We start from the raw sequence: 456537 nt of genomic DNA, 5'->3' as shown, positions 1-456537 counted from the left end.
ATTGCCGAAACCGGTGGTTTCCGGGTGCCGGTGCGCCGGTGACCCGAGGTAGTGGAACGCCGTGCAGAGTGAGGAAAACACCGTGGCACAAGGCACCGTGAAGTGGTTCAACGCCGAGAAGGGCTACGGCTTCATCGCCGTCGACGGCGGGCAGGACGTCTTCGTCCACTTCTCCGCGATCGAGATGGACGGCTACAAGGCGCTGGACGACGGTCAGCGAGTGGAGTTCGAGATCGCCCAGGGCCAGAAGGGCCCGCAGGCCGAGCGGGTACGCCTCATCGCCTGAGCGCGGACGACCCACCCCAGGCGACCGATCGTCGTCGAAGGTGGCGTGACCATCGCCGGAGGGGGCTGCGGTGCCGGTGCCCCACAAGGAAAGATCATGGGCCGAACCAGCCGTCGCTGAGGAGGTTCCATGTCCGACCAGCCGCCCCCGACAGGTCCCACCTCCTCGCCCGCGGACCAACCGCCGCCGCCCGGGCCGCTCGATCCGCCGCCCGGGTTCGGCCCGCCGCCGTACGGCGCGCAACCGGGTCATCCCGCGCAGCCGCCGCACGTCGGCATGACGCCGTATCCCGGTCAACCGCTGTACCCGGGACAGCCGCCCTATGGCTGGTACCACCCCGCAGGCTACGGTCTCGATCCCACTGACGCCCTGGTCACCCCGCCCGGGGCCGGGCTGGGCGGCTGGTTCGCGCGCTGCGTGGGCGCCGCCCGCCGGGGCTGGCGACAACTGCTACCGATTCTCGTCCTCACCCAGGTGCTGCCGGCCGCGGTGCTGTCGGTGCTCACGCTGGCCGTGGACCCCTCGGCGCGCTGGGACAGTCAACTCGCCAGCGACTCCGCCGCACTGCCGGCGAACTTCTGGACGGATCTCGGCACGCTCCTGCTCGTGCTGCTCGGTGGCAGCCTGCTCCTCGGTCTGGTGCAGTCGGTCGGCTGGGCCGCCGGCACCTGGTTGATCACCCGCCAGGCGGTCGGCGAGCAGGTCGGCGCCGCCGCCGCGCTGCGCTACGGGATGCGCCGCGCGCTCGGTCTGTGGGGCTGGACGCTGCTCGTCACCCTGATCGTCGTCTTCGGGTTCTGCCTGTGCTTCCTGCCCGGCGTGTACGCGGTGTTCGCGTTGGCCCTGGCCGGCCCGGTCTACCTGTTCGAGCGGCACGACCCGCTCAGCAGGTCGCATCGCATGCTGCGTGACCGGCCGGGCCTGCTGCTCGGCCGGGTGGCCCTGGTGGGCGCCGCGGTGATCGGTCTCTCACTGGTGGTGAGCCTGATCGAGTCGCTGGCGATCCTGCCGTTCGGTGCCACTCCGCTGGACTCGCCGGGTACGACGGTGGGTGTGGTGCTGACCATCGCGGTGGTCGCGGTGCTGACGCTGCCGGCGTACCTCGCGCAGCAGGTCGGGCTGGTGGTCACCTACGCCGAGCAGCGGGCGCACGAGGGCCCGGTGAACGCCGGTCAACTGGCGGGCGAACTCGGCTGACCCGGGCCATCGTGCTTGCACTCGGCAGGGCAGAGTGCTAAACAAGTCATTGGCACTCGCATGGCGTGAGTGCCAGCTGGTCGGGACGGTGGGGCTGCGGTCGCGCCCGTGACATAACCACGGGTGGGGCACGTGGCCGGTCGTCGCGGGCTATCCGGCCCGGCCGAGGAGACGTCGCCGTCGCCAGGTGGCGACGTCCCAAGGTGCGTACACCAGACGGCCCATCCGGGGCACACACTCGGGTGGCCCGTGAGTGTCCAGGAGGACAACGCCGTATGGCCAAGATGATCGCGTTCGACGAAGAGGCGCGCCGCGGCCTCGAGCGGGGCATGAACCAGCTCGCCGACGCCGTGAAGGTGACCCTCGGCCCCAAGGGCCGCAACGTCGTGCTCGAGAAGAAGTGGGGTGCCCCCACCATCACCAACGATGGTGTGAGCATCGCCAAGGAGATCGAGCTCGAGGACCCGTACGAGAAGATCGGCGCCGAGCTGGTCAAGGAGGTCGCCAAGAAGACCGACGACGTCGCCGGTGACGGCACGACGACGGCGACCGTCCTGGCCCAGGCACTCGTTCGCGAGGGCCTGCGCAACGTGGCCGCCGGTGCCAACCCGATGGCCCTGAAGCGGGGCATCGAGGCTGCGGTCGCCAACGTCTCGGAGGAGCTGCTGAAGCTCGCCAAGGACGTGGAGACCAAGGAGCAGATCGCCTCCACCGCCTCCATCTCCGCCGGTGACACCAGCGTCGGCGAGATCATCGCCGAGGCGATGGACAAGGTCGGCAAGGAAGGCGTCATCACCGTCGAGGAGAGCAACACCTTCGGGCTGGAGCTGGAGCTCACCGAGGGCATGCGCTTCGACAAGGGCTACATCTCGGCCTACTTCATGACCGACCCGGAGCGTATGGAGGCCGTCTTCGACGACCCGTACATCCTGATCGCGAACAGCAAGATCTCGTCGGTCAAGGACCTGCTGCCGATCCTGGAGAAGGTCATGCAGGGCGGCAAGCCGCTGCTGATCATCGCCGAGGACCTGGAGGGCGAGGCCCTGGCCACGCTGGTGGTCAACAAGGTCCGTGGCACCTTCAAGTCGGTCGCCGTCAAGGCGCCGGGCTTCGGTGACCGCCGCAAGGCCATGCTGACCGACATCGCCATCCTCACCGGTGGCCAGGTCATCAGCGAGGAGGTCGGCCTCAAGCTGGACGCCGTCAGCCTCGACATGCTGGGCCGCGCCCGCAAGGTCGTGGTGACCAAGGACGAGACCACCATCGTCGACGGTGCCGGCGACGCCGAGCAGATCCAGGGCCGGGTCAACCAGATCCGGGCCGAGATCGACAAGAGCGACTCCGACTACGACCGGGAGAAGCTGCAGGAGCGGCTGGCCAAGCTGGCCGGTGGCGTCGCGGTGATCAAGGTCGGCGCGGCCACCGAGGTCGAGCTCAAGGAGCGCAAGCACCGCATCGAGGACGCGGTCCGCAACGCCAAGGCCGCCGTCGAGGAGGGCATCGTCCCGGGTGGTGGTGTCGCGCTGGTGCAGGCCGGCAAGACCGCCTTCGACAAGCTCGACCTGGCCGGCGACGAGGCGACCGGCGCGCAGATCGTGAAGATCGCGCTGGACGCCCCGCTGCGGCAGATCGCCGTGAACGCCGGCCTGGAGGGTGGCGTCGTGGTGGAGCGGGTTCGCAACCTCGACTCGGGTCACGGCCTCAACGCCGCGACCGGCGAGTACGTCGACCTGCTGGCCGCGGGCATCATCGACCCGGCCAAGGTGACCCGTTCCGCGCTGCAGAACGCCTCGTCGATCGCCGCGCTGTTCCTGACCACCGAGGCCGTCGTGGCGGACAAGCCGGAGAAGACCCCGGCCGCCCCGGCTGGCCCGGGTGGCGGGGACATGGACTTCTGAGTCCAGCTCCAACGCCGGAAGGGGCGGACCGCGTCAGCGGTCCGCCCCTTCCGCTGTGTCGGTGGCCACTCGTCGGCTACGTCGGCAGCGGTCGCTGGTTTCGGCGCTTCCGCGCCCGGTCGTACGGCGGGCGGTGCTGAACCGGCTCGTCCACCAGGATGAGGGGCTCCTCGGGTGGCTCGTCCACCCCGGTCATCTCGGCCAGTTGCTCGGCGTCGCCGTGGTCGAGCCGGTCGATCGGCAGTTGGCCGGGGAGTCCGTGGACCGTGGCCCGGGTGGTCGGTGGGGCTTCCCGGGCCTGATCGTCGTCCATGCTCATGGCTGCCTCCTCTACCGAAACGGTAGGGCGCGCCGAGCGGCGGGAAGGGTGAATGGCGTTATCGGGATCTATTTGCCGTTACGCCCTTTTCGGCCGGTTCGGCTCGGGAAGCACCAACGACCCGCTCCGCCGTGGATGCGGCCCGGATCAGGGCGGTCCGGTGACGCCACCGCGTTGGCCGAACGGGTCGTCGGTGGCGGACCTGGTGACCACATGGACCACCCCGCAGCAGAGCGCCACGACGAGCGCCGGTACCCCCAGCAGGATCAGCAGGGCCATGCCCCGCCACCGGGCTGTCGACGATGCCCGGAGCGGAGCTGCCGACCCGGACGAATGACCATGCATGAACCCGCAAGATAGCAGGTCCGCAGGGGTCAGATAACCCTCGGGCGAGTACTGCTCACGTCGGTTCCAATCGAACGTGGGCGATCAACCACGAGCCGCCGAGACGGCCGCGTACGCGTCGACCAGGCCGGCGCCGGCGACGTTCGCCGGGCCGCCGCACTCGTCGGACCGGTCCCGGGCCGAGTCGCTGGTCTCGATCGGTTCGGCCGTCTCGCGCAGGATCCGCCGCGTCCGATCCAGGTCGCCGACGAGTTCCGGATTGGCCGACCACATCAACGCGGCCACCCCCGCCACCTGCGGGGTGGCCATCGAGGTGCCGTCGAGCACGGCGTACCCGCCGCCGGGCATCGCGGAGATGACCTCCGCCCCCGGCGCCATCAGATCCGGTTTCGCCGTCCCGGTGGCCGTCGGGCCACGGGAGGAGAAGGCGGTGACCCGCCGCCGATCGTCCACCGCGCCGACGGTCAGCACGTCCGGGTACGGTGCCGGCGGATCCTGCACGGAGCCGCAGAACGGGCCGGTGTTGCCGGCCGCCGCGACGACGAGAATCCCGGCGGCCTCCAGCGCCGCGGTGGCCGGCTGTAGCGCCCGAGGATCGCACCCCTCGATCGGTGGGCAGCCCCACGAGTTGGTCAGGATCTCCGGTGCCCGGGCGGGCCGGCCCTGCCGGAACGGGTCACCGCCGGGCGGGAAGGGCGCCAACATGAACTGGAGGCAGTCGAGGTAGGCGGCGGGGTTCCCCAGATTGCGGTCGAGGTTGACGCAGCCGACCCACTGGGCGCCGGGAGCCACGCCGATGCCGTCCCGCCCGACGGCGCTGCCCATCGTGTGGGTGCCGTGTCCGCTGCGGTCGGTCGGTGCGCCAGTGCCGTTCCACGGGTCGAACCATGAGTCGTCGCCGCCCCGGAAACCCTGGGCCAGAGTCGGGTGCCGTCCGTCCACCCCCGAGTCGGAACTGCCCACGGTCACCCCGGCCCCGGTGACGCCGAGTTCGGACCAGACCCGGTCCGCGCCGATCATGGTGAGGTGCCACGGTGGGCCGGACGGGGCCGGCGCGCTGCCGGTGGCGCTGTCGGCGGGTGCCGGCAACGGGCGCAGGCGTTGGCTGACCAGTACCCGGGCCACCTCGGGCCGGCTGGACAGCCAGGCCCGTACCGCCGGCCCGCCGGCCACCTCGATCGCGTTCACCAGGTAGTAGGGGGTGTGCGGCAGCCGGGCCAGCCGCAGGTCCCGCCGCAGGTCGGCCTGGGCCCGGTCGGCGGTGTCGACCAGCCGCCGGTAGACCTCCCCGGCCCGCGCGTCCCGGCCGGCCCGACCTGGCCCGCCGCTCACCCCGCTCAGGTCCGCCTGTTCCCGCAGCAGCACGAACAGCCGCTCCCCGTGCAGCCCCGGCTGGCCGGCGACCGAGCCGACCAGGCCGACCGTGACCAGCAGCGCCAGCGCGCTCGCCGCGGCCAGCGCGCGGCTCGGCGTACGGGCCGAGCGTCGCGCCAGCAGCAGGCCGTATCCGACCGCCAGCACCAGTCCGACGGCGAGTCCGGCACCGGTCGCGGCGGCGACCCAGAAGGGCACGTCGCGGGTGCCGACCAGCAGCAGGCTGACCTCCTCCGGATCGGTGAACGCCAGCGGGCCGAACACACCGAGCCCGACCAGCCAGGCAGTCGGTGCCCGGCCACCCGCCCCGGCCGGATGGCGGGCCACGACGGCTCCGGTTGCCGGCTGGTCCGGCACACCGGGCCAGGTGCCCGGCTGGGTGACGCCGCGGCCGGCCGCCGCCCGGCGGCTCATGGCCCGCAGCGCGGCCAGCGCGAACCCGGCCGGCGGCAGCGTCACCAGCAGCGGCAACTGCGCGCCGGAGTGGCCGGTGCCGGCACCCACCAGCAGCAGCACCACCCCGGCCACGAGCCCGCCCAGCAGCACCAGCCGGGCCGGTCGAGGCGGATCGTCCGCGTCGAAACGACCCCAGAACCGAGCGTCGAGCAGCGTCGCGGCCAGCGCGCCGACGGCCGCCGCGGCCAGCCCGGCGAGAATGGTCTCCGACAGCCCGCCGAGCGCGCCCCACCAGACCCAGGGCAGCAGCAGGGCGAGCCCGGCGGCCATCGCGAGCAGGGCCGCCACCGACGGACGTGCGTCCAGTCGTGCCGTTCGCCCGACCGGCATCGCCTCCGGCCCGGTCCGGTGCCCCGGACCGCCGGGCGGCATCCGGTCCGGCTGGTCCGGGCGGTCGGCCTGCTGCCCGACCCCGCCGACGGATTCCGCCCGCCGTAGTTCGTCGGCCCGGCGGCCGGGGCCGAGGACGTGGGACGGCAGCCGGGCCGTCACCACCGCCAGCAGCATCGCCACCAGCGCCAGCCCGGCGAGGTACGCCTCGTGGTGCACCGGGGGGATCGTCCGCAGTAGCCCGAGCAGGCCGAGCACGAGCGCGCCGGCAAACCACACCCGACCGGTGACGCGGACCGCCGACGAGCGGGGTATGAGGGCCAACGGCAGCGCGGCGGCGGCGATCAGCAGCACGGTGAGCAGGCAGACCACCGGCCAGAGCGGCACCAGCCGGTCCAGGCCGCCGATCAGGACCACCTGGTCGACGGTCCAGCCGCCGGTCTGCGCCAGGACCGTGACCGTGACCGTCCAGCAGCCGGCGAACACCGCCGCGACGATCGCCCAGGGGCTGCCGGCCGCGCCGGGTGTGGTGGGTTCCGCCCGCATCCGCACACAGTACGTCGCAGCCGCCCGGTCGTCGGGACGGATCTGCCGGGCGACTGATCGGGGTGCCCGGGTCGGCACCTGCCGGTGGCGGGTGGGGGCGGTTAACGTGGACGGGTGCGTGATCCGAACGTTCTGCGGTCCGTTGCCGGGCAGCTCTCGCCCGCTCGCCGCGCCGCCGACCTGCGTCGGCTGCGTGCCGAGCGGTTCGACGTGCTGGTGATCGGGGGCGGGGTGACCGGCGCCGGAGCGGCTGTCGACGCCGCGTCCCGGGGCCTCAAGGTGGCCCTGGTGGAGGCCCGCGACTTCGCCGCCGGCACCTCCAGCCGGTCCAGCAAGCTGATCCACGGTGGCCTGCGCTACCTGGAGCAGTTGGAGTTCGGCCTGGTGCACGAGGCGCTGACCGAGCGCGGACTGCTGGCCACCCGGCTGGCGCCGCACCTGGTGCGGCCGGTGCCGTTCCTGGTGCCGCTCCCCGCTGGTCAGGGCGTCCGCGACCTGCCCGCCCGACTGCTGCGGCGGGCCTACTACGGCGCCGGGGTGGCCGCGTACGACGCCTTCGCCGGCCTATTCGGCGGCGGCCGGGGCATGCCGTTGCACCGGCACCTGAGCCGGGAGGGTGCCCGCCGCGTCTTCCCGAGCCTGCGCTCCGACGGCCTGGCCGGCGCGATCCGCTACCACGACGGGCAGGTCGACGACGCCCGCCTGGTGATCACCCTGGCCCGCACCGCGGCCAGCCTGGGCGTGACCGTGGTCAGCAGCGCGCGGGCGGTCGGACTGATCCGACAGGCTCGGGAGGTGACCGGGGTCCGGGTCCGCGACCTGGAGGCACCCCCCGGTGCGCCCGAGGCCGAGTTCGAGGTGCGCGCCCGCACGGTCATCGCCGCCACCGGTGTCTGGACCGACGACATGTCCCGGATGCTCAACGACGTCGGCCTGCGGCCCGGTGTCCGGGTGCGGGCGTCCAAGGGGGTGCACCTGGTGGTGCCCCGCTCGGCGATCACCGGCGAGACCGGACTGATCCTGCGTACGGCCACGAGTGTCCTGTTCGTCATCCCGTGGGGTGGGCACTGGATCATCGGCACCACGGACACCGACTGGCGGCTGGACCGCTCCCACCCGGCGGCCTCGGCCAGCGACATCGACTACCTGCTCCGGCAGGTCAACACGGTGCTCGACCGCCCGCTGACCACGGCCGACATTGAAGGTGTCTACGCCGGACTGCGTCCGCTGCTGGCCGGGGAGGCGGACTCCACCTCGAAGCTCTCCCGGGAGCACGCCGTGATCGAGCCGATGCTCGGGCTGCTGCTGGTGGCCGGTGGCAAGTACACGACGTACCGGGTGATGGCCGCCGACGTGGTCGACCGGGCGGTACGCCGGCTCGGTGGCCAGCGGGTGTCGCGTACGGCCGACCTGCCGCTGCTCGGCGCGGACGGGTACGCGGCCATGTGGCGGGACCGGGCGGATCTGGCTCGCCGCCACGGGTTGCCGGTGGGCGTGGTGGAGCACCTGCTGGAACGCTACGGCAGCCTCACCCTCGACCTGCTCGCCCTGATCGACGCCGATCCGCTGCTGTCCTCCCCGCTGGCCGGTGCGCCGGAGTACCTCGCCGCCGAGGTGACGTACGCGGCCCGCGCCGAGGGGGCGTTGCACCTGGAGGACGTGCTGACCCGGCGTACCCGGATCTCGATCGAGACCACTCACCGGGGCCTGGAGTCGGCCGAACACGCGGCCGAGCTGATGGGCGCGGTGCTGGGCTGGGACGCGGCGCGCCGGGCCCGGGAGGTGACCCACTACCGGGCCCGGGTGGAGGCCGAGCGGCAGTCCCAGCTGATGCCGGACGACGCCACCGCGGACGCCGCTCGGCTCGGCGCTCCGGACGTGCGCGGCTACCCGGCGGATCGGGGTGCCGACGACGGCGCGGCCGGCCTGGCCCGCTGACGGTTCCACTCTGGAGATCGCCCGGCATGTATATCCATCCGATGGGGTTACGCTCGCTACCTACGGTGGGGTAAGTTCCGCGAGTGATGGCGCTTTCCCGATCACGACTGGTCTTCCTGCCCGGCATCGTCCTGCTGGCGGTCGCTCTCGGCGGCTGTGCGCCGTTCGGCGACAACTCCGAACCGCCCGTGGCGCCGAGCGCGCCGGCCGCCGGGCAACCCGGCGGGGCGGGGGCCACCACCGCCGGAAAGGGCCGGGTCAGCCTGCTGCAGAACGACGGGGCCGACGGTCCGCTACGCACCCTGAACGTGGAGCCGGACGGGCGCTGGGAGTGCGTCGACTGTGCCGGTGACGGGGTCACCTCGACCGGTGAGTTGAGTGCGGAGCATCGGGAGCGTCTCCAGCAACTGCTGGCCGAGCCGGACCTGGCCCTGGAGACCGACGAGGCCCGGGGCTATCGGGTCAGTTGCGTCGGCGCGCTCACCTCCACCCTGCTGACCGCGGCCGGCCTGATCACCTCGCAGGACTGCCCGGGGGAGGAACGGCCGCCGGTGGCCGAGGAGATCCTGCTGCTGCTCACCCAGAACACGCCCGCCGAGATGGTGGGCTAGCGGCAGCGCCGACGCGGCGTCGTCAGAGCACCTTTCCGGGGTTGAGCAGGCCGGTCGGGTCGAGCGCCGTCTTGATCGCCTGGTGCACCCGGACGCCCACCGGACCGATCTCCCGGGCCAACCAGTCCCGCTTGAGCAGGCCGACGCCGTGCTCACCGGTGCAGGTGCCACCCAGGTCCAGCCCCAACCGCATGATCTCGTCGAAGGCTCGCCGGCCGCGCTCCAGGCTCGTCGGATCGGCCCGGTCGACGACGATGTTGGGGTGCATGTTGCCGTCGCCGGCGTGACCGACCACCCCGATCGGCACCTGACACTCCGCCGCGATCCGGGCCACCCCGTCGAGCAGTGCGGCGAGCGCACCCCGGGGCACCGCCAGGTCGTCGATGATCAGGCCACCGTTGCCGCCCGGGTACGTGTCCACGGCGTACTTCTCCATCGCCGGGTGGGCCAGCCGGCGGGCCTGCAACAGCGCGGCGGCCTCGACGGCGTCACTTGCCGCGTACACCTCCTCGGCGCCGGCCGCGTCGCAGACGGCGGCCAACTCGGCGAGGTCCGCCGCCGCCCGGGGACCGGTGTCGGCCGCGGCCAGCAGCAGCGCCTCCGCATCGGTGCGCAACCCCATCGGCCGGTACGCCTCGATCGCCGTCAGGTGGGTGCGGTCGAGCAGTTCCAGCAGGCTGGGGGAGAGCCCCTGGGCGGCGATCCGGGCCACCGCCGCGCCGGCGTTCGCGGTGGAGCCGAACACGGCCACCAGGGTCAGCGACTCCGCCGGCGCGGGCCGCAGCGCCACTGTCACCTCGGTGATCACGCCGAGGGTGCCCTCCGAGCCGACGAAGAGCCGGGTCAGGTCGTAGCCGGCCACCCCCTTGGCGGTCCGGCGTCCGGTGCGCAGCACCTCGCCGGAGGCGAGCACCACCTCCAGGCCGAGCACGTACTCGGTGGTCACGCCGTACTTGACGCAGCACATCCCGCCCGCGTTGGTGGCGACGTTGCCGCCGATGGTGGACGACTCCCAGGAGCCCGGGTCGGGCGGGTACCACAGGCCACGCTCACCCACGGCCGCGGTGAGCGCGGCGTTGACCACTCCGGGCTGCACGACCGCGATCCGGCTCACGGGATCGATCTCCAGGATGGCGTTCAGCGCGGTGGTGCTGATCACCACCGCGCCGTCGACGGCGTTCGCCGCGCCCGCCAACCCGGTACGCGCACCCTGCGGCACCACCGGTACGCCGTGTCGCCCGGCCGCCCGGACCACCGCGACGACCTCCTCGGTGCTGCGCGGCCGGGTCACCACCAGCGGTGTCGCCGACGCACACAGGTCGGCCTCGTCCCGCTCGTGCCCACGCAGCAGGTCGGGATCGGTGAGCACCGCGTCCGGCCCGAGAGCGGCGCGGAGGTCGTCGAGGAGCGGGGAGGTGGCCATGCGGCCGAGGCTACGACCGGCCAATGGTGATCATCAACCCGCGCCGACGCCCCGGTACCGTGGCCGCGTGATCTACGTGGACCGGCCGTCCTGGCCGGGGCGCGGCCGGCTCTGGTCGCACCTGATCAGCGACGTCTCCCTCGCCGAACTGCACGCCTTCGCGGAGATGCTGGGTGCTCCCCGGCGGGGCTTCGACCGGGACCACTACGACGTGCCCGCCGAGCGCTTCGCGATGGCCGTCTGGCTCGGCGCGCAGGTAGTACCCAGCCGCGACATCGTCCGTCTCCTCCGCGACGCCAACCTCCGCCGCCCCAAACACCTCTCCCGCCCCCGCCCCGCCTCCCGCGATCTTGCACTTTCGGTCCCCGATCCGCGGCTTTGACGCCGTCATGTCCCGACCGAAAGTGCAAGATCGACGGGGGTTACCGGGTCAGGTGGGTCAGTTCGCGGGTGAGGTTGGCGTGGGCGGGTTGCGTCCAGCGGGTCGCCAGCGCGGGGACGCGGTAGAGGGTGGGTAGGGAGAGCAGGGCGGCGAGCACCCTTGCCCGGCCCGCCCGGTAGTCCGGCTCGGGGACGTGGGCGTACTCCTGACGGATCGCGGTGGCGTACCGGTCGTACTCCGGTGGTGGGGCGGCGAGCACGGCCAGGTCGGCGTCGCAGAGCAGCGCACCGTCGGCGTCCGCCGGATCGACCACGTGGCCGGCGGTGAGCAGGACCAGCCGACGCACCTCGGCCACCCCGTCCGACGGCAGCCCTGACCGGGTGAGCAGGGCGTCGGCGAGCGCCGCGCTGGCGCGCTCGTTCCGATCGCCGGGCGCGCGGGGGTCGTACACCGCGTCGTGGCACCAGGCGGCGAGCCGAACCAGATCGGGTCGCGACGCGGTCGAGGCGTAGCGGTCGATCACGTCGAGCACGGCGGTCAGGTGCGTGACCGTGTGGTAGCGCCGGTGCGGCTCCCGCCACCGTTCGAGCAGTTCCGCCCCGGCGGCGTCGACCGACGCGGGGTCGGCCGCTCCGGCCGCCCGGGCGGCGGTACGCCACCGTGCCAGCAACTCCGTCACCGGCCCGAGTCTGCCCGATGCGGCGACCGGCCGCCGGTCCGGAGCGCGATGTGCCGCTTCGGCGGGAATGTCCGGGCGTCCGGCGGGTAGTCCCGGCCATGGCGGTGGCCCGGAGCGGACTTTCCCGGCTGCTGCGCCGGGACCGAGCAAACGACGGCCGTTCCGACGTGGACACGGCCCGGATCGCCGGGACCATGGCGCAGCTGCACCACCGTGGCAAGGCCACCCTGCGCGACCGTCTGCACCGGGTGCGCCTGTCGCTCGGCCTGGCCGCCCAGGCGGGTCTGGCGGCCGGGCTGTCCTGGGTGGCCGCGCACGAGCTGCTGGGCAACCCGCAGCCGGTCTTCGCCCCGATCTCCGCCGTCGGCACCCTGGCCGTCTCGGTGGGGCAGCGGTTCCGCCGGACCGTCGAGCTGATCCTCGGGGTGGGCGTCGGGGTGTTCGTCGGCGACCTGCTGATCTACTTCCTCGGCACCGGGCCGTGGCAACTCGGCCTGGTGGTCACCTCCGCCATCGTGCTCACCGTCTTCGCCGGGGGCAGCGTCGCGATCGTCATCCAGGCCGCGGCAACCGCGGTGCTGATCGTGACGCTCAGCCCGTCGGTGGAGGATCTGGAGTTGCCCCGGTTCATCGACGCGATCGTCGGCGGCAGCATCGCGCTGCTGGTCACCGCGATTCTGCTGCCGCTCAACCCGCTGCGGGTGCTCAACCGGGCGGCCCGGCCGGCGCTTGATCTGCTCGCCGAGCAGCTCGACGCCGCCGCCGACGGGTTGCGGGAGCGCGATCGGGAGAAGATCCAGAACGCGCTGGACCGGCTGCGCGACAACAAGGAGGAACTGGCCACCTTCACCGAGGCGATCGAGGGAGCCAAGGAGACCGCGCTGCTCTCCCCGGCGCGGTGGCACCGGCGCAGCGAACTCACCCACTACGCGGAGGCGGCCGACCCGATCGACCGGGCGATGCGCAACAGCGGCACCCTGATCCGGCGCGCGGTGACCCTGGTGGAGGACGACGAGCCGGTCCCGGAGTCGATGCCGGACGCGCTTCGCCACCTGGCCGAGTCGGTCCGCCTGCTGCAGAAGGAGTTCGCTCAGGGCGAGGAGCCCGAGCAGGCCCGGGAGCGGTCGCTGCGCGCGGTCAGCGAGGCCGGTCGGGCGTACGGCGACGGGGTGGGTTTCTCCGGCAGCGTGGTGGTGGCGCAGGTGCGTACCACCGCCAGTGACCTGCTGGTGGCCTCCGGCATCAGCCAGGAGGAGGCGAACCGGTTGGTTCGCCGCTCCTTCGGTGAGCTGGACCGGCCGGGGGCGCCGGCCGGGCCGGAGCCCGCCGTGCGGCGGCCCACCGCGCCCCCGGTCGGCTGAGCCTCCAGGCGGCCATGCGCCCGGCCGGACGGGCCGGGCATGACTACGCTGACCGCATGGTCGTCACCCCGTCCGGCGGATCGCTGCCGCCGTCGCCGTCCGTGCCCGTCGCGCCAGGCGCGGGTGGCGGCGTACCCGGAATGCCACGGCGTCGCCTCAGTTGGCGGCGGGCGCTGGTACTGATCGGGGTGATCATCCTGATCGCGGCCTGTGCGATCTTCATGCTCTTCACGCTCGGCACCAGTCTCGGCCCGGAGGCGCTGCTGGTCGGTACCGCCGCGGCGGTCCTTCCGGTACCGGTGCTGGTGGCCTGCTTCCTCTGGCTCGACCGCTACGAACCCGAGCCGTTGAAGTACCTGGTCTTCTGCTTCGCCTGGGGTGCCTTCGTCTCCACCGCGGCGTCGTTGACGGTCAACGAGACGGCGGCCGGTTGGTTCGAGGACCAGGGCCTGCCCGTCGCCCTCACCGCCGTCCTGGTGGCGCCCTTCATCGAGGAGCTGACCAAGACCCTCGGCCCGATCCTGCTGCTGATCTTCCGGCGACGGGAATGGTCGGGCATCACCGACGGGCTCGTCTACTGCGGGCTGTCCGCGATCGGCTTCGCGATGGTGGAGAACATCCTCTACCTGGGTGGGTACGGATACGCCACGGGAGTCGAGCAGTACGGGCCGGCGACCGGGGCGCAACAGGTGATCGCCATCTTCATCGTCCGGATCCTGCTGTTCGGGTTCGCCCATCCGTTGTTCACCTCGATGGCCGGTATCGGGCTCGGTATCGCCGCCCGGTCGGCGGACCGTCGGGTGCGGTTCTTCGCTCCGCTCGCGGGGCTGTTGCTGGCCATGATGCTGCACGGCACGTGGAACCTGCTGCCGACGCTCACCCAGGCCACCGGACAGGTGCTGATCTCGCTATTCGGTTTCGTCGGCGTGATGGTGCCGATCTTCTTCGGCATGGTCGGCCTGGCCGTGTGGCTGCGGGCCTGGGAGGGGCGGCTGACCGAGCGGGTACTGCCGGACTATGTCCGGGCCGGTTGGCTCACCCCACCGGAGGTGGCCGCGTTGAGCAGCCTCGGCCGACGACACGCGGCCCGGGTGTGGGCCCGGCGGGTGGCCGGTGACGCCGGTCTACGGGCGATGCGCGGCTACCAGTTCGCGGCCACCCGGCTGGCCCTGCTGCGGGACGGTGCCACCCGGGGGCTGGACCGCCGGCCCGTCGACCGGGACCGGACGGCCCGGGAGGAACAGGAACTGCTGCACTCCATCGCCGCGTACCGGTCGTACTTCGTGGGCCGGGATCCCCAGTCACCGGTCGGTGTCTGGGACGGACACCGTTACCACCTGCGTTTTCCGGACGGCTCGCAGCGGGCGGTGGAGGCCCCCGAGGAGCCGGTGGTGCCGATCCCGGTGGTGCTCATCCCGCCGCCGCCCCCGCCACCCGCGTTCCCCGCCGGCTACGGCGGGCCCGGCTGGTACGGTCCACGTCCGGCCGCCCCCTGGCCACCGGGGCACCGCTGACCGCCGACGCCGGCCGGTCGCGACTGACCGGCCGGCGGGTGGTGCTCAGGTCATCAGGCTGGTGAGGAAGTCTCCGAGCCCCTGGGCCATCATCATCAGGGCCGCACCGATGGCCTTGAACATCTGTGCCGCGCCCTCCGGCCGGAACGCCATGAAGTAGATCAGAAACGCGAGGCTTCCCCAGGCCAGCACCTTCTTCACGAATACCGGCATCGTCCCTCCCCAGGCCGGTGGTGCGGCTGGCTTCCCGCCGGGGAGCGCGGCAAACGACGCGAGGACGGTCGAGGGGCCGAGGCCGGTCAGAGGTACAGGCCGGTCGCGTTCTCCTCGACCCGTTCGGCGGCCACCGCGTGCACGTCGCGTTCCCGCAGCAGCACGTAGCCCCGGCCGTGCAACTCGACCTCCGAGCGGTCGTCGGGGTCGAAGAGCACCCGGTCGCCGGAGACGATGGAGCGTACGTTGGGGCCGACCCCGACCGCGGTGGCCCACGCCAGGCGTTTGCCGACCGCCGCGGTGGCCGGGATGACGATGCCGGCGCTGGAGCGCCGCTCGCCGTCGCTGCCCTCCATCCGCACCAGCACGCGGTCGTGCAGCAGCCGGATGGGCAGGCCGGAGTCGAGGTTGTCGGCGGTCACGCCGCAGACGCTACCGTGTCGTCCCGCGCCGGCCGCTGGTGGTCGCCGGGTTAGCGGACCGGTCGGACGGGGCACTGTGGGTGGCGAATCCGTCCTACCGTTGCCGGGTCGGGCGTATCCTGTCCGACCTGACGCAGTGCGCAGGCGAAGATCTGCCAGGAGGTGCGCTTGAGCCGCTTCGAGCGGATACGCGGACGGCTGCGTCGCGCGTACGAGTCGGGCCGGGAATCGGTCCGCGCGGGTCGCCAGACGCCGTCCGACGTCCCGGAGCCGGCCGCCGTGGCCTCGCCCTCCAGTCCCGGGCCGGCGGCACCGGCCGCGGCGACCGTGGTCGGTGCCGAACCGACCGCGCCGGTGCACAACTCCACCTCCAGTCGCGACGACGCCGACGTGCCGCACGCGCTGCGGATCGCCGCCGCCTGGTGCTGGCGGCTGATCGTCATCGGCATCGTCTTCTGGGCGCTGCTGAAGCTCGTGGGCACGATCAGCATCGTGATCATTCCCCTGGCGGTGGCGCTGCTGCTGTCGGCGTTGCTGGCACCCGCGGTCGGTTGGCTGCTGCGGGCCCGCCTGCCGCGATCACTGGCGACGGCGGTGGTCCTGGTCACCGGGCTGGCCGCGGTGATCGGCACGCTCACGTTGGTGGTCAACGAGTTCATCAAGGGCGTTCCGGAGCTGACCGCGAAGTCGACCCAGGGTCTGCAACAGATCCAGGACTGGCTCAAGACCGGGCCGCTGCACCTGTCGGACAACGACCTCGACCGGTACATCGAGGAGACCCAGCGGTGGGTCGACAACAACACCGAGCGGTTCACCAGCGGCGCCCTCTCCACCGCGGCCACCCTGGCCGAGGTGTTGACCGGCACGGTGCTCGTCCTCTTCGCCACCTTCTTCTTCCTGCGCGACGGCAACATCATCTGGCGGTTCCTGGTCCGGCTGCTGCCCGTCGCCGCCCGCTGGAAGGTCGACGACGCCGGTCGGGCCGCCTGGGCGACGCTTGTCGCCTACGTGCGGGCGACCGTGCTCGTCGCCTTCATCGACGCCGTCGGTATCGGCATCTTCCTGGTCATCTTCGACATCCCGTTCGCCTTCCCCCTGGCCGCCCTGGTCTTCCTCGGCGCGTTCATCCCGATCGTCGGTGCGACTCTGTCCGGAGGCGTCGCGGTACTGGTGGCGCTGGTCGACAGCGGCCCGGTGACCGCATTGATCATCCTGGGTGTGGTGATCGGGGTGCAGCAGGTGGAAGGCCACATCCTCCAGCCGCTGATCATGGGAAGGGCGGTCGCCATCCACCCGCTCGCAGTGATCATCGGTCTGGCGGCCGGCGTGGTGCTCGCCGGGATCACCGGCGCGCTGGTCGCGGTGCCCATCATCGCGGTGCTCAACACGGCGGTACGCCGCCTCGCCGCGCGGCGCGTCCCCGACACCCCACCCGACGCGGTCGTCGTCGCCTCCCGGGCGCCCTGACCGCCGTCCCACGCCTCGGCTGGGGGTGGCTCGGCGCGACGGACGCGGCGGCCGGCAGGCGGGTGGACGCCCTGCCCGCCCACCGGTAACGCCGCCCGGCTCAGCTCGCGGCGAGGCGGGCCAGGGCGCCCCGGGCCACCTCGGGACGGGTCGTGTACCAGAACGGGGGCAGGGAGCGGCGCAGGAACGAGCCGTAGCCGCGGGCCGTCTCCAGTCGGGAGTCCAGCACCGCCACCACGCCCCGGTCGCCGTTGGCCCGGATCAGCCGGCCCACGCCCTGGGCGAGCCGGACCGCCGCGATCGGGACGCTCACCGCGGCGAAGCCGGAGCCGCCCTGGGCGTCGACCGCCGCCGCCCGGGCCGCGGCGAGCGGTTCGTCGGGGCGCGGGAAGGGCAGCCGGTCGATCACCACGAGTTGGCACGAATCACCCGGAACGTCGACCCCCTGCCACAGCGACATCACCCCGAACAGGCAACTCGCCCGCTCCTCGCGGAAGCGCCGGACCAGCAGCGGCAACGCCTCCTCGCCCTGGAGCAGCACCGGCAGGTCGGTCTTGGCGCGCAGCAGCTCCGCCGCCTGCTGCGCGGCCCGCCGCGAGGAGAAGAGGCCGAGCGTACGCCCGCCGAGCGCGGTGACCAGCGCGAGCAGTTCCTCCCCGGCGGCCTCGGGCAACCCGGACGCCCCCGGTCGGGGCAGGTGGGCGGCCACGTAGAGGATGCCCTGCCGGGGATAGTCGAACGGCGAGCCGACGTCGAGCGAACGCCACCCGAGCCCGGAGTCGGTCGCCGCGTCCGGGTCCTCCGCCCGGGCTGGCGCGGTACCGCCCGCCGCCTCGCCCGACCCGGCCGGTCGCCGCGTGTCCTCGCCCGGCCCGGCCGGTCGCCGAGCGGCCTCGGCCAGGGCGGCGGCGGCCGCTGACGGTGGGCCGGGCGGGGGAGAGTCGAGGCCCAGCGCCCGGGCGACCGTGTCGAACCGCCCGCCCAGCGCGAGCGTGGCCGAGGTGGCCACCACGGTCCGCTCGTCGTAGAGGTGGGTGGCGAGGGTGCCGGCGACCGAGAGCGGCGCCACCACAAGTGCCCGGCGTCCGGTCACGTCGTTGCGTTCCACCCAGGCCACGTCGTGGTCGGCCTCCTCCAGCAGCCGCTGGGCCGTGGTGGACAACTCGTCGAGGACGGCCTTCGCCTGTTGCTTGCGTACCGGGTCGGGGTCGTCGGCCTTGACGTCGCCGATGCTGTCGAGCGCGGATCGGGTGGCGGCGTCCAGCAGCGTGCAGGCCTCCCGCAGCGGGCCGGGCAGCCCGCTGGTGATGCGTCCGACCGGTGCCTCGGCCAGCCCGACGGCGAGGGCGTCACCCGACGCGGTCAACGCCTCGGCCGTCTCCGGGCGCAGTAGCGGACGGGCCCGCCGGGCGGACCGGTCGATCAGCTCCGGGGTCAGCTCCGCCTGGGCCGCCGAGGAGACCCGGTCGGCCAGCTCGTGGGCCTCGTCGACGACCAACAGGCGGTGGGGCGGGACGATGTGCCGACCGGCGAGCATGTCGACCGCGAGCAGGCTGTGGTTGGTCACCACGATGTCCGCCTCCCGGGCTCGGGCCCGGGACGCCTCGGCGAAGCACTCCGCGCCGTACGGGCAGCGGGAGGCGCCCACACACTCGCGGGCGGGCATCGAGACCAGCCGCCACGTCTGGTCGTCGACTCCCGGATCCAGCTCGTCGCGGTCACCGGTGTCGGTCTCCAGGGCCCAGTCCCGCAGGCGTTGGATCTGCTTGCCCAGCCGGCCGGCCTCACCGAGCCAGCGCGTGCCGCCGGGACGCTCGGCCGGAGCGTCGAAGAGGGTGTCCTCCGGTTCGTCCGCCGTGGAGTTCTCCAGCCGGGCCAGACAGAGGTAGTGGTGGCGGCCCTTCAGCACGGCGAACGTGGGTCGGCGCCGGAGCAACGGCTCGACGGCGTCGGCCAACCGGGGCAGGTCGTGCTCCACCAGTTGGGACTGCAACGCCAGGGTGGCGGTGGAGACCACCACGGGTCCGTCCACCGTCAGGGCTGGCGCGAGGTACGCCAGGGACTTGCCGGTACCCGTGCCGGCCTGCACCAGCAGATGGTCACCGCTGGCGACGCACTCCTCGATCGCCGCGGCCATCCGTTGCTGGCCCGGACGGGCCGTGCCGCCGGGCACCGCCCCGACCGCGGCGGACAACAGCTCGGCCCCGCCCGGGCGGTCGCCCCGGCGGCGGGCCTTGTCGCGGGTGGTGTTGGTGCCGGTGGCGGTGCGGGGCGGAGTCACCGTGGCACGGTACCCGCCGGGTCGGACGTGGTCGGTACCGAACAGCCGTGTGTTGCGGGCGCAGATAACGGAAAACACCGCCCGGTCGTCCGGTAACTTCCCGACGGCGACGCGTGGGCGGAATCGGTTAGGGTGCGACTCATGCCGAGCGACGTGATCCGGGTGATCTACCGCAAGTTCGACGGCAGCGCCCACCGCGACTACCCGGCCCGTCGGTTGGCCGAGGACGACCTCGGCATCTGGCTCGGCGTGTCGGCCGGCACCAGCTCGGTCTACCACGGCCGGCCGTCGGTCGAGCAGATTCCCTTCGTGCTGCTGGTGCCCCACCACGCTTGGTGGACCGGCATGTTCAACCCGCCGCCCCGCACCAGCGAGGTCTACTGCGACATCGCCAGTCCGGCCCGCTGGGAGGGCGAGGACACCGTTCACCTGATCGACCTCGACCTGGACGTGGTCCGGCGCCGGGAGACCGGCCTGGTCGAGTTGCGCGACGAGGACGAGTTCGCCGAGCACCGGGTCCGCTTCGGGTACCCCGACGACCTTGTGGTGGCGGCCGAGGCGGCGGCGCGTTGGCTGTTCGGCGCGCTCGGCGACGGCACGGAGCCCTTCGCCACCTCGTACCGCAAGTGGTTGGCCCTGGTCGTCTGATCGCCGCGGCCACCTCCGTCGCGCGGACCGGCGGCGGACGGGTGATGATGCTCCGATGGTGGACGACGGTGACTTCGACGTGGTGGCGCCGACCGGCGGCGCGGTACGCGACCTGCTCCGGGTGCGGCCCGGTGGCCCGGTGGATCTCGCGGAGATCGACCCCCGCTCGACCCCGGGGCTGCCCGGCCCCGAGGTGACCTGGCCGGACCGCAAGTCCTGGGCCCGCCGGCAGGTCGCCCGGCTGGGTGCGGAACTGGCCGACCAGCAGGAGATGCTGTTCGCCGGTGCGAAGGCCGACCCGGGCGCCGGGCGGCGGGTGCTGCTGGTCCTGCAGGCGATGGACTGTGGTGGCAAGGACGGCACGGTCAAGCGGGTGGTCGGGGCGATGAACCCGCTCGGCGTGCACATCCGGGCGTTCGGCCCACCGACCGCGGAGGAACTGCGGCACCACTTCCTGTGGCGGATCCGCCGGGCCCTGCCGCCCCCGGGCAGCCTGGGGGTCTTCAACCGTTCGCACTACGAGGACGTGCTGGTCCCCCGGGTCCAGGAGCGGGCTCCGGAGGACGTCTGGCGGCCCCGGTACGCGGAGATCGACGAGTTCGAGCGGGAGTTGACCGACGCCGGAGTGGTCGTGGTCAAGGTCTTCCTGCACATCTCCAACGCCGAACAGGCGAAGCGGCTGTTGGCCCGGCTCGACGATCCGACGAAGCACTGGAAGTACCACCCGTCCGACGTTGACGCCCGGTCCCGGTGGGACGACTACCAGGCCGCGTACGCCGAGGTGCTCGCTCGGTGCGGCACCGACGTCGCGCCGTGGTACGTGGTGCCGGCGGACCGCAAGTGGTACCGGGACTGGGCGGTGGCGCACCTACTGCGTGAGACGTTCAACACTCTTGATCTGGGGTATCCGCCAGCCGACTTCGACATCGCGCGGGAACGGGAGCGACTGCTGGGAACCGCGGGGCCGGTGAAGGTGAACGGAAGTTGAACGAGCGGTGAATGCGATCTGGCCAGGGGTGGGCCGAATAATCGCCGATCTGACGGTTCCCTAGCATTCCCTCAGCAGGGCGCCGGAGCGACGGCCGCCACCCCTTCCACCCGACACGACGAGGTCCGTGCTGTGAGGTTTTCCTTCCGCCCAAACGAGGGCGCTTTCTACGAGCTCTTCACCAGGGCCGCGCAGAATCTGGTCCGGGGTACCGAGCTGCTCAACGAGCTGGCCCTGCCCGATGTCGAGGTGCAGTCGGTGAGCGAGCGGCTCACCGAGGTGGAGCACGACAGCGACCAGATCACCCACGATCTGTACAAGAAGATCAACTCCACCTTCGTCACCCCCTTCGACCGGGAGGACATCTACCGGCTCGGCTCGCTGCTGGACGACGTGATGGACCACCTGGAGGCGGTGGGCAACCTGCTCTACCTCTACGGGCTGACCAAGCTGCCGTCGTTGCCCCGGGAGATGCACGAGCTGGTGCACGTGCTCGACCAGCAGGCGAAGCTGACCGCCGACGCGATGCCCCGGCTCAAGTCGATGAAGGATCTCGAGGACTACTGGATCGAGATCAACCGACTGGAGAACGACGGCGACCAGGCCTACCGGATGCTGCTGGTGCGGCTGTTCTCCGGGGAGTACGACGCGTTGACCGTGCTGAAGATGAAGGAGGTCGCCGACGAGCTGGAGGCCGCCTGCGACGCCTTCGAGCACGTCGCCAACACGGTCGAGACCATCGCGGTCAAGGAGTCCTGATCCTGTGAGTCCCGAGCTCATCGCCGTGCTGGCGGTGATCGGGGTGGCCCTGGTGTTCGACTACACCAACGGCTTCCACGACGCCGCCAACGCGATCGCGACAAGCATCTCCACCCGGGCGCTGACCCCCCGGGTCGCCCTGGCCATGGCGGCGGTCGGCAACTTCATCGGCGCCCATTTCGGCGCCGAGGTCGCCAAGACCGTCGGCAGCGGCCTGGTCGAGCTGCCCACCGGTGTCTCCAGCCTCGGCATCGTCTTCGCCGGTGTGATCGGCGCGATCACCTGGAACATCATCACCTGGTACTTCGGCCTGCCCTCGTCGTCCTCGCACGCCCTGATCGGTGGCCTGGTCGGCTCGACCGTCGCCGCCTCCGGCACCGTGCTCTGGACCGGCATCGGCGAGAGCGTGATCATTCCGATGATCCTGTCGCCGATGGTCGGCTTCATCCTCGGCTACATCGTGATGATCGCGGTGCAGTGGGTCTTCCGGAACGGGCACCCGGGCAAGCTCAACCGCGGTTTCCGCTGGGCACAGACCGCCTCGGCGGCGGCCATGTCGGTCGGCCACGGCATGCAGGACGCCGCCAAGACCATCGGCATCGTGGTGCTCGCCCTCTTCGTCGGCGGCTACCAGGAGGACGCCACCTACATCCCGGAGTGGGCGTTCTGGACCTCGGCGGCAGTGCTGGCGGCGGGCACCTACGCCGGTGGCTGGCGGATCATCCGGACCCTGGGTCGGAAGATCATCGACCTGCGCCCGCCGGAGGGTTTCGCGGCCGAGACCGTGGCCAGCAGCGTGCTCTACTTCAACGCGCTGGTGCTCGGTGCCCCGATCTCGACCACGCACACGATCACCTCGGCGATCATGGGCGTCGGTGCCACCAAGCGGCTCTCCGCCGTGCGCTGGGGCGTGGCCGGCAACATCATCGGTGCCTGGATCCTGACCTTCCCGGCGGCCGGCTCGATCGGTGCCCTGATGTACTTCCTGGTCCGTCCGATCTTCAGCTGACCTGTGTCGAAGGGCCCCCGTCGTCCCCGGGGGCCCTTCGACACATCAGAGGTAGGAGACGCCGATCTGGGCGCGGATCTCGTCCAGCAGGCCTATGATCTCCAGCGTGGCCGAGTGCGGTACCAACGGGCTCTCGGTCAGACCCTCGGCCAGGCACCGCTGCACCTCCATGGCCTCGTACTGGTAGCCCGAGCCGACCAGCTCCTCGGTGATCGTCTCCGGTGCCGCGTCGGCCCGGTGCAGGGTGAACCCTCCGGGCCGGAAGAACGGCTCGGGTAGGTCGATCCGTCCGGTGCTGCCGGTGATCGAGGCGGTGAGTCCGGTGGCGCCCACCATGCCGCAGCTCAACGTGGCCACCGCACCGGTGTCATAGCCGAGGACCAGGCCGGTGTTCTCGTCCGTGCCCTCCGGACCCAGCTTCGCCCAGGACCGTACGTGCTGCGGTCGGCCCAGCAGCAGATGGGCCAGGCTGATCGGGTAGACACCGAGATCCAGCAGCGCGCCGCCGCCCAGCGCCCGGGCGCGCATCCGGTGTTCGGGTGGGAACGGCCCGGCCACGCCGAAGTCGGCCCGGACCCCGGTCAACGTGCCGATCGCGCCGTCGGCGATCAGCTGGCAGACCCGCCGGATCAGCGGGTTGCACCGCATCCACATCGCCTCCATGAGGAAGACCCCGGCGGCGCGGGCGGTGTCGACGAGTTCGGTGCTGGTGGCCAGGTCGAGGGTGATCGGCTTCTCGACAAGCACCGGCCGGCCGGCGGTGAGGCAGGTCAGGGCCGCCTCGTGGTGGGCGGCGTGCGGGGTGGCGACGTAGATCACGTCGACGTCGGCGTCCGCGGCCAGTTCCGCCCAGGAGGCGTACGCCCGTGGTGCGCCGTGCCGTTCCGCGAAACGTTCCGCGGTCTCGGCGGTGCGTGAACCGACCGCGACGAGTTCGGCCCCCGGCACCAGCCGGAGATCCTCGGCGAAGCGGGCGGCGATGTGGCCGGTGGCCAGGATGCCCCAACGAGTCATGGCGCGACGCTACCGAAGATCAGCAGAGCGCTGTACTGGGCATCCACGGGTCGGGACTAGTCTCGGCGCATGACGATCGACCGTGGCTTCCCGGCGCCGCCCGCGCTCGTGGAACACGCCCGCCGGTTCCGGGCCTCCGGTGCGGTGCCGACGGTGCCCCGGGTGGCCGCCACCGTGCTGCTGCTCCGCCCGGCCGACGCCGGCTTCGAGGTCTACCTGATCCGTCGGGTCGCGGCGATGGCGTTCGGCGGCATGTACGCCTTCCCGGGCGGTGGGGTGGACCCGTCGGACTCCACGACCCACCTGGACTGGGCCGGCCCGACACCGGCGGACTGGGGCGGGCGCCTCGGGCTGGCCCCGAGCGCGGCCCAGGCGGTGGTCTGCGCGGCGGCCCGCGAGGTCTTCGAGGAGGCGGGGGTGCTGCTCGCCGGCCCGGACGCGACCCGGGTCGTCGGCGACGTCAGCGACGACGGCTGGGAGGCCGTCCGGGCCGACCTGGAGCAGCGGCGGACCGGCTTCGCCGACCTGCTCGCCGGGCGCGGGCTCACCATCCGGTCGGACCTGCTGCTGCCGTGGAGCCGGTGGGTGACCCCGGAGTTCGAGCCGCGTCGCTTCGACACCTACTTCTTCGTGGCGCTACTGCCCGAGGGGCAGCGCACCCGCGACGTCTCCGGTGAGGCCGACCACACGCTGTGGATCCGGCCCGGAGAGGCGGGGCGGCGGGTCGCCGCCGGCGAGCTGACCATGCTCCCGCCGACCCTGGTCACCCTCCGGGAGGTGGCGGCCTGCACCGACCTCGCCGCGGTGGCAGCGGCGGCGGCGGACCGCGACGCGGTCACCCCGATCACGCCCCGGCTGGATCTGTCCGATCCCGACCGGCCCCGGTTCCACCTGCCATGACCCGGACGGATCAGCCGAGCTGGTAGTTGACGTGGGCGGACCAACGGGCGAAGCCGAGCCGCTCGTAGAGCGCCACCGCGCCGGTGTTCGACTCGTCGACGTAGAGCATCACCCGGTCCAGCCCGCGTCGATCACGCAGGTACGCCAGCCCGGCGGTGGTCAGGGCCCGGCCCAGCCCGCCACCGTGCGCGGAGGGCTCCACCCCGAGCACGTACACCTCACCGATACGCGCGGAGCCGGTGCGCTCGTGCACCTTCGTCCAGTGGAAGCCGAGCAGCCGGCCGGTCGCCGACTCGACGGCGAGCAGGAAGCCGGCCGGGTCGAACCACGGCTCGGCGAGCCGTACTTGCAGGTCCTGCGCGGTCCACCGGCCCTGCTCGGGATGGTCGGCGAAGGCACGCGCGTTGAGCGTCAACCAGGCCTCGTCGTCGCTGCCGGGGCGGAACGTGCGCAGCGTCACCCCGTCGGGCAGGCGCGGTTCGGACAGCGGGGCGGCGAGCGGTCGACGCAGCTGCCAGAGGACCCGGGCGCGGTGGAAGCCGAGGTCGACGGCGAGGGCGGCGGCCGAGGGGTGGTCGCCGTGCGCCCACGCCCGCAGCGGCCCGGTGGCGGCGGCCAGCACCGCCCGGGCCAGCGCCCGTCCGGTGCCCCGCCGCCGGTGCGCCGGGTGCACCACCAGGTCCACGCCGACGCCGCGGTCCGGATCGGTCGTATCGAGGTGTGCGTACCCGGTCAGCGTGCCGTCGGCGGAGCGGGCGACCAGGTGGGTGGCCGCGGCGTGTGCGTCGCGGAGGCGGAGCAGCACGTGTTCGTCCATCGGGTCGGCGCCGTCGGCGTCGCCGGCCGCGCCGGCCAGCGCCAGCACGTCGGTGACCTCCGCGGGGCCGAGCCGGTCGAGGCGGCTGACCTGGTCGACGTCCGACTGGGTGCTGCTCATCGCATCACCGTAGCCGCACCGTGGACCGGCCGCCCGACCGACGGTGGGTACCCGCCTCACAGTCCGCGTGGTGGCAACGCCTGAACCTCGAACCTGCCGGCCAGTTCGGGCAGGATCCGGTACAGCGCGTTCACGGTGCCCTGGCGGTCGCCGCCCGCGTCGTGCAGCAGGACGATCGAGCCGGGTCGTGCCTGGTTGATCACGGAGGCGGCGATCCGGCTCGCGCCGGGCGCCCGCCAGTCGGACGGGTCCAGCGTCCAGTGCAGCGGCGCCATGCCGAGGTCCCGGGAGACGGAGATGACCGAGTAGGTCCAGGCCCCGCCGGGCTGTCGGTACCAGGCGATCGGCGCGTCGGGCACCGCGGCGCGGATCGCCTCGCTGGTCCGCATGAGGTCGGCGCGGATCCAGTCGGCGGACCGGGCGCCCAGGGCGACGTCGTGGTCCCAGCTGTGGTTGCAGAGCGTGTGTCCCTCGGCGACGATCTGTTCGACGAGCCACGGGTACGCCTGGGCGTTCTTGCCCACCACGCAGAAGGTGGCCGTGACGTGGTAGTCCCGCAGGATCGCGAGCACCTGAGGGGTGTAGTCGGGGTGCGGTCCGTCGTCGAAGGTGAGCGCGACACCGGCGGTGCCGGTGCTCACCCGGGTACCCATCGGGCCGATGTTCGGGTCCTGCTCCTGCGGGTCGGCGGGCCCCGACCGGTCCGGCTCGGCGTCCGGCGCACGGGTGTGCTCGGGCTCGGCGTCGATGGCGGACTGGTCCGCGTACTCGGGGTGCTCGGCGCCGGTCGCGGTGACGGCGGCGTCGGTCCGGGACGCGTCGGGCACCAGACCCCGTCCGAGCAGGTACGCCGAGCCGAGCACCGCTGTCACCACGAGCGTGATGATTCCGACGGCCCGCGCCGCCCCCACCTGGTTAGCGCCCACCAATGCCCCCCGCTGGTCAACTGGCAGTCACGATATGACTCGCGGGTCGACCAAAAGGGGCATATAGGAATTTTTACCCTTCGACGGTGAGGGCTCGCATCGGCAGCGGAGTGTGCTCGGTGGTCTCCGGCAGGTTCCGCGACGACGGGACGACGAACTTGTAGCCCACCTGCCGGACGGTGCCGATCATCGACTCGTACTCGGAGCCGAGCTTGGCGCGCAGGCGACGCACGTGCACGTCGACCGTCCGGGTGCCGCCGAAGTAGTCGTAGCCCCACACCTCGCGCAGCAGTTGGTCGCGGGTGAACACCCGACCCGGGTGCTGGGCGAGGAACTTCAGCAGCTCGAACTCCTTGTAGGTGAGGTCGAGCGGGCGACCCTTGAGCTTCGCCGCGTAGGTGTCCGGATCGATCATCAGCTCGCCGGCCCGGATGGAGCCGCCCGCCCCGGCGGTCGCGTTGCTCAGCCTGCCGACCGCGAGCCGCAGCCGGGCCTCCACCTCGGCCGGGCCGGCGGAGGCGAGGATGACGTCGTCGACGCCCCAGTCGGCGTTCAGCGCGATCAGGCCAGCCTCGGTGACCACCGCGACCAGCGGCACGCCGAGCCCGGTGGCGTGCAGCATCCGGCAGGTGGCCCGGGCCTCGCTCAGTTCGGAGCGGGCGTCGACCAGCACGGCGTCCGGGCTCGGGCCGGCGACCAGGGTGCGGACGTCGCGAGGCGCGGTGCGCACCGAGTGCGGCAGCAGGTCCAGTGCCGGTAGCACTGCGGATGGTTCGCCTGCCCGTGCGGTCACCAACAGCAGGATCTCCACGATCACCTCCGTCCCGGCGGCCGTTGCGGCCGCGCGCGACCAGCGGCACTCCTGCGGGGTGTGGCGCTGGGAACTTCCGTGGGTCCCGGCGTCGCTGACGGGCGGGTTTCGCCGTTGAGCGTAACCGATTCCTCGCGGACGACCTTGACGCGGTTTTCTCTTTGCCCTATCTGCCCCTGATCGCGGCGCAGGTTTTAACGTGGTGGAAACGCTGGCACCCGCGATGTGAGGTTGGTCTGGCACGATCGGTGGGTGTTTCCCGCCAACTCGCCCGAGCCCGGCCGTGACCCGTGGGCCGAGGACCCCTCCGCCCCGGGAGGCTCGGCGCCGCGTACCGGTCCGGCTGTGGAGGTCGACGAGCGGCGCTCGCGCGGCCCGCGCCGCCTGCGCCGCGGCGGTTCGGCTCGCCGCCCCGACGACGAGACCGACGCCGACGACGAGGAGGAGGCGGAACCGCCGGTCGAGGTACGCCGACAGATCTCGCTCGCCATCGGTGGTTTCGCCGCGCTGCTCGGCCTCGGGCTGGTGGTCGCGGCGCAGACCTCCAGTCCCGGGCACCGGCTGCCGTTCACCCTCGTGGTGCTCGCCGTGCAGGTGATGTTCCTGCTCGCCTGGACCATGGTCACCCGGCCACCGGCACTGGCGGTCGTGCTCGGCGTCGGCACCGTCACGGCGGTGGCGGGCGACGTGGTGGCCGTACGGTCGGCCGAGGCCCGGTTGGTGCCACTGCTCTACGTCGCGGTGGGCGGGGTGCTCGCGGCGGTGCTCGGGCAACTGGTCCGACGGGTGGACCGGGTCCGGGTGACCGACTCGCTGCGGAGCACCGCCACCAGCGTGTTCGGAGTGGTCGCCTTCGCCACGCTCATCGTGCTCAGCCGGATCCCGGCCGGCACCCAGGCGATCACCGTCTGCCTGACCGCGGCCGGGGTGGCGCTCGTCGTCGCCCGGGTGACCGACGCCCTCGCCGCCTGGCCACGACTGGCGCCCCAGGTGCCCAGGGGAGCGGCGGGAGTGGTCGGCGGCGCGATGGTCGGCACGCTCATCAGCGCGCTGCTCGGTGGCTACCTGGTCACGCCGTTCACCCCCACCCGGGCCGCGATCATCGGCCTGGCGGCGGCCGTTGTCGCCGTGCTGGCCGATCTCGCCGTCAGCTACGCCGAGGCGGGGCGGCTGATGGCCGGCGAGATGCCGCCGGCCTGGGCCGCGCGGCACGTGCAGGGCCCACTCGGCGGTTTCGCGATGGCGGCGCCGGCCGCGTACCTGATGTGCCGGTTGCTGCTCTGACAGCCCGGGGCGGGCCGGCGCGATCCGGGCCGGCGCGATTGAGAAATCCGGACCACGGGTAACACCGGTCCACCGCTGGCGGCATCGAGGTACGACGAAACAGGAGGCGGCGTGGAGCAGGCGTACGAACGGCGACCGCGGCGACGTGGGCGCAAGGTGTTGATCGGGTTCGTCGTCCTGTTGATCGTGCTCGCCGGACTGATCGCCATCGCCGACCGGGTGGCGGCGTCCGTGGCCGAGCGCACCATCGCCGACGAGGTGCGCCAGCAGGTCGCCCAGCAGAACGCCCAGTCCTCGCCACCCGAGGTCGAGGTGGGTGGTTTCCCGTTCCTCACCCAGGTGCTCGACGGCCGCTACGAACGCATCTCGATCAAGCTGCGGGACGTGCGGGCCTCGGTGCAGGGCGACGCGGTCGCGCTGCCCAGTCTGGACGTGGACGCGCGAAACGTACGGGCCTCGCTGGACACCCTGCGCACCGGGCAGGGTGAGGTCGTGGCGGAGACGGTGAACGGCACCGGCACCATCAGCTACCAGAGCCTGTCCGCCCTGCTCGACCGGGAAGGGCTGACCCTCGGTGAACGGGACGGGCAACTCGCCGTCACCGCCCCGGTGGACGTCCTCGGCCAACGACTGACCGTCACCGGCACCGCCGACATCATCGTCGGTGAGCAGGGGCAGGTGTCCCTGAAGTTCGACGACCTGGACGCCGAAGGGCTGCCGGACGTGCCGTTGGCCCGCGCCCTGGTGAGCAACTTCGCCCGCAGCATCTCGGTCGACGTACCCCTGCCGGAGTTGCCGTTCCAGCTCACCGTGCGCGAGGTCCGACCGCAGCCGCAGGGGCTGACGGTGACCGCCGACGCACGGGACGTGCCGATCAACTCGGCCGGCTGACCAGCGGCCCGGCGTCCCGGATGCTGGTCGGTCCGATAGAGAATTCTGGGATCGCTGGTAGGCTCCCTGCTCATGGGGACGCTCCTCACCAAACGGCGCGCGGTCGACCTGTGCCGCGTGGCCACCTGCCTGTGTCGCCCCGTCATCTGACGGCGGGGCTGTCTCGGGCCGCCTAGCGGCCAAGGCACTCGGGGCATGCGTACCTAGTTCCCGGTGCACCCCACCGGACGCCCGGCAGCGGCGCCGTCGCACGAACCCGTGATCCGTTCCGAGCTATGGGTCCCGCGCGTGGTGCGACACCATCACATCCGACAACCTCCGCGCGCTGGCTCACCATCCATCCTCACCAGGGAGTGATCTGATGAGTCGCGACACCGCACTCGTCTCGGCCGAGTGGGCCGAGAAGAACCTCGACGCCCCGGGCGTCGTCTTCGTCGAGGTCGACGAGGACACCTCGGCCTACGACTCCGGCCACATCGCCGGCGCCATCAAGCTGGACTGGAAGACCGACCTCCAGGACCCGGTCCGCCGGGACTTCGTCAACAAGACCCAGTTCGAGGCGCTGCTGTCCGAGCGGGGCATCAGCAACGACGACGTGGTCGTGCTCTACGGCGGCAACAACAATTGGTTCGCCGCGTACGCCTACTGGTACTTCAAGCTCTACGGCCACCGCGACGTCAAGCTGCTCGACGGTGGTCGCAAGAAGTGGGAGCTGGACGCCCGCCCGCTGGTCACCGACACCGTGTCCCGCCCGGCGACGCAGTACGTCGCCGGCGAGCCGGACACCGGCATCCGGGCCTTCCGGGACGAGGTCGTCGACGCGATCGGCACCAAGAACCTGGTCGACGTACGCAGCCCCGACGAGTACGCCGGCCGCCTGCTCGCCCCCGCTCACCTGCCGCAGGAGCAGGCGCAGCGCGGCGGCCACATCCCGACCGCGATCAGCGTGCCGTGGTCGAAGGCGGCCAACGAGGACGGCACCTTCAAGTCCGACGACGAGCTGCGCCGGATCTACGGCGAGGCCGGGCTGGACGACAGCAAGGAGACCATCGCCTACTGCCGCATCGGCGAGCGCTCCTCGCACACCTGGTTCGTGCTCCAGGAGCTGCTGGGCCACCGCAACGTGAAGAACTACGACGGATCGTGGACCGAGTACGGCTCGCTGGTCGGGGTGCCGGTGGCGCTCGGCGACGAGCCGGGGGAGGCCTGAGATGACCGCACCCACCGCAGCAAGCACCGCCGCCGGTTGCGCGGCCCCCGACCAGGCGGCCCCGCTGCCCGCCGGCCTCGACCTGGAGCGGGAGACCGTCATCACCGGTGTCGTCCGCTCCGGGGAGGGCGAGGCGGTGGCCGGCGCGTACGTCCGGCTGCTCGACTCGACCGGTGAGTTCACCGCCGAGGTGGTGACCTCGCCGGCCGGTCAGTTCCGGTTCTTCGCCGCGCCGGGCGCCTGGACCTTGCGCGCGCTGTCCCGCCAGGGCAACGGAGACACCACCGTGACCGCCGGTCGCGGCATCAACGAGGTGACGGTGACGGTCACCGTCTGACCCCACAGCAAACGGCCGGGTGGCCCGCATCCCTCCCCGAGAGGAATGCGGGCCGCCCGCCGTACTGCGTACCGCCGGTCAGATGCCGGTGGCTCTGGTGCAGGTGGAGGCGGGTTCCAGGGCGAAGTCGAGGGTGCCGACGATGCCCGCCTCGATGCGGTGGCGCTGCACCTGCGGCACCCAGCCGTCCTTGGCCACGATCACCTCGTAGCGGCCCTTCGGCAGCCACCAGGCGTAGCGGCCGTCGGCGCCGGCCGTGAGGGTCGTCCCGGTACCGGCCGAGATCAGATTCACCCGTACCGTCGCCGGGATACCGACCGTGACTCCGCCGCAGGTGGTGCCGGTGACGGTGCCTCGGATCTTGCCCCAACTGGCGGGCGGTGACACGTTCATCTCCACCGCCACCGGAGTCACCGGGTAGGGGCTGTCCGAGGCGATGGCGATCTCGCCCGCGTACCGGCCGGGTTGGGCGACGCCCGCCGCCTCGGTGGCGGTGAGGGTGACGGTCACCGTCCTCGACTGGCCCGGCGCGAGGGTGAAGGTGGTCGGGGACGTGTCCAGCCAGGGCAGGTCCGCCTCGGCCGCGCAGAGTTCCAGACCACCGAGCCGCTCACTGTCCGCGCTGCCCACGAAGGAGGTGGGCGAACCACCGATCTTGTACGCGCCGCAGGTGGCGGCCCCTCGGTACCGGCTGAACCGGACGTTGGGCAGGTCCCGCCAGGCCCCGGCGACCGGGTCGAAGCCGACGGTACGGTTGGTGACCGCCGTCGAGCCGTCGGTCACCCCGCCGGCCAGCACCAGCAGCCCGCCGGCGGCCGCGTACTGCGAACCCCACAGCTCGAGCGGCAGCTCCGGCAGCGGACTCCAGCTGTCGGCAGCGGGGTCGTACCGGTAGGCGTCGGTGTACTCGGTGCTGCCCGTGCCACCGGCGCAGTAGACCGAGGCGCCGATGCCACCGCAGGCCAGCCACGACACCGGGTGCGGGTAGGCGGCACCGGTGCTGAACGAGCCCGCCGCCGGGTCGAACACCACGAGTCCGTCACTGTCGGTGCAGGTGGCGTCGGCGCAGCCGCCCACCAGGTACACCTTCCCGCCGACCACGGCCGAGCCGGCCGCCGCGACCGGTGCCGGGTTGGTCACTCCCGGCAGGGTGCTCCACGTCCCGGCGGCCGGGTCGAAGACGTCGACCGTGGCCACGGTGGCGTCGTCCGCACCCCAACCGCCGATCACGTAGAGCTTGCCGCCGACCGCCACCGCGGCGGGCTTGGAGCGCACCGTCGGCAGGTCGGGCAGCGCGGTCCAGGCGCCGGCGCCTGGGTCGTACACCCATGCCTTGCGCTCGGTGCCGGTGCCACCGCCACCACCGACCGAGTAGATCTTCCCCTCCAGCCAGGCGGCGGCATTGTCGAAGATCGCCGCCGGCAGCTTGGCGATCTCGGTCCACGCCTCGTCCTCGGCGACCGCGGCCTGCGGTGCCGCCCCGCCGTACGCGGTGCCGGTGCGCGCCTTGCTGATCCCCTTCACCTTCTGTTCCCGCAGTGGCGCGCCGTCGCGCCGGAGCAGGTCGAACTGGCCGGCGCGTTCCAGCAGGTCGACGCTTGCCGGCGCGGTACCGGTGTTGCTGACCGTCACCCGGGTGGTGCGGGTGCTGCCGTACGGCTGGTGTGACTCGATCGATGTGGGGCTGACCGTCAGCCGGCCGGCGGCGAGGGCGAAGTTGGCCCGCTTCACCCGGTCGGCGGTGACCGCCACCTGCTTGGTGACCGGTGCGTACGGGGTGCGCTCGGCGGTGAACGGATGGGTGCCGGTGAGCCCGGAGAACAGCCAGTAGAAGCCGTCCGGCTCGGCCGGATCCTGCGGCGTGGCCGCCGAGACCGCCCGGTCCTCGGGACGGTGGTCGCTGGTCACCGTCACGCCGTTGAGCGGGTCACCGGTGTTGCGGTCGGTGGTGGTGCCGACCACCAGCCCACCAGGCACGGGCGAGCACTCCCGGTTGACCACCGCCACGTCGTCGACCTGCCACCACCAGGCGAAGGTGCCCTTGAAACGGAAGCGGACAAGTGCGGACGCGGCGTTCGCGGCCGGGTCGAGCGGTACCTCCTCGACCCGGGGGCCACGGCGGCTGGCGGTCTGGTGCCAGACGTTGGTCCAGGTCTCGCCGCCGTCGGTGGAGACGTCGATGTCGGCGGTGTCGCTGATGCCGACGGCGCGCCAGTCGCTGCGGAACCGCAGCACCGGTGCGGCGGTCGTGGACAGGTCGATCGGCGGGGCGATCAGGTCGGTGTCCTGGGTGTTGCCGGAACCGAGGGCGTCGCTGTCGATGATGGCGAAGCCGCCGGTGCCGCCGGTGAGGTTGCCCCGGGAGCGGGGATCGTCGAAGACCCAGCCACCGGAGGCGGTGCGGTTCTCCACGCGCCAGCCGGGCGGTGCGCTCGTCGAGTCGAAGCTCTCGGTGAGCAGCGGCGTGCCGAACTGCGCCGTGTAGCCGGCGGCGGTGCAGGCGGCGTCCACGGGCACCGCCACGTTGACCGTGGCGGCGTCGCCGCCCACGGCCACCTCGCGGGTGACGACGCGGTAGCCCGGATACTGGGCGGTCACGGTCAGCCGGTACCCGGTGTTGCCGGGCAGGGTGACGGAGTAGCGGCCGGTCACCGGGTCGGTGAAGACCGGATCGCCGGGCCGGCCCGCCACCTCGATCTTGGCGTACAACGGCCAGCCGTGCCCGGAACCGTCGGTGACCTTTCCGCTCACCGTGACCGCCGGGGTGGCCAGCAGGGCGAAGTCCCGGTCGACGGTGCCGCCGTCGGGCACCGTGACGGTCGCCGACTGGCTGGCGTAACCGAAGGCGCTCACCGAGAGGGTGATCTCGCCGGCCGGGACGGTGAGGGTGTACCGGCCGTCGGAGCCGGTGGTGGTGCTGCGGGTGCCGTCGGTCACCGTCGCGCCGGACACCGGGTCGTCGTCGCCCGAGTCGGTGACCACCCCGGTGACCCGGCCCACCGCGCCACGGGGTGCGTCCCGCACCGCCGCGTACGCGTCGAGCCGCCCCTCACCGAAGACGTTGTTGTCCGCCGGCGTGCCTCCGCAGGTGGTGGCGTCGACATCGCGGGCCGTACGGTCCAGCAGCTCCTCGGTCGCGGCGAGGTCCCCGCGCAGACCGGGTGCCGCCGCCCAGAGCAGTGCCACCGTGCCGGACACGTGTGGCGCGGCCATCGACGTGCCGTTGAACGAGGCGTATCCGCCGTTGCGGACGCTGGACCGGACGTTGCTGCCGGGCGCGGCGATGTTCGGCTTCAGCGGGTCGGTGCCGGAGCCGCGCCCGGAGAACCCGGCGATGACGTTGTTCACGTCGTACGCGCCGACGGCGTACGCGTCGGTGTAGTCGCCGGGTGAGCCGGCGCTGCCACAGGCCGGTCCGTCGTTGCCGGAGGAGAAGACCGGGAACATGCCGGCGGCCCGCCAGGCGGCCACGGTCTGCTGGTACCAGGGGTCGCCCCCGTCGCCGCCCCAGGAGTTGTTCACGATGTCGGGCCGCAGGTCTGGCCGGGGGTTCTGGCCGTTGGCGTCGGTGGGGGCGAGCACCCACTGGCCGGCGGCCAGCAGCGAGGCGTCGGAGCAGTTGTTCGACTCACAGCCCTTGGCGGCGATCCACTTCGCACCGGGGGCGACGCCGATCTGGTTGCCCGCACCGTCGTCGCCGACCATGGTGCCCATGGTGTGCGTGCCGTGGTCGTTGTTGTCGCAGGGCGCGGTGCCGGGGCACACGCCGGCCGGGTCGAACCAGTTGTACGCGTGCTCGAAGCTGCCGCCGCCGAGGTTGCCCCGGTAGGAGGCGACGAGCGCGGCGTGGTCGTAGCGCACGCCACTGTCGATGTTCGCCACCACGACGCCCTCGCCGCGGGTACCGAATTCGTCCCACACCCGAGGTGCGCCGATGTTGGTGAGGCCCCATTCGACCGCGGCGGTGCGCGCCCGAGCGGTCTCGGTCTCGGTGGGCAGGATCAGGGGGTAGCTGCGGCTCGGCTCGATCCGGGCCACCTCGGGTCGGCGGGCGATCTCGTCGAGCAGCGCCTTGTCGCCCTCCACCCGCACCGCGTTGGCGATCCAGTACGCGGTGTGCGGCACCTTGCGCTCGTCGAGCAGCGTCCGCAGGTCGCGTTGGGTGCGGCTGGCCGTGGTGGTGAGCAGGCGGTGCACCTCGCCGGCCCGGGCGTCGGGGTCAGGCAACCGGGCGGCCTGCGCCAACGGCGCGGTGTCGGCCAGATAGACCAGGAACGGTGCGGTTGACGTGGTGCCGAGCTGGTCGAGCAGCGCCGGGTCGACGGCGGCTCGGTGCGGTGCCGTCGGTTGGGCCGGCGCGGCGAGCGCCGGCTGACCGGTGACGCCCAGCACGGCGGCGGTCAGCACCGCCACCGCCCGCCAGCGTGGCGACCGGGTGGATGGTCGTGTGAACAATGGTCCTCCCCACGTCGTCGGTCCCGATCCGTTCGGGCCCGCACACCCGCACGCCGCGACGCGGCGGCGCGGAGCGGCCGGGGCGATGTGGGTGGCCGGTGGTGGTGCCTCCGCCCGCTGAGAGTCATGCTCTTGCCCCGACCGTCGGTGATCAATGGAACGCGTCGGTCAGTACTCGGTCAGTGACGAGGCGCGATCCTGACCGTTAGGCTGAAACCGGGTGCCATCGGTGACCGTCACTGGCGATCGGTGGGAGTCGCAGGTCCCGGGGTGCCCTGGGGGAGGCGTCGTGTCCGGTACAGAATTTCCGATCCTGGTCTGCGTCAGCTCCGACGCCACCGTCCGGCAGCGGGTGGTGCAGCGGCTGGAGGGTGTCGGGCCGGTGGTGATCTGTGCGGACCTCGCCCAACTGCGGGCGGTGTTCCCCGCTCCACCGACGGAGCCGGGCGGGTCGGCCGACGAGCCTGCCGAGCGCCCCCCGGAACGTGCGGCGACCTGGGGAGACCTGGTGGTCGATCGGGCCGGGCACCTGGTCACCTGGCGCGGCGCACCGCTGGGGCTGACCCGCACCGAGCGGGAACTGCTGGCCCGGCTGGTGAGCCCGCCGATCACCTTGTGGAGCTACGAACGGCTCTTCGCCTCTGTCTGGGGCGGCGCCTACCTCGGCGACACCGCGATTCTGCACTCGGCGGTGAAGCGGCTGCGCCGCAAACTGCGGACGCTGTCCGACGGCCCACAGGTGCAGACCGTACGCGGCGTCGGCTACCGGTTGAGCATGCCGCCGGAGGCCGGCGACGGGCGTCCCAACGGACGGTCGCACCAGGCGTGACACGATGACCGGGTGAGCAGCGCCGTCCATGCCGAGTACCCGTCGCCGACCGGCCCCCGACCACCGGCCGCCGGCTCCCGGTTGCCGCGTTGGCTGATCGCGGCGACCGCGCTCTGGGCGGTGCTGCTGGCCGGCCTCACCTGGAGGTCCGCGGCCGAGGATCCGCCGACCGTCCGTGAGCAGCGCACCCTCTCGCAGGCCGGGCCGGTGGTCGACGGCGCGATAGGTGAACTGGTCGCGGCGGCCGGCGGCGGGGTGCCGGCGCTGAGCCCACCCGAGGTCGACCGGGGCTGCCGGGTCAGCCCGTTCGCGGACGGTGCCACGCTGACCCGCGCGGTCGATCTGGCCGCGCCGGTGGGCGAGGAGCGGGCCCTGCTGGAGCAGATCGCCGAGCGGCTGCCCGAGCGGTGGCGGGCCGGTGTCCGGCTCACCCCGGAGGGTCCCCGCCTGCGCGGCGACGCGGGCGAGTTCGTCACCGTGACGGGACGGCCGGCGACCGACGGCCGGATCCGGTTCACCGTCGACACCGGGTGCCGGCCGGTGGGCGACGACTACGACAGCGCCGGGTCCGCCGCGGCCGGCCCGGAGGCCGCCGCACTGGCCGAGGCGGTGCGGGCGCTGAACGGCCGGCCCGACGGCCCCGGGTCGGTGACGAGCGCTCCCTGTCCCGGCGGCGCGACGGCCCGTACCGTCCGCACCGTCGTCGACCCGGTGGCCGCGGCGCCGCAGGCCGCGCTCGCGCCGCTGGCCGGCGGCACACCGGTGGTGGATACCCCCGAGGTGTACGCCTACCGGCGCGACGGTGTGGCGGTGCTCGCCGATCTCCAGCCGGACCGGGTCGTGGTCTCCGCGACGACGGGCTGCGCCGGCTGAGCCGCGACGCTCGCCGCCGGTCATCCAGGTCGGGCCGGCCCTTCGTCGCGACTGCGGCCCAGCGCGTCGACCCGGCCCCACCGGCCGGGGATGTCCAGCAGTTCCACCCGGCCCATCCCGGCCGGCACGTACGGGTCGATGATCAGGTGCTCGCCCTGCGGTTCGAGGCCGAGCATCACCCGCAGCAGCAACAGTGGCGTGCCCGCCGACCAGGCCTGCGGGCTGCACGCGGTCGGGTACTCCACCGGGTAGTCGGTCAGGTCACGTTCGTAGCCGGCGAAGGCCTCCGGCAGCCGGCCGAAGAAGTAGCGGGACGCCGCGAACATCGACTCGCAGATCCGTCCCGCCTCCTCCCGGAGACCGTACTTCCACAGACCCCAGGCGATGATCGAGTTGTCGAACGGCCAGACGGTGCCGACGTGGTAGCCGATCGGGTTGTACCGGCCCTGGTCGTCGGCGAGGGTACGGACGCCCCAACCGGAGAAGAGCCGGGGACCGAGCAGGTGTTCGGCGACCCGTCGGGCCCGGGACTCGTCGACGATGCCGCTCCAGAGCAGGTGCCCGATGTTGGAGGTGAGCGCGTCGACCTGGCTGCCGTCGGAGTCCAGGGCCAGCGCGTAGTACTCCTTGTCCGGCAGCCAGAAGTCCCGGTTGAAGCGTTCCTTCAACTCCGCGGCCTCACGTTCCAGCCGGTCGGCGTAGACCGGGTCGTTCCAGCACAGTCGGGCCAGCCGGGCACCGCGCAGCTTGGCGTCGTAGGCGTAACCCTGCAACTCGCAGGTCGCCCGGGGAAAGCTCGGCAGCCGACCGTCGGAGTAGCAGATCGCGTCCCAGGAGTCCTTCCAGCACTGGTTCTCCAGGCCGACCTGAGGGCTGCGGGTCTGGTACCAGACGTACCCGGTGCCGAGCAGGTCGCCGTAGGTGTCGATCCAGGTCAGCGCGGCCCGCGCCGAGAACTCCAACCGTTTGACCAGCTGCACGTCGCCGGTCCACCGCTCGTACTCGTCGAGCAGGATCACGAACAGGGCGGTCGAGTCGGCCGAACCGTAGTACGGCGAGTGCGGCTGCTCCTCGAAACCGGCGGACTCGCCGTAGCGCAACTCGTGCAGGATCTTGCCCGGCTCCTCGTCGCGGAAGTCGTCGACCCGTTGGCCCTGCAGCCCGGCCAGCATGGTCAACGTCGGCGGGATCAGCTCCGGCACGAACGGCAGCACCTGGAGTGAGGTGAAGATGCTGTCCCGGCCGAACAGTGTCATGAACCACGGCAGGCCGGCGGCCATCAGCCGGACGCCGAGCGCGATCGACTCGTACCGCAGCGCGGCCAGGTCGGTCAGGCTGCGCCGGTACGCCCCGGCCATCGGTTCGCAGTCGCAACCCAGCTTGGGTGCCCGAGCGACGAACTCGGCGTGTTCCGCCTCGATCGCCGACGTCGTCCGGCTGCCCGCGAAGGGCAGCAGGGAGCGGACGTCCTGGCCGCGGGCGCCGTAGATGACGACGTTGACCGTCAACCGGGTGGTCCACTCGCCGTGCGGCCCGATCCGGATCGGGAAGGTCATGCCCCGGCGGTCGACCTGGGCGGCGGCGCTGCTCTCGATCATCGTCTCGCGGTGGAACGCGTCCCGCCGGTAGGTCAGCCGTAGCGAGTTCTCCCCGGGTGCGGCGGTGTTGTGTCCCTTCTTGCGCTGGGTGTCCTTGATCTCGAAGATGTCCGCGAAGTCGGAGGCCATCTCCATCCGGACGGTGAAGTTCATCTCCTGCCCGGAGTGGTTGAGCACGGTCAGCTCCTCGGACAGGTCACCGCTGATCGCCCGACTCCTGATCACCGAGACCTTCGCGTCCAGGAAGTGGGTCGGCTCGCCGGGCACCAGGAAGTAGCGGGTCCGGTGCGACTCGGCGTCGTCGATGGAGAGCGCGTGCAGCCGCTCGCCGTCGATCAGCAGCAGCCAGGTGGACAGGAACCGGGTGTCGAAGGCGAACAGCCCGGTGGGAAAGTCCAGTGAGGGCTCGACATCCCCCCGGCGGTCGCTGACCAGGAACGTGTTGCCGTCGAGGATGCTGACCAGTTCCTTCACCGGGTCCACCTGGCGTGCTCGCGGGCTACCTCGCGCGGATCGCGGGTGCCGGGTGCGGTCGGGAAGAACAGGCGGAAGGCGAGAAACAGCACCACGTCGCCGCGAAAGGTGCTCTCGTTTCTGAGCACCGCGGAGATCGCATGCGCGCGTCCGGTGACCAGCCGGTCGAAGAGATCGACCCCGCAGTACCAGGTCGCGTCGCCCGGCTCCGACCCCTGGTCGACCTCCGCCGCGCCGGGCCGCATCCGGACCAGCCAGTGTTCGGTGCGGTGTCCCTCGGAGAGGTCGATGCGCAGCGTCCCCGCGACCGGAGTGCGGAGGACTTCCGGGGCGCGGGCCGGCAGGGTCGCGAAGAACTGCTGGGTGGCCTCGGTCACACCCGAATCGTAGGCATTCGCCCGCCTTGTCGGGCGGGTTCCGTCGCCTTCCCAGGCAGCGCCCGGTGAGCCCTCCCGAACACTGACCGGTGAGTCAGTAGACGAGCGCCTGCGCGCCCTCGGCCATGGTCTCCTCGACGAAGACAGCCGCCCCGGCGATCCGTACCCCGGGGATCACGTCCCCGGAGTCGATGTCCCGGCGTGCGGCGCACTGGGTGCAGGCCGTCACCGTGCCGGTGGCGAGGATCACATGCAGCAGCTCGGCCAGCGGGGCCGAGTGCGGCAGCTCGAAGCTCTGCGCCCGACCGGGCAGCGCGAACCAGGTCGACTCCCCGGTCAGCCAGAGGGAGACGGCCACCCCGGCTGCGGCCGCGGTGGCCGCCACGGTGAACGCCTGGGCACACCGTTCCGGTGCGTCGGCACCGGCGGTGGCCTTGACGACGAGAGTGCGGGCCATGCCCGCCAGCATAGGATGACTCGGATGGTCACCGAGATCGGGTTCGTCAGCCTGCTGGTCGCCGGCCTGGGCGCGCTCGCCGGTGGCCTGGTCTACCTGGCGGTACGGATATCGAGAGGCAAGTGGTGACCCGGTGAGTGCGAGGAGTGAGCCGGTTTTGCGAGCCCCGCAGTCGCGAACGAAGGTGATCCGGTGAGTGCGAGGAGTGAGCCGGTTTTGCGAGCCCCGCAGTCGCGAACGAAGGTGATCCGGTGAGTGCGAGGAGTGAGCCGGTTTTGCGAGCCCCGCAGTCGCGAACGAAGGTGATCCGGTGAGTGCGGTGGGTGCGAGCAGTGACGACAATCCGTTGGCGCCGCCGCCCTGGCTGAACGCGCCACCGGTGGAGGCGTACCCCTTCGAGGAGAGTCACGATCTGCGGGTCGGCCCGAAGCTGCACCCCGCGCTCGACGGCCTGCTGCCGTACATCGGGGTGTGGCGGGGTCGGGGGCGGGGCGGCTTCCCCACCATCGAGGACTTCGACTTCGCCCAGGAGATCCGGATCAGCCACGACGGGCGACCGTTCCTGCACTACGAGTCGCGGGCGTGGCTCCTCGACGAGCAGAGCCGGCCGGTGCGGCCGGCCGGCCGGGAGGTCGGCTGGTGGCGTCCGGTGCTGGACGGTGACCGGGCCACCGACGAGTTGGAGGCCCTGTTGACCACCCCGACCGGGGTGATGGAACTGCACCTCGGCCGGCGCAAGGGCACCCAGGTGGAGTTCGTCACCGACGCGGTGGTGCGCACCTCCACCGCCAAGGAGGTGACCGCCGGGCACCGCCTGTTCGGCATCGTCGAGGGGGCCCTGCTCTACGCGCAGGACATGGCCGCTGTCGGTCAGCCGCTGTCTCCGCACCTGTCCGCCCGCCTCATCCGGGTGGCCGGCTGACCCGCCCCGCAGCGGGCCTGCCCGGCCGCCCTAGGGGAGGCGGCGGGTGAGGCCGTGGCCTACGGCAGCGGGAAGCCGAGCAGTTCCTGCAACGGGCGGGTCAGCGGGCTGAGTGGCAGTGGTTCGGCGTCGAGGGCGCGCACCGCGACCAGGCCGCGTACCGACGAGGTGAGCCATACCCCGTCGGAGCCCCGCAGGTCCGTCGGGGTGACCATGCGTTCGTCGGCTCCGCAGCCGACGTCGGCGCAGTGGGCGAGCAGCCAGGCGACCGTGGTGCCGGGCAGGATGCCGGTGCGTCGGGCGGGAACCGTGCACAGCGTCTCCCCGGCCAGCCAGACGAGGTTGGCGGTCGGGCCTTCCAGGGCGTACCCGTCGGAGGAGATCCAGAGCACGTCGTCCACGCCGGCCCGGGCGGCCCAGCGCCGGGCGGCGCTGCTGGCCCCGTACGACGTGGACTTGATGCCCGCCGGCAGCCAGGCCAGTTCCGGACGGGCCTCGGCGGGCACGCCCAGCGAGAGGGTGGCCACCCGCACGCCGTCGTGTCGGGCCTGCCGGACCGTGGCGGGCACCTCGGAGAGCGTGGCGTAGACCGTCGGTGGGCCGCCGCTCTCCGGTCCCCGGGTGCAGACCAGCCGAAGCGCGCCCTCCACCTCCGCAGGCCAACCGGCGGTTACCTGGTCCAGCAGCTCGACCAGGGCGTCGTCCGCCGGGATGGTCAGGTCCACGGCCGCCGCGCCGGCCCGCAGCCGGGTCAGGTGCTCCTGGCGCAGCCAGGGTCGCCCGTCGCGCAGGTGCATGGTCTCGAACAGTCCGTCACCGCGCAGCACGCCGAGATCGTCGCCGCGCAGCATCGGCTCGCCGGCCGGCAGCCGCCCGCGACCCAGCACGCCGATCCGCGAGGTCACCACGGGGGCCGAGCATAGTGCGGCGCCGGTCACGTCGGGAGGTGCGCGCCGGCCCGAACTATGATCGGGGGGTGTCCGAATCCTCCCTCGCGGAACTGCTCCGCGCCCGTGGGCTGCGGCTGACGGCGCAGCGACAGCTGATCCTCCAGGCGGTGCTGGACCTGGGGCACGCCACCCCAGAGCAGGTGCACACCGCCGTACGCGAGGTCGCCGCCGGGGTCAACATCACCACCATCTACCGCACGCTGGAGCTGCTGGAGCGGCTCGGCCTGGTCACCCACACCCACCTCTCGCACGGGTCGCCGACCTACCACGCCGCCGGTGAGGACCAGCACGTGCACCTGGTCTGCCGCGAGTGCGGCGCGATCGACGAGATGGATCCGGAACTGATGCGCCCGCTCTCCGACCAGCTGGCCGGGGAGCGGGGCTTCCGGGTGGACATCGGGCACGTCTCCTTCTTCGGCCTGTGCGCGCGGTGCGGAAACGGGGAGCAGTCATGATCGACATCGCGGGCGCGGTGGCCGTGGAGAGCATCGACGAGGCCAGCCGGGACCAGCCGGAGCCGGTGCACGCCGCGGCCGGGGTACGGGGCGTGGCGGCGCACTACGGCGACCCGATGCGTGAGCAGCGCCAACTGGACACCGCGGTCGGCCTGGTGGACCGGTCGCACCGGGGAGTCGTCGCGGTGCCGGGTGCGGAGCGCATCTCCTGGCTGCACACCCTCACCACCCAGCACCTCGCCGAGCTGGGGCCGTGGCAGGGCACCGAACTGCTCGTACTCTCACCGCACGGCCATGTCGAGCAGCACGCCATGGTGGCCGAGGACGGCGACACCACCTGGCTCGACACCGAGCCGGGGGCGACCGGCGCGCTGCTGACGTACCTGGAGAAGATGCGTTTCTTCAGCCAGGTCGACCCCCGTGACGCCACTGCCGAGCACGCACTGCTGTCGTTGGTCGGGCCGAAGGCCGTCGAGGCGCTGGCGTTGCTGGACGTGCCGCCGCTCGCCGAGCCGGACGTGGTGGCGCTGCCCGGCCCGAAGTTCCGGTCGGGCGAACTGCCGTCCCGCCCGACCGCCCGCTACCACGTGGGGCCGCTGCCGCAGGGTGGCTGGGCCCGACGCGGCCCGATCGGCGTGGACCTGCTGGTTCCCCGGCCCGCGATGGACCGGGTGGTCGCGCGGCTGCGCGACAACGGGGTGCCCCCGGTCGGGCTGTGGGCGTACGAGGCGGTGCGGGTGGCCGCCCGGCGGGCCCGGGTCGGGGTCGACACCGACCACCGGACGATTCCCGCCGAGGTGGACCTGATCGCCCCGGCCGTGCACCTGGACAAGGGCTGCTACCGGGGGCAGGAGACGGTCGCCCGGGTGCACAACATGGGCCGCCCGCCGCGCCGACTGGTGCTGCTGCACCTCGACGGGGTGGCCTCCGACCACCTGCCGGTCGCCGGCACCCCGGTGACCCTGGACGGCCGCCCGGTCGGCTTCGTCGGCACCGCGGTGCTTCATCACGAGCTGGGGCAGGTCGCGCTCGCGGTGGTCAAGCGCTCGGTGCCCGACGACGCCGCGCTCCGCGTCGCCGACAGCGCCGCCGCCATCGACCGGATGTGAGGGCGGGCACCCTCACCACACCTGCACCGGCGTGGGGTACCGCTCGACGCCGGTGGCCGCACCAGGCGCTCTAGGATCGCCGGCATGACGACAGGGACGTTGATCACGGTTGCCCCCACCGGCGCGGAGTCGGCGAAGACGGAGGTGCCGGCGCTGCCGGTGACCCTCGACGAGTTGCTGCTCACCGCCAAGGAGTGCGAGGCGCTGGGTGCCTCCGTGATCCACGTGCACATCCGGGACGACGAGGCCCGGCCGACCCTGGACCCGGGCCGGCTCCGCGCGACCGTCGCGGCGCTGCGGGAGAGCACCGATCTCATCGTGCAGCTGTCCACCGGAGGCGCGGTCACCGATCCCGAGGCCGACCGGCTCGCCGTGCTGGACGCCGCACCGGACATGGCCTCCTGCACCATGGGTACGGTCAACTTCGGCGACGAGGTCTTCCTCAACCGGTGGGAGTTCGTCGTCGAGCTGCACACCCGGATGCAGGAGCGCGGCATCGTGCCGGAGTACGAGATCTTCGACCTCGGTCACCTCGGCGCCCTGCAGCGCCTGTTGGGCAAGTACGGCCTGCCGCACGGCGGCCACGTCCACGTCGACTTCGTGATGGGGGTGCCGGGCGGCATGCCGGGCACCACCGCGACGCTCGTGGCGGCCCAGCAGATGCTCCGGGACCTGCCGGAGGGCACCACGTTCTCGGCGACCGGCATCGGCCGTACCACTCTTCCCGTGCTGCTCGCCGCGCTCTCGGCCGGCGGTCACCTGCGGGTCGGGATGGAGGACACGGTCACGTACGCGAAGGGCCGTCCGGTGGAGTCGAACATGCAACTGGTCGCGCGGGCGGTCGGCTTCGCCCAGCTCGCGCAGCGTCCACCGCTGAACACCGCCGAGGCCCGGGAACTGCTCGGTCTGTAAGGCACGGGTCGCCCGGCGTTCTTTACCCCCGGAGGTGGAGTACCAGTTCACCCCGGGGTGAGCGCGGCCGGACACCTCGGTACCGTCCACGTCGTGGGAAAGACGTACGAGGGCGGCGTGCCGCTCGCCGAGGTGGTCCGGTCCGGGTTCGTGGAGGGCGTGCACCGCGGTTCGGTGGTGGTGCTCGACAGCACCGGCGCGCCGCTGGCCGCCGCAGGTGACGTCACCTCACCGATCTTCCCGCGCTCGTCGAACAAGCCGATGCAGGCGGTCGGCATGCTCCGCGCCGGGCTGTCGCTCGCCGAACCCGCCGACCTGGCCATCGTCGCGGCCAGCCACGCCGGCGAGGAGTTCCACCTGGCCCGGGTCGCCGGGCTGCTCGCGGGTGCCGGGCTCGACGCGGACGCGCTGCACTGCCCGCCGGAGTTGCCGGTCGGTGATCTCGCGCGAACGGTCGTGCTGCGCGCCGGCGGCGGCCCGAGCCGGATCCAGATGAACTGCTCCGGCAAGCACGCCGGGATGCTGTTGACCTGCCGGTCCGCCGGTTGGCCGATGGAGGGCTACTGGCGTGCCGACCACCCGCTGCAGCGCCGGCTGCGCGACACGGTGGAGGAGTTCACCGGCGAGGAGGCGGTGGCCGTCGGCGTCGACGGCTGTGGCGCTCCGGTGCTGTCCGCGTCGTTGACCGGACTGGCCACGGCGTACCTGCGGATGGTCACCGCCGAGGGCGACAGCGGAGCGGGTCTGGTGGCCCACGCGATGCGGGCCCACCCGGAGGTGGTCGGCGGTACGCAGGCGGACGACACCCGGCTGATGCGTGGCGTACCCGGACTGCTGGCGAAGATCGGCGCGGAGGGTGTCATCACCGCGGCGCTGCCCGACGTCGGTGCCGTGGCGCTGAAGATCGACGACGGCGCCGCCCGCGCCCGGATGCCGGTCCTGGTCTCGGCCCTGCGCCGACTCGGCGTCGACGCCCCGGTCCTCACGGAGTTCGCCGAAGTACCGATCTTCGGCGGCACCCTCCCCGTAGGCGCCACCCGCCCCCTCTGGTAACCACCCCACCCCACCCCACGACGCGTTGATCAAGAAGTTTCGGTCGGGAGCGGCACGAATCCTGACCAAAACTTCTTGATCGACCGAGCAGGGCCGAGGGGGTGGGGTGGTGGGTGGCTGTTAGGGGAGGAAGGGGAGGAGCTGCTGGTTGATCTGGGTGGGGCGTTCGAGGGGGAGCAGGTGGGCGGCGTCGGGTATGTCGGGTAGGCGCACCGCCTGCGGTGCCTCGGCGGCGATGCGGTCGGCCAGGTGCCGGATGTCGGGCACGTCCGCCGCGCCGGCCGCGACCAGCACGGGCATGGTCAGCTCGGCGAGTCGCCCGATGGCCGGTGGGTCGAGTTCGGCCACGTCCACGGCGCTGAGTGCCAGCTCGGCGGCGAGCGCCCGTTCGTCCATCGTGGTGGCGAAGGCGATCAGCTCGGGGTCGACGTCCGCGGGTTCGCGGTCCGGACCGACCACCCAGAAGCGCACCTCGCCTGCGGCCGTCGCGGCGAAGTCCTCCGGATCGATGTCACCGACCAGGTCTTCCCACAGTTCGTTCGTCTGCTCCGACCAGTCATGGCCGGACACCGCGGTACCGAGCAGGGCGAGGGCGCTCACCCGGTGCGGGTGGGCGAGTGCCGTGTCGATCGCCACCGCCCCGCCGAAGGAGCAGCCGACCAGCGCCGCAGAGGCGAGTCCGAGGGCGTCGAGCAACCCGACCACGTCGTCGTGGTGGGCGAAGGCGGTCGGCGGCAGTTCGGACTCGCCGTACCCGCGCAGGTCGAGGTTGATCACCCGGTGTCGGGTCGCGAGTGGGCCGAGCTGGTCCCGCCACATCCGGCGGTCGGCGATGCCGGCGTGCAGCAGGACGACCGGCGATCCGGTGCCGGCCTCGTCGTACGCCAGCCGGGCCCCGTTTACTTCGATCTTGGTCACACCGCAGGACGGTACGACCGGGTGTGGCGGCTCCGCAAGCCGGCGATGAGACATCGCTAACTCCGGCTAGCACTTTGCTTGCAGCTGTTAGCGGGGCGGGCTAGCGTTGAGTCATGGCCACTCCCAAGGACCTTCCCGACGTCGGCGGGTTCATTCGTGACCTGCGGCGGAACGCGAAGATTTCGCTTCGGCAACTGGCCGAGCAGGCGGGGGTCAGCAACCCCTACCTCAGCCAGATCGAGCGCGGCCTGCGCCGGCCCAGTGCCGAGGTGCTCCAGCAGCTCGCCAGCGCGTTGCGGGTCTCCACTCCGGCGATGTACCTGCGGGCCGGTCTGCTCGACGACAAGGAGGGCCAGGGTGTGCTGGCCGCCATCGCCGTCGACCCGGATCTGACGATGGCCCAGAAACAGTCCCTTACCCAGATATACGAGACATTCCGCCGGGAGAACTCGCGGCTGGCCGAGGCGACCGCGACGATGACCGGCGAGGGCGACGCTCCCACGACGGGCGAGCGGGCCGGCAGCTCCACCGCGAGCGGCGAGGCCGGCGTCTCCGACGCGGCTGACGTCACCGCCCCCGACGTGGCGAATCTGGCCGCGACCGGGCCCACCACCGCGGCGGGCACCCCGACCGAGGCGGTGCTCGAATCGGTCGCCGTGACCGAGGCGGGTACCGCGCCCGCTCCGAACAGCACCCCAGCCAGGAAGGCCGCCCGCAAGGTGGTCCGCAAGACCGCGACCGCGGTCCAGGAGGAGAAGTAGTCATGACCCAGCCGAAGACCAACCGCATCCCTGCCCCGATCTACGCCGCGGCCGGCGCCGGTGAACTGGCCCTGCAGCAGCTGCGCAGGCTGCCCACCGTGGTCGGTGAGCTGCGTGACCGGGCCGTCGCCGACGGTGGCCGGGTCGTCAGCGAACTCGGCGGCAAGGCGGTCGTCACCGGCTTCGAGCTGCGCCAGAAGGCCAACGAGACGCTGCGCAACGCCAACCGGACGGCCGAGTCACTGCGGCAGAAGGCCGCGCCGGCGGCCGACCTGAACCGGCTGCGTGAGCACGCCGACCTGGCCAAGCTCCGCGAGGCGGCGGATCTGAACAAGCTGCGGGAGACGGCCGATCTGAACAAGCTGCGTGGGGCGGCCGATCTGGACCGGCTCCGCGAGCTGGCCACCCGTAACGCCGCGGTCGTCGTCGCCGGCGCCCAGGCCGCCCAGGAGCGGGCGCTGGCCGCGTACGGGGCGCTGGTGGCGCGGGGTGAGCGGGTCGTCGGCACCGGTGTGCTGGAGGTCGCCGAAACGGTGAACACCGACATCGAGGCGACCGAGGCCAGCGTTGCCGCCGCGCCTGCCGCGCCCGCCGAGGAAACCGCACCGGCCGCTGTCGAGCAGCCCGACGCCGCACCGGCCGCCGTCAAGCAGGCCGACGCCGCACCGGCCGAGGCGCCGAGCCCGGCCGAGGTGGCCGAGATCGTGGAGGCCAAGCCGGCAGCCGCGAAGAAGACCACCCGGGCGAAGTCGACCACCCGGCAGACCGCCACCAAGCGGACCGACAGCCCGTCGGCGAAGCTTCCCCGGGGCACCAAGCGGAGCCAGTGAGTCGGCAGCCGGTGACCCCGGGACCGTCCTGTCGCCACGGACCCGGGGTCGCCGGCATAAGCTTGCCGTCATGGCCAACGCCGCGCCGATCTTCGTCTTCGACGTCCGCTACGTGATCGAGCTGATCCTGTTCGTCTTCGCGCTTGTCGTGCAGGGGGTGGCTCTCGTGCACGCCGTGACGCAACGTTCCGATGCGTTCCCGGCCATCGGGACCCTGCCGAAGGGCGGCTGGATCGCGATCCTGGCGGTCACTCTCCTGCTCACCCTGCTCACCCGCTCCACCCTCAGCATCTTCGGGCTGATCGGGGTGGCGGCGGCGCTGATCTACCTGCTCGACGTCCGGGTCGGGCTACGCGACCTGGGCGACAACAGAGGGTCCTGGTGAGAGCTTTCCGCTGGCCACCACCACCGGACGGTGGACCGCGCACCTGGGGGCCCGGACCGGGTGCCCCGCGCAGCGGCCGGCCGCCGTTGCCCGATCCGGAGACCGAACTGGTCGCCACCCCGCACGGCGTACGACTGGAGCGGCTGGTCACCGGCGTCGGTGACCCGGTCACCGTCTTCGCGCACGGGCTGGCCAACGGCATCGCCACCACCCGACCCTTCGGCAGCGGTGTCACCGGTCGCCGGGTCTTCTTCCAGTTCCGTGGCCATGGCCGTTCCGACGCGCCCGACGGGCCGTGGAGCTATCTGGACCTGGCCCGCGATCTGCGGGCGATCGCCGACCTCAGCGGCGCCACCCGCGCCTTCGGGGCCAGCCTGGGGGCCGGTGCGCTGTGCCGGCTGCTCGCCGAGAGCCCGGAACGGTTCGAGCGGCTGGTCTTCTTCCTGCCCGCCGCGCTGGACCGGCCACGCGGACCGCTCGCCCGTGCGCGGCTGAGCGAGCTGTTGGCGGCGGTGGAGAGCGGGGACGCCTCGGCGGCGGCGGAAGTTGTCGCCACCGAGCTGCCGCCGGCCGTACGCAACACTCCGGCCGGCTGGGCCTACCTGCGGCAACGGTTGGACCATCTGCTGCGCGACGGCCTCGCCGCCGGGCTTGTCGAACTGCCGGAGCAGGCTCCGCTGCCCGACGCCGGCGTGCTCGCCCGGGTGTCCGCGCCGGCACTTGTCATCGCCGCCGAGGGCGATGAGCTGCACCCGGTGGAGGTGGCCGAACAACTCGCCGCCGTGCTGCCCCGGGCCACCCTGCACCGCTACGACCGTCCCGGGGTGCTCTGGACGGAACGCGCCGACCTGCGCCGCCGCATCGGCGACTTCCTCAACGGCTGACCGCCGCCGGTCGCCCCGCCGTGCGCGCCCGCGAGATGCGGCATGTCGCGGCATCCGGCGCGCGGGAGGCGCGCCATGCGGCAGGTCCTGACGTCCGGCGCGCGGAAGGCCCGACATACCGCGTCTCGTGGGTCACAATCGTCGGCGCGAATACCTGCCACCAGGTGGCAGGTATTGCTGGCAGCGTGGGACGCATGACGAAACCGCTGATCGGAAAGGTGGCGCTGGTCGCCGGGGCCACCCGCGGTGCCGGCCGGCAGATCGCCGTGCAACTCGGCGCCGCCGGGGCCACCGTGTACGCGACCGGCCGCAGCAGCCGCGCAGGCCGCTCCGAACTGGACCGCCCGGAAACCATCGAGGAGACCGCCGAACTGGTCACCGCGGCCGGGGGCACCGGCATCCCGGTGCGGGTCGACCACCTGGTGCCTGACGAGGTGCGGGACCTGGTCGCCCGGATCGACGCCGAACAGGGCCGGCTCGACGTGCTGGTCAACGACGTGTGGGGGGCCGATCCGCTGATCACCTGGGAGAAGCCGGTGTGGGAGCAGCCACTCGACGCCGGCTTCCGGACCCTGCGGCTGGCCGTCGACACGCACGTGATCACCAGTCACTTCGCGTTGCCGCTGCTGATCCGCCACCCCGGCGGACTGGTGGTCGAGATCGGTGACGGCACGAAGGCGTACAACGACGAGAACTACCGGCTCTCGGTCTTCTACGACCTGGCCAAGACCTCGGTCAACCGGCTCGCCTTCGACTGGGCCCACGAACTCAGGCCGTACGGAGCCACGGCGGTCGCGCTCACCCCGGGCTGGATCCGCTCCGAGGCGATGCTCGAGCACTTCGGCGTCACCGAGGCCAACTGGCGCGACGGCGCGGCCAAGGACCCGCACTTCCTCATCTCGGAGACCCCGGCGTTCGTCGGCCGGGCGGTCGCCGCGCTCGCCGCCGACCCGGACCGGGCGCGCTGGAGCGGCCGGTCCGTCTCCGCCGGGGAACTGGCCCAGGTGTACGGCTTCACCGACGTCGACGGCTCCCAGCCGGACGCCTTCCGCTACATCAGCGAGGTGGTCGACGCCGGCAGACCCGCCGACGTCACGGGCTATCGCTGATCCTCCCGCCCCGGCGTCCGCCCGGCTGAGCGGCCCGGTCGCCATTCACCCGGCCGGCGCCGCCCGGTCGGGAGACCGGTCGTCGCCGGGGTGGTACAGCGCGGCGGCTCGCCTCGCCGCCTCGGCCAGCCGCGACCGTAGCTCCGGCGGCTCGATCACCTCCACCTCCGGACCGAGCGCCAGGAGTTGGGTGTAGGCCACGTCGACGGACTCGACGGGCAGCCGGGTCCGTACCCAGCCCTGCCCGTCGGGTTCGTCCGCGGCGGCGACCGCCGCCTCGTACCCGAACGGGATCTCGGCGAGCTGACGGAGTCGGCGCAGGCCGGCGGGGCTCAGCCGGATCGTCACCTCGGCCCGCAGCATGCCGCGCAGGAACGCCTCGGCCTGCGCCCGCCAGTGGCTGGCCAGGTCGAACCCGGGCTCCCGGTCGAAGCCCTCCTCGTGCGGCTCCACCGCGGTGACCCGGTCCACCCGGTACGTGCGCACCTCGTCGCCGACCCGACCGACGAGATACCAGGTACCGCTCTTGAGAACCAGGCCGTAGGGACAGACCCGGCGGGTGACCTCGTGCTCCCCGCGCCGGTAGCGCAGGGTCACCACCCGGTCCCGCCAGACCGCGCCGGCCAGCTCGGCCAACCACCGTGGCGGTGCGGTCTCGCGGTACCAGCCCGGCACATCCAGGTGGAACCGCTGGCCGGTGCGTGCGGGGGCGTCGCGCAGGCTTGGCGGTAGCGCCGCGAGGAGCTTCAGTTCCGCCGCCGCCACCGCGTCGGCCAACCCCATGTCACCGGCCGGACCGGGCAGTCCGGCCAGGAACAGGGCCTCGGCCTCGTCCCGGGTCATGCCGGTCAGCCGGGTCCGGTAGCCGCCGAGCAGCCGGTAACCGCCGGTCCGCCCCCGGTCGGCGTAGATCGGCACGCCGGCGGCGGAGAGCGCCAGCACGTCCCGGTAGACCGTCCGCTCGGACACCTCCAGCTCGCGGGCCAGCTCGGCCGCCGTCAGCACCTCACGGGCCTGCAGCAACAGCAGCAGGGAGAGCAACCGGGACGCCCGCACCGACGCTCACCGTCCGCCGGGGGTCAACAACCCCCGGTCGTACGCGACCGCGACGGCGGCGGCCCGGTCGTTGACCCCGAGCTTGGCGTAGACGTGCAGCAGGTGGGTCTTCACCGTGGCCTCGCTGATGAACAGGCGCGCGGCGGCCTCGCGGTTCGACGAGCCCCGGGCCACCAGGGTGAGCACCTCCAACTCGCGCTGGCTCAGCGGTTCCCCGGCCGGCTGGCGTGGCGTGCGCAGGCGACCCATCAGCCGGCCGGCCACGCTCGGCGAGAGCACCGACTCCCCTCGGGCGGCGGCGCGTACCGCCCGGACCAGTTCGTCGCGGGGCGCGTCCTTGAGCAGGTAACCGGTGGCGCCCGCCTCGATTGCCGGCAGCACGTCCGCGTCGGTGTCGTAGGTGGTGAGTACCAGCACCTTCACCGGGCTGTCCGTCGCGACGAGGCGGCCGATCGCGGTCACCCCGTCCATCCCCGGCATCCGCAGGTCCATCAGCACCACGTCGGGGCGGCTGCGGGCGGCCACCGTCAGCGCCTCGGCGCCGTCCGCCGCCTCGCCGACCACCTCGAACCCGGGGTCGCCGGCGAACATGCCGCGCAGCCCGTCACGCACCACCGGGTGATCGTCGACGATGAGCAGGCGTACCGGTTCGGTCATGCGGCCGCTCCCGGCAGGGCCGGTACCGAGGCCGAGACGGCGGTGCCGCCACCCGGCTCGGACTCGACCGCCAGTTGGCCACCGACCCGGGTCACCCGCTGCCGCATCGCGGTCAGACCGTAGCTTCCGTCCTGGTCCGGCGTCGCCGGCCCGTCGGCCACGTCGAATCCCGATCCGTCGTCCCGGACGTCCAGGGTCACGACGTCCGACATGTACGACAGGGTCAGCCCGACCCGGGACGCGGCGGCGTGCCGGGCCACGTTGCTCAACGCCTCCTGCGCCGCCCGCAGCAATGTCACCTCGATCTCCGGGTGCAGCGGCCGGGGTGTCCCTGTCGTGTTGACGTCGGCCGCCACCCCGTGCAGGGCCGACCAGCGCTCACCCAGCTCGGAGAGCGCGTCGGGAAGGCGGGCCGTCTCCAGTGGCTCGGGGCGCAACGCCCGGACCGACCGGCGGGCTTCGGTGAGGCTGTCCCGGGCCAGTGCCAGGGCATTGTCGATGTGCCGACGCCAGTCAGCCGAGTGGTCGCGGGTCTGCTCGGCCGCCTCCAGTTGGGTGATGATGCCGGTCAGCCCCTGCGCCAGCGTGTCGTGGATCTCCTGTGCCATCCGCTGCCGCTCGTCCAGCACACCCGCCTCGCGGGCCTGGGTGATGAGCTGGGCGTGCAGCCCCTCGTTCTCCCGTACCGTCTCGGCGAGTTGCCGGTTGGCCGCGGCGAGCTCCGCCACCAGCCGCTTGCGCTTCGCCTCCTCCCGTTCGCCGACGAGGTTGAACCAGCTCACCGCGCCGGCCAGACCCAGGTTGACAAGCACCAACACCAGCCACAGCGACCAGTGTGACCGGGAGGACGGCAGGCCGCCGCCCTGCGCGGTGGCGACCAGCACGGCGGTCGCGGCCATGCCGACGAATCGCCACCGCCCGTGCAGCACGAGGAAGGCGTGCAGAAATCCGACCCAGGCGAAGAAGCCGTACCACGGGCTCGCGACCACCAGGACGGCGGCGAAGGCGAGCAGCCCGACATAGTAGAAGTACATTGACACCCGTCGTTCCGGCAACTGCGGAGACAGGATGACGAACCAGGTGACCCAGCAGGTGGTCAACCCGGCGACGACCAGGGTGGGCAGCATCGGCAGCCCGCGCGGTGCCGGTGCGAAGGCGGCGAGCAGCGAACCGACGAGCAGCCCGCCGTAGGGCAGGAGGCGGTGCAGCCGCGCCTCGCGTGCCCGCCAGCTGGTCAGTCGGTCGTCGTGGGCGGGCAGGGCGTCGTCGCGGCTGGCCGTCAGGTCCCCGCCGCCGCAGCTCGTCCCGTCCCCACTCACCATGCGTTCACTCCCAGCGGAACAGCTTCGCCGCGGCGGCGCCGGCCGCCACGGCGATGACCGCCATTATCCCCAGGTGCAGCGGGTGCGGTGCGGTGCCGGTCCAGGCGTCGAGCAGCGCCTGGACCCCGGGTGGCGTGTAGGCACCGACGTCCGCGAGGAAGCCGGGCAGCAGGAACCGGGGCAGGTACACGCCGCCGAAGAACATGATCAGCATGAACACCGGTACCGCCAGGGCCTGGGCCGACTTGGCGGTGGGCGCGACCGCCGCCACCAGCAGCCCCACCGCGAGCAGTGCGCCCGTACCCAGGACGAGCGCCGCCGCGAACCCGAGCGGATGCTGCGGCAGCGGGATGCCGAACGCGACTCGGGCGACCACTGCCAGGAGCACCGCGCTGGCCAGGATGCCCACCAGGGCCAGCACGAGCTGAGCGGCCAGCAGCGCCAGCGGACTCGCCGGTGTGGTGGCCAGCCGGCGGAGGATGCCGCGCTCCCGGTAGGTGGCCAGCACTGCGGGCAACGCGTTCACCGCGACCATCGCCAGCGTGACCACGAGCAGCGACGGAGTGAAGTACGCGATGAAGGACTTGTTGTCGAGGTCTGGACTGGGTTCGCGCAGCGTGGGTATCAGCCCGAGCACCACCAGGATCAGAGTGGGCAGGGCGACGGTCAGCACCAGCGTCGGGATGTCCCGCAGGTGCAGCTTCGCCTCAGTCTTGAGGATCTGGCCGAAGGCGTGCATCGAGTTCTCCTCAGTCGTCGAGCCGGCGCCCGGTCAGCTCGACGAACGCGTCGTCGAGCGTGGCCTGCTCCAGCCGTAGGTCGGCGGCGATGATCTGGTGGCGGGCGAGCACCGAGGTGACCGCGTGCAGCATGCCGTCGGTACCCGTCACCACTGTCTGACTGCCGGTGCGGGTCACCGCGGAGACCTCCGGCAGGTCGGTCAGCAGCCGGTCGTCGAGTGGTGCGGACGGCCGGAACCGGATGCGTTGCTCGGGTACCGCTGCCGAGACCAGACCGGCCGGGGTGTCCAGGGCCACCACCCGCCCCTTGTCGATCACGGCCAGGCGGTCGCAGAGCCGCTCGGCCTCCTCCATGAAATGGGTGACCAGCAGGATGGTCACGCCGCGGTCCCGGACCCGCTCGATCAGATCCCAGGTGTCCCGGCGGGCCTGCGGATCCAGCCCGGTGGTCAGCTCGTCCAGGATCGCGATCCGCGGGTTGCCGACGAGCGCCAGCGCGATGGACAGCCGCTGCTTCTGGCCGCCGGAGAGCTTGTCGTACGGGGTGTTCCGCTTACTGTCGAGGCCCAGCTCGTCGATGAGCTGCGCCGGGTCTGCGGGGTCGCGGTAGAACGAGGCGTAGAGCGCCAACGCCTCAGCGACCCGGAGCCGGTCGGGCAGTTGGCTCTCCTGAAGCTGCACCCCTACCTGCTGGCGCAGCCGGGTCGCGTCCCGGCGGGGGTCGAGCCCGAGGACCGACACCCCGCCCCCGTCTGGGACGCGTAACCCGGCGACGCACTCCACAGTGGTGGTCTTGCCGGCGCCGTTCGGTCCGAGTACGCCGAAGATCTCGCCGGCCTCGACGTCGAAGGACACGCCCGCCACCGCCACCGTCTCGCCGTACCGCTTGTGCAGGTCCGTCACCTCGATGACCGGCATGGTCACCGCCTCTCGCCGTCGGGTTCTCGGGTACGACTCAAGGGTCGCGAGAGCAGGCCGGCGACGAATCGACCGGCTGGAGGTGATCTTGATCGGCTCCGGTTGATACCGGCGGTCCGTCAACCGGTGGATGCGCCGACGAGTGACTACGCTCCTGGGCGTGCACGCATCCGAGCTTCCCTCCACCGCCGTTGGCGCCGGTCGCCGCTTCCTCGGCGGGGCCACGCTGCTGCTGCGAGGCGTCGGCCTGTACGTACGCAGCCCAGGTCTGATGCTGCTCGGCGTCGTCCCGGCGCTGATCTCCGGGGCGGTCTTCCTGTCCGCGTACGCTCTCCTGGTCTTCCTCGTCGACGACCTGGCCGCCGCGGCCACTCCGTTCGCCGACGACTGGGCGACGACGCCGCGTAGCGCGGTCCGGGTGGTCGCCGGGCTGGCCTTCCTCGGTCTCGGTGGCCTGCTCACCGTCCTCACCTTCACGGCGGTCACCCTGGTCATCGGCGATCCGTTCTACGAGAAGATCTCGGAGCGGGTGGAGCGACGCTACGGCGGCACGCCGGACGCGGTCGAGGTGCCGTTCTGGCCGTCGCTGCGGCGTAGCGCCGTCGACTCGCTCCGCCTGGTCGCCCTGGCGGCGCTGTTCGGGGTGCCGTTGTTCGCCGCCGGCTTCATTCCGCTTGTCGGCCAGACCGTGGTGCCGGTCATCGGCGCGGCGGTGGGCGGCTGGCTGCTCGCCGTGGAACTGACCGGCGCGCCCTTCTCCCGGCGCGGCAAGCGACTGCCGCACCGGCGCGCCGCGCTGAAGGCGGACCGCCCCACCGCACTCGGCTTCGGGGTCGCGGTCTTCGTCTGTTTCCTGATCCCGCTCGGCGCGGTACTGCTGATGCCGGCCGCGGTGGCCGGTGCCACCCTGCTGGCCCGCCGCTCGCTCGGCCAACCCATCACGGAGGGCTGACATGGACATCGCACTGGTCGAGGGGGACATCACCGCCGAGCGGGTGTACGCGGAGGGTTAGCCGCCGGGGCGCAGCTCGCGTACGCAGGACCACTGGCTGGCCACCCGTCGGTAGCCGAGCCGGTCGTTGACCGCCAGCATCGGCGCGTTCGCCGCGTCGTTCCCGGTGTACGCGACGGTGACGCCGCGCGCCGCCGCCCGGTGCAGCGCGGCCAGCTTCACCAGCCCGGCCAACCCGCGGCCCCGGTGCTGCGGCACGGTGCCGGTGTAGTCCGACCACATCCGCGCGCCGTCCCGCTTTACCAGGCTGATCGCCACCAACTCGCCGTCGACCTCGGCACCCGTGCTGGCCTCCCGGTCCAGCCCGACGTTGTCCCAGGTGGTGGCGAGCCAGTCGGCATAGCCGATCGCGCCGGACACGACGTCGCCCGGCTCGTCGGCACTGGCCAGCACGTCCACCCGGTGCACACGACGAGGGTCGACGTCGGTCAGTGGGACCAGTCGGACGCCGTCGGATCCGGTCGGCAGCGGCGGCAGCATGTGCAGGTCCAGGGCTGAAAAGTGCTCCTGGCGACTCGGGGTGAAGCCGTGCCGGCGGACGAACGGCAGCGCCTCGGGCAGCGCGCGCCCGTGCAGCCGGGTCAGGCCGAGCGGGGCGAGGTGCGTCACCGCCTCGGCCAGCAGCGCGCCGCCGATCCCGCGGCGCCGGTGGTCGGGGTGTACGTGCAGCAGCGACACCTCCCCGACAGCCTCGGCGGTGTGCTCGTTGCGGGACGCGCACACCCAGCCCACGATGTGCCTGTCGACCTCGGCGACGAAGCCGGTCCAGTGCAGACCCGGAGGCGGGGCGGCGATCAACTGCCGGGTGGACGCGACGCCCCGCACCAGAAAGGGAAACACGAGCCTCCGCAGCGCCACCACTGCTGGAGCGTCGTCGGGCTGTGCGGCACGGATCAGCACGGACGGTTCAGGCATGCGCGGCAGGCTAGCCAAGCCCGACCGACCCCGCGCCCGCTTTTCCGCCCCCCGGCACCGGACGGTGGGTACGTTTCTTGTCGCTGGGGCGACAAGAAACGTACCCACGTGCCGCGCACCACCGTCGGCGGAATCAGGCGGAGTCGCGGATGATCAGCTCGGTGGGCAGGATGAGTGCCGGTTCGACCTGTTCGCCGGCGGCGAGGCGGAGCAGCAGTCGGGTGCCCTGCCGGCCCAGCTCGACTATCGGCTGCCGAACGGTGGTCAACGGCGGATCGGTGTACGCGGCGGTCTCGATGTCGTCGAAGCCGATCACCGCGACGTCCTCGGGCACCCGCCGTCCCGCCTCGCGCAGCGTACGCAGGGCGGCGTGTGCCATCAGGTCCGACGCGGCGAAGACGGCGTCCAGGTCGGGGTGGGTGGCGAGCAGTTCGCGCATCGCCGCCGCTCCGGACTCACGGGTGAAGTCGCCGACCGCCACCATCTCGGGCAGCCCGGCGGCGGCGACGGTGTCCCGGTACCCGGTCAGCCGCTCGATGCCGGCGACCATGTCCTGCGGGCCGGCGATGGTGGCGATGCGCCGTCGGCCGCTGTCGATCAGGTGCCGTACCGCGCGGGTGACCCCGCCGACCTGGTCGACGTCGATGTACGGCACCTCCGCCCCGTCGAGCGGTCGGCCGCTGCACACCACCGGGATGCCCAGTGCGGCCAGCCGGGCGGGCAGCGGATCGGCCCCGTGCAGCGAGGCGAACAGCACCCCGTCGACGTGCCGACCGGTGGTGTACCGGGCGACCCGCTCGTGCCCGGCCGGCGACCCGGCCAGCATCAGCACCAGCTGCTTGTCGGCGGCCTCCAACTCCTGGGCGGCGCCGCGGATGATCCCCGGGAACACCTGGTCGTCGGAGAAGACCCGGGTGGCCTCCTCCGGCATCACCAGGGCGATCGAGTCGGTCCGCTGGGTGACCAGCGTGCGTGCGGCCAGGTTCGGCACGTACCCCAGCTCGGCGACCGCCAGACGGACCGCCTCCTGGATCGGTTCGGCGACCGTGGTCGAGCCGTTGACCACCCGGGAGACGGTGGCCCGGGACACACCGGCCCGTCGTGCCACCGCTTCCAGAGTGGGCCGCTGCGCCCCCGTCATCGGAGAAATCACCACCTCGTCACAGCCCGTTCCGGGAGATCACCTCCTGGTACCACCGGGCGCTGGACTTCGGTGTACGCCGCTGAGTGAGGTAGTCGACGTGCACGATGCCGAATCGCTTACGGTACCCCTCGGCCCACTCGAAGTTGTCAAGCAATGACCATACGAGATAGCCGCGCAGGTCGACGCCCCGGGCGATGGCCTCGTGCGCGGCCCGCAGGTGGCCGTCGAGGTAGGCAACCCGGTCCGCGTCCTGGAGCGGGGTCGTCGGGTCGGCGGTCTTGTCCGGGAACGCCGCCCCGTTCTCGGTGATCAGCAGCGGCACCGCCGGGTAGTCGGTGGCGATGCGTTCCAGCAGCCGGGTCAGTCCGGCCGGCTCGATCATCCAACCCATGTCGGTGAGCGGTCCGACCGGTGCCAGGAACTGCACCTGGCCCTCGGTTCCGGGGTACGCCCCGCCACCGCCGGCACCGTCCGGCCGGCCGGCGACGTAGGTCGGCGCGTAGTAGTTGATCCCGAGCAGGTCGATCGGCGCCGCGATGATCTTTTCGTCCTCGTCCCGGACGAAGGTGGGTTCGACGAACCGTGCGACGTGCTCGCGGACGTCGTCCGGGTATCCGCCGACCAGCAGCGGATCGAGGAAGATCCGGTTGTGCAGACCGTCGACCAGGCGTGCGGCGGCGGCGTCGGCGGCACTGTTGGGATCGGCCGGACACACGTCGGCGGGATTGAGCGTGACGCCGATCCGGCCGGCACCGCCCGCGCGCAACGCCTGGGTCGCCAGGCCGTGCGCCAGCAGCAGGTGGTGTACGGCGCTGAAGGCCGCGCCCGGGTCCTGCACGCCGGGGGCGTGCACGCCGTTGCCGTAGCCGAGGTACGCCGAGCACCACGGCTCGTTGAGCGTGGTCCAGGTGCCGACCCGGTCACCCAGGCGGGCGTACACGGCGCTGGCGTAGGTGGCGAAGTGCTCGGCGGTCTCCCGGCTGGTCCAACCGCCCCGGTCCTGCAACGTCTGCGGCAGGTCCCAGTGGTAGAGCGTGACGATCGGGTCGATGCCCCGGCCCAGCAGCGCGTCCGTCAGCCGGTCGTAGAAGTCCAGGCCACGTGGGTTGACCGGGCCGCTGCCGTCGGGCTGGAGGCGGGGCCAGGACACCGAGAACCGGTACGCCTGCAACCCCAGCTCCGCCATCAGCGCGACGTCGTCGGCGTACCGGTGGTAGTGGTCGCAGGCGACGTCACCGGTGTGGCCGGCGTGCACCTTGCCCGGCGTACGGCTGAAGGTGTCCCAGATCGACGCGCCGCGCCCGTCGTCGCGGACCGCCCCCTCGATCTGGTACGCCGCGGTGGCCGCACCCCAGAGAAAGTTGTCCGGGAATCTCAACTCAGTCACGCCTTGACCGCACCTTCCATGATCCCGCCGATGATCTGGCGGCCGAACAGGACGAATACCAGCAGCAGGGGCAGCGTGGCGATGGCCGTGCCGGTGAAGACCTGGGACATGTCCTGGTAGTAGCCGTCAGACAGGGCTCGCAACGATAGCTGCACGGTGGGATTCTCCGGGTCGTTGAGCACCGCGTACGGCCAGAGGAAGTCGTTCCAGGTGGTCATGAAGGTGAGCAGGCCGAGGACGGCGGCAGCCGGCCGCAGTGCCGGCACCACCACGTTCCAGTAGATGCGGGCGGTGCCGCAACCGTCCACCCGGGCAGCCTCGATCAGCTCACTGCTGACCGCCTGCCCGGCGTACTGCCGCATCATGAACACCCCGAACCCGGTGACCAGGGCGGGCATGATCACGGCCGGTAGTCGGTCGTTCAGGTTCAGCTTCGTCATCAGGATGTACAACGGAATGACGCCCAGTTGGGTGGGCACCATCATGGTGGCAATGATGATCATCAGCAGTGCGCTGCTGCCCCGGAACCGCAACTTGGCGAAGGCGAACCCGGCGAGGGTCGAGAAGAACACCACCGAGACGGTGACGGTGACCGCGACGATCGCCGAATTGATCAGGCCGGTCAGGAAGTAGGCGTCGGTGTTGGCGAACAGCCGGGAGATGTTCGCGCCCAGGTTGCCGCCGGGTGTCACCGGCGGTGGCAGTTGGCCCATCGCGTCGCTGGACCGGCTGGCCACCACGAACATCCAGTAGATCGGGAAGACCGACAGGACGCCGGCGGCGACGAGTGCGCAGTACGTCAGCGGGCTCGCCCGCCACAACCTGCTCATCGCGCCACCTCGCTGCGCTCGGCGTCACGATGAGCCACCACGGCACCGCGCTGAATGACTCGCTCGCTGCGCTCGCTCATCGCGCCACCTCGCTGCGCTCGGCGTCACGATGAGCCACCACGGCACCGCGCTGAATGACTCGCTCGCTGCGCTCGCTCATCGCGCCACCTCGCTGCGCTCGGCGTCACGATGAGGCACCACGGCACTGCGCTGAATGACTCGCTCGCTGCGCTCGCTCACCGCGAAACTCCCTTCCGCTTGCCGGTGTCCGGCCGGGCGCCGGCACCGAGCCGGCGGATGATCAGTACGTTGATCGCCGCGACGATGGCGATCAGGGCGAAGAGCAGCCAGGCGACCGCGGACCCGTAGCCGAAGTTGTAGTAGGGCGCGAAGGCGTTCTCGAACATGTACATGGTCATCGTCTGCGACTCGCGCATCGGCCCACCCCGGATCGCGTTGGTGCCGGAGTGGAACAGCCGGGGCTCGGTGAACAGTTGCAGCCCGCCGATCGTGGAGATGATCACGCAGAAGATGATCGTGGGCTTGAGCAGCGGCACGGTGATGGTCCAGAACTGCCGGGCCCGGTTCGCGCCGTCGATCGCCGCCGCCTCGTACAGATCACGGGGAATGGCCTGCATGGCGGCCAGGAAGATCAGCGCGTTGTAACCGGTCCAGCGCCAGTCGACCATCGTCGAGATGGCCACCCAGGAGGCGAACCGGTTGGACTTCCACTCGATGCCGTCGACGCCGACCAGATCGAGCAGCCAGTTGACCATGCCGAACTCGCGGCCGAACAGCACCCCGAACACGATCGCCACGGCGGCCGTGGACGTGACGTTGGGCACCAGCACCGCCATCCGCCAACCCGTACGCATCCGCAGCTGGCGGTTGAGCAGGTTCGCCAGCCAGAGCGCGGCGAGCAGTTGCGGGAGGGTGCTGAGGACGAAGATGCCGAGGGTGTTGACCACCGAGTGCCAGAAGTCGCTGTCCGCCAGCAGCCGGGTGTAGTTGTCCGCGCCCACGAAGGTGGGATTGCTGCCCAGCAGGTCCCAGTCGTGCAGGGAGACCCAGAAGGTGTACGCCAGCGGCCAGGCCCCGAAGATCGCGAAGATCACGAAGAACGGGGCGATGTAGAGGTAGGGCGAGTACTTCGCGTCGATCCGGCTGAGCCGGCCGGCCCGGGACGGGCGGGTGCCACGCGGCGCCGGTGTGGCCGGCGGTCGTGCGTCGAGCTGCAACGCCATGACCCGTTGACTCCTTTCCACACCCCCGCCCCGCGCCGGTCCAGGGGGAGCCGCGGATGTCTGCGCATCGCGGCGGAGCCTGGACCGGCGGCGGGGATGGGGTCTCGGGCCGGTTACTTGGCGGCGGCCTTCTTGGCGTTGTCGACCGCGTCCTGCCAGCCCTGCTCGGGGGTGCGCTGGCCCAGCTCGACGGTGCGGACCGCGTTCTCCACCTCGGTGCGGACGGCCTGGTTCTTCGGCCCCATGTAGACCGGCTTCAGCGTCTTCGCGCCCTCGCCGAAGATCTTGCCGACCGGCGCGTCGGAGAAGTACGCGTTGGTGGCCTCGGTGATGGCCGGGTCGTCAAGCGCCTGCGGCGAGGACGGCAGCGGACCCTTGGCCTTGAAGGCGCCGATGTGCCCCTCGGCGCTGGTCAGGAACTTGACCAGCTTGACCGCCTCGTCCTTGTGCTTGCTCTGCTGCGGTACGGCCAGGTGCGAGCCGCCCCAGTTGCCGCCGTTGCCCGGCACCCGGGCGATGTCCCACTTGCCCTTGGCCTCCGGCCCGGCGTTGCCCTCGATGACACCGGTCATCCAGGCGGGGCAGGCGATGGTGGCGAACTTGGCCTGCTTGAAGGCGGAGACCCACTCCTCCGACCAGGAGCCGTACTTGCCGGACAGGCCCGCGTTGACGATGTTCATCGTGATGTCCCAGGCCTGCTTCACCGCCGGGTTGGTGTCCACCACCAGGTTGTCGCTGGTGTCGTAGTAGTGGTAGCCCTGCGCGTTGCCGGCGGTCTGGAGCACGATCGTGTTGAAGGTGTTGGTGGCCGCGTCCAGGAACGAGGCGCCGGTGTCGGCGGCCTTGAACTTCTCGCCGGTGGCGATGTAGTCCTCCCAGGTCGGCCAGAGCGCGGAGACCTGCTCCCGGTCGGTCGGCAGGCCAGCCTTCTCGAAGAGGTCGGTGCGGTAGCACATCGCCATGCCGCCGACGTCGGTGCCGAGTCCGATCAGCTTCTGGCCGTCGGCGGTGAGCCCCTGGTTCCACTTCCACTCCAGGAAGTTGCCCTTGAGGTCGGCGGTGCCGTGGTCGAGCAGGTTCACGAAGTTGTCCGGGTTGGCCTTGTACTCGACCATCAGGCCCTCTTCGATGGCCACGACGTCGCCGGCGCCCTTGCCCGCGGCGAGCCACTGGGTCAGCTTCGGCGAGTACTCGTCGAGGTTGCCGCCGGTGCCCCGCTCGACGATCTTGATGTTCGGGTTGGCGTCCATGTACTGCTGGTAGAGCTGCTCGTAGCCGAACTGTCCGAAGACGTCGACGGTGAGCGTTATGGTGCCGTCGCCGGCGGCCTCGTCGCCGCCGCCGCAGCCGCCGGCGACGAGCAGGACGCCGGTGGCGGCCAGAGCGACCGCCGCGAGGCGGTGACGCGGGAATGTGCCCATTTCTGGTGACCCCTCTCAGGTCGGGTGGTGGTGGAAGGGCTCTGAGAGCGCTCTCACGTAGCCTGCGGTCCGCCCGGGACCGGTGTCAAGAGAGCGCTCTCTCGCGAGGGGTCACAGAATGGCCACGAGCGACCCTCGTCGCACCGGAGGGTCGCTCGTCAGGGCGGAGGTACTGATCAGCCGGTGCGGACCCCGTCGAGCAGGGTGCGGTCGCCCGCGACGGTCAGGGTGTCGAAGCTGACCCGTCCCCAGAGCGCCAGCAGCAAATCGCTGGCGGTGCCGGTGACCTGTACCCGGGCGTGGTGGTCGTCGTGGTCGAGGATGGTGCCGGTGTCGAGCAGGGCGACCCCCTCGCCGCGCAGCCGCAGATACCACTCGTGGTCGGCGTCGGTGGCGGTCAACCGGACCACGCCCGCCCACGGGCCGCCCTGCCGGCGCCGGCCCGCCGGCAACCAGGTGTCCAGCACCTCGCTCACCCCGTCGGCCGCGAGCTTGGCCTCGATCGGCTCACCCGCGGCGATGGCGAGTTGGGCGTCCCAGCGGTGCACCGCCGTCTCGTGGGCCATCCGGCGCGGCCAGAAGCCGGCCTTCTTCGGCTGGGGGGCCCAGTTCCACGCCGGTGCCTCCGGATCGAGGGTCTCGAAGAGCGCCATCAGCTCGTCGTACGCCTGCTGCCACTGCTGCACGGCGGTGACGCCCGCCGCCGGCTCGACCGGCTGCGCCCGGCTGTGCTGCGGTGTCGTCGAATCGCCCGAACCGGCCACGCCGTGCACCCACCGGTAGATGCCGGCGAGATGACGGGTCAGGTCGGTCACGGTCCAACCGGGGCAGGACAGCACGGGTGTCTCGGGCGGCGCCTCGGCCACCGCGGCGGCGAACGCCGGGCCCTCCGCCCGCAGTGCGCCGATCCAGAAATCCTTGCTGCCGTGCAATCTGCTCATCGCCATCCTCCCGGGGGTGACCGGGCCACCAGTGGGTGCCACGGCTACCCCTCAGCCTAGGGTGAGAGGCGTGTCTGACGTCTACGCCCAGCCGACAGCCGCCGCGCAACCCGCCAGCACGGACGATCTGGCGCAATACACGACATTGTGCGTGGGTGGGCCGGCGGGCCAGGTGGTCGCCGCCACCAACGCCGACGAGATCGTCAGCCGGGTACGCGAGGCGGGCGCCGAGATCCTCCTGATCGCCGGCGGTAGCAACGTGGTGATCGGTGACGGCGGCTTTCCCGGCACGGTGGTTCTCGTCCGCTCCCGGGGACTGCGGGTGCTCGCCGAGGACGAGCAGACCGTGACGGTCCGGGTCGAGGCCGGTGAGCCGTGGGACGACCTGGTCGCCGCGACGGTACGCAACGGCTGGTCCGGGCTGGAGTGCCTGTCCGGCATCCCCGGCTCGACCGGTGCCACCCCGATCCAGAACGTCGGGGCGTACGGGCAGGAGGTCGCCGAGACCATCACCGCCGTGCAGGTCTACGACCGGACGGCCGGAGCCGTCGGGCAGGTCGCGGCGGCGGACTGCGGTTTCGCCTACCGGTCCAGCATCTTCAAGTACAACGACCGCTGGGTGGTGCTCTCGGTGGACTTCCGGCTGGCCCGCTCGCCGCTGTCCGGCCCGGTGCGCTACGCGGAACTGGCCCGGGCGCTCGGCGTCGAGGTCGGTGACCGGGTGCCACTGGCCCAGGCCCGAGCCACGGTGCTGCGACTGCGCGCCGGCAAGGGCATGGTGCTCGACGCGGACGACCCGGACACCCGCTCCGTCGGCTCGTTCTTCACCAACCCGGTCCTCGACGCCGCGACGTACGAGCAGCTGCGGCAGCGGGCCGCCGGGCTGGGCGAGCCGCCGGCCTGGCCCGGTGCGGACGACCTGGTCAAGGTCAGCGCCGCCTGGTTGATCGACAAGGCCGGCTTCGGCAAGGGACATCCCGGTCCCGAGGGCACCGCCATCTCCACCAAGCACACCCTGGCCCTGACCAACCCCACCGGCACCGCCAGCACCGGGGCCCTGCTCGCCCTGGCCCGCGAGATCCGCGACGGCGTCCAGTCCCGCTTCGGCGTAACCCTCCACCCCGAACCCGTCCTCATCAACTGCACCCTCTGACCGGGTTGATCAAGAAGTTTTCGTCAGCTCCCGCGCGTGAACCGGACGAAAACTTCTTGATCAACCCGTGCCTGCCGGGCTCGTTCAGGTGGGGGCGACGGTGGGCCAGGGGAGGGTGAGGTGGCCGTGGCGCCAGTGGCGGGGGCGGTCGAGGACGGGCCAGCCCTGAGCGCGGACGGCCGACACGGTGTGCAGCCAGCGTTGGCGGGGGCCGAAGGGGACATAGCCGGCGGCGGCGTGCCAGGCGTCGTCCAGGGACCGGATCAGGTCGTGGATCCGCTCACCCGGCACGTTGCGGTGGATCAGCGCCTTCGGCAGCCGCTCGGCCAGCTCGGCCGGACTCTCCAGAGTCGCCAGCCGGGCGGCCAGGGTCAGCGAGCGTGGGCCGTCGGCATCGAGCAGCACCCAGCCGGCGAGGCGTCCCAACTCGTCACAGGTCCCCTCCACCAGCAGGCCGCCCGGGGCCAGGCCGGCGCACATCGTGGCCCACGCGGCGGCCACCTCGCTCTCGTCGTACTGGCGTAGCACGTTCAGCGCGCGGACCAGGGTGGGCCGCAGGCCGGCCAGTTCGAAGCCGCCTCGGGCGAAGGTGAGCCCGGGCGGGTCGGCGGCCGGCTGCGCGTCCGCGACGCGCACCGGATCGATCTCCAGCCCGACCACCCGCACGTCGGCGCGGACGCGTGCGGCGAGCCGGGCCCGCAGCTCCACCGCCGTCACCGGCGCCGCACCGTAGCCGAGGTCCACCACGAGTGGGTCCGGTGCGGCGCGCAGCGGATCGGCGCAGGCATCCACGATCCAGTTGTCCACCCGCCGCAGCCGGTTGGGCCCGGTGGTACCCCTGGTGACCACCCCGAGCGGCCGGGACGCCGGCACGACCATCAGCCCGTCCGGTGCACCTTGTGCTGGGCGGCCTGGGCCAGCGGCCGGACCACGAGACGGTCCACGTTGACGTGTTGCGGGCGGGTGGCGCACCAGGCGATGCAGTCGGCGACATCGTCGGCGACCAGCGGCTCGGCGACACCGGCGTAGACCGCCTCCGCCCGCTCGACGTCCCCGCCGAAGCGGGTCAACGAGAACTCGTCGGTCTTCACCATGCCCGGGTCGATCTCGATCACCCGCACCGGGCGTCCGCACAGCTCCAGCCGCAACGTGCCGGCGATCGCCGTCTGCGCGTGCTTCGCCGCGGTGTAGCCGCCGCCGCCCTCGTACACGGTGAAGCCGGCGGTCGACGAGACGACGACGATCGTGCCCGCCCCCGATGCCTCCAGCATCGGCAGCAGCGCCTGGGTGACCCGCAGCGTGCCGAGCACGTTGACGTCGTACATCCACTGCCAGTCACCGACCGCGCCGGACTCGACCGGGTCCAGCCCAACCGCGCCACCGGCGTTGTTCACCAGGACCGTCACCGGCCCGCCGGCCTGCCGCGCGGCCCGGGCGAGGCCGGCCACCGACTCGTCGGAGGTCACGTCACAGCTCACCGCGGTGGCGGAGCCGCCGGTGGCGGTGATCTCCGCGACCAGTTCGACGAGCCGGTCGGTACGCCGCGCCGCGGCGAGCACGTGGAAACCCTCGCCCGCGAGCCGCCGCGCGGTGGCGGCGCCGATCCCGCTGGACGCTCCGGTGACGATCGCGACACGACTCATCCGGCCATTCTCGCTCCCCGCCGGGCGACCGCTGGCGGCACGGTCGCCATGAGGTCGGTCACGCCCGAGACCCTGCCCGACGTATTTCCCGCCGCCGATCGGGAAGATGACATCCGGCGTGGCGTGTTTAGGCAGGAGCGCCGGTCGTGCGGGGACGGCATCAACCGTGGCAAAGGGAGCGGACGTGGCGGAAGAGCACACCGGTGTCGGACGTCAGCGGGGTTCCCTGCCGTGGCCGCGACCCCGGCGGATCGCGACCCTGTCGGTACACACCTCGCCGCTGCACCAGCCGGGCACCGGGGACGCGGGCGGCATGAACGTCTACATCCTTGAGGTCTCGCGGCGGTTGGCCGAGGCGAACGTCGAGGTCGAGATCTTCACCCGGGCCACCTCGGGCGACCTGCCGCCGGTGGTGGAGGTGGCCCCCGGTGTGCACGTCCGGCACGTGATGGCCGGCCCGCTGGAGGGCCTGACCAAGGAGGAGCTGCCCGGCCAGCTGTGCGCGTTCACCGCGGGCGTGCTGCGCGCCGAGGCGGCCCGTCCGCCGGGCCACTACGACCTGATCCACTCCCACTACTGGCTCTCCGGCCAGGTGGGTTGGCTGGCCAAGGACCGTTGGGGGGTGCCGCTGGTGCACACCGCGCACACCCTGGCCAAGGTGAAGAACGCGCAGCTGGCCGCCGGTGACCGGCCGGAGCCCAAGGCGCGCGTGATCGGTGAGGAACAGGTGGTCGCGGAGGCCGACCGGCTGGTCGCGAACACCCGGGTCGAGGCGCGGGACCTGATCGGTCGGTACGACGCGGACCCGACGCGGGTCACCGTGGTCGAGCCCGGTGTGGACCTGGACCGGTTCCGTCCCCCGGTCGGCGACCGGGAGGCCGCCAGGACCGCCGCCCGGATCCGGCTCGGCCTGCCGGCCGGTGGCCACCTGATCGCGTTCGTCGGCCGGATCCAGCCGCTGAAGGCACCCGACGTGCTCATCCAGGCGATCGCCGCCCTGCGGGCCCGGGATCCCGAACTGGCCCGTGAGGTCGCGGTGGTGATCTGCGGCGGTCCCAGCGGCACCGGGCTGGACCGGCCCACCGCGCTGATCGAGCTGGCCGCCTCGCTCGGCGTGACCGACCGGGTGCACTTCCTGCCCCCGCGTACCGGCGCGGAACTGCCCCTGCTCTACCAGGCGGCCGACCTGGTCGCGGTGCCGTCGTACAACGAGTCCTTCGGCCTGGTCGCGCTGGAGGCCCAGGCCTGCGGTACGCCGGTGGTGGCCGCGGCCGTCGGCGGACTGGTCACCACGGTGCGCGACCAGGTCAGTGGGGTGCTGGTGCGCGGACACGACCCGGTGGACTGGGCGGGTACGCTGGCCCGCCTGCTGCCCGACCGGGCCCGACGGGCCGAGTTGTCCGTCGGCGCCGCCCGGCACGCCCGGGACTTCTCCTGGCACCGCACCGCCGCCGGCCTGCTCGCCGTCTACGGTGAGGCGGTCGCCGACCACCGGGCCGGCCTCACCGCCGAACTCACCGCGTCCCGCTGCTGACGCCGCGCCACGTGCCACCGGACAGCGCCGGACCACGAGCCGGACCGCAACGGTGCCCGGGCGGCGCGGTGCCGACCGCCGTAGAGTTGGCCGGATGAGCGACCTCGGTGCACTTATCGAGTCCGTCTGCGCGGAGCGGGAACTCGCCTGCGAGTCCACCGGCCCCGGGTCGTACGCGGTGACCCTGCCCGGTACGCACAAGCTCAAGACGATCTGCAACCTGATCGTCGGCGAGCACGCGCTGCGGATCGAGGCGTTCGTGATGCGCCAGCCGGACGAGCGGCGCGAGGAGCTGTGGGCCTGGTTGTTGCAGCGCAACGCGAAGATGTACGCCGTGTCGTTCTCCATCGACGCGGTCGGCGACGTCTACCTCACCGGTCGGGTGAATCCGGACGCCGTCGACGCCGACGAGCTGGACCGGCTGTTCGGCGCGGTACTGACCTACGCCGACGAGTCCTTCGACACGATGCTGGAGATCGGGTTCGGCAGCTCGATCCGCCGCGAGTGGGAGTGGCGGGTGAAGCGGGGCGAGTCGACCGCCAACCTGGCCGCCTTCGCGCACCTGTTCGAGCCCTCGGCGGGGGCCCGGTCGACTCCACCGACCGCCGGAGGTTCGGACCGCTCCTGAGGGGTAAGCCGCAGCGCGCGGTGCGGCGTTGGGACCCGCCGCGCCGAGACGGCGAGTGGCGAGGAGCGTGAGCGTCCATGGCTCAGCGAAGCAGCTCGGGTCGCGGCGGGACCGCGACCAGGACCAAACGGCAGGGTGGCAACCAGACCCCGAACACGCCGAGGATCTCCGAGTCGGAGATCGCCCGGATGCGGGTCGACGACATTCGGGGGCAGCTGCGGCGGCACGGGGTCTCCGGCATCTCCGCGCTTCGGAAGCCGGAACTGGTGAAGACACTGACGAAGACGCTGCGGTCCAGCGGCGCCGGGCGCCGCAGCAGTGGTCCGGCCGGCCGGGCCGGCGCCACGAAGACCTCCGGTGCGAAAGCCACGAAGACCTCCGGTGCGAAACAGGCGGCGTCCGGCCGTACCGCGCCGGGGCGGGCCAAGGCGGCCCCGACCAAACGAGCCACTCCGGCGCGTAAGGCGGCCGGCGCGGCGGGCCGGCCGGCCGCCGGCAGTGCCCGCAAGACGACAAGCGCGGCGCGCAGGTCCACGGCCGGCACGGCGCGGAAGAGCACGGCGGGTGCGCAGAAGTCGACTCCGCGCGGGTCGGCCCCGAGCGGCACGACTGCCGGTGGGGCCACCCGCGCCCGCACGGCGGCACCGACCCGCCGTCCGGCCGAGGCCCGGCCGGCCCGTGGTGGCGCGGTGCGTACCGGACGCTCGACGTCCCGGTCGGTCCGGTCGTCGCAGGTGATCTCCTCCCTCCAGGACCGGCCGGAACGTCCCGGCCGCAGCCTGGTCACCACCAACCACGACGTCATCCGGCGCTGGGCACGGGAGCGGGGAGCCAGGCCGGCGACGATCAGCGGTACCGAGCGGCCCGGCCGGGCCGGCGTGCTGACGTTCAACATTCCGGGTTACCGGGAGAGCAGCCGGATTCGCGAGATCACCTGGGACGAGTGGTTCGACACGTTCGACAAGCGTCGGTTGAATCTGATCTACCAGGAGCAGCTGCGCGACGGCCGGCAGAGCAATTTCTTCCGAACCGAATCACCCGATCGGGAGGACGGGTGAGAGGTTTACGGGAATAGCACCCGGGTACCCGCCGTTGGCCTTGACCGAGGGCTCGTACGCGTCCCGAAGGGGACCGGTGGCTGTGACGGGCGAGACAGTCGCTCAGGTTGAATCGCGAGGTCGGGCCGCACTAACTTTATTGCACCGTGTCACGTCTGGAACCGTTCGGGGGAGCGGCGGATCGATCAGATCTGGACAACCGGGCGAGGCGCGGGGGACGGGTGGACCAACACCGTTGGGGGACGGTGGCCCACCTGTTTGGACCGGCGGCGCGAGCGGGCGCCGCTTACGGGGGTGAGTGTCGCCCGCCGCCGCCGGTCGTACGACGTGACATGCCCGGCACGACTCCGTGCCGGGCATGACGCGTCTTCACACCTGCCCGGCCAGCGACGCCCCGGCCGGTTCCCCCTGGTGCCGCAGGTTGGCCACGCGGCGTTCCCGCGACGGCCCGGCGAGCAGGTGCACACCGGCGGCCAGCAGACCCAACGCGCCGACCAGCAACCAGTGCCCGTCGCCCCACCGTTGCAGGCTGAAGCCGCCGAGCGTCGGCGCGAGGAACGACGCCGCCGGGAAGGCCAGGTAGAACACCGACTGGTAGCGGGCCCGCAGCGCCGGTGGTGCCAGGTCCGCGTTGATCTGTGCGTTGGGAGGCGCCGCCAGCATCGAGCCGACCGTCCAGACCACGCAGGCGCCCAGGTAGGACGCGAGGTGGTCGGCGATGGCGAGCGCGCCGAAGCCGACGGCGAGCAACGCCGTCGACAGGGCCAGCACGTGAGCCTTCCGGTGGCGGTCGATGAGCCGGGGTACGAACAGCTGCCCCAGCACGATCAGGACGCCGCCGAGGGCCACCACCGCCCCGTACGACGACGGGCCCAACCCGTCGGTACGCATTGCCAGCGGCATGATCGTCGATGCCTGCATGGTCAGTACGGCCAGCACGAAGGTCAGCCCGACGAAGACCAGGAAGTGCCGGTCGGTCAACGCGGTGTGCAGGCCGGGGCGACGCGGACCTCGGGTGCCGGCGGCCGGGTCCGCCCGCGGTTGCCGACGGGCCAGGGTCTCCGGGACCTTCCAGGCGATGAGCGCGGCGGTGGCCACCGTGGCGACGGCGTCGACCAGGAAGAGGGCCACGTAGCTGGCCTCCGCCAGCAGACCGGCCAGCAACGAGGCGACGGCCATGCCGAGGTTGAACGCCCAGAACTGCAGGTTGAAGGCGCGGGACCGGCGCTGCTCGGGCACCACGTCGACGATCGCGGCGACGAAGGCCGGGCTTGGCATGGAGTGCGTCACCCCGACCAGCAGGGCGAGCGCCGCGATCACGCCGAGGTGCTGGCTGAGGGCCAGGGCGACCATCAGGGCGGCGGTGACCAGGTGCGCCGCCACCAGGGTCGAGCGCCGGCCCCACCGGTCGGCCAGGACCCCACCGAGCAGCACCCCGGCCGCACCACCCGCGCCGTACGCGCCGACCACCACGCCGGCCAGCGACTCGCTGGCGCCCCGAGCGGCGGTCAGGTAGAGCGACAGGAAGAGCATCGCGAACGCGCCAGCCCGGTTGATCAGCAGACCGGCCCAGAGGTACCAGAAGGTGGCGGGCAACCCACCCGCGGTGTCGGTCAGCCAGCGCCGAAGCGCCCCGACCGGCGGCGGGTCGTGCCGCTCGACCTTGCCAATCTGTTCGGACACCTAACAGATCTTGCCCGGATCGACGGACAGGAGCGGCGCCGGGTGGCGCGGCTCACCCCCGCGAGGTGGCCACCGGCTCCGCGGCCTGCGGGGCGGCGGGCTGCGGTGCCGTCGACTGCACCGTCACCACCGGTGCCGCACCGGTGGTACGGAGGGCGACGGCACGCCGCTCCCGCGCCGGTCCGGACAGCAGGTGGCCCACCGCCATCACCAGACCGACCACGGCGCAGCCCGCCCAGAGAGTCGCGTTGCCGGCCTGCTCCCGGACCAGTCCGCCGAGGATCGGCGCCGCCGCTCCGGCCAGTTGCCAGGAGAGTGAGAAGACGCCCTGGTAGCGACCGCGTAGTGCGGCGGGGGAGAGTTCGGCGATGAGCGTGGCGTTGGACGGCGAGTTGAGCATCTCGCCGAGGGTCCAGATCAGCACCGTGAGGGCGTAGAACCAGGCGACCTCGGCGAACGCGGTCAGCCCGAAGCCCAGGCCCATCACCACCGCGGCCAGGGCGAGCACGTGTGACCGGCTGCGTCCCTTGATCAGCCGAGGCACGAAGAGTTGACCGGCCACGATCAGCACGCCGTTGAGTGCGATCACCGAGCCGTACGTGGCCGGGCTCAGGCCGGAGTCGGCCATCGCGATCGGCAGCATCGAGATGTGCTGGAGGAAGACCAACGCCCCGAGCAGGTTGAGCGCGACGAAGCCGAGGTACACCCGGTCGGTCAGGATGGTGCGCAGCGCTCCCGCCGGTGCGCCGCCGCGCGGCATGCCGACGGTGACCGTCCGGGTCTCACTGACCTTCACGAAGATGATCAGCGCGGTGACCACCGTGGTGGCCGCGTTGACCACGAAGAGCAGCAGGTAGCCGGCCTGCGCGGCGAAGCCGGCGAGCACGGCGGCGCAGGCGAAGCCGAGGTTGATCGCCCAGTAGTTGAGCGAGAAGGCCCGCAGCCGGTCCCGCTCCGGCACCACGTCGATCATCATGGCACCGAATGCCGGGCGGGCCGCCTCGGCGAAGAGGCCGAGCAGCAGCGCACCCGCCGCGACCGTCCACAGGTCACGCGCGAAGCCCAGGGCGAGCATCATCGTCGCGGCGCCGAGATGGGCGGTGAGCAGGGTCGGCCGGCGACCCCACCGGTCGGTCAGGGTGCCGCCGGCGGTGGTGCCGACCGCGCCGCCGACGCCCCAGGCACCGAGCACCAGGCCGGCCTGCGAGGCGGAGAACCCGCGCTCCTGGGTCAGGTAGATGGCGAGGAAGACCAGGACGAACGAGCCGAGCCGATTGATCAGGGTGCCCGTCCAGAGGTACCAGAAGGTCCTCGGTAACCCACCCGTCGTATCCCGGAACCAACCCCGTATCGCGCGCACGCCGGCGCCCCCGTTTCCGTAATGCCTGGTGATCTAAAGGATCCTTACCAACCTAGTGCTGTGCCGGAATCAAGGTCACCCGCATTTCCACGTGGTGGTCGTCACCACCCTTCGCGCGCGTGCCACAGCGGGTTGCGGCAGGATGATCGGCATGACAGCTAGCGAGGGACCCACCGTCGGGACGCTGGTCCTGCTGCGCCACGGCGAGAGCGACTGGAACGCCAAGAACCTCTTCACCGGCTGGGTCGACGTCGACCTGACCGCGAAGGGGGAGGACGAGGCGCGTCGCGGCGGCGAGCTGCTGCGCGAGCACGGCCTGCTGCCGGACGTGGTGCACACCAGCGTGATGCGCCGCGCCATCCGGACCGCCGAGTTGGCGCTGAACGCCGCCGACCGGCACTGGATCGCGGTGCGCCGGTCGTGGCGGCTCAACGAGCGCCACTACGGCGCGTTGCAGGGCAAGAACAAGAAGCAGACCCTGGATGAGTACGGCGAGGAGCAGTTCATGCTCTGGCGCCGCTCGTACGACACCCCGCCGCCGCCGATCGCCGACGACGACGAGTGGTCGCAGGTCGGCGACCCGCGGTACGCGTTGCTGCCGACCGAGCTGATGCCGCGTACCGAGTGCCTGAAGGACGTCGTCGAACGGATGCTGCCGTACTGGTACGACTCGGTGGTGCCGGACATCCTGGCCGGCCGTACGGTGCTGGTGGCCGCGCACGGCAACTCGCTGCGGGCGCTGGTCAAGCACCTGGACCAGATCAGTGACGAGGCGATCGCGAAGCTCAACATCCCCACCGGGATCCCGCTTCGCTACGACCTGGACCCGCTGCTGCGTCCCCAGACGCTGGGCGGGACCTACCTCGACCCGGAGGCCGCCAAGGAGGCCGCCGCCGCCGTGGCCAACCAGGGCCGCTGAGCCGGCCCGAGTCCGATCGTCGGAAGGGCCCCCGCCACGCCAGGCGTCGGTAGGGGCCCTTCCGCGCCCCTCAGGGGGCGGTGACGGGTTCGCCGGTGATCAGATAGACCACGTGTTCGGCGCTGTTCACGGCGTGGTCGGCGAAGCGCTCGTAGAAGCGACCCAGCAGGGTGGCGTCGATGGCGGTCTCCACGCCGTACGGCCAGTCCGCGCCGAGCAGCACCCCGAACAACCCCTTGTGAAGCTCGTCCATGGCGTCGTCGTCGCTGTCCAGCTCGGCGGCGAGATCGGCGTCGGGGTGCGCCAGCACCGAGGCGATCTTCTCGGCCATCCGGTCGGCGATCCCGGCCATGTCCGTGAAGACCGGGCGCAGCTCGGCCGGCACGGCCGGGGACGGGTGCCGGCGCAACGCGGTCTTGGCGACGTGATCGGCCAGGTCACCCATCCGTTCCAGATCGGCGGCCACGTGCAGCGCGGTGATCATGGCGCGCAGGTCGGAGGCGACCGGTGCCTGACGGGCCAGCAGGTCGCACACCCGCTCCTCCACCTGGCGGTACAGCCCGTCGATCTCGGCGTCCCGCTCGATGACGGACTCGGCCGCGCGGCGATCGGCGGTGAGCAGGGCCCGGGTCGCCTGTCGCAGCGCCGCCCGAACTCCCTCGGCCATCTCGACAAGCAGTTGGCTGACGGCCTGAAGTTCGGCCCGGAACTCGTCGCGCATTCTCACGTCCTGTCCGTCGGGGCCGGCGATCCCGCCGGCGGGTGTTTGCGCAGGTACGCCCGCCAAGCTATGACTCCCGGGCGGACCGGAGGTGAACGCTGATGAACTGCGCCGGACGCGCGGGTGAACTTTCCTGGAAGTGAGAGTGCTTCGTCCTGTTCTGGGCGATAGCCGGGTTAACAATGACCCTACGATCGCCGAGTGACGTGGGCGGTGACGGTGGGTGTGGCGACGGCCCTGGTGGTCGGGGTGGTCGCCGGCCTGTGGTTGTCCCGCATGATCCCGTTCGGCAAGGGGAGGCTCGCGATCGTCGACGAAGTGCAGGTCGGGCTCGGCCGCCGCGCGATCGATTCGCTGCGCGCGGGAGTCGTGGTGCTCGACGCGGACGATGTGCCCGTACTTGTCAATCCGGCCGCGCGGGCGATGGGGCTGCTGCGGACCGGCGGCCGACCAGGTTCGATCATGGCCCATCCGCTGGTCCGTACCCTCGCGGGGCAGGTACGGCGCACCGGTGTGCGGCGCGAGATCGAGCTCGACCTGCCCCGGGGCCGCGACAACGCCGGAGAGAACCCGCTCGGCGTGCACCTGCGGGCGATGGGACTGGGCAACGGCTACATCGCGGTGGAAGCGGCCGACGTGACCGAGTCACACCGGTTGGCCCGGGTGCGCCGCGACTTCGTGGCCAACGTCAGCCACGAACTGAAGACCCCGATCGGTGCGTTGCAGTTGCTCGCCGAGGCGCTGCTGGACGCCACCGAGCCGGCCGGTGAGGGTCGGCCGGATCTCTCCGAGGACCTGGTCGCCGCCCGACGGTTCGCCGAGCGCATCCAGCACGAGTCGACCCGGTTGGGGCGGCTGGTGCAGGAGCTGCTGGAACTGACCCGGCTCCAGGGCGCCGAACCGCAGCCGGCCCCTGAGCCGGTCGCGGTGGACTGGGTGATCTCCGAGGTGATCGACCGCACCCGGACCGCCGCCGCGGCCCGCCGGATCGAGGTGACCGTCGAGGCGGAGCGGGGCCTGACCGTGTACGGCAGCGACAACCAGCTCGCCACGGCGGTGGCGAATCTGGTGGAGAACGCCCTGAACTACTCCGGCGAGGACACCATGGTTCGGATCGCCGCCCGCACCGCCGGGGAGCAGGTGGAGATCGCCGTCACCGACCAGGGCATCGGCATCGCCCCCACCGACGTCGACCGCATCTTCGAACGGTTCTACCGGGCCGATCAGGCGCGGTCGCGGGCGACCGGCGGCACCGGCCTCGGGCTGGCGATCGTCAAGCACATCGCGAGCAACCATGGCGGTCGGGTGGAGGTGGCGAGCACTCTTGGTGGTGGGTCGACGTTCACCCTCCGGCTGCCCGCCCGTCCGCCGGACGACCTGCTGGCGACACTGCCACCTGCTGGGATCGAGGCCGGTCCGGCCGAGCTCCGGCAGGTCTGAACCACACCTGGATCAGGCTGGGCGCCGCCCGGTCCGACCGATGAAAGGAAACGCCGTTGAGTCGCGTTCTGGTGGTCGAGGACGAGGAATCGTTCTCGGACGCACTGTCGTACATGCTCCGCAAGGAGGGGTTCGAGGTCTCCGTGGCCGCCACGGGGACGTCGGCCCTCACCGAGTTCGACCGGACCGGCGCCGACATCGTCCTGCTCGACCTGATGCTGCCGGAGATGTCCGGTACCGAGGTCTGCCGGCAGCTGCGCCAGCGCTCGCACGTGCCGATCATCATGGTCACCGCCCGGGACAGCGAGATCGACAAGGTGGTCGGCCTGGAGATCGGTGCCGACGACTACGTGACCAAGCCGTACTCCCCCCGGGAGCTGGTCGCCCGGATCCGCGCGGTGCTGCGCCGGCAGAGCCCGGAGGCGCCCGAGTCGGGCGCGCCGACGCTGGCCGCCGGCCCGGTCCGGATGGACATCGAGCGGCACGTGGTGACCGTCGACGGGGGTGCGGTGCAGTTGCCGCTCAAGGAGTTCGAGCTGCTCGAACTGCTGCTGCGCAACGCGGGTCGGGTGCTCACCCGGGGCCAGTTGATCGACCGCGTCTGGGGTGCCGACTACGTCGGTGACACGAAGACGCTCGACGTGCACGTGAAGCGGCTGCGCTCGAAGATCGAGCCGGAGCCCTCCACCCCGCGTCACATCGTCACGGTGCGCGGTCTCGGCTACAAGTTCGAGCCCTGATCCGACAACGCGGCTCAGAAGAGCTTTCGCAGCGAGTTCGCGATCGGGTCGACCTCGGTCAGCCGGCTCTCCGCCACCGCGATGACCAGGTCGTACGCGACATCCTGGTCGACGTCATCAAGCTCGGCTACGGAGACGGCGCGATTCTGGAGCAGGAAAGCGACGGTCACGATCCAGCCGATGCGCTTGTTCCCGTCCACGAACGGATGATTGTTGAGCAACGAGTGCAGCAACGCCGCCGCCTTGGTCCAGAGATCCGGGTAGGCGTTCTCGCCAAAAACGCTGGTCCGGGGTCGGGCGACGGCTGATTCGATCAACCCTGCGTCCCGGACCGCGACGCCGATCTTGCGGGCGATGCGAACGACGTCTGTGAGCGTCGGGTAGTAGATCTCCGGCATCACTCGGCCAGGCGGGCGAGCAGCGTGGCATGGCGTTCGATGATCTCGTCGGCCAACTCGTCGAACTGCCGCGCGTTGCGCCGCATCAGGTAGTCGTCGATGGCGGTCACCACCACCGCGTGCATCGACCGCTCCTCCTCGTCAGCCACGAGGCGGAGTCGGCGTTCGCGATCGTCGTCGAGACGGAGCGTCATGGCCATGGGTGCATGGTAGCAACGGTGCTATCAAGATCACCTAGGTCTGCTTCAGAGTTGGTCCGCCGGGTGGGGGGCGACGAGGCCCTGCCGGGTCCGCGCCGCGCACAGTTCGGCCAGTTTCGCGTACGCGGCCTCGCCGACGAGCGCGGTCAGCTCCGGGGCGTACGACAGGTACATCGGGTCGGCGCCGACGTGCGCGTCGGTGGAGGAGGTGCACCACCAGTCGAGGTCGTGCCCGCCGGCACCCCAGCCGCGCCGGTCGAACTCGGCGAGCGTGGACACCAGCACCTTCGTGTTGTCCGGGCGCTTCACCCACTCCTGGTCCCGGCGGACCGGCAGCTGCCAGCACACATCCGGCTTGTACTCCAGCGGATGCGCCCCGTCGCGCAGCGCCTGGGCGTGCAGCGCGCAGCCGCCTCCGCCCGGGAAGTCCGCGTCGTTGAGGAAGACGCAGGGCCCGTCGGCATCCCGGGTAGCGGTACGCCGGGCCGGCGTCTTGCCGTCGACGGTGTCGTTCGCGGTCCAGTTCTTGAATCCACGCCGGTAGTGCTGCCAGGTCTGCGGGGTGAGCCGCTTCGCCGCGGCGCGTACCCGCGACTCGTCGTCCGAGTCGGTGAAGAACGCACCGTGCGAGCAGCAGCCGTCGGCCGCCCGACCGGCGATGATGCCGTGGCAGCCCTTGCCGAAGATGCAGGTCCACCGGGACAGCAACCAGGTGAGGTCGGCCCGGATCAGGTGCCGTTCGTCCGCCGGGTCGACGAACTCGATCCACTCCCGGGGGAAGTCCAGCGGCACCTCCCGGCTGCGCGGGTCGGCCGGGTCGTCCACCAGCACACGGAGTTCGATCTGCCCTGTCACCCGGCCAGCGTACGCGTGGTGCGGCGGGCAGGTCGCCGAGTGGCGCGAACCGGGTGGGCCTAGGGTTCTCCCATGCGACTGGGTGTCCTCGACGTCGGTTCCAACACGGTGCACCTGCTGGTGGTCGACGCCCACCGGGGCGCGCACCCGTGGCCGGCGCACTCGGAGAAGACGGTGTTGCGTCTCGCCGAGCAGATCGGACCGGACGGCGCGCTTCGCGAGGCCGGCGCCGACGCCCTGGTCACGGCGGTGGAGGCGGCGCGTACGTCGGCCGCCGATCTGGAGGTCGACGACCTGATCGCCTTCGCCACCTCCGCGGTGCGCGACGCCACGAACGCGGCGGAGGTGCTGACCCGGGTGCGGGACTCCACCGGCGTACGGCTGGAGGTGCTCTCCGGCGCCGACGAGGCGCGGATGACCTTCCTCGCGGTCCGGCGGTGGTTCGGTTGGTCCGCCGGGCGGCTGCTGGTGCTGGACATCGGTGGCGGCTCGCTGGAGATCGCGGCCGGTATCGACGAGGATCCGGACGTCGCGGTGTCGCTGCCGCTGGGTGCCGGTCGGCTGACCCGGGACCGGCTCGACGTGGATCCGGACAGCACCGCCCCGCCCGCGCCGGAGACGGTGGAGCAGTTGCGGGAGTACGTCGACGCCCACCTCGATCCGGTGGTCGAGCGGATGACCGAGGTGGGGTGGGAACGGTCGGTGGCGACCTCCAAGACGTTCCGTACGCTGGCCCGACTCGCCGGTGCGGCACCCAGCGGGGCCGGGCTCTGGGCCCGACGCCGGCTCACCCGGTCCGGGCTGCGACAGGTGCTCGGCTTCATCCGGCACATCCCGCCCGCGCAGCTTGTCGAACTGGAGGGGGTCAGCGCGGGGCGCGCCCACCAACTGCTGGCCGGTGCCGTCGTCGCCGAGTCGGTGATGCGTCGACTCGGGATCGACGCGCTGGACGTCTGTCCGTGGGCGCTGCGGGAGGGTGTGATCCTCAGCCGACTGGATCGACTGACTCCGGTGTGATGCTGAACGTCCCGGCTGTCTGCTTTGCCGGTTCTCGTCATGATGCCCGACCGCATCCCGGCTACCCTCGATGGCGTGACTTCCCGCGTCCCGGTGCTCCTGTCCAGTTCCTCGGTCTTCCCTGAGCGGACCGCGGCGGCGTTTCAGCTGGCCGCCACGCACGGTTACGACGGCCTCGAGGTGATGGTGTGGACCGACGCGGTCAGCCAGGACGCGGGCGCGCTGCGCGGGCTGTCAGATCACTACGGAGTGCCGGTACTCTCCGTGCACGCACCGTGTCTGCTGGTCACGCAGCGGGTGTGGAGCCCCGACCCGTGGGAGCGGCTGCGCCGGGCGGCGGTGCTGGCCGAGACGTTGGAGGCGCCGACCGTCGTGGTGCACCCGCCGTTCACCTGGCAGCGGGAGTACGCACGTGGCTTCGCCGAGGGGCTCGACCGGGTGGCCGGCGAGTTCGGCGGCCTCCGGTTCGCGGTGGAGAACATGTATCCGGTACGGATGGCCGGCCGCCAGTTCGTCCCGTACGTGCCTGGTTGGGATCCCACCGAAGCCGGTTACGCCTCGTACACCCTGGATCTGTCGCACTGCGCGGCCTCGCACAGCGACGCGCTGGCGATGGCCGACCGGATGGGCGACGGTCTGGCCCACGTGCATCTCGGCGACGGCACCGGCGAGGGACGCGACGAGCACCTGGTGCCGGGGCGCGGCAACCAGCCCTGCGCCGAGCTGCTGCGCTCGCTGGCCGGGCGGGGCTTCTCCGGTTCGGTGGCGGTGGAGGTGACCACCCGGGGCGCGAAGAGCCGGCAGGTCCGTGAGGCGGACCTGCGCGAGGCGCTGGCGTTCGCCCGGCAGCACCTCAGCACGCCGTCACCGGTCGACGCCTGAGGCTCCGGCCGGACGGCCGGACGGCCCGTGATCGCGGGTCAGGAGACCGGCGCCAGCGGGTCCGGTTGGCTGGGCACGGCGGCCCGCTTGCGGGCCCGGTGCGCGGCCACGTGCGAGCGGGTGGCGCAGCGCTCCGAGCAGAACCGCCGGCAGCAGTTCGACGAGGTGTCCAGGTAGACGTTGCCGCAGCGGTCGTCGGCGCAGACGCCGAATCGGGCGCTGCCGTACTCGCACAGCCACACCGACAGGCCCCACACCGCGCCGGCCAGATATTCCGAGCTGACCGAGGCACCCCGGCTGGTCACGTGCATGTGCCAGTCGCTGGAGTCGTGTCCCGAGATGCGCGGCTGCACCGGGAACGCCTCCAGCAGGGAGTTCAGCTCGTTCACCGCCTCGGCGTCGCGCCCCGAGGTGCCGTATTCGAAGACGTCACGCAGCCGCTTCTGCGCGCGCCGGAAGGTCGGCAGGTCCCGTTCCGCGACCTCGTCGCGCATCCACTTCTGGTCGTCGCAGAAGATGGCGCGTAGATCGTCGAGATCGTCCAGGCGCGCGTTGACGAGGTCAACCCCGGTCCGGGCGTACGCGTCGAAGTTCACGCCTCAACGGTAGACGACTCACTCCGGGCGTGGCGCGTCGATGTAGTGCGGCAGGAACCGCGCGTAGCCGTCGGTGATCAGGCTCGCGCTCTCCCGCAGCCCGGCACCCGCCGATTCTCCGTCGACTGTCCAACTGCCCAGCACCAGGCGGCTTCCGGCGAACTCGGGCAGCGCCCGGAACTCCTGGTAGCAGTAGCCCTCGTCGCCGTAGTCGCCCGGGTTGCTGATCTCGCCACCGGGGGTGACGATCCGCACCGCGGCGCCCTCCCGACCGAGCAGCGGCTTGGCGACGTACTCGGACATGCCGCGCGGCGAGTCGAGGTACGCCGGGAGCAGCAACTCGTGCCCCGGGTACAACTCCCACAGCACGGCCAGCAGCGCCTTGTTGGACAACAGCAGCTTCCAGGCCGGCTCGATCCAGGTGGTCGGGGTGCCCGGCCGCAGCGCCAGCGGGCCGTACGGCTCGGCGAGCATCCACTCCCACGGGTAGAGCTTGAAACAGGTGGTGACCGGGCGGTCGTCGGCGTCGATGAAACGCCGGCCGTTCCAGCCGAGATCCTGGATCGGCAGCAGTTCGACGTCCAGCCCCGCCTGGCGGGCGGTCTCGGCCAGGTAGCCGGCGGTCATGTGGTCCTCGCCGGTCTCCTCCTCGTTGGACCAGACCACGTGCACCCGCCGGTCGTACAGCTCGGCGCCGATCTTCGCCCAGCTGCCGACGAGCCGCTCGTGCAGGCTGTTCCACTGGTCCAGGTCCGGCCGGGTGTGTTCCAGCCAGTACCACTGGATGATGCTCGCCTCGACCAGGGCGGTGGGGGTGTCGGCGTTGTACTCCAGCAGCTTCGGCGGCCAACTGCCGTCGTACCAGAGGTCGAAGCGGCCGTAGAGGGTCGGCGGCGTCTCCCGCAGCGAGCGGGCGACCGCCTCGGCCGCCCACGCCGGGATGCCGAAATCGGCGTACCGGTTGCGCGCCACCACGTGTTCGGCGGCGGCCACCGACATCCGGTGCAGTTCCTCGGTGGCCTCCTCCAGCCGCAGCACCTCGTCCAGCTCGAAGGCGTACGTGGCGGTCTCGTCCCAGTACGACATCACCCCGCCGTCGGGCAGTTCCGTGTCGACGTAGACCAGGCCCTGCTCCCGGACGGTGGTGTCCCAGTCGGGGCGGGGAGCGGTCGTCTCGCGACGCACGCTCAGCCGCCGCAGGAGGCGAGGTGGGTGCCGAAGCCGCCGCGCTCGGGCACGGCCGCGCCGACCGGCTCGGGTGCGGCACGACCGGCGCCGGTCTCGGCGGCGGGGGCCGGCACCCGCAGGGCCAGGGCCACCGTCTCCCCGCCCCCGGCCGGGCCGAGGGCGCAGTCGTCATCGTCGTCGTCGGAGGTCATGTTGCAGCCGGAGAGGGCGAGCGCCAGCGCGGTGATGGCGCCAAGCTGCACGGAGGCCGATCGAAGTCGGCGGCGAGGGCGTTGTTCCACGACATGGTTGTAACCGATGAACGCCATCCCGTCCGCCCCGGGCCGGGGGCGACGGGGGAAGGTACCTGGCGGTCGGGTGAGCGTTACGCTCGGCTCATGCTCCGTACCGTCATCCTCGCCGCCTCCCGGTCATCCCGGGTCGAGCGGCTCGTCGCGACGGCCCCGTTCTCCCGGGACGTCGTCCGCCGGTTCGTCGCCGGCGCCAAGACCGACGACGCGTTGCGCGCGACCCGCGAACTCGTCGACGACGGTCTGGCGGTCACCCTCGACAATCTCGGCGAGGACACCGTCACCGGTGAACAGGCCAACGCCACCCGGGACGAGTACCTCACGTTGCTGCGGATGCTCGCCGAGGCGAAGCTGACGCCCGCCGCCGAGGTCAGTGTGAAGCTCTCCGCGCTCGGCCAGGCGTTCGACGAGCAGCTCGCGTACGACAACGCCCGGGCGATCTGCGCCGCCGCCGAGGCGGCGGGCACCACGGTCACCCTGGACATGGAGGACCACACCACCACCGACTCGACCCTGGACATCCTGACCAAGCTTCGCAAGGACCACCCGTCGACCGGCGCGGTGCTGCAGGCCTACCTGCGGCGCACCGAGTCCGACTGTCGCGACCTGGCGGCGGCCGGGTCGCGGGTGCGGCTGTGCAAGGGCGCGTACCGGGAGCCGGAGTCGGTGGCGTACCAGTCGGCCCGCGAGGTCGACAAGTCCTACGTCCGGTGCCTCAACATCCTGATGTCCGGCGACGGTTATCCGATGCTGGCCACCCACGACCCACGCCTGATCGCGATCGGTGAGGACCGGGCACGCTGGTTCGACCGTGACCCCGACCGCTTCGAGTTCCAGATGCTGTACGGCATCCGGCCGGAGGAGCAGACCCGCCTGGTCGGCGAGGGTTACACGGTGCGGACCTACGTGCCCTACGGCGACGACTGGTACGGCTACCTGATGCGCCGGCTCGCCGAGCGTCCCGCCAACCTGGCGTTCTTTGCCCGCGCGCTCAGCTCCCGGAAGTAGCCCTCCTCCGCCACGTGCCGCCGGCCGACAGGGTCGGCGGTGCGTGGTGCGGCCTTGACGGTGTTGGCTAATAGCATTAGCCTATTGGCTATGACAACTAGCTGGGTGGAGCGTGCCGACGGTCGCATCGCGTACGAGGTGCACGGGCAGGGGGCGCTGGTGGTGCTCGCGCACGGCATGGGGGAGAACCGCGGCTCCTACCGGCATCTGATTCCGCTGCTGGTGGCGGCGGGCTACCGGGTCGCCTCGGTCGACGTGCGCGGGCATGGCGACTCCAGCGCCGACTGGCCGTCGTACGCCCCGGTGGAGGTGGGCGGCGACCTGCTCGCGGTGGTTCGCGACCTCGGCGGCGGTCCGGCCGTTCTGGTGGGCAACTCGTCAAGCGCCGCGGCCGCGGTCTTCGCCGCCGCCGACGCGCCGGACCTGGTCAACGGGATCGTGCTGGTCGGTGCGTTCGTCAACCCGCCGGAGGGCAACTTCCTCATCCGGCTGGCCCAGAGCGTGGTGCTGCGCAGTCCACGGCTGTTCGGCCTGTTCCACCGCACGCTCTTTCCCGTGCACCGCCCGGCCGACGACGCGCAGTACCGCCGGCAGCTGGTGGCGGCGCTGCGCCGCCCGGGTCGGATGGCGCCCGTGCGCGGAGTGATCCATCCGGTGCGGCCGCACTGGACCGCCCGCGCCCCGCAGGTGCGTCAGCCGGTGCTGGTGCTGATGGGCACGAAGGACCCCGACTTCCGCGACCCGGGCGCCGAGGCGCGGGCCGCCCGGCGGCTGTTCCCGGTCGCCGAGGCGCGGATGATCACCGACGCCGGGCACTACCCGCACGCCGACCGTCCGGAGGCGATGGCGGCGGAACTGGTCGGCTTCCTGGCGGCGGCGAATCGTGCCTAGGGCCGGGCTCAACGCGCAGGTGGTGGTGCGCGAGGCGGCCCGGCTCGTCGACGAGGTCGGGTACCACCGGCTCACCCTCGCCGCGTTGGCGAACCGGCTCGGCGTGGCGCTGCCGAGCCTCTACAAGCACATCAAGGGCGTCGAGGCGCTCGCGCAGCAACTGTCGGCGCTGGCCACCGCCGAGATCGCCGACGAGATGACCACGGCCGCCGCCGGCCGTAGCGGTGCGGACGCGCTGCGGGCCGTCGCCGCCGCCTACCGCTCGTACGCCCGTCGGCACCCCGGGCGCTATCCGGCCACCCAGCGGGTACCGGATCCGGCCGACCCGGCGCACCTGGCCGCCGGGGAGCGGGCGGTCGGTGTGGTCTACGCCATCCTGCGGGGATACGGCATCCACGGCGACGCCGCAGTGGACGGAGTCCGGATGTTCCGCGCGGCCGTGCACGGCTTCGTCGCACTGGAGGCGGCCGGTGGCTTCGGGTTGCCCCGGGAACTCGACCGTTCCTTCGACCAGATGATCAGCGCGTTGGGCGTGGCGTTCTCGTCCTGGCCCGGATCGGGGACGCCCGGCCCTGCCTGAACGTACCGACCGGGACAGCGTCGGTCGATCGCCCTTCCGTCGGCGCCACCGCAGGCCGTACCCTTCGCCGGTGGATCACGGGGGCCCTGTGGGCAGCGATGAGCCGGCGCCGACCGGTGCGACACCGGATGGGGTGACGGCGGAGCCGGCATCTGCTCCGGCGGTGGAGGAGCCGCCGGCCGGTCCGGGGACCGAAGGCCGGCGGCGTCGACGGTGGCCACTGTGGACCGCGTTGGTCGCGGTGCTGCTGACCCTGAGTGTCGGCGTTCCGGTGGTGCTGCTGGCCGGCGGAGCGTCCGATGTCGAGGTCGGTGAGCCGGCGACCGCCGCCTCGCCGACGGAGAACCCGACCACGGTCGCCGCCCGACAGGTCGCCGAACGGATCACCGCGCAACTCGACAAGCAGGCCGCCGCCCTGCTCGGTGGTGACCGGTCAGCGTTCGCCGCGATCGCGGCCACGGGGGTACGCCCCGAGCTGCGTCGACGGTTCGACGCGCTCAAGGCCCTGCGGGTCATGCACTGGCAGGGGCGGCCGAGTGGCCTGCCCACCTCCGCGGGCCGGGCGGGGGAATGGCGGGTGTCGATCGAGTTCCAGTACTGCTTCGTCGTACGGAACTGTCAACCGAGCCCGGTGGTGGTCGAGACCCGGTGGCGCGACGGTGCGGAACCCCGGCTGCTCACCCTGCTCAAGTCGAAGTCCTCGGCAGTTGTCAACGGCCGCTACAACGGCCAGCCCGGTGTCCTGCCCTGGGAGGTCAGCAAGCTGGCCGTCCTGGTCGGAAAGCGGGTGATGGTGGCCAGCACCCCGGCCCACCGCGACCGGTTGCCGGGCCTGCTGAAGCGGGCCGAGGCGGCGGCGAAGGTGGCGGACGGCTACGTCGTGACCGGTGCGCCGCCCGACCTGTACCGCGTCTTCTACGCCGGGCCGAAGGAGTGGGAGCGGTGGTACGGCGGTGACCAACCGGAATGGGGCGCGGGGTACGCGGTGAACGTCGGCGGCGGTCACCACGAGGTGGTGCTGGCACCCGAGACGCTCGACTACGGTCCCGGGCTGGACGAGCTGCTCCGCCACGAGCTGGCCCACACCGCCTCGCTGCCCGACAAGGACTACTGGGACAACTCGGCCTGGTGGCTGATCGAGGGGTTGGCCGAGCACGCCGGTGCCGACGGCCGGTCGGTCGCCCGGTACGAGGGGCTGGTGCCCACCCGACGGCTGGTGCGGGGCGACTGGGACGGCAAGCTGGACAAGCTCATACCCGCCGACGACGCACCCCACGAGGAGGTGACGGGCAACTACGGGATCGCGTACCTCGCCTTCCGGCATCTGGTCGACCGCTTCGGCGAGGAGCGGGCCTTCGCCTTCTTCAAGGCGGTGGTGTACGACCTGCGGCTACCGGCGCAGACCACCGAGGAGATCTTCGGTCAGTCCTGGGCGAGCCTGCGCAAGGAGTGCGTCGCGTACGTCCGGAAGGCCGTGCGCTGACCTGGGGCGGCCCTGGCAGGGCGGACATCGACAGCGACTCGTAGCATGTGTCGCGTGCGCCGCTCCGACTCGCCGCGGCTGCCAGCCATGCGGCTCCGCCTGCTCACCGTCCTGCTCGCCGTCACCGTGCTGACCGTCACCACCGCCGCCTCCTGCGGTGGTGACGAACCGTCGATCACCCTCGCCGCCGCGGCCCGGGCGGCGGTGGCGGAGGAGATCGACGCCCCCGCCACGGTCGTCGCGCGTGCGGCGGCGACCCTCACCGCCCCGGCGGACGGCACGCTCGCCCGACTGCGGGTCAAGCCGGGGCAGCAGGTCAAGCGGGGCCAGGTGCTCGCGGTGATCAGCTCACCGTCGGCCCGGGAACGGCTCCGCCAGGCGCGTGACGCGCTGAACGCAGCGAAGCGCGCCGGTGGCGGCGGTGACCTCGTCGGTTCCCTGCGCGGCACCGACCGGGCCGCCGAGCAGACCCACGCCGCCGCCCGCGCGGCCGCGGTGAGGATCGACGACCCGAAGCTTCGCAAGGCGTTGCTCACCCAGGTCGAGGCGGCCCAGCGGCGGTACGACGCGGCGGCTCGGGCCGCCGACCGGGCGGTACGGGAGGTGCAGCGCGGCGTTCGCAAACTGAACTCCGCCGTCAGCGCGCTCGCCACCGCCCAGCGACTCCAGGCCCAGCAGGCGTACGACCTGGCCAAGGCGAACGTCGACGCGTTGACCCTGCGCGCCCCGATCGCCGGGGTGGTGCAACCGGGCGGCGTCAGCAGCGGCGGTGGCTCGGCGGGGGCGCTCGCCGGGTTGCTGGAGTCCGGTGGGATACCGGCGGGCATCGGTGCGGAGGCCCTCGGCGCGCCGGCCGGCCCGCCGCCCGGGGTGGACACCGCGATACCGGTGGGTGGTCGGGTCACCGCCGGCACCGCGGTGCTGACCGTGGTGGACACCCGCGACCTGGGCCTGCTCGCCGAGGTCGACGAGACGGACGTGCTGCTGGTCCGGCCCGGGCTGACCGGGACCGTCGAACTGGACGCCGTCCCCGGTGCCAGCTACCCGGCGACGGTCCGCTCGATCGACGTGCTGCCCAGTACCTCGGCCCGGGGCGGGGTGAGTTACCGGGTACGACTCGCGCTCGGCGACGGCCGCTTCGGTGAGGCCGAGCCGGCGCCCACCCCGCGCCCTGGAATGAACGCGGTGCTGCGACTGCGGGTCCGGGAGGAGGCGGACGCGGTGACCGTGCCCGCGTCGGCGCTCTTCTCGGTCGACGGTCGGGACACCGTCTGGCTGGTCCGCGACGGTCGTGCCGACCGGGCGGTGGTCACCGTCGGTGTCCAGGGCCAGGACCTGGTGCAGATCGTCGACGGGGTGCAGGCCGGGGACCGGATCGTCGTCCGGGGTACGGACCAGATCCGCGAGGGCCAGGAGATCGGGTGAGCCGGGGGCCGGCCATCGAGGCGTTCGACGTGTCCCGGACGTACGAGTTGGACGGGGTGTCGGTGCCCGCCCTGCGGGGCGTGTCGTTGACCGTCGGCGCCGGCGACTACGTGGCGCTGATCGGGCCCTCCGGGTCCGGCAAGTCCACGCTGATGCACCTGCTGGGCGGCCTGGACCGGCCCAGCGGCGGCCGGCTGGTCATCGGTGGCCGGGAGGTGGGCAGCCTGTCCGCACCGGAGCTGGCCCGGCTGCGCAACGAGACGATCGGATTCGTGTTCCAGGCGTTCCACCTGCTGCCGCGTACCTCGGCGGTGGACAACGTGGCGCTGCCGCTGGTGTACCGGGGGGTGGGCGCGCGCCAGCGGCGGGAGCGCGCCGCCGCGATGCTCGGCCGGGTCGGCCTGGGGCACCGGCTGCACCACCGGCCCAACCAGCTCTCCGGCGGCGAGCAGCAGCGGGTGGCGATCGCCCGGGCCCTGGTCACCGACCCGACCGTGCTGCTGGCCGACGAGCCGACCGGCAACCTGGACAGCACCACCGGCGCGGCCGTGCTGGAACTGCTGGAACGACTCAACGTCGAGTCCGGGGTGGCGCTGGTGATGGTCACCCACGACGCGGAGGTGGCGGCCCGGGCCCGGCGGCGCATCGCGATGCGGGACGGTGTGGTCGTCGCCGACAGCGCGGCCACCTCGGCCGACGAGCCGGCGCCGGCAGGCACGGAGGCCGGCGGGGCCGGTCTGCGCGGAGTAGCTGACGGCGGGGCCGGCACGTGAGGGTGGCCGAGGCGTGGCGGGTGGCCTGGGACGCGCTGCGGGCGAACCGGATGCGCAGCGCGCTGACCATGCTCGGGGTGGTCATCGGAGTGGCCTCCGTGGTGCTGCTGGTGGCCATCGGCACCGGCACCAAGCAGCGGGTGGAACAACAGGTGGAGGGGCTCGGCTCCAATCTGCTGCTGGTCGTGCCGGGGCGGCTGGACGTGGGCAGCGCACCGGCGCTGTCCCCGCTCACCCTGCAGGACGTCGACGCGGTAGGGCGGGTGGTCGGCGATCCCGACCGGGTGGCCGTGACGGTCGCCTCGGGTGCGACCGTGCGGGCCGGCAACCGGGAGGACTTCACGACCGTCCAGGGGGTGCTGGAGACGACCCCGACGGTCTTCGCCCGGGAACTGGGCCGGGGCCGGTACCTGACCCGGGCCGATGTGGACACCGGGCGGCGGGTGGCGGTGCTCGGCGACTCGGTGGCCCGGTCCCTCTTCCCGGACCGGGAGGCGGTCGGCCAGCAGATCAACGTCGCCGGGGTCCGCTTCCGGGTGATCGGCGTCTTCACCCCGCTCGGACAGAGCCTCGGGGTCGACCGGGACGACGAGGTGCACGTGCCGGTGACGGCGGCGCAGCGGCTCTACGGCACCCAGCGGGTCGACGCCATCGCGGTGAAGGCGCCCGACCGGGAACGGATCGACGAGCTGGGTGACCGGATCGTGGCCGAACTCAACGGCCGGCACCCCGGTACCGAGTTCAGCGCCGTCACCCAGGAGCAGATCCTCGGTGTGCTGGGTGACATCCTCGGCATCCTGACCGGCGTACTGGCCGCCATCGCGGGCATCTCGCTGCTGGTCGGTGGGGTCGGCGTCTCCAACATCATGCTCGTCTCGGTTCGTGAGCGGACCCGGGAGATCGGGCTGCGGAAGGCGGTCGGGGCCCGGCCCCGGGACATCGGCGTGCAGTTCCTGCTGGAGGCGGTGCTGCTGACCTCCGTCGGTGGGCTCACCGGAATGGCCCTCGGGGTGGGCGGCGCGCTGCTGGTGGCCGCGCTCTCACCCATCCCGGCGGCGGTGACCTGGTGGTCGCTGGCACTGGCCTTCGGCGTCTCGGCGGCGGTCGGCATCGTCTTCGGGGTGGTACCCGCGCAGCGGGCCGGTCGGCTCGATCCGGTGGTGGCGCTGCGCGCCGAGTGACCTCCCCGATACCCGCGGCCGAGGTTGATCGTCGCCGGAATTCGGAAGACCGTACCCGACCAGGGGTTTTTCGCCGCAGCATCGGCACGATCCATGATCAGTTGCAGGAAGGGATCGCGCCGGTCACAGCCGTCCCGCTACCGTACTGGTAACACGCGCGTCGCCGGCCGCGCGGGAGGACCCGTGTGGCGGCACGCGCCGGGCATGGGATGGGTCGGGTGAGCCATGGCCGGGTCGCAGTCCGACGGTCGGCTGTCGGAGGTCAAGTTCCTGACCGTCGCCGAGGTGGCAACGGTCATGCGGGTGTCGAAGATGACGGTCTACCGCCTGGTGCACAGCGGCGAGCTGACCGCGGTGCGGGTGGGCAGGTCGTTCCGGGTGCCGGAGCACGCGGTGCACGAATACCTGCGCGGCGCCTTCCAGGAGACCGCCTGACCCTGGTGCGGCCGGGTCACGCGGGCCCGGTGGAACGGCATCGAGCGGGGGCGCGTTGGTCCTGCTGACGCAGTTTCGCTACGCTGGACTCCGATCGTGACCGCTGGTGCGCTCCGCCGCCCATCCCGCCGGTCCGGTCCCTGTCCGCAAGCGGTCGCCGACGCCACGGGTTCGTGGTGTCCTCCCGGTCGCGCCGCACGTTGCATCGAAAGGCTGTCGTATGGGCTCGGTGGTCAAGAAGCGCCGCAAGCGCATGGCTAAGAAGAAGCACCGCAAGCTGCTGCGCAAGACCCGCGTCCAGCGTCGCCGTCTCGGCAAGTGACCGACGCCGGGCCTGGTCCCGGCGTCCGTCCCTCGCCAACTGTCGACCCTCGGAGGCTCAGGTGATCAGGCCGTGGCTGTCCCGGCTCGGTCCCACCTGCCGGGGTAGGTGCGAGACATGACCCCCGGTGGCTCCCAGAGCCCTCCGGGGGTCGTCGTCGTGACCGGGGTCAGTCGCTATCTCGGCGCGCACGTCGCCGCCCGGCTGGCCGCCGACCCGCGGATCGACCGGGTCATCGGCATCGACCAGCCGGAGCCCGGGCCCGAGGTCGACGCACTGCTCGACCAGGTGGAGCGGATCCGGGTCGACGCCGGCTCGGTCGGTGGTCTCCTCGCCGACCTCGACGTGGACACCGTGGTGCACCTGGCCCTGGTCAGCTCCCCTGATCCGCAACACGGTGGCCGAGCGGCGATGAAAGAGCAGAACGTCATCGGCACCATGCAGCTGCTCGCCGCGTGCCAGCGGGCACCACGGCTACGCAAGATCGTGGTCCGCTCTTCCACCGCGGCGTACGGCGCCTCGTTCCGTGATCCGGCCGTCTTCACCGAGGAGACCGAGCCGCGCGAGGTGCCGCGGGGTGGCTTCGGCCGCGACATCCTCGACATCGAGGGGTACGTCCGAGGCTTTCGCCGTCGACGCGGTGACGTCACCGCCACCGTGCTGCGCTTCGCACCGTTCATCGGCTCGACGGCGGACACCACGCTCACCCGCTACTTTGCGCAGCCGGTGGTGCCGACCATCTTCGGCCGGGACGCCCGGCTGCAGTTCCTGCACTTCGACGACGCGCTGGAGGTGCTGCACCGGTCGGTCGCCGGTGATCATCCCGGCACCTTCAACGTCGCCGGGCCCGGCGTGCTCGCGCTGTCGCAGGCGATCCGTCGAGCCGGTCGGGTCGCCGTGCCGGTGCTGGAGCCGGGCCTGTCCGGTGCGGTCGCGTTGGCCCGGGTCATGGGCTTCGGTCGCTACGGCCTCGACCAGGTCGACCTCTTCGTGCACGGCCGGGTGGTGGACATCTCCCGGCTGGAGCGGGAGTACGCCTTCACGCCCCGCTCGACCGCCGCCGCCTTCGACGACTTCATCAGGGCACACCACGGGCGTGCCGTGGTGACCCGGGAGCACCTGGCCGCCGCCGAGCAGTTGGTGCTGGACCAGATCCGGCAGGTTCGGGCCGCCGTCCGGGAGCGGTCGTGACCGGGCCCGAGGAACGACACGACGAGGCACGCCTCGACGACAGGTACGCCGTGCCGGCGCCGGTGGCCCCGGACCCGACGCGACGCAACGGCCACCGTCCGGCCGCTTCCGGCCAGGCGGGCGATGTCTGGGACCGCCGGGTCGCCGCCGGGCTGGCCTTCCTGCGCCGACGGCTGGCGGGCGACTACGAGGTGGACGAGTTCGGCTTCGACCGCGACCTGACCGGGGCGGTCTTCCATCCCCTGCTGCGCCGGCTGTACCGGGACTGGTTCCGTACCGAGGTCACCGGCCTGGAGAACGTACCCACGGACGGCGCGGGGCTGATCGTCGGCAACCATTCCGGCACCGTGGCACTGGACGCGTTGATCCTCTCCACCGCGCTGCACCACGAGCACCCGGACCACCGCTACCTGCGGCTGCTCGGTGCGGACCTGGTCTTCCGGATGCCGGTGGTCTCCGAGATCGCCCGCAAGACCGGCGGCACGATGGCCTGCAACCCGGACGCCGAGCGGCTCATGCGCCACGGCGAGCTGGTGGGCGTCTTCCCGGAGGGCTTCAAGGGCGTCGGCAAGCTGTACGCGCAACGCTACAAGCTGCAACGCTTCGGTCGAGGTGGCTTCGTCTCGGCGGCGCTGCGCACCGGCACTCCGATCATCCCGGTGGCCATCGTCGGCGGCGAGGAGATCTATCCGATGCTCGCCGACATCAAACCACTGGCCCGACTGCTCAAGCTGCCGTACTTCCCGGTGACCCCGACCTTCCCCTGGCTCGGGCCGCTGGGCATGGTGCCGTTGCCGAGCAAGTGGCTCATCGAGTTCTGCCCGCCGATCCCGACGGAGCACCTGATGGACTCCGCGGACGATCCGCTGGTCGTGTTCAACCTTGCCGACCAGGTACGGGAGACCATCCAGCAGACTCTGCACCAGTTGCTGGAGCGTCGGCCCGACCCGTTCGGCCCTTAGCCGCCAGGTGCACGGGGAAGCTTCCCCGCACGGCCGTCACCGTCATGTCGAACCGGGCGAGCGGTGACTCGCGACGAATTCCACGGCGCGACTGCCGGCGGGCCGGTCCGGGCGGGCTCGAAGCGCCGATCGGTCAGGAGCAGGTGGTGGGGATCGGGCCGAGTGTGTCGCTGGTGACGGTGAACTCCTGGCCGCAGGCGATGGCGGCCCGCACGGCGTCGGCCCGCTCGGCGACGGATTCGAGCAGCGCGAGCGATTCGCCGGTGCGCGCCCGGTCGATCCGGGAGCCCCGACCCTCCAGCGCGTTCAGCGAACGCCGCTGATCGGTGAGGAACGCGTCGACCGCGGCCAGCGCCGCGGGATCCGAGCGCTGCGCGGCCGCCCCGGTGAGCAGGCGTACGCCCTGCCGGGTGTCCGCGTCCATGTCGTCGAGCACCGCACGGTATCCACCGGGGCTGCCCCCCAACGTGGCCGCCTCGGCCAACCGGGTGCGGGCGAAGTCGAGAAAGAGCTGTCCCCGGCTGATGTCGGAGCTGGTGAGCGCGAGCTGCGCCCGTTCGGTGCCACGCTTCATGCCGTACAGCGCGTCACCGGGCACCGCGTCCTCGCTGGCGGCCGAGATACCGGAAACGGCCACGGCACCGGCGGCGATGCCGATGAGGATCGCACCGCGAGCGCGGGCCCGACGGGCGGTCACCGGGGGCAGTAGCGACCCACGACCGGAAGACACCTTCTCGGCCGGGCGGGCGGGGGCCGGCGCGCCGACACCCTCACGAACGGCGGTGGCCAGCAACATCGCCCGCAGGCCGGTGCGGAATTCCGGGTCGACCTCGGCGTCCGGCGCGTTGGCACCGAGCTGCCGGCCAAGCGTGACGAGTGGTGCGAGCCGATCGTCGTCCCTGGAACGCACGTGATGACGTCGGCCGCCGTTGGCTTCGTCGAGAAGCTGCGCGAAGCGCTCGGCGCGCCGACGGGAGAAGAGGGCGTTGTCCACCGTGGCACCTCCTCTCGCTGGTCACGGCCGGTCGGCCGCGTTCACCACCAGCGACCGATGACCTCGTGACACCACGGCGGAGGGCCGTCGTCGGCTCCGTCGCAGGTCATCCGGAGGCCCCCGAGGGCTCCCGGCCTGTCACCGGTCGCACCCGGAGAAACGCGCCGTGCCGGGGGCGGGTTACGGCCCGGCCGGCGCCGAAATTACGCAAAGTGATCGCTGTCAGGTCTGAGCGCCCGGCAGCCGACCAGGACGGGCCGCCACCGTGACGGTGCCGGAAGGTCACGGCTGGAAGCCGTCCGGAAGCAGCCGCGCCAGGGCCCGGACCGCCCGGTACTGCAGCGCCTTGATCGCACCCTCGTTCTTGCCCATCGCCCGGGCGGTCTCGGCCACCGAGAAGCCCTGGAGAAAGCGGAGCACGATGCACTCCTGCTGCTCGGGGTTGAGGCGTTTCACCGCGCTCAACAGGGCGACGTTCGTGATGTGCTCCACCACCGCCGCCTCCGGGCTGCCCTCCGGGCCTCGATCCTCCCGGTCGGCGTCGAGGACGTCGCCGGTGGTGACCTCCAGCCGGTACCGGCCGGACTTGAAGTGGTCGGCGACCAGGTTGCGGGCGATGGTGACCAGCCAGGCACCGAGGTCGCGCCCCTGCCAGGTGAAGCTGCCGATCCGCTTGAGGGCGCGCAGGAAGGTGTCCGAGGTGAGGTCCTCGGCGAGTTGCCGGTTGCCGACCCGGAAGTAGACGAAGCGGAACACCGTGTCCACGTAGCGGTCGTAGATCAGCCCGAACGCCTCGGCCTCGCCGGCCTGGGCGCGCTCGACGAGGGCCCAGACCTCGGTGGCCGGATCGGAGGGATCCGGGCGGCTCGGGAACCCGGTCGAGGTGCCGGTCGTCGCGGGCACCGCGGGAAGTACCGCGGTCTCGGTGGTGGACACCTCGGTGACCGGTGCGTCCCCACTGCGCCGAGCCTGAGCCGGCATCGTCGGGCGGTTCGGGGAGGCGACCCGCCCGCCGGCGGGCTTGGCGTTCCCACCGGGCACCGGTGGTCGATGTGGCGGCTCGTTCTGGTGGGGGCGACTGCCCACCCGGCGCGCGGCACCGTCACCCCGGACGGTGAGATTGGCCGACGCGTCCGGTGCGCCGTGGGCACCACCGCGTTCGTTGATCGGAGCGCGGGCGGCCGGTCCGGTCAGGCCGACCGGACGCTCGGCGAAGCCGAAGGTGGTCATCGCGCCGCCTCCGTTCCGCCGGTGGCCGCCGGGCCGGCGACGACCGGTCGACCGGTCGTCGCCGCGTCGGGCAGGGGGGCTCCGGGGCGTGCCGGCGGGCGGCAGATCCCCTTGAGGTGCTGGTCCAATGCGCTCAACGGCACGGGGGCCTCCTCGGGCTGAGGGGTGTCGACTCACGGCAAATGGGGTGAGCCGACCCGAGTGATGATAGGGCCAACGTCACCCGCGCGTGGCAAGTCCGTTACACAGGGCCGAAGTATTTCCTGACGTGTCGCCGACCCGGCGGACCGGTTGTCCGTCGGGTGTGGTTGACAACAGACGACTCACATGTTCCCCATTGGAACCGCTGTTCGTGCAGGTGGCGGGCGGGATCGACGGCGAATGTCGGGGTCCGGTGGAGACCGGCGACAGCACCGGGCCGGGCGTCCACGGTGCGTCGCCGTCGCACCTGCACCGCACCGTCGGTGACGCCATCCGGTTCCGTGGACGGGACTCGCGGACGTGGCCCTGCGGATCGGGCTGTGCCAGACTCAGCCACCGTGCAGGATCCTGACTCGGTCTCCGGTCCCAACCTCGCCGACCGTCTTCGCCGGGCGGCGGCCCGGCACCCGGGCAAGCCCGCCCTGCATTGGCAGGATCGGACGATCACCTGGTCCGAACTGGACGAGGCGGTGAGCGGTGCGGCCCGGGCGCTGGCCGACACGGTGCCGGGGGCCGACGCGACCCGGCCAGCGACGCGGGTCGCCGTGGCGTTGCCGAACGTGCCGGATTTCGTGATCAGCCTGCTCGGCGCGCTGCGCGCCGGACTGACCGCGGTACCGGTGAATCCCGGCCTGACCGGGCGCGAGCTGCGACACGTCCTGGCCGACTCGGGCGCGTCGGTGCTGATCGGTACCGAGCGGATCCGGGGCCTGGTGGCGGACTTGGACCTGCCCGCGCTGGTCGCGGTGCACACCAGCGCACCGACCGGCGGTGACGATCGGACCTTCCCGGTCCGGGGCGCCGACGACCTGGCGATGCTGCTGTACACCTCGGGCACCTCTGGCTGGCCCAAGGGAGCCATGCTCTCCCACGGGGCGTTGGCGGCCAACCACGAACAGATCGGCCGGATCGACCCGCCGGTGGTCGGCCCGGACGACACCGTGCTGCTGGCCCTGCCGCTGTTCCACGCCTACGGGCTGAACTCCGGGCTGGGTGCGGTGCTCCACCATGGTGCGACCGGAGTCCTGGTCGACGACGCGGGATCCGACGCGGCGCTCGCCGAGATCGCCCGGCACCGGGTGAGCGTCCTGGTGGGCGTACCGTCGATGGTGCAGGCCTGGACCCGGGCGGGTGCCGACAACCTCGCTGCGGCGATGGCCGCGGTGCGGACCGTGGTGTGCGGCGCGGCGCCGCTGGAGCCGGCCGACGCGGCGCGCTTCACCGAGGCCGCCGGGCGTCCGGTACACGTCGGGTACGGCCTGACCGAGACCGCCCCGGTGCTCACCTCGACCCTGGTCGGCGGCGAACCTCGGCCCGGCTCGATCGGCCGTCCGTTGCCCGGCGTGCAGGTGCGGCTGATCGGTGCGGACGGCACGGAGCTGTGGCGCGACGGAGTGGCCGCGTCCGACGACGATCCGGACGAGATGGACCTCACCGACCCGGCCTCGGGCACCGATCCGGGGCAGCTCGTGGTGCGTGGCCCGAACCTGTTCTCCGGATACTGGCCGGACGGCGCGGGCGGACCGGACGCCGACGGCTGGTGGCCCACCGGCGACGTGGCGTACGCCGATGCCGACGGCGACCTCTTCCTGGTCGACCGGATCGGCGAGCTGATCCTGGTCAACGGCTTCAACGTGTATCCGCACGAGGTGGAGCTGGTGCTGTCGGCCCATCCCGCGGTGGCGGAGTCGGCCGTAGTGGGTGTGCCGCACCCGAGGACCGGGGAGACTGTCCGGGCGTACGTGGTGCCTAGGCCGCAGGCCGCGGTGGCACGTGCCGAGCTGATCGACCACTGCACGCGTAACCTGGCCAGATTCAAGTGCCCGACCGAGGTCGAGTTCGTCGACGTGCTGCCGCGCTCGGTGATCGGAAAGGTACGCAAGACCCTGCTCGGTACGACGGAGGAGACCGATGCGTGAACCCCGCCTGACGCTGATCACCCGCCCCGGCTGTCACCTCTGTGCGGACGCCAAGGCGGCGCTCGACCGGGTGGTCGCGGTCACCGGCGACCGGTGGACCGAACGGGATGTCAGCGGCGACGAGGAGCTGGAGCGCGAGTACGGCGACCGGCTGCCGGTGGTGCTGCTCGACGGCAGGGAACACGGCTACTGGCGGGTCGAGGAGGAACGGCTGCTGCGCGACCTGACCACCCCGCAGCTCTGAGGCCGCCGCGCCGGGACATGGCCGGATAGGGTGCGGCGATGACCCCTGCGAGCGCTCATCTGGTGTGGGACTGGAACGGCACCCTGCTCAACGATCTGAGCCTCGTGGTGGCCTGTACCAACGCGGTGTTCGCCAGCGAGGGCGGGCCGAGCGTCACCCCCGACGAGCACCGGGTGAGGTTCCGCCGGCCGATCGCCGACTACTACGCGGAGATCCTCGGCCGCGCGGTGGACGACGACGCCTTCGGCCGGCTGGACAAGATCTTCCACGACGCGTACCGGATGGGTCTGACCACCTGTGAGCTGGCGCACGACGCCGTGGACGCGATGGCGGCCTGGTCGGGCAGCCAGTCCCTGTTGTCCATGTGGTTCCACGACGAGCTGGTGCCCGCCGTCGAGACGTACGGCCTGGCCGGTCGGTTCTCCCGGGTCGACGGGCTGCGGGCGCAGATCGGCGGCGACCGCAAGGCGGAGTCGCTGGCGCGGCACCTCGACGCGTTGGGCGTCGACGGCCGGTCGGTGGTGCTGATCGGCGACTCGCTTGACGACGCTGACGCGGCCCGGTCCGTCGGTGCCCGCGCCGTCCTCTACAGCGGTGGCTTCACCGACCGCGCCCGGTTGCTCGCCTCCGGCCACCCCGTCGCCGACTCGCTCACTGAGGCCGTGACCCTCGCCACCGGTTCCACCGACCCACTGCGGCGTTCATGAGGTTGTCGGGGGCGAAATTCGGCGTGTCGGGGCGATAACTTCACGATCGGCGAATGGGAATGGGGGGCGAGGGCCACGTGTGATTGGTCAGAGAAGTCGGGATTGAGCGATAATCGCGCGGGCACCGATGGTGAGGTGGTGATCGATCTTGTGGGATGGAGGGGCCGGTGGGGGCGCGGGCCGTGCCAGCAAGATCGCGATTTGTGCACGTCTTCACAAGCGCCTACTCTGTAATTCCGACGCGCCCCGCTAGCACAGCCGGCAACATCGGTCGCCAGCGGGAGTCCCGAAACGGCCGACCGGTGGAGTTGGTCGAGGATCGCACCGCACGGAGTCTCATGAGTCAGCACCGTCACCCTGGCGCGCCCGGTCGCGCAGGTGCCGTCCCGGCGCTCCCGGACCTGCCCGAGGCGACGGTGGCCCGGCTCCCCGAGTACCTCCGTGCCCTGCACAACCTCGCGGAAACCGGTCACGAGACGGTCTCCAGCGAAGGGCTGGCCAACGCCGCCGGAGTGAACTCGGCCAAGCTCCGTAAGGACCTGTCCCAGCTCGGCTCGTACGGCACCCGGGGCGTGGGCTACGACGTCGGGCTGCTGATCGACCAGATCGAGTACGTGCTCGGGTTGACCCAGCGCCGGGCGGTCGCCCTGGTGGGTGTGGGTAACCTCGGTCACGCCCTGGCCGGCTACGACGGCTTCGCCAGCCGTGGGTTCCGGATCGCCGCCCTCCTCGACGCCGACCAGGAGCGGGTCGGTGAGGAGATCAACGGCCTGGTCGTGCAGCACATCGACGAGCTGCCCCGGGTGGCCGCCGAGGAATCCATCGCGATCGGTGTCATCGCCACCCCGGCCGCCGCCGCGCAACGGGTGGCGGACCAGTTGGTCGCCGTCGGCGTGACGAGCATCCTGAACTTCGCGCCGTGCGTACTCTCGGTCCCCGAAGGGGTCGACGTGCGCAAGGTCGACCTGGCCATCGAGTTGCAGATCCTGTCGTTCCACGAGCACCGCAAGGCATCCCTGACCGCGCTGCCCGCCGCCGGTGGGTCCGCCCTGACCGCCCTGCCCGGTGGTCTCGCGGTCACCGAGAGCCAGGAGGCGATCGGCACGTGAAACTCCTCGTCGTGGGCGCGTCCTACCGCACCGCACCGGTCGCCACCCTGGAACGACTCGCGGTGTCACCCAGCGGGCTCGACCGCACGCTGGGTCGGCTGGTCGCGCAGCCGTACGTGAGCGAGGCCGTCCTCGTCTCCACCTGTAATCGGGTGGAGGTCTACGCGGTGGTCTCCGGCTTCCACGGCGGCCTCGGCGACATCTGTGCCGTACTCGCCGAGCAGGCGGGCTGCCAGCCCGCCGCGCTGGCCAACCACCTCTACGTGCACTTCGACTCGGCTGCGGTGGATCACGTCTTCCGGGTCGCCGCCGGCCTGGACTCGATGGTGATCGGCGAGGCGCAGATCCTCGGGCAGCTACGTGACGCCTACCACTGGGCCAGCGCCGCCGACACCGCCGGCCGGCTGCTGCACGAGCTGATGCAGCAGGCGCTGCGGGTGGGAAAGCGGGCCCACTCGGAGACCGGCATCGACCGCGCCGGTCAGAGCGTGGTGACCGCCGCGCTGGGACTCGCCGCCGGTCACCTCGACGACGACCTCACGGGTCGACCCGCACTGATCGTCGGTGCCGGAGCGATGGGCTCGCTGGGCGTGGCGACGCTGTCCCGGCTCGGCGCCGGACCGCTGACGGTGACGAACCGGAGCACCGACCGCGCCGTCCGGCTGGCCGAGTCCTACGGAGCCGGCGCGCGACCGATGGCCGAGTTGGCCGACACACTCGCCACGGTGGACGTCGTGGTGGCCGCCACCGCCTCGCCCGAGCCGGTCCTCACCCGCGAGGTGGTCGCCGCCGCGACCGCCGACCGCGCCCCCGGGCGTGGTCCACTGGTCCTGCTCGACCTCGCGGTGCCGCGAGACGTCGGCCCCGGCGTCGCCGACCTGCCCGGCGTCGAGGTGATCGACATCGACCGGATGGCGGCGCTGCTCGCCGACGGCCCGGTCGCCGCCGACGCCGCCGCCGTCGAGCGGATCGTGGCCGGCGAGGTCGAGTCCTTCCTCTGCTGGCTGCGCGGTGCCGACGTGGCGCCGACCGTCGCCGCCCTGCGTGGCCGGGCCGACGACGTGGTCACCGCCGAGCTGCGCCGGCTCGCGCAACGTCGTCCCGACCTCAGCGACGACCAGCGTGCCGAGGTGGCCCGTACGGTGCACCGGGTGGTCCAGCGGTTGCTGCACCAGCCGACCGTCCGGGTCCGTCAGCTCGCCGCCGAACCCGGCGGCGACCAGTACACGGCCCTGCTGCGGGAACTGTTCGACCTCCAGGTCCCGCAGACCTCGCCGGTGGACACCGTGCCCGACATCACCCCACCCACCGGAGGCGACCGATGAACGAGGCCCCGCTGCGCCTCGGTACCCGGGGCAGCAAGCTGGCGATGGCCCAGTCGGGGCAGGTCGCCGAGGCGTTGACGGCGCGTACCGGACGTCCCGTGGAACTGGTCGAGGTGGTGACCGCCGGCGACCGGTCCAGCGCGCCGGTGCACCGCCTCGGGGTGGGCGTGTTCGTCTCCGCACTACGTGACGCGCTGGTCGCCGGGACGATCGACTTCGCGGTCCACTCCTACAAGGACCTGCCCACCGCGACCGCGGCGGGGCTGCACATCGCCGCGGTGCCGCCGCGCCAGGATCCGCGTGACGCCCTCGTCGCCCGCGACGGCAGGACGCTCGCCGAACTTCCGCCCGGCGCGGTCGTCGGCACCGGCGCGCTGCGCCGGATCGCCCAGCTGCACGCGCTGGGCATGCCACTGTCGGTCACCCCGATCCGGGGCAACATCGACACCCGGCTGGCCCGGGTGCTCGGCCCGGAGGCCGACCTGGACGCCGTCGTCCTGGCCCGGGCGGGCCTGACCCGCATCGACCGCGCCGACGCCGTCACCGAGACGCTCGACCCGATGCTGATGCTGCCGGCCCCGGCTCAGGGAGCCCTGGCGGTGGAATGCCGGCTCGACGACACCGACCTGGTCGAGTTGCTCGCCCTGCTCGACCACGCACCGTCACGCGCCGCGGTCACCGCGGAGCGGGCGATGCTGGCCACCCTGGAGGCCGGATGCTCCGCTCCGGTCGCCGCCTACGCCGAACTCGCCGAGGGCGACAACGGCGATGAGATCTACCTGCGCGGGGCGGTGATCAGCCCGGACGGTACGCACGAGGTCCGGCTGTCCCGCACCGGTACGCCCGCCGACGCGGCGGAGATCGGTAAGGCACTCGCCGCCGAACTCCTCGACCTCGGCGCCGACTCGATCCTCGGCCCGCAAGGACACGACGGCCCGGGGACCCAGCAATTTGGGAGCACAGAATGACCCGCACCCGTAAGCCCGTAGGCCGTATCGCGTTCGTCGGGGCAGGACCCGGCGACCCGGGCCTGCTGACCCGCCGGGCGCACGACGCCCTGGTCGGCGCCGACCAGGTGGTGTACGACCGGGGAGTACCCGAGTCGCTGCTCGACGTCGTCCGGGCCGAGGCCAGCTCCGATGCCCAGTTCACGCCGGCCGAGGGCGCGCCGGGCGATGTGGCCAAGATCCTGATCTCGGCGGCCCGCTCCGGGCAGAACGCGGTGCACCTGGTGGCCGGCGATCCGTTCGGGCACGACTCGGTGGTCAAGGAGGTGCAGGCGGTGGCGCGTACCGCCGCGCACTTCGAGGTGGTTCCCGGGGTCGGCCAGGCCGAGGGGGTGGCCACCTACGCGGGCGTGCCGCTGCCGGGCGTACGCACCGCCGCCGACGTCGAGGACGTCAGCGTCCTGGACTTCGACGCGCTGGCGGCGGCCGTGCAGCGCGGTTCGCTGGCGCTGGCGGTCGACGCCGGTGACCTGGCCGCGATCCGTGACGGGCTGCTGGCCGCCGGCGTGAACGGCGCCACCGACGTCGGAGTGACCGGGGACGGCACCGGGGAGACGCAGTACACCACCACGTCGACCGTGGACTCCTTCGTCGCGGCGGCTCTCGGTTTCACCGGCCGGGTCGTGCTGACCGTCGGCGACGGTGTTGGTCAGCGGGACAAGCTCAGCTGGTGGGAGAACCGCCCGCTGTACGGCTGGAAGGTGCTGGTGCCCCGCACCAAGGAGCAGGCCGGCGCGATGAGCGCCCGGCTGCGGGCGTACGGGGCGATTCCCTGTGAGGTGCCGACCATCGCGGTGGAGCCGCCGCGTACCCCCGCCCAGATGGAGCGGGCGGTCAAGGGCCTGGTCGACGGCAGGTACGCCTGGGTGATCTTCACCTCGGTCAACGCGGTGCGGGCGGTCTGGGAGAAGTTCGCCGAGCACGGGCTGGATGCCCGGCACTTCGGCGGCGTCAAGATCGCCTGTATCGGCGACGCCACGGCCGACGCCGTCCGGGCCTTCGGCATCCAGCCGGAGCTGATTCCCTCCGGTGAGCAGTCCTCCGAGGGGCTGCTGGCCGAGTTCTCGCCGCACGACGAGGTGCTCGACCCGGTCGGCCGGGTGCTGCTGCCGCGTGCCGACATCGCCACCGAGACGCTCGCCGCCGGGCTCACCGAGCGCGGCTGGGAGGTCGACGACGTGACCGCGTACCGGACCGTCCGGGCCGCTCCGCCGCCCGCCGAGATCCGGGACGCGATCAAGTCGGGCGGGTTCGACGCGGTGCTGTTCACCTCGTCCTCCACGGTCCGGAACCTGGTCGGCATCGCCGGCAAGCCGCACACGCGTACCGTTGTCGCTGTCATCGGGCCCAAGACGGCGGAGACCGCGACGGAGTTCGGCCTGCGGGTCGACGTCCAACCGCCGCACGCGTCGGTGCCCGATCTGGTGGAGGCGCTCGCCGGCTACGCCGTCGAGCTGCGGGAGAAGCTCGCCGCGATGCCGGCGAAGCAGCGCCGTGGCTCGAAGGTCCAGGGGCCGACCGCGCTGAGGTTCCGGTAGCCGTTCCGGCTCCGGCTGGTCGTCAGGGAGGGTTCATGGCGTACCCGGAGATGCGGCCCCGTCGGCTGCGCCGCACCGCGGCGATGCGTCGGCTGGTCGCCGAGACCCGCGTCGACCCGGCCGAGCTGGTCGTGCCGATGTTCGTCAAGGAGGGGCTGACCGAGCCGCGGGCCATCGCCTCGCTGCCGGGGGTGCTCCAGCACTCCCGTGACTCGCTGCGCAAGGCGGCGGTGGAGGCGGTGCAGGCCGGCGTCGGCGGGATCATGCTGTTCGGCGTGCCCGCGTCGCGCGACGAACGTGGCTCCGGCGGCATCGACCCGAACGGCATCCTGAACGTCGCGATCCGGGACGTGGTCGCCGAGGTGGGCGACGCGACGGTGGTGATGAGTGACCTCTGCCTGGACGAGTTCACCTCGCACGGGCACTGCGGGCTGCTCACCCCGGCCGGCGAGGTGGACAACGACGCCACCCTCGCCGCGTACGCCGAGATGGCCGTGGCCCAGGCCGCCGCCGGGGTCGGGGTGGTCGGGCCGTCCGGCATGATGGACGGTCAGGTCGGGGCGGTACGGGCGGCACTCGACGCGGCCGGTCACACCGACGTGGCCGTCCTCGCCTACGCCGTGAAGTACGCCTCGGCCTTCTTCGGCCCCTTCCGGGACGCTGTTGAGTCGGCGCTGGAGGGGGACCGACGGGCCTACCAGCAGGATCCGGCGAACCTGCGCGAGTCGCTGCGCGAGGTCGCGCTGGACGTCGCCGAGGGTGCCGACATGGTGATGGTCAAGCCGGCGCTGCCGTACCTCGACGTGGTGTCGGCGGTCCGCGCCGCCGTGGACGTGCCCGTGGCGGCCTATCAGGTCTCCGGCGAGTACGCGATGGTCGAGGCGGCCGCCGCGAACGGCTGGATCGACCGGGAGCGGGTGATGCTGGAAACCCTCACCTCGATCCGCCGCGCCGGTGCCCAGATCATCCTCAGCTACTGGGCTGTCGAGGCCGCCCAACTGCTCCGCCAGCGTTACTGACCCTCCTCGACCCCGAGCAGGCGACAACGCTGACGGCTGACGGCTGACGGCTGACGGCTGCGCTGTCGCGGCGGCCTGTTCACTCGCCAACCCCGTCCGCACTGGTGCGACCATCGACCGAACCGGTGCCATCGCCCTGAGTAGTTTCTCTCCACCCCTGTGGTTGTTCTCCCCCCGTCCTTTGCTCTGCTTCAACCCACGCACAGCGTGCAGAGGGTAGTTGCCGGCGTGCGACAACCGCGATCTCAACTTCCCTTCGCCGCTGGTCAGAGCCTGTTGCGTGGGTTGAAGCAGAGCAAAGGGCGTGGAGGTGTTAGGGGAGGGCTCGGAGGGAGACGACACGTCCGCCACTCACCGTGATTGTTGCTGAGGGTAGCGGACCGCTAGCCGGGCCGGGGTCAAGGCGGAGGGCTCGGGATATCCACAGGTTTTTCCACAGGGGTTGCTGCCCTGGTTCGTGCAGCGGCACGCTCGGGCGCATGTCCAGTGTCTTGGAGCCGCCGGATCTCGGCCCCACGGTCGGTCCCTTTCCCATCGCCGGTCTGGTGCGACGTGCCCGCCGGATCGTCGGGCTCAGCCAGCTGCGGATGGCCCGGTTCGCCAAGGTCGCTCCGTCGACCGTTGCGCGGGTCGAGGCGGGCAGCTTGACGCCGAGCCTGGCCGTGCTGGAGCGGCTGCTGGGCGCGGCCGGTCTCTACCTCGTGGCCGTCGACCAGGAGGGGCGGGTAGTGCTGCCGATGGAGGTCTGGGACGACACCCGGGACGGCGCGGATCGTCGCTACCCGGCGCATCTCAACACGATTCTCGACCCGGAACCGGGCGAGTGGTGGGCGGACATCTACGGCCTGGCTCGACCGCCGGAGACCTACCACCGTTCCCGGGCCGACCGGGAGGCACGGCGGCGCCGTAGTCAGTGGGAGGTGCGGGTGGCCAAGTACCGTAACGTGCCACCTCCGCCTGACCCGCGTACCTGGTACCGGAACTGACGGCGGCGGAGGCGACCGGTCAGCGCGTCGCGTCGAGGCGGTGGACCAGCTCGGCGACGTCGATGCTGTATTCGCACCAGTCCCGGTCGGTGCGGTAGCCCAGCTCAGCGTTGACCTTGAGCATGGCCTCGTTGGCCTGCGCGTTCCAGGTCTGCACCTCAGTCAGTTGCGGCTCGGCCGAACGCAGTTCCAACAGCATCCGAGCCTTTATCGCCCGGTCGATGCCGTAGCCCCGGTGATCCTGCACCACGATCGTGTCGTACTGGTCGGCGCGGGTCGGATGCTGGGCCGGCACGACCACCTCGGTGAGGCCGGCCACCTCACCGGTCTGCTCGTGCAGGGCGAGCACGATGTACGGCTTCATGCCCCGTCGGTGCAGGCAGTCGAGGCTGTCCCGGAGCCGCTGCGGATCGTACGAGCTGGGTCGTAGCTCGCCGTCCTCGATGTCCCGGATCTCGGCCTTGGCCCGCGCGTACGCCTCGATCAGCTCGTCCGGCGGGCCACCGGGGTGGAACTGGACGCGGTAACCGGCGCCGAGCCCGGTCGACATCTGCGCCAACTCGGCCCAGTCGACGCCGGAGAGGTCGAGGACGCTGCGGGTCTCCACGTACTCCCGACCGAAGCCGAGCGATTCGTAGAAGGCGACGGCGGGAGTGTCGCCGACCACCTCCACCCCGATCGACTCGAAGCCTTCCTGGTAGACCCGGCGGGCCGCGCGCAAGACGAGATCACGGCCCAGACCACTGCGCCGCGCGGACGGGTGGACCAGGACCTCCAGCACACCGATGTTGCCGAGCAGCAGCACGTGCACCTGACCGAGGATGGCTCCCGGAGCGCCGTCGACGTCTGGATCCTCCTGCGCGATCCAGGAGATCCGCCGTTCGCCCGGCATCACCTCGGCGAGGTATTCCCGCAGAGAACTCTCCCGCCACGGCGGATCCTGCGGAAGATCGGCCGCCAGGACCGCGTTCAGCGTGTCCAGCAGCGACGCGATCTCGGCGGACGACGCGGTCCTGGGGTCCCACTCGCGCACCATCACCCGTCTAGCTTGCCGTCATCCGCAGCCGGGGGGAAGTGTCCAGTTCTCCAATGTATGCGGACGATCACTTCACGTGCGACTGGCCTGTCCGTACCGGTTGGCGGCGTCGAAGACGTCCTGGGCGTACCTTCGGACATCGTTGTACGACAGGATCGCGTTCCACCAGTCGCCCGGAATGGTGAGGTTCCGGCCGCCCTTGCAGAGGTACATCCCGGCCGCGAGCGCGGCGTCGTGGATGTTGTGCGGGTCCTTACGGCCGTCGTTGTCCGCGTCGGCGCCGATCTCCTCCCAGGTGGTCGGGATGAACTGCATCGGCCCGATCGCCCGGTCATAGGTGGTGTCGCGGTCCAACTCGCCCCGGTCGGTGTCGGCGATCCGCATCCGGTTGCCCTGACCGTCCAACGGCAGACCGATGATCTCCGGGACAGCCCTGCCGTCCGCGCCGAGCTGGGCGTTGTTGGCCTGTCCGTGGCGGGACTCGACCAGACCGATCGCGGCCAACGTGGTCCAGCTCAGGCCGCAGGCCCGGTCGGTCTCGGCGAGCACCAGCTCGGCGTAGCCGTACGCCTGCATGGCGATCGGGTCGATCCCGACCTTGGCGCCGGTGTCGCGGGCCCAGCCGGCCAGGGCGTCGGACGGGCGTCCATCGACCGGCCCGGCGGTGCCCGGTGGGGTCACGCCGGGCGGAAGGGTCGCGGTGGGGGGCGGGAACTGCCCCGGTGGCGGCACCTGACCGGACGGCGTCAGGTCGCTGGGCAGCGCGTCGGCGGTGGCGTCGACCGCCACCGGACGCGGAGCGCCAAGGGTGGCGGGCACCACCAGCGCGCCGGCCGTGGCGGTCGCGGCGACCAGGACGAGCAGGAACACGCCGGGCAGGGTCAGTCGGCCGCTTGGCCGGCGCGACCAGGCGCGGGTCGCCCGGGCCGCGGCGCGGGGCCCGGGCAGGCGTACGGCGGGCCCGAAGCGCACCCGGCGGCGCCGGGCTGCCGGTGCGCCGGACTCCGGAGTGGACTCCTCGACAGTGGTCTTCGGCGTCGATTCCGCGTCGGGGACAGCCTCCGGCGCGGTCGTGGCGCTGCCCTTCGGGCCGTCCGGCGCCGTGGTGCCGGCGGTCGGGGCGCGGTCCGCCGTGGTGCCGGCGGCGGGGGTGTCGGCGGCTGGCGTGGTGCTGGCCGCCGCGCCGCCATCCGTCCTGTCGGGAGCCGTAGCGTCGCCCGTGGTGCCGGCGGCGTTGTCGATGGCCGCCGCCGGAACCGGGTCGGTGGGGGCCGGTGCCGGGTCGTCGGCGGGCTTGCCGGAACTCAGCCAGGGGCGGCGGGGACGGGGCAGCCTGGTTGCCGGCCCGTCGGGGCCGGCGCCGGGGTCGGCGCGCGGCGTGGCCGGTCGCAGGGGCCGCAGGGTGATGCGCTCTTCGCCGTCTGCCACCCGTCGAGTATCACCCATGTCTTCGCCGACGTCAGGTCCGGTCGTAGGCTGACGGCATGCCCCGGTACGAGTTCCGTTGTCGCGCCTGCGGCGCCACCTTCGAGGTCAACCGTCCGATGGCGCGGGCCGGTGAGCCGGCGTCCTGTCCGGAGGGGCACGCCGACACGGTGAAACTGCTCTCCACGGTCGCGGTCACCGGCCGTGGTGGCGGGTCCGGCGCCTCGTCCGCACCCGCCGGTGGCGGCTGCTGCGGTGGCGGCTGCGGCTGCTGACCACGCCGGGACGGTTGGTCGACGGGTGGTACGGGTGGCTGCCGGCCTTGCCCGGACGCAGGGTCCGATGGCACCTTGGGTCGGAGTCTCGGCCGGCCGTTCTCACGATGCGTGATGATCCGGTCTCGGGAAGTATGGTGCCGAGACCAGGGGGGAGGTTCCACGCATGCCGCCACGGATCCACCTCCCGACCGGTTGGGTGACCTTCGTATTCACCGACATCGAGGGCTCCACCCGGTTGGCCCAGCTGCTCGGGTCCGGCTACCGACCGGTCCTCGCCGAGCACCGGCGGCTGCTGCGCCGGACGATCGCGGCGGCCGAGGGCGCGGAGCTGCTGACCGAGGGCGACTCGTTCTTCCTGGCCTTCGATGACGCGGGAGCGGCGTTGACCGCCTGTCTGACCGCGCAGCGGGCGCTCGGCGAGCACGAGTGGCCGACGCCCGAGGCGGCCCCCCGGGTCCGGATGGGACTGCACACCGGTTGGGCGGAGCCACGCGACGGCGAGTACGCCAGCCCCGAGGTGCACCGGGCCGCCCGGGTCGCCGCCGCCGCGCACGGCGGGCAGATCCTCTGCTCCGGTGCCACGGCGCGGCGGGCCCGGCCACTGCCGGCCGGCGCCTCCCTGCTCGACCTCGGGCTGCACCGGCTGCGTGGTTTCGACGACCGGGAACGGCTCTTCCAGCTCGTCGCACCCGGCCTGGAGCGGCAGTTCCCACGGCCGCGTACCGCCGACGTGGTGGCGCACAACCTACCGATCCAGGTCACCACCTTCGTCGGTCGGCAGACCGAACGCGCCGAGCTGGGGCGACTGGTGGGTCGGCACCGGCTGGTCACCGTGCTTGGCGCGGGTGGCAGCGGCAAGACGCGGCTGGCCGTGGAGTTCGCCACCGACCTGGTGGACGAGTACCCGGACGGGGTGTGGTTCGTCGACATCGCCGCGGTCACCGACCCCGGCCTTGTCGCCTTCGCCGTCGCCGCGGTGCTCGGTCTGCGGCCGGAGCCGGGCCGCCCGATGGTCGACACGCTTGTGGAGTACGCCGCTCCCCGCCGGATGCTGATCGTGCTCGACACCTGCGACGCCCAGCCGGCGTCCTGCGCCGACGCGGTCTCCCGACTGCTGGCCGGCGGCGGTGGCGTGCGGGTGCTGGCCACCACCCGGGAACCGCTGGGGTTGCCGGGCGAGGTGGTGTGGCGGATCCCGCCGTTGACCGTCGATCCGGCGCCCGACGGCACCGAGAGCGACGCGGTGGCGCTGCTGTTGGATCGGACGGCGGCGGCGCGGGGCGGGCGCCAGCCGGACCCGTCGGAGTCGGCCGACGTACGGCGGGTGGTGCGGCGACTTGACGGTTTGCCGCTCGCCATCGAGCTGGCCGCGGCCCGGCTACGGGTGCTCTCGGTGGGCCAGCTCGCCGAGCGGCTCGACGACGTCCTCGGCACGCTCGACGCCGGCCGCGAGGATCCGCTGCCGCTACCGACCGATCGGGGTAACACCGGTAACCAACGGGACACCGTCGACCTGGCCGCCGCGGCCACCGGCGTGAGTACCTCGACCCCGGCCAGTCGAGCGGCGGCCCGCTCGGCGGTCGAACGGCACCTGACCATGCAGGCGACGGTGACCTGGTCCTACCGGACACTCGGGCCGCGTGCCGCGCGACTGCTGCGTTGGCTGGCGGTCTTCGCCGGCCCGGTCGACCTGCCGACGGTGGAGTGGCTGCTCGACGACGACCCGCTCGATCCGCTGTCGGTGCTTGTCGACAAGTCGATGGTGCTGGCGGAACCGCACGCGACCGGCTGCACCTACCGGATGCTCGACCCCATCCGGGCGTACGCGGCGCGGCGGCTCGCCGACGCCGGGGAGGAGCAGGCGGCCCGTGACCGGCACGTGGCCTGGTCGGCGCACGCCCTTGAACGGGCTCACCTCGGCCCGGACGGGCAGCCGACGACGCTGTCGCTGTACGCGCTCGATCCACTCGCCGGTGAGCTGCGCGCCGCGCTGCGCTGGTGCGCCACGGGTGGCAGTGCCCGGGCCGGCCTGCGGCTGGCCGGCGGACTGGACCAGTGGTGGCGTGAGCGCGGGCTGGCCCGGGAAGGGCGGCTCTGGCTGTTCCGGCTGTACGGTCGACTGGCCGAGACCGGCGAGGTGGTCCCGGAGGACGAACTGGCGGCGGCCTACCACATGCATTCGCTGCACGCCGGTGGCGACGGCGAGTTCGGCGAGGAGCTGCGCTACTCGCAGCGGGCCGAGGCGGCGGCCCGTCAGGCCGGAGATGCCGGCCTGCTGGCCCGGGTGCTCGCCGGCCGTGCCGCGCCGCTCGTCGACATGGGACAGTTCGCCGAGGCGGAGCGGGTCTGTCGGGAGGTCATCGACTGGGCGCAGGACCAGGGGGTCGAGTCGGAGGCGCTGTTCGCCGTGCTCCGGTTGGCCGAGCTGCTGTGGCGGCGGGGCGCGCTGGACGAGGCGGCGGAGCTGCTCGGTGCGGCCCGGCCGGTGGAGGCGGCCCGACCGGCCGACCGGGGGCGTCGCTCGGTGGACATGCTGCTCGGCATGGTCGCGCTGGCTCGGGGTGACCTGGTGGCCGCGCACGAGCACCTGTTGGCGGCGCTCCGGTCCCGGATGAATCACGGTTTCCACGGGCGGGCCTGCGACACGTTGAACGCGGTCGCGGTGCGCTGCGCGCTCGGTGACCAGCCGCTGACCGCAGCCCGGCTCTTCGGTGCCGCCCAGGCGACCCGGGCGGGGCTGCGGTCGACACCGGGCATCTACGAGGCGTACTGGACGCAGCGGCAGGCCGCGCTGCGGCTGGCGCTCGGCGACGCCGCCTTCGACGAGGCGTACGGCGAGGGGGCCGAACTGGGGTTGGACGAGGCGGTCGCGCTGGCGCTCGGGGTCGAGCATCCCGACCTGGCGGCCGATTCAGGGCGGTTCGCCACCGGCACGGGTCGCTCCGCCCCACGTCAGCCCAGCACGGTCGACCGCCACACCGAGCACGCCTGAGCGACGGTCGCCGACCGGCAGGACGCCCGGCCGTAGGTGCGGCCGGGCGTCCGCCGCCGGTCGTCAGGCGCGAGCGCGTCGTTCCGCGTCGGCCTTCATCCGGGCGGCCCGGTCGATGTCGGACTGCTGCACGGCGGCTACCGAGCCGAAGATGGCGACCGCCTGGTAGTACGTCCACGCCAGGCTCAGGCAGGCCGGTCGGACGACGGAGTTGTACGTGGCGCAGGACCGCTTCAGGTCCTCGTAGAAGGCGCTGTCGAGGCGCGGCTTGTTGGCACTGAACTGGCCGACCGCCTTGTAGTTGCGGTAGCCGAAGTCGTGGCGGGCGCAGGACAGGCTGAACTTGAACCCGAGTGGGTTGTCCGGACTGGACGAGCAGTAGTCGGTGGACCAGTCGAAGTTGTACTCGGCCCAGGGTGCGCGATTCTGGCGGGCGGAGTACCAGGCGTTGTAGCTGCTGACGCTGGTCTGGGTCCAGCTGGATAGGACGGACAGCTTCTGCTGTGGGGTGACGGCCGCCGTGGCGGGGGAGGCCACGGCGAGGGCGGTGAGCAGGGCGAGCAGGCCCGAGGCGAGGGTGGTGGCGAGACGTCTGGGCATGGTCATACCTCCGCGGGGGTGTGCGGCAGAGCCGGTTGTTACCGGCGAGTTACCGGGGTTCGATAAGTCTCGATCAATGGCGCGGCCTGCCGGTGTTACCCGCGAGAAATATTGGTGACCGGTGCCGAAACAGACGAATGCCCTGGACACCGGTGGTGTCCAGGGCGCTGGCCGGACGGCCTAGTCGAAGAAGCGGGCCAGGTGGGTGGCGGAGGGACCGTCGTCGTCCGGTCCCAGCGGGGTGAGGTCGGCGAAGATGGAGGCGCCGTCGCTGCCGGCGTGCAGCGGGTACCAGCGCGGGGTGCCCGGCGGTCGCATCACGCAGATGCCCTTGACGGTCTGCACGTCCAGCAGCCGCACGTGGGTCGGGTCGGCCACCGCGTTCACATGCCCCCACCAGGGGCTCATCACGTGCAGTACGCCTCCGGGGCGGAGTACCCGGTGACACTCGTCCAGCAGCGGGAGAAAGTCGATCAGGTGTTCCAGGATGTGCACCGCGAACAGCACGTCCACCGAGTCGTCGGCCAGCGGCAGGGAGCCGGACAGGTCGGCGACCGCGTCCACGCCTGGGGCGGGGAAGATGTCGAGCCCGAGATTGCCCGGCCACTGCTTGGTGGCGCCGCAACCCAGGTCGACCACCACCGGGTCGCGCCCGCCGACCCGTACCCGGCACCAGACGCCGAAGACGCCGGCCAGCCGGCCGACCTGCTCGCGTACCAGTCGCAGCTGGGCCTGCTCGTCGACCTCGCCGGTCAGGTGGGCGACGCCCCGGTCGAAGCGGACCTCGACACCGAGCGGGCGCAGCCGCTCGTCGTGACGGACCTGGTCCGTCCATGCCTCGGTGAGGAACCCGTCCACCGCCCGCAGTCGCTCGGCGGAGGACGGAGAATGTGCCAACGCGACCATGCCGGGCCACCTCCGGCCGGCCCGTTACCCGGATAGTCGCCCGGTATGCGTTGGTTGTGGGGAAAACTCGCGCCGGGTCAGCGCGGGATGGGCCGCCGGGGACGTCCCGAACGCATCCGCTGCCGCGGCGCGGCCGCCGTCCGGGGTCGCTTCAGGTGATAGCGGTGCAACTCGTTGTTGCCCGGCAGGGACGGGTCCTCGCTCATCGCGACCAACTCCCAGCCCTGGTCGCCGGCCCGGTTGAGATGGGCCAGCGCGGTGTCGCCGTACGGCGTGACGTCGATCATGGAACCGTCCGGGCCGTACCAGGAAAAGACCACCTCGAACCCGAGGTCGTTGGTGGCGGCCTGGCGGCGCCGCACCAACAGGGCGTACTCCCACCTGAGCATGGAGTCATTGTCGCCCCGCCGTCCGGATTTCGCCGGATCAGAACTCGGTGATCCGCCCGGCGTCCACCCGCAGCCGCCGGTCCAGGCGTACCGCCTCCAGCATCCGCCGGTCGTGGGTCACCAGCAGCAGCGTGCCCGGGAAGCTGGCCAGGGCGGACTCCAACTGCTCGATGGCCGGCAGATCGAGGTGGTTGGTCGGCTCGTCCAGCACCAGCAGGTTGACGCCGCGCCCCTGCAACAGGGCCAACGCGGCCCGGGTCCGTTCGCCGGGGGAGAGCGTCGCGGCCGGGCGCAGCACGTGCTGCGCGCGCAGGCCGAACTTGGCCAGCAGCGTCCGCGCGTCCGCCGGCGACAGGTCCGGCACCGCGGCCCGGAACGCCTCCAGCAGCGGCGCGTCACCGAGGAACAGCCCACGGGCCTGGTCCACCTCGCCGACCACCACGCCCGGCCCGAGCGCGGCCTGACCGGCGTCCAGCGGCAACCGGCCGAGCAGGGCGGCCAGCAGGGTCGACTTGCCGGAACCGTTCGCCCCGGTCACCGCCACCCGGTCCGCCCAGTCGATCTGAAGGTTCACCGGGCCGAGGGTGAAATCTCCCCGGCGTACCACGGCGTCGCGGAGCGTGGCCACGACGGCGCCGGCGCGGGGCGCGGCGGCGATCTCCATCCGCAGCTCCCACTCCTTGCGTGGCTCCTCCACCACCTCCAGACGTTCGATCAGCCGCTCGGTCTGCCGGGCCTTCGCCGCCTGCTTCTCGGACGCCTCGGACCGGAACTTCCGGCCGATCTTGTCGTTGTCGGTGGCCTTGCGCCGGGCGTTGCGGACCCCCTTCTCCATCCAGGCCCGCTGGGTACGCGCCCGAGCCTGGAGCGCGGACCGGGTGTCGGCGTACTCCTCGTAGTCCGCGCGCGCCTGGCGGCGGGCCACCTCCCGCTCCTCCAGGTACGCCGTGTAGCCGCCCCCGAAGTGGTTCACCTGCTGCTGGTGCAGGTCCAGCTCCAGCACCGAGGTGACCGTGCGGGCCAGGAACTCCCGGTCGTGGCTGACCAGCACCGTGCCGGCGCGCAGGCCGGTGACGAAGTTCTCCAGTCGGTCCAGCCCGGCCAGGTCCAGATCGTTCGTCGGCTCGTCGAGCAGGAACACGTCGTACCGGCTGAGCAGCAGCGACGCCAGCCCGGCGCGGGCGGCCTGGCCACCGGAGAGGCTGGTCATCTGCTGGTCGAGATCGACGGCGAGGCCCAGTTCGGCGGCCACCTCCTCGGCCCGCTCGTCCAGATCGGCCCCGCCGAGTCCGAGCCAGCCCTCCAACGCGGCGGCGTACGCGTCGTCCGCGCCCGGCCGGCCGGCGGTCAGCGCCTCCGTCGCCGCGTCGAGAGCGGACTGCGCCCCGGTCACGCCGGTGCGGCGGGCCAGGAAGGCACGCACCGTCTCCCCGGGCCGGCGCTCCGGCTCCTGGGGCAGGTGCCCGACGCTCGCGCCGGGCGGGCTCACCGCGACACTGCCGGCCTCGACCGGCAACAGACCGGCGAGCGTACGCAGCAGCGTCGACTTGCCGGCTCCGTTGGCCCCGACCAGGCCGACCACGTCACCGGGGGCGACCACGAGATCCAGACCGGTGAAGAGGGTTCGTTCCCCGTGTCCGGCGGCGAGGTCCTTGGCGATCAGCGTGGCGCTCACAAGCAGCCGAGCCTACCCGTCGCCGCGCGGCCGACCCCCGGGACGAGGCAGACTCACGTGCGTGTTGACCACTCTGGCGATCGACTGCGGCGGCGGCGGGATCAAGGCGTCGGTCCTCGACGGCGCGGGCACCATGCGGGCCCAGCCGATGCGCGTGCCGACGCCGTACCCGCTGCCGCCGGACCTGTTCGTCCGGACGCTCGTGGAACTCGGCGGTCGGTTGCCGGCGGCCGGTCGGGTGACGGTGGGGATGCCGGGCATGATCCGGCACGGCGTGGTGGTGGCCACCCCGCACTACGTGACCCGTTCGGGTCCCCGCAGCCGGGTCGACCCGGCGCTGCTCGCCGAGTGGTCCGGGTTCGACGCCCGCAGCGCGCTCTCGACCGCGTTCGGCCTGCCGGCGCTGGTGCTCAACGACGCCGAGGTGCACGGTGCCGGGGTGGTCGCCGGCACCGGCTGCGAACTGGTGCTGACCCTCGGCACCGGGCTGGGCAGCGCCCTCTTCGACGGTGGGGTGCTCGCCCCGCACCTCGAACTGTCCCACGCTCCGGTGCGCTGGGGCACCACCTACGACACGTACGTCGGTGAGCCCGAACGCCGCCGGCTGGGCGACGCGTTCTGGTCCCGGCGGATCCGCCAGGTGGTGGAGGGGCTGCGTCCGGTGTTCCGCTGGGACCGGCTCTACCTGGGCGGCGGGAACTCGCGCCGGATCCGTCCCGAGCAGCTCACCCGGATGGGTGACGACGTGGTGGTGGTGCCCAACAGCGCCGGCATCGTCGGCGGCGTCCGCGCCTGGGACCTCGCCACCGTGTAGGACGGGAAAAGCGACCGGGAACAGTCGCGGTACGGCCGGTGTTGTGCCAGCGTCGGGACAGTGGTGCGACACGGAGGGGGTGGCGGCATGGATCTGCTGGCCGAGTACCGGCGGGCGACCCTGTTCTTCGAGGCGGGCGACCCCGGCGGCGCGGCCCGGCTGCTCGAACCGATCATCGAGGCGGAGCCGGACAACGCCTCCGTCCGACAGCTGCTGGCCCGGGCCTACTTCCAGTCGGCCCAGCTCAGCCGGGCCGAGGAGCAGCTGCGGGAGCTGGTCGACCGCAACCCCAGCGACCACTACGCCCACCACGTGCTGGGCCGGACGCTGGAGCGGCTCAACCGTTACACCGACGCGCTGCGTCACCTGCGCATCGCGGCGGCCATGCACTCGTCCAACGACGACTATGCCGCGGCCCTGCGCCGGGTGGAGACCCGGGTCGGCGGCGGCCGCTGACCCTAGGAGAGAAGCGTCGGGAGGGCAGCCCGGACGGGCTGCCCTCCCGACGTCTGCGCGGCCGGGCAGCCGGCGTGGCCTGGGCGGCGCCCGGCGTGCCTACGATGGCCGCATGAGAGCCGACCGGGCGGTGGACGTGGCATGAAGCTGAAGCTGGACCTGCACGACATCTTCAACAAGGGCCACGACATCGACCGGGCACTGCGCGGGATCATGGACGAGGCGGTGGCCAAGAAGGCCACCCTCGTCGAGATCATCCCGGGCAAGGGCTCCGGCCAGCTCAAGAAGCGCGTGCTGCGCTTCCTCGACCAGAAGGACGTCAAGCAGCTCTACCACCGGGTCGAGAAGGACTCCAAGAACTTCGGCCGCCTCTTCGTCCACTTCCGCTGGAAGTAGCCGCTCTACAGCGGGTAGGTGCGGGCCACGGCGAGCATCTCGGAGCTGTGTGAGCCGGCGACGCCGACGTCCGGTGGGCGGGGGCGGAAGCCGGGCAGCGTGTCGAGGCCGTCGCTGGCGTCCATCGCCCGCAGCGCGATCCGGTCCGCCTTCGGCGTGACGGTCAGCGTGACCTCGATCCCCTCGGGCGGCGGGGCGTGGAAGACCACCCCGAACCCCCAGCGGCCCTCGCGGCTCTCCACCGGGACCGACCGGCCCGCGACGACGGCGCGCCGGACCTCGGCGGTGTTCGTGTCGACGTGCAGGGTGGTCAGGCGTACCTGGCGCTGCGGGGTGAGCCGCAGGGTCAGGGTGCGTTCGCCGTTCGCGGTGGTGTCGGTCAGCACGTCCAGCCGGGGCGCGGGCAGGTCCGCCGGCTGTGCCGGGCCGCCGAGCAACTCGTCGCCGCCGATTCCGGGGAACTCGTCGGCGACCTGGACCGGGCCGTCCACGTACTCGTCGGTCCAGGGCTGCGGCTCGGTCTCGTGACTGAGCCATCGGGCCTGGCCGGTGCCGGCGTCCAGCGCGTACATCAGGTGGGTGGGCGCGGGGTGCGCGGCGTCGAACCGGTCGACGGCGAAGCCGACCCCGGCCAGGACCACGGTGGCCAGCGCGGCTGCCCCGGCCGGCAGGGCACCGAGCCGACGGGCCCGCAGCGCCGCCATGCCCCGCTGGCCGCCGGCCTGCGGGTGCAGCAGATCGATCACGGGCAGCGCGGCGAGACCGAGCAGCACCGCGAAGAGCGCCGCGACGCCGCCCATCGCCATGCCGAGCGCCGGGAAGAGCAGCACCACGGTGGGGAGCAGCAGGATCACCGCGACCGCCGCGGCGACGGTCACCGCGATCACCGGTACCGGTCCGTCGATCCGGCTGGCCAGCGCCACCAGCCCGCCGATCGCCCCGGCCAGGGCGGGCAGGGTCGCCAGGTACGCCCCACCGGGGGCCAGGAACGCCAGCAGCACGCCGAACAGCGCCAGCCAGCCGAGCCCGCCGACGGCCAGCGCGGCCGGGCCGACCCGGCGTCGGCTCAGCGCGTACCAGGCGAACACGACGGCGGCGGCCAGCGACAGCACGGCCAGCCGGTACCAGGTCGGCCGGTACGGGTCGAGCAGTTCGGCGTAGCCCGGTCGGAGGGCGGCGATCGCCGCCCAGAGGAGTTGGGCACCCACCGGTGCCACCACGATCGGTACCACGGCCAGCCCGAAGCCGGCGGCCAGTCGACCGGTGGTGACCCGGTTCCGGCGTCGGGCGAGCCAGCCGAGCGTGACCACGCCGGCCAGCGCCAGCAGCGCCAACGGCAGCACCAGCCAGCCGGGGTAGCGGGCGAGGCCGCCGGGGACGGGAAAGTAGGTGGCGTCGTGACCCGCGCGCAGGTCGGCGAGGTCGATCCGGCCGAACTCCCGGGCGAGGCCGAGGGTGTTGTCGCCGTGGTGCTGAAGGCTGGCCCGGTCCATCGCCGCCGGGGTGTCAAGCGGCGTGTGGTAGATCGCACCCCCGTCGAGGTACGCCGAGTTCAGCCCGAGGAACCCCTCGTCGAGGAAGGCGGTGAAGTCGGTGTCGTTGGGCAGCGCGCGGTACACCTCCACCGCGAACGAGGTGCCCACCGGGTGCGGTGCCGCCTCGCCGAAGACCTCGACCAGACGGGCGTTCTCCGGCGACGTCTCGAACATGATCACCGGACCGGTGCGGCCCCGTGCCTCCAGGTTGAGCACCACCCCCTGGCCGGCGGCCAGCGGATGCTCGGAGGCGAACGCCGAGGCTCCGCAGAGGCACGCCTCCTCGGCGTCGGTGAGGACGAGGACGATGTCGTTGCGGGGCGCCGGGCCGTCGGTAAGCGCGCGGGCCACCTCCAGGATGGTCGCGACCCCGGCGGCGTCGTCGTTGCCGCCCGGCCCGGTCTGCACCGCGTCGTAGTGCGCGACCAGGAACACGGTGCCGGTGGGGTCGGCGCCGGGCAGCCGGGCCACCACGTTGCGGACCCGGGCCAGGGTGGCGCCGCCCGCCGCGCCGCTGAGCTGCCCGGCCTCCTCGGCGACCGTGTCCTGCACCTGCGTCTGGAACCCGAGGCCACGCAGTACGCCTTCCAGGTGGGCGCGGACCTCGTCGTTGGCCGGGCTGCCCGCGACGTGGGGCCGCCCGGCGACCCGCGTCACGTGCGGGTACGCGCGCGCCGCGCTGAACTCGCCGGCCGGCGCGTCGGCCGGGCGGGGTGCCGGAGGACGCAGGTCGAGCAGGGCGCTCGCGCCGACGGCGACGAGCGCGACGAGTGCCGCGAGCGCGGCGAGACGACGTCGACGTGGCCGGGTGAAGGCACGGTCGGTGACGGGGCTGGGGGGTGCGCCCACAGGTGGCTCCTCGCAAGGGGGTGGTGCTGGGGTGGACCATCATCCTCCATGCCACCCGAGGGTGCTCCGTCATGTTGTGTGCGAACGTTGTCTAATACAGGATCAGCAGGGCGCTCGGAAGGAGCCCGACATCACCAGCGATCTTCCGCCAGTCGCGGCGGTGACCCGGCCGACCCGGGGGCCCGGGATGACCGGTCCCTCCGTGGTGTCGTGGCCGTACCCGCAGGGCGGGCTGGGTGGCAACCCGAACCTGCCCCCCGGGGAGCGGCTGCGGGTGCTGCTGGTCGAGGACGACGAGGGGGACGCCTTCCTGGTCGGCGAGCTGCTGGCCGAGACGAACTCCGGCATCGACCTGCTGGTGGCGACCAGCCTGAGCGAGGCCCGTCGGCGGATCGCGGGAGTCGACTGCGTCCTGCTGGACCTGGGTCTGCCCGACGCGCAGGGGTTGGACGGGCTGCGACAGGTGCTGGAGATGTCCGGCAGCGCGGCCGTCTGTGTGCTCACCGGTCGCACCGACGAGCACCTGGGCATCGTCGCGGTTGCCGAGGGGGCGCAGGACTACCTGGTCAAGGGCCAGGTGGACGGGATCCTGCTGACCCGGGCGCTGCGCTACGCGGTGGAGCGCAAGCGGGCCGACGAGAACGCCCGCCGGCTACGTGAGGTGGAGCTGCGCCAGGCCGAGTCGGCCCGGTTGGAGCGCGGCCTGCTGCCCCAGCCGCTGATGTCGACCGACCAGATCGCGGTGCACACCTTCTACCGGCCCGGAAGGCACGCCGCCCTGATCGGCGGCGACTTCTACGACGTGGTGCAGACCCGTCCGGACCGGGTCGATCTGATCATTGGTGACGTCTGCGGTCACGGCGTGGACGAGGCGGCACTCGGCGTCGAACTGCGGGTGGCCTGGCGTGCGTTGATCCTCGCCGGGGTGCCGGACGACGAGGTGCTTCCCGCGCTGGAACAGGTGCTGATGAGTGAGCGCCGGCTTCAGGAGATCTTCGCGACCGTGGCGACGGCCCGGCTCGACCTCAACGCCGGCCGGGCGACGGTGCGGCTGGCCGGCCATCCGCCACCGGTGCTGCTCGCCGAGGGCCGGGTGACTCCGGTGCCGGCACCGGGTGGTCTGCTGCTCGGCGTACGGCCGCGCCGGCCGGTCGCCTTCGACCTGAAGTTCGACACCGAGGACTGGTCTCTGCTGATGTACACCGATGGTCTGATCGAGGGCCGGGTCGGCGCGGGCGACGAACGCCTCGACGTGCCCGGCCTGACCCGCCTGCTGGCCGAGCCGGCCAGCCTGGCGGTTCCGCTGTCCGACCTGCCGGCCTGGCTGGTCGGTCGGGCGGAGCAGCTCAACGACGGTCCGTTCGCCGACGACGTGGCGATGCTGCTTGTCACGCGGGGTGGTGGCCGGTGACCACCAGGGGTGCCGGCTGGAGTCTGCGTGGCCGACTGGCCGTGCTCGTCGTGGTCGTCGGGCTGCTGTTGATCGGGGTGGCCGCCGCGGAGGCGGTGGTCGCCACCCGTAACCGGGCGCACATCGACGCGGTGCTCAACCAGACCGGTCCGCTGCGGGCCCAGTCCCAGGAGCTGCTCGCGGTCCTGGTCGACCAGGAGACCGCGATCCGGGGGTACGCGTTGACCGGCGACCGGGAGGACCTGGTTCCGTTCGACACCGGCCGGCAGCGCGAGCAGGAGCTGGCCACCTCGATGGACCGGCTGCTGGCCGGCTACCCGGAGCTGCACGACGAGTTCGGCACGGTGCGGCAGCGGGCGGAGCAGTGGCGCCAGGCGGTCGCCCTGCCGGTCATCGCCGCCATCGAGACCGGTGGCGCCGCCGCCGGCCAGCAACTGCTCACCGATCGGTCGCGGCAGCAGTTCGACCAGATCCGGATCGCCGTCGACGTGCTGCAGAACGGCATCCTGGAGGTCCGCGACGAGGCCGCCGCCGACGTACGCAGTACCAGCAACCTGCTGGTCCTGCTGCTGATCATCGCGGCACTCGTGGTGCTTGTCGCGGGCGTGGTGCTGCTCACCTCGCTGGAGCGGATGGTGATCCGGCCGCTGACCAGCCTGGCCGGGCAGGTCCGGGAGGTCGCGGTCGGTGACTACGGCCACGGCATCACGGGAACCGGTCCGCCGGAGTTCCGGCGTCTCGGCGCGGACGTGGACGCCATGCGGCAGAAGATCGCCGCGGACCTGGCCGAGGTGCGGGAGGCACGGGAGCGGATCGAGTGGGTCAACACCCAGTTGCAGAAGCAGGCCGAGGAGCTGACCCGGTCCAACCGTGACCTGGAACAGTTCGCCTACGTCGCCTCGCACGACCTGCAGGAGCCGCTGCGTAAGGTGGCGAGCTTCTGCCAGCTGCTCCAACGGCGCTACGCCGGGCGGCTCGACGAGCGGGCCGACCAGTACATCGCCTTCGCGGTGGACGGCGCGCAGCGGATGCAGCGTTTGATCAACGACCTGCTGGCGTTCTCCCGGATCGGCCGGCTCACCACCGGCTTCACCGATGTCGACCTGAACCGCCTGATGGCGGAGGTGGCGGCACAGACCGAGCCGGCCCGGCAGTACGCCGACGCCGAGCTGACCTGGGGCGAGCTGCCGGTGATCCGCGGTGAGGAGCCGCTGTTGACCAACCTGCTGGTCAACCTGGTGAGCAACTCGGTGAAGTTCCGTCGGGCGGATGTTCCGCCGAAGGTGCACGTCTCGGCCCGGTTGATCGGCGAGGATTGGGAGATCACCTGCCAGGACAACGGCATCGGGATCGAGCCGGAGTTCGCCGACAAGATCTTCGTCATCTTCCAGCGGCTGCACGCCAAGGACGCGTACCCGGGCACCGGGATCGGGTTGGCGATCGTCAAGAAGATCGTGGAGTACCACGGTGGTCGGGTCTGGGTGGACACCGACGTGCCCGAGGGGACGGCGATCCGTTTCACCCTGCCCGCGCTGCCCGCCGACGTCGAGGCGGCGAACAGCGCCACCGGCGCGGACGGGTCGGCGGCGGACGGGCCCGATCCGGCGGAGGTCGGAACGGACGTGGCGGCGGGCCGGGCCGATGACGAGGTCGTGGCGGGTGACGGTACCGTCGGCGCCGAGGCCGGCGGCGGATCGGAGCGCCCCTCGGCCGTCGCCGGCCTGGCTCAGGCCGGCGGTGGGACAGGTGGCATGAAGGAGGCGGTGGGATGACCGCGCCGGCGGACGGCAACAGCCCGATCGAGGTGCTCCTGGTCGAGGACGACCCGGGTGACGTGTTGATGACCCAGGAAGCGTTCGAGGAGCACAAGCTGCGCAACCGGCTCAACGTCGTCTCCGACGGTGCCGAGGCGCTGGCCTACCTGCGCCGCGAGGGCCAGTACGCGGACGTGGAGCTGCCGGATCTGATCCTGCTCGACCTGAACCTGCCCCGACGGGACGGCCGGGAGGTGCTGGAGGAGATCAAGAGGGACGAGCAGCTCCGCCGGATCCCGGTGGTGGTGTTGACCACCTCCCAGGCCGACGAGGACATCCTGCGCAGCTACCAGCTGCACGCGAACGCGTACGTGACGAAGCCGGTCGACTTCGAGCAGTTCATCTCGGTGGTCCGGCAGATCGACGAGTTCTTCGTCAGCGTGGTGAAGCTGCCGCCGCGTGGCTGACACCCTGCTCGACGACGTCGCCGGGCTGTTGCGGGAGACCGCCGACCGGGTGGTGCTGCCCCTGTTCCGCCATCTCGACGTCGCCGACGTGAGCGAGAAGGCCCCCGGCGAGCTGGTCACGGTCGCCGACCGGCGGGCCGAGGAGATGATCAGCGCCGGGTTGCTCCGATTGCGCCCCGGTTCGGTGGTGGTGGGCGAGGAGGCGGTGGCCGACGATCCCGACCTGCTGCGTCACCTACGCGCCTCGGGAGACGTGTGGCTCGTCGACCCGGTCGACGGCACCGCGAACTTCGCGGCGGGCCGCCGCCCGTTCGCGTTGATGGTCTCCCTGCTCACCGACGGTGAGCCGGTGGCCGCGTGGGTGTTCGACCCGCTCGCCGACGCGCTGGCGACCGCCCGCACCGGCGAGGGAACGTACCTGGACGGCCAGCCGTTGCACCTGCCCGACGGGGCGCCACCGGTGGGTGAGCTGCGCGGCGCGGCGATGACGAAGTTCCTGCCGGGGCCGTCCCGGCGCACGGTGGAGGCGGGTGGTGCGCGCCTCGGCGAGCTGCTGCCGGGGCAGCACTGCGCCGGCCGCGAGTATCTCGACGTGCTCACCGGCCAGCAGCAGTTCGTGCTGTTCTGGCGGACCCTGCCCTGGGACCACGGCCCGGGCACCCTGCTGGTGCGGGCCGCGGGCGGCGTGGCCCGCCGTCTCGACGGCACCGACTACCACCCCGCCGACACCGAACACGGCCTGCTGGTAGCCGTAAACGCCCAGGTCTGGACCGAAGTCCACACCGCCCTCCTCCCCACCTGACCCCCCTCCTTCGCGTTGATCATGAGGTTGGCGGCAGTTCAGGATCGAACTTGCCGCCAGCCTCATGATCAACGCAGGGTTGGGTGCGGAGGGTGAGGGGGTGGTTGCGGTGGGGTGAGGAGTGGTGGGGGTGGGGGGTTGGTGGGGTGGTTGGCGGGGCTGGTTCCGGTATCCTGACCGGCGGCCTTCCGCCAGCAGGCCGCCGACCGGCGCCGGCGGGGGTCGCCGCCGCGCAGTGCTGACCATGGGGGCCGGCGGCCGACGAAAGGATGCTTTCGTGCGCAGGTCCATGCCCGTCCGGCGGCGCGCCCACCGGCCGCTGATCGTCCTGCTCGCCGCCGTGGCGCTGCTGCTCGGCGTGGGTGCCGTGCCGGCGTACGCCGAGCCGAACGAGGGTGGCAGCAAGAAGCTGCGGGACGCCCTGGAGGCCACCGCGAAGGCGCACATCGACGCCAAGCGCAAGCTGGACGGTTCCAAGAAGCGGCAGAAGCAGATGGCCAAGGAGCTGTCCGCGATGGAGGACCGGCTGGACGAGCTGACCGTCATGGTCGGTGAGGTGGCCGCCCAGTCCTACCGGGTCGGCCGGCTCAGCCCGGCTGCCGTCCTGCTGGACAGCGCGACGCCGGAGGCGTTCGTGCAGCGGGCCGCCAATCTCGACATGATGGCCCAACGGGACGGTCGCCGGATCCGGGAGCTGACCGAGGCCCGGGAGCAGGCCCGGCAGGCCAAGTTGGCGATCAATGCCGAGGTGCGCGAGCAGACCAAGCAGTTGGCCGTGATGGCGAAGAAGAAGAAGGAGGCCGAGGCGGCCCTGGCGGCGGTCAGCTCGGGTAGCGGTGGCGGGTTCAGCGGTGGCAGTTCCACCTCGGCGAAGCCGGCGCCGCGCAACTCCGACGGCTCCTGGCCCGGCGAGTCGTGCTCGGTGAACGACCCGACCACCTCGGGCTGCATCACGCCCCGCACGCTGCACGCGCTGAAGCAGACCCAGGCCGCCGGATACAAGCGGCACGTCTCCTGCTACCGCAGCGGCGGCTCCGGCGAGCACCCCAAGGGTCGGGCCTGCGACTTCTCCGCCGCCACGAACGGCTTCGAGGACCGCACGGCGACCGGTGGCGACAAGTCGTACGGTGACAGCCTGGCCGCCTGGCACGTCCGCAACGCCGACCGGCTCGGCGTGCTCTACGTGATCTGGTACCGCCAGATCTGGCACCCGGGCACCGGCTGGCGGGCGTACAGCGGTAGCGGCAGCCCCGCCGCCGACCACACGAACCACGTTCATCTCTCGATGTACTGACCCGCCGGCCCGGGGCCGCTGCGTACCATCGCCACGATGAACTCTCCAACGCCTGACGTGGCGGCCCCGTCCGCGCCCTCCTTGGCGCCGGTGCCCCGAGCCCTGCCCAACAGGCTCGCCGCGTTCCTGGTCTTCTACTCCAGCGGTGCCGTCCTGGTGCTGGAGACCGCCGCGTTGCGCCTGGTCGGGCCGTACGTGGGGGTCACCCTCCAGGTGACCAGCTCGGTCATCGGCATCGCGCTGGCGGCGATCGCGTACGGGGCGTGGGCGGGCGGCTGGCTGGCCGACCGGCGCAACCCACGTACGCTGCTGGCCCCGGCGCTGGTGCTCTCCGGCATCGCCACCGCGATCACCCTGCCGGCGGTGCGCTACGCCGGTGAGGTGCTGCGCGGCGGTGCGGCCAGCGCCGTGCTGCTGCTGGTCGCGGTAGCCGTCTTCGCACCCGCGATGCTGCTCTCGGCGGTCAGCCCACTGGTGATCAAGCTCCAGCTCGCCGACCTACGCCGCACCGGCCAGGTCGTCGGCCGGCTCTCCGGCATCGGCACGCTCGGTGCCGTCACGGCCACCCTGGTCACCGGCTTCGTGCTGGTGGCCGCTCTGCCCAGCACGGTGATCCTGTTCGGGTTGGCCGCGTCCCTCGGCATCACCGGCGTCGCGCTCGGGGTGTACCTGCACCGACAGGACCGGGACGCCCTGCCCGGACCGGCCCGGGTAAAGGCCGCCCTGGCGGTGCTCGGCCTGGCCGGGGCCGGGCTGACCATGGTCGCCCCGAACCCCTGCGATGTCGAGACGGCCTACCACTGCGCCCGCGTACAGGCCGACCCGGGTCGGTCCAGCGGGCGGACGCTGCTGCTCAACTCGGCTCAGCACTCGTACGTGGACCTCGCCGACCCGACCCACCTGGAGTACGCGTACACCCGCTGGATCGGGGCGGTGGCCGACGTGCTCGCCCCGTCGGGTCAGCGGCTCGACGCGCTGCACCTGGGCGGCGGCGGGTTCACCGTGCCGCGATACCTGACCGCCACCCGCCCCGGCACCGACAACCTGGTGTTCGAGATCGACGGCGGGCTCGTCGAGCTGGGGGAGCGGCGGCTCGGCGTACGCCAGGGACCGGACCTGCGGGCGGTGGTGGGCGACGCCCGGATGCTGGTGGCCGACGAGGCGACCGACAGCCGCGACTTCGTGGTGGGCGACGCCTTCGGACACCTGGTGGTGCCCTGGCACCTGGCCACCCGGGAGATGGCCGCCGAGATCCGCCGGGTGACCCGCCCGGGTGGCGTCTACGTGCAGAACGTCATCGACTACCCGCCGCTGCGCTTCATCCGCAGCGAGGTGGCCACCGTCGCCGCCGAGTTCACCCATGTCGCGCTGATCGCCCCGCCGGAGGCGCTGGCCGGCGAGCGGGGCGCCAACTTCCTGATCGTCGCCTCCGACACGCCGCTGCCGCTGGCCGCGCTACGGGCCCGGCTCGACGACGCCAACGAGCCGGCGAGCCTGCTCAGCGGCGGTGACCTGACGGACTTCGTCGGCGACGCGCTGGTGCTCACCGACGACTACGCTCCGGTGGACCAACTGCTCGCCACCGCCTGATCGGGTGACATCCGTGACCGAATCAGACCAGAAAGGTGTAGGCGGCCTCACGTCGGGCAACAACGCCGACCATGGGTGATGCGGTGAGCAGGGGAGCGCAACTGCTCGGTGAGCGGTACCGGCTCATCGAGCAGCTCGGCGCGGGCGGCATGTCGGTGGTCTGGCGCGGCTACGACGAGGTGCTCGGTCGGCAGGTGGCGGTCAAGGTGCTCGCGTCCCGGCTGGCCAGCGACCGGGCGTTCCGGCACCGCATCCGGATCGAGGCACAGGCCGCCGCCCGGCTCTGCCACCCCAACATCACGAACGTGTACGACTACGGCGAGTCCGTGCAGGTCGGGTTGACCGTGCCGTACGTGGTGATGGAACTGATCGACGGCGGTCCGCTGACCGCGCGGCTGGCCCGCGACGGACGCCTGCCGTGGCGGGAGGCGGTGACGGTGGCGGCCGAGGTCGCCTCCGCACTGGCCACCGCGCACGCCCGCGGTGTGGTGCACCGCGACGTGACACCCGGCAACGTGATGCTCACCGCGACCGGCGTGAAGGTGGTCGACTTCGGCATCTCGGCACTCGTCGGTGAGAGCGAGAAGGGGCCCGACGGCACTCTGCTCGGCACCCCGGCGTATCTCGCTCCGGAACGGCTCGACAACGGCCAGGTCAGCCCGGCCACCGACGTGTACGCGGTCGGCCTGCTGCTGTACCGGATGCTCACCGGTCGGCTGCCCTGGCAGGCCGACACCACCACCCAGATGCTGCGCGCCCACATGTACCGCGAGCCGGAGCCGATGCCCGACGTGCCGGACCTGCCCGCCAGCGTCGCCGCCCTCGTCCACCGTTGCCTGGCGAAGCGACCGGCGGACCGGCCGGCCACCGCCGAGCTGGCCCGGGTGCTCGCCGAAGCGGCCGGCAAGGTGCCGACGGTGCCGGTGGGCGCCGACGCCGCCGACCCGTCGTCGCTGGCCGACGCCGGTACCACGATCCTGCCCTGGTCCGCGGCGACCGACGCGCTGCCCCTGGCCGGTCCGCGTACCCGGCGTCGGCTGAGCCGTCGGCGCCGGATCGAGGCGGTGACGGCCGCCGCCGGGCTGATGGCCGTCACGGCGGCGGTCTGGGGCGTCACGTCACACAGCCCCGCCAGCGGCGGCATCGATCAACCGACCCAGGCGCGCATCGGTGGCGAACAGGAGATCCCCTGCCAGGTCACGTACGCGCTGCGCAAGGATTCCGGCAAGGACTTCACCGCGGAGCTGAGCCTGACCAACACGGGAGACCGTGAGCTGCGCGACTGGACCATGAGCTTCGCGTTCCCCGGCGAGCAGCAGGTGACCACCGCGACCCCGGCGCCGGTCCGGCAGCAGGGCCGGTCGGTGGCGGTGCAGGCGGTCCCGCAACGGCCCGCCCTGGCACCGGGCGCCACCGAGAAGCTGAACCTGACCGGGCGATACACCGGGACGAACCCGTTGCCGGTGGAGTTCCGGGTCGGCACGGCGGTCTGCGGGGTCCAGGTCTCCGGAGTGGCGGGCACCGCACCCACCACCAAGCCGGCACCCACCAAGTCGGCTCCGGCCAAGACGGTGAAGGCGTCAGCCGGCAAGGCCGGCTCCGGCGACACCAAACCCAAGGGGAAGAAGCCCAAGGCCGAGAAGGCCAAGCCGGACGACGGCAAGGCGAAGGGCAAGGGCGGGGGGAAGCCGCAGCCGGCCAAGCCCGGCAAGGGCCCCGGCCGGTGAGCTGACCGGTCAGGACAGCGTGGCGAAACGCTGGATCTGTTCGATGGTCCCCTCGACGATGAGGATCGTGTCGTCGGCGAGTTGCATCTCGTCCGAGACGTACCGGTACCGCTGCTCGCCGGCCCGCTTTGCGCCGATCACCCGTACGCCGTAGCGTTTCAGCAGGTGACTCTCGCTGGTCGGGCGACCGGTGAGCGACCGCGGAACGCGGACCCGTGCCACCGCGAAGGCCTCGTCGAACTCCACGAAGTCGAGCGTCCGGCTGATGATCAGATGGGCGAGCCGCTCGCCGGTCTCCGCCTCGGGAAAGATCACGCGGTGCGCGCCGACCGAGGAGAGGATCTTCGCGTGCTGGCCCGAGGTCGCCCGGGCCCAGATCTGCGGTATGCCCAGCTCCACCAGGGCGAGCACGGTGAGCACGCTGGCCTCGACGGAGGCGCCGATGGCCACCATCACCCGGGGCACGTCGGTCAGGCCGAGCTGGCGTAGGGCGGCCTCGTCGGTGGCGTCGGCCTGGGCCACCTGATCGAGCATCGACGACCACTTCTGCACCCGCTGGGCGTTCCGGTCGATGGCCAGCACCTCGCGGCCGAGAGCGGCGAGCGACTCGGCCAGATGGCTGCCGAACCGGCCGAGGCCGATCACGGCCACGCCGCCCGAGTCCGATGTTCTATCCGACAATTGGTTGCTCCTCCGGGTAGCGGTAGAGCCGGCGACGGGTGTTCAGCGCGATCGCCGAACCGAAGGTGAGCGGCCCGACCCGGCCGACGTACATCAGCACGGTCAGCAGCAACTGGCCGCCGTCCGACAGGGACGGCAGGACACCCACCGAGAGTCCGGTGGTGCTGAACGCCGACGTGACCTCGAACAGCGCGGCGTAGAAGGGGAGCTTGTCGGTCATCGCGATCAGCGCGGCGGTCCCGGCGGCCACGATCGCGACGCTGAGCAGCGCGACGGTGAGGGCCTGTCGCTGGCTGGCGGTGGCGACCCGGCGGTGCCCGACCGTGACGTCCGGCTCGCCGCGGACCTCCGCCCAGATGACGAAGGCGAGCAGGAAGAAGGTGGAGACCTTGATCCCACCGGCTGTGCTGGCGCTGCCGCCACCGATGAACATCAACGCGGTCAGCAGGGTGTAGCTCTCCTCCCGCAGCACCTCGGTCGGCACCACCTCGAAACCGCCCGTGCGGGCCAGGGCGATCTGCGCGAACGCGGCGACCACCTTGCCGGGTACGTCGTACTGGCCGACGGTCCACGGGTTGGCCCACTCGGCGGCCAGGAACGCGACCGCACCGAAGGCGACAAGCGCCGCGCTGCCCCAGATGGTCAGCTTGGTGGCGACCGCCCAACGGGCCGGCTGCCGCCGTTCCCGGACGGCCTCGAACATGGCCGGGAACCCGAGACCGCCGATGATCGCGCCGAGAGCCAGCGGCAGGCTGACCCACGGGTCACGCGAGAAGGCCAGCAGACCGTCGCGGTAGAGCGAGAATCCGCAGTTGTTGAACGCCTGGATGGAGTGGAACCCGGCGGACCAGAGGGCATCCCAGAACGGTTGGTCGTAGGCCAGCCAGAGCCGCCCGGTGACGATGACGGTCATCGCCAGCTCGCAGGCGAACACCGTGGCGGCGATGCGCAGCAGCAGCCGGCGCACGTCGCCGAGCCCGTACTCCGCGGTCTCGGCCTGCAACAGCAGCCGGTTGTGCAGCCCCAGCCGCCGGGACACGGTGAGGATCACCAGTGCGGCACCGGTCAGGATGCCGAGCCCGCCCAGCTGGGTGAGCACGGTGATGAGCACCAGCCCGGAGCCGGACCAGTAGTTCGGGGTGTCGGTGACGGTCAGACCGGTGACCGAAATGGCTGACGTGGCGGTGAACAGCGCGGTCATGAAGGGGGCGTGCTGGTACTCGATGGTCATCGGGCGCTGCATCAGCAGTCCGGTGCCGATCAGGATCGCCACCAGGAAGACCAGCGGCACGAGCCGCACCGGGTGACGAAGAAACCGACGCACCAGACAATCTTCCGATTCCGTCCGACGCTCCGGGCCGGAACCGGCATCCCGAGCCCCGTGTCGTCGGCTCCGCCCTGCTCTGCTTCAACGGACGCAACGGCGGATTCACCGCGTGGTCAGGCGCGGACCAACTGCCGGTCAGCCCGGGCAGGTCTGCTGAGGCGGTTCCCCGACGAGTCAAGGAGACCGCGTTGCGACGTACCCTTTCCGCCCTCGGTGTGTCGGTGACCCTGCTCGCCGCCGCCGTGGCCATGCCCATGGTCGCCACGGCGAAGCCGGCCGCCGGCCCGGACCCGGCCCGCGTCGGTGACCAACCCATCGTCATCGGTCACCGGGGTGCCAGCGGCTACCGGCCGGAGCACACCCTGGAGGCGTACCGGCTGGCGATCCGGATGGGTGCCGACTACATCGAACCGGATCTCGTCGCGACGGCCGACGGTGTGCTCGTCGCGCGGCACGAGAACGAGATCAGCGGCACCACCGACGTGGCGGCGCGGCCGGAGTTCGCCGACCGCCGGACCACGAAGACCATCGACGGGGCGTCGGTGACCGGCTGGTTCACCGAGGACTTCACCCTTGCCGAACTGCGGACGCTGCGGGCCAAGGAGCGGCTGCCCCAGGTACGGGTGACGAACACCGCGTTCGACGGCCAGTTCCAGGTGCCCACCTTCCAGGAGGTGATCGACCTGGCCCGGGTAGAGGGCAGGGCGCGCGGCCGGGTGATCGGTGTCTACCCGGAGACCAAGCACCCGACGTACTTCGCCTCGATCGGCCTGCCCCTGGAGGAACCGCTTGTCGAGACGCTGCGCCGGAACAGGATGACCAAGCGGAACTCACCGGTGATCATCCAGTCCTTCGAGACGGCCAACCTGCGGCGGCTGGACCGCATGATCGACGTCAAGTTGGCCCAGCTGCTCAACGCCGCCGGCCAGCCCTACGACTTCACCCTGGCCGGGGACACCCGCACGTACCGTGACCTGGCAACCCCCGCCGGCCTGCGCTGGATCTCCCGCTACGCGGACGGCGTCGGCGTGCACAAGGACCTGATCGTGCCGCGGAACTCCGCCGGTGGCCTGCTCGCCCCGACCACCCTGGTCAGGGACGCACACCGGGAGAAGCTGATCGTGCACGCCTGGACCTTCCGGGCGGAGAACCAGTTCCTCCCGGCCGACTTCCGGATCGGCACCGACCCGAACGCCCGTGGCGACATCCAGTCCGAGTACGAGCTGTTCTACCGCCTCGGCCTCGACGGCGTCTTCACCGACCACCCCGACACCGCAGTCGCGGCCCGCGCCGCCCTACCCCGCCCCTGACCCCGACCGGCACACCACCCGCACCGATCGGCCCGCCGTCCCTCTCCCGGGCGGCGGGCCGCCCTCACCCCGCCCCGGTCTAGCCCGCAACTTCGGGGATTCTGCTGCCTCGGGCGCTGGCGACCCTGCACCTTCGGGGATACTGCTGTCTCCCGCCGCCACCACCGCGTCCGGAGTGATACGGGGCGCTGCCATTGCGGGTCGCGGGCGTAGAGTCGGCGGGGCGGGTGGACAGGCTGCGGAGGACCGTCGGGTTGGGGCGCTGATGTTCATGGATGCGACGTTGGTTCGCATCGGCCACGGGGTCGAGTTGCACCATCAACAAGGCCAGCGGGAGGCCGCCCGCGACGTGTTCGCGCAGGTGTGGGACGAGGTCGGCGGGGAGCGGGGAGATCCTCTGCACGTCTGCGTTCTCGCGCACGCGATGGCCGACGTGCAGGACGACGTCCACCAGGAACTGCTCTGGGACCTACGGGCGCTGGCTGCGGCCGAGCTGCTCACCGACGCCGACGTCGCGCGGGCCGGGGTGCCGATGTCGGTGGCGAGTCTGTATCCGTCGTTGCACCTCAACCTCGGTGAGTGCTACCGCAAGCTCGGAGATCTCGAACGGGCCCGCGAGCATCTTCATCATGCGCAGGCGGGAATCGGCGCGCTGGGCGATGATCCGTACGCGCAACTGATCAAGGGCGGCTTGGAACGGCTCGCGCGGCTGTTGTCATCCGAGTAGGCGAGCGCTGCCGCAGACCTGCCCGCCGGGGTCCGCCGTGCGCAGGATGCCGCACCTTGCGTCGTCAAGCGGGCGGGATACACCCCGACATGCCGCAACCGGTGTACGACGGTCCGGGCCGGGCGTTGTGCGGCCGACAACTCGGGTGACGTCGACCGGGTGGACCCGTTGCGGGTGCTCCCTGACCGTCGACTGGTGCTACTCGGCCGCCGGATCGGCGACGTAGGTCCCGCGCCCAGGCTGTCCGACGATCAGATCGCGATCGTGCAGAAGGGACATCGCTCGGTACGCGGTGTTGACGCTGACGTCGTACATGTCGGCGATCTGGCTGGTTGACGGCAGCTTGTCACCGGGCTTCAACTCGCCGCTCTTGATCTTTGCGGTGAAGTCGTTGGCGATGACCTTGTAGGGCGCGGGTGCTGTAGGCATGGCGAAGACTCCGGTTGGTTCGGCATCTTCGATCCTGCCCCACCTACACAAGTAACTGCAACAGGTTGTGCGCAACGCCGTTACTCACGGCTCGACTAGCTCTAGATACTGGTGTAGGTTTCCATCGTCTGGCTCCGGTTGGTTCGGCAAACCCTCGGAGGTGGACCGGAAGTGGGCTCCGGGGCCGTACCGCCGACATGGGCTGCGGTCGTGGGGTCGGCGGCCCGGCCGGCGTTCCCCTTTCCGGCGGCCGGGCCGCCTCCAGCCATGCGGCCGGCGTGAACCGGCGTTGAGGAGGTTCAGGTGCGCAACGTGTTCGCCCTGCTTCGCCCAGGAAAAGCTCGACGAACCCCGAACGACGGAAGGTCCACGGCAATTTTTCGATCACCGAACGGCGCAGCACCGTCGGGCGGTGGACCTCCACCGACAGGCAGGTTGGTGCCGCGTGGTGGGCCTCCGCCAAAGGGCGTGCCGCCATCGAGTGGCGGTTGGCCGCAGAGAGGCGGGCCGTCACCGAGTGGCGGTCGCTCGCCGAACGGCGGCTGGTATCGGTCGGCGTCGTGCCGGTCGTTGACCGTCGGGCAGATTCGGGACCGGCAGTTCCGGTCGGTACGACGGGGATGCGATCCGGCGGAGGTGCACGCCTTCCTGAGTCGGGTCGCCGGTGAGCTGGCCGCCGCCCGGCGGGAACTGGTGCTGGTCGCCGAGGAGAACGCGCGGATCAAGCGGGCGCTCCGCAGCTGGCAGGCGCGGTTCACGCCGGGGATGCGGCGGTGAGCGCCGACCGCTTCGTGGTGCATCTGCCGGTGCGGGTCCGGAACGTCGCTGCCGCGAAACGGTTCGCCCGGACGATCACCCGGGCGCTGAGCTTCTTCGAGAACATCGAGGCGGCCGGGACGACCGTCTCAGTGGAGGACAAACAGGGCGTACGCCACTGGGTCTTCTGCGACCAGCCGCTCGACGGCGGCCGGCGGTGTGCCCGCGACGCCGACCACGACGGACCCTGCCGCCCGCGCTGAGCGGGGCACGGCAATCGGTCCCGCCCTGGCCGACCCGAGCGTGGGGGTGGGCGACACATCGTCAGGGAGGGAGCCCCTGTCGTCTCATCAGGCCGCCGGCACGGGGTCACTGATCCTGTAATCCGAGCCCACCCCAACCCTGTTACTTGTGTGTTTCGACCACATGGCCCGTGGGTGACGTCACTTCTAGCGTGAGCCGACACATAAGGTTTCCTCCCTCTGAGTCCTCACGTGGAGTCGCAATGACGGTCCGGACGACACGGCGGGTGTTCCTCTCCGCCGCCACGATGATGGCCGCGGCGATCGCCGCCACGGCCTGTGGCAGCCCCCAGGACACCGCCAACGGTGGCGGCGACAGCGCCGCGCCGGTGAAGGTTGGTCTGGTCTACTCCCAGTCGGGAGCGCTGGCCAGTTACGGAAAGCAGTACATCGAGGGGTTCAGGGCCGGCCTGGACTTCGCCACCAACGGCACCAACAAGGTCGGTGACCGGGCGATCGAGATCACCGAGGTCGACGACGCGGGCGACCCGGCGAAGGCGGTGTCCGCGGCCAAGGACCTGATCGGCAAGGGCAACAAGATCATCGCCGGATCGACGGCCTCGGGCGTGGCGCTCCAGGTGGCCCCGATCGCCGCGCAGAACAAGGTGCTGTTCATCTCCGGCCCGGCCGCCACCGACGCGGTGACCGGCGCGAACAAGTACACGTTCCGCTCCGGCCGCCAGTCGTACCAGGACGTGGTGACCGCGAAGTCGTTCATCGGCGACCCGGCCGGCAAGAAGGTCGTGGTGTTCGCCCAGGACGGCGCCTTCGGCGACGCCAACGAGGCCGCGGTCAAGGCCGTCATCGGCGGAGCCGGCGCGAGCGTCAGCGCCGTCCGGGCGCCGGCCAGCGCGACCGAGTTCACCCCGTTCGCCAGCCAGATCAAGTCCGCCAAGCCGGACCTGCTCTTCGTCGCCTGGGCCGGCACCACCGCCCCGGCGATGTGGCAGACGCTGGACCAGCAGGGCGTGCTGACCTCGACCACGGTCGTCACCGGCCTCGACATCCGCGCCTCGTGGCCCACCTTCGGCGCCGCCGGCAGCAAGATCTCCTTCCTGTCGCACTACTTCGACGGCGCCAGCGACACCGAGGCGGCCAAGGCCGCCAAGGCGAAGGTCCCCGGCGGCACGCTCGACCTGTTCCACCCGGACGGCTTCGCCGCCGCCCAGATGGTGGTCCGCGCCGTGGCCGAGGGTGGCGACGACGTCGAGAAGATGGTCACCGCGCTGGAGGGCTGGAGCTTCGAGAGCGTGAAGGGCAGCATGACCATCCGCGCCGAGGACCACGCGCTGCTCCAGCCGATGTACCAGGCGAGCCTGACCGGCAGCGGCGACACCTTCACCGCGACCGCGCAGAAGGCGCTCACCGCCGACGAGACCGCACCGCCGGTCCAGGCGATGAAGGGCTGAGGCGCAGATGCTCACCACCCGCGGTCTGACCTGGCGGATCGGTGAGGTGTCCATCGTCGACTCCGTCTACCTGGACCTGGCACCCGGGGAGTTCCTCGGCGTGATCGGCCCGAACGGCGCCGGCAAGACCTCACTGTTCAACCTGATCACCGGCCTGCGTCGGGCCACCGAAGGCCGGGTGACGCTGGACGGCAAGGACATCTCCGACCTGCCGCCGTACCGGCGGGCCCGACTGGGCCTGGGCCGTACCTTCCAGGCGTCCTCGGTGTTCGGCTCGCTGAGCGTGCGGGAGAACGTCCGGCTCGCCGTGCAGGCACACCGCGGGGGTTCGCTCAAGTTGTGGCGGCGGGCGGCGGCCGACCGGGAGGTCGCCGCCGCCGCCGACGCGGCGCTCGACCGGGTCGGCCTGGCCCACCGGGGTACGGCGCTGGCCGGCACCCTCGCCCACGGCGAGAAGCGGAAGCTGGAGATCGCCCTGCTGCTGGCCGGTGAGCCACGGGTGATGCTGCTCGACGAGCCGATGGCCGGGGTCAGCGCCGAGGACGTGCCGGAACTGGTCCAGGTGATCCGTTCGTTGACCGGGGACAGCGGCCGGGCGGTGCTGATGGTGGAGCACCACATGGACGTGATCCTCGAACTGGCCGACCGGATCGCCGTGATGCACCACGGCGCGCTGCTGGCCTGCGACACGCCGGAGACGGTGATGGCCAACCCGACAGTACAAGAGGCCTACCTCGGGGAGTCGCTGTGAGCGAACCCGTACTGACCGTGGAGAACCTGTCGGTCCGGATCGCCGGGCTGCACATCCTCCAGGGCGTGTCGTTCACGGTCGCGCCGACCGGGGTCACCGTGCTGCTCGGCCGCAACGGGGTCGGCAAGACCACCACGCTGCGCGCCGTCGTGGGGCTGACCCCCCGCAACGGGGAGGTGCGCGGCACGGTCCGGATGGGCGCGCAGAGCCTGCTGTCGCAGCGGACGCATCGCCTGGTCCGCGGCGGGCTCGGCTACGTGCCGGAGGACCGCTGCGTCTTCGCCGGGCTCACCGTCGCGGAGAACCTGCGGCTCGCCGAGCGGCGCGGCACCCGCCCGGCGTACGACCGGGTGTTCGCCCTCTTCCCCGAGCTGGACCGGCGTTCCCGGCAGCGGGCCGGCTCGCTGTCCGGGGGGCAGCAGCAGATGCTCGCCATCGGCCGGGTGCTGCTCAACGACAACCGGCTGCTGCTCGTCGACGAGCCGACCAAGGGGTTGGCGCCGAAGGTGGTGACCGAGGTGGCCGAGGTGCTGGAACGGGTCGCGGAGTCCGTGCCGGTGCTGCTGGTCGAGCAGAACCTGGCGGTGGTCCGGCGGCTGGCCCGCGACGCGGTGGTGCTCGCCGCCGGACGGGTCGCCTGGGCCGGCGACGCCCAGGAGTTGTTGCTGGAGACCGCGCTGACCCGGTCCCTGCTCGGCGTCGGCTCGGCAGAGGGCCACCAGCACGCCGGGGCGGCGACCGCCGATCACCCGGCCGGTGCCGCGGCGGCCCCGGAGGACGGTAGCTGATGGACGCGATCATTCTGTTGACGCTCACCGGTCTCGGCCTGGCCGCCCTGTACTTCCTGGTCGCCTCCGGACTGTCGCTGGTCTTCGGCCTGGCCGACGTGCTCAACTTCGCCCACGGGCTCTTCCTCGGCGTCGGCGCGTACGCCACCTGGTGGGCGGCGGGGAATCTGCCCGGCGCCGGCCCCGACGGGCTCGGGTTCGTGGTCGCGGTCGCCTTCGGGGTGGCCGCCGGCACGCTGATGGCGGTGCTCGTCGAGCTGGTGCTGATCCGGCCGCTCTACTCGCGCACCATCGAGCAGGTGCTGGTCACCGTCGGCCTGTCGCTGGCCGGTGTGGCGCTGTTGCAGGCCACCTGGGGTGCGGACGCCCGACCGTTCCCGCGCCCCGCCTGGACCCGCGAGGTGACCTCGATCTTCGGCGCGCAGGTGCCCAACGGCGGGCTGCTGCTCATCGTGGCCGCGGCGTTGGTGCTCGGCGCGATCCTCGCCTTCCTCCGCTGGACCCGCTACGGCCTGATCATCCGGGCCGGGGTGGAGAACCGGGAGATGGTGACCGCGCTGGGCATCGACGTACGCAAGGCGTTCACCCTGGTCTTCGCCATCGGCGGGGCGGCAGCGGCGCTGGCCGGGGCGCTGGGCAGCGTCTACTTCGGCACCGTCTCGCCGCAGCAGGGCGGCTCGTTGCTGATCTTCGCGTTCATCGTGGTGGTCATCGGCGGCATGGGTTCGGTGGTCGGGTCCGCGTACGCGGCGGTCGCGGTCGGGCTGCTGCAACAGTTCGTCAACTACTACGGCACCTCCGGGCTGGGTGACATCTGCGTGGTGGCGCTGCTGGCCGTGGTGCTGCTGTTGCGCCCGCAGGGCATCGCCGGGAAGGCGGTTACGGCATGACCGAGGTCAAGAGTCCCGAGGTTCCCGCGCCGCCGGCGGCGGTGCCCGACGAGCTGACCGAGCGACCGGGCCGCTGGAGCCGACTCCGGCCGTTCCTGCCGCTGGTCGCGCTGGCGGTGGCGCTGATCCTGCCGTACTCGACGCTGCACCTGCCGGGCATCTTCGAGGGCGCGCTGAACTCGCCGGGCACCCTGCAACTGCTCGCCGTGTGTCTGGTCTTCGGCGGGCTGGCAGCCGGGTACGACCTGCTGTTCGGGCGTACCGGAATGCTCTCCTTCGGCCACGCCCTCTACTTCGCCGCCGGTGTCTACGGCACCGACATCCTGATCACCCGGGTCGGGCTGCCGCTGTGGCAGGCCGCACCGCTGGCCATCGTCGGCGGCACCATCCTCGCCGGCCTGCTCGGTGCGGTGGCGCTGCGTACGGTCGGTATCGCCTTCGCCATGGTGACGCTGGCCTTCGCGCAGGTCGGCGCGATCCTGGTGGCCCGGGACTTCGGTGGGCTCACCGGCGGTGAGGAGGGGCTGCCGCTGGACGTCAGCGGGCTGCCGGACGGGCTGGTCGGGGTCACCAACACGGTCAACCTGTACTGGTTGGCGCTGGCGTATCTCGTGGTGGTGGTCCTCGTGGTGCACCGGGTCAGTGGCTCGCCGACCGGGCGGGTGCTGGCCGGGCTGCGCGACGACGAGCGTCGCATCGGCGTGCTCGGGCTGGACCCGTACCGGTTCAAGCTGGTCGCCTTCACCCTGGCCGGTGGCCTCGCGGCGGCGGGCGGGGTGGTCTACTGCCTGATCGTCGGCGGTGCCTCGCCGCACATCACCAGCAGCGAACTGACCCTGTCGCTGCTGGTGATGGTGGTCCTCGGCGGACCGGGTACCCGGTGGGGCCCGGTGCTGGGCGGCATCCTCTACATGTACCTCGACCACCGACTGGTGTCGTTCGGCACCTCCGACGCGGTGAACGCGCTGCCGGCGTTCCTCAGCCGGCCGCTGTCCCAGCCGCTGTTCGTGCTCGGCACGGTCTTCATCCTGGCCGTCTACTTCTTCCCCGGCGGCCTGGCCAGCCTCGCTCCTCGGCTGGCCCTGCTCCGCGACTCCCTGCGCCCCGGCACCCGAAGCCGGGGTTGATCAGAGATTGGCGGGGCGGCACAACGGCGTGTCGTCCAGCTAACCTCATGATCGGTGGCCCGGACCAGCACTGTGGTCCGGGCCGGCCCGGCGTCCGGGCGGCCACCCTCGCGCTACGGCACAGCGGTGGCGGGTCCGGACGGTCGCGTACGGGGCAGGCGGTGACGGGGAGGACGGCATGAGCGAGCGGTTGGCCGTGGTCAGCGGCGGTGGTACGGGGATCGGGGCGGCCGTGGCGCGGGCGCTCGTCGTGGACGGGTGTTCGGTGCTCGTCGTGGGCCGGCGCGCGGAGGTGCTCAGCACAACGGTCGAGCGGATCGGCGCCGAGAGTGGCCGTCCCGAGGCGGTCCGGGCCGTCACGGCCGACCTCACCGACCCCGACCAGGTGGTCAGGGTGGTCGAGGCGGTCGACGGTCGGCCGGTCGACGTGCTGGTGAACAACGCCGGTGGCTACCACAGCGCGGACAACGCCACGCTCGCCGGGATCGCCGCGAACTGGCGGGCGACCCTGGACACCAACGTGCTCACCGCGGTGCTGCTCACCGAGGCGTTGCGACCGGCCCTGCGCCGGCCCGGCGGGCGGGTGATCCTGATCAGCTCCATCGCCGCGCAGCGCGGCGGTGGCGACGCGTACTCGGCGGCGAAGGCGGCACTGCACGGCTGGGCGTACAGCCTCGCGGCCCAGCTCGGGCCGGACCAGGTCACGGTCAACGTGGTCAGCCCGGGCTACGTGGCCGAGACCGAGTTCTTCGCCGGCCGGATGACCCCGGAGGGCCACGCGCAGCGGGTGGCCGCGACCCTGGTCGGCCGGGCCGGGGTGCCGGACGACGTCGCCGAGTCGGTGCGCTACCTGGCCAGTCCCGCCGCCGGCTACGTCACCGGCCAGGTGCTCGGGGTCAACGGGGGGTCGGTGCTCGGGCGCTGACCGGTCAGTCGTTGAGCATGTCGTACGCGGCGGAAGGGGCCGGCTGGGCCTGCTCCTCGGTGAACGCGACGACCGCTGGCGCCGTACCGAAGTCGAAGTACTCGACCACGTACTCGGACTTCTTCTTCTTGCCGGCGGCCGGAATCTCCAGCGTCAGCGAGGACAGGTTGCCGTCCGCGCCGACCACCGCGCTGAGCGGAAGCTGCCCGTCGGCGTCGTCGAGCGCGGCCAGGGCATCCGCCAGCTCCGGCACGGCGGACAGGTCCACCAAGCCGGTGTACGTCCCGGGCTCACCGGCCTGGACGTCGGTGGCCGCGCGGATGATCGCATCGGCGTTGCCCGGGTCGGTGCCCTCGTAGGTGGGCAGCGAGTCCGGCCCCTCGATCTTCGCCGGATCCAGCTCCATCCACTTGGTGGGCAGCTTCATCAGCTTCTGGATGTCCTTGGCGCCCTTGAAGTTGACCTTCATCCAGGTGCGTGACTCGACCATCCGGAAGGACATCTCCAGCGTGAAGTCCTTGTCCTTGGTGACGGTGTCGATGTCCATGCCCCGGTTCGCCGGATCGACCACCCCGGAGACGTCGCCCGAGGAGTCGCTGGTGGTGAAGCGGAAGGCCGGGTCCTGCTCACCGGGCACGGCCGCCAGCAACTCCTGCTTCGGGTCCGGCGGTGGGGGAGCCGCTGCCGGGGTGGCGTCGTCGTCGCAGCCGGCAACCAGGGTCGCGGCCATCAGGGCGGCGGCCACGGCCGCGAGACGGCGGGTCGTGGCGGTGGTGCCGGTTCGCTGAGTCATCTCGTCTCTTTCTCGGGGATCGAACGGGAATGGTAGAACACACTCCCGGCCGCGGTCCGGCTCCGTCGCGGCGGCGCTGGTAGAAACGTCGGATGGGCCAGGAACGGACGGCGGTGCGGCAGCGGGCCGAGGCGGTGTTGCGGCGGCTGGCCGGCGCGCAGGCCCGGCTCCGCGAGGACCAGTGGCGGGCGATCGAGGCGCTGGTGGTGGACCGGCGTCGGGTGCTCTGCGTGCAGCGCACCGGGTGGGGCAAGTCGGCCGTGTACTTCGTGGCGACCGCGCTGCTGCGCGACCGCGACGGTCAGGGCGGCGGGACCGAACCCACCGGCCCGACGGTCATCGTGTCGCCGTTGCTGGCCCTGATGCGTAACCAGGTCGACGCCGCGGCCCGGGCCGGGATCCGGGCCCGCACCATCAACTCGGCGAACCTGGACGAGTGGGACGCCATCACCGCCGAGATCCACGCCGGCACGGTGGACGTGCTGCTGATCAGCCCGGAACGGCTCAACAACCCGGACTTCCGGGACGGCGTGCTGCCGAAACTGGCCGCCACCACCGGTCTGCTGGTCGTCGACGAGGCACACTGCGTGTCGGACTGGGGGCACGACTTCCGGCCGGACTACCGCCGGCTGCGTACGTTCCTCGGCAACCTGCCCGACCGCACCCCGGTGCTGGCGACGACCGCCACCGCCAACGCCCGGGTGACCCGGGACGTGGCGGAGCAACTGGGCACCGAGCCGAGCACCGCGACCGGGCCGCGACCGGACGTCCTGGTGCTGCGCGGCAGCCTGGACCGGGAGTCGCTGCGGTTGGGCGTGCTCGATCTGCCGAGCCCAGCGCACCGGCTCGGTTGGCTCGCCGACCATCTGGACCGGCTCCCCGGTTCCGGCATCGTCTACACGTTGACGGTGGCCTCGGCGACCGAGACCGCCGAGTTCCTCCGCTCGCGCGGCTGGGCGGTGGCCGCGTACACCGGGCAGGCCGAGGACGCCGACCGCCGCGCCGCCGAGCAGGATCTGCTGGACAACAAGATCAAAGCCCTGGTGGCCACCAGCGCGCTCGGCATGGGCTTCGACAAACCGGATCTCGGGTTCGTCGTGCACCTCGGCGCGCCGCCGTCACCCATCGCGTACTACCAGCAGGTCGGCCGGGCCGGCCGGGCCGTCGAACACGCCGAGGTGCTGCTGCTACCCGGTGCCGAGGACGCGGCGATCTGGCGGTACTTCGCCTCGTTGGCCTTTCCACCCGAGGCGCAGGTCCGCGCGGTGCTGGCCGCGCTGCACACCGACCGGCCGCTGTCCACGCAGGCCCTGGAACCCCTGGTGGACCTGCGTCGGGCCCGGCTGGAGCTGATGCTCAAGGTGCTCGACGTGGATGGCGCGGTCCGCCGGGTACGCGGCGGCTGGCTCGCCACCGGCGAACCCTGGACCTACGACGACGCCCGGCTGCGCCGCGTCGCCGCCGCCCGTACCGCCGAACAACAGGCCATGGTCGAGTACGCGGCGACGACCGGCTGCCGGATGCGTTACCTCCGGGAATGCCTCGACGATGTGGACGCGGTGGACTGCGGCCGGTGCGACCGCTGTACCGGGCCCCTGCTCGCGTCCGAGGTGTCGGAGGCCGCGCTGACCGCCGCGCAGACCTTCCTCGGCCGCCCCGGCGTGCAGCTCGCACCGAAGAAGCTCTGGCCGACCGGGCTGGAGTCGGTGGGCGTACCGCTGAAGGGGCGCATCGCCCCGGCGGAGCAGGCGCTGCCGGGCCGGGCCGTCGGCCGGCTGTCGGACCTCGGCTGGGGTGGCCGGCTGCGCGGGCTGGTCGGGCCGGGCGCGCCGGACGGCCCGGTGCCCGACGACGTGGCCGCCGCCGTCGTCGAGGTGCTCAAGGCGTGGGCGCACGGTGACGACCCCTGGCCGCACCGGCCGGTCGGGGTGGTCGCGGTCGGCTCTCGGACCCGCCCGGCGCTCGTCGCTTCGCTGGCCGAGCGGATCGCCGCCGTCGGCCGGCTGCCGCTGCTGGGCCAGGTGGTACCCGCCGGGTCGGTGGCCGCCGACGGTCCCCGTGGCAACAGCGCGCAGCGGGTACGCGCCCTGCACGGCTCCCTCACCGTCCCCGCCGACCTCGCCGCCGCGGTCGCCGACCTGGACGGTCCGGTGCTGCTGGTGGACGATCTGGTCGACTCCGGCTGGACCATGACGTTGGCGGCCCGGGAACTCCGCCGAGCCGGCGCCGCCGGCGTACTGCCGCTGGCTCTCGCCCTCGCCGCCTGAGGGTGCGACCGGAACCACGATCGGGTCGGCTCGCCGGGTGCCCGATCGGCGCGGCGGTACGGTGGGCGCATGGCTGACCAGGCACCCGACGCGCCCGCGCTCGGGTCCGTGCGCACCGCCGAGCGACCCGCCGCCGACCAGGACCCCGGCGCGGCGCCGCCGGCAGCCGGCGAGGACCCCCGCGTGGCTCCGGCCGGCGAGGTGCCTGCCCCGACCTCGGCTGTGCCGGATCGCGCCACGCTGCGGTTGGCCCTGGTGGTCGGCGGGCTGGTGCTGGCGGTGCTGCTCGGATTCGGGCTCGGGCGGATCAACGGCGGCGGGGGTCCCACGGCGGCAGGCGGTACCGGCAGCGCGCTGGCCGAGCACACCCACGCTCCCGGCGCCGGCGCGCACTCGCACGGCGCCGACCAGGACGCGGCGGCCGAGGCCGGCGGTCTGGCGGTCAGCCGGGACGGATACACACTGACCCCACTGGCCGACGAGTTCACCGTCGGGCAGGCCGGTGAACTGCGGTTCCAGATCCGGGACGGGCAGCGCCGGACGGTCACCCGATTCGCTGTCGTGCACGACAAGCCGATGCACGTGATCGTGGTCCGTCGGGACCTGTCCGGATACCAGCACCTGCACCCGACGATGGCGGTGGACGGCACCTGGTCGGTGCCGCTGACGCTGCCGTCGGCCGGCGTCTGGCGGGCGTACGCCGACTTCACCGCCGTCGCCGACGACGGCCGGCAGACGGCGACGACGCTCGGGGTGGACCTGGTCGCGCCGGGCGACTACACGCCCCGTGACCTGCCCAGCCCGGCGACCACGACCAGGGTCGACGAGTTCACCGTCGAGTGCCGGGGCGCTCCGCGACCCGGGCTCACCGTGCCGGTCGACTTCCGGATCACCGGCGCGGACGGCGCGGGCCCGACGCTGGAGCGCTACCTCGGTGCGTACGGCCACCTCGTCGCCTTGCGCCAGGGTGACCTCGGCTACCTGCACGTGCACCCGGAGGCGGAACTCGTCGACGGCGCGATCCGGTTCTGGCTCACCACACCCGCGCCCGGGCGGTACCGGCTCTACCTGGACTTCGCGACCGGGGGAGAGGTGAGCACGGCGGAGTTCACCGTAGCGGTGTCGTAGGGCGGGTCAGCCCGCCGTCCGACGCATCGGCGCGGCGGTGGGATCGGAGGGCCGGCGGATCGGCCGGCGGGCGAGGTAGCGCAGCAGGTCGCGGATGTGGTGCTTCTCCTCCGCCGGCACCGCCGGATCCGCCAACCGTTGCAGGATCACCCGCACGTCGGCCTCGACCGGGCCGTCGTCGCCACGCCGCCACGGCCCGGATCCCGCGTCGGGCAGACCGAGGGCGCGGAAGGCCGCCGCTACCGGCAGATCGAGCGCCGCGCAGAAGCTGCGGACCTTGGCCAGCTCGGGGTAGTCCTGCCAGTCGCCGGCGAGCCAGCGGAAGACGGTCGAGCGACCGACACCGGTGTGGGCGGCCAGATCGGTGACGGTCCAACCGCGCTCCTCGCGAGCGTCGTCGATGGCACGGCGCACGAAACGCGCGAAGGCCATCTGCGGCGAAACCTCTGCCGAACCCATCCGGTGGGTCTTCCCTCCCGACCGGCACCCGACGGTGCGCTCTTCGAGAGTAGTACGGGAACGTTGCCGGGCAATTGACTGATCGACCAGACGATTCCGGTGGCGGGTGGCGAATCCGTCACACCGCCGGCGGCAGCTGCGCGAGCAGCGTCTCCAACCGGGGGGTGAGCTGCCACTGGGCGACGAGGTCCCGGTACTCGGCGCGCTGGGCGGCGGTCGGGTCGGCACCGGTCCGGCGGGCCCGGATGAGCAGGTTCCGCGGGGTGTGCGCGGAGTCGACGAACTCGACCACCTCGGCCCGGTAGCCGTGCAGGCGCAGCAGGCCGGCACGCAGCGCGTCGGTGAGGACGTCCGCGAAGCGCTCCCGCAGGATGCCCTGCCGGGTCAGCAGATCGTACGGCGACGGGGCCGGCCGGTTACGCAGCTGCGCCGCGACGTCGTGGTGGCAGCACGGCGCGGCGAGCACCCAGCGGGCGCGCCAGCCCACCGCCCGGGCCAGCGCCTCGTCGGTGGCGGTGTCGCAGGCGTGCAGCGCGAGCACCAGGTCGGGCGGCGGCTCGACGGTGGCGTCGGCGATCGTGCCGGCGACGAACCGCACCCGGCCGGCCCAGCCCAGCCGCTCCGCCAGCTCGGTGTTGCGGCGGCGCTGATCATCGCGCACGTCCACCCCCACCAGCTCGACGTCCACCCCCGCGCCGGACAGGTAGCGGTACGCGGCGAAGGTCAGGTACGCGTTGCCGCAGCCCAGGTCCACCACCCGAAGTGGTCGGTCCAACTGCCCGGCCAGTCCGTCCGGCAGGGTGGCGGTCAGCGCCCGGAGGAACGCGTCCACCTGCCGTCGCTTGGCCGCCGACCCGCCGATCTCGGCGAAGAGCGGATCGCCCGGGTCGAGCAGGTACTCCTTGCTCCGGTCGTGCCCGACGGCGGCCGGGACGGCCGAACGGCTCGCCGTGCTGCGGTGCACCTGGGCCTCGCCCGACTTGGTCACCCGCAGTTGCAGGGTGGCGTCGGTGGTCTCCACGTGCCAGTTGCCGAACGGCTCGGCCAGCAGCGCCTCCACCGCCGCCTCCGCCTCCGGCCCGAGGCTCAGGTTCCGGGTGTGCGGCCGGGCTCCGTCGGAGGTGGAGATCTGCAGCCGCTGACCGGCCTTGAGCGCGACGGGGCGCAGCTCGGCCCGGGCCATCGAGGGACGCTGGCCGCGCCGCCGTCCGGCCGCCACGGCCCGGGTGAGGGCCGGTCCGAGCAGCATCGAACGGACCTCGGTCAGGGCGGAGTCCAGTGGTTCGGGCATTGCTCCATCTTTCCGGACGATTCGGCGGCATCGTCAGCTGGCAGGCGGCCCACGACCCCCCACCACCGCCCACCCGCCAGCTCTGCTTCAACCGACGCACAGGTTCCGGCGGGTAACCGGTGCGTGGAGTGAAGCAGAGCAAAGGGAGCGGACAGCAAGTACCGCCCGGGCGGCGACGGGTCGGTCAGCGGTGCTGGCCGCTCTCCGCCGCCTCGGGCGGTACGTCGTCAGTCGGTGGTCACGTCGGCCGGTGTACCGCTGTCGGCGCCGCCACCGGCACCACGGCGTCGGCGGCGTCGGCGCGGGCGCGGGGTGGCCGCACCGGCGCCCTCCTCGTCGCGGCTGGTGGCCGCCTCGGCGGGGGCGTCGTCGACTGTCGTCGAGGCGGTTTCGGTGCCCGCCACCGCCTCGCCGGCCCGGCGACGCCGGCGACGTCGCGGGGTACGGGTGCCTTCCTCGGCGTCACCGGCGGTGGCGTCGGTCGGCGCGGCGTCGGCACCGTCCGCACGGCGACCACTGCCGCCGCGCCCACGACCGCTCTCACCACGGCCGCTCTCACCACGGCCGCCGTCGCCGCGACCGCGGCGGCGGGCGCCGCGTGGCTCGCCCCGCCGGGAACGGCCACCACCCAGGTCCTCCTCGACCTCGGCGGCCAACCCGGCGCGGGTGCGTTCCGCGGTGGGCAGGGTGCCGGTGATCTCGGTGGAGATGTGCAGGTCGGTGTAGAGGTGCGGCGAGGTGTGGTACGTCTCCGGCGGCTCGGGCATGTCCAGGCCGAGCGTCTTGTCGATGATCCGCCAGCGGGGCATGTCGTCCCAGTCGACGAAGGTCACCGCGACACCGCTCGCGCCGGCCCGACCGGTCCGGCCGATCCGGTGGGTGTAGGTGTCCTGGTCCTCCGGACAGTCGTAGTTGATCACGTGGGTGACCCCGCTGACGTCGATGCCCCGGGCCGCCACGTCGGTGGCGACCAGAGTGTCGATCTTCCCGGCCCGGAACGCCCGCAGGGCCCGTTCGCGGGCACCCTGCCCGAGGTCGCCGTGCACCGCCGCGACCGCGAAGCCCCGGAAGTCCAGGTCCTCGGCGACCCGGTCGGCGGCCCGCTTGGTGCGGGTGAAGATGATGGTCAGCCCACGGCTCTCCGCCTGGAGGATGCGGGCCACGATCTCGATCTTGTTCATCGAGTGGGTGCGGTAGACGAGTTGCTCCGTCTGCGGCGAGGGGCCGGTCTCGGCGGTGTGCCCGGCGTGGATCGTGATCGGGTGGCGCAGGAAGCGTCGGGACAGCGTCACGATCGGGTCCGGCATGGTCGCGGAGAAGAGCATGGTCTGCCGGTCCTCCGGCAGCATCGCCAGGATCCGCTCGACGTCGTCCAGGAAGCCGAGGTCGAGCATCCGGTCGGCCTCGTCCAGCACCAGCGCGCGTACTCCGTGCAGACGCAGATGCTTCTGCTTGGCGAGGTCCAGCAGACGCCCCGGCGTGCCGACGAGAATCTCGACACCCTTGCGCAACGCCTCGATCTGCGGCTCGTACGCGACGCCGCCGTAGATCGGCAGCACCCGTACGCCCCGGGTGCGGCTGGCGGCGGCGATGTCCTTGGCGACCTGGATGCCCAGCTCGCGGGTTGGTACGACGACCAGGGCCTGCGGCAGCCCGTCGCCGCCCTCGTCGGGTGCGAAGACCCGCTCCAGCAACGGCACGCCGAAGCCCAGCGTCTTGCCGGTGCCGGTAGGTGCCTGCCCGATCAGGTCGGCTCCGCGCAGCGCGATCGGCAGCGCGTACTCCTGGATGGCGAAGGCGCGGGTGATGCCGGCCGCAGCCAGCGCGTCGACGGTCTCGGCGCGGGCGCCGAGCTCGGCGAAGGTCGGTGCCTCCGGTCGGACCGGGGCGGTCGGGGCCAGTTCCTGGCCGTCGATGATGTCTTGAATCGGCTCACTCATGTGGATTTGGGGGTGCCCTCTCGTGGGTGCGCCCCGTCATGTCCTCAGGGCGCGTTCGGTATTGCGCGGGCCACACGGTCGGCGGCAGAAAGCCGAGCGGACCGGGCCGCACGCGCGCCATGGGTCGGACTTCGACCGGATCGGAGTTGACTCCGGCCGGATCGGCACCTACGGCAACTCCTCCATGCTACCTGAACGGGTTAAACAGCGTCCCGATTCCGCGGCGGCGGGCAACGGCGCAAAGGTTTGTAAGTGACCCGTATCACAAATCGTGGGGACGGTCGGCGATTCGGCGCGGGTCTGCCGCACTTCCGGCCGGACGGTAGCCTGCGCACGTGTCCGCCCCCACTCCGCCCGGCCACGGCGTTCCGGCCGCGCCCGGTGACGCCACGACGGTTCCGCCCGGCGACGCCGTCACCGACCTGCTCGGTCTGGTGGCCCTCGGCGAACTGCTCGCCTTCGACCGGATGGCCGCCGACGCCCGGCTCGCCCCCGACCTGCGCCGCCGGGCCGCCCTGAGTGAGATGGCCGCTGCCGAGATCGCCAACTACCGGCGGGTGGCCGACCGGCTCACCGCGCTCGGCGTGCCGCCGGACGACGCGATGGCGGCGTACGTCACACCGTTGCAGGCGTACCACGACTCGACCGAGCCGCGCGACTGGGCCGAAGCGGTCACCAAGGCGTACGTCGGTGACGCGATCACCGACGACTTCCTTCGGGAGATCGCCACAGCGCTCGCCGAACCCGAGCGCCAACTGGTCCTCGACGTGCTGCACGAGTCGCGGTACGCGGAGTTCGCGGCCGGCGAGATCCGGCTCGCCATCGAGGCCGATCCGACCGTGGCGGGCCGACTGTCGATGTGGGCCCGCCGCCTGGTGGGCGAGGCGCTGTCCCAGGCGGGACGGGTCGCCGCCGCCGATCACCGGGCCCTCACCGCGCTGCTGGTCGCGGGTGGTCAGGTCGACGTGGCGGAACTGTTCCGGCGGCTGACCGCCGCGCACACCGCACGGATGGTCGCCGTCGGGCTCAACAACTGAGACCGGCAACAGGAGTGCGGCGGTCGGACCCCCGTCCGCTGATCCTGTCGCCGGTCTGTCGGAACGTCAGCGGACGGTGAAACCGACCGCTCGGGGGGACGCCTCGGCGATCTCGACGTAGGCGACCTTGCCGACCGGCACGATGATCCGCCGCCCCTTCTCGTCGGTCAGGGAGAGGGTGCCCTCGCCCCTGGCGACGGCGTCGGTCACGATCCGCTCGATCTCGGCCGGCGACTGTGCGCTCTCCAGGACCAGCTCGCGCGGCGCGTACTGCACGCCGATCTTGACCTCCACTGTGCCTCCTCCATCGGGCGAAATGGCCGCCCTGCGAAGGCTATCCGATCACAAGGTCGACGGTCAGGCTGACTCACCTTGCAGCGGAAAGCTGGCGATGCCCCGCCAGGACAGCGCCGCCACCAACGCCTCGGCCTCGGCCTTGGGCACCTGGCGGCCGCCGGCCAGCCAGAACTGCGCGGCGGTCTCGGCCGCGCCCACCAGGCCCGAGGCGAGCAGCTCGGCGTGCGCCCGGCTGACTCCGGTGTCCGAGATGATGGTGTCGGTGATCGCCGCGATGCAGCCCTGCTCGACCCGCTCCACGCGCTGCCGTACGGCCGGCTCGTTGCGCAGGTCCGACTCGAAGACCAGGCGGAAGGCCTCGCTCTCGTGGTCGACGAAGTCGAAGTACGCCCGCACCGACGCGCTGACCCGCTCCTTGTTGTCGGCGGTGCTCGCCATGGCGTCGTGCACCTTGGCGACGATCGCGTCACAGTGCGTGTCGAGCAGCGCGAGATAGAGCTCCATCTTGCCCGGGAAGTGCTGGTACAGCACCGGCTTGGAGACCCCGGCCCGCTCGGCGATGTCGTCCATGGCCGCAGCGTGGTAGCCCTGCGCGACGAACACCTCCTGAGCAGCGGCGAGTAGCTGCTTGCGGCGCGCCGAACGGGGCAGGCGCGTGGGTCGGCCGGCGGTCTGGGCGCCGTTCCCCACAGCGGTCATGGGAACCTCCGAGGTTGTCGTACGGGCCGGCATTTCACCCGAACCGGTCGGGGCCACTCGGCCCCTCGCGGAATTGGCCCGCCGCTGTAACTTATCGCCACTGTCGCCACACGGTAGCCTCAGCGGGGGCGACCAAGGAGCGCGCGGTGAGTGAAACAGGGCAACCCGGTGCCGCCACCCCGGGAGAGCACGGCGACGGGACGGGTCAGCGCGATGACCTGGCCCGTTCCGGCGACGGGTGGTCGGCGTCCCCGGTCGACTGGTCGTGGGGCCCCGAGGTCGTGCCCGGCTCCGACGCGACCGGTTCGCGGTCGGAGTCTCCGTCCGGTTGGGCCACCGCCTCGTCACGCCATGCCGACCTGCCGGCTCCCGTCGGTGAGCAGACGGAGCCCGAACGGCCCGTCCGGGTCAACGGCAACCACGTCAACGGCCACCAGCCGAACGGCACGCCCGTCGCCGAGCAGTCCACCGCTGGCCGGCACGTCCCGGTGAGCGCGCCACCCGGCCCGCGCGGGCCGGCCCAGGACGCGGGCCAGGACCGCCTCGTCGTGCCGGCGCCTCGTCCGGTGCCCGCCGGCGAGCGGCCGGGCACCGCCGGCGTCGGTCGGCCGACCTCGTCGCCCCCGGCCGTGCAGGTGCCGCCGGTCGGCACCGCCCCCTCCGGCTTCGAGATGCCACCCGGCCTGCACGCGCCCTCCGCGAACGGCTGGCAGCACGGCTGGGACGACGGTCTTCGGCCGGAGCCGGCCGGTGAGCCCTGGCCGACCGCACCCGGCGCCGATCCGGCGGCCGGGCCGGCTGACAGCCCTTCGGTCGACGGCACCGACCAGCCCGGCCGTTGGCCGGCCGCGTCGGCGTCGGGCGGCACCGACCAGCCGTCCGGTTGGTCGCCTGCCGAACCGCCCGTCGGCGGCCCGGACCGGCCGACCTGGGCCCAGCCCGACCCGGCCCGCGACTGGGCGCCGCCGTGGGCGCGGGACGAGGACGCGCCCACCGACCGTCGGCCCCGGGAGGCGTCGGCCCGGAACTGGGCCAGCGAGCCCAGCCGCCCGTACGAGCCGCTCCGCGCCGAGCCGACGCGACCGTACGAGCCGGTTCGCGCGGAGCTGCCCCGGCCGTACGAAGCCCGTCGGGATGCCGAGCATGCCCCGGAGGGGCAGCCGCCAAGCGCGCCCGACCCGGCCGACCAGCCGGCGGCCGTCGATCCGACCAGTGCCCCTCCGACCAGTGCCCCTCCGGCCTCACCGCGTCCCACCTGGGCGCGTTCGGCCGAGCTGCCGCCGGCCGCGCAGCGTCCGTCCTGGGCGCTGCCCTCCGCCAGCGACGATCCGGCCAGCGCACCGTCGGCCCCGCAACGTCCCTCGTGGGCGCGGGCGCCCGAGGTGCCGCCGACGGCGGAGCGTCCGTCGTGGGCGTTGCCGCCGGTCAGCGGCGCGCCGGCGAACGAGGGCCCGCCCTGGGGTACGCGGAACGACGAGGCGCCGCCGTGGGGCAACCGGTCCGGCGGCCAGCCGGCCGACGAACGTCTGCCGTGGGCGCTGCGCCCGGCCAGTTCCCCGCCGGCCGGTACGCCGTCCGGCGCCGTCGATCCGACAAGCGCCCCACCAGCCGGGGCGCGACCGCCGGCCCCCACCTCCGGCGTACCGCAGCCGGCCGAGTCGAGCCGGCGGGAGACATCCGCGCCCGGCCCGGCGCAGCCGGTCGCCGAGGCCCGGTCGGCCGGCGATCCGCCGGGTTATCGACCGTTCCGGCTGCGGCCGGTTCCGGACGAGCCGACACCCGCGCCCGCCCCGGTCTCCGCGCCGCCGGATCCGACCACCGGGACGGCCCCGCCCGGCCAGGTCCCGGGTGCCTCCGATCGCCGCGAACGCACCCCCTCCGCACCCGTCCCGACGAGTGCAGCCCCCTATGCGGCACGCCGGTCCGCGCCCGATCCGGTCCCGCCGACCGAGCCGGCCGGCGACCGTTCGCAGGACCGCACCACGGCGGTGTTGCCGCAGCGCGTCCCCGCCGAACCGGACGTGCCCGTCGTGCCGGAGCCGCCAGCTGTGGAGCCACCCGCCGAAACCCCGGAACTCGCCCGGATCGCCACTCATCTTCGCCGTGACGACGAGCCCGCCCCGCTGCGGGACCGGCCGGAGGGCTTCGACGTCAAAGCGATCCTCGCCGCCGTTCGCGGCGTCGAGGGCGTACGCGACGCCGAGCTGCGGCGTACCCCCGCCGGAGCGCACAGCCTCCGCCTCGACCTCGCTGACGGTGCCGACCCGGCCGAGGTGAGCCGACATGTCGCCCGGTTGTTGCAGGAGCGGATGGGACTGGCTGCGGCGCCTCGCGGCCTACCCGGCGTGCCCGCCGTGCCGGTGCGTCGGCGCGCCACGGAGAGCCGGAGCGAGGCGGGTGAGACGCGCCCGTCCGCGGAGTCACGGCGCCCCTCCGCCAGACCCGGCGGCACCCGGACGGAGACTGCGCCGAGCCGGCCGGAGACCGTGCCGGAGACCACCCGGCGGCGCCGGCAGTCACCGGCCCCGAACCGGGGTCGGGCGGTCGTCGACGAGTCTGGTGCGCCCGGCAGCCCGGCGACCCTCGGTGCGTCCTACTCCGGCGGGCAACTCACCACGACCGAGTCCGCGCCGTCGCGGCCGCTGGACACCGGTGGGGTGCCGGGCCCCCGGGTGGTGCTCGACCACGTCCAGGTGAGCACGTTCGGGCTCGACGCCAACGTCGAGGTCCGGCTGGTCGCGGGCAACCGGAACGCCTCGGGGTACGCCACCGGGCCCGCCGTGGACGGCTTCGTGCTGCGGTTGTGCGGAGTCGCCGCGGCGGCAGCGATCGACGAGCTTCTCTACGCCGTCGGTCCCACGGCGGAACGTGGACGGTGTTTCGTGGAGCACGCCGCGGTGGTGCCGTTCGGCAACTGCGAGGTGGCCACCGTGGTGGTGCTGCTGGTCTGCGACGGGTGGGTCGAGCAGTTGGCCGGGTCCGCCCTGGTGGCCGGCGATCCCCGGCAGGCGGTGGTGCGGGCGACCCTGGCCGCGGTCAACCGTCGACTGGAGGCGCTGCTGGCGTGAGCCGTTCCAGGCAGACTGGAACGGTGAAGCCTGCCACCCTCTGGCCCGAACGGCTGTTGCCCGCTCACTCGGTTCCGCCGCCCTGGCCGGGGCGGGAGGTGCGACTGGACGGAGCTGTCACCTACGTCCGGGAGACACCGGCCACCGGCCCGAACGCCGAACCGGCGTTGTACGTGCACGGCCTTGGCGGCTCGTCGCAGAACTGGACCGACCTGGCCGGCCTGCTCGCCGATCGGCTCGACGGTCAGGCGATCGACCTGCCCGGCTTCGGTCGCAGCGAGCCGGGCCGGCGCTACACCGTGCCGGTCTTCGCGGACCGGGTGATCCGCTGGATCGAGTACTCCGACCGCGGGCCGGTGCACCTGTTCGGCAACTCGCTGGGCGGCGCGATCTCGGTGCGGGTGGCGGCCCTCCGGCCGGATCTGGTCCGGACGCTGACCCTGGTGTCGCCGGCCCTGCCGTTTCTCGACTTCCGTCGGTCGTTGCAGGGACGGATGCTGCCCCTGCTGGCGATCCCCCGGGGCGAACGGGTGGCCGCCTGGCGGCTGGCCCAACTCGCCCCGGAGGTGATGGCCCAGCAGGTGATGGAGGCGTGTGTGGCCGATCTCAGCCGGATCAGCGACCAGCGTCGGCGCGAGGCGCTGGAGGAGATCCGGGTCCGCTACGAGGCGGCGCACTACGCGGCGGCGTACGTACGTACCTTCCGTGGCCTGGTCTCCAGCTTCGTGCGGTCGTACCTGCCCGGTTCGGGCTCGCTGTGGCGGATGGCCGGTACGGTGCGCGCACCCTCGCTGGTCATCGGGGGACGGCAGGACCGGCTGGTCGACGTACGGGTGGCTCCGCAGGCCGCCCGGGTGATCCCGGACAGCCGGCTCCTCATGATCAACGGGGTCGGGCACGTGGCCCAACTGGAGGTGCCACGCCTGGTGGCCCGGGCGGTGCTGGGGCTGCTCGCCGAGACGGGGGAACCCGCCCGGCGGGCCGACCTGGCAGGATGACCGGGTGCCCCGCCCTGGTAGCCGTCGACGATCGGCTCGTTCCGCTGGCCGTCATGCCGTCCGGCGAAGGTTCTGGCACCGGGACCGAGCGGGGGTTCCGGTCGCTCCCGCCGAGCGTACGGGCCGACGCGGGCTCGGAGCGGGTGCGCTGGTCCGAGTGGCGGTGCTGGTGGCGGCCGTCGGTGCCGCGGTGGCGATGGTGGCCGGCGGCACCGGTGTGGGCTCCGGGGCAGCCGACGAGGTCGAACCGGTGGTCACCGGGCCGGCCGTGGCCCAGTCGTCTCCGGCGCCCGTGCGGACACCGTCGCCGGTGGCGGTGTCCCCGTCGCCCGCGCCACCGGTCCTGCGGGAGCCCGGTTCCATCCCGTCGACCGGTCCGGGGCGGTTCGGCTACGACGACCGGACCGGCCCGGTGCTGGGTACGGCCGGTGACCTCCGGCGCTACCGGGTGGCGGTGGAGTCCGGCTCCGGCGTGGACGAGGGCGAGTTCGCCCTGGCGGTGCGGACGGCGTTGGCCGGCCCGGGCAGTTGGGTGGACAGTGGTCGACTGCGGCTGCGGCAGGTCGAGCGCTCCGCTCGGCACGACTTCACCGTCTACCTGGCCACGGCCGGGACGGCGGGTCGGATGTGCGCCGCCGGAGGGGTGGACATCCGGGTCGGTGGCCGGCCGTACACCTCCTGCCGAGCGCCGGGGAAAGTGATCATCAACCTGGACCGGTGGCGGCAGTCGGTACCGCACTTCGTCGAGGCCGAGGTGCCGCTGTCGCTCTACCGGACGTACGTGGTCAATCACGAGGTCGGGCACGAGCTGGGCAACCGGCACGAGCGCTGCCCGGGGCGCGGCGAGCCGGCTCCGGTGATGATGCAGCAGACGCTCTTCCTCAAGGGGTGCGTCGCGAACCCGTGGCCGTACCTGGACGGCCGGCGGTACCAGGGCCCGCCACTCTGAGCGGCAGCCGGGCGATCAAAACGCGGTGATGTGCCGGAAAGGGATGCGACGATGGCGTCATGCCCTCTTCGCCCCTTTGGCGCGATTGCGACCGCTCGGCTCGACCGCCGGGAACGAACGATCGGCAGCGCCGACCGGTGGTGCCGCACCGGGTGGTCGTGACCCTGGGCACGGTGCTGGTGCTGGCCGCCACCGCGGCGGTGCTGCTGGTCCGGACCGGTCAGCGGATCGCCGCGCCGGACCAGGGCTTCGGCAACCGGGTCGCCTCCGGGGCGGGTGGCGACGAGCAGGCCCGGCCGAGCAGGTATCCGTGGGTGGGTGACGGCAGCTTCACGGTGGCCGGTGACCACTCGCCGGTGCACGGCGAGGGCGGTCCGGTGGCCCGCTACCGGGTCGCCGTGGAGCAGGGCGCCGGCCAGGATCCGGCCGCCTTCGCCGCAGTGGTCGACGGGGTGCTGGCCGACCGGCGTAGCTGGATCGGCACCGGGGCGCTGCGGGTGCAGCGGATCGCCGAGGCGGACGCGGCCGACTTCACCGTCTACCTGGCCACCCCGCGAACCTCCGAGGCGATGTGCGCCGAGGGGGGACTGAGTACCGAGGGCTACACCTCCTGCCGGCTGCCCGGGCAGGTCATCATCAATCTGGCCCGCTGGCTGGAGGCGGTGCCGGACTACGGCGCCCCGCTCGAGGTCTACCGGGCCTACGTGATCAACCACGAGGTCGGGCACGAATTCGGGGAGGGGCACGAGACGTGCCCGGCACCGGGAGAGCCGGCACCGGTCATGCAGCAGCAGACGTACGGGCTGGATGGCTGCCTGCCGAACGCCTGGCCGATTCTCGACGGGCGCCGGCACGCCGGTATTCCCGCTCCCGCATAGCGGGCGACGTGTCGCTGCTCATGGTCGATGGGCACGTCGGCGAGCGACAATGGCCCGGTTGTCCGCCACATCGATTCCGGGGAGTCCACCGTGTCGTTGCCCCCGCTCGTCGAACCCGCCGCCGAGCTGACCGTTGACGAGATCCGCCGCTACTCGCGTCACCTGATCATCCCCGACGTCGGGGTCACCGGGCAGAAGCGGCTGAAGAACGCCCGGGTGCTCTGTGTCGGCGCGGGTGGCCTCGGTTCGCCCGCCCTGATGTACCTGGCCGCCGCCGGTGTCGGCACGCTGGGCATCATCGACTTCGACACCGTCGACGAGTCCAACCTCCAGCGCCAGATCATCCACGGGGTCTCCGACGTCGGACGCTCGAAGGCCGAGTCGGCCGCGGCGAGCATCCGGGAGATCAACCCGCTGGTGAATGTCGAGATCCACAACACCGCGCTGGACCGGGACAACGTCCGCGACATCTTCGCCCAGTACGACCTGATCGTCGACGGCACGGACAACTTCGCCACCCGCTACATGGTCAACGACGCGGCGGTGCTGCTCGGCAAGCCGTACGTCTGGGGGTCGATCTACCGCTTCGACGGCCAGGCGTCGGTGTTCTGGGCCGAGCACGGTCCCTGCTACCGCTGCCTCTACCCGGAGCCCCCGCCGCCGGGCATGGTGCCCTCCTGCGCCGAGGGCGGCGTGCTGGGTGTGCTCTGCGCCTCGATCGGCTCGATCCAGGTCAACGAGGCGATCAAGCTGCTCGCCGGCATCGGCGAGCCGCTGGTCGGCCGGTTGATGGTCTACGACGCCCTGGAGATGAGCTACCGCAAGATCAAGGTCCGGAAGGATCCGAACTGCGTGCTCTGCGGGGAGAACCCGACGCTGACCGACCTGATGGAGGACTACGAGGACTTCTGCGGCGCGGTGTCGGTGGAGGCCCAGGAGGCGGTGGTCGACGCGACCATCACCGCGTCCGAGCTGAAGGAGTGGCAGGACGCCGGCAAGGACATCTTCCTCGTCGACGTCCGGGAGCCGGCCGAGTACGAGATCGTCCGTATCCCCGGGGCCACCCTGATCCCCAAGGGCGAGATCCTCTCCGGTGAGGCGCTGTCCAAGCTTCCGCAGGACCGGCAGATCGTGCTGCACTGCAAGTCCGGCGTCCGCTCCGCCGAAGCGTTGGCCGCGTTGAAGGCGGCCGGTTTCCGCGACGCGGTGCACGTGCAGGGCGGCGTGCTCTCCTGGATCAAGCAGATCGATCCCTCGCTGCCCGCGTACTGATCCACCGTCGAGGGGCCCCGTCGCCATCTCCATGGGGGGCGGGGCCCTTCGCCGCCACCCTGCCGTCGGTCGGATCTCACCTATCCGTCCTCCTGAGGCGAGATCACGTTTGCGCCGGTAGCGTGGCCGCCGTGGTCGACATCGACGCCGCGATCGGGTTCGTGGTGGCTCACGGGGACGCGGTGGAGCGTGCCCGCCTGTCCTGGTTGCGTACCGGCACGCAGCCGTCGCCGGAAGTGCTCGACAGTGCCGAGGTCGGGCAGACACTCGGCGGCGGCTGGCCGGCGTCCTGGGGGGACGAGGTCGCGTCGGTCGACGCGACCTGCTTCCGTCTCGCGGAACTTGACGACCTCGGCGCGCTCGGCCGGCCGAGCGCGCGTCGGGCACTGGACTGGCTCGCCGCCGGCCAGCAACCCGACGGTTGCTGGGAGGAGGACCGGGCCCTCGCGGACTCCGCGCCCGAGTGGGCCCGTCCGGGTGACCCGGAGGCGCGGCTGTACCTGACCGCCAACGCCGCGTTCTGGCTGACCGTGGCGGGCCTGGACGCGCGGGCCGCCGGCCCGTTGGACCACCGGGTCGGCGGGGCGTACGCCGGTGTGGTGCACGCGGCCGGCCAGGCGCTCGCCGCCCACCTACGCCCGGACGGCAGTTGGCCGTCCTTCCTGGCCGCCGGTTGGCTCAGCGCGGCCGTCCTGCACCGGCAGCAGATGTTCTACGAGTCGGCCCAGATCAAGGCGGTGCTGGCGGAGCGGTTGCCGCAGGCGTCGGCGGCCGACGCCGCCTGGCTCGCCGTCACGCTGCGCCGGGTGGGCGTCGACCACCAGGAGTGGACGCTTGTCGCCGCCCGACGCCGGCTCACCGAGACGCAACGCAGCGACGGCGGCTGGACCAGCGACGACGGCCACCAGTTCGACGTACACGCCACCCTCGCCGTCATCCGCGCCTTCCGCTGACCCCGGGGGTCAGGTGCGGAGGTGGCCGGTGCCGGTTACCACGTACTTGGTGCTGGTCAGTTCGGGGAGGCCCATGGGGCCGCGGGCGTGCAGCTTCTGGGTGGAGATGCCGATCTCCGCGCCGAAGCCGAACTCGCCGCCGTCGGTGAACCGGGTCGAGGCGTTCACCATCACCACCGCCGAGTCCACCCGGGCCACGAACTCGCGGGCGGTCGACTGCGAGTCGGTGACGATCGCCTCGGTGTGGCCGCTGCCGTAGCGCCGGATGTGCGCGACCGCCGCGTCCAGTGAGTCGACGACGGCGGCGGAGATGTCCGCGCTGAGGTATTCGGTGCCGAAGTCGTCGTCGGTGGCCGCCACCACCGCGTCGGAGTGGGCCGCGACCCGGGCGTCGCCGTGCACCGTCACCCCGGCCTCGGCGAACGCGGCGAGCATCGCGGGCAGGAAGGCGTCGGCGATGTCGGCGTGCACCAGCAGCGACTCGGCGGTGCAGCAGGTGGACAGCCGCTGCGTCTTGGCGTTCAGGGTGATCGCCACGGCCATCGGCAGGTCGGCGGCGGCGTCCACGTAGACGTGGCAGTTGCCCACCCCGGTCTCGATCACCGGCACCGTCGACTCCTCGACCACGGTACGGATCAGCGATGCTCCGCCACGAGGAATCAGCACGTCGACGAGCCCTCGGGCGCGCATCAACTCCTTGACCGAGTCGCGGGTGCTGGCGTCGACCAGTTGCACCAGGTCGGCGGGGAGGCCGGCCCGGTCGATCGCGGCACGCAGCACCGTGACCAGGGCCGCGTTGGAGTGCGCGGCCGAGGAGGAGCCGCGCAGCAGCGCGGCGTTGCCGGCCTTCAGGCAGATCCCGGCGGCGTCGACAGTCACGTTGGGCCGACCTTCGTAGATGATGCCGACCACCCCGAACGGCACCCGGACCTGCCGTAGCTCCAGCCCGTTGGGCAGAGTCGAGCCGCGGACCACCTCGCCCACCGGGTCGGGCAGCGCGGCCATCTGGCGCAGCGCGTCGGCGATGCCGGCAACCCGCCCCTCGTCGAGGGCGAGCCGGTCCAGCACGGCCGCGCTCAGCCCGGCGTCCCGCCCGGCCGCGAGGTCCGCGGCGTTCGCGGCGAGGATCTCCGGCGTACCCGCCACCAGCGCGTCGGCCATCGCGTGCAGCGCGGCGTCCTTGGCGGTACGCGTGGCCACGGCAAGCGTCTCCGCCGCCGCTCGCGCCCGGCGGGCCTGCTCGCTCACGCTCATCTTCCACTCCTCAGGTGTCGGCCCTGGTCGGGCGATTCACAGCAGCACCAGGTCGTCGCGGTGGACGACCTCCCGTTCGTACGCCGGGCCGAGCGCCGCGGCGAGGTCGGCGGTCGACCGCCCGAGCAGGCCGGGCAGCTCGATCGCGTCGTAGTTGACCAGCCCCCGGGCCACCGGTGCGCCGGAGGTGTCGACGAGGTCGACCGGGTCGCCGGCGGTGAACGCACCGTCCACGGCGGTGATCCCGGCCGGCAGCAGCGACTTGCGTCGGCCCACCACGGCGGCCACCGCGCCCGGGTCGAGGTGCAGTCGCCCCCGGGGTGCGGTGGCGTGGGCGAGCCAGAACAGCCGGGCGGCGGGTCGCCGGAGGCTGGGGTGGAAGAAGGTGCCGACCGGCTCGCCGGCCAGCGCGGCGACCGCCTGGGTGGCGGAGGTGAGCACCACCGGGATGCCGAAGCCGGTGGCGATCCGGGCCGCCTCGACCTTGGTCACCATGCCGCCGGTGCCGACCCCCGCCCGGCCGCTGCCGCCGATCTCGACACCGAGCAGATCCGCCTCGTCGCGTACCTCGGCGATGCGGCGGGAGCCGGGTCGGGTCGGGTCACCGGTCCAGAGCGCGTCGACGTCGGAGAGGAGTACCAGCAGGTCGGCGTCGACGAGCGCGGCCACCAGCGCGGCCAGCCGGTCGTTGTCGCCGAACCGGATCTCCTCGGTGGCGACCGTGTCGTTCTCGTTGACGATCGGCACCGCCCGCAGGTCGAGCAGCTTGCGCAGAGTGCGGTACGCGTTGCGGTAGTGGGCCCGCCGGGTCACGTCGTCGACGGTGAGCAGCACCTGGCCCACGGTGCGGCCGTGCCGGGCGAAGGCGGTCGCGTACCGCCCGATCAGCTGGCCCTGGCCGACGCTGGCGGCGGCCTGCTGGGTGGCCAGGTCACGCGGTCGCCGGGCCAGCCCGAGCGGGGCGAGGCCGGCGGCGATCGCGCCGGATGAGACCAGCACCACCTCGCGGCCGTCGGTGGCCCGTAGCCCGAGGGCGTCGACGAGCGCGTCCACCCGCCCGTCGTCCAGGCCGCCGGTGGCGCTGGTCAACGAGGAGGACCCGATCTTGACAACGACCCGCCGGGCCGTGGTGACTGCGTCGCGCACCCGCCCATTCTGCGCTGTCGTCGCGGCGTGCCCCGCCGCCGTTCCCATAGTCTGGCCGCTTGTGACACCTGACGAGTACGTCGAGGCGGTGCTGGAACTGGTCGACCGGATCCCGCCCGGCCGGGTGATGTCGTACGGGGCGGTGGCCGACGCGTTGGCTGAGCGCTCCGGGCGGGCGTCGGCCCGGCTGATCGGGGCGATCATGGCACGCCACGGTGGTGCGGCCCCGTGGCACCGGGTGGTGAACGCGTCCGGCGGACTGCCGCCCCGGCTGGCCCGCGAGGCGCGGGCGCGCTGGCTCGCCGAGGGGACGCCGCTGCGCGGTACCGGGGTGGACCTGCGGTCGGCCGGGTGGTGGCCCGGGCAGGGGATGTGACCCCCGCCATAACGTGAGTAATATTCGGCCCCATGACCGCGCTGCCGGGTGGCTCCGGCCCCACGCCCATCCCCGGACAGCCCGCGCCCGCTGCCGGTCCGGTGGCCCCCGGCACGGCACCCGCCGCCGTTCCGCCGTCGACCGCTTCCGGTGCCGCGCCCACGGCCCCCGGCACGGCATCCGCCGTCGTGCCCCCGTCGGCCGCCTCCGGTGCCGCGCCCACGGCGGGCGCTGCCGGCATGGCCCCGCAGGGGACCGGCGCGCTGCCCCGTGGGGTGCACGCCGGCTACGCGCTCGGCTCGCTGGCGACCGGGGCCTTCGGCACCGTGCCGGGTCTGCTGCTGCTGCCCTACCTCACCGACACGCTCGGAGTGGCCGCCGGGGTGGCCGCCCTGCTGGTGCTGCTGCCGAAGGCGTGGGACGTGCTGGTCAACCCGGTCGCCGGGCGAATCTCCGACCGCACCCGGTCGCGCTGGGGGGCCCGTCGTCCGTACCTGCTCTTCGGTGGGCTGGCACTTGCCGTCCTCTTCGGGGCCATCTTCGCCGCGCCGTTCGGAGCCGGTCCCGCGTCCGGGGCGTACGTCGCCGTCGCGTTCCTGGCCACGGCGACCGCGTTCGCCTTCTTCCAGGTGCCGTACGTGGCGATGCCGGCCGAGCTGACAAGTGACTACGCCGAACGTACCCGGATGATGACCTGGCGGATCGCGGTGCTGGCGCTGGCCATCCTGGTCGCCGGTGCGGTGGCGCCGCTGGTGCGCGACGCGGCCGGCGGTGGTGTTCCCGGGCACCGGTGGATGGGCGTCTTCGTGGCCGCCCTCATCGCGCTCGGCGCCGTCGGCGCCTTCCTCGGCACCAGGTCCGCCCCACAGGGCACGGTCGGCGAGAGCGAGCCGACCCTGCGCGCCCAACTCGCCGTCGCCGCCCGCAACCGGCCCTTCCGGGCGCTGCTGCTCTGCTTCGTGGTGCAGTCCGCCGGGGTGGCCACCATCCTCGCCGGGGTCCAGTACTTCGCCGACCACGTGCTGGAAGACCCGACGACCGGCCCGACGGTGCTCTTCGTCTGCTTCGTCGGCCCGGCGCTGGTGGTGATGCCGCTCTGGTCCCGGGTGGGTGCGCGGGTGGGCAAGCTCGCCGCCCTGGTGGCGGCGTCGCTGATCCTGGCGGCCGGCGGACTGGCGTTGGTCGCCGCACCGGTGCTGCCGGCCGCCCTGGTCTACCTGCTGGTCGCGCTCCTCGGCGTCGGGTACGCCGGACAGCAGGTGTTCGCGCTGGCCATGCTCCCGGACTGCATCGCGTACGACACCGCGCGCACCGGCCGCCGGCAGGCCGGGGTCTTCACCGGCGTGTGGACGGCCGGTGAGACCTTCGGGCTGGCCCTCGGCCCCGGCATCTACGGGCTGGTGCTCGCCCTCACCGGCTACGTCTCCTCCACCACCGGGACCTCCGCCGCCCAGTCCGACACCGCCCGCCTCGGCGTCCTGCTCGGCTTCACGGTCCTCCCCGCCCTCCTGATCGGCCTGGCCACCCTCCTGCTCCGCCCCTACGACCTCACCCCCGCCCGCCTCTCCACCCCCACTCCGCCCCCAGCCACCGCCGATCATGCAGTTGTGGTAGGTACAAAAGCCGCAGGAAACCACGGAAAGGGCGCCACAACTTCATGATCGACGAGAATCGGCCGGGCGGGATGCCGGCGGAGCAGGTGCTGGCGGAGATCCGGGAGCTGCGGGCGATGGATCGGCCGACGCACGGGGGACGGCTGTTCGCGTACGTGTACGACCCCGCGGTGCCCGGGCTGGACGCGCTCGCCGCCGCCGCTCACGCCGAGAGCGCCCACGTCAACGGGCTCGACCCGACCGCCTTCCCGTCCCTGCTGGCCATGGAGAACACGCTTGTCGCGGCGGCGGCGCGGCTACTCGGCGGCGGACCGGGCACCACCGCTGCGGACGTCGTCGGCAGCGTCACCAGCGGCGGCACCGAGTCGCTCATCCTGGCCGTGAAGACCGCCCGGGACGCCCGGCCGGACATCGCGGCACCCCGGATCGTGGTACCGGCCAGCGCCCATGCCGCCTTCGCCAAGGCGGCCCACTACCTGCGGGTGGAACTCGACACCGTGCCGGTCGACCCGAGCACCCTGCGGCCGGCCGTCGCCGACGTGGCCGCCGCCCTGCGGCCGGAGACGGTGCTGGTGGCCTGCTCCGCCCCCTCGTACGCGCACGGCGTCGTGGACCCGGTCGAACAGATCGCCGAGGTGGCCGCCACCGCCGGGATCCGTTGCCACGTGGACGCCTGCTTCGGCGGCTGGACGCTGCCGTACCTGCGGCGCCTCGGCCTGCCGGTGCCCCCGTTCGACCTGTCCGTGCCCGGCGTCACCTCGATCTCGGTGGACCTGCACAAGTACGCGTACGCGCCGAAGGGCGTGTCGGTGCTGCTGCACCGCGATCCGCACCTGCGTGCTCCGCAGTACTTCGCGTACGCCGACTGGCCCGGGTACACCATGATCAACCCAGTGATCTCCTCCACCCGATCCGGTGGGCCGATCGCCGCCGCGTACGCCACGGTGCGGCACCTCGGTGACGACGGCTACCTGGAGCTGACCCGCGCCACCTGGGCGGCGGTGTGCACCCTGGCCGAGGCGGTACGCGGAACCGACGGGTTGCGGCTGGTCGCCGAGCCGGAGTCGACGGTGGTCTGCTTCACCGCCACCGACACCGGGCCGGACCTGTTCGTGCTGGTCGACGAGTTGGCCGCGCGGGGCTGGCACACCCAGCCCCAGCTGTCGTACGCCGGCCTGCCGCCCAGCGTGCACCTCACCGTGACCGCCGCGGTGGCGCCCCGGGCGACGGAGTTCGGCCCCGACCTGGCCGCCGCGGTCGCCGCCGCCCGCGCGGCGGGCCCGGTCGGGTTGCCGCCGCACCTGCGGGCCCTGGCCGGCACGCTGGCGCCGGAGGAGCTCACCGGCGACCTGGTCGCCGGGCTCGCCGCCGGCCTCGGGCTGGGCCCGGGCGGTGGGCTGCCGGAGCGGATGGCCCCGGTCAACGCGCTGCTCGACGCCGCCCCACCGGCGTTGCGTGAACGGCTGCTCGTCGAGTTCGTCAGCCTGCTGCAACGTCCCGCGTGGTAGCGCCCACCGGTCCCTGGTCGCGCACCGTTCGGCAACCCCCGTCGCCGGGCAGCGGCCACCGCAGACGTCGGGTCGCTGTGGTTGACTGTCGGGGACGGGAGGGGGAGCGGTCGTGCAGCTGCCTGCGGTGCTCGGTGAGCCGATCCGGTTCGTGCTCAACTGGGGCCGGCGCTACTCGCTCTGGGTCTTCAACTTCGGCCTGGCCTGTTGCGCCATCGAGTTCATCGCGACGAGCATGTCCCGGCACGACTTCATGCGGCTGGGCGTGATCCCGTTCGCGCACGGCCCCCGGCAGGCCGACCTGATGGTGGTCTCCGGCACCGTCACCGACAAGATGGCTCCGGCGATCAAGCGGCTCTACGACCAGATGCCCGAGCCGAAGTACGTGATCTCGTTCGGTGCCTGCTCCAACTGCGGCGGCCCGTACTGGGACTCGTACTCGGTGACCAAGGGAGTCGACCAGCTCATCCCGGTCGACGTGTACGTGCCCGGCTGCCCGCCCCGGCCGGAGGCGCTGCTGCACGGCATCCTCCGGCTCCAGGAGAAGATCGCCGCCGAGCAGTCCGGCATCGGCGGGGTGCCCCGCACCGACCCGCTCGCCCCACCGGTCGACGCCGCGCCCCGCGACGGTGCCCCCGCCCGCTCGGTCGCCTCGCTGACCGCACCGCCGGTGCGTCCACCGAATTCCTGACCGGCGGAGCTGCCCGGCCGGGTGCGGGCCACGGTCCGGTCGGTCCGGCGAGACCGGTCGCTCGGCTGGCCGTCCGGGTGGTGTGGCTTCGCTAGCGTACGGATCATGACCGACGTCGCCGAGCAGCGTTCCGCCTTCATCGTCGAGGTGCTGACCGAGGAGTTCGGCACCCTGATGGCGCTCGACCCGGCCGCCTTCCGGCGCAAGTTCCGCAAGATGGCCGCCTCGCCGTTCGCCTTCTACCGGGGCAGTGCCAGCCTCTTCTACGCCGACCAGCGGGGCGACTTCGCCGACGACCGCTTCCTGGACGCGCGGACCAGCCGGGTGTGGATCCACGGCGACCTGCACGCGGAGAACTTCGGCACCTACATGAACGGCTCCGGCCAGCTCGTCTTCAACGTCAACGACTTCGACGAGGCGTACGTCGGGCCGTTCACCTGGGATCTGCGGCGGTTCGTCGCCAGCGTCGCGTTGATCGGCTACACCAAGGCGCTCTCCGACCGGGTCATCAGCGACCTGGTCACCTGCTTCGCGAACGCGTACCTGGTCGAACTGCGGGCCATCGCCGCCGGCGGGGACGACGCCATCGGGTCGATCACCCTGGACAACGCCGACGGTGTGCTGCGCCGGGTGCTCCAGCAGGCGCGGCTGAACACCCGGGTCGACCTGCTGCGGGGACAGACCACAATCGACAACTACGAGCGGCGCTTCTCCGTGGGCGACGGGGTGTACGAGATCGACGGTGACGTGCGGGCGCGGGTGTGCGCGGCGTTCGAGGCGTACCTGGAGACGCTGCCGCCGGCCGCGACGCAGGCCCGGCCGCTCGCCGCCCAGATCAAGGACGTGGTGCTGCGCAAGGGGGTGGGCATCGGCTCGGCCGGCCTGCCCTCGTACAACCTCCTGCTGGAGGGGCACACCCAGGCGTTGGAGAACGACGTCGTGATCTACATGAAGCAGGCTCAGGTGCCGGCGGTGGCCCGCTACGTCGACGACGAGCGGGTCCGTGGCTACTTCCGGCACCAGGGGCACCGCACCGCCGAGTCGCAGCGTGCCCTCCAGGCGCACGCCGACCCGTGGCTGGGCTTCACCGAACTCGATGGTGTCGGTCAACTCGTCGCTGAGGTGTCCCCGTACGCGGCCGACCTCGACTGGTCGGACGTCAACGAGTCGGAGGAACTGGCCGGGGTGCTGGCCGACCTGGGACGGGCGGTCGCCCGGATGCACTCGGTGGCCGACGACGAGTCCAGCCACGACCTGGTCGACTACTCGACCGAGGAGGCCATCGTCGCCGTCGTGGACGCGGACACCGCCGGTTTCGTCGGGCACCTGGTCGACTTCGCCCACACGTACGGGGTACGCGCCCGCCACGACCACCAGCTCTTCGTCGACCTGTTCCGCAACGGCCGGCTGCCCGGCGTCTGACCCGGGCCCGCGGGGCGTTCAGGCGGCGAAGTCGAGGACGACCTTGATGTCCTGCGGCCCCGGCGAGTAGGCGGTGGCGTACTGGGCCAGCGGCACCCGGCGGGTGATCAGTGAGGCGAGCCAGGCCGGGTCGGCCTTGGACAGGGCCTCGGCGGCACCCTCCCAGTGCCGCCGGTTGGCGTTCACCGAGCCGAAGACGACGTTGTTCTCCAGCACCAGGGTCCGGTTCAGCGCGCCGGCGTCGAAGTCGATCGTCCGGCCGCCGCTGGACACGCCGGCCAGGCAGACGATCCCGTTGGGACCGACCTTGCACATCGCCTCCAACACGACCACCGGCGCGCCGGTGCACTCGACGATGACGTCCGGCTCCAGGTCGAGTTGGTCGAGCGGTCCGGAGTGGTACGTGGCGCCGAGGGCGCCGGCGAGCGCCGGCTTCGGGCCCTCGGTGGCCAGGTCGAGCACGTGCACGGAGAGGCCCCGCTGACTGGCCAGCAGCGCGGCGAGCAGGCCGATCGGCCCGGCACCGGTGATCAGCGCGGTGCGGGGCTGCCACTCCGCCCGCAGGCCGATCCGGTCGACGTGGTCCCACGCCTTGACCATCACACTTGTCGGTTCGAGCAGCATCCCCACCTCGATCAGCGAGGGGTCGAGTCCCACCGCGAAGCGGGGCTGCAACCGCCACCGCTCGCGGGCGAAGCCCGGCAGCGCCTTGATGCCGTGCTCGGTGAACAGGCCGTTGCGGCACATGTCCCACTCACCGACCGCGCAGTTCGGGCAGGGCATCGGATCGGGATGCCGGACGATCCCGGCCACCAGGTCGCCCGGCTGGCGGGTGCCGGTCGGATCCTCCAGCACCCGACCGAGTGACTCGTGCCCGAGCACCAGATGATCGGTGCCGGGCGGCGCCTCGCCGTACTGCCCCTCGATGATCTCGATGTCGGTGCCGCAGACGCCCACCGAGAGGGCCTCCACCAGGATCGGCCCCTCCTCGGGTGCCGGTTCCGGGTAGTCGTCGAGCAGCCGCAGCGAGCCGGGTACTCCGGGAATGACGGTCACAGCGCGCACAGGTCCATCCTGGTGGTCACCGACGGGCGGCACCGGCGAAGCGCACCGGAGTCACCCGCCCGCGTGCACCGGGCCGGCCGCGCGTACCGGGCCGGCCGCGCGTACCGGGCCGGTTGCGTGCACCGGGCCGGCCGCCGTCCGGTGCCGCCTCCGCTCGACCGGGGACGCCGGCCGCAGGGCCTAGGATCAGCGGCATGACACCGGAAGAGGTCGGCCAACGGCTCGTCGCGCTGCTCGCGCCCGTCGAGGCCACCGCGACGGTCTCCGGCGGTCAGGTCCATGCCCGGGCCACCGTCGACGTACCCCCGCACGCCTGGCGGGCCGCGCTGCTGGCCGCCCGGGACGACACCGCGCTGGCCTGCGACTACTTCGACTGGTTGTCGGCGGTCGACGAGCTGGTCGACGGGTTCGACGTGGTGGCTCATCTCTGGTCCACCGCGCACCGGCACGGGGTGCTGGTGCGGACCCGGGTACCCCGCGACACACCGACCGTGGACTCCGTGGTGGCGGTCTACCCGGGTGCCGCCTGGCACGAGCGGGAGACCCACGAGATGTTCGGCATCGACTTCGCCGGGCACGCCGACCTGCGCCCGCTGCTGCTGCCGCCCGAGTTCGAGGGGCATCCGCTGCGCAAGGAGTTCGTGCTGGCGTCCCGGGTGGCGAAGCCCTGGCCGGGCGCGAAGGAGCCGGGTGAGTCGGAGGCCGGGGGTGGACGCCGCCCGATCCGACCTCCCGGCGTGCCCGCGCCGGGCGAGTGGGGAGTCGTGCCGACGCCCGCCGGTGCCGGCGGCGTGGGGGAGGGCCCGCGCGGCGGCACCCCGGCCCGCCCGGCCCGGGAGCGCCCGGCCCGCCCGGCACCGGGTGCCCGCGGGCCGCGTACCCCTCGGGATGCCGACTCCACCGGGGAGTCGCCGGCCCCCCGGACTGGCGCCGGTGGCCCGACGGCCGAGGATCGGCCGGCATCCGAGGGCGGACCGGCACCGGATGACGGAGGTGGGGCCTGATGCCGCTCTGGCTGGAACTGGTTGTCCGGATCGGTGGGGTGCTGGCCGCCTTCCTCGTCCTGCCGCTGCTGGTGGGCCAGGCGGAGCACAAGGTGATGGCGCACATGCAGGGCCGGCTCGGCCCGATGTACGCGGGCGGGTTCCACGGCTGGGCGCAGTTGATCGCCGACGGGGTGAAGTTCGTCCAGAAGGAGGACGTCACCCCGCGCGCGGCCGACCGACCGGTGTTCCGGTTGGCTCCGGCGGTGGCGCTGGTGCCGTACCTGCTGGCCCTGCTGGTGATCCCGCTCGGCCCGAACGACCTGGTCGGGCAGCCGCTCGACGTCGGGCTGTTCTTCGTGCTGGCGGTGGTCGGGGTGGGCGTGCTGGCCGTGCTGATGTCCGCCTGGGCCTCGGCCAACAAGTACAGCCTGCTCGGTGGACTGCGCGGTGCGGCACAACTGCTCGGCTACGAGCTGCCGCTGGTGCTGGCCGCCGCGTCGGTGGCGATGGCCGCCGGGACGCTCAGCCTCTCCGGCATCGTCGAGGCGTGGCAGCCGTGGTGGCTGCTCTGGCAGGCACCGGCGATGGTGATCTTCTTCGTGGCCGGGCTGGCCGAGATCCGCCGGCCGCCCTTCGACATGCCGGTCGCCGACTCGGAGCTGGTCTTCGGCTACCTGACCGAGTACACCGGCCTGCGTTTCGCGTTCCTGCTGCTGGCCGAGTACGTCGGCATCGTGGTGATCGCCGCGCTCACCACCGTGCTGTTCCTCGGCGGCTGGCAGGGCCCGTTCGCCGACGCCCAGCTCGGCTGGCTCTGGACCCTGCTCAAGGTCGCCGCCGTCAGCTTCGTGATCATCTGGCTCCGGGTCTCCTACCCCCGCCTCCGCGAGGACCAGCTCCAACGCCTCTGCTGGCTCGTCCTGGTCCCCGCCGCCCTCGCCCAACTGGTCCTGACCGCCGCCATCCGCATCGCCCTCTGACCGAACTCCCGACCACCACCCCATGACGATCCGTTGATCAAGAAGTTTGCGTCCGATTTCGAGCTGACAGAGACGCAAACTTCTTGATCAACGCGATGGTTGGGGGTGGTCAGCCCAGGGGGGTGTGGGTGGGGTTTACCCGTTCGGTGGGGGTGGGGGGTTCGGGTGGGGTGCCGGTGCCGAAGGGGTGGCCGCCGAGGGACTCGCGGTCGTGGGGCTCCAGCCAGTTCGACAGGTCGGGGCCGAGCGGCACCACGCCGGTCGGGTTGATGTCCCGGTGCACCTCGTAGTAGTGCCGCTTGATGTGATCGAAGTCGATCGTGTCACCGAAGCCGGGCGTGGTGAACAGGTCCCGCGCGTACGCCCACAGCACCGGCATCTCGCTGAGCTTCTGCCGGTTGCACTTGAAGTGGCCGTGGTAGACCGGGTCGAAGCGGACCAGCGTGGTGAACAGCCGTACGTCGGCCTCGGTGATCGTGTCGCCGACCAGGTAACGCTGCCCGGTCAGTCGCTCACTGAGCCAGTCCAGCCGGTCGAACAGCCGCCGGTACGCCCGCTCGTACGCCTCCTGGCTGCCGGCGAAGCCACACCGGTAGACGCCGTTGTTGACGTCGGCGAAGACCACCGCGTTGACCTCGTCGATCTCGGCGCGCAGGTGTTCCGGGTAGAGCTGCGGCGCACCGGGCCGGTGGTACGCGGTCCACTCGGTGGACAGGTCCAGGCTCATCTGGGCGTAGTCGTTGGTCACCACCTGACCGGTGGGCACGTCCACGAGGGCCGGCACGGTGATGCCCCGGGGATAGTCCGGGTAGCGGGCGAAGTACGCCTCCTGGATGCGCTCGATGCCGAGCACCGGGTCCCGCCCGTCCGGGTCGAGATCGAACGTCCAGCTCCGCGCGTCGTGCGTCGGACCGGCGACGCCCATCGAGATGGCGTCCTCCAGGCCCAGCAGTCGCCGCACGATGATCAGCCGGTTGGCCCACGGGCAGGCGCGGCTGACCACCAGCCGGTAGCGACCCGGCTCGACCGGATAGCCGTCCCGTCCGTCGGCGGTGATCCGGCTGGTGATGTAGTTCTGGTCCCGCTTGAACTCACCCGGCTCGACGTACTTGCCGCCGGTGCCCTTACCGTCCTCGCCCATGTCGCCCCCAGGGTGTGCCCGTCACGTCCGCACCCCATCATGGCGGATCTTCATCCGACCGGCCCGGTGACCGGGCGGCGGGCGGGAGCCGGGCCGGCGTGGCCCGCTCAGCGTGACCGAGGGGTGATCCGGTCGAGCGGGATGTCCATCTCCCACGGGTCGGCCAGCAGGATGCCGTCGCTCATCCGGGCGTGCTCGACGTAGACGCGCTTGACCGGGTCGAGCCGGTGGGCGTGCACCACGATCCCCGTCTCGGTCTCGATCCGCCAGAAGAAGGGAATGTCCGCCTCGGCGTAGAGCGCCGGCTTGAGCACCCGGTCGATGCTGCGGGTCCGCTCCGAGACGATCTCCACCACCAGCAGAACCTCGCTCGGCAGGTAGGAGGAGGGGTTGCGGGCAGCCGCATCCAGCTCGGTGACCAGCAGGTCGGGAATGAGGGATCGGCTGCGGGACATCCGCACCGACACCCCCTGGGTGACGTCGAACTCGGCGGGGCAGGTCTCCTGCAAGGCGGCGCCGAGCAGCATTGCGATGGATTGGTGCAGTCGCGTGAGGGAGGGCGACACGATCAGTTGGCCGTCCAGGAGTTCACGGCGGCGTCCGTCGTCGGGCAGGCGGTCGAGGGCGTCCGTCGTCCACTCGCCCGGCGCCAGGTGGTCGTCGTGCAGCGCGGCGGTCATCGACGGGTCCTTTCCGGTGCGTCGTTTTCCCCGCAGCCACCGTACTACCGGCTACCTCCGGGGGGTGGTCGCGCACGCCGTGCTCACAGGGCAGGATGTTCGGCATGAGCGAGCGCGAGCGAAGCGAGGCGACCGGCCTGCCCGGCAGCGGCCTGGTCAAGGGGCTCGCCGTCACGTTGAAGACGATGACGAAACGCGCCACCACGGCGCAGTACCCGGACGTCGCCCCCGAGCTGCCGCCTCGGTCCCGCGGGGTGATCGCGCTGCTGGAGGAGAACTGCACGGTCTGCATGCTCTGCGCCCGCGAGTGTCCGGACTGGTGCATCTACATCGACTCGCACAAGGAGGAGGTGGCGGTGCCGGGGGCGGCCCGGGCCCGGCAGCGCAACGTGCTCGACCGCTTCGACATCGACTTCTCGCTCTGCATGTACTGCGGCATCTGCATCGAGGTCTGCCCCTTCGACGCGCTCTACTGGTCGCCGGAGTTCGAGTACGCCGAGTACGACATCAAGGACCTGCTGCACGACAAGGACCACCTGGGCGAGTGGATGGCCACGGTGCCGCCGCCACCGGCCCACGACCCGAACGGCGAACCGGCCAAGGAGGAGACCGCCGCCGCGCGCAAGGCGGCCGTCCCGGCCGCGCCCGCCGCCCGCCCGACCACCCCGGCGGTACGCCCCGAGCGCCGGCCCGCGCCACCCCGCGCCGCCGACGACGAAGGCACGCCCGCGTGACCGGGGTGGACGTGCTGCTGCTCGCCCTCGGCGCGGTGGCGGTCGGCTCGGCGGCGCTGGTGGTGGCCACCCGGCACCTGGTCCGCGCCGGGCTCTACCTGGTGGTCTGCCTCGGCGCGGTGGCCGGCATGTACCTGGTGCTCGCCGCCGAACTGGTCGCCTGGGTGCAGGTGCTCATCTACGTCGGCGCGGTGGTGGTGCTGCTGTTGTTCGCCGTGATGCTGACCCGCGCGCCGATCGGCGCCTCCGACGATCTGGACCGTCCCGGCTGGCCGGCCGCGTTGATCGGCGGTGGGTCCGGGCTCGGGTTAGCGGCGCTGCTCGTCGACGCGTACCGCTGGACGGCGGTGGAGCTACCCGAGGCGGGCACCGCCGAGCGCCTCGGTGAACAGGTCTTCGGCAACTGGGTGCTGCCCTTCGAGGTGCTGTCGGTGCTGCTGCTCTCCGCGCTCGTCGGCGCCATCGTGCTGTCCCGCCCCGACATCGGCGCCACCGGGGACGCAACGCCGGGTGATCGGGGGCGGTCGCGGTGAGACCCGTCATCCCGTACGTCACCGCCGCGCTCCTGTTCGGCCTCGGCGTTTACGGCGTGCTGCGGCGGCGCAACGCGGTGCTGGTGCTGATGGCCGTCGAGTTGATGCTCAACGCGGTGAACCTGATCCTGGTCACCGCCGACACCACGGCGAAGGCGGTGCTGCCGCACGGCGGGCAGGTCTTCGCGCTCTTCGTGATCGTGCTGGCCGCCGCCGAGATCGGGGTCGGGTTGGCGATCGTCCTCCAGCTCTACCGGATGCGGGCCAGCGTCACCGTCGACGAGATCCCGTTGGCCGAGCGTCCGGCCGACGAGCCGGTGCCGGTCGCTGCCGGCCCGATCGCTCCCACCGGAGCCGGCCCGATCGCTGCCGGCCCGGACGGTCGACACGGTTGCGGTGACGAGCCGGAGGGCCAGCGGTGAACACCTCGACGCTGCTGGGCGCGCTGCTGCCGCTCGTACCGGTGACCGCCGGCCTGACCGGCCTGCTGCTGCCACCATCGCCGCGGGGTGGGGCCATCGGTGAGGCGACGGCCCGCCGCCTGGCCGCCGCCCTCGGCATCGCCGGCGCGAGCGGTGCCCTCGCCCTGGCGGTGGCCCTGCTGGTCACCCTGGACGGCCCGGCCGAGTCCTCGACCACCTGGATCGAGCTGGGTGGGCTCACCGTCACCCTAGGGGTACGCCTCGACGGCGCCGCCGCCCTGGTCGCCGTCGCGGTCACCGCGGTCGCCCTGGCCGTGCAGATCTATTCGACCGGCTACCTCCGGCAGGGGCCGCCCGAGGAGCCCGACCACCGTTACCCGCCGTACGCGGCACAGGTCAGCCTCTTCACCGCCGCCATGCTGCTGGTGGTGGTCTCCGGAGACCTGATCCTGCTGCTGGTCGGCTGGGAGGTGATGGGCCTCTGCTCGTACCTGCTCATCGCCCACGACCGGCGGCTGCCGGAGGCACCGGCCGCCGCGATGAAGGCGTTCCTGGTCACCCGGGTCGGCGACGTCGGGTTCCTGCTCGGCATCGCCCTGCTCGGCGTCTCGGCGGGCAGCTTCCGGATCGCCGACGTGCTCGCCCACGACCACGGCACCACCACCCTCACCGCCGCCTGCCTGCTGCTGCTCGCCGGGGTGGCCGGCAAGAGCGCCCAGTTCCCGCTGCACACCTGGCTGCCCGACGCGATGGCCGGCCCGACCCCGATCTCCGCGCTGATCCACGCCGCGACCATGGTCGCCGCCGGCGTGTACGCGGTAACCCGACTGTGGCCGCTGTTCGAGGCCACGCCCACCGCGCTCGTCGTGCTCGGCGTGCTGGCCTCGGTGACCCTGCTGCTCGGCGCGCTGGCCGCCACCGCGCAGGACGACATCAAGCGGGTGCTCGCCTGGTCGACGGTCTCGCAGATCGGCTACATGACCGGCGCGCTCGCCGTCGGTTCCCCACCGGCCGCCCTGTTCCACCTGCTCACCCACGCGGCGTTCAAGGCGCTGCTGTTCCTCGCCGCCGGTGCCGTGATCCACGCGGTCGGCACCACGCTGATGTCCCGGATGGGTGGGCTGCGGCGCGACATGCCGGTGACCTTCTGGTGCACGCTCGTCGGGCTCGGCGCGCTGGCCGGCGTACCGCCGCTGTCCGGCTTCTGGAGCAAGGAGGGCGTGCTCGCCGCCGCCGAGCAGGCCGCCCTGCACGGCGACGGACCGGCACCGGCCTGGCTGGGTTGGCTGGTCTGGCTCGCCGCGCTTGTCGGTGTCGCCGTCACCGCCTGGTACGCCACCCGGCTGCTGCTGCGTACCTTCTTCGGCACCGCCCGCACCCCGCTGCCCCAGCCGCATGACCCGCCGGCGGTACTCCGCTGGCCGGTGCTGGCGTTGACCGTACCGGCGGCCCTGCTCGGCCTGGCCGGCTTTCCGGGCTGGTTCTCCCGCCACCTGCAGTCCGCTCCGCCGATCGGGTCCGACGCCATGTCGGATCTGATGCCGGCGGACGGGCTGATCCACCTCACCCCGACCGTGCTGCTGCCGCTGGCACTGCTCGTGATCGGCGCCGGACTGGCGTGGGCCGGCTGGCGACGGGACCGCACCGCCGATCCGGCGGCGGCGCTGGGTCCGCTGCGGCCGGTCTTCGCCCGCGCGTTCCGGCTGGACGACGTCCAACACACCCTCGTCGTACGACCGACGACGTCGGTGGCGCGGATGGCGCGCGCCACCGACGAACGGGTGGTGGACGGTGTGGTCACCGGCACCGGACGCGCCGCCCGCGCTCTCGGCGGCGGCCTGGGCGTCCTGCACCGGGCGGCGTTGCCCCGGGCTGCCACCGCGGTGCTGGCCGGCGCGCTGCTGATCGGTCTGGCCGCGGCCCTGATCGGAGCGACGGCATGAGCGAGCGTCAGCGAGTGAATCATCGGTTCGGCGTTTCGGTGTCTCGTGCCGTCCCGCAGCGCAGCGGAGGGCCGGCATGAGCGAGCGTCAGCGAGTGAATCATCGGTTCGGCGTTTCGGTGCCTCGTGCCGTCCCGCAGCGCAGCGGAGGGCCGGCATGAGCGCCGGGGAGTTCCTACTGGTGGCGGTGCTCGCGGTGCCGGCGCTCGGCGCGCTGGCGGTGGCGGCCACCCCCCGCGATCGGGCGGCCCGGATCGTGGGCACCGTGGCCGCCGCGCTGACCCTCGTCGTGGCGGTGGCGCTGCTCGGCGGGCGGGCGGCCGGCTGGTCGGCGTACGCACCGCCGGATGCCGCAGGCGTGGTGCGTCCCTGGCACGCGGTCGACCTGCCCTGGGTGCCGGGACTGGACCTGCGCTTCCATCTGGGCGTGGACGGCATCTCCTGGCCGTTGGTGGTGCTCACCGCCCTGCTCACGCTGTTGTGCTGCGGATACAGCCTCTGGCGGGTGCCGGGTGGTGGCAGCGGTCGGGCTCTGGTGGCGCTGCTGCTGGTGGTCGAGGTCGGCATCCTGGGTACCTTCCTCGCCCTCGACCTGGTGTTGTTCTTCCTCTTCTTCGAGGTCGTCCTGCTGCCGATGTACGCGATCATCGTCGGCTGGGGCGGCGACGGCACGGACCCGGTGTCGCTGGACGCGCGGCGGCGGGCCGGGCGGAAGTTCGCCCTCTACACCCTGTTCGGCTCGGTGCTGCTGCTGGTCGGCGTGTACGTCGTGGTGGCCGCCGCCGGCACCGCCGACATCGTGGCGCTGACCGGCGGCACGGAGCTGTCCCGCGCCACGCAGCTCGCCGCCTTCACTCTGCTCGCGTTGGCCTTCGCGGTGAAGAGTCCGCTGTGGCCGCTGCACTCGTGGCTGCCCGACGCGCATACCCAGGCACCCACCGTCGGCAGCGTGCTGCTCGCCGGGGTGCTGCTCAAGATGGGCACGTACGGCCTGATCCGGGTCGCCGTCGGGGTGGCCCCCGAGGGCGCCCGGTGGGCCGCGCCGGTGCTCGGTGTGCTCGCCGTCGCCGCCATCCTGATCGGCTCGCTGGTCTGCCTGGCCCAGACGGAACTGAAACGGTTGATCGCGTACTCCAGCGTCGGGCACATGGGCTTCGTCCTGCTGGGCGTCGCCACCCTGACCGCCACCGGCATCCAGGCGGCGCTGATCGGCAACGTCGCCCACGGCATCATCACCGGTCTGCTGTTCTTCCTGGCCGGCGCGATCAAGGACCGTACCCACACCGGCGCGCTCACCGAGCTGTCCGGGCTGCGGGAGACCGCCCCGCGCCTGTCTGGGCTGCTCGCGTTCGCGGCGGTCGCCTCGCTGGGACTGCCCGGACTGGCCGGCTTCTGGGGCGAGGCGTTCGCCGTGGTCGCCGCCGTCGAGTCTGGTGGCGCGCTCTGGACCACACTGGCGGTGCTGGCCGCGATCGGCGGCGCACTGACGGCGGCGTACCTGCTGCGGATGCTGCGGCGGGTCACCCACGGCGAGCCCACTCCGGTGGTCGCCGCGCTCGGTCCCGGCCTGGCTCGTGCCGAACTGGTCGCCTGGGTGCCACTGGTGCTGCTCGCACTGGCCGTCGGGTTGGCCCCGACGCTGGTGCTGGGCGTCGCCGAAGCTCCGGTCGAGGCCCTGGTGGGGGTGGTGGCGCCATGAGCGAGTCGAGTCTGGTGCAGGCCGTCGACCACGTGGCGCTGCTGCCGGCGTACCTGGCCGCCGGGACGGCGGTGCTGGTGCTGCTGGTGGACCTGCTGGCGGCCCGGCCGCGGGCCACCGTGGTCACGGCGGTCACCGGGGCGGTCGCCACCGCGATCGGGGCGGCGGCGGTCGGCTCGGGGGCCGAGCGACGTACGTTCTGCGTCGGCGCCGACTGCTCGTACCTCTTCGGTGGCCGGGCGGCCCTGGTCGCGGCGTTGGTGGCGTTGCTGGTCCTCGGGGTGCTGGCGTTGTCCGGGCCGCTGTTGCGGGCCGGGAACACCCCGGTGGGGGAGTACTGCTTCCTGCTCGCCTGCTCGATGACCGGTGGCGTGGTGCTCGGCGCGGCCGGCGACCTGATCACCCTGATCGTGGCGGTGGAGGTGCTCACCCTGCCGCTGTACGTCCTGGTCGGTCTGCGCCGGGGCAGCCTGGCCAGCGCCGAGGCGGCGGTGACCTTCTTCGTGGTCAGCGTGGTGGCCACCACGCTGACCCTGCTCGGCGCCGCGCTGCTCTACGCGGTCACCGGCGGGCTGCACCTGGAACGGCTGGGCACCCTCCTCGCCGACGAGGCGCTGCTCGACCTGCCGCTGACCACGGTCGCGGTGACGCTCGTGGTGGCCGGACTGGCGTTCAAGGTGGCGGCGGTGCCGTTCCACGCCTGGGCGCCGGCCACCTACGACGGGGCACCACTGCCGGTGGCCGCGTACCTGTCGACCGCGTCGAAGCTCGGCGGGGTGATCGCGTTGCTGGCGGTGGTGCGCCACGCGCTGCCGCCGGAGGTGACCGGACCGGTGCTGGCCCTGGTGGCCGCACTGACGATGACCGTCGGCAACCTGGTGGCGCTGCGGCAGCGGCGCACGGTGCGACTGCTCGCCTGGTCCTCGGTGGCCCAGGCCGGCTACATCCTCGCCCCGCTCGGGGCGCTGGCCCTGACCGCCGAGGCGGACGCCCGCACCGCCGCGTACGCCGCCGCCCTGGCGTACGCCGTCTTCTTCGTGCTGCTGGAACTGGCCGCCTTCGCCGGAGTGGTGGCGCTGCGCCCGGCCGGTGCGGACGGCGGCAGCCTCGACGACCTGCGCGGCGCGGCCCGCCGGCACCCGTGGGTCGGTGCCGGCCTGGCGTTCGCGCTGATCGGCCTCGCCGGCCTGCCACCCGGCCTGGCCGGGCTGTTCGCCAAGGTGACGGTGGTCCGGTCGCTGCTCGGCGGTGACGCCGGCTGGCTCGCCCTGGTGGTGGCGGTCAACGCGGTCCTCGGCCTGGCCTACTACCTGCGGGCCGCCGCGCTGCTCTACGCCCCGGCCGGAGACGTCACGGCCCCTGTCGCCCGACCCGCCCGGGCGGTGGCTGCCGCGCTCGCGGTGGCCACCGTGGTGGCGCTGGTCGTCGGGTTCGCACCGCAGATCGTGCTCGATCTCGCCGGAGGCTGAGACCCGCCTTCCCTCGGTCACTCAGGTAACTCTCAGTCATGAGACGGATGGTTGACGAGTACCGGGGTGTTGTACCGGTCAGCGGATCCCGGCATCCGTGCACCGAAGGAGTGATCGTGCACCACAACCGTCTGAAGACCGCCGCGCTGCTCGGCCTGCTCACCTCGCTGATCCTGGCGGTGGGTTACTGGTTCGGCGGCAGTGGCGGTCTGGTCATCGCCGTACTCGTGTCGCTGGTGATGAACGGCGTCACGTACTTCTACTCCGACAAGCTGGCACTGCGCTCGATGCGGGCACAACCGGTCAGCGAGGCACAGTTCCCCGAGCTGTACCGCATGGTTCGGGAGTTGGCCGCCGAGGCACGGCAGCCGATGCCCCGGCTCTACGTGAGCCCGACCGCCCAGCCGAACGCGTTCGCCACCGGACGCAACCCGCAGAACGCGGCCGTCTGCGTCACGCAGGGGATCGTCGAACTGCTCGACTATCGCGAGCTGCGGGGCGTCATCGGTCACGAGCTGTCGCACGTCTACAACCGGGACATCCTCATTTCCAGCGTGGCCGCCGGCCTGGCCGGGATCATCACCATGCTGGCGAACCTCGCCCTGTTCATCCCGCTGGGCGGAAACAGCGACGAGGACGGCCCCAACCCGCTGGTTCTGCTGCTCACCATCATCCTGGGGCCGATCGCGGCCACCGTCATCCAACTGGCGATCAGCCGCAGTCGCGAGTTCCAGGCGGACGCCTCGGGTGCCGAACTCACCCGCGATCCGCTCGCCCTGGCCAGCGCCCTACGGAAGATCCACATGGGTGCCCAGCGGCGGCCGTTGCCGGCCGAGGGGCAGCTCACCAGCACCGCCCACCTCATGATTGCCAACCCGTTCCGGGGTGGCGGGGTGGCCGCGCTCTTCGCCACCCACCCGCCGATGGAGCAGCGGGTGGCCCGGCTGGAGCAGTTGGCGAGCCAACTGGGCCCCGTGCGTCACCAGCGCTGACCCACCCCGGCACCTGGTCCGCCGGCTCCTGGTCCGGCACGCGACCGCCGCCCGATCGAAACCGTCGCCGCCCGCGCCTGGCCCGCCTGGCGCGGGCGGCGCCGTCTCGCCCGGGGATGGGTGAGCGCCGCCACAGGGGCGGACCGGGTGGGCTGCCGCGGGCCGGGCGTTAGGGTCTAACCGAGTCTTGCTCATTACATCTCGGGGAGGTCCGCTGTGGCTGGGCTGCGTCGGTATCTGGCTGTCTGGCAGATTCCAGGCGCACCGACCCTGCTGGTCACCGGCATCATCGGACGACTCGGGATCGGCATGACGCCACTCGCGCTGCTGCTCGTCGTCGAAGGAGTCACCGGACGCTACTCGTTGGCCGCCGCGGCCGGCGGCTGCTACGCCCTCTCCGGGGCCGCGCTGAGCCCGGTGGCCGGTCGGATCGCCGACCGGATCGGTCCCACCCCGGTGCTGCTCGGCACCGCGATCGCCCATCCGCTCGCCCTGATCGGGCTGCTCTGGGCGGCCCGCGCCGACGCCGCCCCCTTCGCGCTGGTGCTGCTCGCCTCGGCGATGGCCGGTGGGACGTACCCGCCGATGACCGCCGCGATCCGGGGCGCGTGGAACGGCCTGACGAACGTCGACTCCGGCCGGTACCACCTGCGCAACACCGCGCTCGCCGCCGAGACCACCCTGTTCGAGATCGTCTTCGTGCTCGGTCCCCTGCTGGTGGCCGGGTTCGTGCTGGTCGCCGACGCCGGTGCGGCGCTGATCGGTGCCGCAGTGGTGACCCTGATCGGCACCCTCTCAGTGGCGCTCGGTCAGGCCATGCGCGGCTGGCGTCCGCACTCCCGGGAGCACCACGCCCGTGGCCTCGGTCCGCTCCGGGTCGCCGGCTTCCCGGCCCTGCTGCTCTGCGTGGCCAGCATCGGCATCGCCTTCGGGGCGGCGGGCGTGACCGTCCCGGCCTTCGCCACCCGCTACAACTCCGACGACCCGAACGGCCTCGCCGGCCTGCTGCTGGCCGTCTGGGGGATCGGCAGCGCGATCGGCGGATTCTGGTTCGGGGTCCGCCGGCCGGCCCGCAACATGACCCGCCTGTTCGCCTGGCTGCTCGCCGTACTCGCCGGCAGCTTCGCCGTTTTCGCCGTGATGCCCACGCCGGGTGCGCTGGGCGCCGCCCTGCTGTTCGGCGGAGCCGCCATCGCTCCCGCGCTGACCCTGGAGAACACCCTGGTCGGGCGAATATCGCCGACCGGCATGCTGAACGAGGCGTACACCTGGGTGGTGACCATGTCGGTCGGTGCGAGCGCGGTCGGCGGCGCTGTCTCCGGGCTGATCGTCGACCATGCCGGTGGGGTGCCGTGGGCCTTCCTGTTCGCCGGGGCGGCGGTCGCCGTCGGAGCGGCGGTCGCCGCGCTGCCGGCCGGCCCCATCGCCCGCGCGGAGGCCACCGCCCTCCGGGCCGAACGGCCCGTCTCGGCCTGACCCGCGCCATCACGGGTACGACGGCGGGATGTTCCTCTTCTTCTCCAACCGGATCGGCTGTCTCGGCTCGATCCTGGTCAGCGCGATCCTCACGGTCGTCCTGCTGTTGATCTTCACCCGTTGACCCCGGTCCGACGGCTGCCCTGCCCGATCGGTCGGGTCGCACCCGGCCGTCGACAAAACCCGTACCTCCGACCGCGGGCGGTAGCCTCGCGTGCCGAGGAGGCGAGTCATGGAGCTGACCGCGGTGGGCGCGACCCATCCGGCCGTCGTGGCGAGATGGGCGACCTCTGCCGAGGAGAGCCGCCGCTGGTGCTCCCGCGACCGAGTGACAGCGGACGACGTCGAGCGCTGGCGAACCGAGCCAGACGTGCTGGCGTACCTGGCGCTCGTGGACGGAGAGCCAGCCGGGTACGGCGAACTGTGGCTCGACGACGACGAGGCCGAGGTGGAGCTGGCCCGTCTCATCGTGGCCCCGGCGCTGCGTGGCCGGGGCCTGGGCCGTCGGATGGTCGCCCTGCTCACCAAGCTGGCCCGGGACCATCACCCGGCGGTGCTGATGCGGTTGCACCCCGACAACGCGCCGGCATTGCGGTGCTACACCGCCGCCGGCTTCGAACCCGTGCCGTCGGATCAGGCGGATGAGTGGAACCGGGACCAGCCCGTGCCGTACCTCTGGCTGCGGCACCGGCCCGGCGATTAACCCCGGTCGCGTACGGCTCTAGCGGTAGTTGGTGAACTGGAGGGCCACGCCGAAGTCCTCGGCCTTGAGCAGCGCGATGACCGCCTGAAGGTCGTCCCGCTTCTTGCCGGTGACCCGCAGCTGGTCGCCCTGGATCTGAGCCTGCACGCCCTTGGGGCCCTCGTCCCGGATCTTCTTGCTGATCGCCTTGGCCTTGTCCTGGTCGATGCCCTGGATCACCTTGGCGTCCAGCTTGAAAATCTTGCCGGAGGGGCGCGGGTCGCCCGCGTCCAGCGACTTCAGCGAGATGTTCCGCTTGACCAGCTTCTCCTTGAACACGTCCAACGCGGCCCGGACCCGCTCCTCGGTCTCCGCCTGGAGGCTGATCGCCTCCTCACCCGACCAGGAGATCTCGGCGCCCGTGCCCCGAAAGTCGAACCGCGTCCCGAGCTCCTTCTCCGCCTGCCGGAGAGCGTTGTCGACCTCCTGGCGGTCGACCTTGCTCACGATGTCGAACGACGGGTTCGCTGCCATACTCATGCTCCTGCTGTCCGGCTGGTTTGTGATCCTTTGGCCCTGGTTGCCCAGGGGTACGACCCCTGACGGTACCCGGTTGCGGCGGCAGCGGGTGGAGCCGCTATCCTTGCTTCCGCCGCCGCGCCACGGTGCGGGGGTACGCCCTGGCGGGTTGCCCGAGCGGCCAATGGGAGCGGACTGTAAATCCGTCGCGAAAGCTACAGAGGTTCGAATCCTCTACCCGCCACCAGGTGCGACAACGGCCCCTGAACAGCAGAGATGCTGATCGGGGGCCGTTGTCGTTGAGCTAACTCGGTCCGGCTGAGGCCAACACGTGTGACAGATGCCGGCGAACGAGCGATCAGTCGATGTCTCTCTTTGCTCGGTGGGTGATGTGACGGTCTTCTTCCCCTCCGAAGGGCGGGCGCGCTTCGCCCCCTGCGGTGACTCGTCGTCGCGCCGGATTGCGTCGAGCACTCGGCCACGAGTGCCGGTTGGTCGACATCCGTCTCTGTCGCCGTCGGTGTCGGGTGTACGCCAACTTCGTGACTGTTTGACCGTTGACCAGCGGCCGCGCAGCGGTAAGAGTGGGTAGGGGCGCGTACAGGCGGATTACCGGTTCGCGAATTAGCGACCGGTAATCCTTGATCGCGAGGCTTGTCGTTTTGCGCATCCACCGACGCCTTGCTGCGACGCGAGTGGCCCTGCGATCAGCCGACGACGGCGGATCGCACGTACGGGGGCTGGGGCATGCCCGATCGTCCGCTTTCCCGGCTGCCCAGGCTGTGGCACGATCGGCGTGCCCGTCGCTACACCCCCCGAAGGCAGGAGTCCTCCCGATGTCTCGTCGAAGGAGTGGTCGACTGTTCGCCGCGATCGCGGCGACCGCTGTACTTGCCGCCGTGAGCACCGCGCTGATCGGGTCAGCCGAGATGCGGTTGTCCGGCATCGAGTGGGGGCTCGGCATCGAGTGGGGTGTGGCCCCGGAGGCCGCGAACGGCATCGAGTGGGGGGCGCCTGCTCTTCACGAGGTTGCCGTCCCGAACGCAGACTGACTCGTACGTCACGCCGCGCCGGCCCTAGCGGTTAGGGGAACTTTGCGTGCCGGCTAGAGAGGCGCCTAGACGCCCGATAGCGAGTGCCTGGCTGATCACGGCTCCCCTGGCCGTGCTTGCTGTGCTGAGCACCGTCCTGTTGGCTTTCTCGGCGGAGATCGGCGAGCGCGATCTGCTCTTGGCGGCGTTGTTGCTCGTCGTGATGATCGTGGCCGGGATTCCCACCCTGAGCTTCGTGGTCCGGCGACAGGCTGTCGTCGTCACCCTCACCGAGATACCTCTGGTTCTGGCGTTCTTCAGTCTCACCCCGGTGCTCGTGGTGACGATCGCGACCGTGGCGGCCGTCATCACCCAGGCCTACCGGCGGTACTCACCGCCGAAGTTGTGGTTCAACGTGGCCCGCGACGCCGCCGCCGTGTCGGTGGCAGGGCTCGTCGTCGCTGGGGCCGCGCCGCTCGACGGTGTCGGTCCCGCGACCTGGGCGGTTCTTTTCGGCGCCATCACGGCGAACAGTCTGATCAGCCTGGCCGCGGTGGTTGGCGTGATCACCCTGCTGCAGGGTTGGCAGGGCTCCCGGGAGACGGCGGGTACGGCGGTCCAGGTGTTCCTTACCGCGGCCTTGAATCTCGCGGTCGGGCTACTGATCCTCATCGCCCTGGCCAGCACCATGTGGTCGATCCTTCTGCTGGGTGCGATCACCATCGCGGGTGCGCTGCTCTACGGCTCCTATTCGCGCTTTCTTCGGCAACACCGCACCCTCGGCGACATGTACGAACTGACCCGCGCGATGGCCAGCGCGGGTGCGGAGGGGAGCCTCGCCGACATCCTGCTGGGCCGGATCCGGGCGTTGATGCAGGCCGAGTACGCCACCCTGTGGCTGCCGGCTCAGGGCCGCCACCCGGAGGTGCTGCTCACTGCCCGGCTGGACGACCAGGGTCTGCTGGATGTGGCGCAGACCCCCGTGCTGATCCGTCAGCGCACGCTGGAATCCGGCCAGACGCTGACGTCTGGCCGGGTGCTCGGCGGTGACCTGGAACTACGCCGTGAATTGGCCCGTCGGCAGGTCAAGGACGTCATCGCCGTACCGCTGCGCTCCGGGCAGGTGGTCATCGGCACGATCGAGGTGGTGAACCGCCTCAGCGACGTGGGGAACTTCGCCCCGGCCGACGTTCCCGTCTTCGAGACGGTCGCCGCGCACGCCGCCGTCGCGCTGGAGAATTCCCGCCTGGTCGACCGGCTGCGGCACGACGCGTACCACGATGCGCTGACGAAGCTGCCCAACCGCCGCCGTGCTCTCGCCGCGCTGGCCGAGGCGGTCCGGATCCGGGCTCCCGGCGAGGTGGTCGCACTGCTGCTCTTCGACGTCGATCGGTTGCGCCAGGTCAACGAGTCCCTCGGTCACGCGGCGGGGGACAAGGTCCTCATCGAGGTGGCCGATCGGCTACGTGGCTGTGTGCCGTCGGCCGCGCTGGTCGGGCGGGCCGGTGGCGACGAGTTCCTGGTGACGCTGCGGCTGGAGAGTGCCGAGGCGGCGGTCGAGCTCGCCAGCCAGCTGCGGGAACAGATCCGCGACGAGATGGTCTTCGACTCGCTCACGCTGGACGTGGACACCGCGGTCGGGGTTGCCGTACACCCGGATCACGGCGACGCACCGGCGACCCTGCTGCAACGGGTGGACGTGGCCGCGACGGCGGCCAAGGCGGTTCCGGGCAGCGTGCAGCTGTACACGCCGGCGTTGGAGTCGCGGTCGCTGCACCGGCTCGGGCTCGCCGGGGATCTGCGCAACGCCCTCGACAACGGCGAGCTGGAGGTCTACTACCAGCCCAAGGTGACGCTGCGGGACCGCCGGCTCCTCGGGGTCGAGTGCCTGGCCCGGTGGGAGCATCCGACGCACGGCTCGGTCTCCCCGGCGGACTTCGTCGCCGTGGCCGAGCACACCGGTCAGCTCGGCCGGCTCACCGAGTTCGTGCTCCGGGAAGGGCTGCGGCACAGCCGGGACTGGGCGCACGGCGGCCAGTCGCTCGCCGTCGCGGTCAACCTCTCCGCGCGTACGCTTCTCGACCAGCACTTCCCGGAACAGGTCCGGGAACTGCTTGAGGAGTACGGGGTGCCGGCCCAGCTGCTGACCCTGGAGATCCCGGAAGCCGGCGTGCTGGACGGCACGGAGCGCCCGATCCCGACCCTGCGTCGCCTGCGTGATCTCGGGGTACGGCTCTCGGTGGACGACTTCGGCACCGGCAGCTCCTCGCTGGCCCACCTGCGTCGCCTGCCGGTGCACGAGGTGAAGGTGGACCACTCCTTCGTACAGGGCATGGCCACCGACCCGGGGGATCTGGCGATCGTCAACGCCGTGGTCACCCTCTCCCAGCAGTTCGGTCTCACCGTGGTGGCCGAGGGTGTGGAGAGCGAGCTGACCCTGGAGTTGCTCCAGGACATCGGCTGCGAGGTCGGCCAGGGGTTCCTGTTCAGCCGCCCGTTGCCGTTCGAACGCCTGGAGGCGTGGTTCGGTGCCCAGATCGACCCGGAGTCGATCTCCAGCAGCGAGCTTCCGAGACTGCGCGTGGTGCCCTGAGCTGGGCGTACCGCGTACCTGGGGATCCGATTTCACCAGTACGACCGGGCCGTGTACTCTTACCTCTGCGCGAGCACCGAGTGATCGCGCAGGCCCCCTTAGCTCAGTCGGCAGAGCGTCTCCATGGTAAGGAGAAGGTCTACGGTTCGATTCCGTAAGGGGGCTCAGAGGGTCCGGCTGGGCCCACCGCGGCGGTGTAGCTCAGATGGCAGAGCAAGCGGCTCATAATCGCTGTGTCGCCGGTTCAAGTCCGGCCACCGCTACTCTCGTCCGCCCCGGACATTTCCGGTGGTCGGTGGGACGGGCGCCACAGGCGCCCGCTTTGCGTGTCCGCCCAGGTGGCGCGTACGCTTTAGCGCCGTAGTTGTATCCGTTATCGAGGAAGGCACTCCGCCGTGGCGAAGGCGACCGATGTCCGGCCGAAGATCACTTTGGCGTGTGTGGAGTGCAAGGAGCGCAACTACATCACGCGCAAGAACCGCCGTAACGACCCGGACCGCATCGAGCTGAAGAAGTTCTGCCCCCGGGACGGGCGGCACACCCTGCACCGCGAGACGCGCTGAACCCGTCCGGGCCGATCGGCCCGGATCAGCATCCGTCATGATCGCCGGTTCGTACGGACGGCGCGGCTTGAGCCGACGTCGACCGCTCGGATCGGCGATCGTGCTCTGCGTGTAGGTTCGCGGCATGCCCCTGGACCAGTCCTTCGTCGGTCGGACCTATCCGCCGACCGCCCCCTATCAGGTGGGCCGAGAGAAGATCCGCGAGTTCGCGACGGCGATCGGCGCCACCGATCCCGCCCACCACGATCCGCAGGCCGCCCGCGCGCTGGGCCACCCGGACGTGGTCGCGCCGCCGACGTTCCCGGTGGTGATCACCATGGCCGCCAGCCGTCAGCTGATCGAGGACCCCGCGCTCGGCATCGACTACAGCCGGGTGGTCCACGGTGACCAGCGGTTCGCGTACACCCGGCCGGTGGTGGCCGGCGACGAGCTGGTCTGTGTCAACACTGTCGAGGACATCACCAGCCGTGGTGGCCACGAGTTCCTGACCACCCGGACCGACGTCAGCACGACCGCCGGGGAACCGGTGGTCGCGGTCTGGTCCAAGCTCGTCGTACGCGGGGAGGCCTGACATGGAGCTGCCTACCCAGACGTTCCGGGTGACCCGGGCGGACCTGGTCCAATACGCCGGTGCCTCGGGCGACTTCAACCCGATCCACTGGAGCGACCGGTTCGCCACAAAGGTGGGGCTGCCCGGTGTGATCGCCCACGGCATGTTCACCATGGCGCTCGTCGGCCGGGCGGTCACCGCCTGGGCCGGCTCGCCCGACGCGGTGGTCGACTTCGGCGTGCGGTTCACCCGCCCGGTGGTGGTCCCCGACGACGACGCCGGCACCGAGATCGTGGTGACCGCGGTCGTCCGTGAGGTGACCGACACGGGTCTGACCAGGCTGGATGTGACCGCCACCTGCCTCGGTGAGAAGGTGCTCTCGCAGGCGCGGGCCACCGTGCGCAGGGCCGGCTGACCGGCACCGGGCGGCGCGTCGGGTAGACCGGTTGGGAAAGTCGGGTCGGTACCCGTACACTGGTCCGCCGTGGGGCAAGTGACCCCTGCCTGGCCGTGTGGCCGGGTGGGGCGAGCGTTGCCGCACAGGGGTGTAGCTCAATTGGCAGAGCAGCGGTCTCCAAAACCGCAGGCTGCAGGTTCAAGTCCTGTCACCCCTGCGCCTCAGGCCTGACCGTTCCGTGGGTCGCGCCGCCTTCTGGTGGCGTCCGGCCCGTGGTGGTGGCATCGGCGGGGAGGTTCCGAGGCATCGGGCCCTTCCGGTTGATCCGCCGGCCGCGGCCCGTCCCGGGACGGTTGGTCCGGCCGGCGTGACCAAGCGCCGCGCACGCGCCCCGCGTGCGACACCGACATCCCGCGACGGAGGGCGAAGTGGCCGACAACAAGCGGCGCGGCGAGGACGCCGACGACGAGCGCCTGAACGACGAGGTCGTCAACGACAGCGCCGAGGATGACGCCGCCGACGCGGACGAGCCGGTTTCGCGAGGTGGCACCGCCACCCGTTCGCGGGCGCGGGCGGATTCCGCCGACGGCCGCAAGACGCGTACCGACGCCGACAAGGTGGGCCTGTTCGGTCGCATCGCGCGTTTCATCCGCGAGGTCGTGGCCGAACTGCGTAAGGTCATCTGGCCGACCCGCAAGGAACTGCTGACCTACACGGCAGTGGTGATCGCGTTCGTCACGGTGATGCTGACGATCGTGGCTGTCCTGGACTACGGCTTCGCCAAGGGCGTGTTGTGGGTCTTCGGCAACCCCAGCTGACCGGCTGAACGTGCGATAGTGACGGAAGTGAGCAAGCGTGCCTGAGTACGACGAGACCGCCGAGACCACGGACGAGCAGTCCGCGGTGGCGACGGCGGCTGGTGACGAGTCGGTCGAGGCCGCCAACGAGCCGGAGTTCGCCATGACCGAGCCCGCTCCCGAGGAGGACTTCGACCCGGTCGCGGAGCTGCGGCAGAAGCTGCGCTACGCACCGGGCGACTGGTACGTGGTGCACTCGTACGCCGGTTACGAGAACAAGGTCAAGACCAACCTCGAGACCCGGATCACGTCCCTCGACATGGAGGACTACATCTACCAGGTCGAGGTGCCGACCCGGGAAGAGGTCGAGGTCAAGAACGGCAAGCGCTCCCAGGTGCAGGCCAAGGTCTTCCCCGGCTACATCCTCGTCCGGATGGAGCTGACCGCGGAGTCCTACTCCTGCGTACGGAACACTCCCGGGGTCACCGGCTTCGTCGGCGCAACCGACCGGGCCGATCGTCCGGCACCGCTCAGCCTCGACGAGGTGCTCAAGTGGCTGGCGCCGGCCGTCGAGACCGAGCAGAAGAAGGCCAAGCCGGAGGTCAAGGTCCTCGACTTCGAGGTCGGCGACTCGGTCACGGTCACCGACGGCGCCTTCGCCTCCCTACCGGCCACGATCAGCGAGATCAACGCCGACCAGCAGAAGCTCAAGGTGCTGGTGTCGATCTTCGGCCGGGAGACGCCGGTGGAGCTGAACTTCAACCAGGTCGCCAAGATCTGATTTGTCGACTGCCGGCGGCGGGCAACCGCCGCCGGTCGTCGTTCGTCCGGTTCACCCGCCCGGCGCACCTCCGTGGCTGCCGGGATCCAGGTCTGCGCTACCCTAGAACGTCGCCGCCGTCGCATGCGCGCTGACCGTGCGCGCACCGACGGCGGTGTCGTGTGAACCTTTCCCAGTTCCAAGCCCCAGGAAGAGACATGCCTCCGAAGAAGAAGCTCGTCAAGACGTTCACGCTTCAGCTGCCGGCGGGCCAGGCCACTCCGGCGCCGCCGGTCGGTCCCGCGCTCGGCCAGCACGGCGTGAACATCATGGAGTTCTGCAAGTCGTACAACGCGCAGACCGAGTCGCAGCGGGGCGACATCGTCCCCGCCGAGATCAGCGTGTACGAGGACCGGTCCTTCACCTTCGTGCTGAAGACCCCGCCCGCCGCCCGGCTGCTGATCAAGGCCGCCGGTGTGCAGAAGGGCTCGGGCGTCCCGCACACGCAGAAGGTCGGTTCGGTGACCCGCGCCCAGCTGCGGGAGATCGCCGAGAAGAAGATGGCCGACCTCAACGCCAACGACCTCGACCAGGCTGAGAAGATCATCGCCGGCACCGCCCGGTCGATGGGCCTGAACGTCACCGACTGACGTCGGCCACCACCGACCCGTACGGATCGTGGGAGGGCGCGCGAGCACCGCGGCCCGCCAGAGACCACAGGAGTAGACAGAACATGCAGCGCAGCAAGAGTTACCGCAAGGCCGCCGAGGCCATCGACAAGTCGAAGCTCTACACCCCCGTCGAGGCCGTCAAGCTGGCCAAGGAGAGCACCGCCACCAAGTTCGACGCCACGGTCGAGGTCGCGATGCGCCTCGGCGTCGATCCCCGCAAGGCGGACCAGATGGTCCGCGGCACGGTCAACCTGCCGCACGGCACCGGTAAGACCGCCCGCGTGATCGTCTTCGCGGCCGGTGCGAAGGCCGAGGAGGCCGTCGCCGCCGGTGCCGACGAGGTGGGCACCGACGAGCTGGTCGCCCGGATCCAGGGTGGTTGGCTGGACTTCGACGCGGCGATTGCCACGCCCGACCAGATGGCCAAGATCGGTCGGATCGCGCGGATCCTGGGCCCGCGCGGTCTGATGCCGAACCCGAAGACCGGCACGGTGACCATGGACGTCACCAAGGCCGTGTCGGACATCAAGGGCGGGAAGATCACCTTCCGGGTGGACAAGCACTCGAACCTGCACCTGATCATCGGTAAGGCCTCGTTCTCCGAGGCCCAGCTGGTCGACAACTACGCGGCCGTCCTCGACGAGGTGCTGCGGGCCAAGCCGTCGGCCGCGAAGGGCAAGTACCTCAAGAAGGTCACCCTCACCACCACGATGGGACCGGGCGTACCGGTCGACCCGAACGTGGTGAAGAACCTGCAGGAAGGCTCGGCCGACAGCTGAGCACGACGCACCGACGCGGCCCCGCCACTCCTGGCGGGGCCGCGTTCGTCTGTCGGCTGTGGCAGGCTCGCGGCATGTGGCTGGAGGACGTCGGGCTGCGGTATCACCGGCGCGGTCCGTGGGTGCTGCGGCAGGTGACGGTGCGCGTGCCGGCGGGCGAGGCGGTGGTGGTACGGGGCCGCAACGGGGCCGGCAAGTCGACGCTGCTCCAACTCGCCGCCGGAGTCCTGCGGCCGTCCCGGGGGCGGGTGCTCGACCGCCCGGCGGTCGTGGGCTGGGTACCGGAGCGCTTCCCGGCCGAGCAGCCGTTCACGGTCGACGGCTATCTCACCGCGATGGCCCGGATCGCCGGCCTGTCCCCGGCCGCGACGGAGCGGACGGTGCGACGCTGGGTCGACCGACTCGGCCTCGGCCCGTTCCGCACGGTACGGCTGGCTCAGCTGTCGAAGGGCACCGCCCAGAAGGTCGGCCTGGCCCAGGCCGTGCTGCGTCCGCCCGGCCTGCTCGTCCTCGACGAGCCCTGGGAGGGCCTGGACGCCGCAGCGCGGGAACTGGTTCCGCAACTGGTCGACGAGGTGCTGGCTGACGGCGGGTCGGTGCTGGTCAGCGATCACCGAGGGGAGACGGTCCGGCTGCCCGGCGCTCGGGAGTGGTTGGTGGCCGACGGTGCGGTGGCCGAGCGGGCACCGTCGGGCGAGGCGGCGGTCGCGGTGGTCGAGCTGGAGGTTCCGGTGGGACAGCTGCCGGCCACCGTCGCCCGCCTGCGCGCCGAGGGCCACCACGTCCTGCGGGTACGCGGCCAGAGCGCACCGCCTGAGGCCACCGGACCGGGAGCGGGATCGTCGTCCGAGGTGGCCCGGTGACCGCGTTGGTGCGATTCCGGCTCGCCGGCTTCCTGCGTACCGGACGGGCGTTGGCGCCGGTCCTGGCCGGCCTGCTCACCCTCGGCATCCTCTACGGCGGCGGCCGGGCCCAGCCGGCGGAGGCGTACGGCGTGTCGGCCGTGGTGCTCTTCCCGGTGCTGGCCTGGCAGACCAAGATCCTGCTGGACGTGGAGCCGGACGTGCAGCGTCGCCTGGCTCTGGTCGCGGTCGGCCCGGCCCGGGAGCAGGTGGCCGGGCTGGTCGCCGCGGTGGTGGCTGGCCTTGGTCTGGTGGCGGTCGCCCTGGTCTTTCCCTGGTTGGTCGGCGGGGTCGCCGCTCCCAGCCTGCCCGGTGACCGGTCGGTTCCCGCAGGCGTGACGCTCGGTCTCTGGGCGCACCTGCTCGCGCTGCCGGCGGCTGTGGCGCTCGGCGCGCTGGCCAGCCGGGTGATCACCCGAAGCGCCGGCTACGGTGTGGCGGTGCTCACTATCGGTGCGGTCGGTGTACTGGTGCTCGGTCTCTCGGGGTCGGTCGCGCCGTGGCTGGCGCCACCGCTGCTACCCACCGCCAGGGCGTTGGTCGGCCCGTTGCCCGGGTCGACGGCGTTGCTGCTGACCATGTGGGCGCTGGCCTGGGCGGCGGTGGCGTTGACCGGCTACGCCCGGGCCCGCACCCGGCGCGCCTAGGGCATGGTCGTGCTCGTGGTCGCCGGTCGAGCCGGACGAGGGGGCGACCGCAGCCAGCCAGCGACCTGGACGCACGGGCAGATCGAACCGTCGGCCGGGTGACGGCCGTTGCCGCCGCCGGGCCGGTCCCGGGGGCGCGATTTGGTGGTCAGCGCGGGTGTCGCGTAGCCTTGGTCGCGAAGTTCCACCCAGAGACCGCTGGTCACCGTGCCCCGGGCACGGTCGAAGGTCCCGCGACGACGGGCGACCCGCGTAGGGCGGCAAGCGACATCGGCAGCGTCATGTGGTCCGCCGACCAGGTGATTCCCGCCGTCCTCGCCCCGTGCGCCCTGCGCCGGGGCTTTTCTGTTGCCGCGACACCTCCGCTCCGTCACAGGCGCTCGCCTGCGACGGTGACCAGCCTCGAGCAACGAGAGAGGAGGGACATGGCGGACAAGCCGATCCGGGCCGACAAGGCCACGGCCGTCGCAGAGCTGACCGAGAGCTTCCGCAGCGCGGGTGCCACCGTGCTGACCGAGTACCGCGGTCTGACGGTTTCCCAGCTCACCCAGCTGCGGCGCTCACTCGGCAAGGAGACCAGCTACACGGTCGCCAAGAACACGCTGGCGAAGCGTGCCGCGGCGGACGCGGGCATCTCCGGCCTTGACGAGCTGTTCACCGGTCCTACCGCGCTGACTTTCGTTTCGGGCGACGTCGTCGAGGCGGCGAAGGGCCTTCGCGACTTCGCGAAGGCCAACCCGAAGCTCGTCATCAAGGGCGGTGTCTTCGAGGGCAAGGCCATTTCCGCGGCCGAGGTCACGAAGCTCGCCGACCTGGAGTCCCGCGAGGTGCTGCTGGCCAAGCTGGCCGGCGCGATGAAGGGCAACCTGAGCAAGGCCGCGGCCCTGTTCCAGGCCCCGCTGTCGAAGACCGCCCGCCTGGCGGCCGCCCTGCAGGACAAGCGCGAGAAGGAAGGCGCCGAGGCGGCCTGAGGCCGCGCCGACGCACCACGTTCTTAGTTTGAACCATTAGGAAAGGACGCCAGACATGGCGAAGCTCAGCACCGACGAGCTGCTCGACGCGTTCAAGGAGATGACGCTGATCGAGCTCTCCGAGTTCGTGAAGCAGTTCGAGGAGACCTTCGAGGTCACCGCCGCCGCCCCGGCCGCGATGATGATGGCGGGTCCGGCCACCGGTGGCGCCGCTGCCGAGGCCGAGCCGGAGAAGGACGAGTTCGACGTCATCCTCGACGCTGACGGCGGCAAGAAGATCCAGGTCATCAAGGTCGTGCGTGAGCTGACCGGCCTGGGCCTCAAGGAGGCCAAGGACCTGGTCGAGGCCGCTCCGAAGCCGGTCCTGGAGAAGGTCAACAAGGAGACCGCGGACAAGGCCAAGGCCAAGCTCGAGGGTGAGGGCGCCAAGGTCACCCTCAAGTGACCTGAGTCCCAACCTGGCCGTCCCGGCTCGCATGAACCGGGCACCGCACGTCGCGGCGGGCGGCGATCCGACAGTGGATCGCCGCCCGCCGTGTTCGTGGGCCGGCGCACCCGGCATGAGCAGGGTGTCGAGCCAGGTTCGCGGCGCGTCGACCGGAGCCGGCGGGCTCGCCCGTGGGTGGGAAAGAGGGCCGATGCCGACCGGAGCCCTTGACGCGGCCCTGGACTGCCAGGCACGCTGACATCTGCAAGACCTTCCGCGCTTGCGACGGCCACCGCGCGGGTAATGCAGCGGCAGCTCCACTCGCCACGCAGACCCGAGCGGCCCGGCAGGGACGTTGCGTTCCGAGCGGCCCGGTTCGACCCGTTCGAGGGGTCCCGAGGCGCGTTCCGCGACAACCTGCGGGGTGGGCTGGACAGCGGTTAGCCTCTCGGCTACACTGCTAGTTTGCGCTGCCTTCCGACTTGACCCCTGCTCGGAAATGTCCGTTTGTGGATGTTTTCTGGTGGGGTCATTGGAGTGCACGCGTACCAGCCGTTCTGCAGCACCGGTCCTCGGAAGGACGCATCTTGGCAGCTTCCCGCCCTGCGAAGACCAGTCGTACGTCGAGCGCATTCGCTCCCCGCCGAGTTTCCTTCGGTCGGATCACCGAACACCTCGAGGTCCCCAACCTCCTCGCCATTCAGAACGAGTCCTTCGACTGGCTCGTCGGCAACGAGGCTTGGCAGGGCCGGTCGGCGGACGACCCGCACGCACGCTCGGGTCTCGCGGAGATCCTCGACGAGATCAGTCCCATTGAGGACTTTTCCGGCACCATGTCGCTTTCCTTCTCGGCGCCGCGCTTCGACGAGGTCAAGGCCTCGATCGAGGAGTGCAAGGAGAAGGACCTGACCTACTGCGCGCCACTGTTCGTGACCGCGGAGTTCACCAACAACACCACCGGCGAGATCAAGAGCCAGACGGTGTTCATGGGTGACTTCCCGATGATGACGCCGAAGGGCACCTTCATCATCAACGGCACCGAGCGCGTGGTGGTCAGCCAGCTCGTCCGCTCGCCGGGCGTGTACTTCGACAAGCAGCCGGACAAGACCTCCGACCGCGACCTCTCCAGCGTCAAGGTCATCCCGAGCCGGGGTGCCTGGCTGGAGTTCGACATCGACAAGCGCGACACGGTCGGCGTTCGCATCGACCGTAAGCGTCGGCAGGCCGTCACGGTGCTGCTCAAGGCCATCGGATGGTCGGCCGAGCAGATCCGTGAGAAGTTCGGCTGGTCCGAGCTGATGATGACCACGCTCGAGAAGGACCACATCGCCGGCCAGGACGAGGCGCTACTCGACATCTACCGCAAGCTGCGCCCTGGCGAGCCGCCGACCCGCGAGAACGCCCAGACCCTGCTCGACAACCTCTTCTTCAACCCGAAGCGGTACGACGTAGCCAAGGTCGGTCGGTACAAGTTCAACAAGAAGCTCGAGCTGGACGTGCCGATCACCACCGGCACGCTGACCGAGGACGACATCGTCGCCACCGTGGAGTACCTCTGCCGGCTGCACGCCGGTGAGGAGGGCTACGAGGCCGACGACATCGACCACTTCGGCAACCGGCGGCTGCGTACCGTGGGCGAGCTGATCCAGAACCAGGTTCGGGTCGGCCTGTCCCGGATGGAGCGGGTCGTCCGGGAGCGGATGACCACCCAGGACGTCGAGGCGATCACGCCGCAGACCCTGATCAACATCCGACCGGTCGTCGCCGCGATCCGGGAGTTCTTCGGCACCTCGCAGCTGTCCCAGTTCATGGACCAGACCAACCCGCTGGCGGGCCTGACCCACCGGCGGCGGCTGAGCGCGCTCGGCCCCGGTGGTCTGTCCCGGGAGCGGGCCGGCTTCGAGGTCCGCGACGTGCACCCGTCCCACTACGGCCGGATGTGCCCGATCGAGACGCCGGAAGGCCCGAACATCGGCCTGATCGGTGCGCTGTCCACCTTCGCCCGGGTCAACCCGTTCGGCTTCATCGAGACGCCGTACCGGAAGGTCATCGACGGTCGGGTCACCGACCAGATCGACTACCTGACCGCGGACGAGGAGGACCGGTTCGTCAAGGCGCAGGCCAACGCCCCGCTGCGGGCCGACGGCTCGTTCGCCGAGGACCGCGTCCTGGTCCGGCGTAAGGGCGGCGAGACCGAGGACGTCCCGCCGGCCGCCGTGGACTACATGGACGTGTCACCGCGGCAGATGACCTCGGTCGCGACCGCGATGATTCCGTTCCTGGAGCACGACGACGCGAACCGGGCCCTGATGGGCGCGAACATGCAGCGTCAGGCGGTGCCGCTGGTCAAGGCCGAGTCCCCGTTGGTCGGTACCGGCATGGAGTACCGTGCCGCCGTTGACGCCGGTGACGTGGTCGTGGCCGAGGTCGGTGGCGTGGTCGAGGACCTCTGCGCCGACTACATCACCGTCCACCAGGACGACGGTCACCGCCGGACGTACCTGCTGCACAAGTTCCGCCGCTCCAACGCCGGCTCCTGCGTCAACCAGAAGCCGGTCGTCTTCGAGGGCGACCGGGTCGAGGCCGGCCAGGTCATCGCCGACGGTCCGTGCACCGACGAGGGCGAGATGGCGCTCGGGCGAAACCTGCTCGTGGCGTTCATGACCTGGGAGGGGCACAACTACGAGGACGCGATCATCCTGTCGCAGCGCCTCGTCCAGCAGGACGTGCTCACCTCGATCCACATCGAGGAGCACGAGGTCGACGCGCGGGACACCAAGCTCGGCCCGGAGGAGATCACCCGCGACATTCCGAACGTCAGCGAGGAGATGCTCGCCGACCTGGACGAGCGCGGGATCATCCGGATCGGCGCCGAGGTCGTCCCCGGCGACATCCTGGTCGGCAAGGTCACGCCCAAGGGCGAGACCGAGCTGACCCCGGAGGAGCGACTGCTTCGGGCGATCTTCGGCGAGAAGGCGCGCGAGGTCCGGGACACCTCCCTGAAGGTGCCGCACGGCGAGACCGGCACGGTCATCGGCGTACGTACCTTCTCCCGGGAGGACGGCGACGAGTTGCCGCCGGGCGTCAACGAGCTGGTCCGGGTCTACGTCGCCCAGAAGCGGAAGATCCAGGACGGTGACAAGCTCGCCGGCCGGCACGGCAACAAGGGCGTCATCTCCAAGATCCTGCCGGTCGAGGACATGCCGTTCCTGGAGGATGGCACCCCGGTCGACATCGTGCTCAACCCGCTGGGTGTGCCGAGCCGGATGAACATCGGCCAGGTGCTGGAGACTCACCTGGGCTGGGTGGCCAAGACGGGCTGGCAGGTCGAGGGTGACGATGCCGAGTGGAAGCGGCAGCTCCAGGGCATCGGTGCCGACTCTTCGGAGCCGGACACCAACGTCGCCACCCCGGTCTTCGACGGTGCCCGCGAGGAGGAGATCTCCGGTCTGCTCGCCTCGACCCTGCCCAACCGGGACGGTCGGCAGCTGATCGGTTCCTCCGGCAAGGCGCAGTTGTTCGACGGTCGCTCCGGTGAGCCGCTGCCCGACCCGATCGCCGTCGGCTACATCTACATCCTGAAGCTCAACCACCTGGTCGACGACAAGATTCACGCTCGGTCGACCGGCCCGTACTCGATGATCACGCAGCAGCCGCTGGGTGGTAAGGCGCAGTTCGGTGGTCAGCGCTTCGGTGAGATGGAGTGCTGGGCGATGCAGGCATACGGTGCCGCGTACGCGCTGCAGGAGCTGTTGACGATCAAGTCCGACGATGTCCTCGGCCGGGTGAAGGTCTACGAGGCCATCGTCAAGGGCGAGAACATCCCGGAGCCGGGCATCCCGGAGTCGTTCAAGGTGCTGCTCAAGGAGCTGCAGTCGCTGTGCCTCAACGTCGAGGTGCTGTCCAGCGACGGTGTGGCCCTGGAGATGCGCGAGACCGACGACGAGGTGTTCCGGGCCGCGGAGGAACTGGGTATCGACCTGTCCCGGCGCGAGCCGAGCTCGGTCGAGGAAGTGTGACGTTGGGGTTTCGGGGCGGGGCGACCCACTCCGGGCGGTCAGGCTTGATCCCTTCGTGGGTCACCCCGCCCCGAAACCAAAACCCGGTGAGCTGCTGACGCACCAAGCGACGTGTGAGGGATTTGAACGTGCTCGACGTCAACTTTTTCGACGAGTTGCGAATTGGGCTGGCGACCGCGGACGACATTCGTCAGTGGTCGCACGGCGAGGTCAAGAAGCCCGAGACGATCAACTACCGCACCCTCAAGCCGGAGAAGGACGGGCTCTTCTGCGAGAAGATCTTCGGTCCGCAGCGGGACTGGGAGTGCTACTGCGGTAAGTACAAGCGGGTCCGGTTCAAGGGCATCATCTGCGAGCGCTGCGGCGTCGAGGTGACCCGCTCGAAGGTCCGCCGTGAGCGGATGGGCCACATCGAGCTGGCCGCCCCGGTGACCCACATCTGGTACTTCAAGGGCGTGCCGAGCCGGCTGGGCTACCTGCTGGACCTCGCCCCGAAGGACCTCGAAAAGATCATTTACTTCGCCTCGTACGTCGTGACGAGCGTTGACGCCGAAGCGCGTCACCGTGACCTCTCGACCATCGAGAACGAGATCCTGGCCGAGAAGCGGCAGTCGGAGAACAGCCGCGACTCGGAGATCGAGAAGCGGGCGGCCAAGCTCGAGGCCGACCTGGCCGAGTTGGAGGCCGAGGGCGCGAAGGCGGACGTCCGGCGCAAGGTCAAGGAGGGCGGAGAGCGCGAGATGCGCCAGATCCGCGACCGGGCCCAGCGCGAGATCGACCGCCTGGACGAGGTGCTGGACACGTTCCGCAAGCTGGATCCGAAGCAGCTGGTCACCGACGAGCTGCTCTACCGTGAGCTGCGCGACCGGTTCGGTGAGTACTTCACCGGTGGCATGGGTGCCGAGGCGATCAAGGCCCTGGTGCAGAACATGGACCTGGAGGCCGAGGCCGAGAACCTGCGGGAGACCATCCGCACCGGTAAGGGGCAGCGGAAGATCCGGGCGCTCAAGCGGCTCAAGGTCGTCGCGGCGTTCCAGAACACCCGTAACTCGCCGCTCGGCATGGTGCTGGACTGCGTACCGGTCATCCCGCCGGACCTGCGCCCGATGGTGCAGCTCGACGGTGGCCGTTTCGCCACCAGCGACCTGAACGACCTCTACCGTCGGGTCATCAACCGGAACAACCGGCTCAAGCGACTGATCGACCTCGGCGCGCCCGAGATCATCGTCAACAACGAGAAGCGGATGCTGCAGGAGGCCGTCGACGCGCTGTTCGACAACGGCCGTCGCGGCCGGCCGGTCACCGGCCCGGGTAACCGTCCACTCAAGTCGCTGTCCGACATGCTCAAGGGCAAGCAGGGCCGGTTCCGCCAGAACCTGCTCGGCAAGCGCGTCGACTACTCCGGCCGTTCGGTCATCGTGGTCGGCCCGAAGCTCAAGCTGCACCAGTGCGGCCTGCCCAAGCAGATGGCGCTGGAACTGTTCAAGCCGTTCGTGATGAAGCGGCTGGTCGACCTCAACCACGCGCAGAACATCAAGTCCGCCAAGCGGATGGTCGAGCGGCAGCGGCCGGTCGTGTGGGACGTGCTGGAAGAGGTCATCGGCGAGCACCCGGTGCTGCTCAACCGGGCACCGACCCTGCACCGACTCGGCATCCAGGCCTTCGAGCCGCAGCTGGTCGAGGGCAAGGCCATCCAGATCCACCCGCTGGTCTGCACCGCGTTCAACGCCGACTTCGACGGTGACCAGATGGCGGTGCACGTGCCGCTGTCCGCCGAGGCCCAGGCCGAGGCGCGGATCCTGATGCTGTCGTCGAACAACATCCTCAAGCCGGCCGACGGCAAGCCGGTCACCATGCCCACCCAGGACATGGTCATCGGGCTCTACCACCTGACCCACCTCACCGCCGGTGAGCGTGGCGAGGGCCGGGCGTTTAGCTCGGACGCCGAGGCGCGGATGGCGTACGACAACGGCGAGCTGCACCTGCAGGCGCCGGTGAAGATCCGGCTGCGGGACGTCGTCGAGGTGGACAACGGCGCCGGTGGTCAGCCGTGGACCGCGCCCGAGGGCTGGGTGCCGGGCGAGCCGCTGACGGTGGAGACCACCCTCGGTCGGGTGCTGTTCAACGAGACCCTGCCGCAGGGCTACCGGTTCGTGAACTACGAGATCCGCAAGGGTCAGCTCTCCGCGATCGTCAACGACCTCGCCGAGCGGTTCCCGAAGGTGGCCCTGGCGGCCACCCTCGACGGGCTCAAGGAGGCCGGTTTCCACTGGGCCACCTGGTCCGGCGTGACCATCGGCATGGAGGACGTCATCGCTCCGCCGCGCAAGCGGGAGATCCTGGAGCGGTACGAGAAGGAAGCCGACCGGATCGACAAGCAGTACCAGCGTGGTCTGATGACCGCCGAGGAGCGTCGCGGCGAGCTCATCGAGATCTGGACCAAGGCGACGAACGAGGTCGCCAAGGAGATGGACACCGCGCTGCCGCAGGAGAACCCGCTGTGGAAGATGATCAACTCGGGTGCTCGCGGTAACCTGCTCCAGCTCCGGCAGATCGCGGCGATCCGTGGTCTGGTGGCCAACCCGAAGGGCGAGATCATCCCCCGGCCGATCAAGGCCAGCTACCGGGAGGGTCTGTCCGTGCTGGAGTACTTCATCTCCACCCACGGTGCCCGTAAGGGTCTCGCGGACACCGCCCTGCGTACCGCCGACTCGGGTTACCTGACCCGGCGTCTGGTGGACGTCTCGCAGGACGTCATCATCCGCGAGGAGGACTGCGGCACCGACCGGGCCATCCCGATGCAGGTCGGTCAGCAGCTCGACGGCCGGCTCGTGGTGCACGAGCACGCGGAGACCAGCGTGCACGCCCGTACCCTGGCCGACGACATCAAGGGGCCGGACGGCACCGTCGTGGCCGAGCGGGGCGCGGACATCAACTCGATCCTGGTCGACCGGATCGTCGCCGCCGGGGTCGAGACGGTCCGGGTGCGCAGCGTCCTCACCTGCGAGTCGAAGCTGGGCGTCTGCGGTGCGTGCTACGGCCGTTCGCTGCCGACCGGCAAGATCGTCGACGTCGGCGAGGCGGTCGGCATCATCGCCGCCCAGTCCATCGGTGAGCCGGGTACGCAGCTGACGATGCGTACCTTCCACACCGGTGGTGTCGCGGGTGAGGACATCACCCAGGGTCTGCCCCGTGTCCAGGAGATCTTCGAGGCCCGGATCCCGAAGGGTAAGGCGCCCATCGCCGACACCCCCGGCCGGATCCGGATCGAGGACGGCGAGCGGTCGCGCAAGATCGTGGTCATCCCGGACGACGGCAGCGACGAGATCGTCTACGACAAGATCTCGAAGCGGGTCCGGCTGCGGGCGCACGACGGCGACCACGTCGAGGTCGGCGAGAAGCTCACCGAGGGCACCATCGACCCGCACGAGCTGCTGCGCATCCTCGGCCCGCGGGCGGTCCAGGTCCACCTGACCCAGGAGGTCCAGGAGGTCTACCGCTCGCAGGGTGTGCTCATCCACGACAAGCACATCGAGATCATCATCCGTCAGATGCTCAAGCGGGTGACGGTCATCGACTCCGGCTCGACCGAGTTCCTGCCGGGCGTGCTTGTCGACCGGGCGCTGTTCGAGTCGGAGAACCGCCGGCTCGTCGGCGAGGGTGGCGAGCCCGCGGCCGGTCGTCCGGTGCTGATGGGCATCACGAAGGCCTCGCTGGCCACCGACTCCTGGCTCTCGGCGGCCTCCTTCCAGGAGACCACCCGGGTGCTGACCGACGCGGCGATCCACGCCCGTAGCGACTCGCTCATCGGTCTCAAGGAGAACGTGATCATCGGTAAGCTCATCCCGGCCGGTACCGGCATCAGCAAGTACCGCAACGTCCGGGTCGAGCCGACCGAGGAGGCGAAGGCCAAGGTCTACTCGATGACCGGCTACCCGGAGACCGACTACGGCTTCGGACCGGCCAGTGGCCAGGCGGTCCCGCTGGACGACTTCGACTTCGGGTCGTACCGCTAGACCGCGCGGTGACATGGGAGGCCCCGGCGCAGGCGCGCCGGGGCCTCCTCGTGTCTTCGGCGTGTCCGTGGGCGCGGTGGGGGACCTTCCCGCGCCGCGGGTCCGGTTCGTGCTGCGGGTACGACGCGAACGCCCGTCGACGGGGGGCATCATGTGGTCATGACGATCGCACCCGGATCGGCGCCCCTCGCGTCGGCACCGCGTCACCCGCTGGATCCGGATCCGGTCCGGGCGACCAAGGCCCGGGCGGTCTTCGCCCTCGGTCTGATGGCGGCTCTGACGGGGCTGCTGATAGGTGGCGTGGTGCCGGCCACGGTGGCCCTGCACCTGGCTCGACAGGCGCGTCGCGAGGCGTACGCCTCGGCGGGTTTCCTGACCGGTGCGGCCTGGCTGCGTCGCGGCGAGCGGCTGGCCTGGACGGGCCTGGTGCTGGTCGCGGTCAGCCTGGTGGTGGCGTTGGTGATCGGGATCATCCGGCTCGCCGAGGCGCCGTACGGGCAGGACTTCGCGCCCAACGTCGACTGACCCGGCACGACCACGGGTCGCCGCGCCCCGCACCGACGGGCTGACTGCCGACGGTAGCCTGACCGGTGTCCGTCGCGCGGTGCGGGGACGCTGCCCGACAAGGAGGATCCCGTGACGGAACCGGCGCGTCCCGAGGGCGGCGAAGCCGCTCAGCCCGCCACCGGGCGCCCGGAGGCCGACCTGACCGGATGGGCCCGGCCCGAACCGGAGCAGACCGTTCCGCCGACCTCCCCATCAGCCATCGGCTCGCCTTTCGGGCCGCCGCCTGGTTCGCCGCCCTTCGGGCCGCCGCCTGGCTCGGCACCGCCCGCTCCCGCGTCCTTCGGGCCTCCGGCCGCCGGCCCGCCAGCCTTCGGACCGACGCCCGGACCGTCGGCGCCGGCATGGCCCGCCGGTGGCTCGGGCTGGGGGCAGCCGCCGCCACCACCGCCGCAGGAGCGTCCTCGACCGCCGAAGCGGGTCGAACCGGTGCCGGGGACCCCGTTCGCGGTGGTGCATCTCGACGTGCCCCCGGTCGCCTCGGGCCTGGCGGTCGGCTCGTTGGTGGCGGGCATCACCTCGATCCTGGTGTCGGTTCTGGTCATCTGCTTCGGCGCGATCGGGGGAGGGGCGAACGGGGCCTGGGCGGCGGGTGCCTTCGCCGCGCTGGGTGGCCTCACGGGCGCGGGCGCCGTGGTGGCGGGCCTGCTCGGCATGCGGCAGATCCGACGTCCGGCACCGCCGCCAGCGGTCCGCTTCACCGGCCGTGGTCTGGCCATCGCGGGGATCAGTTGCGGCGGGACCGGACTGCTGCTCTGCCTGGTGGGGTTGGGGCTGGCGCTGGTGTTGGCGCTGGCCTGAGCAGGGGCGGCGAGGGGCCGGCTCGGGGGCTCGCGGGCCGGTTTCCGGCGGAGCCGGTACACTTGTGTCCGTAGGTGCCCATCACGGGCGGGTGGTCGACAGGAGCCAGCCGGCAAGCGGTGTGACGTCCGGCAGGTCTTCCGTTTTGACCTGCGCGGCTGTGGTAGGTACTCTTTCCCCTTGTGCCCGGGCCAGCCCGGGCAACTCGTGCGTGCGCTGGAGCCGGCGTTCCGACATCCGGATCGCACCACGACTGAGCCAAAGATCCGGCCTGCGGCGATCCGTGTGCCGGTGACAAACCCCGGTCTGCGCGTGAGCGCCGGACGGGAACCGTGAGTTTGGCGACACGCCCGACCGCGGGTGCCGGGACCTCCGTGAGGTGGCCCTGGTCGGAATGTAGGAGAGTCGGTCACGAGATCGGCTACGGCAGACGGCGCGGCCGCGAGCAGCGGCCGAAGGGAGCGGAGAAACCCGGTGCCCACCATTCAGCAGTTGGTCCGAAAGGGCCGCCAGGCGAAGACCACCAAGACCAAGACCCCCGCGCTCAAGGGATCCCCTCAGCGTCGGGGCGTGTGCACCCGGGTGTACACCACCACCCCGAAGAAGCCGAACTCGGCGCTGCGCAAGGTCGCCCGGGTCAAGCTCAGCAGCCAGGTCGAGGTGACCGCCTACATCCCCGGTGTCGGGCACAACCTGCAGGAGCACTCGATCGTGCTCGTGCGTGGTGGCCGGGTGAAGGACCTCCCCGGTGTGCGTTACAAGATCGTTCGCGGCTCGCTGGACACCCAGGGTGTCCGTAACCGCAAGCAGGCGCGCAGCCGTTACGGCGCGAAGAAGGAGAAGAGCTGACATGCCGCGTAAGGGACCTGCTCCGCGGCGACCGCTGGTCGCTGACCCGGTGTACAACTCGCCGCTGGTCACGCAGCTGGTGAACAAGATCCTGCTGCGCGGCAAGCGTCAGCTCGCCGAGCGCGTCGTCTACGCCGCCCTGGAGGGCTGCCGGGAGAAGTCCGGTACCGACCCGGTCGTCACCCTCAAGCGCGCCATGGACAACGTCAAGCCGACCCTCGAGGTGCGCAGCCGCCGGGTCGGTGGCGCGACCTACCAGGTTCCGGTCGAGGTGCGGCCGGCTCGGGCCACCACGCTGGGCCTGCGCTGGCTGGTGACCTACGCCCGCGCCCGGCGGGAGAAGACGATGATCGAGCGGCTGATGAACGAGCTGCTGGACGCGAGCAACGGCCTCGGTGCCGCCGTCAAGCGGCGCGAGGACACGCACAAGATGGCCGAGTCCAACAAGGCCTTCGCGCACTACCGCTGGTAACACCCTGGTCCCGGCGCCATCCGGTGCCGGGACCGCCACCAGTTGTGTCGAGACGACGATAAGTAGGGATTGAAGTGGCCGCCGCAGACGCGCTCGCCAACGTACGCAACATCGGCATCATGGCGCACATCGATGCCGGTAAGACCACTACCACCGAGCGAATCCTGTTTTACACCGGTATCACGTACAAGATCGGTGAGGTCCACGAGGGCGCCGCCGTCATGGACTGGATGGAGCAGGAGCAGGAGCGCGGTATCACCATCACTTCCGCCGCCACGAAGTGCGAGTGGAAGGGCCACACGATCCAGATCATCGACACGCCCGGCCACGTCGACTTCACGGTCGAGGTGGAGCGGTCGTTGCGGGTGCTGGACGGTGCGGTCGCGGTCTACGACGGCGTGGCCGGCGTGGAGCCGCAGACGGAGAACGTCTGGCGTCAGGCGGACAAGTACAACGTCCCGCGGATGTGCTTCGTCAACAAGCTCGACCGGACCGGTGCCGACTTCTTCCGCTGCGTGCAGATGATGATCGACCGGCTGAACGCCACCCCGCTGGTGCTCCAGATTCCGATCGGGCTCGAGGGAGACCACATCGGCGTCGTCGACCTGGTCAACATGCGCGCCCTCACCTGGCGCGGGGAGACCCAGAAGGGTGAGGATTACGCGATCGAGGAGATCCCGGCCGACCTGGCCGACTCCGCGGCCGAGTGGCGCGAGAAGCTGATGGAGACCCTGGCCGACGTCGACGACTCGGTGATGGAGAAGTACCTGGAGGGCGAGGAGATCTCCGTCGCGGAGATCAAGGCCGCCATCCGGCGGGCCACCATCGCCAGCAAGGCGAACCCGGTGCTCTGCGGCTCGGCGTTCAAGAACAAGGGCGTGCAGCCCATGCTCGACGCCGTCATCGACTACCTGCCGTCGCCGCTGGACATCCCGGCGATCGAGGGTACGGCGACCGACGGTGAGACGCCGATGCAGCGTAAGCCGTCCACCTCGGAGCCCTTCTCCGGCCTGGCGTTCAAGATCCAGACCGACAAGCACCTCGGCAAGCTCACCTACGTCCGGGTCTACTCCGGCGTGGTCGAGTCCGGGTCCCAGGTGGTCAACTCCACCAAGGACCGCAAGGAGCGGGTCGGCAAGATCTACCAGATGCACGCCAACAAGCGGGAGGAGCGCAGCTCCGCCAAGGCCGGCGACATCATCGCGGTGCAGGGCCTGAAGCAGACCACCACCGGTGACACCCTGTGTGACCCGGCGAATCCGGTCATCCTGGAGTCGATGACCTTCCCGGAGCCGGTCATCGAGGTGGCCATCGAGCCGAAGACCAAGGCTGACCAGGAGAAGCTCAGCACCGCCATCCAGCGGCTGGCCGAGGAGGACCCGACCTTCCGCGTCAAGCTGGACGACCAGACCGGCCAGACGGTCATCTCCGGCATGGGCGAGCTGCACCTGGACATCCTGGTCGACCGGATGCGCCGCGAGTTCAACGTCGAGGCGAACATCGGTAAGCCGCAGGTGGCGTACCGTGAGACCATCCGCCGCGCGGTGGAGAAGGTCGAGTACACCCACAAGAAGCAGACGGGTGGTTCCGGCCAGTACGCCCGGGTGATCGTCAGCCTGGAGCCGCTGCCGCTGGGCAACGACTCGCCGACCTACGAGTTCGCCAACGCCGTCACCGGTGGCCGCATCCCCCGGGAGTTCATTCCTTCCGTGGACGCGGGCGCGCAGGACGCGATGCAGTACGGCGTTCTCGCCGGCTTCCCGCTGGTCGGTGTCAAGCTGACGCTGCTGGACGGCCAGTACCACGAGGTCGACTCGTCCGAGATGGCATTCAAGATCGCCGGCTCGATGGTGATGAAGGACGCGGCCCGCAAGGCCGATCCCGCGCTACTCGAGCCGATGATGGCTGTTGAGGTCACCACTCCCGAGGAGAACATGGGTGACGTCATCGGCGACCTCAACTCCCGACGCGGCATCATCCAGGCGATGGAGGAGCGCAGCGGCGCCCGTGTCGTCCGTGCGCTGGTGCCGTTGTCGGAGATGTTCGGCTACGTCGGCGACCTGCGGTCGAAGACCCAGGGCCGGGCTAGCTACAGCATGCAGTTCGACTCCTACGCCGAAGTGCCGCAGAGCGTGGCGAAGGAGATCATCGCCAAGGCGACTGGTGAGTGACGCTCACCTGACGTGATCGGATGATCCGACGGTGGTCGCGGGAGGAATTCCCCGACCGCGACCACCTCGGTCGGATTGTGTGAATTCCGGGCCTGTAGGCTTCATCGCCGCAGAACCCACAAAGCTCTCCGGCCGTCAGGCCGGAAAGGCTGTCGACAGAGTCCTAAGCGCCACTCCTGGCGCACCGGGGCGAACGAACCAAGAAGTCCACAGGAGGACACCAGTGGCGAAGGCGAAGTTCGAGCGGACTAAGCCGCACGTCAACATCGGCACCATTGGTCACATCGACCACGGTAAGACGACGCTGACGGCGGCCATCACCAAGGTCCTGCACGACCAGTACCCGGACCTGAACCCGTACACGCCGTTCGACGAGATCGACAAGGCGCCCGAGGAGAAGGCTCGCGGCATCACGATCTCGATCGCGCACGTCGAGTACCAGACCGAGGCGCGGCACTACGCGCACGTCGACTGCCCCGGTCACGCCGACTACATCAAGAACATGATCACCGGTGCCGCCCAGATGGACGGCGCGATCCTGGTGGTTGCGGCGACCGACGGCCCGATGCCGCAGACCCGCGAGCACGTGCTGCTGGCCCGCCAGGTCGGCGTGCCGTACATCGTCGTGGCGCTGAACAAGAGCGACATGGTCGACGACGAGGAGCTCCTGGAGCTCGTCGAGCTCGAGGTCCGCGAGCTGCTCTCGGCCCAGGAGTACCCGGGTGACGACCTGCCGGTCGTGCGCGTCTCGGCGCTCAAGGCCCTGGAGGGCGACCCGGAGTGGACCGGTCGCCTGCTGGAGCTGATGAACGCGGTCGACACCGCGATCCCGCAGCCGGAGCGCGAGACCGAGAAGCCGTTCCTGATGCCGATCGAGGACGTCTTCACGATCACCGGTCGTGGCACGGTCGTCACCGGCCGCGCGGAGCGCGGCGTGCTCAAGCCGAACGAGGAGGTGGAGATCGTCGGTATCCGCGAGAAGTCGCAGAAGACGGTCTGCACCGGCATCGAGATGTTCCGCAAGCTGCTCGACGAGGCCCGCGCGGGTGAGAACGTCGGTCTGCTGCTGCGCGGCATCAAGCGCGAGGACGTCGAGCGCGGCATGGTGGTCGTCAAGCCGGGCACCAGCACCCCGCACACGGAGTTCGAGGCGACGGTCTACATCCTCTCCAAGGAGGAGGGCGGCCGGCACACCCCGTTCTTCCAGAACTACCGTCCGCAGTTCTACTTCCGGACCACGGACGTCACCGGTGTCGTCACCCTCCCCGAGGGCACCGAGATGGTCATGCCGGGCGACAACACCACGATGACCGTGAAGCTGATCCAGCCCATCGCGATGGAGGACAACCTCAAGTTCGCGATCCGGGAGGGTGGCCGTACGGTCGGCGCTGGTCGCGTCACCAAGATCATCAAGTGAGCTGGGTAACCCCGATTAGACCCGCCGCCGGTCGTGCGGCATACTAGTCAGGTTGCGTAACGACAGTTCGCCGCCCGTGTTCGGCTTCCGCTGAACCTCCGGGTAGGCAGAGCAGTCGGGCGTGGGGTGGTTGGCGGCCCGTCCGCCAACCACCCTCGCGCGGCGTTCAGGTCGCCTCAGTGCGACCGGCGCCCGGACCCACCGCGGTCAGGATCGCTCCGGTATCCCGGGGCGGAGCCTGGCCCCAGGGCGCGACACGCCCGACCGCGGGGGTGGGCGAAGAGGGTCTGTGCCAGCCGGTACAGGCACCCGCAACACAGCGGCATCGAGAGAAGGAACAGAAGCCACCATGGCGGGACAGAAGATCCGCATCCGGCTCAAGGCCTATGACCACGAGGTCGTCGACTCCTCGGCTCGGAAGATCGTCGAGACGGTGACGCGTACCGGGGCGCAGGTCGCGGGCCCGGTGCCGCTGCCCACGGAGATCAACCGTTTCTGCGTCATCCGCTCGCCGCACAAGTACAAGGACTCGCGCGAGCACTTCGAGATGCGTACGCACAAGCGACTGATCGACATCATCGACCCGACCCCGAAGACGGTCGACTCGCTCATGCGCCTCGACCTGCCGGCTGGCGTCGACATCGAGATCAAGCTGTAGGGACCGGACACATGGACAGGCAAGTTAAGGGGATCCTGGGCGCGAAGCTCGGCATGACCCAGGTCTGGGACAACAACCGCGTTGTCCCGGTGACCGTGGTTCAGGCCGGCCCCTGCGTCATCACCCAGGTTCGTGACGCCGACAAGGACGGTTACTCCGCGGTCCAGCTGGCGTACGGGACGATCGACCCGCGCAAGGCCAAGAAGCCGCTGCGTGGTCACTACGCCAAGGCCGACGTGGCGCCGCGCCGGCACATCGTCGAGCTGCGTACCAGCGACGCCGCGGACTACTCGCTCGGCCAGGAGGTCACGGTCGAGGAGTTCCCGGCCGGTGTCTCGATCGACGTGACCGGCAAGACCAAGGGCAAGGGCTACGCCGGCCCGATGAAGCGGCACGGCTTCCACGGTCTGCGCGCCAGCCACGGTGTCGAGCGCAAGCACCGCTCGCCGGGCTCGATCGGCGCCTGCGCCACCCCGGGTCGCGTCTTCAAGGGCACCCGGATGGCCGGCCGCATGGGCGGCGTGCGCTACACCGTGCAGAACCTGACCGTCCAGGCGGTCGACACCGAGAACAATCTCCTGCTCGTCCGTGGCGCCATCCCCGGCCCCAAGGGCGCGCTGGTCCTGGTCCGTACCGCGGCCAAGGCCAAGGCGAAGAAGGGCGGTGCGGGCAAGTGACCACCGTTGACGTCCTCAACTCAGAGGGCACCAAGACCGGCTCGGTCGAGCTGCCCGCCGACATCTTCGACGCGCAGGCCAACATCGCGCTGATGCACCAGGTCGTCGTGGCGCAGTTGGCCGCCGCCCGGCAGGGCACCCACAAGACCAAGACCCGGGGCGAGGTCGCCGGCGGCGGCAAGAAGCCCTACAAGCAGAAGGGCACCGGTCGGGCCCGCCAGGGCTCGATCCGCGCGCCGCAGTTCGCCGGCGGTGGCGTGGTCCACGGCCCGGTGCCGCGCGACTACAGCCAGCGCACCCCGAAGAAGATGAAGGCCGCCGCGCTGCGTGGCGCCCTGTCGGACCGGGCGCGCGCCGGGCAGGTGCACGTCGTCGAGGCGTTCGTCTCGGGCGAGAAGCCGTCGACCAAGGCCGCGCTGACCGCGCTCGCCAAGCTGACCACCGCCCGGCGGGTGCTGGTCGTGCTGAGCAGCACCGACGAGCTGAACTGGGTGTCGCTGCGCAACGAGCCGCGGGTGCACCTGATCGAAGCCGGCCAGCTCAACACGTACGACGTGCTGGTGGCCGACGACGTGGTCTTCACCAAGGAGGCCCTGGACGAGTTCCTGGGCGTCCCGGCCGAGACCACCGAGGAGGGTGGCAAGTGAGCACGATCGCCGATCCGCGCGACATCATCGTCGCGCCGGTCGTCTCGGAGAAGAGCTATAGCGAGCTGAACCGCAACTGGTACACCTTCCTGGTGCACCCGGACGCGAACAAGACCGCGATCAAGATCGCTATCGAGCAGATCTTCAACGTCCGTGTCCTGACGGTCAACACGCTCAACCGCGAGGGCAAGCGCAAGCGGACCCGTACCGGGTTCGGCAAGCGCAAGGACACCAAGCGGGCGATGGTGAAGCTGGCTGAGGGCGACCGCATCGAGGCCTTCGGCGGCCCGGTCAGCTGAGGGGTGTAGACAATGGCTATCCGTAAGTACAAGCCGACGACGCCGGGCCGGCGTGGCTCCAGCGTCGCCGACTTCGCCGAGATCACCCGGTCGACTCCCGAGAAGTCGCTGCTGGTCCCGCTGCCCAAGAAGGGCGGCCGGAACGTGCACGGCCGGATCACCGCTCGTCACCAGGGTGGCGGCCACAAGCGGCAGTACCGGCTGATCGACTTCAAGCGGGTCGACAAGGACGGCGTGCCGGCCAAGGTCGCGCACATCGAGTACGACCCGAACCGCACCGCGCGGATCGCGCTGCTGCACTACGCCGACGGCGAGAAGCGTTACATCATCGCGCCGAAGGACCTGAAGCAGGGCGACACGGTCGAGTCGGGTCCGAGTGCCGACATCAAGCCGGGCAACAACCTGCCGCTGCGCAACATCCCGGTCGGTACCACGATCCACAACGTGGAACTGCGTCCGGGCGGTGGCGCCAAGCTGGCCCGCTCGGCCGGCGTCGGCATCCAGCTGCTCGGCCGGGAGGGCGCGTACGCCACCCTGCGTATGCCGTCCGGTGAGATCCGGCGGGTGGACGTGCGCTGCCGCGCCAGCGTCGGTGAGATCGGCAACGCCGACCAGTCGAACATCAACTGGGGTAAGGCCGGCCGGATGCGCTGGAAGGGCAAGCGCCCGACCGTCCGTGGTGTCGCCATGAACCCGGTCGACCACCCGCACGGTGGTGGTGAGGGCAAGACCTCCGGTGGTCGCCACCCGGTCAACCCGCAGGGTAAGCCCGAGGGCCGCACCCGTCGTAAGGGCCAGCCGAGTGACCGGCTGATCGTCCGCCGTCGCTACGCCACGCGTAAGCGCGGCTGAGGGAGATAAGACATGCCTCGCAGCCTGAAGAAGGGCCCGTTCATCGACGACCACCTGCTCAAGAAGGTGGAGACGCAGAACGAGAAGGGCTCGAAGAACGTCATCAAGACCTGGTCGCGCCGCTCGACGATCATCCCGGAGATGCTCGGGCACACGATCGCCGTGCACGACGGACGCAAGCACGTCCCGGTGTTCGTGACCGAGGCGATGGTCGGGCACAAGCTCGGCGAGTTCGCGCTGACCCGCACGTTCAAGGGTCACGAAAAGGACGACCGGAAGAGCCGCCGGCGCTGACGCCGCGGGCATACGGATAGAGGATCAAGGGGTTACAGCGATGCCAGGAAAGGGCGACGCTCCGGTGCTTCCGGGCGCGCGGGCGGTTGCGCGGTACGTGCGCATCTCGCCGATGAAGGCGCGCCGGGTGGTCAACCTCGTCCGCGGCCTGCCCGCGAAGGAGGCGCTCACGGTGCTGCAGTTCGCGCCGCAGGCTGCGAGCGAGCAGGTGTACAAGGTGCTCGCGAGCGCGATCGCCAACGCGGAGAACAACGAGCGGCTGGACCCCGACGCGCTGCTCGTCAGCGAGGCGTTCGTGGACGAGGGCCCGACGATGAAGCGGTTCCAGCCACGGGCGCAGGGCCGGGCGTACCGGATCCGCAAGCGCACCTGCCACATCACCGTGGCGGTCGAGGCGGTCGCGCCGGCCGCGCCGAGGAAGTCGGCGAACAAGGCGGCTCCGGCGAAGCAGACCGCGCCGGCCGAGACGCAGAGCAACACGGAGGGCGCCGAGTAATGGGTCAGAAGGTTCACCCGCACGGGTTCCGGCTCGGCATCTCGACCGACTGGAAGTCCCGCTGGTTCGCGGACAAGCTCTACAAGGACTACATCGGCGAGGATGTCAAGATCCGCCGGATGATGTCCAAGGGGCTGGAGCGCGCCGGCATTTCCAAGGTCGACATCGAGCGCACCCGCGACCGGGTCCGGGTCGACATCCACACCGCGCGGCCGGGCATCGTCATCGGCCGTAAGGGCGCCGAGGCCGACCGGATCCGCGGCGAGTTGGAGAAGCTCACCGGCAAGCAGGTGCAGCTGAACATCATCGAGGTGAAGAACCCCGAGTCGGACGCGCAGCTGGTCGCCCAGGGCGTCGCCGAGCAGCTCTCCAGCCGGGTCAGCTTCCGTCGCGCGATGCGTAAGGCGATGCAGTCGGCGATGAAGAACCCGATGTGCAAGGGCATCCGGGTGCAGGTCTCGGGTCGCCTCGGCGGCGCCGAGATGAGCCGGACGGAGTTCTACCGCGAGGGTCGGGTTCCGCTGCACACGCTGCGGGCCAACATCGAGTACGGCTTCTTCGAGGCCCGTACCACCTTCGGCCGCATCGGCGTGAAGGTCTGGATCTACAAGGGCGACGCGGTGCCGGGTCGGGAGGCTCCGGCCGAGGCTCCGTCGCGCCCGCGCCGGGAGCGCGGTGACCGGCCCGAGCGGCCGCGCCGTGGTCGGTCGGGTTCGTCCGGCACGACCTCCGGTGGCACCGAGGCCGGCCGGGCTGCCGCGACGACCGTCGCGCAGCAGGCTGAGACGCCGAGTGGCGAGCCGGTCGACAGCGCTGCTGTCGCGGCCGCGGCTTCGGCTCCGGCAGAAACGCAGCAGGAGGGCTGACAGATGCTGATGCCGCGCAAGCCCCCGAAGGGCTTCCGCAAGCCGCACCACCCGGACCGCAGCGGCGCGTCCAAGGGCGGCAACCGGGTGGTGTTCGGCGAGTTCGGGATCCAGGCTCTGGAGCCGGCGTACGTGACCAACCGGCAGATCGAGTCGGCGCGTATCGCGATGACCCGCCACATCAAGCGTGGCGGCAAGGTCTGGATCACCATCTTCCCGGACCAGGCCCTCACCAAGAAGCCGGCGGAAACCCGGATGGGTTCCGGTAAGGGCTCGCCCGAGTGGTGGGTCGCGAACGTCAAGCCCGGGCGGGTCCTCTTCGAGATGTCCTTCCCGAACGAGCAGATCGCGCGAGAGGCGATGCGTCGCGCGATCCACAAGCTCCCGATGAAGTGCCGCATTGTTACGCGCGAAGTGGGTGAATCCTGATGGCAGCGGGCGTTAAGGCCTCCGAGCTGCGTGAGCTCTCCGAGGAGGAGCTGGTCACGAAGCTGCGTGAGGCCAAGGCGGAGCTGTTCAACCTCCGCGTGCAGGCCGCAACCGGTCAGCTGGACAACAACCGGCGGCTGCAGGTCATCCGTCGGGAGATCGCCCGGATCTACACGATCATGCGTGAGCGTGAGCTGGGGCTCTCGGCCGCGCCGACTGAGGTGACTGCTTCATGAGCGAGAACACGACCCCCACCAAGCCGCGGGGCCGCCGTAAGGTCCGCGAGGGCCTCGTGGTCAGCGACAAGATGGAAAAGACCGTCGTGGTCGAGGTCGAGGACCGAGTCAAGCACGCGCTGTACGGCAAGATCATGCGCCGGACCAGCAAGCTCAAGGTCCACGACGAGCAGAACTCCGCCGGCATCGGCGACCGCGTCCTGATCATGGAGACCCGGCCGCTCTCCGCCACCAAGCGGTGGCGGCTCGTGGAGATCCTCGAGAAGGCCAAGTAGCGAAGGCTCGAGCTCGGCCGGGACGGTCGGGCGCAGGTTCCGCCAGGCTCCGGCCGCCCCGGCGGCCGGAGAACCGGCAGACATAGGAGATAGACGTGATTCAGCAGGAGTCGCGACTGCGCGTCGCCGACAACACGGGTGCCCGGGAGATCCTGTGCATCCGGGTTCTCGGTGGCTCCGGTCGGCGCTACGCGAGCATCGGCGACGTCATCGTGGCCACCGTCAAGGACGCGATCCCGGGTGCCGGTGTGAAGAAGGGCGACGTGGTCAAGGCTGTCGTCGTCCGCACCGCCAAGGAGAAGCGGCGGCCGGACGGTTCGTACATCCGCTTCGACGAGAACGCCGCCGTCATCATCAAGGACGGTGGGGACCCGCGCGGTACCCGCATCTTCGGCCCGGTCGGCCGCGAGCTGCGGGACAAGCGGTTCATGAAGATCATCTCTCTCGCGCCGGAGGTGTTGTGACCGTGAAGGTCAAGAAGGGCGACACGGTCGTCGTCATCGCCGGCAAGGACAAGGGTGCCAAGGGCAAGGTCATCGCGGCCTACCCGCGGCAGGACAAGGTCCTGGTCGAGGGCGTGAACCGGATCAAGAAGCACACTCGCATCAGCACCACCCAGCGTGGCGCCAAGACCGGTGGCATCGTCACCCAGGAGGCCCCGATCCACGTCTCGAACGTGATGGTCGTGGACTCCGACGGCAAGCCGACCCGCGTCGGCTACCGGATCGACGAGAACGGCCAGAAGGTCCGCATCGCGCGTAGCACCGGTAAGGACCTGTGATGACCACGGCTACCGAAACCAAGACCATGCCGCGCCTCAAGGAGCGGTACCGCAACGAGATCATTGCTCAGCTGCGCGAGCAGTACGAGTACGGCAACCCGATGCAGGTGCCGCGGCTGGTCAAGATCGTCGTGAACATGGGTGTGGGCGAGGCCGCCCGGGACGCCAAGCTCATCGACGGTGCGGTCCGTGACCTGGCCACCATCACCGGCCAGAAGCCGCAGGTCCGGCGGGCGACGAAGTCCATCGCGCAGTTCAAGCTGCGGGAGGGCATGCCGATCGGCGCGAAGGTGACCCTGCGCGGCGACCGGATGTGGGAGTTCCTGGACCGGCTGCTGTCCATCGCGCTGCCGCGTATCCGCGACTTCCGCGGCCTGGACGGGCGCAAGCTCGACGGGCACGGCAACTACACGTTCGGTCTGACCGAGCAGTCGGTGTTCCACGAGATCGACCAGGACAAGATCGATCGCCAGCGGGGCATGGACATCACGGTGGTCACGACCGCCACGACCGACGACGAGGGCCGGGCGCTGTTGAAGCTCCTGGGCTTCCCGTTCAAGGAGAACTGAGATGGCCAAGAAGGCGCTGATCCTCAAGGCGGCCGCGAAGCCGAAGTTCTCGGTTCGCGCGTACACCCGCTGCCAGCGGTGCGGGCGTCCCAAGGCGGTCTACCGCAAGTTCGGGCTCTGCCGGGTGTGCATCCGGGAGATGGCCCACCGCGGTGAGCTGCCCGGCGTGTCCAAGGCTTCCTGGTAATAGTCCGGCGCGCTGCGGCGCGTCAGCTGGACTGTCTCTTCGCCGTAGGCCTGCGACGTGTCGCGGGAACCCCGGCGAGAAAGGTTGACGAGTTTTCATGACGATGACCGACCCGATCGCAGACATGCTCACGCGTCTGCGTAACGCCAACCAGGCGTACCACGACCGGGTGACGATGCCGTACTCGAAGATCAAGGCGAACATCGCCGAGGTCCTCAAGTCCGAGGGTTACATCGCCACCTGGGCAGTCGAGGAGCCCGAGGAGGGTGCCGTCGGCAAGCGACTGGTCGTCGAGCTGAAGTACGGCCAGAACCGGGAGCGGAGCCTGGCCGGCATCAAGCGCGTCTCCAAGCCCGGTCTGCGGGTGTACGCCAAGTCGGACGGGCTCCCCCGGGTGCTCGGTGGGCTGGGCGTGGCGATCATTTCGACGTCCCAGGGACTGCTCACCGACCGGCAGGCCCGCAAGCGGAGCGTTGGCGGGGAAGTCCTCGCCTTCGTCTGGTAACGGGAGACAGGTAGAAATGTCGCGTATTGGACGTAAGTCGATCCCGGTGCCATCCGGAGTCGACGTGACGATCGACGGCCGGACCGTCAAGGTCAAGGGCCCCAAGGGCGAGCTGTCGCACACCCTGGCCGAGCCGATCACCATCGAGCGGGCCGAGGACGGGCAGTTGAGCGTCAACCGCCCGAACGACGAGCGCAAGGCCAAGGAACTGCACGGCCTGAGCCGTACCCTGGTCGCCAACATGATCGTCGGGGTCACCGAGGGCTACCGTAAGAGCCTGGAGATCGCCGGCACCGGTTACCGGGTCACCGCCAAGGGCAAGGACCTGGAGTTCGCGCTCGGGTTCTCGCACCCGGTGCAGGTGCAGGCGCCCGAGGGCATCACCTTCACGGTGGAGCGGCCGACACTGTTCCACGTGGCCGGCATCGACAAGCAGCTCGTCGGTGAGGTCGCCGCCAACATCCGGAAGATCCGCCCGCCGGAGCCCTACAAGGGCAAGGGCGTGAAGTACCAGGGCGAAGTCATCCGACGCAAGGCCGGAAAGGCAGGTAAGAAGTGAGCGCCACGCTGCTCAAGCGCCGCCGCGGCGTCGCCGCCAAGCGTGCCGTCGGGCGGGCGCGGCGGCACTTCCGAGTGCGCAAGAACGTCAGCGGCACCGCCGCGCGTCCCCGCCTGGTGGTCACCCGTTCGCTGCGGCACATCGTCGCCCAGATCGTGGACGACACCAAGGGTCACACCTTGGCGTCGGCCTCGACCCTGGACGCCTCGGTGCGCGGCACGGAGGGCGACAAGAGCGCCCTGGCTGGCAAGGTCGGCACGCTGCTGGCCGAGCGGGCCAAGGCCGCGGGCATCTCCAAGGTCGTCTTCGACCGCGGCGGCAACCGGTACGCGGGGCGGGTAGCCGCGCTCGCCGCCGCCGCCCGCGAAGCCGGGCTCGAGTTCTGACAATCCCCGTCACGAGAGAGAAGGAAGGCTGCTGATGCCAGGTCAACAGCGCCGTGGCGGCGGGTCCGGTGGCAACGAGGGTGGTCGCCGCGACAACCGCCGTGAGGGCGGCCGCGGAAACGCGCCCGCCGAGAAGACCCCGCACCTCGAGCGGGTCGTCGCGATCAACCGCGTCGCCAAGGTCGTGAAGGGTGGTCGTCGCTTCAGCTTCACCGCCCTGGTGATCGTGGGCGACGGCGACGGCACCGTCGGCGTGGGCTACGGAAAGGCCAAGGAGGTGCCCGCGGCGATCGCCAAGGGCGTCGAGGAGGCCAAGAAGCACTTCTTCAAGGTGCCGCGGATCGGTTCCTCGATCCCGCACCCGGTCACGGGTGAGGACGCCGCCGGGGTGGTGCTGCTCAAGCCGGCCTCCGCCGGTACGGGTGTCATCGCCGGTGGACCGGTCCGTGCCGTGCTGGAGTGCGCGGGCATCCACGACGTGCTCTCCAAGAGCCTGGGCTCGTCGAACCCGATCAACATCGTGCACGCCACCGTGGCCGCGCTGAAGGGGCTGGAGTCCCCGGAGGCCGTGGCCGCGCGGCGGGGCCTGCCGGTGGAGGACGTCGCGCCGGCGGCCATGCTGGCCTCGCGGGCGGAGGTGGCGTCCTGATGGCACGTCTCAAGGTCACCCAGGTCCGTTCCGAGATCGGGACCAAGCGCAACCAGCGGGAATCGCTGCGTTCGCTCGGTCTCAAGCGGATCAATGACGTGGTGGTCAAGGAGGACCGGCCCGAGATTCGCGGCATGATCTTCACGGTCAACCACCTCGTGAAGGTCGAGGAGGTCGAGTAATGACGATCAAGGTCCATCACCTGCGTCCGGCGCCGGGTGCCAAGACCGCGAAGACCCGTGTGGGTCGCGGTGAGGGCTCCAAGGGCAAGACCGCCGGTCGCGGTACCAAGGGTTCGAAGGCCCGGAAGAACATCTCGGCGGCGTTCGAGGGTGGGCAGATGCCCATTCACATGCGCCTGCCGAAGCTGAAGGGCTTCAAGAACAAGTTCAAGGTGGTCTTCCAGGTCGTCAACCTGGACCGCCTGGCCGAGCTGTTCCCCAACGGTGGCCAGGTCGGCCCGACCGAACTGGTCGAGGCCGGCGCGGTCCGCAAGGGACAGCCGGTGAAGGTTCTCGGCACCGGGGACCTCGGCGGGGTGGCGCTTCAGGTGTCGGCGCACGCGTTCAGCGCGTCGGCCAAGGAGAAGATCACCGCCGCCGGTGGTTCGGTCACCGAGCTGTAGGGCTGTTTCACCCATGGCGCCCGCCAGTTGATCCCAGCTGGCGGGCGCCATGGTCTACAACGGGCCTGTCCGCCCGGTAACATCGGATTCGTTTTATGTAGCCGGGCACATCTGCCCGGACCGGGATCGGGCTGTTAGAGTCCCTTCCCAGCCATGGATATCGGGCACTTGCCCGGAACCCACCCCGACCCGCCAGGGACGACCGGCGGCCCGCCTCGCGCAGGAGGAAGAAGTTGCTGTCCGCCTTTCTCAGTGCGTTCCGTACGCCTGACCTGCGCAAGAAGCTGCTGTTCACAGTCGGCATCATCGCGATCTACCGGCTCGGCGCCACGGTGCCCAGCCCGGGCGTCTCGTACGGCAACGTGCAGAAGTGCCTGGAGTCCATCGAGGGCTCAACTGGCGTTCTGAACCTGCTCGACCTCTTCTCCGGCGGCGCGCTGCTGCAGCTGTCGATCTTCGCGCTGGGCATCATGCCCTACATCACCGCGTCGATCATCCTGCAGCTGCTCACGGTGGTCATTCCCCGGCTGGAGCAGCTCCGCAAGGAGGGCCAGGCCGGCCAGGCGAAGATCACCCAGTACACCCGCTACCTGACGCTGGGGCTGGGTGTCCTCCAGGCCTCGGCGTTCGTGGCGCTGGCCCGCTCCGGGCAGCTGTTCAACAACCAGTGCAACGAGGAGATCATCCCGACCGGCACCGGCATCCCGGACTGGCTGACCCTGTCCATCCTGGTGATGACGATGACCGCCGGCACCGGCATGGTCATGTGGCTCGGTGAGCTGATCACCGACCGCGGCGTCGGCAACGGCATGTCCGTCCTGATCTTCACCTCGATCGCGGCCCGGCTGCCCAGCGAGGGCTGGCGGATCAAGGAGAGCCAGGGCTGGTGGAAGTTCATGCTCGTCATCGCCTTGGTGCTGGTGGTCATCACCGCGGTCACCTTCATCGAGCAGGCGCAGCGCCGCATCCCGGTGCAGTACGCCAAGCGCATGATCGGCCGGCGGATGTACGGCGGCACCTCGACCTACATCCCGCTGAAGGTCAACCAGGCGGGTGTGATCCCGGTCATCTTCGGTTCCTCGCTGCTCTACCTGCCGCAGCTGGCGTTGCAGTTCTTCGACCAGAACGACCCGGGCAAGACCCAGGCGTGGATCCAGAACAACCTGGTCGACCCGACCAGCCCGATCTACATCGCGGTCTACTTCCTGCTGATCATCTTCTTCACGTACTTCTACGTCTCGATCACGTTCAACCCGACCGAGGTCGCGGACAACATGAAGAAGTACGGCGGCTTCGTGCCGGGCATCCGCCCCGGTAAGCCGACCGCCGACTACCTGGACTTCATCCTCAGCCGCATCACCCTGCCGGGTGCGCTGTACCTCGCGATCATCTCGATCCTGCCGAACTTCTTCTTCATCTGGCTCGACCGGCAGCAGTACCTCAACTTCCCGTTCGGTGGTACCGCTGTGCTCATCATGGTCGGCGTGGCTCTGGAGACGAGCAAGCAGATCGAGAGTCAACTGATGCAGCGGAACTACGAAGGGTTCCTGCGGTAGATGAGACTGGTTCTGGTGGGCCCGCCGGGTGCGGGCAAGGGCACACAGGCGGAGTTCATCGCCGCGCACCTGTCCGTGCCGAAGATCTCGACCGGCGACATCTTCCGGGCCAACGTGTCCCAGGGCACCCCGCTCGGCGTCGAGGCCAAGCGGTACATGGACGCCGGCAAGCTGGTGCCGGACGAGGTCACCATCAACATGGTGCGCGACCGACTCGCTGAGCCCGACGCCGCCGAGGGTTTCCTGCTCGACGGGTTTCCCCGGACCACCCCGCAGGCCGCCGCACTGGACAAGCTCCTCGCCGATCTCGGCACCGCGCTGGACATCGTGCTCGAACTGGTCGTCGACGACGACGAGGTGATCCGGCGGCTCTCCGGCCGGCGCACCTGCCGGGGCTGCGGCAAGATCTGGCACGTCGAGTTCGATCCGACCAGTCGGGAGGGCATCTGCGACCGGTGCGGTGCGGAGCTGTTCCAGCGGGACGACGACAAGCCGGAGACCATCGCCGCGCGGCTGCGGGAGTACGCCGAGAAGACCGCGCCGCTCGTGGACTACTACGGCGCGCAGGGCAAGCTGGTCGGCATCGACGCCACCGGCCCGGTGGAGGACGTCACGGTCCGCGCCATCGACGCTCTTCGCTCGTACGGGGGCTGAGGTCGGCCGGCTGCCGGCCGGATAGAGTGCGGACAGCGGGGTACGCGGGTCGTACCCCGCTGCTTCGGCAACGAAAGGTAGCGCCTCCATGCGTCGTCCCCAGCTGGACATCCAGCTGAAGACCCCTGAGCAGATCGAGAAGATGCGTGCCGCCGGCCTCGTGGTCGCCGAGGCGCTGCGCCGGATGCGGGAGGCGGTCGCTCCCGGCGTGAGCACCGCCGACCTGGACGCGATCGCCGAGACGACGATCCGTGGGGCGGGAGCGGTTCCGTCGTTCAAGGGCTACCACGGCTTTCCGGCGTCGATCTGCTCCTCGGTGAACGAGCAGATCGTGCACGCGATCCCGTCGCCGGAGCAGGTCCTCGCCGACGGCGACCTGATCTCGATCGACTGCGGCGCGGTGCTCGACGGATGGCACGGCGATGCGGCGATCACGGTCGGCGTGGGCGAGGTCGACCCGGCGCTGCTGCGGATGGCCGAGGTCGCCGAGGACGCGATGTGGGCGGGCATCGCCGCGGCCGCGCGCGGTGCCGCCAGCGGCAAGGGCCGACTGACCGACATCTCGCACGCGGTGGAGCGCGCGGTACGCAAGGCGGGGCGTTACGGCATCGTCGACGGCTACGGCGGCCACGGCATCGGCACCGAGATGCACCAGGATCCGCACGTGCTCAACCACGGCCGGCCGGGCAAGGGGCCCCGGCTGGTGCCGGGGCTGGCGCTGGCCATCGAGCCGATGATCACGATGGGTTCGCCGCGTACCGCGGAGCTCGCCGACGGCTGGACCGTCGTCACCCGCGACGGCTCCCGGGCCGCGCACGTCGAGCACAGCATGGCCCTGCTGCCCGACGGGGTGTGGGTGCTCACCGCGTTCGACGGCGGTCGAGCCCGCCTCGGCGACCTGGTCACCGCTCGCCAGCCGAGCACCACGCCGACCGCCTGACCGGGGCAGCGACGGCTGCCGCGACGGCCGCCAGGGCGGGGCTGGCCGGGCGGTGGCATGCTTGCCGGCATGGACGAGCGGGACGCCATGCGGGCAGCGGACTCCGACCGGCAGGCCGTCGCCGACCGCCTGCGGGTCGCTCTCGACGAGGGCCGACTCGACCTGCACGAGTACGACGACCGGTTGCAGCGGGCCTATGCCGCCCGCACGTACGCCGAACTGGATGCCCTCGTCGGTGACCTGCCGGCGCCCCCCGGTGCGGAGCTGCCGGAGCCTCGGGGCGCGAGCGTCCCGGTGCCGGCTGAGGCCGGGCGCGGGCTGACCGCGCGCTGGCTGGCCGAGGTCTGGGAACCCTGGCTCAAGGTGGTCGGGATCGTGGTGGCCGTCTGGGCCGTCACGTCGCTGGCGGCCGGGGACGCGCTCTACTTCTGGCCGGGCTGGGTCGCGGGTCCGTGGGGCGCGGTCGTGCTGGTGCGTACCGTCACCGGGCTGGCCAGCGGTGAGCCCGCGCGGTGGGCGGCCGAGCGGGAACGCCGCCGGCGGCGGAAGGCGGACAAGCGGGCGCTCAAGCGTGAACGTAAGGGCCTGGGCCGGCAGCAGCCGGATGCCATCGGCCCGGCGACGAGCACCGAGCCCGACCCAGCCACCGGGGCCCCGGTGCGCGAGCCCGACCAGGGCCCTCACCGGGGCGATGTGGGCTGAACGTCCGGTTTCCTGGACCCGGTCGAGCCCAGGTGGCCGGTCGGTTTGGCGACGACGTGCAGGCGGGCGTACACTTTCTGATCGGCGCGCAGCGTCCACTCCGCCATGCCCACCAGCGCTTCGGTGGGCCGCGGAGCCGCGGCTGGCGCGGGAAGCCTGATCTTGGTCAAGCCCCCGTGTAAGACGTTGTGGGCCGTCCGGAGCAACCGACGTCAGGACAGCGGAGGACATGCCGAAAAAAGACGGAGCCATCGAGATCGAAGGTCGGGTCATCGAGCCCCTGCCGAACGCCATGTTCCGGGTGGAGCTCGCCAACGGCCACAAGGTGCTGGCTCACATCAGCGGCAAGATGCGGCAGCACTACATCCGCATCCTGCCGGAGGATCGGGTCGTCGTCGAGCTCTCGCCGTACGACCTGACCCGCGGGCGCATCGTCTACCGCTACAAGTAAGCCTGACGACGGCCGGGAAACGTCCCGTGTCCGTCTTCGACGTCCGGTCTCGCGCCTCGCGATGCCGGGCCAGATGGGAAGTAAGGCAACCGTGAAGGTCAAGCCGAGCGTCAAGAGGATCTGCAACAAGTGCCGGGTGATCCGCCGGCACGGCCGGGTCATGGTCATCTGCACCGACCCGCGCCACAAGCAGCGCCAGGGCTGAACCAGCCCACACATCACATGCTCGTCCCAGCCGCGAGCGGTGCGCAGCGCGTACTCAATCGTGGTTGACCCCCGGTCGAAGGCCGGGGCCCGCTCGGGCAGCGACCGATCCCGGTCGCCGGCGCCATTGGCGCCGGAGGGACAGGGACGGCCGGTAGCGGGGTGGGACGGGTCCACACCTTCGCCAGCACACCACGAGGAGTACGCCCGCACATGGCACGTCTAGTCGGCGTCGACCTTCCCCGCGAGAAGCGGATGGAGATCGCGCTCACCTACATCTTCGGCGTGGGCCGCACCCGCGCCCTGGAGACGCTCAGCGCCACCGGCATCTCGCCGGACAAGCGCGTTCGGGACCTCACGGACGAGGAGCTGGTCCAGCTCCGGAACCACATCGAGGCCAACTACAAGGTTGAAGGCGACCTGCGCCGCGAGGTCGCCGCTGACATCCGCCGCAAGGTCGAGATCGGCTGCTACGCCGGCATCCGGCACCGCCGGGGCCTGCCCGTGCGTGGCCAGCGGACCAAGACCAACGCCCGGACCCGCAAGGGCCCGAAGCGGACTGTCGCCGGCAAGAAGAAGCCCGGCAAGAAGTAATAGTTCTTAAACCGGAATGCTGGTCGTTCTCCGTCGAGGTAGGGCGGGCTCCAACTGGAACCGGTGTCTACCTGATCAACGGGGCTAACAGCCAGATCCGATCGAGAACCTTATTCAGGAGCGCACAGACTTATGCCACCGAAGGCTCGTGCCGGAGCCGCCGTCAAGAAGGTCCGGCGCAAGGAACGCAAGAACGTCGCCCACGGGCAGGCGCACATCAAGAGCACCTTCAACAACACCATCGTCTCGATCACCGATCCGACTGGTGCCGTCATCTCCTGGGCCTCGTCCGGCCAGGTGGGCTTCAAGGGCTCCCGCAAGTCGACTCCGTTCGCCGCGCAGCTGGCCGCCGAGGCCGCCGCGCGTCGGGCCATGGAGCACGGCATGCGCAAGGTCGACGTGTTCGTCAAGGGCCCCGGCTCCGGCCGGGAGACCGCGATCCGTTCGCTGCAGGCCGTGGGCCTCGAGGTCGGGCAGATCTCCGACGTCACCCCGCAGCCGCACAACGGGTGCCGTCCGCCGAAGCGTCGTCGGGTCTGAGAGGTAGAGAGAGATGGCTCGTTACACCGGTGCTGACTGCCGCCGTTGCCGGCGGGAGAAGATGAAGCTGTTCCTCAAGGGCAGCAAGTGCGATGGTCCGAAGTGCCCGTTCGAGTCCCGGCCGTTCCCGCCCGGGCAGCACGGCCGCGGCCGCACGAAGGAGACGGAGTACCTGCTCCAGCTCCGTGAGAAGCAGAAGGCCCGTCGCGTGTACGGCGTGCTGGAGAAGCAGTTCCGCGGCTACTACGAGGAAGCCGTGAGCAAGAAGGCCAAGACCGGCGAGGTGCTGCTGCAGATCCTCGAGTCGCGGCTGGACAACGTGGTCTACCGGGCCGGCTACGCCAAGTCCCGGGACATGGCCCGTCAGCTGGTCAAGCACGGTCACTTCACGGTGAACGGCAAGAAGGTCGACATCCCGTCGTACCGCGTCAAGGAGCACGACATCATCGAGGTCCGGGGCAAGAGCAAGGAGCTCACCCCGTTCATCGTGGCCCAGGCCGAGGCCGGCTCCAAGACCGTTCCGGCGTGGCTGGAGGCGATCCCCAGCCAGATGAAGGTCCTGGTGCACTCGCTCCCGGCCCGACAGGTGATCGACACCCAGGTCCAGGAGCAGCTGATCGTCGAGCTCTACTCCAAGTAGGAGCTCGTTGCGGTGGTCCGCCCGGCCGGGCGGACCACCGGAACAGTTTGTGTCGTGGGCGTCATATGGCGGGCGCCCCGGAAGAGAAGAGAAGACATGCTCATCAGCCAGCGACCGACCCTCTCCGAGGAGTCGATCAACGAGACCCGGTCCCGGTTCACCATCGAGCCGCTGGAGCCGGGCTTCGGCTACACCCTGGGCAACTCGCTGCGGCGTACGCTGCTGTCGTCGATCCCGGGTGCGGCCGTCACCTCGATCAAGATCGACGGTGTGCTGCACGAGTTCACCACGATCCCCGGGGTCAAGGAGGACGTGGTCGAGCTCGTCATGAACATCAAGGAGCTGTGCGTCAGCTCCGAGCACGACGAGCCGGTCAGCATGTACCTGCGCAAGCAGGGACCGGGCGACGTGACCGCGGGTGACATCCAGCCGCCGGCCGGCGTCTCGGTGCACAACCCGGACCTGAAGCTGGCCACCCTCAACGGCAAGGGCCGGCTCGACATGGAGCTGACCGTCGAGCGGGGGCGTGGCTACGTCACGGCGGCGCAGAACAAGCAGGCGGGCGCGGAGATCGGCCGGATCCCGGTCGACTCGATCTACTCGCCGGTGCTCAAGGTCACCTACCGGGTCGAGGCGACCCGGGTCGAGCAGCGGACGGACTTCGACCGGCTGATCATCGATGTCGAGACCAAGCCGTCCATGGGCCCCCGCACCGCACTGGCCTCGGCCGGTTCGACGCTGGTGGAGCTGTTCGGGTTGGCCCGTGAGCTGGACGAGACGGCCGAGGGCATCGACATCGGCCCGTCACCGCAGGACGCGCAGCTGGCGGCGGACCTGGCCCTGCCGATCGAGGAGCTGGACCTGACCGTCCGCTCCTACAACTGCCTCAAGCGCGAGGGCATCAACTCCGTTGGTGAGCTCATCGGGCGTACCGAGGCCGACCTCCTCGATATAAGGAACTTCGGTCAGAAGTCGATCGACGAGGTCAAGATGAAGCTCGCCGGGATGGGTCTCGGGCTGAAGGACTCGGCTCCGAACTTCGACCCGGCGCACGTCGTGGACGCCTTCGGCGAGGCCGATTACGACACCGACGACTACCGCGAGACCGAGCAGCTCTAGTCCGCGCTGCCGCCACACCTGAGGAGCACCAAGCATGCCCACGCCCACCAAGGGCCCCCGCCTCGGCGGCAGCCCCGCGCACGAGCGGCTGATGCTGGCCAACCTGGCCACCGCGCTGTTCCAGCACGGCAAGATCCAGACCACCGAGACCAAGGCCCGGCGGCTGCGTCCGCTCGCCGAGCAGCTGATCACCAAGGCCAAGCGGGGCGACCTCGCGTCGCGTCGGCGGGTGCTGACCGTGGTCAAGGACAAGGACGTGGTCTACGCCCTGTTCGACCAGATCGCGCCGCGGTACGCCAACCGCAGCGGCGGCTACACCCGGATCGTGAAGACCGGTCCGCGCAAGGGTGACGCCGCACCGATGGCGATCATCGAGCTGGTCGAGGAGCTTCAGGTCGCCGAGCCGAAGGCGAACAAGAAGACCGCCGGGCGCAAGGCCGCCCAGCAGGACAAGGTCGAGGCGCTGGCACCGGCCGACGAGGCCCCCGCGACCCGGTCGGCCGACCAGGACGCCGAGCCGCCGCAGTCGGCCTCCGGTGACACCGCCGCTGCCCGCGAGGACAGCGACCTGGCCACCGAGGAAGGCAAGGCCTGACCAAGGCCGGTTGAACAGGCCCTGAGGCCGTTGTCGGGCCCGGCATCCCCACGGGGGTGCCGGGCCCGATTCGTCGAGGAGGTACCACGTGGACGAGCGCACCCGGGTGCGACTGGACGTCGCGTACGACGGCACGGCCTTCTCCGGCTGGGCCGCCCAGCCGGGGCGGCGTACGGTCGCGGGAGTGCTCGTCGAGGCGCTGGATCTGGTGCTCGGGACCGGTGTCGCGGCCGGCCTGACCGTCGCCGGCCGCACCGACGCGGGGGTGCACGCCAGCGGGCAGGTCTGTCACCTGGACCTGCCCGTCGATGTCTGGCGGGCGCACGAGGGGCGGCTGCTGCGCCGGCTGGCCCGGCTGCTGCCGACCGATGTGCGGGTCCGGGCGATGGGTGCGGTGCCGGCCAGCTTCGACGCCCGATTCTCGGCGACCTTCCGCCGCTACGAGTACCGGGTGACCGACGCGCCCTGGGGTGCTGACCCGCTGCGCCGGCACGAGACCCTGGCCTGGCCCCGGGCGCTCGACCTCGACCGGCTCGCCGCCGCGGCGGCCGGGCTGGTGGGGGAGCACGACTTCGCCGCGTACTGCCGGCGCAAGGAGAACGCCACCACCTTGCGGGAGGTGACCAGGCTGGACTGGCGGCGGGACGCCGACGGGATCCTGGTCGCCACCGTGCAGGCCGACGCGTTCTGTCAGGCGATGGTCCGTAGCCTGGTCGGCGCCATGCTGGTCGCCGGCGACGGTCGTCGACCGGTCCGGTGGCCGGCCGACCTGCTGACCCGTCGGGAGCGGGCCAGCGAGGTGACCGTGGCGCCGGCGCACGGGCTGACCCTGGTGGCGGTCGGCTACCCGGACGATCCCGCCGAGTACGCGCGCCGGGCCGAGGCGACCCGACGGCTACGGGTACCCGCCGAGAGTTGAGCCACCGGCCGCGCCTCCCGTCGTCGGTGGCCGGTCAGTCCTCGGTGGACTCGTCCTGGCTGCCGGTGTCGTCGGTGGGGCCCTCGGTCGGTTGGCTGGCCGTGCCGCCTTCGGCCCGCCGCTCCAGCACGCCCTGGTTGAGGTGCTGCTCGAGCATGTCGAACAGGATCTCGCGGACGCCGGTGTCTCCGGAGCGGATGGTGGCGCCGTCGGTGCGGGCGACCACCGCGTAGGCGATGTAGTGACCGCGGACCTGCCAGCCGACCCGGGCCGGTGCGGTGGCGACGACCTCGGTGCCGTCCCCCGCCGCCATGCCGCGGAAGCGGCCCTGTCGCTCGTCGAGCAGTTGGCGGATCCGGTCCCGGGCCCGCTCGGCGCTGGACCGGTCGGTGAGGTTGAACAGTCCCGTGGTGACCAGGTGGTCGCCGTCGGGTGCGCGGAGGGTGGCCCGGACGACCTGGTTGCAGCCGAGCCGGACCAGCAGTTCCGAGACCTCGCCGGTGGCGGCCACCGCGCAACTGGCGCTGGACTGGGTGCGGAGCACCTCGTAGTCGTTCTCGCCGTCGCCGACGGTCAGCGTGCTGGCGGGGAAGACCTCGCGGGCGGTGAGTGGCGCCTGGTCGGTGTCCCGGGAGTCGAGGTCACTGGCCTCGGCGGGCACCGTGCCGCGGGTGGTGTCCGGTGCGGCGCTGGGCGCGGCCTGTTGACCGATCAGGGTCCGACCGTCCAACAGGGTCGCGGCGGTGAGCCCGCAGAGGGCGAGCAGCACCAACGCCGCGGCGCCGCCGACCAGCACCTGCCACGCGCGACCGCCACTTCGGCGGGGCGGCGGCGCGACGGCCGTCGTGCCCGGGTCCGGCGGTGCCTCCGCCACGCCGACCGGCGCCGGTTCGTCGAACCCGGGCGGCACCGGGTCGTACCGTGGTGCCGGCTCCTGCTGCATGGCGGGGAACGCCTCCCGTGGCGGCGCCGACGACGGCAGAATGAGCTGGTTCGGACGGGCCAGCGACGGAGTGGGGAAGCGCGACGGGGACGGCCCGGCCGGGGGCGGCGGGCCGGGCGAAGCGGCCTCGGGCTCGTCGTCCCGGTACGGGACGTGTGCGTCCTCATCGGAGTCGTACCGATACACCATGTCGTCCAGAGTAGGGATGTTTATCCCTTTAGTAGGTATTTTGCGGAAACGTGGTTGATGAACGTGTCGGAGCGACCGCCGCACCGTCGGCCCGATCCCCACTCGGTGCGAGAATGTCCCGCGTGACCGGGGACCACTACTTCACCGCCGAGCCGAACGCGCCCGCCCAGGCGCGCGAGGTGCAGTTCACCGTCGCGGGCCGCGACTACACCCTGGCCTCGGCGGCCGGAGTCTTCTCGGCCACCCGTCTCGACCCGGGCACCGCGGTGCTGCTGCGCAAGGCCGACCTGCCGGATGCCGCGGCAGCCGGCGATCTGCTCGATCTCGGCTGCGGGTTCGGCCCGATCACCTGCGTACTCGCCACCGTCGCGGTGACGGCGACGACCTGGGCGGTGGACGTGAACGAGCGGGCCCGGCAGCTGACGACCGAGAACGCCGCCCGGCTCGGGCTGTCCGACCGGGTACGGGTGAGCGCACCCGAGGAGGTGCCCGCCGACCTCCGTTTCGCGCAGATTTGGTCCAACCCGCCGATCCGGATCGGCAAGGACGAGCTGCACCAGCTGCTGTCGCGCTGGCTGCCCCGGCTCGCTCCGGACGGGGTGGCCTGGCTCGTGGTGGCCCGCCACCTCGGCGGTGACTCGTTGCAGCGTTGGCTGATCGAGCAGGGCTGGCAGGTGGCTCGACAGGCCAGTCAGAAGGGATTCCGGGTGTTGCGCGTCACCCGCTGACCGGGTAATCGGTTGGCTCGCCGGGCCGGCTCGGGCAGGATGCCCGCGTGGGATACGTGGACGTGGCGGCGGTCGGGCATGTGCTGCCCGACGGGCGGGAACTCTTCGCCGACGTGTCGTTCCGGGTCGGTGAGGGCGCCAAGGTGGCGCTGGTCGGGCCGAACGGTGCGGGCAAGACGACGTTGCTGCGGATGGTCGCCGGTGACCTGCCGGTACGGACCGGCGCGATCGCGCGCACCGGTGGACTGGGCGTCATGCGCCAGTTCATCGGCATGATCGGTGACGAGTCGACGCTTGCCGACCTGGCCCTGTCACTCGCGCCACCGCCGCTGCGCGACGCCGGTCGCCGGCTGGCCGAGACCGAGGCGGCCATGCGCGAGGCCGAGCTGCGCGGCAAGTACAGCACCGCCGCCGGCAAGGCCCAGCTGGCGTACGCCGACGCGTTGGCGGCCTGGGGCGAGACCGGCGGGTACGACGCCGAGGTGCTCTTCGACACCGTCGCCACCATCGTCCTCGACCTGCCCTGGGACGCCGCCCGGCAGCGCCCGGTCCGGACCCTCTCCGGCGGGCAGCAGAAGCGCTTCGCGCTGGAACTGCTGCTGCGCGGCCCCGACGAGGTGCTGCTCCTCGACGAGCCGGACAACTTCCTCGACGTGCCCGGCAAACGCTGGTTGGAGGCGCGGCTGCGGGAGTCGGCCAAGTCGGTGCTCTACGTCTCGCACGACCGGGAGTTGCTGGCGCACACCGCCGACCGGGTGGTCGCGGTGGAGGGCGGCAGCGCCTGGGTGCACCCGGGCGGCTTCGCCAGCTGGCACGCGGCACGGGTGGCCCGCCACGCCCGCCTCGACGAGCAACGCAAACGGTGGGACGAGGAGCACCAGAAGCTGCGCGAGCTGATGCTGATGTACAAGCAGAAGGCCGCGTACAACGACGGGATGGCCTCGCGTTACCAGGCGGCACAGACCCGGTTGCGCAAGTTCGAGGAGGCCGGGCCGCCGCCCGTACCGCCGAAGGAGCAGGACATCCGGATGCGGCTGGCCGGTGGACGGACCGGCAAGCGCGCGTTGGTGTGCGAGCAACTGGAGCTGGACGGCCTGACCTATCCGTTCGACCTGGAGCTGTGGTACGGCGACCGGCTCGCGGTGCTCGGCGCCAACGGCACCGGCAAGTCGCATTTCCTGCGGCTGCTGGCCCGGGGCGGCACGGACCCGGACCCGGCGAACGGCCCGGTCGACGGCGCGGCGGCGCTGGCCCCGGTGGCGCACGACGGGGTGGCCCGGCTCGGCGCGCGGGTCCGACCCGGCCACTTCTCCCAGACCCACGACCGGCCGGAACTGATGACGCGGACGCTCGTGGAGATTCTCTGGCGGGGCGACGAGCACCGGGCCGGCATGGATCGGCACGCGGCCATGGCGGCGCTGTCCCGGTACGAGCTGGCGGGGCAGGGTGACCAGCGCTTCGGCACCCTCTCCGGCGGGCAGCAGGCCCGCTTTCTGGTGCTGCTGCTGGAGCTGTCCGGCGCGACCATGCTGCTGCTGGACGAGCCCACCGACAACCTCGACCTGGCCTCGGCCGAGGCGCTGGAGGCCGGGCTCACCGCGTTCTCCGGCACGGTGGTGGCGGTCACCCACGACCGCTGGTTCACCCGTACCTTCGACCGGTTCCTGCTTTTCCGGGGCGACGGTGAGGTGGTCGAGACCGACGAGCCGGTCTGGGACGTGGCCTGACCCGTGGCGGCCGCGGTCGGCCCTGCGACCACCTGACCGGGCGACATATGGTGATCTGGTGAGTGAGATGACCTATCGCCGGTTGGGCGACTCCGGGCTCGTGGTGTCCGTCGTAGGGATCGGCTGCAACAACTTCGGCCGCAAACTCGACCCGGACGGCACGCGCGCGGTGGTCGACGCGGCCCTCGACGTCGGGATCAACTTCTTCGACACCGCCGACATCTACGGCGAGCCGCACGGCGCCTCGGAGGCGCAGCTCGGCGCGGCGCTCAAGGGCCGCCGCGACGAGGTGGTGCTGGCGACCAAGTTCGGTATGTCGATGGCCGGCAGCAACGGACGGGACTTCGGGGTACGCGGCTCGCGGCGGTACGTGGTCCGGGCGGTCGAGGCGTCGCTGCGTCGGCTGGACACCGACCACATCGACCTGTACCAGTTCCACGAGCCGGACCCGGGCACCCCGATCGACGAGACGCTGTCCGCGCTGGACGACCTGGTCCGCGCCGGCAAGGTGCGCTACCTCGGCAACTCGAACTTCGCCGGCTGGCAGATCGCCGACGCCGACTGGACGGCGAGGAGCCGGGGACTCACCCGCTTCGTCAGCGCCCAGAACCATTACAGCCTGCTCAACCGGGACGCCGAGATCGAGGTGCTGCCGGCCTGCGACCGGTTCGGGTTGGGCATGCTGCCGTTCTTCCCGCTGGCCAACGGGCTGCTCACCGGCAAGTACAAGCGGGATGAGGCGCCGCCCGCCGGCAGTCGCCTGGCCGGCGGCGGCCGGTACGCCCAACGGCTCGCCGCCGCCGACTGGGACACCATCGAGGGCATCGAGGCGTACGCCGCGCAGCGGGGTGTGCCGATGCTGCATGTGGCGATCGGTGGGCTGGCCGCCCAACCGGCGGTCACCTCGGTCATCGCCGGCGCGACCACACCGGAGCAGGTACGCGCCAACGCCGAAGCCGGCGCCTGGCACCCCACCGAGGACGACCTGAAGGCACTGCGCACGGTCCTCGACAGCTGACCGGAACGTGGCGGGGCCCCGCCCGGCGGCTGCCGGACGGGGCCCTGTGTGCACACCTGGAACTGTCGGTCAGAGGCGACGCCCCGGGGCCAGGCGGGTGGGGTCGTCGCCGAGGCGGCCGGCACCCTTGACGGACTCGCCGTCGTTGGCCCGTACGCCCATCTTGCTGGCCGCGCCACCGAGCCGGACGATCATGGCGTCGGCGTCCCGGATCAGCACGTCCCGGATCTCCGCCTCGCCAACCAGTTCGGCGTCGCCGGCCAACGTCCGGAACGCGGTGAGCTGGTTGATCGCCCGTCGGTCGTTGCCTTCCGCCTCCGCCGTACGGGCGTTGGAGAGCCGCTTCGACAACTGGTTGTACGCCTTGTTGGTGAGCCGGCCCGTCGCCTTGAACCGGTCCAGCAGGTTCTGCATGTCCCGGAACGAGGTGGTGACGAAGAAGCGGACCGACGTGGTGGTGGCGTTGCCCGCCTTGTCGGTCGCCGTGACGGTCAGCTCGTGCAGGCCCAGCGGCAGCTCGTACATCGCCTGGAGGGTGCCACTGACGTAGGGACGGTCGTCGAGCTGACCGACCACGGTCGCGATGCCCGAGGTCGGGTCGACCGCCTGCCAGGACACCCGGACGTCCTGGCTGTCGCCGTAGAGCTGGCCGTCGGCGATGCCGGAGACCAGCAGCGTCGGCTTGGTGCCGTCGATGCGTACCACCGCCGCCTTCAGCGACTCGGCGTTGCCGGCGGTGTCGGTGGCCCGGTAGAGCAGCTCGTGGTCCCCGTCGCCACTGATCTCGACCGGCTCGGTGTACGGCGTCCAGTCGCCACCGTCCAGCGACCACTCCAGCAGCGCCACGCCGGAACCGGCGTCGGTCGAGGTGAGCACCACCGGGACGGTCCCGTCGTGCCAGCCCTCGTCGTTCGCCGGGGCGAACGTCGCGGTGCTGACCGGCGCGGTGGCGTCGATGCGGACGGTGACCGCCTTCGTCTCCTCCACGTTGCCGGCCTCGTCGACGGAGCGGAACCGCAGCTCGTGCTCGCCGTCCCCGGTCACCGGCACCGGTGCGGTGTATGCGGTCCAGTCGGTGGCGTCGTCGAGCTGGTACTCGGTGCGCGCCACCCCGCTGCCACCGTCCTCGTCGACGGCGGTCAGGGTGACCGTCGCCGGACCGGTGAGCCAACCCTCGACCGGGGTGCCGGACACCTCGGCCGTGGTGATCGGCGCGGTGTCGTCGTCCGGTCCGGCCTCGGTGGAGAACCGGAAGTAGTCGAACGACGCCGGCTTCGAGGCGGTCTGGTTGCCGCTGAGGGTGAACACGCCCACCTTCGGGGTGGCCCCCACGGCCGCGTTGGTCAGCTCGGTCAGGGCTGTCCAGGTGGTGCCGTCGGCCGAGTACGAGCCGGTGAAGGTGTCACCGGCGCGGGCCAGCCGCAGATACCACTCGGCCGAGGTCAGGCCCTCCGCACCCGGCTGTGGATCCTGGATCGTCCCGTCGATCTCGCTGCGCAGCTCGATCCGCCGGGACACCGGCTGGCCGGCCTGGTTGTCCACCACGAAGTCGAACTTCAGGTAGTTGTCGTCGTCGCCGTACACGATCAGGCCGGCCTGCTGGTACTGCTCGTCCAGCAGACTGCCGTCGATCTTCGTCTCCATCGTCCAGTCGCCGCTCGGCGCGTTCTGGAGGATGAAGTTCGTCGGCCCGGTGTTGTTGGTGCCGTAGATGTCACCGTTGGGCACGTCGATGTGCAACGAGCCACCGCTGACCCGGTAGGCGCTCAGGTCCTCCCGGAGGATCGCGTTCCACCGGCACTTGTCCAGCGAGATGCCGGTGAACTCGTCGGACGGGTCGACCGGGCCGGCCGGCTCGTCCGGTATCACCTGGAACCAGTCGAACGCGGCGTCCACCACGGGCGCGTCGGTGCCGCCGTTGAGGGCGAACAGGCCGATCCGTGGGTTCTCGATGCCCTCCAACGCGGCGGAGCGACCGACCGGGGTGAAGGTCTGGCCGTCGGCCGAGAGCGCGGCGGTGAGGCTGGTGCCGTCGCTGCTCACCCGCAGGTAGACGGTGTCACCCGCCGGCGCGTCGGTGCTGTCGGCACCCTCGTTGCGCGGGGTGCCGGCGGTCTCCCGGATGAACTCCACCCGCCGGCTGCCGTTGTAGAGCAGGTCCACCTTGGCGTAGTTCTCGTCGTCGCCGTAGACCAGCAGGCCGGCCTGCTGGTAGTTCGCCGTCACCGGCAGGGTGACCTTGGTGGTCGCCTGCCAGGCGCCCGACGGTGCCGGCTGGAGCACCAGGTTGGTGGCGTCGTTACGGCTGCCGTACAGGTCACCGACCCCGGTGGGAAGTCGCAGCGCGCCGTCGGAGACGGACAGGAGCTGGTTCTCCCGCACCACGCTGGTCCACCGGTCGCGGTCGAGCGTGTCGCCGTCGAAGTCGTCCGAACGTGCCCCGAGGCACGACGTGTTCGGCGAGTCGACCCGGACCGGGACGGTCGCGTACGACCGGGCACCACGGCTGTCGGTCACCGTCAGGGTGGCGGTGAAGTTGCCGGGTGCGTTGTACGTGTGCTCGGCCTGGAGGGTGTCCGCCGTGCCGCCGTCACCGAAGTCCCACTCGTACGTCAGCGGGGTGTCACCCTCGGGGTCGGTGGCGGTGCCGCCGAACGCGACGGTGAGCGGTGCGGTGCCGGTGGCCGGCGTGGCGGTCGCGGTGACCGCCGGCGGCGCGTTGTCGGTGACGCCCCTACCGACGAAGTCCGCCCAGTTGACGTTGAACAGTGACCCCGCGCCGCCCGCCGGATCCTGGGCGACGAAGTACAGCGAACCGCTCGCCGCACCGGTCACCGGTGCGGTGACGTCGGTGTAGGTCTGCCAGTCACCGGTGCCCGGCACGGTCGCCGAGGCGACCACCGGACCGTCGACCGCGCCGGCACGGACCTCGATCACGCCGCCGCTGGTCGCCGACGCGACCCGGAACCGGATCTCGTCGATCCCGGTCAGGTCGGCGGGTACGACCGACCACCAGTCGCCGTCCTCGATGGCGCCGATGTTCTGGCCGCCGCCGGCGGAGTCGCCGCCGGTCTCGCGCACCACGCCGGGGTCGCCGCCGCCGGTGCCGTCCTCGGTCCGGCCGGTAGCGGTGAAGTACTCGGCCTGCTTGCGCTTGGGCTGGAGGATCTCGATGTCCCGGCCGGTCAGCGGGTCGGCGTCACCGGAGCCGCCCTGGTCGGTGTAGGTGGCCTCCAGGACGGTGAAGACGTTCGCCTCGGCACCGTGCCCGGCGGCGAGCTGGGTCTGCACCGTGCCGGTGCAGCCGGTGTGCTGCTCCAGCGGGTGGGCGTGCTCGTCGTGGCCGAGCAGGACCTGGAGCTGGACGTCGGCACAGTCGATCTCGCCGTCCTCCGGGTCGGTGACCGTGATCGTGTACTTGACCTGGTCGCCCCAGTCGAAGAAGCCACCGTCCGGCGGGAACTCGATCTCCACGGTCGGCGCGGTGTTGCCGACGGTGATCGGCACGTTCGCCACCGCCGTACGGCCCTTGGGGTTGGTGACGGTGAGCTGGGCGGTGTAGTTGCCCGGCTCGGCGTACGTGTGGGTGGGGTTGGCCTCGGTGGAGGTGCCACCGTCGCCGAACGTCCAGGCGTAGGTGAGCGCGCCCCCGTCGGGGTCGCGCGAGCCGGCGCTGGAGAAGGTGACCTCCAGCGGTGCCTGCCCGGAGGTGGGCTCGGCGTTGGCCACCGCGATCGGCGCCCGGTCACCGGCGATGTAGTCGATCCGGTAGACGCCGGAGTTGTCGTTGTTGCCGCCGAAGCCGCTGCCCCACTCGATCAGGTACATCGCGCCGTCCGGACCGAACTCGAAGTCCATCGGGCGGATGAAGGACATCCCGGTGAGCAACTGGTTGATGTCGATCAGCTCGGTGCCGTCGGCGGAGACCTGCATCGTGTACATCTTCGACTGGTTCCACTCGCCGAGCAGCGCCTTGCCGTCGTAGTACGCCGGCCACTTGCGGTCCGAGTCGAGGTCGGCGTCGTACCGGTAGACCGGGCCGCCCATCGGCGCGCCACCGCCACCGATCTCGGGGTAACGCGGGTCACCGCCGTAGCCGTAGTCGACGGTGGCCGGGATGGCCGGCGGCAGGTTGGTCAGGCCGGTGTTGTTCGGCGAGTTGTTCACCACGGCGGCGCAGTCGAACTTCGGACCGCTCGGGCCGGAGGGGAACTGGTAGTCGTTGTACGCCTCGTTGGTGCCCGTGCAGTACGGCCAGCCGTAGTTGCCCGGTTCGGCGACGATGTTCCACTCCACCAGGCCCTCGGGCCCACGGTTCGGGTTGTCCGACGAGGCGTCGGGGCCGTAGTCGGCGACGTAGAGGGTGTCGGTGGCCGGGTCGATGCCGATCCGGAACGGGTTGCGGAAGCCCATCGCGTAGATCTCGGGCCGGGTCTGCGCCGTACCCGGCGGGAAGAGGTTGCCCTCCGGGATGGTGTACGTCCCGTCGTCCTCCGGGTGGATCCGGATCACCTTGCCGCGCAGGTCGTTGGTGTTGCCGGAGGTGCGCTGCGCGTCGTAGTCGGCGCGTCCGGGCCGCTCGTCGATCGGGGTGTACGCGTCCGACGAGAACGGGTTCGTGTTGTCCCCGGTGGCCAGGTAGAGGTTGCCGTCGGAGTCGAACGTCATGGTGCCGCCGGCGTGGCAGCAGGTGTTGCGCTGGGTGTCGACCTGGAGCACGACCTCCTCGGTGGCCGCGTCGATCGAGTCACCGCTCACCGTGAACCGGGAGAGCAGGTTGCGTGCCACGCCGTCGTTCGGGGCGTAGTAGAGGTACACCCAGTTGTTGGTGGCGAAGTCCGGGTCGAGCCGGATGCCGATCAGGCCGTCCTCGTTGCCGGTGAAGACGTCGAGGTCGATCGCGGTGACCGTGTTGCCGGTGTCCGGCTTGACGATCTGCACCCGGCCGTCGCGTTCGATGTAGAAGACCCGGCCGTCGGGCGCGATGTCCAGCTCCATCGGGTTGCTGGTGTTGCTGTCCAGCGTCACCTTCTCGAAGCTGGCGGTCAGCGACGCCCCGCAGTCGGCGCCCTGGATCCCGGCGGCGGTGCGGATGCCGCCGAGCAGGTGGGTGCGGAACTCCGGTTCGGCGTACGACTCGTCGGTGTGGCCGCCGCCGGTGTACCAGGCCCGGCCGCCGTCGTAGTCCTGGCACCAGGCGATCGGGTGGTCGTGCCCCATCGCGCCGGAGCCGGGGTTGTAGCTGGTCTCGTCGAGGGTGGCCAGCACGTGCACCGAACCGCGCGGGTTGGTGCGGTAGTTGTACCACTCGTCGAATCTGGACCAGCGTCCCGGCAGGTGGGCGGTGGAGGGGTGAGCCGGGTCCTCCACCTTGACCGTCGCCTGCTGGTTGGCCGGGTGGCTGTTGAAGTACGCCCCCACCAGTTCGCCGTACCAGGCCCAGTTGTACTCGGTGTCGGCGGCGGCGTGGATGCCCGCGTAGCCGCCACCGGCCTGGATGTAGCGCTCGAACGCCGCCTGCTGGTCGGCGGTCAGCACGTCTCCGGTGGTGGAGAGCCAGATGACGGCCCGGTACTGAGCGAGGTTGGCGTCGGTGAACGCGGCACCGTCCTCGGTGGTGTCGACGGTGAAGCCGTGCTCGACGCCGAGCTCCTGGATGGCGGCGATGCCGGTGGGGATCGAGGCGTGGCGGAAGCCGGCGGTCTTGGAGAAGACCAGCACCGAGAACGTCTCGGCGGCGGCCTCCGGAGCCGCCTGGGCGACGGGGGCGGGCGCGGCCTGGGCGGCCGGAGCCGCGAAGAGCATGCTCGCGGCGAGGCCGAGGGAGAGAACGGCGGCGGTCAGGGGTGCGCGGGCACGAGGTGTTCGGGGCACTCCGGTCTCCTTTGTCCTTGCTGGACAGGGGTCACGGGGTCGGCCCGCCGAAGACCGTCCCTGATGGAGCCGGTCCGGACACCTTGCCGAAGGGGGCCGGGCCAGCATTTATGTCGAGTCGCTGAACAAATTAGTTCCGCTAGAACGATTAATGGCAAGACTTCAATGGATAACGTTTCGGTAAACGCAAGCGACATTCCCGTACAGCCTGCCCAAACCGCTACGAGCGCCGGCCCGCACCTCGGACAGAGGTGCGGGCCGGCGGATGTGGGTCGGCGAGCCGGGTGAACTACCCGGGCGTGAGCCGGAAGTAGTCGAACGCGGCCGTCTTCGAGGCGGTCTGGTTGGCGCCGAGAGTGAACAGGCCCACCCTCGGCGTCGTCCCGACCGCGGTGCTCGTCAACGTCTGCAGGGTCGTCCACGTCGTGCCGTCGGCCGAGTACGCGGCGGTGAAGGTGTTCCCGCTGCGCGCCAGCCGCAGGTGCCAGATGCCCTGGGTCAGGCCGGTCGCCTGGGGCTGCGTACTCTGCACCACCCCGCCGACCTCGCTGCGGAACTCGATCCGTCGAGAGACCGTCTGGCCGGCCGCGTTGTCCGTCACGTAGTCGAACTTCAGGTAGTTGTCGTCGTCGGCGTACACCAGCAGGCCCGCCTGCTGGTACTGCTCGTTGAACAGGCTGCCGTCGACCCGGGTCTGCATGGTCCAGTTCCCGGCCGGGCTGTTCTGGAGGATGAAGTTCGTCGGCCCGGTGTTGCCGGTGCCGTAGATGTCACCGTTCGACACGTCGATGCGCAGCGCGCCGTCGGTCACCCGGTACCGGGTCGTGTCCTCCCGTACGACGGCGTTCCACCGGCACTTCTCCAGGCTGGTGCCGGTGAACTCGTCGGACGGCGTGACGGCGCCCGTGGTGGCTTCCGGGGTGATCCGGATCCAGTCGAACTGGGCGTTCACCACCGGCGCGGTGGTGCCGCCGTTGAGGGCGAAGAGACCGATCCGGGGGTTGCTGATCCCGGCCAACGCGGCGGACCGGCCGACCGCGGTGAAGGTCTGCCCGTCGGTCGAGTAGGCGGCGGTCAGGTTCGTCCCGTCGCTGGTCAGTCGCAGATGGATAGTGTCACCGGTGGGCGCGGCCGTGGCGTCGGCCCCCTCGTTGCGCGGGGTGCCGGCGGTCTCCCGGATGAACTCGACCTTCCGGTTGCCACCGTAGACCAGGTCCAGCTTGGCGTAGTTGTCGTCGTTGCCGTAGACGAGCAGACCGGCCTGCTGATAGTCGGCCCGGACCGGCACGGTGACCCGGGTGGTCGCCTGCCAGGCACCGCTGGGTGCGGGCTGGAGCACCAGGTTGGTGGCGTCGTTGCGGGTGCCGTAAAGGTCACCCGCCGCGGTGGGCAGCCGTAGTGAACCGTCGGTGAGGGAGTACGACTCGGTCCCGCGCACCACGCCCGTCCACCGCTGACGATCCAGCGAACTGCCGGTGAACTCGTCGGACCGCTGTGGTCCCGGCTCGGCCTGGCAGGGGTTGCCCGCCCCGTCGACCCGGACCGGCACGCTGGCCTGCCCTCGCGCACCCCGGCTGTCGGTGACCGTCAGGGTGGCGGTGTAGCTGCCCGGCGTGGTGTAGGTGTGGCTGGCGTTGAGCGTGCTCGCGGTCGCCCCGTCGCCGAAGTCCCAGGCGTACGTCAGGGGGGTGTCCCCGTCCGGGTCGGTCGCCGTACCGGTGAAGGTCACCGCCAAGGGCCCGGTCCCGCTGGTCGGGGTGGCCGAGGCGGTGACCGTCGGCGGGGCGTTGCCGCTCACCCCGGGACCGACGAAGTCCATCCAGTTGACGTTGAACAGGGTGCCGGAGCCGCCGTTCGGATCCCGGGCGACGAAGTACAACGCGCCCTCCGCCGCGGCGCCGTTGGGTATCTGCGCGGTGACGTCGGTGTACGTCTGCCACCCTCCGGTGCCGGTCACGGCGGCGGAGGTGATCAGCGGTCCGTCCGCGGCTGCGGCGCGGACCTCGATCCGGCCACCGGAAGTGGCCGAGGCGACCCGGAACCGGATCGAGGTGAGGCCGGTCAGGCTGGCCGGACTGACCGACCACCAGTCGCCGTCCTCGATGAAGCCGATGTTCTGTCCACCGCCGGCGGTGTCACCGGTGGTCTCCCGCTCCACCCCGGCGGTGCCGCCCCCGGTGGCACCCGCCACCCGTCCGGTGGCGGAGTAGTACTCGGCCTCCTTGCGCTTGGGCTGGAGGACCACCAGCGCCCGGCCGGTCTGCGGCTCGGCTCCGTCGGCTCCACCCTGGTCCGTGTAGGTCGCCTCCAGGACGGTGAAGACGTTCGCCTCCGCCCCGTGGCCGTCGGCGAGCTGGGTCTGCACGGTGCCGGTGCAGCCGGTGTGCCGCTCCAGCGGGTGCGCGTGCTCGTCGTGGCCGAGCAGAACCTGGAGTTCGACCTCGTCGCAGTCGATCGTCCCGTCCTCCGGGTCGGTGACCTTGATGGTGTAGGCGACCTGGTCACCCCAGCCGAAGAAGCCACCGTCCGGCGGGAACTCGATGGTCACGGTCGGTGCCGTGTTGCCGACGGTGATCGGCACGTTCGCCACCGCGCTCCGCCCCGCCGGGTTGGTCACCCGCAGTTGCGCGGTGTAGCTGCCGGACTGTGCGTACGTGTGGGTCGGGTTGGCCTGGGTGGAGGTGCCGCCGTCGCCGAACGTCCAGGCGTAGGTCAGTGCTCCGCCGTCGGGGTCGCGTGAGCCGGCGCTGGAGAAGGTGACCGCCAGCGGTGGCGCTCCGGAGGTGGGGTTCGCCGAGGCGACCGCGATCGGGGCGCGGGCACCGGCGGTGTAGTCGATGCGGTAGACGCCGGAGTTGTCGTTGTTGCCGCCGAAGCCGCTGCCCCACTCGATCAGGTACAGCGCGCCGTCGGGGCCGAACTCGAAGTCCATCGGCCGGACGAAGGTCATCTGGTCGAGGATCCGGTTGATGTCGACGAGGGACTTGCCGTCCCGGGTGACCTGCATCGTGTACATCCGCGACTGGTTCCACTCGCCGAACATGGCCTTGCCGTCGAAGTACTCCGGCCACTGGCGGGACGACGAGATGGTCGGGTCGAACCGGTAGACCGGGCCGGCCATCGGCGCTCCGCCGCCGCCGATCTCCGGGAAACGGCTGTTGCCGCCGTAGCCGTAGTCGACCGTGGCCGGGATGGCCGCCGGCAGGTTGGTCAGACCGGTGTTGTTGGGGGAGTTGTTCACCGGCGCGGAGCAGTTGAACTTCGCCCCGCTCGGGCCGGACGGGAACTGGTAGTCGTTGTACGCCTGGTTGTTGCCGTGGCAGTACGGCCAGCCGAAGTTGCCGGGCCGGTCGACGATGTTCCACTCCACCAGGCCCTCCGGGCCCCGGTTCGCGTTCGTGGTGGTGGCGTCCGGGCCGTAGTCGGCGACGTAGAGCACGTTGGTGGCCGGGTCGATGCCGATCCGGAACGGGTTGCGCAGGCCCATCGCGTAGATCTCCGGCCTGGTCCGCGCGGTGCCCGGTGCGAAGAGGTTTCCGGCCGGAATGGTGTACGTGCCGTCGGCCTGCGGCCGGATCCGGAGCACCTTGCCGCGCAGGTCGTTGGTGTTACCGGCGGTGCGCTGCGAGTCGTAGTCCGCCCGGCCGGAGCGCTCGTCCAACGGGCTGTAGCCACCGGATTCGAAGGGGTTGGTGTTGTCCCCGGTGGCCAGGTACAGGTTGCCGGCCGAGTCGAAGGTCATCGTCCCGCCCATGTGGCAGCAGGTGTTGCGCTGCGTGGGCACCTCCAGCACGACCCGCTCGCTGGACGGGTTGATCGTGTCACCGGTGACGGTGAACCGGGACAGGTTGTTGCGGGAACCGCCCGCGCTGGGGGCGTAGTAGAGCCAGACCCACCCGTTGCTGGCGAAGTCGGGGTCGAGGCGGATGCCCAGCAGGCCGTCCTCGTTGCCGGCGAAGACGCTCAGCCGCAGCGCGGTGACGGTCTGGCCGGTGTCCGGCTTGATGATCTGCACCCGGCCGTCGCGTTCGATGTAGAAGACCCGGCCGTCGGGCGCGATGTCCAGCTCCATCGGGTTGCTGGTGTTGCTGTCCAGCGTCACCTTCTCGAAGCTGGCGGCTCGGCCGGCACCGCAGTCGGCGTGCACCACCCCGGCCGCGGTCTGGATACCACCGAGCAGGTGCTGCCGGAACTCGGCGTTGGTGAAGGACTCCTGGGTGTGCCCGCCCCCGGTGTACCAGGACCGTCCACCGTCGAAGTTCTGGCACCAGGCGATCGGGTGGTCCTGCCCCATCGCGCCGCTGCCCGGGCTGTAGCTGCGCTCGTCGAGCGAGGCCAGCACCTGCACCTGGCGGGCGCGGGGGTTGGTGCGGAAGTTGTACCACTCGTCGAACCGGGACCACCGCTCCGGCAGGTGCCGGGTCGACTCGTGGGTGGTGTCCTCGACCTTCACCGTGGCCGTCTGGTTGGCCGGGTGGCTGTTGAAGTAGGCACCGACCAGTTGGCCGTACCAGGCCCAGTCGTACTCGGTGTCGGACGCGGCGTGCACGCCGACGTACCCGCCACCGGCGCGGATGTAGCGCTCGAAGGCCGCCTGCTGGCTGGCGTTGAGCACGTCGCCGGTGGTGGACAACCAGATGACCGCCTTGAACCTGGCGAGGTTGGTGTCGGTGAAGGCGGCGCTGTCCTCGGTGGTGGTGACGGTGAACCCGTTCGCCGTGCCGAGTTGCTGGATCGCGTTGATGCCGGCCGGGATCGAGTCGTGCCGGAACCCGGCGGTCTTGGAGAAGACCAGGACGGCGTAGGGCTCCGCCGCCGCGGCGACGGCGGGACGGGCGGCCCGCGCGGCGGCGGGATCGGCGATCGGGGCCGGTGCGGCGGTCAGGATGAGTGTGAAGGCGAGTAGCGCCACGGTCACTGCGGCGAGCGGGGCTCGCCGCCGACTGGGTCGGGGCACGAGGATCTCCTCTGTCCGTGGGACGGTTCGGAGTGCACGACGGTGGTCACTCCCGTCGGTCCGACCGCCCATACCTGACGAGCGAGGTCTGGGTGCCGACTCAGCCGATCCGATCACTTCAATTTGCGTCAGTGAATCTAGTTTCGAGCAAGGTGGAGCCTTGTAACGTTTTGGTAACGGGGTCATTTTCTATTGGTGTGAGTCGCTGTATATCCGGCCTTTTTCCGGCCGCCGTGCTGCCGCGAGTCCGTTCGAGAGGCAGTTGCGGGTCGGCCTGACCGGGTGGCCCGCACCGCCGGTGGCGGCGCGGGACGGGCTTGGCGGAGCCGACGAAACGACGTACGGTGACACCCAACGAACCCACGGGAGCCCGGTGTACCGGGCTGAGAGGGGGGCTGAGAGCCCCCGACCGTCGAACCTGATCCGGGTAATGCCGGCGCAGGGAGGAGTGTTGCCGTGCCGTCCCTGGGACGACTGCATCTGATCACCGACACCCGACCCGGGCGGGATCCGCTCGCCGTGCTTCGTGCCGTGCTACCGGTGGCCCACACCGAACTGGTGGTGCAGGTCCGGGTCGAGGACACCGCGACCGACCGGCAGGCGTACGAGCTGACCCGGCAGGTGCTCGCCCGCTGCGCGCCGTACCAGGTGCCCTGCCTGGTCAACGACCGGCTGCACGTGGCCCTGGGGACCGACGCCGCCGGTGGTCACGTCGGCGCCGACGATCTGCCCGTGGCGGCGGCCCGGAAGGTGCTCGGCCCGACCGCGGTGCTGGGTGCCACCGCCCGGGAACCGGCGAGCGCGCTTGCGGCGGTCACCGCCGGAGCCAGCTATCTGGGCGTGGGCCCGTGCCGCGTCACCGCCACCAAGGAGGGGCTGCCGCCGCCGATCGGTGTGACCGGTGTCCGGGCGGTGGTCGAGGCGGTCGACGTGCCGGTGATCGCCATCGGCGGGGTGACGGCGGCGGACGTGCCCGAGTTACGGGCCGCCGGCGTGTACGGGGTGGCGGTGGTGGGTGCGCTCTCCGGAGCCAGCGATCCCGCCCGCGCCGCCGCCGAGCTGGTCCGGGCGCTGACGTGTTGACCGGGCGACCCGCCACCACCGGTCCGGTGCCGCCGCGCCGGCCCGATGTGGCCGTCGTGGGTGGCGGGCCGATCGGGTGGGCGGTCGCCTGGCGGTGCGCGGCGCGCGGGCTTCGGGTGGTCGTGCACGATCCGGCACCCGGGTCGGGTGCCTCGCACGTGGCCGCCGGCATGCTGGCACCGGTCGCCGAGGCGTACTTCGGTGAGCGGGAGCTGACCGCCCTGCTGACCGAGTCGGCCGGCCGCTGGCCCGGGTTCGCCGCCGAACTGACCGAGGCGACCGGCACCGACATCGGCTACCGGACCGAGGGCACCCTGATGGTCGGGCTGACCGCCGACGACCTCGCCGAGGCACGTCGGCTCTGGGCGTACCAACAGGGGCTGGGGTTGCCGGTGACGCCGCTGCGCCCGTCGCAGCTGCGCGAGCGCGAGCCGGCGCTGGCACCCCGGGTGCGCGGCGGCGCACTCGCCGCCACCGACCACCAGGTCGACCCGCGCCGGCTGGTGCCGGCGCTGCGGCTGGCGGCGGAACGGGCGGGCGCGGTGCTGGTAGCCGCGCCGGTGCGGCGGCTGTCCGACGTCACGGCCGGCGTGACGGTGGTCGCCGCCGGCTGCGGCGTCGCGGCCCTGACCGGCCTGCCGGTCCGTCCGGTGAAGGGACAGGTGCTGCGGTTGCGTGCGCCGGACGGCGGGCCGCCAGGCTTCCGGCACGTGATCCGGGGGTACGCCGACGGTGAGCATGTCTACCTGGTGCCCCGGGACAGCGGCGAGGTGGTCGTCGGCGCGACCGTCGAGGAGCGCTCCGACCTGGGCATCTGCGCCGGAGCGGTGCTGCGGCTGCTGCGGGCCGCCGTCGACCTGCTGCCCGAGATCGCCGAGTACGACCTGGTGGAGACGCTGGCGGGGCTGCGCCCCGGCACGCCGGACAACGCCCCGATCCTGGGGCCGATGCCGGGCCACCCGGACGTGCTGGTGGCCGGCGGTCACCACCGGCACGGAATCGTGCTCACCCCGGTCACCGCGGACCTGATCACCGACTTGATCACCGGCGACGGCAGCCCGCACACCCTGCTCGCGCCCTTCCGACCGGACCGGTTCGCCGACCCGTCGGGCGTCGTGGGCGCGGCGAGCACCTTTTCGCATCCGACGGAGGACGACTCGTGGAACTGACGGTGAACGGAGCCGGCCGCAGCCTGCCGGACGGGTTGACGGTGGCCGACCTGGTCCGCGACGTCACCGGCCAGCAGCGCGGGGTGGCGGTGGCGGTCAACGGCGAGGTGGTGCCGCGTACCGGCTGGCCGGCGACGGTGCTGTGCGGCGGTGACCGGGTCGAGGTGCTCAGCGCCGCCCAGGGCGGGTGAACCGGATGGACGACGAGTCGACCGGCTTCGAACTGGGCGGGGTGCGGTTCACCTCCCGGCTGATCCTCGGCACCGGCGGGGCGGCCAACCTGCACGTACTGGAACAGGCGATCCGGGCGTCCGGCACCGAGCTGGTCACCCTGGCGTTGCGTCGGGTGGAGACGGTGCCCGGCGGTTCCGGCGGTCTGCTGGACCTGCTCGACCGGTGTGGCGTACGGCTGCTGCCCAACACGGCCGGCTGCTACACGGCGGGCGAGGCGGTGAAGGTGGCCCGGCTGGCCCGGGACGCGTTCGAGACCGACTGGGTCAAGCTGGAGGTGATCGGCGACGAGCGGACGCTGCTGCCCGACGGGGTGGAGCTGCTGCGCGCCGCCGAGGAACTGGTCGACGACGGGTTCACCGTGCTGCCGTACACCTCCGACGATCCGGTGCTGGCGCGGCGGCTGGCCGACGTCGGCTGCGCGGCGGTGATGCCGGCCGGTGCGCCGATCGGATCCGGCCTGGGGATCAACAATCCGCACCACATCCGGCTCATCCGGCAGGACGTCGCCGTGCCGGTGATCCTGGACGCGGGCATCGGCACCGCCTCCGACGCGGCGCTGGCCATGGAGCTGGGCTGCGACGGGGTGCTGTTGGCCAGCGCGGTGACCCGGGCCGCCGACCCGGTGGCGATGGCCACCGCGATGCGGTACGCGATCGCCGCCGGCCACCTCGCCCGTGGCGCCGGCCGCATCCCCCGCCGCTTCCACGCCCTCGCCTCCACCCCCGACGAAGGCCGCCCCGACCTGTGACCGCGCTGACTGATCTCGTGGATCTTGGCCCGGGGGCGCCCCTCCGAGGGCCGGTTCGCACCAAGATCCAAATGCCGTCGGGGGTCGTGCTGCTCACGGATCGGCGGGTGGCGCGGAGGCCGCTGGTGGAGGTGGTGGCGGCGGCCGTGGCCGGGGGAGTGCGGTGGGTGGTGCTACGGGAGAAGGAGCTGCCGCGCGTCGAGCGCCTGGCCCTCGCCGCCGAGCTGCGGTCGATCCTGACCGAGGCGGGCGGAACCCTGATCGTCTCCGGCCCCGACCCGCTGACCGACCACGGCGATCCCGATCGCGATGCGCTCGGCGTCACCGCCGACACACCCGGTGCCGACAGCACCGATGCTTGTCCCGGCATCCGGGCCGGCGCCACCGGAGCCGGCCTGTCGCCGGTCGCGCTGCACCTGCCGGCGGCCGGCCCGTACCCACCGCCCCCCGCCGACCTGGTCGGCCGCTCCTGTCACGACGTCGCGGAACTGCGTCGGCTCACCACCGAGGACTACGTCACCCTCTCGCCGGTCTTTCCCACCCGGACCAAGCCGGGCTACGGCCCACCCCTGCGTTCCGAAGGGCTGGCCGAGCTGATCCGGCGGAGCCCCGTGCCCGCCCTGGCCCTCGGCGGCATCGAGACCCCCGCCCAGGTACACGCCTGCGTCCAGGCCGGCGCCTGCGGTGTGGCCGTCCTCGGCGCCATCATGCGCGCCCACGACCCACAACAGACCGCCGCCGCCCTTACCGCCGCCTGCCACGCCACGACCACCCCGCACGCTCCAGATCGGCGCGTCCGGGCGGGGTCGTCCACGACGGATCAGGAGCCCCCCGCTCACCAGGCCCAGACGACCCCGAGCCCCCCAACCCGGCACGTTCTGGCGGGGAATGACCACGACGGGGCTGCGGCCGACCGTGCCCACGCAGGGATCAAGCCTGACCGCCCGGAGTGGGCACGGTCGGCCGCAGCCCTCAACCGCAACCACCAGACAACCCCAGACCAAGAGGAACTGCCGTGACCCCAACCACCGTCCTCACCGTCGCCGGTTCCGACTCCGGTGGCGGCGCCGGCATCCAGGCCGACCTGAAGGTCTTCGCCGCGCTCGGCGCGTACGGCACGAGTGTGCTGACGGCGGTCACCGCGCAGAACACCCGGGGCGTGGACGCGGTGCTGCCGCTGCCCCCACACCTGGTCACCGACCAGCTCGACAGTGTGCTGTCGGACTTCGCGGTGCGGGCGGTCAAGACCGGGATGCTGGGCACCCCGGCCGTGGCGGCCGCGATCGCCGACGCGGCGGCGGCCGGTCGGCTACCGCAGCTGGTCGTCGACCCGGTCCTGGTGGCCACCAGCGGGCACCGGCTCGGCGTGGTGGAGGCGGTGGAGCGGTTGCTGCCGTACGCCCGGGTGGCCACACCGAACAGCGCGGAGGCCGCCGCGCTCACCGGGACGGCGGTGACCGACGTGGCGGAGATGACCGCGGCGGCGCGGGCCCTGGCTGCCGGTGGACCGGAATGGGTGATCGTCACCGGCGGCGACGTGGACGCCGGTGCGGAGGCGGTGGACGTGCTGCACGGCCCGGAGGGGACGACGGTGCTGCGTGCCCCGCGGGTGCCGACCCGGCACACCCACGGCACCGGTTGCTCGTTCTCGGCGGCCGTGACGGTGCGGCTCGCGCTGGGCGATCCGGTGCCGGCGGCGGTCGAGGCCGCCAAGGAGTACGTGACCCGGGCGCTGACCGGCGCGCGGGACTGGGAGCTGGGCGCGGGCCGTGGGCCGATGGACCACTTCGGCTGGTCCGCCTGAACAGGGAGGCTGTCATGCAGACACGTCGCAAGGTGTACGTCGAGGGATCACGGCCGGACATCCGGGTGCCGTTCGCGGAGGTGGAGCTGACCGGGGACAACCCACCGGTACGGCTCTACGACACCTCCGGTCCGGGCGCTGATCCGGAGGTCGGGCTGGCACCGTTGCGGGGACCGTGGATCGCCGAGCGGGCCGACGTGGCGCCGGTACGCGGTGGCGGAACCCCACTGGCCGGCGCGGACGGCAGGCGGCCGACGCAGCTCGCGTACGCCCGCGCCGGTGTGGTCACGCCGGAGATGGAGTTCGTGGCGATCCGGGAGGGGATGGCACCGGAGTTCGTCCGGGACGAGATCGCGGCCGGCCGGGCCGTGCTGCCGCTCAACATCAACCACCCGGAATGCGAGCCGGCGATCATCGGCAAGGCGTTCCTGGTCAAGGTCAACGCGAACATCGGCACCTCGGCGGTGACCTCGTCGGTGGCCGAGGAGGTGGAGAAGCTCACCTGGGCCACCCGGTGGGGCGCGGACACCGTGATGGACCTGTCCACCGGCAAGCGGATCCACGAGACCCGCGAGGCGATCGTGCGCAACTCCCCGGTGCCGATCGGCACCGTGCCGATCTACCAGGCGCTGGAGAAGGTCGGCGGTGATCCGGTGAAGCTGAGCTGGGAGGTGTTCCGGGACACCGTCATCGAGCAGGCCGAGCAGGGCGTGGACTACATGACGGTGCACGCCGGTGTGCTGCTGCCGTACGTGCCGTTGGCGGTGGACCGGGTGACCGGCATCGTGTCACGAGGCGGTTCGATCATGGCGGCCTGGTGCCTGGCGCATCACGAGGAGAACTTCCTCTACACCAACTTCCGGGAGCTGTGCGAGATCCTGGCCCGCTACGACGTGACCTTCTCTCTCGGTGACGGTCTGCGACCCGGCTCGATCGCGGACGCCAACGACGAGGCACAGTTCGCGGAGCTGCGTACCCTCGGCGAGCTGACGAGGGTCGCCTGGGAGTACGACGTGCAGGTGATGATCGAGGGGCCCGGTCACGTGCCGATGCACAAGATCAAGGAGAACGTCGACCTTCAGCAGGAGTGGTGCCACCAGGCGCCGTTCTACACGCTCGGTCCGCTGACCACCGACATCGCGCCCGCGTACGACCACATCACCTCGGCCATCGGAGCCGCGATGATCGGCATGTTCGGCACCGCGATGCTCTGTTACGTCACGCCCAAGGAGCACCTCGGACTGCCCGACCGGGACGACGTGAAGGCCGGGGTGATCGCGTACAAGATCGCGGCGCACGCGGCCGACCTGGCGAAGGGACATCCGGGGGCGCAGGCCTGGGACGACGCGCTGTCGAAGGCGCGGTTCGAGTTCCGCTGGGAGGACCAGTTCAACCTCTCGCTGGACCCGGAGACCGCGCGGTCGTACCACGACGCGACGCTGCCCGCCGAGCCGGCGAAGACGGCGCACTTCTGCTCGATGTGCGGGCCGAAGTTCTGCTCCATGAAGATCACACAGGACCTGAAGGAGTACGCCGCCCGCGGCATGCAGGACAAGTCCGACGAGTTCGTCGCCTCCGGCGGACGGGTCTACCTGCCGCTGGCCTGACCGGTCGGGACGGGTAAGCCCTGAGTGCCTCATGTCCGGTGTGACGTAACCATGTCACCCGGACATGAGGCGCCGCCCTTCAACCGCCCCTTGCGGTTACCGACGCTGAATCCGGACGCTGTGGACGGTGTGACCGGCGCGCTCTCAGCGTCGGTGGTGCCGACCCGTCGACCGCAGGGAGCGACGTGGGCCCTTCGGTGGGGTCGCCTCGTCGTCGTCGAGCGGTCGGCTGAGCCCGGCGACCCAGTCGACGTACTCCTCGTCCTGAGCCGGCAGCGGTTCGTCCTGCCCGGTCGCGGCATGCTCCGCGGACCGGGACCTGCCGCGTCGGAACAGTCCACGTCGGCCCTTTTCCGCTTCGCCGTCCGGCTGGACGTCCTCGGCCCGGACGGCGGGCGGCTTCGTGAAGGCGGCCGTGAGGTCACGGGCGGTGGCCGCCGGCTCGATGGAGACCTCCGGGGTGTCGGGGAGCGCCGGGCCGCCCGGAGTCGACGGCACCTCGGGCCCGACCGTGGCCCGGGTGAGGTCGGGCGAGCCGAACCGCTGCCGTGATCGCGTCGGCGCCTCGGGCGGCGCCTCCGCCGCCGATCGACCGCCGGCATCATCCGTTGGCGTTGGCGTTGGCGTTGGCGTTGGCGTTGGCGTTGGCTCGGCGATCGGCGCGGCCTGCGTCGTCGCGGGGGCCGGGGCCACCGACGGGGCCGGTGCCCGGGGCGTGGGGGTGCGGGGCGTCGGGGTCCTACCACGGGAAGCGACCGGTGCCTCCGCCTCGACGGTGCTGGGTGCCGCCTGGGGCAGGTCGCTGCCGTCGCCCACCGGCGCCGGCTCAGTCGACGCTCCGGGCTGTCCGTCGCTCTCCGCCACCGGCTGCCCGTCCAACACCGACCCGGCGGTCTCACCCACCGGCTCGCCGCGCTGTGCAGGCTCGTCGCTCTGTGCTGGCGCGTCGCTCTGTGCTGGCTTGCCGCTCTGTGTTGGCTTGCCGCTCTGTGTTGGCTCGCCGGCTGCGGTTCGCCGCGCGGCTCCGCCTGCTCGCTCGGCAGCGTCGGTTCGGCTTGCGGCGTCGCCTGCTCGCCCGGCGGCGTCGGCTCGGCCAGCGGCGTCACCGGCACGCGGGACACCGGCATCAGCCGGGCCGGTGCGGTCGGTGCGTGCGCTGTCGGCGGAGGGCCCGCCGTCGGGCGGCTGCCCGCTGTCGCCGGTCGTCGGCTCGGCTGTCGTCGGCTCGGCTGTCGTCGGTGCGGTGCCGGCGGCCGGGTGGCGTCCCACCGCACCGGCGGCGGTCGGCGTGGTCGTGACGGCGGACGGCTCGGTGTGCGCGATCGGCCAGTGCCAGTGCGGCGGTGAGCCGTCCGACGTGACGACGCCCCGGGGCGCGCCGTCGGAGTGGGGTGCACCGGTGGGCCGGTGGGCCTCGGTGCCGCCGTCGACCACCACGACCGGGCGTGCCGGGCCGGCCGCCGGGTCGTGGTGGTCGACGGCCGACCCGGGCAGCGCGGGGGTCGTCGGCAACGGTTGCAGGATGGCGGTCGGTTCGATGGCGGTCCCACCGGTGGGTGCGGCGGTCCGGTGGGCGAGCCCGCTGGTGGCCGGCCAGGGCAGCAGGGCTGCGGCGGCCGAGCCGAGCGCGCCGACCACCACCGCGATCAGCGCGGCGTAGTAAGGGGTCAACTGGTACCGGTCGCTCGTGTCGCCCGGACCGGCGGCCAGGTAGGCGAAGGCCACCAGCACCGGTCCGGCGACCCCACTGGGCCCGCTGACCAGTGGGGGATGGCCACGCCATCGGGCCACCGTCGCGGTCACCGCGCCGGCCAGCAGGGTCACCAGTGGAAGGATCAGCAGCGCCAGTTGCTGCGCGGTGCCGGCGGCGAGCCAGGCCGGCTCCAGCACGCCGAGGCGTACCGGGGTCAGCGGTCCGCTCGCCCCCAACGACGGAATCACGGACAGTAACGCGAGGAACCAGACCGTCGCGGCCACCGCTGCCATGTTCCAGGCGAGCGGCGGTCGGACCAGGACAGCCAGCGCGGCACCGGCGCCGACCACCGCGCCGAGGCCGGCGCAGATGGCCACGGCCCATACCGGGTCGACCGAGACGAGTTCCGCGTTGCGGGCCGGCTGCATGCACAGCGGCGCCACGACCGTGGCACCCAGGGCGGCGCTGCCCGCGACGGCCAGTTGTCGGGGGGTGCCGGTGAGCTGCCCACCATGGCGGGCCAGCCGCTCGGTGAGCACGGCGCCGATCACGGCGGCGTTCGTGGCGAACCAGCCGGCCCAGACGAGCTGGGCCGGCCACTGGTTGATGCTCGCGCCGGTGAAGCTTCCGGTGAGCCGGACGATGCCGAAGCCGAAGGCGAGGCCGAGCTGACCGGCGCCGGCAAGCAGGCTGACGCCGAACGCGGTGAACAGTAGTCGGCTCGATGTCCGATGGGCCATGACCGGCACGTTACGGTCCGTCGCCACCGATCGCCACCGGCACGCCGTGTACGGACGTACGACCTGCTCGCGGCGGGTCTACTTGAGCTCGACCAGCCGGGCCAGGTATGTCGTGTCGCCGACGTTGGTGAGCATGTGCACCGCACCCGGATCGCGATAGACCACCCCGCCGGTCGGCTCGTCAGCGTCGATCTTGACACCGTCGACCGTCTGCACGACGTTCTTCGCGCCCTGGACGGCCACCACCAGATAGGGAAGGTCGTGCCGGTGCAGCGGCTGGCGCTCACCGGGCTCCAGCCGGATGTGCCAGACCCTCACCCGGTCGTTGTCGAAGACGATCTCCTGGCCCACCGGGCCGAGCCCGGCTTCGGAGTCGGGCGTGGGAACGTCGGGTGGCAGCTCGGTCATCGGGTTCCGTCCAGGTGGGGGAGCACCTCGGCGGCGATCAGCTCCAGGTGGTCCAGGTCGGTGAGGTCGATCAGGCGTAGATGCACCCGGGTGGTGCCGATCGCGGCGAACTCGCCGATCCGGTCGACCAGCTGCCGCGGTGAGCCGACCACCGGATCCTCCGGCGGGAGGGCGCTCTTGACGTGCAGCGGCGCCGCTCGCCGTCGGGCCTCGCTGTCGGTACGCCCGATCGCCACCACGATGCCGGCGGAGAGCGTCAACGGCCGGCGCCCGCTGCCGGCGCGGTCGACCCGCAGACTGGCCTCCTGGACCCGCTCGTACGCCTCGCGGGCCTGTTCGACGCTGGTGAAGGGGACGTTGAACTCGTCGGCGTAGCGGGCGGCGAGCTCGGGGGTGCGCTTGGGACCGCGCCCCCCGACGATCACCGGAGGGCCCGGGCTCTGCACCGGCTTGGGCAGGGCCGGCGAATCGGTGAGCCGGTAGTGGTCCCCGACGTAGCTGAACGTTTCGCCGGACGGGGTGCGCCACAGCCCGGTGATCACTTCGAGCTGTTCCGCGAGCCGGTCGAATCGTTCACTGGTGCCGGGGAACGGGATGCCGTACGAGATGTGCTCCCGGGCGTACCAGCCGGCGCCGATGCCCAGCTCGACCCGACCGCCGCTCATCTGGTCGACCTGAGCCACCATCACCGCGAGTGGACCGGGCAGCCGGAACGTCGCCGAGGTGACCAGGGTGCCCAGCCGGATTCGGCTGGTTTCCCGGGCGAGCGCCGCCAGGGTCAGCCAGGCGTCGGTCGGACCGGGCAGGGCCGGTTCGTCGCCCATGGCCTGGTAGTGGTCGGCGCGGAGGAAGGCGTCGAAGCCACCCTCCTCGGCGAGGCGGGCGAAGCGGAGCTGGTCGTCGTAGGTGGCGCCCCGGTGCGGTTCCGTGAAGACAGCCACCCGCATGTTCATCGTCCCTCCGTACCGGCTCCCGCCGGCTGTTCGCGTTCCATCAGCAGTTCGTGCAGGTCGGCACTGACCCGGGCGACGTCGGCGAGATGGGCGTTGCGGCCCAGGGTGCGCGGGCGCGGAATGGTCACCTCGACGACCTTGCGGACCCGGCCGGGGCGTGGGCTCAGCACCACCACCCGGTCGGCGAGCAGCACCGCCTCGTCGATGGAGTGGGTGACGAAGACGACGGTCGCGCCGTTGCGCATGTGCACCCGCTGAAGTTCGCCGGCGAGTTCCTCACGGGTGAGCGCGTCGAGCGCGGAGAAGGGTTCGTCCATCAACATCACCCGGGGGTCGCCGATCAGCGACCGGCACAGCGCGACCCGTTGCTGCATGCCACCGGACAGCTCGTGCGGCAGCCGCTTCTCGAAGCCGGACAACCCGGCCACCTCGAGCAGGTCCCGCGCCCGGTCCCGGTGGGCGGCCCGCTTCCAGCCGAAGATCTCCACCGGCAGCAGGACGTTGTCCAACACGCTGCGCCACGGCAGCAGGGCCGGCCGCTGGAACAGCATGGCGATGTCCCGGCGCGGTCCGGTGACCGGCTTGCCGGCGACGGTGACCTCGCCGGAGGTGACCGGGATCAGGCCCGAGATCAGCCGCAGCAGCGTGGACTTGCCGCACCCGGAGCGGCCGAGTACCGCGACGAACTCACCCTCGGCGACGTCGAGGTCGATGCCGCGCAACGCCTCGACCCGGCCGGCGCGGCCGTCGAAGGTGCGCGACACCTCGGAGAGTCGGATCATCGCCGACGGGCCTCCCCTGAGTGGAAAGTCAGGAACGGGCAAAGGCTATCGGCCTGCGTTCCGTATCGCACCGTCCGGGGTGGACATCACTTTGTATCCGTTCCGCAACCCGGTACGCCTGGCGTCGCAAAGGTGGGGTTCTCGTACGCTGTGCCCGCGAGAGTCCCCCTCGATACGCGGTGTCGGCTTCCATCCGGCTGCCGGTGCCGCCCCGACAACTCCCTTCCGGCGGCCCCGAGGCCCCGGTTGGAAAGGACAAGGTGCACTGATGAGAAGGCTGACCCGTACGGTCGCCGCGGCCACGATGGCCACCGCGCTCGCCCTGGTCTCCGCGTGCAGCAGCGGCTCGGACGACGCGGACGGCAACGACGTCGGCTCGTCCCTGGAGCAGGTGACGTACCTCACCTCGTTCGGCAACTTCGGGCGCGACGCCTACGCCTGGGTGGCCAAGGAGAAGGGCTACTTCAAGGACGCCGGCTTCGAAGTCGAGATCAAGCCGGGGCAGGGCACCGGCTCCGTGATCCAGACGGTCGTCGGCGGTCAGGCGCACTTCGGCCCGATCGACCTGACCGGTGGACTCCTCCAGCTCGGCAACGGTGACGCCAAGGACTTCGTCGCGGTGGCCGCGATCCAGCAGCGCACCATGGCGGCCATCGCCACCGTGGACGGCACGGGCATCACCACCCCGAAGGACCTGGAGGGCAAGACTCTCGCCGACACCCCCGGTTCGGTGGTCCGCAACCTGTTCCCGACCTACGCCCGGATGGCCGGCATCGACTACACCAAGGTGAAGTGGGTCAACGGCGAGGCGCAGACCCTGATGGGCACGCTGGCCTCCGGTTCGGTCGACGGCATCGGGCAGTTCGTGGTCGGTCAGCCGACCATCGAGGCGGTGACCAAGAAGGAGGCCGTCATGCTGCCGTACAGCAACGTGATGCAGGACCTCTACGGCAACGTGCTGATCACCTCCAAGCAGTACGCCACCGAGAAGCCCGAGCAGGTCAAGAAGTTCACCGAGGCGCTGCTCAAGGGCCTGGAGTACGCCCTGGCGAACCCGCAGGAGGCGGCCGAGATCCTGGCCAAGAACGCCGAGGCGGTCGTGCCCGCCGCGGCGGCCGCCGAGCTGCAGTTGATGGCCGGCTACGTCCGTTCCAGCAACTCCGGCACCGCACTGGGCACGCTGGACAGCGGCCGGGTCGCCAAGAGCATCGCGATCCTGCGTGGCGCCGGCGCCCTCAAGTCGGACCTCACCCCCGACCAGATCATCGACTTCAACCTGGCACCGAAGGCCTGAGGCCGCTCGGTACCGCACGGAGTACGCCGCACCGCGTTCGTCGGTGCGGCGTACTCCGCTCCCCGCCCGTGACGATGCGCCGAACGCAGGAGGATCCGATGACCGACGTCCGTCCACGGCAGCCGGAGGCGACGCTCGCGGCTGAGCAGTCCCCGGCCGCACCGGGTGGCCGACGGTGGCGAGCGGGAGACCTGCGCTCGGGCACCATGGCCGCGCTGCTACCGGTCGCCGGGTTGCTGTTCGCACTCGGTGGCTGGTGGCTGGTGGCCCGGCTGGAGCTGATCCACCCGGCCGCCCTGCCGCCACCCGGTGACGTGCTCACGGCGTTCTCCGCTCGGCCGGCCCGACTGTTGGAGCACACCGTCGCCACCACCGGCGAGATCCTGCTCGGCTTCGCCCTCTCCGCGGTGGCCGGGGTGCTGATCGGCCTGGCGCTGGCGGCCTCCCGGACGGTCGAGCGGATGTTCACCCCGCTGCTGGTCGCGGTCAACGCCGTGCCCAAGATCACCCTGGGGCCGCTGCTGGTGGTGGCGCTCGGCTGGGGTCAGAAGCCGATCCTCACCATGGTCTTCCTGCTCTGCTTCTTCCCGATCGTGCTGTCCACCGCCACCGGGCTGACCACCACGCCGGCCGAACTCGCCGAACTGGTGCGGTCCTGGAACGCCTCCCGTTGGCAGGCGTTCCGCAAGGTCCGCTTTCCCGCCGCGCTCCCGCAGATCTTCGTGGGCCTCAAGGTCGCCATGCCGCTCGCCGCGATCGGTGCCGTGATCGGCGAGTTCCAGGCCGGCGAGGGTGGTCTCGGTTACGTCATCCAGCAGTACGCCGGCATCGGCGACACCGCTACCGCGTGGGCCGCGATCATCCTGGTCGCCCTGGTCAGCATCGTGCTCTACGCCGCGCTGGTGCTCATCGAGCGGCGCAGCCTGCCCTGGCTGCGGGAGACCACCTCCAGCCGCTGACCACACCAGCCACTCAGGAGATCAGCCGGCCAGCCGCCACCGCCCGTTGCGGGCGATCAGGGTGGTCAGCGCCTGCGGCATCAGCCCGGAGTGGTTGTCCGGCGTCATCCGGATCGGACCGGACAGGCCGTCCAGCTGGGACGTCTCCAGCACGTCGCGGAGGCGTTTCCGGTCGACCTCGCCGGCGGGGCCGCCGGCCCGCAGCTCCGCGTCGGCGATGAGCTGGATGGCGTCCGCGGCGAACGAGGCAGAGCCGTGGTAGCCGCCGTACCGGGCGGTGTAGTCCTGGAACCACTGACGGCGGGCGGCCTTCGCGGGGGTGGTGGCGATCACGTCGTCGATCACCATCGTCTGGGTGAAGACCAGGGTGGCCCGTTCGGCCGACCGGGCGGCCTCGCCGAGGAAGAGGTCGCCGGCGGCCGAGGCGTCGAGGAACAGGGCGCCGGTGTAGCCGGCCCGATCGACCGCGCTGGCGGCGAGCATCGCCTGCTCCGGTGGGGTCCAGATGACCAGGGCGTCGGGATCGGCGCCGGTCAGCCGGCCGGCCTGCCCGTCCAGTTCCGTGTCGGTGCCGCGGACGGACGCCTCGGCCAGCACCCGGATGTCGACCTTGTCGAACTCGCGGCGCAGTGCGGCGGCACCCTCCTGGCCGTAGGCGTCGTCGCTGCGCAGGAGGCCGACCGTGTCGATGTTGCGGCGGCGCAGTTCGACGGTGAGGGCCGCGGCGTTGTCGTCGGCGTTCGGGGCCAGTTTGAACATGTAGCGGCGGTCCGCGACCGGGTTCACCACGGCACCGGCCGCCGCGAGTGCCACGGTCGGGATCTGGTTCTCATTGACCGTGCGCACCGCACCGAGGGCGCATTCGTTGCAGCCGCCCATGATGATGGCGGTGACCCGTTTGTCGTTGCTGAAGTCGACGATGTTGCGCAGTGACTCACTGGCGTCGGAGCGGTTGTCCTTGAACAATAGTTCGACCGTACGGCCGTTGAGTGCGCCCGAGGCGTTCAACTGATCGCGCTTCAGTTCCAGGGCCTGCCGGTACGCCTCGCCGACACCGGCCGAGGCACCGGAGAGTTCCAGGTCGGCGGCGATCACGATCGGGCTCGTGTCCTGCTCCTCCCCGCCGAACTGGCAGCCGACGAGGGTGGTGGCGAGCAGGGTCGACACGAGCGCCGTGGCGGTCGCGGAGCGGATCGGGGTCAACTGGGTCCTCCTGATGCGGCACGGGCGGGGCCCGGTCACCGGCGGCTCATCCGTCCTCTGTGGATAATGAGACGGCTCTGCCGTACCGTGTGCGCGAAGCCTGCAAAACCTTGCCAATGCCGGGCGCTGCGGTCAAGCGGGTCAGCGAAGGCGTTTCGGGACACCGATCCCACATGCTGGTGTAACCAAATGTTTTCAAATGCTCACTGTGGCGACACGCGTGGCCACTCTGGAGTTACATGCCCTGTTCAGGGTGCTGTGGAAATGTAGGTATTAGTTGACCGGATCACGGGTTGCGTGCCGTCCGACCGTTTCCTGCCCTCCTGCGGCTTCCCAAACACGATCTCGTCTGATGAAATCGCGGCCGTGCCGCGCGTGGCGCCGGCTGTCGCTCGGCCCCCGGGTCGGCGGTTCTGGCGGGAAGAAAACGACGGAGGCGATGTCGTGAGCACCGGACCGACGACCCTGCCCGCCAGTGGTGACGCCGCGCAGCGCAGCGGCGGTCGGCTGCCCCGGCTGCGCGACGCCCGGATCCGGTCCAAGCTGGCGCTGATCCTGGTGGTTCCGGTGGCGGCGGTCATCGCACTGGCCACGGTCCGACTGGTCTCCGTCGGGGAAGGCGCCTACGACGCGAGCCAGTCCCGCGCCCTCACGGCGCTGTCCATCGACGTCTCCGCGCTGGCGAACGACCTGCACGCCGAACGGATGGCGGCGGCGGCCTACCTCGCCGCACCGCAACAGCGGGCCGACGCGTACAACCTGCGGGTCCGCGAGACCCAGCAGCGGATCGACGAGTACCGCGCGGAGCGGGCCCGGGTGGGCGACGCGCCGGCGGCGATCCGCGACCGGCTCGCGGCCATCGACGCGCACCTGGACACCCTCGACGGCACCCGGCAGGAGGTGCTCGCCCGCCAGCAGATGGAGGTCGCCGAGGCGGTGCTGCGCTACGGCGTGGTCCTCGACGACCTGGTCGCCTACGGCGACGGGCTGGCCCAGTTGCCCGGCGGCGAGGAGGTCGGTGACACCCGGCGGGCGGTCGCCGCCTTCGCCCGGGCCAAGGCGGCCGTCGCCGAGGAGGAGGCGGTCGCCTTCACGGCACTCAGTGCCGGCCGGCTGGACAACGAGCAGTTCTCCACCTTCGTGGCCACTCTCACCGGGCAGCAGGAGGCGCTGGTGGCCTTCTCGCTCGCCGCCGACCCGGTACAGCGTGCCCTGGTCGAGAGCACCGTCTCCGGTGACGCGGTGGTGCTGGCCGACCGGATCGCCACCGACCTCAGCCGGTCGGTCAACCAGCGTGCGCCGTTCACCGCCCAGGAGGCCACGGCGGCGATCGGCGCGGTGAACGAGCTGATGCGGTGGGCCGAGATCGAGCTGGAGAACCGCCTGCTGGCCCAGGCCGAGCAGGCCCGCTCGGACGTCATCCGGCAGGCTGTCGTCGAGACCACCCTGGTGCTGCTCACCCTGATCATCGCGGTGACCCTGGCCGTGGTGCTGGCCCGCTCGCTCAACCACTCCCTGCGCCGGCTGCGGGAGGGCGCGCTCTCGGTGGCCAACCACGACCTGCCGGAGGCGGTGCGGCGGCTGCAGGGAATGGGCAACGTCAGCGACGGCAGCGTCGACGAGATCGTTCGCGAGGTACGTGACCCGATACAGCTCAACAACCGCGACGAGGTGGGGCAGGTCGCCCTGGCCTTCAACGTCGTGCACCGGGAGGCGGTCCGGGTCGCGGCCGAACAGGCGGCCCTGCGGACCAGTGTCTCGGCGATGTTCCTCAACCTGGCCCGACGCAGTCAGACCCTGGTCGACCGTATGATCGGCGAGCTGGACGCGATCGAGCGCGGTGAGGAGGACCCGAAGCGGCTCGCGCAGCTGTTCGAACTCGACCACCTCGCCACCCGGATGCGCCGCAACGACGAGAACCTGCTCGTGCTGGCCGGGGCCGACTCGGCCGTGCCGCGCCGCGACGACGCCCTGCTCGTGGACGTGCTGCGGGCCGCGCAGTCCGAGGTGGAGCTCTACAACCGGATCGAGTTCGGCACCGTCGACACCGACGTGTCCGTGGCGGCCCACGCGGTGAACGACGTGGTGCGGCTGGTGGCCGAGCTGCTCGACAACGCCACCCGTTTCTCGCCGCCCAACACCACCGTGGTGGCCGACGGACGGCGCATTCGGGACTACGTGCTCATCCAGATCGAGGACCGTGGTCTCGGCCTCACCGACGAGCAGTTGGACTCGCTCAACCGCCGGCTCGCCGCGCCCTCCGCGGTCGACGTCGCGGCGTTCCGCCTGATGGGTCTGGCGGTGGTGAGCCGGCTCGCGGCCCGCTACGGCATCCGGGTCGAGCTGCGTCGCAACGTCGAGGGCGGCACCGTCGCACAGGTCACCCTGCCCGCCGCCACCGTGGTGCTGCCCAGCCTGCGCGGTCGCGACCAGGCGATCACCCGACCCCGGCAGCCGCTCGCGGTCGAGCAGAACCCGCTCGCCTCGGTCGGCCGCGGCGATCCGGCCGGCGTCACCGGCCGCGGCACCACCGCGACCCTGGTCGACCGGTGGCACAACGGTACGGGCACCGGCACGCCCTGGCCGGGAACGGAGTCGGCCCCCGCCGACCCGCCGCCGACCCGTACACCGCCGCCGGCCTTCAACGGGTTCAACGCGGGTTCACCGACGGTTGCGCAGCCCACCCTCGACCCGCTGTCGCACCGGGGCGCCGGCAACCACGGCCAGCACGCCGATCCCGGCCTACCGGTGGGACCGGTCGCGGGTGCGGGCGGCACCGCGTCGGCGGGATTCGCTCCGGCCGCCGGTCAGCACGCCGGTGGCGGCGATGCCGACGGCTCCGGGTTCCGTGGGCTCGGTGCCAGCCTGGCCGCGACCGCACCACCCCCGACGCGCCCGATCACCGTGCCACCCGAGCAGTCCTCCGATTCGCCGATCTTCCGCGAGATGGAGGCGGTCTGGTTCCGCTCGCACGGCAACGACGTCACCACGATCTTCAGCCGGCCGCAGTTCGACGAACCGGCCCCGCAGGCGGTCGCCAGCCCACCGGCGCCCGCTGTCGAGCCGACCAGGGGACGGAGTCCGTTGCCCACCCGCACGCCGGGTGCGGCCGCCGCCGCGACACCCGCGCCGCCACCGTCGTACACTTCCTCGTCCGCCAGCACGGCTGGTCCGGCGCCGAGCGCGCCGCCGACCTCGCCCGCGCCACCACCGCCGTCCGCGCCACCGCCGCCCGCCCGGCAGCCCGAAACCGGCCAGCCGGAGGACGACGCCTGGCGGACGGCGGCCGACGAGGGCTGGTCACGGGCCAGCCGGGCGGCCGAGCCCACCCCCGCCGGCACGACCCGGTCGGGGCTGCCCAAGCGGGTGCCCCAGGCACAACTCGTGCCCGGCGGCATCGAGCCGCGCGGGCGTGAGCACGGCCGCCGGACCCCCGACGAGGTACGCGGTCTGCTGTCGGCGTACCACCGTGGTGTCCAGCGTGGTCGGACGGCTGGAGCGAGTCAGAACAGCACCTCGATCAAGGAGACGAGCCGATGAACAGGCCAGCGGCCATACAGGACATGGGTTGGCTGCTCAGCAACTTCGCCGACAGCGTGGCCGGCATCGCCCACGTCGTGGCGGTGTCCGCGGACGGGCTGTTGCTCGCCTCCTCCCGGGACCTGCCGACGGATCGGGCGGATCAGCTCGCCGCGATCACCTCCGGCGTGGTGAGCCTGACCGAGGGTGCCGCCCGGATGTTCAGCGCCGGCGGGGTCCTGCAGACAGTTATCGAAATGGACAGTGGCTACCTGTTCCTGATGTCCATCAGTGACGGGTCGTCGATGGCGGTGCTCGCGGCGCGTAGCTGCGACGTCGGCCAGGTGGGCTACGAGATGGCACTGCTCGTGGAACGGGTCGGTGCGGCGCTGGTGCCGCTGCCCCGGGACGCGGTGCGGTCGTAACCGGTGCGCCGGACCGGCGGAAGGCGGAGGAGGTGATCGCGGATGGATCGGCAGCGTGACCCACGGGGTGCGCTGGTGCGGCCGTACGCGGTCACCCGGGGCAGGACCGAGCCGTTGCAGGACATCGCCCTGGAGGCGGTGCTGGTGGCCAGCCCCACGCAGATCGCCGAATCACGGTTCGCCGGGCACGACAAGCATCGCATCGCCACGGTCTGCGAGGGCCGGCCCGAGTCGCTGGCGGAGATCGCCGCGTACACCCGGCTACCGCTGGGTGTCGCCCGGGTGCTGGTCGCCGACATGGTGGCCGAGGGCCTGCTGACGCTACAGACGGCCGCTCCCGCCACAGGTTTCGAGGAGCGGATGGAAATGCTGGGAAGGGTGCTGAGTGGACTTCGCGAGCTATGACCCCGCCGGGGCCCGCCAGAGCCGGGGAATCATCTCCGCGAAGATCGTCGTCGCGGGTGGCTTCGGTGTCGGCAAGACCACGCTGGTCGGTGCGATCTCCGAGATCACACCGCTGACCACCGAGGCGGTGATGACCTCGGCCGGCGTCGGCATCGACGACCCGTCCAAGGTGCCGGGCAAGGAGACCACCACGGTCGCCATGGACTTCGGCCGGATCACCATGGCGCAGGATCTGATCCTGTACCTCTTCGGCACGCCTGGGCAGACCCGGTTCTGGTTCATGTGGGACGAGATCATCCGAGGTGCGGTGGGCGCCGCGGTGCTGGTGGACACCCGCCGGATCACCGACGCGTTCGCCCCGCTCGACTACTTCGAGAACCGCAACCTGCCGTACGTGGTCGCGCTCAACCGGTTCGACGGCGCACCCCAGTACGAGCTGGACGAGGTGCGCGAGGCGTTGGCCATCTCGCCGGACGTGCCGTTGGTGATGACCGACGCCCGGCAGCGCGAGTCGGTCAAACGGGTCCTGGTGACCGTCGTCGAGCACGCCATGGCGCGGCTGCAGGCCGAGCACGACCGCGGCTTCCCGACCCCGGTCGGATAGGCGGTGACCCGCCGGCCCGGTCGCGGCCGGGCCGGCGGGCTCAGTCGACGCGCAGGCGGTAGCCCCGCTTGACCACCGTCTGCACGACCCGCGGCGCCTTCAGGCCGGCCCGCAGCCGGGCCACCGCCATCTCCACCGCGTGCTCGTCGGCCCCGCGCGGCAGCGTCCGCAGCAGGGCGGTACGCGACAGCACCCGGCCCGGCGTCTGCGCCAGCGCCCGCAGCACCGCCATCGGCGCCGGGGCCAACGGTCGCAACTCGCCGTCGACCACCGCCGCGTGACCGCGCAGGGTGAGCAGATGCCCGGCGACCTTGATGGTCACCGTACGGCGGGGCAGTTCGTCGACGATGGTGCGGACCAGCGCGCCGAGCCGGGCCCGGCTCGGCGCGCTCACCGGCACCCCGCGCCGGACCAGCGGCTCGGCGGTGACCTGTCCGACGCAGCTGGCCAGCACGTCCGTACGCAGCGCGTCCAGCACCGCCTCGGTGCGATCGCCGGAGGCACGCAGCAGCGCCTCCACCGCCGGTGCCGAGGTGAAGGTGACCGCGTCGACCAGCCGCCCCGCCACCAGGTCGACCAGCCGGTGCAGCGGCGCCGGATCGGTCGGTGGGGCCCAGCGGTAGACCGGAATCTCGATCACCGTGGCGCCGGCCTCCTCCAGTGCGCGGGTGCACTCCGGTTGCCGCTCGCCGTGCAGCTGCATGGCGATCACCTGACCGGACACCCCCCGTCGACGTAGGTGATCGACCACCTCGTCGCAGCTCTCCGAGGCCGGTGACCACTGGTCGTACAGACCGGCCGCCCGGATCGCCCCGCGGGCCTTCGGGCCCCGGGCCACCACGTACGCGTCACCGAGGATCCCGCGCAGCGGCTCCGCGAGCCCCCAGCCCTCGGCGGCCTCCAGCCAGCCGCGCATCCCGATGCCGGTGTTGGCCATCAGAATGTCGGGCGGCCGTTCCAGGCAGGCACGGGTGGCCTCGCGCAGCTCGGTGTCGTCCGCGAGCGGCACGATCCGCAGGGCGGGGGCGAGCACCACCCGGGCGCCCCGCCGTTGGAGCAGCGCGGCGAGTTCGTCTCGCCGCCGGTCGGCGGTCACCCCGATGGTGAAGCCGGCCAGTTCCTCGCGCATCAGCCCTCCTGTCGCAGCCGCACCTCGACCATGCCGTTGTGGCAACGGATCTGGTGCCGAGCGACCGAAACGCCCGGCAGGTCGAGACAATCCCCCGTGCGCAGGTCGTACACCTGCTTGTGCAGCGGCGACGCGACCGTCGGTACCTCGCCCCGACTGCCCACGATGCCGCGGGAGAGCACGTACGCCCCGGAGACCGGGTCGAGGTTGTCGATCGCGTACAGCCCGTCCGCGGTCCGGAAGATCGCCACCTGCACCCCGGCGACCAGGGCGGCGACGCCCCGGTCCCGGTCCAGGCGATCCAGCGGGCAGACGGTGACCCAGCCCAGTGCCGTCGCGGCGGTCATCGGCGCACCTCCGGCAGGCCGAGCGCGACCGGTTGACGGCCCTGCGCGCCGGACGGATGCCCACCGACGGGTACCGGTTGTCCGCGTTCGGTGACGAAGGTGATCGACGGGTCGGGCACCTCCGGCGCGTTGACGAAGGAGGTGAACCGGCGCAGCCGGTCCGCGTCGGCCAGCACGTCGCGCCACTCGTCCGAGTAGGACCGCACGTGCCGGGCCATCGCGGCGTCGAGCTCGGCGCAGAGACCGAGCGAGTCGTCCACGATCACCGCCCGGAGGTGGTCCAGGCCGCCGTCCATCGCCTCGATCCAGGCGGCGGTGCGTTGCAGCCGGTCGGCGGTGCGGATGTAGTACATCAGGAACCTGTCGATCAGCGTGACGAGCGTTTCGGTGGACAGGTCGGTGGCGAACAGGTCGGCGTGCCGGGGCCGGAAGCCACCGTTGCCGCCGACGTAGAGGTTCCAACCGGTTTCCGTGGCGATCACACCGAAGTCCTTGCTGCGGGCCTCGGCGCATTCCCGCGCGCAGCCGGAGACCGCAGATTTGATCTTGTGCGGGGCGCGGAGGCCCCGGTAGCGCAGCTCCAGGGCGACGGCCAGGCCGACCGAGTCCTGCACGCCGTAGCGGCACCAGGTGGAGCCGACGCAGGACTTCACCGTGCGCAGCGCCTTGCCGTACGCGTGCCCGGACTCGAACCCGGCGTCCACCAGTCGGCGCCAGATCTGCGGTAGCTGGTCGACCCGGGCGCCGAACAGGTCGATCCGCTGCCCACCGGTGATCTTCGTGTAGAGGTTGAAGTCGCGGGCCACCTCGCCGATGACGATCAGCTTCTCCGGGGTGATCTCCCCGCCCGGTATCCGGGGCACCACCGAGTAGCTGCCGTCGCGTTGCAGGTTCGCCAGGAAGTGGTCGTTGGTGTCCTGCAACGAGGCCTGCTCGCCGTCGAGGATGTGGCCGGAGCCGAGCGAGGCCAGGATCGAAGCGACGACCGGTTTGCAGATGTCACAGCCGCGCCCCCGGCCGTGCTCGGCGATCAGCCGGGAGAACGTCCGGATGCCGCGTACCCGGACGATGTCGAACAGCTCCTGCCGGCTGACGTCGAAGTGCTCGCAGAGCGCCTTCGACTGGACCACGCCGGCCGCGTCGAGCAACTGCTTCAGCATCGGTACGCAGGAACCGCAGCTCGTCCCGGCCCGGGTGCAGGCCTTCAGGGCGGCCACGTCGGCGCAGCCGTCGGCGATGGCCGTGTCGATGTCGCCCCGGGTCACCGCGTTGCAGGAGCAGACCTGGGCGGTCGCGGGCAGCGTGCCCGCCGTGGCGCCCACCGCGTCGTCGCCGGCCAGCAGGGCCAGCGGTGCGGCCGGCAGCGGCCCGCCGACACTGGCGCGCAGCGTCGGATACGCGCTGGCGTCGCCGACCAACACCCCGCCGAGCAGCGTCGACGCGTCGTCGGAGAGGACGAGTTTGGCGTACACCCGAGCGGCCGGGTCGGTCCAGGTGACGTCCAGGCAGCCGGGCGTCGCACCGTGCGCGTCGCCGAACGAGGCGACGTCGACGCCGAGCAGCTTGAGCTTGGTGGCGGTGTCCGCACCGGGGAAGGTGGCGGCACCACCGACCAGCCGGTCGGCCACCACCTCGGCCATCGCGTAACCGGGGGCGACCAGGCCGTAGCAGGTGCCGTCGACCGCCGCGCACTCGCCGACCGCGTAGATCCGCTCGTCCGTGCTCCGGCAGGCGGCGTCGACCAGGACCCCGCCGCGTGGACCGATGTCGAGCCCGGCTGCCCGGGCCAGCTCGTCGCGGGGCCGGATGCCGGCGGCCACCACCACCAGGTCGGCGTCGAGCACCGCGCCGTCGGCGAGTTCCAGGGCGGCCACCGCTCCGTCCGCGTCCGGCCGCAGCGCGGTGGTCGCCACGCCCAGGTGGCAGGCCACGTCCAGGTCCTCGACGTAGCGCCGGAGCATCGCGCCACCGGCGGTGTCCACCTGCACCGGCATCAGCCGTGGGGCGAACTCCACCACGCTCGTGGTCAGCCCGAGCAGGCGCAGCGCGTTCGCCGCCTCCAGTCCGAGCAGCCCGCCGCCGATCACCGCGCCGGTGCGGCGGTCCTTGGCGTACCGGCGGATGGCCGCGAGATCGTCGAGCGTGCGATAGACGAAGACGCCGGCCAGGTCCGACCCCGGCACCGGCGGCACGAACGGGTACGACCCGGTGGCGAACACCAGCACGTCGTACGGGTGCTCGCCGGTGGTCGTGGTGACCACCCGCCGGTCCCGGTCCACGCCGGTGGCCGGCTCGCCGAGGCGCAACTGGACGCCGTCGTGCGCGGTGTGCAGGTTCAGGTCCTGCTCGTCGGCGCCGTCGAAGTACGCCGAGAGCCGCACCCGGTCGTACGCCGGGCGGCTCTCCTCGGCGAGCACCGTGACCCGCCACAGCCCCTGTGGGTCGCGGGCCCGCAGCGCGTCCACGAACCGCTGGCCGACCATGCCGTTGCCGATGACGACCACGTTGCCGCCGGTCATCGCCCCACCTCCACGGGATCCGTTCTGGACAACCAGTCGACGATGCCGGCGACCGCGTCGCGGCAGCTGCCGCAACCGGTGCCGGCCCGGGTCGCCGCGACCACGGCGTCGACCGTGCGGGCTCCGTCCCGCCAGCAGCGCACGAGGGCGCCCTTGCTCACCGTGTTGCACTGGCAGACCGTGGCCGCGTCCGGCATCAGCGCCGGTGACGCGGCGGGTGCCGCGACGGCCCCGCCGACGGCGCGGCCGAGCAGCAGCGCCCGCCGGTCGGTGGGCACCGGGTGACCACGGTCGAACAGTTGGATCACCGTGCCGACCGAGGGGTTGTCGCCGAGCAGGATCGCGGCGGCCAACCGTTCGTCGTGGATGCGCAGCCGGGCGTACGTGCCTCGGGCCGGGTCGGCGAAGGTCAGCTCCTCGCCGGGACCACCCGTCGGGTCACCCATCGCGGCGAGGTCGATGCCGGCCGCTTTGAGCCGGGTGACCACCGGTCGCGGCCGGTACCGGGCCTGCGGGTCCTGCCCGGTCACCAACTGGGCCACCACCCGCGCCTGTGCCCAGGCCGGTGCCACCAGGCCGGTGAGCGTGCCGTCGTGCTGCGCGCAGTCGCCGATCGCGGAGATCCGCCGGTCGCTGGTGCGCAGCCGGTCGTCGACCAGCACCCCCCGGTCCACGGCCAGGCCGGCCGCGGTGGCGAGGGCGGTGTCGGGGCGTACGCCGCAGGCGAGTACCAGCAGGTCGGCGTCGAGCGAGCGACCGTCGGACAACTCCAGCCGTACCCCTGCGGCGTCGGCTCGTACGGCGGTCGGCTCCACCGCCACGTGGGTGGTCACACCGAGACCGGCGAGGGTGCCGGCGAGCATGGCGCCGGCGGCCGGGTCGAGTTGACGGTCCATCAGGTACGGCACCCGGTGCACCACGCCCACGTCGAGCCCGCGCAGCGCCAGCCCACGGGCGGCCTCCAGGCCGAGCAGCCCGCCACCGAGCACCAGGGCGCGCCGGGCGGTGCCGGTGAGGGCGAGGATGCGTCGGCAGTCGTCCAGGGTGCGGAACGGGATCACCCGTTCCGGCAGGTGCTCCGGGTCGAGCCCGGGCAGCGCGGGCACCACCGCCCGGCTGCCGGTGGCGAGGACCAGGTGGTCGTAGGGGATCCGGTCGCCGTCGTCGGTGCGTACCTGGCCGGTGGCCCGGTCGATCGCGTTGACCGTCACCCCGGTGCGCAGGTCGACGCCGCGTCCGGCGACCTCTGCCAACTCCACGTCCGACTCGCCGATCTTGCCGGTGAGCAGGGTGGACAGCATGATCCGGTTGTACGCGGGGTGCGGTTCCGCGCCGAGCACGGTCACCTTCAGGTCCTCGCCCCGGGCGTGCAGTTCCGCCGCCACCCGGGCGCCGGCCATCCCGTTGCCGACCACCACGACCCGTTCGCTGTGCCCGGTCATGCCCGCTCCACCCGTACCGCGCAGATCTTGAACTCCGGCATCCCGGAGACCGGGTCGACGGCGTCGTTGGTGACGGAGTTCGCCCGGGCCGGCCCACCCCAGTGGAACGGCGCGAAGACGGTGTCCGCCCGGATGCCCGGGCTCAGCCGGGCCGGTGCCTGGAACTCGCCGCGTCGCGAGAGCACCCGTACCGGCTCGCCGTCGGTGACGCCCAGCCGCTCGGCGAGATCCGGATGCAGCTCCACGAACGCCTCGCGTGCGGCCCGCCGCAGCGCGGCTACCCGGCGCGTCTGAGTGCCGGACTGGTACTGCGCGAGCACCCGGCCGGTGGTGAAGTGCAGCGGATAGTCGGCGCAGACCTCCTCGGCCGCCGGCCGGTGCTCCACCGGGTGGAACCGGGCCAGCCCGTCGGGAGTGGCGAAGCGCTCGGTGAACAGTCGGGGGGAATCGGGCCCGTCGTCGTCGGGGCACGGCCAGAAGACGCCGTCCGAGGCGTCGATCCGGTCCCAGCTGATCCCGGCGTAGTCGGCGATGCCGCCGGCCGAGGCTCGGCGCAGCTCGGCGAAGACCACGCGCGGGTCCGCCGCCTCCGCCTCGCTCGGTCGGCCGCCCGCCGTCGAGTCGGTGGGCCGCTCGCGCACCGGGCGATCAGCCGGTGTCGACCCGCGCAGCCGGGCGGAGAGGGCGGCCAGGATCTCCAGGTCGGTGCGGACGCCCGCCGGAGGCGGACGGAGCGCCCGGCGGCGCAGCACCCGCCCTTCCAGGTTGGTCATCGTGCCGTCCTCCTCGGCCCACTGGGCGGTGGGCAGCACCACGTCAGCCAGCGCCGCCGTCTCGGAGAGCAGGAAGTCGGCGACGACCAGCAGATCCAGGTCGCGCAGACGACCCTCGACCCGGGCGGCCCGGGGTGCGGAGACCACCGGGTTCGAGCCGAACACCAGCAGCGCCCGGGGCCCCTGGTCGGTGCCGAGCGAGTCGAGCAGCTGGTACGCCGGCACGCCCGGCCCGGGCAGCTCGTCGGCGGGCACCCCCCAGACCCGCGCGACGTGGGCGCGGGCCTCCAGGTCGTCGATCTTGCGGTACCCGGGGAGCTGATCGGCCTTCTGCCCGTGCTCCCGGCCACCCTGGCCGTTGCCCTGCCCGGTCAGGCAGCCGTAGCCGGAGCCGGGGCGGCCGGGCAGACCGAGCGCGAGGGCGAGGTTGACGAAGCCGGTGACGGTGTCCACGCCCTTGGCGTGCTGCTCGGCGCCGCGGGCGGTGAGGATGATCGCCCGTTCGGCGGTGCCGAGGGCGCGTGCGGTCTCCTCCAGGTCGGCCACGGGTACCCCGGAGAGCGCTTCGGCGCGGGCCGGCCACCAGCCCGCCACGGTGCGGCGCACCTGGGTGAACCCGGTGGTGCGGGTGGCGACGTAGTCACCGTCGACGTACCCCTCGGTCAGGGCGATGTGCAGCAGCGCGTTGGCCACCGCCAGGTCGGTGCCGGGCAGCGGTTGCAGGTGCAGGTCGGCCTGCCGGGCGGTGGCGGTCACCCGTGGGTCGATCACGATCAGCTTGCCGCCGCGCTCCCGGTGCTCGGTCAGCCAGCGCACCAGCGGCGGCATGGTCTCCGCCGGGTTCGCCCCGACCAGCAGCAGGGTGTCGGCCCGCCCCAGGTCGGACAGCGGGAACGGCAGTCCCCGGTCCACGCCGAAGGCCCGCATGCCGGCGGCCGCGGCCGAGGACATGCAGAACCGTCCGTTGTAGTCGATGTGGCGGGTGCCCAGTGCCACCCGGGCGAACCGGCCCAACGCGTACGCCTTCTCGTTGGTGAGCCCGCCGCCGCCGAAGACGGCGACCGCGTCGCGGCCGTGCCGCTCCTGCACGTCGCGAAGGCCGGTGGTGATCCGGTCCAGCGCGGCTTCCCAGGTGGCCGGGCGCAGCTCGCCGGTGGCCGGGTCGCGCAGCAGGGGACTGGTCAACCGTTCCGGGTGGCTGAGCAGCTCCGGCGCGGTCCAGCCCTTCTGGCAGAGGCCGCCCCGGTTGGTGGGGAACTGGCGAGGTAGCACGCTTACCGCCTCGTCCTCCTCGCGCAGGACCATGCCGCACTGGAGGGCGCAGTACGGGCAGTGGGTCGCCACCTCCCGGGGCCCGCGCCCCGGTCGCGTCGCCGGCCGTGCACCGTCTGTCATGTCGGCAAAGCGTGCCGTTGGGCAGTTTCCGGTCCGCGTCCCGTTTGTTTCGGTCCTGTCAAGAGCCGCTCACACCGCACCGCGGCTGAGAGCCGGCTCGCGAGGTCTACAATGTGGAACGAGAATCCTGCTATATGGGAGGCTGTCATGAGCGTGGCCAAAACGTTCGACGCGGCGGCGGGCGGCTACGACGCCGCCCGCCGCAGGCTGGTGCCCTGCTACGACGCGTTCTACACCACGGCCGTCGAGGTGGCCGCGCCACCGTTGCGGGCCGCCCTGACCGCCGGGCGTACGCCCGAGGTGCTCGATCTCGGCGCCGGGACCGGTCTGCTGTCGTCGCTGCTCTCCGCCGCCGTGCCCGGCGTGCGGCTGACCCTGGTGGACGCCGCGCCACAGATGCTGGCCGGCGCCGCCGAGCGGTTGGCCGGCCGGGGCGTCGCGCACCGGGTGGTGGTCGCCGACCTGGTCGATCCGCTGCCCGCCGGGCGGTACGACGCGGTGGTCAGCGCGCTGGCCATTCACCACTTGGACGATCCCGCCAAGCGCGACCTCTACCGTCGGGCGGCTGCGGCGTTGGTGCCCGGCGGAGTCTTCGTCAACGCCGAGCAGGTGGCCGGCCCGACCCCGGAGTTGGACCGGCGGTACCACGACGTCTGGCTGGCGCAGGTCGCGGCGCTCGGTTCCGATTCCGCCGAGATCGCCGCTGCCGGGCAGCGGATGGCCTACGACCGCCCCGCACCTGTGGATCAGCAGTGCGGCTGGCTGACCGAGGCGGGCCTGGTGGACGTGGACTGCTTCTTCAAGGCGTGGCGCTTCGCCGTCATCGGCGGCCACGCGCCCGGCGGAACCGTCGACGATCCGTCAGCGCCATCAGCTCGACAGCGGGGACACGGGCATCTCCGGGCTGCCGCGGGCGGCACGCCGGAATGACTGAGAGTCATACCAGTGGGTAGTCTGTCGGTATGACAGCCAAGGTGACTCTGTCGTTCGCTGACGAGACGATCGCGGACGCCCGGCGGTTCGCCAAACGGGAAGGGCTCTCGCTCTCCGCCTGGATGGACCAGGCGGCCCGGGAGAAGGCGCTGCGCGAGGTCTTCGCCGCGCACGCCGCCGCGGTCGGGCGAGCCGGGCTGGATCTGGAATCCGCCTCGCTGGCCGATGCCCAGGAGGTCGGCATGGTCGACGATCTGCTCTTCGGTGGTCCACCGCGTGCTGCGTAGGGGCGAGGTCTGGCGGATCGAAGGGGCCCGGGAGCGCCTCGGTCTGGTGATCAGTTCCGATGTCTACAATTCCACGGCGGTGCCAATCGTGATCGTGACCGAGGTGGTGGAGACGGCGCTGCTGCGCGACTCGCCACTGGCGGTGTCGATGGGTGACCGGATGGTGATGCCGGACCGGATCTCCTCGCCGATGAAGAAATGGTTCACCGAGTGCGTGGACGTCGCCGACGCGGAGACGATGCGGCGGGTGGACCGGGCGTTGCGGATTCTCCAGCAGCTCTGAGTCGACCCGTTCCTCACCGCCGTCGTCGGCACGTGGTGCGATCCCCGTTGCCGGGCCGACCCGAACGGCGAACGCCGCGGTAACGGCGGCTCCCTAGCTTCTGCGGCATGACCACCACGAGCGAGCAGCCGACGGTAATCGAAGAGGAGAGCCTGGACCGCCGACCAGGTCGGTGGATCGGGCACTGGGCACCGGAGGATCCGGCCTTCTGGCGGCGGATCGGTCGCGGTGTCGCCCAGCGCAACCTGATCTGGTCGATCTTCGCGGAGCACATCGGCTTCTCCGTGTGGTTGCTCTGGAGCATCGTCGTCGTCCGGCTCGGCGACGCCGGATGGCAGCTGACCACCAGCCAGGCGCTCTGGTTGACCGCTGTGCCTAGCGGGGTCGGCGCGCTGCTGCGCCTGCCGTACACCTTCGCCGTGCCGGTCTTCGGCGGGCGCAACTGGACCGTCATCTCCGCGCTGCTGCTGATCGTGCCCTGTGCCGGGCTGGCCTGGGCGGTCGAGCATCCGGAGATCGGCTTCGTGCCGTTGCTGCTGATCGCCGCCACGGCCGGGTTCGGCGGTGGCAACTTCGCCTCCAGCATGGCCAACATCTCCTTCTTCTATCCGGAGCGGGAGAAGGGGTGGGCGTTGGGGCTCAACGCCGCCGGCGGCAACATCGGGGTGGCCGTCGTGCAGTTCGTGGTGCCTCAGGTGATCGTGCTGGGCGGCGGACTCGCGCTGGCCCGGGCCGGTCTGATGTACATCCCGCTGGCGGTGATCGCGGCCGTCTGCGCGTACCTGTTCATGGACAATCTGGTCGAGGCGAAGGCCGACGTGCGGCCGGTCTGGTCGTCGCTGCGGCACCGCGACACCTGGATCATGTCGCTGCTCTACATCGGCACCTTCGGCTCGTTCATCGGCTACTCGGCTGCCTTCCCCACCCTGCTCAACTCGGTGTTCGGCCGGCCGGACGTGGCACTGGCCTGGGCGTTCCTCGGTGCGGGAGTGGGCTCGCTCTGCCGGCCGTTCGGCGGCCGCCTCTCCGACGTCGTCGGTGGGGCCCGGGTCACGGTGGCCAGCTTCGTGTTGATGGCGGTCGGTGCCCTGGGCGCGCTCTGGTCGGTCGAGCAGCGCAACATGGGCCTGTTCTTCGTGGCGTTCCTGCTGCTCTTCGTGGCCACCGGCGTGGGCAACGGCTCGACCTACCGGATGATCAGCAGGATCTTCCAGGTCAAGGGCGAGGAGCGGGGCGGCACGCCGGAGATCATGCTGGCGATGCGCCGGCAGGCGGCCGGGGCCCTGGGCATCATCTCCGCGGTCGGTGCCTTCGGCGGTTTCCTGGTGCCGATCTGTTACGCCTGGGCCCGGTCGACCTACGGGGGCATCCAGCCGGCGTTGCGCTTCTACGTGGGATTCTTCCTGGTGCTGCTCGTGATCACCTGGGTCGCGTACCTACGTCCCGGCAGTCGGATGGCGCGCGCCGGGGTGTGACGACCGTCATGTCGGCCTCCGCGCGCCCCGCCGGTCGGACCCCGTTTTGACCGGCCGGCGGGGCTGCGGGTATCGTTGCCTGCTGTTGTACGACATCTGTGGGCGTGCCGCCTGAGGTACGCTTAGTCGTTCGTGCGCGCTGGTCCGGCTGGGATGTCCTGGTCACCTCGGCGCGCTACCCCAGACCGACGACGAGACAAGGTAGACCTGTGCGTACGTACAGCCCGAAGCCGGGTGAGATCGAGCGTCAGTGGCACGTCATCGACGCCTCTGATGTCGTGCTGGGCCGCCTGGCCACCCACGCCGCCACGCTGCTGCGGGGCAAGCACAAGCCGACTTTCGCGCCGCACGTCGACACGGGCGACTTCGTCGTCGTCGTGAACGCGGGCAAGGTCGCGCTGACCGGCAACAAGCGCCAGCAGAAGATCGCTTACCGGCACTCCGGTTACCCGGGTGGCCTGAAGCAGGTCGGCTACGAGGAGCTGCTGGCCAAGCGCCCCGAGCGGGCCATCGAGCTGGCGGTGAAGGGGATGCTCCCGCACAACAAGCTCGGCCGTCAGCTCATCAAGAAGCTGAAGGTCTACGCCGGTGCCGAGCACCCGCACGGCGCGCAGCAGCCGGTGCCGTTCGAGATCAAGCAGATCGCGCAGTGAGCGCGGGCGAAGGAAGCAGCATGACCGACATCACCGCCACCGAGGTCGCCCCTGAGGCCACCGAGGCGCCGGCGCCCGTCGCGCGCGCGCCTCGTGGTGACCGCCCGATCCAGACCGTGGGTCGGCGCAAGGAGGCCATCGTCCGGGTGCGCATCGTGCCGGGCACCGGCAAGATCACCTGCAACGGGCGTGACCTGGAGGCGTACTTCCCGAGCAAGGTGCACCAGCAGCTGATCAAGGATCCGCTGGTGACCGCCGAGAAGCCCGAGGCGTTCGACGTCATCGCCAACCTGCGCGGCGGCGGCACCACCGGCCAGGCCGGTGCGCTGCGGCTGGCCATCGCCCGGGCGCTGATCGTCAGCGAGCCCGACGACCGCCCGGCGCTGAAGAAGGCCGGTTTCCTGACCCGGGACGCCCGGGTCAAGGAGAGCAAGAAGTACGGCCTCAAGAAGGCCCGTAAGGCTCCCCAGTACTCGAAGCGCTGATCTCCAGCCGCACCTTGTACTTCTGACGGACGGCCGGTCCGCCTCCCCTCGACGGGGAGGTGGGCCGGCCGTTTCCGTTGCCGCACGACAAGGCGTTTCTCCTAGCATCGGCAGTTCATCGGAGGTTGTGGGTATGGGCCGGTTGTTCGGCACGGACGGCGTACGCGGGCGGGCGAACGCCGACCTCACCCCGGAGTTGGCGCTCTCGGTGGCCGTCGCGGCCGCCCACACCCTCGCCGAGTCGGATCGTGGCCGCGCCCCACTGGCCGTGGTGGGCCGGGACACCCGGGCCAGCGGCGAGATGCTCGAGGCTGCCGTGGTGGCCGGCCTGACCAGCGCGGGCGCGACGGTGATCAGGGTCGGCGTGCTGCCCACCCCGGCGGTGGCGTTCCTCACCGCGGAGGCCAAGGCGGACCTCGGCGTGATGCTGTCGGCCTCGCACAATCCGATGCCGGACAACGGGATCAAGCTGTTCGCCGCCGGCGGGCACAAGCTGCCCGACGAGATCGAGATGCGGATCGAGGCGGCCATCGAGGCCAACGCCACCACCGCCTGGCAGCGTCCGGTCGGCGCGGGAGTGGGCCGGGTGCACGACCTGCTCGACGGCGCGAGCCACTACGTGCAGCACGTCGCCGGAACGGCTCCCCACCGCCTCGACGGAATCAAGGTCGTGGTCGACTGCGCCAACGGCGCCGCCGCCGAGGTGGCCCCGGCGGTCTACCGGGAGGCCGGTGCCGAGGTCATCGCGATCAACGCCGAGCCGGACGGGCTCAACATCAACGACGAGTGCGGCTCCAACCACATCGAGGCGCTGCGCGAGGCGGTGGTGGAACACGGGGCGCATCTCGGCATCGCGCACGACGGTGACGCCGACCGGTGCGTGGCGGTGAGCGCCGACGGCGAGGAGGTCGACGGCGACCAGGTGATGGCGATCCTGGCGCTGGCCATGCGGGAGGCCGGCACGCTGACCGGGGACACCCTGGTCGCCACCGTGATGAGCAACCTCGGTCTGCGCCTGGCCATGTCCGCGGCGGGCATCCGACTGGTCGAGACCAAGGTCGGTGACCGGTACGTGCTGGAGGAACTGCGGGCCTCCGGGCTCGCCCTCGGCGGCGAGCAGAGCGGGCACATCGTCATGCCGGCGTACGCGACCACCGGCGACGGCGTGCTCACCGGGCTGCACCTGATGGCCCGGATCGCGGCCACCGGTCGTCCCCTGGCCGAGCTCGCCAGCGTGGTCACCAGGCTGCCGCAGGTGCTGATCAACGTGCCGGTCGGTGACCGCACCGTCGGCGCCGCCGCACCGGCGGTACGCGCCGAGGTCGAGCGGGCCGAGGCCGAGCTGGGCGAGACCGGCCGGGTACTGCTGCGCCCGTCGGGTACCGAACCGCTGGTCCGGGTGATGGTCGAGGCCGCCACCGAGCAGACCGCCCGCGAGGTCGCCGAGCGCATCGCCGCCCACGTCCGCACCGCCAGCCCGGCCTGATCCCACGGCGGCCAGTGAGGCCGTGGCCGGTGCACCCGTGCCGCAGGCCTGCACGTGGTCGAAGGCGTCCATTGGGGCGGGTGCCTCTCCCCATCAGGTCGCGTGCCGTGGAACGATAGCGTCCGGCCGCCGAAGGGCGGATGCGTGTTTTACGGGGGTGAGTGTGTCCTATCCGGATCCGCCTGGTGCTGTCGGCCGGCCCGGCCTCGTGCCGGCAGTGCCGCCGCCCGGCACACCGCAGAGCTGGCTCGGCGCCCGCTGGGGTCGCCTGATTTCGATCATGATCGCGCTGGGGCTGGCCGTCGGTTCCGTGGCGGCGCCGTGGTCCGAGATGACGCTCAGAGTGCTGGGCAGCACCAGAGGAAACTCGCTCGTCCAGCAGGAATCGACCACCGGGCTGGCCGTCACCGAAATCGACGGGTGGGGCTGGGCGTACCTGCTCGTGCTGGTGCCGCTGATGCTGCTGGCAATTGCCTCGGCGGTGTTACCCGGGTACGCGGGGCGGGCAGCCGCCGTCGCGGCGGGCGCTGCCCTGCTGGCCATGTCCACGGTTCTGGTCGGTGCCGCCTACCACCTGTCGTCGGGACCGGACGAGGGTGCCGCCCGCTGGGCCGAGGTCGTCCGCCGGCTGGTGCCCGTCCTGGAACCGGACTACGGGTCCATCTGGTTCGGCTACGGCACCCCGGGCCTGGCGTGCGCGGTGCTCGCCGTCGCGACCCTCGCCGCGGTCGTGCTGACCAGCTGGTGGCCGGGCTCCGGCCGGGTCGTCGTCGCGTCGGCCGGCACTATCGCGCTGCTCGCCGGCATCGCACTGCCCTGGGTCACCGTGTACGGCGCCACCGCGAGCGAGCTGGACCGGCGCAACGCCTGGTGGCCCACCTTCGGCGCCCCATCGGTGCTCGTCGTGGTCGGCACCGTGGCCCTGGCCGCCCTGACCTGGTGGATGGCGCTGCGCCGGTCGACCCGGGGGCGGCTACCACTGGTGCTGGTCGGGGTGCCGGCGGCCTTCGCGCTCTTCCTGGTCCACGACTACCTCGGGGTGGATCCGGAGGATTGGCAGGATGCCGCCGAACGCGCCCGCTACCTCGCGGTCATCCACGACGTCCGGTCCGCCGCCGAACTGGCGCAGATGGCGCCCGCGCTGTTCCTCGTCGCGATGGTGCTCGCCTGGTCGGCGGCGCGGCGGCGGGCCCGGGCCGCACGGTCACCGGCCGTCGCGGTGCCGGCCGAAACCCGCCCGGCCCACGGTCCGGGCTGACGGCGCGTCGGTCACCGGACCTCGGGCAGTCGGCGCAGCCGGGTGACCGCCTCGGCCAGCACCTCGGGGCGTTTGCAGAAGGCGAACCGGATCAGCCGCCGACCGGCCTCGGGGTCGTCGTAGAAGACCTGGGTGGGTACCGCCACCACACCGGACCGCTCGGGCAGCGTACGGCAGAAGTCGACGCCGTCGGTGCCGCCGAGAGCGGTGATGTCGGCGGTGACGAAGTACGTGCCCTCCGGGGTGAGCACGTCGAACCCGGCCGCGCTCAGCCCGTCGATCAGTTGGTCGCGGCGGACCTGCAGATCGGCTCGGAAGGCGGTGAAGTAGTCGTCGGGCAGGGCGAGTGCCACCGCCACCGCGGGTTGCAGGGGTGCGGCGTTGACGTAGGTGAGGAACTGCTTGACCCGCAGCAGCGCCGACACCAGCGCCGCCGGCCCGCTGGCCCAGCCCACCTTCCAGCCGGTGCAGGAGAAGGTCTTGCCGGCCGAGGAGATCCGCAGGGTGCGCTCACGCATCCCGGGCAGCGTGGCCAGCGGCAGGTGCCCGCTGGCGGCGTCGGTGAAGGCCAAGTGCTCGTACACCTCGTCGGTGACCGCGTACGCGCCGTGCTCCTGGCAGAGTTCGGCGACCAGGGTCAGCTCGTCCGGGGTGAACACCTTGCCGGTCGGGTTGTGCGGCGAGTTGAGCAGCACCAGCCGGGTCCGGGCGCTGAACGCGTTCCGCAGGTCGTCGGGGTCGAAGGCGTACCGCCCGTCGGTCTGGGGACGCAGGGTGACCGGCCGCCGGACCGCGCCGGCCAGGGCGATCGAGGCGGCGTACGAGTCGTAGTAGGGCTCGAAGCAGACCACCTCGTCGCCGGCTTCGCAGAGGGCGAGGATGGCCGCGGCGACGGCCTCGGTGGCGCCGGCGGTCACCACCACCTCGCCGTCCGGGTCGTACTCCAGACCCCAGAAGCGGCGCTGGTGCGCCGCCACGGCCGTCCGTAGCTCGGGGATGCCGGGGCCGGGCGGGTACTGGTTGCGGCCGGCGTTGAGGGCCTGCGCCGCGGCGGCGAGCATCTCGGGCGGGCCGTCGGTGTCCGGGAAACCCTGCCCGAGGTTCACCGCGCCGGTACGCAGCGCGAGAGCGGACATCTCGGCGAAGATCGTCGTCCCGAACGGGCGCATCCGGGCCACCAGCGGGTCGATATCGCGGCTCGTCACGCCCGTCAGGGTACGGGTGTGGCGAGCCGACCCGCCCGCCACTCGAGCGCGTGCTTTGTCGCTCCGATCGCCACGATCGCCGGATCGCTCAAATTAAGTGATTGTTTACCCCTGTTTCGAGCAGACATCGTGAGCGAAACTGGTTAGGCTGCGACCCATGTGTGGAATCGTGGGTTACACCGGTGCCCGACCGGCGCTCGGCATCGTGCTCGACGGCTTGCGGCGGTTGGAGTACCGCGGCTACGACTCGGCCGGCGTCGCCGTCGTCTGCGACGGGACGCTGTTGACCGAGAAGAAGGCCGGCAAGCTGGCGAACCTGGAGAAGGTGCTCTCCGAGCGGGCGGCCGAGGACCCGGCCGGCTGCGGAGCGAGCCCGATCGGCATCGGCGACGGCACCACCGGCATCGGACACACCCGGTGGGCCACCCACGGCGGCCCCACCGACCGCAACGCCCATCCGCACCTGTCACCCGACGGGCGGGTCGCGGTGATCCACAACGGCATCATCGAGAACTTCGCCAAGCTCCGTGCCGAGCTGGAGGACGAGGGTGTCAGCTTCACCAGCGACACCGACACCGAGTGCGCCGCGCACCTGCTCTCCGCCGCCCTGACCGACCTGCGTGCGGCGGGTCAGCCGGACGGGCCCCAGCTGTTGACCGCCGCGATGCGGGTGGTCTGCCAGCGGCTGGAGGGTGCCTTCACGCTGCTCGCCGTCGACTCGGCGATCCCCGGCGCGGTGGTCGGTGCCCGCCGCAACTCACCACTTGTCGTCGGGCGGGGCGACGGGGAGAACTACCTCGCCAGTGACGTCGCGGCGTTCATCGAGCACACCAGGGACGCGGTCGAGCTGGGCCAGGACCAGATCGTGCTGATCACGGCCGAGAGCATCGAGATCACCGACTTCGAGGGGCAGCCGGCCAGCGGCAAGGACTTCCACATCGACTGGGACTCCTCGGCCGCCGAGAAGGGCGGCTACGACTGGTTCATGCTCAAGGAGATCGAGGAGCAACCGCAGGCGGTCGCCGACACGCTGCTCGGACGGTTGACCGAGACCGGCGAGATCATGCTCGACGAGGTCCGGCTCAGCGACCAGGACCTGCGGGACGTCGACAAGATCTTCATCGTCGCCTGCGGCACCTCCTACCACGCCGGCATGGTGGCCAAGTACGCCATCGAGCACTGGACCCGGATTCCCTGCGAGGTGGAGCTGGCCAGCGAGTTCCGCTACCGCGACCCGGTGCTGGACCGGTCCACCCTGATCGTGGTGATCTCGCAGTCCGGCGAGACCATGGACACCCTGATGGCGCTGCGGCACGCCAAGGAGCAGAAGGCCCGGGTGCTGGCCATCTGCAACACCAACGGCTCCACCATCCCCCGGGAGTCCGACGCGGTGCTCTACACCCACGGCGGGCCGGAGATCGCCGTCGCCTCCACCAAGGCGTTCCTCACCCAGGTCATCGCCTGCTACCTGATCGGGCTGCACCTGGCCCAGGTGCGCGGGGTCAAGTACGCCGACGAGGTGGCGGCCGTGGTCGACCAGCTCCACCAGGTGCCGGACAAGCTGCGCGAGCTGCTCGGGCGGATCGAGCCGGTCCGCGAGCTGGCCCGCGAGCTGCGTGCCGAGTCGACGGTGCTGTTCATCGGCCGGCACGTCGGCTACCCGGTGGCGCTGGAGGGCGCGCTGAAGCTCAAGGAACTGGCGTACATGCACGCCGAGGGCTTCGCCGCCGGTGAGCTGAAGCACGGCCCGATCTCGCTCATCGACGAGGGCACCCCGGTGATCTGCATCGTTCCCTCTCCGGTGGGTCGGGGCATGCTGCACGACAAGGTCGTCTCCAACATCCAGGAGGTACGCGCGCGGGGCGCCCGCACCATCGTCATCGCCGAGGAGGGCGACGAGTCGGTGGTCCGCTACGCCGATCACCTGATCCACGTGCCGCGTACCCCGACGCTGCTCGCGCCGCTGGTGACCACCGTGCCGTTGCAGGTGTTCGCGGCCGAGATCGCCGCCGCCCGGGGACACGACGTCGACCAACCCCGCAACCTCGCCAAGTCCGTCACCGTGGAGTAGGCGGCGACCGGTCACCGGCGGCCCCCCGGCCGCCGGTACCGGTCTCAGCGCCCCAGCATGACCCGGGCCATGCCGTCCAGCGCCGGATTGTCCGGATGCCAGTAGCCGGTGTGGCCGTACCGGCCGCTGGGGAACGTCCGACCGCCGAAGCCCGGCTCGGCCGGATCGCGGCCGAACCACCGTTCGTCGCTCGGCCCGGCCAGCCAGCCGGCGATCATGCCGACCGGGGAGGAGCTGAGCGCGGCCCGCAGGGCGAGCTGGTCCGGCGGGCGGGTCAGCCGGATCACGTCGTCCGGTGCGGTGCTGGCCCACACCTGCCCGGTCGGCACGCCCAGCTCGGCCGCGTGCGTCACGCCGACCCCGGGTGAGCCGACGAAGACCAACGCGTCCGCGGCGAGGCCGTGGTCGCGGGCGGCGGTGCCCACCACCAACGAACCGTAGCTGTGCCCGAGCACGGTCTGCCGGGCCGGCGGGCCGTCGTGGGTGGCCCGCAGACCGTCCTGGAACCGGTGCAGTGCCTCCCCGGCCGCGCGGGCCTGCCCGTCCCAGGCCGCCTCGTGCAGGAAATCCGGGGCGTCGTAACCCAACCAGAGCACCGCCGAGGTCTGCGTCTCCGGGGCGAGTTCGGCGCCACGGGCCAGCACCCGCGCCGCCCGGCCCAACTCGCCGGTGGCGTCGTCGAGCCCGGCGGTCATCCCGGGTACATAGGTGAGCACGTCGGTGGCCCGGTCCGGGTTGCCCAGCGCCACCACCGCCCGTCCCTCGCCGCTGACGTCCAGACCCAGCAGGTACGCCCGCGGCTGCTGGGTCGACTCCAGCCGGGCGACGAGTGCGTCCAGCCCGGACAGCGCGGCCTCGACACCACGCAGCCCGGCCGCCTCCAACGGGCCCCGGGGCACCCGGGCCAGCAACTGCTCCCACCGTTCGACGAGGGTCGCGCGCCGGGCTGTGAGCAGCAGCCGGTTGGCCTGGTCACGGGCCTCGGCCGGCACCCCGTCGAGCCGCCCGGTCAGCTCCGGCTCGTGCACCACCAACCAGCGCCGCTCGGCCGGGGTGAGCCCGGCCCACCAGCGCCGCACCGCACCGGGCTCGGCGTCCGGGGGCGGCCGGTACGACGGTGGCCGGGCCGTCCAGCCGGCGCCGGCGGCCTCGGTCAGCCGGGCGAGGCGCGTCGTGGCCTCCCCGTCGGCCGTGGCGGCCAGGTCGAGGGCGTCCCGCAGGGCCGAGGCCACCTGCGCCACCGCCGGGCCGGTGCCGGCGGACGCCACCCGGGCGGGATCGGCGCGTACGCCGCCCCGCCGGTCGATGAGCACACCGGTGGTGGCGGCCAACGTGACGGCCGCCGTCAGCCGGGCCCGGGCAGCCACCAACCGCGCGGCGAACTCGGCCAGCACCTGATCGGTCTCGATCGCGGCCGGAACCAGTGCGACCAGCTCCTCGCGCAGCCCGGTCAGCCGAGCACCGGCCGACCCGGCGGCACTGCCGGACCAGCCGGTGCGCAGGGCGGTGCCGCTGTCGGTGAGTTCGCCGGCCCGCCGACCGGCCACGCCGGCCAGGCCGGCCCAGCTCGATCCGGTGGCCCGCCACGCGGCCGGATCGACCGTGGAGAGCTGGGCGTAGCCGACAACCGGCCCGGGTGCGCTCATCGGGGCAGGACGGAGAGCCGGGCGGCGGCCCTGGCGTCCACCGACTCGTACGCCCCGGCGGCGGCGCGCACCGCGTCGCCGGTCTCGGCGATCCGGGCGGCGAGCCGACCGGACCAGGTGTGCACGGCCGACTCCAGGCCGGCGAGCGCCCGCGCCGTCGACCATTCCCGGGCCGGCGCGCTCAGCCCTCGCCCACCGGACATCCCGTGCGCCAGCCGGTAGCTGGTGTCACCCAGCGACCGACCCACCCGGTGCAGCAGTTCCGGCCGGACGGCCAACGTCTCCTCGGCCATCGTTCCTCCCACCTGGCGTCGACACGACGCCGACGACGCTAGGCGGTGACGGTGTCGACGGTCGTGCCCTGTGGACAGCCGGCGGCCGGCGTACCCCTGGTTCGTCCACAGGCGTTGCCGCGGGCGCTGCCGACGGCTATCTTGCGGCCGCCGCGCCGGTAGGGTTGGCCGGGTGATCGGGAAACGGGGTGCGGAATGAGACCGGTCTGGCGGGTGGCGGACGTACGCGCGGCGGAGGCCGCCCTGATGGCCACCGTGCCGCCCGGCACGCTCATGCAACGCGCCGCCGCCGGGCTGGCCCGCCGCTGCGCGTTGCTGCTCGCCGGGCGGGGCGGGGTGTACGCCGCGCCGGTGCTGCTGCTCGTCGGCTCCGGTGACAACGGCGGCGACGCGCTGTACGCCGGTGCCCGGCTGGCCCGGCGCGGTGCCGCCGTGTCGGCGTTGCCGCTCAACCCGGATCGGGTGCACGCCGAAGGGCTGGCCGCGCTGCGTGCCGCCGGGGGACGGGTCGTGTCGCGACCGCCGGCCGTGGTGGACGTGGTGCTCGACGGGATCGTCGGCATCGGCGGTCGCGGTGGCCTGCGGGAGACCGCCGAGCAGTTGGCGGCGAGCCTGCTGCGGCACCGGGGGCGGGACGGCGAGCGGGCGACGGTGGTGGCGGTGGATGTGCCGAGCGGTGTCGCGGTGGACACCGGGGCGGTGCCGTTGACGCCGTCCGGCCGTCCGAACGCGGTGCGCGCCGACGTGACGGTGGCCTTCGGAGCCCTGAAGCCGGCCCTGGCGGTCGGACCCGCCGCCGCGCTGGCGGGCGAGGTGGACCTCGTCGACATCGGCTTGACGCCGTGGTTGCGTGGCAGCCCCGCGTGGCAGGTCCTGGAATGGTCGGACGTGGCCGACTGGTACCCGCGGCTCGGACCCGCCTCGGAGAAGTACACCCGGGGTGTGGTCGGGGTGGCCACCGGCTCGGCGACGTACCCGGGCGCGGCGGTGCTCTCCGTCGGCGGGGCACTCGCCGGTCCGACCGGCCTGGTCCGCTACGCCGGGGGTGCCCGGGAGGAGGTGGTCCGCGAGCATCCCTCGGTGATCGCCACCGGCCGGGTCGCCGACGCCGGCCGGGTGCAGGCCTGGGTGTGCGGGTCGGGACTCGGCACCGACGAGCGGGCGGCGACCGAGCTGCGGACCGTGCTCGCCGCCCCGGTGCCGGTGGTGCTGGACGCCGACGCGCTGACCCTGCTCGTCGACGGCTCCCTGGCGGAGCAGCTCCGGCGACGGGACGCGCCGATCGTGGTCACGCCGCACGACCGGGAGTTCACCCGGCTCTGCGGGGAGGAGCCGGGTGCCGACCGGGTCGCCGCCACGCTTCGACTGGCCGCCTGGATGAACGCGGTGGTGCTGCTCAAGGGGGACCGCACGGTGGTCGGTACGCCGGACGGGCGGGCGTACGTCAATCCGACCGGCACCCCCGCGCTGGCCACCGGAGGCACCGGCGACGTGTTGGCCGGACTGCTCGGCTCGTTGCTCGCGTCGGGGTTGCCGGCCGAGCGGGCCGCGGCGGCAGCGGCGTACCTGCACGGGCTGGCCGGCCGGGAAGCGGCCCGCGGTGGCCCGGTGACCGCGCCGGACGTCGCCGTCGCGCTGCGTCCGGTGGTGGCGCGGCTGCCCTGAGTCCCCGCCGTGGTGATCAGCGCGGAAAGTAGGGTGGGGGCATGTGGCAGGCCGAGGTACGTGTCGACCTTGATGCGATCCGGGAGAACGTGGACCGGCTCCGCGCCGGCACCAGCGCGGAACTGATGGCGGTGGTCAAGGGCGACGGCTACGGCCACGGCATGGTCCCGGCGGCCCGGGCCGCACTCGACGCGGGAGCGGACTGGCTCGGCGTCTGCACCCTGGACGAGGCGCTGACGCTGCGCGCCGCCGGCATCGACGCCCCGGTGCTGGCCTGGCTGCTCGCCCCCGGGCTGCCCCTGCACACCGGCGTGACCGCCGGCGTCGACCTGGGCGTGGCGAGCCTGTCGCAGCTCGACGAGATGCGGGAGGCGAGCCGGACGGTCGGGCGGCCCGCCCGACTGCACCTGAAGATCGACACTGGCCTGTCCCGGGGTGGTGCGACGGTCGCCGACTGGCCGGCCCTGCTCGACGCCGCCGCCAAGGCACAGGCCGACGGGCTGGTCGAGGTGGTCGGGGTGTGGAGCCACTTCGTCTACGCCGACCTGCCCGGTCACCCGACCACCGACCGGCAGTTGGCGGTCTTCCACGAGGGCCTGGCCATGGTCGAGCGGGCCGGGCTACGCCCGCGCTACCGGCACCTGGCCAACTCGGCGGCCACGCTGACCCGGCCGGACACCCACTTCGACCTGGTCCGTCCGGGGCTGTCCGTCTACGGCCTCTCCCCGGTGGCGGGCGAGACGTACGGGTTGCGGCCGGCGATGACCGCCCGTGCGCGGGTGATGCTGACCAAGCGGGTGCCGGCCGGTGCGGGCGTCTCCTACGGCCACACCTACACGACCGAACGCGAGGCGAACCTCGCCGTGGTGCCGCTCGGCTACGCCGACGGGGTGCCCCGGCACGCCTCGAACCGTGGCCCGGTGCAGCTCGCCGGCGCCCGGCGGACCATCTCCGGCCGGGTCTGCATGGACCAGTTCGTGCTCGACTGCGGCGACGATCCGGTGGCCGCCGGCGACGTGGCGATCCTGTTCGGTGACGGGGCCGAGGGAGCGCCCACGGCCGACGACTGGGCCGAGGCGGTCGGCACCATCAACTACGAGATCGTCACCCGGTTCGGCAGCACCCGGGTCCCGCGCGTCTACGACGGCGATCGGACATGACCGGTCTGCGCATCCCACGCCCCCGGACCACCGCCGGGAAGGCCGCCGGTCTGGTCGGTGCGGCGCTGGGGGTGGCCGCGGCCGGGCTGGCCGCCGGGGTCGCCACGGAACGCGCCCTGGTCCGTCGGTTGAAGGCGGACCCCACCGACGCGTACGCCGACGAGGTCTTCGGTGACCAGCGGTACGACGAGGCGTACCGGCTGGAGATGCCCGACGGCACCGACATCCACGTCGAGGTGGTCGAGCCGACCCGGCCGGTCGACGGCAACCCGACCGTGCTGCTGGTGCACGGCTTCTGCCTGGACATGGGCACCTTCCACTTCCAACGCAAGCTGCTCGCCGAGCGGGGCGAGCACCGGATCGTCGCGTACGACCAGCCGGGGCACGGCCGGTCGGGGCGACTGGAGAGCGGCGAGTACGACCTGACCGCGCTCGGCCGTACGCTGCGCCGGGTGATCGACGAGGCGACTCCGGAGGGGCCCCTGGTGCTCGTCGGCCACTCGATGGGTGGCATGACCATCATGGCCCTGGCCGAGCTGTATCCGGAGATGTTCGGCGACCGGGTGGTGGGTACCGTGCTGATGGCCACCTCGGGCGGGCTGCTGGCCGAAACGAAGCTGGTCGCGCCCGCCCTGCTGGGCCGGGTGGGTGCGCCGGTGCTCTACATGGCGGGCAACGTCACCCGGTACGGCGGGGCGGTCATCGACCGGGCCCGCCGCTCGACCACGAACGTGGCCTGGTTGCTGACCCGCAGGTACGGCTTCGGCACCCGGTCGCCCAGCCCGGCGCTGGTGTCGTACGTGGAGGAGATGAACTCCCGTACCTCCGCCGACACGGTGACCCGCTACCTGCGTACCCTGGCGACCCACTCCCGGTTCCCGGCGCTGGCCGCGCTGGCCGGCACGCCGGTGCTGGTGATCGTCGGAGACAAGGACATGATCACACCGCTGACCCACTCTGAGGAGATCGTCCGGCGGCTGCCGCACGCCGAGTTCGTCAGGATCCCCGACAGCGGTCACGTGGTGATGCTGGAGCACGCCGACGAGGTGAACGCCGCGTTGCTCCGTTTCCTCGACAGCTGCGGGCGGGACGGCCCGTGACCGGGTTCGTGCTGCCGACGGTCGCGGACACGTACGCCTTCGGGCAACGGCTGGCCGGGTTGCTGCGCCCCGGTGACCTGGTGCTGCTCACCGGCCCGTTGGGCGCCGGCAAGACCGCGCTGACCCGGGGAATCGGCGCCGGCCTCGGGGTGCTCGGTGACATCACCTCACCGACCTTCGTGATCGCCCGGGTGCACCGCCCGGACCCGGCGAGCGGGCGGGGTGTGGCGCTGGTGCACGCCGACGCGTACCGGTTGGGTGACGCGGGCGATCCCCGGGCCGAGATCGACGACCTCGACCTGGACGCCTCCGTCGACGAGTCGGTGACCGTGGTCGAGTGGGGCGAGGGCCTGGTCGAGCAACTGGCCGCCGCTCATCTGCGGATCCGCCTGCACCGGCACGACGACGACACCCGCACGGCGGAGCTGGAGCCGGTCGGCGGCGACTGGGCGGAGCGCCTGTCCGCCCTGGGCTGAGCGCTGTCGTACCCGGTGCCTACAGTGCCCGCAGACGTTCCGACCGGTGAGAGGTTGCCGATGCCCGACGACACCCCCGCTCTCGACCTGCTGGCGCTGCTGCCCGACGAGTGGCGGGCGGTGCTGACGCCTCATCTCGACCCGGCGCGGATGTCCGCGCTGAGTGAGTTCGTCGCCGCGGAGTACGCCGCCGGCCCGGTCTTCCCGCCGGTGGCGGATCTGTTCTCGGCCTATCGGCTCTGCCCGCCGTCGGCCTGCCGGGTGCTGATCCTCGGGCAGGACCCCTACCACCGCGCCGGCCAGGCCCACGGGCTCAGTTTCAGCGTGCGCGAGGGTGTGTCGGTGCCGCCGTCGCTGCGCAACGTCTTCAAGGAGCTGGGCGAGGATCTGGGTGTGCCGAAGCCGCGCAGCGGCACCCTCGACGGCTGGGCGGCGCAGGGTGTGCTGCTGCTCAACTCGGTGCTGACCGTGCGCCAGGGCACGCCCGGGTCACACGCCAACCGGGGCTGGGAGGAGTTCACCGACGCGACCATCCGGGCACTCGACACCCTGGAGTCGCGGGTGGTGTTCCTGCTCTGGGGCGGGTACGCCCGCAAGAAGGCGGCGCTGGTCGGCAACCCGCGGCACGTGGTCCTGGAGGCCGGGCACCCCAGCCCGATGAATCCCCGCGGTTTCCTCGGCAGCCGCCCGTTCAGCGCCGCCAACAAGGCGCTCGCCGACGCCGGCCTGCCCACCATCGACTGGGAGCGCTCGGCCGGCTGAGCCGTGTGCTCCTGCCGCCACGTCGCCCGTACGTACCAGATGGCGGCATCCGCCTGGTTGGTCGTGGAGCCGGTCGGACGACACTTCTTGACTGACGTCGGTCGTTGGATAACGATATCGGAAACATAGATGCTGGCTTACATCTTCAAGTCTGGGGGTCAGCGGCAACGTAAGGCAGCAGTGGAGCACCCACAACCGACAGTCCGGCAATTCGTACAACATGGCGCGGCCTCGACGCGTGGTGACCGTCCCTCTACCACACGCACCCCGCCGATTACGTCACGCCGCCTCTCGCAAGGAGAAGCCCACCACCATGAACGAAGTCCCCACACACCGTAAGAGTCACCGACGCGGCCGCGTCAGAATGCTGGCTGCCGCCGCCTTCGCCGCGGTGTTGGCCACCACCGGCACCGTCGCGATCTCGGCCAGCCCCGCCCAGGCCGAGGCCGACCGGCAGGTCTGCTCGAACACGGAAGGTACCCACAACGGGTTCTTCTTCTCGTTCTGGAAGGACAGCGGCGACGCCTGCATGGTGTTGCGCGAGAACGGCCGCTACTCCAGTTCGTGGAGCAGGAGCACCAACAACTGGGTCGGTGGCAAGGGTTGGAACCCGGGCACCCGCCGTACGATCAGCTACTCGGGCAGTTACAACCCGGGTAACAACAACAGCTACCTCGCGTTGTACGGCTGGACCCGCAGTCCGCTGGTCGAGTACTACATCGTCGAGAACTTCGGTAGCTACAACCCGAGCAGCGGCGCGACCCGGCTGGGCAGCGTCACCACCGACGGGGGCACCTACGACATCCTGCGCAGCCAGCGGGTCAACGCCCCGTCGATCGACGGCACCCAGACGTTCTACCAGTACTGGAGTGTCCGGCAGCAGAAGCGCAGCAGCGGGACCATCACCACCGCCAACCACTTCGACGCCTGGGCCCGCGTCGGCCTGAACCTGGGCAACCACTACTACCAGATCATGGCCACCGAGGGTTACCAGAGCCAGGGCAGTTCGGACATCACCCTCTCCGAAGGCGGGGGCTCGAACCCGCCGCCGAGCAACCCGCCGCCGAGCAACCCGCCGCCCGGTGGCGGGTCCGGCCAGATGATCGTCGGTCAGCAGTCCGGCCGGTGCCTGGACGTGCCGAACTCCAGCACGAGCAACGGCACCCAGATCCAGTTGTACGACTGCCACGGTGGCTCGAACCAGCGGTTCACCCACACCTCGGGCAGGCAGCTGACGGTGAACGGCAAGTGCCTGGACGTGCCGAACTCCAGCACGAGCAACGGCACCCGGATCCAGTTGTACGACTGCCACAGCGGCGCGAACCAGCAGTGGAACATCAACTCGAACGGCACGATCACCGGAGTGCAGTCCGGGTTGTGCCTCGACGCCGGTGGCACCGGTAACGGGGCGGCGATTCAGCTGTACAGCTGCTGGGGTGGAGCAAACCAGCAGTGGAGCCGACGCAACTGATCGGTCGCCGCGGGGCCAGGCGCTGACGCGCCTGGCCCCGTGCCTCCTTGAGAACCGCAGCAGTGCGCGCGAGCGCTACGATCCGGCGGCGATGGCGGGCGGGCGTCCAAGGGCCGGAGGCAATACGGCTAGGCTGGGTCATTGTGCTCGTACTGGTGGTGGACAGCTCGACCCCGGCGGTGACCGCGGCGCTCGTCGAGGTCGCCGCGAGTGGCGTCACGCCCCGGGCGCACCGGTGCACCGTCGACGCTCGGGCGCACGGCGAACTGCTCGCCCCGCAGGTCGACGCGGTGCTCGCCGACGTCGCCGCCCGGCCGGCCGACCTGCACGCGATCGTCGCCGGGGTCGGCCCGGGGCCGTTCACCGGGCTGCGGGTGGGGCTGGTCACCGCCGCCACCATGTCCCAGGTGCTCGACATCCCCGCGTACGGTGTCTGCTCGCTGGACGCGATCGGCCACCCGGCGGCGGCCGGTGAGCCGGTGCTGGCGGCGAGCGACGCGCGGCGCCGGGAAATCTACTGGGCGGTCTACGACGGCGCCGGCCAGCGCCTGGTCGGGCCGGAGGTCGGCGCGCCCGCGGTGGCCGCCGAGCGGGCCCGCGCGTTGGCCGTCACCGTCGTGGTCGGCGATGGCGCACACCGGTACGCCGATGCCCTCGGGTTGCCGCTGCGACCCGAGCCGCGCTACCCGGACGCGACCGCGCTGGCCACCCTGGCCGCCGAGCGGATCCGCACCGGCGCGCCCGGTGATCCGTTGACGCCGCTCTACCTGCGTCGCCCGGACGCGGTGGCGGCGACCGCGCGCAAACCGGTCCTGCCGTGAGCCGCGGGCAGAGCGGTCGTGTGGTGAGCGAGGTGCGCCTCGGCCGGTTCCGCTGGTGGCACATCGACGAGGTGTTGCCGATCGAGGCGGACCTCTTCGGCGCCGAGCAGTGGTCGGCGCCGATGTTCTGGAACGAGTTGGCCCACGGGCATTTCTACCGGGTCGCGACCGACGGCGAGGGCGCGGTGCTCGGTTACGCCGGGCTCGCGGTCGCCCCGCCCGACGAGGCATGGGTGCAGAACATCGCGGTCCGGCGGAACGTCCAGCGCCGGGGGATCGGCCGACTGCTGCTGGAGGCGCTGCTCGCCGAGACCACCCGGCTCCGGGTACGCGCCGTGCTGCTGGAGGTCGCCGCCGACAACGCGCCGGCCCAGCGGCTCTACGCGACGTACGGTTTCGAGCCGATCGGCGTGCGGCGCGGCTACTACCAACCGAGCAACACCGACGCGCTGGTGATGCAGCGCACCCAGGACTGAGACCTGCCATGGCTGACGAACCACTGATCCTCGGCATCGAGACCTCGTGCGACGAGACCGGCGTCGGTGTCGTGCGCGGGCACACCCTGCTCGCGGACGCGCTCGCGTCCAGCGTGGACCAGCACGCCCGGTTCGGTGGGGTCGTCCCGGAGGTGGCCAGCCGGGCGCACCTGGAGGCCATCGTGCCGACGATGCGGCGGGCGTTGACCGAGGCGGGCGTGACGCTCGCCGACGTGGACGCGATCGCGGTCACCGCCGGGCCGGGCCTGGCCGGCGCGCTGCTGGTCGGGGTGGCCGCCGCCAAGGGGTACGCGGTCGCCGCCGAGAAGCCGGTCTACGGGGTCAACCATCTCGCCGCGCACGTCGCGGTGGACACACTGGAGCACGGCCCGCTGCCCGAGCCGGCGATCGCGCTGCTGGTCTCCGGCGGCCACTCGTCGCTGCTGTTGGTCGACGACCTGGCCGGGGGCGTCACCCCGCTGGGCGCCACCATCGACGACGCGGCCGGCGAGGCGTTCGACAAGGTGGCCCGGCTGCTCGGCCTGCCCTTCCCCGGTGGACCATACATCGACCGGGAGGCCCGGACCGGCGACCCGGCGGCGATCGCCTTCCCGCGTGGCCTGACCGCCGCCAAGGATCTCGTCGCGCACCGCCACGACTTCTCCTTCTCCGGGTTGAAGACCGCGGTGGCCCGGTGGGTGGAGGCGCGCCAGCGGGCCGGCGAGCCGGTCCCGGTCCCGGACGTCGCCGCGTCCTTTCAGGAGGCGGTCTGCGACGTACTCGTCAACAAGGCGCTGGACGCCTGCCGTGGCCAGGGTGTGCGGACCCTGGTGATCGGCGGGGGAGTGGCGGCCAACTCGCGGTTGCGGGCGATGGCCGAGCAGCGGGCCGCCCGGCACGGCATCCGGGTCCGGGTGCCCCGGCCCGGCCTGTGCACCGACAACGGCGCGATGGTGGCGGCCCTCGGTTCGCACCTGGTCGCCTCGGGTGTCGCGCCGAGCCGGCTCGACCTGCCCGCGGATTCGGCCATGCCGCTGACCACGGTCAGCGTCTGAGGGGGACGGCGACGTGATCGTACGGATGTGGGAGGCGCGGGCGGAGCCGTACGCGCTCGCCGACCTGATCACCTGGGTCTGCGACAGCGCGCTGCCGGAGTTCGAACACGACCCGCTGCACGTGGCCAGCGAGGTCTTCTCCTCCACCGACCACCGGGTCGTGGTGATCTCCAAGTGGCGCAGCAGCCCTCGGCCGCTGCCCGACCCGCCGGTCATGCTGCTCGCCCGACAGCCGCATTCCTGGGACTTCACCCAGGTCGACCGCTGAGGCGTCACCCAGGTCGGGTCAGCGGATCGTCACGGTGGTGGTGGCGGTGGAACGGTCGATCTCACTGGTCCGGGCGCTGACCCGCAACGTCCAGTCACCGGCGACCGGGAAGTGGATCTCGGCGCTGCCGTGGTGCGGCTCCAGCGCGAAGACGTCGACGGTGATCGGCTCGATGCCGGCCTCCGGCAGGGCGGCGGTGACCGTCCACTCCGCCACCGGCAACTCCTTCGCCTGCGGGGTGTAGACGTAGGCGTGCAGGCTGTTCGTGGTGCCGGCGACCGCCGGGTAGATGTCGAACTGCAGGGTGAACAGGTCGGTGGTGAGCGACTGCGCGACGCCCTCCCGGCTCACCCCGTCGGCGGCGGTGCCGACGGACCGGCCGGGCGGGGTCTGCACCAGCACCGCCGTCAGGGCCAGCACCACCGCCGTCACGGCGAGTTCCACGCCGGCCGCCCGGGCGACCCACCGGGGCCGGTCCGCCGCGACCCGTCGCCTGACCAGTCGGCGTTGCCCGGCCGCCACCGCCAGCACCCCGGCCAGCAGCGCCGCCTTGGCCAGCAGCAGACGACCGTACGCGCTGCCCCACAGGGCGGCGGGCCGGCCGAGTTCGATCACGGCCTGACCGAGGCCGGCGGCGACCAGCCAGGCCACCGCGAGGGTGGCCAGCCGGGACCAGGCCGGCAGGATCCGGGCGAGCACCCGCCGGTGGGTGCCCCGGAGCAGGAACACGGTGAGCGCGAACAGTCCACCCAACCAGGCGCTCACCCCGGCGACGTGCAGGGTGCCCAGGGCGATGCTCACCGGCGGCAGCGGCGAGGCGACCGGATGCCCGGCCAGCGGCCAGGTGACGAACCCGGCCAGGCCGACGGCCGCCAGTGCCCAACCGCGTACCCGCCCGGCGACGCCGGGACCGGCCGGCGATCGGTCGACAGCGCCCCGCAGCACCGCCGGCAGCAGGATCGCGGCCAGCCCCACCAGCGCGAGCCGTACGGCCAGCACCACTCCGACGTCGCTGTCGGCGACGGCCCGCAGGTCGGCCGGGGAGAGCTGCCCGACCGGCGCACCCACCACCTGGGCGGCCTGCCCGACCCAGGTGCCGACGGTGCCGGCGGCGATCAGACCGAGCCCGACCAGCGCGGTGGCCGTGGCGCCTCGACGGGAGCGGCGGCGGGGCCACATGGTGGCCGCGAGCAGTGGCGGGCCGACCGCCAGGAGCAGCCCCAGGTATCCGAGGTACTTCGCGGCCGGGACCAGCACCCCGGCCGGCGACTCGGACTCCGCCAGGGCCGGCTCCGGCGGGGTCGCCGACGGTGCTCCGGCGGCGAAGGTGAAGCTGCCCGCCACCGGGTGACTGTCCGCCGAGATGACCCGGTAGCTGACCAGGTAGGTGCCGAGCGGACGGTCCGAGGGCCGCAGCGTGATCCGGACGGTCCGGTCCCGGACCTCGGGCTCGCCGACGTTGATCCGCTTGCCGTCGGGGGCGAGGACCTGCACCCGGCCGGGAACCACGGCGATGGTCTCGCTGAAGGTCACCAGCACCTCGCGCGGCGCGTACCCGAGCACCTCGTCGCGCTGCGGGGTGGTGGCGACCACCACGGCGTGCGCCGCCGCTGGCCCGGCGGGGCCCAGGGCGGCGCACAGCGCGGTGAGCACCAGCCCGAGCAGGGCAGCGGCTCGGGTGCGGGCGGTCATCGATCGGCGCGGTGGCGGTCAGCTACGACGGAACATGCGGTACGTGAGGAAGCCGCCGGTACCCAGGGCGCCGAGGAAGATCGCCCAGATGAGCGTGTTGCTGACGCCGATCTGCGGGCCGGTGTTGGCCTGCGCGGCGGCGAGCAGTCCGTCGTTGCCCGGTGCCGGCAGCGCGGCGGGCGGCAGCTCGGCGTAGCGGACCAGGCCGGTGCTCTCCAGCATCCGCATGTGGTCGCCGACGAACGTGTTGGCCGAGTTGGCCAGGTCCCGGATCACCTCGTTGCGGGTACTGGCCCGCACCGCGCCGATGACCGGGAAGATCTTGCCGTGGGCGACCCGGAGCCGGGTGACGAAGATCTGGTCGAAGCGGGCGCCCCGGGCGTCCTTCATCTCGGTGAGCCAGCCCTGCTGCTCGGCGGTCGGCGCGTTGGGGATGACCGCACCCAGCTTGTTGGCCGCCTCGACGGTGATCCGGTCAAGCTCCTCGTGCTGCCGGGCGATCTCGGCGCCGACCTCGCGGACCACCCGGGACTGACCCTTCTCGGCGGCCATCTGCCCGGCCGGCATCTCCCACAGACCGGCCAGCCGCACGCCGTCGAGCAGGGCCTGGTCGGCGGCGGCGAGTTGCTGGGCGGCGGGCGCGGCCAACGCCACGCCGGGCAGGACGACGAGAGCTGCGACGATCGTGGTGAGCAGCACCGCCAAGCGACGGGACCGGTTGCCCTGCCGGCGACGAGCGGAATCCAGCGGTGCCATGTCTGCGGCGCCTCCTCGGACGAGAACCGATCGTTGAGCGTCGGACGTCCGCACCCGTCGGCCGTCCGCAACCTGGTACGGATTGTGCGGCCGATCAGTTCAGCGGATGGCGAAACCGGTTCGCGAAATCTGGAACTGGAGGTCAGCTGACGTCGAGCGGATCGGCGAGCAGCCGGTCAAAGGCGAGTTCGGCCGCGCCGACCAGGGGAGCGTCCTCGCCGAGCTTCGGCGTACGCAGCCGGACGTGCTCCAGGCAGGCCGGCAGCCCGTTGGAGTTCAGCCGGCTGCGCACCTGGGCGGCGGCGGCCAGGTAGAGGTCGCGCATGGTGCCGCCGAAGATGACCATCTCCGGGTTGAAGATGTTCACCAGGTTGGCGACGCCGAAGCCGAGCCAGTCACCGGCCTGGCGTACCGCGATCTGGGCCTGGGCGTCCCCGCGGTCGGCGGCGTCGAAGACCGCGAGCATCGCCTCCCGGCCCCGGGCGTCGGAACGGCCGGCGGCCCGGAGCAGCCCGTGCTCGCCGATCTCGGTCTCCCAGCATCCACGGTTGCCGCACTCGCAGCGGGCCCCGTCGCGGACCACCACCATGTGCCCGACCTCGCCGCTGTAGCCGCCGTGCCCGGTCAGCCGCCGACCGGCGGCGATGATCCCGGCGCCGACGCCGACGTCGCCGTACAGGTAGATGACGTTGTCGCAGCCGGCCGCCGCGCCCCGGGCGTGCTCGGCGAAGGCGGCCACGTCGGCCACGTTCCCGACCGTGACCGGCACGTCGACCCCGAGTTCCGTACCGAGCGCGGTGCCGATCGGTTCGTCCACCCAACCGGTGGTGGGACCGAGCCGGACCAGCCCGTCGTCGCGGCGGACCATCCCGCAGACCGCCACGCCGGCACCGACGCAGACGGCGTCCTCCGGCAGCGCCTGCCGCATCTCCTTGACGGCACCGGCCAGCAGCGGTGCGGCCTCGGCGGCGGTGAGGCCGCGGGGGCGGTCCAGCTCCCGGCGGTCGATCACCGCGCCGCCGAGCCCGACCCGCGCGGCCCGCAGCCGGTCCACCTCGATGCTGTACGCGTACGCGAAGACCCGGTCCGACTCGGGCCGGACGACCAGCGACGGTCGTCCGGCCCGGCCGGTTTCCTTCGGCGCCCCCTCAGTCACCAGGCCGGCCGCGGCGAGGTCGGCGGTGAGCGCGCCGATGGTGCTCCGGTTCAACCCCAGTGCGGTGGTCAGTTCCGCCCGTGTGGTGGCACCGTGCACGTGCACGTAGCGCAGCAGGGCACCAAGATTCTGTCGACGAATCTCGTCCTGGCTCGGTCCCACGCGCATCGGTTGTGACTACCTTCGGTGCAGCGGATCAGCGACTACCGCTGGCGGCGGCCCGCCGGCGCGACAGCGCGTCGACGCTGGCCGCCAGGAGCAGGACCACGCCGGTGACCACGTACTTGACGCCCGAGCTGTAGCCCATCAGGCCCATGCCGTTGTCGATCACCGCGACCACCGCGCCGCCGAGCACCGCGTCCAGCACCCGGCCCTTGCCGCCGAAGAGGCTGGTACCACCGATCACCGCCGCGCCCACGGCGTAGAGCAGCACGTTGCTGCCGCCGGTGTTCGGGTCGACCGAGTTGGCCCGGCTGGCGGCCACGATGCCGCCGATCGCGGCCATGGTGGAGCAGATGACGAAGACCGAGATGCGGATCCGGTCCACGTTGATGCCGGCCCGGCGGGCGGCTTCCTTGTTGCCGCCGACCGCGTAGATGTGCCGGCCGTAGCTGGTGCGGTGCAGTACGAAGGTTCCGATGATGAGCAGCACGGCGATGATCGGCACCACGATCGGCACGCCCTTGAGCGAGCTGATCAGCACGTTGCGGCTGCGCTCCAGGTTGAGCATGTAGACCGCCAGACCGAGGATGACCGCCAGCCCGCCGATCCGGGCGAGCACCACCGTCATCGGGTCGGTGACCAGGCCCCGCGCGGCGCGGTTGCGGTAGCGCAGCAGCTGCACGGCGGCGTACCCGGCGACGGCCACGGCGGCGAGCGCCCAGCCGAGCAGCGGCGGCAGGTTGCGGTTGGCGATCGCCACCAGCACCGAGTCGCGCACCGAGATGTTGCGGCCTTCCTCCATGAGCAGCAGGACCACGCCCTGGAAGGCCAGGAAGCCGGCCAGGGTGACCACGAAGGACGGAATGCCGATCTTGGCGACCAGGAGGCCGAGGATCGTACCGATCACCATGCCGGTGAGCACGGCGGCGGCCACCGCGACGTACCAGGGATATCCGAGGACGGTCACCACGTTGGCCAGCACCGCCGCGCAGACGCCGCTGGCGAAGCCGGCCGACAGGTCGATCTCACCCAGCAGCAGGACGAAGACCAGGCCCATCGCGATCAGGGTGACCGCCGCGCCCTGGGTGAACAGGTTGGCGAAGTTCCCGGCGCTGAGGAACGAGGGCCGCAGGATCGAGAAGACCGTGCAGAGGACGAGCAGGCCGAGGACGGCGGGCAGGGCGCCGATGTCGCCGCCGCGTACCCGTCGCCAGTAGTCGCGGACGTGGCTGCCGACGGAGGGCGTCGACGCGACGGCGGCCGGCCCCTCCTGCTTGACGGCGGTGGTGCTCATGAGACGCCTCCCGTGGTGCTGCCGGCCGGCGCCGCGCCGTTGCCGTTGGTGGCCGGTTCGCCGGTGAGCCCGAGCCCGCCGGAGCGACCGGCGGTGATCAGCTCGACCACCTGCGCGTGAGTGATGTCGGTGGTCTTCACCTGGGCGACCATCTGGCCGAGGTAGAGCGCGGCGATCCGGTCGGAGACGGCGAAGACGTCGTTCATGTTGTGCGAGATGAGCACGACGGCCAGACCGTTGTCGGCCAGTCGCCGGACCAGTTCGAGCACCTGGGCGGTCTGCGCGACGCCGAGCGCGGCGGTCGGCTCGTCCAGGATCACCAGCTTGCTGTTCCAGAGCACCGCCTTGGCGATCGCCACCGTCTGACGCTGGCCGCCGGAGAGGCTGGAGACCTGCTGGCGTAGCGACTTGACGGTGCGTACGGACAGCCCGGCGAGGGTCTCGGCCGCCATCTGTTCCATGGTCGGCTCGTCGAGCACGATGCCGCTGCGCTTCTCGCGGCCGAGGAACATGTTCTGCACGATGTCGAGGTTGTCGCAGAGCGCGAGGTCCTGGTAGACGACCTCGATGCCGAGCGCCGCGGCGTCGCGTGGGCTGTGGATGTTCACCGGCCGGCCGTCGAAGACGAACTGCCCGGCGTCGGTCGGGTAGATGCCGCTGATGCACTTGACCAGGGTCGACTTGCCGGCGCCGTTGTCACCGACCAGCGCGGTGACCTCGCCCGGATAGGCGGCGAAGGCGACATCGCGTAGGACCTGGACGGGACCGAAACTCTTGTCGATCCCGCGTAGCTCCAGCAGAGGGGTCGCGGACACGGGGTTCTCCTTTGTCGCGGAGGGAGATCGGGGCCCGTCCAGCGGCGGCACGCCGCCCGGCACGGGGTTACCGTGCCGGGCGGCGGCGCCTAGGCGGGTGAGGTCAGCTGATGCCCGCTTCGGTGCAGAGCTCGGCGAAGTTGCCGCTGCAGACCTCTTCCTTGGTCACGAATCCGTCGGCGATGACGTCCTTGACGTTGTCCTTGTAGATCGCCTGCGGGGTGAGCAGGACGGCGGGGACGTCACGGTTGCCCTCCGGGTCCTTGACGGTCTGGCCGGTCTCCTTGCGCTCGCCCTTGGCCAGCGCGATGGCCAGCTCGGCGGCGGCGTCGGCCTCCTGCTTGACGGCCTTGTAGACGGTCATGCACTGGTCGCCGGCGAGGATGTTCTGCAGGCCCTGGGTGGTGGCGTCCTGGCCGGTCACCGGGACCTTGCCGTTGAGCCGGTTCTTCTTCAGCACCGAGATGGCGGCGTTGCCGAGGCCGTCGTTGGCGGCCAGCACACCGTCGATCTTGCCGCCGGTCTGGGTGAGCATCTGCTCGAAGATCGTGGCGGCTTGGGCGTTGTCCCAGTCCGGCACGGACTGGTCCGGGCCCTTGACGTACTCGTTCGCGTCGAACTTGGGCTTGAGGATCGAGTCGTAGCCGTTCTTGAACAGGGTGGCGTTGTTGTCGGTCGGCGAACCGTTCAGGTACGCCACGACCGGCTTCTCGGCCTTCTGGTCGGTCAGGCACTTGACCAGACCCTCGCCCTGGAGCTTGCCGACGGCCTCGTTGTCGAAGCTGACGTAGTACTCCGCCGAGCCGCCGAGGGTGAGGCGGTCGTAGTCGATGGTGGCGACGCCCTGCGACTTGGCCTTGTCGAGGACGGCCTTGCCGGTGCCGGAGTCCAGGTTCACGATCATCAGCGCGGTGACGCCGCTCGTGATCATCTGGTCGGCGATGGTCTGGAACTGGGTCTTGTCACCCTGGGCGTTCTGGATGTCGTACTCGACGCCGGCGGCCTCGAAGGCGGCCTGGAGGAACTTGCGGTCGGCGCCCTCCCAGCGGGCGGAGGACTTGCTGTCCGGCAGGATCACGCCGATCTTCGGGGTCACGTCGGAGCCGGCCTGGTCGCCGCCGGACTCGTCGCCACAGGCCGTCAGGCTGCCGAGGGCCAGCAGGCCCACGGTGCCGACTGCGAGGAAGCCCTTGCGCATGTGCAGGGTCCTTTCGAGGGTGGGGAAGGGTGTCGGTGTTTTGTTTTGTTGTGCCCGGCAACGTATTCCGCGCCACAACGGCAGCACAAGGGTGCGCCGGTCACGAGTTTGTTGTCGGCGGTAACAATTCAGCAACGCCAGCGACACCTCGTCGCCACCGTGCCGGCGACGACCCTGGTGTCCGGGTCCGCCGGTGGGGCGGCACCGCGGCGGTCAGGCGCTCGCGAGGGGAGCGAACCGGGCATCGGTGAGGGTGGCCAGGTCGGCCGGGGCCAGTTCCACCTGAAGCCCTCGGCGGCCGGCGGAGACGTACACCGTCGGATGCGCCAGGGCCGAGACGTCGACGACCGTGGGCAGGCGTCGCCGCTGGCCCAGGGGGCTGATGCCGCCGCGTACGTACCCGGTGGCCCGCTCGGCCGCCGTGCGCTCGGCAAGCGCGGCCCGCTTACCGCCCACGGCCGCCGCGAGCGCCTTGAGGTCGAGATCGCCGGTGACCGGCACCACCGCCACCGTCAGCGCCCCGTCGACCTCGGTGACCAGGGTCTTGAAGACCCGCTCCGGGGCCACCGCGAGCGCGGCGGCGACCAGCGCGCCATAGTCGGGCTCGTCGGGCGAGACGTCGTACGGATGGGTGCGATGGTCGACCTTCCGCTTCGCCAGCAGCACGGTCGCCGGGGTGCCACGTCCCGCCATGTCCGCCAAGGTAGCCCCGGTCCGACGCCCGAGCCAGCGCCTTCTCAGCCGGTGGTGCCGGCTCCGGTTCGTGCCACCGGGCGGCAGACCAGGACCGTCGGGGCGGTGGCGACCCGGGTGAGCACCAGGCTCGCCGGCTGGTCGCCGGCCAGCCGTAGGTCGCGCCGGAGCCGCTCGGGCTCCAGCGCGGAGCCGCGCTTGAGGATCTCCACCCGGCCCACCCGGCGATCCCGCAGCAGCGTCCGCAGCCGCTTGAGGGAGAACGGCAGCACGTCGGTCACCTCCAGGCAGCGGGCGTACGGCGTGCGCCGAGCCGCGTCGGCGTAGAGGTAGGCGATGCTCGGGTCGGCGAGGGTGGCGTCCAGGTCGACGGCCAGCTCGGCCACCAGGTGCGCGCGCACCACCGCCGGATCGGGGTCGTACAGGAAGCGCCGCACTGCCCCGACCGGTGCCTCGCGCGCCCCCGTTCCGGTCAGCTGGTGTTCCGCCAGGCCGTCGGGGCGGTACGTCCCGCCGCCGGCCGGGTGATGGGCCCCACCGCCGGCCTGGTGATCGGCGGGGGCCGCTACACCACCGGAGGCGTCCTCCTTCAGCACGGTCGCCCGGCGGGAGACCTCGGCCAGTTCGCCGCACCAGAGGGCCGCCTCGACCAGGTCGCCGTCGACGCTCACCCACTCCGCCTCCGCACCGGGCGGGATCAGCGTGTGGTCGATCCCCGGCGCGACCTTCACCACCGTGCGCGGCACCCGCTCGGCCAGCCCGGTCACGAAGTCCCACGGCGGCGAGTACGAGTTCGGGTCGAAGATCCGGCGGCCGGTGCCGGCCCGGCGGCGGGCCGGGTCGCAGAAGACCGCCTCGACCCGGCTCACGTCGAACGCGGTCGCGTCGCCACACTCGACGGTGACCAGGTCGGCCAGTCCGGCGGCCCGCGCGTTCGCCTCGGCCAGCGCGGCGGTGAGCGGGTCGGCCTCCACCGCGTACACCCGGATGCCGGCGCGGGCGGCGGCGAGCGCGTCGGCACCGAGCCCGCAGCCCAGGTCGGCCAGCGTGGTCACCCCGGCGGCGCGCAGCCGCCGCGCCCGCCGGTCGGCGACGACCCGCCGGGTCGCCTGCTCCAGCCCCGGCCGGGTGAAGAACATGCCGGCCGCCGCCGGCCCGAACTTGCCGGTCGCCCGGCGGCGCAGCTCCGCCTGGGTCAGCGCCGCCGCCGCGAGCCCGGCCGGCACCCCGGCCGAACGCAGCGCCGCCGCCGCGACCAGCGGATCGCCGCCGGCCACCCGGCCCGCCGCGTCGAGCGCGGCCGACCCCTCAGGCGTACGCAACGCGCCGAACTGCTCCAGATCCACCCGCCCATTCTCCCGAGCTCCACCAGCCTGACCCACGCGCCCTGAGGCCGGCGCCCGCCGGGGCGCGGCGTGATCGTCTGCACGTCAGTGAGTCGACACGCCGATGTCCGAGTCACCGAAGTGCAAAAGATCAATGTGCGGCCGACCGGGCTCGGCGGTGGGGTGGGGGCGAGCACCGGGCCGGCCGGTCGCGACTTGCGGTATGTCGGGTCTAGCGGGTGTGGGTGGTGATGAAGGCGCGCCAGGCGGCGGGGGTGAAGGCGAGCACCGGGCCGGCCGGGTCCTTGCTGTCGCGGACGGCGACCAGGCCGGGCAGGTTGTCGGCGACCTCGACGCAGGCGCCGCCATTGCTGTTGCTGCGGGAGGATTTGCGCCAGGCGGCGCGGGTCAGGTCCATGACTTCGCCACTTCCTCGATCAGGCGGGCGGTCTGCCGGCGCGGCAGCGCCTCACCGGCCACAGTCTCCCAACGTCGCCCCAGGCTGGCAAGGTCGTTCGGGCTGTCCACGGTGTGCCCCCGGAGCTGGCTGTCCAGGTGCGCCACCTCGGTGCCGTCGGCCAGCCGGGCCAGCACGAAGGGACCGTTGAGTCCGACGTACCACGGGGTCTCGGCCGGGACGACCCGCACCTGGACGTGCGGGCGGTCGGCGAGGGTGCGCAGGTGCTCCAGTTGCTCGCGCATGGTCGCGCGCTCGCCGACCTGCCGGCGCAGCACCTGCTCGTCGAGCACCGCGACGAGCTGTGGTGGCTCCTCACGGGCGAGCACCTCCTGCCGGGCCATCCGGGCCAGCACCCGCTTCTCAATCTGCTCATCGGTCAACGGTGGACCGGCCCGGAGCATCGCCCGGGCGTACGCCTCGGTCTGGAGCAGGCCGGGCACCACGGCCGGGTCGTACCAGCGCAGCGCGACGGCCTCCCGCTCGATCTCGCCCCACGGCCGGAACCAGTCCGGCTCGGCGTGCAGCCGGATCAGCTCCAGCATCGGTAAGGGGCGGGTGCTCGGCGGGGAAGTGACTGTCGGCGTGTTGCGGTGAACGCTGGCGAACGGCGTCTGAGGAGTGGGGGAAGAGTGGTGGCACGGGTGCCCGAACGCGGCGACACGAGGGTGGCGGATTGGCACTCTCCTTGACGGAGTGCTAGCCGAGGAATAACCTGCGATTAGCACTCTCACCCTGAGGGTGCCAACCTTCGGGCCCTGGTGTCCGGGGGTTGAACGCCAGGCGGACCGGCACCCGCGACGACGGCCCCGCCCGGTGGCATGTGGCAGATTGACGCCGGTCGGCATGCCGATCGGCAACGAAACCAAGTACCCCAGGAGGGTATGCCCGTGACTACCGCGACCAAGGTTGCGATCAAGCCGCTCGAGGACCGCATCGTGGTCCAGGCGAACGAGGCCGAGACCACCACCGCCTCGGGCATCGTGATCCCCGACACCGCCAAGGAGAAGCCGCAGGAGGGCACCGTCCTCGCTGTCGGCCCGGGCCGGATCGACGACAAGGGCAACCGCGTGCCGATCGACGTCTCCGTCGGCGACACCGTTCTCTACTCGAAGTACGGCGGCACCGAGGTCAAGTACGCCGGCGAGGAGTACCTGGTTCTCTCCGCCCGCGACGTCCTCGCGGTCATCGAGAAGTAAGACAGACCGATCAGTGTCGTTGCCCCGGTCCGGCTCGCCGGGCCGGGGCAACGTCGCTTCGAAGGGACATTCATGGCGAAGATCCTGAGCTTCTCGGACGACGCCCGGCACCTGCTGGAGCACGGTGTCAACGCGCTCGCTGACGCGGTCAAGGTCACCCTCGGGCCGCGCGGGCGCAACGTCGTCCTCGACAAGAAATTCGGTGCGCCGACGATCACCAACGATGGTGTGACCATCGCCAAGGAGATCGAGCTCACCAACCCGTACGAGAACCTCGGCGCGCAGCTGGTCAAGGAGGTGGCGACCAAGACCAACGACGTCGCCGGCGACGGGACCACCACTGCGACCGTGCTCGCCCAGGCCATGGTCCGCGAGGGCCTGCGCAACGTCACCGCGGGCGCCAACCCGGCCGGCCTCAAGCGCGGCATCGACGCCGCCGCCACCAAGGTCTCCGAGGCGCTGCTCGACAAGGCCGTCGAGGTCTCCGACAAGAAGTCGGTGGCGCACGTCGCCACCATCTCGGCGCAGGACGCCACCATCGGTGAGCTGATCGCCGAGGCGATGGAGAAGGTCGGCCGCGACGGTGTGATCACCGTCGAGGAGGGCTCGGCTCTGCACACCGAGCTGGACGTCACCGAGGGCCTCCAGTTCGACAAGGGCTTCATCTCGCCGAACTTCGTCACCGACGCGGAGTCGCAGGAGTCCGTCCTGGAGGACGCGTACATCCTGATCACCACGCAGAAGATCTCCGCGATCGAGGAGCTGCTGCCGCTGCTGGAGAAGGTCCTCCAGAACAACAAGCCGCTGCTCATCATCGCCGAGGACGTGGAGGGTCAGGCGCTGTCCACCCTGGTGGTCAACGCGATCCGCAAGACCATCAAGGTCTGCGCGGTCAAGGCGCCCGGTTTCGGCGACCGGCGCAAGGCGATGCTCCAGGACATGGCGATCCTCACCGGCGCCGAGCTGGTCGCCCCGGAGCTGGGTTACAAGCTCGACCAGGTCGGCCTGGAGGTGCTGGGCAGCGCCCGGCGCATCGTGGTCGACAAGGAGAACACCACGATCGTCGATGGTGGTGGCCAGGCCAGCGAGGTGACCGACCGGGTCGCGCAGATCCGCAAGGAGATCGAGGCCTCGGACTCCGAGTGGGACCGGGAGAAGCTCGCCGAGCGGCTGGCCAAGCTCTCCGGCGGGATCGCGGTGGTCAAGGTCGGCGCGGCCACCGAGGTCGAGATGAAGGAGCGCAAGCACCGCATCGAGGACGCCATCGCCGCGACCAAGGCCGCGGTCGAGGAGGGTACGGTGCCCGGCGGCGGTGCCGCCCTGGCGCAGATTCTGCCGGTGCTCGACGACGACCTCGGCTTCACCGGTGACGAGAAGGTCGGCGTGTCGATCGTGCGTAAGGCACTTGTCGAGCCGCTGCGCTGGATCGCCCAGAACGCCGGTCACGACGGCTACGTCGTCGTGCAGAAGGTCACCGGCAGCGACTGGGGTCACGGTCTCGACGCCGCCGTCGGCGAGTACGTCGACCTGACCAAGTCCGGCATCATCGACCCGGTGAAGGTGACCCGTAACGCGGTCACCAACGCCGCGTCGATCGCCGGTCTGCTGCTCACCACCGAAAGCCTCGTGGTGGAGAAGCCGGCTGAGCCGGAGCCCGCCGCGGGTGGCCACGGCCACTCGCACGGCCACGGTCACAGCCACCAGCACGGCCCGGGCTTCTGAGCCTGCCGTACGCCGGACGTGGGGCGCACCGTCGACGAGACGGTGCGCCCCACGCGCTTTGAGTCGGCGTACCGGTGACGAGAGGTTACGAACGCGGACGTCGACTACCGGACCGTTGGTCGGTGGGAAACACTGGGCGGGTGAGCAGCACGTCACCCCGGTTCGCCGCCCTGGCCGGCGTCGCCGCCGCCGCGGCGGCCATCGGCACCGCCGAACTGGTCGCCGCCCTGACCGGCCCCCGGTCGTCCCCGCTCGTGGCGGTCGGCGGTCTCGTGGTGGACACCGCACCCGAGCCGGTCAAGCGGTTCGGCATCGAGGTCTTCGGCACGTACGACAAGATCGCTCTGCTGGTCGGTACGGCGCTGCTGCTCGGCGGCTTCGCCGCCCTGATCGGCATGCTGGCCGCCCGGCGGCTGACGGTGGGCCTGGCCGGCATCGTCGTCTTCGGCGGGATCGGCGCGGCGGCGGCCCTGACCCGCGCCGGTGCGGACGCCGCCGACGTGCTGCCGTCGCTGCTCGGCGCGGCGGTTGGCGGGGTGGCGCTCTGGGCGTTCGTCGCCGGCCCACTGGAACTCGACCCCTGGCCCTGGTCCCCACCGACGTCGGCCGGCCCGCCGTCGGTGACCGGTCCGGCCGTGCCGGACCCGAATGCGGTCGGCACTGCCGGGGTCCCCGACGGGCCGGCGACCGACCCGACCGCGTCGGCCGGCACTCCGTCGGTCCCGGGAAGTCCGCCGGCCTCCGGCGGCCCATCGGGTCCGGCGAGTCCGGGGCGGCGGGTCGACCCGGACTCGCGGCGGCGGTTTCTCACCGGTGTCGGCACCGTCCTCGGGGTGGCCGCCGTCGGGGGAGTCGCCGGCCGCTGGCTCGCCGGCCGTCAGGGGGTGTCGGCGGCCCGCGAGGCGATCACGCTGCCTGCCCCGGTCTCCGCCGCGCCGCCGGTGCCGGCCGGCGCCGACCTGGCCCAGCCCGGCCTGGCCAGCTACGTCACCTCCAACCGGAGCTTCTACCGGATCGACACCGCGCTGGTGGTGCCGCAGGTCGACCCGGAGACCTGGCGCCTGCGCATTCACGGCCGGGTCCGCAACCCGGTCACGCTGAGCTATGCCGATCTGCTCGCCCGGCCGATGGTGGAGCGGTACGTGACGCTGGCCTGCGTCTCCAACGAGGTCGGCGGCGACCTGATCGGCAACGCGCGCTGGCTCGGCGTACCGATCCGGGAACTGCTCGACGAGGTGCGGCCGCTGGACGGTGCCGACCAGGTGGTCGGGCGCTCGGTCGACGGTTGGACCTGCGGCACCCCGACCGCGGTGCTGCGCGACGGGCGGGACGCGTTGCTCGCCGTCGGCATGAACGGGGAGCCGCTACCGGTCCAGCACGGCTTCCCGGTCCGGATGGTGGTGCCGGGTCTCTACGGCTACGTGTCGGCGTGCAAGTGGATCACCGAACTGGAGTTGACCAGCTTCGCCGATTTCGACGCGTACTGGGTGCCCCGGGGTTGGTCGGCGCAGGGGCCGGTGAAGACGCAGTCGCGGATCGACACGCCCCGCCCGCGTAACCGCCCGGCCGCCGGCCCGGTGACGGTCGCCGGCGTCGCCTGGGCGCAGCACCGGGGCATCGACCGCGTCGAGGTCCGCGTCGACGAGGGGCCCTGGCAGCAGGCCCAACTGGCACCGACCGTCTCGGTGGACACCTGGGTGCAGTGGTCGTGGCAGTGGCCGGCCACCCCGGGCGAGCACACCCTTCAGGTTCGGGCGACGGACAGCACCGGCGAGACCCAGACCGGTGAGCCACGCGATGTCGCGCCGGACGGCGCGACCGGCTGGCACTCCGTCACGCTCACCGTCACCTGACCCCCCTCTCCCGCCCGCCCCACTTCCCGCCCTGCGCCGGTTGATCATGAAGTTGTTGTCACCCCGTCGGCGTGTCGATGACAACAACCTCATGATCAACCGGCACGGGGTGGGGCAGTGGTGGGACAGGGCGACGCCGCGCCCGGGTCGGGACGCGGCGTCGGTGGTGCGGTCTGGTCAGGCGACGTTGCGCTGGACAGGCACCGTCGACCGGTGCGAGCTGCCCAGCCGGGCCTCCAGTCGGTTGATGTCGACGCGGGTCTGGTGTCGGTCGGCGAGGTCCTCCCAGCCGACCGCGAGCAGCCGTAGCCGCTCGGACTCACTGAAGCCACCCCACACGCCGTACGGCTCGCGTACCGCGAGGGCGTGCGCGGCGCACTCGGCGCGGACCGGGCAGGCACGGCACACGGCCTTGGCGGAGGATTCCCGGCGCAACCGGGACGAGCCCCGCTCACCGTCCGGGTGGAAGAACTGAGCGCTGTCGCGGCCTCGGCAGGCACCGAGCCGCTGCCAGTCCCAAAGGTCGATGATCGGTCCGGGCAGTCTACGTACGTTCGACATCAGCACCCCTCCTCTCGCGCGGCACCGCGAGACGCTTGTGGCCGGTTGTCCGGGCGGCGGGCCGCGCAGGCGCACCGTTCCCGGCCTCGCCCCTCCCTACCCTGGTGCCCCACGCCTCACACGTCTTTGATCCAAAACATCCAACGGATTGCGGCATATGCCCTATCTGTCGGAAAAGTTGGGAGGATTGCCCGGAACCTCCTCCCGACCAGGGCTGCTCATGGTCTGCTCGTCAGCGGAGAGGAGATGCCTGTGCGTACCGTTCTCGTGTGCGTTCGAACGCCGCTCGCGGCGCAGCACCTGACCTCCGCGGCAGCGCGGTTGGGATTGTCGGGTGCCGTCCGGACGGCGGTCTCCGACCCCGAGGTGATGTTGCGGCTGGCCGAGCGTCCGGCCGATGTGGTGCTCGCCGACACCGCGCTCACCCGCCCGGACAGCGTCGGCTTCGTCCGGCGGGTGCTGGCCCGCGCCCCGCAGGCCGCCGTCCTGCTGCTCGGTGCCGAGGAGTCCGAGGCGGCGGCGGCGACCATCGGCGCTGGGGCACGCGGGCTGATCCAGGGGGTCGACCAGGATCTGACCAGCGCCGTCGCCAAGGCGCTGCTGCTGCTGGCCGCGCCCGGTCGAGCCAACCGGCACCGGATCGCTGATCCCGCCCGCGACGCCGCGGCGGTCGGCAGCCCGGCCCGCCCGGCACCCGGCGGACGCACGGCCGGCGAGGCGCCGACCGCCTGGCCGGGTACGGACGCGGCGGGCGGCCCGGCGGTGGTGCCGGTGCAGCGGGGCGACGATCCCGCCGAGTCTGGTGCCGAGTCCGAGCCGGACAAGCCCGCGTCGCCCGCGCGGACCGACCGGTCCGTGATCGGCCTCACCGAACGGGAGCTGCAGGTGCTGCTCGGCATGGCCGAGGGCAAGAGCAACGCCGAGATCGGGCGGGAACTGTTCGTCTCCGAGGACACCGTGAAAACCCACGCCCGGCGGCTGTTCCGCAAGCTCGGTGCCCGCGACCGGGCGCACGCCGTGGCCGCCGGATTCCGGGCCGGACTGGTCGCGTAGCTGGTCGGCCGGATCGGTCCGGCCGTGCCGGCCGGTCAAGCCGGCAGGCCGAGTCCGCCGGGCGGGTCGGCCCGGCCGGGCTGAGCTGCGGTGGCCGGTCAGCGCTCCGCGCCGGGCTCGTCCTCGGTGCCTTCGCTGAGGGTGTCGTGCACGCCGTCGGCGTAGCCGCGGGCGTAGTCCCACGTGACGTAGTGGTCCGGGTCGGGATCGTAGGCCGGCTCGTGCACCCGTGGCCGCCCGGAGCTGAGCAGGTGCCGCAGGTTGCCCCGGAGCAGGTCCCAGTCGAAGTAGTGCGGTTCCCGGCAGTCCTCACACTCGATGACCAGCCCGCGTACGCCGATCGGCGCGAGCAGCGCCTGGTAGATCTCCAGGTCGGCGAGGTCCTCAAGCACGTCCTGGCGCTCGACGTCGGTCAGTGGGTCCAGCGGCGCGTCGTCGTCGGAGGCGTCCAGGTCGGCCGCCGGATCGGTCGGGTCGCCGGTGAACGGGTCGATGGGATCGTCGTGCACCCCCTCACCGTAGTCCCCTGCCACGGTCGACGCCTGTCCCCCGGTCGCGCGAGCCGTCACCGGTGCCGGCCCCGCGCGGTTCAAGGGACAAAGCTTCAGTGGGTACGATGAGGCTGACGCACCCTCGCCCGGCGTTCGCCGGTGCCCACCGTGCCACCTCGCTGAAGCCCGGTTCAAGCAGCTCAGGAGAGCAATCGTGGAGAATTCGCCCCGTACCGACCGTTCCGCCGGCGTCGAGGGCGGCGAGCTGGGCGGCCATCTGCCCGAGCTGCCCGCCGGTTCGGCCAGGGTGGTGCCGCTGGGGTTGACCTTCGACGACGTGTTGCTCCAGCCGGGCGAGTCCGACGTGGTACCGAGCCGGGTCAACACGATCACCCGGTTGACGCGCAACGTCTCGCTCGCCATCCCGCTGCTGTCCAGCGCGATGGACACGGTCACCGAGGCCCGGATGGCGATCGCGATGGCCCGCCAGGGTGGCATCGGGGTGCTGCACCGCAATCTCTCGGTGGAGGACCAGGCGCTCCAGGTCGACCTGGTGAAGCGGTCCGAGTCCGGCATGATCACCAATCCGGTGACCGCGAGCCCGGACGACACGCTGCGCGAGGTCGACCAGCTCTGCGGGCGCTACCGCATCTCGGGGGTGCCGGTGGTGGACGCCCAGGGGCAGCTGGTGGGCATCGTCACCAACCGGGACATGCGCTTCGTCTCCGACCCGGCCATGCCGGTCCGCGAGATCATGACCAGGGCGCCGCTGGTCACCGCCCCGGTCGGGGTGAGCAAGGACGAGGCGCTCGGCCTGCTGCGCCAGCACAAGGTCGAGAAGCTGCCGATCGTCGACGACTCCGGCAAGCTGCGCGGGTTGATCACCGTCAAGGACTTCACCAAGAGCGAGCAGTACCCGAGCGCCACCAAGGACGAGGCGGGACGGCTGCGGGTGGCGGCGGCCATCGGTGTCGGCGAGGACGCGTACAAGCGCGCCCGGGCGCTCGTCGACGCCGGTGTCGACGTCATCATCGTGGACACCGCCCACGGCCACCAGCGCGCGGTGCTGGAGATGGTCAGCCGGCTCAAGAAGGACGTCACGGTCGACATCGTCGGCGGCAACGTGGCGACCTACGCCGGCACCAGGGCGCTGGTCGAGGCCGGAGCCGACGGTGTGAAGGTGGGTGTCGGCCCGGGTGCCATCTGCACCACCCGGATCGTGGCGGGCGTCGGCGTCCCGCAGATCACGGCGATCATGGAAGCCGCCCGGGCGGCCCGCCCGGCCGGTGTACCGGTCATCGGCGACGGCGGCATCCAGTACTCCGGCGACATCGCCAAGGCTCTTGTCGCCGGCGCGGACACGGTGATGCTCGGCAGCCTGCTGGCCGGCTGCGAGGAGAGCCCCGGCGAGCTGATCTTCGTCAACGGCAAGCAGTTCAAGGCGTACCGCGGCATGGGATCGCTCGGCGCCATGCAGTCCCGGGGGCAGGCCAAGTCGTACTCCAAGGACCGCTACTTCCAGCAGGACGTCACGAGCGACGAGAAGCTGGTCCCGGAGGGCGTCGAGGGTCAGGTGCCGTACCGTGGGCCGCTGGCCCGGGTGGCCCATCAGCTGGTCGGTGGCCTGCGGCTGGCGATGGGGTACGCGGGCGCGGAGAGCATCCCCGAGCTGCACCAGCGGGGACAGCTCATCCGGATCACCGCGGCCGGGCTCAAGGAGAGCCACCCGCACGACATCCAGATGACCGTCGAAGCGCCCAACTACCACACCCGCTGACCCCTCCCACCACCCCCGAAGACATCTGGAGTGCCCCATGCGTGACGTGGTCGAGATCGGGCTGGGCAAGACCGCGCAGCGCGGCTACCACCTGGACGACATCGCCATCGTGCCGTCCCGCCGGACCCGCGACGTCGACGACGTCTCCACCGGGTGGCAGCTCGACGCGTACCAGTTCGGCATTCCGTGCGTCGGGCACCCCTCGGACGCGACGATGAGCCCGGCCTCCGCGGTGCGGCTCGGTCAGCTCGGCGGGCTCGGCGTACTCAACGTCGAAGGGCTGTGGACCCGCTACGAGAACCCGAGCAAGGTGCTCGAGGAACTCGGCGGTCTCGACGAGGACGCCCGCGCCACCAAGCGGCTCCAGGAGGTGTACGCCGAGCCGATCCGCCCGGATCTGATCACCGAGCGGGTCCGTGAGCTGCGTGACGGCGGGGGCACGGTGGCGGTGCGGGTGTCGCCGCAGCACACGCTGGCGCTGGCGCCGGTCATCCTCGACGCGGGCGTCGACATCCTGGTCATCCAGGGCACCATCGTCTCGGCCGAGCACGTGTCGACCACCGACGAGCCGCTCAACCTCAAGGAGTTCATCGCCGACCTCGACCTCCCGGTCGTCGTCGGCGGGTGCACCGACTACAAGACGGCTCTGCACCTGATGCGCACCGGCGCGGCCGGCGTGATCATCGGTATCGGCGGGGACGAGTGGTCCACCACCGAGTCGGTGCTCGGCATCCGGGTGCCGATGGCCACCGCGATCGCCGACGCCGCCGCGGCCCGACGCGACTACCTCGACGAGACCGGCGGGCGGTACGTGCACCTCATCGCCGACGGCGACATCCGGACCTCCGGTGACATCGCCAAGGCACTCGGCTGCGGCGCCGACGCGGTGATGCTCGGCGAGCCGCTCTCGCTGTGCGAGGAGGCGCCGGCCGGCGGGTCCTGGTGGCACTCGGCGGCCAGCCACCCGTCGCTGCCCCGCGGCGCCTTCGAGACCGCCGGTGAGCCCATCGGCTCCATGGAGCGCCTCCTCTTCGGCCCCGCCGACGAGCCGGACGGTCAGCTCAACCTCTTCGGCGGCCTCCGCCGCGCCATGGCCAAGTGCGGCTACCGCGACCTCAAGGAGTTCCAGAAGGTCGGTCTCGTTCTAGACCGCTAACTTGATCTTTAACCTGGGTCGTTTGTCTCGACCCTGGCTGATCATTGCCGCAGCCCTTGGTTGATCACTTTTCTTTGCAGAGGATTGGGACCAAGGGCTGCGGCCATGATTGGTGTGCATGACGCCGGGCGTGTGAACGCGGTGGGGGGACCTTGCGGGGGTCACCAAGGCGGTGCTGCCCGGCCTGCTGGTCTTCAGCAACTGCCATTTCGGCGTTCAGTTTTCGCGAATTGCAGCTCGGCTTCATGCCGCTCTTCGCGGATTTATAGGGACGTCGATGTTGAAGTAGGTGTTTACAATCAATGGATGGCTGACGAGTTGCATCTAGATCAGGCGGGTGGGGCTGGCCAACAACGCATCCGTAAGCGGTCGGCTCTATTTGTGTGGGCACCAATTGCTGCCCTTGTTGTTGTCCTGACTACTCTCGTCTGGGAGGTTGTGAGACTAAATGTTGACGATTCTTCAAGGTCGCAGTGGCCGTTACGGCTTACATTGCTTCCCATTGACACTGCCGCAACCCTCTCGGCTGCGATAGGTGGGCTCATCCTGGCTCGCGCTCAATTCGCTCAAACCCAACGTCCGACAATAAGCTTCGGCCTCGATTCCCGAGGTCAAGGAGATTGGGACGAGGCTGAACACTGGGATCTGTACCTGTTCAATGGAGGTCCGGGAAGTGCCACAGTTGTGTGGTGTGGATACTCGGCGATCTTCCGAAATCAGGTGGGAGGAGAGGAAGAAACGCCCTGGCTTACGCCTCCGCAGATGAGGAAGGCGCTGACGGATCGAGGATTCCGAGGGGGCCGAGATTATTTCCTGTTCTGGTTAGGAAAAGGATATTCTCTGGTGCCGGCTCAAGGCTATCGCGATGGCGTACTGATGGCCTGGTTCAGTCGACAGACGATTCGACATCTAGTGGAGTTCAGACTGAAGGTGCGAGTGGGCGACGCTGTTGGTGACGAGCACGAGCGAGTCATTGACTATGTTCACCATTTTCCGGTTGAAGTGAAGTCTCTCCGGCCGGAGTAGGCCATGGAACATGGTGACGGAAAGCCGTCCCATGGAGTTCAAGCGCGTTGTCCCGCCGTACGCACTGAGAGCGTTGTGAGAGGTCCATGCCCTACCGCGCCGGGCGCAGGCGACGACCGCACGCGTTTCTCGGCCGGATGCAACGCTTTACCCCCACCCCACCCTCCTCCGCGCCGATCATGCAGGTGTGGCACCCGGTTGAGTGGGTGATGCTCGTTTCGCCACGTGCCGCACCTCCATGATCGACGGTGCGGGCGGCAGTAGGCTCGGGCTGGTGAGCAGCAGGGTTGGCAGGTGGTGGGGGGCCGGCGCGGCGGCGGTGGCCGCTGCCGTGGTGGCGGCGGTGGTGCTGGTCAGCGGGATCGGCGACCGGGACGCGGCGGAGCCGGGCGGCTTCCGGGCGGGCAGCGTCGATCTCGGCGACCCGTACGTGCCGGGCAGCGGCAACGGCGGATACGACGTCGACCACTACCGGCTCGTGGTGCGCTACGACCCGGCTGACGACCGGCTCACCGGCAGCGCCGAGATCACCGCGACCGCGACCCACGGGCTGTCCCGGTTCAACCTGGACCTGTCCGGGTTGCAGGTCGGTTCGGTGACCGTGGACGGCGCGTCGGCCGAGCACCGGCGCGACGACGGCGAACTGGTGGTCACCCCGGCCCGAGGGCTCGACGCCGGCAGCCGGTTCACGGTGGACGTCGACTATGGCGGCGTACCCGAGGCGGACGCCGACGGCGTGCTCGGCAGTGGCGGCTTCCAGCACACCGACAACGGTGCGATCGCCCTCGGCCAACCGCACTCGGCGGCCACCTGGTTCCCGGTCAACGACCACCCGTCGGACAAGGCCACCTACGACCTCGAGGTGACCGTCCCGGACGGGCTCGCCGCGCTCAGCAACGGAGTGCCGGGGGAGCGGACCAGCGCCGACGGCTGGACCACCTGGCGCTGGGCCGAGCGCTCACCGATGGCGAGCTACCTGACCACGCTCGTGATCGGCGACTACCGGGTGCGCAGCGAGGAACACGCCGGCAAGCCCATGGTCACCGCCGTACCGGACAGGCTCCCGGTGACCGGGCCGGCCGCCACCTCGCTGGCCCGCACCGGCGAGATCGCCGACTTCCTGACCACCCGCTTCGGGCCGTACCCCTTCGAGTCGTACGGCGGCGTGGTGGTCTCCGACGGTCGGATCGGATACGCGCTGGAGACCCAGTCCCGGCCGGTCTACGGACCGGGGTTCTTCCGGGGCGGCGAGCCGAACTACAGCGTGGTCGCCCACGAACTGGCTCACCAGTGGTTCGGCAACAGCGTGGCGCTGGCCCGCTGGGGCGACATCTGGCTCAACGAGGGCTTCGCCAGTTACGCCGAGTGGCTGTGGGAGGAGCACGACGGCGGGCGCAGCGCCCAACGCAACTTCGAGATCCAGTACGCGGCCACCGACTGGTCCCGGCGCACCCTCGATCCCGGCCCCGGGCAGATGTTCAGCACCGCCGTCTACAAGCGCGGGGCGCTCACCGTGCACGCGCTGCGGCGTACCGTCGGCGACGACGCGTTCTTCGAGATCCTGCGGACGTGGACCAGCGAGCGCCGGAACGGCACCGCCACCACCGCCGACTTCGTCGCCCTGGCCGAACGGGTCTCCGGCCGCGAGCTGGGACAGTTCTTCGACGCCTGGCTGACCGGCACCGCCGCACCCGGCCAGCCCTGACCGGAACCCCGTCTGCCGGTCGTTCCGGTCAGCTCTTCACCTTGAGTTTCGGATTGTCGGCCAGGAAGGCGTCGGCCTTGCCGGCGCGCAGCTCGGTGAGGAAGCGGCGGCCGACGGAGGTCAGTTCCTCACCCCGGTAGGCGTTGCCCCGGCCCACCGACGCCCCGGGCAGCCCGACCAGCGTGACCGCCCGCGGCGACAACGAGCCGAGGGCGTACGCGAAGTCCACGATCCGCCGGCCGCCGACGTAGAGCAGCGCGTCGCCGAGCGCCGCGACCACCTGTTCGACCCGTTCGGGCTGCCGGGCCAGGTCCTGGTCGAGGATCTTCCCGAGCAGCGCCCGGATCAGCTGCTGGTGGTGGCGCTGCCGGGCGTAGTCGCCACCGGGCAGGTAGCGCTGGCGGGCGTAGTCGAGCGCCTGCCAGCCGTTGAGGTGCCGTTCGCCGGGTTCGTAGACCATCTGCGGCCCGACGTAGCCGCCCACTCCGGGGCCCGGCTCCCGGTGCTTGCCGTCGGGCTGCCGGTGCCGGGAGACGACCCGCTGGTCGACCCGGATGTCCACGCCACCCAGGCTGTCGACCAACTCGTCGAAGCCACCGAAGGTGAGCACCGCTCCCGCGTCGATACGCAGACCGGTGTACTCGCTGACCGTGCGGCGCAGCAGCTCGTACCCCTGCGCGGGGTCGGGTCGCTTGGGACGGTCCGGCACCCGGCTGCCGTAGCTCATCGCGTGCGTGAGCTTGGTCCGCCCGCCCGGGTAGCCGGCGGGTTTGTAGGCCGGGATCTCCACCACCAGGTCGCGGGGGAGAGAGAAGAGGTAGGCCTTGGACAGCCCGGCCGGCACGTGCAACACGAGTACCGCGTCGGCGTGCGGCTCCCAGCCGGGCACGCTCACCCGGGTGTCGACCCCGACCAGCAGCAGGTTGAGCGGGCCGGTGATGTCGGCACCCGGTGGCGGGCTTGGGCTCGGGCTGGCGCTGGGACTGGGCGAGGCGCTCGGGCCGCCGGTGGCGGCGGTCGGCGTCCGGGGGTCGTCGCTGACGGTACGCGCCACCACCACGCCGATCACCGCGACCACCGCGAGCGTGACCAGGCCGGCCAGCGCCAACGTCAACCGTCTCCGGTCTGCTCCGAGCATCATCCCCCGCCTCCTTGGGCCGTCCGTCGAAGTCCCTGCCCGACCGCTGAGGTCACCGACGGCGGACTTCGACGCTCGCCCTGGGTCGATACCGGTCCAACGCGCTGAACCGGGCTCATGGTTGCGTCCCCGGTCGGGCGAGAGTGACGCGGTGCGGAGCATGATCGCGCGGAACAGGGTCCTGGCGCGAGAGCTACTCGCAAGTAATGATGCGTCCATGCGGTACGACGTGGTGGTCATCGGGTCCGGTTTCGGCGGCAGCGTCGCCGCGTTGCGGCTGGCCGAGAAGGGCTACTCGGTCGGTGTCCTGGAGGCGGGCCGACGGTTCGCCGACGACGAGTTCCCGCGGACGTCGTGGCGGCTGCGGCGCTTCCTGTGGGCACCGAGGCTGGGTTGTTTCGGCCTCCAGCGGATCACCCTGCTCCGGGCGGCCGACCGGCGAGCCGGCGGCGGCGTGCTGGTGCTCTCCGGCGCGGGCGTCGGTGGTGGCTCACTCGTCTACGCCAACACGCTCTACGAACCGCTTGACGCCTTCTACGACGACCCGCAGTGGCGGCACCTCGCCGACTGGCGGGCCGAACTCGCCCCCCACTACGACCAGGCCAAGCGGATGCTCGGAGCGACCACGTACCCGATCACCACCGGAGCGGACCGGGCGATGCGGCGGGTCGCCGAGCGGATGGGAGTGGGGCACACCTTCCACGCCACCCCGGTCGGTGTGCACCTGGGCCGGCCGCGCGAGCGGGTCACCGACCCGTACTTCGGCGGGGCCGGCCCGGAGCGTACCGGCTGCACCCACTGCGGCGCCTGCATGACCGGCTGCCGGGTCGGAGCCAAGAACACGCTCGTCAAGAACTATCTGTGGCTGGCCGAGCGGCTCGGTGTCCGGGTACATCCGTTGACCACTGTCCGCGCGGTCCGGCCGGTCGACGGTGGTTACCAGGTGGAGACCGAACGTACCGGTGCCTGGCTGCGCCGACGGCGGCAGGTGGTGCACGCCGACCAGGTGGTCTTCGCGGCCGGTGCGCTGGGCAGCCAGCGGCTGCTGCACGAGATGCGGGACCGTGGCCATCTGCCCGGCCTCTCACCCCGCCTCGGCGAGCTGACCCGGACCAACTCGGAGGCGATCCTCGGCGCCTCGGTGCCGCACCGGCGGGCCCGCAAGCGTGGCGTGGACTTCACCCAGGGGGTCGCCATCACCAGCTCGTTCCACCCGGATCCGCAGACCCACGTCGAGCCGGTCCGCTACGGCCGGGGTTCGAACGCGATGGGGCTGCTCCAGTCGCTGCTGGTCGACGGCGGGCCGCGCCGGCTGCGCCGGTGGCTCGGGCAACTGCTCCGGCAGCCGCGGGTGGCCGCCCGGATGCTCTCCGTCCGCCGCTGGTCGGAGCGTACGGTGATCGCCCTGGTCATGCAGTCGACCGACAACTCGCTCGCCCTCCGGATGCGGCGCGGGCCGCTCGGCCGCCGGCTCGTCTCCGGTCCGGGTCACGGCCCGCCCAACCCGACCTGGATCCCGGCGGGCAACGAGGCGGTCCGGCTGCTCGCCGAGGAGATCGACGGTACGCCGGGCGGCGCGCTGACCGAGCCGTTCGACATCCCGGTGACCGCGCACATCCTGGGCGGAGCGGTGATCGGTGCCACCGCCGCCGACGGGGTGATCGACCCCTACCACCGGGTGCACGGCCACCCCGGCCTGCACGTCGTCGACGGCGCCGCCGTCTCCGCCAACCTGGGTGTCAACCCGTCGCTCACCATCACCGCCCAGGCCGAGCGCGCCCTGTCCCTCTGGCCCAACAAGGGTGACCCCGACCCCCGCCCAGCCCCCGGCACCCCGTACCGCCCCCTCCCTCCGGTCCCCCCACACCACCCCGCCGTCCCGCCACACGCCCCCGCCGCCCTCCGCCACCCCTGACCGCCCCGCGATCATGCAGTTGTGGCACCTGACAAAGAGCGCAGAACGTGGCGAATCACCTGCCGCGACTGCATGATCGGCGGGTTGCGCGGTGGGCAAGGGGCGGGCGGGGAGAGGGCGTCACGCTGGGTAGGATTGCCGGCTATGAGCCTGCCGCGTCCTGTCCTCGTGGTCGACTTCGGAGCCCAGTACGCCCAGCTGATCGCGCGTCGGGTGCGTGAGGCGAAGGTCTACTCCGAGATCGTTCCGCACACCATGCCCGTGGCCGAGATGCTGGCCCGCGATCCCGCCGCGATCATCCTCTCCGGCGGTCCGGCCAGCGTCTACGAGCCGGGCGCTCCGCAGGTCGACGACGGGCTGTTCACCGCGGGCGTGCCGGTCTTCGGCATCTGCTACGGCTTCCAGGCGATGGCCCGCTCCCTCGGCGGCACGGTGGCGCGCACCGGCAGCCGCGAGTACGGCGGCACCCCGCTGCGTCCCCGGCTGCTCGACCCCGGCGTACTCCTGCGGGATCTGCCGGCCGACCTGCCGGTGTGGATGAGTCACGGCGACTGCGTGACCGAGGCGCCGGCGGGCTTCACGGTGACCGCCGAGTCGGCCGGCGCGCCGGTTGCCGCTTTCGAGGACGTGGCCGGGCGGCGGGCCGGCGTGCAGTTCCACCCGGAGGTGGGGCACACCGCGCACGGGCAGGAGATGCTCACCCGCTTCCTCTACGAGATCGCCGGGATCGAGCCGACCTGGACGGCCGAGAACATCATCGACGAGCAGGTGGCTCGGATCCGCGAGCAGGTCGGTGAGAAGGAGGTCATCTGCGGTCTGAGTGGCGGAGTGGACTCGGCGGTCGCCGCCGCACTGGTCCACAAGGCCGTCGGCGACCAGCTCACCTGCGTCTTCGTCGATCACGGGCTGCTGCGGGCGGGCGAGGCCGAGCAGGTGGAGAAGGACTACGTCGCGGCGACCGGCATCAAGCTCAAGGTGGTCGACGCGGCCGACCGCTTCCTCGGTGCGCTGGCCGGGGTGACCGACCCGGAGCAGAAACGCAAGATCATCGGCCGCGAGTTCATCCGGGTCTTCGAGGCCGCCGCCCGGGAGATCGCCTCGCACGGCGATGTCGAGTTCCTGGTGCAGGGCACCCTCTACCCGGACGTGGTCGAGTCCGGCGGCGGCACCGGCACCGCGAACATCAAGAGCCACCACAACGTCGGCGGGCTGCCCGAGGATCTGAAGTTCGCCCTGGTGGAGCCGCTGCGCACGCTGTTCAAGGACGAGGTCCGTACGCTCGGCCTCCAGCTCGGGTTGCCGGAGGCGATGGTCTGGCGGCACCCGTTCCCCGGCCCCGGTCTGGCCATCCGGATCATCGGGGCGGTCGACCGCGAGCGGCTCGACGTGCTCCGCCGGGCCGACTTCATCGCCCGCCAGGAACTCAGCGCCGCCGGCCTCGACCGGGGTGTCTGGCAGTTCCCGGTGGTGCTCCTGGCCGACGTGCGCAGCGTCGGCGTGCAGGGTGACGGGCGCAGCTACGGGCATCCCGTGGTGCTGCGCCCGGTCTCCAGCGAGGACGCGATGACCGCCGACTGGTCGCGGTTGCCCTACGACGTGATCGCCCGGATCTCCACCCGGATCACCAACGAGGTGGCCGAGGTGAACCGGGTGGTGCTGGACGTCACCAGCAAGCCCCCGGGCACCATCGAATGGGAGTGACGCCGTACCCCGTCCTGGTGCGCTGACGGCGCCTCACGCCGGTGGCTGCGGCGCCGATCGCGGTGCCGGCTCCGGCGTCGTCCCGGTCTCCGGCCTGGTCTCCGGATGGGCCGCTTCGGCGTCGGTTGGCGCCGAGCCGGACGAGGCGTCGGGTTGCTGGACCGGTGCGGGCGGGCTGGCCGCCGGGGGCCAGGCGGTCGGTGCCGGCGGTCCGGCGTGCGGCACCGGGCCGGTCGGCCCGGGGAACGGCCAGGCGGGGTGCGGTGTGGCGGCCGGCTGGGGCGGCGAGCCGGCGGGTCCGTGTGGTGCGCCGGGCGTCGGGTGCGGCCAGGCGGGTGCGCCGGCCGGCTCCTCGGGCATCAGGAACCACATGATCGGGTACGCCAGGGCGGCGATCCCGCCGGTCACCAGCGTGACGACGGCGAAGGCCACCCGGACCAGGGTGGGGTCGACGGCGAAGTAGCGGCCGAGTCCGCTGGCCACACCGGCGATCATCCGGTCGGTGGTGGGGCGGCGCAGTTGCCGGTACGGAGCGTGAGGTGTGGAAGTCATGTCTCCACGGTCCTCGTCGCGCAGCGTATCGACCTCGGTGACCGCCCGGATCCCTACCCTGAACCGGCTCTCAGGGGCGAGCCATCAGTCAGGAATCCGACTCTTTTCCGCGTCGGTAACCGGTGGCGGGGAGAATTTGGCTCCGTGACCACCATGCTGGAGCCGCTGCGCAGGATCGCGGCATACGCAGTCTGTGTTGATTCCGTAGACCGAGTGTTGCTGGTCCGCGCATCGGAGCGCTCCGGCACCCCCGGCACGTGGTCCCTGCCCGGCGGGGCGGTCGACCACGGCGAGGACCCGCACCACACCGTCGTCCGCGAGACCGCCGCCGAGACCGGCCTGTCGGTGGCCGTCGCCGGCCTGCACGACGTGCTGGCCGACATGCGGGCACTGCCGGAGCGAGGCATCACCATCCACACCGACCGGTTGGTCTACCGGGTGTCGGTGCGGGGCGGCTCGCTCTCCGACCGGGTCGACCGGCCCACCGACCTGGCCCGCTGGTTCACCCGGGACGAGGCGGCGAGGTTGCCGCTGCGTTCGTTCACCGCCCGCGCTCTCGGGCTGCCGGCCTCCTCGGCGGACATCGTGCCGGACGAGCCGCCGGAGTTCCCCTCCTTCTACGCGGTACCCGGCCCGGACGGGCTGCACCGGGCGCAGCGCTTCGCCGCGTACGCCGTGGTGACCGACCCGGAGGGGCGGGTGCTGCTGACCCGGGTCTCCGACGGCTACCCGGGCGCCGGCTGCTGGCACCTGCCCGGCGGCGGTACCGACTACGGCGAGCAGCCGAGCGCGGCGCTGATCCGGGAACTGGTCGAGGAGACCGGGCAGACCGGGCGGCTCGTCGGTTTGCTCGGGGTGGCCAGTCATCGGGATGCCGCCTCGCTCGGTCCCGAGGGCTACCCCATCGACTGGCACGGGGTGCGGGCCTTCTACCGGGTGGTGGTGGACCAGCCGGCTCCGCCCACCGTCGGCGACGTCGGCGGCTCCACCTGCGAGGCCCGCTGGTTCGCCCGGGAGGAACTCGGCGCCCTGCCCACCGACCGCCTCACCGAGGTCACCGCCGAAGCCGTCCAAGCCGCCCACCTAACCTGACCCACCCCACCCTCACCCACCCCCCGGCCCACGCACGCACGCATGCACGCACGCACGCACGCACGCGCCGATCATGAAGTTATTGTTCCGACACGCCGCTTGGCGAGGGCGATAACTTCATGATCGGCGTGGTTGTGCGGGGCGCGGGCGGCGCGGGCGCGGGGTGGGACGGGGGCTTGGGGTTGTGGAGCGGATGGAGCGGGTGCGGCGGGTGGGGGCGTACGGGGTCCTGCGGGACACCGAGCGGCGGGTGTTGCTGGTGCGTGGCTCCGCGTCGGCGGACTTTCCCGGGGTCTGGTCGCTGCCCGGTGGTGGGCTGGAGCACGCCGAACATCCCGCGCACGCGGTGGTCCGCGAGGTCGCCGAGGAGACCGGGCTGACCGTCGAGGCGGCCGGGCTGCGGGCGGTCGTCGCGGACGTGGTGCCGTACCCGGAACTCGGGGTCGCCCTGCACACCGATCGGATGCTGTTCGACCTGACCGTGCTGGGTGGGCGGCTGCGTGCCGAGCGTGACGGCAGCACCGACCTGGCTCGTTGGCTGACCCTGGACGAGGCGGCCGAGCTGCCGCTGCTGCCGTTCACCGCCGAGGCCGTCGGTCTGCCGGTCGTCCCGCTGCCGGCCGGTGCCCTGCGCCGCCGGGAGCCGTTCCCCGGCCCCGCCGGCGACCGCCGGCAGCGCTTCGGGGCGTACGGAGTGGTCACCGATCCGGACGGACGGGTGTTGCTGACCATGATCGCCGAGGGCTATCCCGGTGCCGGGCGATGGCACCTGCCCGGCGGAGGTACCGATCACGGCGAACAACCCGTCACCGCGTTGTCACGGGAGCTGGTCGAGGAGTCCGGCCAACTGGGCCGGGTGACCGAGCTGATCGGGGTGGACAACCTGCACAACCCGGCGGCGCTGGGGCCGGAGGGGTACCCCCTCGACTGGCACGGCATCCGGGTCGTCTACCGGGTGGAGGTGGACGTGCCGACCGAACCGGCGGTGACCGAGACGGCCGGCGGCTCCACCGCCCGCGCCGCCTGGTTCACCCCCGCTGAGCTGCGCAACCTTCCGCTGACTGAGATCGCCGTCAGTGCCCTGGACTCGTCGAGGTGACCCGTTGTGGCCCGGCCGCTTCGATCTCACCACCGAGCCGGGACGGACGACCTCCGGTACAGTCGAGGCAGGGCAGGCGTAGAAAACGGGCGATCGTGTCCCGGATGGGAATAAGACGGCGGTTCGCGCGGTTAAAGGAGATATAAGTACCGCCGGCAGCTATCGCCATTCCCCCACCCCCTGTGCGATGGTGTACTCCGCAAAACGGCTGCCGGGCCAGGAAGGTCCGGCACGAGACAGCCGGACGCCCGCCACATGGCGGTAAGCCGATCCGGTGATGGAGGAAACGTGCCGAGAGCCCCATGGCGCCGGCGTCGTACGACTGACAGCCCGCGTCCCGCAGGGCGAAGCTGGACGGGCCCGCTGCGTCGCAGCGGCACCCTCGCCCGCCAGGTCCTGCTGGTTCGCGTCGGCCGCCGAGATGCAGAACTGCACGGCGCGACCGACGTGTTGCCCGAGCCCCGGTACCAGGACCGCCCGCGCCGCCGGTATGGCCTGAGGCGGTTCCACCGCACCGGGATGGAGACCATCGCCCCGGTCGCCCCGCTGGTCGGCCCGGTCACGGTCAACCCACCCGTCGCGCCGACTCCGGTGTCGGCCGCGTCGACAGCGACGCCGGCACCGCTGCTGCCGGGCGAGCGGACACCGGCCCGGCGGATGAAGTTCGCTCTGGTCAACGCGTGCACCCTGGCCAGCCTGCTGCTCGGCATCAACGCGATCTTCGTCGCCATGCAGGGCGAGGTGCGACTGGCCGCGTTCCTCCTGATCGCCTGCGTCGCGTTCGACGGCCTGGACGGCGCGCTGGCCCGCAAGCTCGGGGTGTCCAGCCCGTTCGGTGCCCAGATGGACTCGCTGGCCGACATGTGCTCCTTCGGCCTGGCCGCCCCCGTGGTGGTCTACGCCTCGTTGGCCGGTTCCGCGCCGACGGCCGCCGCCGCGGTGGCCGCCGCGCTCGTCGCCGCCTGCGCCGCCATCCGGCTGGCGCGGTTCAACGTCTCGCCCAACGACGGACGGTTCTTCTCCGGCGTACCCACCACGATGGCCGCCGCCGTGCTCGCCCTGATGGTGGTGATCGGCATGCCGGTGCCGGGGGCGGTGCAGATCGCCGGGGTGGCCCTGCTCGCCTTCACCATGGTCAGCAGCTTCCCGTACGCCAAGCTCGCCCGGCTGGTCAAGCTGCCGCCGTGGGTCTGGCTCGCGCCGGTGGTCGGCGCCCTGATCGACGTCCGGCTCACCTTCGGGCTCATCGTGGTCGGGTACCTGATCAGCGGTCCGGTGCTCTGGTTGCGCCAGCGCCGCACCGTCGTCTGACCCGTACCTGCGAAAGGGCGCCGCGGCCTGGCCGCGGCGCCCTTGACGTCTCCGGTGTCGAGATTCAGCGCCAGCGGGCGATCACGGTCGATCCACCGATCACCTTGTCGCCCGGCCCGACCAGCGGTTCCGCGGCCTCCGCCGGCAGGTAGACGTCGGTACGCGAGCCGAAGCGGATCAGCCCGAACCGCTCGCCACGGGCCAGCAGCGCGCCGATCGGAGCACGTTGCACGATCCGGCGGGCGATCAGGCCGGTCCGCTGCGCCACCACCACGGTGCCGTGGGTGGTGTCCAGCACCGTGTACGCGGCCACGTTGTGCTCCGCATCCGGCTTCATCGCGTTGACGAACCCACCGTCCGCCACGAAGTAGTCGACCACCTTGCCAGCCACCGGAGACCTGTTGACGTGCACGTCGAGCACCGACAGGAACACCGCGACGCGCAGGAACTCGCCGTCGCCGAAGCGTTCGTCGGTCAGCCGCTGCACCGACAGGACCTGCCCGTCGGCGGCGGCCACCACGGCCGACGCATCCTCCGGCACGTCCCGTTCCGGATCCCGGAAGAAGGCGGCCACCGGCGCGGCGGCCAGCGCGGGCAGCAGCCAGAGCTTCGACTTCGGTCGGGCCAGTCGGGTGAGCGCGGCCAGCCCGAGGGCGATGCCGGCGGCGGCGACCCCGTTGGAGTCGATGTGCATGTCCCGGCTGAGCGGCACGCTCGACGGCCGGTAGGCGGGCGCGAGCTGCTCCGCCGCGGCGGCCTCGGCCGGAGTGAAGCGGAGCCGGTACACGCGTACCGGTGGGTTGTTGCGCAGCACCAGGTCGTTGCCGACGCCGTACAGCACGCCCTGCCGGTCCAACTCGGCGGCGGCGCCGGCGGTCCGCCCGACGGCGGTGGCGACGCTGAGCACCGCGCCGTCGGCCAGGTACTTGGTGAGTGCCCCGATGGTGGTGCGGGCCTCCTCGGCGGTGCCGGTGAACGCCTCGGCGGCGATGACCACCGCGGCGGCCTCCGCCTCGGCGAGGCTGTCCACGACCCGGACCCGATCGGCGACCCAGCGGCCCTGGGCGGTGACGTGCTCCCGCAGCGTGGTGGCGCTGACCCGTTCGGCGGGTACCACGATGAGCGTGTCGCCGGGCAGCAGCGCTTCGATCGCCGCGGCCAGCACCGCGGACTCCGGAGCCGCGCCGACCAGCAGGGCGGTCTTCGGGTCGTTGATCCGGGCAAGCTCGGAGACGAGGGTACGGGCGGCGCGCTCGCCGAGGCGGACCGAACCGGAACGGTCGGGCGTACGCACGGCGGGGGACTGGGTCATCTCGAACGGGCTCCTGACGGGTAGAGGCGACTGACGCAAGGGTCACCGCCGGCGGCGCGGTCGGCCCGCGCACGCCGACGACCCGCGGGGGTCACCCTGCGGCGCGGGCCGGCCAGCGCTGGCGGGAGCACACCGGCCAGCATAGGCGGCGCGCGACAGCTGACGCACGGTCAGGCGTCGCGTCCCTGCCGTCCGGACGGTGGCGTCTCCTCCGCCGCGCCGAACAGATCGAGCGTGCGGTCCTCCGGCGGCTCCGGCTCGGCTGTCCGGGCGGCCGAGCTGACCGGGGTCGGCTCACCCGTCGAGGTGTCGACGTCCGCCCGGTCCGGAAGCGGATCGGCCGCATCGTCGCCGGTGTCGCGTGCCGAGTCGTCCTGGGCGGTGTCGGCAGGGGGATCGGTCGGTGCCGGCCGGCGGTTGTACCGGCTGGAGCGCAGGGCACCGATCAGGCCGAGCCCGCCGACCAGGATCAGTCCACCGGCCAGGAACCAGCCGACCGGTGGCAGCACGAGACCGAGCACCTGGGCGAGCAACCACCAGGCGGCCAGGGCGACGAAGAGCAGCCCGAAGGCGAACGAGACCAGGTCGGTGCGGTGACTCCTCACCTGCTCACCTCCATGTGTCCGGCGTTGACGTGCAGGTTGAGGCGCAGCTTGCCGCCCCCGGCGCCGTCCGGGCCGAGATCGACGGTGTCTACCGGGCGGTTGTCCATGCCCTGCGTCCGCTGGCCGAGGATGTTCGCGTCACCGGCGGTCACCCGGGTCACCGCGGTGACGTCCACGTTGGGTGGCAGCACCACGGTGGCCTCGCCGAAGTTGACGGCGACGGTGATCTCCGTCTCCTGCTGGCTGAAGTCGATCGCCCGCAGGTCGAGCACCGCGTCGCCGAAACTCTGTTCGTACCGGTTGGCGAGGTCGCGGTGACTCGTCGGTGCCCAGGTGACCGCGCCGTCCACGCCGCGGACCCGGTCGTAGGACTCGACGACCGTGACCACGGCCAGGGCGGCGGCGGTCACCAGGCCGAGCGCGATGAGCCAGCGGGCCCGGCCGAACCAGGTCCCCACGAGCAGGCCGAGCCCGATCACCGCGAGCGCCGCGGCGAAGTAGGCCGACGCGCCGATCCCGAAGACGTCCAACAGGTCGAGAACGCCGACCAGCCCCAACGCGACAAAGATCAACGAGAAGGTCACCGCGCCCAGGGCCGACCGCTCCCGGGGCTTGCGGGGGGGCTTCGACTTGGGCGGTGGTGGCGCAGCCACCTTCGGCGGACCGGCGTAGGGGCCGTGCGGCGCGAACGGGGGACGGTAGGTCGGCTGGGCGACCGGCGGGCCCGACGCGGCAGCGCTCGTCGGCCATGCCGGAGCCGACGGCAACCGCATGGTCGGCTCGTCAGGTCCGCCGGGCCCCGCCGGTGGCGAGGGAACGCCGGACGTCGAGCCGGGGGGGTGGAAGGCGGGCGGTGTGACGGTGGCCGTCCGGCCGAATTCCGGGTACGCCTGATAGCCGGTCGGAGCTGGATAGCCGACCGGAGGCACCGGACCAGGGGGCGGTGGCGGACTGGCGGGCGCGCCGGCACCGGGTGCGGCCGACTCGGGTCGGGCTTCGCGCTGTTGACGGTTCAGCAGCAGCGCCCCGCCGACCAGGATGGCCGCGCCGAGCAGTACCGCGCGGAAGGCGTCGGTGACGACGAAGCCGAAGCTCACCGCGACCACCACGCCGAGGATGATCACCGTGACCGGGGACATGCTGGAACGCCCGCGGCCCAGCATGGATTCGATGGGCGAGGCGGTGTCGCCCTCGCCCGGAATGATCAACCAGGCGGCGACGTAGACCAGGATGCCGACGCCGCCGAAGAAGCCCAGGACCGCCAGCAGCACCCGCCAGAGCACGGGGTCGGTGTTGGTGGCCCGGCCGACGGCGGCACAGACGCCGGCCAGGTAACGGCCCTCCCGAGGCCGGACCAGCCCGTACCGGGAGGTGAAGCCGGCGCCCCCGAAGGATCCGCCCGGCCCACCTCCCGAGGGCCCACCCGGCCAGCCGTGCCCGCCGTGCCCGCCGGGCGGCCAACCAGGTCCACCAGGTCCGCCCGGCCCCCCCGGCCCGGCGGACGGTGGTGCGGCGGCGTTCTCCCACGCCGTCGCTCCGCCGGGTGGCGGCGCGGCGGCGACGGGTGGACGTGCGTCGTCCCACGCCGTTCCGCCGGCGGGCGCTTGCCCGCCGGGCGGTACGGCCGGGCCGTCCGCCCCGGCACCGGGCGATTCGGGTACGGCCGACCGGGTGGCCGCCGGAGGCGTCGGCTCCGGTTCGGTCGGCCCCGGCCGGTACGGCTGGGCAGCGTCGTCGGTCATACCTCGATCCTGCTGCGCCCGACGCCCGAGCGTCCTCCGGCGGCGACCCTGACCCCACCCTGAGATCCGGCCCGCCCGAATGTCGGGGGCGTCCCCGTGGTCGGGCGGCCACGCCGCGTGTGACGATCGGATCGGCGCCGGGAACCTCGCCTCGCGTCCGGCCCGACCGTCCTGACCAGGGAGCTCGCGATCAGCAGCAGCAGTCAACCACCCCGCCTCTACCGCGCTCCGGCGCACCGGATGGGCGCCGGGGTGGCCGCCGGCATCGCCGAGCATCTCGGCGTCCCGGTGGTCCGGGTCCGGATCGCCTTCATGGTGCTGCTCGGGCTGAGCGGACTGGGTCTGCTGCTCTACGCGGCCTTCTGGGCGGTCGTGCCGCTGCGGCCCGGTGACACCGCCATACCGCCGCGCCGCGACGTCGGCCAGTTGCTGCCCTTCGTGGCCATCGGCCTCGGCGTGCTGCTGATCCAGGTGATGGTCTTCGACTCGGTCGGCGCGACCGGCACCGCCGGCTGGTTGGTCGCCATCATCGCGGTCGGTGCCGGCGTGATCTGGCATCAGTCGGCACCCGAGCGGCGACGGCAGTGGGGCGAGTCGATGCCCGTGCCCTGGCTCGGCGCGGTGATAGAGGAGAGCGACCGGCGGGCGTTCGTGCTGCGCTTCGTCGGGGGCGGGGTGCTGGTGGCGGTCGGCATCATCGGCGTGGCCGCGGTCTACTCCCCGGCCCAGAACCTCGACGCTGTGATCAACGGAGTGATCTTCGCGTCGGTCGGGCTGGCGGGTGTCGGGGTGGTGGCCGCGCCGGTGCTCTGGCGCACCTGGAACCAGCTTCGCTCGGAGCGCGAGGGCCGCATCCGCGAGCAGGAACGGGCCGAACTGGCGGCCATGGTGCACGACCAGGTGCTGCACACCCTCGCGTTGATCCAGCGCAACGCCAGCGACGTCAAGACCGTGCAGCGGCTCGCCCGGGGTCAGGAGCGCTCGCTGCGCAACTGGCTCTACAAGCCCACCGCCTCACCCACCGAACGCCTCGCCGCCGCGCTGGAACAGGCCGCGGCCGAGGTGGAGGACACCTTCGCGATGACGGTGGAGGCCGTCGTGGTGGGCGACCGGGAGACCGACGAGCGGATCGGCGCCCTGGTGGCGGCGGCGCGCGAGGCGCTGGTGAACGCCGCCCGGCACGCCGGGGTGCAGACCGTGTCGCTCTACGCCGAGGTGGAGCCCGAGCAGGTGAGCGTTTTCGTGCGGGACCGGGGGGTCGGGTTCGACCCGGATACGGTGGAGGACCATCGGCACGGTGTCCGAGGCTCGATCGTCGGGCGGATGAAGCGGCACGGTGGCCGGGCGGAGATCCGCTCCCGGCCTGGAGAGGGGACCGAGGTCCGGTTGATCCTGCCGATCTCCCGGGACCCGGCCACGGCGGAGAGGGACAGATGATGGCCGAGCAGTCGACACCACCGGTCGAGCCGGAGGGCAACGGGCCCGGACGGCTGCGGGTCTTCCTGGTCGACGACCATGCCATGTTCCGCGCGGGGGTACGCGCCGAACTCGGCGCGCACGTCGAGGTGGTGGGGGAGGCGAGCACGGTGGCCGACGCGGTCAGCCGGATCGCGGCCACCGGGCCGGACGTGGTGCTGCTCGACGTGCACATGCCCGACGGGGGTGGTCGGGCCGTGCTGGAGGCGATGCGCCGCAGCCATCCCGAGGTCCGCTTCCTGGCGCTCAGCGTCTCCGACGCGGCCGAGGACGTGATCGGGCTGATCCGGGCCGGTGCCCGCGGGTACGTCACCAAGACCATCTCGCCCGACGAGCTGGCCGCGGCGATCCGGCGGGTTGCCGACGGCGACGCGGTGTTCAGCCCCCGTCTGGCCGGGTTCGTGCTGGATGCCTTCGCGGCCCGGCCGGACGCCCCGGTCGCCGATCCGGAGCTGGACCAGCTGACCAACCGGGAACGCGAGGTGCTCCGGCTGCTCGCCCGGGGGTACGCGTACAAGGAGATCGCCCGGGAGTTGTACATCTCGATCAAGACCGTCGAGACGCACGTCTCCAACGTGCTGCGCAAACTCCAGATGTCGAACCGGTACGAACTGTCCCGCTGGGCGGCCGATCGGCGCCTGGTATAACCGACCTTTCCGGCATAAGCGGCTATTCAGGCCGCAGAGCGTGACATGTGATCAAGTCGCGGTCGATAATCCCCCTCGCCTTTGCCGCGTGCGGATGCCGCTCATCCCGCGGGAACGGCGACTCCGGCCGCCCGCGCGTACGCGGGTCACTCCCTGCCCGAGAGGTGCACGAAACTCATGATCGGACAACGAGGACGGCGCTGGGCGCGGATCGCGCTCGCCGCCGTCACCGGCGGCGCGCTGGCGCTCGGTGCCGCCGCCCCTGCCGCCGCCGAGGACCCGGCCACCGGTGTGGCGAAGACGGTGCCGAACAGCACCGTCAAGCTCCTGCTCGACGGCAAGGTCAAGCGGACCTCGGCGCTGGCTATCAAGATCGACGGCAAGCGGCTCCCGGCCTTCTGCATCGACTACCACACGAACGTCGCGATCGATGGCAAGTACCAGGAGGGCACCTGGGACGAGTCCCAGGTGAAGAACCTGGCGAAGGTGCAGTGGGTGCTGACCCACGGCTACCCGAACGCCGACTCCGCCGCGTTGCTGGCCGCCGCCGGTGCCACCCTGCCCGCCGGGACGAACGAGAATGTCCGCCGCAACCTGCTCTACTTCGGCACCCAGACCGCCGTCTGGCATTTCAGCGACGGCATCGAGCTCGGCGACTGGGTCGCCGGCCGTGGCCTGGTCGGCAAGCAGCGGTACGACGTGATCAAGAAGGTTCACGACTACCTGATCGCGAACGCCACCGACCAGCCCGAGCCGAAGGCCGAGCTGAGCATCGATCCGACCAGCGCCACCGCGCAGGTCGGTGCGAAGGCCGGCCCGTTCACCGTGAAGGGGCCGGCGGGTGAGATCACGCTGGCGGTGACCGGTGGGTCGGCGGTCGATGCCGAGGGCACGCCGGTGACCACGACCGTCAACGGCGGCCAGTTCTGGCTCACGACCGAGCAGGCCGGCGAGGTCGGCGTGACCGCGTCCGCCGCCGACTCGGTCTCCTTCGGCCGGGTGTTCCTGTACACCGGGGCGAAGGCGGCGCAGAAGCTGATCCTGGGCGGCAGCACCGGCGCCACGGTGACCGCCGAGGCGAAGGCCACCTTCACGGCGCCGCAGCCGAGCCCCGAGCCGACGACGCCGGAGCCGACGCCGTCCACCCCGACGGAGTCCCCGTCGCCGGAGCCGACGCCGAGCACTCCCGAGGAGTCGCCGGCCAGTCCCGCCCCGTCCACCTCGCCGGCCTCCAACGACGGTGGCCTGCCGCTGACCGGTGCGCCGATCGTCACCGCGATCGCCGCCGGGCTGGTGCTCCTGGTCGCCGGTGCGGTCACCGTGCTGGTGCTGCGCCGTCGCCGGATTCACTTCACGGCCTGATCGCCGACACCGCGACATCTCGTCCGACTCCGGATCCCACAGCGGCTCCGGAGTCGGACCGCGTCCGGGGCACGAGTCCTTCGCCCGACCATGTTGATCGGCTGTCGGTCTGGAATCAGACTCATACTTTCGGGTAGCATTCGGCGAATAGTGGCGGGGTTCACGTCGATGGTCCGGCGGGTTCGCGGAGGCGTCGACCCCACGTCATCCGACGGCCGGCCGAGCGTGGAAATGTGGTTGACGAGCAGCTCATACCATGCGTCGGGGGTGCCGGGAAGGCGCCCGCGGGTCGATGTCGGCCCCGTCCCGGGCGGGTATCGGGTTGATAACACGCCTTCCCGCCTGGGCGCATCGGGTGTCACAGTTGCAGGCACCTCACAACCCCCTCGTGAGCCGAGCGCCCTGAGGAGGCACTCCCATGCGCGGGAAATTCCTGAAGGTGGCGGTCGCGGCGACCGCCACCGCCATGTTGGCCACCGCCTGTAGCGGCGGTGGCGACGACAACAACGAGCCGGCCGGCGAGTCCGGCGGCACGCTGCGGGTCTACAACGCCGAGCCGGCGTTCCTGACCCCGTCCGGCGGCGACGACGAGCCGTCGTTGTATGTGATCCGCCAGCTGTACCGCGGTCTCGTCAAGTACAACGCCGAGACCTCCGCGGTCGAGATGGACCTGGCCGAGTCGGTCGACTCGACCGACCAGAAGCTCTGGACGATCAAGCTCAAGAGCGGCTACACCTTCGACAACGGTGAGCCGGTCAACGCCGACGCGTTCCTCCGCTCGTGGAACTACGCCGCTTACGGGCCGAACGCCCAGAACAACGGCTACTTCATGAAGCGGATCGCCGGTAAGGCGGACGTGGCGCCGGCCGACCCGGACGGCGAGGGCCCGAAGGAGGCTCCGAAGCCGACCGCCGAGACCATGTCGGGTCTCAAGAAGGTCGACGACCTGACCTTCACCGTCGAGCTGGACGCGCCGTTCTCCGGTTTCCCGACCACGATCGGTTACCCGGGCTTCTTCCCGATGGCTCAGGCCTGCGTCGACGACATCGCCGCCTGCAACGAGAAGCCGATCGGTAACGGCCCCTACAAGATCGATGGCAGCTGGCAGCACAACGTCGCCATCAACCTGGTGCGCAGCGACAGCTGGAAGGGCGAGCCGGGCAAGCCGGACCGCATCGAGTACCGGATCTTCGCCGACATCGACGCCGGCTACGCCGCCTTCCAGGCCGGCGAGCTGGACGTGCTCTACACCCTGCCCCCGGCCCGCTACAAGGAGGCCCAGGCGCAGTACGGCGACCGGATGTACGAGCAGCCGGGTGACAGCTTCACCTACGTCGGCATGCCGCTGTACCAGGACACCTTCAAGGACAAGCGGATCCGCCAGGCGCTGTCGCTGTCGATCGACCGGCAGTCGATCATCGACGCGGTCTTCGACGGCCGGTACACCCCGGCGTCCGGCTACGTGGCCCCGACCTTCGAGGGTGCCCGCGAGGGCGTCTGCAAGTACTGCACCAAGGACGTCGAGAAGGCCAAGCAGCTGCTCGCCGAGGCCGGCGGCTGGCCGGCCGGTGAGAAGCTGATCCTGTGGGCCAACGCCGGTGCCGGCCACGACCTGTGGCTGCAGGCGGTCGGTGACCAGATCAAGGAGGCCCTGGGCATCGACTACGAGCTCAAGGTCAACCTGCAGTTCGCCGAGTACCTCGAGACCGCGGACCAGAAGAAGTTCACCGGTGGGTTCCGCCTCGGCTGGGGTCCGGACTACCCGTTCATGGAGACCTTCCTCTACCCGCTGTACGGCACCGGTGCCGGCAGCAACAACTCGGGCTACTCGAACGAGGCCTTCGACAACCTGATGAAGCAGGGCGACTCGGCCGAGTCGATCCAGGCCGCCATCCCGTCGTACCAGCAGGCGGAGGACATCCTCGGCGAGGACCTGCCGGTCATCCCGATGTGGTGGAACAAGGTTGGCGCGGTCTACAGCGAGAACGTCGACCAGTTCGTCTGGAACGCCGTCTCGGACGCCGACTACGGTGCGATTTCGCTGAAGCAGAACTGAGCTTCAGACTCCTGATCCTGCCGTAATACGACGTGGCGGCAACGGTTACCCCACCAGGGTGATCGTTGCCGCCACGTCAGCGCCGAGAGGAGACCCCGTCATGGGGCGCTACGTCATTCGACGGTTGCTCCAGTTCATCCCCACCGTGCTGGGCACCATGTTCCTACTGCACTACATGACCTCGCTGGCGGTTCAGTTCAGCGGGAACCCGGTCCGGGCGCTGTTCGGGGACCGGACGCCGGATCCCGCGCTGCTCGCGGCGATCACCGAGCGGCTCGGCTACGCCGACCCCTGTCTGGACAAGCGGGGTGACCCCTGCCTCTGGCGTGAGGCGGAAAGCGGCAGCGGCTGGTTGGGCACCGGCTACGAGCCGGGACTGTTCTTCGACCGGCTGGGCAACATCTTCTTCCACTTCGACTTCGGCATCAACCTGCGCCAGCGGGAGGTCACCGACCTGGTCGCCGATGCCATTCCGTTCACCCTGAAGCTGCTGGTCATTGCGATCGTGTTCGAGGCGGTCGTCGGTATCGCGGCGGGTGTGCTGGCCGGTCTACGGGGCGGCAGCTTCACCGACTACGCGGTGAAGATCAGCACGGTGTTCGTCATCTCGGTGCCGATCTTCGTGCTGGGCGTGGTGGTCCGGGAGTTCGTCGGGGTCAAGTTCGGAAACGTGCTGCGCGGCCAGGACTGGATTCCCGACGTGATCTCCGTCGGTGTCTTCACGCCCGGTTTCAAGCCCGACTATCCGCTGGCCAGCCTGGTGATCCCGGGCATGGTGCTCGGTGCGCTCTCGCTGGCCACCACGGCTCGGCTCACCCGGACCAGCATCATGGAGAACATCCGTGCCGACTACGTCCGCACCGCGAAGGCCAAGGGCCTGACCAACAAGCGGGTCATCGGTGTGCACACGCTTCGCAACTCGCTGATCCCCGTGATCACCTTCCTCGGCGTCGACATCGGCGCCGCGATGGCCGGCGCGGTCGTCACCGAGACCATCTTCAACGTGCCGGGCATCGGCCGGCTGGTGACGATGGCGGCGCGCAGCGGTGAGTCCTCGGTGGTGGTGGGCGTGGTGACCATGCTGGTGTTGGTCGTCCTGGTCGCCAACCTGCTTGTCGACCTGCTCTACGCCGTGCTCGACCCGAGGATCCGCTATGAGTGACCGAATCACAGTGGCGGACGCAGGTCTTCCGACCGTTCCTGATGGCCGGGTGCAGCGAAACGAGGTGTGGACATGAGTGACCTGACGAGTGCGGGCTCCGCCGTCGGCGGTGCGCCGGTGGCCGGTGACGGCCCTACCCCAGACGCGCCGGGCGGCAAGGAGCGCAACGCGAGCCTGTGGGCGGACGCCCGACGACAGTTGCTGCGCGACCCGGTCTTCGTGATCGCCTCTCTCTACATCCTCGCGGTCGGGTCGATGGCGCTCTTCCCGAAGCTCTGGACCAGCCAGGACCCGCGGTCGTGCAGCACCGACCGGACCCGGGTCGCGCCGAGCTGGGACCATCCCTTCGGCTTCGACATCCTGGGCTGCGACTACTACTCGCACGCGATCTACGGTGCCCGCCCGTCGATGGTGATCGCGGTGATGGCGACCAGCGGCATCGTGGTGTTCGGTGGGGTGCTCGGCCTGCTCGCCGGCTACTACGGCGGCTGGGTCGACGCGGTCATCTCCCGGGTGATGGACATCTTCTTCTCGCTGCCGTTCCTACTCGGCGCGATCGTGTTCCTCACGGTGATCAAGCGGCAGAACATCTGGACCATCACGGCCGTGCTCTTCCTGCTGGCCTGGCCGACCATCGCCCGGATCATCCGGGGTAGCGTCATCTCGTCGAAGGACCTGGACTACGTGCACGCGGCGAAGGCGGTCGGTGCCCGCAACTCCCGGTTGATGTTCCGGCACATCCTGCCGAACGCGATCGCACCGATGCTGGTCTACGCCACCATCGTGCTGGGCTCGTTCGTCGCCGCCGAGGCCACCTTGACCTTCCTCGGTGTCGGACTCCAGCCGCCCACCCAGTCCTGGGGCATCATGATCAGCCAGCACCAGGTCTACTTCCTGGAAGACCCGTGGCTGCTGCTCTTCCCCTGTGGTCTGCTGGTCGGCACGGTGCTGTCCTTCATCCTCATGGGTGACGCGCTGCGTGACGCCCTCGACCCGAAGTTCCGGTGAGTCGGATGAGCGAGTCGCAGCGAGCGAATCATCAGCCAAGGGCGACGGGTGCCTCACGAGGGCACGGAGCGAGCGGAGTGCCGGCATGAGCACTGATGTGAACGTCAAGATGGAGGCGCTGGCGGGTGTCGACCCGGACGCGCTGCCACTACAGGTCAAGGACCTGCACGTGGAGTTCCGCACCCGCAACGGCATCGCGCACGCCGTGAACGGCGTGAGCTTCGACCTGCGGGCCGGCGAGACCCGGGCGATCCTCGGTGAGTCCGGCTGCGGCAAGAGCGTGACCGCTCAGGCGATCATGGGCATCCTGGACACTCCGCCCGGCTTCATCACCGGCGGCGAGATCCTCTACCGGGGGGTCGACCTACTCAAGCTGCCGGAGTCGGAGCGCCGCAAGGTGCGGGCGAACCGGGTCGCGATGATCTTCCAGGACGCGCTCTCCGCGTTGAACCCGGTCTTCACCGTCGGATTCCAGCTCGCCGAGCTGTTCCGCAAGCACCGGGGCATGTCCCGCCAGGACGCCAAGGCCCGGGCCGTCGAACTGCTGGACCTGGTGAAGATCCCGGCCGCCAAGCAGCGGGTGAACGACTACCCGCACCAGTTCTCGGGGGGTATGCGGCAGCGCGTCATGATCGCCATGGCGCTGGCACTCGACCCCGAGGTGCTGATCGCGGACGAGCCGACGACCGCGCTGGACGTGACCGTGCAGGCGCAGATCATGGCGCTGCTCGCCGAGTTGCAGCGGGAACGGAACATGGGCCTCGTGCTGATCACTCACGACATGGGGGTGGTGGCCGACGTGGCGGACCGGATCTCGGTGATGTACGCCGGTCGGGTCATCGAGGAAGCCGGCGTGAACGACATCTACGCCAGCCCCGCCCACCCGTACACCAAGGGTCTGCTGGAGTCGATCCCGCGCCTGGACCTCAAGGGTCACGAGCTCAGCGCGATCAAGGGCCTGCCGCCGATGCTGACCAACATCCCGCCGGGCTGCGCCTTCAACCCCCGGTGCGGGTACGCGCAGGAGGTCTGCCGGCAGGATCCGGCGCCGCCGCTGTACCAGGTGTCGCCGAGCCGGACGGCTGCCTGCCACTTCTGGAAGGAGGTCAAGGGTGATGAGTGACGTGGTGCTGGAAACCCGTGACCTGGTCAAGCACTTCCCGCTGACCCGGGGCATCGTCTTCAAGAAGCAGTACGGCGCGGTTCAGGCGGTCGACGGGGTCAACCTGCAGCTGCGGCGCGGCGAGACGCTCGGCATCGTGGGCGAGTCCGGCTGCGGCAAGTCGACGCTGGCCCGGCTGCTGGTCGGGCTGGAGACGCCGACCTCGGGCGACCTGTTCGTGCAGGGCAAGAACATGTCGAAGGTCAGCGCCGAGGAGCGACGTCGGGGCCGGCGCAACATCCAGCTGGTGATGCAGGACCCGTACACCTCGCTCAACCCGCGGATGACCGTCGGTGACATCGTCGGGGAGCCCTTCGAGGTGCACCCGGACGTGCTGCCGAAGGCCAGGCGACGGGCCAAGGTGCAGGAACTGCTCGATCTGGTCGGTCTCAACCCGGACCACATCACCCGGTACCCGCACCAGTTCTCCGGCGGCCAGCGGCAGCGGATCGGCATCGCCCGGGCGCTGGCGCTCAACCCGGAGATCATCCTGTGTGACGAGCCGGTCTCCGCGCTGGACGTCTCCATCCAGGCCCAGGTGATCAACCTGCTGGAGAAGCTCCAGAAGGAGCTCGGGCTGTCGTACATCTTCATCGCCCACGACCTGTCGGTGGTCCGGCACATCGCCGACCGGGTCGCGGTCATGTATCTCGGCAAGATCATCGAGATCGGCACCGAGGACGAGATCTACGACAATCCGACCCACCCGTACACGCAGGCGTTGCTGTCGGCGGTGCCGGTGCCGGATCCGAGGCTGCGCGGGCACCGGGATCAGATCGTGCTGACCGGTGACGTGCCGTCGCCGGCCAACCCGCCCTCGGGCTGCCGATTCCGCACCCGGTGCTGGAAGGCCCAGGACGTCTGCGCCGAGCAGCAGCCGCTGCTGGAGATCCGCGACAAGTCGGGTCACCCGAGCGCCTGCCACTTCGCCGAGGTACGCGACGTGGTGCACGCGTCGGAGTAGCCCCACAGACGCCGCCGCTCCCGTCCATCCGTACCGGAAGCAGCGGTGAAGGTAGTGCCTCCTCAGTGATTCGGGGCGTCGGCCGTCACCAGCAGCCGGCGCCCCGGTCCATACCCACCCCACCCCGGTTGATCAAGAAGTTTCCGTCTGAAACAGCGTGGATCCAGACGAAAACTTCTTGATCGACGGTATTGACCGCGGTGGGTGTGGGGGACGGGAGGTGGGTGGGGCGGGTCAGAGGGGGCCGCGGCCGGCGCGGAGCAGGAGCAGGGCCAGTTGGGTGCCGTCCGCGCCCAGGGCTGACCGGAAGCGTTCCAGGATCTCCTGTTCGCGGGAGAGGACGAGCCGGGTACCGCCCGAGGCCATCCGGGTCGCACCGACCTCCCGGGAAAGTGCGGCCCGCTCCTGCCACAACTCGATGAGCGCTCGGTCGATCTCGTCGATCCGTACCCGGATCTCGGCGATCCGGCTGGCGGCGTCCGGCTCGGCGGTGCCGGTGGCCGGGGCGCCAACCTCGGGCCCGGCGGGGCCTGCCCCGTTCGCGCCGCCGTTCTGCTCCATCACGTCTGTCATCTTCGGGTACCTCTCGCGGTGTGGTGCCCGTTGCCCGGATCCCGGGACGCGAAATGCCCCGGGCTCCGAGAGCCCGGGGCATTTCGTAGGTCTGATCGATCAGGCGCGACCTACGGCTGCCGGACTCCCGGAGCCGTAGTAAAAGTAGAAGCGCTCGTCGAACACGCTGTCGAGTATGCCGCCCTCCGGGGTGGCACGCAAGGAAAGTCGCCCCTTCCCCACATCTGGTCGGTGGGTGCCGTGGGCGGGGGATGTCCGGCCGGCGGCATAGACTCGCGGTGCGATGCATCCTCTCTTCGACATCCCCGCGTCCCCGCCCGAGCCCGAGCCTGCCCGGGCGTTGCCACCCCACCGGCCCGCGCCCGGCCGCCTCGATCCGGCGCAGTTGGTGGAGGGGCTCAACGGCCCGCAGCGGGACGCGGTGACCCACGCGGGCTCGCCGCTGCTGATCGTGGCCGGCGCCGGGTCCGGCAAGACCCGGGTGCTGACGCACCGGATCGCGTACCTGCTCGCCGCCCGGGACGTGCACCCCGGCGAGATCATCGCGATCACCTTCACAAACAAGGCCGCCGGCGAGATGAAGGACCGGGTCACCGCCCTGGTCGGTCCGCGGGCCCGGCTGATGTGGGTCTCCACGTTCCACTCCGCCTGCGTGCGGATCCTGCGTGCCGAGCACGAGCACGCCGGCCTGAAGTCCACCTTCTCGATCTACGACGCCGACGATTCCCGCCGGCTGATGCAGCTCGTCGCCCGGGAACTCGACCTCGATCCGAAGCGCTATCCGGCGCGCGGCCTCGCCGCCCAGGTCTCGAACCTGAAGAACGAGCTGGTCGACCCGGAGACGTTCGCCGCGCGGGCCAGCGGGCCCAACGAACGCGCGCTGGCCGAGGCGTACGCCCTCTACCAGCGGCGCCTGCGCGAGGCCCACGCGCTCGACTTCGACGACCTGATCATGACGACGGTGCACCTGCTCCAGTCGCATCCGCACGTCGCGGAGAGCTATCGCCGTCGGTTCCGGCACGTGCTCGTCGACGAGTACCAGGACACCAACCACGCGCAGTACATCCTGATCAAGGAGCTGGTCTCCGGCACCGATGGCCTCGACCCGGCGGAGCTGTGCGTGGTCGGCGACGCGGACCAGTCCATCTACGCCTTCCGGGGCGCGACGATCCGCAACATCCTGGAGTTCGAGCGCGACTTCACCGACGCCCGCACCATCCTGCTGGAGCAGAACTACCGCTCCACCCAGACCATCCTGAACGCGGCGAACGCGGTGATCGACCGCAACACGTCGCGCAAGCCCAAGCGGTTGTGGAGCGACGCCGGGGCGGGTGAACCGATCGTCGCGTACGTCGCCGACACCGAGCACGCCGAGGCGGACTGGGTGGCCCGGGAGATCGACAGACTGGTCGACGACGGGGAGACCCGGCCGGGCGACGTGGCGGTCTTCTACCGCACCAACGCGCAGTCCCGGGTCTTCGAGGAGGTGTTCATCCGTCTCGGTCTGCCCTACAAGGTCGTCGGCGGGGTGCGCTTCTACGAGCGCAAGGAGGTCCGGGACGCACTGGCCTACCTGCGTTCGGTGGTGAACGACGACGACACGGTGAGCCTGCGGCGGATCCTCAACACCCCGCGCCGGGGCATCGGCGACCGCGCCGAGGCCTGCGTGGAGGCGCTGGCCAGCCGGGACCGGATCTCCTTCGGTGCCGCGTTGCGGCGAGCCGGTGACGCGCCGGGCATCTCGACCCGGGCGGCCAACGGCATCGCCGACTTCGTGGCGCTGCTCGACTCCGCCCGTGAGCTGGCCGTCGACGGCACCCCGGAGGAGGTGCTGGAGGCGGTGCTGACCCGGTCGGGTTACCTGACCGAGCTGGAGGAGAGCCTCGACCCGCAGGACGCCGGCCGGGTCGACAACCTCCAGGAGCTGGTGAGCGTCGCCCGCGAGTACACCGAGCGGATCGAGGCGACCGGCGCGGAGGGCGAGCGGGCCACCCTGGCCGGCTTCCTGGAACAGGTCGCCCTGGTCGCCGACGCCGACCAGGTGCCCACCGACGACCCCGAGCACCAGGGCGTGGTCACCCTGATGACGCTGCACACCGCCAAGGGCCTGGAGTTCCCGGTGGTGTTCCTGACCGGTCTGGAGGACGGCGTCTTCCCGCACCTACGCTCGCTCGGCGACACCCGGGAGCTGGAGGAGGAGCGCCGGCTGGCGTACGTCGGCATCACCCGTGCCCGGCAGCGGCTCTACCTCTCCCGGGCGGTGACCCGCTCCGCGTGGGGCCAGCCGGCCTACAACCCGCCGTCCCGGTTCGTCGAGGAACTGCCGCCCGAACTCGTCCGCTGGGAGCGGACCGAGGGGTCGTACACCTCGTGGGGTGGCGGTGGTGGCGGCGTGGGCGGCCGTGCGGACCGGATGCCCGGCGGTCGCGGTGGTTTTGCCGGCGGGACGCCCCGGGCGGTCCAACTGGCCCGCAAGCTCGGGGTGGACGGCAGCCGGTTGGCCACCGCGAGCGAGCTGCCGCAGGGTCCGAAGGTCTCCGCCGGGGACCGGGTGAACCACCAGCGGTACGGTCTCGGCCGGGTGGTGACCGTGGAGGGGCACGGCCCGGGTGCCCGGGCGCAGATCGACTTCGGTGACCAGACGCTGTGGTTGGTGCTGCGCCACGCCCCGATCGAGAAGATCTGATCCGGCCCGCCGGAGCGGTCAGCAGGCCACGTCGATGCCCCGGGCGCGCAGGAAGGGCGCCGGGTCGATCTGGTTCCACAGCTGGCCCTGGTGCACCTCGAAGTGCAGGTGCGGGCCGGTGGAGTCGCCCGTGGAGCCCTCCAGACCGATGGTCTGCCCGGTGCTGACCTTCGCACCCACGCTCACCCTGGCCGTGCTCAGGTGGGCGTAGTGGGTGAGGTAGCCGTTGCCGTGGTCGATGACCACCGAGATGCCGTACCCGTCGCCGACGTCGCCGGCCTTGGTCACGGTGCCGCCGAAGGCGGCGCGCACCGGGGTGCCGGCGGGCATGGCGAAGTCGATGCCGGCGTGCAGGGTGCCCCACCGGGGCCCGTAGCAGGAGGTGACCGCGCCGCCGGACATCGGCAGGACCCAGGACGACTTCGGCTTCGTGCTCTTCTTCGGCTTCGGCTTGACGGTGGCCGTCCGGCTCGCCTTCGGCTTCGGCGTCGGGGTGGGCTTCGCGGTGGGGCTGGCGCTCGTCGACGGGCTCGGTGACGGGCTGCCCGAGGTGGCGGGCTGGCGAGCCGACCGGTCGGCTCGCTCGGCGGCCGCTGCCCGGGCCTGTGCGTCCAGGGCGACCGGGCTGCTGGTCGGCCGTTCGTCGCGGTCGGTCAGGACGACACCGCCGACGCCGAGCGCCGCCAGGGCGACCGCACCGGCAGCCAGCAGGCGGGAACGCCGGCTCAGCCGTCGACGGTGGCGCGCCGGGGCGTGGGGGATCTCGCGGGTAGGGGTGGGCTTGTCGTCCTGCACGGGTACGGACCTCACTGGCTTCGAGTGGTACGTGACCTCGAAATCCTGGTGTCGGTCCGGGCGGTACCGGGTACCGGGGGTGTGAGTGGCGCGGGCACTGGTCGGCGTCGCTGTCCGTCTTCGTGCCGGACTGGTCCCGACTGCCCGGTCCGCACCTGGTCGGTCCTTGTGCCGTCCGTCACAGTTGCCCGGGTGAGCTGGGACACTTGCCCGTCCCGGCCGCCACGCGAAACCGCCCGGATCGACAGATCCGGGCGGTCAACGGGCGTCACGGCCGGTCAGGACGCGGCTACCTCGCTGTAGATTGCCTCGACTTGCAGCTTGATGTCCACTCCGCGCTCCTGCAACCACGGCACCGGGTCGAGTGGCTCCCCCTTGACATGGATCTCCAGGTGCAGGTGGGAACCGTAGGAGTGACCGGTGTTGCCGACCAGACCGAGCTGGTCACCGGCCTTGACCTGCTGCCCCTCGCGCACGCTGAGCGCGGAGGAGTGGCCGTAGATGGCTTCGCTGCCGTCGGCGTGCTGGACGATCACGGCGTTCCCGTAGCCGCCGAACCAGCCGGCCTTGGTGACGGTGCCCTCGTGGATCGCGACGTACGGGGTGCCCTCCGGCGCCACCAGGTCGACGCCGGTGTGCAGCTTGCCCCAGCGCATGCCGTAGGGGGAGTTGAAGTCGTAGCCCTGCAGGGGCAGCAGCCAGACGCCGGTGTCCTCGGCGCTCTCCGGGGCATCGCGGCCGTCCCGGGAGGCCCGGTCGGCGGCGTCGGCCCGGTCGGCGACGCCCTGGTTGCTGATCGAGGCCTGCTTGAGCTCGTCGAGCACGGTAGGGCTGACGCTCTTGGCGTCCGGCATCGCGCTGGCCCCCAGCGCCACCACACCGGCGCCGACGAAGGCGGTGGTGACGACCGCGGCGTAGCGGCTGCGCGGGGGGGTGGGTACGCGGCGGCGGCCGCGATATCGATCGGGCTCAGACGACAGGCGCTGGCGCACGCATACCCTCCGTTGTCGGGGTTCCGATGCGGATCAGCCGTCGTCCGGATCGGGTGACCGTCCGTCGGCTGGTCGCGTCGTCACCCGTCCGTAGACCTGATGACAACCGTGGACACGGTAGCCAACCGTCAGTCCCGTCACAAGCCGGAGCGCCGAATTGCTTGCAACCTTCTGTCCACTTCCGTCCGAGATTGTCATGGCTCGCGGGTGTAGTGGAGTGTCCTCGTTATCCTCCGTTCGTCGCACACCGTGACCGATCGGCGGAGGCGTCCCGCTTGACGCCAACCACGCCTGTCGTGCCTCTGCGTGAGGTCACAGTGGTATCCACGTGACGTGGCAGGGGGTCGCGGCGAATCCGTACGGCGACCCCTGTTTACCGCCCGTCCTGCCGGCCCCGGTTCCCCGGCCGAGGTCGGGCGGGTTACCGTTCGTTCAGGTGAATGCCGCGGAGCCGGTGAAAGGGATGCCCAGATGAGCTCTCGTGTTCGGGTCGTCGTCGCCAAGCCGGGCCTGGACGGCCACGACCGTGGTGCCAAGGTGGTGGCGCGGGCCCTCCGCGACGCCGGCATGGAGGTCATCTACACCGGCCTGCACCAGACCCCGGAGCAGATCGTGGAGACCGCGATCCAGGAGGACGCCGACGCGGTCGGTCTCTCGGTGCTCTCCGGGGCGCACATGACGCTGTTCCGCCGGGTCCTCGAACTGCTCGACGAACGGCAGGCCCGGGACATCGTCGTCTTCGGCGGGGGCATCATCCCGGAGGCTGACCTGCCGGAGTTGGAGCGGCTCGGCGTGGCCAAGATCTTCACCCCGGGCGCCACCACCACGTCCATCGTGGAGTGGGTCCGGGACAACGTCGCCCAGCCGGTGGCCTGAGCACAGGGGGAGGGGCCGGACGCACCCCTCACACGTCCGGCCCCTCTATGCACGATGCCCCGCCGCCACCCCTCGACCGACAGGGCATCGGCCGTTTCCGTCTTCGCGCTCTCCAGCGCTCCGACACCTGACTCAACGACGCCCCTCCAGCGGGGTTACGCGGGACCGGCGAGAACCGCCGCCACCCGGGCAAGATCGCTCGAACGGGTGACGTGGCCCGGTCCGCGCCCTGACGGGTGCCCCCGGTGACCCGACGCCGACCTGGTTTGTGCATTACCGCACACCACGCACCCGCTCGGTTGCCGGCGGTGCCGGCATCGCTAGGCTGCGCCCAATGAACCCTTTCCGACCTCCCCTTGCGGGCCGCACCGTCAGGTCGGCGGCGGCGCGTGGTCGCGGTGGCGAGGGTTCGACCGCCTGCGTCAACTTCAACTGATGTCGGGCATCACACTGTTTTCTTTCCATACGCTGGTGGCGGCGCGACGGTGCGCCGCAGAGACGGGACGGGACGCGCAATCGTGGACCTGTACGAGTACCAGGGGCGGGACCTGTTCGAGCGGCACGGACTTCCCGTGCTCGCCGGCGGCGTCGCCACGACCCCGGAGGAGGCCCGCGCGATCGCCGAACGCCTCGGCGGCCGGGTGGTCGTCAAGGCACAGGTGAAGGTCGGCGGACGAGGCAAGGCGGGCGGCGTCAAGCTGGCCGAGGGCGCGGAGGAGACGGTGGCCCGCGCCACCGACATCCTTGGCATGGACATCAAGGGTCACACCGTCCACAAGGTCATGATCACGGTGACCGCGGACGTGGCCGAGGAGTACTACTTCTCGTACCTGCTCGATCGGGCGAACCGCACGTTCCTCTGCATCGCCAGCGTCGCCGGCGGCATGGACATCGAGCAGGTCGCCGCCGAGACCCCGGAGAAGGTCGTCAAGGCACCCATCGACGCCGTCAAGGGCGTGGACGAGGCGAAGGCGCGGGAGATCGTCGAGGCGGCCAACTTCCCGGCCGAGGTCGCCGACCAGGTCGTCGACGTCGCGGTCGGCCTGTGGCGGGCCTTCGTCGCCGAGGACGCCACCCTGGTGGAGGTGAACCCGCTGGCCAAGACCGCCGAGGGCAAGCTGCTGCTGCTGGACGCCAAGGTGTCGCTGGACGAGAACGCCGGCTTCCGGCACCCCGACCACGAGGCACTTGTCGACCAGGCGACGGTGGACCCCCTGGAGCAGGCGGCCAAGGAGAAGGACCTCAACTACGTCAAGCTCGACGGGGAGGTCGGCATCATCGGCAACGGCGCCGGCCTGGTCATGTCGACTCTCGACGTGGTCGCCTACGCCGGCGAGCGGCACGGCAACGTCAAGCCGGCCAACTTCCTCGACATCGGCGGCGGCGCGAGCGCCGCGGTCATGGCCAACGGTCTGGAGATCGTGCTCTCCGACCCGTCGGTCAAGAGCGTCTTCGTCAACGTCTTCGGCGGCATCACCGCCTGCGACGCGGTCGCCAACGGCATCGTGCAGGCGCTGGACCTGCTGGAGCAGCGGGGCGAGCAGGTCACCAAGCCGCTCGTCGTCCGCCTCGACGGCAACAACGCCGAAGCCGGTCGGGCGATCCTCGACGGCGCGAACAACCCGCTGATCGAGCGGGTCGACACCATGGACGGCGCGGCCGAGCGGGCCGCCGAGCTGGCGGCTGCGGGGGTCTGACACATGGCTATCTGGCTGACCAAGGACTCGAAGGTCATCGTCCAGGGGATGACCGGTTCCGAGGGTTCCAAGCACACCCGCCGGATGCTCGCCGCCGGCACGAACGTGGTGGGCGGCGTGAACCCGCGCAAGGCGGGCACCACCGTCGACTTCGACGGCACCGAACTGCCGGTCTTCGCCGGCGTCGCCGACGCGATGAAGGACACCGGCGCGGACGTCACGGTCATCTTCGTACCGCCGCAGTTCACCAAGGCCGCGGTCATCGAGGCGATCGACGCCGAGATCCCGCTGGCCGTGGTGATCACCGAGGGGGTGCCGGTGCACGACACCGCCGCCTTCTGGGCGTACAACGTCGCCAAGGGCGAGCGGACCCGGATCATCGGCCCGAACTGCCCCGGCATCGCCTCCCCGGGTGCCTCGAACGCCGGCATCATCCCGGCGGACATCACCGGCTCCGGCCGGATCGGTCTGGTCAGCAAGAGCGGCACGCTGACCTACCAGATGATGTACGAGCTGCGCGACATCGGCTTCTCGACCTGTGTCGGCATCGGTGGCGACCCGATCATCGGGACGACGCACATCGACGCGCTGGCCGCGTTCGAGGCCGACCCGGACACCGACGCCATCGTCATGATCGGTGAGATCGGCGGCGACGCCGAGGAACGGGCGGCCGAGTTCATCAAGGCCAATGTCAGCAAGCCGGTGGTCGGCTACATCGCCGGGTTCACCGCCCCGCCCGGCAAGACCATGGGGCATGCCGGCGCGATCATCTCCGGCTCGGCGGGCACCGCCGACGCCAAGAAGGCAGCGCTGGAGGCGGTGGGCGTGAAGGTCGGCAAGACGCCGACCGAGACGGCCAACCTGATGCGCGAGATCATGTCCGCGGGCTGAGCCGGGAGAAACGCGCTGAGGGGCCGACCGGAAGGTCGGCCCCTCAGCGGTTCCAGTACGGGTAGTTGCCGGTGGCCTGCAGGATCAGGCTGACGACGATGTTCAGCACGCCCAGCCCGATGGCCACGTAGCCGAGCACCGGCGACTGGCGGTACCGGCGCGCGTCGCGGATCGACAACCAGCCGAAGACGATGCCGAGGATGCCGCAGCAGAGCACACCGGTGACGATGCCGATTATGCCCCAGAGGGTCGTACGGTCCCGGCCTGCGGGTGGCGGCGGGGGCGGTGGATACGGAGCGTTCACGACTCCCCTTCCGGTCACATGCTGCCGCGACGTCGGTCACGGCCCCTGTGCCGAGGCTAGACGAGGCGGTGCCCGCCCACGCCGGATCAGACGAACTCGGGTGTTCGGCGCGCCGCTGCCCGACACGACGGGCGGTGTCGGGCAGCCGGGGCCGGCCCGGCATGCCAGAGTAGAGCCGATGTCGTTTGTCACCCCTGACCAGCCTCGCCGGGCCACCGACGCCCGTGGCGCCGGTGCCCGGCCACCCGGCCGGGCCGGCCCGCCGCGCCGGGTGCCGGCCCCGCGGGCGGCACCTGCCGGGCGCAGCCACGCGCCGCTCGCGGTCGCCGCACTGGTCGCCGCCACCGGAGCGGCCGTGACCACCTGGTTGCCCGTGGCGCTGGCGCTGTGGCTGTTCCAACTCAGCGAGGACGCCGGCAGCCTGCCCGACGCCGCCCGGGCGGGAGCGGCGGGTTGGCTCCTCGGGCACGGGGTGCCCCTGGTCACGGCCACCGGCCCGCTCGGCCTGGCGCCGCTCGCGGTGACGGCGTTGGCAATGTGGCGGCTGGTCCGGGCCGGGGTGCACGCCAGCCGCGCGATCGGTGCCCGCGGCGGCCGGTCGCCGGGCCGTACGCTCGCCGCCGCCGCTGCCGTCGGCGTCGCGTACGGGCTGCTGGGAGCGCTCGCCGCCGTGTTCGTCGGAGCCGGTGGGCCCGGCGTGTCGCCGGTGCGCGCCGGGCTGACGCTCGTGACGGTCGGCACCCTCGCCGCCGGTGCCGGTGCGGCCCGGACGACCGGCGTGGCGGGGATCTTCGCCGAGCAGACGCCGACGCCGCTGCGCGAGGGCGTACGTGCCGGTCTGGTCGCCGCCCTGGTGCTGCTCGGCGCGGGCGCTGCCGTGGCCGGGCTGGCCGTGGCGACCGGTGGTGGCGACGCGGCCGACCTGATCGGCGCCTATCGAACCGGGGTCGCCGGCCAGGTCGGCATCACCCTGGTCAGCCTCGCGTACGCGCCGAACGTCAGCGTGTGGTCGGCCAGTTACCTGCTCGGCCCCGGCTTCGCGGTCGGCACCGACACGGCGGTACGCACCAGCGAGGTGTCGGTCGGCGCGCTACCGGCACTGCCGTTGTTCGCCGGCCTGCCCAGCGGGCCGGTGGCCGGGCTCGGCGCGGTCACCGTCCTCGCGCTGCCCGTCCTCGTGGGAATGGCCACCGGTTGGTTGCTCGCGCGCCGCCTACTGCGTCTGGCCACCGCCGAACGGACACCGCTGTCGTGGCGGCGGCTGCTCGGGCCGGCGGCGCTCGCCGGACCGGTGGCCGGTCTGCTGCTCGGCGCGGCGGCGCAGGCGTCCGGCGGGCCGCTGGGCGCCGGCCGGCTGGCGCAGGTCGGGCCGGTCGGTTGGCAGGTGGGGCTCGCGGCACTGCTGGTCACCGGCGCCGGCGCAGTGCTCGGTGCCGCCGCCACCCGCTGGCTCACCCGACCCGCGACCTGACCCTCCCCACCGGACGGCGACGGTGTGCGGGTTCTGGCACGAGGTGGTGCGGTCGAGAATCGGCCCACTGACGCGTCAGGGGCGTCCCGGACGCGCCGGGACGCCCCTGACCGTGGGCCGGCTGCTGATCAGGGATACAGCGCCGACCCGCCGACATTCAGTGCCAGCACCACGATCTGCAGCAGACCGAGCAGCAGCCCGACCGCGCCACAGATCAGGCCGGCGAGGGCCTGACCGGAGTTGCCGGCCAGGCCCTGGTCGGCCTTCTGCTTACCGAGCCAGCCGGTCACGAGGGCGGCCAACCCGAGCGGGATGCCGAGGTAGCAGCAGCTCAACGGAATCGAGGCGATGCCGAGAATCATCGCGACCAGGCCGAGGGTGTTCTGCTGTCCCTGCGTGCCGGTGAAACCCGCGTTCGGGTACATCGGCGTGCCGCCGTACGGCTGCGGGCCGTACGGGTCGGCGTAGGGCTGCCCGTAGCCCGGTTGCCCGTACGCCGGTTGTCCGTAGCCCGGTTGTCCGTACGCCGGGGGCTGCCCGGCGGCCGGTGGGGGACCGGCCGGCGGCGCGTACGGACCGTAGGGTCCGGGGGAGGCCGGCGGCGGAGCCTCCGGTTGCTGACCGTACGGGTCGGCCGGGGGTTGCTGACCGTACGGGTCGGCCGGGGGTTGCTGACCGTACGGGTCGGTCGGCTGGGCGTACGGGTTCGCCGCCGGTGGCGCGTACGGGTTCGCCGGGGGTGGCGCGTACGGGTTGGCCGGCGGAGGCGTGGTCGGGTCCCCGTACGGCGGCTGTTGGCCGTACGGGTCCTGACCGGGTTGACCGGGCTGCATCCGGTGCTCAGAGACCGCTGGCGTTGCTGCCGCTCATCGAGCCCAGCAGGCCGCCGCCCAGGCAGCACACCAGGACGATCGCGATCCAGGCGATACCGACGATCAGGGCCCACTTGGACCACTTCTTCGACTCGGCCGCCGCAGCCTGTGCGCCGGCGTAGTCACCCTGCTGAAGCAGCGGGTTGACCTTCGAGGCGTTGATGATCGCCGGAATGGCCAGCGGCCAGAACAGGAAGATCGCGACGATCGACATTGTCATGTTGTTGTCGACCGACTGCGGTGGCTGGGACTGGTACTCGGGCTGCATGACGACGTGCTCCTCACGGTTGTTCGCTGACGGGTGTGGGACCGGACATGCGCCGGTCCCAAGCGACCGGCAGCGTACCCGGTTTCGGCCAGTTCGGTGGTCACGCGCGCCGCGCTGCCCAGCGGATGGGCACCGGCCAGCGGCCGGATAGGGTGTGCCGGTGAACCAGCCCGCCCGTATCGTCGTCCTCCTCTCCGGCTCCGGCAGCAATCTCCAGGCCCTGCTGGACGCCACCGCAGACCCGGCGTACGGGGCGCGGGTGGTGGCGGTCGGGGCGGACCGCGACGGGATCGCGGGCCTGGACCGGGCCGCCGCCGCGGGGGTGCCGACCTTCGTCGAGCGGGTGAAGGACCACCCGGACCGTGATCGGTGGGACGCCGCGCTCACCGCCCAGGTCGCCGAGCACCGACCCGACCTGGTCATCTCGGCCGGGTTCCTGAAGCTCGTCGGTCCGCGTTTCCTCGCCGCCTTCGGCGACCGTTACCTGAACACACACAACACCCTGTTGCCGGCGTTTCCCGGCATCCACGGCCCGCGCGACGCGCTCGCCTACGGGGTCAAGGTGACCGGGGCGACCCTCTTCTTCGTCGACGCCGGGATGGACACCGGCCCGATCGTCGCGCAGGTGGCGGTGCCGGTACGCGACGACGACGACGTCGACACGCTCACCGAACGCATCAAGGAAGCGGAGCGGAGCCAGCTCGTCGAGCAGGTGGGCCGGCTGGTCCGGGACGGTTGGACGATAACTGGAAGAAAGGTCATGGTCGGCGTGAACTCCATCCAGGACGGGCGTCGCCCGATCCGGCGGGCACTCGTCAGCGTCTACGACAAGACCGGCCTGGCCGACCTGGCCAAGGCGCTGCACGCGGCCGGTGTGGAGATCGTCTCCACCGGCAGCACCGCGTCGACGATCGCGGCCGCCGGGGTACCGGTGACGCCGGTGGAGCGGGTGACGGGCTTCCCGGAGATCCTCGACGGGCGGGTGAAGACCCTGCACCCGGCGATTCACGGTGGGCTCCTCGCCGACCTGCGCAAGGGCGCGCACACCGCCCAGCTCGACGAGCACGGCATCGCCGGGATCGACCTGCTGGTGTCCAACCTGTATCCGTTCCAGGACACCGTCGCCTCCGGCGCCGGCCAGGACGAGTGCGTCGAGCAGATCGACATCGGCGGGCCGGCGATGGTGCGGGCCGCCGCGAAGAACCACGCCTCGGTGGCCGTGGTGACCGACCCCGACGCGTACCCGATGCTGCTGGCCGCGCTCGACGGCGGCGGCTTCACCCTGGCGCAGCGCCGGGCGTTGGCCGCCCGCGCCTTCGCCGACATCGCCGAGTACGACGTGGCGGTCGCCGAGTGGTTCGCCTCGTCGGTGGCCCCGGCCGCCGACGGCATGCCGGAGTTCGCCGGTCTGGCGCTGCGCCGGCAGTCGGTGCTCCGCTACGGCGAGAACCCGCACCAGAGCGCCGCTCTCTACGCCGACCCGGCCGGCCCGGTCGGGCTGGCCCAGGCCGAGCAGTTGCACGGCAAGGAGATGTCCTACAACAACTACGTCGACGCGGACGCCGCCTGGCGGGCCGCGAACGACTTCGCCGATCAGCCCGCGGTGGCCATCATCAAACACGCCAACCCGTGCGGGATCGCCGTCGGCGCGGACGTGGCGCAGGCACACCGCAAGGCGCACGCCTGTGACCCGGTCTCCGCCTTCGGTGGGGTGATCGCCGTCAACCGTCCGGTCTCGGTCGAGCTGGCCGGGCAGATCGCCGAGATCTTCACCGAGGTCGTGGTGGCACCCGGCTACGAACCCGGTGCGGTGGAGACGCTGCGGGCCAAGAAGAACATCCGGCTGCTGCGTGCGCCCGCCTTCCAGTCACGTCCGACCGAGTGGCGGCAGGTCAGCGGTGGCGTGCTGGTGCAGCTACCGGACGCGGTCGACGCCGAGGGCGACGACCCGAGCACCTGGCGGCTGGCCACCGGCGAGCCGGCCGACGACGCCACCCTGGCCGACCTGGCCTTCGCCTGGCGGGCGGTACGCGCGGTGAAGAGCAACGCGATCCTGCTGGCCCATGACGGCGCCACGGTCGGGGTCGGCATGGGGCAGGTCAACCGGGTGGATTCGGCTCGTCTCGCGGTCAGCCGGGCCGGTGCCGAGCGGGCGCGCGGCGCGGTGGCCGCCTCGGACGCGTTCTTCCCGTTCGCCGACGGTCCGCAGATCCTCCTCGACGCGGGCGTCCGGGCGATCGTCCAGCCCGGCGGCTCCATCCGCGACGAGGAGGTGATCGCGGCCTGCAAGCAGGCCGACGTCACCATGTACCTCACCGCCACCCGCCACTTCTTCCACTGAGGCGCGCATCGCGGATGCGAGATCTTGGAAAATTCCCGTTAGCGCGGCACGGAAATTTTCCAAGATCTGGGCCGGATCAGGTGGGCGGTCGGATGGCCGTCACGGGCCGCTGGTGAGCCAGTAGGCCGGCGATGCCGTCCGCGGTCATCGGTCGGGCCAGGTGGTAGCCCTGGCCACGGGTGTAGCCGAGGGCACGGAGCACCGCGACCTGTTCGGCGCTCTCGACGCCCTCGGCGACGGTCTCCAGGCCGAGGGCGTGGGCGAGCTGGATCACCGCCCGGGCCACCGCCTGCCGGGCGGCGGCTGCCCCTGCCTGGCCGTCGTCGATCTCGATACCGTCGACGAAGGACTTGTCGAGCTTCACGATCGCGGCGGGAAAGGCGCGCAGCAGACTCAGCGACGATTCGCCGGTGCCGAAGTCGTCGAGCGAGAGGCGGATGCCCATCCGGTCGAGTTCGAAGAGGGTCCGGGAGACCTGTTGACCGCGCAGCACCGCCGACTCGGTCACCTCCAGCACCAGCCGTTCGCAGGGCAGCCCGCTGTCGGCCAGCGCGGCGGTCACGTCGGAGACGAAGTCGGGATCGTGCAGTTGCCGGGCGGAGACGTTCAGGCCCGCCTCCCGGAGTGCGTCCGGCCCGAACTCCCGGGACCACGCCGCCGCCTGGCGGCACGTCTCGCGCAGCACGAACCGGCCCAGCGGCACGATCAGACCGGTCCGTTCGGCGGCCGGGATGAACTCGGCCGGTCCGACGAGCCCGCGCGTCGGGTGGTGCCAGCGGACCAACGCCTCCACCCCGACCAGCCAGTTGTCGTCGAGCCGCAGGATCGGCTGGTAGACGACCCGCAGCTCGTTGTCGTCCAGGGCCCGCCGCAGTTCGCCGCCGAGCTGCATGTGCGCCAGTACCGGCTCACCCATGCCGTCCACGTACCGTACGTAGCTGGCCTTCCCGCGCTGCTTGGCCGTGTACATGGCCACGTCGGCGTCCCGCAGCACCGAGTCGACGGTGGCTCCGGGCCCGGCGTCGGCGATGCCGATGCTGGCCTGCACCAGCAGGCGGTGCTGGCTGATCGGCTGGTCGAGTGCGGCCAGCAGCCGGCCGGCCAACTCCTCGGGGTCGGCGTGCGGGCCGGTGAGCAGGACGGCGAACTCGTCACCGGCGACCCGTACCGGCAGGCCGTCGTCGCCGACCTCGGCCCGCAGCAGCTCGGCGACCGACACGAGCAGCCGGTCACCGACGCCGTGCCCGAGCAGGTCGTTGACGGTCTTGAAGTCGTCCAGGTCGACCAGGAGCACCGACGCGGGTGTCGTGGCGGTGAGTGCGGACGCGAGCCGGTCCCGGAACAGCGCCCGGTTGGCCAGCCCGGTGAGGCCGTCGTGGCTGACCTCGTACTGCAGGCGCTCCTCCTGGAGACGGGTGTTGCGCAGCAGCCGGGCGTTCTCCCGATAGGCGATGAACTGCCGGACGCTGACCAGCGCGGTCACCACCACGGCGGCGATCAGGACCACCCGGACCGGCCAGGTCAGCGGGGCGCCGAACGCGACGGCGAGCAGCGGCACGTCGACCGCCACCACCGCCAGGTACGGCAGCAGCACGCCGTTGGGGGTCCGATCGCGGCGGACACCGAGACGGGCCCGCCACTGCGCCCGGACACCGAGGGTGAAGAAGACCGGGGTCAGCGGCATCACGACCGCCTGGGCGGGAATGCCGGCGACGTACCCGTACCGGACTGCCAGCACGGCGACGATCGCGGCGGTGACGCCGCCGCTGGCCGCGACGAACCGCAGGGCGACCCGGTCGACCGGACCGCCGGCGACGAAGGACACCTTCGTCGCGGCGCCGACCGCGACCAGGAAGGCGAGCCCGACCAGCGCCATCGCCTGCCGGCTCCACGCCTCGTCAGCGGTCAGCATCGGGGCCAGCCCGATGTAGCAGAGCAGGGCCGCGCAGCCGAGGAACGCGATCGTGCGGTCGAGCAGGATGCGCCATCGCTCGACACCGCCGGTCTCGGCGACCGGCACCCGGGCCACCGCCCAGATGGCGACGACGAATCCGATCGCCACGCAGGCCGCCGCCGGCAAGGGCATGCTTCGGGTACGGGCCTCGGCTGCGTGCGTCAGCATGTCCAGCGCCAGCCAGCCGTACCCGATGGTGATGGTGACCGCCGCGACGAGGAGCGCACGCCAGAAGCGTCGGGTGACCGGGTCGAGGTCGGCGTGGCGGAGCAGGTGTACGACGGACCCGGCGGCGAACACCCCGCCGACCGGAACGAACAGGTACGCCAGCGCCTCGGTACCGGCACCGACCGTGAAGTTCGCGACGCACCAGGCGGTGCCGAGTGCGGCGACCACCACGGTGGCCTGCACGAACCGCACGGTGATCCGACTGTTCGTCGCGGCGGCCCCGACCGTGGGGCCCGTCGTCGGTCGTAGCGCCACCTGCGTCACGGCTGTAGACCCTAGTGAGTGAGCACCGGATCGCCATCCGTCATCGGGTGCCTCTTCGATGCCGCAGTATCCACTGGGGAGGGAGGTTCGTGCTCACCGTCCCGGGCGGAGTTCGGCGAAGTGGCAGGCCGAGGGGTGCGGGTCGGCGGCCCGCGGCACCGCCTGCGGGTCCTGGGTGGCGCAGATGTCCTGGGCCTTCCAGCACCTGGTACGGAAGTGGCAGCCGCTCGGCGGGTCCGCCGGGCTCGGCACGTCACCACGCAGCCGGATGATGCTGCGATGTCCCCGCGCATCCGGGTCCGGCACCGGTGCCGCGGAGAGCAGCGCCTGGGTGTACGGGTGGGTGGCCCGATCGTAGATCTCGTCCTCGGTGCCGATCTCCACGATCCGGCCCAGGTACATCACCGCGATCCGGTCGGAGATGTGCCGCACCACCGACAGGTCGTGCGCGATGAAGATGTAGGACAGGCCCAACTCGTCCTGAAGCTCCTCCAGCAGGTTGATCACCTGCGCCTGGATGGAGACGTCCAGCGCGGAGACCGGCTCGTCGCAGACGATCACCTCGGGCCGCAGCGCCAACGCGCGGGCGATGCCGATGCGCTGGCGTTGACCGCCGGAGAACTGGTGCGGATACCGGTTGATGTGTTCCGGGTTCAACCCGACGACGTCGAGCAGTTCCTGGACCCGTCGCTGGCGGCTGCCCTTCGGGGCCGCCTCCGGATGGATCTCGAACGGCTCGCCGATGATGTCGCCGACGGTCATCCGTGGGTTCAGCGAGGTGTACGGATCCTGCATCACCATCTGCATGTTGCGTCGGATCCGGCGCAGCTCACCGCCGGAGGCGGCGAACAGATCCCGACCGGCCAGGGTGGCGCGTCCGGCGGTCGGTTTCTCCAGCCGCATCAGCAGCCGGGCCAGCGTGGACTTGCCGCAGCCCGACTCGCCGACGATGCCCAGCGTCTCGCCCCGGCGCAGTTGGAAGCTCACCCCGTCGACGGCCTTGACCGCACCGGTCTTCTTCTTGAACACCACTCCCTGCGTGATCGGGAAATGCTTGACCACGTGGTTGACGTCGAGGAGGGTCTCGCCGCGAACCGTGGTGGGGCTAGCCGGCGCGGTCATCACGTACCTCCTGGGCGAAGTGGCACGCGCTGGTCCGGCCGTCGCCGAGGACCAGGTCGTGCGGCACCACGTCCACACAGACCTGCTGCACGTACGGGCACCGGGGGTGGAAGGGACAACCGCTGGGGATGCGCATCAGGTTGGGTGGCAGGCCACGGATGGTGGACAGCCTTCCGCCCCGTTGGTCCAGGCGCGGGATCGAGTCCAGCAGACCCTTGGTGTACGGGTGGGCGGGCGCCCGATACAGCGAGCGGACGTCGGCGTGCTCGACGATCCGGCCCGCGTACATGACCGCGATCCGGTCCGCGACGTCGGCGACCACACCGAGGTCGTGGGTGATCAGGATCATCGCCATGTCCAGGTTCCGCCGCAGGTCGGCGAGGAGGTCCATGATCTGGGCCTGCACGGTGACGTCCAGCGCGGTGGTGGGCTCGTCCGCGATGAGCACCTTCGGCTCCATCGCCAGGGCCATCGCGATCATCACCCGCTGCCGCATGCCGCCGGAGAACTGGTGCGGGTAGTCCCCGATCCGCCGTGCCGCCGCCGGGATCTGCACCAGGTCCATCAGCTCCACCGAACGGCGGCGGGCGTCCGCGCGGGACATCCCGAGTCGCTGGCGTAGCGTCTCGCCGATCTGCCAGCCGACGGGGAAGACCGGGTTCAGTGCGGAGAGCGCGTCCTGGAAGATCATCGCGATCTCCTTGCCCCGGATCTGCCGGCGCTGCTCCTCCGGCAGGCCGAGCAGGTCGCGGCCGGAGTAGCGGATCTCGCCCGAGCTGATGTGTGCCGGCGGGGTGTCCAGGATGCCCATGATGGCCTGGGCGGTGACGGACTTGCCGGAGCCGGACTCGCCCAGCACCGCGAGCGTCTCGCCCGGGTCCAGGTGGTAACTGACCCCGTTGATCACCTTGGCCACACCCTCGCCGGTGCGGAACTCGACGTGCAGGTCGCGCACCTCCAGCAGGTGCCCGCCGGGCGGAGTGGGCGAGGCCGGCGTCGGCCGTACGGCGTGCTGACTCATGAGGGGATCACCGGAGCTTCGGGTCGAAGGCGTCGCGGATCGCGTCGCCGAGCATGATGAAGGCCAGGACGGTCAGCGCCAGGAAGGTCGACGGGACCACCAGCGGGGTCGCCGACTCCCGCATGTGCACCCGACCGTTGTTGATCTCGATGCCCCAGGAGATGGTGGGCTCCCGCAGCCCGATGCCGAGGAAGGACAGCGTCGCCTCGGCGGCGATGAACGAGCCGAGCGCGATGGTCAGTACCACGATGGCCGGGGCGAGCGCGTTCGGCAGGATGTGCCGCCACATGATCCGCCCGTTGCCGGCCCCCAACATCCGGGCCGCGGCCACGTAGTCCTGCTCCCGGGCGGTGATCACCGAGGAACGGACCACCCGGGCGGCGGTGGTCCAGCCGAGCACGGCCAGCACGAAGATGACCGCGGCGACGCGTACCGTGGCGCTGTCGCTGCCGATGCGCTTGAGCAGGACGATCGCGGCCAGCAGCAGCGGGATGCCGAGCACGATGTCGATCACCCGGGAGAGCACCGCGTCGACCCAGCCGCCGAAGTATCCGGCGAGCATCCCCACGACCAGCGCGATCAGGCCGGTGAACAGCGCGCTCAGCGCACCGACCAGCAGCGACGCCCGAGCGCCGTAGACCGCCCGGGCGTACGTGTCGCAGCCCTGGAAGTCGTACCCGAAGATGGCTCCGCCGGAGGGCGCCGCGTGCTGCCGGGACAGCACGCAGTCGGCGGGGTCGTTGCTGGTGAACAGGCCGGGCACGGCGGCCATCGCGGTCACCAGCAGCACCAGGAGCAGGCTGATCCAGAAGATCGGCTTGCGGCGCAGGTCGCGCCAGGCGTCACCGGCCAGGCTGCGCGGCTTGCGGGGGCGCCCCACCTGGTTCGGCGTGCCCGGCTCCCCGGAGGGCCCACGCCGCGCGGCCTGGTTCTCCGACGCCGCCACCGTCTCGAAGTCGCTCACGCGGCTGCCACCTCGCTGTGCTCACTCATAGCGGATCCTCGGGTCCAGGACGGCGTACAGGATGTCGACCACCAGGTTGGCGACCAGGTAGACCACGACGAGCACGCTGACGATGCCGACCACCAGCGGGCCGTCCTCGGTGCGGATGCCGCGGAAGAGGTTGAAGCCGACGCCGGGAATGTTGAACACACCCTCGGTGATGATCGCGCCGCTCATCAGGTTGCCGACCTCGACGCCGAGGAAGGTGATCACCGGGATGAGCGAGTTGCGCAGCACGTGCACGCTGACCACCCGCCGGTTCGGCAGGCCCTTCGACCGGGCGGTGCGTACGTAGTCGGCGCGCAGGTTCTCGGCCACCGAGGTACGGGTCAGCCGCAGCGCGGTGGCCAGGGAGAGTGAGCCGAGCACGATGCCGGGCAGCAGCAGCGCGTAGAAGTCGGGGTCGGCGCCGGCGGTGGGCGGGAAGACCTGCCACTTGACGCCCAGGAAGTACTGCGCCAGCGGGGCGAGCACGATCGTCGGGATGCCGAGCACCAGCAGGGTCAGCAGCAGGGTGGCGTTGTCGAAGATGCTGGCCCGCCGGATGCCGGCGAGGACGCCGGCGGTGACGCCGAAGATGACCGCGACCGCGATGGCGATCAGGGCCAACCTGATGGTGACGGGCCAGGCGGCGGCGAGGATGTCGCCGATCGACCGTCCGGTGAGCGACTCGCCCAGGTCGCCGCGGAGCAGGTTGGAGATGTAGTCGAAGTACCGGTAGAAGAAGCCGCCGACGCCGGTGGCGTCCAGGTGGTACTTCTCCGTGAGGTACGCCCGCTGTGCGGCGGTGACCGGGCGCTCGCCGGCGAGCGCCTGGATCGGGTCACCCTGACCGGCGAACATCAGCGCGTAGACGATCAGCGTGGTCCCGAAGAAGGCCAGGACCATCTGGAGCAGACGCCGCACGATGAAGCGGAACATACTTGGCAGTCTCTCTGAAAAGGTGCGAACCGCGTGGCGGGTCGGGTCACCTCGCGATGACCCGACCCGCAAGCGTGGGTGTTACCTGATGGCTTCGATCTTGGTCAGGTTGACCCGGTCGAAGAGATCCATCTCGACGTTCTTGACCTTCGTCGAGTGACCGAAGTTGTTCTGGCCGAACCGCAGCGGTACGACCGGCAGGTCCTCGGCCAGCAGGTCCTCGGCCTCCTGGTACTTCTTGATCGCCTCCTCCTCGCTGGGGGCGCTGGCGCCCTCGGCGAGCAGCCGGTCGAAGTCCGGGTTGCTGTAGCCGTAGTAGTTCGACGAACCGTTGGTGCTGTACAGCGGGCCCAGGTAGTTCTCCATGGACGGGTAGTCCATGATCCAGCCCATCCGGAACAGGCCCACCGGCTGCTTGGCCTTGACCTTGGTCAGCAGGTCGGCGAACTTGGGCTCGGCGCTGCCGACGCAGTCCACGCCCAGGTTGGCCTTGAGCTGGTTGCAGGTGGCGTCGATCCAGTCCTTGTGACCACCGTCGCCGTTGTAGGACAGGGTGATCTTCGACGGTCCGCCGGCGGCCTGGTAGAGCGACTTGGCCTTGGCCGGGTCGAACTCACCCGCGGCGCCGACGGTGTTCTCCCGGTAGCCGGCGACGGCCGGGGAGACGAACGCGCGGGCCGGCTGCTGCGAGTCCTTGAAGATCGACCGGGTGATCTCCTCGCGGTCGATCGCCATCGAGATGGCCTTGCGCACGTCCGGGTTGCTGAACTCCTCCTGGAAGGTCGGGAACGCCAGGAAGTGCAGCGAGGACGCCGGGCTCTGCAGGAAGCGGTCGCCCAGGTCGGTGCCGGCGGTGGAGAGGTTCTCCGTCGGGATGGTCTTGATCACGTCGAGGTTGTCCGACAGCACGTCCGCGTACGCCGCGGTGAGCTGCTGGTAGATCCGGAACTCGACGCCGGCCACCTTCGGCTGCTCGCCGGGGAAGGCGTCGTACCGCTCGACCTCGACCTTGGCGTCGTGCTGCCAGGTGCCCTTCATCTTGAACGGACCCTGGCCGATCGGCGCCTGCTCGAAGCCCTCGGCCAGCTCGCCGGGAGCGCTGAACGCGGCCTCCGGCAACGGGTAGAAGGCGGTGTAGCCGAGCATCGACTTGAACTCGCTGTACGGCTGCGAGAGCGTGACGGTGAAGGTCAGGTCGTCGACCTGCTTCAGCCCGCTGAGCGTCTCGGCCTTCGGGTTCTCACCCTGCAGGTCGTCGTAGCCGGCGATCTTCTCGAAGAAGTAGCTGGAGTTCTGCCCGTTCGGCGCGTACGCGCCGTAGTTCCAGGCGTCGACGTAGTTGTCGGCGGTCACCTGCTCGCCGTTGTGGAAGGTGTAGCCGTCCTTGAGCTTGACCGTCCAGGTGGTGTTGTCCTCGGACGTGATCGACTCGGCGGCCACCTCGTACGGCTTGTGGGCCTCGTCGTAGTCGACAAGCGGGCTGAACAGGGCGGCGAGCACCTGAGAGCCACTCGTCTCGTTGGTGTTTGTCGGCACCAGGTGCTGCGGCTCGGCGATCTCGATCCGCACGGCCGCGTTGGGGTCGCTCTCGCCGGATCCGCCGTCGCCGCCCGAGCCGCAGGCCACCAGGCCCAGGGTCACCGCGAGCGGGAGGGCGGTCCAGGCGGCGAGCCTACGAACACGCATCTAGCCTCCTCATCTCCATTACGCTGCGCAGTCGGGCCCGGCATTGGGTGACGCTGCGCAACGACCGGCAACGGTAGGTCGAATGCCGCAGCTCGGCAACGCAGTGGTTGCGAAGGGGTAACGGAATGCCACCCCCGGTCTTGTCGGTCTGCTGGGCCCGTGCTACGCGAATCCGCGTCTACCTGCTCTGAGGTGCGGTGGTATGACGTGGCTCGGTGGCGTCGGAGGCAGGTTGGGGTGGCCTGGTGGTGACTCGACATGATCGTCGGATTGTGCGCCTTCGTGCCCCACAGTCCGGAATTGCTGTGCGGCGCCACACAAGCCGTCACGCTAGGTGATTAACACCACGTAACTAAAAGTAGTCGGGGGTCGGCTGGCGCCCCCGGCAGGCGCCACCCCCCATCACCACGCCGGGCCACCGAGCCGCTCGCCGGGTGCCGACCGTGGCCGACCGGTCGGGTCGCCGAGGTCGGGGGAGCCGGTGACGGTGGACGTGAGACGATCTGCTCGTGACGGCGACGCTTCTGGACGGCAAGGCGACCGCGGCCGAGATCAAGGACGAGCTGCGGGCGCGGGTGAAGGCGCTGGCGGAACGGGGGACCGTGCCAGGGCTCGGCACGGTGCTGGTCGGGTCCGACCCGGGCTCCCAGGCGTACGTCAACGGCAAGCACCGGGACTGCGCCGAGGTCGGGATCGCCTCCATCCGCCGCGAGTTGCCGGCCGACGCCACCCAGGCACAGGTCGACCAGGTCCTCGCCGAGCTGAACGCCGATCCCGCCTGCCACGGCTACATCGTCCAACTGCCGTTGCCGGCGCACCTGGACACGCAGCGGGTGCTGGAGCTGATCGACCCGGACAAGGACGCCGACGGCCTGCACCCGGTCAACCTGGGTCGGCTGGTGCTCGGCTACGACGCGCCGCTGCCCTGCACCCCGCGCGGCATCGTGGAACTGCTCCGCCGGCACGACGTTCCGCTGCGCGGCGCCAACGTGGCCGTGGTCGGCCGGGGCAACACCGTCGGGCGCCCGCTTGGGTTGCTGCTGACGCGGCGAAGTGAGAACGCCACCGTCACCCTCTGCCACACCGGCACGCTGGACCTGGCCGCGCACACCCGGGCCGCCGACGTCGTGATCGTCGCGGCGGGGGTGCCCGGCCTGCTCACCGTGGACATGGTCACCCCTGGTGCCGTCGTGGTCGACGTGGGCATCACCCGGGTGATCGGCGCGGACGGCAAGGGCCGCTACACCGGTGACGTGGACCCGGACGTCGCCGAGGTGGCCGGCAAGCTGGTGCCGATGCCCGGTGGTGTCGGCCCGATGACCCGCGCGATGCTGCTCACGAACGTCGTGGAGCGGGCCGAACGCCCATAACCGTCCGCCCCTGGCCCGATCGGTGCCAGGATGGCTGATACGGTCCGGAAAACCGACTGGTATCAGGGAGTGGGACGACCATGGGTAAGAAGGTCACTGTCGTCGGGGCCGGGTTCTACGGCTCCACCACCGCGCAGCGCCTGGCCGAGTACGACGTCTTCGACACCGTCGTGATCACCGACATCATCGAGGGCAAGCCCGCGGGCATCGCTCTCGACCTCAACCAGTCGCGTGCCGTGGAGGGCTTCGAGAGCAAGGTGGTCGGCGTCACCACCGGCCCGAACGGTGAGGGCTACGAGGGCATCGAGGGCTCGGACGTGGTCGTCATCACCGCCGGTCTGCCGCGTAAGCCCGGGATGAGCCGGATGGACCTGCTGGAGACCAACGCCAAGATCGTCCGCCAGGTCGCCGAGAACGTGGCCAAGTACGCGCCGAACGCCGTGGTCATCGTGGTCTCCAACCCGCTGGACGAGATGACCGCGTTGGCCCAGATCGCCACCCAGTTCCCGCGCAACCGGGTGCTCGGCCAGGCCGGCATGCTGGACACCGCCCGGTTCACCAACTTCGTCGCCGAGGCGTTGCAGGTACCGGTGAAGTCGGTGAAGACGCTCACCCTGGGTTCGCACGGCGACACCATGGTTCCGGTGCCGTCGCAGAGCAGTGTGAACGGCAAGCCGCTGCGTGAGGTGATGCCGGCCGAGCAGATCGAGGACCTGGTCGTGCGTACCCGCAACGGTGGCGCCGAGGTGGTGGCGCTGCTCAAGACCGGGTCGGCGTACTACGCGCCGTCGGCGGCGGCGGCCCGGATGGCGAAGGCCGTCGCCGAGGACTCGGGCGAGGTCATGCCGGTCTGTGCCTGGGTGGACGGCGAGTACGGCATCTCCGGTGTCTACCTCGGGGTGGAGGCCGAGATCGGTGCCCAGGGCGTCAAGCGCGTGGTGGAGACCGACCTCGACGCCGACGAACTGGCCGCTCTCAAGGAGGCCGCCGAGGCCGTCCGCGCCAAGCAGGCTGACGTCGCGTCCATGTGACCCCGACGAGCTGAGCTGACCCGGAGGTTCGCGTCTCGGACAGTTGATCCGAGAGGCGAACCTCCTGGTCATTGCGGCGGTTGGGCGGTGGCGATCAGGGTCGTCAGGCCGTCGAGGACGCGGGTCAGGCCGAACTCGTACGCCTGGTCGGGGTGGTATGCGGCGTTCTGCGCGGCACCGGCCGCGGCGCCGACCCGGACGGCGGTCGGAAAGCGCCGCTCGTCGAGCACCTGCGCCAACAGGGGCGCGTTCGCCGTCCACCACTGTTCGTCCGTCCAGGCGCTCGCCTGCTGGGCGGAGCGCGACTCGGCCGCCGAGCGGGCGGCAGCCCGCACGAAGTCGAGGACGAAGGTCAACGCGGCGTCGCGGGCCACGTCGTCCAGCCCGGTGCCGTCGAAGGCACGCAGCTCGTACTCGTACTTGGCCATCTGGCCCGGCCCGAGCGGCGGGCGACCGGTGGCGACCTCGGCCGCCCAGGGGTGGGCGGTGAAGAGGGCCCGGTTGTCCGCCGCCACCGCCGCCACCCGCGCCCGCCAGGGGTCGCCGGAGCGGTCCGGCCGGGGCATGCCGGTGTAGAGGGCGTCCAGCATCAGGTCGAGCAGCTCGGCCTTGCCCGGAACGTACGTGTAGAGGGTCATCGGCGCGACGCCGACGGCCTGGGCGAGCGCGCGCATGGTCACCGCGTCCAGCCCTTCGGTGTCCGCCAGCTCGATCGCGGCGGTCACGATGTCGTCGAGTGAGCGGCCCGGGCGGGGGCCGCGACGAGGGACGTCGCCGGTCTGGCGCCAGAGCAGGCGCAGGGTGTGAGCGGGGTCTCCGCCTCCGGTGCGGTGGTCGGGCACCCCACGATCTTCGCAGGTCGGCTCGCCGTACGCAGTACGTTGTACAATGTACGTAGTTATTGTCTCCGCACAGGGGGTGCGCGTGCAGATCACGGCATCGGCGATCTCGCTGAACGTCGAGGACGTGCCGGCCTCGGCCGCGTTCGTCAAGCAGTACTTCGGATTCCACGAGCAGATGTCCGCCGACGGCTTCGTCTCGCTGGCCCGGGACGACGTCGGGTTCAACCTGATCTTCCTGCGTACCGGGTTGGCCAGTCTCCAGCCGGAAAGCCTGCGGACGCAGCGGGCCGAGGGGGTGCTCGTCGCCTTCGTCGTCGACGACATCGACGCCGAGTACGCCCGGCTCACCGCCGCCGGGGTGCCGATCGCCACCCCGATCCAGACCGAGCCGTGGGGTGAGCGCTTCTTCCAGGTCACCGACCCCAACGGGGTGCTCCTGCAACTCGTGCAGTGGGTGCACGGGCCGGAGGTCGCTGACTGAGCCGGCCGGTCCGGGTGCTGGTGTGCACCGGGCCCGGCGGGGGTACTGCCTCCCCGGGCCCGGTGCCCGTCCGTGGCGCCGGCGCCGCCGGTGCGGATCGACCGGCGGGCGCGGCGTTCCTCGTCCGAGCCGATCCAGTACGCTCGTACTGCTTGAGCATGTCACCCGAGAGGAGCGCCGGCCGATGGCGAAGATCAAGGTAAACAACCCGGTCGTGGAGCTCGACGGCGACGAGATGACCCGGATCATCTGGAAGCAGATCCGGGAGCAGCTGATCCTGCCCTACCTCGACGTCGACCTGCACTACTACGACCTTTCGATCCAGCACCGCGACGCCACCGACGACCAGGTGACCGTCGACGCCGCCAACGCCATCGCCGAGCACGGCGTCGGCGTCAAGTGCGCCACCATCACCCCGGACGAGGCCCGGGTGGAGGAATTCGGGCTGAAGAAGATGTGGCGGTCGCCGAACGGCACCATCCGCAACATCCTCGGCGGCGTGGTCTTCCGCGAGCCGATCATCATGTCCAACGTGCCGCGGCTCGTGCCCGGCTGGACCAAGCCGATCATCATCGGCCGGCACGCCCACGGCGACCAGTACAAGGCCACCGACTTCGTGGTCCCCGGCCCGGGCACGGTGACCATCACCTACACCCCCGCCGACGGCTCGGAGCCGGTCGAGATGGAGGTCGCCAACTTCCCCGGCGGCGGCATCGCGATGGGCATGTACAACTACGACGACTCGATCCGGGACTTCGCCCGCGCCTCGTTCCGCTACGGCCTGGACCGCAACTACCCGGTCTACATGTCCACCAAGAACACCATCCTCAAGGCGTACGACGGGCGGTTCAAGGACATCTTCGCCGAGGTGTTCGAGAACGAGTTCAAGGCCGAGTTCGACGCCGCCGGGCTCACCTACGAGCACCGGCTGATCGACGACATGGTCGCCGCCGCGCTCAAGTGGGAGGGCGGCTACGTCTGGGCCTGCAAGAACTACGACGGTGACGTGCAGTCCGACACCGTCGCGCAGGGCTTCGGCTCGCTCGGCCTGATGACCTCCGTCCTGCTCTCGCCCGACGGTCGCACCGTCGAGGCCGAGGCCGCCCACGGCACCGTCACCCGGCACTACCGGCAGTGGCAGAAGGGCGAGAAGACCTCGACCAACCCGATCGCGTCGATCTACGCCTGGACCCGGGGCCTGGCCCACCGGGGCAAGCTGGACGACACCCCGGCGGTCACCGAGTTCGCCAACACCCTGGAGCAGGTCATCGTCGACACCGTCGAGGGCGGCCAGATGACCAAGGACCTCGCGCTGCTGATCTCCCGCGACGCTCCGTGGCAGACCACCGACGAGTTCATGAACACGCTCGACGAGAACCTGGCGCGCCGCCTGGCCGCCTGAGGCTCACCCGCGGTACGCCGAGCCCGCCGGCCCGAGCGCCGGCGGGCTCGGCGTATCCCGGAACGGCGGCGTGTCGCGACCGGACGCGCCAGCCGGCGTCACTTCGTCCGGCGCGCCTCGTTGACCTGGGTGGACGAGATGCCAGTCCCGTCCAGGAAGGTTGACCGTCGCCACCGCGCGACGCGCGTGCCCAGCAGCCAGCCTTCCCGGCTGTCGAGTACAGCCAGCCGTCCCTTCCCTGCGGGGGGCCCTGTCCCGGGCCCCCCGCGCCCTGCTGTCCTCAGCCCCGGCCGGCGCAGGACACCGGGCGCGGGCCGGCGCGGTGCCCTGCGCCGACCGTCCGTCACACCGCGCGCAGTAGCTCGGCGGCCCGTTCCGGGGCGATGTCGTTGATGAAGACCCCCATGGCCGACTCCGAGCCGGCCAGGTACTTCAGCTTGTCGACGGCCCGCCGGACGCTGAACAGTTGCAGGTGCAGATGCCCCAGCTCCCGCCCGACGCGTACCGGTGCCTGGTGCCAGGCGGCGATGTAGGGCATGGGCGTGTCGAACAGCCCGTCGAAGCGACGTAGCAGGTCCAGGTAGAGCGGCCCGAACGCGTCGCGTTCCGCGTCGCTGAGCGCCGGCAGGTCGGGCACCGCCCGGTGCGGCGCGAGGTGCACCTCGAACGGCCACCGGGCGGCTGCCGGGACGTACGCCGTCCAGTGCTGGTTCGCCGCCACCACCCGCTCGCCGGTGGCGCGTTCGGCGGCCAGCACGTCGGCGTAGAGATTGCCGCCACCGGTGCGCTCGGCGTGTCGGCGGGCCGCGTCCAGCAGCGACCGCGTCCGGGGGGTGACGAACGGGTACGCGTAGATCTGCCCGTGCGGGTGGTGCAGCGTCACCCCGATCTCCACGCCCCGGTTCTCGAAGCAGAAGACCTGCTCGACGCCGGGGAGCTTGCCGAGCACCGTGGTCCGGTCGGCCAGCGCGTCCAGCACGGTACGCACCCGGCCCGGCGGCAGCGCGGCGAAGGAGGCGTCGTGGTCGTCGGTGAAGCAGACCACCTCGCAGCGCCCCTGCCCCGGTCGGGCCGCGGTGAACGGGGTGATCGCCGCCGGCTCCGCCACCACCCGCTCGCTCAGCGCCGGGAACCGGTTCTCGAAGACCGCGACCGCGTACTCCGGGGCCGGGATCTCGCTGAGCCGGTCCGCCGTCGAGGGGCACAGCGGGCACTGGTCGGCCGGGGGGAGGAAGGTCCGCGTCTGCCGGTGCACCGCCAGCGCCACCCACTCGTCGGTGAGCGGGTCGTAGCGCAGTTGGGAGGCGGGCGGGGGAGGTGGCAACGGGCGCCGGTCCGGCTGGTCCCGGACGGCGTCGTCGCGCTCGTCGAAGTAGATCAGCTCGCGGCCGTCGGCCAGCCTGATCGCCGTACGTTTCATCGGGGTGTCCCGCCGTCGGGGACCGGCACGACGATCAGCTCGCCGACCCGGTCGCTGAGCAGTCGTCGGGCCTGCGGCGTCAACCGGTCGTCGGTGACCAGCACATCCGCCGTGCCCAGGTCGGCGATGGCGGAGATGCCCACCGTCTGCCACTTGGTGTGGTCGGCGAGCACCACCAACCGGTCCGCCGCCGCGACGAGCGCCCGGTTCGTCTCAACCTCGGTCAGGTTCGGGGTGGTGAAACCGGTCCGCTCGGTTATCCCGTGCACGCCGAGGAAGAGCAGGTCGAGGTGCAGGGTGCGGACGGCGCCGACGGCAAGCGGCCCGACCAGGGCGTCGGAGGGAGTGCGTACCCCACCGGTCAGCACCACCGTCTGGTCGGCGCGGCCCCGCTCGTGCAGGATGTCGGCCACCGGCAGCGAGTTGGTCACCACGGTCAGCGCCGGCACGTCGACCAGATGCCGGGCCAGCTCGGCGGTGGTGGTGCCGGCGGAGAGCGCGACCGCCGCTCCGGGGCGGACCAGCTGGGCGGCCCGCGCCGCGATCGCCGTCTTCTCGGCCTGCTGGCGTACCGACTTGGCCTGGAAGCCTGGCTCGTCGGTGGCGCCGGCGACGGTGGCGCCACCGTGCACCTTGGCGAGCAGCCCACGTTCGTGCAGCAGGTCCAGGTCGCGGCGGACGGTCATCTCGGAGACGCCGAACTCGGCGGCCAGCTCGCCGACGCGCACGCCGCCGGTCACCCGGACCCGGTCGAGGATCGCCGTATGGCGTTGCCGCGCGAGCATCGACCCTCCCCGTTGTCACATGATCGAACGCAGTCGAACAGAAACAAACACTAGCGCGCGGAGTCGATCACCGGAAGGGCGATCCCCGGCGTCAGAGCGCGGGCAGGCGCGGCTCCACCCAACCGGTCTCGGTCAGGTGGTGCAGGACCCGCTGCACCGCTTCGTCGACGGCCAGATCGGTGGTGTCCAGCACCAGATCCGCGTCGGTCGGCTCCTCGTACGGGTCGTCGATGCCGGTCATCCCGGTGAGCAGTCCCGCCCTGGCCCGGGCGTACAGGCCCTTGCGGTCGCGCTTCTCGCAGACCTCCAGTGGCGTGGCGACGTGCACCAGCACGAACCCGGCGCCCGCGGCCACCGCCATCTCCCGGGCGATCGCCCGGGCCTGGGCGTACGGGGCGATCGGGCAGCAGATGCCGATCCCGTGGTGCCGGGCGATCTCGGCGGCGACCCATCCGATCCGTCGCACGTTCGTGTCCCGGTCGGCCCGGCTGAAGCCCAGCCCGGCGGTCAGCTCGCGACGAACCACGTCGCCGTCGAGCAGCGTGACCGTACGCTCGCCCTCCTCGCGCAGCGCGTCGGCGAGCCCTCGGGCGACGGTCGACTTGCCGGAACCGGAGAGCCCGGTCAGGAACACCACCAGGCCACGGTGCCGCCGGGGCGGCCGGGCCCGACTCAACTCCTTGGCCACCGCCGGAGGGGTGTGCCACTCGGGCAGCGGGAAACCGCGGTCCAGCAGGTCTTCGATCTCCGCCTGGCTGAGCGCCAGTCGCCGGTTGCGCGGCGGAATGTCGTCGCGCCAGCGCCACTGGCCGTCCCGGTTGTCGTAGGCCAGCTCGCGGGGCACCAGCACCCGCAGGCCGGCCCCGGAGAGCATCTCGCCGGTGGAGAGCAGGTGGGTGACGCCGTACGCGGCGGAGACCCGGGCCAGCAGCAGGGCGTCACTGATCTCGTCGCGTCGCCGGGAGAACGGCACGGCGACCAGGGTCGCCGGAGGCATCCGGTCCCGGGCGGCGAACACGCTGCGGACCAGCGCCTCCGGCGGCAGTCCGCCGGTGCCGTCCTCGCCCACCGGAATCATGATCAACAAGTGGGCGCTCAGGGTACGTACCGCGTGCGCGATCTGGGCCAGTTGCGGCCGGTGCAGCGGGCGGTCGGCGACCACCCCGAGCACCCGACCCGGCGGCAGCAACGCGCGGATCTCCTCGGGCGTACGCCGCAACCGCTGGAACGGGCCGTGAGCGCCGTCGCCCAGCCGGCGTACGGTGCCGCCGACCCCGGCCACCGCGTCGCGGATCGGCCAGACGTCGGCCACCTCCAGGGCCGCCATCGGCGCGCCCTCGCTGTCGGTGAGCACCAGGGCCCGACGGGCCGGGTCGGTGAGGTCTAGCTGCTGTGCCAGCGTCGTGGGCACCTGCAGGGTGACGGCGACCGGCCACGGGGTGCCGTCGACCAGCCGGCCCCGGCGGCTGACCGAGACCAGGTCGGCCCGGGTCATGAAGCCGGTCAGCGGCGCGTACGCACCGATCAGCAGCAGCTCGAGATCCGCGAGCTCACCGGGACGCGGCGTGTACGTCGGTGCCTCCCGCAGCACCTCGTCGGGCAGCACCCACCCGTTGCTCATCAGACCCCCAACTCCGGCGACCGGCACACAGTTTCGCAGCCGGCCGCCGATCGGTCGAGAGCGCCACCACGTCCGCCGGGCCGCCGGCGCCGACGGGTGCCCGTCGTCCCGTCTATCGACTGCTCACCCCGGCCGGCAACCGAGCAGGCGGTGCCCGGTCGCCGGTCGCTCCGTGCGACGTCGTACCCGCGCGACCTCAGCCCAGGGTGGCCGCCCCGAACGAGACCGCGAAACGCTTGCACCAGATGGAGACGCTTGTCAGGTCGGTCAGCTTGACGTCGTCCGGGATCGCGTAGCCCTGGTCGCCGCGATTGCCCTTGAGCCGTCCCAACTCGACCCAGCGGCCGTCGTCGAACACGTGCCACCCGTCCCGGCCCTCGATCACCGGCTGGTCGGTCAACCAGACCCGCAGGTCCGGGCCGTTGGAGGTGTTCAGACCGACCAACTCCAGCCGGTGCCGCCCGTCGGCGGTGCGCACGATGCGCGCGCTGCCGGAGGTGTCGTGTTCGTGACTGACGAAATCGCCGGAGCTGACCAGCGTCGCCGCCGGGGCGTCGGGGGAGGCGGGCGCGGCGGAACCGGTCGGTACGGCGGAACCGGTCGGTACGGCGGAACCGGTCGGTGCGGTGGAACTCGCCGGGGTGGCTACCGTCGTCAGTCGTTCGGACACCTCGGCGTCGGTCAGCAGCTTCCAGGGCTGGAACCAGTACAGGCCGAAGGCCGAGCCGGCGGCCAGGACGGTGAGCGCGATCCACGTCAACGGGGTACGGAACAGGCGACTGAGCATGTTCCCAGTCTTTCGCGGCTGGTCGCGGCGTGTCAGCCGGCAAACCTTACGAACTGCGAACCGATCGCCCGGGACCGCGGGAGAGACCGCGGCGAACGGCCCGCTTCAGCCGCTGCCACGGGCCGGTCCTGACCGGCGGGGGAGCCGGGCGTGGCGGCGGCTGCCGCGTGTCGAGCACCACCGGTCGGGCACCGTCGGCGGCGCACGACACGGCCAGCGGCAGCGTCGCGTCGACCTCGCACCCGGAACCGGTGAGCCGCGCCTTGAGGATCCAGTCGCCCTGGGTACGGCCACCGTCGAGGGTACGGAAGTCGATGCTCGCCCGCCCCCGCCACATCAGGCGTAACCCGCCCCAGCGATGCGGTACGCGATCCACGTCGAAACTCACCGGCAGGTAGAACTCGTCGCCGTCGACGACCCGTCGGGCGACCACGTCGAGCCGGGGCCGGCGCAGCTCGTCGGTGGCCGCCAGCAGCTCGTCCGAGCAGTCGAGCAGGTCCGCGGGCACCTCCTCGACCGGCAGGTCCAGCAGCTCCCGACCGTCCGGGGTGCGGTCGTACGAGACGGGTCGGTCACCGCTGCGCAGCCGACCGGAGACGGTGACGTCGAGCGTGTGTCCCGTCAGCTCGTACGTCTTGAGTCGGACCTTGGCCACGACGCCGGTCTCCCACTCGGCGATGCGGAACAGATCCTCGACCCGGCCCCGTTCGACCAGGCCGGCGATGGTTCGCTCCAACGCCGGCAGCCCGGCGGCCACCCCCGGCGCGAAGCGTTCCCGGATGGTCCGCCGCGCCTCTGTCACCACCTGGTCGACCCAGTCACGAGGTGCGGTGCGCAGCCGGTCGCCACGCAGCCGGCGGAGCATCTCGATCCGCAACCAGCGCTGGTGCAGCCGGTCACGCAGCGGACCCGGCTCGGTGTGTGCCTCGACGATGTCGAGGACCTCGCGCAGGCTTCGGAAGTAGTCCTCCGGTTCCATCCGGGCGGCGGTGAGGTTGTCGCCGCCCGGCCGCCGGGAGTGGTGGTAGCAGGTGTAGTCGGCCAGCACGCAGGTGCGACGGGAGAGCAGGTAGGCCCGGGTGACCAGGTGATGATCCTCCAGCCGTTTCCGGCCCTCCTCCGGGAACCGCAGCTCGTGCTGGAGCAGGAACGCCCGGCGGAACATCTTGTGACAGGTCAGGCTCTCCATCAGCGGCGCGTCGGCAAGCCTGGCATCGGGCCGGTTGACCCGGAACAGTTCCCGCGGCACCGAACGACCGTGGCCGGCGATCCTGCCGATGGCGACGTCCGCCTCGTTCTCCGCCGCGTACCCGGACAACCGGGCCAGGGCCTCGTCGGCGAGCCAGTCGTCATCGTCGACGAACTGGACGTACTCACCCTTGGCGCGCGTCACACCCAGGTTGCGGGGGCGTGAGGGCCAGCCGGAATGCTGGGCGTGCAGTACGTGGAAGTGCGGGTGGGCCGCGGCCAGTGCGTCCAGTCGAGCCGGGGTGGCGTCGGTGGAACCGTCGTCGACGAAGATCACTTCGAAATCGCTCGTCGGCAGTGACTGACGCAGCAACGACGCGACGAGCCGGTCGAGACATTCGCCCGGGTTGTACGTCGGCACCACCACGCTCACCTTGAGCGCCCCAGCGGTCATGGTCCTCCCGTCACCCGGTGTGGCCGCCGCGCCGGGCGGACGGCGGGGGGTCCATTGTGTAACAGACCACCCGTCGCGGCGGGACAGGATGTCCGCCGATCATGTCGAGCCCGGCGCGTGACGTGGTCGATCTCCCTAGGGGGAGCGGTGGGCCGGTATCAGGGGAAACGGGGGTTGCTTCCGGAGCGCGGCGGATCGTCCGACACCTCTAGGCTGGCGACGTGACACTGATCGCAACCGAGTCGTTGACGAAGGTCTACGGCGGCGGGGTCACCGCACTGTCCGATCTGACGGTCGCGGTGGAACCAGGGATCGTCGGTCTGGTCGGCGCCAACGGCGCCGGCAAGTCGACCCTGATCAAGCTGCTGCTCGGCCTGCTCACTCCCACCCGCGGCCGGATCCAGGTGCTGGGCCTGGACCCGACCGCCGACACGGCGGCGGTGCGGGCCCGGGTCGGCTACATGCCCGAGCACGACTGCCTGCCGCCCGATCTCTCCGCCGCCGAACTGGTCACCCACCTGGGGCGGATCAGCGGCCTACCGCGCACCGTCGCCCGGGAACGGGCCTCCGAGGCGCTGCGCCACGTGGGTCTGCACGAGGAGCGCCACCGGCCGGTGGGCGGCTACTCCACCGGCATGAAGCAGCGGGTCAAGCTCGCTCAGGCGCTGGTGCACGATCCCGACCTGCTGCTGCTCGACGAGCCCACCAACGGCCTCGACCCGGCCGGACGGGACGCGATGCTCGCGCTGGTACAGCGGATCGGCACCGAGTTCGGCATCTCCGTACTCGTCTGCTCGCACCTGCTCGGCGAGGTCGAGCGGATCTGCGACACCCTGGTCGCCATCGAGGGCGGGCGGCTGCTGCGGGCCGACCACATCGCCGCCATGACCTCGGCCACCGACGTGCTCGCGGTCGAGGTCAGCGAGGGCACCGAGGCGCTGGCCACCCGGCTGGCCGCGCTCGACCTGCCGGTCGGCCGGGAAGGCAGGCTGCTGCTGGTGCCGCTGGCCGACCAGGGCACCTACGACCTGATCCTCGGTGCGGTGGCCGAGCTGGACCTGCCGTTGCACCGGCTGGACCAGCGCCGGCACCGGGTGGCCGAACTCTTCGCCCGGAGGGAGAACAGCCATGTCTGAGCCGACCGGGGTCATCCACGACATCGGCTACCAGCGCTACACCGGTCCCCGGCTCGGTCGCCGTCACGTCTTCGGGGCGCTGTACCTGCACGGGGTGCGGACCGCCTTCGGGCTGGGTCGCAGCGCCAAGGCGAAGATTTTTCCCTGGCTGGTGGTCGGCATCGTGCTGCTGGTGGCCGCCGCGGTGACCGCGATCCGCAGCCAGATCGGCGAAGTGATCATGACGTACGCCCAGTTCGCCGACGCGATGAGCTGGCTGGTCATCTTCTTCGTCGCGGTGGCCGCGCCCGAACTGGTCTCCCGGGACATGCGCAGCGGGGTGCTGCCGCTGTACTTCTCCCGGCCCCTGCCGCACGCCGACTACCCGCTGGCCAAGCTGCTCGCGCTCGCCACCGCACTCTTCCTGCTGCTCGGCGCGCCGCAGCTGCTGATGTTCCTCGGCGGTGCCTTCACCGCCGACGGCATGGGCGCGGTCTGGGACGAACTGCTGGACCTGCTGCCCGGGCTGCTCTACGCCGGGCTGTGGGCGGTGGTCTTCTCCTCGGTCGGTCTGCTGATCGCCTCGCTGACCGGCAAGCGGGCCTTCGCCGCCGGCGGGATCGTGGCCGTGTTCCTGATGACCACGCCGATCGTCGGCATCCTGACGGTCCTGCCCTCGCAGACGGCGAACCAGCTCGCCGGCATCGCCTCGCCGCCCACCCTGGTGCAGGGCGTCGGCCTCTGGACGATGCGCGACCTGCTGGTCACCGAGGCCAACACCGCCGACCTCGACCTCGGGCCGTTCGGCCCGGTGTACGCGCTGGCCGCCGTCGCGCTCGTGGCGGGCTGCGTCGCCCTGCTGCTGGCCCGCTACAAGAAGGTGGCCGCACGATGACCATGACGAACACCGCCGCACCGGCGGCCACCACCACCAGCACCCTCGACCTGGCCGGCGTCTCCCGCTGGTACGGCAACGTGGTGGCGGTCAACAACGTGAGCATGAGCCTCGGGCCGGGGGTGACCGGGCTGCTCGGCCCCAACGGGGCGGGCAAGACCACCCTGCTGCACATGATGGCCGGCTTCCTCACCCCGTCCCGGGGCGCGGTGACCCTGGACGGTCGACCCACCTGGCGCAACCCGGAGGTCTACCGGCGACTCGGTCTGGTCAGCGAGCGGGAGGCGGTGCACAGCTTCCTCACCGCGTACGAGTTCGTGCTGGCCACCGCGAAGCTGCACAAGCTGCCGGATCCGCAGGCCGCGGCCCGCCGCGCCATCGACCTGGTGGAGATGGCCGACGCCCAGGACCGCCGCATCGGCACCTACTCCAAGGGCATGCGGCAGCGCACCCGGGTGGCGGCGGCGCTGGTGCACGACCCGCAGGTGCTGCTGCTGGACGAGCCGTTCAACGGCATGGACCCGCGCCAGCGGTTGCACATGATGGAGCTGCTGCACTCCCTCGGCGACGCGGGTCGGACGATCCTGTTCAGCTCACACATCCTGGAGGAGGTCGAGCAGGTCTCCGGCACGGTCCAGGTGATGGTCGCCGGCCGGCTCGCCGCCTCCGGCGACTTCCGGACCATCCGGCGGCTGATGACCAACCGGCCGCACGTCTTCGCCATCCGTTCCACCGACGACCGGGCGCTGGCCGTCGCGTTGATGGCCGAGACGTCGGTGAGCGGGGTCGAGCTGGGGCGCGACGGCCTGACCGTACGCGCCGGTGACTACGGCGCCTTCACCCGGATGCTGCCGAAGGTCGCCCTGGCCCGGGGCATCCGGGTCCGGCAACTGGTACCCGAGGACGAGTCCCTGGAGAGCGTCTTCTCCTACCTGGTGGAGGCCTGATGTCCACTGTCTCCTGGATCACCGTGCGCGGCCTGTTCGGGCGTCGCCGGTTCCTGCTGCTGCTTCCGCTTCCGGTGCTCCTGGTGGGCTTGGCCGTGCTCTCCCGGGGGCTCGGGGTCGAACCCACGGACTGGGGTCCGCCGGTGCTGGTCGGCCTCGGGTTGGCCGTGGTGCTGCCGGTGGTCTCCCTGATCGTCGGCACCGGCGTGCTCGGCGCCGAGATCGACGACGGCACGGTGGTGCACGTGCTCACCACGCCACTGCCGCGCTCGCAGATCGTGCTGCCGAAGCTGGCCGTCGCGGCCGGGGTCACCGCGGTCACCGTCGCGGTCCCGCTGTTCGCGGCGGGCCTGCTGGCCGATTCGGTACGCCTCGGCGTGGCGCTCGCCGTCGCCGCGTCGGTCGGTGCGCTGGCCTACACGGCGCTGTTCGTGGCGGCCAGCCTGCTCACCCGGCGACCGGTGCTGCTCGGTCTGGTCTACGTGCTGATCTGGGAGGGGCTGCTCAGCAACGTGGTCACCGGCACCCGGGTGCTGTCGATCCAGCACTACGTGATCGCCCTGGCCGACCGGCTCGCCCCGACCGACCTGCTCGCCACCACGGTCTCCGTGCCGGTGGCGGCGGTGATGACCGCACTCATCATCGTCGCCGCCACCTTCCTCTCCATCGACCGCCTACGTTCCTTCTCGGTAGCCGGCGAAACCAGCTGACCCATCGGGTGCGGGCGTCGGGAGGCAGCACTTTCGGGGAAAGTGCTGCCTCCCAGGGCGCTGGGCAGCACTTTCCCCGATGTCGCGCGGCTCCCTCAGAAGGCGCAGGCGATGACCAGTTCGGGGGTGCGGTCGGGAAGCAGGTCGAGCTTGTTGATGCGGCCGGCGGCGCGCAGGTCGTCGATGACCAGTGTGAGCTGGTCGAGCAGGGCGGCCGGGCCGAGCGCCTCGGCCAACGGCACCTCCGCCCTCATCGACAGCTTCCGCTCGGACTTGGCCCGGCGGACCTGCCCCAGCGCGTCGGCGGCGAGCCGGAGCAGGCGCGGATCACCGTCACCCTGGATGGTCCGGCCCACCTCGTACGTGGTCGGCCACGGCGCGCGGTGCACCGAGCCGTACCGCCACCACGACCAGACCTCCTCGGTCGCGTACGGCAGCACCGGCGCGAACAGCCGCAACTGCACCGACAGCGCGGTGGCCAGCGCCGCCCGGGCCGAGTCCGCCCCGGCCCCGCTGCCGTAGGCGCGTTCCTTCACCAACTCGATGTAGTCGTCGCAGAACCGCCAGAAGAACGACTCGGTGGCCTGGAGCGCGGCCGTGTGGTCGTACCCCTCGAACGCCGTCGTCGCGGTGGCCACCACCTCGGACAGTTCGGCGAGCATGGCCCGGTCGAGTGGTTCGGTCGCCGGGGCGCGCAGCGCGTCGGCGGCGCCCAGGCCGAGCGCGAACTTCGACGCGTTGAGCAGCTTGGTGGCCAATCGCCGGCCGATCCGGATCTGAGCCGGGTCGTAAGCCAGGTCGGTGCCGGGCTTGCCACTGGCCGACCAGTACCGCACCGCGTCCGAGCCGTGCTGCTCCAGCAGCGCCATCGGGGTGACCACGTTCCCCTTGGACTTCGACATCTTCTTGCGGTCCGGGTCGAGGATCCAGCCGGACAGCTCCGTTGTGCGCCAGGGCAGCTCGCCGTGCTCCAGGTGCGACCGGACCACGGTGGCGAACAGCCAGGTACGGATGATGTCGTGCCCCTGCGGGCGCAGGTCCATCGGGAAGACCCGCCGGTACAGGTCCGGGTCCCGTTCCCACCCGCCGACGATCTGCGGGGTCAGCGACGAGGTGGCCCAGGTGTCCAGCACGTCCGGGTCGCCGACGAAGCCGCCCGGCACCCCGCGCTGCGACTCGTCGTACCCGGGCGGGGGGTCCTCGGACGGGTCGATCGGCAGCGCGGACTCCGCCGGCGTGAGAGGCTGGGCCCAGTCCGGTTCGCCAGCGTCGTCGAGCCGGTACCACACCGGCACCGGCACCCCGAAGTAGCGTTGCCGACTGACCAGCCAGTCTCCGGTCAGGCCGCCCACCCAGTGCTCGTAGCGGTGCCGCATGTGCTCCGGCACCCAGCGCAGTTCCCGGCCGCGGGCCAGCAGTTCCTCCCGCAGGTCGGTGTCGCGGCCACCGTTGCGCAGGTACCACTGCCGGGTCGAGACGATCTCCAGTGGCCGGTCGCCCCGCTCGTAGAACTTCACCGGGTGGCTGATCGGGCGCGGCTCGCCGACCAGGTCGTCCGCCTCGGTCAGCTGCTCGACGATCGTCCGTCGGGCACCGTTCACCGGCTGCCCGGCCAGCGCCGCGTACGGCCGCGCGGGCACCCCGGCCGGTGGCTCCGGCAGCAGCCGGCCGTCCCGGCCGATCACCACCCGGGTGTCCAGGTCCAGGTCCCGCCACCAGGTCACGTCGGTCAGGTCACCGAAGGTGCAGACCATCGCGATGCCGGTGCCCTTGGCCGGGTCCGCCAGCGGGTGCGCGCGCACCGGCACCTCCACCCCGAAGACGGGGGTGCGCACGGTCGTGCCGACCAGGTCCGCGTACCGCTCGTCGTCGGGGTGGCAGACCAGCGCGACGCAGGCCGGCAACAGCTCCGGCCGGGTGGTGTCGATCAGCACCTCCCGTCCGCCGGGCGCGTGGAAGCGCAACCGGTGGTACGCGCCGGGGCGTTCCCGGTCCTCCAGTTCGGCCTGCGCCACGGCGGTGGCGAAACCGACGTCCCACAGCGTCGGCGCCTCGGCCTGGTAGGCCTCGCCCCGGGACAGGTTGCGCAGGAACGCCCGCTGGGAGGTGGCCCGGGCCACCGGTCCGATCGTGGTGTACATCAACGACCAGTCCACCGACAGGCCGAGCCGCCGCCACAGCGCCTCGAAGACCTGCTCGTCGGCGACGGTCAGCCGCTCGCACAGCTCGATGAAGTTACGCCGGGAGATCGGGGTCGGGTTCCTCCGGGCGGCGTCGTCGACCGGCTCACCCGGCGGTGCCCAGTCCGGGTCGTACGGCAGCGACGGGTCACAGCGCACCCCGTACACGTTCTGCACCCGGCGTTCGGTGGGCAGCCCGTTGTCGTCCCAGCCGATCGGGTAGAAGACCGTCCGGCCGCGCATCCGCTGGAACCGGGCGATCAGGTCGGTGTGCGTGTACGAGAAGACGTGCCCCATGTGCAGCTCGCCCGATACGGTCGGCGGCGGGGTGTCGATCGCGTATACGTCCGACCGCTGCCTGCTGCGGTCGAACGCGTACGTGCCCTCCTCCTGCCAGCGGCGCGACCAGGTCTCCTCGAGCCCGTCCAGAGTCGGACGCTCGGGGACGCCGGTGCGGGCCGTCCTCGCCGTATCAGTCATTCGCCGATCCTAGGCACCGCGACCGCGGCGGGCACGCCATTACCTGATCACGAACGGGTCAGAGCAGCGAGTCGCGCCACTGGCGGTGCAGGTCGGCGTACCGGCCCCCACCCGCGATCAGCTCGGCCGGCGGCCCGTCCTCGACGATCCGGCCCCGGTCGAGGACCAGCACCCGGTCGGCGGTCTCCACCGTGGAGAGCCGGTGCGCGATCACCAGCGCGGTCCGGTCCCGCAGGATGCTGCCGAGCGCGCGCTGCACCAGACGTTCGGTCGGCACGTCGAGCGACGAGGTGGCCTCGTCGAGGATCAGCACCGCCGGGTCGGCCAGGAACGCCCGGGCGAAGGCGACCAACTGCCGCTGCCCGGCGGAGAGCCGGCCGCCGCGCCGGTGCACCTCGGTGGCGTACCCGTCGGGCAGCGCCGAGATGAAGTCGTGCGCGCCGATCGCCCGGGCGGCGGCCTCGACGGCGGCGTCTTCGGCGTCCGGACGGCCGAAGCGGATGTTGTCGGCGATGGTGCCGCCGTACAGGTGGGTCTCCTGGGTGACCAGCACCATCGCCCGGCGCAGGTCCGCGTCGGCCAGCTCACGAAGATCCACACCACCGAGCGTGACCGTGCCGGTGTCCGGGTCGTGGAACCGGGCGAGCAGCTTGGCCACCGTGGACTTGCCGGCGCCGGTCGGCCCGATCAGGGCCACGGTCTGCCCGGCGGGCACGGTGAGGTCCAGCCCGGTGAGGATCGGCGACTCCGGGCGGTACCCGAACGACACCGCGTGGAAGCGGACCGCGCCGCGGGCCGGGCCGTCGGGCAGCGGCACGGGTCGGGTCGGTTCGGCGACCGAGGGCCGCTCGTCGAGCACCCCGGCGAGCTTCTCCAGCGCCGCCGTCGCCGACTGCAGTGAGTTGTAGAACTGGCTCAGCTCCTGCATCGGCTCGAAGAACCGACGCAGGTAGAGCAGGAAGGCGGCGAGCACACCGACCCCGGTCTCGCCGCCCAGCACCCGGGCACCGCCATAGCAGAGCACCACCGCGACGGTGACGTTGCCGATCAGCTTGATGCCCGGCGAGTAGGTCGCGATCAGTTGGAAGGCGTGCCGGCTGGACCGCCGGTAGTCGTCGCTCACCGCGTCGAAGATGTGCTGGTTGCGGGCCTGGCGGCGGTACGCCTGCACCGCCCGGATACCGCGCATCGACTCGACGAAGTGGACGATGACGAGGGCCATCGCCTCCCGGGTACGCCGGTACGCGGAGGCCGAGGCCCGGGCGAACCAGCGGGACAGCCAGAACAGCAGCGGGAAGGCGAGCAGGGTCACCGACGCCAGTGGCAGGTCCAGCCAGAGCAGGATGCCGGCCACCGAGACGATCGTCAGAGCGGCCATCACCAGGCTCTCCACACCCCCGTCCACCAGCTCGGCAATCGAGTCGATGTCACTGGTCAGGCGCGAGATCATCCGCCCTGACGTGTACCGCTCGTGGAACGCCACCGGCAGGTGCAGGAAGTGCGCGTACACCCGGCGGCGCAGGTCGAGCAGGACGGCCTGGCCGATGCGGGCGGAGATGGAGAGGAAGCCGCGCCGGGCCGCGTACTCGATGCCGGTGGCGGCGGCGAACGAGACGGCCACGGTGATCAGCGGGCCGGGCTCGCCGGCCCGCAGCGGCTCGATCGCCCGGTCGATGCCGAGCATGACCAGGTACGGCCCGGACATGGCCGCCGCGTTCTGGGTCAACAGCAGCGCGACCGCCGTGCCCAGCCGGGCCCGGTGCGGGCGTAGCACGTCCGCCAGCAGCGCGCGGCTGCGGGCCCGCAGCCGCGCCACCGCCGCCGGGTCGGTGTCCTCGGCGAGGCTGCGGTCGGCGTGCGGATCCGGTGCCACCCCGCGCCAGTGGGCCGGGTCCGCCTCGGGCGGTGGCTCCGGCACGGCTGACGCGGCGGTCACGAGAGCACCAGGGGAGAGGTGCCGGGTGCCGGATCGGCCGAGGTGGGTGTCCCGGCGATCGACGTCGCGGCCGGCTCGGACGTCGCGGCCGGCTCGGCGGAGAGCAGCCCGCGGTAGGTCGGCACGCTGTCGAGCAGTTCGGTGTGGGTGCCGACGGCGGTGATCCGGCCGTGCTCCAGCAGTGCGACCCGGTCGGCCAGGGCGATGGTGGAGGGGCGGTGCACCACCAGCAGCGCGGTGGTGTCGCGCAGCACCCGCCTGAGCGCCGACTCGACCAGCGCCTCGGTGTGCACGTCGAGCGCGGAGAGCGGATCGTCGAGCACGAGCACGGCTGGTCGGATCAGCACCGCGCGGGCCAGGGCGAGTCGTTGCCGCTGGCCGCCGGAGAGCGACAGGCCCTGCTCGCCGAGCCGGGTACGCAGCCCCCACGGCAGGTCGTGGGCGAACTCGGCCTGGGCCAGTGCCAGGGCGGCCCGGACCTCTTCCTCGTCGGCGTCGGGTCGTCCCAGGGTGAGGTTCTCCCACACCGACATGGAGAACAGCGTCGGCTCCTCGAAGGCGACCCCGACCAGGCCGCGCAGCGAGTCCAGCCGCAGTTCGCGCAGGTCGTGCCCGTCCAGGGTGATGCGGCCGGCGCTCACCTCGTGCAGCCGGGGCACCAGGGACAACAGCGTGCTCTTGCCGCTGCCGGTGGCACCGACCACGGCCATGGTCTCGCCGGGCTCGACGGTCAGATCGAGGCCGCGCAGCACCGGGACGGCGCTGCCCGGATAGCGGAAGGTCACCGCCTCGAAGCGGAGCCGGCCGCGGACCGTCGAGCGGGCCAGGGCGACGGCGATCGGGGGGTCGACGATGGCCGGCCGGGTGTCCAGCACCTCCTGGATCCGGTCGGCGGCGGTGGCCGCCTCCTGCCCGTTGGCGATGATCCAGCCCAGCGACTGCACGGGCCAGATCAGCATGAGCTGGAGGCTGACGAAGGCGACGAGCTGACCGATGGTGAGCCGTCCGCCGGCGACCGCCGCGGCACCGGCCACCAGGACCGTGCCCAAGGTCAGGTTCGGCACCAGGTCGAGCAGCGCGGAGGTGCGGGCGAGCAGCCTGCCCTTGCCGACCCCGGTGTCGTGCAGCGCCTTGGTGCCGACGGCGAACCGATCGGCCAGCTGCGGCCCGCGCCCGTACGCCTTCATCGTGCGCAGGCCCTGCGCGGTCTCCTCGACGAGCGTCGCCACGTCGCCCTGCTGGTCCTGCATCCGACGGGAGGCGACGTGGTAGTGCCGGCCGAACCGGCGGGCGATCAGGAACAGCGGCACCGCGCTGGCGGCCACCAGCAGGCCCAGCGCGGGGTGCAACCGGATCAGCAGCACCACCACGACCAGGTAGGTGACCAGGTTGAGCACGAGGAAGAACAGGCCGAAGGAGAGGAACCGGCGCAGCACCGACAGGTCGCTGGTGATCCGGGAGAGCAACTGGCCGGACGGCCACCGGTCGTGGAAACCGGCCGACAGCCGTTGCAGGTGGGCGTAGACGTCGGTGCGGATGGCCGCCTCCATCGCCACCGAGGACGACGACTGCACCCACCGACGGATGAAGATCAGCAGGGCTTCCGCCAGGCCGAGCAGCAGTGCCAGCCCGGCCAGCAGGAACAGGCCGGTCAGGTCACGCCGGGCGACCGGTCCGTCGACCACCTTCTGCGCGACCAGGGGTACGGCGATCCCGGCGGCCGTGGCGGCCAGCCCGGCCAGCAGCAGCCAACCGAACTCGATCGCGTGCGGACGCAGGTAGCGGCGCAGCCGCCAGAGGTTGCGCAGGGGATGTCGACGGATCTCGCCCCGGTCGGCCGGGCCGCCGCCGCTCCCCGCAGCCACTACCCGACGGTAGCCGCATCTGGCAGCGACGCCCCTGTCGGCTTGTTGTCAGAGACACCCAGTTCGCCGGTGCGTCAGTTCCGTTGGCTCGTCACCCCGGTCGGGCCTGTCAGCTCGTCAGGGCCGTGACGATGCGTTGCTTGCCGCCCTCGTCCACCAAGTGCCATCGGGCTCCTTTGCTCTGCTTCAACCCACGCAACGGTTACTCTCCGCGCTGTGTCGTATGGCGGCGGTCGGACCGCCGCTCTGCTGCGGCGCTGGTCGTCGACTATTGCGTGGGTTGAAGCAGAGCAAAGCGTGTGGAGGGGACACGGTGACCTGGCGGCGATCTCGTGGTGGCTATCACTCAGCGCGACAATCACAGTGGGTGAGTGCTGGGCCTTCTGCGCGGTGGCAAGAGGCGTTGGCGGTGCCACGGCGAGGTCTGGGCGGCGTTCGAGTTCGGCGGACTCGGGCTGGACGCCGCATCAGCTGAGGCGTTCGTGGTCGAGGAGCCAGCGTTTCACCGGCAGCCCCCAGCGGTAGCCGCCGAGCGTGCCGTCGGTGCGCAGCACCCGGTGGCAGGGGACGAAGAGGGCGGCGGCGTTGCGGGCGCAGGCCGCGGCGGCGGCGCGTACCGCGGTGGGACGGCCGGCCAGGGCGGCGTACCCGGTGTAGGTGACCGGCGCGCCCGGTTTGACGTCGCGCAACACCTGCCAGGCGTGTGCCATGAACACCCCGCCGGTGTGCTGTCCGACCGGAACGTCGTCGATCGCGGCCAGATCGCCGTCGAGGTAGGCGGCGACGGCCGCGCTGACCGGGCCGAGGTCCGGCCGATGTCGCGGCTCACCGCGCAGACTCGGGTGTACCAGCGGCAGCAGGTTCGCCGGGTCCGCGGTGAAGCCCGACGCCCGCACCGCGCCGTCGGGACCGACGAGAATGGTGAACGGCCCGGCGGGGGTGTCGACGACCGTGCTGTCGATCATGTTGGTGGTACTGCTCATGTCGCTCTCCAGGGTTTCGTCGATGCTGCTCTGCCCGATCGGGGCCAGGCGCGGCCGGGCGGCCGGGCTCACGCCGATCGCCAGAGGCGGATGACGGCGTACGACCGCCAGGGACGCCAGCGGCCGGCGTACCCGTCGAGGGTTGCGGGATTGTCGGTGAGGCCGAGGGCGGCGGCCCCGCGACGTACCGCGAGGTCGGTGGGGAGGAACGTGTCGGGGTCGCCGAGCGCGCGCATGGCCAGGTAGCCGGCGGTCCACGCGCCGACGCCCGGAATCGCGGTCAGTCGACGCGCCGTCTCCTCCCGATCGCCCCCCGGCTCCAGGTCGAGCTCACCGGCCGCGACCGCCCGCGCCACCGCCCGGATCGTCTCGCGCCGCCCGCCCGGCATCCGGAACCCCGAATCCGGCACCCCCAGCACCTCCTCCGCGGTGGCGAAACCACGCAGCTGATCAACGGTGCCGGTGTGGTCGAGCAGGTGGGTGAGGGTGGTGCGGGCGGAGGCCAGGGAGACCTGCTGGGTGGCGATGGCGCGAACGGCCATCTCGAAGCCGTCCGCCGCGCGGGGAACGCGTACCCCTGGCTCGGCCGCCACCGGCGCGGCCAGCGCGGGGTCGGCGGCGAGCGTCTGGTCGACGGCGACCGGATCCGCGTCCAGGTCGAACAGGCGCCGGCACCGGGCCACGGCGGGGGCCAGATCGCGCAGATCGGCCAGGCGTAGCGTCGCCGCCACGTGGTCGGTCGCCGGAGTCAGGGTGGCCTCGCCGGGGCCGTGCGGCAACCGCAGCCCCCGCCGGTACGCCCCGTCGACCACCTCGTCGACCCCGGGCAGCGTGCGCCGGGCGAGGAAGTCCAGCAGCGCGGCGGCGTGCAGCGGCGGCCGGTACGCCAGCCGCAGCGTGACCGTGCCCGCACCGCCGACCGGCGTGCCGCCTCCGGCGCGCAGCTGCGACGGCGGTGCGCCGTACACCGTGCGTACGGTGTCGTTGAACTGCCGGACGCTGCCGAAGCCGGCGGCGAACGCGATCTCGGCCAGCCCCAGCCCGGTCGTCTCGATCAGGGTGCGGGCGGTCTGCGCGCGCTGCGCCCTGGCCAGTGCCAACGGCCCCGCACCGAGTTCCGCCCGCAGCATCCGGTGCAGGTGCCGTTCGGTGTAGCCGAGCCGGGCGGCCAGCCCGGGTACCCCGTCACGGTCGACCACGCCATCGGCGATCAGTCGCATCGCCCGACCCACCACGTCGGCCCGTACGTCCCACTGGGGTGAGCCGGGGGAGGCGTCCGGGCGGCAGCGACGGCACGCGCGCAGCCCGGCCCGCTGGGCCGCCGCCGACGACGGGAAGAATCGCACGTTACGCCGCTTCGGGGTCATCGCCGGACAGGACGGCCGGCAGTAGATCCCGGTCGAGGTCACGCCGGTGTAGAACCAGCCGTCGAACCGCTGGTCACGGCTGTCGACGGCCCGGTAGCACCGCTCGAAGTCAAGTTCCACGTCACCGATGATGCGCCTGCCAACACCCACCCGGCTCGCGGAATTCGGACCAGACCCTCCGCCTCGCGGCACGGGAGGGCGGGCAGGGGGAGGGGAACTGTCGGTTGTGGTGGGTAGCGTGCGGCCACCAACTCCAGAAGGGTGCGGCAATGGTGAGCGTGGCGGGTCGGGCGGCGTCGGGACACGAGCACCCAGCACCCGACCCGACAGTTGTCGAGCGCTTCTATCGGCGGATGCGCGCCGTGGCTCCGGCCGCGGTCGGTGCCATCGAGCGGGACCGCGCCGACGACCCCGGTCGCGCCTTCGGCGACACCGCCTGCGGCCGGCTGGTCGGCTCGCTCGAACCGGACGGGGTGCGCGCGCTCGGGATGTGGGTGCACCACTGGTGCATGCGCTTCTACGACGACGACACCCGTGCCGCACGGCGGCTGCTGCGGGAGATCGCGGCCCGGCCGACGCTGGGCTGGACGACCGACGAGATCCACTGGATGCTGCGTGAGTCGTACGCGGCCAGCCCGGTGGCCGCCGACCGGTTCTCGCTGCCGCTCGCCGCCGCGGGTGAACTCGCGCCGCGGGTGTCGCCTTGGCCGGGTAGCGGGCCACCGCGCCAGCCTGCACCGGCCGAGCGGGACTGACGCCGCCACCGGCTCCCGACGGGAACGGCGGCGCCGGCGATCTCGTGTGTCGCGGTTTCCGTCACAATCTTTATCTGAACTCCCGCCGGTCGCTTGTTTTGATGTCCAGCGGTCCCGGCGGTACGAATCAGGTAGTTGATCCGACAGGCTGGTTGTCCATTCCCGGTCAGTTGCATAAATGTCGAGGTGGAGCCCTCGGAGTCGAATTGGCGGTCGTTCATGTGACTCTGGCCGCCACTTCGGTGGCTCTTTCTTCTACAGTTCAGGCACCCACGATTGTCGGACTTCTTCGGAGTCGATTCATGACCACAGCCTGGACGGTCGACGCGGTCGTCGCACACCTCACTCTCGATCAGGCCGGGCACGGCGAGATCGTCTTCACGGTTTCCAATCCGAGTGTGACGCCGGACACCGCAGTGCTGCGCCTCGCCCCCGACGACGCCGTGCCACCGTCGTGGTTCACCGTCGACCGACCACAGCGCGCCGTCCCTGCCAACAGCACCGTCTCGTACCTGGTGACGGTGAACGTGCCGGCCGAGGTGCCGGCTGGCCGGTACGAGGTGCGTGCGCTGGTGTCCTCGGCCGGTTCGCCCCCGGAGGAGAGTTCCCGGTTCAGTGGCCGGGTGGTTGTCGAGGTGCGCCGGCCGGGCGAGCGGCCGCGCCGACGGCGGTGGCTTCTCGCCACGGTCGGAGCGGCGGTTCTCGCGGTCGCGTTGCTGGCCGTCGGAGTGTCCCTGTTTCGCCCGGGCCGCGTGCCCGCGGCCGCGCAGCCGGTCAGGCCGCCGGCCACCTCGCCGGCAACCCCGTCGGTCAGCCCGTCCACCAGCGTCGTGGTGACTCTCAACATGGAGGCGTTGGTCGATGAGCCTGCGACGACGGTGACAGTCGGCGGGGCGCCGGCCCGCCGAGCATGTGACGGGCGGGCCTGTGAGCTGTGGGTCACCAACGACTGCTGCCACTACGGCTATACCGAAGGGTACGCACTGGGTTTCTTCGCCCGACCGTACGATTCATTCACCGTCACGGTCACCGTTCCCGAGGGCGGCGACTACGAGCTGTTCGACGTTCGCCTGCTCGGACCGAATGCGGGGAGAACGACGTACCTCGTCGATGATCGGCCGGTTGGCGAGTTCGCCGAGTCGGCAGCCCGGTACCGGCTGACCGGCTGGACGTCGCACGGCATGGTCCGGCTCACCGCCGGCGCCCACCGACTGACGCTGCGGCACCTGCCCCTTTCCGCTGGCGACGGGAAGCTGGCCACCACGGTGATCGATCAACTCCGGCTGGTCAGGACCGGCTCCTGACCATGGCGCGCTCGGCGTCGGCCGCGCCGGGGCTGCCTGCCCAGGTTCGGCGACGGAGCGCGTAAGCTGGCTCGTCGTGAGTCTCACCATCGGCATCGTCGGCCTGCCCAACGTCGGCAAGAGCACCCTGTTCAACGCCTTGACCAAGAACGACGTGCTCGCCGCGAACTACCCGTTCGCGACCATCGAGCCCAACGTCGGCGTGGTCGGGCTGCCGGACGAGCGGCTGCACAAGCTCGCCGAGATCTTCAGCTCGCAGAAGGTGATCCCCGCCCCGGTGTCGTTCGTCGACATCGCCGGCCTGGTGCGCGGCGCCTCGAAGGGTCAGGGACGGGGCAACGCCTTCCTGGCCAACATCCGGGACGCCGCCGCGATCTGCCAGGTGGTACGGGCCTTCTCCGACCCGAACGTGGTGCACGTCGACGGCAAGGTCTCACCGGCCGACGACATCGAGACGATCAACACCGAGCTGATCCTCGCCGACCTGCAGACGCTGGAGAAGGCGCTGCCCAGGCTGGAGAAGGAGGCCAAGCTCCGCAAGGACCGGGCCGCCGCGGTGGCCGCCGCGAAGGCCGCGGTCGAGGTGCTGGACAACGGCACCACCCTCTACGCCGGTGCGGCGGCAGCCAACATCGAGCTGGAGCACCTGCGCGAGCTGCACCTGCTCACCACCAAGCCGTTCCTCTACGTCTTCAACGTCGACGAGGCCGAGCTGAACAACGCCCAGTTCCTCGACGAGCTCCAGGCGCTGGTGGCACCGGCCGAGGCGGTCTTCATGGATGCCAAGATCGAGTCCGAGTTGGTGGACCTGCCCGAGGAGGAGGCCCGGGAACTGCTGGAGTCGATCGGGCAGTCCGAACCCGGGCTGGACCAGCTGGTCCGGGTGGGATTCCGCACGCTCGGCCTCCAGACGTACCTCACCGCCGGCCCCAAGGAGGCGCGGGCCTGGACCGTGCCGGTCGGCGCGACCGCCCCGGAGGCCGCCGGGGTGATCCACTCCGACTTCCAGCGTGGCTTCATCAAGGCCGAGGTGGTCTCCTACGCCGACCTGGTCGAGGCCGGTTCGATGGCTGCGGCGAAGGCGGCGGGCAAGGTCCGCATCGAGGGCAAGGAGTACGTGATGCAGGACGGCGACGTGGTCGAGTTCCGCTTCAACGTCTGAGGCGGGCAGCGGGCGTCGCAGCGAGGCGGGACACTCGACCGGTGTCGATGTTCACGCCGCAGAAGCCCTGGAAGACCAACCCCGGCCTGGCCCTGCTGCACCTGATCGTGTGGTACGCGGCCGCGGTGGGCGCCTTCTTTCTGCTCGCGTACAGTCTGTCCGACGTGCAGGACCCGGACTGCCAGGAAACCTTCTGCGCGTCGCCGCGTACCGGAGTGCTCATGGCGGGAGTCTTCCTCGGGGCTCCTGCGCTCCTGCTGTCGCTCCTGGTCAGCCTGGTGATGCTCGGACTGATCAGTGCGCGACGACCGCAGCGCCCAGCCCGATGGGTCGGGCTGCTCGCCGCCACTCCGGTATTCGTGCTGCTCGCTGTCGTCGTCTGCGTGGTGGGCTCCGCAGTGGGACGGTAGCGCCGCGGCCCACCCGAATAGACGGCTGGCGTTCTGCGCGGCGTAACTCGGCTCGGGTAGCGTGACGCGGTCATCGACGGAAATCCACGGGGGTTCCCCTGACCACGGCTCGTTCTGCCCGGTGCGCTGTCGGCGCCGCACTCCTCGCGGCCGGCCCCCCACCGCCACGCCCACCGCGGTTGGTGGACTGCTGTTGCTCCTCGGAGGTGCCGCCTACCTGATCGCCCGTCGCCGCCGTACCCGCTTCGTGGCGTAGGCACGGCGGACCGCCCGGCACATGCCGTCCGGTGTGCCGGACCTGCCGTGGGGGCGGTGTCAGCCGGTGCTGAGGGCGTCGTCGACGCCGGTCTCCCGGTCGCCGAGATGCACCGGGTCGCGGCGGGAGAGCACGTCCAGTGCGGCCTTGAGACCGGCACCGTACTCCCGGGCGGAGCTGATCCGCCAGGTGCGGTGGCTCAGCTCCCGGGCGGTCTCGTCGCCGACGCCGTTGGCGTCGATGCCGAGGTGCCGGCAGACCGTGACGGCGCGGGCCAGGTGGAACTGCTGGGTCACCACCGTCGCCCGCTCCACCCCGAAGATCCGCTTCGCCCGGGCGCACGAGTCGTACGTGTCGAAGCCGGCGTGGTCGAGCACCACCTTGTCGGCCGGCACACCCTGCTCGACCAGCCAGCGCCGCATCGCCTCAGGCTCGTTGTACTCGTGGCGCATGTTGTCGCCGGAGACCAGGATCGCCTGCACCTTGCCGGTGACGTACAGCTCGCGAGCGATCTCCAGCCGGGCGGCGAGGAACGGTGCCGGCGTGCCGTCGGGCCGGACCCGGGTACCCAGCACCAGGGCGACCGGTGCCTCGGGCACCGTCGCGACCGGATAGGAGCGTCCCTGCGCGCCGGAGCGGATCCAGGTGGCGCTGGCCCAGACGCCGCCGGTCAGCAGCACCACACCGAGCACTCCGGCCAGCACGGCCCGCCGCAGCCAACGTCCCCGGCCTCGGTCCCGGATCTGTCGCAGTCTGGCCGTCAGTGACGCACGGATCGGCATGCAGGCCAGTATCCCAGCCCGGCGCGAGCCGATCAGTGAGCGCTGTGGCGCGGGTACGGCAGCAGGACCGCCGTACCCGCGCCGTGGATCACCCGAGCCGGTACACCGAGATGTGTGCGGTGCTGTCCGGGCCGAAGGGCGACCGGTCCCAGTCGGCGTACCGCTCGGCGAGCCGGAGACCGGCCTGCTCCGCCAGCTCGTCGATCTGCTCCGGCCAGAGGTAACGCATCGCGAACGGGTGCAGGTGCACCCCGGCGGAGTGGAACGTGATGGTCTGCCGGAGGAACGTCTGCGCTTCCCGGTCGTACCGGTGCAGGCGGATGGTGGCCGAGTCCTCGGTCACCTCCCGTATCTGGACCTGTTCGTCCCGGTCGAAGCCCGCCGGGTCGGGCACGAACGTCTCGATGACGAACGCGCCGCCAGGAGCGAGCACGCGGGCCACGTTACGGAAGCAGTCCGCCTGCCGCCGGGCGCGTACCAGATTGAACAGGGTGTTGAAGACCAGGTAGGCCATGGTGTACGGGCCGGTCACCGGCACGTCCGCCATGTCGCCGATGGCCACCGGGATGTCGCCACCACCGGGCTTGGCCCGCAGTTTCGCGACCATCTCCGGTGACGCCTCCACCCCCTCCACGGTGATCCCGCGTTCGGCCAGCGGAAGGGCGACCCGACCGGTGCCGATGGCCAGTTCCAGCGCCGGGCCGTCGCCGGCCAGCTCGGCGAGGAACTCCACCGCCGGTGCCGGGTCGGGTAGGCCGCCCGGCAGGTCATAGGTGTCGGCCCAGAGTCGGCCGAAGTGTCCCGGGTCGTCGAAGACCGACATCAGCGGCCTCCGTCGTTGCTACCGGCGCCGCACGGCGCCTTGTTCGATGATTCCCACGTACGCACGAAGCCTCGATTCGATGGGGTTGACGATGCCTACTCGCTGCCTGGGCGTCGTGATGTGCCTCATGTCGTCGCTCCCTTCGCTCGGTTTGGTTCGTGAGTCAATCGGCATCGATGGCCGGCGGCAACTGAAATTCACCGGAATGCTGTTCCGCTGCGCGGCCCGGAGCGTCGGTCAGCTGATGTAGTGCAGGATCACGTTGTGCACGTGGTGGCTCTTCTGGTCGCCCCGGAACTCCACCTCGTAGGTGTGCGTACCGACGTGGATGGCGATCGCGCCGGTGGAGAAGAACGAGCCGCCCCAGGATTTGTTGCTGACCACGCTCACGCTGGTGATCTTCGAGTACGGGATGCTGGTGATCGCGTACTTCTTACCGACGAACGAGCGGTCCTGGATGATGACGCGCCGGTCGGTCAGCCCGATGAACCCGGTGCCGGTGCCGACGGCGTCGTAGACGGCGATGATCTGTTCACCGTCGAGCAGGCCGCTCTGGATCTGCTGGAACTGTTCCTTGCGGTCATAGGTCGCGTTGGCCATGACGCCCACGGTAGGCAGCGCACGCCAGCGGACGCACCGTCAGCTCTCGGTGACCGCGCGGTAGGCGTCCTCGATGCGGGCGGCCAGCAGGACCTCGCCCTCGGAGAGGGGCTCGTTGCCGTGCCCGACCCGGATCTGGGTGTGGTCGGCGCGCCGGCTGATCTCCGGGCGCAGATGCAGTGCGTCGGCGACCACCTTCACCCGCTCGGTGAGCGCCGCGTGTTGCGTGTCGTCGATGACGAGAGTCCGGCGGATCTGCTCACCCTCACGTGTCCAACCGGACAGTAGGGTGAGGGCGTCGCTGAGGTAGTCGTGCTTCGTTCGACTGCCGAACAGCGCACGCATCACCGCTCCTCCCAGGCTTCGTTGCCGGCTTGTGGCCAAATCGTCGCCGCCCCGTGTCTTTGTCGGTGCTCCTAGTCTTACGTCGCACGGAGGGTGTGTCCACGCCCACACTTCCGGGTATTCTTGGCCTGACGGACGACCACGCTACCCAAACCGCCGATTGATCTGGCACTCTGGACGGCCGTGCGGACCGAACGGGCGAACGGCGGCGGAAACGCCGTACGGCGCGATCCGAAGGTGATCGTCGGCGCGGCCATCATCAGGGACGGACGGGTGCTGGCCTGTGCCAGATCCGCCCCGCCCGAGGTGGCGGGCATGTGGGAGTTCCCCGGCGGCAAGGTGGAGCCGGGTGAGACCGAGACGGCCGCGTTGGCCCGCGAGTGCGTCGAGGAACTGGCCGTACGCGTGGAGATCGGTGCGCGCATCGGCCGTGACGTCCGGATGGCGCACGGCCGGTCGGTGCTGAAGGTGTACGCCGCCCGCCTCCTGCACGACGACGAGCCTCAGGCCCTCGAACACTCCGCCCTGCGCTGGCTCTCCGCCACCGACCTGGACACCGTCACCTGGCTCCCCGCCGACGCCCCCATAGTCGCCGCCCTCCGCCCCCTCCTCTCCACCCCCCGCTGACCCCCCTCTCGCTGCTGATCATGAAGTTGTTGCCATCGGTAAGCGCTTTCCGCAGGCAATAACTTCATGATCGACACGCGGTGGGCTGGAAAGGGACGGGGGCCGCGGCGAATGCCGCGGCCCCCGTTGATGTTCGGGTGGTCAGTGGTTGGGCTTGTCTTGGTCGGGGTGGGCGAAGTTCAGGTGCTCGGGGGGGAGCGGGAAGGTGACGTCGTCGCCGAAGGGCGACGGAGCCGCGGCGCGGTCGAAGGTCAGCTCCGTGAGCGGGAGCTTGCCGCTGGCGTCGACCGCCGGGGCGGTCGGGTGGGGCACCTCGCGGTGCCAGTTGACGCCCTGCTGGGCCTGCATCTCGGCCTGGGCGTCGTGGGAGCCGCCGGCGTGTGAGTGCACACCGCCGCCCGCGGCGCTGGAGCGCACCGCGCCCGGGGAGTGTCCGCTGGTCACGCTGGTCTGAGGCACCTGACCCCTCCGGAAGATCTTGCTACCGAGCCACACAAGTGGATCGTACCTGCGGTCGACGACCCGTTCCTTCATGGGGATGATCCCGTTGTCGGTGATCTTGATGTGCTCGGGGCAGACCTCGGTGCAGCACTTGGTGATGTTGCAGAAACCCAGACCCTGCTCGGTCTGCGCGTAGTCCTTGCGGTCGGTCCTGGTGTCCAGCGGGTGCATGTCCAGTTCCGCGGCCCGGATGAAGTACCGGGGTCCGGAGAACGCCTGCTTGTTCTCGTCGTGGTCCCGGATCACGTGGCAGACGTTCTGGCACAGGAAGCACTCGATGCACTTGCGGAACTCCTGCGAGCGCTCCACGTCGACCTGCTGCATCCGGTAGTCGCCGGGAGCCAGATCGGCCGGGGGAGCGAAGGCGGGCGTCTCCCGCGCCTTCTCGTAGTTGAACGACACGTCGGTGACCAGGTCCCGGATGACCGGAAACGTCCGCAGCGGGGTCACCGTGATCGTCTCGTTCTCCTCGAACGTCGACATCCGGGTCATGCAGCCGAGCTTGGGCATCCCGTTGATCTCCATGGAGCAGGAGCCGCACTTACCGGCCTTGCAGTTCCACCGGCAGGCCAGGTCGGGCGCGTCGGTGGCCTGCAACCGGTGGATCACGTCGAGGACCACCTCGCCCTCGTTGACCTCGACCGTGTAGTCCTGCAGGTCGCCACCCTCGGCGTCACCCCGCCAGATCCGGAACTGGCGCTTCGTCCCCATCAGCGGTTCTCCTTCTCGACGTCAGCGGCGGCGGCATCGGCGGCGACGAGGGCGTCGAACTCGGTGAGCTCCTCGTCGGTGAGGTACTTGGCCAGCTCGGCGCGGTCGAACAGGCCGATCAGTTCGGAGCGCATCTTCGGCAGCGGCTTGCGCTCCAGCCGGACGGTGTCGCCCACCAGCGAGCAGACCAGATTGACCCGCCGCCACTGCGGATCCATGGTGGGGAAGTCCTCGCGGGTGTGCCCGCCGCGCGACTCGCGACGCTCCAGTGCCGCCTTCGCGGTGCACTCCGAGACGACGAGCATGTTGCGCAGGTCCAGCGCCAGATGCCAGCCCGGGTTGTACCGCCGACCGCCGGAGGCGCTGACCTTCGCCACCCGCTCGCGCAGCTCCGCCAGGCGGGCCAGCGCGTCCGCCAACTCGGCCTCCCGCCGGATGATGCCGACCAGATCCCCCATCACCGCCTGGAGGTCCTGCTGGAGGGTGTACGGGTTCTCGCCGGTGTCCCGCTGCAACGGCGCCAGGGCCGTCTCCACCGCGGTCTCCACCGCGGCCACCGCCACCCGGGGCCGGCCGGTGAGCTGGTCGACGTAGGTGGCCGCGTGGCCGCCCGCCCGCTTGCCGAAGACCAGCAGGTCGGACAGGGAGTTGCCGCCCAGCCGGTTGGAGCCGTGCATACCGCCGGAGACCTCACCGGCGGCGAACAGCCCCCGCACCGCGCCGTACGCGGCACCGCTGTCCGGGTCGACCTCCACGCCGCCCATCACGTAGTGGCAGGTCGGGCCGACCTCCATCGGCTCCTTGGTGATGTCGACGTCGGCCAGCCCCTTGAACTGGTGGTGCATCGACGGCAGGCGACGACGGATCTCCTCGGCCGGCAACCGGGAGGCGATGTCCAGGTAGACGCCGCCGGCCGGCGTACCCCGACCGGCCTTGACCTCGCTGTTGATCGCCCGGGCGACCTCGTCGCGGGGCAGCAGCTCCGGTGGGCGCCGGTTGTTGTCCGGGTCGTCGTACCAGCGGTCCGCCTCCTCGGGCGTCTCCGCGTACTGCTTGCGGAAGACGTCCGGGACGTAGTCGAACATGAACCGCTTGCCCTCGGAGTTCTTCAGGACGCCACCGTCACCGCGTACCGACTCGGTGACCAGGATGCCCTTCACCGACGGCGGCCAGACCATGCCGGTCGGGTGGAACTGGAGGAACTCCATGTTGATCAGAGTCGCCCCGGCCCGCAGCGCCAACGCGTGACCGTCCCCGGTGTACTCCCAGGAGTTGGAGGTGACCTTGTAGGACCGGCCGACGCCGCCGGTGGCGAGCACCACGGCGGGGGCCTCGAAGAGGACGAACTCGCCGGACTCGCGGTAGTAGCCGAAGGCGCCGGCGACGCGGTCGCCGTCCAGCAGCAGTTCGGTGATGGTGGTCTCGGAGAAGACCTTGATCCGAGCGTCGTACGAGCCGTGCTCGCGCTTGTCCTCCTGCTGCAACGAGACGATCTTCTGCTGAAGGGTGCGGATCAGCTCCAGACCGGTCCGGTCGCCGACGTGGGCCAGTCGGGGGTACTCGTGGCCACCGAAGTTGCGCTGCGAGATCTTCCCGTCCTTGGTGCGGTCGAAGAGCGCACCGTAGGTCTCCAGCTCCCATATCCGCTGCGGCGACTCCTTGGCGTGCAGTTCCGCCATCCGGAAGTTGTTGAGGAACTTGCCCCCGCGCATGGTGTCCCGGAAGTGCACCTGCCAGCTGTCCCGGCTGTTCACGTTCCCCATGGCCGCGGCGGCGCCGCCCTCGGCCATCACCGTGTGCGCCTTGCCGAACAGCGACTTGGAGATGATGGCGGTCTTCTTGCCGGCCAGCCGCGCCTCGATCGCCGCGCGCAGGCCGGCGCCGCCGGCCCCGATCACGACGACGTCGTAGTGGTGTCGTTCGATGCGAGTGGTAGTGGTCGTCATGTCAGGGGCCCTCAGTTGATGAACCGCAGGTCGGAGATCCACTCAGCGGAGACGGCCATGACGTAGAAGTCGGTCAGGGCCAGCGTGCCGAGCGTGATCCAGGCGAGCTGCATGTGCCGGACGTTCAGCCAGGAGACGTAGCCCCAGGCCCGGTAGCGGACGGGATGCTTGGAGAAGTTCTTCAGTCGCCCGCCGATGATGTGCCGGCAGGAGTGGCAGGAGATCGTGTACGCCCAGAGCATGACCACGTTGCCGAGCAGGATCAGGTTGCCCAGCCCGAAGCCGAAGCCCTTGGGGCTGTGGAAGGCCAGGATCGCGTCCCAGGTATTGATCAGCGAGATGATCGCGGCGAAGTAGAAGAAGTACCGGTGCGAGTTCTGCACGATCAGCGGGAACCGGGTCTCACCCCCGTAGGAGGCGTGACCGTCGGGTACCGCGCAGGCCGGCGGCGACAGCCAGAACGACCGGTAGTACGCCTTGCGGTAGTAGTAGCAGGTGAGCCGGAACAGCAGCAGGAACGGCAGGGTGAACGCGGCGTCCGGGATGATCCACCAGCCGGGCAGGTACTGCCCGAAGTGGGCGGCCTCCGGCAGGCACCGGTCCGTCACGCACGGCGAGTAGAACGGGGTCAGGTAGTGGTACTCCTCGACCCAGTAGAAGTCGTGCATGAAGACCCGGACCGTCGCGTACGCTACCCACGCGCTGAGCCCGATGACCGTGATCAGCGGGGCAAACCACCAACGGTCCGTCCGCAACGTCTTCGCCGCGATGGCGGCGCGTGCGCGCACACCCCGCGGTTTCGTTGCCGATGATGTCATTCGCGTCGTCTCCCTGACGGGGCCCTGTCACGGGCGGCGGAACACTTACGGGCGGCACGCGGACCCGGGCGAACCCGCACCCGCCTGTCGCGTCATGCGCACACCAACGACCGCGCCGGCGTACCGGAGCAGCTAAGTGACACACGTTACGCCGATCTAGGCGGGCCGTCCGCGCAAGGCAGTGTCCCGTGTGTCCCGCACTTTGGAAAGCCTCTCGTCAAGATCGATATACGAGCGTGCGGAAAAGATCGACAAACGGTCAGCCGGATGCCCCGCCGGTGAAATTCCACGAGGCCAGCCGCAACGACGGCGCCGCCCACCAGCCGCCGTCCGTCCGGTCCGGCAGGCGTACCGCGCGCCGGCCCAACTCCAGCACCGACCCGGGGGCGAGCGCCCGCGGGTACGACTCGGTGAAGCGCAGATCGCGGACCGCCCGGGTCACCCGACCGTCCTCGACCAGCCACAGCCCGTTGCGGGTCAGGCCGGTGACGACCAGACTCAACGGATCCAGGACCCGGGTGTACCAGAGGTCGCTGACCAGCAGGCCGCGCTCCATCCGGGAGACCAGGGCGGCGGTGTCCGGATCCCCGATCGCGCCGTCCGTCGCCGGGCCGCCGGTGACCAGGGCGGCGGCCGGCGGTTCCGGATCGACCACCCCGTGGCCCCCGGCCAGCAGGGCACCCGACGAGTCGGCTGCGCCCGCCGTGCCGGCCGGGGTGAGGCGTAGGTTGCGCGGAATCGGGCCGAAGGTGGCGCCGCCGGCCCAGGCGTGTCCGGTCGAGGCGACCCCCAGCTCGGCGGCGCTGCGCCGATCGTGGGCGACGGCCCTGGTGGTGCCCGCGTCCACCAGGGTCAGTGCCCGGGTCGGGGTGCCCTCCAGGTCGAACGGCAGCCCCGAGACCGCCAACGGATCGTCGACCAGGGTCACCGCGCGATCGAACTGGGCCGTACCGGGGACGGCGAACGACTGACGTTCGGCGTACCGTCGGCCGTTGAAGCCGTACCAGGCCAGATTCTGCAGCAGGTCCGCGACGGCAGCCGGCTCCAGCACCACCGGGTAGCGCCCGGGTGGCAGCTCGACCGGGTGGGCCGCCGCCCGGGCCTTCGCCGCGGCCCGCCGCCCCAGGCCGGCCCCGTCGAGATCGGCGACCCGGTCGACGTGCTGTCGGGCGGTGCCGTCCGCACCGCCGGCCCGGGCTATCCCGTCCATCGCCGCCTCGGCCGCCTGCCCCTGCGCCGAGTGACCGGCCGAGTTGGCGAAGGCCGTGACCCGGTGACCCGTGCGGCAGTAGCCCGCGGTCACCAACCCACCCGCCGCGTCCACGAACGCCCGGACCAGGGCGGCCCGCTGGTCCGGCCCGGCGTGGGCGGTCGCCGGATCCCATTCCGGCGCGGGCGCCACCGGTGCCGCGGGGGTGAGTCCCGGCCAGGCCGGGTCCGGCGGGGTGAACCGGGCCGCCGTCAGCACCCGCTCCACCAACGCGCGCAACGCGTCGGCGGTGACCGCGTTCCCGCTGCCGGCGGCGGTACGCCCGGCCAGGTGGACCCGCAGCCGGACGTCAACGGAGGAGGCGGCCACGTTCTGGTGGATCGCCGAGTTGGCGAACCGGGTCAACGCCGACTCGGCCCGGACCACCGTCACCTCCGCCTGGGCGGCCGTCCCGGCGAGCCGGGTGACCAGATCCACCACCCGGCCGGCGAGGTCCAACTCGGCGTCACCGGCCCGCACCGGCGCGCCACTCACGCCGCCTCCTCGCGGTTGGCGACACCGTCCGGCGGCACCGCCGCGCATCGCCGGGTCGTCCGTCGGCGACCGGTCATGCGCGTACCCCCACCCGGACGTTGCGGAAGCGGGCCGGGGCCGCCGGGTGCCCGGTGTGCCCGATCTGGCCGGGCTGACCCTTGCCACAGTTCGGGGTGCCCCACGGGATCGTCTCCGAGGAGAGCATGTCCATCGAGCGCCAGAACAGCGGGCCGATGCCGGTGTAGGTCGGGTTACGCACCATCCGCCCCCGCCGGCCGTTGCGGATCTCCCAGCCGATCTCGCAGCCGAACTGGAAGTTCAGCCGTTTGTCGTCGATGGACCAGGACCGGTTGACGTCCATCAGCACCCCGTTGTCGGTCGCGGCGACGATCTCCTCCAGGGTGTGCGGACCGGGCTCCAGGCCCACGTTCGTCATCCGCACCATCGGCAGCCGCGCCCAGCCGTCGGCGCGTACGCTGCCGCCGTGGTCCAGGCCCGCGACGGCCGCCGAGTCCCGGCCCGCCAGCACACCCACCCAACGACCGTCCCGCACCGCGTCGCGCTTGACCGCCGGTGAGCCCTCGTCGTCGTAGCCGAAGCTGCCCAGCGCGCCGGGAATGGTCGGGTCGATGGTGACGGTCATCAGCTCGGAGCCGTAGCGCAGCGAGCCGAGCTGCGCGAGATCCAACCACGAGGTGCCGGCGAAGGCCGCCTCCCAGCCGAGGATCCGGTCCAGCTCGATGGCGTGCCCGACCGACTCGTGGATCTGCAGGGCCAGCTGCTCGCCCCCGAGGATCAGGTCGGTCTCACCGGTGGGGCAGAGCGGTGCGGTCAGCAGCGCTCGGGACTCCTCGGCGATCCGCGCCGCGTGCGCGCCCAACTCCAGCGAGTCGACGAGCTCCCAGCCGGTGGTGCCGTACTGGCCGCGGTAGCTCGGCCAGGACCGGCGTTGGGTCTCACCGGCGCCGACGGAGGTGGCCGAGATGCCACCGCCGCACTCGCGGATGCGCTGGTCGATGCGGTGCCCCTCGCTGGAGACGAACCACTTCGCGGTGTCCCAGACCTGGTAGAGCCCCTCGGCGAGGTCGGCACCGTGCTCGGCCATGGTGCGGGTGGCCGCCACCAGCAGGTCACCCTTGACGGCGAGGGAGACGCCGAGCGGATCCACCTCGCAGGGCGCGGACCAGCTCGCCGTGACCGGGTCGACCGCGACCAGGTCGACGGGCGGGCCCGGGACCAGCGCACTGGCCGCCGCGGTCCGCGCGGCCCGGTGGCCGGCGTCGCGCGCGGCCCGGTCCGACAGCTCCGGTACGGCGTGGAAGCCCCAGCTCGAACCGACAAGCGCGCGGACACCCAGGCCGACGCTCTCGTCCTGGGTCAGTGACTCGATCTCGCCGTTGCGGGCGGACATCGATTCGTAGCGCCGATGCATCACCCGGACGTCGGCGTAGCGGGCGCCCGCGTCCAGCGCCGCCTGCACGGCCACCTCGGCCACCCCGAACTCGCTCATGGCCCGACCCTAGGCCAGCCGACTGACAACCGTCAGGGTACGAGATCCTCGGGGCGGACCTTCGCCTTGACGGGTGCGTTCAGCTCGAGCACTGCGCCCCGCCTGGCCGCCTGATGCTCGACGTAGTGACAACCACGCCGCTGATAGAGGCGGAGCCCGCCGGTCGACTGCTCGACCAGCAGATACCACTCGATGCCGGCGGAGGCGTAGTAGTGCATCTTGAGGACGTTGTCCGTTGCCGCATTGCCGGGCGAGATGATCTCGCAGACAAGTCGAACGTCGGCTGCCTCGATGTACGGGTCGTCCAGGTTGACCGGTCTAATGAGCACCAGATCCGGGATCGGAATGCGCCCTGGTCGCAGCCGAACGTTCACCGCTTCCAGCAGTTCCAAACCGACGGCTTCGGCCGCCGCTTCCAGGATGTTGCCCAGCTTTCGTGATATCCGCTGGTGGCGTGGGGTGGGGGCTGGGGTCACGTGCAGGCTCCCGTCGAAGAGTTCGACGCGCTGGGAGGTCTCGCCGAGGGCGAGGTACTCCTCCTCGGTCCACGGGCCCTCGTGGTCGAACACCGCCACGGTCATGGTCACCTCCGCTCGTCTCTGCGGGATCCTGCCTGCCAGGTCGTCTCCATCGTTCCACCCTTCGTGCGAGTGGCGCGGCGTCGAACGTAGCCGCGGCTCACGTGCCGAGGTGGGTGCGGAGGAAGTCGAGTTCGAGGCGGAGGAGGCGTTCGGCGAGGCCGCCGGTGGCCATGTGGGTGGCGCCGGTCAGCGGCAGCACCGAGTGCGGCCGGCCGGTGGCCAGCAACGCCGCCGACAGCCGCAGCGTGTGCGCCGCCACCACGTTGTCGTCGACCATGCCGTGCACCAGTAGCAGCGGGCGGGCGTGTGCCGGGTCGGTGACCGGCTCGGCGGCCAGTTCCACGAGTGAGTGGTGCGCGTAGACGTCCTCCCCGTCGGCGGGCAGACCCAGGTACCGCTCGGTGTACGCGGTGTCGTACAGCGCCCAGTCGGTGACCGGCGCGCCGGCGATGCCGCACCGGAACAGCTCCGGATGCCGCAGCACCGCCAGGCCGGCCAGCCAGCCGCCGAACGACCAGCCACGCACCGCGACCCGGTCCAGGTCCAGGTCCGGGTGCTTGTCGGCGAGCGCGGTGAGCGCCTCCACCTGGTCGAGCAGGACCACGTCGGCGACCCGTCGGTGGATGGCCTTCTCGTACGACGGGGCGATGCCCGGCGTGCCCCGGTTGTCGGTGACGACCACCGCGAAACCGGCGTCGGCCCACCACTGCCGCTCCAGCCAGGCCGAGCGGGCGGCCACCACCTCCTGGTGGCCCGGACCGCCGTAGACGTCCAGCAGAACCGGCAGCCGACGGCCGGTGACGTGGTTGTCCGGGTAGAGCACCGCCGCGGGCAGCCGCCGGTCGGTCACCCGCTCCAGCAGCGGCAGCGGGGAGTAGCTGGGCGTGGCGGCCAGCGACCGCAGCGTGCCCACCTCCCGATCCCCCTGGAGCACCGTCCACCGCACGCCCGCGTGATCCAGCGAGGCGCTGCCGATGACCAGCACGCCACCACCGACCGCGCCGACGTGCCAGCCGGCGTCGCTGGTCAGCCGGCGGGCGTCCACCCCGCCGCCGATGCTGGTCCGGACCCGGAACAGGTGCTGTTCGCTCGGTTCGCCGTCGCTCGCCTCGACCAGCAGGTCCGCCGGACCGCCGCCGCCGGCCAGCCGGCCGACCACCCGGCGCACGTACAGCGAGGGCGGAGTGAGCAGGGTGCCGTCGGCGAACAGGCAGCGCGCGTCGTACCCGTCGTGGGCCAGCTCGCCACCGACCAGCACCCGCCCGTCGGGCAGGTGCGCGGGGGTGCCCGGGATCGGTTCGACCCAGCGTGGGTCGGCCAGCTCGGCGTGCACCTGGGTCTCTCCGGTACGCGGGTCGACCGCGAGCACCAACCCGTGCTGCTGGGCGCGGCGCAGCACGGTGATCAGCGGGGCGCCCTCACCCCAGTGCACCGCGGTCAGGTACGGGTAGGTCTCCCGGTCCCAGTGCACGTCGACCCACCCGCCGTCGAGGTCGAGCAGGTGCAGGCTGACCTCGGCGTTCGGGCCACCCGCCACCGGGTACGCGACGCTTGTCGGCGGGCTGCCGGGCTGCGCCGGATCGTGCAGGTGCCAGCGGGGCAGCCGGGTCTCGTCGACCCGGGCGGCGAGCACCGACCGACCGTCGGGAGCCCACCAGTAGCCGCGGTGCCGCCCGAACTCCTCCGCCGCGATGTGCTCGGCCAGCCCCCAGAGCACGCCGGAGTCCTCGCCGGCCAGGATGGTGTCGGCGCCGTCGCTGTCGATCACCCGTAGCTCGCCGTGGCGGACTCCCTCGGCGGCGTCGGTCACGTAGGCCAGCCGCTGCCCGCTCGGGTCCGGTCGGGGGTCGAGCACCGGCCCGACGGTGGGCACCTCGATCACGTCGCCGTGCACCAGGTCGGCCCGGAAGAGCCGACCGGCCAGCGCGAACACCGCAACCCGGCCGGTGGCGTCGAGGGCGTACGAGCCGATGCCGGAGGCACTCAACCGCAGCCGCTCCCGCCGGGCCCGTTCCCCCGGGCTCAGCGCGTCGGGGCCGGCGTCGGTGCCGAGCAGCGCGCCCGGATCGGCGACCAGCCGTTCGGTGCCGGTCGCCACGTCCAGCAGCCACAGCGCGTCGGCCGGATCCTCCGGCCCGGCCGAGCGTAGGAAGACCACCCGGGCACCGTCCTCGGCCACGGCGACGGCACGCGGCGCCCCGTGGCTGAACCTGCGGGTGCGGGCGGCCAGCTCGGGAAAGTCCACAGGCCAGATCGTAGGCCGGTACCGGGCCCGATGTGAGCGACCTGCGCGGACGCGTCTGGGCCGGTGGGCGAGAACCGCCGGTTAGAGTGACCGTCGTGACGACGCTGCCTGACCGCCGCCTGCTGCTGGTCCACGCGCATCCCGACGACGAGTCCATCGGCACCGGCTCGACGATGGCCCACTACGCGGCCACGGGTGCCCACGTCACCCTGGTAACCTGCACGCTGGGCGAGGAGGGTGAGATCCACGTACCGGAGCTGGCCGGGCTCGCCGCCGCCGAGGCCGACCAGCTCGGCGGGTACCGGATCGCCGAGCTGGCCACCGCCTGCGCCGAACTCGGCGTCACCGACCACCGGTTCCTCGGCGGGGCCGGCCGCTACCGCGACTCCGGCATGATGGGTCTGCCGACCAACGAGCACCCCCGGGCCTTCTGGGGGGCCGATCTGGACGAGGCCGCCGGCCAGTTGTTGGAGATCATCCGGGAGATCCGCCCGCAGGTGGTGGTCACGTACGACGACAACGGCTTCTACGGCCACCCCGACCACATCCAGGCGCACCGGGTGACCATGCGGGCCGTGGAGCTGGCCGCCGCCGAGGGGCTCGCGCCGGCGAAGGTCTACTGGACGGCGATGCCGCAGAGCGTGCTGGAGGCCGGCATGACGCACTTCGCGGAGGCGTCGGACAATCCGTTCGCCGGCATCGGTGACGCCACCGAGCTGCCGTTCTGCACGCCGGACGCGCAGATCGCCGCCCGCATCGACGCCACCGAGCAGCACGCCGCCAAGGAGGCGGCGATGCGCGCCCACGCCACCCAGATCCCGGCCACCTCCTGGCTGTACTCGATCGCCGGCAATTTCGGTGCCGAGTTCATGGGGGTGGAGTACTTCACCCTGGCGGTGGGGGAGAAGGGGGCGGGCAGCGGTCCGTACGGCTGGGAGTCGGATCTGTTCGCCGGGGTGGACGTCGCAGCGCCGGACGTGGCCGGCGACCTGGGCGTCGTCGGCGGTCCCGGCCGTAGACCGGTCGCACCGGCCGGTCACCGGTGACGCTGCCCGCCGCGATGTCGGTCGCACCGCAGGAACAGCAGCCGCCCCGGCCGATTCGGCGGTGGCGACGTCCGCTGGACCTCGGCCTGCGGGTGGCCGGCGGCGGGTTCGCCGTGGTGGCGGCGGCGCTGAGCGCGGTGCTGGAGTTGCTGCTCGCCCCGCTGCGGATCGGCGGGCACCTGATCGGCATCACGGTGGTCGTGGCCGTGGCCGTGAACATCGCGTTGAGCTGGTTGGCCGTCGAGACCGTGGGCCGCCGCTGGGCGGTGGCGCTGCCGGCGCTGCCCTGGGTGGCGATCATGGTGATCGCCGCCGACCGGACCAGTGAGGGCGACGTCCTGCTCGTCGGCAACTGGGTCGGGCTCACGCTGGTGGTGGGCGGTGCGATGACCTTCACGGTGATGGCGTTCCGGTCGATCCTCGCGCCGGCTCCGGCTCCCGGACGGTACTGACGTCGCTCAGCGACGGGTGGTACATATTCCTGCCAGGAGACCCGCCATCCGGGCGGGCGGTACGGCGGGAGGCGTGTGATGGGACAGCGGTGGCGTGCGGTCGGGGTGCTCGCGATCGCACTGTTCGCGGTCAACGTGGTCGCCCGGCTGGTCATCCGGTTCGGCTTCGACGGTGACGACACCGTCGCCGACCGGGTGTCGCTCGGGATGTTCGTGGTGATCGGTCTGCTGCTGGCCGGCGTGGCATTCGTCTGGGGCGCGCGGCGTCCGTTGGCCCGCTGGGCCGGCGACGTGGCCGCCGCGATCGGCATCGCGGTCGGGTTGACCGTGCTGGTCGGGCCGCTGCTGGTGGGCGACAACCCGTTCGCCGGTGGCGGCGGTACGTTCTTCGCGCAGATCGGGCTCTACCTGGTGGCGACCACCGTCGGGGCGATGCTGGGCTACCTGCTGCTGGTCACCCTCGGCCGCGACCACCGTTCGCGCAGCCTGCAACGGTACGCCGAGACCACCGCGGCCAAGCCCCGCCGGGTGGTCCGTCGTTGACCGGCGGGGTCACCGCGGCGCGATCCGGGTCAGATAGGTGTGGTGGGTGGTGAAGCCCAGCTTGCGGTAGAGCGCGACCGCGCCGGCGTTGCTCTGCTCGACCTGGAGGAACGCATCCGTCGCACCGGCCTCGGCGGCCCAGTCGGCGAGTGCCCGGATCAGCCGGACGGCGAGTCCCTGCCGGCGTGCGGCGGGCAGCACCTCGACCAGGCACAACCCGAGCCAGCGCCCCTGGCCGGTCACGGTGCCACGGCCGACGGCGACGAGCCCGCCGTCGAGATACACGTGGGCGAAGCGGATGTGGTCCACGGCGGTGAGCACGTGCCGGGCGGCGTCCGGTAGCCCGCCCTTGCGGCCGGCCGCGACGGCGAGCCAGTCCGCTGACGGCGCGCCGGCCAACTCGACCACTGCGCCTCCCGCGTCGGCCGTGCCTCCCGGGCCGGCCGGGCGGCCGGTGGTGTCACCCGGGTCGCGGCTGAGGTCGGGGACGCCGGTCGCTGCGGGAATCGCCTCGTCGGACGTGGCCGCGAGGAGGGCGGCGAGTGGTGCGGTCTGCACCAGCACCGGTGGGCGGCTGCCCCAGCCGCGCCGGTCGAGTTCGGCACCGACCGGCGCGGCCAGCGGCAGCGGCGTGTTGACCATGGCCGGGCGGCCGTGTCCGGCGTACCAGCGCTGCACCGCGTCCAGTGCGGCCGGCAGCGGACGGTCCGGATCACCCACCGGCAGGGCCGAGTTGGCCCGCCCGGTCCAGCCGTCGGCGGCCCGCAGCAGCCAGTCGCCCAACCGGGCCCGGACGGGCGCCGGCCACGCCTCGTCGGCGGCGAGTTCCAGCTCGATCATGGCGGCGGCGGTCGGCCGCCGGGCGGCCGGAACCCGCTTGGCCCGGTGCACCTCGGCGATCGGCACCCGCAGTCGCCCCTGTCGGGTGGTGAGCGTGAGATGTGTCTCGCTCAGCTCGACCAGCTCACCGAGCGCGTCGGAGTAGACCGGACGACCACCGCGTACGCCGACGCGACGCCGCACCACGATCCGGTGTCCCACGTCTTGCTCTCGGAGCACGATCGACCTCCTCCCCGGCGAGATACTAGGCTCTTACCGTCGCGGGTGATCGCGGCGTGTCTTGCGGAGGAGAAGACCGGTGACCTACATCATCGCCGAGCCGTGCGTGGATGTGCTCGACAAGGCATGCATCGAGGAATGCCCGGTCGACTGCATTTACGAGGGCAACCGGATGCTCTACATCCACCCCGACGAGTGCGTCGACTGTGGTGCCTGTGAGCCTGTCTGCCCGGTGGAGGCGATCTTCTACGAGGACGACGTCCCGGAGCAGTGGAAGGACTACACCGGCGCCAACTACGAGTTCTTCGAGGATCTCGGTTCGCCCGGTGGGGCCTCCAAGGTCGGCAAGGTGGAGAAGGACGCCACCTTCGTCGCCGCCCAGCCGCCCCGCGGCGAGGGCCACTGAACCGGCCCGGCCCCGTCTCGTCGCGGCTGCCCGAGTTCACCTGGGACACCCTGGACGCCGCGGCCACGTTGGCCGCGGCGCACCCGGACGGCCTGATCAACCTCTCCATGGGTACGCCGGTCGATCCGGTGCCGCAGGTGATCCGGCAGGCCCTCGCGGACGCCTCGGACGCGCCCGGCTACCCGTTGACCGCCGGCACCCGGGCGCTGCGGGACGCGATCACGGTTTGGGTGTCGCGGGCATGTGGCGCGGGCGCGGACGGGTTCGGAGTCCTGCCGACGATCGGCTCGAAGGAGCTGGTGGCCTGGTTGCCCACCCTGCTCGGGGTGGGGCCGGGCGACGTCGTGGTGGTCCCGTCGATCGCCTACCCGACCTATGAGGACGGTGCCCGGCTGGCCGGGGCCACCACCGTACGCGCCGACTCGCTGACCGCCGTCGGTCCGACGTCCCGGGTGCGCCTGGTCTGGGTCAACTCACCGGGCAATCCGACCGGACGGGTGCTGCCCGTCACGCACCTGCGCAAGGTGGTGGACTGGGCGCGTGAGCGCGGTGCGGTGGTGGCCAGCGACGAGTGCTACCTGCCGTTGGGCTGGGACGCCGAGCCGGTGTCGGTGTTGGCACCCGAGGTGTGCGGCGGCTCGTACGACTCCGTGCTGGCGGTGCATTCGCTGTCCAAGCGTTCCAACCTGGCCGGCTACCGGGCCGGGTTCGTGGCCGGTGACCCGGCGCTGGTGGCCGAGTTGCTCAAGATCCGCAAGCATGCGGGGATGATCGTGCCGGCGCCGGTGCAGGCGGCCATGGTGGCGGCCCTGCGCGACGAGCGGCACGCCGACGAGCAGCGGGAGCGGTACCGTGCGCGGCGCGAGATGCTGCGGGCGGCGTTCGTCGGCGCGGGCTTCACCGTGGAGCACTCCGAGGCGGGGCTCTACCTGTGGCTGACCCGGGGCGAGGACTGCTGGGCCACCGTCGACTGGCTGGCCCGGCGGGGGATCCTGGTCGCCGCCGGTGTCTTCTACGGTCCCGGCGCGCGGCAGTACGTCCGGGCAGCGCTCACCGAGTCCGACGAGCGGATCGCGGCGGTCGCCGCCCGCCTGGCCTGACCATCGCCGAGGGCTGCCGAGGTCGTGCTCGACACCTGCCGGGCACGACCTCGGCTCGCCTCGCCGCGTCGGCTCAGTCCTCGTTGATCCGCTCGAACACCCGCAGCAGGTTGTCCCGGCTGTGCCGCTCCAGCAGCTCGCTGCCGTACAACTCCTGCAGGGCCACCGTCCGACCACCGTGCAGCGTCAGCTCGGCCTTCAGCGGAATCTCCCTGGTCACGTTCACCGACACCAGCTCCTCGTACGGCAGGAACTGGTGTCGAGTGGCCAGCGTGGCCACCGGCGTCGACTCGAGCAGGTTCTTGAGCCGCTTCTCGCCGTCGCCGGCCTTGCCCGGGCCACCGACCAGGATCAGACCACGGTCGAGGATCAGCAGGTCGTGCTGCACACCGTCGACCTTCATGTTGCCGATGGCGCCGATGACGCCGGCGTTGTCGGCGGTGGCGCGGCCCTGCACCACCGTCGCGGTGGCGGGGTCGACGCCCAGCTCGGCCAGCCGGACCAGGGCCTCGTCGAGGGTTTCCGCCGATACCGCCAGCTTGGCGATCTCGGCGAGGTCCAACGGCTCACCGTCAATGCCCACGAACTGGGCCGGACCACCCCAGGACAGCTGCCAGCGGGCCCGCTGGGCGCGGACGGCCGCGTTGTCGAGCAGCAGTTCCATCGGTCCGGCGAAGCGGGCCGCTGCCTCCCGCCGGGTGGCGTCGCTGAAGAACTGCTCGGCGAACTCGCCGAGACGGCCCGCCCGGACGAGGTCGAGCACGGTCGTCAGGCCCGGCTCCGCACTGCCGGTGAACCGGCCGGCCGCCCGGTAGATGTTGTCCGCCTGACGTTGCATACCGGCGGCGATCGCCGCGTGGGTGAATTCCGGCCAGGGCAGCACCTGACGGTTGCCGAGGTCCAGGACCAGGCTCTGCAGCCGGCGGCCGGCGGCCAGGACGTCGCTGACCAGCACGTGTGCGGGACGGTCGTCGGCGAAGGCGGCACCGGCGGGCAGCTGTGCCATCGCGTCGATCCGGATGCCGATCGGCGGGTGGGTGTCCCACCGGGACGGCTCGCGGTCCGGTACGTCCTGCTGGAGCTTGTCGATCTGCTCCCGGCGGGCGTTCAGCAGTTGCCCGAAGCCGCCGAACAGGTCGTCCGGGGCGAGGCCGGCCTGCCAGCCCGAGTCCACGTAGCGGTCGGTGAAGAAGTTCCAGGCCGCGTCGAGCGCCGGCAGGCTGCGCAGGGCGGACGTGGCCGCCTCGTGACCGGCGAGTTGGACGGAGGCCCGGTCGGCCTCCAACTCCTGCCGCCGCGACGCGGCGTTGTCGACCATCAGGTACAGCTTCGCGTACCCCTTGAAGACCAGGCCGATGGGGTTGCGGGGCTTGATCCGCTCGATGGTGCCCTCGATCGCCAGCCGTCCCCGGTAGGCGACGCCGCCGAGCCGGGTGTGCTTGCCGGAGTAGTGACCCAGTTCGTGTGCCAGCACCGAGCGGAGTTGGTCGACCCGCATCGCCTGCAGCAGCGGCAGACCCACGTAGAGGGTGCGTCGCCCGCCGATCAGCCCGAGCAGTCGACTCTGCTCGCCGACCGCCGCGTTCACCTCGGGCACCAGCCGGATCTCGTCCGGCGCGCGGGTACCGACCGCGTCGGCGAGCTCCCGGACGGTGGCCCACAGCTGCGGTGCCTCCCGCTCGTCGAGCACCAGGCCGGGTGCGGGTTCGTTCTTCGTCCGGATCGCCCGCCAGAGCCCGACCGCCACCGCACCGAGCGCGACAATGAGCGGCAGCAGCAGCTTCCCGGTGACCAGTCCGTTCGTGTGGCCGTACAGCCACACGCCGAGAGCGGCGACGGCCGCCAACTGAAGCAGCGCGACCACGTAGAACCCGATCAACATGACCACCGAGGCGAGTGCCCGGTACGTCGCGGCCATGGCCGTTCCTCCCCGTTCCGTGCCCGCCTGGCTGCGGGCGGCGCAGGGACCGTACGACGTGGATCTTTGCCGGACAACCCCCTTCCGGTCCGGTTCGGTCGGCTTTACGATCTTGCCGGTCGAGATCGGGGGAGGGAAGCCACATGTGGCCGTTCCGGCGCAGGGGCACGCAGCCAGAGACGCCGACGTTGGTGGTGGAAGATCGGATCCGGCCTGCGCGTTCAGCCGCTTCCGGGACAAGGCGTACGCCGCGCGTGCCTGACCGTCGGGCGGGCGTACCGGTCCGACCGCCGATCCAGCCGGCGATATCCTCGGCGCGGACGTAGGGCGTGTCTGCGGACGTAGTGGCGGTTCCGCGCCGATCCGGCAGGCACGCCGCGGGGCCGGCCGGCTCCGTGACGAAACGGAACGCCGAGGTACGCGGATGGTGCTCAGGGCTGACGCACGGCTGCGGGCGGCGGTGGTCGGCACCGGCCTGATCGGTGGCTCGGTGCTCCTCCGACTGCACGCCGTCGGCGTCGACGTGACCGGCTGGGATCCGGACGAGCAGACCCGCCGGCAGGCCCGGCTGGCCGGCGTACCGACCGCGGAGCGGCTGGTCGACGCGGTGGCCGGCCGGAACGTGGTGTTTCTCGGCGGACCGCTGCCCACGCTGCCCGCGACCCTGGTCGAGGTTGCCGCCGCCACCGCGGAGGACTGCCTGGTCACCGACGTGGGCAGCACCAAGGCCGAGTTGGCGGCGTTCGCCGCGGAACAGGGGTTGACCAGCCGGTTCGTACCCGGGCACCCGATGGCGGGCACCGGTCGGGCTGGTCTCACGGCGGCGCTGCCGGAGCTGTTCACCGGCGCCGCCTGGGTGCTCTGCCCCGCACCGGACGGGCTGGCCGCGTTCCGCCGCCTCGTCACCCTGGTCACCGACGTCTTCGCCGCCCGGGTGGTGCCGATGGCCGCGGACCGGCACGACGCCGTGGTGGCGCTCGCCTCGCACGTGCCACACCTGCTCGCCGGGGCGCTGGCCGGTGCGGCGCACCGGTCACCGTCGCGGGACGCGGTCCTGGCGCTGGCCGCCGGGAGCTTCCGGGACGGCACCCGGGTCGCCGGCACCCCGGCGCACCGCACCGGCAACATGCTGCGCGGCAACCGCGACCAGGTGCTGGCCGCGTTGACACAGGTCACCGGGTTCCTCGACGAGTTGGCCGCCGCTCTGCGCTCCGACGACGCCGACGCCCTCACCGCCCGGTACGCCGAGGCCGCCGCCGCCCGCGCCGAGTTGGCCGGTCGCCCGTACGACGAACAGGTCACGTCGTTCCCGGTGGGCGCGGCGTCGGCCGAGGTGGCCTGGCTGTACCAGGTGGGGGCGGCCGGCGGTCACCTGAGCGGTTGCCGGGCCGGGGCCGACACCGTCGCCTATGTCGCTCGACTTCCGCGGGTCTGAAGCCCGGCTCATCGGTGGGCGCGGCGCCGGGCCCGCCAGTAGGGTGAGGGCATGGTGGACGGACCAGTCGTGACCGTGCGCGGCGAGGCGTACCGTGAGGTCGCGCCGGAACTCGCCCGGTTCACCGTGACCGCGCTGGCCCGGGATCGGGAGCGGGAGCCGACGTTGACCCGGCTGGCCGAGCGGGCGGCGGCGATCCGGGTGCTGCTCGACTCGTACGGCCCGACCATCGACCGACGCGAGACCGGCGAGCTGCGGGTGCGCCCCGAGACCCGTCGCTCCGGGGAGCGGGTGGTGGCCTGGCACGGTTCGGTGGTGACCACGGTGACGGTGAGCGACTTCACCAGCCTCGGCGAGTTGATGCTGCGCCTGGCCGACCAGGACCAGGTCGAGGTGGCCGGTCCGTGGTGGTCGTTGCGCCCGGACAGTCCGGCTTACCGGCAGGCCCGGCACACCGCGATCAGCGACGCGTTGCAACGCGCCCGCGAGTACGCCGAGGCGCTCGGTGCCCAGGTCACCGACCTGGTCGAGCTGTCCGACGAGGGCGGCACCGCCCAGCCGATGATGGCCCGGATGGCGTTCGACGCCGGCGCGGTGGAGTCCGGTGGCCCACCGGAGCTGGAGCTCGACCCGCAGCCGCAGGGCGTGCACGCGGCCGTCCGGGCCCGGTTCACGATCAGCCGGCCGGTCCTGTCCTGATGACCGTCGCGGAGGTGCTGTCGGTCGAGGCGCTGCTGGAGCGGGCCCGGAGGCTGGCCGATGCCGGGCCGCGGCAGCTGCTCGGCGTCACCGGCGCACCCGGTGCCGGCAAGTCCACGCTGGCCGCACAGGTGGTCGAGGCGGTCGGTCCGGCCGCCCGGCTGGTGCCGATGGACGGCTTCCACCTCGCTCAGGACGAGTTGCGTCGGCTCGGCCGGGAACTGCGTAAGGGTTCGATCGACACCTTCGACGCCAACGGTTACGTCTCGCTGCTGCGTCGGCTGCGGCGCAAGGAGCCGACGTCGGTCTGGGCGCCGCAGTTTCGTCGGGAGCTGGAGGAGCCGATCGCCGGTGCGATCGAGGTGCCGCCGGAGGTGCGGCTGGTGGTCACCGAGGGCAACTATCTGTTGATTCCGAACTGGCCCTGGGACGAGGTACGCGCCCTGCTGCACGAGGCGTGGTTCCTGGACCTCGACGCCGACCTGCGGCGTCGGCGGCTGGTCGCCCGGCACATGGCCTACGGCCGGTCGGAGCAGGACGCGAGGGCCTGGGCGCTGGGCAGCGACGAGGCCAACGCGGTGCTGGTGGCCGGCACCGCCGACCGCGCCGACCTGGTGGTACGCCTAGCCGAGCCCCCGCCGGGGTGACGGGACCGCCCGCCGCAGCAGCCACGCCACCCGGGATCTCTCCCGTTGGAACTCGGCGGCCTCCGGATAGCCACTGTGGCTGCGGATCGGCGGGTCGGCGACCTCGCCGTCGCTCGGATGCAGGGCCTCCGGGTCGGTCACCGCGATGTCCCGTTCCCCGGCGGTGACCGGCCAGCCGAGCGGATCGGTGTCCCGCCAGAAGTTCGTCCACCGGGTGCCGCCGCCGGGGCGGGTCAGCGCCTCGGCCAGCACCGGTAGCCGGTCCGGGCCGAAGTAGGCGGGGAAGATCCGGCCGTAGAGGCGGGTCAGCTGGCAGCCGTAGGAGAAGAACCAGATCCGGTGCCGCCACCGGCTCGGCAGCTGGAGGATGACCGCGGTGCAGATCACCGTGCCCTGGCTGTGCCCCGAGAGGATGATGCCGTCCACCCGGCGCGGGTCGGGCTCGGCCAGCGCGATCAGACCGGCCGTGCGGGTGAGCAGTTCGGGCACCGCCCGTTCGGCGTAGCTCGGTGGTGCCAGGGGATGTGCGGCGCGTGGCCAGAAGGTTCCCACGTCCCAGATCACGCCGACGGAGCGGCGGATGGTGTTCTTGCGATAGACGAGCAGGCCGACGGCGGCCACCGCCACCGGTAGCCAGCCGAGCAGCGCGTCGCCGACGTCCGCCACCGCCTCGATCACCGGGGCCGCTCCGCCCGCCTCGTGGTCCGGGAGCGGACACGCGAGAACGGCCGCGCAGCCCACCACGGCGAGGACGGTCATCGCCCCCGCGTACCAGCCGATCAGCCGCAGCGCGTGCTCGCCGACCAGTCGGTGCAGCGCCTGGTGGGCACTGACGTCCCGAGCGCGACGCAGGTCGTGCGCGGACAGTCGGCCGCCCCGGGCGCGTAGCTGGGCGTACTCCTGGCGTCGCAGCCGGTGGAACAGCACCACCGCGCGGACGGCGACCAGGGCGAGCATCAGCAGCGCGGCGGCGAAGGCCAGGCCGGCCCAGGTCACCGGGGCCGGCGGAACCACCAGGGGTCGACCGACGGGCGCGTCTGCGCCGTTGAGCCGGTTGGTGACCCAGTAGAGCACGCCGGCGCTGTACGCCAGGCAGAGCAGCCAGCCGAAGCCGGCGATGACGGCGGGCGCTCGACCGCGCCAGGCCAGGTCGGAGTGCGGTTCGAGCGGCTGTTTGCGGCTTGTGGGACGGGTTCGGGGCAGTAACAGGCCGACCGCGGCGAGGGCGAGCAGCGGCAGGCCGAACTGCCAGAGCGCCACCGGGGCCGGTGGTGCGGCCGGCAGCCATCCGTGGCACCAGGCGGCGCCGAGGGCGATCAGCAGTGCGGCGGCGGCCGGCGTGGCACCGCCACGCCGGCCGGATCGGGCGGTCGCGCCGATCGCGATGAGTAGCAGCAGCTGACCCGTACCCAGCCAGGCGATGACCCGGTCGAAGCCCGGTAGCGACCGGTCGGCCAGGCAGCCGGGCTGAGTGGGGTCCTGGTCGCAGCCGACCGGCGGGCGCAGTCCGGCCAGCGGGCTGCTCGCCGCACCGTCCGGCAGCAGCAGCACCGCGAGGGTGCCGGCCAGGCCGAGTCCGGTGAGGACGATGACCGCGATGCTCCACCCGCCGAGCGGGGTGGCGCCCTCGCGTCGGGTCAGGAAGGGCCGGCCGATGGCGACCAGCGTGATCGCCAGGACGGCGGTGAACGCGACCACGGCGGACCAGGTGAGCGCCGCCCGTGCGCCGTGTGGCGGGTCGAGCACCGAGACCGTGCCGAGCGGGACCGCCGCCGCCACCACCGTGCCGGTGCACAGATGCAGTACGGCCGCCCGGCGTAGTTGCCCCTCGCCCCACCAGAACGTCGGGTCCTGAAGCGGATTGGTCGGTGGTCCGGGTGGTGGCTCGGGAGTGGGTGGCGGCTCCTGCACCGGCTGGCCGATCGGCACCTCGACGTCGACCGGCGGCGGGGTCCGACGTCCCGGCGGATTCGTGGTGGGGTCGGCTGGCATCACCGCCTCGTACTGGTAGGTCCGCCAGGTGACCAGGCCGAGGACTCCGATCATGGCGAGTGGCACGGTCAGACCGACGGCCAGGGCCCGGCCGCCCTGCTGCCACCAGGCACCGGCGAGGAACTCCCACGGGCCGGGAATCCGGCTCAGGCAGACCTCGTCCACGCACTGCCAGCCGATGAGATCGACGCCGACACCGGTCGTCGCGAGCACCGGGGTGGCGGTCAGGCTCAGGCAGAAGAGCCTGATCAGCCAGGCCGTCACGCCGGATCGGCTGGCCAACCGTTCGGTGGTGGGGTCCGCCGGTATCCCCGGCCGGGCGTGCAGCGCCACGTTGGCCAGGGTGAAGGGCAGCAGCAGCGTCCACAGGGCGCGCTCCACGTCGCGGGCGGTCCGCGCGCCGGAGGTCAGCTGCCCCCAGCTGTACGCCTCGACGACGATCGGGTCGAGCGGCGCGGCGGTCGGCAGGCGGTAGAAGCCGGTGACCGGGCCGCCGGCGACGAGTCGTGGTTGGGGCGGCTCGCCCCCGGGTTCGCCCGTCAGGCCCAGGGTCTCGGCGGGCGGGGTGTTGGACACTCCGTGTACGCGTAGTTCGAGGATCCGACCTCCCATGCGAGCCTCCCGGTGACGCACCTGTCACCTACAGTGCCCGATGTGGTGCGGCGGGTGCCACTCGTCCTGGGGATGTTTACGCAGCTAGAAGGCTGATTGCGGGTCAGTCGAGCTGGCGTACCGGTCGAGCCGGATTACCGACCGCGACGACGTTGGCAGGCAGGTCCCGGGTGACCACGGCGCCCGCGCCGACCACGGTGTTCTCACCGACGGTGACTCCGGCAAGGACTATCGCGCCACCGCCGAGCCAGGCATTGTCACCGATGGTGATGGGTCGGGCCGCCTCCCACTTCGCCCGGCGTGGCGCCGGCTCCACCGGGTGGGTGGGGGTGAGCAGTTGCACGTTCGGGCCGATCTGCACGTCGGCGCCGATGGTGATCGGTGCGACGTCGAGGAAGACCGCGTGGTAGTTGACGAAGCTGCGCGGCCCGATCCGGATGTGGTAGCCGTAGTCGCAGTAGAACGGTGGGCGGATTCCGGTCTCCTCGCCGATCTCGCCGAGCAGCTCGTGCAGGGCCGCTCGACGTGTCTCGTGGTCGTCGACGCCCCCGCCGTTGATCCGTTCCATCAGGCGCAGGGCGCGGAGGTGGTCGGCGATCAGCTCCGGGTCGTCGGCGAGGTACGGCTCGCCGGCGAGCATCCGTTCCTTCATGGACGTCACCCGTCCGATCATGCCCGGCGCCGCCGCGACGAGGACTCAACTTCGTCGAATTCCTGACTCCCTTTTGCATACTCGGTATGCAACCCTGATGAGAGTCGATGTGTCCTACATCGATGTAGACGCTCCAGAGGAGGATTCAGTTGCGACGAAGGAGCAAACTGTCCGCCACCGGACTCGTGCTGGGTCTGGTGCTCGGCGTACCGGCGGCGGCCACGGCCGCACCGGCGGCGCCGACAGCGGCCCCACCGACCCCCGTCCCGACCGGCCGGCCGGACAACGGCCGCACCTCAGCCACCGTCACCCTGGTCACCGGTGACCAGGTCACGGTCACCGCGACCGGGGCGAGCGTACGCCCGGCCGAGGGCCGCGACGGCATCCGTTTCCTCACCCAACGGCAGCGGGACCACCTCTGGGTGCTGCCGCAGGACGCGCTGCCGCTGATCCGCGACGGACGGGTCGACCGCCGGCTCTTCGACGTGGCCGGGTTGATCGCCGCCGGCTACGACGACGCGCACCGCGACTCGCTGCCCCTGCTCATGACCTACGGGGCGACCGCCCGACGGGCCGGCGCACCCGACGGGGTGACCGTCACCCGCGACCTGACGGCCATCGGGGGCGTCGCGGCCACCGCGGACAAGCAGCGGGTGGGCCAGCTCTGGGCCACGGTCGCCGGTGCCGGTAGCGCCCGGTTCGACGCGGCGGGGGGTGTCGAGCGGATCTGGCTCGACGGCCGACGGCAGCTGACGCTGGAACACAGCGTGCCGCAGATCGGTGCGCCCGCCGCCCACCAGGCCGGCTTCACCGGTCAGGGGGTACGCGTAGCGGTGCTGGACACCGGGGTCGACGCCGCGCATCCCGACCTCACCGGCCGGGTCGCCGAGTCGCGGAACTTCACCGAGGAGACGAACCCGGGCGACATCGTCGGGCACGGCACCCACGTCGCCTCGATCATCGCGGGCAGCGGTGCCGCCTCGGCGGGCCGAAACCGGGGTGTGGCACCCGATGCGACCCTGCTCTCCGGCAAGGTCTGCGAGGAGTACGGGTGCACCGAGTCGGCGATCCTGGCCGGCATGCAGTGGGCCGCCACCGAGGCCGGGGCCGACGTGGTCAACCTCAGCCTGGGCGGGACGGACACCCCGGAGGTGGATCCGCTGGAAGAGGCGGTGAACACGCTCACCGAGCAGACGGGCGCCCTCTTCGTGATCTCCGCCGGCAACGCCGGAGGGACCGGCACGGTCGGCTCGCCGGCCAGCGCCGACGCCGCGCTCGCCGTCGGCGCGGTCGACCGCGACGACCAGCTCGCCGACTTCTCCAGCCGGGGCCCCCGGGTCGGTGACGACGCCCTCAAGCCGGACATCACCGCGCCGGGAGTCGACATCGTGGCCGCCCGGGGGCAGGGCACGCAGCTCGGTGAACCGGTCGGCGACCAGTACGTCGCGCTCTCCGGCACCTCGATGTCCGCACCACACGTCGCGGGTGCGGCGGCGTTGCTGGCCCAGCAGCACACCGACGCGACGGCGGAACTGCTCAAGGCCACCCTGATGGCCTCGGCCCGGCCCAATCCGGAACTGACCGCGTACCAGCAGGGTGCCGGCCGGGTCGACGTGGCGCAAGCCATCACCCAGTCGGTGGTCAGCGAGCCGGCCAGCGTCTCGTTCGGCCGCACGCTGTGGCCGCACGACGACGACGAGCCGATCCAGCGCCAGGTGACCTGGCGCAACACGGGAGCGGCACCGCTCACCCTGGACCTCGGCATCGAGGCCACCGGCCCGGACGGGGAACCGGCGCCGGCCGGGGTGTTCACGCTCGGTGCCCGGCAGGTCCAGGTACCGGCCGGTGGCACCGCGTCCGCCACCGTCACGGTCGACACCAGCGTCGACAGCCCGGACGGCCACTACACCGGCCGGGTGGTCGCCCGCTCCGGCGACCAGGTGGCGGTCACCCCGTTGGCCGTCAACAAGGAGGTGGAGAGCTACCCGTTGACCGTGCGACACCTGAGCCGTGAGGGTGCCGTGCCGGACGACTACGCGACCTTCCTGCTCGGGTTGGACGACTTCACCGACATCTTCGTGGCCGACCCGGACGGCACCGCCGAGGTGCGGGTGCCCAAGGGACGGTACGGGCTGGCCAGCTTCCTGTTCGACGAGACCAGCGAGGAACTGGTGCTGATGGCCCAGCCGGAACTGGTGGTGGACTCGGACGCCGAGGTCGTGGTGGACGCGCGCACGGCGAAGCCGGTGCGGATGACCGTGCCGGACCGGTCGGCGACGCCGGCACTTGTCGCCGTCGACGCGAACTTCCTGCTCGACTACGGGTCGGCCGGGTTCGGCGCGCTCGCCGACGACTTCGACGGGCTGTTCACCGGACCGGTCGGCAGGCGGGCTGCGGCAGACCACTTCTTCGCCGTGTTCAGCAGCCAGTTCGCCGATCTGGAGGCGGCCAGCAGCCGGTATCTGTACGCCCTCGCCGAGGTGGTTCCGGGCCGGATGCCTGCCGGGTTGACCCGGAACTACCGCGGCAGTGACCTGGCCACCGTCAAGCAGACGTTCCGGGACGGTTATCCGGGCACGCTCGCCGAACGGATGTCCTTCGCCCTGTTCGAGCCCGACCTGGGCGGCTGGGCGGTCGGGCTGCCGACGGCGGTGCCGGGCCAGCGGGTCGAGTACTACAACACCGGGGCGGTGCGCTGGAGCACCGAGCTGTGGTTCGGCACTCGCAGCGATGACGTGCCCTGGCTCGAACCGGTGGCCGTGCTCTTCTCGGAACCGACGGCGTACCGGGCCGGGCGGACCTACCGGGAGGTCTGGAACGGTGCACCCCACGGACCGTCGTTCCCGGTGCCGCGCTGGCCGGAGGACGGCCTGACCCGGCAGGGTGATTTGATCACTCTGTCCGTGCCGCTGTACGGCGACGCGGCCGGACACCCGGGCAGTTCGCTCACGGACGCCGGACGTACCGCCCTCTACCGCAACGGCAAACTGGTGGGTGAGTCCGAGGAACCCGGCTGGGGCCAGTTCGAGGTGCCCGCCGGGCCCGCCAGGTACCGGCTGGAGATGTCGGCGAAGCGCAGCGTCTCCGACCTGAGCACCGAGGTCGCCACCGCCTGGACCTTCCGGTCCCGGCACGTGCGGGGCGACGACCCGGTCCGGCTGCCCGCCTCCGCGATCCGGTTCGCGCCGCGACTGGACGAGCGGAACGCGGCCCCGGCCGGCCGGGCCTTCGTGATCCCGGTGGCGGTGCAGCGCCAGCCCGGTGCGCCGGCGGCGAAGACGGCGTCGTTGACCGTCGAGGTCTCCTACGACGGCGGCAAGCGCTGGCAGCGCGCCAAACTGCGCAAGGTCGGTAGCGGCTGGCAGGCCACCGTGCAGCACCCGCGTGGTGCCGGCCACGTGTCGCTGCGGGCCACCGCCCGCGACACCGACGGCAACACCGTCACCCAGCGGATCATCCAGGCGTACCGCCTGCGGTGACCCGCACCGGCGGGGCGGGCCCGATCGGGCCCGCCCCGCCGGGGGCTCAGTCGTTGGCGTGCAGGGCGGCGTTCAGCTCGATGCCCCGACCGGTACGGGGACGGGCCTCGAGCGCGCCGGAGACCGAGTTGCGCCAGAACAGCAACCCGTCGACGCCGGACAACTCGCGGGCCTTGACGACCCGGCCGTCCGGAAGGCTGATCTTCGAGGCGGCGGTGATGTAGCAACCCGCCTCGACGACGCAGTCGTCGCCGAGCGAGATGCCGACACCGGCGTTGGCACCGACCAGGCTGCGCTCCCCGATGCGCACCTTGTCGGTACCGCCGCCGGAAAGGGTGCCCATGATGGAGGCGCCGCCGCCGATGTCCGAACCGTCGCCCACCACCACGCCCTGCACGATGCGCCCCTCGACCATCGAGGCGCCGAGCGTGCCGGCGTTGAAGTTGACGAAGCCCTCGTGCATGACGGTGGTACCGGACGCGAGGTGTGCGCCGAGGCGTACCCGGTCGGCGTCGGCGATCCGCACCCCGGCGGGCACCACGTAGTCGGTCATCCGCGGGAACTTGTCCACCCCGTACACCCCGAGGTGGCGGCCGGCGGCCCGCTCGATGACCCGCAGCTCGTCCACCCGCTCCGGCGGGCACGGCCCGGCGGAGGTCCAGGCCACGTTGGCCAGCTTGCCGAAGATGCCGTCGAGGTTGATCTCGTTGGGCCGCACCAGGCGGTGGGAGAGCAGGTGCAGCCGCAGGTACGCGTCCGCCGCGTCCTTGATCGGATCGTCGAGCGAGCCGATGACGGTGACCACCTGGACGGTACGCAGACCCGGCAGGGCCCGGTCGCCGATCGCGCCGGGTGGCAGGTCCAGCACGTCTGCCTTGTCCTCACCGGCGACCAGCGGCAGCTCGCCGAGGCCCAGTTTGCCGGTCGGGTACCAGGTGTCGAGCGCCTGGTCCTCGGCGGTGACGGTGGCCAGGCCGATGCCCCACGCGGATTGTGTGGACGTCACTTACTCACCTCTCGTTCCCCTGCGGGCCGGCTGCTGCTCGCGACCACGGGGCTCGCCGGCCCACTCCTCGCGCTTCGCCGAAGGGCTCGCGTCTCACGGTCGCCGATTGTGACGGTACCGTGCGGACCATGGAGAACCCGCTTACCCCCGAGGTCCTCGCCGATCCGGTGGCGTTGACCCGCGCGCTGGTCGACATCGAGTCCGTGTCCCTCAACGAGAAGGCCATCGCCGACTGCGTCGAGGAGGTGCTGCGGGTGGTTCCGCACCTGACCACCCACCGGCACGGCAATACGGTGATGGCCCGTACCGACCTGGGGCGGGCCTCGCGGGTGGTGCTCGCCGGCCACCTGGACACCGTGCCACTGAACAACAACTTCCCGTCGACGCTGCGCGGCGACCTGATGTACGGCTGCGGCACCTCGGACATGAAGTCCGGCGTCGCCTACGCGCTGCATCTCGCGACCACCCTGCCCGAGCCCCGCTACGACGTGACGTACTTCTTCTACGAGGCCGAGGAGATCGAGTCGAGGTACAACGGCCTGCACCTGGTCGCGCAGGCGCACCCGGACTGGCTGGAGGCCGACTTCGCGCTGCTGTTGGAGCCGACGTACGGCATCGTCGAGGCCGGCTGCCAGGGCACCATGCGAGCCGTGGTGGTGACCACCGGGGTCCGGGCCCACTCGGCCCGTTCCTGGCACGGGGTCAACGCCGTGCACGGCGCGGGGGAGGTGCTCCGTCGGCTGTCGACGTACCAGGCGCGGCGGGTGACCATCGACGGGTGCGAGTACCGGGAGGGCATGAACGCGACCCGCATCCAGGGCGGGGTCGCCGGCAACGTGGTGCCGGACCGGTGCGAGATCGAGGTGAACTACCGCTTCGCGCCGGACCGTACGCCGGCCGAGGCCGAGGCGCACCTGCGCGAGGTCTTCGCGGACTACGAGCTGACGGTGACCGACTGCGCGGCCGGCGCGCTGCCCGGCCTGGCGGCCCCGCCGGCGCGGGAGTTCCTGGCGGCGGTGGGTGCCGCACCCATCGGCAAGCTGGGCTGGACCGACGTGGCCCGGTTCGCGGCGATGGGGATCCCGGCGTTGAACTTCGGCCCGGGTGATCCGAACCTGGCCCACCACCCGGACGAGCACGTCGAGATCAGCAAGATCCGCGACGGTGCGGCGACGCTGCACCGCTGGCTCGCCCCGGCCTGACCGCCGACGGCGTGGCCGGCGGTTCGGTGCGGGGTCAGACGGTGGTCAGGTGGGACTCGGCACCGGGATCGGCCGGCGGCTCGGGTGGCTTGTCGAGCAGCCGGGCGCGGCGGCGCTCGGCCACCACGTCGCGGATGCGCCGCTGCATCTGGCGGCGGATCCGAACCCGTTCGTCGTTGCTGATCACGCTGTCTCCTCCCCCGAAGTCCGCGTGCCGGGGCATACCCGGTATGTGAATAGTAAGACGTACGGGAAAGCGATTTGGTTGCACAAGATCACGAAGTGTTTGCCGGGTTCTCCGGTCCGGCTCCACTACGGTTGCTTCCATGACCCAGAGCAACGGGCGGGAACGAGGACAGGAGCGGCATCGCGGCGCCGTCACACTCCGTCGCCAGTCGATCACCAGCAGTACCGCGGACCAGCGGTTGCTGGATTCCCGGGCGCGGGCCGACTGGAAGACGAAGGACGCCTGGCGGGCGCTGCGCATCCTCTCCGAGTTCGTGGAGGGCTTCGACACCCTCGCCGACCTCCCGCCCGCGGTCAGCGTCTTCGGTTCGGCGCGCAGCAAGCCGGACAGCCCCGAGTGCCAGCTCGCCGAGGCGCTGGGCGCGGCGCTGGCCTGCGCCGGCTACGCGGTGATCACCGGTGGTGGTCCGGGTGTGATGGAGGCGGCCAACCGGGGGGCCAGCGAGGCCGGCGGCCACTCCGTCGGCCTGGGCATCGAACTTCCCTTCGAGCAGGGCATCAACGAGTGGGTCGACCTGGCCATCGACTTCCGCTACTTCTTCGCCCGCAAGACCATGTTCGTCAAGTATGCCCAGGCGTTCGTGGTGCTGCCCGGCGGGTTCGGCACCATGGACGAACTCTTCGAGGCGCTCACCCTGGTACAGACCGGGAAGGTCACCCGGTTCCCGGTGGTGCTGATGGGCGTGGACTACTGGCAGGGCCTGCTCGACTGGCTGCGGGACACGATGGCGGCCGAAGGCAAGATCGGCCCGGTCGACCTGGAGCTGATCTGCGTCACCGACGACGTCGCCGCGGCGGTGCGGCACATCGTGGAGGCCGAGGCCGCCCTCAACGCCGAGCAGGAGGCCGTACGCGAGGAAGCGGTCGCCCGGGTCGCCGCCGACCAGCAGGCCGCCGCCGGGTCGACCACCGTCGGGCCCGTCGCCGGCGATGAACGGGCCGCCGCCGACGGACCGGCCGCCACCGACGACCCGGCGGGGCGCTGACCGGTGGCCGCGATCTGCGTGTTCTGCGCGTCCTCCCGCACACTCGACAAGCGTTGGCTCGACCTGGCGACCGAGACCGGCGCGGAGATCGCTCGGCGCGGGCACACGCTAGTCAGCGGGGGCGGCTGCGTCGGGATGATGGGCGCGTTGGTCAACGGCGCACGCGCTGCGGGAGGCCGCACGGTCGGGGTGATCCCGCAGGCGCTCGTCGACCTGGAGGTCGCCGACCTCGCCTCCGATGAACTGCTGGTCACCGAGTCGATGGCCAGCCGGAAGATCCTGATGATCGAGAAGTCGGACGCGTTCCTCACCCTGCCCGGCGGGCTCGGCACGCTCGACGAACTCTTCGAGGTGTGGACCACCGCCACGCTCGCCCTGCACCACAAGCCGATGGTGCTCGTCGACACCGACGGCTTCTACGACCCGCTGCTGGCCTGGCTGCGCGACCTGACCGACCAGACGTTTCTCAAGCCCGCCGGCTTCGATCTGCTCCGGTCGGTCGACACCGTCCCCGGTGCCCTCGACCTCATCGAGTCCCACCTCACCTGAACCGCCCGGCCCGGCCCTGGCACCCCGTCGACGCGGTCCGTGGGCGGATGATCGGCTCCGGATGCGGTGACCCGGGCCTTCCCGTCGAGCGGAAGCCCCGACTTGCCGCATGTCGGGCGCGGGTGCTGACCGGACCCGGGTGTGGCGGGTCGGACGGTGTCGCAGGGCCGTGATGGGATGGCGGGATGCAGGCGTACCGGTTGGTGCGTCGGCCCGCCGGGCCGACCGAGGGGAACGGCCCGTCCGCCGGGTCGCCCTCGGGCGCCGCCCATCCGAAGGCCGCACCGGAGCAGACACCTTCGGGCCATGACGGGCCGGGGCGGATCGATCCGCGACAGGCGGAGGTGGTCGCGCACACCGCCGGTCCGATGCTCGTCCTGGGCGGCCCGGGCACCGGGAAGACCTGGACCCTCGTCGAGGCGGTCGCTGCCCGGGTCACCGAGGGAGTCGACCCGGAGCGGATCCTGGTGCTCACCTTCAGCCGACGCGGCGCCGCCGACCTGCGGCACCGGATCGAGGCGCGGATCGCCGCGACCGGTCAGCGGGTGCTGCGCGAGCCGCTGGTGCGCACCTTTCCCGCGTACGCCTTCGGGTTGCTGCGGCGGGCCGCCGCCGAACGCGGCGAACCGTCACCCCGGCTGCTCACCGGCCCGGAGCAGGATCTGATCATCCGCGAGTTGCTGGACGTCGTCGGTGCGGAACCCGACGGAGAGCCCGACGACGACCCGGTCGGTTGGCCGGCGGATCTGCGGCCGGCGCTGGGCACCCGGGCCTTCGCCGCCCAGCTACGCGACCTGCTGATGCGTGCCGCCGAGCGGGGTGTGGGCCCGGTCGAGCTGGCCCGGCTCGGCGAGCGGCTCGGCCGCGCCGACTGGCCGGCCGCCGCCCGGTTCCTCCGGCAGTACGTCGCCGTGTTGGCCCTGCGCGACGTGGCCAACCGTGGCTCGGTCGCCTACGACCCGGCGGAGCTGGTCCGGGCCGCCACCGGGATGCTGCGCGACGATCCGGAGCTGCTGACCGCCGAGCGACGGCGGCTGGCGTACGTCTACGTCGACGAGCTGGCCGACACCGACCCCGCGCAGCTGGAGCTGCTGGACACGGTGGCCGGCGGCGGCCTGCCCCTGGTCGCCTTCGCCGACCCCGACTCCTCGACGTACGCCTTCCGGGGCGCCGATCCGGGCGGCGTGACGTCCTTTCCGCACCGGTTCCGCACCGCGTCCGGCGCGCCGGCCGCCCAGGTGCTGCTGAGCACCAGTTACCGCGCGGGCGAGCGGCTGCTGGCCGCCACCGCGCGGCTGGCCCGACGGCTGCGCGGGCCGGCCGCGCACCGGCGGCTGCGACCGCTGCCGGACACTCCGGCGGGGAGTGTGGAGGTGCGCACGTTCTCCTCGACCACGAGCGAGGCGGCGTGGCTGGCGCACGCGCTACGCGCGGCGCACCTGCTCGACGGCGTGCCGTGGTCGCGGATGGCGGTGCTGGTCCGCTCCACCGCCCGGCAACTGCCGGGGCTGCGTCGGGCGCTGCACGCGGCCGGCGTGCCGACCGTGGTGCATGGCGAGGATCTGCCGCTGCACCTGCAACCGGCGGTCGCGCCGCTGCTGCTCCTGCTGCGCTGCGCGCTGGAGCCGGAGCGGCTCGACGAGGAGGCCGCCGTGGCGCTGCTGCACTCACCGCTCGGTGGCGCCGACCCGCTGGCGGAGCGACGGCTGCGGCAGGGCCTGCGCGCCCTCGCCCTGGCCCGGGGTGACCGCCGGCCCTCCGGGGAGCTGATCATCGAGGCGCTCCGTGACCCGACCGAGCTTTCCGGAGTCGAGCGGCGTTGGGCGGAACCGGCACAGACGGTGGCCGGGCTGCTGGCCGTGGCCCGGGAGGCGGCCGACCGGCCGGCCGCCACCGCGGAGGAGGTCCTCTGGGCCGTGTGGCGGGCCAGCGGCCTGGCCGAGCTGTGGTCGGCCGCGCTGACCCGGGGCCCGGCGGTGGCCGGCGAGGGGGATCTCGCCCGGCGTCGCCGGGCCGAGGCGGCCGACCGTGACCTGGACGCCGTGCTGGTTCTCTTCGACGCCGCCGCCCGGTTCACCGACCGGTTGCCGGGCGCGCGTACCGAGGTGTTTCTCGACCACGTGCTCGGTCAGGAGCTGCCGGCCGACACGCTCGCGCCGACCGCCGACCGGGGCGACGCCGTGCGGCTGCTCACCGCGCACGCGGCCAAGGGACTCGAATGGGACCTGGTCGCGGTGGCCGGGGTCCAGGAAGGCGTCTGGCCGGATCTACGGCTGCGTGGCAGCCTGCTCGGCTCGGAGCGCCTGGTCGACGTGCTGGCCGGCCGGGGGGACGGCGCGGTCGCGATGGCCACCGTGGTGGGGCAGACCTCGGCGTTGCTCGACGAGGAGCGGCGGCTGTTCCACGTCGCGGTGACCCGCGCCCGGCGGCGGCTGCTGGTCAGCGCGGTCGCCTCCGCCTCCGTCGGCGGCGACGACCACGAGGAGCAACCCAGCCGCTTCCTCTACGAGCTGGGCCGTATCGACGACCCGGGTGACGCCGTCGAGGGGTCCGCCGGTCCGCCGCCGCCCCGGCCACCGGACACGCCATCGTCCGCGGGCGGGCCGTCGACCTCGCCGGAACCGTCGAGGGCCAGCAATGCTCCGCTGGGCCAGAACCCGGGCGACGCTGACCCGGCGGACACCACCGCGAGCGAGCCTCCCGCGTCGGGCCGGCTGCCGTTGAGTCGGCCGCCCCGGGCGCTCACGCTGCCCGCGTTGGTGGCGGAGCTGCGTACCGCGGTCGTCGACCCGGCGGCGCCGGTCGCCCGGCGGCGCGCGGCGGCGGCCGAACTGGCCCGGCTGGCCGCCGCCGGAGTGTCCGGTGCGCATCCCGACGACTGGTGGGGGCTGCGCCCGCTCTCCGACGACCGGCCGCTCGTCGACGACGGCGAGCCGGTGCGGGTAACCCCGTCGGGCATGGAGAGCGCGCTGCGGTGCAGCCTGCGGTGGCTGCTGGAACGGCACGGCGGCAGCGCACCGGCCAGCACCGCGCAGGGTGTCGGCAACCTGGTGCACGCGGCGGCGATGCTCGCCGAGGACGCCCAGGCCGACCGGGAGACGCTGCTGGAGTACGTGGCCGCGCGCTTCGACGCGATCGAACTGGCCGCGCGGTGGATGGTCGGTCCGGAGCAGGCCCGTGCCGAGGCGATGGTCGACAAGTTGCTGCGCTGGCTGGCCGCCAACCCGCGGCGGTTGCTCGCCATCGAACAGGAGTTCGCGGTACGCCTCGACGACCCGCACCGGCCGGTCGAGCTGACCGGCCGGGTCGACCGGTTGGAGGTCGACGCGGCCGGCCGGCTGGTGGTGGTCGACCTCAAGACCGGCAAGTCCACCGCGGTGACCGAGGGAGAGGTGGCCGAACACCCGCAACTGGGTGCGTACCAGGCGGCGGTGGAGGCCGGCGCGTTCGCCGAGTTCGGCGACGAGCCCGGCGGCGCGGCACTCGTGCAGCTCGGCACCGGCGCGAGGGACGCCCGCGAGCAGGCCCAGCCACCCGCCACCGACGGGCCCGAGGCCGGTTGGGCGACCGCGCTGGTGCGTCGCACCGCCGACACCATGGCGGCCGCGACCTTCGCGGCGGTCGCCAACTCGAAGTGTCGGGTCTGCCCGGTCCGCAGCAGCTGCCCGGTGTCCGGTCAGGGTCGGCAGGTGGTGGAGCCGTGACCCAGCCCACCCTGTTCGAGCCGGTCCCGCCGGCGCCCCGGGCCGCCGACGCGGGCCCCCGGTACACGCCGGTGGAGCTGGCGAAGCTGCTCCGGCTGCCGGCCCCCACCCGGGAACAGGCGGCGATCATCGCCGCGCCGGTCGAGCCGCTGCTGGTGGTCGCCGGTGCCGGCTCGGGCAAGACCGAGACGATGGCCGCCCGGGTGGTGTGGTTGGTGGCCAACTCGTACGTCCGGCCGGAGCAGGTGCTCGGCCTCACCTTCACCCGCAAGGCTGCCGGTGAGCTGGCGCACCGGGTACGCGTCCGACTCGACCAACTGGTCCGCCGGTTGGGCCGCCGGGAGCGCAACCCGCTCGACGACCCGCTCACCGGCGAACCGACCGTGGCCACCTACCACTCGTACGCCGGGCGGATCGTCACCGAGCACGGTCTGCGCGCCGGCTACGAGCCCTCCACCCGGCTGCTGACCGAGGCGTCCCGCTGGCAGTTGGTCGACCTGATCGTGCGCAACTACGACGGGGACATGTCCGAGGTGGACCGGATGCCGAGCACGGTCACCGACGCGGTGCTGGCGCTCGCCGGCGAGTTGGACGAGCACCTGGTCGAACCGGACGAGCTGGCCGCCTGGACCGGCCGGTTCTTCGCCGACGTGCAGTCGCGTCCGGGGCGGGTCTACGCCGGGGTACGCAAGGCTCTGGCCCTCCAGCAGACCCGGTTGAAGCTGCTGCCGCTGGTGCGCGGGTACGTCCGCCGCAAGGACGACTTCGAGGCGATGGACTTCGCCGACCAGCTCGCCCGGGCCGCCCGGGTGGCCCGGGACCATCCCGGCGTCGGCGAGATCGAGCGCGGTCGTTACCGGGTGGTGCTGCTCGACGAGTACCAGGACACCAGCCACGCCCAGGTGGTGCTGCTCAAGGCGTTGTTCGGCGGCGGACACCCGGTGACCGCGGTGGGTGATCCCTGTCAGTCGATCTACGGCTGGCGGGGAGCCAGCGCCGGCACCCTCGACCGTTTCCCGACCGAGTTCGCCCGCGCCGACGGTGCACCGGCCTCGGTGCTCGGGCTGACCACCAGCTGGCGCAACCGACCGGAGATCCTGGCGGTGGCCAACGCGCTGGCCACGCCGCTGCGCGCGGCCGGGGCCCAGGTGCCCGAGCTGCACGCCGCGTTCGGCGTCGACGACCCGATCCCGCATCGCAGCCCGCGCGGAGCCGCCGCCGGCACGGTGCACTGCGCGCTGCTGCCGACGTACGCCGACGAGGCGGAGTGGATCGCCGACAGTCTGCTGGGCGCCTGGCGGGGCGCGGCCGGCAGCCCGGGCGTACTGCCCGAGCAGATCCCGGTGACTCGACGGCCGACCACGGCGGTGCTGGTCCGGCTGCGCAGCCAGATCCCGGCGATCGCGGCGGCGCTGCGTGAACGCGGCCTGCCGGTCGAGGTGGTCGGGCTCGGTGGCCTGCTGGACACCCCCGAGGTACGCGACGTGGTCTGCACCCTGCGGGTGCTGGCCGACCCGACCGACGGTGCCGCGTTGCTGCGGTTGCTGACCGGTGCCCGGTGGCGGATCGGGCCAAGGGATCTGGTGGCCCTGCACCGCCGGGCCCGGGCCATCGCGGCGGCCCGCCGCCGGCTCGCCGACGACGGCGCTCCGGAGATCACTCCCGACCGCCTCGACGAGGCGACCCTGGTGGAGGCGCTTGCCGACCTGGGGCCGGCGCAGGCGTACTCGGCCGAGGGCTACGCGCGACTGCGCGCGTACGCGCGGGAACTGGGCCTGCTCCGCTACCGGTTGGACCAGTCCCTGCCGGAACTCATCGCGGACGTGGAGCGGACCACCGGGCTGGACGTGGAGGTGGCGGTGCGGGCCGGCCGCGACGGTGCGGGTGACGCCGGACTGGCCCGGGGCCACCTGGACGCGTTGGGTGACGTGGCCGCCCGGTTCAGCGGCGAGTCACCGGCCGCCACGCTCGCCGGGTTCCTGGCCTATCTCGCCGCCGCCGAGGACGAGGAGCGCGGTCTCGCGCCGGGCGAGGTGGAGGTGGTCGAGGGGGCGGTGCAGATCCTCACCGCCCACGCCGCCAAGGGGCTGGAATGGGACGTGGTGGCGGTGGCCGGGCTGAGTCGTGGCGTGTGGCCGGGACCGGTCCGCAACTCGGACCACTGGCTCGGCGGCCTGGGCGTGCTGCCGTTCCCACTGCGCGGCGACGCCGACGGGCTGCCCGAGCTGGCCCTGGCCGAGGTGGCCGACCAGCGCGGGGTGGCCCGGGCGGTGGAGGACTTCACCGACGCCTGGCGCGCCCACGACGAGCGGGAGGAACGACGGCTGGCGTACGTGGCGGTGACCCGGCCCCGGCGGCTGCTGCTCTGCTCCGGTCACTGGTGGGGTGAGGGCACCAAGCGGCCGCGCGGCCCGTCGCCGCTGCTGCGCGAGGTGCACGACGCCTGCCTGGCCGGCGGTCCCGGTCACCTGGTCGACGAGTGGACCCCGGAGCCCGCGCCGGACGCGGTCAACCCGACCACCGAGGTGGTACTGCGGGCCGAGTGGCCCGCCGACCCGCTCGGTCCCCGCCGTCCGGTGTTGGCCGAGGCCGCCGCGCTGGTGCGCCGCTTCCTGACCGACGGCGACGGTGACGGCGACGACGGGGACCGGCCGGACGACCCGGCCGGGGCGGATCCGGAGGTACTCCGGTGGCGGCGGGAGGCCGATCTGCTGCTGGCCGAGCGGGCGGAGTTGAGCCGGCTGGCCGGCCCCGTCGAGGTGTCGCTGCCCGAACAGCTGTCGGTGACGCAACTCGTCGCGTTGCGCCGGGATCCGGCCGGGCTGGCCCGGGCACTGCGCCGCCCGATGCCGACCGAGCCCAACCCGTACGCCCGCCGGGGCACCGCGTTCCACGCCTGGCTGGAGCAGCGGTTCGGCGCGGACCGGTTGCTCGACACCGACGAGCTGCCGGGGGCGGCGGACGCCGACGCGGCGCCGGACGAGGAACTGGCCGAGCTGCAACGGCGCTTCCTGGCCAGCGAGTGGGCGGACCGCACCCCGGTCGAGGTGGAGGTGCCCTTCGCCACGGTGATCGGCGGCGTGGTGGTACGCGGCCGGATGGACGCCGTGTTCCGCCGGCCCGGCGACCGCTTCGACGTGGTCGACTGGAAGACCGGCGCGCGGCCGGAGGGCACCGCCGCCGAGGTGGCGGCGGTGCAGCTGGCGGTCTACCGGTTGGCCTGGGCGGAACTGGCCGGTGTGCCCGTCGACCGGGTCGGGGCGGCGTTCCACTACGTGCGGGACGGGGCGACCGTTCGGCCGGCGGACCTGCTCGACGTCGAGGGACTGACCGCGTTGATCAGATCGGTTCCCGAGTCGACGTGAAACACTGGCGTGTCGCCGGATCCGTGGTAGGGTTCCCTCGTTGCAGTTTCGGTTACCAGCTCTGTTTGCGCCTGGCGGAATGTGGCCCCAGGCGCTCTTTGTTATGTCCGGACTTCTCCGGGCGGGGCGACCAGCAGCGACAGGCGTTCCGGGCAGGTTCGTCCGGGACATTCCTCTTTCAACTCCGCAACAGGTGCGGAGTTGACGTTCCGTCAAGGAGACGAAACAAGCATGGCTATTGGCACCGTCAAGTGGTTCAACGCTGACAAGGGCTTCGGCTTCATCACCCCGGACGGCGGCGGCGCGGACGTCTTCGCCCACTTCTCGGCGATCCAGTCCTCCGGCTACCGCAGCCTCGACGAGAACCAGCGGGTGGAGTTCGAGGTCGTGCAGGGCCAGAAGGGCCCGCAGGCGGAGAACATCCGTCCGCTCTGACCGTCGGTCACCCGGTGTCGGCCGGGTCGTCGCGGTGCTCTGCGCACCGGTGGCGGCCCGGCCGTCCGTGTTCTCCGCGCGGGTCGGTCCCGGCGCGCCCGGCGCTTCAGGTCCGCTCCGAGCCGTGCCGACCAGCGCCACAACCCTGAGTCGGTAATCAGCCTGTCGACCGTCGGGTGGGCGACTGTCTTCCTCGCCCGGCTCCGCGACCCTGGCTGCGGGGCAGGGCCGGGGGGCCCGTGATCGGCGCGGGGGAGGACGACCATGGTGGGCTCGGCGGCTCGTGAGCTGCTCCTGGTGATCGCGGTGGCGGCGGTCGGGCTGTTGCTGGCCACGGCGGTGACGTTCGCGCCCTGGCCGGCCACCCCGGGCGGGTCAGCTCCGTCCGGCCTGGTGGATCTGCACGTCCCGGCACCAACCGACCGCACCGGCAGCGCGTCCGGCTGACGGGCGGGCGCGCCAGGGGCCGCCGACCGACCTACCGCGCGTGCGCTTCCTCGCCCGCCGGCACCGGCGGGCGTGCCGAGACGTTAGGGTCGGATCCGTGCCGACCCGCAGAGCGAGAATCCCAGCGACGAGGTATCCGGTCGAACGGTTCACCCTCGACAACGGCCTACGGGTCGTCCTGACCCCCGATCGCAGCGCTCCGGTCATCGGTGTGGCGGTCGTCTACGACGTCGGCATCCGTTCCGAGCCGGAGGGACGCACCGGCTTCGCGCACCTCTTCGAGCACCTGATGTTCCAGGGCTCGGAGAACCTGGAGAAGCTGGCCCACTTCCGGTACGTGCAGGGCGCCGGCGGCACCTTCAACGGTTCCACCCACCTGGACTACACCGACTACTTCGAGACCCTGCCGAGCAACGCCCTGGAACGGGCGCTGTTCCTGGAGGCCGACCGGATGCGCGGTCCCCGGCTGACCGAGGAGAACCTGCGCAACCAGGTCGACGTGGTCAAGGAGGAGATCCGGGTCAACGTGCTCAACCGGCCGTACGGCGGGTTTCCCTGGCTGACCCTGCCGCCGGTGCTCTTCGACACCTTCCCCAACGCACACGACGGCTACGGCTCCTTCGACGATCTGGAGTCGGCCACCGTCGCCGACGCCGCCGACTTCTTCCGGCACTACTACGCCAGCGGCAACGCGGTGCTCGCGGTGAGCGGGGACATCGACACCGCCGAGGCGGTCACGCTCATCGAGCGACACTTCGGTGACGTACCGGCCCGCCCGGCACCCGACCGGCCGGACTTCGCCGAGCCGGACCTGACCGTCGAGCGGCGCACCGCGTACCCCGACAAGTTGGCCCCGCTGCCGGCGGTGGCGTCGGCGTGGCGGGTGCCCGACCCGATCGGCGACTTCGCCGCCTACCTGCCGTACGTGGTGCTGGCCGAGGTGCTCACCGACGGTGACGCGTCGCGGCTGGTGGAGCGGTTGGTGCGTCGGGAGCGCACGGTGACCAGCGTCGGCGGTTACCTGGGCTTCATGGGTGATCCGTTCGACGTACGCGACCCGACCGCGCTGCTGCTCCAGGCGCATCTGCCGCCCGGTGGCGACGTCGACAAGGTGTTGCGGACCGTGGACGAGGAACTGGACCGGCTCGCCCACGACGGGCTCGGCGACGGCGAACTGGCGCGTACCCAGGCGCGGATGGCCACCCACCTGCTCCGCGACACCGATGCGGTGCTCGGCCGGGCACTGCGGATGGCGGTGCTGGAACAGCAGCGCGGCGAGCCGGGGTTGCTCGGCGAGCTGCCCAGTCTGATCGGCGAGGTCACCGAGGAGCAGGTCCGGGCCGCCGCGGCCACCCTGCGCCCGGAGCGCCGCGCGTCCGTCGAGGTCCTCCCCGAAGGTGGTGGCCGGTGAGCGCGAGGAGTGAGCCGGGTTTGCGAGCCCCGCAGTCGCGAACGGAGGGTGGCCGGTGAGCGCGAGGAGTGAGCCGGGTTTGCGAGCCCCGCAGTCGCGAACGGAGGGTGGCCGGTGAGCGCGAGGTTGCGGCAGTTGCCGCCGTTGGGTCCGACCCGCCGGCTCAAGCTGCCCCGGCAGGCCGAGCGCACCCTCGGCAACGGACTCACCGTCATCGTGGTGCGCCGGCCGGCGGTCCCGTTGGTGGAGCTGCGGCTCTGGATGCCCTTCGGGCGGGCCCACCTGGCCCGGGGACACCTGCTCACGCAGACGCTGCTTTCCGGCACCGAGACGATGAGCAGCGTGCATATCGCCGCGGAGCTGCAGAAGATCGGCGGCGGCCTCTCCGCCGGGCTCGACCCGGATCGGCTGATGATCTCCGGCACCGGCCTGGCCACCGGGCTGGACCGGATGCTGGAGATCCTCGCCGAGGTGCTCACCGGGGCCAACTACCCGGCCGGGTGGGTGGGCGTCGAGCGGAACCGGCTCGTCGACGGCATCCAGGTCGCCCGGAGCCAGCCGGCGCACCTGGCCCGTACGGCACTGCTGCGGCGGATCTTCGACGGCCACCCGTACGCCGTGCAGACACCGGAGCCGGAGCAGGTCGCAGCCGTCCGCCCGGCGGCGTTGCGGTCGCTGCACGCCCAACGGGTGCATCCGGCGGGCGCGGTGCTCGTGCTGGTCGGCGACCTGCGCCCGGAGCGGGCGTTGGACGCGGCCGAGAAGGCCCTCGGTGGCTGGAACGGTGCCGGGCACCCGGCCGACGTGCCGCCCGCCCCGCCGCTGGAACCGGGCCCGCTGCTGCTTGTCGACCGGCCCGGATCGGTGCAGTCGTCGATGCGGGTGGCGTTGCCGGCGGTGCCGCGTACCCATCCCGACCACGCCGCCCTGCAACTGGCCAATCTGATCTTCGGCGGTTACTTCTCCTCGCGCTGGGTGGAGAACATCCGGGAGGACAAGGGCTACACCTACGGTCCGCATTCGTTGATCGAGCACGCGGTGGCCGGTTCGGTACTGGTGGCCGCCGCCGAGGTGGCCACCGAGGTGACGGCGCCGGCGTTGCTGGAGACGAGTTACGAGCTGGGTCGGCTCGCCACCGTGCCGCCCGCTCCGGACGAGCTGGAACAGGCCCGGCAGTACGCCCTCGGTACGCTCCAGCTCGGCATCTCCACCCAGGCCGGGCTGGCGTCGCTGGTCAGCGCCTACGCCGGCAACGGGCTGCGGCTGGACTTCCTGGCCGAACACGCGGCCCGGCTGGCGAAGGTGGGCGTCGACGACGTCACCGAGGCGGCCGCTCGCTATCTCGCGCCGTCCCGAGCGGTCACGGTCGTGCTCGGCGACGCCGAACGGGTCGCCGCCGCACTGGCCACGCTGGCCCAGGTCGAGACCGTCGCTGTTCCGTGACGGACGTGCGTCACGCGGTGGTCGTCGGGTGCCGGGGTCACGCGCCGTGGTGAGTGAACGCGGGGACGACAGCCCGCCGCTGGCCCGGTCCACGCTGGACCGGATGGCGCACCGGCGTACCGATCCGCAGTGGCTGGCCCGGGCCTGGGCCGGTGCGCGGGTGTTGGTGCTGGACGTGGCGGCGGGCGGGCAGGCGCTGGTCCGCACCGACACCGCCGTACCGGAGTTGGTGCTGGTGGGTGCCGACGGCCTGCCGCCGGCCCTCGCCGCCGGGGCGATGTTCCTCGGCGTCGAGCCGGACGGGACGGCGGTCTTCTGTGTCCACGGCACCCTGCCGTCGGTGCCGGAGAGCCGGCCGGCCCAGCTGCGGACCATCGGGCACCTGCTCAGCGACCGGGACGCCGGACTGTTCACCACCGCGCTGGCGTTGACCAACTGGCATCTGCGGCATCTCTACCACCCGGTGACCGGTGAGCCGACCCGGACCGACGAGGCGGGCTGGAGCCGGGTGGACCGCACCGGCGAGCGGGTTTGGCCGCGTACCGACCCGGCGATGATCGTGCTCGTGCACGACGGGGTCGGTGGCGGCGAGGGCCGGTGCCTGCTCGGCAACAACGCCACCTGGCCAAGTTCGACGGACGGACGGCGGTTCTCCTGCCTGGCGGGCTATGTGGAACCGGGGGAGTCGGCCGAGGCCGCGGTACTGCGCGAGGTCCGCGAGGAGGTCGGCGTCGAGGTCCGCGACATCGCGTACGCGGGCAGCCAGGCGTGGCCGTTCCCCGGCTCGCTGATGCTCGGCTTCCTGGCCACCGCCGACCCGGCGCACCCGCTGCGGCTCGATCCGGCCGAGATCGCCGAGGCGCGCTGGTTCTCCCGGCAGGAGATCGAGACGGCGCTCGCCGGCCGGCCGGTCGAGGTGGGCGACACCCGCCTGCTGCTGCCACCGCCCTCGTCGATCGCCCTGTTCCTGGTGCACCGCTGGCTCGACGAACGCTGATCAGCCCGGCGCGGCGCCGCTGAGGGTGGCGCCGCAGCGTTCGGCGGCGCGGGCGACGGGTGCGGCCCCGGCCCGTGACCGTCGTTGCCGCGGCGGTCACGGACCGGGGACACGGGCCGTCGTGGTCGGCTGGGTGAGGAACTCGGCGGGGGAGCCGGTCGACCACGACGGACGTGCGGTGGATCAGGTGCCGGGCCAGTCCGCGACGGCCCGGTGGTGGCGTGGGTCGTCCAGCGGCAGCACCTTGACCCGTTGCTTCCCGGAGCGGACGGCGCCCACGGTGGCGATCGCGCGGGCCAGCAGCAGTGCGGCGTCGCGGTCGTCGGCGTGGACGACCTGGCGGCGTGGCTCGGGCCTGGCGGTCTCGTCCCGCAGGCGCTGGCCGTCCGCCCAGGCGGCGGTGATGTCGGCGTCGGCGGCGGTGCGGATGTCGGTGCGAACGATCAGGAACCGCATGTGGGTCTCCGGATGTGTCGCGACGGGTGGAAGCGTGGAAGTTCCACGTCACTATGCCGCCATCGTACGCCCGGCGCTCGTCCCAGCAAGTGAAACGCGCCCATCGGTCGGCATCCCCGACCGATCATCCGATCCCTGCTCAGCGTCGGTGGGGGCAGACGACGACGGGGGCCGCCGGCTGTTCAGCCGGCGGCCCCGCGGGATGTCCGCGTGCTAGGGCTTGTCGAACTGCCCGTTACTCGCACCGGAGATGAAGCCCTGCCATCCCACCCGGCCGAACAGCAGCACCGGACCACCACGGTCCTTGCTGTCGCGTAGCGCCACTGCGGCGGGACCGATGGACAGCGGCGCGACCTCCACGCAGTTGGAGGTCTGGCTGCGGGTACTCGTGCGCCAGGGTGCGTCCGCGAGTTGGGCGAGGACGGACGGCGTGTTGCGGAACTCGTTCATCGTGCGCTCCTGAGGTGAACCGATGGACCGAGTGGCACCGCACGTCCCGACGGCGGGCCGGTGCTGGTCACCGTTCCGTCAGGCGCCCGGAGGATCTGCGGCGTTGGGTCGGCGCCGTTGCCGGACCACCCGCCACAGTGGGCGGGACCGCCGCGCTGGACAGCCGTCCCGACGTATCCATCAGCCAGGAGAGGGTGTCCGTTGCGGAAAGTGCCGCCGTGCATAGCCACTCGAACACCACTTTATAGCGATTTAGGGTGATTACCTCGGTCGACATGACGTCGGTGAAGCCACCTTCGATGGCGAGCGTCTCCGGATCGAGGGGATCGGCGAACCGATAGACCGAGAACGCGGTCGGCGGGAGGTACCACTGGCCGATCGGGGTGTCCCGGGGCAGCACGTGCAGCGTGACGTTCGGCAGCATGGCCAGCTCGCAGAGCTGCGTCAGCTGCTCCCGGAGCACCTCGGGCGGTCCGGCCCGGCGGCCGAGTGCGGACTCCTCCAGCACCGCCGTGTAGCGCGGCGGGTCGGTCTCCCGGGTGAGCGCCGACTGACGCGCCAACCGGGCCCTGATCTCGGTCTCGATCTCGTCCTCGGCCTCCGGCGCACCGGCGGCCTGGTCGACCTGCCAGGCCGAGGAGATTCGCATCCGCGCGTACCCGGTGGTCTGCAACAGCCCCGGCACCAACACCGGGTTGTACTCGGAGATCTCGGCGCAACCCGCCTCCAGCTCGGCGAAGCCGCGCTGTTGCTGGGTCATCGCCGGATACCGCTTCAGCCAACCACGCATGTCGCCGGCCTCGTGGGTGATGCCGAGCAGTTCCAGCCGGAGGGTGTCGTCGACGTGGTAGAGGTCGAGCAGATCCCGGACGTCACCCGGATCGGGTCGGCTGCGACCGTTCTCCAGTCGGGACAGTTTGGACGCGGAAGCCCAGCCGATACGTTCGATGACCTGGTCGCCGGTGAGCCCGGCGGCCTCCCGCAAGCGGCGCAGTTCGCCGCCGAGCCGGCGGCGGCGCAGGATCGGGCTGGGTACGGCAGGAGGCACAGTGTCCTCTTTTCCGTCGACCGCCGCGGAGGCGACGGTAACCGTATGAAATTCGCCCCCCACGGTCAGTATGGACGTCGCGACTGGCGCCGGCGGCACCGGCGGCGGGCGTGTCATCGGAAATACGCAGACCCGACAGCGACTCCGGTCGGCGCGACAGAGCGTCGCCGGCTCCGCCGAACCCGCCCCGCCGAACCCGCCCGCCGCACCCGAGTCGCGCCACCGGAGGATCAATGCGCACCGTCCTGAGTCGCCCGGACTTCCGTCTGCTCTTCGGTGGACTGTTGGCCAGCATGACCGCGGAGTCGATCCTGCTGCTCGCGCTCGCCGTCTGGGTGAAGGACCTGACCGGATCGGACGGCCTCGCCGGTGCCACGATCTTCGTCATCCTCGCGCCACGCATGCTGGCACCGCTGGTCGGGTGGTTCGTCGACAGGTATCCGCGGCGCCCCTGCTTCGTGGTCACGAACCTCGCGACGGCGCTGCTGCTCACCCCCCTGCTCGCGGTCCGCGGCGCGGCGGATCTGTGGCTCATCTACGCGGTGGCCGCGGCGTACGGGTTGTCGAACCTGACCGTCGGGGCGGTGCTCAGCCGCCTGGTACGGGAACTGGTGCCACCGGACCTGCTCGGCGAGGCGAACGGGGCGTTGCAGACAGCCCGGCAGGGGCTGCGGTTGATCGGCCCGCTCGCCGGCGCCGGCCTCTACGTGGCACTCGGTGGCTGGCCGTTGGCCGTGGTCGGCATGGCCGGGTTCCTCGTCGCCGCCGTGGTGGTCGGCGCGCCCGGGACGACCACCCGGCCGGGCACGTCACCCGCGCCGCACCCCGGGCCCGGGCTGTCACCCGTGCCGGGCACGTCGGCCGGTTCGGACACGCCGGCCGGCCTGCCGGCGGACGGCGTCGGGCACCGACCACGCTGGGCGGCGGAACTTCTCGCCGGGCTCCGCCACCTGGTGGACGAGCCGGCGTTGCGGCGTGCGCTGCTCGGATACGGGCTCGGCTCGCTGGTGATGGGCTTCACCGAGTCGCTGATCTTCGCGTACGTGGACCGGGGGCTCGGTCGGGAACCGGCGTTCGTCGGCGTGCTCTTCACCGTGCAGGGCATCGGTGGCCTGATAGGTGGGCTGCTCTCCGCCACCGTCCTGCGGCGGGTCGGTGAGCTGGGTGCGCTGGCCGTCGGTGTGGCGCTGTTCGGACCCGCCGCGCTGCTGCTGGCGTACCCGAACTTGTGGCTCGGTCTCGCCGCGGTGCTGATGGCGGGTCTGTCGCTGCCGCTGGCCCTGGTCGGGCTGCACACCCTGATCCAGCGGCGGACCCCACCGGAACTGCTCGGGCGGGTGGCCGCCGCCGCAGAGGCGGCGGTCAGGTGCCCGCAGGCGTTCTCGATCGGCCTGGGTGCGCTGGTCGTCGCCCTGCTCGACTACCGGCTGGTGTTCGCGTCGGTCGGCCTGGCGACCCTGCTCGCCGGCAACTACCTCTGGCGTGGTCGCCACCTGAGCCCACCACCGGGACCGCCGGCCGGACCGCGGGTGCCCGCTCAACGCCGAGCACCCGAGCAGCGGCAGGGCGAGGTCGATGCCCGCACCCGGACTCCGACCCGCTCCGGCGCAGTTGACCATGATGGTGTTGCCCGGGTCAGGGCAACACCATCATGATCGACGCGGCACGAGCGCGCTCGGCGCGGGCGTGGTCAGGCGGCGATGCTCGCCAGGTGCTGCTTGACCTGGTTGATCGACGGGTTGGTCAGCGCGCTGCCGTCGGCGAAACGTAGCGTGGGCACCGTCTGGTTGCCGCCGTTGACCTTCATCACGAACGTCGCAGCCGCCGGATCCTGCTCGATGTCGACCACCTGGTAGGCGATCCCCTCCCGGTCGAGCTGCGACTTCAGCCGGTGGCAGTAGCCGCACCAGGGAGTGGAATACATCGTCAGCATGGTCAGATCCTCCAACGTCGCGCCCGGTGGCTTGCCGATCAAGCACAGGCTATCCGCTGCAACGTTCGGGGAAGCTGCGACAATTCCCCGCTGTGGTGGTTAACTCCGCGTCCGTTCGCGTGCTCGCCGGGCTCGATCCGGAGCAGCGCGCGGCGGTGACCGCCCCGGCCGGCCCGGTCTGCGTGCTCGCCGGCGCGGGCACCGGCAAGACCCGGGCCGTCACGTCCCGGATCGCGTACCGGGCGCTGACCGGTGAGATCTCGGCTCGACACGTGCTCGCGGTCACCTTCACCGCCCGGGCCGCCGCGGAGCTGCGTCAGCGGCTCGCCGTGGCCGGCGTGGCCGGCGTACAGGCACGTACCTTCCACGCGGCGGCGCTGCGCCAGGTGCGCTACTTCGCGCCCCGACTGCTCGACGGTCGGGCCATGCCCGAGTTGCTGGACAGCAAGGTGCGGCTGGTCACCCTCGCCGCGGCGCGAGCCGGGCTACGGGCCGACCGCACGGCCGCCCGTGACCTCGCCGGTGAGATCGAGTGGGCCAAGTCCTCCCTCGTCGAGCCGGGCGACTACGTGGTGGCCGCGGCCAAGGCGTTGCGGGAGACCTCGTACGAACCGGCGAAGGTGGCGGAGGTGTTCGCCGCGTACGAGCGGCTCAAGCGGACCGGCGGAGTGATCGACTTCGAGGACGTGCTGCGCGCCGCGGTCTGGGGGATCGAGGAGCATCCGGACGTCGCCGAGCAGGTCCGCAACCAGTACCGACACCTGGTCGTCGACGAGTACCAGGACGTCAACCCGCTGCAGCAGCGGCTGCTGGACGCCTGGCTCGGCGGACGCGACGACCTGACCGTGGTCGGCGACGCCTCCCAGACCATCTACTCGTTCACCGGGGCGACCTCGGCGTACCTGGTCGACTTCCCGCGTCGGCACCGCACGGCCACCGTGATCCGGCTGGTCCGCGACTACCGGTCGACGCCGCAGGTGGTCGGGCTCGCCAACGCGGTCATCTCGCAGGCCCGGGGCACCGAGGCGCGGCTACGCCTGGAACTGGTCGGGCAGCGCCCGGCCGGTCCGGAGCCGGAGCGGCGGATCTTCACCGACGAACCGGCGGAGGCCGCCGCGGTCGCCGCCCGCTGTCGGGCGTTGATCGACTCCGGCACCCCGGCCCGCGAGGTCGCCGTGCTGTTCCGCACCAACGCGCAGTCCGAGGCGTACGAGAAGGCGCTGGCCGAGGCCGGCGTGCCGTACCAGGTCCAGGGGGCGGAGCGGTTCTTCGAACGCGCCGAGGTGTGCCAGGCGATGGTCGCGCTGCGTGCGGCGACCCGGTCCCTGCCGGGTGAGACCCCGCTGCGGGCGGCGGTGGTCGAGGCACTTGCCGGCGTCGGATGGGCACCCGACGCGCCGCCGCCGGGCGGCGCCGCGCGCGAGCGGTGGGAGGCGCTGGCCGCGCTGGTGCAACTGGCCGAGGACTACGCGGCCACGCCGGAGATCCTGCCGCTCGGCGTGGCCGCCACGGTGGAGCGTCCGGTCACCCTCACCGACTTCACCGAGGAGCTGGCCCGGCGCGCGGCCCAGCAGCACGTGCCGACGGTGGACGGGGTGACGCTGGCCTCCCTGCACGCCGCCAAGGGGCTGGAGTGGGACGCCGTCTTCCTGGTCGGCCTGGCCGAGGGCACGCTGCCCACCACGTACGCCCGCACCACCGAGCAGGTCGAGGAGGAACGCCGACTGCTGTACGTCGGTATCACCCGGGCCCGGCACTGGCTCTGGCTGTCGTACGCCTCGGCGCGCTCGCCGGGCGGCCGGCCCCGGCGGCCGTGCCGTTTCCTGCCACAACTGTCGCCCACCTCGCCGACCGAGCGGGCCGCCGGGGGACGGACGGCGCGCACCCCGCAGCGGCGGGCCGCGACCCGGATCGTGTCCTGCCGGATCTGCGGCACCACCCTGCTCGCCGGGCCGGACCGCAAGTTGGGCCGATGCGCCACCTGCCCCTCCGACATCGACGACGAACTGCACGAACGGCTGCGCGAGTGGCGGTCCCGGGTGGCCGGCACGCAGAAGGTGCCCGCGTACGTGGTCTTCACCGACGCGACGCTCGTGGCCCTGGCCGAGCGGCGGCCGGGACGGGCGGAGGAGCTGGTCGCGATAGCCGGGATAGGTCCGCGCAAGCTGGGCCTGTACGGGGAGGCGGTGCTGGCGTTGGTGGGTGGCGCAACTGTCGACGAGATCTGCCCACAGAAAACTTTCTGAATCTGGCCGTTAATTCGTTTGCCCTCGCCCCACCGGCCGGCATAGCCTCAGGGCACACCTCGGAAGGGGGCCCTGTTCGGGCTGCTCACGGGGTCTGTGTCCGGGTCGACCACGAGTGAACGTCAAGGAGGTGGCACCGATGGAGAGCTACATCTACCAGCGTCCGACGGCGCTGCCCGTTGCCGTCGCTCCGCTGTCGGCTGCCCCGACGACCGCCGCTGTGCTGGCGGGCGTCCGGGCCACCACCGTCGCCGCGCGACCGTGGGCTCCGCAGGTGCACCGGGCCGAGATTCAGGCCGAGCTGATCCTCGCACCGGTCACGCACGGGCTCCAGGGGAGCAGTGGCTTCACGGGCAAGGGCGTCGATGGCGTCAACAAGCGGATGGACGTCCGCGGTGTTCCACCTCGAGGTAGACCGGTCTGACCACAGACCACCGGCTCACCTCGAGGCCGCGGAACCCGCACACCGGGATCCGCGGCCTCAGTTTTTTTTTGCACCGCCGAAGTACGTCGGAACAGCGATCCACGAGATCGCAGTGAGAGAGAGGTGACCGGGCGATGAGTCTGGCGTTGGCCCCACTCGACGTGAGCGTCGAGGTGGAGGCGAACCTGCCCTGCCGGAAGTTCGACCCCGACCTGTGGTTCTCCGACTCGCCCACCGAGCTGGAACTGGCCAAGTCGCTCTGCGGGGACTGCCCGCTGCGCGTCGAGTGCCTGGCCGGCGCGGTCGAGCGGGCCGAGCCGTGGGGCGTCTGGGGCGGCGAGATCTTCGAGCGTGGCGCGGTCGTTCCGCGCAAGCGGCCCCGTGGCCGCCCGCGCAAGGAGGACCTCGCCCGTGACGCCGAGCTGCGGGTCGAGGCCGAGGCGCGACTGGCGGCCAATGGTCTCGCCGCGTCGCGCAGCGCTGTCCGGCTGGCTGCCTGACATGTTCCCGATCCGGACCAACCCCGCCGGTGTCGCACCGGCCGAGCGAAAGCTGACCACCATGCTGCACCTTCCGAACGGAGCCGAGATGTACCTACTCCACGAAGCGTTGTCGAGGGCTCGAATGCTCCGGCCTCAGGCCGGTCGCACCACCACGAGCACTGAGGCAACCCGATCCGCCCGTACCATCGCCATGACCGGCCGTGCCCGGTCGGCCCGCGAGCTGGGCGTTCTGTAGGACGAACACCGCAAACGGCGGGCGGGGACCGATGTGGTCCCCGCCCGCCGTCGTCGTGTCCGGGTCAGCCGACCGGGGCGAATCCCGGCAACCAGCGCTCCAGGATGCCCCGGTAGGGCGCCTTGGCCTCCAGTTGGCACAGCACCCCGATCGACCCGAGCGTCACCCGGTGGATGAGCAGGTAGGACGGCGGCAGGTTGAGCTGCCGGCTGAACTGGTACGCCGGGGAGCGCGGGCTGGCCAGCCGGGTGGCTTCGGCCCGCAGCCAGGCCCGGGTGAACCGGAACTCGTCGGCGGCGATCGGCTCCAGCATCGGCCGTAGGAACTCCAGCAGCGCGTGGGCGTCGATCGGCTCCGCGCCACTGACGAAGCCCTCGGCCCGCAATCCGGCCTCCACCTCGTCGGCGTCACCGCGCAGGGCCAGCCCGGCGATGCGCCCGATCGGTTCCGGCGTACCGTCCGGCATCCGCGCCACCGCCCCGAAGTCGATCACGCCGAGTCGGCCGTCGGGCAGCAGGCGGAAGTTTCCCGGATGTGGGTCGGCGTGCAGCAGCCCGGTCCGCGCCGGCGCGGAGAGGTGCAGGGTGGCCATCAACCGACCCGCTTCGTCGCGCTGCTCCTCGGTGCCGGACCGGATGATGTCGGCCAACGGGGTGCCCGTAATCCACTCGGTGACCAGGACCCGAGGCGAGGCGTGGAACACCTCCGGCACGTAGATCTCCGGATCGTCGGCGTATCCGGCGGCGAAGGCTCGCTGTGACTCCGCCTCCAACTCGTAGTCCAGCTCCTCGGTGATCCGCTCCCGCAGCTCGACCAGGAGGGGCTTGATGTCCAGCCCGGGCTGGATGGCCCGGAACATGCCCCCCAGCCGGGAGAGCTGCTTGAGGTCGGCGAGGAGGGCGTCGCCCGCGCCGGGATACTGGATCTTCACGGCGACGTTCCGGCCGGTGCCGTCCGGCAGCCGCCACACCGCCCGGTGCACCTGCCCGATGCTCGCCGCGGCGGCCGGGGAGTCGTCGAAGCTCACGAACCGGTCCCGCCACGCCGGTCCCAGCTGCTCGGCCAACACCTTGTGCACGCTGGCGGCAGGCAGCGGCGGCGCGGCCTCCTGAAGTTTGGTGAGCGCCTGCCGGTAGGGCGCGGCGATCTCCTCCGGAAGGGCGGCCTCGAACACCGACAGCGCCTGACCGAACTTCATCGCCCCACCCTTGAGCTGGCCGAGGACGCTGAACAACTGCTCGGCCGTGCGTTGCTGGATCTCGGCGGAGATCACGTCGGAGGCGAGCCCGGTGACGCGCTTTCCCATGCCGAGGACGGTCCGGCCGGCGAAGCCGAGCGGCAGAGCGGCGAGCTTGGCGGTGCGGGACACGGCCCGGCGCGGGATGTCGGTCACTTGCTCATTGTTACCGACCAGGCCGGCCCGCTGCTGCCGTCAGCCGTACCCGCGCCACCTGTGCACCCGCTCACCCGCCACACCGGCAGCGCGGGTGCGGCGGCCAGTAGCGTCGCCGGAGGGTGCCCGGGGCCACCACCTCGACCGACCCGCCGAGGGTTTCCGGGGTACCGCCGTCGAGCTGGCTCAGTGCCTCGCCGACGGCGTACCCGGTCGCGGCCAGCACGAGACTCACGGCGCAGGCCGCGGCGGGCGGGCTGCTGGCGAGTTGGGCCGCGAGCGCCGGCCAGCCGGGATCCCGGTCGGCCCGGTGCAGGTCGCGACAACGCAGGCAGGGACCGACCGGCGGACGGACCAGCGGGCCGACCGTCGGAACCCCCTCGTGGACGTCCACCAGCAGGTGCGGTTGTCGCCGTTGGGCATGGCCCGCGGCCAGCAGCGCGGCCGGCCGGTCGGAGCCGAGTTGCACCACCAGGTCAGGACGGGGTCGCCGCAGGGGGCCGGTGCCGGTGCCCGGGGCGGCCCGCTGGATCGCTGCCCGGGTCGCGGCGTCGAGCGGACGCCCGATCTCGGTGGCGACGATCCCGGTGCCGACGAGGTCGAGCGGGCGGACCGCTCCGGGCAGGTCGGGGTGGACGTGACCGACGCCCGCCTGGGCCAGCGCGACCGCGATGGCGGGACCGAGCGGACCGCCGCCGGTGATCGTCACTCGGGCCGCCAAGCGGCGTCGGAGCAGCTGAGCGGGGGTGCCCGGAAGTCGGGCGGTCGCCATCGCCAGCGCGCTGGCCTCGGCGGCGAGCCGGGTCCGTCGAGGTCCGGTGAGATCCCGGGGCAGGAGGGTGTGCGCCGGCACCACCAGACCGGCGGTGCGCAGGGCGTCGAGCAGGGCGCGGGCGTGGTCCGGTCGGACGTCCGTCCCGGCCAGCACCTGCCGCTCGCTGCGGGTGCCGTCGAGCAGGTCGAGTAGCCGGACCGCCCGGGGGTCGGCCACCTCGATCAGGACCGCCCGCTCTCGGCCGAGGCCGAGCTGGAGGGTGTGCCGGTCGCGCCAGAGACGGGCGAGTCCCGGTAGTAGACAGGGACGGGGCGACGGCGGACGTTCGGCGGTTCGCGTCATGGACACGAATAGTGACCGCTTCCGCGCGTTCCGTCGATCGTTGTCCACAGGTGGCTGGACCCAGATCCTGGGTTGTCCACAGGATTCGGCGAGTTATCCACAGCCAGCGAGTGGTGCTGTCGGTGGGCCGACAGTCACCGTGCATGCGGACGGGGGGTGGCCACCGGCCACCCCCCGTCCCGGTACGTGTTCGTCAGACCTTCGCCTTGCCCAGGATGCGGTTCACTGTTGTGCCACATACCGGACACTTGCCCTTGGCCATGTTCATGCCGGTCTTCGAGACCTCGACACGGCCCTCGAAGTCCCGCTTCTCCTTGCACTTGACGCAGTAACCGTTGTAGGTCTGGGCCTGGTCGGCCACGGTGTGCCCTCCTCGTGTCGTCCACCGGTCGATAACGACCCGGTGGGTCTCCGGTGGCGGTCGCTCAGGGCGTCCGGCGCCGGTCCTGTCCGGCGGCCACCTACGTGACCGCTGGTTGGCGGACCCTACCCAGGTGTGGGCGGTTCCATGTCAGCTGCGCATTGCCACTGTGAGCAAGGCGACGTCGAGAGTGTGCACGTCGAATTGGGTTAGATCGGTCAGTTTGCCGGGGACACGCCGACCGGTACCCCGCAATTGCGCTGGTGGTGCCGCCGAGCCGGGTGCGCGGCCCTGATTTGGGCTTCCCGACGATGATCACTTACCGTGTTGGTCGGTCCGGGTGTGACACCTCCCGGGCCACCACGAAGGGTGACCGTGACGGCCACCCCGGGTTTGGCAAGAAATTTTTCTGGACTCCTGGCGACCAATCCCCATTTTCCGGACGCGTGTCGGGGGGTTGACTCTTGCGGACCCCTGGTCACAACGCATTAGCTTGCCAACGTGACAGCAAACCGAGGCTGCGCGGTCCACTGATGGCTGGGCCGCGGAAGCCGGTCGTCGAGGTACGGCGCAGCCAGCGCCGGCGACGCACGGTGTCCGCCTACCGCGACGGGGAGCGGGTCGTGGTCCTCATTCCCGATCAGTTCTCCCGGGCCGAGGAAAGCGAATGGGTCGACCGGATGCTCGCCCGGCTGGCGGCCCGCGAGGGGCGCCTGGTCCGCTCCGACGCGGAACTGCTGGGCCGCGCCGGCCGGTTGATCAAGCTCTATCTCACCGAGTACGGCGACCAGGCGCTGCCGGCCAGCGTCCGGTGGGTGAGCAACCAGAACGGGCGGTGGGGCTCCTGCACCCCGGCGGACCGCTCGATCCGGTTGTCCCACCGCCTCCAGGAGATGCCGGACTGGGTGATCGACTACGTGCTGCTGCACGAGCTGGTGCACCTCATCGTGTCCAGTCACAACGCACAGTTCTGGGCGCTGGTCGGCAGGTACCCGAAGACCGAACGGGCGCGTGGCTACCTGGAGGGCGTGGCGGCCGTCGCCGGCACCCCCTGAGTACCGAGGTGCCGCAGCGGTAGGGTCGGTGAATGGCCCGACGTGTGGTGGTGGCGCTGCTCGCGCCGATCGCCTGGGCACCACCCGGTGTCGACCCGGTGCGGTGGCGCAGCGCGCTCGCCGAGGACGTGGTGGATCTGCTCGCCATGCTCAACGAGGTGGACACCGCGGTGGCGGTCACGCCAGCCGACCGCTGGCTGGCCGACGCGGTGATCTGGCCCGGCACGAGGGTGTACGAGGTGCCCGAGCCGAGCCCGAACGCGGTATTCGCCGCCCTGACCGGCGCCCACGGCCCAGACGGCACGGACCTGTCGCCCGGCGCCGGGCCGGCGGGCGAACCCACCCCGGCGACGGACGACCGCTACGAGCAGGTGGCGGTCGTCGCCGGGGACGCACCCGACCTGCCCGGACTCACCGTCGGCAAGCTGCTTCGACCGCTGACCAGCCGGCCGGTCGCCGTCGCCCCGGCCGAGGGCGGCCTCCCCGGGCTGCTCGGGGTGGCGGCCCGGCTACCGGTGCCGTCCTGGTTGCCGCCGCTGGACCTGGACGCCACGGTGCCGGCGGCGGTGCGGGCGGCGGCCCCCCGCCCGGGCGACCTCGCGGTGACCCCTTCCTGGCACCGGCTGCGCGGCCCGGCCGACCTGGCCCGGCTCGATCCGGCACTGAGCGGGTGGGAGCACACCCGGTCGCTGCTGTCCGGTGCCGGCCACAGCGGCTGACACCGGCGCACCGTTCCCGCGACCGCCGATCAGCTGCGGCCCTCGCCGCCCTCGGCGTCGTCGGGGCGCTCCGTCTCGCCCGGGGCCTTCTCCTCCGGACCACCCGGCGCGGAGAAGTCGAAGTTCTCCAACTCGGTCATCAGATCGGTGTCGGCCATGGCGAAGGCCACCGGGTCGGCGAAGTCGTCGTCGGAGGGAAGCAGGTCGGGGTGTCCCCACAGCGCGTCCCGGCCGGCGATTCCCCGGTGCTCGGTGAGCGCCGCCCAGAGCGCCGCGGCCTCGCGCAGCCGACGGGGCCGCAGCTCCAACCCGACCAGGGCCGCGAAGGTCTGCTCGGCCGGCCCGCCGGCCGCCCGGCGGCGGCGAAACGCCTCGCCCAGCGCCACGACGTTCGGCAGCCGCCCGGCGGCCGCGCCGTCGACCACGTGGCAGACCCAGCCCTCCACCAGGGCGAGGGCCGTCTCCAGCCGGGCCAGCGACGCCTTCTGGGTCGGGCTGTCCTCCGGTGTGAAGATGCCCTCCAGGGCGATCGCCTGCATCGACTCCGGATCGGTCGGGTCGACCCGACCCATCGCCTCCTCGATCGCCTCGCGATTCACCCGGATGCCGGCGGCGTACGTCTCGACGGCGTTGAGGACGTGCCCCCGCAGCCACGGGACGTGCTCGAAGAGCCGCTGGTGCGCCGCCTCCCGCAGGGCCACGTAGAGGCGGACCTCGTCCTCGGGCAGCTCCAGTCCCTCGCCGTACGCCTTGATGTTGGCGGGGATGAGCGCGGCCGTGCCGGCCGGGCCGAGCGGCAGGCCGATGTCGCCGGCGGAGAGCACCTCCGCGGCGAGCGACCCGAGGGCCTGACCGAGCTGACCGCCGAAGAGCGCGCCGCCGAGCGTGGCGACCATCGACTGCATCGGGCCGAGCTGGGCCCGGGCCTCCGGCGGAACCAGGTCACCCATCGCGCCGACCATCCGGCTGGCCACCGGGTCGCACAGCTTGCGCCAGACGTCGAGCGTTTTGAAGATCCACTCGTTGCGGTTCCAGGACACCGTGTTCCGGATGCCCGAGGGCAGCGCGGAGGCCGGCTCCAGCCAGAGGTCGGCGATGCGCAGCGCCTCCTCCACCGCGTGGCGCTCGTAGGGGGAGACCGCCGGGTCGCCCGCCGCGGCGAGCTGACTGGCCGCCACCTGACGGGCCAGGTCCCAGTTGACCGGCCCGCTGCCCGACGCGGAGAGCAGGTGCTGCAACTGCGACATGAACTGCTGCATCTGCGCAGGGTCGTTGGGGTCGGGCGGCTGCCCACCCGGTAGCGCGAAACCGAACGGAATATCAGGCACGACGTCTACGGTACGCGCGCCCGGCCCCGGGTCGCCGCCACCGCGGTTGCGCTGAGGGCGAAGTCGTGCCTCGTGCCGGCCGGACGCCGCGAGCGGGATCGGTACGCTCTGCCGCATGAGACGTCGCGGCCTGACCGTCCTGCTCGGTGCCCTGCTCACCGCACTGCTCAGCATCGGGGTGCTCGGCGCGCCCGTGCCGTACGTGGTGCTCGGTCCCGGCCCGACCGTCGACACACTGGGCCAGGCCGACGGCAAGGAGGTCATCCAGGTCACCGGCCGGGAGACCTCGACCTCCGCCGGCCAGCTGCGGCTGACGACGGTGGGGGTGCAGCCCGGCGTCAAGCTCCGCTCGGCCATCCAGGGCTGGCTCTCCGACGAACAGGCCGTGGTGCCGCGGGAACTGGTCTACCCGCCGGGGGAGACCCAGGAAGAGGTGGAACAGCGCAACGCCGAGGACTTCCAGGTCTCGCAGACCAGCGCGGAGACCGCCGCGCTGCGGGAACTCGGGTACGAGGTGCAGGTCGTGGTCAAGACGGTCGCCGCCGACGGGCCGTCGGCCGGGGTGCTGCGCCCCGGTGACGTGGTCACCTCGGTCGACGGTGAACCGGTGCCGTTCGCCTCCCGGCTGACCGACCTGATCCGGGCCAAGCCGGCGGGCACGGCGCTGCGGATCGGGTACACCCGGGACGGCGCCGCGCGGACCGACACCATCACCAGTCAGGAGCAGGACGGTCGGCCCCGGATCGGCGTCGAGATCGAGCAGCAGCAGCCGCACCCGTTCACCCTCTCCTTCGATCTGAAGGACATCGGTGGCCCGAGCGCGGGGTTGATGTTCGCCCTGGGCATCATCGACAAGCTGACCCCGGACGACCTGACCGGCGGTCGGATCATCGCCGGCACCGGCACCATCGACGACGCCGGGCAGGTCGGCCCGATCGGCGGGATCCCGCAGAAACTGGTCGGCGCGAAGCAGGCCGGCGCGACCACGTTCCTGGTGCCGGCGGCCAACTGCGCCGAGGCGGTGCGTAACCGGCAGCCGGACCTGCCGTTGGTCAAGGTGGGCTCGCTCGACGAGGCGTTGGACGCGCTGGAGACGCTGCGTTCCGGGGGCGAGCCGACGTACTGCTGATCCGCGCGGCATGACCTTGCGCTCACGCTTTCAGGAACACCCCGTACTCTGGGTGCCTGGTCGGAGCCGATCATAACGAGCGTGCGGAGCCAACAGTGGTCATGCGTAGCAGCAGCCCCCTGCCGAGGATGAGCCGACGCGGACGCGTCACGATCGGGGTCCTGATCGGGGTGTTCGTGCTGTTCACCCTGCTCGGCTGGGGAGTGCAGGCCTGGACGGACTGGCTCTGGTTCTCCGAGGTCGACTACACCGAGGTCTTCCGGGGTGTGCTGGTCACCCGGCTGCTGCTCTTCCTGGGCGCGGGTCTGGCGATGGCGGCGATCGTCGGCGGCAACCTCTGGCTCGCGCAACGGTTGCGTCCACGGATGCGGCCCCACTCGCCGGAGCAGGCCACCCTGGAGCGGTACCGGATGCTGCTCGGTCCCCGTCTGGGCCTGTGGATCACGGCGGTCGCCGCCGTCGTCGGCCTCTTCGCCGGCCTGTCGGCGCAGAGCCGCTGGAACCAGTGGCTGCTCTTCCTGCACGGCGGCGACTTCGGCGTGGACGATCCTGAGTTCGGCGTCGACGTCGGTTTCTACGTCTTCCAGTTGCCGTTCTGGCGGTTCCTGCTGGGGCTCGGCTTCACCGCGGTGGTCCTGGCGCTGCTCGGCGCGCTGGCCGTGCACTACCTGTTCGGCGGGGTACGCCTGCAGGGCGTCGGCGACCGGATGAGCAACGCCGCCCGGGCTCACCTGAGCACGCTGGTCGCGGTCTTCGTCCTGCTCAAGGCCGTCGCGTACGTGCTGGACCGGCGGGCGATGCTGTTGGAGTACAACGACGGCGTGAACGTCTACGGCGCCGGCTACGCCGACATCAACGCCCTGCTGCCGGCCAAGGAGATCCTCGCCTACATCTCCGTGGTGGTGGCGATCGCGATCATCATCTTCTCCAACGCCTGGATGCGGAACCTGGTCTGGCCGGGCATCTCGTTGGCCCTGCTCGGCGTCTCCGCGGTGGCGATCGGCGGCATCTACCCGTGGGCGGTGCAGACCTTCGAGGTCAAGCCCAGCGCCCGGGACAAGGAGGCGCCGTACATCCAGCGCAGCATCGACGCCACGCGCGCGTCGTTCGGGCTGGACATCACTCAGAGTTCGGCGTACTCGGCGAGCAACCTGAACCCACCGGAGAGCCTGGCCACCGACACGTCGGTGGTGCCGAACGTCCGACTGCTGGACCCGCAGCTGGTGAGCGAGACCTACACCCAGCTCCAGCAGGTCCGTGGCTTCTACGACTTCGGCCCCAAGCTCGACATCGACAGGTACACGCTCAACGGCGCGACCCAGGACTACGTGGTCGGCGTACGTGAGATCAACTACGGCGAGCTGACCGATCAGCAGAGCAACTGGATCAACCGGCACACCGTCTACACCCACGGCTACGGGGTGGTGGCCGCGCCCGCGAACCGGGTGGTCTGTGGTGGGCAGCCGTTCTTCGTCTCCGGTTCGCTCGGCGAGCGGTCGCAGGAGTCCTGCGCGGCGCCGACCGACCTGATCCCGGCGAGCCAGCCCCGGATCTACTACGGCGAGCGGATGGCGGCCGGTGACTACGCCATCGTCGGCAAGCCGAGCGAGGACGCCAACCCGGCCGAGTTCGACCGCCCGGCCGGCGAGGGCGGCGACGACGGTGCGGGGCCCGAGTCGTACTACACCTACACCGGGTCCGGCGGCGTCGAGATCGGCTCGTTCACCCGGCGCCTGCTCTACTCGATCAAGGAGCAGGAGGCGAACTTCCTGCTCTCCGAGGCGGTCAACGACAACTCCAAGCTGCTCTACGTGCGTAACCCCCGGGACCGGGTGGAGAAGGTCGCGCCGTTCCTCACCCTGGACGGTGACCCGTACCCCGCCCTGGTCGACGGCCGGGTGCAGTGGATCGTCGACGGTTACACCACCGCCGCGACCTACCCGTACGCGGAGCGGGTCAACCTCCAGCAGGAGACCACCGACGAGCTGACCGGGCGGGGCACCATCCAGCTGGCCCGGGAGAACGTCAACTACATCCGCAACTCGGTCAAGGCGACCGTCGACGCGTACGACGGCACCGTCGTCCTCTACGAGTTCGACGAGAACGACCCGGTGCTCAAGGCGTGGAACAAGGCGTTCGGCGGGGATCTCATCACGCCCCGCGCCGAGATCCCACCGACGCTGGCCGCCCACTTCCGGTACCCGGCCGACCTGTTCAAGGTGCAGCGGAACCTGCTCACCCGGTTCCACGTCACCAACCCCGGCGACTTCTACTCCGGCCAGGACTTCTGGCAGGTGCCGAACGTGCCGGACGCGCCGGACAGCGGGCAGAAGCAGCCGCCGTACTACCTCTACACGCAGTTCCCCGGTCAGGACGCGCCGCGGTTCCAGCTGACCAGCGCGGTCACCCCCAACGGACGGCAGAACCTGGCCGCGTTGATCTCCGGGTCGTACCAGGACGGCAGGCCCACGTTGCAGGTGCTGGAGCTGCCGGACCAGACGGCGATCTCCGGACCGGTGCAGGTGCACCAGCGGATGACCAACACCAACGCCACCATCCGGCAGCAACTGAACCTGCTCTCCTCCAACCAGGCCCAGGTGCAGTACGGCAACCTGCTGTCGCTGCCCTTCGGCAACGGGATGCTCTACGTCGAGCCGGTCTACGTCAAGAGCAACCAGCAGGACGCGTACCCGCTGCTGCAGAAGGTGCTGATGTCGTACGGCGACGGTGGTTCCTACGTCGTGCTGGCCGACAACGTCGCCGACGGCATCAAGCAGCTCGTCGAGCAGGGCAAGCAGGCCGCGGCCGGTAACCCGCCGCCGGCCGGAGGTGAGGAGCCGCCGCCCGAGGGCGAGGAGCCGTCGCCGTCGCCGTCGGCCACCCCGTCGCCGGGCGACGCTCCGCCGCTCACCGGCGAACTCGGTGCGGCCGCCGAGCGGGTACGGGCCGCGATCATCGAGGTGCGGGCCGCGCAGGCTTCCGGCGACTTCGAGCGGTACGGTCGTGCGCTGGCGGCGCTGGACGAGGCGCTCACCGCGTTCCAGCAGGCACAGCAGGCGTCGGGCGGCAACGGCACGCCGAGCCCGCCGGCCCCGTCCGGTAGTCCCTCGCCCACCGGCTGACCGACAGACGCGATGCGGCCCGCGACCCGGCGTTCCTAGCTTGGGGTCGCGGGCCGCACCGTGTCCCTGGGGCGACCCGCCCGAACGCCGACGGGAGATCGGCGCGGCGGTGCGGTGGCACGAGGCGTTCCGTGGGTCGTTTTGCGGGCAGCGGGGGTGGTGCGCTACGGTGGATCTACCGACGCGGGGTGGAGCAGCTCGGTAGCTCGCTGGGCTCATAACCCAGAGGTCGCAGGTTCAAATCCTGTCCCCGCTACTGCGCGAAAAGGCCCCGGAGTGTTCTCCGGGGCCTTTTCCTTTGTTCGCCGATCCTCGGCCCGCTGGGCCGTGGTCCGGGCTGCCCGCGCGTTCTACCGGGCCGTCCGCTCGGTACCGGCAACCGGCCGGGGCGAGACGGGTGGGGCTGCCGATGAGGGCGATCACCGATGGGGTAGGCTGGTCCTACCGACGCGGGGTGGAGCAGCTCGGTAGCTCGCTGGGCTCATAACCCAGAGGTCGCAGGTTCAAATCCTGTCCCCGCTACTGCTACGACAGCGGCCCCGGATTCGTCCGGGGCCGCTGTCGTCGTCCGGCGCCGTCCCCACACGCGCGGTCGTTCGGGCGGCCGGGGTTGCACCTCTCGGCAAGGATGAGCGCATGTCTTCCTTTGGTAGGTGGTGGGGGCGGCTCGGCACGCTCCTGGGCACGGTCGTGCTGACGGTCTTCGTTCCGGTCGCGGCGTGGGCGTCGACCGGCACCGGCGAACTGGTGGTGGAGGCGGCTCGACGGCGCGGGCGCGGCTTCGGCGTCTTCGGCTTCCTGAGCCTGCTCTGCTGCCTGGCGGTGGTGGCCGTGATCGTCCTCCTGGTGATCCGGATGACCCGCCGTCGGCGCTGACTGGCCCCGGGCAGCCGGTTCCGGCGGGACCGCTCGCGCGCTGGCGGTCCCGCTGCGTACCGCCAGCGGCGGTACGCTCCGCGCGTGGTCTACTTGTCCGCGTGGAACTTCTGCACTCGGGCAAGGTGAGGGACGTCTACGCCGAGGGCGATGACCTGATCCTGGTCGCCTCCGACCGCATCTCCGTCTACGACGTGGTCCTGCCGACCCCGATCCCGGACAAGGGCAAGCTGCTCACCGCGCTGTCGCTGTGGTGGTTCGAGCAGTTGGCCGACCTGGTGCCCAACCACGTGATCTCGGCGACCGACGTGCCGCCGGAGTTCGCCGGCCGGGCGATCCGGTGCCGCCGGCTGGAGATGGTCCCGGTCGAGTGCGTCGCCCGCGGCTTTCTCACCGGCGGCGGCCTGAAGGAGTACGAGAGCACCGGGAAGGTCTCCGGTGTCGACCTGCCGCGCGGGCTGGTGGAGGCGTCCATCCTGCCCGAGCCGATCTTCACGCCGTCCACCAAGGCGCCGGTGGGTGAGCACGACGAGCCGATGACCTTCGCCGAGGTGGCCGACAAGGTCGGCGCCCAGACCGCCGACCGGTTGCGGCAGGTGACCATCGACGTGTACTGCCGCGGCGCCGAACTGGCCGCCGATCGGGGCATCCTGGTCGCCGACACCAAGATCGAGCTTGGCTGGGCGCCGGACGGCACCCTGGTCCTCGGCGACGAGCTGCTCACCCCGGACTCGTCCCGGTTCTGGCCGGCCGAGTCCTACCAGCCCGGACGTGCCCAGTTCTCCTACGACAAGCAGTACGTGCGGGACTGGGCGGCGCGCAGCGGGTGGGACAAACGGCACCCGGCACCGGAGGTGCCCGCCGACGTGGTCGACGCCACCCGGGCCCGTTACGTGGATGTCTACGAGAAGCTGACCGGCAACCGCTGGTAGGGCCCGCCGCGGCTACTCGCCGCTGCGGTGGCGGCCGATGTGCTGCTCGGCGGGGGCGGTCGCGCTGATGATGCGTACCGTGGTGCCGGCCGATCCGGTCTCCACGTCCATCGCGTCGGTCAGCTCGCGGGCCAGCCAGAGACCCCAGCCGCCGGCCGTGTCGGGGGCGGGTCGGTTGCGGTTGCCGAGCTCCTGCGTGCTGATGCCGGGACCGTGGTCGGCGACCTCGCACAACACCAGGCCGGGCTCTTTCCACAGCCGCAGCCAGCCCCGACCGCCGCCGTGCCGGACCGCGTTGGTGATCAGCTCGTTCACGGCGAGCACGTAGTCGTCCAGTCGCTCGTCGCGCAGCCCGGCGGCGCCCGCGCAGGCGGCGACCGAGTGTCGCAGCTCGGTCACCTGGGCCTGGTCGAAGGCGTCGGCGATCAGAAGGGCGTGTTCGATGGGCACCACCGTACGCGGTGGGGGAGATCCTGCGTTCGTCATGGCCCCGTCCCGACAGAGATCGCAGAGTTTTACGCGGCTTTTACCACCGTACGTCAGGGTTGTTGAAGGTGCATCGGCCGCCGGAGGGCGCGGCGGCCTGTGGCATCGTGGCGCACGTGCCTGCTGCCGGTGGTTTCGCGGTGCCGCTCTGGCGGGCCGTCGCGGTCTTCCGGGTGGCGTCCCTGGCGTACGTCTGCGTGGTGTTGATCCGCGACGGGGACCGCTACGCCCATCCCCTCGCCGCGGGAGCGTTGGTGCTGGTCATGGCGGTCTGGACCGGCGTCACCGCCATCGGGTACGCGGTCCCGGCCCGGCGCGGCTGGCCACTGCTCCTGACCGATCTGGGCGTGGTGGTGGCGATCCTGCTGGCCACCCCGTGGGTGATGGGCCGACCGGCGCTCGACGCCGGGCTGCCGACCCTTCCGGTGGCCTGGCTGAGCGGGCCGGTGCTGGCCTGGGCGGTCGCCGGTGGGCGGCGACGCGGCACGGTCGCGGCACTGGTGCTCGGCGCGACCGACCTGAGCACCCGGGGCATGGTCACCCCGAGCGCGTTCAACGGCGCGATCCTGATGCTGCTGGCCGGCGTGGTGGTCGGGCACGTCGCCCGGCTCACGGTGACCGCCGGGGAACGGCTGCACCGGGCGGTCGAGTTGGAGGCCGCCACCCGGGAGCGGGAACGGTTGGCCCGGGACATCCACGACTCGGTGCTCCAGGTGCTCGCCCTGGTCCAGCGGCGTGGTGCCCACCTTGACGGGGAGGCGGGCGAGCTGGCCCGGCTGGCCGGCGAGCAGGAAGTGGCGCTGCGGTCGCTGATCTCCGGTGCGGCAGCGGCCCCGGTCGGTGCCGCCGACGCGTCGGTGGATCTGCGCACCCTGCTCGGCCGGCTCGCCTCGGCCACCGTCTCGCTGTCCGCACCGGCGGGCCCGGTGCCGCTGCCCGCGGTGGTGGCCCGCGAGTTGGCGGCGGCCGTCGCCGCGGCGCTGGACAACGTGGCCCGGCACGGCGGCGGTCGGGCCTGGATGCTGGTCGAGGACGAGGGGTCGGGGGTCACCGTGTCGATCCGGGACGAGGGGCCGGGTTTCCCGCCCGAACGCCTGGCCGAGGCGGCGGCCCAGGGGCGGCTGGGCGTCGCCCAGGCCATCCGGGGTCGGCTGACCGACCTGGGTGGTACCGCCCGGATCAGCTCGACGCCGGGCGCCGGCACCGAGGTGGAACTCACCGTGCCGAGGAGGCAACCGTGAACGGCGTACGCGTGATGGTCGTGGACGATCACCCGATGTGGCGGGAAGGGGTGGCCCGCGACCTGACCGAGGCCGGTCACGAGGTGGTGGCCAGTTGTGGCGAGGGCCGCCAGGCGATCCGGGTGGTCGCCGCGGCCCGTCCCGACGTGGTGGTGCTCGACCTGCAACTGCCGGACATCTCCGGCGTCGAGGTGATCCACGGACTGCGAGCGGCGCACCCCGGAGTGCGGGTGCTCATGCTCTCGGCCAGCGGTGAGCAGCAGGGCGTGCTCGACGCGGTGACGGCCGGTGCCACCGGCTACCTGCTGAAATCCGCCGGGCTGGCGGAGTTTCTGGCGGCGGTGCGGCGCACCGCGGCGGGCGAGCCCGTCTTCACGCCCGGCCTGGCCGGGCTGGTCCTCGGCGAGTACCGCCGACTGGCCGCCGGCGGCGACCACGCGGCGGCCGGGGCCCGGGAGGCGGCACCCCGGCTCACCGACCGGGAGACCGAGGTGCTGCGCCTGGTGGCCAAGGGGATGTCGTACCGGCAGATCGCCGAGCGCCTCGGGCTGTCGCACCGTACGGTGCAGAACCACGTGCAGAACACGCTCGGCAAGCTTCAGCTGCACAACCGGGTCGAGCTGACCCGGTACGCGATCGAACGCGGCCTGGACGACTGAACGCCGGCGCCGGCTGGTCAGACCGAGTGCGGCGGCCGGGTCTCGTGCACGGCCAGTTCCTCGGCGCTGGCTCCGCCACCGGCGGCCCCCGCGTCGTACGCGATCGAATCGGTCTCCTGATCGGTGTGCGCCCCCTCGTCCGGTTCGACCAGCCGGCCCACGGTGGCGTCCGCACTGGTGCCCAGCCGGTCGTGGTCGTAGAGGGAGACCGGGGAGTTCGGGTCGGAGGTGGGGCCCGGATCGATCACGTCGGCGTCGAGCTGCGCCTGCGCCGCCTGCTCCCGGCTGTCCGCCTCGGCCGCGATGTCCGGATCGACCGGACCGGCCAGCGGGTCGTCGACCGGCAGCTCGAACCGTTCCCGGCTGAGCTTGTAGTCCAGCGACTCCCCGTCGAGCTGCTCCTCGGCGGTGGTGCCGAACTCGTCGACCGCCACCGGCGTCCGGTCACCGGGCAGCTGAGCCGGTGCCGGGCCATCCGCCTCCCGGCCGGTCAGCACGTCGTCCCCGGCCGTCGAGTCGTCGTCGGCGGTGTCGGGCAGGCCGTCGGCCTCGGGATCGGACACGGGGGTCGGGTACTCGTCGTCGCGCATGACTGACCACTACCCGCTGCCCTCCCGCCGTAACCGACCCGGCCGGGCGAGGTCGCCCCGTCCTCAGCGGGCCAGCCGCCGGGCCAGCGCGGCGGCGGTGCCGACGGCGGTGCCGGCGGCGGCCAGCCCGAACGCGGCGGAGATCCGGACCAGTTGACGCCGCCGGCCGTGCCAGCCGCCGTCGGTGCTCGCCGCGGCGTCGGCACGGAAGACGTTGCCGGTGGTGTCGGCCGTCGGCGACGGCCCGAACTGGGTGTACCGGCCGTACCAGCCGAGGACCCGTTCGGCCAGTGCCGGCGCCAGCCGCCACTGCATGCCGATCAGGCGGGCGGCACCACCGGCGTACGCCTCCCGGCGGGGTCGCCTGAGCAACCGCACGATCGTCTCCGCGACCACCTCCGGCGGATAGACCGGTGGTGGCGGCAGCACCTGCCGGCCGCTGTGGTTGGCGGCGTGCCGGAAGAACGGGGTGTCGATGGTGGCCGGCAGCACGGTGCAGATCGAGACCGATCCCCGGCCGGTGGCCCGCAGTTCCTGGCGAACCGTGTCGGACAGTCCCCGCACGGCGTGTTTGGCGGCGTTGTACGGGGACTGGTACGGCATCGCCACCTCGGCCAGCACCGAGGCGTTGTTGACCACGACGCCGCCACCGGCCGCGCTGAGGTGCGGCAGCGCCGCCCGGATGCCGTTCGCCGTACCGAGCAGGTTGACCTCCAGCACCCTGCGGAACTCCGCCACCGGGATCTCGTCGAACAACCCGATGGTGCCGACGGCGGCGTTGTTGATCCAGGCGTCGAGCCGGCCGAACTCCGCCACCGCGGTCGCGGCGAGCCGGCGCATCGCGTCCGCGTCCGTCACGTCGGTGGGCACCACCAGGGTGCGACCGCCCAGCTCACGACAGTGCCGGGCCACCTCGCGCAGAGCCGGCTCGGAGCGCGCGGCCAGCACCACGGTGCTGCCGTGACGCGCCAGGGCGTACGCGGTCGCGGTGCCGATGCCGCTGGACGCTCCGGTGATGACGATGGTGGCGTCGGCGAGGTTTCGGGCGAGGGGCATTCCTCATCGGTACCCCGTCGGGTGCGGGTCATGCCGCCGAGTGTGTTCCCGATCTGCGAGGTTTCGGCTCTTCGGAGGCCGGTTAATGGGACGCTCTGACCGGAGAGCACCGCCCCATCCGCATGGAGGTGACCCATGCGCGTCGGCCTTGTCTGCGCCCACGCCGCTGCGCCGCCGTTCGGCGACGGAACCGTCGTCGGCACCTACCAGCACATCGCACGGGTCGCGGCCGAACTGGCCGGGCGAGGTCACGACGTGCGGGTGTACATCCGCCGGGACGACCCCGAGGCCAGCGAGACCGACATCCTGGACGGCTACCGGCTGGAGCGCGCACCGGTGGGCCCGGTCGCGCCGATCCCCACGGCCGAACTGGTGCCCTACGTGTCCGCGTACGGCGACTGGCTGGCCGACCGTTGGTCCGGCGACTGGACGCCCGAGGTGGTGCACGGTCACTACTGGATCGGGGGCCTGGCCGCCGCGCACGCCGTGCGGGAGACCGACATTCCGATGGTGCAGACGTTCCACTCGATCGGGATGGAGCAGCTGCGCCACCTCGGTGCCCAGTACGGCGGGCCGGGCACCCGTATCCCGCTGGAACGGGCGCTGACCCGGGCGGTGGACATCGCGGTCGCCCAGTGCAACGACGAGGTCGACGAGTTGACCCGGATGGGCCTGCAACGTGCCTCGGTCGCGATGGTCCCGACCGGGGTGGACACGGAACGCTTCCATCCCGACGGTGAGGCCGCCCCGCGTGAGCAGCGCCCGCGGATCCTCTCGGTGGGCGGGCTCGGGCGAGGCCACGGCCAGGAGGACCTGATCCGGGCGATGCGCCTGGTGGGCGACGCGGAGTTGGTCATCGCCGGCGGGCCGCCGACGGACCGACTGGCCAACCACGCCGAGGCCCGCCGGCTGCGGGAGCTGGCCGACCGGGCCGGGGTCGGCGAGCAGGTGCACCTGGTGGGCGCGGTGCCGCACGAGCAGATGGCCACCTGGTACCGCTCGGCCGACGTGGTGGCCTGCACCCCGCACTACTCGTCGGCGGGGCGGGTGTCGCTGGAGGCGATGGCCTGCGGCGTCCCGGTGGTGGGCTACGCCATGGGCGGCATTGCCGACGCCGTGGTCGACGAGGTGACCGGCAAGCTGGTGCCACCGGGCGACGTACGCACCCTCGGGATGACGCTGCGTCGGCTGCTCGCCGACAACGCCAGCCGCTTCGCGTACGGGCACGCCGCGGTCGACCGGGTGCGGTGCAGCTACACCTGGGAACGCACGGCCAGTGCCCTGGAACGCCTCTACGAGCGGGTGGTGGGCCGGCGCAAGCCGGTCGAGGCGGCCTGAGCCAGCGGATCACCCGAGCCACCGGCCGTGGCGACCTCGCAGCCCGCCGCGGCGGGCTGCGGCACGAGCGGCGGCCGGGGGCCCACCACCGCCCGGGTGGTCTCCCGGGCCACGGCGTGGTGGTGCTGCGGCTCCGCGTACCGGGTGAGCCCGACGACAGCGGCCAGGGTGACCAGGAAACCGATCCCGGCCAGCCACTCCCGGCCCGGCCAGATCTTGTCGTTGAGCAGCAGCAGCCCGACGATCGCGGCGGGTACCGCGCCGGCCGCGTCCATGGCGGCCACCGCCGCCGTGGTGGAGCCGCGCTGCATCGCCAGCCCGAGCAGCAACTGGCCGACCACCGAGTGGCCGACGAGCAGGTAGAGCAGCGGGTCGCTGAGAAAGGCGTCCCAGCCCGGCGCGGAGGCCAGTGGACGGGCCGCCACCGCGGCGGCGGAGAAGGCCAGCCCGGCCAGCGACCCGAGCGCCACCGACCCCGGCGCGCCGTGCAACCGGACCGCGAAGAAGCCCAGCACCGCGATCACCGCCAGGGCCAGCAGCAGGGCGACGATGCCCCCGGTGCCGAGCGCCTTCGAGGGTGCCGGGCGGGCGGCGAGCACCAGCGCGGTGATGCCGGCGAAGAGCAGCACCAGCAGCGCGACCTCGGCCACCGGCAGCCGCCACTTCAGCAGGACCACGCCGAGCAGGGCGGTGACGCCGAGCCCGGCGGCCACGCTCGCCTGCACCAGGAACAGCGGCAGGTCCCGCCGGGACAGGAAGGCCAGGACGAAACCGGCCACCTGACAGGCCAGCCCGACCAGGTAGGTGCGGTGCCCGGCCAGGCGCAGCAGCAGCCCGGGATCGAAGGTGTGGTGCACCGTGGTGCGGGCGGCGGCGACCGACTGCAACAGGTTGGCGACGCCGTACGCGACGATCATCGCCGCCAGGAAACACCAACCGGAGGTAGCCACCTGGCGAGGATAGAGGTTACCGGGCGTCAATGCGCGGCGGGCTGCCGAGGCGCTGGAGGATGTCCGGATGCAGCGCGCCGTTGCTGGCCAGGGTGCTGTTGTCGCCCCCGACCGGGGCCGGCTGGCCGGCCAGGTCGGTCATCGTGCCGCCCGCCTCGGTCACGATGGGTACCAGTGCCGCCACGTCCCAGAGCGACAGTTCGGGCTCGATCATCACGTCCAGCGCGCCCTCGGCCAACAGCATGTAGCCGTAGAAGTCGCCGTAGGCCCGGCTGCGCCAGGTGTCCCGCATCAACTGGAGCACCGCGTCGAGCCGGCCGGCCTTCTCCCAGCCGTCCAGCGACGAGTAGCAGAGGCTGGCGTCGGCCAGCCGGGTCACCCCGGAAACCCGGATGGGTACGCCGCGGGAGGCGTCCGGTCCCGCGTACGCCCCGGTGCCCCGTGCTGCCCACCAGCGGCGCCCCAGGGCCGGCGCGGAGACCAGCCCGGCGACCGGGCGGCCGTCCTCCAGCAGGGCGATGAGTGTGGCCCAGATCGGCACGCCCCGGACGAAGTTCTTGGTGCCGTCGATGGGGTCGACCACCCACTGGCGTGCTCCGGCGGTCGGCGTCGCGCCGTACTCCTCGCCGAGCAGCCCGTCCTCGGGCCGGTGCTCGGCGAGCATGGCGCGGATCTCGCGCTCCACGGCGGTGTCCGCGTCGGAGACCGGAGTCAGGTCGGGCTTCGACTCGACCCGCAGGTCCAGGGCCCGGAACCGGGCCGTCGACAGGGCGTCGGCGGCGTCGGCGAGCCGGTGGGCGAGGGTCAGGTCAGCGGCGTACCCGGTCATGCCGGACACGGTAGCGACGCCGGTACCGGGACGACGCCGGGGGCCGGCGGTGCCGCGGTCGGGTCGGTCACTCGGTGGTGGGCCGCCCGGTCACTCCGGGTGCCCGCGTGGGTCGGGCTCGGTCCGTGGATCGGTCTCCCCGGCACGGGAGGCGAGCAACCGGCGGTACGAGGCCAGCCGGCGCGGGTCGGCCCGCCCGGTCGCCACCCAGGCGTCGAGTGCGCAGTCGGCCTCGTCGGCGGTGTGCGGGCAGTTCGCCGGGCAGTCGGCGGTGGCCTCGACCAGGTCCGGGAAGCCGTGCAGCAGACTCTCGGCCGAGACGTGGGCCAGCCCGAAACTGCGTACGCCCGGAGTGTCCACGATCCACCCCGGATCCTGGTCCGCGTCGGGTGGCGCGGGCAGCCGCAACGCCACCGCGCTCGTCGACGTGTGCCGCCCCCGTCCGATCGCGCTCACCGTGCCGACCGCCCGCTCGGCCTCCGGCACCAGGCGGTTGACGAGCGTCGACTTGCCCACTCCGGAGTGACCGACGAGCACCGAGACCCGGCCGGTCAACAGGCTGCGCAGCGCGTCCAACGGGGAGTCCGGGCGGATGAGCAGATATGGCAGTTCCAGCTCGGTGTAGTAGTCGAGCACCGTCTCCGGCCCGGCCAGATCGGCCTTGGTCAGGCAGAGCAGCGGTTCGATGTCCGCGTCGTACGCGGCGACCAGGCAGCGGTCGATGAACCCGGTGCGCGGCGGCGGATCGGCGAGCGCGCTGACGATCACGAGCTGGTCGGCGTTGGCGACCACCACCCGTTCCAACCGGCCCTCGGCGGTGCTGGCGTCGTCCTCGGCGGTGCGCCGCAGCACGGACCGGCGTGGTTCGATCCGGACGATGCGGGCCAGCGCCCCGGACGAACCGGAGGTGTCACCGACCAGCCCGACCCGGTCACCGACCACCACCGACTTGCGGCCCAGTTCGCGGGCGCGCATGGCGGTGACGGTGGGGTCGTCCGGCCCGGCGCCGGGCAGTACGCAGGTGTAGCGCCCGCGGTCCACCGCGATGACGAAACCGTCCTTGGCGTCGGCGTGCCGGGGTCGGGTCCGGGTACGCGGGCGGGAGGACCTGCCGGGCCGGACCCGGACGTCGTCCTCGTCGTACTCGCGCCGCCTGGTCGCCAGGGCCGACCCTTCTTCCGCTCAGCTCTTACCGGTCACCAGTGCCGACCATAGTGCCGGGAACTCGGGCATGGTCTTGGAGGTACACGACACGTCGTCCAGCTCGACGCCCGGCACGACCAGCCCGGTCACCGCCGCCGCGTGCGCCATCCGGTGATCATGATAGGTGCGGAACACGCCGCCGTGCAGCGGTCGGGGCCGGATCTCCAGCCCGTCCGCCGACTCGGTGATGTCCGCGCCGAGCCCGGTGAACTCCCGCGCCAGGGCGGCCAGCCGGTCCGTCTCGTGGCCACGGATGTGGCTGACGCCGGTGAAGACCGACGGCGAGTCGGCGAGCATGGCCAGCGCGGTGAGCGCCGGGGTCAGCTCGCTGACGTCGGACAGGTCGGCGCGCAATCCCTTCACCGGGCCGGTGCCGCGTACCGCGAGCCCCTCGGTGGTCAGGGTGACCGTCGCCCCCATCTGCTGCAACAGCGAGCGCAGCCGCTCGACCGGCTGGGCGCTGCCCCGCGCCGGCCAGCCGCGCAGGGTCACCTCGCCGCCGGTGATCATGGCGGCGGCGAAGAACGGCACCGCACCGGAGAGGTCCGGCTCGATCTCCCAGCTACGCCCGGTCAACGGTCCGGGCTCGACCGTCCAGACGTCGGGGGTGCTGTCGTCGACCGCGGCGCCGGCGGCGCGCAGCATCTGCACGGTCATCCGCAGGTGCGGTGCGGAGGGCACCGGCGGGCCGACGTGCCGGACCACCAGCCCACGGTCGAAGCGGGGGGCGGCGAGCAGCAGCCCGGAGACCAGTTGGCTGGACGCGGAGGCGTCGATCACGACCTCGCCGCCGGTCACCCGGCCGGCGCCCAGCACCACCAGCGGCAGGCTGCCCGAGGGGGGAGCGTCGACGCGTACGCCGAGCGAGCGCAGCGCCTCGATCAGCGGACCGAGCGGGCGGGTCCGGGCTTGCGGGTCACCGTCGAGGGTGACCTGCCCGTCGGCCAGCCCCGCCACCGGTGGCACGAAGCGCATGATCGTGCCGGCGAGCCCCACGTCGACGTGGGCCGGGCCGAACAGCCGGTGCGGCCGGACCAGCCAGCGCTCGTCGTCGGCGATCGAGACGTGGGCTCCCATCGCCCGCAGCGCGGCGGCCATCAACTCGGTGTCCCGGGCCCGCAGCGGTCGGGACAGGGTCGAGGGCCCGGCGGCCAGCGCGCTGAGCACCAGGGCGCGGTTGGTCATCGACTTGGAGCCGGGCAGGCGCAGCGACGCCGACACCGGGTCACTGGCCGTCGGTGCGGTCCACGGCTGTAGCGGCCGGGTCGCGGTCACATTCCCCACGGTTACATTCTGCCGTGCCGGGGTCCCGGTGGCGCTAGGGTCACCGCCACTCCCGGTGAGCGGGACAGCCGCCCGGCGCAGCGCGCGCTAGCGTGAGCGGCATGTGCGGTAGGTACGCCACGACCCGCGGCGCCGGTGACCTGAGCGGCCTGTTCGAGGCGGTCGACGAGACCGCGGGTGGGCTGGCCGCCGATCACAACGTCGCGCCGACCGATCCGGTGCCGCTGGTCCGCATCGGTGCCGCGGGGCACCGGGCGCTCTCGCGGGGCCGCTGGGGTCTGGTGCCACCGTGGTCCCGGTCGCCCGCCGGCGCGGCCCGCATGATCAACGCGCGGGCCGAGACCGTCGCCACCAGCCGGGCGTACGCGCCGTCCTTCGCCCGCCGCCGGTGTCTCGT

Annotated in this window: 419 protein-coding genes, 6 tRNA genes, 8 pseudogenes and 1 riboswitch (1 of these 434 cut by a window edge); of the genes and pseudogenes, 278 read left to right on the top strand and 155 right to left on the bottom strand. The window is 71.8% G+C overall.

Annotated features, from left to right (window positions below; translation table 11 throughout):
- Positions 1-82: 82 nt before the first annotated feature.
- From O7597_RS08380 to groL (O7597_RS08370), 3 genes are all read left to right on the top strand, one after another.
- Positions 83-286, top strand: coding sequence for a cold-shock protein (locus tag O7597_RS08380; protein ID WP_018787966.1), 204 nt, complete (start codon positions 83-85; stop codon positions 284-286).
- 129 nt (positions 287-415) lie between these two features.
- Positions 416-1483: a hypothetical protein gene (locus tag O7597_RS08375; protein ID WP_281582386.1), complete on the top strand. Its 1068-nt coding sequence runs from the start codon at positions 416-418 to the stop codon at positions 1481-1483.
- Between the two features lie 275 nt (positions 1484-1758).
- Positions 1759-3381: a chaperonin GroEL gene (gene groL / locus O7597_RS08370; protein WP_164448544.1), complete on the top strand. Its 1623-nt coding sequence runs from the start codon at positions 1759-1761 to the stop codon at positions 3379-3381.
- 76 nt (positions 3382-3457) lie between these two features.
- Here the strand turns inward: groL (O7597_RS08370) and O7597_RS08365 are convergent, their stop codons facing one another.
- The 3 genes from O7597_RS08365 to O7597_RS08355 form a co-directional block, all read right to left on the bottom strand.
- Positions 3458-3694, bottom strand: a complete 237-nt coding sequence (locus O7597_RS08365) for a hypothetical protein (RefSeq protein WP_269738746.1) — start codon at positions 3692-3694, stop codon at positions 3458-3460.
- Between the two features lie 153 nt (positions 3695-3847).
- Positions 3848-3979: a hypothetical protein gene (locus O7597_RS08360; RefSeq protein WP_268968058.1), complete on the bottom strand. Its 132-nt coding sequence runs from the start codon at positions 3977-3979 to the stop codon at positions 3848-3850.
- 150 nt (positions 3980-4129) lie between these two features.
- Positions 4130-6751 (bottom strand): S8 family serine peptidase, encoded by a 2622-nt coding sequence (locus tag O7597_RS08355; protein WP_281582385.1) that lies wholly within the window; start codon positions 6749-6751, stop codon positions 4130-4132.
- Positions 6752-6865: 114 nt separating this feature from the next.
- On the opposite strand from O7597_RS08355, the gene O7597_RS08350 reads away from it, so the two are divergent.
- Both O7597_RS08350 and O7597_RS08345 read left to right on the top strand, forming a co-directional pair.
- Entirely contained in the window at positions 6866-8689 is a 1824-nt protein-coding gene (locus tag O7597_RS08350) for a glycerol-3-phosphate dehydrogenase/oxidase (protein WP_269738459.1), read from the top strand.
- A gap of 86 nt (positions 8690-8775) precedes the next feature.
- Positions 8776-9300 (top strand): hypothetical protein, encoded by a 525-nt coding sequence (locus tag O7597_RS08345; RefSeq protein WP_269738458.1) that lies wholly within the window; start codon positions 8776-8778, stop codon positions 9298-9300.
- A 22-nt stretch (positions 9301-9322) separates the two neighbouring features.
- On the opposite strand, the gene O7597_RS08340 is transcribed toward O7597_RS08345, so the two are convergent.
- Positions 9323-10723, bottom strand: coding sequence for an FAD-linked oxidase C-terminal domain-containing protein (locus O7597_RS08340; protein ID WP_281582384.1), 1401 nt, complete (start codon positions 10721-10723; stop codon positions 9323-9325).
- 67 nt (positions 10724-10790) lie between these two features.
- On the opposite strand from O7597_RS08340, the gene O7597_RS08335 reads away from it, so the two are divergent.
- Complete coding sequence (locus O7597_RS08335; RefSeq protein WP_281582383.1) at positions 10791-11105, top strand: DUF4031 domain-containing protein; 315 nt, start codon at positions 10791-10793, stop codon at positions 11103-11105.
- Positions 11106-11145: 40 nt separating this feature from the next.
- On the opposite strand, the gene O7597_RS08330 is transcribed toward O7597_RS08335, so the two are convergent.
- Positions 11146-11784: a metal-dependent phosphohydrolase gene (locus tag O7597_RS08330; protein ID WP_281582382.1), complete on the bottom strand. Its 639-nt coding sequence runs from the start codon at positions 11782-11784 to the stop codon at positions 11146-11148.
- A gap of 104 nt (positions 11785-11888) precedes the next feature.
- On the opposite strand from O7597_RS08330, the gene O7597_RS08325 reads away from it, so the two are divergent.
- Positions 11889-13145, top strand: coding sequence for an FUSC family protein (locus O7597_RS08325; RefSeq protein WP_281583216.1), 1257 nt, complete (start codon positions 11889-11891; stop codon positions 13143-13145).
- A 14-nt stretch (positions 13146-13159) separates the two neighbouring features.
- Complete coding sequence (locus O7597_RS08320; RefSeq protein WP_281582381.1) at positions 13160-14659, top strand: PrsW family intramembrane metalloprotease; 1500 nt, start codon at positions 13160-13162, stop codon at positions 14657-14659.
- 45 nt (positions 14660-14704) lie between these two features.
- Here the strand turns inward: O7597_RS08320 and O7597_RS08315 are convergent, their stop codons facing one another.
- Positions 14705-14872 carry a hypothetical protein gene (locus O7597_RS08315; RefSeq protein WP_166458800.1) on the bottom strand — a complete coding sequence of 56 codons (168 nt, stop codon included), beginning with the start codon at positions 14870-14872 and terminating at the stop codon, positions 14705-14707.
- 86 nt (positions 14873-14958) lie between these two features.
- The gene (locus tag O7597_RS08310) at positions 14959-15294 is read right to left on the bottom strand and encodes a co-chaperone GroES (RefSeq protein ID WP_164448536.1); all 336 of its coding nucleotides are present in this window, start codon (positions 15292-15294) and stop codon (positions 14959-14961) included.
- Positions 15295-15462: 168 nt separating this feature from the next.
- On the opposite strand from O7597_RS08310, the gene O7597_RS08305 reads away from it, so the two are divergent.
- Positions 15463-16761, top strand: a complete 1299-nt coding sequence (locus tag O7597_RS08305; RefSeq protein ID WP_281582380.1) for an AI-2E family transporter — start codon at positions 15463-15465, stop codon at positions 16759-16761.
- Between the two features lie 100 nt (positions 16762-16861).
- On the opposite strand, the pseudogene O7597_RS31735 reads toward O7597_RS08305, so the two are convergent.
- Together O7597_RS31735 and O7597_RS31730 are read right to left on the bottom strand one after the other, a co-directional pair.
- Positions 16862-17539, bottom strand: a pseudogene (locus O7597_RS31735) (ATP-dependent DNA helicase); the annotation flags it as partial.
- Between the two features lie 156 nt (positions 17540-17695).
- A pseudogene (locus O7597_RS31730) lies at positions 17696-19042 on the bottom strand (ATP-dependent DNA helicase); the annotation flags it as partial.
- A 141-nt stretch (positions 19043-19183) separates the two neighbouring features.
- On the opposite strand from O7597_RS31730, the gene O7597_RS08295 reads away from it, so the two are divergent.
- The 4 genes from O7597_RS08295 (at position 19184) to O7597_RS08280 (ending at position 22446) form a co-directional block, all read left to right on the top strand.
- Positions 19184-19690 carry a DUF402 domain-containing protein gene (locus O7597_RS08295; protein WP_210824841.1) on the top strand — a complete coding sequence of 169 codons (507 nt, stop codon included), beginning with the start codon at positions 19184-19186 and terminating at the stop codon, positions 19688-19690.
- Between the two features lie 55 nt (positions 19691-19745).
- The gene (locus O7597_RS08290) at positions 19746-20678 is read left to right on the top strand and encodes a PPK2 family polyphosphate kinase (protein WP_269738451.1); all 933 of its coding nucleotides are present in this window, start codon (positions 19746-19748) and stop codon (positions 20676-20678) included.
- 132 nt (positions 20679-20810) lie between these two features.
- Entirely contained in the window at positions 20811-21437 is a 627-nt protein-coding gene (locus O7597_RS08285) for a DUF47 family protein (RefSeq protein ID WP_093403380.1), read from the top strand.
- A gap of 4 nt (positions 21438-21441) precedes the next feature.
- Positions 21442-22446, top strand: coding sequence for an inorganic phosphate transporter (locus tag O7597_RS08280; RefSeq protein ID WP_269738450.1), 1005 nt, complete (start codon positions 21442-21444; stop codon positions 22444-22446).
- Positions 22447-22491: 45 nt separating this feature from the next.
- On the opposite strand, the gene O7597_RS08275 is transcribed toward O7597_RS08280, so the two are convergent.
- Positions 22492-23460 (bottom strand): Gfo/Idh/MocA family oxidoreductase, encoded by a 969-nt coding sequence (locus tag O7597_RS08275; RefSeq protein WP_281582378.1) that lies wholly within the window; start codon positions 23458-23460, stop codon positions 22492-22494.
- Between the two features lie 69 nt (positions 23461-23529).
- On the opposite strand from O7597_RS08275, the gene O7597_RS08270 reads away from it, so the two are divergent.
- The gene (locus O7597_RS08270; RefSeq protein WP_269738448.1) at positions 23530-24360 is read left to right on the top strand and encodes an NUDIX domain-containing protein; all 831 of its coding nucleotides are present in this window, start codon (positions 23530-23532) and stop codon (positions 24358-24360) included.
- A 10-nt stretch (positions 24361-24370) separates the two neighbouring features.
- Here the strand turns inward: O7597_RS08270 and mshD are convergent, their stop codons facing one another.
- The 3 genes from mshD to O7597_RS08255 all read right to left on the bottom strand — a co-directional run bounded on the left by mshD (position 24371) and on the right by O7597_RS08255 (position 27040).
- On the bottom strand, positions 24371-25297 hold the full coding sequence (mshD, locus tag O7597_RS08265) for a mycothiol synthase (protein ID WP_281582377.1): 927 nt from the start codon (positions 25295-25297) through the stop codon (positions 24371-24373).
- A gap of 56 nt (positions 25298-25353) precedes the next feature.
- Positions 25354-26226, bottom strand: a complete 873-nt coding sequence (locus O7597_RS08260; protein ID WP_281582376.1) for a polysaccharide deacetylase family protein — start codon at positions 26224-26226, stop codon at positions 25354-25356.
- Between the two features lie 70 nt (positions 26227-26296).
- On the bottom strand, positions 26297-27040 hold the full coding sequence (locus O7597_RS08255; RefSeq protein ID WP_269738445.1) for a response regulator transcription factor: 744 nt from the start codon (positions 27038-27040) through the stop codon (positions 26297-26299).
- Between the two features lie 246 nt (positions 27041-27286).
- Between O7597_RS08255 and O7597_RS08250 the strand changes: the two genes are divergently transcribed.
- The 5 genes from O7597_RS08250 to O7597_RS08235 all read left to right on the top strand — a co-directional run bounded on the left by O7597_RS08250 (position 27287) and on the right by O7597_RS08235 (position 30756).
- Entirely contained in the window at positions 27287-28318 is a 1032-nt protein-coding gene (locus tag O7597_RS08250; RefSeq protein ID WP_281582375.1) for a hypothetical protein, read from the top strand.
- A gap of 111 nt (positions 28319-28429) precedes the next feature.
- The gene (locus O7597_RS08245; RefSeq protein ID WP_269738443.1) at positions 28430-29209 is read left to right on the top strand and encodes a DUF2993 domain-containing protein; all 780 of its coding nucleotides are present in this window, start codon (positions 28430-28432) and stop codon (positions 29207-29209) included.
- Between the two features lie 72 nt (positions 29210-29281).
- A complete protein-coding gene (locus O7597_RS31725; protein ID WP_311202345.1) occupies positions 29282-29359 on the top strand; it encodes an Ms5788A family Cys-rich leader peptide in 78 nt (25 codons plus the stop codon).
- Between the two features lie 211 nt (positions 29360-29570).
- Positions 29571-30419: a sulfurtransferase gene (locus O7597_RS08240; protein ID WP_269738442.1), complete on the top strand. Its 849-nt coding sequence runs from the start codon at positions 29571-29573 to the stop codon at positions 30417-30419.
- 1 nt (position 30420) lies between these two features.
- On the top strand, positions 30421-30756 hold the full coding sequence (locus O7597_RS08235; protein ID WP_269738441.1) for a DUF1416 domain-containing protein: 336 nt from the start codon (positions 30421-30423) through the stop codon (positions 30754-30756).
- Positions 30757-30834: 78 nt separating this feature from the next.
- Here O7597_RS08235 and O7597_RS08230 read toward each other — a convergent pair whose 3' ends face one another.
- Complete coding sequence (locus tag O7597_RS08230; protein ID WP_269738440.1) at positions 30835-35211, bottom strand: S8 family serine peptidase; 4377 nt, start codon at positions 35209-35211, stop codon at positions 30835-30837.
- 289 nt (positions 35212-35500) lie between these two features.
- Between O7597_RS08230 and O7597_RS08225 the strand changes: the two genes are divergently transcribed.
- Both O7597_RS08225 and O7597_RS08220 read left to right on the top strand, forming a co-directional pair.
- Entirely contained in the window at positions 35501-36040 is a 540-nt protein-coding gene (locus O7597_RS08225; protein ID WP_269738439.1) for a winged helix-turn-helix domain-containing protein, read from the top strand.
- 12 nt (positions 36041-36052) lie between these two features.
- Complete coding sequence (locus tag O7597_RS08220; protein WP_269738438.1) at positions 36053-36913, top strand: hypothetical protein; 861 nt, start codon at positions 36053-36055, stop codon at positions 36911-36913.
- A gap of 20 nt (positions 36914-36933) precedes the next feature.
- Here the strand turns inward: O7597_RS08220 and O7597_RS08215 are convergent, their stop codons facing one another.
- From O7597_RS08215 to O7597_RS08205, 3 genes are all read right to left on the bottom strand, one after another.
- Complete coding sequence (locus O7597_RS08215) at positions 36934-38985, bottom strand: glycogen debranching N-terminal domain-containing protein (protein WP_269738437.1); 2052 nt, start codon at positions 38983-38985, stop codon at positions 36934-36936.
- Entirely contained in the window at positions 38982-39362 is a 381-nt protein-coding gene (locus O7597_RS08210; protein WP_269738436.1) for an SCP2 sterol-binding domain-containing protein, read from the bottom strand. Before O7597_RS08210 ends, O7597_RS08215 begins: the two co-directional genes overlap by 4 nt.
- 94 nt (positions 39363-39456) lie before the next feature.
- Positions 39457-39831, bottom strand: coding sequence for a DsrE family protein (locus tag O7597_RS08205; RefSeq protein ID WP_281582374.1), 375 nt, complete (start codon positions 39829-39831; stop codon positions 39457-39459).
- Between the two features lie 12 nt (positions 39832-39843).
- Between O7597_RS08205 and mtfM the strand changes: the two genes are divergently transcribed.
- Both mtfM and O7597_RS08195 read left to right on the top strand, forming a co-directional pair.
- Entirely contained in the window at positions 39844-39948 is a 105-nt protein-coding gene (mtfM, locus tag O7597_RS08200) for a small membrane protein MtfM (protein WP_046570768.1), read from the top strand.
- 190 nt (positions 39949-40138) lie between these two features.
- Positions 40139-40741: an FABP family protein gene (locus O7597_RS08195; RefSeq protein ID WP_281583215.1), complete on the top strand. Its 603-nt coding sequence runs from the start codon at positions 40139-40141 to the stop codon at positions 40739-40741.
- A 59-nt stretch (positions 40742-40800) separates the two neighbouring features.
- Here the strand turns inward: O7597_RS08195 and O7597_RS08190 are convergent, their stop codons facing one another.
- Positions 40801-41649, bottom strand: a complete 849-nt coding sequence (locus O7597_RS08190; RefSeq protein ID WP_281582373.1) for an aminotransferase class IV — start codon at positions 41647-41649, stop codon at positions 40801-40803.
- 68 nt (positions 41650-41717) lie between these two features.
- Here O7597_RS08190 and O7597_RS08185 point away from each other — a divergent pair, with 68 nt between their 5' ends.
- The 4 genes from O7597_RS08185 (at position 41718) to O7597_RS08170 (ending at position 45220) form a co-directional block, all read left to right on the top strand.
- Positions 41718-42146: a Fur family transcriptional regulator gene (locus tag O7597_RS08185; protein ID WP_269738433.1), complete on the top strand. Its 429-nt coding sequence runs from the start codon at positions 41718-41720 to the stop codon at positions 42144-42146.
- On the top strand, positions 42143-43255 hold the full coding sequence (locus O7597_RS08180) for a folate-binding protein (RefSeq protein WP_281582372.1): 1113 nt from the start codon (positions 42143-42145) through the stop codon (positions 43253-43255). The genes O7597_RS08185 and O7597_RS08180 overlap by 4 nt, the downstream gene beginning before the upstream one ends.
- Positions 43256-43339: 84 nt before the next feature.
- Positions 43340-44167 carry a 3-keto-5-aminohexanoate cleavage protein gene (locus tag O7597_RS08175; protein ID WP_269738431.1) on the top strand — a complete coding sequence of 276 codons (828 nt, stop codon included), beginning with the start codon at positions 43340-43342 and terminating at the stop codon, positions 44165-44167.
- A gap of 93 nt (positions 44168-44260) precedes the next feature.
- A complete protein-coding gene (locus tag O7597_RS08170) occupies positions 44261-45220 on the top strand; it encodes an asparaginase (RefSeq protein ID WP_281582371.1) in 960 nt (319 codons plus the stop codon).
- Positions 45221-45340: 120 nt separating this feature from the next.
- Here O7597_RS08170 and O7597_RS08165 read toward each other — a convergent pair whose 3' ends face one another.
- Positions 45341-46138 (bottom strand): alpha/beta hydrolase, encoded by a 798-nt coding sequence (locus tag O7597_RS08165; protein WP_281582370.1) that lies wholly within the window; start codon positions 46136-46138, stop codon positions 45341-45343.
- Positions 46139-46251: 113 nt separating this feature from the next.
- On the opposite strand from O7597_RS08165, the gene O7597_RS08160 reads away from it, so the two are divergent.
- The 5 genes from O7597_RS08160 to O7597_RS08140 all read left to right on the top strand — a co-directional run bounded on the left by O7597_RS08160 (position 46252) and on the right by O7597_RS08140 (position 50107).
- Positions 46252-46899 (top strand): helix-turn-helix domain-containing protein, encoded by a 648-nt coding sequence (locus O7597_RS08160; protein WP_281582369.1) that lies wholly within the window; start codon positions 46252-46254, stop codon positions 46897-46899.
- 2 nt (positions 46900-46901) lie between these two features.
- Complete coding sequence (locus O7597_RS08155) at positions 46902-47729, top strand: hypothetical protein (protein ID WP_281582368.1); 828 nt, start codon at positions 46902-46904, stop codon at positions 47727-47729.
- Between the two features lie 70 nt (positions 47730-47799).
- Positions 47800-48114 (top strand): DUF2516 family protein, encoded by a 315-nt coding sequence (locus tag O7597_RS08150; RefSeq protein WP_164448510.1) that lies wholly within the window; start codon positions 47800-47802, stop codon positions 48112-48114.
- Positions 48111-48998 (top strand): alpha/beta hydrolase, encoded by an 888-nt coding sequence (locus O7597_RS08145; RefSeq protein ID WP_269738426.1) that lies wholly within the window; start codon positions 48111-48113, stop codon positions 48996-48998. The genes O7597_RS08150 and O7597_RS08145 overlap by 4 nt, the downstream gene beginning before the upstream one ends.
- Positions 48999-49192: 194 nt before the next feature.
- Positions 49193-50107 (top strand): SDR family oxidoreductase, encoded by a 915-nt coding sequence (locus tag O7597_RS08140; protein WP_281582367.1) that lies wholly within the window; start codon positions 49193-49195, stop codon positions 50105-50107.
- A 45-nt stretch (positions 50108-50152) separates the two neighbouring features.
- Here O7597_RS08140 and O7597_RS08135 read toward each other — a convergent pair whose 3' ends face one another.
- From O7597_RS08135 to O7597_RS08115, 5 genes are read right to left on the bottom strand one after another with little or no spacing between them, the layout of a single operon-like run.
- The gene (locus O7597_RS08135; protein ID WP_281582366.1) at positions 50153-51163 is read right to left on the bottom strand and encodes a WYL domain-containing protein; all 1011 of its coding nucleotides are present in this window, start codon (positions 51161-51163) and stop codon (positions 50153-50155) included.
- Between the two features lie 6 nt (positions 51164-51169).
- Entirely contained in the window at positions 51170-51820 is a 651-nt protein-coding gene (locus O7597_RS08130; protein ID WP_281582365.1) for a response regulator transcription factor, read from the bottom strand.
- Positions 51817-53142: a sensor histidine kinase gene (locus O7597_RS08125; protein WP_281582364.1), complete on the bottom strand. Its 1326-nt coding sequence runs from the start codon at positions 53140-53142 to the stop codon at positions 51817-51819. The genes O7597_RS08130 and O7597_RS08125 overlap by 4 nt, the downstream gene beginning before the upstream one ends.
- Positions 53143-53146: 4 nt before the next feature.
- The gene (locus O7597_RS08120) at positions 53147-53881 is read right to left on the bottom strand and encodes an ABC transporter permease (protein WP_269738421.1); all 735 of its coding nucleotides are present in this window, start codon (positions 53879-53881) and stop codon (positions 53147-53149) included.
- 10 nt (positions 53882-53891) lie between these two features.
- Entirely contained in the window at positions 53892-54800 is a 909-nt protein-coding gene (locus O7597_RS08115; protein ID WP_269738743.1) for an ABC transporter ATP-binding protein, read from the bottom strand.
- Positions 54801-54960: 160 nt separating this feature from the next.
- On the opposite strand from O7597_RS08115, the gene O7597_RS08110 reads away from it, so the two are divergent.
- Positions 54961-55752 (top strand): EI24 domain-containing protein, encoded by a 792-nt coding sequence (locus O7597_RS08110; RefSeq protein ID WP_281582363.1) that lies wholly within the window; start codon positions 54961-54963, stop codon positions 55750-55752.
- A gap of 57 nt (positions 55753-55809) precedes the next feature.
- Here O7597_RS08110 and O7597_RS08105 read toward each other — a convergent pair whose 3' ends face one another.
- The 7 genes from O7597_RS08105 to O7597_RS08075 form a co-directional block, all read right to left on the bottom strand.
- On the bottom strand, positions 55810-56712 hold the full coding sequence (locus tag O7597_RS08105; RefSeq protein ID WP_281583214.1) for a GNAT family N-acetyltransferase: 903 nt from the start codon (positions 56710-56712) through the stop codon (positions 55810-55812).
- Positions 56713-56860: 148 nt separating this feature from the next.
- Positions 56861-57868, bottom strand: a complete 1008-nt coding sequence (locus O7597_RS08100) for a LacI family DNA-binding transcriptional regulator (RefSeq protein WP_281582362.1) — start codon at positions 57866-57868, stop codon at positions 56861-56863.
- Between the two features lie 19 nt (positions 57869-57887).
- A complete protein-coding gene (locus tag O7597_RS08095; protein WP_281582361.1) occupies positions 57888-59258 on the bottom strand; it encodes a GH1 family beta-glucosidase in 1371 nt (456 codons plus the stop codon).
- Complete coding sequence (locus tag O7597_RS08090) at positions 59255-60088, bottom strand: carbohydrate ABC transporter permease (protein WP_281582360.1); 834 nt, start codon at positions 60086-60088, stop codon at positions 59255-59257. Before O7597_RS08090 ends, O7597_RS08095 begins: the two co-directional genes overlap by 4 nt.
- 236 nt (positions 60089-60324) lie before the next feature.
- Positions 60325-61332: a sugar ABC transporter permease gene (locus tag O7597_RS08085; protein WP_269738415.1), complete on the bottom strand. Its 1008-nt coding sequence runs from the start codon at positions 61330-61332 to the stop codon at positions 60325-60327.
- 113 nt (positions 61333-61445) lie between these two features.
- Positions 61446-62753 (bottom strand): ABC transporter substrate-binding protein, encoded by a 1308-nt coding sequence (locus O7597_RS08080; RefSeq protein ID WP_269738414.1) that lies wholly within the window; start codon positions 62751-62753, stop codon positions 61446-61448.
- A 176-nt stretch (positions 62754-62929) separates the two neighbouring features.
- Complete coding sequence (locus O7597_RS08075) at positions 62930-63694, bottom strand: maleylpyruvate isomerase family mycothiol-dependent enzyme (protein WP_269738413.1); 765 nt, start codon at positions 63692-63694, stop codon at positions 62930-62932.
- Between the two features lie 70 nt (positions 63695-63764).
- On the opposite strand from O7597_RS08075, the gene O7597_RS08070 reads away from it, so the two are divergent.
- Positions 63765-64847, top strand: coding sequence for a UDP-N-acetylmuramate dehydrogenase (locus tag O7597_RS08070; RefSeq protein ID WP_281582359.1), 1083 nt, complete (start codon positions 63765-63767; stop codon positions 64845-64847).
- Positions 64848-64931: 84 nt separating this feature from the next.
- Here the strand turns inward: O7597_RS08070 and O7597_RS08065 are convergent, their stop codons facing one another.
- Both O7597_RS08065 and O7597_RS08060 read right to left on the bottom strand, forming a co-directional pair.
- Positions 64932-65729 carry a class I SAM-dependent methyltransferase gene (locus O7597_RS08065; RefSeq protein ID WP_281583213.1) on the bottom strand — a complete coding sequence of 266 codons (798 nt, stop codon included), beginning with the start codon at positions 65727-65729 and terminating at the stop codon, positions 64932-64934.
- Positions 65726-66490: an SDR family oxidoreductase gene (locus tag O7597_RS08060; RefSeq protein ID WP_269738411.1), complete on the bottom strand. Its 765-nt coding sequence runs from the start codon at positions 66488-66490 to the stop codon at positions 65726-65728. The genes O7597_RS08065 and O7597_RS08060 overlap by 4 nt, the downstream gene beginning before the upstream one ends.
- Before the next feature lie 106 nt (positions 66491-66596).
- Between O7597_RS08060 and mshA the strand changes: the two genes are divergently transcribed.
- The 3 genes from mshA to O7597_RS08045 all read left to right on the top strand — a co-directional run bounded on the left by mshA (position 66597) and on the right by O7597_RS08045 (position 69710).
- Positions 66597-68024, top strand: a complete 1428-nt coding sequence (gene mshA / locus O7597_RS08055) for a D-inositol-3-phosphate glycosyltransferase (RefSeq protein ID WP_281582358.1) — start codon at positions 66597-66599, stop codon at positions 68022-68024.
- 94 nt (positions 68025-68118) lie between these two features.
- On the top strand, positions 68119-68652 hold the full coding sequence (locus O7597_RS08050; RefSeq protein WP_269738409.1) for a YbjN domain-containing protein: 534 nt from the start codon (positions 68119-68121) through the stop codon (positions 68650-68652).
- 188 nt (positions 68653-68840) lie between these two features.
- Entirely contained in the window at positions 68841-69710 is an 870-nt protein-coding gene (locus tag O7597_RS08045) for a hypothetical protein (RefSeq protein ID WP_269738740.1), read from the top strand.
- A gap of 369 nt (positions 69711-70079) precedes the next feature.
- Here the strand turns inward: O7597_RS08045 and O7597_RS08040 are convergent, their stop codons facing one another.
- Positions 70080-71393, bottom strand: a complete 1314-nt coding sequence (locus tag O7597_RS08040) for an MFS transporter (protein ID WP_281582357.1) — start codon at positions 71391-71393, stop codon at positions 70080-70082.
- Between the two features lie 52 nt (positions 71394-71445).
- Positions 71446-72753, bottom strand: coding sequence for an MFS transporter (locus O7597_RS08035; RefSeq protein ID WP_269738407.1), 1308 nt, complete (start codon positions 72751-72753; stop codon positions 71446-71448).
- Between the two features lie 151 nt (positions 72754-72904).
- On the opposite strand from O7597_RS08035, the gene O7597_RS08030 reads away from it, so the two are divergent.
- The gene (locus tag O7597_RS08030; protein WP_269738406.1) at positions 72905-73672 is read left to right on the top strand and encodes a phosphoglyceromutase; all 768 of its coding nucleotides are present in this window, start codon (positions 72905-72907) and stop codon (positions 73670-73672) included.
- 70 nt (positions 73673-73742) lie between these two features.
- Here O7597_RS08030 and phoU read toward each other — a convergent pair whose 3' ends face one another.
- Positions 73743-74393, bottom strand: a complete 651-nt coding sequence (gene phoU / locus O7597_RS08025; RefSeq protein WP_269738739.1) for a phosphate signaling complex protein PhoU — start codon at positions 74391-74393, stop codon at positions 73743-73745.
- A 276-nt stretch (positions 74394-74669) separates the two neighbouring features.
- Here phoU and O7597_RS08020 point away from each other — a divergent pair, with 276 nt between their 5' ends.
- Entirely contained in the window at positions 74670-75833 is a 1164-nt protein-coding gene (locus O7597_RS08020; protein WP_281583212.1) for an ATP-binding protein, read from the top strand.
- Positions 75834-75889: 56 nt separating this feature from the next.
- Positions 75890-76573 (top strand): response regulator transcription factor, encoded by a 684-nt coding sequence (locus tag O7597_RS08015; protein ID WP_093403456.1) that lies wholly within the window; start codon positions 75890-75892, stop codon positions 76571-76573.
- A gap of 14 nt (positions 76574-76587) precedes the next feature.
- On the opposite strand, the gene O7597_RS08010 is transcribed toward O7597_RS08015, so the two are convergent.
- Genes O7597_RS08010 through O7597_RS08000 form a run of 3 tightly spaced genes read right to left on the bottom strand, consistent with a single transcriptional unit; the run spans position 76588 to position 78026 of the window.
- Positions 76588-76971, bottom strand: a complete 384-nt coding sequence (locus O7597_RS08010) for a Fic family protein (RefSeq protein WP_281582356.1) — start codon at positions 76969-76971, stop codon at positions 76588-76590.
- Complete coding sequence (locus O7597_RS08005; protein ID WP_269738403.1) at positions 76971-77171, bottom strand: hypothetical protein; 201 nt, start codon at positions 77169-77171, stop codon at positions 76971-76973. Before O7597_RS08005 ends, O7597_RS08010 begins: the two co-directional genes overlap by 1 nt.
- Positions 77172-77216: 45 nt before the next feature.
- A complete protein-coding gene (locus O7597_RS08000) occupies positions 77217-78026 on the bottom strand; it encodes a hypothetical protein (protein WP_269738402.1) in 810 nt (269 codons plus the stop codon).
- Positions 78027-78098: 72 nt separating this feature from the next.
- Between O7597_RS08000 and O7597_RS07995 the strand changes: the two genes are divergently transcribed.
- Together O7597_RS07995 and O7597_RS07990 are read left to right on the top strand one after the other, a co-directional pair.
- Positions 78099-79043: a Ppx/GppA phosphatase family protein gene (locus tag O7597_RS07995; RefSeq protein WP_269738401.1), complete on the top strand. Its 945-nt coding sequence runs from the start codon at positions 78099-78101 to the stop codon at positions 79041-79043.
- A 75-nt stretch (positions 79044-79118) separates the two neighbouring features.
- Entirely contained in the window at positions 79119-79925 is an 807-nt protein-coding gene (locus O7597_RS07990) for a sugar phosphate isomerase/epimerase (RefSeq protein ID WP_269738400.1), read from the top strand.
- Between the two features lie 38 nt (positions 79926-79963).
- Here the strand turns inward: O7597_RS07990 and O7597_RS07985 are convergent, their stop codons facing one another.
- Genes O7597_RS07985 through O7597_RS07975 form a run of 3 tightly spaced genes read right to left on the bottom strand, consistent with a single transcriptional unit; the run spans position 79964 to position 81951 of the window.
- Positions 79964-80521: a CGNR zinc finger domain-containing protein gene (locus O7597_RS07985; protein WP_269738399.1), complete on the bottom strand. Its 558-nt coding sequence runs from the start codon at positions 80519-80521 to the stop codon at positions 79964-79966.
- Between the two features lie 18 nt (positions 80522-80539).
- A complete protein-coding gene (locus tag O7597_RS07980) occupies positions 80540-81706 on the bottom strand; it encodes a glutathionylspermidine synthase family protein (RefSeq protein WP_281582355.1) in 1167 nt (388 codons plus the stop codon).
- A gap of 2 nt (positions 81707-81708) precedes the next feature.
- Positions 81709-81951 (bottom strand): hypothetical protein, encoded by a 243-nt coding sequence (locus O7597_RS07975; protein WP_164448479.1) that lies wholly within the window; start codon positions 81949-81951, stop codon positions 81709-81711.
- Positions 81952-82086: 135 nt separating this feature from the next.
- On the opposite strand from O7597_RS07975, the gene O7597_RS07970 reads away from it, so the two are divergent.
- The 11 genes from O7597_RS07970 (at position 82087) to O7597_RS07920 (ending at position 92250) form a co-directional block, all read left to right on the top strand.
- Positions 82087-83007 carry a proline dehydrogenase family protein gene (locus tag O7597_RS07970; RefSeq protein WP_281582354.1) on the top strand — a complete coding sequence of 307 codons (921 nt, stop codon included), beginning with the start codon at positions 82087-82089 and terminating at the stop codon, positions 83005-83007.
- Positions 83008-83097: 90 nt separating this feature from the next.
- Entirely contained in the window at positions 83098-83898 is an 801-nt protein-coding gene (locus tag O7597_RS07965; protein ID WP_281582353.1) for an alpha/beta hydrolase, read from the top strand.
- The gene (locus tag O7597_RS07960; RefSeq protein WP_281582352.1) at positions 83891-84478 is read left to right on the top strand and encodes a TetR/AcrR family transcriptional regulator; all 588 of its coding nucleotides are present in this window, start codon (positions 83891-83893) and stop codon (positions 84476-84478) included. Before O7597_RS07965 ends, O7597_RS07960 begins: the two co-directional genes overlap by 8 nt.
- 163 nt (positions 84479-84641) lie before the next feature.
- Positions 84642-85961 carry a hypothetical protein gene (locus O7597_RS07955; protein WP_281582351.1) on the top strand — a complete coding sequence of 440 codons (1320 nt, stop codon included), beginning with the start codon at positions 84642-84644 and terminating at the stop codon, positions 85959-85961.
- Between the two features lie 45 nt (positions 85962-86006).
- On the top strand, positions 86007-87386 hold the full coding sequence (locus tag O7597_RS07950; RefSeq protein WP_281582350.1) for an HlyD family efflux transporter periplasmic adaptor subunit: 1380 nt from the start codon (positions 86007-86009) through the stop codon (positions 87384-87386).
- Positions 87383-88159 (top strand): ABC transporter ATP-binding protein, encoded by a 777-nt coding sequence (locus tag O7597_RS07945; protein ID WP_348650792.1) that lies wholly within the window; start codon positions 87383-87385, stop codon positions 88157-88159. The genes O7597_RS07950 and O7597_RS07945 overlap by 4 nt, the downstream gene beginning before the upstream one ends.
- Positions 88156-89340, top strand: a complete 1185-nt coding sequence (locus O7597_RS07940) for an ABC transporter permease (protein WP_281582349.1) — start codon at positions 88156-88158, stop codon at positions 89338-89340. Before O7597_RS07945 ends, O7597_RS07940 begins: the two co-directional genes overlap by 4 nt.
- 225 nt (positions 89341-89565) lie before the next feature.
- Positions 89566-89775, top strand: a complete 210-nt coding sequence (locus O7597_RS07935; protein WP_007465625.1) for a helix-turn-helix domain-containing protein — start codon at positions 89566-89568, stop codon at positions 89773-89775.
- Positions 89776-89995: 220 nt separating this feature from the next.
- Entirely contained in the window at positions 89996-90097 is a 102-nt protein-coding gene (locus tag O7597_RS07930; RefSeq protein ID WP_007465623.1) for an AURKAIP1/COX24 domain-containing protein, read from the top strand.
- Between the two features lie 117 nt (positions 90098-90214).
- Positions 90215-91288 (top strand): NAD-dependent epimerase/dehydratase family protein, encoded by a 1074-nt coding sequence (locus O7597_RS07925; protein WP_269738391.1) that lies wholly within the window; start codon positions 90215-90217, stop codon positions 91286-91288.
- A gap of 62 nt (positions 91289-91350) precedes the next feature.
- The gene (locus O7597_RS07920; protein WP_269738738.1) at positions 91351-92250 is read left to right on the top strand and encodes a lysophospholipid acyltransferase family protein; all 900 of its coding nucleotides are present in this window, start codon (positions 91351-91353) and stop codon (positions 92248-92250) included.
- A 133-nt stretch (positions 92251-92383) separates the two neighbouring features.
- Here the strand turns inward: O7597_RS07920 and O7597_RS07915 are convergent, their stop codons facing one another.
- Together O7597_RS07915 and O7597_RS07910 are read right to left on the bottom strand one after the other, a co-directional pair.
- Positions 92384-93244, bottom strand: coding sequence for a DUF5667 domain-containing protein (locus O7597_RS07915; protein ID WP_281582348.1), 861 nt, complete (start codon positions 93242-93244; stop codon positions 92384-92386).
- A gap of 282 nt (positions 93245-93526) precedes the next feature.
- The gene (locus tag O7597_RS07910; RefSeq protein ID WP_269738389.1) at positions 93527-94474 is read right to left on the bottom strand and encodes an ECF subfamily RNA polymerase sigma factor, BldN family; all 948 of its coding nucleotides are present in this window, start codon (positions 94472-94474) and stop codon (positions 93527-93529) included.
- 539 nt (positions 94475-95013) lie between these two features.
- Here O7597_RS07910 and O7597_RS07905 point away from each other — a divergent pair.
- The 9 genes from O7597_RS07905 to O7597_RS07865 all read left to right on the top strand — a co-directional run bounded on the left by O7597_RS07905 (position 95014) and on the right by O7597_RS07865 (position 104529).
- Positions 95014-96594: an AMP-binding protein gene (locus O7597_RS07905; protein WP_281582347.1), complete on the top strand. Its 1581-nt coding sequence runs from the start codon at positions 95014-95016 to the stop codon at positions 96592-96594.
- Entirely contained in the window at positions 96587-96838 is a 252-nt protein-coding gene (locus O7597_RS07900) for a glutaredoxin family protein (protein WP_281582346.1), read from the top strand. Before O7597_RS07905 ends, O7597_RS07900 begins: the two co-directional genes overlap by 8 nt.
- 38 nt (positions 96839-96876) lie before the next feature.
- Positions 96877-97545, top strand: coding sequence for an HAD hydrolase-like protein (locus tag O7597_RS07895; protein ID WP_281582345.1), 669 nt, complete (start codon positions 96877-96879; stop codon positions 97543-97545).
- Between the two features lie 338 nt (positions 97546-97883).
- Positions 97884-98654, top strand: a complete 771-nt coding sequence (locus tag O7597_RS07890) for a redox-sensing transcriptional repressor Rex (RefSeq protein ID WP_164448464.1) — start codon at positions 97884-97886, stop codon at positions 98652-98654.
- Entirely contained in the window at positions 98651-99979 is a 1329-nt protein-coding gene (locus tag O7597_RS07885; protein ID WP_269738386.1) for a glutamyl-tRNA reductase, read from the top strand. Before O7597_RS07890 ends, O7597_RS07885 begins: the two co-directional genes overlap by 4 nt.
- Positions 99976-100947, top strand: a complete 972-nt coding sequence (gene hemC / locus O7597_RS07880; RefSeq protein ID WP_281582344.1) for a hydroxymethylbilane synthase — start codon at positions 99976-99978, stop codon at positions 100945-100947. Before O7597_RS07885 ends, hemC begins: the two co-directional genes overlap by 4 nt.
- Positions 100944-102524, top strand: coding sequence for a uroporphyrinogen-III synthase (locus tag O7597_RS07875; RefSeq protein WP_164448462.1), 1581 nt, complete (start codon positions 100944-100946; stop codon positions 102522-102524). Before hemC ends, O7597_RS07875 begins: the two co-directional genes overlap by 4 nt.
- Before the next feature lie 35 nt (positions 102525-102559).
- Positions 102560-103543 (top strand): porphobilinogen synthase, encoded by a 984-nt coding sequence (gene hemB / locus O7597_RS07870; RefSeq protein ID WP_269738384.1) that lies wholly within the window; start codon positions 102560-102562, stop codon positions 103541-103543.
- 479 nt (positions 103544-104022) lie between these two features.
- Entirely contained in the window at positions 104023-104529 is a 507-nt protein-coding gene (locus O7597_RS07865) for a helix-turn-helix transcriptional regulator (RefSeq protein WP_269738383.1), read from the top strand.
- Between the two features lie 19 nt (positions 104530-104548).
- Here O7597_RS07865 and O7597_RS07860 read toward each other — a convergent pair whose 3' ends face one another.
- Both O7597_RS07860 and O7597_RS07855 read right to left on the bottom strand, forming a co-directional pair.
- Positions 104549-105565: a GNAT family N-acetyltransferase gene (locus O7597_RS07860; protein ID WP_269738737.1), complete on the bottom strand. Its 1017-nt coding sequence runs from the start codon at positions 105563-105565 to the stop codon at positions 104549-104551.
- A gap of 72 nt (positions 105566-105637) precedes the next feature.
- Positions 105638-106993 carry a lytic murein transglycosylase gene (locus tag O7597_RS07855; RefSeq protein WP_281582343.1) on the bottom strand — a complete coding sequence of 452 codons (1356 nt, stop codon included), beginning with the start codon at positions 106991-106993 and terminating at the stop codon, positions 105638-105640.
- 56 nt (positions 106994-107049) lie between these two features.
- Between O7597_RS07855 and O7597_RS07850 the strand changes: the two genes are divergently transcribed.
- Both O7597_RS07850 and O7597_RS07845 read left to right on the top strand, forming a co-directional pair.
- Positions 107050-107265 carry a zinc ribbon domain-containing protein gene (locus tag O7597_RS07850; protein ID WP_281582342.1) on the top strand — a complete coding sequence of 72 codons (216 nt, stop codon included), beginning with the start codon at positions 107050-107052 and terminating at the stop codon, positions 107263-107265.
- A gap of 166 nt (positions 107266-107431) precedes the next feature.
- Positions 107432-110260 carry an adenylate/guanylate cyclase domain-containing protein gene (locus O7597_RS07845; RefSeq protein WP_281582341.1) on the top strand — a complete coding sequence of 943 codons (2829 nt, stop codon included), beginning with the start codon at positions 107432-107434 and terminating at the stop codon, positions 110258-110260.
- A gap of 63 nt (positions 110261-110323) precedes the next feature.
- On the opposite strand, the gene O7597_RS07840 is transcribed toward O7597_RS07845, so the two are convergent.
- From O7597_RS07840 to O7597_RS07825, 4 genes and pseudogenes are all read right to left on the bottom strand, one after another.
- Positions 110324-110860: a phospholipase gene (locus tag O7597_RS07840; RefSeq protein ID WP_269738379.1), complete on the bottom strand. Its 537-nt coding sequence runs from the start codon at positions 110858-110860 to the stop codon at positions 110324-110326.
- A gap of 180 nt (positions 110861-111040) precedes the next feature.
- Positions 111041-111766, bottom strand: coding sequence for a methyltransferase domain-containing protein (locus O7597_RS07835; RefSeq protein WP_269738378.1), 726 nt, complete (start codon positions 111764-111766; stop codon positions 111041-111043).
- 137 nt (positions 111767-111903) lie between these two features.
- Positions 111904-112155: pseudogene (locus O7597_RS07830) on the bottom strand (hypothetical protein); the annotation flags it as partial.
- Between the two features lie 37 nt (positions 112156-112192).
- Positions 112193-113830: an ABC-F family ATP-binding cassette domain-containing protein gene (locus O7597_RS07825; RefSeq protein WP_281582340.1), complete on the bottom strand. Its 1638-nt coding sequence runs from the start codon at positions 113828-113830 to the stop codon at positions 112193-112195.
- A 61-nt stretch (positions 113831-113891) separates the two neighbouring features.
- On the opposite strand from O7597_RS07825, the gene O7597_RS07820 reads away from it, so the two are divergent.
- From O7597_RS07820 to O7597_RS07810, 3 genes are all read left to right on the top strand, one after another.
- Positions 113892-114644: an ROK family protein gene (locus O7597_RS07820; protein ID WP_269738375.1), complete on the top strand. Its 753-nt coding sequence runs from the start codon at positions 113892-113894 to the stop codon at positions 114642-114644.
- An 87-nt stretch (positions 114645-114731) separates the two neighbouring features.
- Positions 114732-115100 (top strand): tetratricopeptide repeat protein, encoded by a 369-nt coding sequence (locus O7597_RS07815; RefSeq protein WP_269738374.1) that lies wholly within the window; start codon positions 114732-114734, stop codon positions 115098-115100.
- Positions 115101-115241: 141 nt separating this feature from the next.
- On the top strand, positions 115242-115496 hold the full coding sequence (locus O7597_RS07810) for a Smr/MutS family protein (RefSeq protein ID WP_013736060.1): 255 nt from the start codon (positions 115242-115244) through the stop codon (positions 115494-115496).
- 5 nt (positions 115497-115501) lie between these two features.
- Here O7597_RS07810 and O7597_RS07805 read toward each other — a convergent pair whose 3' ends face one another.
- Entirely contained in the window at positions 115502-117880 is a 2379-nt protein-coding gene (locus O7597_RS07805; RefSeq protein WP_281582339.1) for a M28 family peptidase, read from the bottom strand.
- Positions 117881-118040: 160 nt separating this feature from the next.
- Here O7597_RS07805 and O7597_RS07800 point away from each other — a divergent pair, with 160 nt between their 5' ends.
- The 7 genes from O7597_RS07800 to O7597_RS07770 all read left to right on the top strand — a co-directional run bounded on the left by O7597_RS07800 (position 118041) and on the right by O7597_RS07770 (position 126925).
- The gene (locus tag O7597_RS07800) at positions 118041-119291 is read left to right on the top strand and encodes a fused response regulator/phosphatase (protein WP_281582338.1); all 1251 of its coding nucleotides are present in this window, start codon (positions 118041-118043) and stop codon (positions 119289-119291) included.
- Positions 119288-121063, top strand: coding sequence for a sensor histidine kinase (locus tag O7597_RS07795; protein ID WP_281582337.1), 1776 nt, complete (start codon positions 119288-119290; stop codon positions 121061-121063). The genes O7597_RS07800 and O7597_RS07795 overlap by 4 nt, the downstream gene beginning before the upstream one ends.
- Positions 121060-121512: a response regulator gene (locus tag O7597_RS07790; RefSeq protein ID WP_269738370.1), complete on the top strand. Its 453-nt coding sequence runs from the start codon at positions 121060-121062 to the stop codon at positions 121510-121512. Before O7597_RS07795 ends, O7597_RS07790 begins: the two co-directional genes overlap by 4 nt.
- Positions 121505-122314 carry an inositol monophosphatase family protein gene (locus O7597_RS07785; protein WP_281582336.1) on the top strand — a complete coding sequence of 270 codons (810 nt, stop codon included), beginning with the start codon at positions 121505-121507 and terminating at the stop codon, positions 122312-122314. The genes O7597_RS07790 and O7597_RS07785 overlap by 8 nt, the downstream gene beginning before the upstream one ends.
- Positions 122315-122603: 289 nt before the next feature.
- Positions 122604-123608 carry a hypothetical protein gene (locus O7597_RS07780; protein WP_281583211.1) on the top strand — a complete coding sequence of 335 codons (1005 nt, stop codon included), beginning with the start codon at positions 122604-122606 and terminating at the stop codon, positions 123606-123608.
- Positions 123609-123644: 36 nt separating this feature from the next.
- Positions 123645-125198 (top strand): fused MFS/spermidine synthase, encoded by a 1554-nt coding sequence (locus O7597_RS07775; RefSeq protein WP_281582335.1) that lies wholly within the window; start codon positions 123645-123647, stop codon positions 125196-125198.
- Between the two features lie 83 nt (positions 125199-125281).
- Positions 125282-126925 carry a serine/threonine-protein kinase gene (locus tag O7597_RS07770; protein ID WP_281582334.1) on the top strand — a complete coding sequence of 548 codons (1644 nt, stop codon included), beginning with the start codon at positions 125282-125284 and terminating at the stop codon, positions 126923-126925.
- A gap of 9 nt (positions 126926-126934) precedes the next feature.
- On the opposite strand, the gene O7597_RS07765 is transcribed toward O7597_RS07770, so the two are convergent.
- Both O7597_RS07765 and O7597_RS07760 read right to left on the bottom strand, forming a co-directional pair.
- Entirely contained in the window at positions 126935-127570 is a 636-nt protein-coding gene (locus O7597_RS07765) for a TrkA family potassium uptake protein (protein WP_281583210.1), read from the bottom strand.
- A 25-nt stretch (positions 127571-127595) separates the two neighbouring features.
- Complete coding sequence (locus O7597_RS07760; RefSeq protein ID WP_281582333.1) at positions 127596-128930, bottom strand: potassium transporter TrkG; 1335 nt, start codon at positions 128928-128930, stop codon at positions 127596-127598.
- A gap of 191 nt (positions 128931-129121) precedes the next feature.
- Here O7597_RS07760 and O7597_RS07755 point away from each other — a divergent pair, with 191 nt between their 5' ends.
- Together O7597_RS07755 and O7597_RS07750 are read left to right on the top strand one after the other, a co-directional pair.
- On the top strand, positions 129122-130243 hold the full coding sequence (locus tag O7597_RS07755) for a glycerophosphodiester phosphodiesterase (RefSeq protein ID WP_281582332.1): 1122 nt from the start codon (positions 129122-129124) through the stop codon (positions 130241-130243).
- A 265-nt stretch (positions 130244-130508) separates the two neighbouring features.
- Positions 130509-130970 carry a tetratricopeptide repeat protein gene (locus O7597_RS07750; RefSeq protein ID WP_281582331.1) on the top strand — a complete coding sequence of 154 codons (462 nt, stop codon included), beginning with the start codon at positions 130509-130511 and terminating at the stop codon, positions 130968-130970.
- Positions 130971-131168: 198 nt separating this feature from the next.
- On the opposite strand, the gene O7597_RS07745 is transcribed toward O7597_RS07750, so the two are convergent.
- Positions 131169-131399 carry a winged helix-turn-helix domain-containing protein gene (locus O7597_RS07745; RefSeq protein WP_210829771.1) on the bottom strand — a complete coding sequence of 77 codons (231 nt, stop codon included), beginning with the start codon at positions 131397-131399 and terminating at the stop codon, positions 131169-131171.
- Between the two features lie 570 nt (positions 131400-131969).
- Between O7597_RS07745 and O7597_RS07740 the strand changes: the two genes are divergently transcribed.
- The 8 genes from O7597_RS07740 (at position 131970) to O7597_RS07705 (ending at position 138347) form a co-directional block, all read left to right on the top strand.
- Entirely contained in the window at positions 131970-132176 is a 207-nt protein-coding gene (locus tag O7597_RS07740; RefSeq protein WP_281582330.1) for a DivIVA domain-containing protein, read from the top strand.
- Positions 132173-132418 carry a hypothetical protein gene (locus tag O7597_RS07735; RefSeq protein ID WP_269738361.1) on the top strand — a complete coding sequence of 82 codons (246 nt, stop codon included), beginning with the start codon at positions 132173-132175 and terminating at the stop codon, positions 132416-132418. Before O7597_RS07740 ends, O7597_RS07735 begins: the two co-directional genes overlap by 4 nt.
- A 242-nt stretch (positions 132419-132660) precedes the next feature.
- Entirely contained in the window at positions 132661-133866 is a 1206-nt protein-coding gene (locus O7597_RS07730; RefSeq protein ID WP_269738360.1) for a substrate-binding domain-containing protein, read from the top strand.
- 7 nt (positions 133867-133873) lie between these two features.
- On the top strand, positions 133874-134617 hold the full coding sequence (locus O7597_RS07725) for an ABC transporter ATP-binding protein (RefSeq protein ID WP_269738359.1): 744 nt from the start codon (positions 133874-133876) through the stop codon (positions 134615-134617).
- Positions 134614-135405, top strand: coding sequence for an ABC transporter ATP-binding protein (locus O7597_RS07720; protein ID WP_269738358.1), 792 nt, complete (start codon positions 134614-134616; stop codon positions 135403-135405). The genes O7597_RS07725 and O7597_RS07720 overlap by 4 nt, the downstream gene beginning before the upstream one ends.
- Entirely contained in the window at positions 135405-136295 is an 891-nt protein-coding gene (locus O7597_RS07715) for a branched-chain amino acid ABC transporter permease (protein ID WP_093403525.1), read from the top strand. The genes O7597_RS07720 and O7597_RS07715 overlap by 1 nt, the downstream gene beginning before the upstream one ends.
- Positions 136292-137422, top strand: a complete 1131-nt coding sequence (locus O7597_RS07710) for a branched-chain amino acid ABC transporter permease (protein ID WP_269738357.1) — start codon at positions 136292-136294, stop codon at positions 137420-137422. The genes O7597_RS07715 and O7597_RS07710 overlap by 4 nt, the downstream gene beginning before the upstream one ends.
- Before the next feature lie 178 nt (positions 137423-137600).
- Positions 137601-138347, top strand: a complete 747-nt coding sequence (locus O7597_RS07705; protein ID WP_269738356.1) for an SDR family NAD(P)-dependent oxidoreductase — start codon at positions 137601-137603, stop codon at positions 138345-138347.
- A 4-nt stretch (positions 138348-138351) separates the two neighbouring features.
- Here the strand turns inward: O7597_RS07705 and O7597_RS07700 are convergent, their stop codons facing one another.
- Entirely contained in the window at positions 138352-139140 is a 789-nt protein-coding gene (locus O7597_RS07700; RefSeq protein WP_281582329.1) for a hypothetical protein, read from the bottom strand.
- Between the two features lie 92 nt (positions 139141-139232).
- Here O7597_RS07700 and O7597_RS07695 point away from each other — a divergent pair, with 92 nt between their 5' ends.
- Together O7597_RS07695 and O7597_RS07690 are read left to right on the top strand one after the other, a co-directional pair.
- Complete coding sequence (locus O7597_RS07695; RefSeq protein WP_281582328.1) at positions 139233-141407, top strand: DEAD/DEAH box helicase; 2175 nt, start codon at positions 139233-139235, stop codon at positions 141405-141407.
- A gap of 69 nt (positions 141408-141476) precedes the next feature.
- Positions 141477-142535 carry a hypothetical protein gene (locus tag O7597_RS07690; RefSeq protein ID WP_281582327.1) on the top strand — a complete coding sequence of 353 codons (1059 nt, stop codon included), beginning with the start codon at positions 141477-141479 and terminating at the stop codon, positions 142533-142535.
- Between the two features lie 6 nt (positions 142536-142541).
- Here O7597_RS07690 and O7597_RS07685 read toward each other — a convergent pair whose 3' ends face one another.
- From O7597_RS07685 to O7597_RS07675, 3 genes are all read right to left on the bottom strand, one after another.
- Positions 142542-142994 (bottom strand): helix-turn-helix domain-containing protein, encoded by a 453-nt coding sequence (locus O7597_RS07685; RefSeq protein WP_269738352.1) that lies wholly within the window; start codon positions 142992-142994, stop codon positions 142542-142544.
- Between the two features lie 118 nt (positions 142995-143112).
- Positions 143113-144285, bottom strand: a complete 1173-nt coding sequence (locus tag O7597_RS07680; protein ID WP_269738351.1) for an SAM-dependent methyltransferase — start codon at positions 144283-144285, stop codon at positions 143113-143115.
- A 227-nt stretch (positions 144286-144512) separates the two neighbouring features.
- Entirely contained in the window at positions 144513-146225 is a 1713-nt protein-coding gene (locus O7597_RS07675) for a DEAD/DEAH box helicase (RefSeq protein WP_281582326.1), read from the bottom strand.
- A gap of 335 nt (positions 146226-146560) precedes the next feature.
- Here O7597_RS07675 and O7597_RS07670 point away from each other — a divergent pair, with 335 nt between their 5' ends.
- Positions 146561-147262 carry a ferritin-like fold-containing protein gene (locus O7597_RS07670; protein WP_269738349.1) on the top strand — a complete coding sequence of 234 codons (702 nt, stop codon included), beginning with the start codon at positions 146561-146563 and terminating at the stop codon, positions 147260-147262.
- A gap of 66 nt (positions 147263-147328) precedes the next feature.
- Here the strand turns inward: O7597_RS07670 and O7597_RS07665 are convergent, their stop codons facing one another.
- Both O7597_RS07665 and O7597_RS07660 read right to left on the bottom strand, forming a co-directional pair.
- Positions 147329-147556, bottom strand: coding sequence for a DUF3107 domain-containing protein (locus O7597_RS07665; protein ID WP_099849490.1), 228 nt, complete (start codon positions 147554-147556; stop codon positions 147329-147331).
- A 63-nt stretch (positions 147557-147619) separates the two neighbouring features.
- Entirely contained in the window at positions 147620-148258 is a 639-nt protein-coding gene (locus tag O7597_RS07660; protein WP_269738348.1) for a TetR/AcrR family transcriptional regulator, read from the bottom strand.
- 1274 nt (positions 148259-149532) lie between these two features.
- Here O7597_RS07660 and O7597_RS07655 point away from each other — a divergent pair.
- From O7597_RS07655 to O7597_RS07630, 6 genes are all read left to right on the top strand, one after another.
- Positions 149533-151326, top strand: coding sequence for a hypothetical protein (locus O7597_RS07655; protein WP_281583209.1), 1794 nt, complete (start codon positions 149533-149535; stop codon positions 151324-151326).
- Between the two features lie 23 nt (positions 151327-151349).
- Complete coding sequence (locus O7597_RS07650; RefSeq protein ID WP_269738346.1) at positions 151350-152324, top strand: alpha/beta hydrolase; 975 nt, start codon at positions 151350-151352, stop codon at positions 152322-152324.
- A gap of 157 nt (positions 152325-152481) precedes the next feature.
- Entirely contained in the window at positions 152482-153273 is a 792-nt protein-coding gene (locus O7597_RS07645) for a DUF3152 domain-containing protein (RefSeq protein WP_281582325.1), read from the top strand.
- A gap of 152 nt (positions 153274-153425) precedes the next feature.
- The gene (locus O7597_RS07640; protein ID WP_281582324.1) at positions 153426-154151 is read left to right on the top strand and encodes a DUF3152 domain-containing protein; all 726 of its coding nucleotides are present in this window, start codon (positions 153426-153428) and stop codon (positions 154149-154151) included.
- A 27-nt stretch (positions 154152-154178) separates the two neighbouring features.
- A complete protein-coding gene (gene moeZ / locus O7597_RS07635; protein WP_281582323.1) occupies positions 154179-155423 on the top strand; it encodes an adenylyltransferase/sulfurtransferase MoeZ in 1245 nt (414 codons plus the stop codon).
- A 131-nt stretch (positions 155424-155554) separates the two neighbouring features.
- Entirely contained in the window at positions 155555-156376 is an 822-nt protein-coding gene (locus O7597_RS07630) for a squalene--hopene cyclase (protein WP_281582322.1), read from the top strand.
- A 9-nt stretch (positions 156377-156385) separates the two neighbouring features.
- Here the strand turns inward: O7597_RS07630 and O7597_RS07625 are convergent, their stop codons facing one another.
- Together O7597_RS07625 and proB are read right to left on the bottom strand one after the other, a co-directional pair.
- Positions 156386-157630 (bottom strand): glutamate-5-semialdehyde dehydrogenase, encoded by a 1245-nt coding sequence (locus O7597_RS07625; RefSeq protein WP_281582321.1) that lies wholly within the window; start codon positions 157628-157630, stop codon positions 156386-156388.
- A gap of 36 nt (positions 157631-157666) precedes the next feature.
- Positions 157667-158776, bottom strand: coding sequence for a glutamate 5-kinase (gene proB, locus O7597_RS07620; RefSeq protein WP_281582320.1), 1110 nt, complete (start codon positions 158774-158776; stop codon positions 157667-157669).
- A 61-nt stretch (positions 158777-158837) separates the two neighbouring features.
- Here proB and O7597_RS07615 point away from each other — a divergent pair, with 61 nt between their 5' ends.
- From O7597_RS07615 to O7597_RS07595, 5 genes are all read left to right on the top strand, one after another.
- Entirely contained in the window at positions 158838-159152 is a 315-nt protein-coding gene (locus tag O7597_RS07615; RefSeq protein WP_281582319.1) for an MGMT family protein, read from the top strand.
- Between the two features lie 239 nt (positions 159153-159391).
- Positions 159392-160813, top strand: coding sequence for an MFS transporter (locus O7597_RS07610; protein WP_281583208.1), 1422 nt, complete (start codon positions 159392-159394; stop codon positions 160811-160813).
- Positions 160810-162273 (top strand): aminotransferase class V-fold PLP-dependent enzyme, encoded by a 1464-nt coding sequence (locus O7597_RS07605; RefSeq protein ID WP_281582318.1) that lies wholly within the window; start codon positions 160810-160812, stop codon positions 162271-162273. Before O7597_RS07610 ends, O7597_RS07605 begins: the two co-directional genes overlap by 4 nt.
- 112 nt (positions 162274-162385) lie before the next feature.
- A complete protein-coding gene (locus tag O7597_RS07600; protein ID WP_281582317.1) occupies positions 162386-162964 on the top strand; it encodes an NADH-quinone oxidoreductase subunit B in 579 nt (192 codons plus the stop codon).
- Between the two features lie 105 nt (positions 162965-163069).
- Positions 163070-164386 (top strand): DUF2252 domain-containing protein, encoded by a 1317-nt coding sequence (locus O7597_RS07595; protein ID WP_281582316.1) that lies wholly within the window; start codon positions 163070-163072, stop codon positions 164384-164386.
- 18 nt (positions 164387-164404) lie between these two features.
- On the opposite strand, the gene O7597_RS07590 is transcribed toward O7597_RS07595, so the two are convergent.
- Positions 164405-165451, bottom strand: a complete 1047-nt coding sequence (locus O7597_RS07590; RefSeq protein WP_269738335.1) for a glucose 1-dehydrogenase — start codon at positions 165449-165451, stop codon at positions 164405-164407.
- 194 nt (positions 165452-165645) lie between these two features.
- Between O7597_RS07590 and O7597_RS07585 the strand changes: the two genes are divergently transcribed.
- Both O7597_RS07585 and O7597_RS07580 read left to right on the top strand, forming a co-directional pair.
- On the top strand, positions 165646-166455 hold the full coding sequence (locus O7597_RS07585) for an NADH-quinone oxidoreductase subunit C (RefSeq protein WP_269738334.1): 810 nt from the start codon (positions 165646-165648) through the stop codon (positions 166453-166455).
- Positions 166455-167417, top strand: a complete 963-nt coding sequence (locus tag O7597_RS07580; RefSeq protein WP_269738333.1) for a complex I subunit 1 family protein — start codon at positions 166455-166457, stop codon at positions 167415-167417. The genes O7597_RS07585 and O7597_RS07580 overlap by 1 nt, the downstream gene beginning before the upstream one ends.
- A 109-nt stretch (positions 167418-167526) precedes the next feature.
- Here the strand turns inward: O7597_RS07580 and O7597_RS07575 are convergent, their stop codons facing one another.
- The gene (locus O7597_RS07575; RefSeq protein WP_269738332.1) at positions 167527-168558 is read right to left on the bottom strand and encodes a glutathione S-transferase C-terminal domain-containing protein; all 1032 of its coding nucleotides are present in this window, start codon (positions 168556-168558) and stop codon (positions 167527-167529) included.
- Positions 168559-168665: 107 nt separating this feature from the next.
- On the bottom strand, positions 168666-169238 hold the full coding sequence (locus O7597_RS07570) for a Uma2 family endonuclease (RefSeq protein WP_269738331.1): 573 nt from the start codon (positions 169236-169238) through the stop codon (positions 168666-168668).
- 95 nt (positions 169239-169333) lie between these two features.
- Between O7597_RS07570 and O7597_RS07565 the strand changes: the two genes are divergently transcribed.
- From O7597_RS07565 to O7597_RS07530, 8 genes are all read left to right on the top strand, one after another.
- Positions 169334-169972, top strand: a complete 639-nt coding sequence (locus O7597_RS07565) for an NADH-quinone oxidoreductase subunit I (RefSeq protein ID WP_269738330.1) — start codon at positions 169334-169336, stop codon at positions 169970-169972.
- Positions 169969-170505 (top strand): NADH-quinone oxidoreductase subunit J, encoded by a 537-nt coding sequence (locus O7597_RS07560; protein ID WP_281582315.1) that lies wholly within the window; start codon positions 169969-169971, stop codon positions 170503-170505. Before O7597_RS07565 ends, O7597_RS07560 begins: the two co-directional genes overlap by 4 nt.
- Positions 170502-170927 (top strand): NADH-quinone oxidoreductase subunit NuoK, encoded by a 426-nt coding sequence (gene nuoK / locus O7597_RS07555; protein WP_281582314.1) that lies wholly within the window; start codon positions 170502-170504, stop codon positions 170925-170927. The genes O7597_RS07560 and nuoK overlap by 4 nt, the downstream gene beginning before the upstream one ends.
- A complete protein-coding gene (locus tag O7597_RS07550; RefSeq protein ID WP_281582313.1) occupies positions 170924-172870 on the top strand; it encodes an NADH-quinone oxidoreductase subunit L in 1947 nt (648 codons plus the stop codon). Before nuoK ends, O7597_RS07550 begins: the two co-directional genes overlap by 4 nt.
- 156 nt (positions 172871-173026) lie before the next feature.
- Positions 173027-174568 (top strand): NADH-quinone oxidoreductase subunit M, encoded by a 1542-nt coding sequence (locus tag O7597_RS07545; RefSeq protein WP_281582312.1) that lies wholly within the window; start codon positions 173027-173029, stop codon positions 174566-174568.
- The gene (locus tag O7597_RS07540) at positions 174565-176037 is read left to right on the top strand and encodes a proton-conducting transporter membrane subunit (protein ID WP_281582311.1); all 1473 of its coding nucleotides are present in this window, start codon (positions 174565-174567) and stop codon (positions 176035-176037) included. Before O7597_RS07545 ends, O7597_RS07540 begins: the two co-directional genes overlap by 4 nt.
- Before the next feature lie 116 nt (positions 176038-176153).
- Positions 176154-177029, top strand: a complete 876-nt coding sequence (gene htpX / locus O7597_RS07535; protein ID WP_281582310.1) for a zinc metalloprotease HtpX — start codon at positions 176154-176156, stop codon at positions 177027-177029.
- A gap of 216 nt (positions 177030-177245) precedes the next feature.
- On the top strand, positions 177246-178505 hold the full coding sequence (locus O7597_RS07530; RefSeq protein ID WP_269738323.1) for an MFS transporter: 1260 nt from the start codon (positions 177246-177248) through the stop codon (positions 178503-178505).
- 28 nt (positions 178506-178533) lie between these two features.
- Here the strand turns inward: O7597_RS07530 and O7597_RS31720 are convergent.
- Positions 178534-178629, bottom strand: a pseudogene (locus O7597_RS31720) (DUF1275 domain-containing protein); the annotation flags it as partial.
- Between the two features lie 108 nt (positions 178630-178737).
- Between O7597_RS31720 and O7597_RS07525 the strand changes: the two are divergent.
- Positions 178738-179208 carry a GNAT family N-acetyltransferase gene (locus tag O7597_RS07525; protein WP_281582309.1) on the top strand — a complete coding sequence of 157 codons (471 nt, stop codon included), beginning with the start codon at positions 178738-178740 and terminating at the stop codon, positions 179206-179208.
- An 18-nt stretch (positions 179209-179226) separates the two neighbouring features.
- Here O7597_RS07525 and O7597_RS07520 read toward each other — a convergent pair whose 3' ends face one another.
- Positions 179227-179727 (bottom strand): YajQ family cyclic di-GMP-binding protein, encoded by a 501-nt coding sequence (locus O7597_RS07520; RefSeq protein WP_281582308.1) that lies wholly within the window; start codon positions 179725-179727, stop codon positions 179227-179229.
- Positions 179728-179869: 142 nt separating this feature from the next.
- Between O7597_RS07520 and O7597_RS07515 the strand changes: the two genes are divergently transcribed.
- The 58 genes from O7597_RS07515 (at position 179870) to truA (ending at position 224007) form a co-directional block, all read left to right on the top strand.
- Positions 179870-179953: transfer RNA gene (locus O7597_RS07515), tRNA-Tyr, on the top strand.
- 589 nt (positions 179954-180542) lie between these two features.
- On the top strand, positions 180543-180758 hold the full coding sequence (locus O7597_RS07510; protein WP_281582307.1) for a hypothetical protein: 216 nt from the start codon (positions 180543-180545) through the stop codon (positions 180756-180758).
- A 46-nt stretch (positions 180759-180804) separates the two neighbouring features.
- Positions 180805-183330, top strand: a complete 2526-nt coding sequence (locus tag O7597_RS07505) for a bifunctional diguanylate cyclase/phosphodiesterase (protein ID WP_269738320.1) — start codon at positions 180805-180807, stop codon at positions 183328-183330.
- Between the two features lie 92 nt (positions 183331-183422).
- Positions 183423-183495, top strand: a tRNA-Thr gene (locus tag O7597_RS07500).
- 25 nt (positions 183496-183520) lie between these two features.
- Positions 183521-183593, top strand: a tRNA-Met gene (locus tag O7597_RS07495).
- A 132-nt stretch (positions 183594-183725) separates the two neighbouring features.
- Positions 183726-183893 (top strand): 50S ribosomal protein L33, encoded by a 168-nt coding sequence (gene rpmG, locus O7597_RS07490; RefSeq protein ID WP_093403583.1) that lies wholly within the window; start codon positions 183726-183728, stop codon positions 183891-183893.
- Positions 183894-184017: 124 nt separating this feature from the next.
- On the top strand, positions 184018-184464 hold the full coding sequence (locus O7597_RS07485; protein ID WP_269738319.1) for a MaoC family dehydratase N-terminal domain-containing protein: 447 nt from the start codon (positions 184018-184020) through the stop codon (positions 184462-184464).
- A gap of 1 nt (position 184465) precedes the next feature.
- On the top strand, positions 184466-184858 hold the full coding sequence (locus O7597_RS07480; protein ID WP_269738318.1) for a MaoC family dehydratase: 393 nt from the start codon (positions 184466-184468) through the stop codon (positions 184856-184858).
- Between the two features lie 126 nt (positions 184859-184984).
- Positions 184985-185057 (top strand) — tRNA-Trp (locus O7597_RS07475).
- A gap of 211 nt (positions 185058-185268) precedes the next feature.
- A complete protein-coding gene (gene secE, locus O7597_RS07470; protein ID WP_269738317.1) occupies positions 185269-185658 on the top strand; it encodes a preprotein translocase subunit SecE in 390 nt (129 codons plus the stop codon).
- A gap of 37 nt (positions 185659-185695) precedes the next feature.
- Positions 185696-186418, top strand: a complete 723-nt coding sequence (gene nusG / locus O7597_RS07465) for a transcription termination/antitermination protein NusG (protein ID WP_210829551.1) — start codon at positions 185696-185698, stop codon at positions 186416-186418.
- 197 nt (positions 186419-186615) lie between these two features.
- The gene (gene rplK / locus O7597_RS07460; RefSeq protein WP_093403591.1) at positions 186616-187047 is read left to right on the top strand and encodes a 50S ribosomal protein L11; all 432 of its coding nucleotides are present in this window, start codon (positions 186616-186618) and stop codon (positions 187045-187047) included.
- An 83-nt stretch (positions 187048-187130) separates the two neighbouring features.
- Positions 187131-187847, top strand: a complete 717-nt coding sequence (rplA, locus tag O7597_RS07455) for a 50S ribosomal protein L1 (protein WP_093403592.1) — start codon at positions 187131-187133, stop codon at positions 187845-187847.
- A 74-nt stretch (positions 187848-187921) separates the two neighbouring features.
- Positions 187922-188710, top strand: a complete 789-nt coding sequence (locus O7597_RS07450; protein WP_281582306.1) for an ATP-binding cassette domain-containing protein — start codon at positions 187922-187924, stop codon at positions 188708-188710.
- Positions 188707-189396 (top strand): hypothetical protein, encoded by a 690-nt coding sequence (locus O7597_RS07445; protein WP_281582305.1) that lies wholly within the window; start codon positions 188707-188709, stop codon positions 189394-189396. The genes O7597_RS07450 and O7597_RS07445 overlap by 4 nt, the downstream gene beginning before the upstream one ends.
- Positions 189397-189821: 425 nt before the next feature.
- A complete protein-coding gene (gene rplJ / locus O7597_RS07440) occupies positions 189822-190367 on the top strand; it encodes a 50S ribosomal protein L10 (protein WP_013735964.1) in 546 nt (181 codons plus the stop codon).
- Between the two features lie 55 nt (positions 190368-190422).
- Positions 190423-190812 carry a 50S ribosomal protein L7/L12 gene (gene rplL / locus O7597_RS07435; protein ID WP_210829560.1) on the top strand — a complete coding sequence of 130 codons (390 nt, stop codon included), beginning with the start codon at positions 190423-190425 and terminating at the stop codon, positions 190810-190812.
- A gap of 569 nt (positions 190813-191381) precedes the next feature.
- Entirely contained in the window at positions 191382-194813 is a 3432-nt protein-coding gene (locus O7597_RS07430) for a DNA-directed RNA polymerase subunit beta (RefSeq protein WP_204000258.1), read from the top strand.
- Between the two features lie 128 nt (positions 194814-194941).
- Positions 194942-198829 (top strand): DNA-directed RNA polymerase subunit beta', encoded by a 3888-nt coding sequence (locus tag O7597_RS07425; protein WP_269738734.1) that lies wholly within the window; start codon positions 194942-194944, stop codon positions 198827-198829.
- Positions 198830-198988: 159 nt separating this feature from the next.
- Positions 198989-199354, top strand: coding sequence for a hypothetical protein (locus O7597_RS07420; RefSeq protein ID WP_164447888.1), 366 nt, complete (start codon positions 198989-198991; stop codon positions 199352-199354).
- A 468-nt stretch (positions 199355-199822) separates the two neighbouring features.
- Positions 199823-200194: a hypothetical protein gene (locus tag O7597_RS07415; RefSeq protein ID WP_269738312.1), complete on the top strand. Its 372-nt coding sequence runs from the start codon at positions 199823-199825 to the stop codon at positions 200192-200194.
- Between the two features lie 474 nt (positions 200195-200668).
- Positions 200669-201043, top strand: coding sequence for a 30S ribosomal protein S12 (rpsL, locus tag O7597_RS07410; RefSeq protein ID WP_013735958.1), 375 nt, complete (start codon positions 200669-200671; stop codon positions 201041-201043).
- Position 201044: 1 nt separating this feature from the next.
- Positions 201045-201515: a 30S ribosomal protein S7 gene (gene rpsG, locus O7597_RS07405; protein ID WP_093403604.1), complete on the top strand. Its 471-nt coding sequence runs from the start codon at positions 201045-201047 to the stop codon at positions 201513-201515.
- Between the two features lie 74 nt (positions 201516-201589).
- A complete protein-coding gene (fusA, locus tag O7597_RS07400; RefSeq protein ID WP_269738311.1) occupies positions 201590-203686 on the top strand; it encodes an elongation factor G in 2097 nt (698 codons plus the stop codon).
- A gap of 223 nt (positions 203687-203909) precedes the next feature.
- A complete protein-coding gene (tuf, locus tag O7597_RS07395) occupies positions 203910-205103 on the top strand; it encodes an elongation factor Tu (RefSeq protein WP_099849588.1) in 1194 nt (397 codons plus the stop codon).
- Positions 205104-205452: 349 nt separating this feature from the next.
- Positions 205453-205761 carry a 30S ribosomal protein S10 gene (rpsJ, locus tag O7597_RS07390; protein ID WP_007073037.1) on the top strand — a complete coding sequence of 103 codons (309 nt, stop codon included), beginning with the start codon at positions 205453-205455 and terminating at the stop codon, positions 205759-205761.
- Between the two features lie 11 nt (positions 205762-205772).
- On the top strand, positions 205773-206438 hold the full coding sequence (gene rplC / locus O7597_RS07385) for a 50S ribosomal protein L3 (protein ID WP_164447885.1): 666 nt from the start codon (positions 205773-205775) through the stop codon (positions 206436-206438).
- The gene (gene rplD, locus O7597_RS07380; protein ID WP_093403609.1) at positions 206435-207085 is read left to right on the top strand and encodes a 50S ribosomal protein L4; all 651 of its coding nucleotides are present in this window, start codon (positions 206435-206437) and stop codon (positions 207083-207085) included. The genes rplC and rplD overlap by 4 nt, the downstream gene beginning before the upstream one ends.
- Positions 207082-207384 carry a 50S ribosomal protein L23 gene (gene rplW, locus O7597_RS07375; RefSeq protein ID WP_093403611.1) on the top strand — a complete coding sequence of 101 codons (303 nt, stop codon included), beginning with the start codon at positions 207082-207084 and terminating at the stop codon, positions 207382-207384. Before rplD ends, rplW begins: the two co-directional genes overlap by 4 nt.
- Positions 207385-207396: 12 nt before the next feature.
- Entirely contained in the window at positions 207397-208236 is an 840-nt protein-coding gene (gene rplB, locus O7597_RS07370) for a 50S ribosomal protein L2 (protein WP_093403613.1), read from the top strand.
- 12 nt (positions 208237-208248) lie between these two features.
- On the top strand, positions 208249-208530 hold the full coding sequence (gene rpsS, locus O7597_RS07365) for a 30S ribosomal protein S19 (RefSeq protein WP_013735950.1): 282 nt from the start codon (positions 208249-208251) through the stop codon (positions 208528-208530).
- A gap of 40 nt (positions 208531-208570) precedes the next feature.
- Entirely contained in the window at positions 208571-209026 is a 456-nt protein-coding gene (gene rplV / locus O7597_RS07360; RefSeq protein ID WP_164447883.1) for a 50S ribosomal protein L22, read from the top strand.
- The gene (gene rpsC, locus O7597_RS07355; RefSeq protein WP_164447882.1) at positions 209026-209892 is read left to right on the top strand and encodes a 30S ribosomal protein S3; all 867 of its coding nucleotides are present in this window, start codon (positions 209026-209028) and stop codon (positions 209890-209892) included. Before rplV ends, rpsC begins: the two co-directional genes overlap by 1 nt.
- A 3-nt stretch (positions 209893-209895) precedes the next feature.
- Positions 209896-210321: a 50S ribosomal protein L16 gene (rplP, locus tag O7597_RS07350; RefSeq protein ID WP_007465292.1), complete on the top strand. Its 426-nt coding sequence runs from the start codon at positions 209896-209898 to the stop codon at positions 210319-210321.
- Positions 210321-210557: a 50S ribosomal protein L29 gene (rpmC, locus tag O7597_RS07345; RefSeq protein ID WP_007073028.1), complete on the top strand. Its 237-nt coding sequence runs from the start codon at positions 210321-210323 to the stop codon at positions 210555-210557. Before rplP ends, rpmC begins: the two co-directional genes overlap by 1 nt.
- Entirely contained in the window at positions 210554-210832 is a 279-nt protein-coding gene (gene rpsQ / locus O7597_RS07340) for a 30S ribosomal protein S17 (RefSeq protein WP_093403616.1), read from the top strand. The genes rpmC and rpsQ overlap by 4 nt, the downstream gene beginning before the upstream one ends.
- Before the next feature lie 95 nt (positions 210833-210927).
- Positions 210928-211296: a 50S ribosomal protein L14 gene (rplN, locus tag O7597_RS07335; RefSeq protein WP_007073026.1), complete on the top strand. Its 369-nt coding sequence runs from the start codon at positions 210928-210930 to the stop codon at positions 211294-211296.
- Positions 211293-211613 (top strand): 50S ribosomal protein L24, encoded by a 321-nt coding sequence (gene rplX / locus O7597_RS07330; protein ID WP_170863408.1) that lies wholly within the window; start codon positions 211293-211295, stop codon positions 211611-211613. The genes rplN and rplX overlap by 4 nt, the downstream gene beginning before the upstream one ends.
- Complete coding sequence (gene rplE, locus O7597_RS07325; protein ID WP_093403618.1) at positions 211613-212182, top strand: 50S ribosomal protein L5; 570 nt, start codon at positions 211613-211615, stop codon at positions 212180-212182. Before rplX ends, rplE begins: the two co-directional genes overlap by 1 nt.
- Position 212183: 1 nt before the next feature.
- Entirely contained in the window at positions 212184-212369 is a 186-nt protein-coding gene (locus O7597_RS07320) for a type Z 30S ribosomal protein S14 (protein ID WP_007073023.1), read from the top strand.
- Between the two features lie 97 nt (positions 212370-212466).
- Positions 212467-212874, top strand: a complete 408-nt coding sequence (gene rpsH, locus O7597_RS07315; RefSeq protein ID WP_093403619.1) for a 30S ribosomal protein S8 — start codon at positions 212467-212469, stop codon at positions 212872-212874.
- Positions 212875-212890: 16 nt separating this feature from the next.
- Positions 212891-213433 (top strand): 50S ribosomal protein L6, encoded by a 543-nt coding sequence (gene rplF / locus O7597_RS07310; RefSeq protein ID WP_093403620.1) that lies wholly within the window; start codon positions 212891-212893, stop codon positions 213431-213433.
- A complete protein-coding gene (rplR, locus tag O7597_RS07305) occupies positions 213430-213819 on the top strand; it encodes a 50S ribosomal protein L18 (RefSeq protein WP_269738309.1) in 390 nt (129 codons plus the stop codon). The genes rplF and rplR overlap by 4 nt, the downstream gene beginning before the upstream one ends.
- A gap of 34 nt (positions 213820-213853) precedes the next feature.
- Positions 213854-214468 (top strand): 30S ribosomal protein S5, encoded by a 615-nt coding sequence (rpsE, locus tag O7597_RS07300; RefSeq protein WP_093403623.1) that lies wholly within the window; start codon positions 213854-213856, stop codon positions 214466-214468.
- Positions 214468-214650 carry a 50S ribosomal protein L30 gene (gene rpmD, locus O7597_RS07295; RefSeq protein ID WP_018784560.1) on the top strand — a complete coding sequence of 61 codons (183 nt, stop codon included), beginning with the start codon at positions 214468-214470 and terminating at the stop codon, positions 214648-214650. Before rpsE ends, rpmD begins: the two co-directional genes overlap by 1 nt.
- A complete protein-coding gene (gene rplO, locus O7597_RS07290; protein ID WP_164447881.1) occupies positions 214650-215093 on the top strand; it encodes a 50S ribosomal protein L15 in 444 nt (147 codons plus the stop codon). The genes rpmD and rplO overlap by 1 nt, the downstream gene beginning before the upstream one ends.
- Before the next feature lie 233 nt (positions 215094-215326).
- Positions 215327-216649: a preprotein translocase subunit SecY gene (gene secY, locus O7597_RS07285; protein WP_269738308.1), complete on the top strand. Its 1323-nt coding sequence runs from the start codon at positions 215327-215329 to the stop codon at positions 216647-216649.
- Positions 216650-217303 carry an adenylate kinase gene (locus tag O7597_RS07280; protein ID WP_164447879.1) on the top strand — a complete coding sequence of 218 codons (654 nt, stop codon included), beginning with the start codon at positions 216650-216652 and terminating at the stop codon, positions 217301-217303. It begins immediately after the preceding gene.
- Positions 217304-217391: 88 nt separating this feature from the next.
- Positions 217392-218243: a type I methionyl aminopeptidase gene (gene map / locus O7597_RS07275; RefSeq protein WP_281582304.1), complete on the top strand. Its 852-nt coding sequence runs from the start codon at positions 217392-217394 to the stop codon at positions 218241-218243.
- 69 nt (positions 218244-218312) lie between these two features.
- Positions 218313-218945 (top strand): DUF1707 domain-containing protein, encoded by a 633-nt coding sequence (locus O7597_RS07270; RefSeq protein WP_281582303.1) that lies wholly within the window; start codon positions 218313-218315, stop codon positions 218943-218945.
- A 229-nt stretch (positions 218946-219174) separates the two neighbouring features.
- Entirely contained in the window at positions 219175-219396 is a 222-nt protein-coding gene (infA, locus tag O7597_RS07265) for a translation initiation factor IF-1 (protein ID WP_007073013.1), read from the top strand.
- A gap of 91 nt (positions 219397-219487) precedes the next feature.
- Positions 219488-219601 (top strand): 50S ribosomal protein L36, encoded by a 114-nt coding sequence (gene rpmJ / locus O7597_RS07260; protein ID WP_012184307.1) that lies wholly within the window; start codon positions 219488-219490, stop codon positions 219599-219601.
- Between the two features lie 212 nt (positions 219602-219813).
- Positions 219814-220194, top strand: a complete 381-nt coding sequence (gene rpsM, locus O7597_RS07255; RefSeq protein ID WP_093403631.1) for a 30S ribosomal protein S13 — start codon at positions 219814-219816, stop codon at positions 220192-220194.
- Positions 220195-220326: 132 nt separating this feature from the next.
- Positions 220327-220734 (top strand): 30S ribosomal protein S11, encoded by a 408-nt coding sequence (gene rpsK, locus O7597_RS07250; RefSeq protein WP_013288613.1) that lies wholly within the window; start codon positions 220327-220329, stop codon positions 220732-220734.
- 13 nt (positions 220735-220747) lie between these two features.
- On the top strand, positions 220748-221374 hold the full coding sequence (rpsD, locus tag O7597_RS07245) for a 30S ribosomal protein S4 (RefSeq protein ID WP_093403633.1): 627 nt from the start codon (positions 220748-220750) through the stop codon (positions 221372-221374).
- 96 nt (positions 221375-221470) lie between these two features.
- Positions 221471-222493, top strand: a complete 1023-nt coding sequence (locus O7597_RS07240) for a DNA-directed RNA polymerase subunit alpha (RefSeq protein ID WP_013735931.1) — start codon at positions 221471-221473, stop codon at positions 222491-222493.
- A gap of 34 nt (positions 222494-222527) precedes the next feature.
- Positions 222528-223088, top strand: coding sequence for a 50S ribosomal protein L17 (gene rplQ, locus O7597_RS07235; RefSeq protein ID WP_269738305.1), 561 nt, complete (start codon positions 222528-222530; stop codon positions 223086-223088).
- Between the two features lie 88 nt (positions 223089-223176).
- The gene (gene truA / locus O7597_RS07230) at positions 223177-224007 is read left to right on the top strand and encodes a tRNA pseudouridine(38-40) synthase TruA (RefSeq protein WP_281582302.1); all 831 of its coding nucleotides are present in this window, start codon (positions 223177-223179) and stop codon (positions 224005-224007) included.
- Between the two features lie 34 nt (positions 224008-224041).
- Here truA and O7597_RS07225 read toward each other — a convergent pair whose 3' ends face one another.
- Positions 224042-225139, bottom strand: coding sequence for a hypothetical protein (locus O7597_RS07225; RefSeq protein WP_281582301.1), 1098 nt, complete (start codon positions 225137-225139; stop codon positions 224042-224044).
- 122 nt (positions 225140-225261) lie between these two features.
- On the opposite strand from O7597_RS07225, the gene O7597_RS07220 reads away from it, so the two are divergent.
- From O7597_RS07220 to O7597_RS07210, 3 genes are all read left to right on the top strand, one after another.
- Positions 225262-225867, top strand: coding sequence for a methyltransferase (locus O7597_RS07220; RefSeq protein WP_281582300.1), 606 nt, complete (start codon positions 225262-225264; stop codon positions 225865-225867).
- A gap of 47 nt (positions 225868-225914) precedes the next feature.
- A complete protein-coding gene (locus O7597_RS07215) occupies positions 225915-227594 on the top strand; it encodes an ATP-binding cassette domain-containing protein (RefSeq protein ID WP_281582299.1) in 1680 nt (559 codons plus the stop codon).
- Between the two features lie 67 nt (positions 227595-227661).
- Complete coding sequence (locus O7597_RS07210) at positions 227662-228612, top strand: aldo/keto reductase (protein ID WP_281583207.1); 951 nt, start codon at positions 227662-227664, stop codon at positions 228610-228612.
- Between the two features lie 69 nt (positions 228613-228681).
- On the opposite strand, the gene O7597_RS07205 is transcribed toward O7597_RS07210, so the two are convergent.
- Both O7597_RS07205 and O7597_RS07200 read right to left on the bottom strand, forming a co-directional pair.
- Positions 228682-234486, bottom strand: a complete 5805-nt coding sequence (locus O7597_RS07205; protein ID WP_281582298.1) for a ThuA domain-containing protein — start codon at positions 234484-234486, stop codon at positions 228682-228684.
- 289 nt (positions 234487-234775) lie between these two features.
- On the bottom strand, positions 234776-239443 hold the full coding sequence (locus O7597_RS07200; protein ID WP_281582297.1) for a ThuA domain-containing protein: 4668 nt from the start codon (positions 239441-239443) through the stop codon (positions 234776-234778).
- Between the two features lie 352 nt (positions 239444-239795).
- A riboswitch (TPP riboswitch) is annotated at positions 239796-239905 on the top strand.
- Between O7597_RS07200 and O7597_RS07195 the strand changes: the two genes are divergently transcribed.
- The 7 genes and pseudogenes from O7597_RS07195 (at position 239900) to thiC (ending at position 246088) form a co-directional block, all read left to right on the top strand.
- Positions 239900-240526, top strand: coding sequence for a thiamine phosphate synthase (locus O7597_RS07195; protein ID WP_281582296.1), 627 nt, complete (start codon positions 239900-239902; stop codon positions 240524-240526). (Overlaps the previous riboswitch by 6 nt.)
- Entirely contained in the window at positions 240520-241695 is a 1176-nt protein-coding gene (gene thiO, locus O7597_RS07190; protein WP_281582295.1) for a glycine oxidase ThiO, read from the top strand. Before O7597_RS07195 ends, thiO begins: the two co-directional genes overlap by 7 nt.
- Positions 241686-241886, top strand: a complete 201-nt coding sequence (gene thiS, locus O7597_RS07185) for a sulfur carrier protein ThiS (RefSeq protein ID WP_281582294.1) — start codon at positions 241686-241688, stop codon at positions 241884-241886. The genes thiO and thiS overlap by 10 nt, the downstream gene beginning before the upstream one ends.
- Before the next feature lie 5 nt (positions 241887-241891).
- The gene (locus tag O7597_RS07180) at positions 241892-242677 is read left to right on the top strand and encodes a thiazole synthase (protein WP_281582293.1); all 786 of its coding nucleotides are present in this window, start codon (positions 241892-241894) and stop codon (positions 242675-242677) included.
- 65 nt (positions 242678-242742) lie between these two features.
- Positions 242743-243402 (top strand): annotated as a pseudogene (locus O7597_RS07175) (thiamine phosphate synthase); the annotation flags it as partial.
- A gap of 290 nt (positions 243403-243692) precedes the next feature.
- The gene (gene thiD / locus O7597_RS07170) at positions 243693-244481 is read left to right on the top strand and encodes a bifunctional hydroxymethylpyrimidine kinase/phosphomethylpyrimidine kinase (RefSeq protein WP_164447866.1); all 789 of its coding nucleotides are present in this window, start codon (positions 243693-243695) and stop codon (positions 244479-244481) included.
- A 14-nt stretch (positions 244482-244495) separates the two neighbouring features.
- Positions 244496-246088 (top strand): phosphomethylpyrimidine synthase ThiC, encoded by a 1593-nt coding sequence (gene thiC, locus O7597_RS07165; RefSeq protein WP_269738294.1) that lies wholly within the window; start codon positions 244496-244498, stop codon positions 246086-246088.
- Between the two features lie 144 nt (positions 246089-246232).
- Here the strand turns inward: thiC and O7597_RS07160 are convergent, their stop codons facing one another.
- The 4 genes from O7597_RS07160 to O7597_RS07145 form a co-directional block, all read right to left on the bottom strand.
- Complete coding sequence (locus tag O7597_RS07160; protein WP_281582292.1) at positions 246233-248521, bottom strand: hypothetical protein; 2289 nt, start codon at positions 248519-248521, stop codon at positions 246233-246235.
- Positions 248522-248599: 78 nt separating this feature from the next.
- Entirely contained in the window at positions 248600-248929 is a 330-nt protein-coding gene (locus O7597_RS07155; protein WP_269738292.1) for a cupin, read from the bottom strand.
- Positions 248926-249876 (bottom strand): LLM class F420-dependent oxidoreductase, encoded by a 951-nt coding sequence (locus O7597_RS07150; protein ID WP_281583206.1) that lies wholly within the window; start codon positions 249874-249876, stop codon positions 248926-248928. Before O7597_RS07150 ends, O7597_RS07155 begins: the two co-directional genes overlap by 4 nt.
- A gap of 2 nt (positions 249877-249878) precedes the next feature.
- Positions 249879-250664, bottom strand: a complete 786-nt coding sequence (locus tag O7597_RS07145) for an ABC transporter ATP-binding protein (protein WP_281582291.1) — start codon at positions 250662-250664, stop codon at positions 249879-249881.
- 268 nt (positions 250665-250932) lie between these two features.
- On the opposite strand from O7597_RS07145, the gene O7597_RS07140 reads away from it, so the two are divergent.
- Both O7597_RS07140 and O7597_RS07135 read left to right on the top strand, forming a co-directional pair.
- Positions 250933-251958 carry an ABC transporter substrate-binding protein gene (locus O7597_RS07140; RefSeq protein WP_281582290.1) on the top strand — a complete coding sequence of 342 codons (1026 nt, stop codon included), beginning with the start codon at positions 250933-250935 and terminating at the stop codon, positions 251956-251958.
- Between the two features lie 98 nt (positions 251959-252056).
- On the top strand, positions 252057-252917 hold the full coding sequence (locus O7597_RS07135) for an ABC transporter permease (protein WP_269738289.1): 861 nt from the start codon (positions 252057-252059) through the stop codon (positions 252915-252917).
- Between the two features lie 21 nt (positions 252918-252938).
- Here O7597_RS07135 and O7597_RS07130 read toward each other — a convergent pair whose 3' ends face one another.
- Positions 252939-254120: an ABC transporter substrate-binding protein gene (locus O7597_RS07130; protein ID WP_281582289.1), complete on the bottom strand. Its 1182-nt coding sequence runs from the start codon at positions 254118-254120 to the stop codon at positions 252939-252941.
- A 444-nt stretch (positions 254121-254564) separates the two neighbouring features.
- On the opposite strand from O7597_RS07130, the gene O7597_RS07125 reads away from it, so the two are divergent.
- The 4 genes from O7597_RS07125 to O7597_RS07110 are packed head-to-tail and all read left to right on the top strand — an operon-like array spanning position 254565 to position 259073.
- Positions 254565-257660, top strand: a complete 3096-nt coding sequence (locus O7597_RS07125) for a sensor histidine kinase (protein WP_269738287.1) — start codon at positions 254565-254567, stop codon at positions 257658-257660.
- Positions 257657-258064, top strand: a complete 408-nt coding sequence (locus O7597_RS07120) for a roadblock/LC7 domain-containing protein (RefSeq protein WP_099849649.1) — start codon at positions 257657-257659, stop codon at positions 258062-258064. The genes O7597_RS07125 and O7597_RS07120 overlap by 4 nt, the downstream gene beginning before the upstream one ends.
- Before the next feature lie 42 nt (positions 258065-258106).
- Positions 258107-258469 (top strand): DUF742 domain-containing protein, encoded by a 363-nt coding sequence (locus tag O7597_RS07115; RefSeq protein WP_269738286.1) that lies wholly within the window; start codon positions 258107-258109, stop codon positions 258467-258469.
- Positions 258450-259073, top strand: a complete 624-nt coding sequence (locus tag O7597_RS07110; protein ID WP_203997167.1) for an ATP/GTP-binding protein — start codon at positions 258450-258452, stop codon at positions 259071-259073. The genes O7597_RS07115 and O7597_RS07110 overlap by 20 nt, the downstream gene beginning before the upstream one ends.
- 40 nt (positions 259074-259113) lie before the next feature.
- Here the strand turns inward: O7597_RS07110 and O7597_RS07105 are convergent, their stop codons facing one another.
- The 5 genes from O7597_RS07105 to O7597_RS07085 are packed head-to-tail and all read right to left on the bottom strand — an operon-like array spanning position 259114 to position 266678.
- The gene (locus O7597_RS07105) at positions 259114-260202 is read right to left on the bottom strand and encodes a uroporphyrinogen-III synthase (RefSeq protein WP_269738285.1); all 1089 of its coding nucleotides are present in this window, start codon (positions 260200-260202) and stop codon (positions 259114-259116) included.
- Positions 260202-260549: a nitrite reductase small subunit NirD gene (gene nirD / locus O7597_RS07100; RefSeq protein ID WP_164447857.1), complete on the bottom strand. Its 348-nt coding sequence runs from the start codon at positions 260547-260549 to the stop codon at positions 260202-260204. Before nirD ends, O7597_RS07105 begins: the two co-directional genes overlap by 1 nt.
- Positions 260546-263068, bottom strand: coding sequence for a nitrite reductase large subunit NirB (gene nirB / locus O7597_RS07095; protein WP_269738284.1), 2523 nt, complete (start codon positions 263066-263068; stop codon positions 260546-260548). Before nirB ends, nirD begins: the two co-directional genes overlap by 4 nt.
- On the bottom strand, positions 263065-264510 hold the full coding sequence (locus O7597_RS07090; protein WP_269738283.1) for an FAD-dependent oxidoreductase: 1446 nt from the start codon (positions 264508-264510) through the stop codon (positions 263065-263067). The genes nirB and O7597_RS07090 overlap by 4 nt, the downstream gene beginning before the upstream one ends.
- Positions 264507-266678 carry a molybdopterin oxidoreductase family protein gene (locus tag O7597_RS07085; protein ID WP_281582288.1) on the bottom strand — a complete coding sequence of 724 codons (2172 nt, stop codon included), beginning with the start codon at positions 266676-266678 and terminating at the stop codon, positions 264507-264509. The genes O7597_RS07090 and O7597_RS07085 overlap by 4 nt, the downstream gene beginning before the upstream one ends.
- A 147-nt stretch (positions 266679-266825) precedes the next feature.
- Between O7597_RS07085 and O7597_RS07080 the strand changes: the two genes are divergently transcribed.
- The 8 genes from O7597_RS07080 (at position 266826) to O7597_RS07045 (ending at position 273538) form a co-directional block, all read left to right on the top strand.
- On the top strand, positions 266826-267608 hold the full coding sequence (locus O7597_RS07080; RefSeq protein WP_281582287.1) for a class I SAM-dependent methyltransferase: 783 nt from the start codon (positions 266826-266828) through the stop codon (positions 267606-267608).
- A gap of 32 nt (positions 267609-267640) precedes the next feature.
- Positions 267641-267898 carry a hypothetical protein gene (locus tag O7597_RS07075; RefSeq protein ID WP_155214581.1) on the top strand — a complete coding sequence of 86 codons (258 nt, stop codon included), beginning with the start codon at positions 267641-267643 and terminating at the stop codon, positions 267896-267898.
- On the top strand, positions 267876-268181 hold the full coding sequence (locus tag O7597_RS07070) for a type II toxin-antitoxin system PemK/MazF family toxin (protein ID WP_269738280.1): 306 nt from the start codon (positions 267876-267878) through the stop codon (positions 268179-268181). The genes O7597_RS07075 and O7597_RS07070 overlap by 23 nt, the downstream gene beginning before the upstream one ends.
- 107 nt (positions 268182-268288) lie before the next feature.
- Entirely contained in the window at positions 268289-269656 is a 1368-nt protein-coding gene (locus O7597_RS07065) for a nitrate/nitrite transporter (protein WP_269738279.1), read from the top strand.
- 209 nt (positions 269657-269865) lie between these two features.
- Positions 269866-270309, top strand: a complete 444-nt coding sequence (rplM, locus tag O7597_RS07060) for a 50S ribosomal protein L13 (RefSeq protein ID WP_093411456.1) — start codon at positions 269866-269868, stop codon at positions 270307-270309.
- A gap of 20 nt (positions 270310-270329) precedes the next feature.
- Positions 270330-270794, top strand: a complete 465-nt coding sequence (gene rpsI, locus O7597_RS07055; protein WP_018784602.1) for a 30S ribosomal protein S9 — start codon at positions 270330-270332, stop codon at positions 270792-270794.
- Between the two features lie 133 nt (positions 270795-270927).
- On the top strand, positions 270928-272280 hold the full coding sequence (gene glmM / locus O7597_RS07050; RefSeq protein ID WP_269738278.1) for a phosphoglucosamine mutase: 1353 nt from the start codon (positions 270928-270930) through the stop codon (positions 272278-272280).
- Between the two features lie 280 nt (positions 272281-272560).
- Complete coding sequence (locus O7597_RS07045; protein WP_269738277.1) at positions 272561-273538, top strand: hypothetical protein; 978 nt, start codon at positions 272561-272563, stop codon at positions 273536-273538.
- Between the two features lie 11 nt (positions 273539-273549).
- Here the strand turns inward: O7597_RS07045 and O7597_RS07040 are convergent, their stop codons facing one another.
- Entirely contained in the window at positions 273550-274743 is a 1194-nt protein-coding gene (locus O7597_RS07040) for a pyridoxal phosphate-dependent aminotransferase (protein WP_269738276.1), read from the bottom strand.
- 157 nt (positions 274744-274900) lie between these two features.
- Here O7597_RS07040 and glmS point away from each other — a divergent pair, with 157 nt between their 5' ends.
- Positions 274901-276814 carry a glutamine--fructose-6-phosphate transaminase (isomerizing) gene (gene glmS / locus O7597_RS07035; protein ID WP_269738275.1) on the top strand — a complete coding sequence of 638 codons (1914 nt, stop codon included), beginning with the start codon at positions 274901-274903 and terminating at the stop codon, positions 276812-276814.
- A 44-nt stretch (positions 276815-276858) separates the two neighbouring features.
- On the opposite strand, the gene O7597_RS07030 is transcribed toward glmS, so the two are convergent.
- Together O7597_RS07030 and O7597_RS07025 are read right to left on the bottom strand one after the other, a co-directional pair.
- A complete protein-coding gene (locus O7597_RS07030) occupies positions 276859-278460 on the bottom strand; it encodes an alpha/beta hydrolase (RefSeq protein ID WP_269738274.1) in 1602 nt (533 codons plus the stop codon).
- Complete coding sequence (locus O7597_RS07025) at positions 278457-278753, bottom strand: type VII secretion target (RefSeq protein WP_269738273.1); 297 nt, start codon at positions 278751-278753, stop codon at positions 278457-278459. The genes O7597_RS07030 and O7597_RS07025 overlap by 4 nt, the downstream gene beginning before the upstream one ends.
- Positions 278754-278948: 195 nt before the next feature.
- On the opposite strand from O7597_RS07025, the gene O7597_RS07020 reads away from it, so the two are divergent.
- From O7597_RS07020 to O7597_RS06975, 10 genes are all read left to right on the top strand, one after another.
- Positions 278949-280418: an NAD(P)H-hydrate dehydratase gene (locus O7597_RS07020; protein WP_269738272.1), complete on the top strand. Its 1470-nt coding sequence runs from the start codon at positions 278949-278951 to the stop codon at positions 280416-280418.
- A 41-nt stretch (positions 280419-280459) separates the two neighbouring features.
- Positions 280460-281578: an alanine racemase gene (gene alr, locus O7597_RS07015; protein WP_269738271.1), complete on the top strand. Its 1119-nt coding sequence runs from the start codon at positions 280460-280462 to the stop codon at positions 281576-281578.
- On the top strand, positions 281575-282678 hold the full coding sequence (locus O7597_RS07010; protein WP_281582286.1) for an alpha/beta hydrolase: 1104 nt from the start codon (positions 281575-281577) through the stop codon (positions 282676-282678). Before alr ends, O7597_RS07010 begins: the two co-directional genes overlap by 4 nt.
- The gene (tsaE, locus tag O7597_RS07005; RefSeq protein ID WP_269738731.1) at positions 282657-283154 is read left to right on the top strand and encodes a tRNA (adenosine(37)-N6)-threonylcarbamoyltransferase complex ATPase subunit type 1 TsaE; all 498 of its coding nucleotides are present in this window, start codon (positions 282657-282659) and stop codon (positions 283152-283154) included. Before O7597_RS07010 ends, tsaE begins: the two co-directional genes overlap by 22 nt.
- 60 nt (positions 283155-283214) lie before the next feature.
- A complete protein-coding gene (gene ung, locus O7597_RS07000; protein ID WP_269738270.1) occupies positions 283215-283916 on the top strand; it encodes a uracil-DNA glycosylase in 702 nt (233 codons plus the stop codon).
- A 313-nt stretch (positions 283917-284229) separates the two neighbouring features.
- Entirely contained in the window at positions 284230-285387 is a 1158-nt protein-coding gene (locus O7597_RS06995; RefSeq protein ID WP_269738269.1) for a glycoside hydrolase family 11 protein, read from the top strand.
- Between the two features lie 143 nt (positions 285388-285530).
- The gene (tsaB, locus tag O7597_RS06990) at positions 285531-286208 is read left to right on the top strand and encodes a tRNA (adenosine(37)-N6)-threonylcarbamoyltransferase complex dimerization subunit type 1 TsaB (RefSeq protein WP_281582285.1); all 678 of its coding nucleotides are present in this window, start codon (positions 285531-285533) and stop codon (positions 286206-286208) included.
- A 23-nt stretch (positions 286209-286231) separates the two neighbouring features.
- On the top strand, positions 286232-286684 hold the full coding sequence (gene rimI, locus O7597_RS06985) for a ribosomal protein S18-alanine N-acetyltransferase (RefSeq protein ID WP_269738267.1): 453 nt from the start codon (positions 286232-286234) through the stop codon (positions 286682-286684).
- 8 nt (positions 286685-286692) lie between these two features.
- Positions 286693-287739 (top strand): tRNA (adenosine(37)-N6)-threonylcarbamoyltransferase complex transferase subunit TsaD, encoded by a 1047-nt coding sequence (gene tsaD, locus O7597_RS06980; protein WP_269738266.1) that lies wholly within the window; start codon positions 286693-286695, stop codon positions 287737-287739.
- Positions 287740-287752: 13 nt separating this feature from the next.
- The gene (locus tag O7597_RS06975) at positions 287753-288007 is read left to right on the top strand and encodes a hypothetical protein (protein ID WP_269738265.1); all 255 of its coding nucleotides are present in this window, start codon (positions 287753-287755) and stop codon (positions 288005-288007) included.
- An 18-nt stretch (positions 288008-288025) separates the two neighbouring features.
- Here O7597_RS06975 and O7597_RS06970 read toward each other — a convergent pair whose 3' ends face one another.
- The 10 genes from O7597_RS06970 to O7597_RS06925 all read right to left on the bottom strand — a co-directional run bounded on the left by O7597_RS06970 (position 288026) and on the right by O7597_RS06925 (position 298100).
- Positions 288026-289699 carry a copper resistance protein CopC gene (locus tag O7597_RS06970; protein ID WP_269738264.1) on the bottom strand — a complete coding sequence of 558 codons (1674 nt, stop codon included), beginning with the start codon at positions 289697-289699 and terminating at the stop codon, positions 288026-288028.
- 18 nt (positions 289700-289717) lie between these two features.
- The gene (locus tag O7597_RS06965; protein WP_269738263.1) at positions 289718-290455 is read right to left on the bottom strand and encodes a DUF4142 domain-containing protein; all 738 of its coding nucleotides are present in this window, start codon (positions 290453-290455) and stop codon (positions 289718-289720) included.
- 142 nt (positions 290456-290597) lie between these two features.
- Entirely contained in the window at positions 290598-291779 is a 1182-nt protein-coding gene (locus O7597_RS06960; protein ID WP_281582284.1) for an ROK family transcriptional regulator, read from the bottom strand.
- A 28-nt stretch (positions 291780-291807) separates the two neighbouring features.
- Positions 291808-293067, bottom strand: coding sequence for an ABC transporter permease (locus tag O7597_RS06955; RefSeq protein WP_269738261.1), 1260 nt, complete (start codon positions 293065-293067; stop codon positions 291808-291810).
- A complete protein-coding gene (locus O7597_RS06950; protein WP_269738260.1) occupies positions 293064-293882 on the bottom strand; it encodes an ATP-binding cassette domain-containing protein in 819 nt (272 codons plus the stop codon). Before O7597_RS06950 ends, O7597_RS06955 begins: the two co-directional genes overlap by 4 nt.
- Positions 293883-293985: 103 nt before the next feature.
- The gene (locus O7597_RS06945; protein ID WP_269738259.1) at positions 293986-295080 is read right to left on the bottom strand and encodes a substrate-binding domain-containing protein; all 1095 of its coding nucleotides are present in this window, start codon (positions 295078-295080) and stop codon (positions 293986-293988) included.
- Positions 295081-295293: 213 nt separating this feature from the next.
- Complete coding sequence (gene ybaK, locus O7597_RS06940; RefSeq protein WP_269738258.1) at positions 295294-295773, bottom strand: Cys-tRNA(Pro) deacylase; 480 nt, start codon at positions 295771-295773, stop codon at positions 295294-295296.
- 44 nt (positions 295774-295817) lie between these two features.
- Positions 295818-297119 carry a methyltransferase domain-containing protein gene (locus O7597_RS06935; protein WP_281582283.1) on the bottom strand — a complete coding sequence of 434 codons (1302 nt, stop codon included), beginning with the start codon at positions 297117-297119 and terminating at the stop codon, positions 295818-295820.
- A 211-nt stretch (positions 297120-297330) separates the two neighbouring features.
- Complete coding sequence (locus tag O7597_RS06930; RefSeq protein WP_281582282.1) at positions 297331-297516, bottom strand: DUF397 domain-containing protein; 186 nt, start codon at positions 297514-297516, stop codon at positions 297331-297333.
- Complete coding sequence (locus O7597_RS06925) at positions 297507-298100, bottom strand: DUF5753 domain-containing protein (RefSeq protein ID WP_281582281.1); 594 nt, start codon at positions 298098-298100, stop codon at positions 297507-297509. The genes O7597_RS06930 and O7597_RS06925 overlap by 10 nt, the downstream gene beginning before the upstream one ends.
- A gap of 339 nt (positions 298101-298439) precedes the next feature.
- Between O7597_RS06925 and groES the strand changes: the two genes are divergently transcribed.
- From groES to O7597_RS06910, 3 genes are all read left to right on the top strand, one after another.
- On the top strand, positions 298440-298754 hold the full coding sequence (gene groES, locus O7597_RS06920) for a co-chaperone GroES (protein WP_089155197.1): 315 nt from the start codon (positions 298440-298442) through the stop codon (positions 298752-298754).
- 72 nt (positions 298755-298826) lie between these two features.
- Positions 298827-300476 (top strand): chaperonin GroEL, encoded by a 1650-nt coding sequence (gene groL, locus O7597_RS06915; protein ID WP_269738254.1) that lies wholly within the window; start codon positions 298827-298829, stop codon positions 300474-300476.
- A 140-nt stretch (positions 300477-300616) separates the two neighbouring features.
- Positions 300617-302329, top strand: coding sequence for a molybdopterin-dependent oxidoreductase (locus O7597_RS06910; RefSeq protein WP_281582280.1), 1713 nt, complete (start codon positions 300617-300619; stop codon positions 302327-302329).
- Positions 302330-302506: 177 nt separating this feature from the next.
- On the opposite strand, the gene O7597_RS06905 is transcribed toward O7597_RS06910, so the two are convergent.
- Entirely contained in the window at positions 302507-302890 is a 384-nt protein-coding gene (locus tag O7597_RS06905; protein WP_269738252.1) for a WhiB family transcriptional regulator, read from the bottom strand.
- Between the two features lie 252 nt (positions 302891-303142).
- Between O7597_RS06905 and O7597_RS06900 the strand changes: the two genes are divergently transcribed.
- Entirely contained in the window at positions 303143-303943 is an 801-nt protein-coding gene (locus tag O7597_RS06900; protein WP_269738251.1) for a helix-turn-helix transcriptional regulator, read from the top strand.
- A 98-nt stretch (positions 303944-304041) separates the two neighbouring features.
- Here the strand turns inward: O7597_RS06900 and O7597_RS06895 are convergent, their stop codons facing one another.
- The gene (locus O7597_RS06895; RefSeq protein ID WP_269738250.1) at positions 304042-304452 is read right to left on the bottom strand and encodes a DUF5319 domain-containing protein; all 411 of its coding nucleotides are present in this window, start codon (positions 304450-304452) and stop codon (positions 304042-304044) included.
- 196 nt (positions 304453-304648) lie between these two features.
- Between O7597_RS06895 and guaB the strand changes: the two genes are divergently transcribed.
- The 4 genes from guaB to O7597_RS06875 all read left to right on the top strand — a co-directional run bounded on the left by guaB (position 304649) and on the right by O7597_RS06875 (position 310098).
- Positions 304649-306211: an IMP dehydrogenase gene (guaB, locus tag O7597_RS06890; protein WP_269738249.1), complete on the top strand. Its 1563-nt coding sequence runs from the start codon at positions 304649-304651 to the stop codon at positions 306209-306211.
- A gap of 37 nt (positions 306212-306248) precedes the next feature.
- Positions 306249-307367 carry a GuaB3 family IMP dehydrogenase-related protein gene (locus O7597_RS06885; protein ID WP_269738248.1) on the top strand — a complete coding sequence of 373 codons (1119 nt, stop codon included), beginning with the start codon at positions 306249-306251 and terminating at the stop codon, positions 307365-307367.
- A gap of 306 nt (positions 307368-307673) precedes the next feature.
- Positions 307674-308393, top strand: coding sequence for a hypothetical protein (locus tag O7597_RS06880; RefSeq protein WP_281582279.1), 720 nt, complete (start codon positions 307674-307676; stop codon positions 308391-308393).
- A 319-nt stretch (positions 308394-308712) separates the two neighbouring features.
- Positions 308713-310098, top strand: coding sequence for a M1 family metallopeptidase (locus O7597_RS06875; protein ID WP_281583205.1), 1386 nt, complete (start codon positions 308713-308715; stop codon positions 310096-310098).
- A 28-nt stretch (positions 310099-310126) separates the two neighbouring features.
- On the opposite strand, the gene O7597_RS06870 is transcribed toward O7597_RS06875, so the two are convergent.
- Positions 310127-311239 carry an LCP family protein gene (locus O7597_RS06870; RefSeq protein ID WP_281582278.1) on the bottom strand — a complete coding sequence of 371 codons (1113 nt, stop codon included), beginning with the start codon at positions 311237-311239 and terminating at the stop codon, positions 310127-310129.
- A 214-nt stretch (positions 311240-311453) separates the two neighbouring features.
- Here O7597_RS06870 and O7597_RS06865 point away from each other — a divergent pair, with 214 nt between their 5' ends.
- The gene (locus O7597_RS06865; RefSeq protein ID WP_281582277.1) at positions 311454-313151 is read left to right on the top strand and encodes a GMC family oxidoreductase; all 1698 of its coding nucleotides are present in this window, start codon (positions 311454-311456) and stop codon (positions 313149-313151) included.
- Positions 313152-313295: 144 nt separating this feature from the next.
- Complete coding sequence (gene guaA, locus O7597_RS06860; RefSeq protein WP_269738245.1) at positions 313296-314852, top strand: glutamine-hydrolyzing GMP synthase; 1557 nt, start codon at positions 313296-313298, stop codon at positions 314850-314852.
- Between the two features lie 210 nt (positions 314853-315062).
- On the opposite strand, the pseudogene O7597_RS06855 reads toward guaA, so the two are convergent.
- Positions 315063-315404: pseudogene (locus O7597_RS06855) on the bottom strand (PspC domain-containing protein); the annotation flags it as partial.
- A 144-nt stretch (positions 315405-315548) separates the two neighbouring features.
- Here O7597_RS06855 and O7597_RS06850 point away from each other — a divergent pair.
- The 3 genes from O7597_RS06850 to O7597_RS06840 all read left to right on the top strand — a co-directional run bounded on the left by O7597_RS06850 (position 315549) and on the right by O7597_RS06840 (position 318906).
- The gene (locus tag O7597_RS06850; RefSeq protein ID WP_269738244.1) at positions 315549-316496 is read left to right on the top strand and encodes an NUDIX hydrolase; all 948 of its coding nucleotides are present in this window, start codon (positions 315549-315551) and stop codon (positions 316494-316496) included.
- 193 nt (positions 316497-316689) lie between these two features.
- Positions 316690-317595 (top strand): NUDIX domain-containing protein, encoded by a 906-nt coding sequence (locus O7597_RS06845; protein WP_281582276.1) that lies wholly within the window; start codon positions 316690-316692, stop codon positions 317593-317595.
- A gap of 363 nt (positions 317596-317958) precedes the next feature.
- Positions 317959-318906, top strand: a complete 948-nt coding sequence (locus O7597_RS06840) for a CDP-alcohol phosphatidyltransferase family protein (RefSeq protein ID WP_269738729.1) — start codon at positions 317959-317961, stop codon at positions 318904-318906.
- Positions 318907-318970: 64 nt separating this feature from the next.
- On the opposite strand, the gene O7597_RS06835 is transcribed toward O7597_RS06840, so the two are convergent.
- The 3 genes and pseudogenes from O7597_RS06835 to O7597_RS06825 all read right to left on the bottom strand — a co-directional run bounded on the left by O7597_RS06835 (position 318971) and on the right by O7597_RS06825 (position 322565).
- Complete coding sequence (locus O7597_RS06835) at positions 318971-320218, bottom strand: phosphatidylserine decarboxylase (protein WP_269738242.1); 1248 nt, start codon at positions 320216-320218, stop codon at positions 318971-318973.
- A 422-nt stretch (positions 320219-320640) separates the two neighbouring features.
- Positions 320641-320823: pseudogene (locus O7597_RS06830) on the bottom strand (hypothetical protein); the annotation flags it as partial.
- Positions 320820-322565, bottom strand: a complete 1746-nt coding sequence (locus O7597_RS06825; RefSeq protein ID WP_281582275.1) for a PspC domain-containing protein — start codon at positions 322563-322565, stop codon at positions 320820-320822. The pseudogene O7597_RS06830 and the gene O7597_RS06825, both read right to left, overlap by 4 nt.
- A 171-nt stretch (positions 322566-322736) precedes the next feature.
- Between O7597_RS06825 and O7597_RS06820 the strand changes: the two genes are divergently transcribed.
- From O7597_RS06820 to O7597_RS06785, 8 genes are all read left to right on the top strand, one after another.
- Positions 322737-324002, top strand: a complete 1266-nt coding sequence (locus O7597_RS06820) for an ATP-binding protein (RefSeq protein WP_281583204.1) — start codon at positions 322737-322739, stop codon at positions 324000-324002.
- Positions 324002-324688, top strand: coding sequence for a response regulator transcription factor (locus O7597_RS06815; protein ID WP_281583203.1), 687 nt, complete (start codon positions 324002-324004; stop codon positions 324686-324688). Before O7597_RS06820 ends, O7597_RS06815 begins: the two co-directional genes overlap by 1 nt.
- Positions 324689-324865: 177 nt before the next feature.
- Positions 324866-326050: a thioester domain-containing protein gene (locus O7597_RS06810; protein ID WP_281582274.1), complete on the top strand. Its 1185-nt coding sequence runs from the start codon at positions 324866-324868 to the stop codon at positions 326048-326050.
- A gap of 418 nt (positions 326051-326468) precedes the next feature.
- Positions 326469-328106 (top strand): ABC transporter substrate-binding protein, encoded by a 1638-nt coding sequence (locus tag O7597_RS06805; RefSeq protein WP_281582273.1) that lies wholly within the window; start codon positions 326469-326471, stop codon positions 328104-328106.
- A 100-nt stretch (positions 328107-328206) separates the two neighbouring features.
- Positions 328207-329268: an ABC transporter permease gene (locus tag O7597_RS06800; protein ID WP_281582272.1), complete on the top strand. Its 1062-nt coding sequence runs from the start codon at positions 328207-328209 to the stop codon at positions 329266-329268.
- Positions 329269-329340: 72 nt separating this feature from the next.
- A complete protein-coding gene (locus O7597_RS06795; protein WP_281582271.1) occupies positions 329341-330276 on the top strand; it encodes an ABC transporter permease in 936 nt (311 codons plus the stop codon).
- Positions 330277-330361: 85 nt separating this feature from the next.
- Entirely contained in the window at positions 330362-331399 is a 1038-nt protein-coding gene (locus O7597_RS06790; RefSeq protein ID WP_269738236.1) for an ABC transporter ATP-binding protein, read from the top strand.
- Positions 331392-332402 (top strand): dipeptide ABC transporter ATP-binding protein, encoded by a 1011-nt coding sequence (locus O7597_RS06785; protein ID WP_269738235.1) that lies wholly within the window; start codon positions 331392-331394, stop codon positions 332400-332402. The genes O7597_RS06790 and O7597_RS06785 overlap by 8 nt, the downstream gene beginning before the upstream one ends.
- A gap of 234 nt (positions 332403-332636) precedes the next feature.
- On the opposite strand, the gene O7597_RS06780 is transcribed toward O7597_RS06785, so the two are convergent.
- Positions 332637-332963 (bottom strand): chorismate mutase, encoded by a 327-nt coding sequence (locus O7597_RS06780; protein WP_269738727.1) that lies wholly within the window; start codon positions 332961-332963, stop codon positions 332637-332639.
- Positions 332964-333258: 295 nt separating this feature from the next.
- Between O7597_RS06780 and pcrA the strand changes: the two genes are divergently transcribed.
- Positions 333259-335661 carry a DNA helicase PcrA gene (gene pcrA / locus O7597_RS06775; protein WP_281582270.1) on the top strand — a complete coding sequence of 801 codons (2403 nt, stop codon included), beginning with the start codon at positions 333259-333261 and terminating at the stop codon, positions 335659-335661.
- Positions 335662-335679: 18 nt separating this feature from the next.
- On the opposite strand, the gene O7597_RS06770 is transcribed toward pcrA, so the two are convergent.
- Positions 335680-336456, bottom strand: coding sequence for a M23 family metallopeptidase (locus tag O7597_RS06770; RefSeq protein ID WP_281582269.1), 777 nt, complete (start codon positions 336454-336456; stop codon positions 335680-335682).
- A 278-nt stretch (positions 336457-336734) separates the two neighbouring features.
- On the bottom strand, positions 336735-337448 hold the full coding sequence (locus tag O7597_RS06765) for a M23 family metallopeptidase (RefSeq protein ID WP_269738232.1): 714 nt from the start codon (positions 337446-337448) through the stop codon (positions 336735-336737).
- Between the two features lie 471 nt (positions 337449-337919).
- Between O7597_RS06765 and O7597_RS06760 the strand changes: the two genes are divergently transcribed.
- The 3 genes from O7597_RS06760 to sucD all read left to right on the top strand — a co-directional run bounded on the left by O7597_RS06760 (position 337920) and on the right by sucD (position 340912).
- Complete coding sequence (locus tag O7597_RS06760; RefSeq protein WP_164447810.1) at positions 337920-338324, top strand: cobalamin B12-binding domain-containing protein; 405 nt, start codon at positions 337920-337922, stop codon at positions 338322-338324.
- 518 nt (positions 338325-338842) lie between these two features.
- Positions 338843-340021, top strand: a complete 1179-nt coding sequence (sucC, locus tag O7597_RS06755) for an ADP-forming succinate--CoA ligase subunit beta (protein WP_269738231.1) — start codon at positions 338843-338845, stop codon at positions 340019-340021.
- Positions 340022-340024: 3 nt separating this feature from the next.
- Positions 340025-340912 (top strand): succinate--CoA ligase subunit alpha, encoded by an 888-nt coding sequence (sucD, locus tag O7597_RS06750; RefSeq protein ID WP_269738230.1) that lies wholly within the window; start codon positions 340025-340027, stop codon positions 340910-340912.
- A gap of 43 nt (positions 340913-340955) precedes the next feature.
- On the opposite strand, the gene O7597_RS06745 is transcribed toward sucD, so the two are convergent.
- Positions 340956-341216, bottom strand: coding sequence for a DUF4190 domain-containing protein (locus tag O7597_RS06745; RefSeq protein ID WP_269738229.1), 261 nt, complete (start codon positions 341214-341216; stop codon positions 340956-340958).
- A 178-nt stretch (positions 341217-341394) separates the two neighbouring features.
- On the opposite strand from O7597_RS06745, the gene O7597_RS06740 reads away from it, so the two are divergent.
- Positions 341395-342687 carry a DUF6350 family protein gene (locus O7597_RS06740; RefSeq protein ID WP_269738228.1) on the top strand — a complete coding sequence of 431 codons (1293 nt, stop codon included), beginning with the start codon at positions 341395-341397 and terminating at the stop codon, positions 342685-342687.
- A 128-nt stretch (positions 342688-342815) separates the two neighbouring features.
- Here the strand turns inward: O7597_RS06740 and O7597_RS06735 are convergent, their stop codons facing one another.
- The gene (locus O7597_RS06735; RefSeq protein ID WP_269738227.1) at positions 342816-343520 is read right to left on the bottom strand and encodes a DUF4190 domain-containing protein; all 705 of its coding nucleotides are present in this window, start codon (positions 343518-343520) and stop codon (positions 342816-342818) included.
- A gap of 7 nt (positions 343521-343527) precedes the next feature.
- Complete coding sequence (locus tag O7597_RS06730; protein ID WP_269738226.1) at positions 343528-343827, bottom strand: CD225/dispanin family protein; 300 nt, start codon at positions 343825-343827, stop codon at positions 343528-343530.
- 154 nt (positions 343828-343981) lie between these two features.
- Between O7597_RS06730 and purN the strand changes: the two are divergent.
- Both purN and purH read left to right on the top strand, forming a co-directional pair.
- Positions 343982-344587 (top strand): annotated as a pseudogene (gene purN, locus O7597_RS06725) (phosphoribosylglycinamide formyltransferase); the annotation flags it as partial.
- A 9-nt stretch (positions 344588-344596) separates the two neighbouring features.
- Entirely contained in the window at positions 344597-346168 is a 1572-nt protein-coding gene (gene purH, locus O7597_RS06720) for a bifunctional phosphoribosylaminoimidazolecarboxamide formyltransferase/IMP cyclohydrolase (protein ID WP_281583202.1), read from the top strand.
- A 76-nt stretch (positions 346169-346244) separates the two neighbouring features.
- Here purH and O7597_RS06715 read toward each other — a convergent pair whose 3' ends face one another.
- The 6 genes from O7597_RS06715 to O7597_RS06690 form a co-directional block, all read right to left on the bottom strand.
- Positions 346245-348614: an EAL domain-containing protein gene (locus O7597_RS06715; RefSeq protein WP_281582268.1), complete on the bottom strand. Its 2370-nt coding sequence runs from the start codon at positions 348612-348614 to the stop codon at positions 346245-346247.
- Between the two features lie 93 nt (positions 348615-348707).
- Positions 348708-349736, bottom strand: coding sequence for a dipeptide ABC transporter ATP-binding protein (locus O7597_RS06710; protein WP_269738224.1), 1029 nt, complete (start codon positions 349734-349736; stop codon positions 348708-348710).
- Entirely contained in the window at positions 349720-350757 is a 1038-nt protein-coding gene (locus tag O7597_RS06705; protein ID WP_269738223.1) for an ABC transporter ATP-binding protein, read from the bottom strand. The genes O7597_RS06710 and O7597_RS06705 overlap by 17 nt, the downstream gene beginning before the upstream one ends.
- 7 nt (positions 350758-350764) lie before the next feature.
- A complete protein-coding gene (locus O7597_RS06700; RefSeq protein ID WP_269738222.1) occupies positions 350765-351721 on the bottom strand; it encodes an ABC transporter permease in 957 nt (318 codons plus the stop codon).
- A gap of 21 nt (positions 351722-351742) precedes the next feature.
- Positions 351743-352681, bottom strand: coding sequence for an ABC transporter permease (locus O7597_RS06695; protein WP_269738221.1), 939 nt, complete (start codon positions 352679-352681; stop codon positions 351743-351745).
- Positions 352682-352762: 81 nt separating this feature from the next.
- Positions 352763-354367, bottom strand: coding sequence for an ABC transporter substrate-binding protein (locus O7597_RS06690; RefSeq protein ID WP_269738220.1), 1605 nt, complete (start codon positions 354365-354367; stop codon positions 352763-352765).
- Positions 354368-354876: 509 nt separating this feature from the next.
- On the opposite strand from O7597_RS06690, the gene O7597_RS06685 reads away from it, so the two are divergent.
- Complete coding sequence (locus tag O7597_RS06685) at positions 354877-355737, top strand: bifunctional methylenetetrahydrofolate dehydrogenase/methenyltetrahydrofolate cyclohydrolase (protein WP_269738219.1); 861 nt, start codon at positions 354877-354879, stop codon at positions 355735-355737.
- Positions 355738-355817: 80 nt separating this feature from the next.
- Positions 355818-356768 (top strand): malate dehydrogenase, encoded by a 951-nt coding sequence (locus tag O7597_RS06680; RefSeq protein ID WP_210827289.1) that lies wholly within the window; start codon positions 355818-355820, stop codon positions 356766-356768.
- A 68-nt stretch (positions 356769-356836) separates the two neighbouring features.
- Here O7597_RS06680 and O7597_RS06675 read toward each other — a convergent pair whose 3' ends face one another.
- Positions 356837-357610: a TetR/AcrR family transcriptional regulator gene (locus O7597_RS06675; RefSeq protein ID WP_269738217.1), complete on the bottom strand. Its 774-nt coding sequence runs from the start codon at positions 357608-357610 to the stop codon at positions 356837-356839.
- An 82-nt stretch (positions 357611-357692) separates the two neighbouring features.
- On the opposite strand from O7597_RS06675, the gene O7597_RS06670 reads away from it, so the two are divergent.
- Together O7597_RS06670 and O7597_RS06665 are read left to right on the top strand one after the other, a co-directional pair.
- Positions 357693-358091: a VOC family protein gene (locus O7597_RS06670; protein WP_281582267.1), complete on the top strand. Its 399-nt coding sequence runs from the start codon at positions 357693-357695 to the stop codon at positions 358089-358091.
- Positions 358092-358275: 184 nt separating this feature from the next.
- Positions 358276-359493 (top strand): NADP-dependent isocitrate dehydrogenase, encoded by a 1218-nt coding sequence (locus O7597_RS06665; RefSeq protein ID WP_164447792.1) that lies wholly within the window; start codon positions 358276-358278, stop codon positions 359491-359493.
- A 343-nt stretch (positions 359494-359836) separates the two neighbouring features.
- Here the strand turns inward: O7597_RS06665 and galT are convergent, their stop codons facing one another.
- The 5 genes from galT to O7597_RS06640 form a co-directional block, all read right to left on the bottom strand.
- A complete protein-coding gene (gene galT, locus O7597_RS06660) occupies positions 359837-360913 on the bottom strand; it encodes a galactose-1-phosphate uridylyltransferase (RefSeq protein WP_281582266.1) in 1077 nt (358 codons plus the stop codon).
- On the bottom strand, positions 360910-361698 hold the full coding sequence (locus O7597_RS06655; RefSeq protein WP_281582265.1) for a DeoR/GlpR family DNA-binding transcription regulator: 789 nt from the start codon (positions 361696-361698) through the stop codon (positions 360910-360912). The genes galT and O7597_RS06655 overlap by 4 nt, the downstream gene beginning before the upstream one ends.
- Positions 361699-361789: 91 nt before the next feature.
- The gene (cysC, locus tag O7597_RS06650; RefSeq protein ID WP_281582264.1) at positions 361790-363319 is read right to left on the bottom strand and encodes an adenylyl-sulfate kinase; all 1530 of its coding nucleotides are present in this window, start codon (positions 363317-363319) and stop codon (positions 361790-361792) included.
- Between the two features lie 196 nt (positions 363320-363515).
- On the bottom strand, positions 363516-364106 hold the full coding sequence (locus tag O7597_RS06645; RefSeq protein ID WP_281582263.1) for a DM13 domain-containing protein: 591 nt from the start codon (positions 364104-364106) through the stop codon (positions 363516-363518).
- Positions 364107-364152: 46 nt separating this feature from the next.
- Positions 364153-365748 (bottom strand): glycosyltransferase family 2 protein, encoded by a 1596-nt coding sequence (locus O7597_RS06640; protein ID WP_281582262.1) that lies wholly within the window; start codon positions 365746-365748, stop codon positions 364153-364155.
- Between the two features lie 221 nt (positions 365749-365969).
- Between O7597_RS06640 and O7597_RS06635 the strand changes: the two genes are divergently transcribed.
- Genes O7597_RS06635 through O7597_RS06620 form a run of 4 tightly spaced genes read left to right on the top strand, consistent with a single transcriptional unit; the run spans position 365970 to position 369415 of the window.
- The gene (locus O7597_RS06635; RefSeq protein WP_281564658.1) at positions 365970-366884 is read left to right on the top strand and encodes an ABC transporter ATP-binding protein; all 915 of its coding nucleotides are present in this window, start codon (positions 365970-365972) and stop codon (positions 366882-366884) included.
- Positions 366877-367758 carry an ABC transporter permease gene (locus O7597_RS06630; protein ID WP_269738209.1) on the top strand — a complete coding sequence of 294 codons (882 nt, stop codon included), beginning with the start codon at positions 366877-366879 and terminating at the stop codon, positions 367756-367758. The genes O7597_RS06635 and O7597_RS06630 overlap by 8 nt, the downstream gene beginning before the upstream one ends.
- Positions 367755-368705 carry an ABC transporter ATP-binding protein gene (locus O7597_RS06625; protein WP_269738208.1) on the top strand — a complete coding sequence of 317 codons (951 nt, stop codon included), beginning with the start codon at positions 367755-367757 and terminating at the stop codon, positions 368703-368705. The genes O7597_RS06630 and O7597_RS06625 overlap by 4 nt, the downstream gene beginning before the upstream one ends.
- Positions 368705-369415 carry an ABC transporter permease gene (locus O7597_RS06620; protein ID WP_269738207.1) on the top strand — a complete coding sequence of 237 codons (711 nt, stop codon included), beginning with the start codon at positions 368705-368707 and terminating at the stop codon, positions 369413-369415. The genes O7597_RS06625 and O7597_RS06620 overlap by 1 nt, the downstream gene beginning before the upstream one ends.
- 95 nt (positions 369416-369510) lie before the next feature.
- Here O7597_RS06620 and valS read toward each other — a convergent pair whose 3' ends face one another.
- The 5 genes from valS to O7597_RS06595 form a co-directional block, all read right to left on the bottom strand.
- Positions 369511-372075 (bottom strand): valine--tRNA ligase, encoded by a 2565-nt coding sequence (gene valS, locus O7597_RS06615; protein WP_269738206.1) that lies wholly within the window; start codon positions 372073-372075, stop codon positions 369511-369513.
- A gap of 58 nt (positions 372076-372133) precedes the next feature.
- On the bottom strand, positions 372134-374011 hold the full coding sequence (locus O7597_RS06610; protein WP_281582261.1) for an ABC transporter ATP-binding protein: 1878 nt from the start codon (positions 374009-374011) through the stop codon (positions 372134-372136).
- Positions 374008-375876, bottom strand: a complete 1869-nt coding sequence (locus O7597_RS06605; RefSeq protein ID WP_281582260.1) for an ABC transporter ATP-binding protein — start codon at positions 375874-375876, stop codon at positions 374008-374010. The genes O7597_RS06610 and O7597_RS06605 overlap by 4 nt, the downstream gene beginning before the upstream one ends.
- A gap of 467 nt (positions 375877-376343) precedes the next feature.
- Entirely contained in the window at positions 376344-376859 is a 516-nt protein-coding gene (locus tag O7597_RS06600) for a methylated-DNA--[protein]-cysteine S-methyltransferase (protein ID WP_269738203.1), read from the bottom strand.
- A 68-nt stretch (positions 376860-376927) separates the two neighbouring features.
- Positions 376928-378346, bottom strand: a complete 1419-nt coding sequence (locus tag O7597_RS06595; protein WP_281582259.1) for an AlkA N-terminal domain-containing protein — start codon at positions 378344-378346, stop codon at positions 376928-376930.
- A 149-nt stretch (positions 378347-378495) separates the two neighbouring features.
- Between O7597_RS06595 and O7597_RS06590 the strand changes: the two genes are divergently transcribed.
- From O7597_RS06590 to O7597_RS06575, 4 genes are all read left to right on the top strand, one after another.
- Complete coding sequence (locus tag O7597_RS06590) at positions 378496-378981, top strand: hypothetical protein (RefSeq protein WP_269738201.1); 486 nt, start codon at positions 378496-378498, stop codon at positions 378979-378981.
- Positions 378982-379283: 302 nt separating this feature from the next.
- Positions 379284-380285 (top strand): hypothetical protein, encoded by a 1002-nt coding sequence (locus O7597_RS06585; protein ID WP_281582258.1) that lies wholly within the window; start codon positions 379284-379286, stop codon positions 380283-380285.
- A 76-nt stretch (positions 380286-380361) separates the two neighbouring features.
- Positions 380362-381447 (top strand): redox-regulated ATPase YchF, encoded by a 1086-nt coding sequence (gene ychF, locus O7597_RS06580; protein ID WP_269738199.1) that lies wholly within the window; start codon positions 380362-380364, stop codon positions 381445-381447.
- A gap of 41 nt (positions 381448-381488) precedes the next feature.
- A complete protein-coding gene (locus O7597_RS06575; RefSeq protein WP_281582257.1) occupies positions 381489-381857 on the top strand; it encodes a hypothetical protein in 369 nt (122 codons plus the stop codon).
- 315 nt (positions 381858-382172) lie between these two features.
- Here O7597_RS06575 and O7597_RS06570 read toward each other — a convergent pair whose 3' ends face one another.
- From O7597_RS06570 to O7597_RS06555, 4 genes are all read right to left on the bottom strand, one after another.
- Positions 382173-382904, bottom strand: a complete 732-nt coding sequence (locus O7597_RS06570; protein ID WP_269738725.1) for an ElyC/SanA/YdcF family protein — start codon at positions 382902-382904, stop codon at positions 382173-382175.
- A gap of 79 nt (positions 382905-382983) precedes the next feature.
- Positions 382984-383718: a class I SAM-dependent methyltransferase gene (locus O7597_RS06565; protein ID WP_269738197.1), complete on the bottom strand. Its 735-nt coding sequence runs from the start codon at positions 383716-383718 to the stop codon at positions 382984-382986.
- A gap of 237 nt (positions 383719-383955) precedes the next feature.
- Complete coding sequence (locus O7597_RS06560) at positions 383956-384318, bottom strand: PH domain-containing protein (protein ID WP_093405480.1); 363 nt, start codon at positions 384316-384318, stop codon at positions 383956-383958.
- A 39-nt stretch (positions 384319-384357) separates the two neighbouring features.
- On the bottom strand, positions 384358-384663 hold the full coding sequence (locus tag O7597_RS06555) for a 4a-hydroxytetrahydrobiopterin dehydratase (RefSeq protein WP_099849832.1): 306 nt from the start codon (positions 384661-384663) through the stop codon (positions 384358-384360).
- 183 nt (positions 384664-384846) lie between these two features.
- On the opposite strand from O7597_RS06555, the gene O7597_RS06550 reads away from it, so the two are divergent.
- Positions 384847-385290, top strand: coding sequence for a (deoxy)nucleoside triphosphate pyrophosphohydrolase (locus O7597_RS06550; RefSeq protein WP_269738196.1), 444 nt, complete (start codon positions 384847-384849; stop codon positions 385288-385290).
- Positions 385291-385431: 141 nt separating this feature from the next.
- On the opposite strand, the gene O7597_RS06545 is transcribed toward O7597_RS06550, so the two are convergent.
- The 7 genes from O7597_RS06545 to O7597_RS06515 all read right to left on the bottom strand — a co-directional run bounded on the left by O7597_RS06545 (position 385432) and on the right by O7597_RS06515 (position 395346).
- Positions 385432-386502 (bottom strand): succinate dehydrogenase/fumarate reductase iron-sulfur subunit, encoded by a 1071-nt coding sequence (locus O7597_RS06545; protein ID WP_281582256.1) that lies wholly within the window; start codon positions 386500-386502, stop codon positions 385432-385434.
- Positions 386502-388448, bottom strand: a complete 1947-nt coding sequence (locus O7597_RS06540) for a fumarate reductase/succinate dehydrogenase flavoprotein subunit (protein WP_269738194.1) — start codon at positions 388446-388448, stop codon at positions 386502-386504. The genes O7597_RS06545 and O7597_RS06540 overlap by 1 nt, the downstream gene beginning before the upstream one ends.
- A gap of 11 nt (positions 388449-388459) precedes the next feature.
- On the bottom strand, positions 388460-389266 hold the full coding sequence (locus O7597_RS06535) for a hypothetical protein (RefSeq protein WP_281582255.1): 807 nt from the start codon (positions 389264-389266) through the stop codon (positions 388460-388462).
- Positions 389267-389525: 259 nt separating this feature from the next.
- Positions 389526-391010 (bottom strand): metallopeptidase TldD-related protein, encoded by a 1485-nt coding sequence (locus O7597_RS06530; RefSeq protein ID WP_281582254.1) that lies wholly within the window; start codon positions 391008-391010, stop codon positions 389526-389528.
- Positions 391011-391083: 73 nt separating this feature from the next.
- Positions 391084-392520: a TldD/PmbA family protein gene (locus O7597_RS06525; protein WP_269738191.1), complete on the bottom strand. Its 1437-nt coding sequence runs from the start codon at positions 392518-392520 to the stop codon at positions 391084-391086.
- A gap of 32 nt (positions 392521-392552) precedes the next feature.
- The gene (locus O7597_RS06520; RefSeq protein WP_281583201.1) at positions 392553-393101 is read right to left on the bottom strand and encodes a Uma2 family endonuclease; all 549 of its coding nucleotides are present in this window, start codon (positions 393099-393101) and stop codon (positions 392553-392555) included.
- 97 nt (positions 393102-393198) lie between these two features.
- Complete coding sequence (locus O7597_RS06515; RefSeq protein WP_281582253.1) at positions 393199-395346, bottom strand: prolyl oligopeptidase family serine peptidase; 2148 nt, start codon at positions 395344-395346, stop codon at positions 393199-393201.
- A gap of 86 nt (positions 395347-395432) precedes the next feature.
- On the opposite strand from O7597_RS06515, the gene mshB reads away from it, so the two are divergent.
- From mshB to O7597_RS06500, 3 genes are all read left to right on the top strand, one after another.
- Complete coding sequence (mshB, locus tag O7597_RS06510; RefSeq protein ID WP_281582252.1) at positions 395433-396392, top strand: N-acetyl-1-D-myo-inositol-2-amino-2-deoxy-alpha-D-glucopyranoside deacetylase; 960 nt, start codon at positions 395433-395435, stop codon at positions 396390-396392.
- A gap of 14 nt (positions 396393-396406) precedes the next feature.
- Complete coding sequence (locus O7597_RS06505; RefSeq protein ID WP_281582251.1) at positions 396407-396844, top strand: hypothetical protein; 438 nt, start codon at positions 396407-396409, stop codon at positions 396842-396844.
- Between the two features lie 78 nt (positions 396845-396922).
- The gene (locus O7597_RS06500) at positions 396923-397387 is read left to right on the top strand and encodes a hypothetical protein (RefSeq protein ID WP_269738187.1); all 465 of its coding nucleotides are present in this window, start codon (positions 396923-396925) and stop codon (positions 397385-397387) included.
- Between the two features lie 9 nt (positions 397388-397396).
- Here the strand turns inward: O7597_RS06500 and O7597_RS06495 are convergent, their stop codons facing one another.
- Positions 397397-398446 carry a GNAT family N-acetyltransferase gene (locus O7597_RS06495; protein WP_281582250.1) on the bottom strand — a complete coding sequence of 350 codons (1050 nt, stop codon included), beginning with the start codon at positions 398444-398446 and terminating at the stop codon, positions 397397-397399.
- 79 nt (positions 398447-398525) lie between these two features.
- Here O7597_RS06495 and fdxA point away from each other — a divergent pair, with 79 nt between their 5' ends.
- On the top strand, positions 398526-398852 hold the full coding sequence (gene fdxA, locus O7597_RS06490) for a ferredoxin (protein ID WP_030490464.1): 327 nt from the start codon (positions 398526-398528) through the stop codon (positions 398850-398852).
- Positions 398849-399952, top strand: a complete 1104-nt coding sequence (gene dapC / locus O7597_RS06485) for a succinyldiaminopimelate transaminase (RefSeq protein WP_281583200.1) — start codon at positions 398849-398851, stop codon at positions 399950-399952. Before fdxA ends, dapC begins: the two co-directional genes overlap by 4 nt.
- Positions 399953-400025: 73 nt before the next feature.
- Here the strand turns inward: dapC and O7597_RS06480 are convergent, their stop codons facing one another.
- Positions 400026-401870 (bottom strand): M48 family metallopeptidase, encoded by a 1845-nt coding sequence (locus O7597_RS06480; protein ID WP_269738185.1) that lies wholly within the window; start codon positions 401868-401870, stop codon positions 400026-400028.
- A gap of 424 nt (positions 401871-402294) precedes the next feature.
- On the opposite strand from O7597_RS06480, the gene O7597_RS06475 reads away from it, so the two are divergent.
- The 3 genes from O7597_RS06475 to O7597_RS06465 are packed head-to-tail and all read left to right on the top strand — an operon-like array spanning position 402295 to position 404651.
- Positions 402295-403305, top strand: coding sequence for a prephenate dehydrogenase/arogenate dehydrogenase family protein (locus O7597_RS06475; RefSeq protein ID WP_281582249.1), 1011 nt, complete (start codon positions 402295-402297; stop codon positions 403303-403305).
- 51 nt (positions 403306-403356) lie between these two features.
- On the top strand, positions 403357-404004 hold the full coding sequence (locus tag O7597_RS06470) for an SIMPL domain-containing protein (RefSeq protein WP_164447760.1): 648 nt from the start codon (positions 403357-403359) through the stop codon (positions 404002-404004).
- Positions 404004-404651, top strand: coding sequence for a nucleoside/nucleotide kinase family protein (locus tag O7597_RS06465; protein ID WP_281582248.1), 648 nt, complete (start codon positions 404004-404006; stop codon positions 404649-404651). The genes O7597_RS06470 and O7597_RS06465 overlap by 1 nt, the downstream gene beginning before the upstream one ends.
- Here O7597_RS06465 and O7597_RS06460 read toward each other — a convergent pair.
- A complete protein-coding gene (locus O7597_RS06460) occupies positions 404628-407255 on the bottom strand; it encodes a hypothetical protein (RefSeq protein WP_281582247.1) in 2628 nt (875 codons plus the stop codon). The two genes, O7597_RS06465 and O7597_RS06460, sit on opposite strands and share 24 nt — an antisense overlap.
- A 103-nt stretch (positions 407256-407358) precedes the next feature.
- Positions 407359-407895, bottom strand: a complete 537-nt coding sequence (locus O7597_RS06455; protein ID WP_269738722.1) for a sugar O-acetyltransferase — start codon at positions 407893-407895, stop codon at positions 407359-407361.
- 161 nt (positions 407896-408056) lie between these two features.
- Here O7597_RS06455 and O7597_RS06450 point away from each other — a divergent pair, with 161 nt between their 5' ends.
- On the top strand, positions 408057-411386 hold the full coding sequence (locus O7597_RS06450) for a S8 family serine peptidase (protein ID WP_281582246.1): 3330 nt from the start codon (positions 408057-408059) through the stop codon (positions 411384-411386).
- A 46-nt stretch (positions 411387-411432) separates the two neighbouring features.
- Here the strand turns inward: O7597_RS06450 and dapD are convergent, their stop codons facing one another.
- Positions 411433-412392 (bottom strand): 2,3,4,5-tetrahydropyridine-2,6-dicarboxylate N-succinyltransferase, encoded by a 960-nt coding sequence (dapD, locus tag O7597_RS06445; protein WP_281582245.1) that lies wholly within the window; start codon positions 412390-412392, stop codon positions 411433-411435.
- A 128-nt stretch (positions 412393-412520) separates the two neighbouring features.
- On the opposite strand from dapD, the gene dapE reads away from it, so the two are divergent.
- On the top strand, positions 412521-413594 hold the full coding sequence (gene dapE, locus O7597_RS06440; RefSeq protein ID WP_269738179.1) for a succinyl-diaminopimelate desuccinylase: 1074 nt from the start codon (positions 412521-412523) through the stop codon (positions 413592-413594).
- A 34-nt stretch (positions 413595-413628) separates the two neighbouring features.
- Here the strand turns inward: dapE and O7597_RS06435 are convergent, their stop codons facing one another.
- Positions 413629-413781 (bottom strand): hypothetical protein, encoded by a 153-nt coding sequence (locus O7597_RS06435; protein ID WP_216592876.1) that lies wholly within the window; start codon positions 413779-413781, stop codon positions 413629-413631.
- A 139-nt stretch (positions 413782-413920) separates the two neighbouring features.
- Here O7597_RS06435 and O7597_RS06430 point away from each other — a divergent pair, with 139 nt between their 5' ends.
- From O7597_RS06430 to nudC, 9 genes are all read left to right on the top strand, one after another.
- On the top strand, positions 413921-414826 hold the full coding sequence (locus O7597_RS06430; protein WP_281582244.1) for a TIGR00730 family Rossman fold protein: 906 nt from the start codon (positions 413921-413923) through the stop codon (positions 414824-414826).
- A 3-nt stretch (positions 414827-414829) separates the two neighbouring features.
- Positions 414830-415375: a TIGR00730 family Rossman fold protein gene (locus O7597_RS06425; protein WP_269738177.1), complete on the top strand. Its 546-nt coding sequence runs from the start codon at positions 414830-414832 to the stop codon at positions 415373-415375.
- A gap of 185 nt (positions 415376-415560) precedes the next feature.
- Complete coding sequence (locus O7597_RS06420) at positions 415561-419079, top strand: ATP-dependent DNA helicase (protein ID WP_281582243.1); 3519 nt, start codon at positions 415561-415563, stop codon at positions 419077-419079.
- Positions 419076-422444, top strand: coding sequence for an ATP-dependent DNA helicase (locus tag O7597_RS06415; RefSeq protein WP_281582242.1), 3369 nt, complete (start codon positions 419076-419078; stop codon positions 422442-422444). Before O7597_RS06420 ends, O7597_RS06415 begins: the two co-directional genes overlap by 4 nt.
- A gap of 231 nt (positions 422445-422675) precedes the next feature.
- Positions 422676-422879 carry a cold-shock protein gene (locus O7597_RS06410; RefSeq protein WP_013735772.1) on the top strand — a complete coding sequence of 68 codons (204 nt, stop codon included), beginning with the start codon at positions 422676-422678 and terminating at the stop codon, positions 422877-422879.
- 264 nt (positions 422880-423143) lie between these two features.
- Positions 423144-423326 (top strand): hypothetical protein, encoded by a 183-nt coding sequence (locus O7597_RS06405; RefSeq protein WP_281582241.1) that lies wholly within the window; start codon positions 423144-423146, stop codon positions 423324-423326.
- 97 nt (positions 423327-423423) lie between these two features.
- Positions 423424-424737 (top strand): pitrilysin family protein, encoded by a 1314-nt coding sequence (locus O7597_RS06400; RefSeq protein ID WP_281582240.1) that lies wholly within the window; start codon positions 423424-423426, stop codon positions 424735-424737.
- Positions 424738-424851: 114 nt separating this feature from the next.
- Positions 424852-426180, top strand: coding sequence for a pitrilysin family protein (locus O7597_RS06395; RefSeq protein ID WP_281582239.1), 1329 nt, complete (start codon positions 424852-424854; stop codon positions 426178-426180).
- 103 nt (positions 426181-426283) lie between these two features.
- The gene (gene nudC / locus O7597_RS06390) at positions 426284-427177 is read left to right on the top strand and encodes an NAD(+) diphosphatase (RefSeq protein ID WP_281583199.1); all 894 of its coding nucleotides are present in this window, start codon (positions 426284-426286) and stop codon (positions 427175-427177) included.
- Between the two features lie 183 nt (positions 427178-427360).
- Here nudC and O7597_RS06385 read toward each other — a convergent pair whose 3' ends face one another.
- The 3 genes from O7597_RS06385 to O7597_RS06375 form a co-directional block, all read right to left on the bottom strand.
- Positions 427361-427633 (bottom strand): hypothetical protein, encoded by a 273-nt coding sequence (locus O7597_RS06385; RefSeq protein ID WP_269738171.1) that lies wholly within the window; start codon positions 427631-427633, stop codon positions 427361-427363.
- A 213-nt stretch (positions 427634-427846) separates the two neighbouring features.
- Entirely contained in the window at positions 427847-428083 is a 237-nt protein-coding gene (locus O7597_RS06380; RefSeq protein WP_269738170.1) for a DUF397 domain-containing protein, read from the bottom strand.
- A gap of 67 nt (positions 428084-428150) precedes the next feature.
- Positions 428151-429131 (bottom strand): helix-turn-helix transcriptional regulator, encoded by a 981-nt coding sequence (locus O7597_RS06375; protein WP_269738169.1) that lies wholly within the window; start codon positions 429129-429131, stop codon positions 428151-428153.
- A 233-nt stretch (positions 429132-429364) separates the two neighbouring features.
- Between O7597_RS06375 and O7597_RS06370 the strand changes: the two genes are divergently transcribed.
- A complete protein-coding gene (locus O7597_RS06370) occupies positions 429365-430786 on the top strand; it encodes an MFS transporter (RefSeq protein WP_281582238.1) in 1422 nt (473 codons plus the stop codon).
- A 35-nt stretch (positions 430787-430821) separates the two neighbouring features.
- Here the strand turns inward: O7597_RS06370 and O7597_RS06365 are convergent, their stop codons facing one another.
- Positions 430822-431064 (bottom strand): mycoredoxin, encoded by a 243-nt coding sequence (locus O7597_RS06365; protein WP_269738167.1) that lies wholly within the window; start codon positions 431062-431064, stop codon positions 430822-430824.
- 92 nt (positions 431065-431156) lie between these two features.
- Between O7597_RS06365 and O7597_RS06360 the strand changes: the two genes are divergently transcribed.
- The 3 genes from O7597_RS06360 to O7597_RS06350 all read left to right on the top strand — a co-directional run bounded on the left by O7597_RS06360 (position 431157) and on the right by O7597_RS06350 (position 434234).
- Positions 431157-433310 carry an ATP-dependent DNA helicase UvrD2 gene (locus O7597_RS06360; protein ID WP_281582237.1) on the top strand — a complete coding sequence of 718 codons (2154 nt, stop codon included), beginning with the start codon at positions 431157-431159 and terminating at the stop codon, positions 433308-433310.
- A 139-nt stretch (positions 433311-433449) separates the two neighbouring features.
- Positions 433450-433734, top strand: coding sequence for a hypothetical protein (locus tag O7597_RS06355; RefSeq protein WP_269738165.1), 285 nt, complete (start codon positions 433450-433452; stop codon positions 433732-433734).
- Positions 433735-433868: 134 nt separating this feature from the next.
- Positions 433869-434234 carry a WhiB family transcriptional regulator gene (locus tag O7597_RS06350; protein ID WP_099849908.1) on the top strand — a complete coding sequence of 122 codons (366 nt, stop codon included), beginning with the start codon at positions 433869-433871 and terminating at the stop codon, positions 434232-434234.
- A gap of 302 nt (positions 434235-434536) precedes the next feature.
- Here O7597_RS06350 and O7597_RS06345 read toward each other — a convergent pair whose 3' ends face one another.
- The 3 genes from O7597_RS06345 to O7597_RS06335 form a co-directional block, all read right to left on the bottom strand.
- Complete coding sequence (locus tag O7597_RS06345) at positions 434537-435865, bottom strand: AarF/ABC1/UbiB kinase family protein (RefSeq protein ID WP_281582236.1); 1329 nt, start codon at positions 435863-435865, stop codon at positions 434537-434539.
- A 70-nt stretch (positions 435866-435935) separates the two neighbouring features.
- Positions 435936-436982: a hypothetical protein gene (locus O7597_RS06340; RefSeq protein WP_269738163.1), complete on the bottom strand. Its 1047-nt coding sequence runs from the start codon at positions 436980-436982 to the stop codon at positions 435936-435938.
- Positions 436983-437175: 193 nt separating this feature from the next.
- A complete protein-coding gene (locus O7597_RS06335) occupies positions 437176-437343 on the bottom strand; it encodes a DUF5679 domain-containing protein (protein WP_012014940.1) in 168 nt (55 codons plus the stop codon).
- Positions 437344-437876: 533 nt separating this feature from the next.
- Here O7597_RS06335 and O7597_RS06330 point away from each other — a divergent pair.
- Positions 437877-438398 (top strand): M48 family metallopeptidase, encoded by a 522-nt coding sequence (locus tag O7597_RS06330; RefSeq protein WP_281582235.1) that lies wholly within the window; start codon positions 437877-437879, stop codon positions 438396-438398.
- A 32-nt stretch (positions 438399-438430) separates the two neighbouring features.
- Entirely contained in the window at positions 438431-439117 is a 687-nt protein-coding gene (locus O7597_RS06325; protein ID WP_281582234.1) for a hypothetical protein, read from the top strand.
- 29 nt (positions 439118-439146) lie between these two features.
- Here O7597_RS06325 and O7597_RS06320 read toward each other — a convergent pair whose 3' ends face one another.
- Entirely contained in the window at positions 439147-440445 is a 1299-nt protein-coding gene (locus tag O7597_RS06320; protein ID WP_281582233.1) for a zinc-dependent metalloprotease, read from the bottom strand.
- A gap of 115 nt (positions 440446-440560) precedes the next feature.
- On the opposite strand from O7597_RS06320, the gene O7597_RS06315 reads away from it, so the two are divergent.
- The 6 genes from O7597_RS06315 to O7597_RS06290 all read left to right on the top strand — a co-directional run bounded on the left by O7597_RS06315 (position 440561) and on the right by O7597_RS06290 (position 446504).
- Positions 440561-441574, top strand: coding sequence for a PDZ domain-containing protein (locus O7597_RS06315; RefSeq protein ID WP_269738159.1), 1014 nt, complete (start codon positions 440561-440563; stop codon positions 441572-441574).
- A 101-nt stretch (positions 441575-441675) separates the two neighbouring features.
- Positions 441676-444696 (top strand): UPF0182 family protein, encoded by a 3021-nt coding sequence (locus tag O7597_RS06310; RefSeq protein ID WP_281583198.1) that lies wholly within the window; start codon positions 441676-441678, stop codon positions 444694-444696.
- Positions 444697-444878: 182 nt separating this feature from the next.
- Positions 444879-444952: transfer RNA gene (locus O7597_RS06305), tRNA-Met, on the top strand.
- Between the two features lie 192 nt (positions 444953-445144).
- A tRNA-Met gene (locus O7597_RS06300) sits at positions 445145-445218 on the top strand.
- A 114-nt stretch (positions 445219-445332) separates the two neighbouring features.
- Entirely contained in the window at positions 445333-445572 is a 240-nt protein-coding gene (locus tag O7597_RS06295) for a hypothetical protein (RefSeq protein WP_139233146.1), read from the top strand.
- Between the two features lie 101 nt (positions 445573-445673).
- Complete coding sequence (locus O7597_RS06290; protein WP_281582232.1) at positions 445674-446504, top strand: phosphoribosylaminoimidazolesuccinocarboxamide synthase; 831 nt, start codon at positions 445674-445676, stop codon at positions 446502-446504.
- A gap of 12 nt (positions 446505-446516) precedes the next feature.
- Here O7597_RS06290 and O7597_RS06285 read toward each other — a convergent pair whose 3' ends face one another.
- Positions 446517-446990, bottom strand: coding sequence for an ATP-binding protein (locus O7597_RS06285; protein WP_281582231.1), 474 nt, complete (start codon positions 446988-446990; stop codon positions 446517-446519).
- Positions 446991-447106: 116 nt separating this feature from the next.
- On the opposite strand from O7597_RS06285, the gene O7597_RS06280 reads away from it, so the two are divergent.
- Together O7597_RS06280 and O7597_RS06275 are read left to right on the top strand one after the other, a co-directional pair.
- Positions 447107-448231 (top strand): DUF5931 domain-containing protein, encoded by a 1125-nt coding sequence (locus tag O7597_RS06280; protein WP_269738719.1) that lies wholly within the window; start codon positions 447107-447109, stop codon positions 448229-448231.
- 14 nt (positions 448232-448245) lie between these two features.
- A complete protein-coding gene (locus O7597_RS06275) occupies positions 448246-448890 on the top strand; it encodes a response regulator transcription factor (protein ID WP_269738718.1) in 645 nt (214 codons plus the stop codon).
- A 17-nt stretch (positions 448891-448907) separates the two neighbouring features.
- On the opposite strand, the gene O7597_RS06270 is transcribed toward O7597_RS06275, so the two are convergent.
- Complete coding sequence (locus O7597_RS06270; protein ID WP_164447735.1) at positions 448908-449480, bottom strand: DUF5709 domain-containing protein; 573 nt, start codon at positions 449478-449480, stop codon at positions 448908-448910.
- Positions 449481-449543: 63 nt separating this feature from the next.
- On the bottom strand, positions 449544-450536 hold the full coding sequence (locus O7597_RS06265; RefSeq protein WP_269738156.1) for an SDR family oxidoreductase: 993 nt from the start codon (positions 450534-450536) through the stop codon (positions 449544-449546).
- A 135-nt stretch (positions 450537-450671) separates the two neighbouring features.
- On the opposite strand from O7597_RS06265, the gene O7597_RS06260 reads away from it, so the two are divergent.
- Positions 450672-451874, top strand: coding sequence for a glycosyltransferase (locus O7597_RS06260; RefSeq protein WP_281582230.1), 1203 nt, complete (start codon positions 450672-450674; stop codon positions 451872-451874).
- Here O7597_RS06260 and O7597_RS06255 read toward each other — a convergent pair.
- The 4 genes from O7597_RS06255 to aroA all read right to left on the bottom strand — a co-directional run bounded on the left by O7597_RS06255 (position 451829) and on the right by aroA (position 456140).
- Entirely contained in the window at positions 451829-452791 is a 963-nt protein-coding gene (locus O7597_RS06255) for a hypothetical protein (RefSeq protein ID WP_281583197.1), read from the bottom strand. The genes O7597_RS06260 and O7597_RS06255 overlap by 46 nt on opposite strands.
- A gap of 49 nt (positions 452792-452840) precedes the next feature.
- The gene (hisN, locus tag O7597_RS06250) at positions 452841-453653 is read right to left on the bottom strand and encodes a histidinol-phosphatase (protein WP_281582229.1); all 813 of its coding nucleotides are present in this window, start codon (positions 453651-453653) and stop codon (positions 452841-452843) included.
- A 90-nt stretch (positions 453654-453743) separates the two neighbouring features.
- A complete protein-coding gene (gene rsgA / locus O7597_RS06245) occupies positions 453744-454700 on the bottom strand; it encodes a ribosome small subunit-dependent GTPase A (protein ID WP_281583196.1) in 957 nt (318 codons plus the stop codon).
- A gap of 135 nt (positions 454701-454835) precedes the next feature.
- Complete coding sequence (gene aroA, locus O7597_RS06240; RefSeq protein WP_269738153.1) at positions 454836-456140, bottom strand: 3-phosphoshikimate 1-carboxyvinyltransferase; 1305 nt, start codon at positions 456138-456140, stop codon at positions 454836-454838.
- Positions 456141-456241: 101 nt separating this feature from the next.
- Between aroA and O7597_RS06235 the strand changes: the two genes are divergently transcribed.
- On the top strand, positions 456242-456537 hold the 5' portion of the coding sequence (locus tag O7597_RS06235; RefSeq protein WP_281582228.1) for an SOS response-associated peptidase. Its footprint extends 415 nt past the window's final position; the window shows 296 of its 711 coding nt (coding positions 1-296); its start codon is at positions 456242-456244; the stop codon falls past the right edge of the window.

This window comes from Verrucosispora sp. WMMC514 (assembly GCF_027497295.1).
GTDB lineage: Bacteria > Actinomycetota > Actinomycetes > Mycobacteriales > Micromonosporaceae > Micromonospora > Micromonospora palythoicola.
The sequence above is the reverse complement of the archived record's forward strand: the minus strand, read 5'-3'. Positions and strand labels throughout refer to the sequence as shown.

Bases quoted from the DNA above. Each gene is read 5' to 3' on its own strand.
- O7597_RS08375 (WP_281582386.1), top strand. From the start codon at position 416: ATGTCCGACCAGCCGCCCCCGACAGGTCCCACCTCCTCGCCCGCGGAC.
- groL (WP_164448544.1), top strand. From the start codon at position 1,759: ATGGCCAAGATGATCGCGTTCGACGAAGAGGCGCGCCGCGGCCTCGAG.
- O7597_RS08365 (WP_269738746.1), bottom strand. From the start codon at position 3,694: ATGGACGACGATCAGGCCCGGGAAGCCCCACCGACCACCCGGGCCACG.
- O7597_RS08360 (WP_268968058.1), bottom strand. From the start codon at position 3,979: ATGGCCCTGCTGATCCTGCTGGGGGTACCGGCGCTCGTCGTGGCGCTC.
- O7597_RS08355 (WP_281582385.1), bottom strand. From the start codon at position 6,751: ATGCGGGCGGAACCCACCACACCCGGCGCGGCCGGCAGCCCCTGGGCG.
- O7597_RS08345 (WP_269738458.1), top strand. From the start codon at position 8,776: ATGGCGCTTTCCCGATCACGACTGGTCTTCCTGCCCGGCATCGTCCTG.
- O7597_RS08340 (WP_281582384.1), bottom strand. From the start codon at position 10,723: ATGGCCACCTCCCCGCTCCTCGACGACCTCCGCGCCGCTCTCGGGCCG.
- O7597_RS08320 (WP_281582381.1), top strand. From the start codon at position 13,160: ATGCGCCCGGCCGGACGGGCCGGGCATGACTACGCTGACCGCATGGTC.
- O7597_RS08315 (WP_166458800.1), bottom strand. From the start codon at position 14,872: ATGCCGGTATTCGTGAAGAAGGTGCTGGCCTGGGGAAGCCTCGCGTTT.
- O7597_RS08295 (WP_210824841.1), top strand. From the start codon at position 19,184: ATGCCGAGCGACGTGATCCGGGTGATCTACCGCAAGTTCGACGGCAGC.
- O7597_RS08290 (WP_269738451.1), top strand. From the start codon at position 19,746: ATGGTGGACGACGGTGACTTCGACGTGGTGGCGCCGACCGGCGGCGCG.
- O7597_RS08275 (WP_281582378.1), bottom strand. From the start codon at position 23,460: ATGACTCGTTGGGGCATCCTGGCCACCGGCCACATCGCCGCCCGCTTC.
- O7597_RS08270 (WP_269738448.1), top strand. From the start codon at position 23,530: ATGACGATCGACCGTGGCTTCCCGGCGCCGCCCGCGCTCGTGGAACAC.
- mshD (WP_281582377.1), bottom strand. From the start codon at position 25,297: ATGAGCAGCACCCAGTCGGACGTCGACCAGGTCAGCCGCCTCGACCGG.
- O7597_RS31725 (WP_311202345.1), top strand. From the start codon at position 29,282: ATGGGGACGCTCCTCACCAAACGGCGCGCGGTCGACCTGTGCCGCGTG.
- O7597_RS08240 (WP_269738442.1), top strand. From the start codon at position 29,571: ATGAGTCGCGACACCGCACTCGTCTCGGCCGAGTGGGCCGAGAAGAAC.
- O7597_RS08235 (WP_269738441.1), top strand. From the start codon at position 30,421: ATGACCGCACCCACCGCAGCAAGCACCGCCGCCGGTTGCGCGGCCCCC.
- O7597_RS08205 (WP_281582374.1), bottom strand. From the start codon at position 39,831: ATGCTGGCGGGCATGGCCCGCACTCTCGTCGTCAAGGCCACCGCCGGT.
- mtfM (WP_046570768.1), top strand. From the start codon at position 39,844: ATGGTCACCGAGATCGGGTTCGTCAGCCTGCTGGTCGCCGGCCTGGGC.
- O7597_RS08180 (WP_281582372.1), top strand. From the start codon at position 42,143: ATGATCGACATCGCGGGCGCGGTGGCCGTGGAGAGCATCGACGAGGCC.
- O7597_RS08175 (WP_269738431.1), top strand. From the start codon at position 43,340: ATGACGACAGGGACGTTGATCACGGTTGCCCCCACCGGCGCGGAGTCG.
- O7597_RS08160 (WP_281582369.1), top strand. From the start codon at position 46,252: ATGGCCACTCCCAAGGACCTTCCCGACGTCGGCGGGTTCATTCGTGAC.
- O7597_RS08155 (WP_281582368.1), top strand. From the start codon at position 46,902: ATGACCCAGCCGAAGACCAACCGCATCCCTGCCCCGATCTACGCCGCG.
- O7597_RS08150 (WP_164448510.1), top strand. From the start codon at position 47,800: ATGGCCAACGCCGCGCCGATCTTCGTCTTCGACGTCCGCTACGTGATC.
- O7597_RS08140 (WP_281582367.1), top strand. From the start codon at position 49,193: ATGACGAAACCGCTGATCGGAAAGGTGGCGCTGGTCGCCGGGGCCACC.
- O7597_RS08130 (WP_281582365.1), bottom strand. From the start codon at position 51,820: ATGACCGAACCGGTACGCCTGCTCATCGTCGACGATCACCCGGTGGTG.
- O7597_RS08125 (WP_281582364.1), bottom strand. From the start codon at position 53,142: ATGGTGAGTGGGGACGGGACGAGCTGCGGCGGCGGGGACCTGACGGCC.
- O7597_RS08120 (WP_269738421.1), bottom strand. From the start codon at position 53,881: ATGCACGCCTTCGGCCAGATCCTCAAGACTGAGGCGAAGCTGCACCTG.
- O7597_RS08115 (WP_269738743.1), bottom strand. From the start codon at position 54,800: ATGCCGGTCATCGAGGTGACGGACCTGCACAAGCGGTACGGCGAGACG.
- O7597_RS08100 (WP_281582362.1), bottom strand. From the start codon at position 57,868: ATGACGGGGGCGCAGCGGCCCACTCTGGAAGCGGTGGCACGACGGGCC.
- O7597_RS08090 (WP_281582360.1), bottom strand. From the start codon at position 60,088: ATGAGCAGGTTGTGGCGGGCGAGCCCGCTGACGTACTGCGCACTCGTC.
- O7597_RS08085 (WP_269738415.1), bottom strand. From the start codon at position 61,332: ATGGCGTTGCAGCTCGACGCACGACCGCCGGCCACACCGGCGCCGCGT.
- O7597_RS08080 (WP_269738414.1), bottom strand. From the start codon at position 62,753: ATGGGCACATTCCCGCGTCACCGCCTCGCGGCGGTCGCTCTGGCCGCC.
- O7597_RS08075 (WP_269738413.1), bottom strand. From the start codon at position 63,694: ATGAGCAGATTGCACGGCAGCAAGGATTTCTGGATCGGCGCACTGCGG.
- O7597_RS08060 (WP_269738411.1), bottom strand. From the start codon at position 66,490: ATGAGTCGTGTCGCGATCGTCACCGGAGCGTCCAGCGGGATCGGCGCC.
- mshA (WP_281582358.1), top strand. From the start codon at position 66,597: ATGACATCCGGCGTGGCGTGTTTAGGCAGGAGCGCCGGTCGTGCGGGG.
- O7597_RS08050 (WP_269738409.1), top strand. From the start codon at position 68,119: ATGAGCGACCTCGGTGCACTTATCGAGTCCGTCTGCGCGGAGCGGGAA.
- O7597_RS08045 (WP_269738740.1), top strand. From the start codon at position 68,841: ATGCGGGTCGACGACATTCGGGGGCAGCTGCGGCGGCACGGGGTCTCC.
- O7597_RS08030 (WP_269738406.1), top strand. From the start codon at position 72,905: ATGACAGCTAGCGAGGGACCCACCGTCGGGACGCTGGTCCTGCTGCGC.
- phoU (WP_269738739.1), bottom strand. From the start codon at position 74,393: ATGCGCGACGAGTTCCGGGCCGAACTTCAGGCCGTCAGCCAACTGCTT.
- O7597_RS08020 (WP_281583212.1), top strand. From the start codon at position 74,670: ATGATCCCGTTCGGCAAGGGGAGGCTCGCGATCGTCGACGAAGTGCAG.
- O7597_RS08010 (WP_281582356.1), bottom strand. From the start codon at position 76,971: ATGCCGGAGATCTACTACCCGACGCTCACAGACGTCGTTCGCATCGCC.
- O7597_RS08005 (WP_269738403.1), bottom strand. From the start codon at position 77,171: ATGGCCATGACGCTCCGTCTCGACGACGATCGCGAACGCCGACTCCGC.
- O7597_RS07995 (WP_269738401.1), top strand. From the start codon at position 78,099: ATGCGACTGGGTGTCCTCGACGTCGGTTCCAACACGGTGCACCTGCTG.
- O7597_RS07970 (WP_281582354.1), top strand. From the start codon at position 82,087: ATGCTCCGTACCGTCATCCTCGCCGCCTCCCGGTCATCCCGGGTCGAG.
- O7597_RS07965 (WP_281582353.1), top strand. From the start codon at position 83,098: ATGACAACTAGCTGGGTGGAGCGTGCCGACGGTCGCATCGCGTACGAG.
- O7597_RS07950 (WP_281582350.1), top strand. From the start codon at position 86,007: ATGTGTCGCGTGCGCCGCTCCGACTCGCCGCGGCTGCCAGCCATGCGG.
- O7597_RS07935 (WP_007465625.1), top strand. From the start codon at position 89,566: ATGGCCGGGTCGCAGTCCGACGGTCGGCTGTCGGAGGTCAAGTTCCTG.
- O7597_RS07930 (WP_007465623.1), top strand. From the start codon at position 89,996: ATGGGCTCGGTGGTCAAGAAGCGCCGCAAGCGCATGGCTAAGAAGAAG.
- O7597_RS07925 (WP_269738391.1), top strand. From the start codon at position 90,215: ATGACCCCCGGTGGCTCCCAGAGCCCTCCGGGGGTCGTCGTCGTGACC.
- O7597_RS07910 (WP_269738389.1), bottom strand. From the start codon at position 94,474: ATGACCACCTTCGGCTTCGCCGAGCGTCCGGTCGGCCTGACCGGACCG.
- O7597_RS07900 (WP_281582346.1), top strand. From the start codon at position 96,587: ATGCGTGAACCCCGCCTGACGCTGATCACCCGCCCCGGCTGTCACCTC.
- O7597_RS07895 (WP_281582345.1), top strand. From the start codon at position 96,877: ATGACCCCTGCGAGCGCTCATCTGGTGTGGGACTGGAACGGCACCCTG.
- O7597_RS07890 (WP_164448464.1), top strand. From the start codon at position 97,884: ATGAGTCAGCACCGTCACCCTGGCGCGCCCGGTCGCGCAGGTGCCGTC.
- hemC (WP_281582344.1), top strand. From the start codon at position 99,976: ATGAACGAGGCCCCGCTGCGCCTCGGTACCCGGGGCAGCAAGCTGGCG.
- O7597_RS07875 (WP_164448462.1), top strand. From the start codon at position 100,944: ATGACCCGCACCCGTAAGCCCGTAGGCCGTATCGCGTTCGTCGGGGCA.
- hemB (WP_269738384.1), top strand. From the start codon at position 102,560: ATGGCGTACCCGGAGATGCGGCCCCGTCGGCTGCGCCGCACCGCGGCG.
- O7597_RS07865 (WP_269738383.1), top strand. From the start codon at position 104,023: ATGTCCAGTGTCTTGGAGCCGCCGGATCTCGGCCCCACGGTCGGTCCC.
- O7597_RS07860 (WP_269738737.1), bottom strand. From the start codon at position 105,565: ATGGTGCGCGAGTGGGACCCCAGGACCGCGTCGTCCGCCGAGATCGCG.
- O7597_RS07850 (WP_281582342.1), top strand. From the start codon at position 107,050: ATGCCCCGGTACGAGTTCCGTTGTCGCGCCTGCGGCGCCACCTTCGAG.
- O7597_RS07845 (WP_281582341.1), top strand. From the start codon at position 107,432: ATGCCGCCACGGATCCACCTCCCGACCGGTTGGGTGACCTTCGTATTC.
- O7597_RS07840 (WP_269738379.1), bottom strand. From the start codon at position 110,860: ATGCCCAGACGTCTCGCCACCACCCTCGCCTCGGGCCTGCTCGCCCTG.
- O7597_RS07835 (WP_269738378.1), bottom strand. From the start codon at position 111,766: ATGGTCGCGTTGGCACATTCTCCGTCCTCCGCCGAGCGACTGCGGGCG.
- O7597_RS07815 (WP_269738374.1), top strand. From the start codon at position 114,732: ATGGATCTGCTGGCCGAGTACCGGCGGGCGACCCTGTTCTTCGAGGCG.
- O7597_RS07810 (WP_013736060.1), top strand. From the start codon at position 115,242: ATGAAGCTGAAGCTGGACCTGCACGACATCTTCAACAAGGGCCACGAC.
- O7597_RS07790 (WP_269738370.1), top strand. From the start codon at position 121,060: ATGACCGCGCCGGCGGACGGCAACAGCCCGATCGAGGTGCTCCTGGTC.
- O7597_RS07780 (WP_281583211.1), top strand. From the start codon at position 122,604: ATGCCCGTCCGGCGGCGCGCCCACCGGCCGCTGATCGTCCTGCTCGCC.
- O7597_RS07775 (WP_281582335.1), top strand. From the start codon at position 123,645: ATGAACTCTCCAACGCCTGACGTGGCGGCCCCGTCCGCGCCCTCCTTG.
- O7597_RS07750 (WP_281582331.1), top strand. From the start codon at position 130,509: ATGTTCATGGATGCGACGTTGGTTCGCATCGGCCACGGGGTCGAGTTG.
- O7597_RS07745 (WP_210829771.1), bottom strand. From the start codon at position 131,399: ATGCCTACAGCACCCGCGCCCTACAAGGTCATCGCCAACGACTTCACC.
- O7597_RS07730 (WP_269738360.1), top strand. From the start codon at position 132,661: ATGACGGTCCGGACGACACGGCGGGTGTTCCTCTCCGCCGCCACGATG.
- O7597_RS07725 (WP_269738359.1), top strand. From the start codon at position 133,874: ATGCTCACCACCCGCGGTCTGACCTGGCGGATCGGTGAGGTGTCCATC.
- O7597_RS07715 (WP_093403525.1), top strand. From the start codon at position 135,405: ATGGACGCGATCATTCTGTTGACGCTCACCGGTCTCGGCCTGGCCGCC.
- O7597_RS07710 (WP_269738357.1), top strand. From the start codon at position 136,292: ATGACCGAGGTCAAGAGTCCCGAGGTTCCCGCGCCGCCGGCGGCGGTG.
- O7597_RS07705 (WP_269738356.1), top strand. From the start codon at position 137,601: ATGAGCGAGCGGTTGGCCGTGGTCAGCGGCGGTGGTACGGGGATCGGG.
- O7597_RS07700 (WP_281582329.1), bottom strand. From the start codon at position 139,140: ATGACTCAGCGAACCGGCACCACCGCCACGACCCGCCGTCTCGCGGCC.
- O7597_RS07695 (WP_281582328.1), top strand. From the start codon at position 139,233: ATGGGCCAGGAACGGACGGCGGTGCGGCAGCGGGCCGAGGCGGTGTTG.
- O7597_RS07690 (WP_281582327.1), top strand. From the start codon at position 141,477: ATGGCTGACCAGGCACCCGACGCGCCCGCGCTCGGGTCCGTGCGCACC.
- O7597_RS07685 (WP_269738352.1), bottom strand. From the start codon at position 142,994: ATGGGTTCGGCAGAGGTTTCGCCGCAGATGGCCTTCGCGCGTTTCGTG.
- O7597_RS07680 (WP_269738351.1), bottom strand. From the start codon at position 144,285: ATGCCCGAACCACTGGACTCCGCCCTGACCGAGGTCCGTTCGATGCTG.
- O7597_RS07675 (WP_281582326.1), bottom strand. From the start codon at position 146,225: ATGAGTGAGCCGATTCAAGACATCATCGACGGCCAGGAACTGGCCCCG.
- O7597_RS07660 (WP_269738348.1), bottom strand. From the start codon at position 148,258: ATGACCGCTGTGGGGAACGGCGCCCAGACCGCCGGCCGACCCACGCGC.
- moeZ (WP_281582323.1), top strand. From the start codon at position 154,179: ATGGGCACGTCGGCGAGCGACAATGGCCCGGTTGTCCGCCACATCGAT.
- O7597_RS07625 (WP_281582321.1), bottom strand. From the start codon at position 157,630: ATGAGCGTGAGCGAGCAGGCCCGCCGGGCGCGAGCGGCGGCGGAGACG.
- O7597_RS07610 (WP_281583208.1), top strand. From the start codon at position 159,392: ATGGCCCCGCAGGGGACCGGCGCGCTGCCCCGTGGGGTGCACGCCGGC.
- O7597_RS07605 (WP_281582318.1), top strand. From the start codon at position 160,810: ATGATCGACGAGAATCGGCCGGGCGGGATGCCGGCGGAGCAGGTGCTG.
- O7597_RS07595 (WP_281582316.1), top strand. From the start codon at position 163,070: ATGACCGACGTCGCCGAGCAGCGTTCCGCCTTCATCGTCGAGGTGCTG.
- O7597_RS07585 (WP_269738334.1), top strand. From the start codon at position 165,646: ATGACACCGGAAGAGGTCGGCCAACGGCTCGTCGCGCTGCTCGCGCCC.
- O7597_RS07580 (WP_269738333.1), top strand. From the start codon at position 166,455: ATGCCGCTCTGGCTGGAACTGGTTGTCCGGATCGGTGGGGTGCTGGCC.
- O7597_RS07575 (WP_269738332.1), bottom strand. From the start codon at position 168,558: ATGGGCGAGGACGGTAAGGGCACCGGCGGCAAGTACGTCGAGCCGGGT.
- O7597_RS07570 (WP_269738331.1), bottom strand. From the start codon at position 169,238: ATGACCGCCGCGCTGCACGACGACCACCTGGCGCCGGGCGAGTGGACG.
- O7597_RS07565 (WP_269738330.1), top strand. From the start codon at position 169,334: ATGTTCGGCATGAGCGAGCGCGAGCGAAGCGAGGCGACCGGCCTGCCC.
- O7597_RS07545 (WP_281582312.1), top strand. From the start codon at position 173,027: ATGAGCGCCGGGGAGTTCCTACTGGTGGCGGTGCTCGCGGTGCCGGCG.
- O7597_RS07540 (WP_281582311.1), top strand. From the start codon at position 174,565: ATGAGCGAGTCGAGTCTGGTGCAGGCCGTCGACCACGTGGCGCTGCTG.
- O7597_RS07525 (WP_281582309.1), top strand. From the start codon at position 178,738: ATGGAGCTGACCGCGGTGGGCGCGACCCATCCGGCCGTCGTGGCGAGA.
- O7597_RS07520 (WP_281582308.1), bottom strand. From the start codon at position 179,727: ATGAGTATGGCAGCGAACCCGTCGTTCGACATCGTGAGCAAGGTCGAC.
- O7597_RS07510 (WP_281582307.1), top strand. From the start codon at position 180,543: ATGTCTCGTCGAAGGAGTGGTCGACTGTTCGCCGCGATCGCGGCGACC.
- O7597_RS07485 (WP_269738319.1), top strand. From the start codon at position 184,018: ATGCCCCTGGACCAGTCCTTCGTCGGTCGGACCTATCCGCCGACCGCC.
- O7597_RS07480 (WP_269738318.1), top strand. From the start codon at position 184,466: ATGGAGCTGCCTACCCAGACGTTCCGGGTGACCCGGGCGGACCTGGTC.
- rplK (WP_093403591.1), top strand. From the start codon at position 186,616: ATGCCTCCGAAGAAGAAGCTCGTCAAGACGTTCACGCTTCAGCTGCCG.
- rplA (WP_093403592.1), top strand. From the start codon at position 187,131: ATGCAGCGCAGCAAGAGTTACCGCAAGGCCGCCGAGGCCATCGACAAG.
- O7597_RS07450 (WP_281582306.1), top strand. From the start codon at position 187,922: ATGTGGCTGGAGGACGTCGGGCTGCGGTATCACCGGCGCGGTCCGTGG.
- rplJ (WP_013735964.1), top strand. From the start codon at position 189,822: ATGGCGGACAAGCCGATCCGGGCCGACAAGGCCACGGCCGTCGCAGAG.
- rplL (WP_210829560.1), top strand. From the start codon at position 190,423: ATGGCGAAGCTCAGCACCGACGAGCTGCTCGACGCGTTCAAGGAGATG.
- O7597_RS07420 (WP_164447888.1), top strand. From the start codon at position 198,989: ATGACGATCGCACCCGGATCGGCGCCCCTCGCGTCGGCACCGCGTCAC.
- rpsG (WP_093403604.1), top strand. From the start codon at position 201,045: ATGCCGCGTAAGGGACCTGCTCCGCGGCGACCGCTGGTCGCTGACCCG.
- rpsJ (WP_007073037.1), top strand. From the start codon at position 205,453: ATGGCGGGACAGAAGATCCGCATCCGGCTCAAGGCCTATGACCACGAG.
- rplC (WP_164447885.1), top strand. From the start codon at position 205,773: ATGGACAGGCAAGTTAAGGGGATCCTGGGCGCGAAGCTCGGCATGACC.
- rplB (WP_093403613.1), top strand. From the start codon at position 207,397: ATGGCTATCCGTAAGTACAAGCCGACGACGCCGGGCCGGCGTGGCTCC.
- rpsS (WP_013735950.1), top strand. From the start codon at position 208,249: ATGCCTCGCAGCCTGAAGAAGGGCCCGTTCATCGACGACCACCTGCTC.
- rplV (WP_164447883.1), top strand. From the start codon at position 208,571: ATGCCAGGAAAGGGCGACGCTCCGGTGCTTCCGGGCGCGCGGGCGGTT.
- rpsC (WP_164447882.1), top strand. From the start codon at position 209,026: ATGGGTCAGAAGGTTCACCCGCACGGGTTCCGGCTCGGCATCTCGACC.
- rplP (WP_007465292.1), top strand. From the start codon at position 209,896: ATGCTGATGCCGCGCAAGCCCCCGAAGGGCTTCCGCAAGCCGCACCAC.
- rpmC (WP_007073028.1), top strand. From the start codon at position 210,321: ATGGCAGCGGGCGTTAAGGCCTCCGAGCTGCGTGAGCTCTCCGAGGAG.
- rpsQ (WP_093403616.1), top strand. From the start codon at position 210,554: ATGAGCGAGAACACGACCCCCACCAAGCCGCGGGGCCGCCGTAAGGTC.
- rplE (WP_093403618.1), top strand. From the start codon at position 211,613: ATGACCACGGCTACCGAAACCAAGACCATGCCGCGCCTCAAGGAGCGG.
- O7597_RS07320 (WP_007073023.1), top strand. From the start codon at position 212,184: ATGGCCAAGAAGGCGCTGATCCTCAAGGCGGCCGCGAAGCCGAAGTTC.
- rpsH (WP_093403619.1), top strand. From the start codon at position 212,467: ATGACGATGACCGACCCGATCGCAGACATGCTCACGCGTCTGCGTAAC.
- rplF (WP_093403620.1), top strand. From the start codon at position 212,891: ATGTCGCGTATTGGACGTAAGTCGATCCCGGTGCCATCCGGAGTCGAC.
- rpsE (WP_093403623.1), top strand. From the start codon at position 213,854: ATGCCAGGTCAACAGCGCCGTGGCGGCGGGTCCGGTGGCAACGAGGGT.
- rpmD (WP_018784560.1), top strand. From the start codon at position 214,468: ATGGCACGTCTCAAGGTCACCCAGGTCCGTTCCGAGATCGGGACCAAG.
- rplO (WP_164447881.1), top strand. From the start codon at position 214,650: ATGACGATCAAGGTCCATCACCTGCGTCCGGCGCCGGGTGCCAAGACC.
- O7597_RS07280 (WP_164447879.1), top strand. From the start codon at position 216,650: ATGAGACTGGTTCTGGTGGGCCCGCCGGGTGCGGGCAAGGGCACACAG.
- map (WP_281582304.1), top strand. From the start codon at position 217,392: ATGCGTCGTCCCCAGCTGGACATCCAGCTGAAGACCCCTGAGCAGATC.
- O7597_RS07270 (WP_281582303.1), top strand. From the start codon at position 218,313: ATGGACGAGCGGGACGCCATGCGGGCAGCGGACTCCGACCGGCAGGCC.
- infA (WP_007073013.1), top strand. From the start codon at position 219,175: ATGCCGAAAAAAGACGGAGCCATCGAGATCGAAGGTCGGGTCATCGAG.
- rpsM (WP_093403631.1), top strand. From the start codon at position 219,814: ATGGCACGTCTAGTCGGCGTCGACCTTCCCCGCGAGAAGCGGATGGAG.
- rpsK (WP_013288613.1), top strand. From the start codon at position 220,327: ATGCCACCGAAGGCTCGTGCCGGAGCCGCCGTCAAGAAGGTCCGGCGC.
- rpsD (WP_093403633.1), top strand. From the start codon at position 220,748: ATGGCTCGTTACACCGGTGCTGACTGCCGCCGTTGCCGGCGGGAGAAG.
- O7597_RS07240 (WP_013735931.1), top strand. From the start codon at position 221,471: ATGCTCATCAGCCAGCGACCGACCCTCTCCGAGGAGTCGATCAACGAG.
- rplQ (WP_269738305.1), top strand. From the start codon at position 222,528: ATGCCCACGCCCACCAAGGGCCCCCGCCTCGGCGGCAGCCCCGCGCAC.
- O7597_RS07225 (WP_281582301.1), bottom strand. From the start codon at position 225,139: ATGGTGTATCGGTACGACTCCGATGAGGACGCACACGTCCCGTACCGG.
- O7597_RS07210 (WP_281583207.1), top strand. From the start codon at position 227,662: ATGACCTATCGCCGGTTGGGCGACTCCGGGCTCGTGGTGTCCGTCGTA.
- O7597_RS07180 (WP_281582293.1), top strand. From the start codon at position 241,892: ATGGACGACGAGTCGACCGGCTTCGAACTGGGCGGGGTGCGGTTCACC.
- thiC (WP_269738294.1), top strand. From the start codon at position 244,496: ATGCAGACACGTCGCAAGGTGTACGTCGAGGGATCACGGCCGGACATC.
- O7597_RS07160 (WP_281582292.1), bottom strand. From the start codon at position 248,521: ATGGCCCATCGGACATCGAGCCGACTACTGTTCACCGCGTTCGGCGTC.
- O7597_RS07155 (WP_269738292.1), bottom strand. From the start codon at position 248,929: ATGACCGAGCTGCCACCCGACGTTCCCACGCCCGACTCCGAAGCCGGG.
- O7597_RS07150 (WP_281583206.1), bottom strand. From the start codon at position 249,876: ATGCGGGTGGCTGTCTTCACGGAACCGCACCGGGGCGCCACCTACGAC.
- O7597_RS07145 (WP_281582291.1), bottom strand. From the start codon at position 250,664: ATGATCCGACTCTCCGAGGTGTCGCGCACCTTCGACGGCCGCGCCGGC.
- O7597_RS07140 (WP_281582290.1), top strand. From the start codon at position 250,933: ATGAGAAGGCTGACCCGTACGGTCGCCGCGGCCACGATGGCCACCGCG.
- O7597_RS07135 (WP_269738289.1), top strand. From the start codon at position 252,057: ATGACCGACGTCCGTCCACGGCAGCCGGAGGCGACGCTCGCGGCTGAG.
- O7597_RS07120 (WP_099849649.1), top strand. From the start codon at position 257,657: ATGAACAGGCCAGCGGCCATACAGGACATGGGTTGGCTGCTCAGCAAC.
- O7597_RS07115 (WP_269738286.1), top strand. From the start codon at position 258,107: ATGGATCGGCAGCGTGACCCACGGGGTGCGCTGGTGCGGCCGTACGCG.
- O7597_RS07105 (WP_269738285.1), bottom strand. From the start codon at position 260,202: ATGCGCGAGGAACTGGCCGGCTTCACCATCGGGGTGACCGCCGACCGG.
- nirD (WP_164447857.1), bottom strand. From the start codon at position 260,549: ATGACCGCCGCGACGGCACTGGGCTGGGTCACCGTCTGCCCGCTGGAT.
- nirB (WP_269738284.1), bottom strand. From the start codon at position 263,068: ATGACCGGCGGCAACGTGGTCGTCATCGGCAACGGCATGGTCGGCCAG.
- O7597_RS07090 (WP_269738283.1), bottom strand. From the start codon at position 264,510: ATGACCGGGCACAGCGAACGGGTCGTGGTGGTCGGCAACGGGATGGCC.
- O7597_RS07085 (WP_281582288.1), bottom strand. From the start codon at position 266,678: ATGACAGACGGTGCACGGCCGGCGACGCGACCGGGGCGCGGGCCCCGG.
- O7597_RS07080 (WP_281582287.1), top strand. From the start codon at position 266,826: ATGAGCGTGGCCAAAACGTTCGACGCGGCGGCGGGCGGCTACGACGCC.
- O7597_RS07075 (WP_155214581.1), top strand. From the start codon at position 267,641: ATGACAGCCAAGGTGACTCTGTCGTTCGCTGACGAGACGATCGCGGAC.
- O7597_RS07065 (WP_269738279.1), top strand. From the start codon at position 268,289: ATGACCACCACGAGCGAGCAGCCGACGGTAATCGAAGAGGAGAGCCTG.
- rpsI (WP_018784602.1), top strand. From the start codon at position 270,330: ATGACCGACATCACCGCCACCGAGGTCGCCCCTGAGGCCACCGAGGCG.
- glmM (WP_269738278.1), top strand. From the start codon at position 270,928: ATGGGCCGGTTGTTCGGCACGGACGGCGTACGCGGGCGGGCGAACGCC.
- O7597_RS07045 (WP_269738277.1), top strand. From the start codon at position 272,561: ATGATCGCGCTGGGGCTGGCCGTCGGTTCCGTGGCGGCGCCGTGGTCC.
- glmS (WP_269738275.1), top strand. From the start codon at position 274,901: ATGTGTGGAATCGTGGGTTACACCGGTGCCCGACCGGCGCTCGGCATC.
- O7597_RS07030 (WP_269738274.1), bottom strand. From the start codon at position 278,460: ATGAGCGCACCCGGGCCGGTTGTCGGCTACGCCCAGCTCTCCACGGTC.
- O7597_RS07025 (WP_269738273.1), bottom strand. From the start codon at position 278,753: ATGGCCGAGGAGACGTTGGCCGTCCGGCCGGAACTGCTGCACCGGGTG.
- O7597_RS07020 (WP_269738272.1), top strand. From the start codon at position 278,949: ATGAGACCGGTCTGGCGGGTGGCGGACGTACGCGCGGCGGAGGCCGCC.
- alr (WP_269738271.1), top strand. From the start codon at position 280,460: ATGTGGCAGGCCGAGGTACGTGTCGACCTTGATGCGATCCGGGAGAAC.
- O7597_RS07010 (WP_281582286.1), top strand. From the start codon at position 281,575: ATGACCGGTCTGCGCATCCCACGCCCCCGGACCACCGCCGGGAAGGCC.
- ung (WP_269738270.1), top strand. From the start codon at position 283,215: ATGCCCGACGACACCCCCGCTCTCGACCTGCTGGCGCTGCTGCCCGAC.
- O7597_RS06995 (WP_269738269.1), top strand. From the start codon at position 284,230: ATGAACGAAGTCCCCACACACCGTAAGAGTCACCGACGCGGCCGCGTC.
- tsaD (WP_269738266.1), top strand. From the start codon at position 286,693: ATGGCTGACGAACCACTGATCCTCGGCATCGAGACCTCGTGCGACGAG.
- O7597_RS06970 (WP_269738264.1), bottom strand. From the start codon at position 289,699: ATGACCGCCCGCACCCGAGCCGCTGCCCTGCTCGGGCTGGTGCTCACC.
- O7597_RS06965 (WP_269738263.1), bottom strand. From the start codon at position 290,455: ATGGCACCGCTGGATTCCGCTCGTCGCCGGCAGGGCAACCGGTCCCGT.
- O7597_RS06960 (WP_281582284.1), bottom strand. From the start codon at position 291,779: ATGCGCGTGGGACCGAGCCAGGACGAGATTCGTCGACAGAATCTTGGT.
- O7597_RS06955 (WP_269738261.1), bottom strand. From the start codon at position 293,067: ATGAGCACCACCGCCGTCAAGCAGGAGGGGCCGGCCGCCGTCGCGTCG.
- O7597_RS06945 (WP_269738259.1), bottom strand. From the start codon at position 295,080: ATGCGCAAGGGCTTCCTCGCAGTCGGCACCGTGGGCCTGCTGGCCCTC.
- ybaK (WP_269738258.1), bottom strand. From the start codon at position 295,773: ATGGCGGGACGTGGCACCCCGGCGACCGTGCTGCTGGCGAAGCGGAAG.
- O7597_RS06930 (WP_281582282.1), bottom strand. From the start codon at position 297,516: ATGGACCTGACCCGCGCCGCCTGGCGCAAATCCTCCCGCAGCAACAGC.
- O7597_RS06925 (WP_281582281.1), bottom strand. From the start codon at position 298,100: ATGCTGGAGCTGATCCGGCTGCACGCCGAGCCGGACTGGTTCCGGCCG.
- groES (WP_089155197.1), top strand. From the start codon at position 298,440: ATGCCCGTGACTACCGCGACCAAGGTTGCGATCAAGCCGCTCGAGGAC.
- groL (WP_269738254.1), top strand. From the start codon at position 298,827: ATGGCGAAGATCCTGAGCTTCTCGGACGACGCCCGGCACCTGCTGGAG.
- O7597_RS06905 (WP_269738252.1), bottom strand. From the start codon at position 302,890: ATGTCGAACGTACGTAGACTGCCCGGACCGATCATCGACCTTTGGGAC.
- O7597_RS06885 (WP_269738248.1), top strand. From the start codon at position 306,249: ATGCGTGACGTGGTCGAGATCGGGCTGGGCAAGACCGCGCAGCGCGGC.
- O7597_RS06880 (WP_281582279.1), top strand. From the start codon at position 307,674: ATGGCTGACGAGTTGCATCTAGATCAGGCGGGTGGGGCTGGCCAACAA.
- O7597_RS06870 (WP_281582278.1), bottom strand. From the start codon at position 311,239: ATGATGCTCGGAGCAGACCGGAGACGGTTGACGTTGGCGCTGGCCGGC.
- O7597_RS06865 (WP_281582277.1), top strand. From the start codon at position 311,454: ATGCGGTACGACGTGGTGGTCATCGGGTCCGGTTTCGGCGGCAGCGTC.
- guaA (WP_269738245.1), top strand. From the start codon at position 313,296: ATGAGCCTGCCGCGTCCTGTCCTCGTGGTCGACTTCGGAGCCCAGTAC.
- O7597_RS06845 (WP_281582276.1), top strand. From the start codon at position 316,690: ATGGAGCGGGTGCGGCGGGTGGGGGCGTACGGGGTCCTGCGGGACACC.
- O7597_RS06835 (WP_269738242.1), bottom strand. From the start codon at position 320,218: ATGACCCAGTCCCCCGCCGTGCGTACGCCCGACCGTTCCGGTTCGGTC.
- O7597_RS06825 (WP_281582275.1), bottom strand. From the start codon at position 322,565: ATGACCGACGACGCTGCCCAGCCGTACCGGCCGGGGCCGACCGAACCG.
- O7597_RS06815 (WP_281583203.1), top strand. From the start codon at position 324,002: ATGGCCGAGCAGTCGACACCACCGGTCGAGCCGGAGGGCAACGGGCCC.
- O7597_RS06810 (WP_281582274.1), top strand. From the start codon at position 324,866: ATGATCGGACAACGAGGACGGCGCTGGGCGCGGATCGCGCTCGCCGCC.
- O7597_RS06805 (WP_281582273.1), top strand. From the start codon at position 326,469: ATGCGCGGGAAATTCCTGAAGGTGGCGGTCGCGGCGACCGCCACCGCC.
- O7597_RS06800 (WP_281582272.1), top strand. From the start codon at position 328,207: ATGGGGCGCTACGTCATTCGACGGTTGCTCCAGTTCATCCCCACCGTG.
- O7597_RS06795 (WP_281582271.1), top strand. From the start codon at position 329,341: ATGAGTGACCTGACGAGTGCGGGCTCCGCCGTCGGCGGTGCGCCGGTG.
- O7597_RS06790 (WP_269738236.1), top strand. From the start codon at position 330,362: ATGAGCACTGATGTGAACGTCAAGATGGAGGCGCTGGCGGGTGTCGAC.
- O7597_RS06785 (WP_269738235.1), top strand. From the start codon at position 331,392: ATGAGTGACGTGGTGCTGGAAACCCGTGACCTGGTCAAGCACTTCCCG.
- O7597_RS06780 (WP_269738727.1), bottom strand. From the start codon at position 332,963: ATGGAGCAGAACGGCGGCGCGAACGGGGCAGGCCCCGCCGGGCCCGAG.
- pcrA (WP_281582270.1), top strand. From the start codon at position 333,259: ATGCATCCTCTCTTCGACATCCCCGCGTCCCCGCCCGAGCCCGAGCCT.
- O7597_RS06760 (WP_164447810.1), top strand. From the start codon at position 337,920: ATGAGCTCTCGTGTTCGGGTCGTCGTCGCCAAGCCGGGCCTGGACGGC.
- sucD (WP_269738230.1), top strand. From the start codon at position 340,025: ATGGCTATCTGGCTGACCAAGGACTCGAAGGTCATCGTCCAGGGGATG.
- O7597_RS06740 (WP_269738228.1), top strand. From the start codon at position 341,395: ATGTCGTTTGTCACCCCTGACCAGCCTCGCCGGGCCACCGACGCCCGT.
- O7597_RS06735 (WP_269738227.1), bottom strand. From the start codon at position 343,520: ATGCAGCCCGGTCAACCCGGTCAGGACCCGTACGGCCAACAGCCGCCG.
- O7597_RS06730 (WP_269738226.1), bottom strand. From the start codon at position 343,827: ATGCAGCCCGAGTACCAGTCCCAGCCACCGCAGTCGGTCGACAACAAC.
- O7597_RS06710 (WP_269738224.1), bottom strand. From the start codon at position 349,736: ATGACCGCGCCGGCTAGCCCCACCACGGTTCGCGGCGAGACCCTCCTC.
- O7597_RS06705 (WP_269738223.1), bottom strand. From the start codon at position 350,757: ATGAGTCAGCACGCCGTACGGCCGACGCCGGCCTCGCCCACTCCGCCC.
- O7597_RS06695 (WP_269738221.1), bottom strand. From the start codon at position 352,681: ATGTTCCGCTTCATCGTGCGGCGTCTGCTCCAGATGGTCCTGGCCTTC.
- O7597_RS06690 (WP_269738220.1), bottom strand. From the start codon at position 354,367: ATGCGTGTTCGTAGGCTCGCCGCCTGGACCGCCCTCCCGCTCGCGGTG.
- O7597_RS06680 (WP_210827289.1), top strand. From the start codon at position 355,818: ATGGGTAAGAAGGTCACTGTCGTCGGGGCCGGGTTCTACGGCTCCACC.
- O7597_RS06665 (WP_164447792.1), top strand. From the start codon at position 358,276: ATGGCGAAGATCAAGGTAAACAACCCGGTCGTGGAGCTCGACGGCGAC.
- galT (WP_281582266.1), bottom strand. From the start codon at position 360,913: ATGAAACGTACGGCGATCAGGCTGGCCGACGGCCGCGAGCTGATCTAC.
- O7597_RS06655 (WP_281582265.1), bottom strand. From the start codon at position 361,698: ATGCTCGCGCGGCAACGCCATACGGCGATCCTCGACCGGGTCCGGGTG.
- cysC (WP_281582264.1), bottom strand. From the start codon at position 363,319: ATGAGCAACGGGTGGGTGCTGCCCGACGAGGTGCTGCGGGAGGCACCG.
- O7597_RS06645 (WP_281582263.1), bottom strand. From the start codon at position 364,106: ATGCTCAGTCGCCTGTTCCGTACCCCGTTGACGTGGATCGCGCTCACC.
- O7597_RS06640 (WP_281582262.1), bottom strand. From the start codon at position 365,748: ATGACCGCTGGGGCGCTCAAGGTGAGCGTGGTGGTGCCGACGTACAAC.
- O7597_RS06630 (WP_269738209.1), top strand. From the start codon at position 366,877: ATGTCTGAGCCGACCGGGGTCATCCACGACATCGGCTACCAGCGCTAC.
- O7597_RS06625 (WP_269738208.1), top strand. From the start codon at position 367,755: ATGACCATGACGAACACCGCCGCACCGGCGGCCACCACCACCAGCACC.
- O7597_RS06620 (WP_269738207.1), top strand. From the start codon at position 368,705: ATGTCCACTGTCTCCTGGATCACCGTGCGCGGCCTGTTCGGGCGTCGC.
- valS (WP_269738206.1), bottom strand. From the start codon at position 372,075: ATGACTGATACGGCGAGGACGGCCCGCACCGGCGTCCCCGAGCGTCCG.
- O7597_RS06600 (WP_269738203.1), bottom strand. From the start codon at position 376,859: ATGAGCAGTACCACCAACATGATCGACAGCACGGTCGTCGACACCCCC.
- O7597_RS06590 (WP_269738201.1), top strand. From the start codon at position 378,496: ATGGTGAGCGTGGCGGGTCGGGCGGCGTCGGGACACGAGCACCCAGCA.
- O7597_RS06585 (WP_281582258.1), top strand. From the start codon at position 379,284: ATGACCACAGCCTGGACGGTCGACGCGGTCGTCGCACACCTCACTCTC.
- O7597_RS06565 (WP_269738197.1), bottom strand. From the start codon at position 383,718: ATGTCGGTCTTCGACGACCCGGGACACTTCGGCCGACTCTGGGCCGAC.
- O7597_RS06560 (WP_093405480.1), bottom strand. From the start codon at position 384,318: ATGGCCAACGCGACCTATGACCGCAAGGAACAGTTCCAGCAGATCCAG.
- O7597_RS06555 (WP_099849832.1), bottom strand. From the start codon at position 384,663: ATGCGTGCGCTGTTCGGCAGTCGAACGAAGCACGACTACCTCAGCGAC.
- O7597_RS06545 (WP_281582256.1), bottom strand. From the start codon at position 386,502: ATGGGGACGAAGCGCCAGTTCCGGATCTGGCGGGGTGACGCCGAGGGT.
- O7597_RS06540 (WP_269738194.1), bottom strand. From the start codon at position 388,448: ATGACGACCACTACCACTCGCATCGAACGACACCACTACGACGTCGTC.
- O7597_RS06535 (WP_281582255.1), bottom strand. From the start codon at position 389,266: ATGACATCATCGGCAACGAAACCGCGGGGTGTGCGCGCACGCGCCGCC.
- O7597_RS06525 (WP_269738191.1), bottom strand. From the start codon at position 392,520: ATGAGCGAGTTCGGGGTGGCCGAGGTGGCCGTGCAGGCGGCGCTGGAC.
- O7597_RS06520 (WP_281583201.1), bottom strand. From the start codon at position 393,101: ATGACCGTGGCGGTGTTCGACCACGAGGGCCCGTGGACCGAGGAGGAG.
- O7597_RS06505 (WP_281582251.1), top strand. From the start codon at position 396,407: ATGTCGGTCGCACCGCAGGAACAGCAGCCGCCCCGGCCGATTCGGCGG.
- O7597_RS06500 (WP_269738187.1), top strand. From the start codon at position 396,923: ATGGGACAGCGGTGGCGTGCGGTCGGGGTGCTCGCGATCGCACTGTTC.
- O7597_RS06480 (WP_269738185.1), bottom strand. From the start codon at position 401,870: ATGGCCGCGACGTACCGGGCACTCGCCTCGGTGGTCATGTTGATCGGG.
- O7597_RS06475 (WP_281582249.1), top strand. From the start codon at position 402,295: ATGGTGCTCAGGGCTGACGCACGGCTGCGGGCGGCGGTGGTCGGCACC.
- O7597_RS06470 (WP_164447760.1), top strand. From the start codon at position 403,357: ATGGTGGACGGACCAGTCGTGACCGTGCGCGGCGAGGCGTACCGTGAG.
- O7597_RS06465 (WP_281582248.1), top strand. From the start codon at position 404,004: ATGACCGTCGCGGAGGTGCTGTCGGTCGAGGCGCTGCTGGAGCGGGCC.
- O7597_RS06460 (WP_281582247.1), bottom strand. From the start codon at position 407,255: ATGGGAGGTCGGATCCTCGAACTACGCGTACACGGAGTGTCCAACACC.
- O7597_RS06455 (WP_269738722.1), bottom strand. From the start codon at position 407,895: ATGCTCGCCGGCGAGCCGTACCTCGCCGACGACCCGGAGCTGATCGCC.
- dapE (WP_269738179.1), top strand. From the start codon at position 412,521: ATGGAGAACCCGCTTACCCCCGAGGTCCTCGCCGATCCGGTGGCGTTG.
- O7597_RS06430 (WP_281582244.1), top strand. From the start codon at position 413,921: ATGACCCAGAGCAACGGGCGGGAACGAGGACAGGAGCGGCATCGCGGC.
- O7597_RS06420 (WP_281582243.1), top strand. From the start codon at position 415,561: ATGCAGGCGTACCGGTTGGTGCGTCGGCCCGCCGGGCCGACCGAGGGG.
- O7597_RS06410 (WP_013735772.1), top strand. From the start codon at position 422,676: ATGGCTATTGGCACCGTCAAGTGGTTCAACGCTGACAAGGGCTTCGGC.
- O7597_RS06405 (WP_281582241.1), top strand. From the start codon at position 423,144: ATGGTGGGCTCGGCGGCTCGTGAGCTGCTCCTGGTGATCGCGGTGGCG.
- nudC (WP_281583199.1), top strand. From the start codon at position 426,284: ATGGCGCACCGGCGTACCGATCCGCAGTGGCTGGCCCGGGCCTGGGCC.
- O7597_RS06385 (WP_269738171.1), bottom strand. From the start codon at position 427,633: ATGCGGTTCCTGATCGTTCGCACCGACATCCGCACCGCCGCCGACGCC.
- O7597_RS06380 (WP_269738170.1), bottom strand. From the start codon at position 428,083: ATGAACGAGTTCCGCAACACGCCGTCCGTCCTCGCCCAACTCGCGGAC.
- O7597_RS06370 (WP_281582238.1), top strand. From the start codon at position 429,365: ATGCGCACCGTCCTGAGTCGCCCGGACTTCCGTCTGCTCTTCGGTGGA.
- O7597_RS06365 (WP_269738167.1), bottom strand. From the start codon at position 431,064: ATGCTGACGATGTATTCCACTCCCTGGTGCGGCTACTGCCACCGGCTG.
- O7597_RS06355 (WP_269738165.1), top strand. From the start codon at position 433,450: ATGGAGAGCTACATCTACCAGCGTCCGACGGCGCTGCCCGTTGCCGTC.
- O7597_RS06350 (WP_099849908.1), top strand. From the start codon at position 433,869: ATGAGTCTGGCGTTGGCCCCACTCGACGTGAGCGTCGAGGTGGAGGCG.
- O7597_RS06340 (WP_269738163.1), bottom strand. From the start codon at position 436,982: ATGACGCGAACCGCCGAACGTCCGCCGTCGCCCCGTCCCTGTCTACTA.
- O7597_RS06330 (WP_281582235.1), top strand. From the start codon at position 437,877: ATGGCTGGGCCGCGGAAGCCGGTCGTCGAGGTACGGCGCAGCCAGCGC.
- O7597_RS06325 (WP_281582234.1), top strand. From the start codon at position 438,431: ATGGCCCGACGTGTGGTGGTGGCGCTGCTCGCGCCGATCGCCTGGGCA.
- O7597_RS06315 (WP_269738159.1), top strand. From the start codon at position 440,561: ATGAGACGTCGCGGCCTGACCGTCCTGCTCGGTGCCCTGCTCACCGCA.
- O7597_RS06310 (WP_281583198.1), top strand. From the start codon at position 441,676: ATGCGTAGCAGCAGCCCCCTGCCGAGGATGAGCCGACGCGGACGCGTC.
- O7597_RS06295 (WP_139233146.1), top strand. From the start codon at position 445,333: ATGTCTTCCTTTGGTAGGTGGTGGGGGCGGCTCGGCACGCTCCTGGGC.
- O7597_RS06285 (WP_281582231.1), bottom strand. From the start codon at position 446,990: ATGACGAACGCAGGATCTCCCCCACCGCGTACGGTGGTGCCCATCGAA.
- O7597_RS06275 (WP_269738718.1), top strand. From the start codon at position 448,246: ATGGTCGTGGACGATCACCCGATGTGGCGGGAAGGGGTGGCCCGCGAC.
- O7597_RS06270 (WP_164447735.1), bottom strand. From the start codon at position 449,480: ATGCGCGACGACGAGTACCCGACCCCCGTGTCCGATCCCGAGGCCGAC.
- O7597_RS06265 (WP_269738156.1), bottom strand. From the start codon at position 450,536: ATGCCCCTCGCCCGAAACCTCGCCGACGCCACCATCGTCATCACCGGA.
- O7597_RS06260 (WP_281582230.1), top strand. From the start codon at position 450,672: ATGCGCGTCGGCCTTGTCTGCGCCCACGCCGCTGCGCCGCCGTTCGGC.
- O7597_RS06255 (WP_281583197.1), bottom strand. From the start codon at position 452,791: ATGATCGTCGCGTACGGCGTCGCCAACCTGTTGCAGTCGGTCGCCGCC.
- hisN (WP_281582229.1), bottom strand. From the start codon at position 453,653: ATGACCGGGTACGCCGCTGACCTGACCCTCGCCCACCGGCTCGCCGAC.